A 461,373-nucleotide genomic window follows, 5' to 3' on the forward strand; every position below is an offset into this window, starting at 1 on the left:
AGTGGTTTGATTGGCTAATGTATTACTACCACTTAAACTATAAACTAAACTATAATTTCCATCTACCATTCCTGATAAATTTACCACTGCATCTAGGCCAATGCAAACTGCTGTGTTAGCAATATTAGTAGCAACCAATACCGGATTGGGTAAAATAATGAATTGAACATTAGTTGTAGCCGTACCACAAGAATTAGTAACAGAATAACTGTAAGTATAAGTTCCTGCGACAAAATTACTAATGTCAACAGGTGAAGGTGCAGACCAAATTCCACCAGAATCCTGACCTGTTAACAGCGTATTTAAATCAATAGATCCAATTGATGTACAAACAGACGGAGCAGCAATAGCGGTTCCTGAATTTGGCAAAGGATTGACTACTACGGTAACTGTTGATGTAGCATCAGCACACGGCGATGTTCCCGGAACTGTATACGTAAAATTGTAAGTCCCTATACCAACTATTGATGGATTGAAAATGTTATTTATAAGTGCTCCTGTTGCATCATCATCATTCCAACTACCGGATCCTTGTGACCCATCTAAACCAGTAAACAAATCTAATGAAGTAATATCAGCACAAGTAGTTACTGTTTGTCCCGTTCCACCTGAGTTTGGAGCTAGAATTATTGTTACAGTTACCGTTGCTGTTGATGGTGTAATACAAGTACCTCCTACTGTATACGTATATGTGGTAGCTGTATCTAATGCTGGATTAAATACTCCTGTTCCACTAGTTAAAGCTGGTGACCAAGTTCCTCCTGTTTGTGGCGTTCCACCAAGCGATAGAAATAAATCCTCTGGAGTTCCATTAGAACAAAATATTTTCGTTCCATCTGTCCCTGCATCCGGAATTGGATTCACTGTCACTGAAACCGTTGCAAAATCATTATCACATGGTTGATTTCCAGATAATGTATAAACATAGTCACCTGCTGGATCAACTGCTGGATTGAATACTCCTGTACCACTAGCTAAAGGTGGTGACCAACTCCCTCCTGGTTGCGCATTTGTTCCCAATAATAAAAACAAATCTTGAGGTGGATTATTGACACATAATACAAGTGAATTATCAGTACCAGCCTCTGGACCTTGCGTTACATTCACTGTAACTGTTGCTTGATCATCGATACATGGCGCAATTCCTGTGATTGTGTAGGTATAAACTGTGGCTAAATCTACAGCCGGATTAAATATTCCTGTACCACTGACCAAAGCTGGCGACCATGTCCCCCCTAATTGTGGTACTCCTAATAGTGAATTAAATAAATCAACTGGATTTTGATTAGAGCAAATATTTAGTATGCCATCATTTCCTGCATTAGGCACTGGATTGATAACAACTGTAGTCTGTCCCGGTTGACTCGGACAGGTAGTACTGGTATTGGTTATGATAACACTGTAAACTCCCGCTGTTGTAGTGGTAAACGTAGCTACATTGCCGGGGTTGGTCGCTCCTGAAGGAACCGTCCAAACAAAACTGTAAGTCCCAGCTGGTGTGGGTGTAGCGGTTACCGTAGCCGGTGTGCCCTGACAAACAGGTGCGCTGGTCACACTAACCGTTGGCGTTGGATTGATAACAACTGTGGTCTGTCCCGGTTGACTCGGACAGGTAGTACTGGTATTGGTTATGATAACACTGTAAACTCCCGCTGTTGTAGTGGTAAACGTAGCTACATTGCCGGGGTTGGTCGCTCCTGAAGGAACTGTCCAAACAAAACTGTAAGTCCCAGCTGGTGTGGGTGTAGCGGTTACCGTAGCACGTGTGCCCTGACAAACAGGTGCGCTGGTCACACTAACCGTTGGCGTTGGATTGATAACAACTGTGGTCTGTCCCGGTTGACTCGGACAGGTAGTACTATTATTGGTTATGATAACACTGTAAACTCCCGCTGTTGTAGTGGTAAACGTAGCTACATTGCCGGGGTTGGTTGCCCCTGAAGGAACTGTCCAAACATAACTATATGTCCCAGCTGGTGTTGGCGTAGCCGTTACCGTAGCCGGTGTGCCCTGACAAACTGGTGCGCTGGTCACACTAACCGTTGGCGTTGGATTGATAACAACAGTGGTCTGTCCCGGTTGACTTGGACAGGTAGTATTGGTATTGGTGATGATAACACTGTAAACTCCTGCTGTTGTAGTGGTAAACGTAGCTACATTGCCGGGGTTGGTCGCTCCTGAAGGAACTGTCCAAACAAAACTGTAAGTCCCAGCTGGTGTGGGTGTAGCGGTTACCGTAGCCGGTGTACCCTGACAAACCGGTGCGCTGGTCACACTAACCGTTGGCGTTGGATTGATAACAACAGTGGTCTGTCCCGGTTGACTTGGACAGGTAGTATTGGTATTGGTGATTATAACACTGTAAACTCCCGCTGTTGTAGTGGTAAACGTAGCTACATTGCCGGGGTTGGTTGCCCCTGAAGGAACTGTCCAAACATAACTATATGTCCCAGCTGGTGTTGGCGTAGCCGTTACCGTAGCCGGTGTGCCCTGACAAACTGGTGCGCTGGTCACACTAACCGTTGGCGTTGGATTGATAACAACAGTGGTCTGTCCCGGTTGACTTGGACAGGTAGTACTGATATTGGTTATGATAACACTGTAAACTCCTGCTGTTGTAGTGGTAAACGTAGCTACATTGCCGGGGTTGGTCGCTCCTGAAGGAACTGTCCAAACAAAACTGTAAGTCCCAGCTGGTGTGGGTGTAGCGGTTACCGTAGCCGGTGTACCCTGACAAACCGGTGCGCTGGTCACACTAACCGTTGGCGTTGGATTGATAACAACAGTGGTCTGTCCCGGTTGACTTGGACAGGTAGTATTGGTATTGGTGATGATAACACTGTAAACTCCTGCTGTTGTAGTGGTAAACGTAGCTACATTGCCGGGGTTGGTCGCTCCTGAAGGAACTGTCCAAACAAAACTGTAAGTCCCAGCTGGTGTGGGTGTAGCGGTTACCGTAGCCGGTGTACCCTGACAAACCGGTGCGCTGGTCACACTAACCGTTGGCGTTGGATTGATAACAACAGTGGTCTGTCCCGGTTGACTCGGACAGGTAGTACTGGTATTGGTTATGATAACACTGTAAACTCCCGCTGTTGTAGTGGTAAACGTAGCTACATTGCCGGGGTTGGTCGCTCCTGAAGGAACTGTCCAAACAAAACTGTAAGTCCCAGCTGGTGTGGGTGTAGCGGTTACCGTAGCCGGTGTGCCCTGACAAACCGGTGCGCTGGTCACACTAACCGTTGGCGTTGGATTGATAACAACAGTGGTCTGTCCCGGTTGACTCGGACAGGTAGTACTGGTATTGGTTATGATAACACTGTAAACTCCCGCTGTTGTAGTGGTAAACGTAGCTACATTGCCGGGGTTGGTCGCTCCTGAAGGAACTGTCCAAACAAAACTGTAAGTCCCAGCTGGTGTGGGTGTAGCGGTTACCGTAGCCGGTGTGCCCTGACAAACCGGTGCGCTGGTCACACTAACCGTTGGCGTTGGATTGATAACAACTGTAGTCTGTCCCAGTTGACTCGGACAGGTAGTACTGGTATTGGTTATGATAACACTGTAAACTCCCGCGGTTGTAGTGGTAAACGTAGCTACATTGCCGGGGTTGGTCGCTCCTGAAGGAACCGTCCAAACAAAACTGTAAGTCCCAGCTGGTGTGGGTGTAGCGGTTACCGTAGCCGGTGTGCCCTGACAAACAGGTGCGCTGGTCACACTAACCGTTGGCGTTGGATTGATAACAACTGTGGTCTGTCCCGGTTGACTCGGACAGGTAGTACTGGTATTGGTTATGATAACACTGTAAACTCCCGCTGTTGTAGTGGTAAACGTAGCTACATTGCCGGGGTTGGTCGCTCCTGAAGGAACTGTCCAAACAAAACTGTAAGTCCCAGCTGGTGTGGGTGTAGCGGTTACCGTAGCACGTGTGCCCTGACAAACAGGTGCGCTGGTCACACTAACCGTTGGCGTTGGATTGATAACAACTGTGGTCTGTCCCGGTTGACTCGGACAGGTAGTACTATTATTGGTTATGATAACACTGTAAACTCCCGCTGTTGTAGTGGTAAACGTAGCTACATTGCCGGGGTTGGTTGCCCCTGAAGGAACTGTCCAAACATAACTATATGTCCCAGCTGGTGTTGGCGTAGCCGTTACCGTAGCCGGTGTGCCCTGACAAACTGGTGCGCTGGTCACACTAACCGTTGGCGTTGGATTGATAACAACAGTGGTCTGTCCCGGTTGACTTGGACAGGTAGTATTGGTATTGGTGATGATAACACTGTAAACTCCTGCTGTTGTAGTGGTAAACGTAGCTACATTGCCGGGGTTGGTCGCTCCTGAAGGAACTGTCCAAACAAAACTGTAAGTCCCAGCTGGTGTGGGTGTAGCGGTTACCGTAGCCGGTGTACCCTGACAAACCGGTGCGCTGGTCACACTAACCGTTGGCGTTGGATTGATAACAACAGTGGTCTGTCCCGGTTGACTTGGACAGGTAGTACTGATATTGGTTATGATAACACTGTAAACTCCTGCTGTTGTAGTGGTAAACGTAGCTACATTGCCGGGGTTGGTCGCTCCTGAAGGAACTGTCCAAACAAAACTGTAAGTCCCAGCTGGTGTGGGTGTAGCGGTTACCGTAGCCGGTGTACCCTGACAAACCGGTGCGCTGGTCACACTAACCGTTGGCGTTGGATTGATAACAACAGTGGTCTGTCCCGGTTGACTTGGACAGGTAGTATTGGTATTGGTGATTATAACACTGTAAACTCCTGCTGTTGTAGTGGTAAACGTAGCTACATTGCCGGGGTTGGTCGCTCCTGAAGGAACTGTCCAAACAAAACTGTAAGTCCCAGCTGGTGTGGGTGTAGCGGTTACCGTAGCCGGTGTACCCTGACAAACCGGTGCGCTGGTCACACTAACCGTTGGCGTTGGATTGATAACAACAGTGGTCTGTCCCGGTTGACTCGGACAGGTAGTACTGGTATTGGTTATGATAACACTGTAAACTCCCGCTGTTGTAGTGGTAAACGTAGCTACATTGCCGGGGTTGGTCGCTCCTGAAGGAACCGTCCAAACAAAACTGTAAGTCCCAGCTGGTGTGGGTGTAGCGGTTACCGTAGCCGGTGTGCCCTGACAAACAGGTGCGCTGGTCACACTAACCGTTGGCGTTGGATTGATAACAACTGTGGTCTGTCCCGGTTGACTCGGACAGGTAGTACTGGTATTGGTTATGATAACACTGTAAACTCCCGCTGTTGTAGTGGTAAACGTAGCTACATTGCCGGGGTTGGTCGCTCCTGAAGGAACTGTCCAAACAAAACTGTAAGTCCCAGCTGGTGTGGGTGTAGCGGTTACCGTAGCACGTGTGCCCTGACAAACAGGTGCGCTGGTCACACTAACCGTTGGCGTTGGATTGATAACAACTGTGGTCTGTCCCGGTTGACTCGGACAGGTAGTACTATTATTGGTTATGATAACACTGTAAACTCCCGCTGTTGTAGTGGTAAACGTAGCTACATTGCCGGGGTTGGTTGCCCCTGAAGGAACTGTCCAAACATAACTATATGTCCCAGCTGGTGTTGGCGTAGCCGTTACCGTAGCCGGTGTGCCCTGACAAACTGGTGCACTCGTAACACTAACTGTTGGCGTTGGATTGATGGTAATTATTACATTTGATATGTCAGTTGCGCACAATGCTGAGGAAACCGTGTAGGTAAAAACATACGGACTTCCTGACAAAGTCATTGTTGAAGGATTGATTGTCCCTAATGAACCGTTGCTCGTTGTGATTGGTCCTGTCCAAACGCCAGTAGCATCAGGTGTTCCTCCTAATAAATCAAATAAATTAAAAGGCACTGTAGTCGGAACATCGCTGATACAAATTCCTCTACTACCATCATTACCCGCATCATTAGGCTGATAAATATTTACTAATACCTCAAGCCTATCGCTACTTTCGCAAGGCGGATCTACAGTTGTAGCATAATAAAATTGTCCATTTATTAAAGGCGTCGATAAATCTAATGGAACTCCAAAAGTAGATGTTAAATACCAATTGTTATTTCCTGAAGCCACTAAATCAGCAACAGTTGGCGGACTTCCAGTATCACAAAATTCTTGAATTGCTGGACCAATTGGAACTGGAACTAAACCAACATTTACAAATAATTGAAGCCTAGACGTTTCACATCCTGTATCGGGATTTGTCTGACTTATATAATATATAGTATTATCCGAAAGGATTGTAGAACTTGAAATAGCAGTACCTCCAACTGGCGTTGTATACCATTGCAATCCATTACCAGATATAACAAATTGTGGGTTTGAAGGTGTAGCCAGATTTAAACTAGTGACACATACTCCTTGAAAATTTGCACCTGTTGGTGCAGAATACACAGTAACAACAACACTTTGTCTAACCCCGCAAGATCCAGTACTATCATCAGCAAAATAATCTTCGCCATTAATCAAACTTGACGAACTTAATAAAGGTGCTCCTCCAGTTGCATTGGCGTACCAACTGACACCAGCTCCATTATCAGTCGCAAGAAGACTTGCTACAGTAGGTGATTGTATATCACAAAAGGATTGATTTGGATTACCAACAGTAGGACATTGAGAATATATAGATTCATTGTATCCTACTAGTGATACTAATAAAAAACAATAAATTAAATAATTTTTAACAAGAGTAGTTATCCTCATAAGCAATATAGTTTTTAAACTATTTTCTACTTATTGGCAATACCTAAGATAGCAAGTTTGGTAAAAATTACACGCTATTTGATAATGCACTTCAAAGCAGAAAACACCACCACTATATTACTCATTATAAAAGTTACAGTTTTTGACTTATTAAAATCTTATAAACAAAATAATGAACATTATTAACATTTAACTTTTATCAAACGCCACTTATAAACATTTGACTAAAAACTATTTAACAAATAGTAAAGAATTCTTTATGTAGTTTTATGAACTAAAAATAAAACTTAAAAATAAAAAAATGTTAATAAGTTTGGTCTAAATACTCTATTAGGCAACTATCAAATGTTAAAATTTGTACCACTTAAAATTTTAGATTATGAAATGCTTTCGACGATGATTCAAATTCTGAGATAATTTCTTTAAATATGTCTTTGACCTCTTTAATTTCGTGAATTAGTCCTGCTATTTGTCCTATTTCTAATTCGCCTTCAACTAAATCCCCTTCAAACATTCCTCGTTTAGCTCTTGCTCTTCCCAAAAGTATTTTAAGATCTTCAGTCGTTGGGCATTTCGAATATAGTTCCTGAACATCATTATAAAATTTATTTTTTATCAATCTTACCGGAGCCAATTCTTTCAAAGTCAACTGGGTATCTCCCTCTTTTACATCAACTACAATTTGTTTAAAATTCGAATGAGCGGAACTTTCAAAAGATGCTGCGAAGCGTGAACCCATCTGAACGCCGTCAGCACCTAAAATCATAGCTGCTAACATTCCTTTACCAGTTGCAATTCCACCTGCAGCTATCAATGGTATAGAAATATTTTCTTTAACCATAGGAATTAAGGTAAAGGTGGTAGTTTCCTCTCTCCCATTGTGTCCACCTGCTTCAAAACCTTCAGCAACAATGGCATCAACTCCAGCTTCCTGAGCTTTCATTGCGAATTTAGAACTGCTCACAACGTGTACGACAACAATACCTTTATCTTTCAAATAACTTGTCCATGTTTTGGGATTACCTGCTGACGTGAAGACTATTTTCACTTCTTCTTCAATAATGATTTGAATAATTTCTTCAATATTTGGATACAACATTGGTACATTTACTCCAAATGGCTTGTCAGTAGCTTTTTTACATTTCTGAATGTGCTCTCGTAAAACATCGGGATACATCGAGCCTGCTCCGATTAACCCTAAACCTCCCGAATTACTTACGGCACTAGCTAATTTGTAGCCACTATTCCAAATCATTCCTCCTTGAATAATGGGATATTTTATATTGAAAAGTTGTGTGATTTTGTTCATTTATGGTGAGTTAATTTACTACGTCAGTTCGCAATAATGTCTGTATTAATTTTTTATAATTTTTCCAGATTGAATAAAAGAATTACTAACTATTTTGTAGAGATACATACCAGAATTTAGACCCTCTACCGAAATGGATGATTCGGATTTTGTGATTGATTTTTCAGAGATAATTTGACCTAAAGCATTAGAAAAGATAACTTTTGCCGATTCATACTCATTAGGAAAAACAACAACCAGATTTTCTTGCACTGGATTAGGATAAATCAAAAATTTAGTAAAATCGTTTTCTTTCACTGTAAGTAGTGCAGCGTTTAAGGCAGCTTGAAAATCAGGGATTCCGTAGCCAAACTGTGAGGTTGGATTAGCAAATCTATCAGCCGATTGTTTTACAAAATCGATTACCTGCTGATTGGTTAAAGAGGGTACTGCTTGCCAAAAACTAGTAATTGCTCCAGCCATAATAGGACCTGCAAATGAAGTTCCACTGCCTGTCACAACAGTTCCAGCAGTGTTAGAAATCACCGAGGCCTGACCTTGCGCCATAATATCAGGCTTTACGCGTCCGTCTGGTGTTGGTCCAATAGAACTAAAAGTGGCATACGTTTCATCTGCTTTTACAGCACCAATACCTAAAGTAGTTATAGCATCCGAAGGAACTCCAATAAACGGATCTGGAGAAGCTCCAGAATTCCCTGCACTAGCAACACAAATCATTCCGCGACTAAAAGCTATGTCAGATCCTTTTGAAATAAAAGATGTACTACCATTTAAATCATCGTAAGTATAACTATAATTTGGATTGTCGTAGCCAAAGTAGCCCAAAGATGTTGTGATAACATCAACTCCAAGGGCATCCGCAACCTCAGCTGCTTCCACCCAATAACTCTCTTCTACCGGATTTTCACTACTTGCATCTTCAGTGATGAATAAATAGTAATTCGCATCAGGAGCGGTTCCTACTAATTGATTTTCGACATAACCACCCATCGTAGAAAGAACTAGCGTTCCATGTGAGTTTCTAGAGTAGATATCTTCATTTTTGTCCACAAAATTATATCCACCTAAAATCTGATTATTATCTCTTAGTCTTTGAAACGGTGCTATTGTATTAACATTAGGAAATCCTGCATCCATAACAGCAATGATTTTTCCGTTTCCAGTATAATTTTGCTGATGTAATAAATCGGCATTCAACATTTGTATCTGATTTCCGGAATTTCCATAAGAGAAGGTAACATTAGTATCCAAAACTTTATTAATCTTATTTAAAGTGACTGTTTTTGCACTCGAATTTGTTTTACCAGTAACATTTAAACTCCGGTCAGCATAATGAATACGGTCAACAAATGTTAATGACGTTAAATTCTGAATATCTTCAAGAGAACCTCGCACATGGACAGCGTTGAACCATTTTGATTTTGCTTTTACTTCAATTCCAGAAGAACTGATTATCTGGTCAACGTAAGGCTGATGAATCGGAACATCTTTTATATCAAGAGCTATATTTTGATTAGCCCTTCTGTCTAGTGAGCGCTGCGTGAGCATTTGTAATGGATTATCAAAATAGAATTGCGCATTAGGTTTATCTACAAAATATACCCAAGCATCTTCTTGAGAAAATACTTGACAGCTCATTATAAAAATCACGAAAGCAAAAATATTTTTCATAACATTTATTTATTTGAAAAGCTAATTTATGAAATAACTCCTGAACCTACTAATTCATCACCAATATTCCAGGCCACAAATTGACCTTCAGTGATAGCTGATTGTGGTTCCTCAAAAGAAACATACAAGCCACTTTCAAACTGGTATAAAGTAGCCTTTTGGAGTTCCTGACGGTAACGGATTCGGGCCATTACCTGCATTGTTTCTCCATTTTTCAACTTCAAATCCTGTCTTATCCAATGAACTTCCGAAGGTTGAACTCGAAGTGCGCTTCTAAACAAACCAGGATGATTTGCCCCTTGACCCGTATAAATAGCATTCGCTTTTACATCAGTAGCAATAATAAATAAGGCTTCTTTAGTTCCGCCAACATTCAAGCCTTTGCGTTGTCCTATGGTGAAATAATGAGCCCCTTGATGTTTCCCTACCACTTTCCCATTTTCAGAAGTATAAGAAATGCCTTTAGCTTCATAAGCTAACTGCTCTTCAATACTACTAAAGTTTGGCTGTTCTTGATTATAAAGAAAATTTTCAGCATCGATTTCGTAAATTATTCCCTCTTTAGGTTGTAATTGTTGCTGTAAAAATTCTGGTAGTCTTACTTTACCTATAAAACATAATCCTTGTGAATCTTTTTTTTCTGCAGTAACCAAATCTAATTTAGTGGCTATCTCACGAACTTCAGGTTTTGTTAATTCGCCTATTGGGAATAGGGATTTCGCTAATTGATCCTGCGATAATTGACACAAGAAATACGATTGGTCTTTATTACCATCTTTACCCGCTAATAATTGATAAACAGGTTTTCCATCAACAATAACACTTCCTTTTCTACAATAATGGCCAGTAGCTACGTAATCGGCACCAAGAGATAGGGCAATTTTCATAAATACATCAAACTTTATTTCGCGATTGCACAATACATCCGGATTGGGAGTTCTACCGTTTTCATATTCTTTAAACATGTAGTCTACAATTTTTTCTTTGTATTGTTCGCTTAAATCAACTGTTTGAAAAGGAATCCCTAACTTTTCAGCAACAAGTAGTGCATCGTTACTGTCTTCAAGCCACGGACATTCATTCGATATGGTAACCGAATCATCGTGCCAATTTTTCATAAAAAGACCAATGACCTCATAGCCTTGCTCTTTTAATAAATAAGCCGCAACACTTGAATCAACTCCGCCAGAAAGTCCGACAACAACTCGTTTCATAAAACAAAAAATTTTGTTGCAAAGTTACCCCAAAAACCTTAAAGTTCTATCCCTTGACATCAGATAAAATGATTGGTTGGTAGAGAGAAGCTATTAAAAGAAAAGCCAGAAATTACTCTGGCTGTTTTGGCATTTTAGGTCTTTTGAAGTTTTTATTTTGATAGTTCATGTTGACTTCTTTTATCTTTCCTTTTTCAAGGATTTTCCAGATACCAACTTTCTTTCCTGCTTTGTATACCCCTTGACTAGTTATCGTATTTGTTGCACTTCGATTGATTGACATTCCATCATACAAATCATTTTTATAATTGGATTCTTCAAGAAGCACACCATTTTCAGCATAACTTTTATAGGGTCCGTTTTTAAGACCATTTAAATAGCTTGTTTCCTCTGCAATTTCACCGCTTTTGTAATACACCTTTCTAACTCCATTAAGCTTACCATTACTGTATGATTCTAACGTCATAACAGTGGGCAAATCCTCGTGATAATATTTCCAATCTCCCTCAAACTGTTTGTTAACTACTTTACCCTCACTCACTTTATTCTTTTTTTGATTATAAAATATTGTGTAGCAAGAATCGTCATTTGAATTAAACTCTCTAGTTGCGATTATGGTTCCAACTTTCGTATCATCAAAAAATTTGAACATTCCTATTTCTTTTCCATGCTCAAAAGTTCCTTCATATCTGGGACGCTTTGAATCATCATAAAAACCTTTCCAAAGTCCGTGTTTCTTTCCGTTCTCATCTGTTTTATTGATCTCCTGAGCAAAAATATTGATTGAAATTAATAAGCAAACTATAATGTATTTCATGTTTTCCTCTTGATTTTTGGTACGAATATTACTTTTGCAAAGTTAAGCATATCTACTAAACGAGAAATTATTACATTTAGTATAAAAATAATTTTATGATTTCATTAGCACTAAAGGATAAATTTTATATTTTTGATAAAACTTTAAAAAAAATAAAAATGAAAAATTTATTGAGAAGCATTACATTAGTAGTAGTCTCCTTTTTAGCTTTTTCTTGTTCAGAGCCTGAGCAAGATGAACAAAATTTAAAACCAACTTCTATTACTAAACTACTTGGTGCGGCTAAACAAGACTTTAGTTATTTTAGTGAAGCACTAGAAATTACTGGAATGGACACAATGTTAGATGAACCGGGAGAATATACTGTTTTTGCTCCAACAGATGATGCACTTTATGTTGTTCTTGCTGGCTTAACTGTTGAAGAGTTTGACATTGCTAATCCTGGAGTTTTGGAAAATGTTTTGAAAAATCACATTGTAAACGCAAAAGCATTATCAACTGATTTAACTGACGGACAAGTAGTTACTACATCTTTAGGGCAAACAATTACTGTTAACATTGAAGGCAATACTTATTTCCCAGAAATTGATCCAGATTTAGGAACTTATGAGCAAAAAAGTATCTTCATCAATAGCTCAAGAGTTTTTGCTAGAGATGCTGCTGCATCAAATGGAGTTATCCACGTAATTGATGCCGTATTAATTCCTTCAACTGGAGGTTAATCTCTTACCAATTGAATTACAATATTAAAAAGCTTCTCAATTGAGAAGCTTTTTTTATGTAAAAAAAATAAATTCAAATTAAACAGTTGTTATACTTTCTTATGAATTTTTGTTTAATTAATTTATTGCAAGTCAAAAAGCGATACATTATTAATTCTCATTATTTTTTATAATTGCCTGATTAGAAGCTTAAACAAAACCGTTAATTATTTCATAAATATCATTTTGTCTAATGTTTTTATTTTTTTGTTAAACAAAAATAAAGTAAGTTTGTTGAAACATTAAAACAAAAACACTATGAAAAACTTAATCAAAAAATTTTTAATTGCATGCCTAGCAGTAACTGTGCTTTCATGCTCTGATGACGACAATTCAACTCCAGTTGACAATACTGTTACTGGTATTGCATTAAGAACAACAGATTTATCTTTGTTAGTAAAAGCCTTAACAAAAGCTGGATTAGCGGATGATTTACAAACAACTGGACCATTTACTGTATTTGCTCCAACAAACCAAGCCTTTATCGATGCTGGCTATACTGCTGCTGCAATTGATGATTTAACTGACGCTGAAATTCCTGCGCTTAGAGAATTATTACTTAATCATGTGGTGAGTGGAGCAGTACAATCTTCAGGCCTAACCGACAACTCTTATATCAAAACTCTAGGAAAAGGAGCAGCTTCTGCAACAAATACATTAAGTATGTTTGTAGATACAACAGGTGGAGTAACTCTAAACGGTAGTTCAGCTGTAATTACCACAACAAATGGTGGAACCTTTAATATCATTGCTTCAAATGGAGTAATCCATCTTGTTGATGAAGTTATCACCTTACCTACAATTGTAGATCACGCTCTAGCAAATGATAATTTTACGGATTTAGTAGGTCTTTTATCAGCGCAAGGATTAGTCCCAACCCTAGACGGAACTGTTAGTTCACCGTTTACTGTTTTTGCTCCTATAAACAGCGCATTTACACCAGCTGTTGAAGGTGTTTATGGTTCATTATCATCTGATAACAAAACTAATTTATTAAAGTACCATGTAGTTGGAGGCGTTAATGTGCTTTCAAATGCAATTCCAACAGGTCAAATAGGGACTCTATTTACTGGCAATTCATTTTCAATTACTGGAGTTTCAATTGACGATGCTTCAGCAACTAACAAAACAATTATTGTGAAAGATGTACAGTGCTCTAACGGAATTATACATGCCGTTGATGGTGTACTAATACCAGCTTTCAACTAATAAAAAAATTGCTATGAAAAGCCAAAAAGCGCAACTCTAACGAGTTGCGCTTTTTTTATGACCCTAATTCTGCAGCTCTATTATTGGCCGCTTTTACAGCCTCGATAATAGTATTTTCTAAAATACCTTTTTCAAAAACCTTCAAGGCACTTTCTGTAGTACCTCCTTTTGAAGCTACTTTGGCTATCCATTCTTCATTAGATAGTGAGTAACTATTTTGAATGGCCACAGAACCCATAAAGGTTTGATTCACCAACAATTCAGCTTCCGATTCGTTGAATCCTAAATCAACTGCTGCTTGTATCATCGATTTCATGAAGTAAAAAACATAAGCCGGACCACTTCCTGATATGGCTGTTGCGGCATTGATGAGTTTTTCATCTTCTACATAAACCGATTTTCCTGTGGTATTAATAAGATTTTGAATAATGAATAATTCTTTTCTATCCACACTTGCTGACGCAGTAAAAACTGTCATACCCATACCAATTTGCGTTGGAATATTGGGCATAGAACGTACGACTTTTGAGCACGAAAGACGCGATTCTAATTTAGCTATGGCAATGCCAGCCATGACTGAAAAAATTATCTGGCTGTCTTTTAGAAAAGGTTGTATTGATTGTGCTAAAACTTCAAAATCCTGAGGTTTTACAGCTAAAATTACGATGTCAAAATCACTTATAGTGTCAGTAGCTGAAAACAAAAAATTACTCTTTGGTATGCTACTTTCTGGAGCATTATAATTTTGATTTCTAACCAAGACATATATATCTTGTGGTTTTATGAACCTGGAACTGATAAAACTATTCGCATACGTTTTACCCATATTTCCGTAACCAATTATTAAAACTTTCATATCATTAAAAATAAAAAACTCTGTTTAAAGATAGGTTTTTAAACAGAGTTTTGAAATGTAGGTGTCAAATATTATTTCTTTTTCTTTTGTTGAAGCTTCTTTTGCTCCTCAGCCTGCTCCATCATTTCACGCATTTTCTTTTGGAATTTGCTTTCTGTTTTGGGCTTGGTTTTATTCTCTTGTATTTGAGCATGAATTTTATCACTATTGATAAAGTATTTCTTGATAACCAACATAATTCCGATGGTAATCAGGTTGGAAATAAAGTTATACAAACTCAATCCGGATCCATAACTATTGAAGAATAACAACATCATTACAGGTGAAACATAGATCATAATTTTCATGATTTTAGCCATATCTGGCATTCCTTCTTGTTGTGGTTGCGCCATTACTTGGTCGCCAGACGTCATTTTCATATAAAAGAAGATCGCTATAGCAGCCAAAATAGGGAACAAACTAATGTGATTACCATAAATGGACGAAATGATAGGAATGTGTGTTTCCCACGAATATACAGCATCAAAAGAAGACAAGTCATCTGCCCAAAGAAATCCTTTTTGTCTCAATTCAAAAGCCGATGGAAAGAACTGAAACGAGGCATACATAAACGGAATCTGGATTAATGCCGGAATACAACCAGCCATCGGATTTACTCCAGCTTTATTATAAAGCTTCATGGTTTCCTGTTGCTTCTTCATAGGATCTTTTTGGAATTTTTCTCCAATTTCCATAATCTCCGGACGTAAAACTTTCATTTTAGCTTGTGACAAAAATGATTTGAACGTTATAGGTGACATGGCAATTTTTATCAATATAGTAAAGACAATAATTGCAATTCCTAATCCCATGAACGAGCTTAAGAATCCAAATAGTGGAATAAAAATAAACTTATTAATCCATCCGAAAATACCCCAACCTAAAGGAACTATTTTCTCAATATTACGATCGTATTTTTTTAGTGTTTTATAATCTGTTGGTCCATAATACCAATTCATTTTATAATCAAGTTCCCCATTAGTGAATGCTAGCGGTAAAGTTGCTTTGTACTGTTTTGTAAAAAGGGTATCTTTCTTTTCGTCATTTACCAAATTATTGGAATATAATTTAGCGGTGGCAAATGGTGTTTTAGTTAATAAAATACTGGTAAAGAAATGCTGTTTGTAGGCAATATAAGTTGTTTTTTCAGGATTTTCTTCCTTATCAGTTCCTTGTCCTACATAATCAATTTTTCCATCTTCATGTTCAAAATAAATTTCGGCATAACGGTTTTCATAGGAAATACTTTTTTCGTTGCGATAGGTTTTCAAGTCCCACTGCAAATCAATTGGTTTAGCGGTATTTAAAACGGTATTTAATCCTTGTGAACGAAGATCAAAATCAACCAAATACTGATTTGGTGCTAATACATATTTGAACTCTAAAAACTCATTAGCTCCGGCTTTCAACTTCATCGAAAGTACTTGGTTAACTCCTACTTTAGTTAAAGTAGGTTCAAAAAACAAATCTTTGGTATTTAAAACTCTATTGTCTTTAGTTTGCAACTGAAGGTTAAAACTGGAATTGTTATCTTTAATCAGTTCGACTAATTGGCCTGATTTTTTCTCGAATCTTTCATAATTCTTCAAGATGGCTTCTACAATATACCCTCCTTTATTAGCAATTTTCAGCCTTATAAATTCATTTTCAAGAGTAGTTACTTCCTCTTTTGCAGAAGGCAAAGTAGCCGAATAAGCAAAGCTTCCTAAAGTTCCTTTTAGCTTTTGAAGCTTCATGGTATCATTTACAGTAGAATCTTTAATAACTGCTGCGACTTGTTTAACAGCAACTTGTTTCTGTTGTTGTTGCTTTTCAATCTTCTCTTTTTTGGCTTTCTCCTGTTGTTCTTTTAATTCCGTGTTTCTGTTGTTGTACATCATCCACATGATGATGATAAATATCAAACCAAAACCAATAATAGTATTAAAATCAAATTTCTTTTTTTCTTCCATGATAATGCTGAACCTGTCAGTATCTTTTAATTGTTTTTATGTTTTACCATTGCGGCCACAAAGCTAACAAAAATTGGGTGTGGATTTGCAACAGTACTTTTATATTCCGGATGGTATTGCACTCCGATAAAAAAGGGATGGTTTTTCAGCTCAATAATTTCAACCAAACCTGTTTCCGGATTTGTTCCTGAGCAAACCAAACCTGCTTTTTCTAATTGTTTTCTGTAGTCATTATTAAATTCATATCGATGGCGATGACGCTCTTCAATCTGAGTTTTTCCATAGATATGGTGTGCCAGTGAATCTGTTACAATATCGCATTTCCAAGCACCTAAACGCATCGTCCCACCTTTGTCTGTGATGGTTTTTTGATCTTCCATGATAGAAATAACCGGATTCTCGGTTTCTTCATTCATTTCAGTCGAATTCGCATCCTTTAGACCTAAAACATTTCTAGAATATTCGATAACCGCCATTTGCATTCCGAGACAAATTCCAAAAAAAGGAATGTTATTTTCGCGGGCATAACGAACGGTATCAATTTTTCCTTCAATACCACGACCCCCAAATCCTGGGGCAACTAATATGCCATCCAAATCCTGAAGCTGTTCTGCTGCCGTTTTGGCATCCAAATACTCTGAATGAATAGAAATCACATTAACTTTGGTTTGATTGGCTGCACCAGCATGAATGAAAGATTCTAATATAGATTTATACGAATCCTGCAACTCTACATATTTTCCGACCAACCCGACATTTACAGTTTGCTTCGGATGTTTTAATCGATGTAAAAATGTATTCCAATTTTTTAAGTCAGGCGCCGCTTTTTTAGGTAAGTTTAATTTCTTTAATGCAACAATATCTAATCCTTCTTCGAGCATGAGATTCGGAACTTCATATATAGTGGAAGCATCGATGGACTGAATTACAGCTTCCCGTTTTACATTGCAAAATAAGGCTAACTTTTGACGCAATTCATCTGATATTTCGTGCTCTGTCCTACAAACCAAAATGTCTGCTTTGATACCGCTTTCCATCAGGGTTTTAACAGAATGTTGTGTTGGCTTTGTTTTTAATTCACCTGCTGCTGCCAAATAAGGCACTAAGGTTAAGTGAATCACAATGCCATTATTTTCGCCTAATTCCCATACCAATTGACGGACCGATTCGATATAAGGTAAGGACTCGATATCTCCGACAGTTCCTCCTATTTCAGTAATCACGATATCGAAATCACCTGATTTACCAAGCAATTGCATTCGTTCCTTAATTTCGTTCGTAATATGTGGAACAACCTGTACCGTTTTACCCAGAAATTCTCCTCTACGTTCTTTTTCAATTACCGAAAGATACACTCTTCCTGTGGTCACGTTATTCGCTTGCGAAGTTGGAACATTTAAAAAACGCTCGTAATGTCCTAAATCCAAATCGGTTTCGGCGCCATCATCTGTTACAAAACATTCTCCGTGCTCATAGGGATTCAAAGTTCCTGGATCCACATTAATATAAGGGTCAAATTTTTGAATGGTCGTTCGATATCCTCTTGCCTGCAGTAACTTGGCTAGAGACGCTGCGATGATTCCTTTTCCCAAAGAAGAAGTCACACCACCGGTAACAAAAATGTATTTTGTCTGATTCATTTTTTTGTAGTTGTTGTGTTGTAGTTTTAATCTGAATTCCTTTCAGATTTGTTGTAAAAAACGAGGCAAAAATACAATATTAAAGTCAATTTGAAGATGAGTTAATTTGAAAATTTGAAAATGATACTTTATGCTTAAAAATCTCTATCTTCAAATTTTCAAATCATAAAATTTTCAAATTACATCGGTTTCGGATATTGTTTTTTGATATTGCGAACCAACTGTTCTAAACCATTCAGTTTAAGTTCGTACACCAATTGCAATTGTTCACCCAGTTGTCCTTTGGGAAAACCTTTATTGCTGTACCAAACCACATAATATTCGGGTAAATCAATAAGATAATACCCTTCGTATTTACCGAAAGGCATTTTGGTATGTGCCAGTTTTATCAGAAGGAGTTGTTGTTGATTCATTTAAAAAGAGCATTATGCTTTATGCTGAAAATAAATTTATACTCTTTTATCGATGTTCTTGCTTTATTTCCAGTTAAAAGTTACTACTTTTTCAATATCCGGATGCAGGCTTAACAAGACCGGGCAATTCATGGCTGTTCTTTCCAGTATTGTTTTGTTTTTATCAGAAGTGATGATCGACATATTGAGAATAACCTCTATCCTAGCGATTTTTCGTGGCTCAGCTTGCATAATTTTGGTTACTTCCACTGTTGAACCTTTTAGTTCTAAATCCATGTCTTTTGATTTTATCGCCATTATGGAAACCATACAACTGCCTAAAGAGGTCGCTACAAGATCGGTTGGTGAGAAAGCTTCTCCTTTACCATGATTATCGGTTGGTGCATCTGTTAGGATTTCTGTACCTGATTGCATGTGCATGCAGGAAGTTCTTAATTCTCCTAAATATCGAACAATTGATGTTGCCATTATAGTGCTTCTTTTATAGTTAAGTCAGTGTCGTAATACAAAATATAAATCCCGTTATTAGCATAACCGTATGTTGGACTAGCCACGTATTCAAATTTATTTTCAATTTGTTCCGAAGACGAAAGCTGAACCGTTTCTTCATACGTTTTGTCTTGAGACAATCGCAACAAGGTATCAAACGTAACATCGAAACCGCGTATCGCGTATTGATTCGGCATAATCTTATTCAGTTTTTTATATTTAGCATCGAATTGATTGGCTTCAACAGTCTCGTTCGGTCTTGAAAGCGATGGATACAAAAGTTTAAGTTTGGTCAATCTTGTTAGTGAAATCTCTTCAAAATCGAGCGTTTCATTGGGCTCCATAATAACTAACTGTACTTGAAAGTCTTTTTGCGCAGCCAGCATTGCGGCCGTGGTTGCTAAAATCATACTGGTACTTTCTGAGGCTAATACCACATAATTCAGTTTGTCCTTTTGTAACAAAACTTTTAAACTATCGGCAACAACTGTTCCCTTGGGGCTCAAACCAACAATTCTGGTTTCTTTTTGCATGTCCTGAATATACTGCTTGACGCTCCCTTTTTTGTTATCAATGACGGCAATAATATTCCCGTTTTTAGATTTCATAAAATCAAAAATAGAACTTCGCAATAGTTCGGCAGAAGGCATCGATTGGTATAAATTCGAATACTTCTTCCCTATTTCTTTTGACAGTGGTGATATCACCGGAACTTTGTTTGGTTCCACCAATTCTGCCATTTTCTCAACATTAGCTTGATAGAATGGTCCCACAATGGCATCCATACTTTGAAGACTATTTTGTTGCGCTAATGTTGCTATATTGGAGGTGTTTTTCGTTTCTTGAGAATCTAAAATTTTGATATCGACATTCATTCCTAAAACCTTGGCTGAGTCAATGGCCATTAAGGCTCCCGAATAGAAATCCAAAGTCAGGTTTAAGAATTTGTCTTTCTTTAATCGTGCTTGCGTGGAATTAATAGTATCGCTTTCTATTTTGCTGATATTAAATGGAAAAAGTAATGCGAGTTGTTTTCTCGCATTAGTGTTGATTGTTTTCAATAAATTTCCTTGCTCCTTTTTGACAGGTTCTTTGCGCTGTCCTTTGGGCACTCTCAGTATCATACCGAGTTTGATGCCTTTTTTTAATTCGGGATTCAGTGAAATGAGTTCCTTTTCTGTAATACTATAATCGTTGGCAATTGAAGCTGGTGTTTCATTTGGCTTCACAACGTATTCTTCTAAATATTTCTTAGTACTTGAGGAAGAATTAGTAGCCTCTACTGATGGTTTTACTGCTTCAACCGATGGTTTAGCCTCTGCTACTGCAGGAGTGTTTCCTGAAACCACCAGTTTTAATCCAATTGGGAAATCATTGGCAATCTGGGGATTTAATCGCTCCAATTCGGCAATGGTCATTCCGTATTTCTTAGAGATTCCGTATTTCGTTTCTTTTGGTTCAATGATATGATAACCTGTTCCTGCTACTGAAGTTTCAGGCTTTGCTGCTTCTTTCGGAGATTCCTTTACCACAGGTTTTTGAACTTCGACCGGTTTAGTGGCTACGATTGGTTCACTTCCTGAAGCTGGTATTTTGATATTTTGACCGATTTTTAATCCTTCTTTCAACAAATCGCCATTAGCCGCTTTGATAGCATCTACCGTAACATTGTATTGTTTAGACAAACTGTACAACGTTTCTTTTGGTTGCACCAAATGAGTCGTTGGATTGGTTTGAGTTACTGATGTCGTAGCAACCGTATTGGATGGTGTTGTTACATTTGATACCACTTCACCCGAAGAAGGAACTAGCAAGACACTATCTAATTGAATTCCGTTTTGAGAATCAGGGTTTAACTTATAGATATCATACGGAGTAACCTTGTACTTCTGTGCGATCATGTTAACAGTCTCGCCACTAACTACAGTATGTTTAATGTATTTTTCTTGCTTTGCTGCAACAGTAAAAACAAAAGAAAATACTGTTAGAAATATCGAAAAAAGAATACGGTTTTTCATTTACTTATTATTTATTTAACGTCTAAAGTTAACAAAACTTTTTAAATTCACTCTTTAATGTTACTTTTTTCATCAACTATTTACTGTTAACAAAAACTATTCCCATTCTATAGTGGCTGGCGGTTTAGAGCTAATGTCATATACCACTCGGTTTACTCCTTTGACTTTATTGATGATTTCGTTGGAGATTTTCATCAGAAACTCATAAGGTAAATGCACCCAATCAGCGGTCATTCCGTCTGTAGATTCTACAGCTCGAAGCGCTACCACCTTTTCGTAAGTACGTTCATCACCCATTACCCCAACACTGTTTACCGGTAATAAAATAGCTCCGGCTTGCCATACTTTGTCATACAAACCATGTTCTTTAAGGCCGTTGATAAAAACAGCATCAACTTCTTGAAGAATTCTCACTTTTTCAGGCGTAATGGCTCCCAAAATTCTGATGGATAATCCTGGCCCCGGGAATGGGTGTCTTCCTAAAAGTTCTGGGTCGATGCCCAATGTTTTTCCCACTCTTCGTACTTCATCTTTGAAAAGCATTCGTAAGGGCTCTACTATTTGAAGTTTCATATAATCGGGTAAACCGCCGACATTGTGATGGGATTTGATTGTTGCTGATGGCCCTTTTACTGATACCGATTCGATAACATCCGGATAAATGGTGCCTTGAGCTAACCATTTTACGTCTTCGATTCTGTGTGCTTCATCATCGAAAACCTCTATAAAAACGCGTCCGATTGCTTTTCGTTTCGCTTCCGGTTCTTCTATTCCATCTAAAGCGGAGAGAAAACGTTCCGAAGCATCTACTCCTTTTACATTTAAGCCCATGTCTTTGTATTGATGCAAAACATTTTCGAATTCGTTTTTACGAAGCAGTCCGTTGTTTACAAAAATGCAATACAGGTTTTTACCGATGGCTTTATGTAATAGCACCGCAGCCACCGTTGAATCCACGCCACCTGAAAGTCCGAGCACTACTTTATCGTTTTTTACTTTTTCCTGCAACTCTTTTACACAATCTTCCACGAAAGCATTGGGCGTAAAGTTTTGAGGTACTTGAGCAATTCTAACTAAGAAGTTTTCTAGGATTTGTTTTCCATCTACAGAATGGTATACTTCGGGGTGAAATTGAATCGCATACGTCGACTCCCCTTCTATTCGGTAAGCTGCGTTTTCGACATCCTTGGTACTGGCAAGGCGCACACCGTTTGTTGGTAATTGTTTAATAGTATCGCTGTGGCTCATCCAAACTTGAGAATTCAGAGCTACTTCTTCAAGAAACAGTTCATCCTCTTTTATGAAGGATAGATTCGCTCTACCATATTCACGAATGTTACTCGGAGCTACTTCGCCACCATTAAAGTGGGCCAAATATTGGGCTCCGTAACAGACTGCTAACAAAGGAAGTTTGCCACGAATTTGGGATAAATCAGGATGGGGAGCGTCGTCGGCTCTTACAGAATAAGGGCTTCCCGAAAGGATAACCGCTTTGTAGGACGATAAATCATCTGGAAAATGATTAAAAGGGAAGATTTCACAAAAGATATTCAGTTCCCTTACACGGCGCGCAATGAGTTGTGTGTATTGCGAGCCAAAATCTAAAATTAGTACGTTGTGTTGCATGTGCAAAAGTAGTATTCTGGATGGAAATTTAAAATGATTGGTGGATTTTATTTTGGATGCTATAGCTGGAGGTCGGAAGTTTCGATTGCGCGAGAGACAATTGCCTAAGCTAGATGTTACTACAAGCCCTTTGTGATACGCTGTGTATTATCGTTAGTGTCTGCCCTATTTGCTATCTCTTACCGAAATTTTATCTATAGTATATACGACATATACACGACATATCTACGGCATAACTACGGTATATCTATTACTTTTTTATATCTTTATCTGACTTAAACGATACGCTATGGCAAAGCAAAGTGGCATTATAAAATTAAAAAGCAGCCTTGATGGTCTTAGTTTTTATATTTTAAATGGGGAATACGTTGTTCGGAAACCCGGCGGTTTTACTCGGGATGCTATCAAAAACAGCCCTAAAATGGATCGGGTTCGGGATAACAATACGGAGTTTGGGACTACTTCTTCGGTAAAGAAACTCTTTAAGGACAGCCTGCGTCCGTTTTTTGGCAATCAAAAAGATGGCACCTTGCATAGCCGTATGATGTCGCTTTATATGCAGATTAAGGATTGCGACCGTACCTCGGTTCGTGGCGCGCGGCGAGTTGCTATTGGCTTAGAGACGACTGAAGGCAAGGAGTTGCTTAAACGATTTGCCTTTACACCTCACTCCTTAGATTTACGAAATGGTGTTTATGATGCGTCGGACTTTACTTTTACTGTAAACAGTCCGGGCTTGAGTGCACTGCCCTACCTGAATGGCGCTACTCATTTGGAACTTATTTTGGGCATCGTCGTTCTTGATTTTGATAACCTGAAAGCCCATTTGTTTTCGAGTGCCTCTATTAGTATTGCCAAAGAAACGCCCATACCTGATTTTAGCCTTACTCCTACCGAGCACCCGACCGGAAGTGGGATGCGGATAGCTGTATTGACTCATAGGTATTTACAGGAAGTTAACGGTGCACTTTACCCTTTGAAGGATACGATGGTTTATGGGTTACAGGTTTTAGATATTAGTCATTAGATCTCGGTATTGGTTTAAAACTTTAGAGCGATAGTAACAGTAATACTATAGCATTATATATTAAAAGTAGTTTTCTTAATGGATAGATTCAAGAACCATATTAAAGTATTGACTTCGTCAAATCTCCGATTTAGCGGGTTAGCGGCGGGATGGATTTAAGAGCCACGCGAAAGGATTCGCGCCTTTACTTTGCATTAGATAAAAAGTAGTATCTTTTTCAAAGGAAAGCAGAGGTGAACTTTGATTCGCGCTAAGCTTGAGACTTAACTACCGCATTAGTCCTCTGCCTTCTCCTTGAACCCGTTGAATTGCTTCAAATAGAATGATAGACGTAGAGGTCTAATAAAGGCTCTAAAGAAGTTCAACATTTTTTAATCTTCTAAATTCAAAGCTATGAAAAATTATTTATTTCATTTAGGTGTTGACATTTCAAAATCAAAGTTAGATGTAAATCTTTTAAATTCTCAAACCTTACAATCAGAGCATTTTGTGATTGATAATAATCCAAAATCAATCAAGGATTTTATAAAGAAACTCATTAAGCAAAAAATTGAAATAAATAACACTTTATTTTGTTGTGAAAACACAGGTATTTACACCAATCATTTAAGCTATACTTTGTTAGGTTTACAGTTGGATTTGTGGATTGTTCCGGCAATTGAAATCAAACGATCAAAAGGAATATCAAGAGGAAAAAACGATAAAACAGATGCTAAGGATATTTCATTTTACAGCCTTAGAAATGTTGACAAATTAAAACTATACACATTAGCTGAAATTGACATTCAAAAATTAAAGATGCTTTATGCAGAGCGAGAAAAAGCTCTTAAATCATTATTGTTGATGGAAACAACTAAAGAAAATAGTGAATTTATGAGCAAAGAAATTTACAACGAAGTCTGTATAATAAATAATTCTTTGGTAAATAATATTAAGAAGGCTATCAGTAAAATAGAGAAAAGAATTAAAGAAATTATTAAATCTAATCAGCAATTAGATAAACAATCCAAACTGATTAAGTCTATTCCAGGTGTTGGAGAGCAAACAAGTCTTTATTTTATTATAGCAACAAAAGGATTTACTGCATTTAAAAATTGGAGACAATTTGCATGTTATTCAGGAGTTGCTCCTTTTGAATATAGCTCTGGTTCTAGTATCAAAGGTAGGACAAAAGTAAATCATATGGCAGATAAAAAAATGAAGTCGCTATTGCAGATGTGTGCTATGACATCATTAAAATATGATCCTCAGTTAAAAGAATATTACATTAAGAAAAAAGCTGAAGGTAAAAACTCAATGCTTGTTTTAAACAATATTAGATGCAAACTTATTAGCAGAGTTTTTGCTGTTATTAACAGAGAAACGCCCTATATTAATACTTATAAATTTGCATCCTAAAAATTAACATTTATAATTTGTTTTTTATCATAGAATGCGGTAGCGGGGGATATGTTTGAAAACATTTTAAGATTAACTCTTGGTTATAAATTTTAAATATTTAACTATGAAAAATTTGTTCATTTTAACTCTACTTTTTTTAAATTTTAAATCGTTTTCCCAATATAATAATGGAAAAATTCAATTCAATGATGGTAGTGAACTAATTGGGTTGATAAAAATAACAAAAGGTAATGATGTTAAATTTAAAAATGATGATGATTCTAAAGTAAAAGAATATGATAAAGATTTAATAAAGTCTTTTGAGTTTACAGAAAATAGTATTTTAAAAAAATATATTTATAGTAAAACTTCACATCTCATTGATGAGAAGAGTAGATCTGATAAATGGAACAAACTTTTAAAAATAGTAATTGACGGTAAAGTGAAATTATATGAATATTATATTTCTGTTCATAATAGTGGGCATACTTCTTATTATTTGAAAAAAGAAAGCGATGACTTACCCATATTTTATTATGGAGAGGGTTATTTCTACAAACAAAAATTCATTCCTTTTGTTGAAAATTATTTTTCCGATTGCAATAGTTTAGTTGAAAAAGTAAAATCAAAAGAAATTAAGCAGAATGCGTTTAAAAAAGTTGTTGAATATTACAACAGTCTTTGTTTATAACGTTTGCCAATAGCTTGTATCCAAAAGGCGGTTTAAGGCAAATTCAAAGTTTGTTTTGTATCTGAATTTTAATTCATAACCCGAAACTACTACATTGAAATTTTGATTATCTTTCTAACTATACTTTAATAAAGTCGTTACTGACTCCAAGCGGGGAAATGTGTGCCATTACCGAAAAATATGGGCAATCGTAAATCAAAAATCATCATGAAAATTAAACTATACTTAAATATTTTACTTTTACTTATCTGCATTTCATTGAATGCACAAAAAGAATTGTGGGGTGTAAACAATGATCAAATTGTACCTCTTTCAGGTGCTGATTATTTTGGTAATATTACCAAATATGACATCAATGGACAAAATCCGGAGAAAATACATGAATTTAATATCACTGACGGAAGAAATCCGACCAGCAAATTGTTTCAGGCCTCCAACGGAAAAATTTATGGTACTACTACTATAGGTGGAACTTTTTATCCTTTTGCCGATTATGGTGCTGGCGTTTTGTTTGAATTTGACCCCATCTTTAATCAATATTCCGTTGTCCATTATTTTGATTATCCTAATGGATCTTATCTTGCAACAGGCCTTGGTGTAGGAGTTATAGAACCAATTATTGGCAAACTTTATGGGATGAACGGTCAAAAACCATATAGTTACAATATAAACACAGGAGAATTTTTAACTGGAAATACTATTGCTGACTACACCGTTTATGGTGAATTGACGAAAGCTTCAAACGGTTTTTTATATGGTACAACCATTGATACTGGTTGTCCACAAAGTGCTCCTTTGAGTCAACAAGGTACCATTTTCAAAATAAATGTAGCTACCCTGAATTTACAAACTGTTTTTGGCTTTGGCTGTACTGGAACAAATGGTATTTCTCCTGTAGGAGGTTTTATTGAAGCAACTCCGGGTAAATTATATGGCGTTGCTATTGGTGGCGGCGGTTTCTATAATGCAGGTGTTCTATTTGAGTTCAACACCGAAACAAATGTTTTTACAAAAAAAATAACCTTTGACGACGAAACTCTTGGTTCATTTCCTTATCCTTTAGTTGATGGTGGTAACGGTAAGTTGTATGGCATTTGCAAAAACGGTGGTACAAATACCTTTACAAGTCCATTTAATGGTATAACCTATACAACTCACAATGGTACTTTATTTGAGTATACACCCGCAACCAATAGTATTAACAAATTATATGATTTTGGCCCTGTTAATACTAATGGTACAATTACCGACTCAGGGGTTAATCCAATTTCTTTACTCAAAACAAGCAACGGGTATTATATGGGAACTGGCGAACAAAATCCTTTCAAATTTGATTCCACAAACAATACAGTTGTAAGTACTCTTAACGGTACTATTCCTTTTAACACCAATAGACTCTTAAACTTTATAGAGGTATGCCGCAAACCTTCGTATCCTTTTTTTGATACCGATACTTTCGATGGCTGCATAGGCGGTAATTTCAATTATGATTTGCAAAATACTAATGCCACAACATACCAATGGCTGAAAGACAATGTTAATGTTGCTGGACAAACCACAGGAGTTTTAAACCTTACCAATCTTACTGCCAATGATGCAGGAAATTATACCTGCCTAATGACCAATGAATGTGGCACAACAACATCGATGGTTTTACAACTAACGGTAAATTGTTTAGGGACAAACACTATCGCTGAACTTCATAAATCCATCAAATTATACCCAAATCCTGCCACTAACTGGCTGAATATTGAACTACCAAAAAATATTGCTATTTCCATTACCAATTGCTCTATAATCAATTTACTCGGGCAAACTATTTACCAATCTACCGCAGCAAATGAATTCGATGTGAGTAAGTTGCAAAAGGGAATTTACATTGTTTCGTTGGTAACTAATTATGGCGAATGGAATGGGATGTTTATAAGAGAATAAGAATATCGAAATAATAATGAGACATTTTATGAACCAAACAAAGTTCAAATCGTAACGGCTGCTAAGAGCCGTTACGAGCAACCAACCTGTCGGCTGGCAGGTAGCTGCTTTACCCTTCTCGATACGATTCCGTCTCGCTGAAAACAACGTGACGGGATCACTTGAAGTGACGGCGGTGGTGCTATGGTGATGGGAAGTAATTATAAAAAAACACCTGACCCGTTTTTGCAACCAGTCAGGTGTGGTACTCAACTATTCTTAGCTCCAGTAGGAACCTTTGGTGTGGTAAACCATTTAGCATGTTGAGTTGCTATTTTATATAAGTTAAAAAGAAGTTGTTTTTGATTTTTTTTTAAATAGTTTGAGGAACCACACGAAAAGATTGACTTCGTCGAATCTTCGATTTCGTGAGGCAGCGGAAGTTTTGTTTTTTAATAGTCATTCTTTAAATTAGTATTAATGGGAAAAAAAATATTGATATTGTTCTTAACTTTAAGTTTATCTATCTATTCTCAGAAACTTAAATGTTGTAAAACAATAGAAGAAGTCAAAAGAAAATTAGAAGGTAATTGGATAGTAAAGAATGGCGATTCAAATTTAGTTTATCAATATTCTTTTACTGGAGAAATTGGCAGAATTCACAAGGAGGAAAAAAAAGATGTACTACGCGGTATCGTGTCTATGAAAATCCATGAACCAAACTTCAAATTAAGAAGAAGTCTATTTGGTTATAAAATAAAATATACTACTCCAGCCGGCGGTTGCGTATTTATAAAATATTTAGATACTGAAAAAATGATTCTCAAAAAAGATGGAGAGTTAATAGAATATCAAAGATTTATAAAATAAAAACTACCCTTAACAGCCGTTTCACTCAGTAGCTGGTTTAGGCTTCTCGATACGCTTCTGTCTCATTGCAAATAACGAGACGGAATCACTTGAAGTGACGGAGGATAAACAAAAAGAGTAATGGTATTCTTAACATTATTAGTTTTTTGTAACTTTGATTTTAAATACAAAAGCTATGGAAACGATTCGCCTTCAATTTGAACCCAAGATAAAAGCAAAGATTTTAGAATTGCTGAAAAGCTTTTCTAGTGATGAATTACAAATTATTCAAGAAGACCCGTCATTTGCCCAAAACAAAGAAAAACTGACCGAAGAATTACGCAAAATTGAAAACGGCACAGCGACCTACGCTACTTTTGAAGAATTAAATTTAGTCCTGGAAAAACGTATTTCAAGTTATGAAGATTAATTTTTCTAGCGGATTTGTTACTACTTTACTAGACCAAGTTGATTATATCGCCAGAGACAAACCAAGTGCTGCTCGAAAATTTAAGAATGATTTACTACAAAGCTTAGACAAAGACTTAAAAGAACCTTTCAACTATAGAAAATCTATCTATTTTGAAGACGAACTTATTCGAGACTATATTTTTAAAGGGTACACCATTGTTTTCAAAATCGATATGAAAAACCAAATGATTATTGTCTTTGGGTTTATAAAACATCAAGCTTCCTTAAAATAAGAACACCTGACCGGTTTTTGAAACCTGTCAGGTGTGCTACTAAACTATTCTTGTTAGAATTACTTCTGCTTGAAAGCTCTTAATCCAGGAAAGTAAGCTGTTGCGCCTAACTCCTCTTCTATTCTTAATAACTGATTGTACTTGGCCATACGGTCCGAACGTGAGGCGGAACCGGTTTTGATTTGACCACAGTTTAGTGCTACTGCTAAATCGGCAATAGTGTTATCCTCTGTTTCTCCGGAACGGTGTGACATTACAGAAGTATATCCTGCATTGTGTGCCATGTTTACCGCTGCAATGGTTTCTGTTAAGGTTCCGATTTGGTTTACTTTTACTAGAATTGAATTGGCAATTCCTTTTTCGATTCCGGTAGCAAGACGCTCGACATTGGTTACAAATAAATCGTCACCTACTAATTGGGTTTTGTCACCGATTAATTCGGTTAAATATGCCCAACCTTCCCAGTCGTCTTCGTACATTCCGTCTTCGATGGAAATAATTGGATAATTGGCCGCTAATGACGCTAAATATTCCGCTTGTTCTCTTGATGTTCTTATTTTTCCTGTTGCGCCTTCGAATTTGGTATAATCGTATTTACCGTCTACATAAAACTCAGAAGCGGCACAATCAAGGGCAATCATTACTTCATCACCAAATTTATATCCTGCGTTTTCTACTGCAGTTTTGATGGTATCTAAAGCATCTTCGGTTCCACCCGCTAAGTTGGGAGCAAAACCACCTTCATCGCCAACAGCTGTTGAAAGATGTCTATCGTGTAATACTTTTTTAAGGTTGTGGAAAATCTCCGTTCCCATTTGCATAGCGTGTGTAAACGAAGTGGCTTTTACCGGCATAATCATAAACTCTTGAAACGCAATCGGAGCATCAGAGTGTGAACCACCATTGATGATGTTCATCATGGGAACTGGTAGTGTGTTGGCAGAAACTCCGCCAATATATCGGTATAAAGGCAATCCTAATTCGTTCGCTGCTGCTTTGGCAACAGCTAATGAAACTCCTAAAATAGCATTAGCACCAAGTTCTGATTTGTTTGGTGTAGCATCTAATTCAATCATTAAGTTATCGATATGGTTTTGTTCAAAAACCGATACTCCCATTAATTCCGGAGCAATTATGGTATTGACATTATTAACCGCTTTAGAAACTCCTTTACCCATGTAGGCTTTTCCGCCATCGCGTAACTCTACTGCTTCGTGCTCTCCAGTTGAAGCGCCAGATGGAACTGCAGCTCTTCCTAAAACACCGTTTTCTGTAACTACATCTACTTCAATGGTTGGATTTCCTCTTGAATCAAGGATTTGTCTTGCGTGAACTTTAATGATTATGCTCATTTTACTATAGTTTAAGATTTAAAATAGGATTACAAATTTAGGGAATTTGAAAAATTTATCATCAAATAATTGCAGAACTTATAAACGCAATCGTTTTAGTTTAGACTTCAATTGACCTTTATGATAATTATGTAAGCTTTCAAAATTATCGTATAACATCGTGCGCTCTTCTTGGAAGTAATTTTACAGCAACAAATAAAAACTATTGCATCATGAAAAACTCTACCTCTAAAAACAGCACCAAAAACAACTTAGTATTCAAAGTTGGTTTACTTTTCTTTATAGGCTTTCTACCAGCAAATTTACATTCTCAAAACTACAGAACCATAAATGCTTATTTGGAAGACTTTGGAAAAAACGAGATGTTTATCAAAAAAGCGATGATGGATTATACGGTAACTATTGTGGAATCACAATTAGATTCAAGATCTGAAGCGACTGCCGCAAGAATAATCGATAAAATTAACAATATCAACACTGTTTTAAAGAGAACCGATAAAGGCTTTGAAGGAAACACAAAGCTGAGAGACAGTTTTATAAAAATGAATGAATTGACCATCCTTTCCCTTGGCAATGGAAGTTTAATCCTGAATGATTACGATTATCAAAGTAGCTTATCGTTGCCTGAAATTGGTGAAAATTTAGCTAAAAAAGAAGCAGGAATGATGGCCTATTATAAAGGACTTCAAAATTACGATCAGGAAAAGAAAGCCTTTTTCTCCAACTTTAAGCTTCATTTCAAAAAACCAATTGGAAAAAACATACTAGAGTACAATGCTTTTCAAAACATCATGTTCTACAAACTTAATGTGATGGATGAGAAATTGACCAAAGTAATCACTTCGATGGATAAAAAGGGTTTTGATGATTGCATGAATATGATTGCGCTTATGCATCAGGAGATTTTGGCAAAAACAGCTACCTACAAAAACTATTTTAAAGACAATTCCTTAAATCAGGCCAATATTGAATATGCGAATCTCATCAACCATCAGAGCAAACAATTTAGTGCTTTATACAACGACTATATTATTGCTTACGAAACATTACAACAATTAAAAAAATCATCCAATACAGAAGCGGCTGACACTACAGAAAGCATTGCTGTTTACAATGAATCGGTAAGAGATTATAACATCAAAAAGAATTTGTTTTACGCGGTACTTAATGACGTTCAAAAAACAAAAGACGTTATGTATGACAAATGGTTGGTCGTTAATGCTACGTTCCTAAAAAACAATGGAAGTTTCGACTATCTACACGACACGTATGCTGTAAATGACTAAAAAACATTAGTAGTTCTTATAACAAGGCGGAAAGTTATACTGTAAGTATACTTTTCGCTTTTTTTATGTTGCTTACAAAATCATTAAAGAGATACGACGAATCGTGTGGTCCCGGACTAGCTTCAGGATGATATTGCACGGAGAACACATTCTTTGATTTCATGCGCATTCCAGCTACCGTGTTATCGTTGATGTGATAGTGCGTTACTTCTAAATCCGAGTGGTTTTCCAGTTCTTCTCTGTTTACAGCAAAACCGTGGTTTTGAGAGGTAATTTCTCCTTTTCCTGTCAAGACATTCATCACGGGATGGTTAATTCCTCGGTGACCGTTAAACATCTTATAGGTAGAAATTCCGTTAGCCAATCCGATCATTTGATGCCCAAGGCAGATTCCGAATAAGGGTTGATCCGCTGCTATTATTTTCTTGGCGATTTCGATTCCTTCTGTTAATGGTTCCGGATCGCCTGGTCCGTTTGACAAGAAGTAACCATCAGGGTTAAAAGCCTGCATGTCCTCGAAGGTGGCATTGTATGGGAATACTTTGATATAACAATCTCTTTGCGCCAAATTTCTCAAGATATTTCTCTTGATACCCAAATCTAAAGCAGCGATTTTATACGTGGCATTTTCATTCCCAAAAAAATATGGTTCTTTGGTAGAGACTTTCGAAGCCAATTCCAATCCTTTCATGTCGGGAACTTTACTTAAAAGCTCTTGTAACTCGGTCAATGCGGTACCGTCTGTACAGATTACGGCATTTTGTGCGCCATGATCCCGAATATAGCTTACAAGTGCTCTGGTGTCTACATCTGAAATACAGATAAGATTTTGCTTTTCAAAATAGTCGTACAGATTACTTTCAGAATCGGGACGCGAATGGTTGAAGCTGAAATTTTTGCAGACTAATCCAGAAATCATGATTTGGTTGGCTTCAACTTCGTTGGCGTTTACGCCGTAGTTTCCAATGTGTGGGTTGGTGGCCACCATGATTTGACCGAAATAAGAAGGATCGGTGAAGATTTCCTGATAACCGGTCATTCCTGTATTGAAACAAACCTCTCCAAAGGATTTTCCTTGAATTCCGATAGATTTACCGTGAAAGATGGTACCGTCGGCTAGTAATAAAATGGCTTTTGATCTTGTAGTGTGTTGCATAGTGTAGTTGTGTTGTGCAAATTTATTTATTTAGTTCTAAAATTTCTAATAGACTTATCAAAGTTTATAAACATTCGACTGTGGTACTCTAGCCCCGATAGAAGCTAGCTACCTTGTAGCGCGAATAGCGGGAAACAGCTTCAAAAAAACCAAAAAAAAAGGATAAACAAAATTGCTTATCCTTTTTAGTATTTATGAAGTGGCATTCATTATGCTTCTTCGTCTTTTTTATCTTCTTCAGTCGCTGGTGCTTCTGGAGTCTCTTCTGCTGGAGTTTCTTCCACTTCTGCAACTGCAGGAGCTTCTTCAACCACTTCAGCAACCGGAGTTTCTACTACTTCTGCAGCAGGAGTCTCCACAACTTCTTCTACAACTGGAGCAGCTTCTTCTACGATTGGAGCTACTTCTTTAACTTCTTCAACTTTTGGAGCAGCAGGAGCGGCAACAGGAGCAGTCGTTTTCTTAGCACGACGAGTTCTTCCTTTTTTCTCTTCTTTTTTACCACCGTTGTATAGTTCGTTGAAGTCTACTAATTCGATCATGGCCATATCAGCGTTATCTCCAAGACGGTTACCCATCTTAATGATACGTGTATATCCACCTGGACGATCGCCCACTTTGGCAGCTACTTCTCTGAAAAGTTCTGTAACTCCGTATTTGTTTCTCAAGTAAGCGAAAACAATACGACGATTGTGCGTTGTATCCTCTTTTGATTTTGTTATAAGCGGTTCAACGAATTGTTGCAACGCTTTTGCTTTAGCAACAGTAGTGTTGATACGTTTGTGCTCAATTAAAGAACAAGCCATATTAGCTAACATAGATTTTCTATGTCCTGTTTGTCTGCTTAAGTGATTTACTTTTTTTCCGTGTCTCATGACGTGTTTTTTTAACCTTCATCTTGCATCGATCCACCTTGGAGAGCAAAATATGAAGTAATTTATTCTTTATCTAATTTGTATTTACCTAAGTCCATTCCGAATGTTAAATTCTTGTTGGCAACCAATTCGTCTAACTCAGTTAGCGATTTTTTACCGAAGTTACGGAACTTCATTAAGTCATTTTTGTTGAAAGATACAAGATCTCCAAGAGTATCAACTTCTGCAGCTTTCAAACAATTTAAGGCTCTTACGGATAAATCCATATCTACCAATTTTGTTTTTAGCAATTGTCTCATGTGAAGAGATTCTTCATCGTAAGACTCAGTTTGAGCAATTTCATCAGCTTCAAGCGTGATTCTCTCATCGGAGAATAACATAAAGTGGTGAATTAAAACTTTGGCAGCTTCTGTTAAGGCATCTTTAGGATTGATAGAACCATCAGTTTTGATTTCAAAAACTAATTTTTCGTAATCTGTTTTTTGCTCTACACGGAAGTTTTCAATAGCATATTTTACATTTTTTACCGGAGTAAAGATGGAGTCTGTAAAGATAGTACCGATGGCTGCGTTTTGTTTTTTGTTCTCTTCTGCAGGAACATAACCACGACCTTTCTCGATAGTTAATTCCATATTAAGATTTACTTTGCTATCTAAGTTACAGATTACTAAATCCGGATTCAAGACCTGGAAACCAGAGATGAATTTTTGGAAATCGCCAGCTGTAATTTGATCTTTTCCTGAGATAGAGATAGAAACTGTTTCATTATCTACATCTTCGATCTGACGTTTGAAACGTACTTGTTTTAGATTTAGGATAATTTCAGTAACATCTTCTACTATTCCTGAAATAGTGGAGAATTCATGCTCTACACCATCAATTCTGATAGAGGTAATAGCATAACCTTCTAAAGCAGAAAGTAAAACTCTTCTAAGTGCATTACCAACAGTCAATCCGTATCCTGGTTCTAAAGGTCTGAATTCAAACTTACCTTCAAAATCGGTTGAATCGATCATGATAACTTTATCGGGCTTCTGAAAATTAAATATTGCCATAATTTAGACTAATGTCAATTATTATTTGTTGTACAACTCTACGATTAATTGTTCCTTAATGTTTTCTGGAATTTGAAGTCTTTGAGGAACAGAAACAAAAGTTCCTTCTTTAGTGTCATTATTCCAAGTAATCCACTCATATACATGAGATGAATTTGCTAATGAACGCTCGATAGCTTCAACTGATTTAGATTTTTCACGAACAGCAACTTTATCACCTGGTTTTAAGTGATACGATGGGATGTTCACCAATTCTCCGTTCACAGTGATGTGACGGTGAGAAACGATTTGTCTTGCTGCTCTTCTAGATGGAGCAATTCCCATTCTGAAAACTACGTTATCTAATCTTGCTTCGCATAATTGTAAAAGGATTTCACCTGTTACACCTTTAGAAGCTGCTGCTTTTTCGAATAAATTTCTGAATTGTTTTTCTAAGATACCGTAAGAGTATTTAGCTTTTTGCTTTTCCATCAATTGGACAGCGTACTCAGATTTTTTACCTCTTTTTTTAGCCATCCCGTGTTGTCCAGGAGGATAATTTCTTTTTTCGAAGGCTTTGTCTTCTCCGAATATTGCTTCGCCAAATTTACGAGCAATTCTTGTACTTGGACCAGTATATCTTGCCATTTTAAATTGTTTTAAGATAGAGATTATGAATTCAGGTCGAATCCTCCGATAATCTTTATTCTATCTTGATTATACTTATTATTTGTGTAATTAGATGCTGAAATACATTCAGTATAAATTATACTCTACGTCTTTTAGGAGGACGACATCCATTGTGTGGCATTGGAGTAACGTCAATGATTTCTGTTACTTCAATTCCTGAGTTATGAATAGAACGGATAGCAGACTCACGTCCGTTTCCTGGTCCTTTTACATAAACTTTTACTTTTTTAAGTCCTGCTTCTAATGCTACTTTACCACAATCTTCTGCTGCCATTTGAGCTGCGTATGGAGTGTTCTTTTTAGAACCTCTAAAGCCCATTTTACCAGCTGATGACCAAGATATAACTTCACCTTTTTTATTCGTTAACGAAATAATGATGTTGTTAAAGGTTGCATTAATATGCGCTTCGCCCGTTGATTCAACGATAACTTTACGTTTTTTTGTAGTCGCTTTAGCCATATTACTTATTATTTAGTTGCTTTTTTCTTGTTAGCAACAGTTTTTCTTTTACCTTTTCTTGTTCTAGAGTTGTTCTTAGTTCTTTGTCCTCTTAATGGAAGACCTGATCTATGACGGATACCTCTATAACATCCAATATCCATTAAACGTTTAATGTGTAATGAAACTTCTGAACGAAGCTCACCTTCAATTTTGTAATAGGAAACCGCCTCACGGATTGCTCCAATTTGGTCATCATTCCAATCTTGAACTTTTGTATCTTGGCTAACTTGAGCTTTCTCTAAAACCTCAATAGCTCTACTTCTACCAACACCGAAGATGTAGGTTAAAGCGATAACTCCTCTTTTGTTTTTTGGGATGTCTACCCCTGCTATTCTTGCCATAACTATCCTTGTCTTTGTTTAAATCTAGGATTCTTTTTGTTGATTACGTATAATCTGCCTTTTCTGCGTACAATCTTGCACTCGGCACTTCTTTTTTTAACTGATGCTCTTACTTTCATTGTAAATTTGCTTTAGGCATTAGGCTTTAGGCTTTAGGCATTAAGTTGTTACTGCTTATTGCTTGCTGCTTATTGCTTACTGCTTTTTTAATATCTATAAGTAATTCTTGCTTTTGACAAATCGTAAGGACTCATTTCTAGTTTCACTTTGTCACCAGGTAACAATTTGATGTAATGCATACGCATTTTTCCAGAAATATGAGCAATTACAATATGTCCGTTTTCTAATTCTACACGGAACATGGCATTAGATAATGCTTCAATTATTGACCCGTCTTGTTCTATTGCTGATTGTTTTGCCATAAAAATTAAGCTACTGCTTTTCTATTTTTACCACTTTTCATCAATCCATCATAGTGCTTATTCAATAAATAAGAATTTATCTGTTGAATAGTATCGATAGCCACACCAACCATAATGATTAATGAAGTACCACCATAAAACATTGCCCAAGATTGTTGAACACCAAAACCTACAATAATAGCTGGGAACACAGCAATCAACGCAAGAAATAATGAACCGGGGAATGTTATCAAGGACATGATTCTATCTAAAAAATCTGCAGTTTCAATTCCGGGTTTAACACCAGGTATAAATCCACCACTTCTTTTTAGATCATCAGCCATTTTATTTGTCGGAACTGTAATTGCCGTGTAAAAGAATGTAAAAATTACAATCAATGAAGCAAATACAACATTATACCAAAGACCAAACATATCACTGAACGTACTTGCTATAGATTGCGAGGTTTCAGATTTTGAAAGCCCTGCAACTGCTGCTGGTATAAACATGATAGCTTGTGCAAAAATGATCGGCATTACTCCAGCAGAATTCAATTTCAATGGAATCCACTGTCTGTTTCCTCCCATCATGTCTTGTTCGAAATCTCCAGTTGTTGTACGACGGGCGTATTGTACCGGAATTTTTCTAACTGCCATTACTAGAAGCACACAAGCAATGATAATCAATAACCAAACAATAATTTCGATCACTAATAACATTGGTCCACCAGTTGTTTGACCTGACATTTTTGAAGCAAACTCTTGGTATAGCGCTTGAGGCAATCTGGCTAAAATACCCACCATAATCAATAGTGAAATACCGTTACCAATTCCTTTGTCTGTAATTTTTTCTCCCAACCACATTGCAAAAACAGTACCTGTTGTAAGGATTAAAACAGAAGAAAATAAGAATGAAAATGAATCAAAACCTAGAAGGAATGCGCTATTTGGTAAAGTTCTGTACAGATTATAAATATAACCTGGCCCTTGAACTAAAGTAATAGCGATGGTTAACCATCTTGTAATTTGATTTAATTTCTTTCTTCCGCTTTCTCCGTCTTTTTGCAATTTCTGTAGATAAGGAATAGCAATACCCATTAACTGAACAACGATTGAAGCCGAGATGTAAGGCATGATACCTAATGCAAATACTGACGCTTTAGAAAAAGCTCCACCAGTAAACATATCAAGTATCGAACCGATACCCTTATCTGTTTGACCAGCTAAACTAGTTAATTGTGTAGCATCAATACCTGGAAGGGTAACGTGAGCACCAAATCGGTATACTAATAATAGACCAAGAGTTACCAAGATTCTATTTTTTAGCTCTTCTATTTTCCAAACATTCAAAAATGATTCAAAAAATTTCTTCATCGTTCTTAGAATTATAATGTTACAGCTTCTCCGCCAGCAGCTTCGATAGCGGCTTTAGCAGTAGCAGTAAATTTATGGGCTGTTACTTTTAATTTTGTTTTCAATTCTCCTCTACCAAGAATTTTAACCATTTCATTTTTAGTAGCCAAACGGTTTTCTACAAAAACTGTAAAATCTACAGTATCCGTAACAGTTCCGTTGTCTACCAATAATTGAAGTGCGTCAAGATTTACTCCTTGATATTCTTTACGATTGATGTTTGTAAAACCAAACTTAGGCACACGTCTTTGAAGAGGCATCTGACCACCTTCAAAACCAATCTTTTTAGAATAACCAGAACGAGACTTAGCTCCTTTGTGACCTCTTGCAGAAGTACCACCTTTACCAGAACCTTCTCCTCTACCCAATCTTTTATTTTGATTGTGTGTTGAACCTTCAGCAGGTTGTAAGTTACTTAAATTCATAACTATAATTGTTATTTAACTTCCTCAACGGAAACTAAGTGTTTAACTTTATTTATCATTCCAAGGATAGCTGGATTTGAATCATGCTCCACAACCTGTCCCATTTTACGAAGACCCAAAGCCTCTAATCCTCTTTTTTGAGTAAGCGGACAATTGATTTTGCTTCTAACTTGTTTTACTAATAATTTAGCCATAATTTCCTTGAATTAACCTTTAAAAACTTTCTCTAAAGAAATACCTCTTTGTTTTGCAACAGTGACAGCACTTCTCATTTGTAATAAAGCATCAAAAGTTGCTTTTACCACGTTGTGAGGATTTGATGAACCTTGTGATTTTGACAATACGTCGTGAATACCAACTGATTCAAGAACCGAACGAACGGCTCCACCAGCAATTACTCCGGTACCGTGAGACGCAGGCATCAAAAATACTGCAGCTCCACCAAATTTCCCTTTTTGTTCGTGTGGCACTGATTGCCCGCTCAAAGGAATTCTAACAAGATTTTTCTTTGCATCTTCTACTGCTTTCGCAATTGCTTCAGAAACGTCTTTAGATTTTCCTAATCCGTGACCCACAACACCATTTTCATCACCAACTACAACAATGGCAGAAAAACCGAAAGCTCTTCCTCCTTTTGTTACTTTGGTAACACGATTTACACTTACCAAACGATCTTTTAATTCAAGACCACTAGGTTTTACCAACTCTACGTTTTTGTATCCGTTATACATAATTTCTTAGAATTTAAGTCCGGCCTCTCTTGCGCCTTCCGCTAATGATTTAATACGACCGTGGTATAAATAACCTCCTCTATCGAAAGTTACTTCTGTGATTCCAGCTTTTAAAGCTTTTTCAGCAACTAGTTTTCCAACCGCTGATGCCACTTCAATGCTTGTACCTTTAATATCTACTCCTTTATCTTTTGATGAAGCAGCCAATAAAGTAACTCCATTCACATCATCAATAAGTTGTGTATAGATTTCTTTATTACTTCTGAATACAGAAAGTCTTGGTCTAGCAGCAGTACCGCTAACAATCTTCCTGATTCTATACTGGATTCTCTGTCTTCTTTCAGTTTTTGTTAATGACATAATACTACTTTTTACGCTGATTTACCTGCTTTTCTTCTCAATACTTCACCAACAAACTTAACTCCTTTTCCTTTGTAAGGTTCAGGTTTACGGAAACCTCTGATTTTGGCAGCGATTTGTCCGATTAATTGTTTGTCGAAAGATGTTAACTTCACGATTGGGTTTTTTCCTTTTTCAGATATAGTTTCTAGAACAACTTCTGGAGCTAATTCTAAAACGATATTATGAGAATAACCTAAGGCTAAGTCTAATTTTTGTCCTTGGTTTGAGGCTCTGTAACCTACTCCAACCAATTCTAACTCTTTTGTAAAACCTTCAGATACACCAATAACCATATTGTTGATTAATGATCTATATAATCCGTGTTTTGCTCTATGATCTTTACTATCAGATGGTCTTTCAACTGTGATTTGACCTTCTTCAACTTTTACTGTTACGTCTGCGTAATCTTGTGTAAGCTGACCTAATTTTCCTTTAACTGTAATTACTGTATCACTAACTTCAACAGTAACACCAGCAGGAATCGAAATTGGATTTTTACCTATTCTTGACATTGTTTGACTGTTTTAATTAGTATACGTAACAAATTACTTCTCCACCAACATTTAATTGCTTCGCTTGTTTTCCGGTCATCAAACCTTTTGAAGTGGAAACAATAGCAATTCCTAAACCGTTAAGGATTCTAGGTAATTTTGAAGCACCTGCGTACTTACGTAAACCTGGTTTACTAATTCTTTGGATATCTTTGATTACAGAGTCTTTAGTATCTTTATCATACTTAAGAGCGATTTTGATGGTTCCTTGAACAGAACTGTCATCAAACTTGTAACTCAAAATATACCCTTGATCGAATAAAATTTTTGTGATTTCTTTTTTTAGATTAGATGCTGGGATCTCAACCACTTTGTGGTTAGCTCTCACTGCATTTCTAATTCTAGTCAGAAAATCTGCAATAGGATCTGTATACATATTTATTAAATTGCGGCAACGGTTTTCAATAAAACTATTTCATTGAACCTGAAGCCATTAAACTCTATTTTTAAAGCAGATAATTGCACGTTACCGGCAAAAAGCTGGCAAATGTACAATTATCTGCTGAAATACCAACTATTACCAGCTGGCTTTTTTTACTCCTGGTATCAATCCTTGATTAGCCATCTCACGGAATGTTACACGTGAAAGACCGAACTGACGCATATAACCTCTTGGTCTACCTGTTAATTTGCAACGATTGTGCATACGAACCGGAGAAGCATTTTTTGGTAATTTTTGTAATCCTTCGTAATCTCCAGCTTCTAATAAAGCTTTTCTTTTCTCAGCATATTTTGCTACCGTTTTAGCTCTTTTAACCTCACGGGCTTTCATTGATTCTTTAGCCATGTCTTAATTCTTTTTAAAAGGTAAACCTAATTCTGCTAATAATGATTTTGCTTCTTTATCTGTGTTTGCAGAAGTTACGAAAGTAATATCTAAACCTGATATTTTGTTTACTTTATCAATATCAATTTCTGGGAAAATGATTTGTTCAGTAACACCAAGGTTATAATTACCTCTTCCATCAAAACCAGTAGCTTTGATACCATTAAAATCTCTAACACGTGGTAAAGATGATGTAATAAGTCTATCTAAAAACTCATACATTCTTTCTCCTCTAAGAGTAACTTTTGCTCCAATTGGCATGCCTTTTCTCAATTTGAAAGACGCAACGTCTTTCTTAGAGATTGTAGCAACTGCTTTTTGTCCAGTAACTTTTGTTAACTCATCAACTGCATAGTCAACCAATTTTTTATCAGATACTGCAGCTCCAACGCCACGGCTCAAAACGATTTTTTCCAATTTTGGAACTTCCATTACGTTTTTGTAACCGAACTCTTCTTTAAGGGCAGCAATTACTCTGTCCTTATATTCTTGCTTAAGTCTAGGTGTATATGCCATAACTATGCTTTATTAGCTTTTTTTGAATCTTTTTTCGCTCCGCCTTTAGCTGTATCACCACCACTCACCAAAGAAAGGTTTGAGATGTGGATAGGAGCTTCCATCTTAACGATTCCTCCTTGAGGGTTTTTTGCACTTGGTTTTGTATGTTTCGAAACCATGTTTACACCTTCAACGATCGCTTTGTTTTTTTCTCTGTAAACACGGGTAATTTTACCTGTCGTACCTTTATGGTCTCCAGCGATAACTTTTACCGTATCTCCAGTTTTTACTTTTAGCTTTATCATCTTATCTAATAATTAAAGCACCTCTGGTGCTAATGATACAATTTTCATGAATTGTTTTTCACGAAGTTCTCTTGCAACTGGACCAAAAACACGAGTTCCTCTCATTTCACCTGCAGCATTCAAAAGAACACATGCATTGTCATCGAAACGGATATAAGAACCATCAGCTCTTCTCACTTCTTTTTTGGTACGTACAACAACTGCAGTTGACACAGCACCTTTCTTAACGTTACCGTTTGGCGTTGCATCTTTAATAGAAACTACAATTTTATCTCCAACAGAGGCATAACGACGTTTCGTTCCTCCTAATACACGGATAGTCAAAACTTCTTTTGCTCCTGTGTTATCTGCGACTTTTAGTCTTGATTCTTGTTGTACCATAATTATTTAGCTCTTTCAATGATTTCAACTAGTCTCCAACATTTAGTTTTTGATAAAGGTCTTGTTTCCATGATCTTTACTGTATCACCAATGTTACAGTCATTTGTTTCGTCGTGTGCATGAAACTTTTTAGTTTTCAATACGAACTTACCATATAATGGGTGTTTTACTCTAGTTACTTGTGCCACAACAATAGACTTGTCCATTTTGTTTGACGTAACAACACCAATTCTTTCTTTTCTTAAATTTCTTTTATCTTCCATTTTGCAGAATACAATTATTGTAACTCTCTTTTAGTTAGCTCAGTTGCTACTCTAGCAACTGCTCTTCTAGCACTTCTAATTTGAAGTGGATTGGCAATTGGAGAAATAGCGTGAGCATTTCTTAGATCTGAATACGCTTTTCTTAATTGACTAAGTTTTTCTTGTAACTCAGCTGCGGATAGATTTATAATTTCTGATTGTTTCATAATTAATTTTAGATTATGCTTCGAAATCTCTAGCAACGACAAACTTAGTTTTTACTGGAAGTTTTTGAGCAGCAAGACGTAACGCCTCTTTTGCAACAGAAAGTGGAACTCCACCAACTTCAAACATTATTCTTCCTGGTTTTACAACTGCAGCCCAATATTCGACTGCACCTTTACCTTTACCCATACGTACCTCAAGAGGTTTCTTTGTAATTGGTTTGTCCGGGAAAATGTTAATCCATAACTGACCTTCTCTTTTCATGTAACGAGTTGCAGCGATACGCGCAGCTTCGATTTGACGAGATGTCATAAACATTCCTGTTTCGTGCACAGATTTAATTCCAAACATTCCACTTGAAAGTTCGTGCCCTCTTTGAGCATTTCCTTTCATTCTACCCTTTTGTACCTTACGGTATTTTGTTCTTTTAGGCTGTAACATTTTTCTTTACTTTTTAAAAAATTACTTTCTTTTACGGTCTCCCGCAGGTTTTCTGTCCTTGTTAAAAGGCTTTCTGTCACCTCTTGGAGAATCGCCACCTTTTCCACCACCTTGACCAGCTTGTTTTTTATCCATGCCTACAAGTGGAGAAAGATCTCTTTTTCCATAAACCTCACCTTTCATGATCCATACTTTGATACCCATTCTACCATAAGTAGTATGTGCTTCAGCCAAAGCATAATCAATATCGGCTCTGAAAGTTGATAGAGGAATTCTTCCTTCTTTGAATTGTTCAGAACGTGCCATTTCAGCTCCGTTTAAACGACCAGAGATTAATACTTTGATACCTTCAGCATTCATACGCATTGCAGCCGCAATTGCCATCTTAATAGCTCTTCTGTAAGAAATTCTACTTTCGATTTGACGCGCGATAGAAGTACCTACTAGGTAAGCATCCAATTCAGGTCTTTTAATTTCAAAGATGTTGATTTGAACCTCTTTGTCAGTAACTTTCTTAAGTTCTTCTTTCAACTTGTCTACCTCTTGACCACCTTTCCCGATAATGATACCTGGTCTTGCAGTAGTGATAGTAACGGTTACAAGTTTTAAAGTTCTCTCGATAATTACTTTTGATACACTAGCTTTTGATAAACGAGCATGAATATACTTTCTGATTTTATAATCTTCAGCGATTTTGTCACCGTAATCATTTCCACCATACCAGTTTGAATCCCATCCTCTGATGATCCCAAGTCTGTTTCCTATTGGATTTGTCTTTTGTCCCATCTTAATTAATTTGCTTGTGTGTTATCATTAGCTCCTAACACGATTGTCACGTGGTTTGAACGTTTTCTAATTCTGTGTGCTCTTCCCTGTGGAGCCGGACGAAGTCTTTTCAACATCATTCCACCATCTACAGTGATTGTTTTTACGAATAAGCCTGCTTCAGCTACATTACCTTCGCTATTTTTCTGCTCCCAGTTGTTGATGGCAGATAACAATAGTTTCTCTAATTTTCTTGAAGCTTCTTTTGAGCTAAATCTTAATATATTTAAAGCTCTTTCCACTTTCTGACCTCTTACCAAGTCTGCTACTAAGCGCATTTTTCTAGGTGAAGTAGGGCAGTTATTCAATTTCGCGAAAGCAATAGACTTATTAGCCTCTTTTCTCGCATCTGCTGTTTCTCTTTTACGAACTCCCATTGCTTCTTATTTTTTACCTTTATTTTTTGCTCCAGCGTGACCTCTAAAAGATCTTGTTGGTGAAAACTCTCCTAATTTGTGTCCTACCATGTTCTCAGTTACATAAACCGGAACGAATTGGCGACCATTGTGAACTGCGATAGTTTGCCCAACGAAATCTGGAGTAATCATAGATGCTCTAGACCAAGTCTTAACAACACCTTTATTTCCACCAGCAATATTTTCCTGAACTTTCTTATCTAATTTATAGTGTACAAAAGGTCCTTTTTTTAATGAACGTGCCATGTCTTATTATTTCTTTCTGCGTTCTACAATATACTTGTTACTCGGGTTAACTTTAGAACGAGTTCTATAACCTTTAGCAGGAAGTCCTTTTCTAGAACGTGGATGACCTCCAGACGAACGTCCTTCACCACCACCCATTGGGTGATCGACAGGGTTCATTGCTACTGGTCTTGTTCTTGGTCTTCTTCCTAACCATCTTGTTCTACCTGCTTTACCAGATACAATCAATTGATGATCTGAGTTAGAAACTGCTCCGATTGTAGCTGAACAAGTCAACAAGATTAATCTTGTTTCACCTGACGGCATTTTAATGGTAGCATATTTTCCGTCTCTTGCCATTAACTGAGCAAATGTTCCAGCTGAACGAGCAATAGTAGCTCCTTGACCTGGACGCAATTCGATACAAGAAATTACAGTTCCTAATGGAATTTTGCTCAATGGCAAAGTGTTTCCAATTTCAGGAGCTGCATCTTCTCCAGACACAACAGTTTGCCCTACTTGCAGACCATTTTGAGCAACGATATACGTTTTCTCACCATCTACATACCACAATAATGCGATAAAAGCAGTTCTGTTTGGATCATATTCAATTGACTTCACTGTAGCTGGGATACCAACTTTAGTTCTTTTAAAATCAATGATACGATACCTTTGTTTGTGACCACCGCCTGTATAACGCATGGTCATTTTTCCTTGACTATTTCTACCTCCTGAGTTTTTTATCGGTGCGATCAATGATCTCTCCGGCTTATCAGTCGTGATGGCGTCAAAACCATTCACAACTCTAAAACGCTGACCAGGGGTAATAGGTTTTAATTTTCTAACTGACATTTTCTATTAGATATTATTATAAAAATCTATTGTTTCTCCTTCTTTTACTTGAACGATAGCTTTTTTGTAGCTATTCGTTTTTCCGCTAATCAAACCACTTTTTGTATATTTAGTAGTTCTATCAGCTCTATAGTTCATCGTGTTAACGGTAACAACTGAAATTCCGTAAGCAGCTTCTACAGCTTTCTTAATTTGAACTTTGTTTGCTTTTTTGTCAACAACAAAACCAAAACGATTGAAAACTTCACCTTCTTTAGTGATTTTTTCAGTGATGATAGGCTTAATTATGATACTCATGGTCTAATTATTTGCTTAAATTTTCTACAATTCCTTCTAAAGAGCTCTCTAAAAGAACTAGATTATTAGCATTTAAAATCTCGTAAGTGCTTAACTCTGAATTAGTTACAACGCTAGACGCTTTTAAATTACGTGACGACAAATATACATTTTTATTTGAATCACCCAACACAAACAAAGATTTTTTGTTTTCTAACCCTAAAGCTTTCAAAACATTAATGAAATTTTTGGTGTTTGGTGTTTCAAAATTGAAGTCTTCAACAACTACTAAATTTGATTCTTTTGCTTTAATAGAGAACGCTGATTTACGAGCTAATCTCTTAACAGTTTTGTTCAATTTGAAAGAGTAACTTCTTGGACGTGGTCCGAAAACTGTACCTCCACCTTTGAACAATGGACTTTTCTTAGATCCTGCACGGGCAGTACCTGTACCTTTTTGTTTCTTAATCTTACGCGTAGAACCTGCAACTTCAGCTCTTTCTTTAGCTTTGTGTGTTCCTTGTCTTTGATTTGCTAAGTATTGCTTAACATCAAGATATACTGCGTGATTATTTGGCTCAATGCCGAATACTGAATCAGAAAGTTGAACTTTTCTTCCAGTATCTTTTCCGGTAATATCTATAACTTTTACTTCCATTACTTCTGAATGATTACATAAGAGTTTTTACATCCAGGAATTGCTCCTTTAATAACAAGCAGGTTCTTTTCAGCCACTACTTTCAAAACTCTAAGATTTTGTACTTTCACATTATCTCCTCCCATTCTTCCTGCCATACGCATTCCTTTGAATACACGTGATGGATAAGAAGATGCTCCTACAGAACCTGGCGCTCTTAATCGGTTGTGTTGTCCGTGAGTAGCTTGTCCAACACCACCAAAACCGTGACGCTTTACAACCCCTTGGAAACCTTTCCCTTTTGAAACACCTTGTACATCAACAAATTCTCCTTCGCTGAATACTTCCACGGTGATGTTATCACCTAATTTGTAATTTTCTTCAAACCCTTGGAATTCAACGACTTTTTTCTTAGCAGAAGTACCGGCTTTTTTAAAGTGACCTAAGTCCGCTTTAGTGGCATGTTTTTCTGATTTGTCATCGAAACCAAGTTGAAGAGCTGAATACCCGTCAACCTCATTGGTTCTGACTTGGGTAACGACACATGGACCAGCTTCGATTACTGTACAAGGAATGTTTTTCCCGTTCTCGTCGAAGATGCTTGTCATGCCGATTTTCTTTCCAATTAACCCAGACATATTAAACTATTTATAATTATTACTTGTTTACTTTTTTTATAAAGAAATAAGTATCAGAAATAAAACTACTTCTGATACTCATTCCAGAAATTGATTTCGTTATACTTTGATTTCTACTTCAACTCCACTTGGCAATTCAAGTTTCATTAAGGCATCGATAGTTTTCGAAGAAGAACTATAGATATCTAGCAATCTTTTGTATGAACTTACCTGAAACTGCTCTCTCGCTTTTTTGTTAACGTGCGGAGAACGTAGTACAGTAAATATTTTTTTGTGTGTAGGTAACGGAATAGGACCTGTTACAACAGCACCTGTGCTTTTCACAGTTTTTACGATTTTTTCTGCTGATTTATCAACCAACATGTGATCGTAAGACTTCAATTTTATTCTAATTTTTTGACTCATCTTGATAAGAATTAAGCGTTACCTTTTGCTTTTTTGATTACTTCTTCTGAAATATTAGAAGGAGTTTGTTCGTAGTGAGAGAACTCCATTGTAGAGGTTGCTCTACCTGAAGATAATGTTCTTAATGTAGTTACATATCCAAACATTTCAGATAAAGGAACATTAGCTTTGATAGTCTTAGCTCCGTTTCTGTCTCCCATGTCATTCACCTGACCTCTGCGTCGATTGATATCGCCTACGATATCTCCCATGTTTTCTTCAGGAGTGATAACTTCCATCTTCATGATTGGTTCCAAGATAACAGCTCCAGCAGCTTTAGCAACTTCTCTGTAACCCATTCTTGCCGCTAATTCAAACGAAAGAGCATCAGAATCCACTGGGTGGAAAGATCCGTCCAATAAAGTTACTTTCAAACTATCCACTTGGTATCCAGCTAATGGACCTTGCTTCATAGCTTCTCTGAATCCTTTTTCTACAGATGGGATGTATTCTTTAGGAACGTTACCACCTTTAACCTCATTAACAAACTGTAATCCTACTGGAACTTTACCGTCAACTTCATCAGCAGGCTCCAGCCTAAATACGATATCACCGAATTTACCACGACCTCCTGATTGTTTCTTGTAAGTTTCTCTGTGCTGAGCAGATTTTGTGAAAGCTTCTTTGTATTCAACTTGAGGCTCACCTTGGTTAACTTCAACTTTGAATTCACGCTTCATACGATCTACAAGGATGTCTAAGTGTAACTCACCCATTCCTGAGATAATAGTTTGACCTGAAGCTTCGTCTGTTCTTACAGTAAATGTTGGATCTTCTTCAGCCAATTTAGCCAAAGCCATACCCATTTTATCAACGTCGGCTTTGGTTTTTGGCTCGATAGCGATACCAATTACCGGTGCCGGGAATTTCATTGACTCAAGAATGATTGGGTGTTTTTCATCACACATCGTATCTCCAGTCTTGATATCTTTAAATCCAACTGCTGCTCCAATATCACCCGCCTCGATGTACTCGATTGGGTTTTGTTTGTTAGCATGCATCTGGTAGATACGAGAAATTCTTTCTTTGTTTCCTGAACGTGTGTTCAAGATGTATGAACCTGCATCCAAACGACCTGAATAAGCACGGAAGAAAGCCAGACGACCAACATAAGGGTCAGTAGCGATCTTAAATGCCAAAGCTGCGAACGGCTCTTTTACATCAGGACGACGTAAGATTTTGGTTTGATCTTCTTCCAATAAATCTTGGTCATCAGGGTGAATACCTTGAATACCTTCTTTATCTAAAGGAGATGGTAAATATTTACATACAGCATCCAACATAAATTGAACACCTTTGTTTTTAAATGAAGAACCAGCAATCATCGGAATAATAGCCATATCCATCGTTGCAGCCCTAAGTGCGTTATTGATTTCTTCCTCAGTGATAGAATCTGGATTTTCCATGTATTTATCAAGAAGGTTCTCATCATAATCAGCAACTGCTTCAATAAGAATATCTCTATATTCTTTAACTTCCGCAACCATATCCGCAGGAATATCAACAATATCAAAAGTTGCCCCTTGAGTTGCATCATGCCAAACGATAGCTTGGTTTTTTACTAAATCCACAACTCCTCTAAAGTCATTTTCCTCACCTATTGGCAACGTAATAGCAACAGCGTTTGATTTCAACATGTCTCTAACCTGCTGACAAACCATTAAGAAGTTAGAACCTTGACGGTCCATTTTGTTAACGAAGCCCATACGTGGAACTCTGTATTGATCAGCAAGTCTCCAGTTCGTTTCTGATTGTGGCTCAACACCATCAACAGCAGAAAATAAGAAAACTAACCCATCCAATACACGTAACGAACGGTTTACCTCTACAGTAAAGTCAACGTGCCCTGGGGTATCAATAATGTTAAAGTGATAATCCTGAGAAGTTGGTAATGGTTTACCTTGCTCAGTTGGAAAACTCCATTCACAAGTAGTTGCTGCAGAAGTAATGGTAATACCTCTTTCTTGCTCTTGTGCCATCCAGTCCATTGTTGCAGCACCATCGTGCACTTCACCAATTTTGTGTGATTTTCCAGTATAGAATAATATACGCTCTGTTGTTGTTGTTTTACCAGCATCAATGTGAGCAGCAATTCCGATATTTCTTGTAAATTTTAGATCTCTAGCCATTTCTTAAATATTAAAATCTAAAGTGAGAGAATGCTTTATTTGCTTCTGCCATTTTGTGAGTATCCATTCTCTTTTTAACAGCAGCACCTTCTTCTTTAGCCGCAGCTAAGATTTCAGAAGCTAGTTTACCTGACATCGATTTCTCGTTTCTTCTACGAGCATAAAGTATCATCCACTTCATGGCCATAGATATTTTTCTGTCTGGTCTGATTTGCATTGGAATTTGGAATGTAGCTCCACCTACTCTACGACTACGTACTTCTACGTGAGGCATAACGTTTGTTAAAGCATCTTTCCATACTTCTAATGATGATTTTTCATCATTATTCTTTTTTGCTTCTACGATTTCCATGGCATCATAGAATACTTTGAAAGCTGTTGATTTCTTACCATCCCACATCAAGTTGTTCACGAAACGTGTTACTAACTGATCGTTAAATTTAGGATCTGGTAAAAGTGGTCTTTTCTTTGCCGCTCTTTTTCTCATTTCTTCGTTTTTTTGTTACCGATTTTTTATCTTTCAATAGAATCAGATAACTAGTTTAGATTTACTTTTTTGCTTCTTTTGGACGTTTTGCACCGTATTTAGATCTACGTTGCGTTCTTCCTGCTACACCAGATGTATCTAGCGCACCACGAACAATGTGGTATCTAACTCCTGGTAAATCTTTTACTCTTCCGCCTCGCACTAATACTATCGAGTGCTCTTGTAGATTGTGTCCTTCTCCTGGGATGTAAGCATTCACTTCATTTCCATTAGTCAAACGTACACGCGCTACTTTACGCATCGCTGAGTTTGGTTTTTTTGGAGTAGTAGTGTAAACACGCGTACAAACACCTCTTCTTTGAGGACAAGAATCTAAAGCAACCGATTTACTCTTCTTAGTGATCTGAGTTCTTCCTGTTCTTACTAATTGTTGAATTGTTGGCATAATTAAATACTAATTTTTCTTTTATTTATTAAATTCCCGCTTTTTTAGGGGTTGCAAATGTAGTAATATTTTTCAATGAAACAAATCGTAATTAATTAATTTTCAAACAAATTAGATTAACAACAATAAAAACAGATTTTTTGCGTTATTTTGAAGCAAATAAATGTGTCTCTTGAAAAAGATTTTCTTCCTTTTTTTATTTCTTATCAACATCTGGAATCTTTCAGCACAGGAATTTCAACTTAAAATTGTGGGGCAGAATGATTGGGAAACGAAAATTATTGACAGCATCGGCTATGCTTTAAAACATAAAAATGCTAAATCTATAATCGACGAGAATTATTCCTTCTATGAAAAACTGACCAAAAAAGGATTTGTAGAAAGTCAGTTACACGAAAACCTTAAATCAAACGATTCTACTTTTGTTTATAAATATAGTCTTGGTAAAAAAATAAAATTTATACATATATATATAGCGAAGGAATTTCAGAATGATATTACAAGTGTTTACAACATTAAAAAAGACACGCTGACACTTCCTTACGAAGAAAACGAATCTTTTCTAAACGCCATTTTAAAAAAATTAGAAGCCTATGGTTTTTCAATGGCAAAAGTAAAACTTGTAAACATTCAACAATACAAAGACTTCCTTAAAGCAGATTTATCAGTTACAAAAGAAATCAAAAGACAAGTAAATAATATTGTCATCAATGGTTATGATAAGTTTCCTATTGGTCACAAAAAAAATATAGTTCGACTTTACCGCAATAAAGTTTTCAATCAAAAAAATCTAGACCGTCTTTATACTGATTTTGAGAAATTCAGATTTGTGAAGCAGACGAAGTATCCTGAAATTCTTTTCACCAAAGACTCCACCAAAATATATGTGTATTTAGAAAAGGCAAAACCTAATACGTTTGATGGTTACGTTGGCTTTACCAACGATGAAAACAAAAAAATGATTTTGAGCGGGTATCTTGATTTAATATTGAACAACATCCTGAATTCAGGCGAAAAATTGGCTTTGTATTGGAAAAGTGATGGTCAGGATCAAAAAACCTTCAACCTTAGTGCGGAAATACCGTATGTGTTCAAAAGTCCGATTGGACTTAAAGCAGAATTAAACATATTCAAACAAGACAGCACCTTTCAAAACACAAAGACGGCTTTAGACTTGGGCTATTACTTTAATTATAACACTAGACTATATCTTGGCTATCAATCAACTGAATCTAGCGATATTCAAAATATAAACTCTTCTAGTTTGACTGATTTTGATAATTCCTTTATAACAACCTCGTTGGAGTTTTTAAATTTCAAGACCGATGATTTTCTTTTTCCAGAAAAGACACAAATCGATTTAAAACTTGGCGTCGGAAAAAGAGATGCCAAACTAATTTCAGACAATCAGCTTTTTGGCAGCCTCTTCCTAAAACACAATGTATATTTAAACGAAAAAAACATTGTTAATTTTAAATCCCACAACTTTTATCTTCAAAGTGACCACTATATTGTGAACGAGCTACAGCGCTTTGGCGGCATAAACTCAATTAGAGGTTTTAACGAAAATAGTTTGCAAGGGAATCTTTTTGGCTCCATTCTGACGGAATATCGTTACGTTCTATCTTCTGGCTTATACGCACATACTATAATAGATTATGCCTATCTTCAAGACAAAACTTCAGACAACAACCAGAATCTTCTTGGAATGGGGTTTGGATTTGGACTACTAACCAAAAATGGGTTGTTCAATATTGTGTATGCCAATGGAAGCACTAATAATCAACCTATCAAATTATCTAATTCTATTGTTCACATTAGCTTTAAAGCTGTGTTTTAAGTTATTGTAACTTTAACATTAAATTTTATGTTCACTCGTTAGGTTTTTTAAGAATTTTTTAAGACTTTTGATTTACTAATTATAACCAAATTAAATAATGAAAACAAAGTTAAATGGATTCTTGACGCTTTTTATAGCGTTATTGGTGCAAATTTCTTTTGCACAAGACAGAGTGGTTACCGGAGTTGTTTCTGACAACAGTGGACTTCCTCTTCCTGGAGTAAATGTTCTTGTAAAAGGAACCAATCTGGGCACGCAAACCGATTTTGATGGAAAGTTCTCTATCAAGGCAACTGCAAGTCAAACACTTGTCTTTAATTTCGTTGGGATGAAAACGCAAGAAGTAGCGGCATCATCTACAACAATGAAAGTGAAGATGAAAGACGACGCGGTGGAATTAGAAGGTGTTGTGGTAACAGCACTTGGAGTCAAAAGACAAAAAAGAGCATTGGGTTCAGCAACTGCTTCTGTAAGTGGAAAAGATCTTACCGAGGTAAACAATACCAATATCTTTGAGTCACTTTCGGGTAAAGTAGCTGGGGTTGACATTACTGCTCCTGCTCAGGTCGGTGCATCTTCAAAAGTGGTAATTAGAGGTTACAATACTTTTGGCAATGCATCTCCATTATATGTTGTTGACGGAACACCAATTACCAATGGCACAAGCAGTGGCACAGGTAACACTAGAAGTTTTGATGCAGGTAATGGAATTAGTGACATCGATCCAAACAACATTGAGAACATGACCATTTTAAAAGGAGCTGCTGCTTCTGCACTATATGGGTCAAGAGCTTCTAATGGTGTAATTCTTATTACAACTAAGTCAGGCAAAAACAAATCTAAAATTACTGTAGAAACTTCACATTCAGCTGATTTTTCTAATGTAGCCAGAGTTCCTAAATTCCAAAATGAATTTGGTCAAGGATGGAATGCACATTCATGGTCAAATTGGGCTGGACAACCAGGAAACACTGCGAGTAATGAAAATGGTTCATGGGGACCAGCTTTTAATGGTGAAGTAAGACCATGGGGCGCTATTATTAATAATGCACAGCAAATTAAACCTTATGTAGCTCTAGAAGATAATATGAAAGACTTTTACGAGCAAGGAAGTACATTTACCAACACAGCTAGAGTTAGTGGTGGAGGCGAAAATTCAAATTTCTCTATTAGTTTTTCTGATGTAAATTCAGACGGTATCATTCCAACAAATGCTGATTCTTTTAAAAGAAGAACTTTTGGTGTAAATGGTGGCATGACAGGTGATAAATTAAGTTTTAAAGCTAGTGTAAATTTTGTAAAAAAAGACCAAAACGCTGTTAATACAGGTCAAGGTACTGATGCTGGAGAAGGAAACACTTTCTCACAGGAGATTTTACAGGTACCGAGAGACATTAGTGTAATTGATTTAGCTGATTATACAAATAATCCGTATAATAATAATAGTAATTATTTTACACCTTATGCAACCAATCCATATTGGTCAATTAACGAAAACTCAACCTTTATTGAAGGAAATCGCTTCTACGGAAACACCAATCTTACTTACAATTTCAACAAAAAGTTATCATTAAGCTACCAAATTGGTGGAGATTACAAATTAGAAAAAGTAAAGTCTTACGGAGCAAAAGTAACTTTCGACCCAGGTAGTCCGCAAGCTGACGGAGGAGCTAATGCAGTAGTTGGTGGTGTTACTGAATCATCTAATGAATTTATTGAATTTGACACCAATTTAATTTTGTATTACAACACTAAAGTTAAAGAAGATTTCAACATCAATGCATTTGGTGGATTTGGAACAAACGAAAGAAAAACATCTGTATTATTATCTTCTATTACCAATCTAGATATTCCCTATTTCTATGAGCTTTCTAACTCTTCCGTTAAACCGCAAGTAGCTCAAAATGATCTTTTGAGAAGAGGTTACTCTATTTTTGGTTCTTTTGAAGCCTCATATAAGGACAGACTTTATTTGACACTAACAGGAAGAAATGACTGGACTTCTACTTTGCCTAAAGGAGCTAACTCTTACTTCTACCCTTCTGCGAGTTTAAGTGCAATTGCCGTAGACAGTAATGATTACTTCCTTAAATTTAGAGCTGGTTATGCAAAATTAGCTAATGATACTGGTCCTTATCAAACTAGTTCCGCCTTGACTCAAGGTAATGCTTTTTTAGGATTTGGTAATATTTTCTTACCAATTGGTGGTGTAAACGGTTACGAATATTTAGGAAACCTAGGAAACCAAGATTTAGTACCTGAATTTGTAACTGAGATTGAACTAGGTTTTGAAACAAGTTTATTTAAGAAAAGAGTTAATTTAGATGCTGCTATTTACAGTAAAAAGACTGATGGTTTATTAGTAAACCTTCCTATCCCTACATCTACTGGTTATGCAACTCAAACCAAAAATGCCGTTGATTTAACTAACAAAGGTATTGAGCTTGTTTTAACTTTAATTCCAATCAGAACCGATAATTTTCAGTGGGATTTCACAACAACATTTACTAAAAACAATTCAGAAGTTACCGATGTAATTGGAGATACAGAGAAGGTTTTGCTAGCACAAAATTATGGTGTTAGTTTCAACGCTGTTGTGGGCCAACCATTAGGTGTTTTCTCAACTTTTACTCCAACAAGAAACGACGCTGGTCAATACATTGTTGATGGTGACGGTTATTATGTTGAATCTCCAGACGAACAAATCGTAGGGTCTTCAGAAAGAGATTTCGTTATGGGTTTCAAAAACAAATTTACCTATAAAAACTTAGTTCTATCATTTGGTTTCGACTGGAAGCAAGGCGGTGAAATGTATTCCTACACTAAACGTCTTTCATATTTTACAGGAAACGGTATTGAAACTGTATACAATGATAGAAATCCATTTATTATCCCTAACTCAGTTGTAGATAATGGCGATGGTACCTATTCAGAAAATACTACTCCAATAACATTTGAAGGTGTTACAGATTTCTATAATACTCAAAGTAATCCTGGAAGAGAAGCTGATCACGTAATCGACAAAACTTTTGTAAGATTGAGAGATATCTCTCTAACATACAGCCTACCATCAAAACTATTGAAAAACACTGGTATCACAGGTGCATCATTTACAATTTATGGTAAAAACTTAGCTTTATGGACACCAGACGATAACTCTTATGTTGATCCAGAGTTGTCTACTTTTGGAACAGGTTTGTTAAGCGAGCAAGGGGAATTTGGAACTAATCCTTCACAAAGTTCGTATGGTGCTACTCTTAAATTAACCTTTTAAAAAATTACAAAATGAAAAAGTTTATATATAGTATAATTATGATATCAACTGTGTTTGTTAGTTGTAACACAGAGTTGGATATAAATGAAGATCCAGATTTACTAGATCCAAACAATGCTCCTCTTTCTGCACAATTACCAGCAGGAATATCAGGTTTAGCAGGTTCAGAAGGTGCTGGAATGGCAATATTTGGTGGTTTTTGGTCACAATATTGGACGCAAAGTAATGCAGCTAATCAATTTAAAGACATAGATAATTACTCAGCAGGTACTGCCGATTATAACTTTATTTGGGATGGTATGTATGATGCATTGGGAGATATCCGCAATGTAAAAAGAAGAGCATTAGCTGAAGAAAATTGGAAATATTACTTAATTGCTACAACACTCGAGGTTCAAGCTTCACAAATCTTAACCGATATGTATGGTGACATTCCGTACGAAGAAGCAAGTAACAGTGCCATAATAGCACCGCGTTTTAATACCGGTCAAGAAGTATATGATTTAATGATTCAGGATTTAGATGATGCACTTTCTAAAGATTTATCTACATCTGTAGGGCCAATTCCAGCAAATGATGATTTGGTTTTCAGAGGTGATATGGATGCTTGGACAAAATTTGCTAACACGCTTAAGTTAAAAATCTTTATGAGACAAACTTATAGTTCAAGAGCAGCGGTGGCGACAGCAGGTATTACAGCTTTAATGAGTAGTGGAGTAGATTTTCTTGATCAAGACGCTGGTATGATTGAAGATTCAGCTGGAAACCCAATTTTTACTGATGCCATCAATCAAAGTAATCCACTTTATGAGTATATCATTAGAAGATTAAACGTAGCAACCAACCTAAGAATGAGTAGAACACTATCATCGTATCTAATTGATAATGTTGACCCAAGAAGAGGCGCTTACTATGGAACAGGAAATGCTCTAAATCAAGGTGACTTTCTTAATACTGTAGGTGCAGGAACAATTGCGCTTGTAAAACTTAACGCAACTACACCTGTACTGTTTATGTCACTTGAAGAAAGCTTATTGCTTCAAGCAGAAGCTTTGGAAAGAGTAAGCGGTGGAGCTGGTGCAAAAGCACTTTACGATGCTGCCGTAACAGCTAATTTTACAAGAAACGCTGTAACAGGTGCTTCTGGTTTCTTAGCTGGTGCATATGCATACCCTGTTTCAGGAACTCTTGAGCAAAAAGTTGAAGCTATCATTACACAAAAATGGATTGCTCTTTTCCCAGGAAATGGATTTGAAGCATTTTTTGAGAAAAATAGAACAGATTATCCTAGAACTTCGACAGTACCTCAGTCAAATGGTGCTTATGTTTCAGGACAAATAACACTTTCTGTTGAAGCAACTACCGGAAGTCTATTCCCAAAAAGAATTCAGTATCCGTTGAGTGAAAGAAATGCCAATCCAAATGCCCCGGCATTAGTACCAATAACAACCCCAGTTTGGTGGGATTAAAAAAAAATATTATGAAAAAAATAATTTTATCAGTAATCCTTGCAAGTTCACTCTTTGTATCTTGCGAAGAAGATACAACAGGAGGCGTGTCGAAAATAACGAACTATCCACTTATCGAAGTGCTAGGTGATGATCCTGTATTTGTTGCACAAGGTTCAACTTACACTGATCCAGGCGCTATAGCAACAGAAGGTGGTGTTGAAATTCCATACGTGGCAACTGCTACTGGAGTATTCAGAGGAGAAAGCAGCATTAATACTGCTATAACAGATGAATATCAAGTAACTTATACTGCAACCAATGTTGATGGCTTTAATGCATCTGCTTCCAGAAAAGTAATAGTTTACAAAACCGGTAACCTAGTAGATAGCATTGAAGGGGTTTACACATGTACCATAAGTAGAAATGGTGTTACTCCAAGTGCCGCTTATCGAGACATTAGATACCTCTATATCTGGAAAAATGGTGACGGTACCTATGAAATATCTGACGCTTTTGGCGGATGGTATCAATACGGTAGAGCTTTAGGATTAGGTTATATTACACCAGGTGGAACCATTAATGCGGTTGATATTCCAAGTAATAATTTTACTTTTCCTGGAAATCCATTGACAAATAGCGGATTTGGAGGAACTGCTAATATCATAGGTTTAACTGTTGATCCTGTTCTAAAAAAATTAGTACTAACTTGTACTTGGACAGCTCCTACAGCTTATACATTTGTGGCAACTTTAACACAAGTTCAACTTTAATATTATTAAAATGAATAAATTTAAAAACAAAATAATTATTGCATCATTAGCAATATTTTCTTTAGTAACATTTAACTCTTGTGATGAAGGCGGAGAACCAAATCCAGGAGGAACAACTACAGAAAAATTTGCCGGAGATTGGCATATAATAGGATTTGAACCGGATGGTGTTACGCCAGCTTTTGGTGGTGGATATCATTTATATTCAACTTACAACGCGTCATCAAATGATGAGAATTTCTGGATTGATGATCACGATGAGTTTTTTGAAATCAAAACAAAAGTACAAGCATTAGATATGACAAACTTAACTTTTGCTGGTCAAGTTGATGCAGATGAACTCTACACTGGAGGAACAGTTACTGTTACCAATGGTAAAATCTGGAAAGCTGCTGCACAATCTTTCGGAGGTCACACAGTTGACAGTATCTACTTTGAAGCTGAATTTGATTGGGATCCAGGAACTGTTTACAAGTTTGGGGGTCACAAAAGAACAGGTTTCTTAGAAGACGAATTACCATAAATGTAATTTTATTAATATCAAAAACCACCAGTTTTCACTGGTGGTTTTTTTATATCTTTGCGCCATGGAAAAAGAACATCAAATCTTCGGAATAAGAGCAATTATAGAAGGAATTCAATCGGGTGCAGCAATAGACAAAGTATTTATTCAATCCGATACGCAAGGCGACTTAATGAAAGAATTGCTGAAAGTGATGAAACAAAAAAGCATCAATTTCTCTTATGTTCCTGTTGAAAAACTAAACCGTCTTACCGCCAATAATCACCAAGGTGCTGTGGCAACCATCTCACCTATTGCGTTTCAGGATTTAGAAACCTTGATAGAACAAGTTTTGGAAAGCGGAAAGATGCCCTTATTCTTAATCCTAGATCAAATAAGTGATGCCCGAAATTTTGGAGCCATTATCCGTACGGCAGAATGCACAGGTGTAAACGGGATTATCGTCCAAAAAGCAGGTTCAGCTCCGGTAAATGGGGATACTGTCAAAACTTCTGCAGGTGCTGTATTCAATATTCCTATCTGTAAAGTGGAACACATCAAAGACGCCATTTTTCATCTTCAAGGAAGTGGCATCAAAACTGTTGCGGCAACCGAAAAAACAGACCAAAACATTTATGATATTGCTCTGAACGAACCCGTTGCCATCATTATGGGAAGTGAAGATCGTGGTATCAATCCTTCAGTGCTAAAAATTGTAGATGAAAAAGCCAAACTTCCAATGTTTGGAACTATTGGTTCGTTAAACGTCTCTGTAGCTTGCGGTGCTTTTCTTTACGAGGCAGTGCGACAAAGACAATAACGTCATTTTTTTAGGAGCGAAAGGCTTGGAAACTATCAGAAATCCTTATTCCCGATATCCATTTCATTACTATCGGGGCTAAAGGATAAGCTATTTGGCATACTAGTTATCGTCTTTAGATTTTCTATACATCTAAAAACTCGATATCTCTTTAAAAAAAGTTAGTATATAAATAGTGTGACCAAACATAGTGTGACCATTTTTTTTGGTCACACTATGTTTGGTCACAAGTGAAGTCGAAAATGGATAAGAATCCGCGACAACCTAATTATCTTCTGTTGCTTCTTTAAAATGATAGATGTAGTTTGGCCCTAAAGTTGGAATCTCTGCAATTTCTTCCTCAGGTTCAGGAGTATTAACAAAATTGCCGTTTTCGTCAAAGTGCTTCATAAACATATCGTCCTCCGGATTAAAATCAGGCTTTTCCCATTCGTATCGAATAGACTCTTTATAATCAGGCGTTTTAAAACGTATCGCAAAAAAAAATCCTGTAACTAATCCAGCCAAATGCCCTTCCCACGAAATTTGTTTATCCACTTCAGGAAATACGTACCAAATCATACCGCCATACAGCATCACTACCGTTAACGATAAAGCCATCAATCGGTAATACTTGGTCATCATTCCTTTAAAGAAAATAAAAGACACCAACACATAAATTAAACCACTGGCGCCAATATGAAACGATTCTCTTCCAATTACCCAGGTGATTAATCCGGATAGCAAAATACCATAAAACAGAACCTTCAGCGAAACATCTCTGTAAAAATAAATCAGCGCTGTTGTAAGTATAAAAAGAGGAAGTGAATTGTTGGCAATATGATTTAAATCTCCATGAAGAAACGGACTAAAAGCCAAACCCTGCAATCCGGAGAACGCTCGTGGAAAAATTCCATGAGAAGTTAAATCGATATTGAAACTTCTTTCAAACAAAAAAACCGCCCATATCACAATAAGCAAAAAAGAAGGCACAAGCCAAACCGATGGTGTAAACTTAAAATGATGGTAATCGTTATTCATAATCACAAAAAAAAATCATTTTGCTATAGTCAAAAATACAGCCAAACTAAAAGCAATGCTAATTTGTCAGACAAAATTTGAAAATTTGAAAATTATTAAACAATATGGTTAAATTTGTGATAGTATTGGGCTTATTTTTCAAATCTTCAAATTCCCAATTTATCAAATCAAAAATGGAAGCACCACTTGCCGAACGCATCAGACCTCAACGTTTAGAAGATTATATCAGTCAGTTGCATCTGGTTGGCGAGAACGGTTCTCTGACGCAACAAATAGCAAGAGGAATCATTCCGTCAATGATATTTTGGGGTTCTCCCGGAACTGGAAAAACAACGTTAGCTCAGATTATTGCCAAGCAAAGCAATCGCCCTTTTTATGAATTGAGCGCTATCAATAGTGGCGTAAAAGACATTCGCGATGTTATTGAAAAAGCCAAACAAAGTGGCGGATTGTTTACGGCAAAAAATCCCATTTTATTTATCGATGAGATACATCGCTTTAGCAAATCCCAACAAGATTCCTTACTGGCTGCTGTAGAAAAAGGATGGGTAACCTTAATAGGAGCTACTACAGAAAACCCAAGTTTTGAAGTCATCCCGGCTCTTTTGTCACGTTGTCAGGTGTATATTCTAAATCCATTTTCAAAAGAAGATTTATTGGCTTTATTGCAACGCGCGATGAAAGAAGACACGTATTTGGCTTCCAAAAAAATAAAACTCAAGGAAACAGAGGCATTACTGCGACTTTCCGGTGGTGATGGACGCAAACTATTAAATATTTTTGAACTCGTCGTAAACGCCAGCCCTGAAGGTCAAATTACGATTACTAATGACAAAGTTTTTGAATTGGTACAGCAAAACACTGTACTTTATGATAAAACAGGTGAGCAGCATTATGACATTGTTTCGGCATTTATAAAATCAATCCGCGGAAGTGATCCAAACGGTGCTGTTTATTGGCTAGCGCGTATGATTGAAGGTGGTGAAGATGTAAAATTTATTGCTCGACGAATGTTGATATTATCTAGTGAAGATATTGGCAATGCGAATCCAACGGCTTTCATCATGGCCAACAATACGTTTCAGGCTGTTGCAACTATCGGTAATCCGGAAAGCAGAATAATATTGAGTCAGTGCGCGGTGTATTTAGCAACTTCTGCTAAAAGCAATGCCAGTTACATGGCTATTGGCGAAGCACAACAAATGGTGAAACAAACAGGCGATTTATCGGTGCCGATTCATTTGCGCAATGCGCCTACCAAATTAATGAAGGAATTGGGTTATGGCGAAGAATATCTGTATTCTCATAACTATTCCAACAACTTTGCTGAACAAGAATATTTGCCAGACGAAATCAAAAACACTTCTTTTTACAAACCCGGAAACAATGCTCGTGAAAACGAACTCCGCACTTTTTTAAAGAATCGTTGGAAAGATAAATACGGGTATTAAAACTTAAGTTGCAACGTTTCTGAAAACAACTTCCCGTTTTCGTAATATTCAAAAAACCATTGCCCATTTTTAGTGAGTAAGACACCGTTGATTGCTCCTTTTTGAACAATGAACACGTCTTTTTGCGACGTGTTGAACAAACGCATAATTACTTTTGGCTCCGCATCTATAATTTGAAAACCAGTAGCTGTTGGTTGTGCAAAGTAAAAAGTCTCTTGATTATTTACGGAAGCAGCAATTGCACTATTCACCGTCTCAACTTGAGTTGACGTAGTTGCAGGTTCATTAGCAGTTCCATTTTTTCCGTTGTATTTGTAATTTAATTTATCAAACGATTTTGAAGTTTCTCTCAATGCTTGGTTATAGGCAACACCATATTCCTTTTCGCGACTTTTTCCAAAATCGGTTTCAAAAATCACTTTCTCTTTGCAGTCTTTAAGCACCAATTTAAGCTTTGTAATCATAAAATCATTATCCTGTAACAAGTCGGCATACAATCGGTTGCAATTATTTCCAATGTCGTTTGGAATATCTTCTGTACTCATAAAGACTTTAAATCCATGTTTTTCCAAAAGCATTTTGGTGGTCGAATTCAACCTATACTTATCATTTTCTTTAAAACCTGTGAACTTAGTTGGCACAATAACATACTGAAAGTCATTCACTGATTGTGAAATTCCGGAAACTGAAACGAGTAAAACAAGTAACACTATAAACTTCTTCATATTATAATATCTTTTTTAATTCTAATAAATGATTAATAACCTTGATTTCTTTTACAGAATGAACAGCTTTATCATCAAACAAAATAGCCTCCATTCCAAAATCAAGAGCACCTCGAACATCTGCATCGATGCAATCTCCTATCATTATGGCATTTTCTTTTTTGACCTTAGCCAAAGATAAGGCAAATTCAAATATGTTAGGATGCGGCTTTTTGACTCCGGCCATTTCCGAATTGGTAATGGTTTTAAAATAGTGTCCTAAGTCCGACTTGGCTATTTTCTTGCTTTGTACTTCAGCGAAACCATTAGTAATGATGTGCAAATTGTATTTTGGTTGCAAATATTCTAAAATTTCTATAGCACCATCAAATAGTCGATTGTTATCCGGCAAATACTCAATGTAATCATGGGATATTGTATCGATTTCAGCATCAGAAATAACATAATCCATCGCATCAAAGGATTGTTTCAAACGTTGATAACGCAATTCCTCGTGTGTCATTTGATCAACCTGATACAATTTCCAACAGGCCTGATTTATAGGAGCGTAAATTTCAATAAACTGATGGACATCAATAGTGGGATGCGCTTTACGAAAGATTTTATCAAAAGCCAAAACGGAATTAGCATCAAAATCCCAAAGCGTGTGATCTAAGTCGAAAAAAATATCGGTAATGTGTTTCATATTTTAAAAAATTCCTTCATCCTGAAAGCTCAAATAGCCCGTTTCGGTTATAATAACATGGTCGAGCACTTTGATGTCTAACTGTTCTCCTGCCAATTTAAGCTTTTTGGTAATTTCTTTGTCAGCATCACTGGCTAAGAGTTTTCCCGAAGGATGGTTGTGTGACAAAATTACGGAAGTAGCATTATGTTCCAATGCGGTTTTGAAAATTAATCTCACATCAACTACGGTTCCGGTAATACCACCCTTAGAAAGTTGTGATTTATAAATCACTTTATTGGAATTATTAAGATAGAGAACCCAAAATTCTTCGTGAGGTAGTTCTCCGATGATAGGCTGCATAATTTCGAAAACGGCTTTGCTTGAGTTAATTTTAAACAGTTCAATAGTTTCTTCTGCTCTGCGTCTACGCCCTAATTCTAAAGCTGCAACAATGGTAATGGCTTTGGCTTCACCAATTCCTTTGAACTCCATTAATTGCTTTAACGACAATTTTCCTAAAGCATTGAGATTATTTTCTACGCTTGCCAAAATCCGTTTGCTTAAACTTACCGCACTTTCGTTTCGGCTTCCGGAGCCAATGAGAATAGCCACCAACTCGGCATCGCTTAAAGTTGTTTTCCCTTTTAGCATTAGCTTTTCGCGCGGCTTATCGTCTTCAGCCCAGTTTTTTATGGAGAAATTTTGTTCCAAATGAAATACGTTATCTAAGATTTTTACGTTATAAATTTAAAAACTAAAAAAATGAAAAACGTACACTTTTTGCTTACTTTATTGGTGCTTTTTACTTTTAGTTTTACTACAAAAAATGCATCCGTTTCAACAAAGCCTGATTCTTTTGCAAACAAACTTTCAAACGCTGCTATTGCTATTATAGATTCTGAAGTAAAATATACTCCGGATTATATTTCGATAAAATATCCCATGGGAGATGTTCCAGCTAAAACGGGAGTTTGTACCGATGTCGTCATAAGAGCGTACCGAAAGTTGGGCATCGATCTGCAAAAAGAAGTTCATGAAGATTTAAAAGCCAATTTCTCTCAATATCCCAATCTTAAAAAATGGGGACTGAAAAAACCGGACACCAACATTGATCATAGAAGGGTTCCTAACTTGGAAGTTTTCTTCACCCGAAAAGGAGAAAAATTATCCGTTACAGATAAAGCTACCGATTATAAACCGGGAGAAATAGTCACATGGATGATTAATGGAAAATTACCACATATTGGCATTATTACCCATAAAAAATCACCAGACGGAAAGCGTCTGATGATTGTTCATAATGTGGGCAATGGACAGGTTATAGAAGATTGCCTATTGGAATGGGATATTGTTGGGCATTTCAAATATGGAAAATGATTTGAAAATGAGATATCTCTTCAAATTAATTAATTAGTGTTTTTACTTCATCAAAATTCAATCCGCCATAATTACCGGAACTCATCAATAGCAAAGCCGAATTGTTGAGATCGTATCCAAAAAGAAACTCTTTAAACGCAGCCGGATTGGTATAAATGACCAAATCATCACGCTTGAAAGATTGTGCAATTTGATCAAAAGTTATTTCCTCTAGCTGCTTAATTTTGACCGCATCAGGCGAATAGAATACTACCGCCACATCTGCTGCATCCAAAGCTCCTTCATATTCTTTAAGGAATTCAGGATTCAAACTACTGTAGGTATGCAATTCCAAACAAGCCACTAGTTTTCGGTCTGGATATTGTGCTTTTACGGCTTTCGTTGTGGCAGCAACTTTACTCGGAGAATGGGCAAAATCTTTATAAGCTACTTTCCCTTTTCCTTCGGCTATTTTCTCCAGACGTTTGGAAGCGCCTTTAAAACTAGCAATAGCTTCATAAAAATCGGCTTCATCTACACCCATATTTTGGCAAATCCATTTGGCCCCAGCCAAATTATTCAGATTGTGTGCTCCAAAAACCTCAATAGGCATTGGTCCTTCGGGTGTGTCTAACAATGTAGTTCCATCCTGAACAGTGTAACTCGGAGTTTGATAAGGCAATCTTCTGATGGTATTGGTACTTTCCTCTGCAACTTTTTTAACGGTTTCATCTTCTTCGTTGTAAACTAAAATGCCGCCTTTGGTGATTTGATCGACAAAGATTTCAAACTGCTCCACATAGTTATCAAAAGTGGGAAATACATTAATATGGTCCCAGGCAATTCCTGATAAAAGCGCTATATTCGGTTGATACAAATGAAATTTAGGTCTTCTATCAATAGGTGACGACAGGTATTCATCGCCTTCTAATACGATAAAATCATTGTCATGCGTCAGATGAACCATCGTATCAAAACCTTCCAGTTGCGCACCAACCATATAGTCCACTTCAATATTGTGATAGTGCATGACGTGTAATATCATCGAAGTAATAGTCGTTTTTCCGTGTGAACCGCCAATAACAACACGAGTTTTGTTTTTGGACTGTTCGTATAAAAATTCTGGATAAGAATAAATTTTCAGGCCTAACTCCTGAGCTTTTACTAGTTCCGGATTATCAGCTTTGGCGTGCATTCCGAGTATGACAGCTTGAATATCTGAAGTGATTTTTTCGGGAAACCAACCCATTTCAGTAGGTAATAAACCTTTTTTTTCTAATCTTGATTTGGATGGTTCAAATATAGCATCATCACTTCCTGTAACCTGATATCCTTTATTGTGTAATGCTAATGCTAGATTGTGCATAGCAGCTCCACCAATGGCAATAAAATGAGTTCTCATTATGATTTGTTTCGTTCTTGATAATTTTCTAATACGATTTTGGCTTTCTGTGGCTGATTCATTTTGTTTTTGTATAAATCTGCTAATTTCTGATAACTTGTCTTAGAGCCACCACTTACTGCAATCGCTTTGTTATACTGTTTTTCAGCCTCTTTAAATCTGTCGAAATATTCGGCAATATGTCCTTTAGCAAGATAGCCGTCAACTGGAGATATTTTTAATAATTCCGAAGCATATTTATCGGCTTTGCGTTCACTACCACCCACAATTCCGGGTAACTGAAGATACAATTCTATTAACGCCCAACGAGCTTCAATATGGTTTGGATTGAGTTGAATGGCTTTTTCAAAAGACCCTTTGATATCGTCAATCATTCCGAGAGCCTTGAATTTGTTGCTTTCTTTAGCTTTCATTCCGAGACATCCTCCATATTTATAATAATAAGTAGCGTTTGATGGATTCAGGCTTTTCAATTTACCATAATAACTCATGGCTTTATCCCAAGATTTATAGTTACCTTCTATATCGCCTAAATACTCTAAAGTTTTAAGGTGATTAGGGTTTTCTGAGAGAATGCTTTCAAAAATAGGCTTTGCCTGAGCATACTTATCTTGATGAAACAACTTCTCTGCCTTCTCAAAATTGGTTTGTGAGAAAATCATTGTCGGTACTAAAAAAACAAAAAACACTATTATTTTCATTGATGAGTCTCTACTAAAACAAATGTAGTTTTTTATTACTATTCCCTTAAAAGTTTAACTTAAAAAAAATCCGTTCCAAAATAATTCAGAACGGATTTTATAAATAGTATAAGAAACTTTATTTTACCAAAGTCATTTCGTCTACAATGTGCTTAGCACCTGAGAAATTCTCGATTACCCAAAGTACGTAGCGAATATCAACGTTGATTGTTCTTTGTAGTTTAGCGTCAAAAATAACGTCTCCCGCCATAGCTTCAATATTACCATCGAAGGCCAAACCTATTAACTCTCCTTTTCCGTTAAGAACCGGTGATCCTGAGTTTCCTCCGGTGATATCGTTATCCGTTAAGAAATTCACATGAAGAGAACCATCTTTGTCCGCAAATCTTCCGTAGTTTTTGCTTTTGTTCATTTCCAAAACCTTCACTGGTAAATCAAACTCCTGATCTCCTTTTTTGTATTTTTTTACTTGTCCATCCAAAGTGGTGTAGTTGTTAATTTTGGCATCGTTACGTTTGTCTGCTGGTAAAGAACGAACTTTTCCATACGTCAAACGCAAGGTAGAATTGGCATCCGGATATTGGATTGTTCCAATTTTTGACTCTCTTAAACCTTCTACTAAAAGACGGAAAGAAGCTCCAAAATCGTTTTGTGCTTTGGCAATGTCGTCAGACTTTGAATTAAAGTGAGTTGTCAAATCATTTGAAAGTACATACAAAGGATCATTATCTAAAATACCCTGACTTGGAATCGCTAAGAATGCTTTTACTCTTTCGATAGAAGTGAAAAGACTTAAATCAAAAGCTGCGTTTACATATTTCGTAAAATCGTTGTTGTTTTCCTCACCAATCTTTTTTGCTACTGGAGCTACAGCATATCCTATAGATTTTGTAGTATATAATTTTAACTGCGCTGCTAAGATATCTTTCTCTGCAGGCAAATGCGTTTCTTTAAGCATTTCAGCAGTCATTTCTTCAATAGCCGGAGCCAACTGAGCACGTTTTGCCGGATCAGCTTTAACGTAGTTTTCTAATTGACGGCCCAAAGTTCTTCCGATAGCTCCAAACGCACTCGTTCTGAATAATTGTTGCAAATAGTTGTCATGTCTAGCCTTTTCGTTAGTCAGTGCATAATACTTATTTATTGTGGGAACCACATTGCCATACTTGGCTTTATTTTCAGATTTGTTGGCCCATGAATTGAATTTAGCTTCTTGTGCTGCTTTTGTTTTTGATGTTCCAAATTTTGTTAACGCATCAATCATTCCCTGACGGTTTTTCCAATAATTGGCTGTCGAAGCATATTTAGAAGCATATACTAGATTTAAAGCATCGCTTTGATCCATATACTTTTTCATGTTGTCCATTCCGGTTTTAGCACCTTCAACCCAAGCAGGATAAGCAAATTTTACGTTTTGCTCAATCCCTCCTGCTGGCATCCAACGATTGGTTCGTCCTGGATAACCCAAAATCATTGCAAAGTCATTTTCTTTTACGCCACCCAAATTAACCGGTAAGTGGTGTTTTGGTTGTAATGGAACATTGTTTTCGGAGTAAGCAGCCGGATTTCCATCTTTATCGGCATATACTCTGAACATTGAAAAATCTCCTGTATGACGTGGCCATTCCCAGTTATCCGTATCGCCACCAAATTTTCCGATGCTTTCCGGTGGTGTTCCTACTAAACGAACATCTTTATAATCTTGATATACGAAATAGTAGTATTCATTTCCTTGAAAGAAAGGACGAACAGATACAGTATATTTTCCTCCTTCGTTGTTTTCTTTCTCAATCAAAGCAATCTCAGCATTGATGGCTTTTTCTCTATCAGCCTCAGACATGGATGGATTTACTTTTGATAAAATTCTTTTGGATACATCATCCATACGAACAAAGAAACGAACGAACAAGCTTGATGGTTTTATCTCAGCTTTTCTGTTTTCTGCCCAAAAGCCATCTTTCAACAGATTTTTTTCAGCAGTAGAAAGTTCCGCTATGGCATCGTATCCACAGTGATGATTGGTCAAAACCAAACCGTCTTTAGAAACAATTTCGGCTGTACAACCTCCATTAAACTGGACAATAGCATCTTTTAAGCTGTGGTTGTTGATGCTGTAGATTTCTTCGGCTGTCAATTGCAAGCCCATTTTTTGCATGTCGCGGTGGTTTAACCTTTCAATAAACATAAGGAACCACATTCCTTCGTTGGCTTTCATGCTTATTGGCATTAAGAGGATTCCAACGATAAGAGATAAAATAATCTTTTTCATTTTTGATTTAATAAGTTATTAGATTGAATGCTAGTAGTCTGCTATTCCTGTTATTTGTTACAATAACTACGAGGAAAAAGCAGCGCGAAGATACTTTTTTTAAAGAAATTATTTTAAAATAATTTGATAAAACTACAACGATGTAGTGCTTTTGCTTTTGTTTACGTCCGAGAAAGTTTTCTATATTAGCACTCTAATCACGCGACATGAAAAAAATTATTACTCTTTTACTTTTCGTTCTAGCCTTACAAACATTGGCACAAGAAAAAGCGTCAGTTGAATTGAATTACCCAATTCCGACCGGTGAGAATTTTATTGGTAATTACAAAGGTTTAATTGATGTTGGCTTCAAATACAGGTTTTCTGACAAAACAGACTTTGTTTTTGGTGCTTCCTTAAACATCAATTACTTGACCTATTCATTAAATGAACCTGATATCCGATTTGATACCAAAAATTATAATTTCCAACCAAGACTATTTGGAGAATTGAAATTAAAAGGTCTTCCAAGATTTCACCCTGCTCTTGGTTTGGGATATACTTTTATGAAATTCACATCAAAAGGAAATGGATTTACCGGTGAAGGCCCTGAAAGCATCAACGAATCACAGAGTTTGAGTGGTATTAATTACAACATCTCTTTTTCTTTTGATTTCACCAAAAAAATGTTTGCTCAGCTTCAATATGATGGCATAAAAATTGGGAATACACCTCTAGGTGTTCCGGACAATAAGTATAACACTACCGCCAATCTAATAAAATTTGGTTTGGGTTACAGATTCTAATCTGAATGTGTTTGTTTTGTATAAAAAAATCCCGCCTTTCAGCGGGATTTTTTATCTAGATACCATGACTATTTTCGGGTTCTTCGGTGTCTACATTAAGCATTTCCCAAAGTTTGTCTTTTAGCTCGGTTAACCCTTGATTGGCTACCGAGGAGATAAACAAGTACGGTGTTCCTTTAAATTCTTTATCGAGTTGATTTTTTAATTCGGCTTTCAATTCGTCATCCAACATATCGCATTTTGAAACGACAATCAATCGGTCTTTGTCTAACATTTCAGGATTATAACGGCGCAATTCGTCTAATAGAATTTCGTATTCCTTTTTGATATCATCGGCATCAGCCGGAACCAAAAATAGCAATGTTGAGTTGCGTTCGATGTGTCGCAGAAAATAATGTCCTAATCCTTTACCTTCGGCTGCTCCTTCAATAATTCCGGGAATATCTGCCATAACAAATGACTTAAATTCACGATAAGCTACAATGCCCAAATTAGGTTTTAAAGTGGTAAACGGATAATCGGCAATTTTGGGTTTCGCAGAGGTTAGTACAGAAAGTAGCGTCGATTTCCCTGCATTGGGAAAACCTACCAAACCAACGTCTGCCAATACTTTTAGTTCCAATATTACGTCCATTTCTTCGGTCGGCATTCCGGGTTGGGCATACCGCGGTGTTTGATTCGTAGAACTTCTGAAATGCCAGTTTCCTAGACCGCCTTTTCCTCCTTTTAGCAAAATTCGTTCTTCTCCGTGCTCCGTGATTTCAAACAAAATTTCTTCCGTTTCCTTATCGCGAACTACCGTTCCTAAGGGCACTTCAATAACTTTATCTTCGCCGTCATGTCCTGTACTTCTAGAACTTCCTCCGTCACCACCATGACCAGCTTTGACATGACGTGCAAATTTAAGGTGAAACAAAGTCCACAGACTTTTATTCCCTTTTAAAATCACATGTCCTCCACGACCGCCATCACCACCATCGGGACCGCCTTTTTCAATAAACTTCTCTCTGTGTAGATGCGATGAACCCTTTCCTCCTTTTCCGGAAGAAACATATATTTTTACGTAATCTACAAAATTGCCCTCTGTCATAATTTCAGTATTACTGCGTCAGTTCGCTGCGCTCGTGTCAGTCTCAGTATTCAGTCTCAGTTCACTATTTACAACTACTGTAAACTGCTACTGTGACTGTCAACTTATTTATTCCTTTAATGCTTTTACCAGTACTTTATCTATTTTCACACCATCCATATCGATGATTTCTAATGTCAATTTGTTCCAAACGAGTTTTTCTCCTTGAATCGGAATTTTACCCATTTCGGTCATGATGAGTCCGCTCACGGTGGTCACTTCATAATCATTGGTCAAATCGTCCATATCAAAATACGTAAGGAAATCGTGGAGCGAATATAGTCCGTCTACCAACCACGATCCGTCTTCGCGAGCGATGAGTTGATACTCATCTTCATCAAAATCAGCTGCATCACCCACTAAGGCTTCTAAAATATCATTTAGCGTAATAATGCCTTGAAAAACACCGTATTCATCGGTTACAAAAGCATAATGCACTTTTGATTTTTTAAAATTTTCTAACGCTTTATAAGCTGAAGTATGCTCAATAAGATAAACCGGCGTTTTGGTAATCGATTTTAAATTGAATTTGCCTTTTTCAAAACTAGCAAACAAATCTTTAAGTAATACCACACCTTCAACATCATCCATATTGTCTCTGCACACCGGATAAACCGAATGCAATTCGGCTAAAACTTTCTCCTTCAATTCCTCAACAGTATCTTCATAAGAAAGGTACACGATGGATTGTCGGTGCGTCATTAGCGAGTTGATTTTACGATCACCAATATGGAAAACCCGTTCCACAATATCTTGCTCTATTTCCTGAACTTCTCCGCCTTCGGTGCCTTCTTTGATGATAGCCTTAATTTCTTCTTCGGTCACTTTGCCGTCGGCTGTCGGTTTAATATTTAAAACTTTCAGGATGCCTTCGGTAGAAATGGTCAACAACCAAATAAAAGGCGCTGTTACAATAGAAACCACTTTCATCGGAACGGCTACCCCTTTTGCAATCGCTTCAGGATAATTGAGTCCAATTCTTTTGGGCAATAATTCGCCTAAAACCAGAGAAAAGAACGTCAAAATTACCACCACAATTCCCACTGAAATAGTTTCTGCATAGGGCTTCAACGAAGCAAAACTCTCTACAAAAAGTCTCACATCCGTCGTGATTTTGTCACCCGAATAAATACCGGTCAAAATTCCGATAAGGGTGATTCCGATTTGAACTGTTGAGAGAAATTTATTAGGAGAATTGGCGAGTTCCAAGGCTACTTTGGCATTCGCATTTCCTTTTTTAGCCGCCGTTTCCAAACGATTTTTACGTGCCGAAATCAATGCAATTTCCGACATCGAAAAAACGCCATTCAACAGGATTAAAAAAAGTATAATCAGTATTTCCACTTTCGAGTTATGAGTTATGAGTTATGAGTTATGAGTTGCTGCATAAGCTCTAACTAAATTGTGTTTTAAAGTTTGTCAAAAACGTTAGTTAAACGTTCCGTTACTTCTGCTATCGAACCAATGCCGTCCACTGCGTGAAACTTCCCTTGTGCTTTGTAATAATCCATCAAAGGTGCTGTTTTTTCGTTGTATTCCTGATAACGGTTTCTGATTTTTTCTTCGTCCTGATCGTCTGGTCTGCCTGAGGTTTTTCCCCTTTCTAACAAACGTGCCACCAAGATATTATCATCTGCTTCCAAAGCAACTGTTGCGGTTATTTTTTGATTCTTCGATTTTAAAAATGCGTCTAACGCTTCCGCTTGGGCAATTGTTCTTGGGAAACCGTCGAATAAAAAGCCATCCGAATCCGGATTTTGATCTACTTCGCTTTGTAACATCTGAATAGTCACTTCATCCGGAACCAAATCACCTTTATCCATATAGGTTTTGGCTAATTGACCCAATTCAGTTTCGTTTTTGATATTGTATCTGAAAATGTCTCCGGTTGAAAGATGTGTCAGATTGTATTTCTCTTTTAAAAATTCAGCTTGTGTGCCTTTTCCTGCACCTGGTTTTCCGAAAAGAACGATGTTAATCATTTTATATAACCTTAAATATTTTAGTAACTTTTTATAATATTCTTTGATACTCTTAAGCATTTTTTATTGCGCTAATTGATAAATATCTGGTAAGTTTCTGCCCAATCCATCATAGTCTAATCCGTAGCCAACAATAAATTTATTCGGGATTCGGATTCCGATATAATCTATTTTAATGTCTTTTTTATACGCTTCAGGCTTGAAGAATAAGGTTGCAATTTTTAGATGCTTTACTTTTTTCTCTTTGAAAATCGCTTTCAACTCTTCAACAGTATTTCCGGTGTCTACGATATCTTCAACAATAACGACCGTTCTTCCTTCTAAATCTTGGTTCAACCCAATTAATTGCTTAATATCGTTAGTGGATTCTGTTCCTTCATACGAAGCCATTTTTACAAAACTAACTTCACACATACCGCGATATTGTTTCATCAAATCGGACAATACCATAAAAGCTCCGTTTAAAACGCCAATGAAAACCGGAACTTCATCAAAAAAATCGTCATCCATTTGCTTGGCCATATTCTTAATCGCAAAATCAATTTCTTCAGAAGAGATAAAAGGCTCGAAAGTTTTGTCGTGAAGATGTATCATGTGTTTCGTTTTAAAATAAGGTGCAAATTTACACAAGTATTGAGTATCAAGAGCCAAGTATTTTAACTTTTTTGTAAAATTGGTATATTTACCAAATGAATACCGACTATTATAAAGTTATTGCCAATAGCACTGCGCACCGAAAAAGCAGAGACGACAACAAAGATTTCATTTTCCAAAACCCTGAATTTTTAAAGGATTTATTAGAAATCAGCATCAACGTCACCGATAAAAACCATCACAAAGCCTGTTGGATTTTGGAATTGGTTTTGGAAGAACGCATCGAACTTATAAAGCCTTTTTTGGATTCCTTTTGCAATGTCTTAGCCAAGTACCGCTCCGATTCAGCCATTCGCTCCCTTTCAAAAATTTGTCTATTTCTCTCCAAAAGCAAAGCAATTGTTTTAACAGAAATTCAGGAAGAAAAAATCATAGAAGCTTGCTTGGACTGGCTGATACAAACAGACAAAGCCGCTAATGCAGCCTACAGTATGAGAGCGCTGTATCAATTCGGAAAAAAATATCCTTGGATAAATGACGAACTACAACTTATTCTTTCGCGGGAATTCGAAAACCAAACGCCAGGATATCGCGGTGCTGTTAAAGACCTTTTAAAACGTTTGCGATAATTTTTTAAATGTTACTTATCTTTGCGCAAACACAACTACAATGAATTATTTCTCCTCCGATTTTAAACTGGGAATCCTCGGTGGCGGACAGCTTGGCAAAATGCTTTTAGCCGAAACCCGAAAATTCGATATTCAAACCTATATCCTCGACCCCAGCAAAGAAGCTCCATCACAATTTGGCGCCAAACAATTCTTTATGGGCAATCTGATGGATTTTGATACGGTTTATGAATTTGGTAAAAGAGTACAACTCCTGACAATTGAAATTGAAAACGTCAATTTGGATGCTTTAGATACATTAGAAGCAGAAGGATTGCCTGTTTACCCATCGCCAAAAACGCTACGACTGATTCAAAACAAAGGAAAGCAAAAGGATTTTTATGAAGATAATAGTATTCCAACTGCACCACATCAGCGATTTGTAGACCTCAACAATTTGAAAAAATCATTGGAAAATGAGACACTCGAATTTCCGTTTGTATGGAAATGCGCCCAATTTGGTTATGATGGCAATGGCGTAAAAATAGTGCGTTCTGCTGTAGATTTAGTTGCCCTTCCTGATGTCGAATGCATCGCCGAAGAAATGGTTCCTTTTAAAAACGAATTGGCAGTAATTATAGCTCGTTCTGTTTCGGGAGAAGTCAAAACCTATCCAGTTGTTGAAATGGAATTCCATCCCGAAGCCAATCAGGTAGAATATGTGATTTGTCCGGCTCGAATTGACGAAAAAGTAGCTCAAAAAGCAACCGAAATCGCCCTTAACGTTTCCAAAGCTTTCAATCATATCGGATTATTGGCGGTAGAAATGTTCCAAACAAAAGACGATGACATTCTGGTCAACGAAGTAGCGCCAAGACCTCACAATTCAGGACATTACAGCATCGAAGCCAGTTATACTTCTCAATTTGAAAATCATATCCGCGCCATTCTGAATTTACCTTTGGGAAATACGGATAGTAAAGTTGCCGGAATTATGGTAAATTTGGTCGGCGAAGAAGGTTATGCGGGACAAGTGGTCTATGAAAATATCGAAAAAATCATGGCTATTGATGGTGTAACCCCACACATTTATGGTAAACGCGAAACCCGTCCGTTCCGAAAAATGGGGCATGTTACCATCGTCAATGAAAACATGACTGAAGCCAGAAAAATTGCTGAAGAAGTAAAGAATACGATTAGAGTAATATCAATTTGAAAATGTGCCGATTTGAAAATTTGAAAATGATGATTTCAAATAACCAAATACACCTATAACCAAATACACAATAATGAGCAAAGTAGCCATAATCATGGGTTCAAAATCAGATTTACCCGTCATGCAGGAAGCCATTGACATCCTAAAAAGTTTTGACATCGAAACCGAAGTCGACATCGTTTCCGCACACCGAACTCCGGAAAAATTATTTGAGTTTAGTACAAAAGCACACACTCGAGGTATTTCGGTAATCATTGCCGGTGCCGGTGGCGCTGCGCATTTACCTGGAATGGTAGCGTCCATGTCGCCTTTGCCAGTCATTGGCGTTCCGGTAAAATCAAGCAATTCTATTGACGGTTGGGACTCCGTTTTGTCTATTCTACAAATGCCTGGTGGTGTTCCCGTGGCCACTGTGGCGTTAAACGGAGCCAAAAATGCCGGAATTCTGGCAGCGCAAATCATAGGAAGCCATGATAAATCCGTACAAGGTAAAATCATTACGTTTAAAGAAAGCCTGAAAGACGCGGTGCATAAAGCATCGGAGGAAATGAAAAAATAAATGTTATAATTGTCCCCTTGAGGGGACTTTAGGGGTGTACAAGTTTTGAGAAATAAAATTATTCCATACAGTCCGCATTTGAAAGAATATGCAAGGCTACTTCGCAATAATTCAACCTTATCAGAAGTTTTGCTTTGGCAAAATATAAAAAATAAAGGATTCGAAGTTCAATTCCACAGGCAAGTACCTTTATCAAATTTCATAGTAGATTTTTATTGCCATGAATTAATGTTAGCAATCGAAATTGACGGAGATAGCCATCAATTTAAATATGAATATGATGCCACAAGACAAGGAGAATTAGAAAAGTTAGGGGTTACTTTTTTAAGATTTTCTGATATCGATGTAAAAAAAAATATGTTTAGTGTATTACTTTCTATTGAACAGACTATTTCATTATTCAAGAACAAATGACACCCCTAAAGTCCCCTCAAGGGGACAATTTAAGAACAAAAAAACAAACTAAAAGATACTGAACTAAATTCAGCATACACATGAAAATCGTAATAGAAAAATTCCATACCAAACACAATACGGCACCTTTTAGCCAAATTAAATTAGAAGATTATCAGCCCGCTTTTGAGGAAAACATTGCCAAAGCTCGCGCCGAGGTTGACGCCATTACCAACAATCCGGAAGCACCAACTTTTGAAAATACCATTGAAGCTTTAGATTTTTCGGGTGAAGCTTTAGACCGGTTGTCCTCGATTTTCTTCAACTTGAATTCGGCGGAAACCAGTGACGAAATGCAAAAAATTGCACAAAATGTTTCACCACTATTGACGGCTTTCAGCAACGATATCGCGCTGAATGAAGACTTATTCAAACGCGTAAAAGCCGTTTACGAAGAAAAAGACATGTTGACATTAAGTCCGGAACAAGCGACTTTATTAGACAAAAAGTTCAAAAGTTTTTCCCGAAACGGTGCCTTACTTTCAGAAGATAAAAAAACGCGACTACGCGAAATTGATATCGAGTTAGCCAAGCTAAAACTAACGTATGGTGAAAATGTTTTGGCCGAAACCAATAACTATCAACTACACATTACCAACCAAGAAGATCTAAAAGGTTTGCCCGAAGGAACTGTCGAAGCAGCGGCGAGTTTGGCCAAATCCAAAAATCTGGAAGGTTGGATATTCACTTTAGATTACCCGAGTTATATTCCGTTTGTGACCTATGCCGATAATCGCGAACTGCGAAAAGAATTGGCTATTGCCAACGGTAAAAAAGCCTTTCAAAACAACGAATACGACAATCAGGAAATTACACTGAAGATTGCCAAACTTCGATTTGAAAGAGCCAATTTATTAGGCTACGAAACCCATTCGCATTTTGTTCTCGAAGAACGCATGGCGCAAACTCCCGAAAAAGTAACAACGTTTTTGAATGATTTGTTAGCCAAAGCCAAACCAGCATCTGAAAAAGAATTTAAACAACTAACTGCGTTCGCCAAAGAACTGGACGGCATTGATCAATTGGAAAAATGGGACGGCGCGTACTATTCGGAAAAACTGAAACAAAAGCTTTTCGATTTTGATGACGAACAATTAAAGCCGTATTTCAAACTGGAAAATGTGCTGAACGGAGCCTTTACCGTAGCCGAAAAACTATTCGGAATCACATTCAAGGAAGTCTTTGACATTGACAAATACCATGATGATGTGCAAACCTATGAAGTGTCATTCCCGAGTAGTCGGGAATCCAAATCCGAATTAGTTGCTGTTTTCTACGCCGACTTTTTCCCAAGAAAAGGAAAACGCAACGGTGCCTGGATGACTTCGTTCAAACCGCAATACATTAAAGAGGGTGTTAACGAAAGACCACACGTTTCTATTGTGTGCAACTTTACACCTCCAACGGAAAGTAAACCTTCGCTCCTAACTTTTAATGAAGTAACGACGTTATTTCATGAATTTGGACACGCACTACACGGCATGTTAGCCAACACTACGTATCCGAGTTTATCGGGAACATCAGTGTATTGGGACTTTGTAGAATTGCCAAGTCAGGTTATGGAAAACTGGTGCTACGAACCAGAAGCCTTAGCGATTTTTGCCAAACACTATGAAACCGGAGCAATAATTCCACAGGAATATGTCAATAAAATTAAAGAAAGTGCGAGCTTTTTAGAAGGGATGGCAACGCTACGCCAATTGAGTTTCGGAATTTTGGATATGGCATTTCACAGCAATAATCCGAATGCGATTACGGATGTGAAAGCGTTTGAAAAAGCTGCATTCGAAGGCACTAATTTATATCCTGATGTGGAAGAAAACTGTATGAGCGTTTCGTTTTCGCATATTTTCCAAGGCGGTTATTCTTCGGGATATTACAGCTACAAATGGGCGGAGGTTCTCGATGCTGATGCGTTTGCCTATTTTCAAGAAAAAGGAATTTTTAATAAAGAAGTCGCGACCCAATTCAAAGACAATGTACTATCTAAAGGCGGTACCGAATTACCGATGGAATTATACAAACGTTTCCGCGGACAGGAACCGAAACCGGAAGCTCTGTTGAAACGAGCGGGATTGATTTAGACTTCTTAGATTGTTAGATATTTAGATAGTTAGATTATTAGAAAAATTTGCATCTTGAAAACATTCATACAAAAGCATTTTAAAAAATTCCTTTTGCTGGCCATTATTGGCTTGATTGTTGTTTTTGCTATAAACTATTATGTGCGTTCCGAAACCAATCCGTTGATTTATCACCATGCGAATGGCGTTCCGGAAGAAAATGTGGGAATCATTTTTGGAGCCGGAATCCGCCATGACCGACCTAGTAAATATTTAAAGGACCGACTGGATGCCGGAATTGCATTGTACAAACTAAGAAAGATTAACAAAATGCTGCTTTCGGGTGATAACGGTAGCGATGAGCACGATGAGTTAACAGTTATGAAACTGTATTGTTATGAGCATGGCGTTGATACCACCAAAATTTTTTTAGACTATGCCGGATTTGACACCTATTCAACCTTGTACAGAGCCAAACATATTTTTAAAATCGACCAGGCGATTTTGGTTTCGCAGGGATACCATTTGAACCGAGCGATTTATATCGGAAATAAACTAGGCGTGCAATCGGTTGGGCTGGCTGCTGATGCAGGCAAATACCGAAATTACAAGTATGTTCGTTTTAGAGAATGCTTTACCATTTGCAAATCGGTTTTTGATGTTGCCCGAAATCGAGAACCTCATTTTTTAGGACACGAAGTCAATATTAATGGGGTTTCGAATTATACTAAAGATGATAAGAGGTAGTTGATTTTAGATATTAGATTTTAGATATTAGACATACTGATTACTAATTACCAACAGTTTTAGAACCAGAGTTATGCTTCGGTTTTTTTTATGAAAAATACCTGACTGCCGGTGGCAGTCCTCCTCTTAATCTCAAATGTTAGGGATTGGAGCGGCATCCTTTTGTATAACAAAAGATAGAGCGGAAAGCCCGACCTCGTTTCAAAAACGAGGGAACGCCCAACTAATTTAAAATAAGTTTCATTTTTTTTTGAAAGTTTAAAAACATTTGCTTACCTTTGACTCATGGAATTCAGAGAAGCAAAAAATAAGTTCGTTCAAACCTGGGGTGCCTTAGGTAGTCAGTGGGGCATTAACAAGACTATGGCGCAGATTCATGCCTTGTTGATGGTGTCACACGAAGCGGTTTCGATGGAGGATATTATGGAGGAATTGCAGATTTCGAGAGGCAATGCTTCGATGAATTTGAGAGCGCTGATGGATTGGGGCATTGTGTATAAAGAATACAAAGCCGGGGAACGCAGGGAGTTTTTTACAGCCGAAAAAGATTTAGATGAATTGGCCGTAAAAATTTCGAGAGAAAGAAGCAAACGCGAAATCAAACCAGCCTTGAAAGTGTTAAAAGAAGTCTCGTCGATTGAGGCAACAGCTACCGCAGAAGAGCGCCATTTTGTAGAGCAAACTAGCAAGTTGTATGATTTTGTGTTGAAAGCCGATAATGTTTTGGATAAAATCACGGAATATAAAGACAATTGGTTGGCGCAAATTTTAATCAAGTTCATGAAATAGCCATAGAAAACAGAACTATTATACCGATTGTAACAAGGCTATTCAATGAGACCATTAAAAAAACAATAATAAAAAGCGAATTAAACAACCTATTTTTTTAATTAAAACTTTCATTTTTTTCTGAAAGTTTAAAACAAATGAAAATTATGAGACAGTTTATACATTACATAAATTTAGCCTTTGTAGGCATTGGTGCAATTAGTGCGATTATTTACGGAGAAGAAGCATTAGTGATTTATTTCTATTTGGCAGCATTTCAATTTTTGACCGGATTTATAATCTTGGCGGCAAATAGTTTAAGCTATAAAAATGCCTTACCAGAAATTCTAATTTACTGGGCATTAGTTTTACTGTATTTTATAGTCGTTATCAATGTTGATATAAATAAAACACTAATGCTACTTATCATTCCAATACTCATTGCAATGTATCACTGCTTTATGACATTTAAACTCAAAAAATTATGAACATAACCATCCCAAACTGGCTTATCATCCTGAGTGGTGCAGGCCAAATATTTACAGCATTAATTTATCCTTACATCCGTCATCATGTTTTTGATTGGTATAACGATGTCAAACAACTCAAACCTTTGAATCAGGAGATTTGCAAAACGTATGGCCGATACATTCAGGGACTGAACTTTTCTTTTGGATTGATTGCGATTCTCTGCACTAAGGAACTCCAAGAACAATCTGCTTTAGCCGTTGCTTTAACCGGATTAATTGCTGCGTATTGGGTTGGAAAAGTAGCTACTCAAATTGCTTACTATCCGATGTATCAGATTCCGCAACGCAGACTTTTTAAAATAGGAAGCTACGGAATGAACACTTTATTTGTGCTGTTTGCCGTGGTGAATACGTTGCTTTTCATTCATAATATCATTGGGCATTATAAACTTATATAATCATGAACCTCAACATCCTTGGTTATGCCATTTACTTAGTCATCACCGGAATTATCATTGTTCGAGTTGGGAGAATCTGCTATAATAACGGCAATATCTTTGTCTCTAGTTTGATTCCGGATCATGAAGATTTGTGCCACAAGGCTAATCAGATTTTACTTGTGGGCTATTATTTGCTGAATCTTGGGTATTGTGCGATGACTTTGATTTCATGGGAGAAGATAATGTCTGTTGATGAATTAATCGAAGTCATTGCATTGAAATCGGCTATCATTATCGGCACCATTGCCATCATGCATTACCTTAATATTTTCGTTCTTACTAAATACATTCAAAAATTAATTTAAATACATTGATCATGGAAACTACAAAAATTTTACTCGGTTACGCCATTTATTTACCTGTCGCTTTATTTCTTACTTACTACGTTTCTAGAACACTTTTTAAAAACAGCAAAGTATATATGATGGACATTTTTAAAGGTCGAGAAGAAATTGCCAATGCCACTAATACCTTATTTGAAACCGGGTTTTACCTACTCAATTTGGGCTTTGCACTGCTGATTTTAGAATTGAATCTGTATCGTGACAGTTATCAGAATTTGATAGAACAATTGAGTTACAAAATTGGTGCTTTTACGATTTATCTCGGTGTCATGCTCTTCTTAAACCTTTACTTTTTCTTTAGAGGCAAACGCAAAGCGAAAGAAAGCCAAGCCACAGTTGTAACCGCATAATTACATTCCATGACCACCATCCATCTCATCACCAAAATAAAAGCGCCCATTCAGACTGTATTTAATCTAAGCCGCGATATTGATGTGCATCAGCAATCTACATTCCAATCGAATGAAAAAGCTATTGCAGGCAGAACTTCGGGACTAATTGAATTAAACGAGACGGTTACTTGGAAAGGCAAACATTTTGGATGCTATTTAAAGCACCAGAGCAAAATCACTGAAATGGAAATGCCCAACTATTTTGTGGATGAGATGGTGAAAGGTCATTTTAAATCGTTCCGACACGAACATACCTTTGTGAGTCAAAATGGTACAACGGTTATGATTGATTTTTTACAATATGAAACACTGTTTGGCATTTTCGGAAAGCTTTTTGACCAACTTTTACTCCAAAAACATTTGACTGATTTCCTTTTAAAAAGAAATGAAATCCTCAAAGATTTAGCCGAAAACCATAAGTAAAACAAACCAAAAAATCGGAATGCTTTCTACCCAAAAAGAACTATAATATTGGCTTCTTTTCTCATTTGAAAACAGTAAAAACAATAGTGTTGAACCCGCAATACAGACTTTCATCAACAGTGATTTAGCACAAAGATGCGCAACAAAAATTTCCAATAGCAGAAAAACTAAAAGCAAACCGCTGCCTATCATTTTGGTACGCTTCACTCCTATTTGCTGCGGAACCGTTTTTAGGTTGGGATCATCAACTTTTAGGTCGATGATTTCAAAGATCAGTATCAAAACAAAAATCAGAATAAACCTTTGAAAAGTAACTAGATAAACATCGGTTGTGATTGAGATTCCTGAATGGATTATCGGCAAAAACAACGTCACACCAACCCAACATAAAGCCACAATATAAATCTTAACTCCGGCCCAATTTCGAGCATTTTTTTGGTTCGGAAAAAAAGGCAAGGTGTACAATAGGGTCAGTATCAGAAAGACAAAGGCTATCATTTTTGTCGTTTTACTTAATTGAAAAAAGTAATAGCCCGCTGCTATAAACGACAGTAAACTCAAAATAGTTATCGCTTTCAATTCGGTTCGCATCTGCAGTTTTTGCGTTCGAGCCAAAGCATCGTATTTGACAAAATTATAAGCTACTATTGTTCCGAAAAAAGCGAATAATGCAGGTATTTGAATTAGGGTAATTTCGAACAAATATCCCGTCATACAGACCAATGCATAAACCGATAACGCCACATGAATGCTGCCGTTGATGTAAAAGTCAAGAAACCGCTTTAAAATCTGCATGGAACAAAATTAGTCAAAGTGTTAATAAGAAGCGATTTTAGTTGAAAAATTCTCAAAACATTGGGGTTTGTTTAGCATAAAATTAGAACATTAATAATTACTTTTGTTGGCTTTAAAACAATCCCGTTCTTCAACGAGACAAGCACAACTAAACACACTTAAGAACTTATCATTTAATGAGAACAGACGCATTTGCATTACGCCACATAGGTCCACGTGAGCACGACCTTCACCACATGTTCAAAACTATAGCAGTTGACAACTTGGAGCAGTTAATTTACGAAACTATTCCCGATGATATCCGTTTAAAAAACGATTTGAATTTGGACGCACCCATGACCGAATATGAGTATTTAAACCACATTCAGGAGTTAGGGAAGCAAAACAAAGTCTTCAAATCGTATATTGGTTTAGGGTATCATCCAACAATTGTTCCTGCGGTAATTCAACGAAATATTTTTGAAAATCCGGGTTGGTACACCGCGTACACGCCGTATCAGGCAGAAATTGCACAAGGGAGATTAGAAGCCATTCTGAATTTTCAAACTACGGTGATTGAGTTGACTGGAATGGAAATTGCGAATGCATCGCTGCTTGATGAAAGTACCGCTGCTGCCGAAGCTATGGCGCTCTTGTTTGACGTGCGTTCTCGTGATCAAAAGAAAAATAATGCCAATAAATTCTTTGTTTCTGAAGAAGTATTACCACAAACAATATCCGTTTTACAAACCCGTTCTACGCCAATTGGTGTAGAATTGGTTATCGGAAATCACGAAAATTTTGATTTTTCATCAGACTTTTTCGGAGCCATTTTACAATATCCTGGAAAGTACGGTCAAGTAAATGATTATGCCGGATTTATCGCTAAAGCAAAAGCTAACGAAATAAAAGTAGCCGTCGCTGCTGATATTTTGGCCTTGGTTAAACTAACACCTCCAGGAGAAATGGGTGCCGATGTCGTAGTGGGTACCACACAACGTTTCGGAATTCCGATGGGTTATGGCGGACCACATGCTGCTTTTTTTGCCACAAAAGAAGAATACAAACGTTCGATGCCAGGAAGAATCATTGGCGTTACTATTGACACTAATGGTAATCGTGCTTTGCGTATGGCGTTACAAACGCGTGAGCAACACATCAAACGTGAAAAAGCTACTTCCAACATCTGCACCGCTCAAGTTTTATTAGCCGTTATGGCTGGAATGTATGCTGTATACCATGGTCCTAAAGGATTGCGTTATATTGCTAGTAAAGTACATGCTGCCGCGGTAACACTAGCGGATGCTTTAAACAAATTAGGTGTATACCAAACCAACACTGATTTTTTTGATACCATTTTAGTAAAAGCAGATGCTCCGATAGTTAAAGCTATCGCAGAGAAAAACGAAGTGAATTTTTATTATGTTGATACGAATACCATTTCGATTTCAGTAAACGAAACGACTTCGATTTCAGATATTAACCAAATCCTAGCCATTTTTGCAGAAGCTATAGGAAAGGATACGGTCACAATTTCTAATCTATCTACTTCCAATAATTTTTCAGATAGCTTGGAAAGAAAATCAGCTTTCTTAGAGCATGATGTATTTAACAACCATCACTCTGAATCGCAGTTGATGCGTTATATCAAAAAATTAGAGCGCAAGGATTTATCGTTAAATCATTCGATGATTTCGTTAGGATCCTGCACCATGAAATTAAATGCTGCAGCCGAAATGCTACCTTTATCGATGGCCAACTGGAACAGCATTCACCCTTTTGCTCCGATTGAACAAGCAGCAGGTTATCAAATTATGCTTAAAAAATTAGAGCATCAATTGAACGTCATTACGGGTTTTGCAGGTACTACGCTGCAACCTAACTCAGGCGCACAAGGAGAATATGCCGGTTTAATGACCATTCGTGCGTACCATTTATCTCGAGGGGATCATCACAGAAATGTGTGTTTAATTCCATCTTCGGCTCACGGAACCAATCCGGCGTCGGCAGCGATGGCAGGGATGACTATCATCGTAACCAAAACCATGGAAAACGGTAATATTGACGTGGAAGATTTAAGAGCTAAAGCTATTGAACATAAAGATAATCTTTCTGCCCTGATGGTAACGTATCCATCCACTCACGGTGTTTTTGAAAGCGCTATCTGTGAAATTACTAAAATTATTCACGACAATGGTGGTTTGGTTTATATGGACGGTGCCAACATGAATGCGCAGGTTGGACTAACCAATCCTGCAACTATTGGTGCCGATGTGTGTCACCTTAACTTACACAAAACATTTGCTATTCCGCATGGTGGTGGTGGGCCTGGAGTTGGGCCAATTTGTGTTAACGAAAAATTAGTGTCTTTCTTACCGACCAATCCCATAATAAACGTAGGTGGCGACCAAGCCATTACTGCTATATCTGCAGCGCCTTATGGTTCGGCTTTGGTATGTTTGATTTCCTACGGATATATTACCATGCTGGGTGCCGAAGGTTTGAAAAATGCTACTTCGTTTGCTATTTTGAATGCCAATTATATGAAAGCACGTTTGGAAGAGCATTATCCAATTTTATATACAGGAGAATGTGGACGTTCGGCTCACGAAATGATATTAGATTGTCGTTCGTTCAAGCAAAACGGCATCGAAGTTACCGATATTGCCAAACGTTTGATGGATTACGGTTTCCACGCACCTACAGTGTCATTCCCAGTGGCAGGAACCTTAATGATTGAGCCAACGGAATCAGAAGATTTAGCCGAATTGGATCGTTTTTGCGATGCAATGATTGCGATTAGAAAAGAAATTGAAGCGGCTACTTCAGAGGAACCGAACAACGTTTTGAAGAATGCACCCCATACGTTAACAATGTTAACTTCCAATGATTGGAACATGCCTTATACTAGAGAGCAGGCGGCCTTCCCACTGGATTATATTCATGACAATAAATTTTGGCCAAGTGTTCGTCGTGTCGACGATGCTTATGGCGACAGAAACCTAGTTTGCTCTTGCGCACCTATTGAAGCGTATATGTAAAATAGGAATTAGGTAAAAGATAAAAGGTTTCAAGTTAAATGATTTGGAACCTTTTTATTTTGAAAACTGATATTAATCAGCAAATTAAAAAGCTGTACCTATTATTTTTGTTATAAATAATAAAATGCATTCTTTTTTCTATGAATGACAAGAGTACGGTTACAATAACACAAATTATATGAAAATAAAAAACATCGTTTTCGACTTTGGAGGCGTATTAGTAGACTGGAATCCAAGGCATTTGTATAAAAATCATTTTCAGGATACTGATACCATGGAGTCCTTTCTTAAAAATATTTGTACAGAGGCATGGAATATTGAGCAAGATAGAGGACGTTCACTTTCAGAAGCCACTACAGAATTGCAACAAAAGTTCCCGGAACACAGCGACATGATTGCGCTTTTTTATGGCGAGTGGGAAACAATGCTGAAAGGTGAAATTACCGGAACAGTTGCGCTACTCCTTCAACTGAAACAAAAGTATACCCTTTATGGCTTAACGAACTGGTCTGCAGAAACCATTGACATTGCTTATAGAAGGTTTTCCTTTTTTAAGGAGTTTGAAGGTATTGTAGTTTCCGGAACAGAAAAACTGATCAAACCCGACAAGAGAATTTATCAATTGTTACTGAACCGATATTTGATAAAAGCGGAAGAAAGTATTTTTATAGATGACAATATCCACAATGTAAAAGCGGCACAGGAACTTGGCTTTTATGCCATTCATTTTGAGAATCCCGCACAACTTGAAGCAGCCCTTTTGACCATAATAACATTGTAAAGTAACAAACAAGCACAATGACGGACATTCAAAATCAAAACGATCTTTATCTTTTAGTTGATGCATTCTATAAAAAACTTTTGACTGATGATTCTATCAGCTATATTTTTACAGATGTTGTCAAAATAAAACTTGAAGAGCATTTACCTATTTTGGTTATGTTTTGGTCTCAAGCTATTTTAGGAACAGGTGGTTATACCCATAACCTGACTCAAATCCATTTGGATGTAAATGAGAAAGAACATTTATCACCAGAGCTTTTTAAAATTTGGCTGCATCACTTCAATCAGGCAGTTGATGAAAACTTCCTAGGACAAAAAGCAGAGCAGATAAAAACACAAGCGTTAAGCATTGCTACCATTATGCAGATTAAAATCGCACAAGAAAAAGACAAATAATTATTAGTTCGGCAACAATAAGGTGTATTTATTACATTATTCACAATAGTTTTTTGTTTTTTGCAAATTACTCAACCAATAATTATTTTTATTAATAATTTCGCAATGAAATATTTAAAATAATGAATATAAAAATAACCGGTTCTGGGAGTTATATTCCCACTGAAATAGTATCCAATAAAGACTTTTCTGAACATATTTTTTTGAATGATGACGGAACTCCATTTCCACACCCGAACGATGTTGTTGCAGAAAAATTTTTAGAAATCACCGGAATTCAAGAACGTCGTTATGTTACTGATGATTTACTAACCTCAGATATTGCCACTATCGCTGCAAAAAAGGCGATTGAAAATGCTAATATTGACCCAGAAACGCTAGATTATATCATCTTTGCCCACAACTTCGGAAACGTAAGAAAAGGAGCTATCCAAACCGATTTAGTTCCAAGTTTGGCCACTAGAGTTAAATTCGATTTGCGTATTAAAAATCCAAAATGCGTATGTTACGACATGCTTTTTGGTTGTCCAGGCTGGATTGAAGGCGTTATACAGGCACAAGCTTTTATAAAGGCTGGAATGGCCAAAAAATGTTTGGTTATTGGAGCAGAAACACTTTCACGCGTTGTTGACATTCACGATCGCGACAGTATGATTTATTCTGATGGGGCTGGTGCTACTATAGTTGAACTAACGGAGGAAGAGGGTGGCATTTTAGCCCACGAAACCGCAACCTTTACCTTTGACGAAGCCTATTATTTGTTTTTCGGAAACTCCTTTAATAAAACCCACGACCCAGATGTTCGTTATCTTAAAATGCAGGGAAGAAAAATTTATGAGTTTGCGTTGAGTAATGTTCCAAAAGCCATGAAAGAATGTCTGGATAAAAGTGGTATTGCAATCAATCAGGTAAAAAAGATCCTTATTCATCAAGCCAATGAAAAAATGGATGAAGCCATAATCCATCGTTTTTATAAACTATACGGACAGACTCCACCTGAAGGAATTATGCCGATGAGCATTCATAAACTGGGAAATTCAAGTGTCGCCACTGTGCCCACTCTATACGATTCTTTGGTAAAAGGTAAAATAGAAAATCAAAGCTTACACAAAGGCGATGTGATTCTTTTTGCGTCAGTTGGTGCGGGAATGAATGTCAATGCTATCGTATATCAAATGTAATAAAGTTGTAACTTCGCCATCTTAATTTTGCACTTTTACTAATGTACGAGAAGACCTATCCCAGCAAACGATTCAACATTACGCTTGCGTTTCTGAAAAAACATATCAAAACGTCTGAAACCATTTTTGATTTGGGAGTACCTAATCCGTTTTCAAAAATTATGGTCGAAAATGGATATACAGTCATCAATACTAAAGGAGAAGATGTCGACAATGACCAAACTTCCCTTCAAAAGGAAACCTATGACGTGTTTACGGGCTTTGAGATTTTTGAGCATTTACTGAATCCGTATACGGTTTTGGAAAATGTACAATGTGATAAATTACTAATATCAATTCCGTTGCGCTTGTGGTTTTCTGAAGCATACCGAAGCAAAACAGATCCATGGGACAGACACTATCATGAATTTGAAGACTGGCAACTGGATTGGCTTTTGGAAAAAACCGGTTGGAAGATCGTGGATCGTGTAAAGTTTACGCATCCCGTTAAAAAGCTTGGTTTCCGTCCGTTACTTCGTTATTTTACACCTCGTTATTATATAGTGTACGCCGAAAGAATAAAATGATTTTTCCAATAAAAAATAGTTGAAACCATCTTTACAGATGGTTTTTTTATGCAAAATACTGAGGCGAAAACTCTAAGTATTTACTTTTCAGACAGATAGAAAAGCACAAGTATTACAATCGTAAATAGCAACTTACAAAATGTTAAAAAAATAGTAAATATTCATTTTTTTAAGAATTCAAAATTTGTTGAAAAAAGCTTGTTTTATTCGCTATTTTATTTTACTGTAATTGTAAGTTTATATATATCTATTTCCTACTTTTTGACATTTTTTATGCATTTCATCGATTTTATTTGTTGTTTTATCGATGAAGTATGTATGTTTGAAATGTAATTAAACAAAACCCTTAAATCTGTTATTATGAAAAAATTATTTACTATTTCAATGTTGACTGTTTTCACATTTTCTTTCGGTCAAAAGTTATTTATTGTTAAATCTGATGAAAAATTCGGAATCATTAATGAATCAGGTGTAGAAGTTGTTCCACCTAAATACAATGCGATTGATGACTTTGACAAAATGCATCCAAATTGGGCGAAAGTAGAACTTGAAAATTTATTTGGATTTGTCGACAAAAGCGGTAAAATTGTTGTGGAAACAAAATACCAAACTATTGAAAGCTTTGACGAATACAACGCTGGTTGGGCCATGATTATTAAAGATGGAAAATATGGTTTCATGAATGAGGCCGGAAAAGAAGTCGTACCACCAATTTATGACAAAATTGGAAGATTTGGAGAGTATTCAAAAGAATGGATGCTTGTTGAAAGTCAAGGGCTTAAAGGATTCTTAGACAAAGATGGAAGTATTGTTGTTCCTGTAAAATATGTCGAAGTATCGAAATTTGATGATGTTAGAAAAAACTGGGCTTTAGTTAAAGGCAGAAAAGAAAAACTTGGATTTATCGATAAAACAGGTAAAGAAGTTATTCCAGTAATTTATGATACAATAGAGGCTTTTACCAACAAAAAGAAAAATACAGAGTTGGCGGCCACTGAGTAATTTGGTTGTTTTTAGAATTAATTTGAAAAAAGGATTTCGTTACTGAAATCCTTTTTTTATTTTTACCTAAATCAAGTACTTAAAATGAATTATTACATTGTCATTCCTTCACACAATGAAGAAAAATATATTTCACAAACATTACAATCACTAACAGAGCAAACGGTCTTACCCAAAAAAGCAGTTATTGTAAATGATAATTCTACAGACAAGACTGCTGACATTATTATGGCTTTCGCCGAAAAAAATTCTTGGATATCTATTGTAAATAAATCTTCTGAAGCCATTCATTTACCCGGAAGCAAAGTAATACAAGCTTTTCAGAAAGGATTAGAAACCTTGGATGAAGATTACGATTTTATGGTAAAAGCCGATGCCGATTTGATTTTTCCAAACAACTATTTTGAAACCATCAGTAAACACTTCCAATCGGATAACAAAATTGGTATGGCTGGAGGATTTGCTTACATTGAAAAAGAGGGCGAATGGATTTTGGAAAACCTAACGGATAAAGATCACATCCGTGGTGCTTTCAAGGCCTATCGAAAAGAATGCTTTACACAAATTGGCGGACTAAAACCAGCAATGGGTTGGGATACTGTTGACGAACTTTTGTGCAAATTCTACGATTGGAAAGTAGTTACTGATGAAACACTGAAAGTTAAACACCTGAAACCAACCGGAGCCAACTATAATGCAACCGCTCGTTACAAACAAGGAGAAGCCTTTTATAGTTTAGGTTATGGATTTTGGATAACGGCTATTGCCTCCTTAAAATTAGCGTTCCGAAAAGGAAAACCTTTGTTATTTCTTGATTATATAAAAGGATTTTGGCAAGCGAAATCAGCAAAAAAACCACTTTTGGTTACGGCAGTACAAGCGCAATTCATTCGGAACTATCGGTGGAAAAAGATGAGAGAGAAATTATTCTAAAAAAAACCTCACCGAATGGTGAGGCTTTACAAATTTATTTCTTTAAAAATTTAGTGTTGATTGTTCCTTTATCTGTCTTGATTTTTATAATGTAATTTCCGGTTTTTAAAGGAGAAACGTCTATGTTTTGTATTCCATAGGCATTGGGAATAGCTAAAACGAGCTGTCCTAAAGTATTATAAATACTGATAGCTTTCATTTCAACGTCCGCTTTTTTCTCAATATTCAAAATAGTAGTTGCCGGATTAGGATATATTACAAAATAGCTTTCAAAAGAAACATCAGTAGTTCCTAAAGGATTTTGAACCGCTGTAACGGTTGTATTGGTAAAAATAGGATAGTTATAGTCAAAATAGATTGCGGCAGAATTGCTGAAAGTATCGCCTAATACCAAAGTGGATTTCGTTTTTATTTTGAAAGCAACATAGCCGTCATTGGTATTATCCTCAAACGGGAGGTTTATATTTTCAAAAAAGAATTCAACCTTGTTGCCGTTCAGAATCTTTGTTATGAATAAGTGGCTGCCATTTGTTGGTTCCAAAGTGGCAATATCAAATTTAGCGGTATCAATTACATCTTTCACGGTAATATTCTCGGCAAGATAACTTCCTGTATTTTCAAAACGAATTAAATAGTGCACGTAATCACCCACTTTTGTAGTTGCTATTGATGCGCCTTCCAGACATGTTTTATCGTTCGGATCATACGAATTTACAACTTGCTGATTCAGGATAAACGTATTATCCGAAGGCATTTCGTCTGTCAAAGCAGATGTGATTTCGGATGTGTACGACAACAAATTATCAGCAGTTAAAGGTGGCGTATCGGTTGGTGAATTTAAGTTCAGTGTTACTACAATTTCCCTAGTTTCCAATGGATTTAAATTGGAAAAATTCCAGTAGAGGTTATTTGCAGCCTGAGTTGAAGCAGTAGGTGTTGCCGAAACCAAATCCATTAAACTGTCATCGTAAGCCAAATTTAATGTGCCCGATTGTATCTGGTTTCCTTTGTTCTTATAAATGATTTTGTATTTGGCATCAAACCCTGGTCGGGCAACGTTTACCGGAATAACCGACACTTCCAAATCGGGATGATTACCAACCGGGATAATACAGAAATTCTGTAATTGCGGAGTTGTCTGAGACGGAAAAGTTACCGGAATGCTAGACGGCGACGCTGTAAAATAAGTTGGGTTTTCGAAAACCGGTGTAACAGTGTAATTTCCGGCTACCATGGCAATGTTGTAATTCCCTGTAGTATTGGCGATAAAATCGTAATTATTTAAGCCGCTGCTGTCTGTAACATGGTATTTCAAATCCGGGAATAAGGCGTCGCTGGCGTCGCACCCATTGGTATTGGCATCCAGCCTGTTCTGTCCCTGAATGAAGAAATAATTTTCACCCATAAGACGGATTAAGCCTCTTGCTGGTTTGCCCTGATAGCTGAATAATCTCCCATATACCAAAATTTTGCCATTACTGGTAATTTTAAATTGTGGTGTAGACTGGTAATATTCTTCATAATCATAATTTTGTTGCGTAAAAGAAGTATCAATCGAACCATCATTGTTAAGCCTCAAAACTTTATTTATATAAGTATTTGAATCATAAATAAAAACCAATAACTTCTGATCGGGTGTCAAAGTAACGTTTGCCACTTTATAGGTGCTGCTTTGCCCTGCGAAATTAAATGTTGGATCGATGGTACCATTGCTTAAAAGCCTGATTAAACTTTTTTCAACTCCAGCTATGGTAAAACTACCCTGAATCAGAACCTTACCGTCTGTTTGTAATTCTATAGTACTTATAGTCGGGTTGAAAGCAATGGTGGAATCGAAAGTAAATGAGCTGTCCAACGTATTTGTTCCGGCATTGTAACGTTTAACTCCGGTTATCCCAACCAGTAATTTACCATCAGGTTGATATTTTATAGCCCTTACACTGTATGAAATTGTGCTGTTGCTGTAATTAAAACCGGATCCGCTATCAGAAATGGTAGCGACTCCAACGCAATTATTTCCTTGATAAGTGCCAAAAGTCCCTGTAACCAAAATACCTCCAGTAGGTTTGACTACTATAGAATTGATAGTTCCTGGATAGGCGTAACCAAAATCAAAACCAGTACCGGCACTGAAAGTCGTATCCAAAGTTCCATCAGTATTTATCCTTATGATGCTTCTGGCAATTACACCGTTATATTGAGTAAATGTTCCTCCTAGGTAAATCTTTCCATCAGGTCGTTGTGCTATTGCCGTTATGTTGGACAGATTAGCATTGTCAAATCCGCCTAAACCTCCGAAAGTTAATGTGTTATCAATAGTTCCATCCTGATTTAACCGGGTAAAGCTGACGCACCTTGTCCCGTTATACGAATGGAAATCGCCACCCACAAGAATCTTTCCGTCAGGTGTTTCCAAAACAGCATTTACCGGGCTGTTAAAAAAACCTACTTCAAAATTATTGTAACTCGTATCCCTTGTTCCATCGGGATTAATCTTAGCTATATAATTGGAATTTTTTTTGTTTTGTGATAAGTCTCCTGAAGCCAGGATTTTCCCATCAGCAAACAATGAAATTGATCTCACTGCATCAATATTCAAAAACATCGACACGTCTGCAAATGAAAGATCGGCAGTTCCATCTTGATTTAACCTGGCAATCTTTTGCCTGGCAGCTCCATTAAAGGTGGTAAAATTTCCGGCAATCAGAATCTTATTGTCTGGCTGTACAACAATGTCCCATATCCTGTTAAAACCGTAATTAGGACTTGAATAAGTAGGGCCGGAACCTGGTGTAAAAGAAGTATCCACAGTTCCATCTGCATTAAGCCGTACCATATCTTTCCTCGAAACAGAACTACATCCTGTGAAATAGCCACTAATCAGTATTTTCCCGTCAGTCTGCAGGCAAAGTTTACGGAGGTCGACAATATCGCCAACATAAGTGCTAAAAGTAACTGTTGTAAAGCTGGTATCCAAAGAACCATTAGCATTCATTCTTGACAGTTTATTTAAATCTGAATAAAAATCGTTATTCGTGTTATGGTTTACAATTAATTTGCCGTCTGGCTGAAGCAGGACATTATCAAATCTGTAATTAATAGGAATAACAAAACTGGTGTCAATTGTGCCATCACTATTCAATCTGGCCAAATTGTTATAATAACTTGAGGAATTTGGTTGAGTGTCTCCAATTATGATAATTTTTCCATTGGGCTGCAGAACTATTTTCAATACGCCATAACTTCCCAGTTGGCCAAGAGGCGCATTAAAACTTGTATCAAGGCTTCCGTCAGTATTAAGTCGGACCAATCGGTAACGGATTTGTCCGTTATAGGATTTAAAATTTCCCCCAACAAGGATTTTCCCATCTGTCTGTTCAGCAAAAGTTTGCAATATGGCAGTACTGCCTTGATTGTCTAAAAATCTTCCGACTGTGAAGCCTGGATCTTTTAGGTTCCCATTCAATTTTACGATTTCCTTTTGCCTTTTTAACACCATAATCTTCCCATCAGACAAAACTTGGCTTTGTGTAACATCCGTATCAACAAAATGGTTGTTTAGTGGCGTATTGAATGCATTAAAGCTAGGATCTCGGTCTGAAGAATTAAAATTCTGCCCAAATCCTGCGACAAAAACAAAAAGCAATAAAAGCAAGTAAATCTTCTTCATAAAATATTGAATTTGAGCAAATATAAAAAAACAATCCAACCCATAACTCATAACTCACAACTTCTCGTTACTTTTGACATTATTTTAAAAATCATGATGCTCATTCGTTATTTATCGCAAATCGGAAGGTACTTTTTGATGTTGGCTGAAATTTTCAGAAAGCCAACAAAATGGTCGGTAATGCGAACCTTAATTTTCAAAGAAATTGACGATTTAATTATTGATTCTCTTGGAATTGTAGCCTTCATTTCGTTTTTTGTCGGTGGTGTTGTAGCCATACAAACTGCCTTAAACCTGACCAATCCCTTGATTCCGAAATACCTTATTGGATTTGCCACAAGACAATCTATAATTCTGGAATTCGCACCCACATTCATATCAATTATCATGGCGGGAAAAATGGGTTCGTTTATTACCTCAAGTATAGGAACCATGAGGGTTACGGAGCAAATTGATGCATTAGAAGTAATGGGAGTAAACTCGTTGAATTATTTGGTTTTTCCAAAATTAATTGCACTACTACTCTACCCTTTTGTCATTGGAATTGCCATGTTTCTCGGAATTACAGGTGGATTTATCGCCAGTGTTTACGGTGGTTTTGGGAACAGTACCGATTTTATAAGCGGTCTTCAAATGGAATTTATACCGTTTCACATTACTTATGCTTTCATCAAGACTTTTGTCTTTGCTCTACTTTTAGCAACAATTCCATCGTTTCATGGGTTTTATATGAAAGGCGGCGCCTTAGAAGTGGGTAAGGCAAGTACGGTTTCGTTTGTGTGGACCTCCGTGACTATCATTTTAGTAAATTATATATTAACCCAATTGCTTTTGACCTAATGATAGAAGTAAAAAATGTAGAAAAATCGTTTGGCGAAACCAAAGTTTTAAAAGGAATCACCACCACTTTTGAAACCGGGAAAACCAATCTTATTATTGGACAAAGTGGTTCTGGGAAAACAGTATTGCTGAAAAGTTTACTTGGAATTCATACGCCTGATACCGGAACAATTGCTTTTGATGGTAGAATATACACAGAACTCACGGATGCCGAAAAGAGAGAATTGCGTACCGAAATTGGAATGGTGTTCCAAGGAAGTGCTTTATTTGACAGTATGACCGTTGAAGAAAATGTAGGGTTTCCATTGAAAATGTTCACGACCAAATCGGCTGCAGAGATAAAAGAACGCGCCAATTTTGTAATCAACAGGGTAAATCTTCAAAATGCTAATCTTAAAAAACCCTCGGAACTTTCGGGCGGAATGCAAAAACGGGTGGCTATTGCTCGTGCCATTGTAAATAATCCTAAATATCTTTTTTGTGACGAACCCAATTCGGGATTAGACCCAAAAACCGCCATTATCATTGACAATTTGATTCATGAAATCACACAAGAATACAACATTACAACAGTAATCAATACCCATGATATGAACTCGGTTATGGAAATTGGCGAAAAAATTGTGTTTTTAAAAGAAGGCATTCTGGCATGGGAAGGCAGCAAAAAAGAGATTTTCAAAACGGACAATGAAGCCGTAGTCGATTTTGTTTATTCGTCCAATCTTTTCAAAAAAATCAGAAAAGCACAGAATAAGGAAGAATAAAAAAGGAGCAAAATTTGCTCCTTTTTCTTTTTATAATTCGTTGGCTAATGCCGTAATTCGTTTAATATCTTGCTCTTTGCTTTTAGGGTAAATGAGTAAAATACCTTCTTTATCAACAATGATATAATCATTTAAACCATCGATCACTATTAGCTTATCAGCGTCTGAACGGACGATATTGTTTGAGGCATTTTCCATAACAACTTTTGCATTGATAATACCATTGTTATTGGCATCTTTTTCTAACTTTTCATGCAGTTGTCCCCAAGTCCCCAAATCGTTCCAATCAAAAGTAGCAGGAAGTACATAAACATTGTCTGCTTTTTCCATCACAGCATAATCAATAGAAACATTCTCCGCATTTTGATAATTTTGATGAATGAATTCCTTTTCGTCACCAGTATTGTAACTGTCGATACCTTGCTGAAATAAAGCATTCATTTGTGGCTGAAACTTTTCAAAAGCTTCTGTAATGGAGGCTACACTCCAAATGAAAATTCCACCATTCCATAGGAAATTACCAGCTTCTAAAAATGCTTTAGCGGTTTCATAATTTGGTTTTTCCCGAAACTGATTGACTTTCTTAATCGGATTGCTATCGGCTTTGTTAAATTCGATATACCCAAAACCTGTATTCGGAAATGTGGGTTGAATACCCAAAGTCATAAGTGCGTTTTCCTTTTGACAGAAGTCAAAACACTGTTGCAAATTCCTAGAAAATTCGTCTTCGTCTTCAATCCAATGGTCGCTTGGTGCTACAACCATAACGGCATCAGGATTCTGTTTTTGAATTTTTAAAGAAGCATATAAAATGCAAGGCGCTGTATTTCGCATCGCCGGCTCTAACAACACTTGCTCTTGTTTTACCAACGGCAGTTGTTCTAAAACCAAATCATTATAGCGTTCGTTAGTCAATATCAGAATATTTTCAATGGGAATCAATTTTGACAATCGACTGAAAGTTTTTTGTATCAAGGTATCACCCGAACCCAACATGTCGTGGAATTGCTTCGGAAAATCGGCGGTACTTACTGGCCAAAATCGGGAGCCAACGCCACCAGCCATTAATATTGCGTAATAATTTTTATTCATTTGAGTACTGAATTTAGTTCAGAGCTATTTTTTTACCACAAATACACGAATGTATTTTATAAGGATTACAAATATATTTATAATAAATAGGAATCAATTGCTTTAACGTAATTTCTCTATTAACAAAATGATAAAAAATCAACCTGGTAAAATTTCGACCTCAGCATTGGCATTGAATAAATACAATCTTCCGGTTTTAACTTCCAAACATTCATAGCGCTTTACACGTAAGCCTTTCTTTTGAAATACCCTTCCATTTTTGATTCGGAATAAGCTACCGCTTGGGACTTCGTGAATGAAATTGACATCGGGCTTTCTTTCATCAAATTGTTTCAGAGCAAAAGCTAACCGGGCGTCGGTATCACTGCTCGCTGTTGGATTTCTAAAATGATTGGCGACTAACGGCAAAACCGAGTGCGGAAAAATCTCAGGACGAATAAACGACACCATAAGGCGTTGAAAGGTGATTTTCCATTCATTACCGTGCGGTTTTATCAAACGTCCAAATTTTTCATAGGCTACCAAATGCGCAATTTCGTGTACCAACGTGATTAAGAATCGGTATTTATTAAGATTGGCATTGACAGTGATTTCGTGTTTACCTCCAACAGCGCGTCGGTAATCGCCATGACGTGTTTGGCGTTCGTTTACGATTTTGAGATGCACATTATTTTCCTTGATTAATTCGAAGCAAGGAATGACAGCATGTTCGGGCAAATATTTGGATAAGACTTCGCTCATTTTTGGTTGTCGGTTGTCAGTTGTCGGTTGACAGTATCAACTAACATCATTTATGGTGTACTTGATGAAACCTGAATTATTTTACCGTTGTGATATTTATTTCCGGTTAAGGCAAAATTAAAGATATAATCCGCCATTTCCTTTGCTGATATTGGAGCCAAATAACCTGGAAAAGCTTCTTGCAGCATTTCGGTGTTAACAGCTCCTAAGGCTAAGGTATTGAATGCAATGCCTTGCTCTTTGTATTCTTCTGCCAAAAGTTCAAACAACGTAATTACGGCGCCTTTACTAGAACTGTAGGCTGAAAGTCCGGCAAATTTAACACTTCCTTGAATGCCTCCAATAGAACTAATAGCGACTACATGACTTCCTTTTTGTAAATAGGGAAGGCAAATTCGGGTGAGATTGGCAACACCAAAAACATTGACTTTATATACGTTTTCAAAATCTTCCTGAGTGGTTTGCGAAAAAGGTTTGTTAACCAAACTTCCGGCGTTGTGAATGATGATGTCTACCTTCTTCCAGGTTTGCAATAGAAAATCTTCAACAATAGCTAAATCCGATTCTTTGGATACATCGACTGAAAGACAACTAATATTTGGATTGCCTAATAATTCCGGCGAAGCTTTACGTGATACCGCTAAAACCTGATGGCCTGCATTAGCAAACTGTAAAGCCAATTCATAGCCAATTCCGCGTGAAGTTCCTGTGATGATGATGTTTTTACTCACAATTTTAAAATTGTTTTTGGTGTTCGTGAATCTTCGATTTCATTTTCAAATTTAAGTCTTGTAAATATACTAAAAGTTGAAATGCTTCGTTGGAAATTTATCGGTAATACTTTCTGTAAAACTTTACCGCTTGAAGCACTCCAAACACTATAAAAACAAGTGGAATAATCGATTGGAACAAGAAAATTTTAAAAAATTCGATTTCAAGTGAAATAAAATGCAATGATAGAATTAAAGCCAGCATCCCACAAAAAGTTCCTAAGACGGTTCCAAAAACATAAAAGTATTTCCTTGAATGAACAATATCAATATAATTTCCATTGAGTAAATACAAATTCCAACCGGTCCAAAACGGAAGTTGAATGAAATTCACCGCGCTCAAAAATAATCCTGCTAAAAAATAATTGGTTCCGATGTTGGCAAAAACCGTTTTGTTGGAACTTTCATCTGTAGCACTAGCATAAAAAACATACGCTAAAAGAAAAAGAAAAAGCACCGAAAACCCTTCGATGTATTGCGTCAGCTTTTTATTTGCAGCAAGTTTGTGGGCAAAAATGAGCGTAAAATAAATCACAAAGGCCTCCACCAAAATGATACCCAACAAATAATAAACCGCAGGCCAAATTCCCTTCTGCGAATAAATGTCAAACCCAACAACATTAAGATATCCCAACGGAATAGATCCGATGAAGCTTATCAAAAAACCGACACCTATGTTTTTAAGGTTTTGCATTAAAAATTCACGATTTTGTTGCTCTGTTCCAAATGCAAACGGTATTGCTTCATTCCATCTTTGTGCGACAAATACGGAAATCCTCGTTTGTGGTTGGCAACACTTATTTGGAACATATAACGGATGTGTCGCGCCAATTCTTTCCATGCAAAAAATAACGAATGCTTTGGATCATAAATGTGCGTTGGTTCGCTCGCAGCACCATTTAATTCGACTATCGAGAAGTTTTTGCCTTGTTCTAATTCGGCCCAAGTGTTGTACATGACATCCATTCTGCCAAAATAAAATTCCGGAATCTGGAGACACATATCGTCTATTACTTGGGTTAATTTGGGAGAAATTAAATGACTGTAATCTAAGAATTTCGCTCCACGAGCATGATTACCATACGGAACCAAATTTTTCTTTTCACCTTGCTTTAAAACAGTTTTTAATTCCTTACCATATTCTCTTTCCAAAGCTTTTAATTGAAACTCGTATCTTGGATTGGCTTTTACTAAACCTTCAATTGTGGATGTTCCATCGCCTATCACAATCAGAAATTCTTTGGCAACAATTCCGGTAATCCTGCCGTGTTTTTCATTCGGAAAACGAACATAGAAAATACCGACTTCGTTTTCAAATGGAATCAAATTCTGCAACAAATAATCAAAATTGGCTTTGCTGTGATAGGATTTAAGTTCCTCAATATTTTCTATTTTTTTTACTGCAGAGCCTCTTAAACCAATGTCTGGTTTTGCTATTAAAGGAAAAGTTATGTTCGTGTTTTCGAGTAAACTGACAATCTCTGAGAACGGCATTTTTTCTTTTACAAATCGGGTTTCCGGATAAAACTGTTTCGGAATCAAATCATAAATCTCCATCTTACTGTCCATTACAAAACCTCCGTTGGTCATTGTTGGATTGCAGGCATTAAAGAAGAAAATCGTACGTGCTTTCAGTGCATAATAAGCCCATAAAAAATAAATCGGAATATAGACCAATTCGAAAGGCCAATACTCCCAATGGAACAATTTGTGAAGGAAGAGTTTCAATTTATTATTTGGGATTTAGGATTTTATCAAATCGACATAAAAGTATTGGAAAAATCCCGTTCCGCAATCAAATCATTGTAATGAATGGCAACTTTATTTTTTTCGATTACAGCTTGTGTAATGCTAAGTGTTTTAAGCGTATTATTTCGGTTAATCACTAAACCGTGTTGCGTATTTTCTGTTTCAGTATAGCGGTGGAAATTAAACAATTCTTGTTCATTCACTTCCTGCTTGACATCCAAAAAAGTGTAAAACCATTGTGCTCTTTCGGCTCGGATTGTTGCCGAATACAAAGTCGATGACGACCAAATATGATTTTTTTCAATATCAAGTTCGAGTTTGCTTTTACAGATTTCATTCCAACGCAATTGATAGAGTTTCCCATTTTCAAAAAGGACAAGTGTAAAAGGCTCAATGTTGTTTAAATCGATAGCATCCCATTCGGCAAGAACCGAATGGCTACTGATTAAATCGAGTACAATGAGTCCACGACTTTTCCGGTAAATTTCTTGTACTTGATGCTTTTCTTCGGCTCCGTTTAATAAAACTAAAACTGTTGCCTCTTCATTGATGGCAAACCAAGTACCACCGGCTTTATTGTCTTTGGGAAAAATAATGTTCTTGTTGTTGATACAATAACTTTGAGGTTCAACGGCATTGGGTCTGAGTATTTTTTCATCCCGATTAGATGTAATGATTATTTTGCCATTGGCATTAACAAAACTTACTGTGCACATTGCTTTCGATATTCTATAGTGGAACGCGCTACGCCAAAATCCTCATCAATTTGTAAATGTTCTAGTTGTAAAACGGCTACTTTAATCAAAGCCTGATGATGAATACAGTGTTCCAAATTATAAAGCAATTCTCTAAAATAATTACTTTCAATATGCAATTCTTCTCCGTCAACAATTTGTTCCAATATAACTTTTTTATTTTCTTTCTCTAATTGATTTTTGATATCATATAGGCATTGCAGGGCAAATGCTGTTTCGGACTGAATCTGGAAATTGCGGTTTCTTTTGTCATAATTAACGATGCCGCTTTCGTATTGATTTTCCAAACACTGAAACATTTCAATGATGTGACGGGTATGCTCACCAATTGTGGCGTTGCTTAATCCTTTGCAAGGAGTGGTAAAATCATCATCTGAAAGCTGGTTTAACAATAAAACCAATTCATTTAATGTTTTATGTAAAGAAGGTATGAGCATATAGGAAACTATTTCTTATCAATTACGAATTAAAGTACGTTTTAGATTTTAAACCGAAGTAAATCGGGTATTTTATTTTTATTATGAAAAATTAAAAACGCACAACAAAGTAACGTAATTATTGCCAAAGTAAATAACTCTCCGCCATCATTTTTTACTTCAATTCCTAACACAAATAAATGCGAAAAAATGGCTCCTAACATCGTTCCTAAACCCAATAAAGCGCCAACTAGCGTGGTTCTGGGAATTAAAATCAAAATAGAAGCAATAAGCTCTACAACTCCAGAGCCAATTCTGCCATAAGGTTCAATACCTAATTTGGTAAAAATAAAGACGCTTTCTTCAGCTCCTGAAAATTTGAAAAATAAGGTTTGAACAAGGATTACAACGGCTACAAGCTTGACAATCCACAATAATATTGGACTTTTCATTTTTAGTTTTATGTATTAGTTGATGATTTTTTTCCAATTGGCGTCGGCCTTATTCTTTAAGTTGACCTCATCTTTGTTCCAACTTTTAAGCGTGTTATTAAAAAACGCATTGTAGTATAAATTCAATTTTCCATCCACAATTTTAAAAGTTTCCGGGTTAATTTCAACTTTCTCTCCATTGGCACCCATAGCATAAGCGCACCAACCTCCATATTGTGGTTCGTAAGCCACTGGATTTTTTACAAAAGCGTCTTTGTTTGCTGTTGTCGAAAAATAATAGGTAACTCCTTCAAAACTAGCAGCAATAGTGGACTTGCCTTTAACTGCCTTTTTTTGCGTAAAATAAGCCAATGGATCGTATCCCTGAATGGCAACTTTACTTTCCAAATTGAATTCTTTTACTCGCTTTGTTGCCGTTTGAGCAAAAGTGGTTACTGATACTAAAGTAACGAATAGGATAATTGATAATTTTTTCATGATTGTGTTGTTGTTTTATTTTAAAATGAATATTGATAGTATAATCCTAAGACAAAACTGCGGGTTAAACCATCCGGACGAACCTCTCGAACTACAAAAGGAGTAGCCAATGAAAGCTCTAAACTGCTTTGTTTTGTGAGATTGTATGAGGTTATAAGATTACCGTTTACGGTTAGTCCTTCTGAGCCTATGATGCTTTCTCTTTGTCCAAAAATATTCGCATAACTGTCATTTCCTAAATGATAAATAAAGAGCACATTCGGTTTGAAAGTAAATTTTTGATTGGGTGTCTTTATCGAATACGTGGCTCTGAGCAAAGCATCCGGTTTTCTTTCGAATAAATTGGTTGACGGAAAAACATCAGTGCCTGCATATTCTCGGAAATAGGAATTCTTATTGAGATTCACAATGGGTAGCTGAATCGCTGCATTAAAATCCCATTTATGATAACGAAAATTGGTTCCCAAAAATAAATCTATGGTTCCCAAACTCGACTGATAATCCAAAGGCAACGAATAGCCATTAATTTTAAGATTGGAAGCTGTAAAAGGAAACTTGAATCCAGTTAAAACACTCCATTGTTTTTTATCCTTTTCTTTGAAAGTGTAATTTCCGATTAAGAACGAATCTCCAAACTGACTTCTGGTACCAAAACTCCCATTAGCAGCAGAAAAAGTGACCTTCGCTGTAAAAGAAAAGCGTTCTGAAAATCGCTTGGTATACGAAACATAAGGTGAAAAATAGGCCACGTCGGCATCGCCCAAACTGTAAATGGAAGCCAACTCAAGCGTATTTTTAAACTGTTTTGCATCAGCGTCAAATCCGTGATTAATGGAACAAATTCCGGCATCGCTACAACCCTGAGAAAACGAATTATTTACCGATAACAATAGGCCAAAAAATAAAAGTATCTTTTTCATCTTTTTAATTTTGAGTTAATTCGGCTATGGCAAACAAGTGATTGTATTGCTGGCAATGGATGAGGACATGAGAATAATCGTCAATAGTTACATTAGCTGGAATAGCATACACCGTTTGAGAAGTCAGATTTCCCAAATTGACAAATTCAGTTGGCGTAGCTGCTTTAGACAAATAGACTTTTAAGTCAGGTCCGTCGGAAATAGTGAAATTTTCGAGTTGGACTTTATGCTGTCCGTTTTCGAGATAAATCTTTGCTTCACCATCAACGGTTATGCCGGATGTTGGCGTGAAGGTGCCGAAGTATTTTAATTCTGACATTGGAGTAACCACTACTACTTCTCTATCCTGAGTTAAAACACCTTCCTCCTGACACGATGCCAAAAGGATTGCGAAAGGGATTAAAAATATCTTTTTCATAGCTGTTGTTTTTAATAATACAAAGCTATGGTAGTGATTAAAAGGGATTTGTCGGGTAGTTTACATTTGAAGGAAAATAGTTCATTGCTACTCTTTTATTCTTCCATAATAAAGTAGGTCAACAACCTGTCCGTTGGTGGTTTTATAGTCTTTTCGGATTTTCCCTTCTATCTGAAAACCGTTTTTTTCGGCTAGTTTTTGCGCAGCACTATTACTTTCGTGGGTTCTTAGAAATAGTTTTACAAATCCAAATTGATTAAAGCAATGGTTTACAACTAATGAAAATGCTTTGGAAGTTATTCCTTTTCCGGCATAGTTTGCATCGGTGTAAAATCCTAATTCAGCTTTAGGAATGTTCCAATCAATATTTTTAATATCGATGAAACCAATAAGTTCTTTGGTCTGAAGATTTTCAATTACAAAAGGATAATACAACCTTTCATCACATTTCTGAAGTAATTCCTTTAAAAATTGTTCTGTTTCAGAAATCGTTTTGGTTCTCGAAACCGTTCCAGTAAAAAAATCTTCCAGACGCTTTCGGTTGTTTTCAACCATTAAAAAATAGTTGTCCAAATCGGACATTGCTATTAATCGTATACTGAAAACATCAAAAGTCATGGCTTTACTTTAGGTTAATTTCGAAATATCTTCGATGATAATTTCTTTTCTTCCATAATGCATCAAGCCGTTTTCTTCGAGTTCATTTAACAGTAGTGTTGCCGTCTGACGAGAAGTACAGATGATTTGTGCAATATCATTTTGAGTAAGATAATTTTCGATAATAATCCGATTTCCCTGTTGTTTGCCGTCTCGTGCTGCCCAATCTTTTAAAAATGTCAGCAAACGGGTTTTAGCATCTTTAGAAATTAAGTTGGCATAATTGTTTTTAAGCCGTTTCATCTTTAGACCGACAAACTTGGTATAAGATAAAGCCAAAGAGGGATTTTGCAATAGTAACGCTTCAAAATCAGAGAGTAGAAAACTGCAAATAGAAACCTCATCGGTCAGGGCTTTGGCATATTCATTGGAATTGCGGTCGTTATCGAGTTCTAATTCGCCAAACAAATCACCTTTCTGGATAATATCTTTGATGGTTTCATTTCCATTTTCATCGACAGAAACAATCTTAATATTTCCTTTTTTGAGCAGAAAAACTCGAGGTATATCCGAAGAGGAGAAATAAATAATATCCCCTTTGCTGGCTTTTTTAAAGCCTGTGATGATACACAATTGCTTGATTTGTGACATACTTAGTGTCCAAAACAATTTGTGATCTCGGAGATACCAATATTTTAATTCTTCATACATAAAGTAAAAGTACTAATAATTTCAAACCAAAAAACCCTTTCATTGCTGAAAGGGTTTAATGAGTATTAATTTTAAATTTTAAAAGTAGTATTTCAAAGATATAAAAAAATATTATACCAAACCACGCGAAATTACAATTCTTTGAATTTCTGAAGTTCCTTCGTAAATCTGAGTGATTTTGGAATCTCGCATCATGCGTTCTACATGATATTCGGCTACGTATCCGTTGCCACCATGAATCTGAACGGCTTCGTTAGCAACTTCTAAAGCAATTTCTGACGCGTATAATTTTGCCATCGCACCTGAATGTGCTATGTCTTTTCCTTCATCCTTTTCGCAAGCGGCTTTCATTATTAAAAGTTTGGCTGCTGTAATTTTGACAAACATATCGGCCAATTTGAACGCAATCGCTTGATGTTTGAAAATCTCTTTGCCGAAAGCTTTTCTTTCTTGCGAATATTTCAATGCCAATTCGTAGGCTCCGGTTGCAATTCCCAATGCTTGCGAGGCGATACCTATTCTTCCTCCGTTCAAAACGTTCATCGCAAAGTTGAAACCAAAACCATCAGCGCCAATTCTATTTTCTTTAGGTACTTTAACATCGGAGAACATTAGAGAATGTGTGTCGCTTCCACGGATTCCCATTTTCTTTTCTTTAGGACCAATTTCAAATCCGGCCCAACCTTTTTCCACAATGAAGGCATTGATTCCTTTGTGTCCTTTTTCCACATCGGTTTGCGCCATAACTAAATACGTTGATGCTGTTCCACCATTGGTAATCCAGTTTTTGGTTCCGTTTAAAAGGTAGTAGTCGCCCATATCTTTGGCAGTAGTTTTTTGCGAACTCGCATCACTTCCTGCCTCTGGCTCCGACAAACAAAAAGCTCCGATAACTTCACCTTTGGCCAACGGCACTAAATATTTCATTTTTTGTTCTTCCGAACAATATTTTTCCATCCCAGCACAAACCAGCGAATTGTTAACTGACATGATTACGGCAGCTGAAGCATCCACTTTGGCAATTTCAGTCATTGCTAAAACATAGGAAACACTGTCCAATCCGGCGCCACCATATTTGGGGTCGACCATCATGCCCATAAATCCTAACTCTGCCATCATTTTCACTTGTTCTGTTGGGAATTTGGAATGTTCGTCTCTTTCAATTACGCCAGGTAATAATTCGGCTTGAGCAAAGTCTCTGGCAGCTTGCTGAATCATTAACTGTTCTTCGGTTAAATTAAAATCCATATTATGAAGATTATGTTTGTGTATTCTTTAATTTTGGTGTCCAAAAGTATGATAATAAACTCAAAATTTCAAACGTTTTCGTAAATTTAGCCAATGTTTAAAGAAACCTACAATGTTATCGGAGTCATGTCAGGCACTTCGCTGGACGGCATTGATTTGGCACATATCCATTTTTCAGTTAGTGAAGATAAATGGAGCTTTACAATACTGGAAACCGAGACGGTTTCGTATGATGATCTCTGGTTGAACAAACTTAAAGTTGCCGTAGATTTTTCGGAGCATGAATTGGCAATTCTTAATAAGAATTACACGGTTCTGTTGGCTAGTATCATTAAAACTTTTATTGAAAAGTACGATTTGAAAAACCTTGATGCGGTATGCTCTCACGGACATACCATTCTGCATCAGCCACAAAACGGATTTACACTACAAATTGGAAATCTTCCGGAAATTGCCCAAATTTTGAATCAGACTGTGGTTTGTGATTTTCGGGTTCAGGATGTGGAACTTGGTGGACAAGGCGCGCCTTTGGTTCCGATTGGCGACCGGATTTTGTTTGCCGAATATGATTATTGCTTAAATTTAGGTGGATTTTCGAATGTATCCTTTGAACAAAATGGAAGTCGGATTGCCTTTGATATTTCACCTGTAAATACCGTTTTGAATTTTTATGCGAACCAACTCGGATTGAATTATGATGACAAAGGAAAAATTTCAAAATCGGGACAACTTAATGTTGCTTTATTAAAAGAGCTCAATCAGTTGGAATATTATCGAAAATCATTTCCAAAATCACTCGGGTTCGAATTTGTCAAAACCATTGTCTTACCCTTAATGGAAAGATATCAAATTCCGACAGAAGTCAAAATGCACACTTTTACCGAACATATTGCAGTACAAACATCCTTGGCTTTACCTCACAAAAACGGGAAACTATTAGTAACTGGCGGAGGCGCGTACAATCAATTTTTGATAGAAAGAATTCAGTTTCACCTGCCAGAACTTACCATCGTTATTCCCAATGCCAAAATGCTGGAATATAAAGAAGCGCTGATATTTGCTCTTCTTGGCGTATTAAAACTTCGAAATGAAATCAATGTATTATCGAGTGTTACCGGAGCAAAACACGACCATTGTAGTGGCGTGATTTATTAAGATTACAAAATGATTCTTGATAAATAATAAAAATGAAGAAGGCTCTTTGAAATGTATTTTTTTTAAAGATTTACCAAATTCTAATTCTCTATCCCAATGCTTCGGGACTCATTCCTAATTCTTATATTTGCACCACAAACAAACGAGCGTATACAAACTGACGCAGTAAACTTAAGAACACAATGAAGGAATTATTAAAAAAATTCGAAGATAAAACACCTGAAATAGTATTTAACTGGAAAGATTCAGAAACGGAAGCAGAAGGATGGACCGTAATCAACTCACTTCGTGGAGGCGCTGCCGGTGGTGGAACCCGAATGAGAAAAGGATTGGATATGAACGAAGTGCTTTCGTTAGCCAAAACCATGGAAGTAAAATTTTCAGTATCCGGTCCTGCAATTGGTGGTGCAAAATCCGGAATAAATTTTGACCCCAATGACCCTCGCAAAAAAGGTGTTTTACAACGTTGGTACAAAGCTGTTTCTCCTTTATTGAAAAGTTACTACGGAACAGGTGGTGATTTAAATGTAGACGAAATACACGAAGTTATTCCAATGACGGAAGAATGTGGCGTTTGGCATCCGCAAGAAGGTGTTTTTAATGGCCATTTCAAACCTACCGAAGCTGATAAAATCAACCGAATCGGTCAATTACGTCAAGGCGTTATCAAAGTTATCGAGAATCCAAAATTTTCTCCGGATGTATTACGCAAATACACTATTGCAGATATGATCACCGGTTATGGTGTTGCAGAAGCGGTGCGTCATTTTTACCATATTTATGGTGGAGACGTGCAAGGTAAAAAAGCTATCGTACAAGGTTTCGGTAACGTGGGCTCTGCTGCCGCCTTTTATTTGGCAGAAATGGGTGCGAAAGTTGTTGGAATCATTGATCGTGATGGCGGCGTTATCAAAGAAGACGGATTTACTTTTGAAGAAATAAAAATGTTGTTTTTGAATAAAGATGGAAACAAATTGGTTGCCCAAAATATGATTCCGTTTGCCGAAATCAACGAAAAAATATGGACTATTGGAGCTGATATTTTTGCTCCGTGTGCTGCATCCCGATTAGTAACCAAAGACCAAATTGACAACTTAATCGCCAATGGACTGGAAGTAATCTCTTGTGGTGCCAATGTCCCTTTTGCTGATAAAGAAATCTTCTTCGGAAGTATCATGGAAGAAACCGACAGCAAAGTGAGTTTGATACCCGACTTTATTTCGAACTGCGGTATGGCTAGGGTATTTGCTTATTTTATGGAAAAGAAAGTACAAATGACCGATGAAGCTATCTTTTATGACATCTCAGAAACTATTAAGAAAGCGTTAGAAAAGGCACACAATTTGCATGCAGATAAAAAGAACATCAGTGCGACGGCTTTTGAAATTGCACTGAAACAATTGGTATAACCTAAAATTGCTCTTGATTTTACACAATAATTCGTATTTTTAAGCGTTATAAGTAACAGACTAAAAGAACTGCCATGAGTTTTCAAATTTCTGACGACGATAAAAAATCATTAGCCATTACTACGGTAGTGTATGCTTTATTGATTCTTTTACTTTTTTTATTGCGCTTTTGGCCTCCCGCTGATATGAAAATCATGGGCGGCGGTGGCGGTGGTGGTATCGAAATGAACTTTGGCGACAGCGATTATGGCATGGGTGACAACTATAAAAGCGAGGTCTTAAATGTTAAAGATGAGGCTAAAGTGACACCCACAGTTACCGCTCCGGATGACGATGTAATTTCAGATGACAATTCAGAAGACAACAATGCGGTAATCCCCAAAAAGGAAATAAAAAAAACACCTACAACTGTAGTTCCTAAAGAAGTTAAACCAGTAGTTCAAAAGCCTAAAGTTTCTAAAAATGCCAACGATGCGTTGTCCAGTATTTTGGGAAATAAAGGCGGTGATGGTAACGATGACAGAGCTGGAAATAAAGGAAATGCCAACGGAAATCTTAACTCCAGCGGTTATTATGGTAATGGTAGCGGAAATGGAACTGGTGGCGGAAACGGTTCGGGTAACGGAACTGGAAATGGTACTGGAACCGGACCAGGAAATGGTGGTGGAAGCGGTGGTGGTTCAGGATACTCTTTGGGCAACCGAAAAGCGTTAAGTAAACCACAACCAGATTATACATGTCAGGAACAAGGAAGAGTCGCTGTACAGGTTACTGTAGATAGAAACGGGAATACTATTAGCGTTACTGCGGGAGTTCAAGGAACTACAAATACCGCTAAATGTTTATTAGACCAGGCCAGAATTGCAGCTCAAAACACCAAATGGCAAGCTGATGGTAATGCCCCAGAAAAACAAGTTGGAAAAATTATTTACACGTTCAGTCTGAACTAATATGAAGTTTTTCACTTCCCTTCTACTGTTGGTTTTCAGTACAACCCTTTTTTCCCAACCACAACTCAAAATAAATTTATACAACGAGAAAACATCAGAAGGCTACAATATTCTTGTGGATAATAACGAGTTTTGTCCGGTTTCTATAAAAATTGACCTCGAGTTAACCAATATGACTTCTTCCAATGGCAATCATAAAATTTTTGTGATTCCGGCCAAAACGAAAGCATTTGTCATCACTACTCTTAAAATCATAAAACCAAATGGAGGTGGTGGTTTTAAAACGAATTCACAAGCTAATTTAGGCGACAGTACAGTTATTAATCCGATTGATTATCCCTACTCACTTCCCTTTCAAAAAGGACTCTCTTTTTCTGTCTATCAAGGATATAATGGCAGTTTTTCACATCAAAATGAAAATGCCTTAGATTTTACCATGCCAATCGGAACCGAAATTCTGGCTGCCCGTGATGGTGTTGTAGTAAAAGTGGTGGAGCATAATGTTAAAGGTTGTGCCGACAGAAGCTGTGCTCAGTATAACAATCTGGTCTTGATTTATCATAATGACGGAACTTTTTCACAATATGTCCATCTAAAATACAATGGAATTACTGTGCAGGAAGGAGATGTTGTAAAAGAGAATGACTTGATCGGTTATAGTGGACAAACGGGTTTTGCCAATGGACCTCATTTGCATTTTATGGTATTCATTCAGCGTATTGAAAAACAGGAAACTTTGAGAACCAAGTTCAAAATCAACGACGGGAAAGAGGTTCAATATCTAATGGAAAAAGGAAACTACTTTAAAAAGTATTAAATACAAAAATCCCAATCTTTCGATTGGGATTTTTGTTGTATCCAATAAGAACTTACCAATTCTCGGCCTTCTTCTTTTTATCCATAAAAGTCATCAAGTCTTTGCTCAAACCATTAAAGAGTGATTCGTAAGCTGCAGGCACATCATCTTTGTATTTTTTTAGACTTCCATCTTTATCATAATACTCTGAAAAATCATTCAAATTACGAACGGTTGTTGTAGTAGAATTGTTGGGTTTCTCACTCAAACCAATTGCTTCAAACTTGTATTTTCCGTCTTTGAAACTGATTTCAATGGTAAAGGTTCCGTAGGTACAAACGTTTGTTCCGCCTGCCTTACTACACAGAAAATTCTCTTTTCCGCCTTCGATGGTCATCTTTTCGTTCTCTGTTGAGGACACAACTTTATATCCTTTTTTGCTGTTTTCTTTAACCCATGCTAAAGCACGGTTATAAGTGTCTTTTGCTGAGCCTTCATAAGTAACTACTATAAAATCGGTCAGCCCCTCTTTTGAAAATTTGAATTCGGTTTCTTGGGCAAATGTTGATGCTGTCATGAATAACATCAACAAAAATGTCTTTAATTTCATATGCTAAATTTTAATGTAACGCTATCCCGGACTTGTTGCAATGACAAACTTAAGCTTGTTCTTCACTCCTATCTGCAACACATCCACTAAGTCTTGTACCTGCATCGTAGCCGGAATTCTTATAATAACGGTTTGTTCTTTTGCAGGATCCATTTTAGATAACAATTGGGCTTCCAACTGTTCAAAACCAACTTCTTCTTTATCAATAAAGAAACGTTTGTCTTCGGTCACTGAAAGGGTAATCAACTGCTTGTTGGTCTTCTCGTTTGTTTTCGATTTTGGCAAGGTCATTCGGATAACGTTTGGGTTGGCCAAGGTTGATATAATCAAGAAAAACAACAATAAGAAGAACATAATGTCGCTCAAAGAGGATGTGGCGACTTCTGCGTGAAATCGTTTATTTCGCTTTATTGCCATGATTTGGTCTTTGAATGATATTTACAAATTCTAATACTTGTTTTTGAATAGCCAACGAGAAATTATCAATTTTTCCGTTGAATAAGTGATAAGCGCTATAGGCAATAATACCTACTATCAGACCGGCTCCACTACTAATCATTTTTTCATACAATCCTCCGGAAATATTACCGATACTGATATCTTCTGTTACCGAAATACTGTAGAAAATTTTAATAACTCCGGAAATAGTTCCGATAAAACCTAAAGTTGGTGCAATACCAGCAATAAGTCCCAATTGTCCCAGTTTCTTTTCCATATACCCAATCTCGATATTGGCCGCACGTTCCATATTCGATTCGATCTCGTTGATGTGTCTTCCTATAGTTAATACTCCTTCTTTAATGATAGTGCCTTGTGCCGCACCACTTCTTTCAGCCGAATTAACTGCTAATTCGATGTTGGCGTTATTCAAATGATTACGGATATCTTTCATCAAATGATTATCGATTTTGGCTGCTTTATGAATATACAAATAGCGCTCAAAAATAAGATACAACGTATAGAACAACAAAATGGCAATCGGAACCAGGAATAATCCACCTTTAAAAATAAATTCTAACACAGAAACTTCATTGGTTAGCGCAGCATTGGCTTTATCAACTGTTGGAAGCGCTTGCGCTAAAGTATCGGCTTGTAACTGCAAAATAGTACTAATCATATTTATCTAATTTTTCTCTATTAATTCTGAAAATAATTTCAATTTTGTATTGCTTCAATACGCTTCACAATATAAACGAAAAAAAATGTATTAAAGTATAGTTAAAGCCTAAATTTTTACCAAAATTATGAACTACGAAGAAACCCTAGATTGGATGTTTAACAAATTGCCGATGTATCAAACACAAGGAGCAACGGCCTATCGCAAGGACATTACCAATACTGTTTTGTTAGCCAAACATTTAGGAAATCCAGAGCGTGATTTGAAGTGCATTCATGTGGCCGGAACCAATGGTAAAGGATCTACTTCACATCTTTTGGCATCCGTTTTACAAGAAGCAGGATATCAAGTAGGCTTGTATACTTCTCCGCATTTAAAAGACTATCGGGAACGTATTGCCATCAATGGTGAGCCAATTTCGAAAGAGTATATTTGTACTTTTATCAACAAAAACAAAGATTTTTTTGAAGACAATCAGTTGAGCTTTTTTGAAATGAGTGTTGGACTAGCTTTCGAATATTTTACACAAAAGAAAACAGACATCAACATCATCGAAGTGGGCATGGGCGGCCGATTGGATTCTACCAACATAGTTACCCCATTGGTTTCAGTCATTACAAATATTGGTCTGGACCACACACAATTTTTAGGAAACACCTTGGAAGCTATCGCTAGAGAAAAAGCCGGAATTATTAAAAAGAATATCCCTGTAGTCATAGGTGAATATAATCGGGAAACGCAACCCGTATTTTTAGCGAAAGCCATCGAGATGAATGCCGAAATTTACTTTGCCTCCGATTTGATTCAGGAAACGTATCCTTCAGAATTACGTGGAGCCTATCAAATTCAGAACAAAAAAACCGTTTTGCAAACTTTGAGCATTTTACAAGAACAAAATCAATTTTCGATTACTGAAGACGCGATTAAAAATGGTTTTTTGAAGGTTATACAAAACACAAAGTTATTGGGCAGATGGCACTCTTTGGGAGAACATCCAAAAATCATCTGTGACACTGCTCATAATGCTCATGGGTTGAAGGTAGTATTAGATCAGGTTCAACAGCAAAAATTCGATAAGCTACATTTTGTTTTGGGTGTTGTAAATGATAAAAATTTAGAGGAGATTCTGCCTTTATTCCCAAAAAAAGCAAAATATTACTTCTGTCAACCTAATATTTCACGAGGACTTGATGTTAAAATATTACAAGAGAAAGCATCGGAATATAATCTCATAGGCAAAACATATCCTTCAGTTTCAAATGCTTATCATGCCGCAAAGGAAAAAGCAACTACCAAAGACTTTATTTATATTGGTGGGAGCACTTTCGTAGTTGCAGAAATTTTATAATTTTTTTTGATTTTAGTTTGCAGAATCAAAAAACTAGTCTATATTTGCACTCGCAATCAAGCGCAACACGGGTGATTAGCTCAGTTGGTTCAGAGCATCTCGTTTACACCGAGAGGGTCGGGGGTTCGAATCCCTCATTACCCACAATAAAAACCGATTAGGAAACTAATCGGTTTTTTTATTTAGAAGATGTGTCAAAAGCTTGATTTTAGGAGCGACTTCTAAATAAAAAAACATAAGGATGCGAAGCATTTTTGCGATTTTTCTTGTGCTTAGGTTCCCCAAAAAGCATCAACCAAGTTAATCCCGAGTCGTATTTAACTGCTAAAGCTCTCTTACCGGACTGCCACTGGCAGTCCTCCTCTTAATCTCAAATCTAGTAAACAAAAAAAACAATCACTAATATACCAATCGGTATATTTTTTATTTATATTTGTGTATCCATTCCGATGAATTATGTCTAAAGCCGAGCGTACACGACAATTTATAATAGAAAAAACAGCTCCCATTTTTAATGAAAAAGGGTATGCAGGCACATCTATAAATGACTTGACTGAAGCTACGGGTTTGACTAAAGGAAGTATATATGGGAATTTTGAAAACAAAGATGAAGTTGCCTTAGCGGCTTTTGATTATAATTTTGAACGAGTAATCACCTACATCAAAAGTAAAATGGATGAGCATACTTCCTCTATTGACAAGCTGTTGGTGTATCCGGAAACCTACCGAAATTTTTTAAAGCTCCCTATTTTACAGACCGGTTGCCCTATAAACAATACTGCGGCCGAATCGGATGATACGCATCCTCAGTTGCGAGAAAAAGTTTCCAAAGCGTTGCAATTTTGGAGAGAACGTCTTGAAAACAGAGTATTAATCGGAATAGAGAATGATGAAATCAGACCCGATGTGAATGTGAATGAATTTGTTTCGGTTTTAATTTCATTGATTCAAGGTAGTGTTATTCAGGTAAAAGTTACCGGAAAAACTGCTCCATTAAATGCCACTATGGATTATCTCGAAAAATTGATCAAAGACCTAAAGAAGTAATTTTTTTAAATAAAAATATACCGATTGGTATATTATAATTTTAACCTCTAAATAAAAAAACATGAAGAAACTAACTCTAATCAGTTGCATACTACTAGCAATAAGCAGTAATGCACAAATCATCAAAACCACAACCGGATTCCATCATATTGAGAGCGTAACCACCGATGGCAACTATTTATATGCAGCTGATATCGGCAAAGAGCTCAATCCAACAGCCAAAGATGGTGACGGTTACATCGCAAAATTAGATCGAAAAGGCAAAGTGCTTGAAAACTCATTTGTAAAAGAACCTTTAAATGCTCCAAAAGGACTGACAGTTAACAATAATATACTTTTTGCAAATGATGTGGATCGTCTTGTTGCCATCGACTTGAAAACAGGTGCAAAGCTATACGAAATTGATTTTAGCAAAGACTCGTCCTTTCTTAACGATATTGCTGTTTGGAACAACAATACACTATTTGTATCAGCGACAGACAGCAACAAATTATTTAAAGTTGACTTAATTACAAAATCCTACACAGAAATACCGGTTGATAAAATGCTTCAGGGTATTAATGGCCTTTTCTGCCAGAAAAACTCTAATCGATTATATGTTAACGGATTTGGAAGTGACAACAAACCCAATGGCATTATTGGCTACGTTAATCTCAAAGACAATAGCTTTACAAAAGTAACATCATTAGAAGGTTATTTTGATGGCATTTACATCAACAAAGACGTCTTATATGTAAGCAATTGGATTGCGTTTGAAAAGAAAGGTGTACTTATGGCTATCAACCTTTTTAATAATAAATGTCTCAAACTTAAAACTATTGAACCAATTGCTGGCCCAGCAGATTTTATCATTGTGAAAGATGAACTAATACTTCCAGCCATGCTTACTGGTGAAATCCACTTTATAAAACTTGATAATGATTTATTTGTAAAACCCTAAAGAAAAAGAGCATGAATACAAAAAATCCAAATTCCGTTTATAAAATACGTTTTAGTGATTGCGATTTACTAGGGCATCTAAACAATGCTCGCTATATTGATTACTTTATGAATGCCCGTGAAGACCATTTGAATGACTTTTATAATTTAAAACTGACCGACTTCTATCAAAAAGGAATTGCTTGGGTCGTAAGTGGTCATGAAATTGCTTATTTGCGTGCCGCCGTATATGATGAAATAGTCTCTATTGCATCGACTCTACTATTGGCAGAAGCTGATGGATTGCATGTAGAACTAATTATGACTGATGAAAATCAAAATCATATAAAAGCTATTATGCGCACCAAATTCACTCCCATAAATCCGAAAACAGGTAGAAAAGAACTGCATCCAACCGAGTTTATGGAGTGGGCTAAAACCATAGAAAATACCAGTGTCGGAAAAGTGAAAAACTTACAAGATAGAATTAAAGAACTACGAACGATACAAAAGGCAAAAGAGACGGTTTAACTCTTTTGATTAGGTGAAAGTACTGTCTGCTTTTACTAAAAAACCTTCTTAAAATTAAGAAGGTTTTTGTTTTTTATAGATATTCTAATGTTCGTTCCAATGCCATTCCTCTCGAACCTTTTATTAAAATGGTTTGATTATTCCATTTGGCTGTCGAAAGATAATTTGCCAAATCCTCAAAGGTTTGATAAAAATGAAACTTGTCCTTATGCCAACTGCTTGCAAAGAACTCTTTGCCTACAAAATAACATTCAAATGTGCTATTAGCATTTAAAAAACTTATAATTGCACTATGTTCAGCCAAGCTTTCTTCACCAAGCTCATACATATCGCCGATGATTATGCATTTATTGCTTTTATCTAATTGTATAAAGTTTTCAAGGGCAACCATCATACTACTTGGATTTGCATTATAAGCATCGAGAATGATTTCGTTGGTCCCTTTAGTTAGTAATTGCGAACGATTATTTTCCGGAATATAACTTTCTATAGCTTCTTTAATTGCAGCAAATGGTACTTCAAAATGATTTCCTATCGTGATAGCAGCATTGATGTTATTAGCATTATATAATCCAATTAAATGCGAATGTATTTCTACTTCAGATGTTGACACTTTTACAAAAGGATTTGCTGTAATCTCCTTTATAAAAACATTGGCTTCTTGATTGATGCTACTAAAAGTGATTCGTTTAAAATCGGAAGTTTTGGAATTCTGAATGGCATCATCCAAGTTTACAAAAACAGATTTATTATTTGTTCTAAGATACGTATACATTTCACTTTTCCCCTTTATCACGCCTTCTACTCCACCAAAACCTTCCAGATGTGCTTTGCCAAAGTTGGTGATGTATCCGTAATCTGGTTTGGCGATTTCGCACAAGAATTCGATTTCCTTTTGATGATTAGCACCCATTTCTACAATCCCGATTTGGGTTTCTTTGGTAAATGATAATAAGGTCAATGGCACACCAATATGATTGTTAAGATTCCCGATAGTAGCTTTAGTAATGTATTTTTTGGATAAAACTACGTTAATCAGTTCTTTTGTAGTGGTTTTTCCGTTACTACCTGTTAAGGCAATTATTGGAAGCTTGAGGTAGTTCCTATGAAATTTAGCTAACTCTTGAAGTGTTTTCAAACTGCTATCCACAAGAATGGTTCTTTCATCTATAAAATAGTCCGCGTTGTCAATTATTACATAGCTTGCTCCTTTTTCAAGGGCTTCCTTTGCGAAAGTATTGGCATCAAAACGTTCTCCTTTGATTGCTACAAAAACCGAATTTTGTTCGATTTTTCTGGTATCAATGGATACTTTGTTACTCTCTATGAATAAATCATGAATTTTTTGGATAGTCATTTGGAAAATAATTACAATAAAAAAGCCCTTAAAATTAGGGCTTTTTTGGTATTTATCATAAAACTAAAAGATTAGTTTCTTGCTCTTTTCTTTTTATCCGCTTTTGGACCCACTCTAGACATGGCACATCTGAAACCGATGAAGTCTGTGGCGATATCTTGCGGGAAGTATCTTCTTTGTGCTGGATCCAGCCAATAAGCTCTATCTCTCCATGAACCGCCTTTGTATACTCTTACATCATCATTTACTAATGTTGTTCTTTTGTTTGACTTATCATACTTCTTAATCATGTTTCCAAGACTATCAGTTGAAACATTATGTCTCGGAGAATCGTACATTCTTTGGTCGTCTCTTAATTTTCCTTTTTCGTCGCCTTCTTCAGAAGCTCCAAATTTGAAATATCTAGTAGATTGTTTGTCACCATCTCTGAAGTTTCTGTTGTCTGATTTATCAAAGTTTTGTCTCAAATACGTTTCTTTATCATCTACAGGAACTTGAGCAATCTGACCTGGGAAGTTTCTTGAAACGATTTTACCGTTAGATAAAGTATCAAATTTTTGAGTTTCAGGCGTTACTAATTCTACTTTGCCATCTTCTCCAATTTTATCTTTCATATAAACGTTACCTCTGTAGTAATTGAAGTCATTTGCTTCATCATCAACAATAGGTCTGTAAACATCGGCAACCCATTCTGCAACATTTCCGGCCATATCATACAATCCAAAATCGTTTGCAGGATATGATTTTACTTTATTAGTGATATCAGCACCGTCATCTGACCATCCAGCAATTCCACCGTAATCACCTTTACCTTGTTTAAAGTTAGCCAATTGATCTCCTCTAACTTGTCGTTTACCTGAACGAGTATAGCTTCCAGACCATGGATATTTCTTTTGTCCTTTATATTGATTGTATTCTCTTTGTCCGACATCAGCTGCAGCTGCATATTCCCATTCTGCCTCTGTAGGTAGTCTGTATTCTGGTAAAATCAAACCTGAAGTTCTCTGCGCATAAACATTTTTAGCACTGTTACCCGCTGTATTATTAGAACCAGCTGCAGTTCCGCTAGCTTTTGTAGTCCCTCTCCCTTTTCCTTTTTTCAATACTAATTTTTCATCACCACCTTTGGCTGTTGAAGGTGATGCAAGATAAGCTTCTGTACTAAACACCTTATCGGCAGTCATGTCAGTAACTTTTGCATCCTTTTTTAAATAACGTTGGTCTTCAAGGATTTTTTCGTTTACACGATCTGTTCTCCATTTGGCAAATTCAGTTGCTTGAATCCAGTTAACACCAACTACAGGATATTCAGCATAAGCAGGATGTCTTAAATAGTTATTGGTCATGGTTTCATTATAACCTAATCTGTTTCTCCACACTAAAGTATCGGGAGAAGCACCTTCATAAATGTTTTTATAATTTTCTTGGTCTGGTGGGAAAACTGTTTTCAACCAATTTAAGTACTCCATGTACATCATATTGGTTACTTCTGTTTCGTCCATATAGAAAGACATAACATGTTGCTGATTTGGCGTATTATTCCAATCGTGCATTACGTCATCCTGAACTTTACCCATGGTAAATGTTCCACCTTCAACCATAACCAATCCTGGCCCTGTTGCTTGTTTTTTAAACTTGGAAGCATATTGGAAACCTCCTTTTTTATCATTGATTTTCCATCCGGTAGCTTTGGAACCACCTTTATTGGAGCCTTTTTTACTACAACTAGTAAATCCGACCATTATTACTAGTAGGGATAGTAATAATTTTGCAGCAATAACTTTGTTTACTTTCATATTCATAGTAGGTATAATTTTCGAGGCGCAATATAAGTATTTACCATTAAATTGCAACAAGTTTTTTAAATTAATACTAAATTCGCCCTCTGTGGACGTAATTGTATAACGCAAAAATACTAGTTTTATTATATTTTCCCCAAAAAATTATTTTTTTTTGCTTTATAATACTATTTTGTACAAAAATACGTTTACTCTATTACTATGAAAAAGATAATTACTATTTGCATCCTTATATTGAATGCGTTCCTTGCTATGTCTCAAGAGCAAGGAAATGTTACTTTGCAATGGACCGACAAAAAAGCATTTTCTTATGGCACTCATTCTTATACAATTCCACAATTCAATATCAAGAACTTTGAATTTGATTCCTATTCGAAAACATTAAATTGCGTTATCAACACTAGACTTAATACTTGGTTTGATGAAAACTCGCTTCAAATATCAAATCTTGTTTTTGAACCGATTTCCGAAAGTCAATTAGGTGAAATCTCAACAAAAAATATTCCTACTGCAATCAAATATACTTTTAAAAGTAGTCTAGCTCGGGATCAGTTTTATGGTAAAATTACAGTATCTCCTATTGTTAAAGAAGGGAATTCTTTTAAAAAACTACTGTCCTTCAGTTATGCTATCGTTCAGACTACCAATAAAACCCAAGGAGAGCCAAACGTAATCCAATCGATAGAAAACTCTGTTCTGAGCACTGGGAACTGGTATCGATTTTATGTTCAAAAATCAGGCGTTTACAAGATTTCAAAAAGTTTTTTGAATAGCCTTGGGTTAAACACTAATGTTGACCCAAGAAAAATAAAGATTTATGGCAATGGAGGGCGAATGCTTCCCCTACTAAACTCAGAGGACTACCCTATTGATTTGACTGAAAATGCCATTCAATTTGTGGGTGAAAGTGATGGCGTTTTTGATGGACAGGATTATATTTTGTTTTACGCTGAGGGAATGGACAAGTGGAATAATGACTATAAAAGCAATCTCAACATTTATAGTAACAGATCCTATTATTATATAACATCTCAAGGTGGAGATGGGAAACGAATATCTGATATGGCTCAACCAACAACGCCAGCAACTACAACAATAACTTCTTTTGATGATTATCAGTTTCATGAAAAAGAAGAAGTAAATATTGAAAGATTAGGAAGAGTATGGTTTGGCGAAAGCTTGAGTGTTGATAATGTTCAAGATTTTGATTTTAAATTCCCAAACATTATCAGTTCGGCACCTATAACAGTTGAAACCCATGTAGCTACAGCAACATCTTCCGCCAATACTTTTGAGATAGAAGTAAACGGACAAGCATTAGGCACTATCAGTATAAATCCTTCTCCAAATACTGATGTTTTGGTTTTTGAAAGGACATTAGCAGCGCCTACAACGGTAAGTTCTGAGGATGTGAATATCAAAATCACTTACGACAACGGAGGTATTCCAAGTTCAAAAGCCTATTTGGATTACATCAGAATAAAAGCCAAAAGAGAACTCAAAGGATTTGGAAAACAATTTGCCTTTCAGTTTGACCAAGCTGCTTCATTAAACAACGTTGGTGAATACCAACTTTCAAACGCCGCTACAATCTCTCAAGTTTGGGATGTTACAGACATTTATAATGTTTCAAAAGCAGAAAATACAGGTCAAAGTTTGTTGAGTTTTAAAACCCTTTTAGGAGATGTAAGAAAATATGTAGCCGTTGATATTTCTGATTATTACGCTCCATTAAAGGAATCTAAATCTAAAGTCGATAACCAGAATTTGAAAGGAACTATTTTCACTAATGCCTCAGGGCAATTTCAGGATATTGATTATTTAATCATTACACCAAAAATCCTCAATGCACAGGCCGAAAAACTAGCTGCTTTTCACAGAAACTATTCCAATCTAAATGTAAAAGTGGTTAACTTAGAAACTATTTATCCTGAATTTTCATCGGGGAAACAAGACATTGGAGCGATAAGAAACTTTGTGAAATATGTTTATTCTAATGCCTCATCTAACGCTAAAAGAGTTAAATATTTGAATCTTTTTGGAGATGCTTCCTATGATTTTAAAGATAGAGTTGCCAATAATACCAACATTGTCCCCATTTACCAAGCTCTAAACAGCTACACAGAAGGTGAAGCTTCCTTTGCCTCAGATGATTTTTTTGGAATGATGGACCCTAATGAAGGCAGATTAGATTTTGGAAGTTCACCCACAAACGGCTCCATGAGCATCTCCTTTGACTTTGGCGGAATTGACATTGCTATTGGAAGAATGATTGTGAACTCTCCCCAACAAGCCGATGAGATGGTAACCAAGGTAATTGAATATCATGACATTAAATCATATGGAAGTTGGAGGAATAATTATGTATGTATCGGAGATGATCCTAACCCCGAAAAGCCAAGTGATAACCAACTACAATATTATCAAAATAGACTAGCTGATAAAATTGCCGTCGAGAAACCATTTATGAATATCAATAAAATTCTTTTAGACTCATTTGTACAAGAAACTTCAGCCGGAGGAAAACGATATCCCAAAGCACGACAAGAAATTTTTGCCGCCTTTGAAAAAGGAGCTTTGGTTTTTAATTATTTGGGACATGGTGGTGAAGATGGACTAGCTGAAGAGCGTATCTGGGAAAAATCTGATGGCGAAAATTTGAGTAACCGTTATAAATACCCGCTATTTATAACCATTACCTGCGATTTCTCAAGGTTTGACAATCCGTTTCGTCCTACTGCTGGCGAATATGCGTATTGGAACCCAAAAGGCGGTGCCATTTCAATGATAACAACCGTAAGATCTATCGGTCAAATTACTGCCCAGTACTTTAATGACGATCTTGCAGAAAATTTGTTTTCTTATGGAAGTTCTACATACACCTCAATTGCCGAAGCACTTCGGATTTCTAAAAACTCGGGACCTAACACCGCTACAAACGTTGTAGTATATTTGGGTGACCCAGCCTTGATGCTGGCCATTGCAAAACCTAATATCGTACTAACTAAAGTGAACGATATGCCAATTAGCGGACCTGTTGATGATTTTCAATCCTTAGATTTCGTTAAGTTAACCGGAGAAGTTCGTGATGAAAATAACAACTTATTATCCAATTATAATGGCGAATTATCGGTAAACATATTTGACAAAAACCTCCTTATCAATACCCTAAGAAATGACAGCTCTGATGCCGTTGTTAATGATCAATTAGATTTGGCTTTAACTATGCCCTTTACAAAACTTGGAGAAACTATCTTTAGAGGAAATGCCTCGGTAACTAACGGAAATTTTGAGTTTGGCTTTTATGTTCCTAGAGATATTAGAATTCCTTTAGGAAACGGAAGAGTCAGTTTTTATGCTAAAAGAAATCAGATTTTAATAGAAAAAGCTGGCGTTAACACCGATATAAAAGTAGGCGGAATTAATACCAATGCAGTTGCAGACAATACTGGCCCGACAGTAAGGCTTTATATGAATGACGAAACATTTGTAAACGGTGGCATCACAAATGAATCTCCGTTTCTTCTGGCTATTCTTGAAGATGAACACGGTATTAATACAGCGAGCGGTATCGGGCACGACATTGTTGGTATCCTTGATGGTGATGAAACCAAGCCTTTCATTATGAATGATTATTACGAAGCTGAAGTAGATGATTTTACCAAAGGTAGAGTGTATTTTCCTTACCGAAATCTAGCCGTTGGTTTACACACTATAACCTTCAAAGCCTGGGACGTATACAATAATCCGATTACCGCTGAAATACAATTTGTTGTGGTAGGGGACGAAACCATTAAACTAGACCACGTGCTCAATTATCCAAACCCTTTTGTGAGCTATACCGAGTTTTGGTTTTCACACAACAGACCCTTTGAACCCTTAGACGTTCAAGTTCAGGTTATGACTATTACAGGCAAAATTGTTTGGTCCAAAAATCAAACCGTAACCACAGACGGATTTCTCTCAAGAGAGATAACTTGGGATGGGAAAGATGACTTTGGAGACCGAATAGGAAAAGGTGTTTATATCTATAAATTGACCGTAAAGTCCACTTTATCGAATAAATCTGCAGAAAAAATAGAAAAACTTGTTATACTTTAGGAAAATACTATATTTGTTAACTTTTATTAAAATGACGATGAAAAAAATAGCCCTTTTATTTATTCTATTAACCTCACTTCTTACCAATGCCCAACAAGACAGCCGTGTAATTACTACCGGAGTTCCTTTCCTTTTGGTAGCAGCTGATGCTCGTGCAGCGGGAATGGCAGATCAGGGAGTAGCCACTTCACCTGATGCCTTTTCACAACAATGGAATCCTGCCAAATATGCTTTTTCTATCGACAAACAAGGCTTTACAACAAGTTACACTCCTTATTTAACCGATTTAGTTAACGATATTTCATTAGCTCAGGTTACCTATTACAACCGAATAGGAGAAAGAAGTGCCTTTGCAGGTAGTATTCGTTACTTTGGCTTAGGTGAAATCGAATTAAGACAAAATGCTGACGATGTACCTCAAATAGTGAAACCAAATGAATTCGCATTGGATGGTTCCTACTCGTTACATTTAAGTGAGCGCTTCGCTATGTCAGTTGCCGGAAGATACATCCGCTCACAATTAAGAATCCCAACTGGCGATTCTGGCGATGCAAAACCAGCAAGTTCATTTGCCGTTGATATTTCTGGATATTATCAAGGTGAGGAAGCGGCATTCTCAGATTTTAATGGTCGCTTACGTCTCGGATTTAATTTCCAAAATATGGGGCCAAAAATCAATTATGACGCTGGTCAATCAGACGACAGCAGTGCCAACTTCTTACCGGCCAACATGCGAATTGGTGGTGGATATGACTTTATTCTTGACGATTTCAACAGAGTGTCTTTAAATATTGAACTTACCAAACTTTTGGTTCCAACACCTCAAAGCGCCGACCTAGATGGAGACGGCTTGGTAACTACACAAGAAGAAATTGATTTAAGAGACCAAAACATTGCTGATTACAATAAAATCAACTGGGTTTCGGGGATTTTCTCCTCTTTTGGCGATGCTCCAGGTGGATTTAGCGAAGAACTTAAAGAGTTTACGTATTCAATTGGTACCGAATATTTATACCAAGACTCTTTTGCTTTCCGTTTAGGATATTTCCACGAAAGCCCAATAAAAGGGGCTAGAAAGTTTTTCTCTTTGGGAGCTGGATTCAAATATAACATCGTAAAAGTAGATGTGTCGTATTTGTTCTCTGCGTCAAAAGTGAAAAACCCATTGGAAAACACACTTCGTTTCTCATTATCGTTTAACTTTGGTGACAAATACGAAGATTATTAACAGTTAGTAAACCATAAAAATAACATCCAAATTTCAACCATGAGATTTGGATTTTTTTTCCTCAATAAGTAATGAAATAACCTTTTGAAAATCGAATGAAACAAGTAGAGATAAAAACCACGTTCACCGCCTTTGAAACTGTTGAAGAACTTCCACTGGATGTTAAATCATTAATGGAGAAAGCTGTTGAAGTAAGAAAAAATGCCTACGCTCCCTATTCCAAATTCAGGGTTGGTGCAGCACTGCTTTTAGACAACGGAAAAATAGTTTTAGGCTCTAATCAAGAAAACGCCGCCTATCCATCAGGTCTATGTGCAGAACGTGTGGCTATTTTTCAATCGGGTGCTATTTACCCCGAAGCCAAAATCATCAAAATGGCTATTTCTGCGGCTTCAGATAATAATCAAACAAAATCACCAATTCCTCCATGCGGTGGCTGCAGACAATCCATATCTGAATATGAATTCAAACAAAATACACCAATCGAAATCTATTTCATGGGTGAAACTGGTGAAGTTTACAAATCAGATTCAATTAAAAATTTATTACCGCTTAGCTTCGATAAAAACTTCCTATAGCAAGGCAAAAATTACTCTTTTAAATTTTACTTCTTAGTCGGAATGTTTTACTTTTGCCTTTCGCAAATTTGTGAGTGAGTGAACTGTTTTGCGTTGAAATATAATGTACAACTTAATAACGCTTTAGTAAAAAGTAAACCATGAAAGAAGTAACAAGAGAAGTATATTTAAAATGGTATGAAGACATGCTATTTTGGAGAAAGTTTGAAGACAAACTTGCAGCACTTTATATTCAACAAAAAGTAAGAGGATTTCTTCACTTATATAACGGTCAAGAAGCTGTTCTTGCAGGTGCATTGCACGTCATGAACTTAGGAGGAAAAGACAAAATGATTACGGCTTATCGTAATCACGTACAACCTATCGGTATGGGCGTTGACCCAAAGAAAGTGATGGCGGAGTTGCTTGGAAAAGTAACGGGAACCTCCAAAGGAATGGGTGGTTCTATGCATATCTTCTCAAAAGAACACGGATTTTACGGAGGTCATGGTATTGTTGGAGCTCAAATTCCAGTGGGTGCCGGTATGGCTTTCGCCGATAAATATTTTGAAACCGGTGGTGTAACGCTAACCTATTTTGGTGATGGCGCAGCACGTCAAGGTTCTTTGCACGAAGCCTTCAATATGGCGATGTTGTGGAAACTTCCGGTAGTTTTTATTTGCGAAAACAATGGATATGCAATGGGAACTTCTGTAGAAAGAACGGCCAATCATACAGATATTTGGAAACTAGGTCTAGGATATGAAATGCCCTGCGGACCGGTAGACGGAATGAATCCGGTAAAAGTTGCCGAAGCTATGCATGAAGCTATGGAGAGAGCCCGTCGCGGAGATGGCCCAACTTTCTTAGAAATGAAAACCTACCGATATAGAGGTCACTCTATGTCCGATGCCCAATTATACCGTTCCAAAGAAGAAGTAGAAGAGTATAAAAAAATCGACCCAATCACGCAAGTTTTGGATATCATCAAGGAAAAAAACTATGCTACAGAAGCAGAAATTGAAACTATTGATGAACGCGTAAAGGATTTAGTAGAAGAATGTGCCACATTTGCCGAAGAATCTGATTTCCCGGAAGCACAACAATTGTATGATGTGGTTTACGAACAAGAAAATTATCCTTTCATCCCTCACAGACTATAATTATGGCAACTAAAATCACAATGCCTCGCTTGAGCGATACGATGACCGAAGGAACTGTTGCAACCTGGCTTAAAAAAGTGGGTGATACGGTAAAAGAAGGTGACATCCTTGCCGAAATTGAAACAGATAAAGCTACTATGGAATTTGAGTCATTCAATGCCGGTACTTTATTATACATAGGAATTCCGGAAGGAGAAACTGCACCAGTGGATTCCCTTTTGGCCATCATTGGAAAAGAAGGAGAAGATATCTCCGCAATGATTGCAGGTGGTGCAGCTCCGGCTGCTTCAGAACCTCCAAAAACTGAGACAGCTCCAACCGAATCAAAAACGGAAGCTCCAATAGAAGCAAAATCAGAATCAACACCAGCGGCGACATCTTTACCAAAAGGAGTTGTAGTAGTTACCATGCCTCGTCTTAGCGATACTATGACAGAAGGAACCGTAGCAACATGGTTGAAAAAAGTGGGTGACGAAGTTAAAGAAGGTGATATTTTGGCCGAAATCGAAACGGATAAAGCTACTATGGAATTCGAATCTTTCAATGCCGGTACTTTATTGTCTATCGGAATTCAGGAAGGACAATCCGCTCCCGTGGATAGCGTTTTAGCAATTATTGGTCCAGCAGGAACAGACGTTTCAGGTATAGCCGAAAATTATAAAAAAGGTGGTGCTTCCACTCCAGCACCGAAAGCAACAGAAGAAGCGGTTACTTCGGAAGCTACAAACAATACATCAAATTCCCAACTTACAGCTTCCAGCTCTACGGATAGAATTTTTGCCTCTCCATTAGCCAAACAAATTGCTAAAGACAAAGGCATCAATCTTTCCCAAATAAAAGGTTCTGGTGAAAACGGTCGTATCACCAAAAGTGATGTTGAAAATTTCACTCCTTCGGCTCAGGTTTCAAACCAAACCCAACAACCGGCAACCGACAACCAGCAACCGACAACTTCTGTTAGACCATTTGTTCCAGCCGGAGAAACATCTACAGAGGTAGTTAAGAATTCGCAAATGCGTAAAACCATTGCCATTCGCCTTTCTGAATCGATTTTCACAGCCCCTCATTTCTACTTAACGATAGAAGTGGCTATGGATGAAGCTATGAAATCTCGTGCAGCCATCAATACTATTCCTGACACCAAAGTATCGTTCAATGATATGGTCATTAAGGCATGTGCAATGGCATTGAAGAGACATCCAAAAGTGAACACACAATGGCAGGCTGATGCTATTATCATCAATCATCATGTAAATATTGGTGTGGCTGTTGCCGTTGAAGATGGATTAGTGGTTCCTGTATTGAAATTTACAGATCAAATGACCTTAACCCAAATTGGTGGTAGCGTAAAAGATTTAGCCGGAAAAGCAAAAGCTAAGAAACTACAACCATCTGAAATGGAAGGAAGTACCTTCACCGTTTCTAACTTAGGCATGTTTGGCATTCAGTCATTCACATCGATCATCAATCAGCCAAATTCAGCTATTTTATCAGTAGGCGCTATCGAAGAAAAACCAGTAGTAAGAAATGGTCAGATAGTAGTTGGAAACACCATGATGCTTACTTTAGCATGCGATCACCGTACGGTTGATGGGGCTACAGGAGCTCAATTCCTGCAAACGTTGAGACAGTATTTAGAAAATCCTGTTACCATGTTAGCATAACTCTTGCTATTTAAAAATCAATCATAAAAAAATCCCATTCTGTTTAGAATGGGATTTTTATTTATTACTCTTTGATAATACGGATAGTATTTTGACCAACATCGCCCTCGACTTTCAGAATGTAGTTTGCTGAACTTAATCTCGATAAATCAATAACTGCTTCAGTACTATTATAATTTTGTTCCAATACTTTTTGCCCCAGCATCGTATACACGATAACCGATTTTAAAACTTGTGTTGATTGCAATGTAAGGTTATCTTTCACAGGATTTGGTGCATATTGAATTGGAAAAATTTCAGGATTATCTACTCCTAATGTAAGATACACAGTTACAGGCAAACGCTCTGCGCTTTCTATTCCCCCAATAGTTTGTGAAGCATAATAAGTTGTACCATCAATTAGTACAGTATTTAATGGTAATGGAGTTGAAGTTTGATTCCGATTAGTAGCCGTTGAATACCATTGAACATTGGTTCCGCTAACCATAATATTGGCTAATGTTGAACCTCCTGGTAATGTTTGAGAAATTAAACCAGATGGCGGAGGTATACTATCTGATTGAAATACAACAAAATCTAAAGATATAGCAGAACAGCCTAGGCTACTATTATCTGTAACACGTACACTATAAGACCTGCTTTCATTATTAGGCGTTGCTGTATTTACCGAATAAGCTGAACTAGTTCCAACCACAATACCATTAAGATACCATTCATAAGTATAATTGCCGGCTACCGATGAATCGAGCAAAAGTGACTGAACTACAGCACCATTGACGGGGTTGACATATACTGTACTAAGTCCATTATTTGTAGTAATAACTGGATTTGGCTTGCGCTCCACCCTAATATTTATGGTGGTGATGGCATAACATAATGGTGTGATTGAGTTACTACTGTTCTCTACCTTAACCCAAACCGTATCTGTACCAGGCCCAGCCTGATAATTGGCTATATCAGCCGCTGTTAAAGGTAATGCTCCCGTATTGATGGTAGGATCAACTATATAATAGCTTATCAAAAATATCGACGGATTCTGTCCTCCTAATACGGTTGTTGTAAACTGATTAAGGTCAACACCGACAACGCCATCATAGGGATTAGCATCATCATCACAGGTTGCGTAAAATAGTGGAGCAGAAGCTAATGCTTGCTGTTCTACTACTAAATCTAATAATCCTGTAGCATTAACACATCCTGTAAAATTGTTTACTACTCTGATGTAAATGCTCTGTATATAGGATGTCACATTTGTAAAACTCGCTGGCAATGGCATTTCTCCTGTATTAGTAAACGGATTGGCTCCAGCTGCACTCAGATAATAACTTATTGTATAATTTGTCGGTAATTGACTTGGTCCCAATATCATTTGAGTCAATAGTGGATTAGTTAAATCAAATGTGGCTATGCCGTCGCTATTATCATCACACATCCTGTAAGGTGGTAACGGCTGAACCACTATTGGCAACGGATTAACTGTCAAAGGCTGCTCAACCAAGACATAACAATTATTCCCATAAAAATCTATTCTAGTATTCTCTACCCTTATCCAAACATTGTCTCCAACAACAGCAGCTGTCGGAGTCAAAATTTCATTAGTATTTGATACTGCATCAGACGTAGTACGAAAATAGTGGAACACTAAACTTGGATCTCCGTTCGTCATATAAGCTTGATTAACCGTTAAATCGAACGTTTCGAGCATATCTCCTGTATTGTTTACATCGCATTGCGGAACCAATGCAGGCGGATTTACAATTGGTGTTGGAACTGGCAAAACCCTAATATCTAAGGTAGTTACGCTTTTACAACCAAATGGGCTAGTTACTTGTACACCAAGAGTCTGAATTGCCGAAATAGCATTTGCATAGGCGTTTGGGTTTGGAATAGCCATAGCGGAATTCCCCACTTGTGCTAGTGCCAGACTTGGATAATAAGTTACAACATAACTCGGTTGACCTTGGGTGATTTCAGCATCTTTAACTGTGAGGTCAAAAGTGGTATATTGATTATTAGGACTAACATCATCATCGCAAACAGTAAGTGGTGTTGGCGTTGTTAAAGACAAAGGGGTATTCACTATCAACTGAAAGCTCCCAACAGCATAGCATCCTGTTGTATTTGCTTCCACTCTACACCAGACAGTTTCTCCATTGGTCCCAAAATAATTGGTTGATGATATTATCGCACTTATTCCCGATGAAGCTGAAACCAAACTGTTATAAAATGTTACTGTGTAATTCGAAGACGGCAAGGGCTGTTGCGCCAGGATATCAGGTATCGCTATTGTTAAATTAAAAAGAGTACTGGCACTTTGTGGATTGGAATCACTATCACAAACCATGATGGAATCCAATAATATTGGTGTAAGCGGTGACGGATTCGCCACGATGTTTATGGGTATAATAGAAACACAGCCGGTATCCGGATCTTCTCCCCTAACATAAAGTGTCTGTGTAAATGGGGTTATGTTGATGTAAAATGAAGGAGCCGCTATCGACATACCTCCAATTTCTGCCTCCGCCAACGTCTCATGGAAAGTAATACTGATATTGGCATCTCCCTGTGTTAAATCAGGTAGCAAAGTAGTCAAATTAAAAACTGCAAATCCATCACTGTTAGTATCGCAAATAGTGTAAGGTGCTGGCGGTGGTACTAAGTTAGGCAATGGATTCACTCTAATATCCATCGTCGACAGGGTATAACATCCTGTTGCCATATTTGTTATCCTGATACCCAGAGTCTGGACATACTGAATCGTATTCTGAAATAAAAGATTGGTAATTTCGGCAACTCCATTTTGTGCATCAACCAGACTTGGATAAAAAGTAACATCCATACCCGTCTGCCCCATAAGAACAGTGCTGATTCTTGATCCTAAATCAAAAGTTTCATAACCAATACCATTTTGCTCCAAGTCACAAAGTGCATATTCAGGATAATTAGGCTGTATAGCCAATGGTATCGCTTCAACATGCAACTGAAAACTCACCACATCATAACAACCCGTCGCATTATTGGTGAGCCTTGCATAAATAACTTCTCCATTAGTCCCGGTGTAGACATTTATTGGAGCTATTGCTCCTACGCCCGCATTGGCACTGACCAATGAATGATAAAAAGTTACAGTATAGTTTGACGGATTAAATCCCCCTAAAATTTCAGGGATTAAAGTAGTAAGATTAAAAATTTCGAAGCCATCACTATTGTAGTCACACAAGACTAAATCAACAGGAGTAGTGGCTACCGGCGTCGGATTTACATTCAGGTTCAAATTCCCCACAGCATATTCACTGGTAATCACATTCTCAATCCTGTAATAAACAATTTGGTTCCATGGCCTACTGTTAAAGTAAGGACTAGGCAATGAGGCAACACCGTTTTCCGCATCATTAAGCGTCGAGTGATACGTTACCTCATAATCCGAAGCAGTCCCCGATTGTACCGAAAGTATAAAGGCAGTTGTCGTGGCAAAATCAAATTCCCCAAATCCATCATTATTCGGATCACAATATTGTAATGGCGAAATAGTTGGAGCAATTGGCGCCACTACAACTTTGGCAAAAGAAACCTGAAAGGCTAAAAAGGCGAATACAAATAATAACTTTGTTTTCATAACATAAGAGTTTTCCCAAAACTACAAAAACATTTTAGATAATTCTGTGATAACAAATATTTTGACGTAATTTACATTTGAAACAAAATGCACCTCCAAAAATGAAGAACATCCTTGCCATCGCTGTCATCTCCCTATTGATAAGCTGCCAAAAAGAAACCACCCCAAAACACGAATTCGTAAAAGACGCACACTCTTTTTCAAAACCAAACGAAGCCGTTGCCAAGCACTTGGATTTGGATATTAAAGTCGATTTTGGTACCCAAACCATTTCCGGTAAAGCTACTTGGACCATTGAAAATACCTCAAAAGGAACGGAAATCATCTTCGATGAAAATACTTTGAATATTACCAAAGTGACTTTAGGCGATGACGAAAAAGAAACCCCATTCAAACTCGGTACAGCAGTTGAATTTCACGGAAAACCGCTGCACATTACTATCGAACCTAATACGACCAAAGTAAACATCTATTATAGTACGACCAAAAACAGTGTGGCTTTACAATGGCTAAAACCGGAACAGACTGCCGATAAAAAGCACCCGTTTGTGTTTTCTCAAGGTCAGAGTATTTGGTCGCGTACTTGGATTCCGTGTCAAGATTCGCCTGGCGTACGTTTCACTTATGACGCTAAAGTAACTGTTCCGAAAGAGTTGATGGCATTAATGAGTGCTGTGAATCCACAACAAAAAAATACTACCGGTGTCTACACCTTCAAACAAGACAAAGCGATTCCGTCTTATTTAATGGCCATTGCTGTTGGAGATGTCACTTTCAAACCCATTGATGATCGAACCGGCGTTTATGCGGAACATTCCGTAATTGACAAAGCCAAATGGGAATTTGCCGAACTGGGCAAAATGGTAGTAGCTGCCGAAAAATTATTTGGTCCTTATCGTTGGGGAAGATATGATGTCATCGTTTTACCACCAAGTTTTCCTTTTGGAGGCATGGAAAATCCAAATCTGACCTTCTTAACACCAACTGTTTTAGCTGGCGATCGTTCTTTAACGAGCTTGCTAGCACACGAACTTGGTCATAGCTGGAGTGGCAATTTGGTAACCAACGCAACTTGGGATGACATTTGGCTTAACGAAGGTTTTACTACCTATGTAGAACATCGTATAGGCGAAGCGGTGTACGGCTTAGACGAAGCCCAAATGCAGGATGTCTTGAGTCGAAAAGTATTGGAAAATTGCTTGGTAGATTTTGGAAAAGACAGCCCGGATACCCGACTAAAAGTAGACACTTCAGGAAAAAATCCTGATGACGGACTCAGCGACATTCCCTACGAAAAAGGCTATGCTTTTCTCCAAACTATCGAAGCGGCTGTAGGTCGAGATAGGTTTGACAAATTCATTACCAACTATTTCAAGGCTCATGCCTTCCAATCGATCACCACCGAAGATTTTGTAGACTATTTCAACAAAAACCTAATCAAAGGCAACAAAGAGTTAGCCGCCAAAATAAGACTGGAGGAATGGATTCACAAACCTGGCATTCCCTCAAACGTGACCGTGCCTATATCCGAAGATTTCATTGCCATCGACAACATCCAGAAAACATGGAGAACAACCGGCATTCAAGGATTGAGCCAAAAAATAAAATCTACCAACGAAAAAATCCATTTCATTGACTACCTACCCAAAGATTTGACCGTCGAAGAAATGACCGCTATCGATAAAGAATTCAACTTTACGAATGGTGGCAATTTTGTCATTCGCCGTCAATGGTTTATTCCGGCAATTCAACATCAGTATACCTTCGCCTACCCCGCCATTGAACTATTCCTGACCTCTTATAGCAGAACCTACTCCCTCATGCCGTTATACAAGGAAATGGTAAAAACCAACGAAGGGAAAGTTTGGGCAAAGACCATTTATGCCAAAGCAAAACCGGGATATCATGCCACAACGGTGGAAGCTTTAGACGGAGTGTTACAATAAATGATTATCTATTTTTAGGGCGTGACCCCTTCTCGTCAAAAATGACGAGAAGGGGTCGGGCTATCCGCGCTACATTGTAGCTGCTGCTATCCCTCACGCAGTCCTTGCGACAAAGAAAGAATCCCTTTCTCATAATCCATTAGCGAATAGATGTTATTCTTATATTAGCGTAATTAATATACGTTTGTAACACTTATCGGTAAGTTGGCAGTAATTTTAGACTATGAAACTTAAAAAACTACTTTTATTTTTGACAATTCCATTAGCAATTTATCTTTACCTTATAAGAGAGGATATTATGGCTGTATATCGTTTCAGAAATTTTATTGTATGGGAAAAAACGAACGAATTAAAAGTCACTGATTTTGAACTAAGGCCAAATGTAAATTCTAATGATGATGTATGTATTTGGCATGGAATCTACTTAAAATCTAACTCTTTCGGTGAATCAAAAGCTTACGCAATTGTTGACAAAAGTCAATCTTGGATAAAAGACACTAATAACGAAGACATTAAAGCAGAGATGGAATTTCAAAAAATTCTGTTTGATGTATCAGAAGTATATTCAAGAAAGATAAATAAAAAAATTAAAGTTCTAAAGTACGCTAACGATGATAAGGGAATACCTTTCGAGAAATTAAAAAAAGAAGTCAAACCTATTATAATAAATTATGAAAAATTAAAACATGAGATTCATAATTCAAAATCAAAAAATCAAGTTATAGAGAAATGGAGACTTATTGTAAATGAAAAGCTAACAGAAAAATAAAAACAACTGCCAACAGCCGTTTGGCGCAATGGCTGGTTTTGTTTTTCTTAGCCGGAAATTACTAAGTTGAAATTTTGCTTATCTTTAAAACAAATTATTGAAAAAGTCGCCACTTCGCAAAACGGCGATACGTTGGCAAATATTTTAATCAAAATGGCTAATCAAAGTATCACTACTTTAATGATTTTAGTTTAAAAAAATCATATTTAGTGAAATAGAATATATTAATTATCAATATTATGAATAGAAAAGCATTTTTAGTTTTTGTATGGTTTGTTATAAATCCAATTTACGGACAAATATACTTTAATCAAAAAGTTAACATTTACGACCGTGATTCGTTAAGCAATAATGTTATTTTTGACGATTTTGATCATGATAATGATATTGACGTAATAAAATATGTCACAGGTAACCAAAACAATGTATTACTTCAAAAAAATGAAAACGGAGATTTAAATGTAAAATTGCCGAAATTTATATCGAACGACGTAAGTCCGATTATCTCTTTAGACATTAATAATGATAGTTATCCAGATTTAATTACTTATTATTCCTTTAATACAATTGGTGTCTTACATAATTTACAAAATGACACATTTGGTAATCAGCAAACGTTGATAAATTTTTCCGGTTCATATACTATTTCACCCATTAAATTCGATTATAACAACGATGGATTTATTGACTTAATCGTAAAGGATGTTCAAAATAACGCCCATGTGCTGTTAAACAATCAGAATGGTGGTTTTTTGCCTCAACAGTTTTTATATGCATTGGGTAGTTTTGCCTCCATTTACAAAATTGATGATTTTGATAATGATGGGGATTTTGACTTATATATAGTAGATAGTAGTTACCTGAAAATTTACCTGAACAATAACGGAAACTTCGTTAATCCAACTGCACTGAATATAGTGGCTGCGCCTTTTGAAGAATTTGGCGTACTCGATATAAACGGAAATGGATACAAAGATATCTTATATTGGAAAAATGGTGCCATTTGGGTTAAATATTTTGGCTTAAATACAGCTACTAATCAAATTGTGGTTTTAAGTGACCTGCCTGTTGTGCAAAACATCCCATTTTACACTGATTCCAACAATAGTCGCTCTGTATATATAAAAGGTATTAGTCCAGGCAGATACGATGTGTATATTGCTTTGGAATCAACGCAAAATCAATCCAATATTCATAAATTCACTATTAATAATGGGCTTTTTAGCAATGCAGAAATCGTATTGCCTAATTTTAACATCAATATATTTACCCTGAATAATTTTATATTTTCAGACCTTAACAATAGTGGAAGGGTTGATTTTTTATTTTCTTCAAATTTTAATTCCCAAAACATGCTCCTTGTAAATTATGATATTGATAATTTATCAGATAAGACAATCTGTTACCAACAAACTATTAACACAGATAATTTTACTGCAATTGATATGGATGGCGATGGTTTGGAGGATGTTTGTATTGGGCAACAAAACGGATTAGGTTATTACAAAAAGATGGTTAATAATGAACATGGTGCTATAAAAAATTTAATCAGTGTAATGTCGAACCCAAATGCATCTACGTACACTTTGAATTATATCATGGATTTTGATAATGATGGCTTGGGTGATGTAATTGATTACAAAACCTCAGAAATGTTCGCTAAAGTTTTTAAGAATTTGGGTAATGATCATTTTACATATATACAAAATGTTTCAATCCCTGCGTTAACCTCAGGAATCTTTTTTGCAGATATCGATAACGACGGATTTAATGATATACTTTTTATAAAAAATCCGTTTAGTACCGGTAATGAACTCTGGTGGTCAAAAAACAACAATGGTATTGACTTTGGAAACGTTCAACCCCTATCTTTCAATAATCCCAATTCGGTTACTACTGTTTCACTCGCTTTTGGTGATATTAATAATAACGGTAGTGCTGATATACTGATGCTAGGTGAAACTTATTATAACAACTCAAACCATTATGAAGTAATTTTAATTGAAAATCAGAATGGCATTTTCTCAGCGACAAGTTTAGCAAGTTTAACAGATAGCTATGGTGATGGAAGTATTAAAATAAAAGATCTGGATCAAGATGGCGATTTAGATTTTTTTATATACAGCACAAGCGCAAGGCCTTTTTTATTCTATAGAAATGATGGCCAAAATAATTTTTACAAAATTATTATCGATAACATTAATATTCATGACATAGAGTTTGACGATAATGATGGAGATGGGAAATATGAAATCTATGCAACGAATTATAATTCAAATTCCTACTCAAGTGATATTTTTTATTATAGAACATCCAATTTTACAAATTTTGTAAAATTGGATATCGACTCTTTTGAAACCTATCATCAATCAAGAGCAGATCTATTATTATTCGATTACAATGGGGATAATAAAAAAGATTTATTTGTCAATAAACCAAATTTTGTTAGTGGTATGGTATCCGTTTACATCAATTCTTCAAATACGCTTAATGTAAATGAAACTAATAATAGTTTGAATCTAAAAATGTATCCTAATCCATTTACTAATGCTATTAATTGGAATGGAGAAAATAATATAGATTACAAATTACAATTATTTACATTAGATGGTAAATTGATAAATGAAGAGAAAACTTCAAATAATATGATAGATTTATCATTTTTAGTAAGCGGAATGTATTTATTTGTTGTTGAAGACCTGAATTTGCATTCTAAAAGTACATACAAAATAATTAAAAAATAATAATATATCTATTCCCCCGCTGCCGCACGAATCCTTTCGTGTGGTTAAGTACTTACTAATACCCACCCCGCTACCTCACAAAACCAAAGATTCGACGAAGTCAATCCTTTCTTGTAGTTAACCATCATTTTACTTTACATCTCCCACAAGTTAGAACCCTAAACAAACTGACTGTACTCAAAACAGCATCAGTCAAAAAAATTAACATCATTGTGTGAAAACTATTTTATTTTAGATTTTCACACACAAAGTGTGGCAAAATATTTGATTATAAAAAATCCACACCACTATGTTAAACGCTTCATCATGAAAAAAGACACCACTCACTCCTCACTATTAGGCTTTACACAAGGCCAAATGGCGCTGCTATTAAACGTGCACCCTACCCAGTGGTCCATGTATGAGTCTAAGAAACGCAATCTGCCCCTTAAAGCGAAACAGTTATTAGCGGAAATGCTGGCGTTTTTAAAATTTGAGGGCAAGGGACCTAAAGTACAGCACCTTCTTACCGTACAGGAAGAATTGAAGAAAAAATACTTAGAGAAACAGTTAAGGAAGAATGAAGACGAGCAGTATATAATTGGTAAAAAGATAGCCCTTGCAGAGAGAAAATACAACAGCAACATAACCGTTATCGGTCTCGTGGACTATCTTACAACGCATCCCACTACTAAAGAAGCACTCGATATAGAACTGTTAGAAATTATAGTTTGGAAAGCCGAGTATGCCTTAGAAAAATCCGGTTTGGCTCATCTAACAGAGCTGCGCTTAAAAGAAGAACTACTGCAACAGGAAAAATTATTACTCCATTCGCAACTCCAAAAAATTACATAAAGCTCCATGACCTCAAGTAGTTGTAATTTATCAAACCTATAAAAAAAACCCATCCAAATAAATGAATAGGGTTTTGCTTCGCCAGTTCACTTCGTTCGGGTCAAAAAAAAGCCTGCCTGCCATGCCTTCGGCAGGTAAACCGTTAAGCAGGTATGCGAACTTTAGTTCGCCAATAACCACAAACAAAAAACCCCATCCAAATAAATGAATGAGGTTTTGCTTCGCCAGTTCACCTCGTTCGGGTCAAAAAAAAGCCTGCCTGCCGACAGGTAGGGCGGCGACTCCCGATAGCTATCGGGACTCCCACATAACTGCAGTACCATCTGCGCAGTCGGGCTTAACTTCTCTGTTCGGAATGGTCAGCCGTGAGCCCCGACATTTGATATTAAGAATTTGAGATTAAGAGGAGCACTGCCAGTGGCAGTGAGGTACGCGAACTTTAGTTCGCCAATAATACATAACAAAAAACCCTATCCAAATAAATGAATAGGGTTTCTAAAAAAAAGGCGGCGACACGAACGCAGTGACTGCGCCGCACCGCTTAAAAACAAGAAAGCCTGTTTCTTTCGAAACAGGCTTTCCATAAAAAAGGCGGCGACTCCCGATAGCTATCGGGACTCCCACATAACTGCAATTTGATATTAAGAATTTGATATTAAGAGGAGCACTACCAGTGGCAGTCAGGTACGCGAACTTTAGTTCGCCAATAATACATAACAAAAAACCCTATCCAAATAAATGAATAGGGTTTCTAAAAAAAGGCGGCGACTCCCGATAGCTATCGGGACTCCCACATAACTGCAATTTGATATTAAGAGGAGGAAGCCCAGTGGGCTTCAGGTACGCGAACTTTAGTTCGCCAATAATACATAACAAAAAACCCTATCCAAATAAATGAATAGGCTTTCCATAAAAAAAGGCGGCGACTCCCGATAGCTATCGGGACTCCCACATAACTGCAATTTGATATTAAGAATTTGATATTAAGAGGAGGAAGCCCAGTGGGCTTCAGGTACGCGAACTTTAGTTCGCCAATAATACATAACAAAAAACCCTATCCAAATAAATGAATAGGGTTTCAAAAAAAAGGCGGCGACATACTCTCCCACATAACTGCAGTACCATCTGCGCAGTCGGGCTTAACTTCTCTGTTCGGAATGGGAAGAGGTGAGCCCCGACGCAATAACCACCTTAAGTTGTAAGTCTAAAGTCGAATGTCATAAAGTCTAAAGTTACCTTTCGGACTTTGGACTTTCGCCTTTAAGACTGCAGCTTCGCTGCAAATATCTTAACATACTGAGATAAAGAAATAATAATTTACAAGTAGTAACAAAGAGTGCTCCGTCCCTTGCGGGACGGAAGCGGGTGTACATAAGCTTACGGGTTATTAGTACTACTCGACTATGACATTACTGCCTTTACATCTATAGCCTATCAACGTGGTCATCTTCCACGACCCTTAAAAGAAATCTCATCTTGTGGTGGGTTTCGCGCTTATATGCTTTCAGCGCTTATCCCTTCCCAACGTAGCTACTCTGCGGTGCTCCTGGCGGAACAACAGATACACCAGAGGTTAGTCCAATTCGGTCCTCTCGTACTAGAATCAGATCCACTCAAATTTCTTGCGCCCACAGTAGATAGAGACCGAACTGTCTCACGACGTTCTGAACCCAGCTCGCGTGCCACTTTAATGGGCGAACAGCCCAACCCTTGGGACCTTCTCCAGCCCCAGGATGTGACGAGCCGACATCGAGGTGCCAAACCCCCCCGTCGATATGAGCTCTTGGGGGAGATCAGCCTGTTATCCCCGGCGTACCTTTTATCCTTTGAGCGATGGCCCTTCCATGCGGAACCACCGGATCACTATGCTCTACTTTCGTACCTGATCGACCTGTATGTCTCTCAGTCAAGCTCCCTTATGCCATTGCACTCTACGCACGGTTACCAAGCGTGCTGAGGGAACCTTTAGAAGCCTCCGTTACTCTTTTGGAGGCGACCACCCCAGTCAAACTACCCACCAAGCAATGTCCCCCACATTCGCGGGGTTAGACCTCAGATAAGCAAAGGGTGGTATTTCAACAATGACTCCACAACGCCTAGCGACGCCACTTCATAGTCTCCCACCTATCCTACACATCACTTATCCAAGACCAATACTAAGCTATAGTAAAGGTGCACAGGGTCTTTTCGTCCCACTGCGGGTAATCGGCATCTTCACCGATACTACAATTTCACCGAGCTCATGGCTGAGACAGTGTCCAGATCGTTACACCATTCGTGCAGGTCGGAACTTACCCGACAAGGAATTTCGCTACCTTAGGACCGTTATAGTTACGGCCGCCGTTTACTGGGGCTTCAATTCAATGCTTCTCCGAAGATAACATCTCCTCTTAACCTTCCAGCACCGGGCAGGTGTCAGGCCCTATACTTCATCTTACGATTTTGCAGAGCCCTGTGTTTTTGATAAACAGTCGCCTGGACCTTTTCACTGCGGCCAGCATTGCTGCTGGCGACCTTTCTCCCGAAGTTACAGGTCTATTTTGCCTAATTCCTTAGCCATGAATCTCTCGAGCACCTTAGGATTCTCTCCTCGACTACCTGTGTCGGTTTACGGTACGGGTACTGTTAATCTAAGTTTAGAGGTTTTTCTTGGAAGCCCTTAGGCGCACTATCACTTTGTCCGAAGACTCCGTGTACTATCGTATTTCCCCAAAAACCGTGGATTTGCCTGCGGTTCTTATAGGTAGGTACTTTAACGAACTATTCCGTCAGTTCGCGGCGCTTTCATCACTCCGTCACCCCATCACAATTAACAGTAGTACGGGAATATTAACCCGTTGGCCATCGACTGTTCCTTTCGGATTCGCCTTAGGACCCGACTAACCCTCAGCTGATTAGCATAGCTGAGGAAACCTTAGTCTTTCGGTGTGCGGGTTTCTCGCCCGCATTATCGTTACTTATGCCTACATTTTCTTTTCTAACCAGTCCAGCATACCTTACGATACACCTTCAACCCTGTTAGAATGCTCCCCTACCACTTATACTTACGTATAAATCCATAGCTTCGGTACTATACTTATGCCCGATTATTATCCATGCTCGTCCGCTCGACTAGTGAGCTGTTACGCACTCTTTAAATGAATGGCTGCTTCCAAGCCAACATCCTAGCTGTCTGGGCAGACAAACCTCGTTTTTTCAACTTAGTATAGATTTTGGGACCTTAGCTGATGGTCTGGGTTCTTTCCCTCTCGGACATGGACCTTAGCACCCATGCCCTCACTGCTGGTAAACATTATATAGCATTCGGAGTTTGTCAGGAATTGGTAGGCGGTGAAGCCCCCGCATCCAATCAGTAGCTCTACCTCTATATAACTTATAACCAGCGCTGCACCTAAATGCATTTCGGGGAGTACGAGCTATTTCCGAGTTTGATTGGCCTTTCACCCCTACCCACAGGTCATCCGAAGACTTTTCAACGTCAACCGGTTCGGACCTCCACTATGTGTTACCACAGCTTCATCCTGCCCATGGGTAGATCACACGGTTTCGCGTCTAACACTACTGACTAAAGCGCCCTATTCAGACTCGCTTTCGCTACGGATCCGGTACTTAATACCTTAACCTTGCCAGCAACGTTAACTCGTAGGCTCATTATGCAAAAGGCACGCCGTCACCCCACTTAAGGGCTCCGACCGCTTGTAAGCGTATGGTTTCAGGATCTATTTCACTCCGTTATTCACGGTTCTTTTCACCTTTCCCTCACGGTACTGGTTCACTATCGGTCTCTCAGGAGTATTTAGCCTTAGCGGATGGTCCCGCCAAATTCAGACAGGGTTTCACGTGCCCCGCCCTACTCAGGATACCACTATCCTTATCTTCTCTTACTTATACGGGGCTATCACCCTCTATGGCTTACCTTTCCAGGTAATTCTAATTCAATCCGCAAGAAATGTCGTGGTCCTACAACCCCAATATTGCCGTAACAACATTGGTTTGGGCTAATCCGCGTTCGCTCGCCACTACTTACGGAATCACTTTTGTTTTCTTCTCCTCCGCCTACTTAGATGTTTCAGTTCAGCGGGTTTGCTCTCCTATCGGAGTGACATGTCTTCAACATGCCGGGTTGCCCCATTCAGGTATCTACGGATCAATTCGTGTGTGCCAATCCCCGTAGCTTTTCGCAGCTTATCACGCCTTTCATCGCCTCTGAGAGCCTAGGCATCCCCCATACGCCCTTATTTTGCTTATTGTACTTTTGTCTAGTTGTTTACAACTAAACGTGTTCTTTCTACTTTGTTATTATTTTCTTATCTCAATATGTCAATGAACTTTATTTAGTCGAATGTCAAAAGTCAAATGTCGTAAAGCAACTTACTTTAGACTTTAAGACTTTAGACTTTATGACTAAAATCGTGGAGAATATCGGAGTCGAACCGATGACCTCCTGCGTGCAAGGCAGGCGCTCTAGCCAGCTGAGCTAATCCCCCATTTCTTAATTTTAAATTATGAATGTTGAATTTTGAATTATGCGTAATTCGTACTCATCTTCTAAAATTTCCTTAAATAAACAAACAAAGTAGTCCCGCCCAGACTCGAACTGGGGACCCCTACATTATCAGTGTAGTACTCTAACCAGCTGAGCTACGAGACTCTGTTTTTTTGCTTATTATAATATTTGAACTAACAGCGAGAGTAATTGAATTTTCTAATTTAAGGTCTAGTCCTCTTTATCGTCTCTAGAAAGGAGGTGTTCCAGCCGCACCTTCCGGTACGGCTACCTTGTTACGACTTAGCCCCAGTTACCAGTTTTACCCTAGGCAGCTCCTTACGGTCACCGACTTCAGGTACCCCCAGCTTCCATGGCTTGACGGGCGGTGTGTACAAGGCCCGGGAACGTATTCACCGGATCATGGCTGATATCCGATTACTAGCGATTCCAGCTTCACGGAGTCGAGTTGCAGACTCCGATCCGAACTGAGAACGGTTTTGTAGATTCGCTCCTGGTCACCCAGTGGCTGCTCTCTGTACCGTCCATTGTAGCACGTGTGTAGCCCAAGGCGTAAGGGCCGTGATGATTTGACGTCATCCCCACCTTCCTCACAGTTTACACTGGCAGTCTTGTTAGAGTTCCCGACTTGACTCGCTGGCAACTAACAACAGGGGTTGCGCTCGTTATAGGACTTAACCTGACACCTCACGGCACGAGCTGACGACAACCATGCAGCACCTTGTAAATTGTCTTGCGAAAGTTCTGTTTCCAAAACGGTCAATCTACATTTAAGCCTTGGTAAGGTTCCTCGCGTATCATCGAATTAAACCACATGCTCCACCGCTTGTGCGGGCCCCCGTCAATTCCTTTGAGTTTCATTCTTGCGAACGTACTCCCCAGGTGGGATACTTATCACTTTCGCTTAGCCACTCAGATTGCTCCGAACAGCTAGTATCCATCGTTTACGGCGTGGACTACCAGGGTATCTAATCCTGTTCGCTCCCCACGCTTTCGTCCATCAGCGTCAATCCACTAGTAGTAACCTGCCTTCGCAATTGGTATTCCATGTAATATCTAAGCATTTCACCGCTACACTACATATTCTAGTTACTTCCTAGTAATTCAAGTCTGACAGTATCAATGGCCGTTCCATCGTTGAGCGATGGGCTTTCACCACTGACTTATCAAACCGCCTACGGACCCTTTAAACCCAATGATTCCGGATAACGCTTGGATCCTCCGTATTACCGCGGCTGCTGGCACGGAGTTAGCCGATCCTTATTCTTACGGTACCGTCAAGCTCCCTCACGAGGGAGTGTTTCTTCCCGTACAAAAGCAGTTTACACACCATAGATGCGTCTTCCTGCACGCGGCATGGCTGGATCAGGCTTGCGCCCATTGTCCAATATTCCTCACTGCTGCCTCCCGTAGGAGTCTGGTCCGTGTCTCAGTACCAGTGTGGGGGATCTCCCTCTCAGGACCCCTACCTATCGTAGCCATGGTAAGCCGTTACCTTACCATCTAGCTAATAGGACGCATGCCCATCTTTTACCGTTGGAACTTTAATAATTAAACCATGCGATTCAATTATACCATGGGGCATTAATCCAAATTTCTCTGGGCTATTCCCCTGTAAAAGGTAGGTTGCATACGCGTTACGCACCCGTGCGCCGGTCTCTAGTATTGCTACTATACCCCTCGACTTGCATGTGTTAAGCCTGCCGCTAGCGTTCATCCTGAGCCAGGATCAAACTCTTCATCGTATATTGTTATGCTGATATCGCTATCTGCATCGTATTGTAGACAAAGGCTAGTCTTTTTCAAATCTTCCGATTCTCTTACTCTCTTTTTGTTGTTTCGAAATCTCTTTCGAAACGGCTGTCAATTCAATATGTCTATGAACGTGTTCTTCTTTTTTTTATACCGCTTGTCTCTCAAAGCGGGTGCAAAAGTAAGCATCTTTTTTAAACCTACAAGAAATTTATAAAATATTTTTGATTTATTTTTAAATCCCCTTTTCTCAGCTTAATCAATGAACTTATTCCCTCTTGCGGGGTGCAAATATAAAAACTAAATCCCTCCCAATCCAAATAAAATTTTACCTTTTTTTGTCTTTTTTTTAAGACCTTGATAACTTGTCCTTTACAAAACCAACATCACAAAGCAACTACACACTTCGAACGTTTTACATGCTTATTCTATAGAAAGTCGTAGCAGTTAGGGCGTTTTTACTTTTGATTGTATATGGATTCCTGCATCCGCGGGAAAGACAAACAACTAATCAAATCAGCTTAATAAAACAAAAAGTGGTGGATAGCCCCGATGGAAACGGCATCCTTTTTCTTTTTAAAAAAGAAAAAGATATAGTGGACAGCGGGATCAGGCGTGTTAAAACAACAAAAGTGCTGCTTCTAATCGAACCTAATGGATTTAGACGGCGATATTTTAGTGATAATGTAAGAAGGGATGAGTAGCACTAGTAGACAAACTACCACAGTTCCAATGTTGAGCAATAGGATATAGAGTAGATTGATATCTACAGGTGCGACATTGACATAGTAACTTTCGGGGTTGAGTTTGATGATTCCGAAGTATTTTTGAACAAGTAATAATCCGATTCCGATAGCGTTGCCCCATAATAATCCGCGACCGATTAAATACGTTGCGTTATAGAGAAATAGTTTTCGAACCGACCAATTGTTGGCGCCGAGTGCTTTTAGGATTCCAATCATTTGAGTTCTTTCGAGAATCAGTACTAAGAGCGCGACTACCATATTAATAGTGGAAACGGCAATCATGACGATGAGAATGACAATAATATTGAAGTCGAAAAGTTTTAACCATTCGAAGATATAATAGAATTTTTCTTCGATTGTTTGCGAGTCTAGCGTGGAGGATGTTTCCTGGTAGATTTGCTGTCCTTTGGCTTCAATTTGGGTGAAGTCGTTTAAAAAAACTTCGAAGGAACCAATTTCATCGGGTTTCCATTTATTGATGCGTTGTACGTGACGGATATCTCCAATAACATAATTGGCGTCGAACTCTTGGAAGCCCGAATTGTAGATACCGACAATTTTGAAATTACGAAGATTATACCCTTCGGTTGCTTCTTTCATAAAATAGGTTACACATTTGTCACCGAGTTTTAATCCCAACCTATTGCATAAGAATTGGGAAATTAAGATTTCTTCATTGAGCGTGGATTTGAAATTTGGCAATCGCCCTTCGACCAAATATTCTTTGAGATTGTCGGTTTGATAGTCTTTACCGGCGCCTTTGAAGATAATTCCTTCGAAAGCGGTTTCCGTTCTTATCATGCCGCCTTTACTGGCAACAGCCTGAATATGTTGTATTCCGTCGACTGCTTTGAATTTTGGGTAAAAATTTTGATGTATGGAAATCGGATCCGTACTGACATCCGAGTTATTGTCGTTATAGGCCGAAATGATAATGTGGCCGTTAAAAGCCGCTACTTTTTGGCGTATTTTTTGTTGCAATCCAATTCCGGTAGCTATTGACACGATCATCATTACCATTCCCAACGCAATGGCGGTGATGGCAATTTTTATTATTGGCGCAGAAATACTACTTTTATGGTCTTTAGCAGTGATGAGTCTTTTGGCTATGAAATATTCTAGTTTCACTATACGTATAGGATTTGCCACAAAGATACACAAAGTTATTGGCGCTGAATTATAGCAATTTTTAGAAATTTACAAACATGAAATATTTTATCAACGGCGGCTTATTGCTTTTAGCTTACTTTTTTATCTCTTCCTCTTGCGGGACTTCTGAAAAAATGCAAAGACACTATGAAAGAGGAAGTAGTCGCATCACAGCGACATTACAAGGTATTAAAACAGGTGCTGATAATTCCGCAACATACCTTCCTTTAATAAAGAATAAGAAAGTCGGTATTGTGACCAATCAAACCGGAATCCTTTCGGACAAAAAGCATGTAGTTGATTTTCTATTGGAACAGAACGTTGATCTAAAAAAAATCTATGCACCGGAACATGGTTTTCGGGGCACGGCCGATGCAGGCGAACTCATTAAAGACGGCAAAGATACCAAAACCGGTTTACCCATTATTTCACTTTATGGCGATAACAAAAAACCGAAGACGGAGCAGTTAGCCGGAATTGACGTCATGGTTTTTGATTTACAGGATGTTGGTGCGCGTTTCTACACGTACATCTCAACCTTGCATTATATTATGGAAGCTTGTGCAGAAAGTAACATTCCATTAATTGTTTTGGACAGACCCAATCCGAATGGTGGCATTGTAGACGGACCAATATTAGAAAAAGAATATACGAGCTTTATTGGAATGCATCCGATTCCGACGCTACACGGCATGACTATTGGCGAATATGGCCAAATGATTAATGGTGAAAAATGGCTGAAAAACGGAATACAATGCAACTTGAAAGTGATTCCGTGCCTGCATTACAAAAGAGCAATGCCGTACAGTTTGCCTGTAAAACCTTCGCCCAACTTACCCAACGATCAAGCTATTAATTTGTACGCGAGTTTGTGTTTGTTTGAAGGTACCAATGTGAGTTCGGGACGTGGCACGGAGCAACAATTTCAGATTTACGGCTCGCCTTTTCTTCCTAAAAGCAGTCCGTACAGTTTTACGCCTATGCCGAATTTTGGTTCGAAAGACCCTATGAATAGAGGTTTGTTGTGCTACGGAGAAGATCTAAGTGCTGCTCCGAAAGTACAGCAACTGGAATTGAAGTGGCTCATTAAAGCATACACTTCAACTTCAGACCAATCCAAATTCTTTACTCCATTTTTTACCAAATTGGCCGGAACCAAGAAACTACAGCAACAAATAGAAGCCGGAAGCTCTGAAACCGAGATCCGAAAATCATGGGAAAAAGGATTGCTTGATTTTAAGACGATGCGAAAAAAGTATCTTATTTATTGAGAAGTCCTTTTATAGAGACCCACAACGAAAAGAACAGAAGATAGGTAACGGTAAAAACTATGAACAAGAAAACAGACAATATGAAAACCTCAAGTATTTGGAATACTGTCGAGTTCTCAGGAATGTCAGAATCGAGCCAATATCCAATACATGAAAGTAGTAAGGCTATACCATAAATGTATCCTAAAAAAAGAAACTTTTTCTTCATTCCTTTTTATCTACTACCGCAAAAAGTTTTCCTTTATTATAGTTTAATTTCTATAGCTGGATTAATTTTCACCAAATCATCTACAAAAGCCTGCTTTTCTTTTGGAGAAATATAGACTTCATCGAACTTGTTAAATTTAATCGCAATTCTATCTAAAGAGAGTGCCGGAGAACTTAAAACACTATTGGTTTTTTCAATTTTCTTAATTTTAGAAATCTCAATTCTTTCATTGACAATAAACATACATTTGACAATCAATTCATCCTTTGTAATGATATATCGGGTCGACTTTGATATAAAAAAAATAAAGAGAAGGCAAGACACAATTACCAGATAACCCATCCAATCGCCTTCAATAATACTTGAAATACCGAGAAAAATTGGGTAAAGCAGCAACAATCCCAGCCACCAATCTATTTTTGATTTGTATGTTTTCATGAGAAGAATTATTTTAATTCCTATACATTTATTTACTGATATTGATCATAGGTGTCGTATTTCCTAGAGTAGTCGTAGGAAGTTTACCATCCCATTTGCTTGCTTTAATATATTCAACATAAAGAGCCGTAAGTTCTCTTTGCTTAAGTTTTAGAGCGGCTGCTTCAGAGCTAGCTGCAATAACTACGGTTGCGCTATCGCCTTTGGCAAGAGCAATTTTACGTTGCGCATCGGCAGTGGCCGCTTTTGCTTGTGATTCTGATGTGATAGCATCCTGAACTGCTTTGGCTTTGGCTTTAATCGACTCTACAATACTTGGTGGTGGCTGAATATTGGTTCGAAGCTGTGATATCGTAAACCATTTTCCAACTCTTTTATTGGCTTCTACAACAATAGCTGCTTCGAATCCGCTTCTGTTGTTAAAAATATCATCTATAACCCATTTATTGGCAACATCACTCACGGCTCCTAATATTGCGATTTCTAGCCAGCCTTGTTCTACGGCTTCAAGACCGCCATTTCGATAAGACGTTCTTAAATTAGTAAACATATCGGCGCTTGTAGCTCTTTTAACAGAGTGGTTGAAACTTGGAGAAATATCACACGGAAATCCTCCTTTGGCAATAACTGCCTGTTTTTCGTATCGAATGGTTCTTTGATCTAATGGGATTTGGTGAATCTCTTCTGTCCATGTGCTATATATTTTCCATCCTGAGACCTCTTTAATTGTTGAAGCTCCTCTGGAATCACCCACTAAATCTACCAACAAACCTTGATAGCCTGCTTCTATTTTTTTCATTTCATACGGCTGTAGTAGAATAAACAACAATGCAATCACTGCTACCACAAATGGTTTGTACAGCACTCTTACCAAACGTCCATCGGCATCACGTTCAATGAATTTAAACTTCTTTTGTGCCCACATGACGCCAAAAACAAGAACAAACAGTATAGAAAGTATTATTGTAATCATAATAAAACAGGTTAGGTTGCAAACAAATATAGGAAAATTACATTTATTACAAAGGCAGTTTTTTCTTCATTTCTTCTACAATATTGTATGCTGCGGGACAGATAGCTACATTTTTTAAGGTCAAATCTGAAATCTGTTGGAATTTCTTTCTGTCGGTATGTGGAAACTCACGACAAGCTTTGGGTCGAACATCATAAATCATACAATAGTTTTCGGCATCCAAAAACGTACACGGAACACTTTGCAGTACATAATCTTGGTCTTCATCAATGCGAAGGTATTGGTCGATAAACTGTTGTGGTTTTAGCCTAAGATGTTTCGCAATCCGTTCAATATCGGCTAAAGTAAAAAGCGGTCCGGTGGTTTTACAGCAGTTGGCACATTGCAAACAATCCGTCCTTTTGAACTCGGCATCGTGTAAATCCTGCATTACATAATCCAGATTTTTGGGTGTTTTCTTTTTGAGCTTATCAAAATACTTTTTGTTTTCGATATGCTTATCTTTGGCTAACTTTTCAAGTTCGTGTAAAGAAGGCTTTAGCATTGTGTGTATTTCAGGCTACAAAGTTAAACAACTTCTATTTTAATTAATCTAAAACCGAGGACAGATTGCTTCATGCCTCGCCATGACATTATGAAAGATTTATTCGGCAAAGCCATACTCGATTTCCAAACGAACAATGCTCCGGCAGATTTGATTACCGAAACCAACATATCCGAAGCCGATGAGATGCGTGTGGGATATCTGTTTCGGAATTATAACGAAATGCCCAAACTGGAAAAAAAAGCGTTGCAGCTTGCCAAAGGAAAAGTACTCGATGTGGGCTGCGGTGCTGGAAGCCATGCGCTATATCTTCAAGAAAAGGGTTTTGATGTTATGGCCATCGACATTTCTGAAAACGCCATTAACGCTTGTGACCTTCGCGGATTAAAAAATGCCAAAGTACAGCATCTTTTGGATTTCGAAGGCGAAAAATTTGATACCGTTTTAGTGTTGATGAATGGCACCGGAATTTTCGGAACCTTAGCTGAAACATCTACCTATCTGCAAAAATTAAAATCACTTTTGAATCCCAACGGTCACATTTTACTCGATAGTTCCGACATCATTTACATGTTTGATCAAGATAAAGACGGCAGTTATCAGATTCCGGCCAACGGCTATTATGGCGAACTAACTTTTACCATTTCCTATAAAAATCAAACTGAAGAACCGTTTCCATGGCTTTATTTGGATTACAACACCTTGCAAAATGCCGCTCACGCTAATGGATTGAAGTGCGAACTGGTTCTTGAAGGCAAGCATTTTGATTATTTAGCCCGCCTTTTTTAGGAGCTCGTTTCCCGCTGTCCACTTTATCTTTTACACGGGTCAGGTTTCTAAACCTGACCCGTGTAAAAGGATGCCATTCCCTCCTGCCTGCCTGCCGGCAGGTCGGGGCTAAAAATCTATCGTGAAATCAAATCTGTTGTATTGATGATGTCTTCCAAAGCATGATATAAAGTATTCAAATCGGCTTGCGTGTTGTACCCATTGATGGAATATCTGATATAGAAATTTCCGTTTAGTGGCATTATGGGAACTTGTATTTTGTATTTTGAATACAATAACTCCTTAAGTGCTGCTGGTTTTTCAGTTGTTACGGGAACGCTTGCCATTTGGCCCAAGAATTCGGTTGTAATTGGACAAATTGGCTTCGTATTTAGTAAATCGCAAAAGCGTTGGTAATTCTCCAAAACCACTTGTTTACAAGTACCTGAAACTTCTTTCCAATTATTTTTTTCTAGAAATTCGACCACTTTTGGTGTACATAAAAATGCCGAAACATCGCGTGTTCCTTGCAATTCGTGATAATCCAAAAACTGGCTTTCTCCTGGTGCTACACTTTCGTAACCCCAACTTACCACTAATGGTTCCAAATCGTTTTGCAATTCGGGTTTCACATATAAAAACGAACTTCCTTTTGGAGCCAGCATCCATTTGTGAAGCGTTCCTGTGTAGTAATCCGGATTTAATTCGGTGATATCCAACTCTAAATGACCTGGAACATGAGCGCCATCAATAATCGTAATCAATCCTAATGTTCTAGCCTTCTCGCAAATCTCTTTAACCGGAAAAATTAGTGCTGTTGCACTTGACATTTGATTTAAGAAGACTACTTTGGTATTGGAATTATAGCCTTTCCAGAATTCTTCTATTATTTGCTCTTTGGAAACTATCGGCAACGAAATCTCTTGTCTAATGTATTTGGCTCCTGATTTTTTACAGTAAAAATTCCAAGTTCGGTCCATGGCACCATATTCATGATTGGTAGACAAAATTTCATCGCCTTCGTTAAGCTTAATGTTGCGCATAATGACATTGATTGCAAAAGTAGGATTCGCTGTAAAAAACAAATCTTTTGCCTGACAACCGACAAATCCTGCTAAATTTTCCCGTGCCGTTTTCAAATACTTGGGTTGCTTTTGCTGAATAAAATAGACGGGGTCCGATTCTAGTTCTAACTGGAACCGTTGGAACTCCTCAAAAATAGGTTTTGGACAAGCTCCAAAAGAGCCGTGATTTAAAAAAGTGATATTTGGGTCTAACAAGAATTGTGATTTCATGGCTTTGTTTGAATTGTATTGCTAACGGTGTAAAAATAAAAAACCCAAAACAAAAAGCTTTGGGTTTTCTAAAATATTTACAATGATGCTTACTGCATGTATTTCATCATCATGGCTTGGATTTCTCCTTGTAAACTAGCCATAGCTTCTTGTGATTTGGTGGCAATTACTTCAGCTTTGTCAGCCATTTTTTTTCCAACAGGACTTTCATAAAAAGCCAGCATAGCTTTTACATCGTCTTTGGTGTATTCCTGAAGATAAACATCAACTGTTTTTTCGTTGGCTTTTTTAAGAATGGCATCAAATTCTACACTAAAAGCAGCCTGTTTATCTTGTGGAATCATCTGTAGCACTTGTTTTTTTGCTGCTATCATCTGACCTGACGCTCCACTTTTCTCGATTACTTTTAAGACATCTTCACGAGTTGCTTTTTCCTGAGCCATGCCTGTTACAGAAACAAAGGCAAATACTGCTGTAATGATTAATTTTTTCATTTTTATTTTGTTTGTGGTGAATACTACTGAATTATTTTTTTGCTTTAAAAACCATCGGATATTTTATTTCAATACTAATTGGTTTTCCCTTTCTACGGGCAGGTTCCCATTTAGGGCATTTTTTCAAAACTCTGATAAATTCTGTCGCCGATGCTATGTCTAACACTTGAGTGATTCTTATCTTGGTTACGTTTCCTTCCTCGTCAATAGTAAAAGCACCTTCTAATGTACCGGGTTTGGTAACTTTAGAATAGTCAAATTCCTGACGAATAAACTCTTGAAACTTTTCGATACCACCACCATTAAATTTGGCATCAATTAGGTCCCCATCTAAATAGAAATCATCTTCACCTTCTATTTGAGAGAAAGCCATTATTGGAATCAACAAGAATAGTAGTACTATTTTAAATGTTTTCATAATGAGCTTATGGAATATTCAAATATTTATGTGTTTGTAACGATACCCTCCATTTAGGATTGTTCATTACGTAATCCACAATAAGCGGTGTCATTTCTTCTTTTTTACTCCATTCGGGCTGAAGAAAAAGTATAGCATTACTGTTTACTTTGGATGCTTGTTCTTCTGCAAAAATGAAATCGTGTTTATTGTAGATGATTACTTTTAATTCATTAGCAATTGCATAAGCACCATCAACGGGAAGTTTATTTTTCTTAGGAGAAAGACAAAACCAGTCCCACATTCCAGTAACAGGATAAGCTCCTGAGGTTTCGATATGTACTTTTAAATTGCTGTCTTTTAATTTTTGCGTAAGCACCGTCATGTCCCATGTCAAAGGTTCTCCACCAGTTACTACTACTGTATCTGCGTACTTTTTAGCATTGGCAACGATAATTTCGGTAGCTGTTGGCGGATGCAGTTCGGCGTTCCAGCTTTCTTTAACATCGCACCAGTGACAACCTACATCACAACCTCCAATTCGGATAAAATAGGCCGCTGTTCCGGTATGAAAACCTTCTCCTTGAATAGTGTAAAATTCCTCCATTAGTGGAAGCATTTCCCCTTTTTCGACAGCCAATTGTGTTTCTTTTGATAACATTCTATTAATTCTAGTGGGCAAAGATACTTAATTTAGCCATTGCTATGAAGGGATTTCACATGGTTATGAAACCTTTTGAATAAAAAAAACCGCTCTAAAACTAGAGCGGTCTTTTATAGTATGGTCTCCTATTATTTTTTTAATAATTTCAAAGAACTTACAGCATATTCATTTGCAGGATCTAGTGCTAAAGTCTTATTGAAATATTCAACTGCTTTCGCAGTATCGGTATTAGCATAAACCGCCGCGATGTTATTGTAAGCTTCTATAAATTTAGCTTTATTTTTAGTCACTTCTTCTGGCCCTTTTTCGGTTACCACTCTGATATATTCTTCGTAATTCTTTGCTATCATTTCGTCATTGTCCAATAACTTATTCGTTCTAGCTCTGAATACATATGCATCTTGAGTTGCAGGCGAAGCAGTAATTACATTTCCGAAAGCGACGTCTGCTTTTTGCAGTGCTATTTTATCTCGTTTTTCAGCATCTTTTGAAGCATTATCATAATAGATGGCGTTTCCTAAATAGAAATTGTCAATTAAATAGTTTTTGGAGTTCGTATTAGTAACTGCTAATTCAAAAACAGCAGCAGCAGCAGCAAATGCTTTTTGGTCGTATAATTTTTTACCAATTTCATTCAATTCGTTCGCTGCTAGAGGCTCCATTTCTACTGCTTTTTTCAAATCTGCCATACCAGCAGCTAATTGCGTTGGCTCTACAGACTTACCGTCAACACTAGTTCCTTTTTTGATTCTGGCCTGACCTAAATACAAATAATCACGTGGAATAATTTTGTTATTTGGGGTTGTAGTATACGTCTGTAATGAACTTAAAGCAATATCTACGTTTCCATTTTCATAAGCAGAATAACCTAAATAACGCATGATTCTTGGATTAACTCCGTCAAGCTCTTTCATTTTATTGGCTTCTACTTCAAGAGCTTTGTAATCTTTTGCCAAGATTAAGAAATCGGCGTGACGCATACGTGAATTCACAGAATAGTCTGTTAAGCTCATGTATTTTTCATAAAAACTTAGCGCTTTTTTGATGTTTTCTTCATATGTTTTAGGAACATTGTTGGCCCATAAATAGTGTGTCTCTGCAAGTTCACGATATACAGGACCATAATTAGCATTGATAGCGATTACTTCGTTATATGCTTTTACAGCTTCCGTGTATGCTTTTGCTCCTTTTAACAAAACACCCAATTGCATTTTAGCTCTAATTAGAGAATTATCAAACTGAAATGCATTTCTGTAAGCGATGTACGAGTCATTTTGATTTTTATCACCATAATAAGCATCTCCTAAAGCCATTTGAACTTGTGCATCATTTGGATTTGCTGCCGCTGCTTTAGTTAAAATAGCAATGGCACTTTTATAATCCGGTTTGTCTGCACCCATGTAGGCACGAGCAATATATACATATTCTTCTGTATCCTTCTTTTTCAATTCTTTAATAACGGCATCGAACTTAGCTTGTGCAGCAGCTTTATTATTAGCATCTAAATCTAATTGACCTAAACCAATATTGTTTAATCGCGCGCCATCACTTGCCGTTAATCCTTTCTGAAAATAGATGGTAGCAGAATCCGCGATATTTTGTTTTAGATAGATAGTACCTAAAAGAAAAGACGCTTTACCATTCGATGGTTTTGCCTGTATAACTGACTTCAATAGCGATTTGGCTTTTTCAAATTGTTCAGCATCAATAGCTTTCTTCGCTGGCTCTAAATCTTGTGCATTGGCAATCGTAGTTGCTACTAATGCTAGGCTGAAAATTTTAAACTTATTCATTTTTAATTATTTTATCTTTAGTAATTGTGTTTCGTATCACGACTTTTCTGCCTGGCACCTGTTCCGGAACCAAACCTGACTTCAAAATGATGCGTTGTCCTCTTTCACTGGTAAGGAAAGACTTCAAACCCATTCCGAGTCCAGCATATCCCTGACAATTGATGATATACAAATGACGTGCCAAAGGATATTTACCTGACGCTAGGTTATCTTGGCTAGGAAAAACATATTCTGTCTTGTTCACATCTTTAACCCCAAGAATATTGAGCTTGTCGACTTCTTCTTGAAGATCTAAAGGCGGCTGAAAAATCCAATTCATTCCTATTACACCAATCATTCCCTTGTTTTCCGCGACATACTTTATGACTTCTTCATTGGTTTTAAGGGAGAATATGTTTTCCTGATTTAGGATTTCAACACCAGCGATTCTAGAAATGTATCTTACGGTACTAGAGTTGGCATTATCAAAAACGATTCCTTTAATATTTGGAATATTTTTGCCTTTCATAAAATCAATGATGTCCTGGAGGGCAATTAAAGAATCATTCGTTGTTTTATTTTTTATGAAAGCTACAGCATCTGTTGCAAAAGGATTTATTCTTGGCGTAATCTTTTTGGATTCAAAAACCTTTAATTCTTTATCCGAAAGTTCCCGTGTTAAAATGGCAATTTTTGCAGTATCCTTTACTAACGCGTTTATAATTTCATTTTCAGATTTTGAAACCAGATGCAATTTGGCGTTGTATTCTGCTTCAAAAACGGCTACTTCATCTTCAACAATTGGCAATATTGATTCGTCAACATATACGGTAGCTTTCCCTTCCGTGATAGTATCCTTAATTTCACTTTTCCTTTGACATGAAAAAATGAAAAGGATAGCTAGTAAAGCAAAGCCGATAATTGTTTTAGTTAACTTATTCATTACTCTATTTATTCTTTATTAAAGAAGCGCAAAAATCGTAAAAAAGAATATACTATTAGTAAAATTCCAAAAACAATTCTGTATTTATATTCTAATGCTAAGGGTAAAGACTTCCAAAATATGATAATAAGGCCAAATGTTAAATAAAACAAAAAAAACAAGATGCCTATAACGAGAAGAAACCGCTCTTTGAGCGATTTCTTCTGAAAGTTTTCAATGAATTTTGAAATCATTTATTCTGCTGATTGGATAGAAATTGGTAACGAATACAATACCCTTACTTTTTTTCCATTTTGTTCACCAGGATTCCATTTTGGACAGGATTTCAAAACTCTAATAGCTTCTTTACCTGTTCCGTATCCGATATCTCTTAATACTTTGATATCTGTAAGTGATCCGTCTTTTTCTACAACGAAGGTTACAAATATTTTCCCTTTCAAACCATCTTCCTCAGGAACTTGGAAATTTTTACCAATAAATTTGTAAAACTTCTCTAATCCACCTGGGAAATCAGGCTTTACTTCGATACCCGCTGTGTTGTAGATTTGATTATCATCCTCTACCACACTTGGACCCGTTCCTACAGGCTCAACGCTTAATTCGGCATCAGGATCACCTTTAATCGTTTCGGCACCAATTTTTTTGTCTTTGATTTCCTCTACTTTTGGCGGTTCTTCTGTAACCTCTTCAGCCTTAGCTACAACAGGTTTTACAAACTTCACCTGATCCACTTTTGGTGGCGGTGGTGGTGGTGGTGGTAAATTTTCTGGCGGTTTTTCTTTTGGAGGTAATTTAACCGTAGTGATTTTTTGATCTAACACCATTTCATCATCTCCATCTGGAATTAAATTCGCCAATACCGGCAAACTTACCAAGAATGTAAAAATAACACCTCCAATGATAAGAGACCTTAGGGTTGTTTTACCGTTAGTTCTTCTTAGTTCGTAGGCACCATACAATTTATTTCGTCCTTCAAAAACGACCTCTAGCCACTGATTTTTTAATAAATCTAATTTCATGTCTTTTCTTTTTTAATTAGATTAAGGATTAGGTGTTGTTTCTGTTGTTGGAGTAGTAGCATCAGATGATCCAGCACCAATCAATTTGGTTTCTTCAGGTGTAAACTCATTTACTATTGCGTAAGTAGGCACACCAACAATTGCCATTTCATCCAATATATCCACCAAATTACGGTAATTTGACTTCTTGCTTGGTTTGATAATTACAATCATTCCCTTATCTTTAGTACCAGTATATTGAAGCACCGCTTCTTTTCTGCTCAAAAGCTCTTTTCGAATACCGTCTTTACCGTATGCAAAATCTTTTGGTGCACCACCAGAAACAGGAGTTTCCAACAGTCCAACATAACGAACTAATTTATTATTATCTCCTAATAAAATAGTCATCGTACGATTTTCATCTACTTTAACATCTTTATTTTTATCCTTATCCGGATCTTTATCTGGCAAACCCAAATTCATGGATTGTGGTTTAGACAACGTTGTGGTAAGCATAAAGAAAGTAATCAAAAGGAAAGCTAAATCCACCATCGCGGTTAAGTCGACTTTAGAATTTTGTTTTTTACTTCTTACCTTTTTACTGCCTTTTTTACCACCGCCGTCGCCGGTATTTAATTCAGCCATTTAGTATATTTTTAAAATTAATTTTCTCTACCTCTTAAACCCGTAACCAAACTAAAGCTATTGATTTTTTGATCCTGCAAAATATCCATTACCTTTCTGATTATTGGATACTCTTCTTTAGCATCACCTTTTATAGCTAATTCTAATTCTTTATCGTGTAGCTCAATATTAGCTAGTCGGGCATTCTGAACCCAGTCTGCCAATTGATTGTCTAAAGAATCTTTAGGAATCCCAGGCTGTTGAACATTCTTTCTGTCAGATGGCTTCATGCCAAGTATCTGTTTAAGACTCTGAACCGGCACTCCAAAACTTTCCATTATTGCAAACTTTTGTTGCTCTTCTTCGGAAAACGTTACGCCATATTTTTGACCCATTAATTCCAGAGTTCTAACACGGACATCTTTTCCTTTGACATCAAAAAAGACTTTTCCTTGACCCACAGTTAAAGTAGCTAAATCTTTTTCAGGCAACTTTGTCTGTACAGTAGATGCAGGCGTATCCACAGGCATTACTTCGGGTACTTTAGCAGTAGCAGTCAAAATAAAGAACGTAAGCAAAAGGAATGCAACATCACACATCGCCGTCATGTCGGTAGATGTTGACTTTTTTTTCATTTTTATTGCCATTGTTATAGTGTATTATTGATAGTAACTATCAAAATTATTGTTTTAAGCTACCTCTAAAGTGTCTGTATGTATTCACAATAGTAGTACCCGCTTCATCGATGGCGTAAGTAAGACTGTCGATTTTTGAAGTAAAGAAGTTGTAGGCAATAATTGCTAAAGCAGAAGTTGCGATACCTGTTGCCGTGTTAATCAAGGCCTCAGAGATACCGTTAGCAAGTTCAGCAGAATCTGCTCCACCACCACCTGCTAATCCAGCAAATGCTTTAATCATACCCGTTACCGTTCCTAATAATCCAGCAAGAGTTCCTAGAGAAACCAATGTAGACAAAATAGTCATGTGTTGCTCTAACATTGGCATTTCTAATGAAGTTGCTTCTTCAATTTCTTTGTGGATAGTTTCAGCAGCTTCTTCACTGTTGAATCCTTCTTTTTTAACATCTTGGTATTTAACAAGCGCTGAACGAATCGCGTTAGCTACAGAACCTTGTTGTTTATCGCAAGCTGCAATTGCATCGTCAATATTTCCGGCTTTGATGCTGTTTTGAACATTTTTCATAAAGGCATCTAAATTTCCTTTTCCGGTAGCTTTAGTGATTACAAAATATCTTTCAAAAGAGAACACAACTACCATTAACAATAATCCCATCAAGACAGGAACAATAAATCCTCCTTTGTAAACCATTGCCATATAGTTATCTTTTAGTGGAGCACCTGTGTTTACGCCACCTTCAAAATTTGATCCTGCACCCATAATAAATTTCCACACAAGAAACCCTACGAAAATACATGCTACAATTACAATTCCAGAGAACATTGCTCCTAAGTTTGAACTGCCTTCTTTTTTAACGTTTGCCATTTTTTTAAATTTTAATAGTTTTAAATAATTTATAAGTTATAGTTGTTAATAAACTTGATTAGGAGCAAATTTAATTTTTTACTCGTAATAAAAAAACTTTTTTTACTTTTAATACTCCCTCGCATTAAATCTCATTCTACGTTCTAATGTAGCAACCCAAAACAATCGACGGAATTAAAATAAAATATCTTCAGTTTTGATATTTTAATACATTAATTATAAGTGTATAACGCAAAAAAAGATGAAAATGTATTTACAACTAAACTTTTTTTAGAAAGCGAAATTTAAGAATTTTATTCCCCTAACAATAAACAATTAACATTTAGTAAAGGTTGTCATAATAAAAATATAATATTTCTAAATGCCGTTTTAACCTACATCTAACCTCAAAATAGCGCTTTTTAAGATGTTAATTTGAGTATTATTTCGCTTGATAAATTGACTGTTACATTTATTATCCTTTGTATGGAATGATAAAATTAAAGTTGCTACAAAATAAATTCTTTGAAAAAATTGTCACTTAGTTCTAGCAAAATGAAATAAAAAAATTAAAACCCTTCATAGACATGCAAATACGAAAAACAGCTCAGAATAAGGAAAAAGCCAAGTTTGCGCGCTCAATTTTTGTAAGTCTCCACAGTAAAATAAGCGGAAACTTTCTGTTACTTCCAATTAATACCCAATCACATCTTTGAAAAAAAAATAGTACTTTGCGGGTATCTAATTTTTTTTAAATAGTATGTCTACAACATCAGAATTCAGTAACTATATCAACGAAGGCTACACTTCCAAAGGCGAAAGCATCATCCTTGGTGGTGCTATATTAAACGGAGAAGCGGTTCCAAACACCTTGGTAAAAGTCCCACTAAAAACACTCAACCGTCACGGACTAATTGCCGGGGCAACTGGAACCGGAAAAACAAAAACGATTCAAGTATTATCCGAACAATTATCGTCCTTTGGCATTCCCGTTTTGATGATGGATATTAAAGGAGATTTCTCCGGAATCGCTCAAGAAGGCGAGGAAAAAGCATTCATTACCGAACGTCATGCTAAAATCAACATTCCTTATACGACAGCCGCATTTCCTGTCGAATTGATGTCGCTTTCTCAACAAAATGGTGTACGTCTTAGAGCAACCGTTTCCGAATTTGGCCCGGTATTATTTTCTCGAATTTTAGATTTAAACGACACTCAGACCGGCGTAGTCTCAGTAATCTTCAAATATTGCGACGACCTGAAAATGCCTCTTTTGGATTTAAAAGACATCAAAAAAGTATTGAATTACATCACGGAGGAAGGCAAAGAAGAGATTGAAGAACATTACGGAAAGATTTCTACGTCAACTACCGGAATCATTTTACGCAAGATTATCGAATTAGAACAACAAGGCGGCGATATTTTCTTCGGAGAAAAGTCCTTTGAAATTGATGATTTGATGCGTATCGATGAAAACGGAAAAGGTTACGTAAACATCATCCGCTTGACGGATATTCAGGATAAACCTAAATTATTCTCCACTTTTATGCTGAGTTTATTGGCAGAAATCTATCAGCAAATGCCTGAAAAAGGTGATGCCGATCAACCAGAATTAGTCATTTTTATTGATGAAGCGCACCTTATTTTCAACGAAGCAAGTAAAACGTTATTAGACCAAATAGAAACCATCATTAAGCTTATTCGTTCCAAAGGTATCGGTGTTTATTTTGTAACCCAAAACCCTATGGATGTTCCTGCAAGCGTTTTGGCACAGTTAGGATTAAAAATACAACACGCTTTGAGAGCTTTTACTGCCAATGATCGTCAAGCTATCAGACAAACTGCGGATAATTATCCGACTTCCAAATATTATAAAACCGAAGATGAACTGACTAGTCTTGGTATTGGAGAAGCCTTCGTAACCGCTCTAAACGAAAAGGGAGTTCCAACGCCATTAGCCGCAACCATGATGCGTGCCCCAATGAGCCGAATGGATGTTTTAACCGATGGAGAAATTGCCGAAATCAACAGTAAATCAAAATTGGTTAAAAAATATTCAGAAGAAATCGACCGCGAAAGCGCTTATGAACTATTGACTAAAAAGATTGCAGAAGCCAATCAACAAGCAGAAGCACAGGCTGAAGAAGAAACCAAAGCTGAAGAGCAAAAAAGCAGTGAGCCTAGTACGGCATCTGTTATAGGAAAATCGGTGGTGAAAGTGGTAACGAGTGCTACTTTTATCCGCGGAGTTTTTGGTGTTTTGAGTAAGCTATTCCGAAAATAAATTAAAACTTTTGATGGAATCATCCGGTGGATTTTTGCTTTTTGATTTTGGCGGTTTATTTTATTTTTAAAAAGTAAAAACTTACATGTTTTTTTATAAATTTGATTACTTTCTGAAAACCAATTTGATACCAATCCTCATGAAAAAAATCTACTTGTTATCGACCCTCATTTTCATATCTATTGCAGCTTCTGCACAGATTGTAAACATTCCGGATGCGAATTTTAAAACGGCATTGGTAAACATGTCTTATGTTAACACCAACGGTGATGGAGAAATACAAGTTAGCGAAGCTTTAGACGTTACCCATCTGCACCTTACTTCTTTTGGAATCAATAATGACCCACCAAATATAAGTAACCTGACAAGTAATTTAACCGGATTGGAAGCCTTTACCAATCTTACTTCCTTGATTATAGAGGGCTTATCGATTACTAATTTCAACTTTCCGACATTAACAAATCTAATGTTTTTGGAGTTTCGTAGCAATACTCAGCTTGCAAATTTAAATCTGATACCTTTAACCAATGTTATATATCTTACATGTGGTCAGTCAGTCCTCACCTCATTGGATTTAAGCACTCTGACGAATCTTGAACGTTTAGTTTTGGATTTCAATTCTCTTTCTGATTTAGACTTTTCAAACAACCAAAATTTACAAATGCTTTCTTGTGGCAATAACCAATTATCCGAACTCAACCTTTCCAATCTAACGCAACTGTATTATTTATATTGTAATGACAATAATTTGACCACGCTTGATTTAACTAATAACACTTTACTTGATCGACTGTATTGCAGCAACAATCAATTAACCGATTTGATTATACCAGATGCTCCCTATTTGTACCGAATTGAGTGTCACAATAATCAATTTACCACTTTGGATTTTAGTCATACTGGAATTTTAAAATATCCGCATGGAGGCTCTGACAATATTTATTTATTTGATCTTCCGAACCTGGTTTTCTTAAATTTAAAAACGGGTTATCCATTCAATGCCGATAGTGGTTCAATCATTGCCTACGATCCAATACAATATGTATGCGCCGATGATTTCAATATCAGTTTTTTGGCTTCCCAATTTAATACTGCACTCGCGAGCGGCACCAATGTAGGCAGCTATTGTGATTTCGTGCCCGGTGGAAATTACAATACTATTAGTGGCTTATTTAATTTTGATGCTGATGAAAATGGTTGCAATTTTACAGAAGTCAGAACAACTACTAATCCTGATTTTCCGTTTGAAAATGTTTTTATTTCGATGACAGGAAGTTCCCAAAATGGTACGTTTTCGTCTGCGGACGGACACTATTCTCTTTTTGCTCCACAAGGAAATTTCACTATCACACCAAGGCCAATTCCATATTTTACCATTTCACCAGCAAGTGCTACAGTAAATTTTTCTGACAACAATAATAATACAAATATTCAAAACTTTTGTATTTCAGCCAATGGTGTCCATAATGACGTTGATATTGTGATTTTTCCTCTTGGAAATGCAAGACCGGGGTTTGATTCGAGTTACTCTTTAGTATATAAAAACAAAGGTAATCGGACCATGAACGGCACTATCAATCTGAGTTTCGACGATGCTATTTTAGATTTTCTATCAGCAAATCCGGCATTAAATAGTCAGTCCACAAACACTTTGACCTGGGGCTATTCTAATTTACGCCCGTTTGAAACAAGAACAATCAATCTGACTATGAATCTAAACGGGCCGATGGAAATTCCAGCGGTAAATATTGATGATGTTTTGCACTTCGCAGCAACTATTAATCCAATTCCAGCAGATGAAACACCGGAAGATAACGTGTTTACTATAAACCAAATTGTTCGAGGTGCTTACGACCCTAATGACAAAACCTGTTTAGAAGGCAATACCATTACTCCGGAAAAAGTTGGAGACTATCTGCACTATTTGATTCGTTTTCAAAACTCAGGCACTTATTACGCGGAGAATGTTGTTGTGAAAGATATAATAGACATTTCAAAATTTGATATCAATTCGCTAGAATTAATAGCAAGTTCTCATCCAAATACCACTAGAATCAACGGAAATAAAGTGGAATTCATTTTTGAAAATATCAATCTTCCGGCAGAAATTGATAACGAACCAGCAAGCCATGGTTTTGTGGCATTTAAGATCAAAACGAAAAGTAATCTGGTTTTGGGCAATTCGGTTCAAAATACTGCCGATATTTATTTTGATTTCAATTATCCAATTGTAACCAATACCACATCCACTATAGTTGCGCTTTTAAATGTAAATGATTTTGAAATAAATACTGTTTCAATGGCTCCAATACCTGTTATAGATGCACTTCAGATCAATGCTCTAGAAAGTATCATTTCGGTTCAGTTATTTGACGTTCAGGGCAGGCTTTTACAAGCAAAAACTTGTGATACTATGACAACAACTATAGATTTTACAGGAAAATCAAAAGGTGTTTATCTAGTAAAAGTATATACTTCAAAAGGAATGAAAGTGCAGAAAATAATTAAAAACTAAACATTGAAAAAATACCTCATCCAAAAGGCGCCATTTGTGGTTCCGACAACCGATGGAAAGCTAATCGAAGAACATCACGGCATTCTAACAACCGGAAACCACGACATCTCTATTGCCCATATGATTGCACCACCAAAATGGAGCGAACCGTTTCAGACTCCGGAGTTTGAGGAATACACCTATATTATTTCGGGGAAAAAGCAATTTATTATTGACGGAGAAACCGTGATTCTGGAAGCGGGTCAATCGATTAAAATTGAAAAAAATACGCGAGTTCAATATTCGAATCCGTTTGAGGAACCTTGTGAATATATTGCGATTTGCAAACCTGCTTTTGATTTTAACAAAGTGCACCGAGAAGCAGAATAACCCTAGCCCCGATTGCAGCTGGCTACCATGTAGCGCGGAAAGCGGGAAACAGCTCCTAAACTATTTCAATAAATCGATGATTTTGTTTTCAACCTCTTCACTATTCCATTTTTCTTCGATATCGGGAATTTGCATGACTTCTTCCATAATTTTATTTTGGAAATCGCCCAGAGCTAAAGCTTCGGAATAAGGATGCAAACTAAAGGTTACTCGGCTGTAAAGCGGCAACCATTTATCAGGATGTTTGTCTGAGAACCATTTTTCTATTTTCTTTTGCAGCAAGAATTTTTCATCGGCCGTTTTAGTGCTCATTTCAATAAAGTTGCGTAGCGATAACTCGGCTATAGCATCAGCATTGGGTTTGCGTGATATTTGGTATTCTTTAAAAATAGTTTTCCAATCATCTCCATATTTTTCCATCATTTGATTTAAAATGGTAATGTCTTCAAAACCGGCGTTCATTCCGTGTCCGTAAAACGGCACAATAGCATGAGCTGAATCGCCAATAAGCGCCACTTTATCTTCGAATGTCCACGGAAAACACTTCATGATGGCCAAATAACTCGTTGGATTTTTAAAGAAATCTTTCACCAAATCGGGAATTACCGCAGCGGTATCCGGGAAATATTCTGCAAAAAAGCCTACCAAAGTAGCTTCATCTTTTAACTGTTCAAAGGAATTCTCGCCTTCAAACGGCATGAATAAAGTGCAGGTAAACGTTCCGTCTAAATTGGCCAAAGCCATCAGCATAAAATTGCCACGAGGCCAAATATGCAAAGAGTTTTTGTCGATTTTATGAGTTCCGTCAGGATTGGCCGGAATGTGTAATTCTTTGTATCCTATTTTCATGAACTCTTGCGAGTAATCAAACATGCTTTGACGTTGCATTCGGTGTCGGATTCTTGAAAAAGCGCCATCGGCACCAAAAACCTTATCATAGTGTAACTCAGTCCATGCTCCTTGTTCGGTTTCGCCTATATGAAGTGTCGCAGTAGCCAAAGTAACATCCCAAATTTTATGGTCAAAAAAGAATGCTACACCTTCGTCTTCAGCCAAATCAATCATTCTTCGGTTTAAAACGCCTCTTGATAGAGAGAAAATGGCTTCGCCGTCTTTACCGTAATACTGATAATTGAGTTTACCATCTTTCAAATGTATGGCTCGCTTGTCTACCGGAATTCCGATTTTGCGGATTTCATCATCAAGACCCACATCTTCCATGGCTTTCCAGCCTCGGTTAGACATGACTAAATTGATGGAACGACCGGAGAATTCTACCGTTCTGATATCGGGACTACGATCATAAACATGAACGGTATGACCTTGTTTTTTGAGATAAATTGCCAATAATGTTCCGACTAAGCCCGAACCAACAACGGCAATTTTTTGAGGAGTCTGCATTTATTTTTACTAAACGGTTTTGCAAATTTAATTATTAGCCTCGGAATACGAGCATGATTTTCATCATTCTTTTACTTTAAAGACCAACTTGGTTGAAGTGGCTTCGATTTCCTTTTTGTTAAGCTTCATTTTTCGAAACTTTCCGTTGACAAACATTTCGGATTGGTCTTCATAATGTTTACTCATAGGATTTCCTGATTGTCCCGTCGGCAAAATACTCCAGCTATTTTCAACGTCTGAAAAATCGATAATCCGTCTTGTTGATGGTCCGCCTTTTACCGAAATTTCGGCATCATCGGTATAAATAAACAATTGATTGTCGATTACTTCGTTAGTTCCTGCAATAGGAAAAGTACCCACATTGAAAAACTTGCGAAACATTTTTACTTTCCCGATTGGATGCTGGAACTCCACTTTGTGTACTTTTTTCCATTGCCAATCATTGACATTGGAACCCAATTGCTTTTCTAAAGAGCTCACAGCGGTCTTAAAAGATTGCGTTACAATTTCGGATTGTGATTCCTTTTTGTTTTTAGTACGAATATCATCCCGCCATGGCGACGCTGCGTTTCGGGTTTGGGATTCTATCATTTGCTTCACGATATGCGTATTGAGCAATAGCTTAAAGTTTTCTTCACCTAATTCATCTTCAAAAGTGGCTTTCAAATAAAAGTACAACCATTTGTTGTAAATTGTTGGTGCGATGTCTTCCAAGCCATGCGTTGCTTTCCAGTTTTGTAAAACTGCTATTGCTTTCTTTTCATTTTCCGAAAGTTTGCTCATATTGACCGCTTTTGTCATATGGGCTACAATTGTTGGTGCCGTTGCAGAAGTATTATCGACTATCATTTTGGAAACCTCTTCTTTGGTCCAATTATTTTTGGGGGATAATAGTCCATCAATGCGTTGCGCTCTGTCTTTGGGCAGATAATACCCCGGATACAAATAGCCATCAATAGCTTTGGGTTGATTGTTGGCGCTGTAAACATAATTCCACAACGGATTAACAGCTGCCGGATTTTTGGCAAAAGGAAGCCATTCTTTTTGGTCATCGATGCCGTTAGCACCATTCAAAATAAAATTAGTATTAACCGATTTGTCGACTTTGTATAATTTACCCGAAGTTATCCACGCGATATTTCCCTTCGAGTCTCCATACATTATATTCAAACCTGGTGCATGAATGAGCTCGATATTTTTATGAAAAGACTCCAAATTCGTCGCATGAGATAATTCATAAACGGCGTCTAAAATTTGATTTTTTTGTTGGGTATATATCCATGACATGGCCACAGGCTTCTTCGACTTTAATCCGTCTAACAAACCATTGATTATTGGTCCGTGTTGCGAGGTTTTTACATTGAGTTTAACATCGCTACTGTCTTTAACCTTAATGGTTTTCTGATGATACGTGTAGTTCTTATAACCATTGGCTACTTTATATTGTTTGTCGTTATTGAGATTAGCCTCTTCGTAAAAAAAATCAACATCATCATTTTCAAACATGGTCAATCCATAGGCATAGTCATGATTATGTCCGAGAAGCGGAAAAGGCGTTCCGGCAATGTAATAACCGTACATTTCATAATCGGGACAAACAATATGCGCTTCATACCAAGTTCCTGGTTGAGAGTACATAATGTGCGGGTCATTGGCCAAAATTACTTTTCCGTTTTTGGTTTTGGCTTCACCAATCACCCAACTGTTACTTCCTATAAAAGCCGGAACCGGAGATTGTTCTAGTAAACTGGCGACAGCTTTAGAAATTTCGCTGTATTCTTTATACTTTCCTTGAAAAGACTCTAATTGTTGAGTTCCCAATTCGCCATTAATTCCGAAATCGTTGAGATACTTCATTCCAAAACGATCGCGAATATCGGTTAGCAATGGATCAGTTTTTTGTGCCATAGCAAAACTGAACGACATGAATCCAAAGATATTGTAGACATCTTTCAGCGTAAATTTTTCTTGCTGAATCCCTAATAATCGAATCTCAACTGGTGTGGTTCCTTTTTCAATATACTGATTGATTCCTTCCAGATAGGCATTTGCTAAAATATAGGTTTGCGAATTTTTATCGAGATGAGCCACTGCTTTTTGAGAGTTTTCATCGATGCCAATTCCTGCGAAGAACATATCCGTTTTTAAAGCTGGTGTTCCGAAGATTTCAGCTAGCCTTCCGGGAGCGATGCGTCGCATGAGTTCCATTTGCCAAAGTCGATCCTGCGCATGCACATAACCCAATGTGGTGAGAGCATCTTTTTGAGATTCTGCGTAAATATGAGGGACACCATATTCATCAAAGTAGACCGTTGTCGATTTAGAGATAACGGCCAAACGTACTTCCCCTTCGTATTTTGGTTTTGTTGTTTGAAGATAGCCGAATAATGCTATTGCGATTACAAGTCCTACAATCAATAAAGTTATTAGGGATTTCTTAAGCAGTTTCATGGTGACGATGTTTGGTAAACAAATATAATCAAATAGTCTATTTTGTGAATAATGTTTATTTTAGCATCACTAACGTCTGAAACTGATAAAAAAATGAAAAGCACTCACGAAATCGCAAGTCGTTTTAGGGAAATAATTTTAAACGGAACTTGGGTAGCCAATACTAATTACAAAGACCAACTAATTGATTTGGATTGGGAAATCGCTACCAGAAAAGTGGGTTCTTTAAATACGATTGCCATACTTGCCCAACACATTCATTATTATATTAACGGAATCAATACTGTTTTCAAAGGCGGTACTTTGGACATTAAAGACAAGTTTAGTTTTGATTTCCCAACCCTGCACTCACAACAGGACTGGGAAGGTTTTTTATCCCGATTTTGGAATGACTCCGAGGAGTTTGCTTTTTTAATTGAACAAATGCCTGACGAGCAATTAGATTCGGTTTTTGTAGAGGCAAAATACGGAACTTACCGTAGAAATATCGATGCTATGATTGAGCACAGTTACTATCATTTGGGGCAAATAGTTCTTTTGAAAAAGATGTTATCGTAGTCTTTACTTTTTATAATCAAACTCCAAAATATCTCCGGGTTGACAATCCAAGGCTTTGCAAATGGATTCGAGCGTACTGAAACGAATGGCTTTGGCCTTTCCTGTCTTTAAAATAGAAAGATTGGACAAGGTCAAATCTACTCTTTCTGAAAGTTCATTTAACGACATCTTCCTTTTGGCCATCATTACATCTAGGTTTACAATTATTGCCATGATTATACAGTTAGTTCGTTTTCAGATTGAATTTCGATACCTCTTTTGAAAATATGTCCGATAACAAACAATATTACCGTCATAAAAAACCAAACATCAGCACCTCCAACGTTCATTTGCTCTAAAGTAGGCATTGTAACTCCTTTTGCAACTAACCAAATAGAATAATTGGCCGTCCATGAAGAAAAGATTCCAATCGCCAAAGCAGCAAAGGATAATTTGAAAATAAAATCACCTACATCCTTATTAAAAGGTTGCTCCATATTGAGTTTTTGTTCGTGCAGGATTTTTACAATCCAGTAAAACATTAAAGATTTCATTACGGCTACGATAATCATCAAACATGCAATTACCATAAAATAGCCCTTATCAAAATCATAGAGACTGGTTAGTTTTGCTCCATTCCAAAAATAAGTTTCTCCAAAAGGGTTCTGCGTAAGCATAAAAATGGTGTTAAAGATAAAACCACCTGCATCAACACAAACTCCAATAAAAATAATCCATGAAAGCACTAATAAAACTTTCATAATGTGTTTAGAACTGATTTCCATAATAATTAATTTAAAAGGTTATGATGCAAACATAATAAATATTTATTGATAAACAATAAATTTTTATTAAAAAATACATAAACCCAATTTGAAATCTTTGAGGCTAAATAATTTTCTATCTTAGCTATAGTAAATAATGGATGCCATGGCTAAAAACAAGACTACAACAACAGATGCTAGTGTATTTGATTTTTTACAAAATGTTACCAATGAAGTTAAACGGAATGATAGTTTTCAACTGGTTAACATTTTTAAATCGATAACAGGTTGTGAACCAAAAATGTATGGACCAACCATTATTGGATTTGGCAACTATCATTATAAGTATGAAAGTGGTTATGAAGGCAATGCTCCTATAGCTGCTTTTTCGCCTCGTAAAGAGGCAATCGTCTTTTATTTTTCAACAGAATTTGAGCATAGAGAACAGCTATTGGAGAAATTAGGAAAACATAAATCGGGTAAATCTTGTGTTTACATAAAAAAACTAGACGATATCAACCTCTCTATCTTGGAAGAGTTGACCAAAGCTTCTATAGCGGATATCACATCGAAATATCCAAATAGATAATATAAGAAAACCCAGCCTAAGCTGGGTTTTCCGTTCACAAATATGATAGAAAAATTATTTTTTCTTGTCGTCAATAATGGCTCCTGTACCCGCTCCTAGTCCGGCTCCGGCTAAACCGCCAATAATAGCTCCTTCTCCTTTTTTCTTGCTAATAGCAGCACCAGTTATGGCCCCAACTCCAGCTCCGATTACGGCTCCTTTAGCGGCGCCACTCCATTTCTTTCTTTGCGGTGCGGCAGCTACTGGTGCTTGTTGGTTAACCACTATAACTTCTTTTTCTTGAATAGCTTTTTCGTTTTCCATTTTCATCGAGTCGATGATGCGTTGTTTTTCGGCAACAGCATTCATAGAATCTATAGTAGCTGTTCGAATATCTGATTCTACTACTCCTTGCTTATCGGTATTTTTACACGAGCTAAAACTTAAAACTCCTACTGTTGCTAAAATCATTACTAAACTTCTCATGAGATAAAATTTTAAGGTTATGAGACAAAGTAACAGTAAAAATTCCCAAGGCGATTTATAAGATTTAGGTAAAATATTATAGAATTACAGTTCTATTTTCGCTGGAAGTTAATTTTTTCTCCCACTTTAAGTCCGTTGTTTTTTGCCAAGACACCACACATGTGAAACAACATACGGGCACCAACATTGCCATCCCAGTCGGTTTCTCCGGGCGCTACTTCAACCAAATCAAAGCCTATGATCTCTTTCCCACTAGCCGCCAATTTATTGAATAAATAAGTAGCCTGCTCGAATGAAAACCCACCCGGAACTGGAGTTCCTGTATTAGGGCAATACCAAGGATACATTCCGTCAATATCAAAACTTAAACAAACTTTCTGTGGTAAACTTGCAATAATAGCATCACATTGTTGCGCCCAAGTTGTTCCTTCGAAGGTTTCTTTTTTTAGATCGGAATCGGTATGAACTAAAACTCTTCCTTGGGATTGTTGCACAACGGCAACTTCCTGTTCGCAGAAATCTCGAATCCCGACTTGGACTATTTTTGAAATCTGAGGAATCTGCAATGCATTGTACATAATAGAAGCATGGGAAAAGGTAAATCCTTCGTAGGCAATACGTAAATCCATGTGGGCATCAAGATGCAGTATTCCGAAATCATTGTGAATAGAAGCTAAAGATTCATAATATCCTAAAGGAGTTGAGTGATCACCTCCAACAAGCACCACTTTTTTACCTTGATTCATCCAAAACAAGACTTTCTCTTTAACCTCAGTGTGTAGAGCACGACACACTGTATTAATGGTTTCCAAATCTGCCAATAATCTCGGATGATTATTTAAATCTTCTCCATTTTCAAGTGCTTGGATTATGGGTTGTGCCAATGCTTTATAAGTAATGGAATTTGTTTTCCAATGTTCAGGTGCCTCATCATAATATATTCCGAGTTTCCATAACTCCGGGAAATCCTGATGATTTAAATCAACTTGAAAAGAAGCATCCAAAATAGCTTCCGGTCCATCTGATGCTCCAGCACCGTAACTTACTGTTACTTCCCAAGGAACGGGAATGATAATAATTTCTGATTGATCTGCCGAGAATGGTAATCCGAAAATAGTGGCATCGGCTAAACCTGGTTGACTTGGGTCAAAAGTGTCTATAATTTGTTGTTTGGTCATACTTTTAAAATTGAGAAGTGCAAAGTTACGAAGTATTTTGAAGGCATTGGAATAAAAAAAGCCATCTCAATTGAGATGGCTTTCAGATTATCGTTGGTTACTTATTATTGCTTAACGAATTTATAAGTTACTTTAGCTGTATTAAATTGGATATTATAAATACCCGCAGCTAATGAAGAAATATCAATACTTTGGTCATTAGAAGTTACCGCTTTCTTCAAAACTGTTTGACCTAACATATTGTACACAGTTACACTTTCATTAGCATCAAAATCTCCTTTGATATTTAAAGAACTCATCGCTGGATTAGGGTAGATAATGAATTTATTTTTTACAACTTCTTCAATTCCAAGGAACGGACTAACTGTTAACTGGAAAGTTCTTTGAACGTTTGAAGCACCACTCGTTGCTGTCATTGTGATGGTATGAACTCCCGGAGCTACAATCGTTCCTGTTACAGGCGATTGTGTTAAACTAGCATTACAATTATCAGTAATCGGATTGGCTAAAGTAGCATAACTTGGTAAGGTATACGTATTAGATGGGTCAGCTGTTACTGATTGATTGGCAATAGTATTCATTTGTAAGGCTAACGCTGGCAATGTATACCCTGCTTCTACAAATTTTTCGGTCATAACAGCAATATCAGCACAAGGATAATTCATGTTTCTTGCTGCAGTTCTCACAGCTATGGCAGCATTTTGTTGATTCGTTGAACTTACCGTCAAATCCAATCCATTAAGGAATGCTTTATCTGTTTTTTCTCTACCAATAACATCCCAAATTTTCATTAAAGCGGTTGCCCAAATTTGGCCATCAGTATGAATTTGATTCACCAAACCACCACTATAAGAAGCTCCATAATCTGTAGTTCTTCCATCCCAAAAAGGATTATGCCCATCCCAACTGAATACCCAATTGTACTGAGGCGCACTTGATGACCATTGATTTAAACTTCTACTGTAGGATACTGCCCAATAATCACCACAACCTTCACTAAGTCCGTTGACTTGTGAAAGACCACCACCTGTAATCCAATCATGAAGACCGTGTCCTAATTCGTGTAACACCACATCGGCATCTTCAGCATCATCAACTCCACCTTCACCAAACTGCAATTGTCCATTCGAATAAAAGGAGTTATCTTGAGAATTAGCACCATGTGGATCAAAAAACACCACTCCAGCATTAGCAGCTTGGTAGGGAATACAAGGAATTCCTAGGGTTTGGTTGATGTAACGCATACTTTTGTCAATATGATAAAAAGTATTAACTGCTTCAAATCCGTCTTGATTTCTATTGAAATTAAAATCTGCAGTTGCCTGTGTAAATAAACCTTTAGCAGGAGCACCTAATTCTTTTATCTCTGCATAAGTACTTTTTAACTTGTACACTCCAGCTGTTAAATCAATTTCTGGTAAAACAACTGAAACCCTTGCATTATTCATTTGTGTTGTAGCAGCATCGCTACCATCAGAGTAACCGGTTGCGCCATAAAGCACTCCAGCCTGAGATAGAGGATCTGGGTTAAAAACCAATCCCGTACCCGAAACAAAGGCTAAAGGTGCCATTGGTAATTGCGGTTTGCTTTTACTCTCTTCGTTATGTTTGTGTTTGCCATAATAATAGGCAATGTCTTTTGTACTTAATACCGTTCCCGATTGGGCATCTACAATAGTTTCCCAACTTCCTGATTTTGCGTAAGCATCTGTTACTATTCTGTACACTAATCTAGTAGCGTCTAATTTGTTGTAAACAAATAATTTACATTCTTGAAAAGTAATATCACCCGTAATTTGTAATGCCTGATTTGAAATAGTTACAGCATTATCTTTGCTAATCGCTGGTGCTGTATTTACATTGGCAATACCCGCATCATAAGTAGAATCTGTATGTGAAACCTCACCATCTGTCGAGAAGTGTACTAAAATTTCAGCATCAAAAACCGGAACGCCATTTTTTAACTGTTGAAAACGAAGCGTTTCGCCAGCCTGTGTTTTTCTTACAAAACGAAGTGCAAAAGAATCATTTGGATTGATATTGAGTTTCGTTTCATTCGCTTTTATCCATAATCTGGCTTCGGCTTCTCTTTCAGAAACTTGAGCATTTGCTATGCTTATTAAGGCTATACAAGCTAAAAACGCCCATTGTAGTTTTAATTTCATTGTAGTGGTAATTGGTTAATAATGAATTACAAATCAACGAATTGTTTTGCAGAAATCAAATTATTTCAGCGATAAAATTCCTTCTTTTAACATTTGTCCAAAGTTGTACATGTCTGTATATGAACAATAAAACGGAACGGGTGCCAATCGGATAACATTGGGTTCGCGCCAATCGGTGATCACTCCGTTTTTCATCAGGTATTCAAATAAGCTTCTTCCTTGTCCGTGCAGAAAAACTGATAGCTGACACGCTCGTTCTGCTTGATTAGATGGTGTTATGATTTCAAATTCGGTACCGTCAATATCTTTATCGATTTCGTGGAGAATGAATTCTAAATAACTGGTGATTTGATTTCGTTTAGCAATTAGTTTTTCCATTCCTACTTCGGCAAACATTTCCGCTGAGGCTAAATAGGGTGCTAAAGACAATACTGGTAAATTACTTACCTGCCATCCATCGGCACCAATTATAGGATCAAAAGTAGGTTCCATTTTAAAACGACGTTCTTTGTTTTGCGCCCACCAACCGCCAAACCGCGCTATGTCTTTATTGGCATGATGCTTTTCGTGGATAAAGCAACCCGACGCATTTCCGGGACCTGAATTCATATATTTATAGGAACACCAAGCGGCAAAATCTATATTCCAGTCGTGTAAGTTTAATGCAATATTTCCGGCCGCGTGAGCTAAATCGAAACCAACGAGCGCTCCTACTTGATGTCCGGCTTCGGTGATGGTTTTCATGTCAAAAACCTGTCCGGTGTAATAATTCACACCACCGATTAATACCAAGGCTAATTCATCGCCTACTTCTTTGATTTTGGCCACAATATCTTCCAAACGAATGTTGTGTTCGCCGTCTCTTCTTTTAATTTCTACTATGGCGTCTTCCGGTTTATAGCCTCTGAAAGCAACTTGTGTTTGGAACATGTACTGATCTGATGGAAAAGCCTTTTCTTCGCAGATGATTTTGTAGCGTTTTGGATTAGGCTGATAAAACGAAACCATCAGCAGATGCAAATTTACAGTCAAGGTATTCATTACCGTTATTTCCGAAGGCTTTGCTCCCACTATTTTGCTTAACGGAGCGGCGAATCTTTCGTGATAATCCCACCAAGGTTTTTCGGCATAAAAATGACCTTCAACTGCAAGGTTTGCCCAGTCGTTCATGATATCATCTACATATTTTTTGGTTCTTTTGGGTTGTAATCCCAAGGAGTTTCCAGTGAAGTAAATTACATCTTTGCCATTGTGCTGTGGAAAAATGAATTCATCTCTGTAATGTCTTAATTCGTCTTGAGCATCAAGTTGTTGTGCAAATTCGAGTGTATTTTGAAACGTCATGTTTGATTTGTTTGTGGCGTAAAAGTAGAAAAAGAAGAAAGAAGAAAGAAGAAAGAGCCAAGAAAAAGAGTAATTCTTTAAACTGAAGAATGAGTTTAGCCCTGATAGAAGCAACAAACATGAACACTAGCCCCGATAGTAGCTGGCTACCATGTAGCGCGTATAGCGGGAGTAGATATCCTTTGATAAGCAAAGGCTGTGCTCATAAAAAAATCCCAACATTGCTGTCGGGATTTCATTTAAATATTTAGCACTTCGACTGCGCTCAGTGTGACAATCAATCGTTAGATAATCAACATCGCGTCGCCGTAAGAATAGAAACGGTATTTTTCTTTGATAGCTTCTTCGTAGGCTTTTTTCATTAAATCGTGACCGCAGAAAGCTGAAATCATCATTAATAACGTTGATTTTGGGGTATGGAAATTGGTTACCATACAATCGGCGATGCTGAAATCGTACGGTGGGAAAATGAATTTATTCGTCCAGCCATTATAGGTGTTTAGTGTTCTTGCTGAAGATACGGAGCTTTCGATGGCGCGCATAGAAGTGGTTCCGATGCAGCATACTTTTTTCTTTTTGATTTTGGCATTATTCACAATATCGCAGGCTTCCTGAGTGATGATTAACTCTTCGGAATCCATTTTGTGTTTTGACAAATCTTCTACCTCAACCGGATTGAAGGTTCCCAAACCAACATGTAGGGTTACTTCGGCAAAATCAATACCTTTGATTTCCAATCGTTTCAAAAGGTGTTTTGAGAAGTGAAGTCCAGCAGTTGGTGCTGCTACAGCGCCTTCTTCTTTGGCATAAATTGTTTGGTAACGTTCCGCATCCTCTTCGGTTACTTCACGGTTGATGTATTTTGGGATTGGTGTTTCACCTAGTTCGGTTAGTTTTCTTCTGAATTCTTCGTACGAACCATCGTAAAGAAAACGCAACGTTCTTCCTCTTGAGGTTGTATTATCGATTACCTCAGCTACTAAAGAATCGTCATCTCCAAAATATAATTTGTTTCCGATACGGATTTTACGAGCAGGATCTACCAAAACATCCCAAAGGCGTTGCTCGGCATTTAGTTCTCTCAACAAGAAAACTTCGATTCTTGCACCTGTTTTTTCTTTGTTTCCGTACATACGAGCCGGAAAAACTTTTGTATTGTTCAAAATCATCACATCACCATCATCAAAATAATCAATAATATCTTTGAATGTTTTGTGTTCTATGGTTTTGGTTTTTCTGTTGACTACCATTAACCTGGATTCGTCTCTGTTTTCTGCTGGGAATTCCGCTAATAATTCGGCTGGAAGATTGAACTGGAAATGAGATAATTTCATATAAGTGAATTAGGATTTTAGATTTGGTATTTAGGATTTTACTGCTATATCCAAATCGTGTGCAAATATACTATCGTGAGATAGGCGTTGTCAAGTGTTTTGCTGTTTATTTTTATTTTTTCTATTTTTGCAACATAATTCGGGATGTAGCGCAGCCTGGTAGCGTACTAGCATGGGGTGCTAGGGGTCGCTGGTTCGAATCCAGTCATCCCGACTTTTTATACTTCTTCTATAACAAAGCCAATATTTTTTAAATCTTCCCAAAAGGTTGGATAGGATTTTGAAACCACTTCGGCTTCTTCGATAATGAGGTCTGTTTTTAGTGCCAATGGTGCGAATGCCATGGCCATACGATGGTCTTGGTAGGTTTTGATTGCCACGTTCCTCGTCATGATAAAATTAGAACCTGATGGATCTAAAGTTAGACTGTCATTGGTTACGGATATCATCGCACCAAGTTTGGACAATTCGGTTTTCAAAGCTTCTAGCCTGTCGGTTTCCTTTATTTTTAAGGTATGTAAACCGGTTAAGTGACAACCTAGTCCTAATCCGAAACAGGTCACAGCTATGGTTTGGGCGATGTCGGGAGATGATTGAAGATTTAGGATTTCCGATTTTTGATTTTTGATTTCTTTCTTTGAGAGCATGATGGAATCACTTTTAAAAATAGTTTCTACTCCGAAGTTTTTATAGATTTCAGTTAAAACGGAATCGCCTTGAAGGCTCTCTTTTTTGTAGCTCGACAACGTGATTGTGGTTCCGACTGCTGACAGTGCTACAATGGAATAGAAATAGGAAGCCGAGGACCAGTCAGATTCAATTTTGAATTTTGAATTAGGAATTATGAATTTAGGAAATACTTTGATTTTATTATTTTCAAATGAAGTTTCTACGCCTATTTCGTTGAGTAAGCCCAAGGTCATTTTGATGTAAGGCACCGATGTAATTTCGCCTTCTATTATTAATTCTAATCCGTTTTCGAGTTTGGGTGCAATCAATAAAAGCGCAGAGATGTATTGACTGCTGACGTTGGCGGCCAAGGTAACCTCGCTTTTGGTTAATTTTTTCCCCTTGATTTTTATAGGTGGAAAACCTTCCTTTTCCTCATAACTGATCTCGGCGCCAAGTTGTTGTAAAGCATCCACCAAGATTTTAATGGGTCGTTCTTTCATCCTTGATGAGCCTGTTACAATTACCTCTCTTTTTTCCTGAATGGCAAAATACGCTGTCAGAAAGCGCATGGCGGTTCCGGCGTGGTGAATGTCAATTAAATGGACGCTGGAAGTTGGAAGCTGGAAGTCATTATTCGGAAGTTGAAACTTTTGTAATGCTTTAGTCATTACTTCGGAGTCATCGGAATTAGAGGAGTTATCCAGAATCAGGTTCGGATATAAAGCCTGAAGCAGCAATAATCGGTTGGTTTCCGATTTGCTTCCTGTTAGGTTCAATTGTGAATTGTAAATTTTGAATTGTGAATTAAGTAGTAAGTTCATAATTTTCCAATTCTTTGTTTTGTGGATATAATAATTGATGCCAGAATTTTATTGATTTCAACTACATCAGACTTTAAAGAGTTAAATTGAATTTCCTCTAAATATCCAGACTGAAAAAGTAATTCTAACCAATAGTCTGATTCATTAGCCTCTTTTTGAGCAATAGCTAATTTATGAATAAAATCTAGTTTGCTCTCTGCCTGCTCTGCTTCTCTAACCAAAGCCCCAATTGCAGTTCCACTTTGGAGTAATTGTTTGCTGAGAACAAATTCCTTTTTATTAGTTCGGAGAAACTTGTATAATTGAACAATTTTTAAAGCAAAGCCAAATGATTTAGTCTTAATAACATTTTCACTCATATCCCTTTTCATTTACAATTCACAATTCATAATTCACAATTATTTAAGCTTTTCGTTATTGTGATGACGGTCGTGGTCGCGGTTGGTTTTCAAATCCATTTTTTTATCAAAGGCAGCCTGTAAATCGATACCGGTTTGGTTGGCTAGACATAAGACTACAAAAACCACATCGGCCAATTCTTCGCCAAGGTCTTTATTTTTATCACTTTCTTTCTCGGATTGTTCTCCGTAACGACGAGCAATTATTCGGGCTACTTCGCCCACTTCTTCGGTGAGTTGTGCCATATTGGTCAGCTCATTAAAATAGCGTACACCGTGGTTTTTAATCCAATTATCTACTTCGAGTTGGGAATGTTTTAGGTTCATTTGTTCTTTTTTTTATTTGCAAAGTAACTTCTAATTCTTGGATTGATGAATACTTCAAACAATCCCATAAAAATTCCAAAAAACACGCCTGCATACAACGCTTTCAGAACATCTTTATTAGCTTCAGTATAATACATAAAGATTCCGAATACAAGAGCGTAGAGTAAAAATCCTGTTAGAAAAGTAATGATTTTTTGTTTCATCCTTATGCTTTTTTTAATACTATTTTTTCGGTTTGTTTATTGACAATTTCTTTAAAGAAGTTTTTCAAAGCTTCGTAATATTCAGCACCAATAACTGCTTGATTGATATCTTGAGTATAAAGCAACTGAATTTGGTTACCGTTACTCGAGATATTATATTTAAAATTACCCAAATTTTCGGGTAAAGCTATCGCTTTTGCTTGTGGTAGTGTTTCCATAACATATCCATCAGGAATAGTCAAACTAATATTGAATCTTTCTTGATTTGGGAACACAAAATCTATAGGATACTGTCTTGCTTCTTGTTTAAGTGGATTTTCCATCAGTGTCAGAAACATAAATGGTGCTATATACATTTTATCTCCTAAAACCTCTATCGAATTCGTTGCCGAAAATTTATAATTTTCTGTTATTGGTAAATCAAGATTGAGGTTGTTTTGAACGTCATATTCCTCTATTTCTATACCTTGATTTTTCTTTTCCAGGCTTTCCAAATAGCTCTCTTTAGACAATCCGTTGTATTTGTCCCTAAATACAAAAGCGTTATAGTCAAAATACTGTTTCCGTATTTTTCCTGAAATTACTCCTTGCTGGTTGATATTTGCCATGATATTGATAATCTCTTTCGAGTTATTTTTAGGCATTAAATCAATTTCTAGAGAAGTCCCATCTTTTCTAATTAACCTACCTTCCCAATTTAAAGCCCGTATCGGCAACATATTTACATCTGAGAGTTTATCCGTTGCGTCCATTAAAACATTCTTATCGCCTATTTTGGCAGCAACAATTACGTAGTTGAAAAGAGTGCGATTGGGGAACAAAGCGAAGCCATTTTCTCTGGTACTGACCAAAACCGGATTCGCATCTATTCCGGCCATTCGCAGCATACAGACCATCATCAAATTAATCTCGGCCACATTTCCTGTCTTTTCTGCATAGGCTATTTCCATTTTACGCCTAGGATAATAACCATATTTTCCGTTCCAATTCATGGTGTTTTTCACAAAACTGAAAATCTTTTTTACTTTTTCTTCCTCCGATGAAATACCGTTTATTAGTACTTTTATTTGGTTTGAAAAGTAATCAAACTTACTTATCGCTTCGTTAAAATCTTTGTTTTCGTATATAGATTTGGCTACCGATTCCCAAGTTGTAGCAATCTGCTTGGGTTGTTCTTCAGGCATTCTTATTACTTGCAATTCGTGATCAATTTCACCCAAATAATTATCAATATTATTCACATAGCTTTCATCCTTGATGGCAGGAATATTCTTTGCCGAGTACTTTGTCTTTATCTGATTGTAACCAAAGGAATTGGTTTGCCCGTGTTTATTGTTAAAATTTTGAGAAGCTCTTTCAAGTTTATCTTCCACGGTAATTTCGACAAATCCTTTCTTTATTCCTTTGTAGATATAGAATTCCGGGATTTCTGTAATAAACTCCATGTTATTCACTGGAATATCATATTGGAATTGAAACTCGGGTAACGTTTCAATATTTTCCGTTTTCAAAATATAGTTTAATTCTATTATCGATCCTTCTTTTACATTGGGGAATGCTAAGGATTTTACTTTCCAATATTCATTAATCTGATCTACAAATTTCCCATCATTAGTAACTTTCGTTTTTACTATTTTTTTGTTGTCGTAGTTATAAGTATATGCACTTTCAATTTGTATGGACTCGTCACTTAGTTTTTCATATCCGACATAATAGGGCATTTTAAAATTGGCCCATTTTAGTCCTTCTTTTTTGTAAATTTTTAGCTTAATCTGAAACTCCGTATAAGATACAAATCCATTATCGATAGCGTATTTAAATTTAGTTTTTGCTTTTTTAAATAAAAAAGCCGCTGCAGCATTGGTATCATTGGGACAGCGCTTTTCAAGCAATTCTTCTTTCGTAACTTTATCTAATTCTGACTTTTGTCCAAAAGCATTATAAGAGATTAAAATTAAAAAAATGATTGTCTGTTGGAGCTTTGTCTTCATTTATACTTTCTTAAGGACAATTTTTTCAGTTTGTTTGTTAATCATTTCTTTGTAAAATGCTTTTAACTCTTCGTATACTTCAGCTCCAATAATAGCTTGATTGATATCTAATGTATAAAGCAGCTGTATTTGGTTGCCATTGTTAGTTATATTATACTTAAAATTGGCCAATTCATCAGGCATTGAAACCACTTTCGGCGCCGGCAAAACCTCGACCACATATCCCTCTGGAATAGAAAGACTTATATTAAATTTATCCTGATAAGGATAACTAAAATCAATTGGATATTCACGATTTTCTTGTTTAAAAGGATTTTCTGTTTTGGCAAAAAACAAAAACGGTGACAGATACATTTTATCGCCAATAATTTCTACAGCATTTGTAGTTGTAAAGCGATAATTTTCAACTATTGGTTTTGATATGTCATTGCTGTTTTGCACTTCATATTCGCCTATTTCCAATCCTTGATGTTCCTTTTCTAGTTTTTCAATGTAACTGTCTTTGGCAATATTGTTATAAATCTGCCTGAAAATTAAAGCATTATAATCAAAATATTGATCTCTGATTTTTCCGCTTACTTCACCGTTTGCGTTGATACTGGCCATAATACTTACAATGTCTTTGGAGTTTGATTTTGGCATTAAATCAATTTCTGTCGAGCTCCCGTTTTTTCTAACGATTCGGCCAAACCAATTTAAATCTCTAGTCGGCAATATATTAGGCAATGAATATTTATGGGTTGCATCCATTAATAAGATCTGATTGTTTAATTCCAAACCCGAAATAACGTAGTTAAAAGCTGATTTACTTGGAAATAGTGCAATGCCATGTGAACGTGTACTTATTATTACTGGGTTGGCTTCAAATCCGGCGTAGCGCAACATAGCTGTTAGCATCAAATTGATTTCGGCAACATTTCCTTTTTTATCCTGATAAGCTTTTTTAACACCATCATCACAATACATTCCGTAATATTCATTCCAGTTCATTCTGGATTTAACATAATTAAAAATGGCACTTATTTTTTCATCTTGAGTTGTGGTGTTAGCGAGTAACGCATCAACATCTTTTTCGAAATAGCCAGTTTTATTCAATTCAGATCCAAAATTTTCGCTGTCATATACCCCTTTTACGACATCTTCCCAACTCATTACAAAGTTTTCATAAGGACGATTTGGAAATCTTTTACCCGATAACTCATGCAAAATTGTAGCTTTATAATTATTGATATTATTGATATAGTTTTCCTCTTTTAGAGCTGGAATATTTTGAAGTGTATATATGGTTTTTACTTCTTGATAAGAAATTGTTTCACTATCAAAAGTTGTTTTAGTAAGAAGTCCTTCTGAACGATCTTTTGTAGTGAAAGATTCCGATTTTGTATTGGTTTCGGTTTTGACTACTGGGGTTAAATACCCTTTTAATTGTTTGTTGAAAATGTAGTATTCTGGAATAACTGTGGTAAACTCTGAATAAACAACTGGAACATTAGTTTGGAATTGCCAATCAGGAATGTCAATGTAAGGAGATCTAACTTCAAATTTAAACTCTATTATTGAGCCTTCTTTAACATTAGGAAGGGTGATTTTTTTCTTCGACCAATACTTATTAACTTTTTCTATAAATTCTCCGCTGCTACTAAGTTTGGTTTTCTCAATTTTATTATTTTCTAAATTGTAGGTAAATGCCTTTGAAACGTCAATCTTTTCATTTCCACTGGCATAGAACATAAAACTTTGATTAGCCATGTCATAACCTTCTTTCTTATAGATTTTAATCTTAGCATACTTTTCTGTAACCAATTCAAATCCTCTATCGGTTGTAAGTGAGAAATAAGATTTACCAATACTAAATAATACAGCCGCAGCAGCTGAAGTATCTATTGGGCATGTTTTTTCCTTAAGTTCTTCTACCGTTACTTTACCAAGTTCGTATTTCTGAGCAAACCCGATTGTACTTATCAATAAAAATGTAGTGATGACTATTTTTTTCATGGTATTAGGCTTTTGTAATTACTATTTTTGAATTGTCTGTTTTGGCTATCGCTTCTCTAAACTTTCTGTAATTTTCATATTTGGATTTGTCATAAAACCCCTTTTTGATTACCAGTTTTCTTTTACAAAGTATTGTAGTTGGGCTTGTTAAATTGAATTCGATTTTGTAATAGCCAAACTCGGTATCTTGCTCCAGACCGTTGGGTTTTGCTTCTATTGTAAATCCGGCTGGAATGATGATTTCTGTTTCAGACTCATTGGTATAGCCCCGATCCATTTCAAATGGAAATTCACGGGTACGGTATTTTTTCGGAACAAATGAATTTTGATCAAAAGCATTCAGAGCAAAAAGTAATTTTTCTCCTGATTTTTGAGCATATCCTTCTGCATCAAATTCTAAATCTTCTGTAAATTCTATAGTTTTTGGATTATTATTTAAGCTAATTTTTTTTACTTTTAGATTGTTGATGTTACTGAATTCCTCTTTGTATCTATCGATTTGATCTTCCTTACTCATTCGCTCTTTGACAAACTCATTTTCATAAAGCAATCCATTCGAAACTATCTTTAATTTACCCGTCAAATCGCCGTTTTCACTAATCTGATAGGTTCCTTTCGCTATTTGTAAATTATCTTTTTCTGTGAAAATTTTTGTTTTAATGATTTCGCCACCTTCAGGTTTTACTAGCAGCACATTTCGATCATCGGTACCATCGCCCTGAAAGCCAAAAGGATGAATTTGACTGGTACATTCTAACCAAACCAAAGTATCATCAACTGGCAGTGACAAAATAATATGATTTCCCTGTACAGAAGCAAAATCACTTTGCAAATCTCTTGTTTCATCATCATCAGAATACACTACAGTATAATACGATGGAACACCAACACATTTTAACAAACAACGGGTGTAATTTGTCAATGCTTTACAATCACCATAACCCAACTTGTCTACATCCTTTGCCAACATAGGTTTCCAACCACCAATCCCAACCTGAACACTTACATATCGTGTTTTTTCCTGTACATACTTATAAACGATTTTAGCGATTTCAATGGGGTTTTTTTCATTCCCTATCAATCCCTTAACTTTAGAAATGGTCTGTTCCGGAATTTCTTCAGTGTCTGACAATAAAGAGTCATACATCCATTTACCAAATTCGGACCAATCTGATGCTTCGCCTTCTACATTTTCTAAAGAAAAGCGCTCAAGTGCAAAATATACTATTGGAAAAATATCCACAAAACTTGGACTCAACTCTTCTCGTTTGACTGCCACTAAATTTTGAGCGGAGTAGTTTATTGATGAAGTGGTCTCTTCTTTTTCAAATTTATATTTGCCCGAAAAATTAGCTTCTTTCTTTTTTAAGTTTAGTTCAGGTTTGAATTGAATGGCGTATACTGTTTTCTCTGTGCTCACCAAATAATTATCTATTGGCAACCATGGGGAAATAAAAGCTGTGTTTGAAGTTTGAATTTCTGTTTCCATTACTATGGTAAAAGGATAGGATGTAGGCGTATAATCTAAATATAAGGCTCTGTTGTCACTAAAAATCGAAAACCCATCTGCTACACTAACATCTCTAAAATCCTTTCTTTTGTACCTTTTTATTTCCTTACCAAAAGCATCATACGCTGTAGCTTCTATTTGGGAAATTCTTCTGTTTCTATCATGATTTTCAGATAAATCTAAATTACGCAACCCCAATTCGTTCAAAACAGTGACAACCTTAAACGATTTAATCGTCATTGATTTTTGAGAGCTAATATCAATAGTTACCTTATTCAAACGAACAACCGCATTAGCATTTTGCTTTAAGCTATCCGGAATAGATAAAATGGAATAATCCAGTTTTTGTCCGAAACTCAGTTGAGAAATCAAAAGAAAGAGAATGGATAAAATACTTGGTTTCATTTGTGCGAAATTTTCCCAAATATAGAAAAATTAGCTTCTCATTAACAACCTTACTCTTTATTTTTTGAGTCCATAATTAGGGTTACCGGACCATCATTCAGCAGGCCTACTTTCATATCAGCGCCAAATTTCCCTGTTTGGACTTTTTTGCCTAATATAGTTTCCATTTTCTCGACAAAGGATTCATATAACGGAATAGCACTATTAGGTTTGGCAGCTTTGATATATGAGGGTCGGTTTCCTTTTTTGGTGGCAGCATGAAGCGTAAATTGGCTAACGATTACTATATCACCATCAACCTCTTTGAGTGATAAATTCATAACGTGGTTTTCGTCATCAAAAATCCGCAGATTCGCTATTTTGGCGGTCATCCAATCCAAATCATCAACGCTATCTGCCTCTTCAAAACCAACCAAGACAAGTAATCCACTTTGAATGTGAGCTACTCTAATTCCTTCGATAGTTACGGATGCTTCGGAAACGCGTTGAATGACTGTTTTCATGTTTCAAGTCTTAAAGTTAAAAAGTCGAAAGTCGAAAGCTAATTATCTTGTGACTTTACAACTTTTGACTATTTTCTAGTTTCATCGCTAGCAATACGGTCATCATTGTACACATCTTGGCGGTAATGTTCGTCATCGCCTTCGAGTATTTTGAGATAACTGTTGTAGCGCGACCAAGCAATTTTATTATCTTCCAAAGCTTTTTTGACAGCACAATGCGGCTCTTCTTTGTGAAGACAATTATTGAATTTACACTGATCCTGAAGCTTAAAAAACTCAGGAAAATAACCACTGATTTCTTCGGGTTGCATGTCTACAATCCCAAATCCTTTGATTCCCGGCGTGTCTATAATTTTGGCATCAAAAGACAAATCATACATTTCAGCAAAAGTAGTGGTATGCTGACCTTGCTTACTTTGCTCCGAAATAGTTTTGGTTTTTAGATTTAAAGTTGGTTCCATAGCATTGACCAAGGTTGATTTTCCAACACCGGAATGTCCTGAAAACATACTGACTTTTCCGGTCATCATTTGTTTTAATTCATCTAACCCTTTTTGCTCTAAAGCGGAGACTTTTATGCATTTATATCCTATGTCCGAATAAATATACTGCAAGTACAATTGCTCGTCACGCATGCCTTCATCATAAGTATCCATTTTATTAAAAACCAATACTGCCTCGATGCCATAAGCTTCAGCTGTTACTAAAAAACGGTCGATAAAACTGGTTGTTGTGGGTGGATTATTAATGGTAATCAAAAGAAATACAACATCAATATTGGAGGCTATAATATGCGTTTGTTTAGAAAGATTCACCGATTTTCTAACGATGTAATTCTTTCTATCATGGATGTTATTGATAACACCACTAACAGCATCCGAATTTTCGTCTAATTCAAAATCTACCACATCGCCAACCGCAATTGGATTGGTACTTTTGATGCCCTTCATTCGGAATTTTCCTTTGATACGACATTCAAAGATTTGTTGGTCATCGGTTTTAACGGTATACCAGCTTCCGGTAGATTTGTAAACGAGTCCAGTCAAATTAATATTAGTTATAAATTGTGAGTCACAAAGGTAAAAAAATGCAACTGTTTTTATACTTAAAGTTAGGGAATAAAAAAAGTTGCCATTTCTGGCAACTTTTATATCTTGAATCTAAAACGGATTAGTATTTGTAAGCAACACCAGTTTTGATAGCTTGAGAACCACCAATAGCGTTAGAGTTGGCACCAACTGTAGTTTTGTCAGATACTTGTAAAACAAAAGGACAACCTAATTTAGCCGCATCCATTTTTAATTTTTTAGCTGCTTTTTTGTCTCCAGTGTTTCCAGTTTGGAAGTTGATCAAACCTGTTTTTCCACGTACTTCACCAACTTTTTTCAAACCAGCGATGTATGATTTGTCTTCAAGAATAACTACTTTTTCCCAGTCATCTTCACCGTTGATAACGATTTTTTCTGTTACTTCTTCAACTCTTTTTGTTTTTCCGTAAACAATTTTTTCTACTGCATATTTACCAATAGTGTTTTCTGCATCTTCACCATCATATTTGAAAACCACTGTATACTCGTCAAGTCTGATAACTTTTCCTTCTACAGTTTCTCCACTATGTTTCGTGATAATGTCAACCTGAGCATTGGCAATTCCAAGTCCGAAAACCAATGTAAGTGCTAAAATAATTTTTTTCATTTTTGAGATAATTTTAATTAAAATTTCATATTTGTTGTGCAATGATACAAAAAATATATAATAACAAAATACGTAATTTATCGTATTTTTTAAGAATTAATCAAGAATTAATAATCTTTTCCTGATGCGCTATACTTTCCTGATGGATTGCCTTGAAAATTCTTAAGATGAATTCTTCGCTGAGCCCTTTATCTTCGCCTTCTAATATCATTTTGCCTAAAATTTCATTCCAGCGTTTATTTTGCAAAACCGCTACATTTTTAGCCTTCTTCAAAGCTCCGATTTGCTCCGCAACTTTCATTCGATTACCCAATATTTCCAATAATTTACTGTCCGCAATGTCAATGTTGGCTCTTAGTTTGATCATTTCAGTATTATAATCGTCCTCTTCTACCGTTACTTTCTTAACTTTCAGGTCTTCAAAAATTTGTTTTAAAACTGTTGGCGTAACTTGTTGAGCGGCATCGCTCCACGCATTATCAGGATCAATATGAGTTTCGATAATTAGTCCGTCATAATTCAAATCTAGCGCTTGTTGGGATACTTCCTGAATCATATCTCTGCGTCCTGTAATATGTGATGGATCACAAATTAAAATCAATTCTGGGAAACGACTTTGTAATTCAATCGGTAATTGCCATTCAGGGATGTTTCTGTATTTTGTTTTTTCATACGTCGAAAAGCCTCTATGGATGACGCCCAGTTTTTTTATTCCGGCATTGTACAAACGTTCTACACCACCAATCCACAACGCCAAATCGGGATTGACCGGATTTTTCACCAAAACAATTTTATCCGTTCCGACCAAAGCATCGGCAATTTCCTGCACTGCAAAAGGGTTCACGGTTGTTCGCGCACCAATCCACAACACATCAATATCGTGTTCTAGGGCTAATTTTACGTGAGCGGCATTAGCAACTTCAACTGCCATCAATAATCCGGTTTCGGCTTTAGCCTTTTGCAACCATTTTAATCCAATGGCACCAACGCCTTCAAATCCACCGGGACGCGTTCTCGGTTTCCAAATTCCAGCTCGAAAAATGGACACATCGGAGTTTTGGAGTTCGTGAGCAATCTTCAAAACTTGATCTTCGGTTTCAGCACTACAAGGTCCGGCAATTACCAGAGGATGATTTAAATGCAAATCCTCTAACCATTTTCTGTTTTCTATTGTAATATTCATAGCGTTTTATCTGTTGTAAAATTAATTTCTTTTGTTTAAAATCGGCTAATAGCTTCTAGTATTTTCTTTTCGGTTACACAAAGTGAAAATCGAATGTATCCTTCTCCATTACTCCCAAAAATAGTTCCCGGCGTTACAAACAAATGTTTTTCCAGAAGCAAATCATCAATAAATGCTTCCGCAGATGGAATCGCTGCAGGTAATTTTGCCCATACAAATAAACCAACACTGCTTTTGTCGAACGTACAACCTAGTTTTTGGGCTAACTGAAAAATCAGATTTCTTCGTTTAGTATAGATGTCATTCTGTTGCTCAAACCATTCATTTTCAAGTTTTAAAGCGGCTATCGCTCCTTTTTGAATGCCGTAAAACATTCCACTATCCATATTGCTTTTTACCTTCAAAACTGCTTCGATTAACGTCGAATTTCCTAGAACCATTCCGACGCGCCACCCTGCCATATTGTAGGTTTTAGATAGCGAATTCAATTCCAAAGCACAATCTTTGGCGCCTTCTACCTGCAAAATCGAAATTGGATTATCATTCAGCACAAAACTGTAAGGATTATCATTGACAATCAAAATGTGGTGCTTTTTTCCAAAGGCTATCAGCTTTTCAAACAATGCCAAACTACCGTTTTTTCCAGTTGGCATGTGCGGATATGACACCCACATTAGTTTGACCTTTGTCAAATCGGATTGTTCCAATGCTTCAAAATCGGGTTCCCAATTTGTTGCGGCAGATAAATCATAATAAAGAGCTTTTGCCTGAACCAATTCGGTTACCGAAGCATAGGTTGGATAACCCGGATTCGGAATCAGCACTTCATCGCCTTCGTTTAAAAAAGCCAATGCAATATGCATGATGCCTTCTTTAGAACCCATAAGTGGCAAGACCTCAGCATTGAAATCTATCGGAACTCCAAATTGCTTTTGATAAAAATCGGCCATCCCTTTTCTAAGTTCAGGCAAGCCTTGATAACTTTGATATTCGTGTGCTTTGTCATCAAACAGGGATTGTTGCATGGCTTCCATTACTGTTGGATGGGGAACTAAATCAGGGCTTCCTATTCCCATATTGATAATGGGTTTTCCTTCTGAAATCAGTTGACGGACTTCACGCAGTTTCTTTGAAAAATAGTATTCTTCAACCCTATCTAATCTTTTGGCGGTTTGTATCATAATCGTCCGTTTTTATATTCTCCTAACACTTTGAAGTGCGTGGTCATTAGTGCTAAAATGTTCTTAGCTTTTTCGTAATGCTTGTATTTTTCAAAAATCACGTCGACAAAAAAGGAATATTGAAACGGTGTTTCTATTATCGGCATCGATTGGATTTTGGTCAGGTTGAGTTTGCAATTGTTCATTACGTTTAAAACGGTTGCCAAGCTACCCGCAGTGTCATCCAATTCAAATTTTATAGAAGCTTTGTTTATGTCTTCTTTCGGCCATTCCTTGTTTTGTGTTTTTACAATCACGAATCGGGTTTTATTGCTTTGAATCGTATGGATTCCGGCAGCTAAAATCTCTAAATCATAAAGTTTCGCTGCAATCGGAGCTGCTACTGCTCCAATTCCGGTAAGCTTTTGTTCTTGGATTCTACGAGCTGTTTCCGCTGTATCACCACTTTCAACCAATTTAATATGCGGATATTGACTAAAAAAAACCGCACATTGTAATAACGCAATCGGATGTGAATGAACTTCGGTAATATCTTCTATTTTTTGGCCTTTCAAAACCATTAGATTCATATGAATATCAAGATAATGTTCGCCAATGATGTGGAGATTATTACGGTCAATCAAAGCGTAATTCGGAATGATGGAACCTGCGATGGAATTCTCCAACGCCATCACGCCTTTGTGAGCTTTGTTTTCGATAAGGCTTTTAACCAAATCATCAAACGACATACACTCATCCATAGCAAATTCCTGCTGAAAATATTCCTGTGCGACCTGATGATGAAAAGACCCTTTGATTCCCTGTATTGCAATTTTTGTTTCCATAAGGCAAAAAAAAATCCCGATTTTCATCGGGATTTATATATAGTTCGTTTTAAAATTTACTTTTTGACGTAACACAATACCATTCCCTTTTTCTGTCCGAAGAAGAAATAAAAGAAATAGTTATACCAAGTGTTATATGTTCTCATTTTTTGTATCTGTTTGGCTAATGTAAAAAATTTAAGCATAGGTTTTACAAGGGATACCAAAAAAAGTTACGCTAACGTTTTCGTGAAAAATCATAAAGCAGTGATTTTTTCGTTATCCTTTTATTAATTATTACATTTGCTCAAAATCGTTTGGTATGTCAATACAAGTTCAAAATATTTCCAAAAGTTATGGTGCTCAAAAAGCGCTGGACAACGTTTCTTTTTCGGTAAAAAAAGGAGAAATCGTGGGTTTCCTTGGTCCAAATGGCGCAGGAAAATCGACACTGATGAAAATTTTGACGACGTTTATTAATGCCGATGAAGGAAGTGCTTCTGTTAACGGAAGTGATGTTGCTAAAAACCAAAAAGCCGTGCAACTTTCGGTTGGTTATTTACCCGAACACAATCCGTTGTATCTGGATTTGTTTGTACGGGAATATTTGGCCTTTAATGCGGATGTATATAAAGTAGCCAAATCCCGAATAGAAGAAGTAATTCAATTGACCGGTTTATCTCCGGAGAGCCACAAAAAAATTGGACAATTATCCAAAGGATATCGTCAGCGTGTGGGTTTGGCCACAGCTTTGCTTCATAATCCTGATGTGTTGATTTTGGACGAACCTACCACAGGTTTAGATCCGAATCAATTGGTAGAAATTAGGAATGTTATCAAAAATGTAGGTAAAGACAAAACGGTATTTCTATCGACACACATCATGCAGGAAGTGGAAGCGATTTGTGACCGCGTGATCATCATTGACCACGGAAAAATTGTAACTGATAAAAAACTGGACAAACTGGTTGCTGAAGAAACCGAGCAAATCATCGAAGTAGAATTTGATAAAACTATTGCCGAAAGTATTTTGGCAAATTTACTCAACATTAAAACCTATAAAAACAACGGCGAAAATCTATGGACATTGACCTTCAACACCAATGAAGATATGCGTCCAAAGGTATTTGATTTCGCACATGACAACGGATTAAAAACACTCCAAATCAGTCTGAAAAATAAAAATCTGGAGCAAATCTTTAGAGAGAAAACAAACAAAAAGTAGTATTCAGCATTGAAACTCTTACCTTATTCATAGATAAGTCTGCCCTGATAATGACGAACAACCGTATCTGGGTTTGCCGGATAATTTTTTACAATTAAATTTCCCGTGCTATATAAATCTCCGCTTAAATTTTCAATCGGATAGACAATCATATCATTGAAACCACGATGAAAAACAGTAATGTTTTGTACCATTAAATTTTGTGCTTCTAATCGTCCATCGCCAAAATAGAAGTTAAAAGTCGCTGTAGTAGTCTGACCTGAAAGATAAAATCGGGAAACATTGTTGTTGGCGATATACAAACTACTATTGTTAACATTAAGTATAAAATCTCCGGTTGCAGCACCACTTTCGCCATCACCATCTTTGTCCATAGCAATAACACTAAGGTTTGGAAAAGTCAGTACGCCATTGGAACTGATATTTCTATCGGTTTTTGAATAGACTTCTTCTAAGGTTGGTGTAGTCACATGAATTTTTATCCGACCATAAGAACGCACCCAATTACAGCTGGTTTCATCCTTAAAAATGAGTTGATCACCGTTTTGAATGACCTTAACATTATCGATGAAATTTTCTCCGGCTTCAATCACTACTTTTGTTGGCCCTTCCGTTATAATCACTTCAATGCCGCGGTAGACTTTTATCTTTTTGAAATCGGTTACCGCAACTTCTTTTGTGATAATAGCTCCGGTGCTTTCTATACAATCGCTTGGTTTTTCACAGGCGTTGAGCATCCAAAACAAAACGATAAGTAGCGAAAATCTCTTCATAACGGTCAATTTAAATTCTGTATCCTATGCCAAATTCCAATGCCTCAGCCAAAAACATGTGCGTTTTTATGGTAAATCCGCCAAAAATATTCTTGGTAAAATGATATTTAACGCCAACTCTATCATAAATCGGAATATCTTTTTTAAAGGGTTGATAAACATAATACCCTACTTGTGCTTCCAACGAAATTCTGTTGATGATCAATTCATGCCCTATGAAAATTCCAACTCTCTTATAGTCGGTATCAGTATCTATAGGATTTTCGTTTTCAGGATAAGCAATAGCAAAATACTTGATGTATTCTTCTATAGATTTAGTCAGGAACAATTCGGCTCCGAATTGCAAAGCCGTTTTTCGATTCAAACGCTTGTCTGCATAAAAGCCAACGTGGTAAAAAGGATATTGTCCGCTGTTCACGATGGGACTTTCATTGATTCCGGTTCGGAACACAAAGTTATAGTGAATGGGTTCTTTGTATGATTTTTTTACAGATGTGGTATCTGGTTGTCTTTTAAAATCCTCCGAAAAATTATAATTCACGCCCAAATTCAGCACATAGGTATTAATGCCGCTATTGGGTGATTTTACCCTTCCATTAGAATAATGGGTAAATAAAATTCCGGCATGAAACCCAACATTCTTAAAAAGGTGCTGATTGTCGTAGGCAAGACCAATATTCGTATTGGCCATGATTCTGCTTCCAAAAGCCTTGTTTTTACTGTTCTCTACTTTGTCATAAGGACTCGTAGTAACGGCAATTCCTTGTGCCAGTTGCAACTGTAAACGTCTTTTCCAAAAGTAAAAATTATACAAAGCTCCGGCAGAATAGTTTTCGCCCAAGGGCTGACTTTTAAAATCCTGATATAAAAAATAGCCGCCATAATCAGGGTAATTATACGCTCGATGCCATTCGCTCGATCCATCGGTTCTTTTGACAACGGTAAGCAAAAAAGCTTGTGGATGACCATTCACCAAATGATACATATCCTCGGTATGCGGGAGAACATTCCCTCTCAAATAAGAAGCTTCCACCGAAAACGGATTGTCCTTTTGGGCAAAAACCGTTAGACTGAACCCTAAAAAAAGAAAGTATATTTTTCGCATCCTAAAATTTAAAACGCACAAATATAGCAGAATATCTTTAGGAGCGAATGGTTCGGGCCTTTTTCTAAACCATTTTCCTGCTGTCCGCTCTACTTCGGTGCCGCTCCCATCAGGGCTGGTCGGGATTTGTCTTTTGTGAAATGGGTTTAAAAAATCGCAGCAGCAATCGCCTTGATGTTCTCTGCTTTCCCCATCGAGTAATAATGCAATACAGGAATTCCTGCCGCAACCAGTTCCTTGCTCTGTTGTTGACACCATTCGATTCCTATTTGTTTGACTTCATCGTTGTCTTTCGCTTTCACTACAGCCATAATCAAATCGTCCGGTAATTCAATACTGAAACGGTGCGGAATCAAATTCAGTTGCTTTTTGGTCGCAATAGGCTTCAAACCGGGAATAATCGGAATCGTGATTCCGGAAGCACGGCATTTGTCTACAAAATCAAAGAATTTCTTGTTATCAAAAAACATCTGTGTGATGATATAATCGGCGCCATTTTTGATCTTCTGTTTCAGGAAATGAATATCACTATCCAAACTTGGCGCTTCCATGTGCTTCTCCGGATAACCCGCCACTCCAATGCAGAAATTAGTCTGCGCCGAATTCTTCAAATCTTCATCCAGATAAATTCCGTTATTAAGATTGCTGATTTGCAGCACTAAATCGGTCGCATATTCGTTGCCTTCCTTTTCAGGCTTGAAGTAAGTTTCGTTTTTCAAAGCATCGCCACGAAGCGCTACTACATTATCAATGCCGAGGAAATCCAAATCAATCAACAGATTTTCGGTATCTTCTTTAGTAAAACCACCACACAAAATATGCGGAATAGCATCAACATTGTATTTATTCTGAATTCCGGCACAAATTCCCACCGTCCCGGGACGTTTTTTTACAATTTTCTTTTGTAGTAAACCGCTTGGCAACTCCTTGAATTCATATTCTTCTCGATGGTACGTCACATCTATAAAAGGCGGATTGAATTCCATTAACGGATCGATACTATCAAAAATAGATTGGATATTCTGTCCTTTCAAAGGCGGTAAAATTTCAAACGAAAACAAGGGTTTTCCGTTCGCGTTTTCTATATGTTGAGTTACTTTCATAATTATGAGTCTTTAAGTTTGAAAGTCGAAAGTCGAAAATCAAAAAAAGAAATTTTCTTTATGACTTTAAGACCTTTGACTTTATGACTATTTTAATCTGCTATGTTTGGGTTGAGCCATTTCGTTGCTTGTTCTGTCGAAATGCCTCTTCTTTTGGCGTAATCTATTACTTGATCTTCTTTAATTTTCCCTAGACCGAAATACTTACTATCCGGATGTGCAAAATAATATCCTGATACAGAGGATGCCGGCCACATCGCCATACTTTCGGTTAATCGCACTCCGATTTCCTGCTCTACATCTAACAATTTCCAAATCGTTGGTTTTTCCAAATGGTCGGGACAAGCCGGATAACCCGGTGCCGGACGGATTCCTTTGTACTCTTCATCAATCAAATCTTGATTGCTTAAACTTTCATCCGAAGCATAGCCCCAAATTTCTTTACGAACTTTTAAATGTAAATATTCGGCAAAGGCTTCGGCTAATCTGTCGCCCAATGCTTTTACTAAAATCGAATTATAATCGTCTAATTGCTTTTCAAATTCTGCTGCTTTTTCATCAACTCCAAATCCGGTCGTGACACAAAAACATCCGATGTAGTCTTGTTTTCCAGTGTCTTTTGGAGCTACAAAATCAGCTAAAGCAATGTTAGGTGCTCCCGCGGTTTTTTGAGATTGTTGGCGTAAGGTTAAAAAGCTTGTCGGTTGTCGCCCTTCGACTGCGCTCAGGGTGACATCGGTTGTCAGTTCAATATCATCATCATTGACCGTATTCGCAGGAAAGATTCCAAGGATTCCTTTGGCAGTCAACCATTTTTCGGAAACGATTTGGTGTAGCATTTTTTGAGCATCAGCAAATAGAGCAGTGGCTTGTTCTCCTACCACTTCATCAGTTAGAATCGCCGGATATTTTCCGTACAACTCCCATGAACTGAAAAAGGGTGTCCAATCAATAAAATCAACTAATTCAGAAAGTCCCACTTCGACAGTTTTTGTCCCGATGAAATTGGGTTTTATTGGCGTAAAACTATTCCAATCTAACTGTAATTTATTTTTTCGAGCGTCTTCAATCGACAAGTAATTTTTGTCTCTACTTCTATTCAGATACCCATCACGCAATTGGTCGTATTCAGCACGAACTGTTTTGGCGTATTCCACTTTAGTTTCAGTCTGTAGTAAATTACTCGCCACCGTTACGGCGCGTGAAGCATCGTTTACGTGAACTACCGTTTCTTTATATTCCGGAGCAATTTTCACAGCAGTATGTGCTCGCGATGTTGTAGCACCGCCAATCATTATCGGAATTTTGATATTGAGCTTGTCCATTTCTTTGGCCAAATACACCATTTCGTCAAGCGAAGGTGTAATTAATCCACTCAAACCAATAATATCTACATTATGTTCAACAGCAGCTGCTATAATTTTTTCGGGTGGTACCATTACGCCCAGATCGATAATTTCAAAATTATTGCACCCTAAAACTACGGCTACAATATTTTTACCAATATCATGCACATCGCCTTTAACCGTTGCCATCAACACTTTTCCAGCTGAAGATGATTTTCCGTCTTTTTGGGCTTCGATGTAGGGCAATAAATAAGCAACCGCTTTTTTCATCACACGCGCTGACTTCACCACCTGAGGCAAAAACATTTTTCCGCTTCCAAACAAATCGCCTACAACATTCATTCCGGCCATCAAATTAATTTCGATAACATCAATGGCTTTTTCAGAAGTGGCTCTGGCTTCTTCTACATCAATTTCGATAAATTCGTCAATTCCTTTTACTAGTGAATGCGTCAATCGTTCCTGAACCGAACCGTTACGCCATTCTTGAATCGCTTTTTCATTGACTTTGAAATCGCCTTTGAAGCTTTCGGCTAAATCCAACAATCTTTCGGTCGCATCTTCTCTTCTGTTAAGTAGAACATCTTCCACATGTTCCAATAAAACAGGATCAATTTCATCATAAATCTCGAGCATTTCTGGATTTACAATTCCCATGGTCATGCCGTTCTGGATGGCGTGATATAAAAATGCTGAGTGCATGGCTTCACGTACTTTATCATTCCCACGAAACGAAAACGAGACGTTGCTTACTCCGCCTGAAACTCCAGCATATGGGAGATTTTCGCGTATCCATTTTGTAGCTCTGAAGAAATCGAGAGCATTTAATTTATGTTCCTCCATTCCGGTGGCTACAGGAAAAATATTGGGGTCGAAGATGATGTCTTCTGCCGGGAAATGCACTTCATTTACCAGAATATCATAGCTTCTTTTGCAGATTTCGATACGGCGTTCGTAGTTATCAGCTTGACCGTCTTCATCAAAAGCCATCACGATTACGGCAGCACCATAACGTTTTATCAGTTTGGCGTGATGTATGAAAGCTTCTTTTCCTTCTTTAAGAGAAATCGAATTTACGACACCTTTACCCTGAATGACTTTTAGTCCAGCTTCAATGATTTCCCATTTGGAACTATCCACCATGACTGGAACTCGAGCAATATCGGGTTCAGCTGCAATGAGATTTAGGAATTTGGTCATAGCATAGACTCCATCCAACATTCCTTCATCCATATTAATATCGATGATTTGGGCTCCGCCTTCTACTTGATTTCGGGCAATGTCGAGTGCTTCTTCGTATTTTTCTTCTTTGATTAAACGCAAAAATTTACGCGAACCAGTAACGTTCGTTCGTTCACCTACGTTGATGAAATTGGATTCTGGAGTAACTATCAAGGGTTCTAATCCGGATAGTTTTAGGTATTTGGTTGCGTGCGCCATTATATCGTTTCTAAAATTTGTCTTGGTTTAAATTCTTTAGCAACATCAGCAATGGCTTTGATGTGTTCTGGTGTTGTGCCACAGCAACCACCAATGATGTTGATTAAATTATCTTGTAAATACTCTTTGATTAAGGCTTGCATTTCTTCAGGAGTTTGGTCGTACTGTCCGAAAGCATTGGGTAAACCGGCATTCGGATGTGCTGAAATATTGAGTTGCGTGTTGTGCGCCAAACGTTTTAAATAAGGTTTTAATTGGTCAGCACCTAAAGCACAATTGAAACCAATACTTAGTAAATCGATGTGGGCTATCGAAATCAGAAAAGCTTCCACGGTTTGCCCGGACAAGGTTCTTCCGGAAGCATCGGTAATCGTTCCTGAAACCATAACCGGAATATCGAGATGGCGTTCTTCCTTTACTTCTTCGATGGCGAATAATGCCGCTTTGGCGTTTAGTGTATCAAAAATGGTTTCTACTAAAAGTACATCACAGCCTCCATCAATTAAGGCTTCTACTTGTTGTTTGTAGGCGATGCGTAAATCGTCAAAAGTTACCGCACGAAAACCCGGATCGTTGACATCTGGTGACATGGAAGCGGTGCGGTTTGTTGGTCCAATAGAACCCGCAACAAAACGCGGTCTGTCGGTGAATTCGTCTGCTACTTTGCGGGCAATCTTTGCCGATTCGTAGTTGAGTTCGTAGACCAAATCCTCTAAATGATAATCGGCCATTCCGATGGTGGTTCCTGAGAAGGTATTGGTTTCTACAATATCAGCTCCAGCTTGAAAATACAGACGGTGAACCTGTTTTACGGCTTCGGGTTGTGTTAGGGAAAGTAAATCGTTGTTGCCTTTTAAGGGATGTGGAAAATCTTTAAATCGCTCTCCGCGAAAATCTTCTTCGGAAAAGTTATTGCGTTGCAACATGGTTCCCATGGCTCCGTCGAGCACGAGGATTCTTTCTTTGATGGCGTCTTGAATCTTTGACATTTATTTTTCTTTACAAAAATGGATAACTAATTAGCCCCGATTGGCCGTGTTACCATGTAACACAGAAAGCGGGAACAAGGACTGCAACTATGCGCAAGCCATTCGCTCAAGATACTGAATCAAGTTCAGCATTAATTATAGTATGTTATCGTGAAAGTTGAGAAGAATTCTCTGGGTTATCTGCTCTCGTTTTAAAAACGAGATAGAATGTAGCACCTTCTTTTGGCAAAGGGTTGCTAAGCTTTCAACGGGTCTATTCCCTCCAGCTTTCGTGATAACGAACAATAAGTTTATGAACGGTGCAAAGTAACAGCATAGAAATGTTATTTGCAAGGGATTTTAAAAAATAAAAACCTACAACGTTGTAGTGTCAGTGGCGAGCTAAAGCTATTGTACCTGACTGCCACTGGCAGTCCTCCTCTTAATATCAAAGGTTTTCGGGGTTGGGTTTGTTTAAGATACAAAATGTTATAACCAAACGGCTTCTTTGATTTTTATTTTTTCGGCTACTTTTAAAATATCGGTCAAAACACCGCGCGCAGTCACTTGTTTTCCGGCACCGGCTCCTTGGATTACAATTGGGATATCGCCATAGGATTTAGTGTAGATTTCGATTAGGTTATCAGCACCTTGGAGTTGACCCAAAGCGGAACTTTTTGGGACCGAGATGAGTTTGACTTCTAGTTGTTTTGATTTTACATCGAATTCGCCCACATAGCGCAGCACCTGATTTTCGGCTTGCGTGATTTTGGCAATTTGAAAGGGTTTGTCGAACAACTGTTTGTTGATGGAATATTCGGCTTTGGAATGGGGTTCATTCAGATTGGGGAGCAAAAGGGATTCTATTTTGATGTCGGAAAACTCGAATTCCTGTTCGATTTCGCGTGCCAGAATCAGTAACTTTCGGGCCACATCATTTCCGGATAAATCTTCTCTGGAATCGGGTTCGGTTAATCCGATTTTTTCTGCTTGCGCCAAAATTTTGGAAAAAGGCAGTTCTTCAGTAGAAAATCGGTTAAAAATATAACTTAGTGAGCCTGAGAAAACGCCTCTTATTTTGGTGATTTCTTCGCCTGAAAAATGCAGGTCATTGATGGTTTGTACGACTGGCAATCCGGCACCAACATTGGTTTCATATAAAAATGTCTTGTCGTATTTTTTGAGGGTTCTTCTTAATTCTTTATAAAAATCGGTGTGCTGTGTATTGGCCTTTTTATTAGCAGCCACAATGTCAAATCCGTTTTGAATGAGGGATATGTAGTTTTTGATGATGTCCGAACTGGCCGTGGCATCCACCGCAATAAGGTTTTCCAGTTGTTGTTCTTGAACATATTCGATAATATCTTCTATTCGGAACGGAATGGCCGATTGAGCGAAATTGGCTTCCCACTGGTTTTTTAGGCCGTCTTTTTCGAAGAACGCTAACGTGGAATTGGTGATGATAGGAAATCGGAGGTCAATGTTTCTCTTTTCGAGGAAGAATTTTTGACTTTCGATGACCAGATTGATTAAAGTACTACCGACATTACCAATACCCAAAAGGACTACATTGATTCTAAGCGCTGACATAATTTTGTTGTTTTTGTTTGTTAAAAATAGGTTTCAGGATTTGTGATAACTGTTCAAATTCGATTAAAAAAGCATCGTGACCATGAATAGATTTGATTTCGTGATAAAAGACATTCTCCTTGATTGACAACAATTGTTGATGGGTTTCCCGATTTTCATCCGGAATAAAAAAATAATCTGTATCAATGGCAACCACATGAATAGTAGCCTGAATATTTTTAGCTACAGACAAAAAATCTTTTCTGTCTCGAGAAATATCATTCGTTTTTAATAAATGATTCATCAGTTTATACGCCGATAAACGAAAGCGGTTTTTGAGTTTAACACCGTGATTGGCCAACCAATTCTCGATTTGAAAGACAGAAGAATCCTTGAATTTACTTCGTTGAAACCTTTGATTTATGGATTGTGGCGTTCGATACAACAACATGGCGTGCAAACGCGCATCGGCAATGGGGTCATCTGAATTATTGAGAATCTGATCCTGAATTAAAACATTCGCAATTACCCAGTCAGTCGCTTTCCAATCGGTGGCAATGGGAATTAGATTTTGAATTGAATTGGGTTTCAAAGCAGCCATTTCCCAAGCTATGGCACCGCCCAAGCTTCCACCAATTACAGCAAAAACTTCGTCTATTTTGAGAAACGAAAGACCTTCCCAAAAGATTCGAGATACATCGCGTATTGTAAAATCGGTGTAATTTGAAATCAGGTTTCCAAAGATATCATCGTAACCGTTGCCCGGAATATTAAAGGCAATGACCGTGAAATAATTGGTATCGATTGTTTTATCATCCCCAATCAAGTCATTCCACCAACCAGATTCGCCTGTGACATTGGAGTTTCCTGTAAGTGCATGATTGACGACTACCACCGGAGCCGACCCAATGGGTTGACCAAAAGTTTGAAAGAACAACGGAATATAGGGTCTACGCTTTCCGTTTTCTAAATCAAAGATGAACACATCTATTTTTTCTAAATTCTTTTTCATAACATTTTTTTTTTAAAAGACTGCCTTCAACCTAACCTTTGAAGACAGTCTTAGCAAACAAACTACCCGAAGCGCTGTCGAACTATTTGGAGCGCAGCGGAACAAAACCTAAGCAATGGGCTTTATCTTCAATTTCTTTATTTATATCAATTGAGTCGTTTTGATGGTTACGAAGGCCGCTTCTAAATCGGCTTTCAAATCGTCTATATTTTCCAGACCAACAGACAAACGAATTAAATCTTTGGTTACGCCAGTAGCTTCCTGTTCGGTATCTGACAATTGCTGATGTGTTGTACTAGCAGGATGTATGATGAGTGATTTTGTATCCCCAATATTGGCTAGCAACGAAAACAGTTGGGTCGAATCGGCTACTTTTTTAGCTGCTTCAAATCCGCCTTTGAGTCCGAAGGTTACGATGCCGCTTTTGCCTTCCGGAAGATATTCATCGGCTAAGGCTTTGTATTTAGAAGTTTCCAATCCGGGATAATTTACCCAAGCCACTTGTTCCTGAGTTTGCAACCATTGGGCTAATGCCAGCGCATTCTCGCTGTGTTTTTTGATTCGGATTGCTAAGGTTTCCAATCCTTGAATCGTTTGAAAAGCATTGAACGGACTGAGAGCAGCGCCAAAATCGCGTAAGCCTTCGATTCGTACTTTGGCTATGAAAGAGGCTGCACCAAGAGCTTCGTAGTATTTCAATCCATGATATCCTGCTGAGGGTTCGGTAAATTCAGGGAATTTTCCGTTGCTCCAATCAAAGTTTCCGGCATCGATGATGACGCCCCCAAGCGAAGTTCCGTTTCCAGTGATGTATTTTGTTAACGAATGAATAACGATATCAGCTCCGTATTGAATTGGGTTCAGCAAAAAGGGTGTGGCTACGGTATTGTCAACGATAAATGGCACTTTGAAGGCTTTGGCTTCTTTGGAAATGGCTTTCAAATCGAGGACATCCAATTTTGGATTGCCTAAGCTTTCTACAAAGAAGGCTCTGGTATTTTCCTGTGCGGCTTTGGTAAAATTTTCAGGGTTGGCTGGGTCTACATAAGTGGTTGTGATGCCTAATCTTGGTAAAGTAACTTTTAGCAGATTGTACGTTCCACCATACAAACTATTAGAAGCCACAATATGATCTCCCGCTTTTAGCAAAACCAAAAGTGTTGTTGCGATTGCAGCAGTACCTGATGCGGTGACTACTGCTCCTATGCCGCCTTCAAGTTTTGCCAAACGTTGTTCGAGGATGTCGTTGGTGGGGTTGTTTAAACGCGTGTAAATGAATCCGGCTTCGGCTAAACCGAAAAGATTGGCAGCGTGGTCCGAATTGTTGAATACGTATGAAGTAGTTTGATAAATTGGGACGGCTCTAGTTCCAGCGTTTTTGGTAACATCGTGTCCAGCGTGCAAAGCGTTTGTTGCAAATTTTTGTGTGCTCATGATTTAGATATTTAGATTATTAGATATTTTAGATTGTTAGATTTCCGGAATAAAAAAAGTCCCTTTGGTGGGTTACCAAAGGGACTTTTGAGATGTAGCTATTAACTACGACTAGGTCTTCCGCTTTTGGCAACAGGGTATGCGCATACGACAACACATCATCATGTGCATCATACGGTTGTTCATCATCATATTTTTTACTGTTACTTTCATTACTTTACTTTGTTTTATTCTGATTTTGTTTTAAATAAAAAAACCTCCGCGGTTAGCAGAGGTTTCATTGTATATTTTAAAAATTTAAAATTATGCAATAGTGTTCTCTGCGGAGATTTCCGACATCATACGACACATAGAGCACATTGTAAATTTCATTTTGCGTTATTTTTGTTAAAGCAAACTTCTGAACTATTTTTCAATTGACCAAACGTAATTTGAAAATTTAACATTTGAAATTGATTTATATATATTTAAATACTACGTATTTAGAATTTTGAAATCATCATAAAAAAATAAAAAAAGTAAAATAGTTTTTTGTATTCAAAATAGTCTTTATACATTTGCAGTCGAAAAAATAAGAGGAAAAATTTGAACTGATTGCAACCTCGTTAAAAAATGCTAAAGCAGAAACTCTCCTTTAGCTTTCAAGGCAATCTCCCTTATTTTTCGAAACAATTAATATAAAACTAAAACATAGTTATGGCTTATTTATTTACGTCGGAGTCAGTGAGTGAAGGACATCCAGACAAAGTTGCAGATCAGATTTCTGATGCGTTAATTGATAACTTTTTGGCCTTTGATGCGGAATCAAAAGTAGCCTGCGAAACACTTGTAACAACAGGACAGGTAATTTTGGCTGGTGAAGTGAAATCGAGCACCTATCTTGATGTGCAGTCTATTGCAAGAGAAGTAATCCGTAAGATTGGATATACCAAAAGTGAGTATATGTTTGAAGCGGATTCTTGTGGTGTTTTATCGGCTATTCACGAACAATCTGCGGATATTAACCAAGGTGTTGACAGAGCAAGTAAAGAAGAGCAAGGTGCAGGAGACCAAGGAATGATGTTTGGTTATGCTACGAATGAGACAGAAAACTACATGCCTTTGGCTTTAGATTTATCTCATGCTTTGTTAATTGAATTAGCGAATCTTAGAAGAGAAAATAACGAAATTAAATACTTACGCCCTGATGCCAAATCACAAGTTACTTTAGAGTATTCTGACGATAATAAACCACAACGAATTGACGCTATTGTAATCTCTACACAGCATGATGATTTTGCTGCAGAAGCTGAAATGTTGGCTAAAATTAAAAGCGATTTGGTTGGGATTTTGATTCCGAGAATTAAAGCAAAATACCCGCAATACGCTCATTTATTTAATGACCAAATTACCTACCATATCAACCCAACTGGAAAATTCGTAATCGGTGGACCACACGGCGATACCGGTTTGACCGGAAGAAAAATTATCGTGGATACGTATGGTGGCAAAGGCGCTCATGGTGGTGGTGCTTTCTCTGGAAAAGACCCATCAAAAGTGGATCGTTCTGCCGCTTATGCAACCCGTCATATTGCTAAAAACTTAGTGGCTGCCGGATTGTGTGATGAAGTTTTGGTTCAAGTTTCTTATGCGATTGGAGTGGCAAAACCAACCTCAATCAATGTGGTAACTTACGGAACTTCTAAAGTGAATTTGACCGACGGAGAGATTAGTAAAGTAGTGGAAAACGTATTTGATATGCGTCCGTATTTTATTGAGCAACGTTTGAAATTGAGAAATCCGATTTATAGCGAAACAGCTGCTTATGGTCATATGGGAAGAAAACCTGAAACGGTTACTAAGACTTTCCAATTGCCAAATGGCGCTCCAAAAACGGTTGAAGTAGAATTATTCACTTGGGAGAAATTGGATTATGTAGATCAAGTAAAAGCAGCTTTTGGGTTGTAATCACTAAAATTCATATAATAGAAAAATCCTGCTTGAATAAGCAGGATTTTTTTTAGCCCTGATGGAAGTGGCATCCTTTTTAACTCGTTCTTAGAACGAGATAAAAAGATATAGCGGACAGCAGGACACGAGCTCCTAAAGAGTGAACCGGCGAAGCAAATTGCTACAAATTATACTTCAAACTAAAAATAATATACCGTGGCTGCACCCGATACTGAGAGGTTCGCACCACGTTTTGATTAAAGCTATCGTCGTTAAGCGAAGTCGTATTCAACAAATTGGTTCCTGAGATTTTATACTCCCAATGACTGTCTTTTGTTTTTTGGTAAATCAGGCTGGCTGACAGAAAATCATATTCGTTTTCTACGCTACGGTCATTGTTGTAGTAGTGATAAAATTCATATTCTGAAACAAAAGAGAAGCTTTTCAAGAAATAATAATCCAATCGTGCGAACGGTTTATCGGTGTAAAATCGGTTGTTTTGATAATCGTTGATGTCGTAATCGTAGCCCAATTCGAGGTTAGGCATGTTTTTAAAATTGGTTGATAGCTTGATGGTGTAGCTTTGGGTAAAACTTTCATTCGTAATAGCAACATCATCATTTGTAGCCGGATTGAACTGAAGGTTGTTGAATTTTGACCAGTTGAAACTCACGTTGGCAGAAGCTTTGTAGTTCTTAAGAAAGGATCTTCCATAGCTTCCCATAGCTGAAAAAGATTCGTCTGCAAAATCTGAATTGATAGGCGATGACGTTTGATTGACTCCATCAAAACGAAAGCGCGATTTCACTGCATCGACCGTTTTGGTATAGGTGGCGTTGGCAAAAATATTCTCAAAATTGAACATGTTGTATTTAAAATAACGCAGCGAATGTACCTGTGACGTCGAATTTTCAAGTGTTCTGTTACCTCTTGTGATGCTGTTATAACTGTTTAAAACATACCCTTCGGCGAGCTTGTTGATGTCGGTAAAATTATTGCTCAACGAAAAATTATACGTCAGACTTTCCGATTTTTTAATTTGATACTGTACAAATAAATCGGGCAAAATACGCTCAAAGTCTAGCTTGAATTTAGTTCCCAATTGGCCGTTAGTCATGGTATACGAATGTAGACTTACTCCAGGTGTAACGGTGAATTTTCCGGACAGTATTTTATAGTGAAATCCGAGAAAAGTGTCATTAAAAGAATAATTGACATTGTTAGTTGTACTGCTGTCGTTGAGCGGATTGACCGTTCCGTTATCCAAAATCTGATAGATTCCCGAGTCAAAACTTTGGAAAGAATAGGTGTTGCCCAATGTGATATTCAAATTACTTTTGGGCGTCAACATGTAGTAATAATCCAATTTGGCATCGAGTTTATTCGTTTTTACAAAGCGTTGCTGATTGATGTTGTTTCGGTTTTGTCCCGTGATATAATCGGCCAAATTAAACGGTTGCGATTGAAGATTGGCATTGTAAAATGGGTCTTCGTTTTGATACAAATGTTGTGCATCAAAGGCGAATACGTTTTTGTCATTCAGCGTGTAATACATTCCCAGATTTTGATTTACCGATAACGGTTCCTGATTTTTGCTGGTTCCGATGTTCTCACTTTGCGTTCCCGAATTGTCTACGGTTTGTCGGAACAAATCGGTTACTTCATTTTGTTTGGAAAGCTTTGTCAGGATATCATAATCCATTTGAAAATTAGCATTGGGTTTGTACGACGAACTTAATTTAAACAATCCCAAGTCGTTTTTTTGTTCTGAAGTATCGGTCCGGTTTTCCGTGATGGCTACTGCTGAGGAATTGGGTTCTAAGAAGTTGGTTTTGGTACTGGTTTCCAATTCGGTCTTTGAAGAAGAAAGAATCGCAAAACCACTCAGTGTCCAGGCTTTGGTAGGATTGTACGAAAAATTAGTAGCACCAAAATTGGTTTCGATTTCTTTAGCTCGGTCGTTTCTCAGCAATGAAATTCCCAAATCATTAGAAGAAACATTGAACGTAGAACCACCTTTGGCCATCATGTTTCGGAATCCGCCGGTAAACTTGAAATAATCCTGAAACGTCAGCGGTAATTCGCCTATGTTATTGAAATTGGTAATGAGATTGATGCTGTATTTTGGACTGTAATAAAACAATTTTGGATTGATGTTGTAGCGATTTTCATCATGACCCACGCCAATTCCGGCCGTGACATCGCCAAACCAAAAGTTTTTCTTTCCGTCCTTGAGTTTGATGTTCATCGCCACATTATCCTCATTGTTCTCCACGCCTTTTAGAATGGAATTCTCATTGTAATTGCGTAAAATCTGGACTTTATCAATGGCGTCAGCTGGAATGTTTTTCACACCCAATTTGGTATCTCCATCAAAAAAATCTTTACCTTCTACCATCAGTTTGGAGACTTTTTTACCTTCAACTTCTACTTCACCATCGGCATTGACTTCTACTCCAGGCAATTTTTTCAGCACATCTTCCAGTTTGCGTTCGGTTCCAGTTTTGAACGAATCCGCATTGTAGACAATCGTATCGCCTTTAATAGAAACCGGCATTTCACGAACAATTTCGACTTCATCCAACTGTGTTCCCTCTTCCAAAGTAATGACTTTATTGATGTTTTCGGTAGTGGTGACAACAGTTAAATCAACCGCTTGAAATCCGATATAGCTCACTTTGATCGAATAGGTCGCATTGGCTTTTAAATTTAACTGAAACCTTCCTTTGTCGTTGGTGATACTGTAGCCATCAACCGCTTTTGTAGCCTGATTGACCGCCATAACATTGGCCATTTCCAGCGGCACTGCTTTGGAGTCGGTAATGATTCCGTCAAATTTTACGCTTTGCGAAAAGGAGAAAGTGGTGGTAAAAAATACCAGTAGAAAATAGAGATTCCTCATCAAATGGTGGTTTGAAAATTAAAAGTATAAAACAATTGAATGAAACGATTTTATTTAAGAAATATTTAATGATTATCGGTGTACTTCAATGCGAATTCCGCCCTTCTCATCACTTTGATTGCTCATCTGCTCCAATTGCTCCTGCACAAGACGTTCGTATTCTGATTTCGTTACCTTTTTGCCTTTATTGGGAACTTTAATCGTTAGCTTTTCTTTGGGATTCAGAATTACTTTAGAACATAGAATTACGGTTTTATCAAAATTCGCTTCTAAAATTAATCCGGGTAAACCCCAATATTCTCCTGGACCATGACTAAAAGGAATTTCCGGCGTATACCAAACCGTTATCAATTGTTCTTTCGGTTCGCTTAGCATCATAAATTGAGTTTTTCCATCCTCTTTTTTGTTTTTTAGTTTCTCGTATGCTTCCTTTTCACTCTCGGAAACAGGAATCAAGTAAGTTGCTTTGTAGCAGGTATAATCGCCAATCTTTTTGGTTTCACTTTCTAATTTCCATTGATAAGTGGAAAGCGAATCGGTAATCAAAAACTCTTTGCCAAAAAAATCTTCTTCGGTAATCGAAACTTTATTTTTGATGTTTTTATAGGCTTTACCATCTCCACCTCCCATTTTAACTACGACTCCGCCTCCTACAGAAGGTGAAGGCGCTTCCAATTTCTGTTCTTCTTCATAAATAGATTCGGTTTTATTGAAGGTAAGTATGTACTCTTTTTCGAATTCCTTTTTCATGTTTTCCATAATTTTTTTCTTCATTTCTTCATTGAGCCCTGGACTTTCAATGTTAAAAGAAGCTTCAATATTGGTTTTCGACTTATAAAAAGCCTGTCCCTGAAAATTCTGAGCCTTTAGCATACTTGTAGTTGCGAGTAGTATTGCTACGATAATCTTGGTAATAATCTTAATCATGATAGTGTTCTTTAGAATTGATGATACAAACTAAAACATTAATAATCGCACTTTGGGTTAACTTAAGTTAACGTTTGTTAACGTCGCTTTTTGGACTTATTTTGTTAGTACTTTTGAAGTATGAAAAGAAAAAATTATCCTTATTTATTACTGTTTATCACATTGACTATTGTGGCCACTCTTGGACTACAAGTGTATTGGAACATTAAAAATTATGAAGAGAATAAGGCTCGTCTAATAATGGAAGTCCAATCTGCTTTAGATAATAGTATTGAATATTACTATGTTGAATATATGAAAGATAATATTGTTGCCTTTGTAAATAATGACAACAGCATGGATTCGGATCAATTTTTTAAATCTGTTGAAAAAGATGCCGCTTTAAAAGAAAGTCCTTTCGGGAAAGCAAAAAACAAAAAGAAACGTTCGGGTTTGAAATCGGACTCGGTGAAAACGGCTACTATTGTCAATATCAAAATCAATTCTGATGGGAATGCCAGTAAGGAAGCGCTGGATTCCATTCAGAAACAGTTGGAAAATGACTTGGTGGTAGATAATGGTACCGATAAAGATCCTAAAGTTACACTGAACACCATCAAACCTTCATCTATCAAAGCTATTAGTGTTTTCAAAGGACAAAAAGATGCTGATAGCGTCATGGCGCTTAAAAATCTTGCTAATAAAATTGTCCTATCGATGATGCAGGATACTATCGAATTTAAAGCGTTGAGTACTGCTTTTGAAAAAGAACTTAAACGAAAAAACATTGCTATCGATTACAAACTGCAACATCTCAAATGTGATACGCTTTATAATTCGTATCAACGTACCAAAAACATTCCTTTGACGTTAAGTAGTGTTTCAAAATCGGCTTATCTTCCTAAAAAAGAAGCGATCAAAATTCTATTTTCTAATCCCATTTTATTAGTGCTCCAAAGAAGTCAGACTGAAATACTGCTGTCTTTCTTACTATCTGTATCGATCATCAGTTGTTTGCTATATTTATTACGAACCATCAATAAGCAGAAAAAAATTGATGAAATCAAAAACGATTTAATCAGCAACATTACACACGAATTCAAAACACCGATAACCACAATTGGTTCGGCTCTTGAAGGGATAAAAAACTTTAATGCCGAAAATGACGTTGAAAAAACGAATCGATACTTGGCCATTTCCGGAAATCAATTAAAAAAACTGGAAATCATGGTGGAGCGTTTGTTAGAAACCGCCTCGCTGGAAACCGACCAGTTAACCCTAAAAAAGGAGCAAACCGATTTGCTTTCGGTGCTCGCGAACTGCATCGAAAAACATCAGCTTAACTTTCCGGACAAAAACATCACCTTAGAAACCAAAAGCACGGAATTGTTTATGCCTATTGACGTCTTTCATATCGAAAATGCACTCTCTAACATCATTGACAATGCCTTGAAATACGGTGGCTCAGAGATTAAAGTCGGATTAACTTCGCACAAGAACAACATCCATATTTTGATAGAAGATAACGGCATTGGAATGGATAAAAGTCATAAAGAGAAGATTTTTGAAAAATTTTACCGTATTCCGAAAGGCAACATCCACAATGTAAAAGGATTCGGAATCGGATTGTATTATTCGAAAAAAATCATAGAAAAACACGGTGGTAGTATCGAATTAATTTCGAATGCTGCGCCTACTTTATTTAAAATAACCCTTCCTAATGACTACTAAAATAAAAGTTCTTTTAGCCGAAGACGAACCGGCCTTGGCACAAATCATTAAGGAAAGTCTGGAAACTCGAAACTTTCAAGTAGCGCATTGCAAAAACGGTCAGGAAGCGTTTGATACTTTTTTGAACGAATGTCCGGATATTTTGGTTTTGGATGTTATGATGCCGCTTAAAGATGGCTTTTCTGTAGCTCAAGACGTTCGTAAAGTAAACAAAAGCATTCCGATTATTTTTCTCACGGCCAAGTCGCAAACGCAGGATGTTTTAGATGGTTTTGCAGTTGGCGGCAATGATTATCTGAAAAAACCATTTAGTATGGAAGAATTGATTGTACGGATTCATGCGCTTTTGGGTAGGATTGTTCCAAAAACCAATGAAGAACGGATTACTATTGGACGTTATGTATTTAATTCCGTAAAGCAAACACTTGTTTTTGAAGATAAAGTGGAACATTTAACGCATCGGGAAGCGGCGTTATTACAGTTGCTGATGGAGAATAAAAACGAAATTATTGACAGGACGGTTCTTTTGAAGAAAATTTGGGGTGACACTGATTTTTTCTCGGGCAGAAGCATGGATGTGTTTATTACCAAACTCCGAAAAAAATTAAGCCTCGACACTACTGTTCAAATCATAAACATTAGAAGTCAAGGCTATAAACTTATTTGTTAGTGAAGCTTTATCGATTCATTCGGATTTGCATGCCGCCGCGTCCCGGATTCATCTCGCTCATTTCTTCCATTTTTTTGATTACGGTTTCATCGTACTCTTTCTGTGTAACCACTTTCCCGTTAGACGGCGCTTTGATTTCGACCTTCTCTTTGGCATTCATCACCACTTTTGAACAAAGAATGGTGGTTTTTCCGTCGTTTACTTCCAAAATTAAACCCGGTAATCCCCAATAGGAATCAGGTCCTTGACTAACCGGAATTTCTGGAGTATACCATGCTGTAATGTTGATTTCTTTGGGCATTTCAAAACCTTCCATAAAATTGGTCGTTTTTTCTTTCTCTTCTTTTTTGACCTCATCGGGTTTTGTTTCGTCCTTTTTTCTGAAATTTCTAAAATCAGATTGACTTACTGGTTTAACGGCTGTGGCTTTGTAACAAGTGTAACCGCCAATGACTTTGGTTTCGGACTCCATTTTCCAGTCTAATTTTGGCAACGAATCTTTTACGAGAAATTCTTTACCCATAAATTCTTTGGCAGAAGTATAGGTTTTCTCTTTTACGTTTTTATAATACGTTCCACCTCCGCCGGTAAATGAATTAAACATCATGCGCATGCCGCCACCGCCGCCTTGTGTAGCAGGAGCATCTAGTTTTTCTTCTTCTTTATAGATGGATGCCGATTTATCAAAGTTGAGGACAAAGGTTTTCTCGAGCATTTTTTTTACCCGTTCCTCAATCATTTTCTGCATCTCGGGAGAAATATCTTTGTTGCCTTTAAAACCGTTTTTCATATCCGCGGTGCTTGTTTTTGATTCATATACCGCTACGCCTTGGAAATCTTTTTGAGCACTAACACTAGCAAAAGTGAGGAACAACAATAAAAAGTACGTTATTTTTTTCATGTTTAATAATTTTGTAAAGAACAAATATGACAAATGTTAGTCGTTTCTGTTACCAATGTTTTGTTAAAATATTTTTGGTGACTGATGGAAATTAATTTGGTTTAGCTTACTTTAGCGGTATGATGAAAAGAGTCGTTTATATCTTGTTTTTACTAAGTTTCGCACTGACATTTGGTCAGAACCAGAAACTAAAAACTACCGTTTTAAGCACCGCGGAGTTGGAAAACAAAACCTATATTGGTTTTGATGGACTGGGCAATAACTATTACATTAAAGACAATGTCTTCATAAAAGAAAAAGACGCTCAAAAGTGGGAATATAAAAATGTAGCTTTAGGCAAAATTACTTCTGTGGATTATGTCAATCCGCTGCAAATTGTTGTTTTTTATGAAGATTTCAATACCATAATCACACTCGACAATCAGCTTAACGAAATTCAGAAGTTGAACCTTTTTGACATTGATAGTAGCATCTTTGCTTCTAAAATTGGCTTGGCATCACAAAATCAGTTTTGGATTTACAATTCGTTGACCCAACAAATATTATTGTTTGATTATTTAAAAAACACTTCAAAAAATATTGGAAATCCCATTCAGGAAGGGATTCAGTTCACGCAATCAGATTTTAATAATTTTTATTGGATTGACGAAATCAACAATTGGTATGCTATTGACATCTTCGGGAAAGTCAGCTTACTGGCTAATATTCCTCCTTTTGAAAAAATTCAGATTATCGATAGTGAACGAATTTTGTTCTCGCGTGACAACGTTCTGTTCTGCCTGAATAACGTTACGAAAACCATTTACGAAATAGACATTGTTGAGAAATCGTTTCAAAATTATTATTACAAAGACCAAATTTTGGCTATTTTTACCAACCAACAAATTAAGAATTATAAAATAAAATTACCATAATGCACATAGCAGTAGCCGGAAACATTGGAGCAGGAAAGACCACGTTAACTCGATTTTTAGCCAAACAATTCAAATGGGAACCTCATTTTGAAGACGTAGTTGACAATCCGTATTTGGATGATTTTTACCACCAAATGGAACGTTGGAGTTTTAACCTTCAGATTTATTTTTTGAATTCCCGTTTTCGTCAAGTATTGCAAATTAGAGAAAGTGGAAAAAACATCATTCAGGACCGAACGATTTATGAAGATGCCCATATTTTTGCACCCAACTTACACGCTATGGGTTTGATGACCAATAGAGATTTCGAAAATTATTCCGACCTTTTTCAGTTGATGGAAGGCTTGGTTGGCGCACCAGATTTATTGATTTATCTTAGAAGCTCTATTCCCAATTTAGTTTCTCAAATACATAAAAGAGGACGAGATTATGAAAACACGATCTCTATTGATTATTTAAGTCGGTTAAATGAACGCTATGAAGCTTGGATTCACACTTATGACAAAGGAAAATTGCTAATCATTGACGTTGACAATATTGATTTTGTGAACAACCCGGAAGACTTAGGCGACATCATCAATAGAATAAATGCTGAAATAAATGGTTTATTTTAAAAGTCCAAAGAGAACATAAAAACGCCCTGCAAATGCAGGGCGTTTTTATTTGTTTATCGTTAATAACCTTAAATACAACGATTAATTTACGAAGCTTATGAATTTAATCTCTATTTTTATCGAATTGTTTTTATTAATAGAGTGAAGAATAAGACCCCATTTTGGTCAATTATAGCACCCCAAAATACAATCATATGAGAAAAAATTACCCTACAGAAAGAACTTTTACAATTGCTTTTTTATTATTTCTGGTTGTCAATTTTGCAACTTTTTCACAGTCTAAAATCGGAAAAGGCTTAGCTCACAAAGACGATTCGAGAAAAGTTACCGTACAAAATGTGTCCAGAAATGAAGTTCCGCCACTTACTACTTTAGCAACGACAACTGTAACGGCTTGCGATAGTTATACTTGGGCAGAAAACGGTCAGACATATACCATAAGCGGAATTTATACTTCTGGCGGTGGCATCACACAACTTTTTAATGATCAATCGGCTTGGGACACTTCTGCTGCTACTTATGGCGCTACTGTGGCTACGAATAACATGGCCGGGATTCCAGCCGCTACTACTATAAATCTAACTATTGGAACAACCAATGTGACGTTAAGTGCTCCAGGTGGCATGTATTCTAACGGAAACTTTGTGGGTACTAATAATACTAATGAGGCCATAACGATTTCTTTTAATCCACCTATTTACGGAATCGCAGGAAATTATTTTGTTACTGATATAACGGACAATGTCATTAGCGGAAACGTAACCGCCACTTATTCTGATGGTGCAATAGACACCCGAACGGTAGCTACTGACACTGAAACTTTTGGTTATTTTTCTGTTGCTCCTTTAACTAATGTTGTTGTATCATCAACTTCTGTTGGGCCTTTTATTTCATTAAACAATTTGAGTATCGCTACCAATCCAACCGGAAGTGAAACCTTAGATTTAACTATCATTCCGGCAGTTACACCAACCTTCCCAGCTGTTACTCCAATATGTTCGGGTAGTCCCTTATCTCCATTGCCAACGACCTCTAACAATGGAATCCAAGGTTCATGGTTACCTGCTTTAGATAACACCGCAACCACAACTTATACCTTCACTCCAGATGTGGGCGAGTGTGCTAACCCTGTTACTGTGACAATTACGGTTTTTCCAAACGGAGCTAATACGACCGATTTGACCATCTGTAACAGTTATACATGGCCTATTACCGGTACAACTTACACTACAAGTGGCACTTACACAGCCACTATTCCATTGACTGATACTGTGGAAATAGATGACTTTTCGGCTTGGGCTGAACACGCTTTTTCATTTAATTCGACCGTAGACTTTACAGATTTGAGTAATGCGGTTGCCACCAATCCGACCACCTTTACTTTGGGAAGTACAACCGTTTCTATGTCGGCACCAGGCGGCATGTATTCGAGCGGTGATTTCTTGGGAACAGCAAATCCAAACAATCCAATAACGATAAGCTTTAATCCACCTGTTTACGGAGTGTCCGCCAATTATTTCACTTCGGATATTAATGATGCTGTTATATCAGGAAATGTAACAGTTACCTATTCTAATGGTCATGTACAAAGTAGAACGGTTACTGCGGACACAGATACTTTTGGGTATTTTGATAACAATTTTATTAGTAGTGTTGTGATTAGTTCATCAACGACAGTTCCCAACAGATATATTTCTATTAAAAATCTGGCAATTGCGACAAATCCAACAAGTTGTAGTACAGAAACGTTGAATTTAACCATAAATACTACACCTCCTCCCGGAGATACTTTTGCTACCGCTATTGATGTTACTACAACAAGTTATAATACCTCAGGTAATAATCTTGCAACCAATTGTTTTACAGATACCACAGGCGAATTATCTCCCGATGTTTGGTATAAAGTTACATTAGATGAATGTGCGGACACTATAAGTTTGAACACCTGTACCGGAACTGATTTTGATACCATCATCAGAGTTTTTGCAGAAGACGGTGTTACCGAATTAACCAATAGTGATGATGATTGCGGTGCTACATTACAATCGTCAATAACTGATTTTGATGTTTCTACTTTCGATGTAGTATATGTTTTAGTAGAAGGTTATTATGGATTAGGAAACGAGGAAGGAACTTATGGTTTGGAAATTACACAGGCATTATTCCCTAAAACAACACCAACTTTCAATCCGGTAGCAGACATCTGTAACGGAGATACTTTAACCGCTTTACCAACCACTTCTTTAAATGGATATACTGGAACGTGGTCGCCTGCTTTGGATAATACGGTAACAACTACATATACTTTCACGCCTGATGCCGGGCAATGCGCTACAACAGCCTCATTGACGATAACGGTGATTCAACCCACAACGCCAACCTTTACTCCTGTAGCAGATATTTGTAACGGAGATTCTTTAACGGCTTTGCCAACAACTTCCATAAACGGTTATACCGGAACGTGGTCGCCTGCTTTGGATAATACCATTACAACAGTTTATACCTTTACACCAGATGCCGGACAATGTGCTACAACTGCTTCATTAACCATAACGGTAATCCAGCCAACAACGCCAACCTTTACGGGTGTAGCAGATATTTGTAACGGGGATTCTTTAACAGCTTTGCCAACAACTTCCAACAACGGATACACAGGAACGTGGTCTCCAGCTTTGGATAATACGGTAACAACCTTATATACTTTTACTCCGGATGCTGGACAATGTGCTACTACAGCCTCATTGACGATAACGGTGATTCAACCAACAACGCCAACCTTTACTGCTGTGGCTGATATTTGTAACGGAGATACTTTAACAGCTTTGCCAACAACTTCCAACAACGGATACACAGGAACGTGGTCTCCAGCTCTGGACAATACGATTACAACCCTATATACTTTTACTCCGGATGCCGGACAATGTGCTACAACTGCTTCATTAACCATAACGGTAATCCAGCCAACAACGCCAACCTTTACTGCTGTGGCGGATATTTGTAACGGAGATACCTTAACGGCTTTGCCAACAACTTCCAACAATGGATACACAGGAACGTGGTCTCCAGCTTTGGATAATACGGTAACAACCCTATATACTTTTACTCCGGATGCTGGACAATGTGCTACTACAGCCTCATTGACGATAACGGTGATTCAACCAACAACGCCAACCTTTACTGCTGTGGCGGATATTTGTAACGGAGATACTTTAACAGCTTTGCCAACAACTTCCAACAACGGATACACAGGAACGTGGTCTCCAGCTCTGGACAATACGATTACAACCCTATATACTTTTACTCCGGATGCTGGACAATGTGCTACAACTGCATCATTAACCATAACAGTGATTCAACCAACATTACCAACCTTTACCGGTGTACCAAATATTTGTAACGGAGATTCTTTAACGGCTTTGCCAAACACTTCCTTAAACGGTTATACCGGAAGTTGGTCACCTGCTTTGGATAATACCATTACAACAACTTACACTTTTACACCTGATGCCGGACAATGTGCTACAACTGCTTCATTGACGATAACAGTAATTCAGCCAACAACGCCAACCTTTACTGCTGTGGCGGATATTTGTAACGGAGATTCTTTACTGGCTTTGCCAACAACTTCCAACAATGGATATACAGGAACTTGGTCGCCTGCTTTGGATAATACGGTAACAACTACATATACTTTCACGCCTGATGCCGGACAATGCGCTACTACTGCATCATTGACCATTACTGTGATTCAACCAACAACGCCAACCTTTACAGCTCTAGCAGATATTTGTAACGGAGATACTTTAACGGCTTTACCAACAACTTCCAACAATGGATATACAGGAACTTGGTCGCCAGCTTTGGATAATACGGTAACAACTACATATACTTTTACGCCGGATGCCGGACAATGTGCTACTACTTCATCATTGACGATAACGGTAATTCAACCCACAACGCCAACATTTACTGCTGTGGCTGATATTTGTAACGGAGATTCTTTAACGGCTTTGCCGACAACTTCTTTAAACGGATATACCGGAACGTGGTCGCCTGCTTTGGATAATACGGTAACAACCACTTATACGTTCACACCAGACGCCGGACAATGTGCTACAACTGCATCATTAACAATAACGGTGATTCAGCCAATAACGCCAATATTTACCGCTGTAGCGGATATTTGTAACGGAGATTCTTTAACGGCTTTACCAACAACTTCGAACAATGGATATACCGGAAGTTGGTCTCCTGCTTTGGATAATACAGTAACAACCCTATATACTTTTACGCCTGATGCCGGACAATGTGCTACAACTGCCTCATTGACGATAACGGTGATTCAGCCAACCACACCAACATTTAATGCTATAACAATTTGTAACGGTGACTCATTATCATTACCGTTAACTTCACTAAATGGTTATAATGGAAGCTGGTCTCCATCTGTTGACAATACCAATACAGCAGTCTATACTTTTACTCCTGATCCCGGACAATGTGCGAGTACTACTACTTTGACTGTTACAGTTGTACAGCCATCAACACCAACATTTAATGCTATTACAATTTGTAATGGTGACTTATTACTATTACCATCAACTTCACTAAATGGTTATAATGGAAGCTGGTCTCCAGCTATAGACAATACAACGACAACAACCTATACCTTTACACCGGACGCGGGTCAATGTGCAACAATCACAACTTTGACTGTTACAGTTGTTCAGCCAACAACGCCAACCTTTACTGCTGTAACGGATATTTGTAACGGGGATTCTTTAAACGCTTTACCAACAACTTCCAACAACGGATACACAGGAACTTGGTCGCCAGCTTTGGATAATACCATTACAACAACCTACACTTTCACGCCCGATGCCGGTCTATGTGCTACAACAGCTTCCTTGACCATAACGGTAATTCAGCCAACAACACCAACCTTTACTGCTGTAGCTGATATTTGTAACGGAGATACTTTAACGGCTTTACCAACAACTTCGAACAACGGTTATACCGGAACTTGGTCGCCAGCTTTGGATAATACGACAACAACGACCTACACTTTCACGCCAGATGCCGGACAATGTGCCACAATAGCCTCATCGACTATAACGGTGATTCAACCAACAACACCAACATTTAATGCAGTTGCACCGATATGTAACGGTGAAACATTATCAGTATTGCCGACAACTTCCAACAACGGATACACCGGAACTTGGTCGCCAGCTTTGGATAATACGGTAACAACCCAATATACTTTTACGCCTGATGCCGGACAATGTGCTGCAGATACTACTTTGACTATTATCGTTAACCAACCCACAACTGTGCCAACTTTTACAGCTATAGCACCAATCTGTAATGGTGATGCTTTAGTTTTACCAACAACATCAAACAATGGAATTGTCGGAGTTTGGTCACCTGTAATTGATAATACAGCAACAACTACATATACATTTACTCCTAATCCAGGACAATGTGGTGTGGATACTACTTTAACGGTTATAGTAAATCAACCAGTTCTTCCAACTTTTACAGCAATTGCGCCAATTTGTAACGGTGATGCTTTAGTATTACCATCTACATCAAATAATGGTATATCGGGTACTTGGACGCCTGCCCTTGATAATACTGCAACAACAACGTATACATTTACTCCTAATCCGGGACAATGTGGAATATCTACAACTTTAACAGTTACAGTAAACCAACCTTTAACACCAACATTCAATGCAGTAGCTCCTATATGTAACGGAGATACTTTGTCGGAGTTACCAACCACTTCCAACAATGGATTTACAGGATCATGGTCGCCTGCTTTAGACAATACGGCAACAACGACCTATACCTTTACTCCGGATGCCGGACAATGTGCAACAACAGCCACTTTGATTATCACTATAAATCAACCCATAACACCTACTTTCAATGCAGTAGCTACAATATGTAACGGAGGCACTTTATCGGCTTTGCCAACCACTTCCAACAACGGATTTACCGGCGCATGGTCACCTGCTTTAGACAATACGGCAACGACGACCTATACCTTTACTCCGGATGCCGGACAATGTGCTACAACTGCAACTTTGATTATCACCGTAAATCAACCGGTAACACCAACATTTACTGCTGTAGCTCCTATATGTAACGGAGATACTTTGTCGGGGTTGCCAACCACTTCTAATAACGGATTTACCGGATCATGGTCACCTGCTTTAGACAATACGGCAACAACGACCTATACCTTTACGCCCGATGCCGGACAATGTGCTACAACAGCAACTTTGATTATCACCGTAAATCTACCGGTAACACCAACATTTACTGCTATAGCTCCTATATGTAACGGAGATACTTTGTCGGGGTTGCCAACCACTTCCAACAACGGATATACTGGATCATGGTCGCCTGCTTTAGACAATACAACAACTACGACTTACACCTTTACACCTGATGTCGGACAATGTGCTACAACAGCAACTTTGACCATCACAGTAAATTCTGCAAGTACACCAACCGGAAATGCTATTCAGACTTTTGAAGTTACCGATTTAAATGAGGCTACTATAGCAGATTTAGTGGTAAGTCCAACCAATGTTATCTGGTATGGTTCGCTTTCCGACGCACAATCCGGAACTGGGGCTTTAGCGTTATCAACGGTGTTAGTAAGTGGAGCGACCTACTACGCTGTAAATGTTGAAGGCGCATGTTCAAGTACTCCATTTGCCGTGACGGTAACCGTTACTTTAGGAAGTAAAGAATGGGACGAATTACATTTTATGTATTATCCAAATCCAACTTCGTCTGTAGTCACTATTTCCTATTCTAAAGAAATCACCCAAGTTACTTTGATCAATATGTTGGGGCAGCTTATATCAACAGAAGATACGAATGCTACTCAAGTTCAGGTGGATTTATCCCGATTAGCAGACGCAACGTACTTTATTAAAGTACAAGCAGACAATCAACAAAAGATCATTAAGGTTATCAAACAACAATAATCATAGGTTGTTTTATTTAAAAAGGTTGCCACTATTGGCAACCTTTTTTTATGGCAAAGTATCAAATATCGATTTTGCAGTTATCTTTTTTACAGGCTTCGTTAGATTAATTATAATTTTTTCGTTGGGTAAAACATCAAAAAAATTGTCATTAAAAAAAGTATATTCGTCCGAAGACAAGAAAACATTTTTGGCCAATACATCCGAAGTGATTTCATAGGTTAGCTCGTCTATTTTTGTTAGTTGAATGTTGGGTTTGGTAAATGGCAAATCTTTGGGTTTGACGAAATAGTGTAACGCTTTTGTTGATTTCGTTTTTGATTGAAAGGAAATTAAGAGAAATGCTTTTTTGAAATCAAAAGATTCCAAATAAGTCTTCGGAATTTCAAACTGAACTAAGGAAGAATTAGCTGGAACTGCCGCAACAACATTACTTTCCCAAAGAAGATTGCCTTTGAAATCCATCAATTTAAAATCTAAATCACCGCCAAAATTTTCTAAACTGTCATTAGTTAAATAAATACTATATGTTGTATTGGTCTCCTTAACGGAAATCAAAAGGTTTTCAAAACTCCGTTTCACCTGATAGTGCACTGCTTTCCATCTGCCAAAATAATCTATTGAACTCCATGAAGTCACCGGCCAACAATCGTTGAGTTGCCAATATAAAGTGCCCATGCAATAAGGTTTGGCTTGCCTGTGTGCCTCAATAGCTGTTTTCATGCCTTCTGCCTGCAGCAGTTGAGATACATAAATATAGTCCTCAAAATTCGTAGGCACTTTATAATCTCGGGCCATATACTCATTGATGGTCTGATATCCTGTGGTATGTTTTTGATGGTTTTTTAAGGCATCTGAATTTAGATTCAACTCTTCTTCTTTGGCAAAGGACATGAACGTTTTCAAATTGGGCATACCCTGAAAACCATATTCACTCATAAATCGACCGACCTTTTTTCTATAGATTTCAAAGGGCTCCATGCCCCACCATACGCCCCAATAATGGGAATCACCTTGCAGCAGGCTTTCCTTTTTACCCCAACCAATGGAAGGTGAAGAGGGCCAATAGCGGTTTTCATTGGAAGCAAGCAAACGGTTTAAGGTTTCCGGAATCACTTCGTGAAACAACTTTTGATAATCCTTCCATATTTTGTCTTGATTTTCAGATGAATAGTTGTATTGTTTTTGCCAGCCCCAATTGTGCCAACCTTCATCATTTTCGTTATTCCCACACCAAAGTGCGATACAGGGATGATGCTGTAAACGCGTAACGTTATCGATAACTTCCTGTTTTACATTCTCTATAAAATCAGCATCACCAGGATACATGGCGCAAGCAAACATAAAATCCTGCCAGACCAAAATCCCATTTTTATCACAAGCATCATAAAAAGCATCATCGGCATAAACGCCGCCACCCCAAACCCGGAGCATGTTCATGTTGGAGTCAACGGCATTCTTGACTATATTTTTATAAACAGAATCAGTAGCTGTTGGTAGAAAACTATCGGGCGGAATATAATTAGCTCCTTTCATAAAAACCGGAATTCCGTTGAGTTTGAAGTAAAAACTTTTGCCGATAGCGTCTTTATCCTGAACCAATTCAATTGTTCGGAGTCCAATATCTAAATGTCGTTCGTCTAACTTTTGATTGGATTTCGAAAGTGTGATTTCAAAAGAATACAAAAAGGCCTCCCCTAAGCCATTAGTCCACCATCGTCTGGGATTTTGGATAGCATAGGAAACTGCCACCACATTTTCCCCTTGCTGCAACTGAATTTCCTGAGTGGTATTGTTGATGTTTAAACGGAATTTACCATTGACTGTGCTTTCAATACTAGTTATAAACTCTATTGTTGCTAAAGAATCGGTTAGGCTTTTTTGATGGTAACGTACCTTGGATATTTTTGCCGAATTCCAAAAATGCAGCGCTACTTTTTTGTAGATTCCAGCTGTTACAAAACGCGGTCCCCAATCCCAACCATAGTGGTATTGCGCTTTTCGAGTGAATACTTTTTCGTCACCGGGTAAGGCATACGGGAGCTGTTTGGCTTCTTCTTGACCTTTCTTAACGGCTGAAGAAAAAATTATTTTGAGATGATTGGTTCCTAATTTAAGCCCTTTTTTTACATAGATTTTCCACGTTCGGAACATATTGTTGGCTGAAAGAATTTTGTTACCATTAAGATACACTTCTGCATACGTATCTAATCCGTCAAACTGAAGATAACTCTTTTGGCTTTTTAGTTCTTCTTTCGAAACGATAAAAGACGTTTGGTATTCCCAATCTTCATTTTCTATCCATTGCAACTGCTTTTCGTTAGCGCCATAAAAAGGGTTTGGAATACTTTTGTTGTTATATAAATCGGTGTGAACAGTTCCCGGAACGGTGGCCGGAAGCCAATTAAAATCGCTTGTTTTTTTGAATGTCCATTGTTCAGCATTCAAACTTCGTTCAGAATGTTGCGACCATACCAGTAATGGCAACAAGGTTAGCAGTAACAATGTAAACGGTCGATTCATTATTTTAATTTATTTTTCAAATTGAAAATTTCTTCCGGATTGGCTGTCTGTTTTCCATCGGTAATCGCAGAAGAATGATAAAAAATGGCTTTCGTGTTTTCTTGGATGACTTCAATGTTATTAGATCTTAAACCGCCTCCGGGCATAATTGTAATTCGGTTGCCAGCTTTGAATACCAATTCAGCTAAGCGATTCATTCCATCGGTTACATCTTGGGCCTGACCCGAAGTTAATACAGTTGTAAAACCACAGTCAATAATTTGTTCCAGTGCCCAAAAAGCATCTTCAACTTCGTCGAAAGCCCGATGAAAGGTACAAGGTAATGGCTTCGCCAAATCGACTAAGCGTTTATTTTGTTCCACATTGAGGGTATTGTTTTCCTTTAAAATTCCGAATACAAAACCATCCACTTTCAGTTCTTTTAATTGTAGTATATCCGATTGCATTTGGTTAAACTCTTCATCCGAATAGACAAAATTGACTCCCCTTGGGCGAATCATCACGTATACATCAATCTTTAAAAGTTCTTTTGCTTTTGTAACCAACGCTATCGAAGGCGTTGTACCTCCAACTTCAAAGCCATCACAAAGTTCTACTCTATCGGCGCCGTTTTCCTGAGCCATTAGGGCTGAGGGTAGATTAAAACAAGCTATTTCCAAGCTAGGATTTTGAACTATATTAGGCATAGTTGTGACTGTAAGTTATTTTAAGAAGTAGTCAGCGTCTACCAATGTATTTCCGTTGGTATCGTTTACCGCAAAGTTGAATCCGCTTTGGACGCAATAGGCACCGTATTCCCCTTTTTTGTTTAGGGCTATAAATCCAACTTGAATATCCTTGAGATTTTTATTTCGGTTTTGGGTTAGTTTTACAATTCTGCTAACTGCTTCTTCGCAAGCTTTTTGTGGTGATTTTCCCTGACGCATCAGTTCTACAACCAAATGACAGCCAGCAATTCTGATGACTTCTTCTCCATGACCCGTGGCTGTAGCAGCTCCAATTTCATTATCAACATACAATCCAGCTCCAATAATTGGGGAATCGCCGACGCGTCCGTGCATTTTGTAAGCCATACCGCTTGTGGTACATGCTCCTGATAAATTTCCGAAACTGTCTAAAGCTATCATGCCTATGGTATCGTGATTTTCAATATTGGCAATAGGTTTGTACTGACTTGTTTTAAGCCATTCCTTCCATTCTTTTTCAGAGGCTTCTACGAGTAAATTTTCTTTTTTAAATCCTTGCGACAAAGCAAACTGCAATGCGCCATCGCCTACCAACATTACGTGTGGCGTTTTTTCCATTACGGCTCTTGCCACTGCGATAGGATGCTTGATGTGCTCCAGACAAGCTACTGAACCAATATTCGAGAATTCATCCATGATGCAAGCATCCAAGGTTACGCGCCCATCTCTATCCGGTCTTCCTCCATAACCTACGCTTCTTTCCGCAGGATCGCCTTCCGGGATTTTTACTCCGGCTTCCACCGCATCTAAAGCACGTCCGTTGTTTTTTAATATTTCCCAGGCAGCACCGTTGGCTTTCACACCAAAATTCCATGTTGAAATCACGATAGGTTTCGTTCCGTTCTGTTCTGCTTTTTGTTTTCCAAATGTACTAGTGGATTCTTCCTCTTTGCTAGTAAAAGAGTTTAGTGCTACGGCCACAGTTGCCAGAGCTGATGTTTTGATAAAATTTCTGCGGTTTGACATACTTTATTTATTCTATACTTATTTCATCTACAAACAACCAAGCATCGGCACCAGCTCCGGGATTTCCTTCGGGAATTTTTCCCTTATTGCCAGCCACTATTTTGATGTATTGCCCCTTTTGAGATTTAAAATTCACGACTACATTGCCTTTAACTTCTTTTATTTGTGATAAAGAAATTTTTTGAAGACTTTGAAAATTTTGGCCATCATTAGAAATCAGTAGTTCGATTCCGTTAGGATAATAAATCCAACTGCCTTGGTTTTCGAGTACACTAACCGTTATTTTGCTTATGGTTTCAGATGTTCCTAAATCAATGGTAGCCTTCAAATCTTTACCGGAAAATCCTAGCCATTCGCGACCGAACCTACTTCGGTTTCCGTACATCCCATCGACTAAAGTAAAAGGGCCACCATTGCTGTAGTTTTCGTGTGGCGGATTGACCAGTGTGATTTTCTTTCCAGTAGCTTTATTGACATAAAAAGCTTGCTCCATCACAGCACTTTGTTGCTTATCCTTGTCAAAATAAGCGGCTTTGACAGTTTGATTTTTTGTGATTGGGATTGGGGTGTCATACGAATCAGAACGTAAAGTTGGCGCTGTTCCATCTGTAGTATACCTGATTTTTTTTGAGTCATTGGCCGAATGTAGTTCAAATAAAACACCATCGCTTTTGGGTGAAGGATTAACTTTGGTTGTGACTTCAAAAATGGCTTTGCTATACTGAATTCCTTTTTGATCCAAAACGGCAAATTGTTGTATCATTCTGTTTTGGAAATCGGTATATTTCTCCGGATTGGATGTTCCCCAAAGCACCTCAGAAAGCGCTAACATTCTGGGGAAAATCATGTATTCCACATTTTGCGGCTTTTCGATGTATTCTGTCCACACATTGGCCTGCGCCCCTAAAATATATTGAGCTTCATCTTTAGACAACTCTTTCGGAATTGGGTTAAAGGAATACACTTTCTCCACCGGAAGATAGCCACCAATCGCTAAAGGTTCATTTTTAGGATGTCCTTGATAATAATCGAAATAACAATGAGAACCCGGAGTCATGACAACATAGTGTTTTTGCTTTGCTGCGGTAATTCCACCTTCGATACCACGCCAACTCATCACTGCCGCGTTTGGAGCCAAACCGCCTTCCAAGATTTCATCCCAACCTATAATTTTTCGACCCTTACTGTTGACAAATTTTTCAATTCTTTGGATGAAATAGCTTTGCAGTTCATGTTCATCTTTCAACCCTTTTTCTTTGATAAGCGACTGAAATTGCGGACAGGCTTTCCAGCGTGTTTTTGGACATTCGTCGCCACCAATATGAATGTATTGTGATGGGAAAAGTTGGATTACTTCTGCTAAGATATTTTGAAGAAATGTAAAGGTTTTCTCTTTCGGACAAAAGACATCGTCTAAAACACCCCATTGTTTGCCCACTTCAAAAGGACCACCAGTGCAAGAATATTCGGGATATGCTGCCAAAGCCGCTACTGCATGTCCAGGCATTTCTATTTCGGGCACTACGGTGATATGCCTTTGGCTTGCATAAGCTACAACTTCCTTGATTTCTTCCTGCGTATAAAACCCGCCATAACGTTTGTCATCATAGGTTTGGTCGTTGTAATGACCAATCATGGATCCGTTTCTCCATGCTCCTATAGTTGTCAGCTTTGGATATTGCTTGATTTCAATACGCCAGCCTTGATCATCCGTCAAATGCCAATGAAAGGTATTGAACTTATACATGGCCAAGTAGTCGATATATTTTTTGACAAAATCTACTGGAAAGAAATGTCGGGCACAATCGAGGTGCATACCACGCCAAGCGAATTTGGGATCATCTGAAATGAGTAAACACGGTACCTTTATTGTCTTACTTTTTTCTGAAGGCAATAGCTGTAATAATGTCTGTATTCCGTAAAAAAAGCCTTCTGGATGTTCCGCATATATAGCGATATTTTTATCGGAAACCATTAGTCCATAGCCTTCTCTTTTTCGACTTGTTGTCGTATAGCTCAGAGCAATTTTATTGGGTTTATTACTGACAGCAACAATTTTCAGGTCTAAACCTGTTTGCTGTTTTATGGCTTGTTGCAAATATTGTGTTTCCGGCATATTGACATCAGCCTGAATAACTGTTTTATCATTTACTATAAAATGCCCATTTCGAATTTCAACTATTCCAGGTTGCGGAATTAAAGGCAACGATGTTTGCGAAAAGGCCATCGAAACAAAAAATAAGAACAGAAGAACCAATTTGTTAGTCATGAAAGTACAATTTATCTATGGCTAATTTAAGTAAAAAGACATTAAAAATTGATTCCATACGGTAAACAAAAAAATCATGCATTATAATCTTGAAAATTATAATGCATAATCAAAACAATTGTAGTGCATAATCAAAACCATTGTAATGCATAATCATTTTGTCAACAACGCATAATTTTGAAAATCCTGCGTTACAATTTATTTGTTTACCGTATTGTAAAGAAGAAAATCAAAGAATGGCAAACAAAAAGCCCCACAAATGTGGGGCTTTTTACTATATCAAATAAGAAAGCGATTATTTCAACGCTTCTACTTTTGCTTTTACTTCTTCTTCTGTACCTTCAAAAGATTCTGATGTTGCTGTACCACCCACTGTAGTAGTTACTGTAGCTTTGGCTTTACCGTTTGTATTGGTAATAACCACTTTTACGTTTTTCTCTACATTCGTTGTTGCACCTGAACCTTTTTGAGCACAACAGTCAGCTTTTTTATCAGCGATGAATTTTCCATCAGCATCATAATGAGCCATACATGCTTCTTTTTGCTCCGGAGAACATCCTAAAGAATCACACATTTTAGCGCACTCTTCTTTAGTCATTGTAGCACATTTGCTCATATCGCATTTACCTTTCATGTTACCATCGCAAGAAAGTTTTTCAACGGTACATTTCATATCTTTTGAACCACCTTCGTGACCAGCACCTAAGATTGGCGCGATTACTAATCCAATTAAACACGTCAATTTGATTAAGATGTTCATCGATGGACCAGAAGTATCTTTAAATGGATCTCCAACAGTATCTCCAGTTACAGCCGCTTTGTGCGCATCTGAACCTTTATAGGTCATTTCTCCATTAATCATTACTCCAGCTTCGAACGATTTCTTAGCGTTATCCCAAGCACCACCAGCATTGTTTTGGAACACAGCCCAAAGCACACCAGATACCGTTACTCCAGCCATATAACCTCCTAACATTTCAGCGATTAACTGATTGTTATCTCCGTAAACTAATTTTCCTAACAATACAATGGCAATTGGGAAACCAATAGTCAATACTCCAGGCAACATCATTTCACGTAAAGCCGCTTTAGTAGAAATCTCCACACATTTACCGTATTCTGGTTTTCCGGTTCCTTCCATGATTCCTGGAATTTCCTTAAACTGACGACGTACTTCATATACCATATCCATAGCCGCTTTTCCAACAGAGTTCATCGCTAAAGCAGAGAACACTACAGGAATCATACCCCCAACGAATAACATTGCTAAAACTGGCGCTTTGAAAATGTTGATACCATCAATTCCGGTAAACGTTACGTAAGCTGCAAATAAAGCTAAAGATGTTAATGCCGCAGAAGCGATAGCAAAACCTTTTCCTGTGGCAGCAGTAGTATTTCCAACGGAATCCAAGATGTCAGTTCTTGTTCTAACTTCTTTTGGCAATTCGCTCATTTCAGCGATTCCACCAGCGTTATCAGAGATTGGTCCGAAAGCATCAATAGCTAATTGCATAGCTGTAGTAGCCATCATAGCAGAAGCTGCTAAAGCCACACCGTAGAAACCAGCAAAAGCATACGAAGCCCAGATAGCACCTGCGAATAATAATACGGTTGGGAACGTAGAAATCATTCCGGTCGCTAAACCAGCGATTACGTTTGTTCCTGCTCCTGTTGAAGATTTTTGTACGATGGCCAAAACTGGTTTTGTACCTAAACCTGTATAGTATTCCGTTACCGATGAAATAACACCACCCACTACCAATCCAACGATAGTTGCATAGAATACTCTCATGGATGAGATTTGTTGTGCTCCTTCACCATAGAATTCCATAGTCATTACTTCAGGCAACATATATTTTACTAGGAAGAAACAAGAAATTGCCGTTAAAATAATAGAAACCCAGTTTCCGACATTTAATGCTTTTTGTACTTGAGCTTCTTTAGCATCATCACTTGAAATTTTTACCAACATCGTTCCGATGATCGAAAATAAGATTCCGAAACCAGCGATTGCCATTGGTAATAAGATTGGACCGATTCCACCAAAAGCGTCTTCGATTTTTCCACCCATATCCTGAATAACATAGTTACCCAATACCATAGCAGCCAAAACAGTTGCTACGTAAGAACCAAATAAATCCGCTCCCATTCCAGCAACGTCACCAACGTTGTCACCAACGTTATCTGCAATAGTTGCAGGGTTTCTTGGATCATCTTCTGGGATACCCGCTTCTACTTTACCTACTAAGTCAGCACCTACGTCAGCAGCTTTAGTATAAATACCACCACCTACACGGGCAAACAAAGCAATAGATTCTGCTCCAAGAGAGAAACCGGCTAATGTTTCTAAAACGACAGTCATGTCTTCTGTAGAAGTCCATACACCGCCCATAAATTGTTGGAATAATATAATGAAGAACCCTGTCAAACCAAGCACTGCCAATCCGGCAACACCTAATCCCATTACTGTTCCACCACCAAAAGAAACTTTTAGTGCTTGTGGTAAGCTTGTACGGGCAGCTTGTGTAGTTCTTACGTTCGTTTTGGTAGCGATTTTCATCCCCATATTTCCAGCTAAAGCTGAAAAGAAGGCTCCAAAAATAAAGGCAATAACAATTAATAAATGTGTTTTTACTCCAGGTAAAAATGTAATTCCAGCTAAAACAACACTCGCGATCACTACGAAAATTGCCAATAATCTGTATTCTGCTTTTAGGAAAGCCAAAGCACCTTCATAGATGTAATCTGAAATTTCTTTCATCTTCCCATCACCAGCGTCTTGTTTTAAAACCCAGGCTCTTTTGAATGCCATAAAAGCCAATCCAATTAATGCCATAACTATCGGCACATAAATCATGTATGATTCCATAAATATAATTTTTGTTATAAATTTTATCGGTCGCAAAAGTAACAAAACTTTAACAAATAAAAACAATTAATTTAGGAATGTTTCTCGGTTCGTTAAACCATTGGTTTTCTGTTTCTTTTTTCGAGATAATGGTGCCAAAGCATAAAGGTTGCCATAGTTCGGTGAGGCTTCCATTTTTCAGAAAGTGTTTCCATCTCTTCTTTGGTATGGATGCCGAACAATTCTTTTATGGTATTGACTACGGCAATATCTCCAAGTGGAATGATATCGGGCGATTGTAGTGAAAACATCAAATAGACATCGATGGTCCAATGCCCAATTCCTTTGATTTTGATTAATTGGTTCCGAACCTCATCGGCAGATTGAGTGGCCAAACTTTCCAAATCCAAGTCTTCTGAAACTGCTTTTGACAAGGCTTTTAGATAACTGATTTTTTGTCGGCTGACACCACAACTTTTTAGGTCTTCGTCAGCACAATTTGCAATAGTCTTTGAAGTAACTTGTCCTAATTTGTTTTCTATCTTTATGAAACAGGCTTTGGCAGAATCAATAGAAACCTGTTGCTCGAGAATGAGTTTGCATAGTGTTACAAATCCTTGTGGTCGGGATGGAATAAAAGGATTCCCATACTGCAGATGAAGCTTTTCAAACACTTCGTCTTGTGCTCTCAGAAATGCGATTGCCTGCTCCATGCTATTTTATTAGATAAGAAACCCAATCGGCTTCCGCTTAAAAGTAAAATCCGAATGAGCCTTTGATAGTGAAATTATTAGTACCCGGAACGTCTCTGTAGTTTCCTCTCCAGGCAAAATCCAATCGGAATACTTTGAAGATATTCCCGACTCCAGCACTGTATTCCCAGTAGGGTTTTTCCGGTGCTTGATAGAGTAATCCTGATGCATTGATGAAATTGTTTTCATCCGAAACTGTTCCGTAAACTCCTTTAACTCCTATAATTTCTCGCAAGTTTAATTTTCTTAATCCCGGAACACGTGCAAATAGTTTCCCTTGAAAGTTGTGTTCCCATATGAAAGTAGCATACTGATCGGCTACAAACTCGTAGAAATTAAGATTGTTAAACGTATTGTCAATTATAAAAAGTGTTTGGTTTCCGGGAACTACACTCATTAATCCTAACGGAATCTGACCAAATGTTTTTCCGAGTTCTACGGTGAAATTGGATCGACCAATAGCGCCAATAATTACGGGTTGTTTGTAGTATAATTGTACTTTTTGGTAACTGAAATCACTATTGATAAATCCTTTGAAACCCTGACTATAGTTCACAAAAATACGACTGTAAGGATTGTCTACTTCCCTTCTTTCTACACCATAACCTATGGTTTTTTTCTTTGGTGTTAATTCTACCTGCACATTCAACTCCGACTGTGTGACATTGCTTTTAGTGGTGGTTTGCGTAGCATCGGTGAAATAATCGAGTTTGAAAGTGTCCGATGCTGATTCCAGCGTTCGGTAAGAAAAACCGAGTTGGAAGATCACATTTTTCACTGGCTCAATTTCTGCAGCTAAAGTAGATAAATTGATGTTGGTTAGCTTTCCGTTCGCACCTGTAGAAAACAATCCGGATGACGCATAACTTCTGCCCAAAACATCATTCGTTGTAGTGAGACTGGCGCCAATCTGTTCGACATCGCGACGGTTTCCACCCGAAATGATAATTCTGTTTTTCTTGTCAATCATCCATTTTCCGGAAGCTCCGTATTTGAATTTGTTATCTTCAAAGCCATAAGCTGTGTAGCCTTGAATACGCCAAAGATCGTTAGGGCCAAAATACGTTCTGGCTCCAGCTCTAAGACGTACGCCTTCAACTTCATTATAGCCTACTGTAGAAAATATCGGTCCATAATCCAGATGGTATTTCGGGATTTCGATATAACCACTTCCTAAAATGGATACTAAACTGTATAATTGTTTGAATTTCTTAACCGTTTTAAGCGTGTCAATCATTTTATAGATTTTCTGCTCGTCTTTATTCAGATTTTCAAATCGGTTTTCGTTCCAATATTCATCGGATTTAGCGTAAACTTCGTTATCAATGTAATTGACTTCTTGCTTGTAGAATTTGTCCGGCTTCTTTTCATCGAACTTGAAATTACGGTACAAAGTAGTTCGTTTTCCGTAGACACCTTTCGACTCTTCTTTCTTTCTCAAAGCAAAGTCAGACATCATGTAATCTCTTGTAGGCAGAAAAACAGAATCGTTCAAAACTTCGTATTCCTGTTCCAGATAAATATCTTTTACCCAGTTGATGTTGGCGCTTTTGGTGATGGCCATGTTGATTTTCTTGATAGCAAAAGTGGTATCATTAACCCAAAAATCTCCTTTAAAAGTCAATTCATTTTTACGTCTTGGATAAAAAACAATATTATAGCATAACTTATTATCAATAACAGCCGTATCCGCTAAAACATAGTTGTAGACATCGATTCCAGTACGCGATAACGGACTGGTAAAACTTTTGTCAAACAACTGCAGGTAGTTGTCGTAAATATCATAGTCGTTGTACAAATCCTTAATAAACATATTCACACCATCGCCACTTCCTAAACCGGAGTTTTTGTTGGCTTTGAGTACTTCTTTGGTTCGTTTGTTTTCATTATCTCCGTAAAAATCCGATAACGATTCGTTGATGAATATTGGGAGGTATGTTTTTCCGGTAACTTTAGAAGTATCGATGTTTTTGAAAACGAATTCCATGCCTTTGAAGATTTTACTTTTCATAAAAGCACTGTCGATAGTATTCATGTCAAACTCTACTTTCTCGTATTTCTCGTATTGGTATTGTTTGAACATTTTAAGTCCGTTCTTTCTTCTGCGTTCCCATATTTTTCGGAGAATGTCTAGTGCGGGATTGTTCTTTTTAGACGTTTTTCCGGCAAAGATTTTAACTTCCTTCAAAGTATTTCCTTCGGTTAGAATTACTTTGAAATCATAATTAACCAATTGTGGCAGCTTTACGGTTTTATCAGGAAAACCAACAAACGACACTACGAGTTCGGTATAATTATCAGGAGATTCAATGTAAAACCTTCCGTCTTCATTCGAAACTACTCCAGTATTAGAGCCCTTAAAGACCACATTAGCATACGGAATAGGTTGTTTGGAATTATCCAACACCACACCACTAACTTTAGTTTGTCCAAAGCTTTTAGTGACTAAAGCAACAAATACAACAAATAGTGTAAAAATATTTTTCATTGGCAAAAAAAAACTCCATCAAATTTTTCTGATGAAGTTTCAAATATAGTTATTTAGATTACTAGATTCTTAGACTTCTTAGAATTTAAGAAATTATTATAACTCCTTATCAACTAATGTCTAACTCTCTATTTGTAAGTGACTTTTTTTACAGCTTTGATTACATCTTCAGCATTGGGTAACCATTCTTTTAAAAGGGTTGGTGAGTAAGGCGCCGGTGTATCTGCTGTTGTGATTCTTTGAATTGGTGCATCTAAATAATCGAATGCTCTTTCCTGAACCATATACGTAATTTCAGAAGCTACACTGGCAAACGGCCATGCTTCTTCTAATACTACCAAACGGTTTGTTTTTTTAACTGAATTGATAATGGCATCATAATCCATCGGACGTACCGTTCTTAAGTCGATGATTTCACAAGAAATCCCTTCTTTAGCTAATTCGTCTGCGGCTATGAAAGCTTCTTTGATGATTTTACCAAAAGATACTATGGTTACATCCGTTCCTTCTCTTTTTATGTCGGCAACACCTAAAGGTAGCGTGTATTCTTCTTCTGGAATTTCTCCTTTATCTCCATACATCTGCTCCGATTCCATGAAAATTACAGGATCGTTATCTCTGATAGCTGATTTTAATAACCCTTTCGCATCGTAAGGAGTTGATGGCACTACTACTTTTAATCCCGGAGTGTTGGCAAACCAGTTTTCAAAAGCCTGAGAGTGCGTTGCTCCTAATTGACCCGCTGAAGCAGTTGGTCCGCGAAACACCATCGGCATTGGAAATTGTCCGGCCGACATCTGACGCATCTTGGCTGCATTGTTTATGATTTGATCAATTCCTACTAACGAGAAGTTGAAGGTCATGTATTCTACAATCGGACGACAACCATTCATGGCTGAACCTACTGCGATTCCGGCAAAACCAAGTTCGGCAATCGGAGTATCAATGACTCTTTTGGGGCCAAATTCATCCAACATTCCTTTGGAAGCTTTATATGCTCCGTTGTATTCTGCTACTTCTTCACCCATCAAATACACCGATTCATCACGGCGCATTTCTTCACTCATGGCTTCGGCTATTGCTTCTCTAAATTGTATCGTTCTCATATAAAAGTTACTTAGTGTCCATTTTGGGTAGCAAAAGTAAAAAAAAGAAAATAGAGAAAAGAATAAAGAGAAAAGAATATGGAAAATAGAGAATAGAATATAGCGTTTTGATTAGAAACTAAGCGTTTTTTATACCGAAGAAAGCCATCCTACCTCAAAAATATTCCTAAATGAGATGGATATTTTATTTGTTAGAGTTGGTGGTGTTTTGCAACTTCTTTATCGTAAATGACAGCTTTGTCGCTGTATTCTTTTGCTGTTTTGGCGCTTTCCGTTGCTTGCAGTTCTTCTCCTCCAGCATGATACTTTGCCGCTTCTAAATGGGCTTTGGCTGCTTGTTGATGGGCTTCGGCTGCATTTTTATGGCTTTCGATAATAGCTAAAATAGTTTGATTGTGTGTTTCCATGAGTATATCTTGTATATGGTTATTAATTATGCTCATTATCTTCTTCTAAATTGTTGTGGTTGTCACTGCCGATGCTGTATCCGTTGTTTTCTTCGTCTTCGCTTCCAATTTCTTCCTGTGCATCATCTAATTCAGAACCCGGAATATCTAGGTCTGCTCCCGATTTATCTTGATTGAACGTTTTCTCATTGTATTGACCATAGTCGATGTTAGTCTTTACCTTTGAAATGTCTTCCGGATCAATTTCAGTTTCCTTCTTTTCCTGATTATAAATGTCTTCGCTTGGCGGATAGTTTACGTTATCAGGATAAACAGCGTTTGGATTTTTAGTGTCGGTGTCTTTTTGCATTTTTTTGTCCATGATTTCCAGTATTTTTAGGTTAAAGTGCTACTTTTTCTTTTCTTTTTGAAGGTGTAATTCTTCTAGGTCGGCCTCTAATTTTTCTTTTTTCATTCCGACTCTTATGAATCCAAACAGGCTCATATAAACATTAGCCACCCAAACTAAGGCAAAAAATGAAATTAAGTAACCAAGCCAATCTTCGTATAACATTTGAAATTTTGAAACGATTAAAAAGAACAAAGTCACATAATGACTAAAGCAATATTCACAGGTGAATAAATAAAAAAACTTACGTGTCCATAGCGTTTTGCTGTATTTGGATTTTTTGCTACAATATTCCCGAGGTTCTCTAAAAACTTCTTCGTGAGTTACTGTCCAAGCAACGCATGCTATCGGAATTGCCAAAACGAACAAGTAGCCAATCTGCTTTGATAATTCCATTATCGTGTTCTTTTATTGTTGTTTGTGTTATAGATTCATCTTAACTCTTTGTAATCACGACTTCCTGTTCTCTCTCGTCACTCTGCCATCCTCTTGGTATATTCTCAATAGCAGTATTCCTCGAATTGGTGGCTGAACTAATAGTGTTTTATTCCTTAACCGGAATAATAAACATGGGAATTTTGCTATTAGATAACACACTTTCGGTCACACTTCCCATTACGGTTTTTACTAACCAATTCTTACTGTGTGCGCCCAATACTATAATGCTTGTGTGATTTCTTGTAGCGACATCCAAAATCACCGTCGAGAAATCGCCTTTTTCTGCTATAATCTCAATATCAGGATCTTTTAAATGGCTTTTAATTTTTTCTAAAAAATTTAAGGAGGATTCCATCAACGTATTTTTATCGTCAATATTGAAAAAATCATAGCCATAAAACCCCATAAAAGGACCAGCATCAATACCGCTATAATACGTTTCGTCAGCAACTACGTGCAACAAGGTTACTTTAGCCTTCATACTTTTAGCCAAGTTATACCCTTGCTCCGCAATTTTTCGGGCAGAGATTCCATAATCTAATGCAATCAAGACTTTTTTCATTTTTGATTTGTTTTTAATTGATATCTAAACTATTATACCATAAAATTACAGCATATAAAGGTAGTTTATGCTGATATTTATCAATTATACCTATCTATTTTTATGTTATATAATTGTCACATTTTACATGCTTTTTGAAAAAAGCTACGAAATCGATATAATACTGAAAAATATTATGCGCGCATAGTACATTATTCAAAATATTATGCTAATTTTGTGCTTCAAATTTTTCAACAAATACTCAATACTTATGAAAATATTAGTTTGCATCAGTCATGTTCCTGATACTACTTCAAAAATTAATTTTGTCAATGGCGATACTGAGTTTGATACCAATGGTGTTCAATATGTGATCAATCCCAATGACGAATTTGGACTAACAAGAGCTATTTGGTTCCAAGAACAACAAGGTGCCAATGTTACGGTAATCAATGTTGGTGGTGCTGATGCCGAAGCGACTTTGAGAAAAGCTTTAGCCATTGGTGCTAATGAAGCTATCCGTGTGAATGCCAATCCAACTGATGGCTTTTTTGTTGCGAAACAATTGGCTGAAGTAGCAAAATCAGGTGCTTATGACTTGGTTATTTGTGGTAAAGAATCATTAGATTACAATGGTGGTATGGTTCCGGGAATGTTAGCCTCTTTATTAGATTACAACTTTGTAAATTCTTGTATCGAACTAACAGTAGACGGATCTTCTGCCAAAGCTGCAAGAGAAATTGATGGTGGAAAAGAAACGATATCGGCTTCTTTACCACTTGTAATTGGAGGTCAAAAAGGTTTAGTTGAAGAAAAAGATTTGCGTATTCCAAACATGAGAGGTATCATGACCGCAAGAACAAAAGTGTTAACTGTTTTGGAACCTGTTGCTTCAAACAACAACACTAAAGCGGTAAAATTTGAAAAACCAGCTCCAAAATCAGCGGTGAAATTATTTGCAGCAGACGATTTAGACGGACTTATCAATGCTTTGCATAACGAAGCGAAAGTGATTTAATAACAGTCGAATGTCAAAAGTCGAATGTCCATAAGGTTGAATTATCATTCTTTATGACTTTAGACTTTCAGACTTTAGACACAAAAATATAATTATGTCAATATTAATATATGCTGAATCAGCAGAAGGAAAATTTAAAAAAGTAGCGTTCGAATTAGCCTCTTACGCTAAAAATGTAGCCGATTCTTTAGGAACAACGGTTACTGCGGTTACTGTAAACATCGATACGGTATCTGATTTGTCAAAATATGGCGTTTCGAAAGTATTGAAAGTATCAAACGACAAACTGAAAGACTTTAATGCAAAAGCATACGCCGATGTTGTCAAACAAGCGGCTCAAAAAGAAAGTGCGACTTTAATTTTACTTTCTTCCACAACCGATAGTTTGTATTTGGCTCCAATAGCAAGCATAGGGCTAGAAGCTGGATTTGCTTCTAATGTGGTTGGTCTGCCACTAAGTACGTCACCTTTTCAGGTAAAACGTACTGCTTTCTCCAACAAAGCCTTCAACATTACCGAAATCAATACCAATGTTAAAGTATTGAGCCTAGCCAAAAACTCGTATGGACTTGTTGAAAATGCCGCATCGCTTTCTGAAGAAGCCTTTGCTCCTACTTTAAACGAAACCGATTTTAATGTAAAAGTAGCTTCTGTAGAAAAATCGAGCGGTAAAGTTACGATTGCGGATGCTGATGTCGTGGTTTCCGGTGGTCGTGGATTGAAAGGTCCTGAAAACTGGAATCTATTGGAAGATTTAGCAACATCGCTCGGAGCAGCAACGGCTTGCTCAAAACCGGTTTCTGATTTGGGATGGAGACCTCACAGTGAACACGTAGGACAAACCGGAAAGCCTGTAGCCTCTAATTTATATATAGCGGTAGGTATTTCTGGTGCTATTCAACATATTGCTGGAATCAACTCTTCTAAAATTAAAGTAGTGATCAATACAGATGCTGAAGCGCCTTTCTTTAAAGTAGCCGATTACGGTATTGTAGGCGATGCATTGGAAATTCTTCCAAGACTAACGCAAAAGATAAACGAATTTAAAGCGCAAAACCACTAACGGATTCCATTTTAAATTTTAAATTATAAATTTTAAATTCCAAGTACTGATACATTGTTATTGGTATTTGGAATTCTTTTTTTGGGATTTAAAAGTTTTTAGAAGCGAAAAGTTTTTGTTACTTTGCATCCCAAACGTTAGGAAAAAGTAATATAACAAAAATATAAGTACCGCTCTAGTATTGGCAGTACTTGACACTAAAAAAAGAATGAGTTTAGTAAAACTAACCATAAAAGGAATTTCTTATAGCCAAACGCAGAATGGCGCCTACGCCTTGATCTTAAATGAAGTGGATGGCGAACGAAAACTGCCTATCGTTATTGGCGCTTTTGAAGCCCAATCTATCGCGATTGCTTTAGAAAAAGAAATTAAACCACCACGCCCTTTAACACACGATTTGTTCAAGAGTTTTGCCGACCGATTTGACATCGTTGTAAAACAAGTCATTATTCACAAATTAGTAGACGGGGTTTTCTATTCGAGTATCATCTGCGAAAGAGACAAAATAGAAGAAATTATTGATGCCCGAACCTCTGATGCTATTGCTTTGGCATTGCGTTTTTCGGCACCAATTTTTACGTATAAAAACATCTTAGACAAAGCAGGAATCTATCTGAATAATCCTGGAGAAATAGAAAGTTCTAATCCAGACGACGATGGTGTTCTTTCAACTCCAGAAACTTTCGGATTGGACAGCGACACTAATTCGCCAACCGACATCTACAAAAGCATGAGTTTATCGGAACTGCATGAAGCTTTGGAAAAAGCCGTTCAGGATGAGGATTATGAGAAAGCAGCAAAGATAAGAGACGAGATTTCGAAGAGAGAAAGTTAATTCGGTTATAGGCTTATTCGGTTATTTGTATTTCGAATAACCAAATACACAAATAACCAAATCCAAACAAATATGAAGCAATACCACGATTTAGTGCGACACGTTTTGGAAAACGGTTGCCAAAAAGGAGACAGAACAGGAACGGGAACCAAGAGTGTTTTTGGATACCAAATGCGCTTTGATTTGAATGAAGGTTTTCCGATGGTTACTACCAAAAAGCTGCATTTAAAGTCGATAATCTATGAATTGCTTTGGTTTTTGAAAGGCGACACCAATATCAGTTACCTTAACGAAAACGGTGTTAAAATTTGGGACGAGTGGGCCGATGAAAATGGTGATTTAGGTCCGGTTTACGGCCATCAATGGCGCAATTGGAACAGCGAGGAAATTGATCAAATTACAGAATTGATAGACACCTTAAAAAACAATCCTAACAGTAGACGTATGTTGGTTTCTGCATGGAATCCTTCAGTACTTCCGGATACTTCTAAATCTTTTGCTGAAAATGTAGCGAACGGGAAAGCGGCCTTGCCTCCATGCCATGCCTTTTTTCAGTTTTATGTTGCCGACGGAAAATTATCGTGTCAGTTATACCAACGCAGTGCCGATATTTTTCTGGGCGTTCCTTTTAATATTGCTTCGTATGCCCTATTTACTATGATGATTGCTCAAGTTTGTGAGTTGCAGGTTGGTGAATTCATACATACTTTTGGCGACGCACACATCTATAACAATCACTTTGAACAAGTGGAATTACAGTTGTCTCGCGAGCCTAGAGCCTTACCCAAAATGATTTTAAACCCTGAAATAAAAAACATCTTCGATTTTACTTTTGAAGATTTTACTCTGGTTGACTACGATCCGCATCCTCATATTAAAGGTATAGTAGCTATATAAGAATTATGAAGCAACTTTTATTTTTCCTGCTACTGTTTCACAATATCATTTTGGCTCAAACTGATAATGCAAAGGTATACCTAGATAAAGATTTTAAGGAAACCACAATAACTGAAAGTCCCTATTATCGCATCATAGAAAACACTTCTTCTGAAAAAGAAGCATATAAATTTACTGTTTTCTATAAATCAGGAAAAGTCTACAAAGAAGGTTTTACTAATTCAAAATCGGGCGTTATCGAAAACGGATTGATAACATGCTATTACGAAAACGGTAATAAGATGATGGAATACAATGTTGATAAAGGATTAGTAATTGGAAATAAAATAGGCTGGCATGAAAATGGCGTTAAGAAATATATCAAACAATACGAAAAAATTGATAAGGAATTCGAACCGCTGATTAAAATCATTCAATATTGGAATGATGCTAATGAGCAAAAAGTAATTGATGGCAATGGCTATTTTGAAGATGAAGACGAAGAGAATTGCTTTGAAAAAGGGATGGTTCAAAACAGCTTAAAAACTGGTAAATGGGAAGGTTTTAACAGGAAAATGAAACTCAATTTTATTGAAGATTACAATAGTGGAGTATTGATTCAAGGTGTTAGCACTGATAGTCTTTCCAATCAATACAAGTATAACAAAGTTAAAGAAGTTGCGAAACCACGTAAGGGCATAGAGCATTTCTACGAATATATTGGTAAAAAATTCAAGATCCCTAAAGGAATTGAGAGCGGAAGAATGTTATTAACTTTCATCATTGAAAAAGATGGAAGCATCAGTAATCTTACCGTTTTAAGAAGTGCCGGAGAAACTTTAGACAAAGAGGCAAAGCGACTAATCAGCAACTATCCCGATTGGCAACCCGGGAAATATAGGGGAATGATTGCCAGACTACTATATTCCATTCCCATTACAATTCAAGCACCAACAGATTAAAACCCTAGCTCCCAATCTCAGAAAAAAGTACAGTAAAAGTGTACCATTATATCAACTAAAAGATTTTATTTAGCACTATTTCCTGCCATTATGGAATGGAGAGCTAAAATCATAACGCATAGAGGCGAACGGCGTGTTGCCGTCTTTTTTAAAAAAGATGACATCCTCCTTGCCCAAATAAAAAGGACGACCGGTGCAAGATGGAGCCAGTCGCTAACAGTATGGCATTTGCCTGACACAGACGAAAATCGAAAATCATTCGGACTGCCATTGCTATCTGAACTGCGACCCAGTGAAGAAGGTTTTAAAAGTTTAGAAAAGTTTAAGCTTTGGATGCGTTCCAAAAGATATAGCGAAAGCACTATTACCACATATGCTGATGCAGCTAAATCCTTTTTGGTCTTTTTTAATGAAAAGCCTTTAAACGAAATTACCAATGAAGATATTGTGCTATACAATAATGGCTATATTCTTAGAAACCATTTATCGGCTTCCTATCAAAATCAGGTTGTGAGTGCTGTGAAGTTATTCTTCAAAACCATCCATGATCGAAAAATTGAGATTGAGAGCATACACAGACCACGTCGCGAAAAAGTATTGCCAAATGTATTGAGCAAAGAAGAAGTAAAGCAAATATTAGAAGCACACAGCAATATAAAACACAAGGTGATGTTGAGTCTTATTTACAGTTGCGGTTTGCGTCGTGCTGAACTTTTGCAGCTAAAACCCAGTAATATTGATTCGAAAAGAAATATTATTACAATACTGCAAGCCAAAGGAAAAAAAGACCGTATTACCCCTTTGAGCCCGAAGGTTTTGGAAATTCTTAGAGATTACTACAAAACCTACAAACCAACAGTTTGGCTGTTTGAAGGCCATGTTAAGGGCGAACGCTATTCCGAACAGAGCTTGCAAAGTGTCCTAAAGCATGCCTTAGTAAAAGCAGGAATAACCAAACCAGTTACTTTACATTGGTTACGACACAGTTATGCAACGCATTTATTAGAAAGCGGGACCGATTTGCGTTACATTCAAGAATTATTGGGACATAGCCGAAGCAGAACCACTGAAATATACACTCACGTGAGCACTAAAAGCTTACAACAAATAAAAAGTCCTTATGATGATTTGTAATATTATTTATATATTAGCCTTAATTACAAAGTATGAACCAAAGCATACCTATACATCCCAAAAAAGACAGATAGGTATGATTTTGTCATACCTATAGACTAGTTAGCAGTAATTCCCAAAACGCTCACAATGAAAAGACTTGCCCAAATTATTTCGACTGTAGTTTTAATTTCATTTTTAAGTTCTTGCACCAAAAAAGAGAATATTCCAGCAAAAGAAATTGCTACAAAGAATGTTGAAAAGATTCGCGCTGATTATCATAAGAATTTTTTAAAAAAGTTGCGAGTGAAAACCAATCGCATAGAAGTTTGCTCTTATAAATTGAGTGGAAATACTATGGAAGATACTACAAGTGTTTTGAAAAGAAGAAATTTAATAACTCCAAAGAAATTAAAAGCTTTTAATACTTTATTTGACTCGTTAAAAGTTGGCGGTTACTGTTGTTGTCCAAAAACTCATTATACGATGAAATTATTCGACAAAAATAAGATGCTTAAAAGATATAATGTTGACACTGTTGAAGTGAAAGGGAATGCGCTTATATACGACACAAGTTATCAGACTTCCTATATTGTAAATTTAAAAGATTGGCATAATTTAATAAAATAAGGAACTACTGCTAACAGCCGTTTCACACAATGGCTGGTTTTATTTTTCTTAGACCGAAAGTACTAAAAAGATAATTCTATATCTTTACAACTAATCAGTGAAAAGTCGCCACTGCGTGAAGCGGCGGCACGTTATAGCTCATAGCTTCTCCAAGTTTGCGCAGAAAATAATCAATCGAAAAGTCGCCGAAATTTTCAAGTAGAAAACGGAAAATGGAAACTGAAAAATGTTGCTTGAAAAGTTTGCCGCAGAAAGTTTGTTGGAGAAAATTTGAAACTCAAAAATTGCGGTAAAAAAGTTTGCGTCGAAGTGTTTCTGTTGAAGTGTTTCCGTCGAATTTTTTCTCAGAAAATAAGCAGAAAATAGAATGTAGAATCCGAAGTGGAAACTGGCAAAGTTTGCGTGCTCAAGTGGACGTGAAGCTACAAGCTATAACAGCCGTTTCACACAATGGCTGGTTTTTCTTTCTTAGACCGAAAGTACTAAAAGGATAATTCTATATCTTTACAACTAATCAGTGTAAAGTCGCCACTGTGTGAAGCGGCAGCACGTTATCGCACATAGCTTTTCCAAGTTTGCGCAGAAAATAATCAGTCGAAAAATCACCGAAATTTTTACGCGGAAAATAGAAAATTAAAAACTGAAAAGTTTGTCGCAGAAAATTTGTCGCAGAAAGTTCTCCGGAGAAAAAATTGAAGCTGAAAAGTTGCGTTGAAGTGTTTGCGTTGAAATCTTTCTCAGAAAATAAGCAGAAAACCAAAAGTTGCGCCGAAAACGGAAACTGGAAATGAAACTGGTTACGTTGCGTGCTCAAGTTGACGTAAAGCTACGTGCGATAACAGCGGTTTGTTACAATGGCTCGTTTTGTTTTTCTTAGACGGAAATTACTAAGTTGAAATTTTGCTTATCTTTACACTAATCAGTGAAAAAGCCGCCACTGTAGCAATCCGCGGCACGTTGGCAGTAATATTTAAACCCTCGTTAAATGAGAAACTTTCTGAAATTATCAACTTTAAGTTTTCTTCTCATGCTTCTTTTTAGCTGTGATCCACCGCATAATATAGATTTCATAAACCGAACAGACTCCGAAGCTAAAATTAGAATTAAAATAAATTCCAAAACAAAAAATGTTGTTTTTAGAGGAACTCATCCTGAAGATTCAATTGTTTTTAACCTAAAACCAAAAGATACGGCAAATATTTATTTCGGAATTGGAACTTGGTCTGACAGTGAAATTAATGAAGTTGCTAATTCAATTGAAAATATAGAAGTTGAATCTAAAGACATAAAGACGATGTATAAAAGTAAAAAATCCATAATAGAGTTTTTAAAGGACAATCGGAAAGGTTTTTGGTGGCATAATGATATTGAGATAGAAATTAAATAAAAATACTACTGCCAACAGCCGTTTGGCGCAATGGCTAGTTTAGTTTTTCTTAGCCGGAAATTACTAAGTTGAAATTTTGCTTATCTTTAGAACAAATTATTAAAAAAGTCGCCACTGACGCCAAGCGGCGACACGTTATCGCACATAGCTTTTCCAAGTTTGCGCAGAAAATAATCAGTCGAAAAATCACCGAAATTTTTACGCGGAAAATAGAAAATTAAAAACTGAAAAGTTTGTCGCAGAAAATTTGTCGCAGAAAGTTCTCCGGAGAAAAAATTGAAGCTGAAAAGTTGCGTTGAAGTGTTTGCGTTGAAATCTTTCTCAGAAAATAAGCAGAAAACCAAAAGTTGCGCCGAAAACGGAAACTGGAAATGAAACTGGTTACGTTGCGTGCTCAAGTTGACGTAAAGCTACGTGCGATAACAGCGGTTTGTTACAATGGCTCGTTTTGTTTTTCTTAGACGGAAATTACTAAGTTGAAATTTTGCTTATCTTTACACTAATCAGTGAAAAAGCCGCCACTGTAGCAATCCGCGGCACGTTAACCCACATTTTTCGTCGTTGCGATTTCAAAAGAAATTTTCCCTAAAATTCACGTTTCATTTTCAAAACACGTTTCGAAATTTTCATTCTAAGAAGCTAAAGTTTGAAAGAGAACTATTCGAATGTTTTGCGTCTAAAGTTTGCCTGAAATAGAAGCTGGAAAGTGTTATCCGAAATGTGAAACTAGAAAAAGTTTATGGAAAAGGTTTCCGCCAAAAGAAACTCAAAATAGAAGTTTGAAAATGTTTGCGTTGAAGTCTTACTCAGAAAATAAGCAGAAAATGAAAAGCAGAATCCGAAGTGGAAACTGGCAAAGTTTGTGTGCTCAAGTTGATATAAAAAACGTGGGTTAACTGCCGTTTCACACAATGGCTGGTTTTTCTTTCTTAGACCGAAAGTACTAAAAGGATAATTCTATATCTTTACAACTAATCAGTGAAAAGTCGCCACTGTGTGAAGCGGCAGCACGTTAACCCACATTTTTCGTCGTTACGATTTCAAAAGAAATTTTCCCTAAAATTCACGTTTCATTTTCAAAACACGTTTCGAAATTTTCATTCTAAGAAGCTAAAGTTTGAACGAGAACTATTCGAATGTTTTGCGTCTAAAGTTTGCCTGAAATAGAAGTTGAAAAGTGTTATCCGAAAAGTGAAACTGGAAAAAGTTTATGGAAAAGGTTTCCGCCAAAAGAAACTCAAAATAGAAGTTTGAAAGTGTTTGCTTCGAAGTTTTACTCAGAAAATAAGCAGAAAATGAAAAGCAGAATCCGAAGCGGAAACCGGCAAAGTTTGTGTGCTCAAGTTGATATGAAAAACGTGGGTTAACAGCCGTTTCACACAATGGCTGGTTTTTCTTTCTTAGGCCGAAAGTACTAAAAGGATAATTCTATATCTTTACAACTAATCAGTGTAAAGCCGCCACTGTGTGAAGCGGCGGCACGTTATGCCTCATGCTAAAATAGCACCGTGCTTAACGACAAAGTATAGTTTGTTTGGTTCTGCTCCCCATTCAGGATTACCAGTTCTTATTTCAATTCCTTTGTGTTCAAGTTTTAATATACGTTCAGTATCATTTGATTTTGGATAACCTAAACTCATAACGTTCAAGTCATACTTTTTAAATCTTGCCCCGAAAAAAGAAAGACATTGATAAACATCTTCATGCTTTCTTTTCGGGTTGGCTAAATCTTCAATAAGTTCTTGCCAAATATCCCACTCGGTTTCTTCGTCAAGTTCAAGCAAACGCCTGCACCAGTAGTCGTTTACTTCTCGATAGTCTTCAAGTTTAATTTTTGCCTTTGTCATTTCGAACCATTTAGTTTTTAGCGAAAGACGTAAGCACGAAGGCATAACAGCACCTACCAAAAAGGCGGGGCTTTGTGCTTCTTTAGAAGCATTTGTGGTTAAATTATCATTCATCTTTCTAAGTTTATTTTGTAATTAAAATCCCGCCCTTCTGGTAGCTGCAAAACGTTGTACACCATTACCCAAGTTTACTCAGAAAATACTATGATAAAAACAATATTATTATTTTCAGTTTTAATTCTTCTCATTTTAATCTTATGGGTTTACTTAAAATATTTTTCCCCTTTGCGGCCAAAAGAAGATGGCTTTGAATTTGTTTATGTAGAAGCTGATGGAAATGTAAGAGAACTTAATTCAGAAGAAAGAAAATATTTATCTGAAGAGTTTTACGGAAGTGATGGCGGAAGACCATATATAAAATCAAGTTATGGAAAACTTACTCCTGAAGGGAAAATTTCTGGATTTATAAATAGAAGAAGAGTTCCGAAAAAAATAGTAATTAAAAAGTAACGGTGTACAACAGCGGTTTCAAACAATGGCTAGTTTTTCTTTCTTAGTCGGAAACTACTAAATTGAAATTTTGCTTATCTTTCCATCTATAATTTAACAAAGTCGCCACTGTTTGAAGCCGCGGCACGTTATCGCACATAGCTTTTCCCAGTTTGCGCAGAAAATAATCTGTCGAAAAATCACCGAAAATTCAACGCAGAAAATAGAAAATTAAAACTGAAAAGTTTGTCGCAGAAAGTTTGTCGCAGAAAGTTTGCCGGAGAAAATTTGAAGCTGAAAAATTGCGTCGAAGTGTTTGCGTCGAAGTGTTTGCCTTGAAATTGTTCTGAGAAAATAAACAGAAAACCAAAAGTTGCGCCGAAAATGGAAACTGGAAATGAAACTGGTTACGTTGCGTGCTCAAGTTGACGTAAAGCTACGTGCGATAACAGCGGTTTGTTACAATGGCTTGTTTTGTTTTTCTTAGACGGAAATTACTAAGTTGATATTTTGTTTATCTTTACAACTAATCAGTGAAATGTCGCCACTGTAGCAATCCGCGGCACGTTATAAGCAAGCGAGAGAAACTGCTTTTAATAGCATGTCTAATTTTAAAACAAAAATTGAAAATTGAAATTATACACTAAAATTTTGTTGTTAGTTCTCATATTTATTGCTGGTTATCTAGTGAGAGAAAATTATCAGAGCATAAAATACGCAAATACAAAACTCAACATTGAGGTTACGGAACTTGAGCAAGTATGGGGAAAGCCTGATTCTGAAATGGCTAATGGTGATAACAGTAAAGTTTTAAAATATAAATATTGGAATGGCTATTATATTTTCATAACTGACTCAGAAGGGAAAAAGATTGTGGCAAAGTTTGACGATGACTAAGTTTGTATCTCGCCTGCTTATAACAGCGGTTTCAAACAATGGCTAGTTTTTCTTTCTTAGTCGGAAACTACTCAATTGAAATTTTGATTATCTTTCCAACTATAATTTAACAAAGTCGCCACTGTTTGAAGCCGCGGCACGTTATGAGTAATTGTTAATCAACTCCCTATAAAAAAGAACGAATGAAAAATTTGCTAATTGAAATTTCTCAGAAAGCAACAAAATACGAAGATTTCAATTTTACTCCAGAACAAATCGAAAAGGAATGGCTTGGTAATATTCCGGCAACCGAAAAGGAAATAGCAGAAATCGAAAGTAAACTCGGCTTGAAATTACCGGAAGATTATAAAGAGTTTTTACGAATAACGAATGGTTTTTCAGCACCAAACGATATTGAACCAAGTTTTGAAAAGATTGCGGAAATTGATTATCTGAAAAACTTTGCGCAAGAAATAATTGATGCATACTATATTTTGCCTGAATTAAAAACTGCAATAATTGTTGGTGGAAAGTTAGAAGAACAGCAATTTTTGTTGTTGCCACCACAATCAGAAATAGAGAAATGGAGATATTGGAAGTTTGCAAATTGGTATCCTGGAGAACATGAGTTTGAAAACTTAACAGAATATTTTAAAGATGTTCTTGAATTTATAGTCAAGGAACATGAAAAGTAACAACTACTCATAACAGCCGTTTGGCGCAATGGCTAGTTTTGTTTTTCTTAGCCGGAAATTACTAACTTGAAATTTTGCTTATCTTTAGAACAAATTATTAAAAAGTCGCCACTTCGCCAAGCGGCGATACGTTAGCAGTAATTCCCAAAACGCTCACAATGAAAAGACTTGCCCAAATTATTTCGACTGTAGTTTTAATTTCATTTTTAAGTTCTTGCACCAAAAAAGAGAATATTCCAGCAAAAGAAATTGCTACAAAGAATGTTGAAAAGATTCGCGCTGATTATCATAAGAATTTTTTAAAAAAGTTGCGAGTGAAAACCAATCGCATAGAAGTTTGCTCTTATAAATTGAGTGGAAATACTATGGAAGATACTACAAGTGTTTTGAAAAGAAGAAATTTAATAACTCCAAAGAAATTAAAAGCTTTTAATACTTTATTTGACTCGTTAAAAGTTGGCGGTTACTGTTGTTGTCCAAAAACTCATTATACGATGAAATTATTCGACAAAAATAAGATGCTTAAAAGATATAATGTTGACACTGTTGAAGTGAAAGGGAATGCGCTTATATACGACACAAGTTATCAGACTTCCTATATTGTAAATTTAAAAGATTGGCATAATTTAATAAAATAAGGAACTACTGCTAACAGCCGTTTCACACAATGGCTGGTTTTATTTTTCTTAGACCGAAAGTACTAAAAAGATAATTCTATATCTTTACAACTAATCAGTGAAAAGTCGCCACTGCGTGAAGCGGCGGCACGTTATAGCTCATAGCTTCTCCAAGTTTGCGCAGAAAATAATCAATCGAAAAGTCGCCGAAATTTTCAAGCAGAAAATGGAAACTGAAAATGGAAACTGAAAAGTGTTGCTTGAAAAGTTTGCCGCAGAAAGTTTGTTGGAGAAAATTTGAAACTCAAAAATTGCGGTAAAAAAGTTTGCGTCGAAGTGTTTCTGTTGAAGTGTTTCCGTCGAATTTTTTCTCAGAAAATAAGCAGAAAATAGAATGTAGAATCCGAAGTGGAAACCGGCAAAGTTTGCGTGCTCAAGTGGACGTGAAGCTACAAGCTATAACAGCCGTTTCACACAATGGCTGGTTTTTCTTTCTTAGACCGAAATTACTAAAAGGATATTTCTATATCTTTACAACTAATCAGTGTAAAGTCGCCACTGTGTGAAGCGGCAGCACGTTATGCGACAGCTAGCTCGCTACGCTTCGCGCTTGTTTGGCGTGCTCGGCTTGTGTTTTCGGAGACTATAAAGGACTTTTTTTAGCCACCGCATAACAGCGGTTTCACGCAATTGCTGCTTTTCGTGTAAAATGAACTTCTTTTTTCCATAACTTCGTTCTGTCTCGCGGAGAGTACTCAGTTCCAAAAGCCGCAACTGACGTGAAGCCGCCGGACGTTATAAGAAAGGCTTAGACGAAACTATTTATCAAGATGAAAGTAATAAAAACTACGATTTGTATACTCTTAATGATCTTAGTTAAAAGTTGCATTGATTTAAGAAATTGTCCTGATAATTTATCAGGAAAGTACATTTGTGAAAATAATCAGAAAGCTGAAAATTATTTACTCCTTAATGACGATGGAACTTTTTTACATTATTATAAAGAAAATGATAAAACATTCGAAGATAAAGGCACATGGAAAAAAAGTGATAATGGAAATTGTGAAATTGAATTTAGTAATTGGAAAAATTTTAATGAAGCTGGCAAAAATTTTGAAGAATTTGGAAACGGAAAGTTATGGATTAGTGGCAGTAATTTAGACATTGGACCAGATGGAGAATCCTCAACAAGCTTTAGAAAAGACAAAGATTGATATAAGCCCTTCTTATAACAGCCGTTTGTTATCATGGCTTGTTTATCTTTCTTAGTCGGAAAGTACTCAAAGGAAAATTCTATATCTTTACAACTAACTATAAACAAGTCGCCACGCTATCAAGCGGCGGCACGTTATGGGTTATTAGCTCAACACTATGCATAATTTCGACGATTTAATATATAGAAGCACCTCATTTACGTTAAACTCATTGGAAGAAGTTAATTCAAAAATTATTGAACAACTTCAAACAAGTGGTTCAACAATCCTTGTGAAAAACTTACAAATGGTGCAATTACAAAAAGCAATATTTGCGATAGGAATGTTCTCATTGTTTGACTCAATGTTACAGGATCAGTTGGTATGCCGAAATGGATTTGAAACCGCAAAGAAAGTCCTTAAAGAAAAAGGAAATGTTGAACTTTACAATCGTTTCGATGAATATATTTGTGCTATAAATGTTCTAAAGCATGGAAAAGGTAAAAGTTATGATGCGTTAGTTTTGAAATTCAAATCATTACCTTTTAGAATAAAATTGCCCGACGAACGATTTTTCGACGAAGGAGATGTTTCAGAAATATCAACCTTAATTGAGGTAAATGATAAGTTTGTATTGGAATGCGCCGAAATAATTGAGCAAGTTTCTGAAGAATTAAGAAGCAAACCAAGTTTGTACGCTAACAACCCATAACAGCCGTTTGTTAGCATGGCTCATTTATCTTTCTTAGCCGGAAAGTACTAAAAGGAAAATTCTATATCTTTACAACTAACTATAAACGAGCCGCCACGCTATCAAGCGGCGGCACGTTAGTAGCCATTTTAAAACCCGACTTGAAATTGAAGTTTTCCATATTTATCATAATAGCATTTTGTTTACTTTCTTGTAAAAAGAAAGTAGATGAAAGATTTACTAAAACTTGGTACGACACAGAATATAGAATTCCTGGAAAATCAACTTTAAAAATTAAATCCGACTTCACATTTAGATATAATGCAAGAGGTTGTGATTGGCATACAATTTCAAAAGGTAAATGGAAAGTTATAGGTGATACAATTGAATTAAACAGTATAAGTATCGATACTTGTTACAATGTGTTTCCTTTCGCAGAATGTCTAAAATTTGGAGAAAATAACAATCGGAAAATTCAAACTACAATTCCAAATTGTAATGCTGAAAGTGGAAAGGTTTATACAATTTTTAATAAAGAGAAATTTTATCTCAAAAATGATTCTTTAGTTTACAGACAAAGAGCAAATTCAAACTGTACAGAATCGTTGAAAATAGTTTTTGCGAAAACAGAGAAGATAAAGAAAAACGGCTACTAACAGCCGTTTCTGGCAATTGCGAATTTTGTTGTGGCTTCACGCCTACTTTTCGCAATAATTTCTATCTTAGCAGAAAGTACGCTGTTCCGAACTTCGCAACTGCCAGAAGCGGCGATACGTTAGCTGACATTTCCTGCGAGACGAACACATAACAATATTGTAAACATATGGAATTTGATAGAGGTTTAGCAACACTTTTAGCAGCGGTTATAGCTGCTGTTGTTTCGATAATTACTTTGCTCACAACGCTTCCAAAAGAAATGCGCGCAGCAAATAGGAAAACTCTTGAACCTCATATTGATGACATTTCAGATTCGGTACATCAAATGATTGCAATTAGTAATATATTATTAAAAACTAAAAGTCCTGAAAGTAGGGAAAACTGGAGGCAAAAAGCTGAAATTCACAAAGTCAAACTCAAAGAAATTCGTCCTAAAGTTAGATATGCATTGTGGAAAGTTGACAAGTATATCCAAAGTCTGACTAGATTGAGTGATTATACGCTTTATACATTAGATGATTCGGCAACTGTTCAAAAACTTCTTTATTGGGGAAATCTTTTCGGCAACAAAGTTGATCAATGTATAAGGTATTCATATGTCACAGGAAAATCTCCTTGGTTTTATAATCTTTGGCTATTGAAGTTTTATAACTACATGTTTAAAAAAGTTAGAAATGATTATAAAGCTAAAAGAAACGTCAGCTAACAGCCGTTTGGCGCAATAGCTGGTTTTGTCTTTCTTGGAAAATTCTCTGTATTTTCTAATTCGGTTTTTCTAAGATATTTTTCTTAAATTGCCGCTAATTCGCCAAGCGGCGGAACGTTATGGGCAATAATTCGACACGTATGAATTTCAAAGAACTATCTAATCAATATTACGTTCTCGGTAATGGAGAAATTGCCTTCACCGTAATTGACTACGCGATTTCGGGAATTATCGACGAGAATGGAAGAAATGTTGTTCATGAGTTTATAAATTTGCCAGAGGATTTCGAATTTGCTCGAAAATATGTTGGCGGATATCAATCAGACCATACAAACCAATTTGGGAAAAGAAATATTTCCAAAGTTTATGGTTTTGGCCCTTATTTAATTGATACGCTCGAATTAGAAGATTATAGAAAATTATCAGTTGAGGAATTTGAAAAGCAATGCGATGAAATGTTATCTGAATACAATTCAAACTCAGAAATTGAGTTTATGGAATTTATCGGTAGTGTGAAAAGTGCGTTTAAAAGCGTAAAAATAAATTCACACGAGTTTTATCAATTACTTCCCGAAGAATGGAAATATAATGACATTAGTCCTTTTGAATTATCTGATTATTTGTGTGGATTCTCAATTAACAGAGTTGACAGAATTTTTACTGTGATACAGATAGATGATGACTAAAATTACTGCCCATAACAGCGGTTTCGCGCAATGGCTGGTTTATTTTTCTTTAGCCGGAAATTACTCAGCCGGAAATTTACATATCTTTACAACAAAGCGGTAAATTGTCGCCACTGCGCGAAGCCGCGTAACGTTATGGGTTATTAGCTCAACACTATGCATAATTTCGACGATTTAATATATAGAAGCACCTCATTTACGTTAAACTCATTGGAAGAAGTTAATTCAAAAATTATTGAACAACTTCAAACAAGTGGTTCAACAATCCTTGTGAAAAACTTACAAATGGTGCAATTACAAAAAGCAATATTTGCGATAGGAATGTTCTCATTGTTTGACTCAATGTTACAGGATCAGTTGGTATGCCGAAATGGATTTGAAACCGCAAAGAAAGTCCTTAAAGAAAAAGGAAATGTTGAACTTTACAATCGTTTCGATGAATATATTTGTGCTATAAATGTTCTAAAGCATGGAAAAGGTAAAAGTTATGATGCGTTAGTTTTGAAATTCAAATCATTACCTTTTAGAATAAAATTGCCCGACGAACGATTTTTCGACGAAGGAGATGTTTCAGAAATATCAACCTTAATTGAGGTAAATGATAAGTTTGTATTGGAATGCGCCGAAATAATTGAGTAAGTTTCTGAAGAATTAAGAAGCAAACCAAGTTTGTACGCTAACAACCCATAACAGCCGTTTGTTAGCATGGCTCATTTATCTTTCTTAGCCGGAAAGTACTAAAAGGAAAATTCTATATCTTTACAACTAACTATAAACGAGCCGCCACGCTATCAAGCGGCGGCACGTTAACCCACATTTTTCGTCGTTGCGATTTCAAAAGAAATTTTCCCTAAAATTCACGTTTCATTTTCAAAACACGTTTCGAAATTTTCATTCTAAAAAGCTAAAGTTTAAACGAGAACTTTTCGAATGTTTTACGTCTAAAGTTTGCCTGAAATAGAAGCTGGAAAGTGTAATCCGAAAAGTAAAAATGGAAAAAGTTGATGGAAAAGGTTTCCGCCAAAAGAAACTCAAAATAGAAGTTTGAAAGTGTTTGCTTTGAAATCTTACTCAGAAAATAAGCAGAAAATGAAAAGCAGAATCCGAAGTGGAAACCGGCAAAGTTTGTGTGCTCAAGTTGATATGAAAAACGTGGGTTAACAGCCGTTTCACACAATGGCTGGTTTTTCTTTCTTAGACCGAAAGTACTAAAAGGATATTTCTATATCTTTACAACTAATCAGTGTAAAGTCGCCACTGTGTGAAGCGGCGGCACGTTATGCAACATAATCACAAACCAAATCTTAAAATAGAAAATATGAAAAACCTAATTGGAATATTTGCTTTTGTAATTCTTACATCTTTTGTGGTTATTGAAAAACCGAAAAGACTTCAAAATGGCCATTATAGAGTTGAGTTGGACAAAGAATATAAAGAACGTGGATTAAATGATTATGAATTCACGTTGGAAGACAAAAAATTCATTTATAAATTGGACAAAAAAGTTGAAAATCTTGAAATTATATGGGTTGATGAAAACTCATTTATTGTGAAAGGTCTAACCGAACCAGCGATTCCGAATGAAACAGAAAAAGAGATTATTAAAAACACCAAGATTTATTTTAGAATAATGAATCAAGAGAAGAACGAATACTTTTTTAAATTGGGAGAAGAGTTTGATAAATATCCAGTCTATGCGGGAAAGTTTGTGAAAACAGAATAAATTACGTTGCATAACAGCCGTTTGTTAGCATGGCGCGTTTTATCTTTCTTAGCCGGAAAGTACTCAAAGGAAAATTCTATATCTTTACAACTAACTATAAACGAGTCGCCACGCTATCAAGCGGCGGCACGTTAGCGGTCAGTTTATTCCAAGTTTGCGTTGAAAAAAATTACCTAAAGAGAAAAACAAATTCTGAAGAAATGTTTGAGAAACTAAAAGAAATAAACAGAAACCGAAATACAGAATTAACCGCAAAAATTTTAATAGTTTTGACAATATTTCACTTGTTAAGTGTCTTTTGCATTTACTATAAAACAAAAATGAATTTAACAAATCCTCTAATTCCAAAGTATTTAGTGTATGGAATATTTGAACCATATATTCCAAAAGGATTCATTTTGACAATTGGATTGCTAATAGCAACGATATTGAAATTTGTCAAACAGAACTTAATTGTGATTGTGGTTTGCGCAATAGTAATTGTTGCATATCATTTGACAAGTTTTAAAGCAGATTTTTAATAAATAAACCGAACCGCTAACAGCCGTTTGTTATCATGGCTTGTTTATCTTTCTTAGTCGGAAAGTACTCAAAGGAAAATTCTATATCTTTACAACTAACTATAAACAAGTCGCCACGCTATCAAGCGGCGGCACGTTACCGCTCAGTTTTCGTTTCGTTAAATTGTCGTTCTCGCTTCTTTTCATATTTAGTTTTAAGTGGAGAATTTAGCCGAGAGAATTTCATGTTTTAAGTTTGTGTTGTTTAAAATACTTGTAGTCGAATTTACTATGGAGGTTTGGTCTTTTGTGTCAGGAAACTTTGGGACTTGTGTTGTTCAACAATAACTTGTTTGTTGGCTGATCACGTTTCTCGGCTAAGTTCATTTTTGTGTCGGGAAAGTAAGAGCAAAACCGAAGCGGTAACAGCCGTTTCAAACAATGGCTAGTTTTTCTTTCTTAGACCGAAACTACTAAATCGAAATTTTGCTTATCTTTCCAACTATAATTTAACAAAGTCGCCACTGTTTGAAGCGGCAGCACGTTATGCGTCAGCTTTCGACGAATCGAAAATCTAAGAACAAACCATAAATGAACACGAATAAATTTTCAATAGAAGTTACCGAAATGAATTGGCTTTTTAAAGAAGATATTCATGCAGATTTATGTGCACATGGAAAAGTAAAAGTTGAAATTGGCAACGAATTGATTGCTGGAATAAAGGATGACGAAAATTGGACAATTAGTGCCTCAGCTTTATTCTTATTGAGAACTTTAGAAAGAAATCATACAAAAGAAAATCAAGTTGGAGAACACCTAATTCCTTGTTGCGGATTCTTCCTTGTTTTTGACAAAGACATGGACGAAGTTTATGTTGGCGGTTGCCCAAGCGGTATCGATTGGGAAGTTATTCATGAAAATGGGAATGTAAAGCTTAGAACAGAAAGTGGAAAAGAAACTTTGGTTGACTTTAATTTTTACAAATCTGAAGTATTAAAATTTGTTGACCGAGTTGAGAATTTTTATATAGAAAGCGGTGAGAAAAAAATGCCAGAAGATGAATTTGACAGAAGAGGATATTTAGAGTTTTGGCATGAATGGAAAATGCGAAGAAGCAAATGGAAATAAAAAAGCCGAACGCATAACAGCGGTTTGTTATGATAGCTGGTTTGATCTTTCTTGGAAAATACTATGAACGTTAAAATTTCTTATTACATTTATAGTAAATTGCCGCTACCATATCAAGCCGCGGCACGTTGGCGGCAAGCTTTCGAAAAATCTGCATAAAATCAACAATCGTTCAAAGTTAATTTGTAATTTTGAAAAAAGAAATACAGAAAAATGGATTTGCAAACTCGAAAATTAAACTTCATAAAAGATTTTCTCAAGCTAGAAAGCGAGAAAGCAATTTCTCATTTGGAAAAACTATTACAGAAAGAAACACAAAATAGTTCTGAATTGAAGCCAATGACAATGAAAGAGTTTCAGAAAAGAATTGATCAGTCAACTGAAGATTCTAAAAATGGGAAACTGACCGAGAACAGTAAACTAATTTCTGAAATAGAAAAATGGAGTTAGAAATTTATTGGACTGATTTTTCTAAAAAAGAGCTGAAAAATATCTTCAATTACTACAAAGAAGAAGCAAGTGTTAATGTTGCTAGAAATCTTGTTCTTGGAATTACAAAAGAAGCTGCAAAACTCGAAAAGCATCCAACAATTGGACAAGAAGAAGAATTACTAGACAAAGATTCTAGAGATTTTCGTTATCTCGTTTTTAAAAGTTATAAAATCATTTATTGGGTAAACTTGGAGAAAAATAGAATTGAAGTTTTTGATGTATTTGATACCCGTCAGAATCCAATAAAAATTAAGCGTGGAAAATAAGCCAGCCGCCAACAGCGGTTTCAAACAATGGCTGGTTTTTCTTTCTTAGTCGGAAACTACTAAATTGAAATTTTGCTTATCTTTCCAACTATAATTTAACAAAGTCACCACTGTTTGAAGCCGCGGCACGTTAGCTGCAAGCTTCCGAGAACGCATATCTAAAATGAGAAACACTGTAAACAAACATAACGATGGAATAAACTTTTACGCTACATTTAATGTAAAAGCAAACACGTTTGGGAAAGTTGTTTTATCAATTATGATTCTGATTTTAATGACCGTTTTCATTTTTGTAGTTTCTACTATTACAAAAGATGATATTAGAGAAATGTTATTTCCAATGATTGTAATCTTTGTTTTAATTTTAGCTTTTCCCGTTCGATATTTGCTTTGGAATTTTTTCGGAAAAGAAACTCTGATTGTGAATGCCAAAACAATAAGTTTCTGTTATGATTATGGAATTTTAAAAACGAATTTAAAAACAATTCATTTCGATAGACTTGGAACTGGATTTCAGATAATAAGAGAAGAGAATGATATAGAAATTGGAAAATTGATATTCTACAATTATCGCGTTAAAGATAATCTACCAGAAGTTATTCATCAAACATCTGTATTGCTTGATAATATTGACATTAATGAAATAGACCTGGAAATTTCTAACTTGTTCGTAAATGAATTTAATGACAGAAATGGTTTCATCCCATACTCAGAAAATTAAAAAGCCAGCAGCTAACAGCCGTTTCTCGCAATTGCGAATTTTGTTGTAAGTTCACGTTTGCGTTTCGCAAGAATTTTTATCTTTAACAGAAAATAATTCGTTCCGAAGTTCGCAACTGACGAGAAGCGGCGGAACGTTATGCGTCAGTTTTCCCCTCGACGAGAAGCCTAGTATTCGAAAAGACGAAACCTGAAAGAAAACTCTAAATCAAAAAGAGAATATCCTTTAAGGAAGAAAGAATAATGGTTTCAATCGCATTGAAATTGACTACCATCACTCTGAAATTGACTACCATTACTCTGAAATTGATTACCGTCGCTCTGAAATTGATTACCGTCGCTCTGAAATTGATTCCCATCACTCTGAAATTGATTACCGTCGCTCTGAAATTGATTCCCATCACTCTGAAATTGATTCCCATCACTCTGAAATTGATTCCCATCACTCTGAAATTGATTTCCGTCGCTCTGAAATTGAATACCATCACTCTGAAATTGAATACCATCACTCTGAAATTGATTACCGTCGCTCTGAAATGGACTCCCATCGCTCTGAAATTGATTACCGTCGCTCTGAAATTTACTAACATCCGAAGGAAAGTGGCTAAAGTCAAAAGAATATTGAATTCTATTAACCGAATATTAGTGGCTGAAGAAAGAAAAGTGACAGTATTGATAAGAAAACCGAACGCATAACAGCGGTTTTGCGAAATGGCTGGTTTATTTTTCTAAGCCGGAATTTACTAAAAGGAAAATTCGATATATTTACAACTAACAATTAAACGAGTCGCCACTTCGCAAAGCCGCGGCACGTTATGCGTCAGTTTTCCCCTCGACGAGAAGCCTAGTATTCGAAAAGACGAAACCTGAAAGAAAACTCTAAATCAAAAAGAGAATATCCTTTAAGGAAGAAAGAATAATGGTTTCAATCGCATTGAAATTGACTACCATCACTCTGAAATTGACTACCATTACTCTGAAATTGATTACCGTCGCTCTGAAATTGATTACCGTCGCTCTGAAATTGATTCCCATCACTCTGAAATTGATTACCGTCGCTCTGAAATTGATTCCCATCACTCTGAAATTGATTCCCATCACTCTGAAATTGATTCCCATCACTCTGAAATTGATTTCCGTCGCTCTGAAATTGAATACCATCACTCTGAAATTGAATACCATCACTCTGAAATTGATTACCGTCGCTCTGAAATGGACTCCCATCGCTCTGAAATTGATTACCGTCGCTCTGAAATTTACTAACATCCAAAGGAAAGTGGCTAAAGTCAAAAGAATATTGAATTCTATTAACCGAATATTAGTGGCTGAAGAAAGAAAAGTGACAGTATTGATAAGAAAACCGAACGCATAACAGCGGTTTTGCGAAATGGCTGGTTTATTTTTCTAAGCCGGAATTTACTAAAAGGAAAATTCGATATATTTACAACTAACAATTAAACGAGTCGCCACTTCGCAAAGCCGCGGCACGTTAGCAACAATAATCTCAGATAAGTGCAGAAAACAAAATCATATAACGGAATTGACTTATTAGAAAAAATTCTGGAATTTATTGAAATGGTTCCCGATTATAAGCAAACCACATTAAATTCTATTAACGAAAACAAGCCGAGATTAATTCGATTGAAACGAATTGAATCTTTAGTTTCAGCATTCTTTCCAGAAAATCAAAGCGAAAGTTTAAAATCAAAGTTGAAAGAGATGTTTTCTTCTAAGAAAATTGATTTAGATTTTATTCTGAGCGGTGACTTTATAGAAAAGCGTGATGTTCAAGAATATTTGGAATTAATTAATCAAGTAAAATACGAAATCCAAAATTTTGGTTCTGACGAAATTGATATTGCCGATTTAAAAAATGTTTTCATTGCATTTGTTGAATATAAAAAGTGCATTAGAAAAATTTTAGGGTTTAACTCAGGTTGGCTATCAGTCTCAAGAAAAACTTCTATGTTTACAATTCGAGTAACAGATTCGATATCTTCAAACTTAGCTGGAAAATATGATAAAATTGATGAAGCTCTCGAAATTTTGATTAATCCAAAAAGAAAATCTTTTACTGAGATTGAACTAATTTCAAAATTTAACTTCCCAAAAGAAAATCTTGAAGAAATAGATTCAGACAATTGGTGATACGATTACTGTTGCTAACATGAACTGTGTAAAAAAACAAATTTTTTAAGCTGTTTTTTGCAAATAACCATCCTGGTAACTTACCCTGTTTTTTACCACTCCAAACACAATTTTCAGCAGTTTATTGCAAACAGCAATTAAGGCTACTTTTTTGTTCTTTCCTTTTTCAACTAATCGGTCATATAATGCTCTACAAGAGGCATTGGTTTTCTTGGCATTTAAGGCACACATGAACAATATATTGCGTAGTGTTTTACCTCCTTGTTTGCATATTCTTACTCTGCCCCTTATACTGCTTCCGCTACTGCGTTCTGTTGGACTCAGACCGGCATAAGAGATTAATTGTCGGTAGGATTGCATGTCTTTAAATCCTTGTGTATAAATAATGAGTTCTGAGGCTGCTCGGGAACCTATTCCTTTAACACTGGTAACCAGTTGTAGTGTTTCTCCCTCCCATTGCTGTAACTTATCCTGAAGCTGCAATTCTAAATCAGCCTTCTCCGTTTTTAATTTCCTTACTATTTTTTCAAAACTCAATTCTATTGATTTGGTGCCAAACGGAGTCTTTTTTAAACTATGTAACTGATTGGTAAACTTGGTGATTTCTTTAGTTAAATCGTGAATTGCATTATTTAGAGAACGACATTCAAAATAGGCTTTTTCAGGCATGTGATAAGGTAATGGATTCCGTTCTAACCCGTATTCATAAATGCGTTTAGCATCCTTCTTATCTGACTTATTACGTTCCAAATGCATTTGAATATACCGTTTGATTTGAAGTGCATTCACTACACTAAATACTAATCCTAACTCTTCTAAAAAGAAGATGAAATTTAGGTGATAAACACCGGTAGCCTCCATTACAAAATGACAATCTTCACCTGTCTGTTTTACTAATTTTTTAAACCCTGTCTTAGAATTTGAAACTTGCAAATGCGTCTTTTGACCTTGAATATCTTCAAAATAAGCATCTAAAACTTCGGCTGATATATCAACCCCACAATAATTGATTTTCTTGTCCATTTTTTATTTATTTTTGAAAGACATGGAAGAACAAATCTTGCATTTAGCCAACGATCCTAGCACGAACTTAATGTTCAAATAAACTGTACGGTTTAAAGCAAGAAAAGAGCAGGAATAATCATGTTAGTGAAGCTCGAAGGCTTAAGCCGTTTGACGTTCTTTTTCTGCTCTTTTTGTTCTTTCTGTTATCTTTGATTTAGTATTAAAGATAATATTTTACAAACATAGGAGCCGTTTGGCGCAATGGCTAGTTTCGTTTTTCTTAGCCGGAAATTACTAAGTTGAAATTTTGCTTATCTTTAGAACAAATTATTAAAAAAGTCGCCACTTCGCCAAGCGGCGATACGTTATAGGTCATAGCTTCTCCAAGTTTTCCGAGAAAATTAGTCTTCGAAAAGACGCTGAAAATTTGAGTTCGCTTCTACTCTATTTTTCCTGGAAAATTGAAACCGAAACCCGAAAAGTTTTGCGGCAAAAGTTAATGGCAAAGTTTGCGGAAGTTGTTGTGGAAGTTGTTGCGTTGAGCAAAGTTTGCGCAGAAATCTTATTCAGAAAATATGCTGAAAATTGAAACTGGAAACCAAGTTTGTCCGAAAAGGAAACCGGCAAAGTTTGCGTGCTCAAGTTAACGTGAAGCTACGACCTATAACAGCGGTTTCACGCAATGGCTCGTTTTTCTTCCTTGGAAAATAATCTGCTAATTCAAATTTTGCTTATCTTTCGAATAATTATTGAAGTTCCGCTACTGCGTGAAGCCGCGGAACGTTAGCGTTCAGTTTTAGTTTCGTTAAATTGTCGTTTTCAGTTCCTTTCATATTTAGTTTTAAGTGGAGAATTTAGCCGAGAGAATTTCATGTCTTAAGTTTGTGTTGCTTAAAATACTTGCAGTCGAATTTACTATGATGGTTTGGTCTTTTGTGTCTGGAAACTTTAGGACTTGTGTTGTTCAACAATAACTTGTTTGCTGTCTGATCACGTTTCTCGGCTAAGTTCATTTTTGTGTCGGGAAAGTAAGAGCAAAACCGAAACGCTAACAGCCGTTTCACACAATGGCTGGTTTTTCTTTCTTAGACCGAAAGTACTAAAAGGATAATTCTATATCTTTACAACTAAACCTAATGTCGTCGCCACTGTGTGAAGCGGCAGCACGTTACAAGCAATTGCGAAACCAATTATATGGAGAAATTTATTTATTTTTTTACGGGAATTACTGCATTTACAACAGTTGCAATTTGGTTAGGAAAATTAATCATTACTAAAACATTTGATTTAGGGCTCGAAAAATACAAGTCAAGTTTACAGAAAGACATTGAAATTCATAAATCAGAGTTAGCAAAACAGTCTCTTGAACATGAAGTAAAGTTCTCTAAGCTTCATAATGATAGAGCAGAAAAGATAATTGTACTTTACAAAAAGGTTGTAGAACTAGAAAAAGCTTTAATTCATTCGACAAATATTGCCCAAGGCGCAGAATTTAAAAGGGACACTCAAAGAGAAAAAGAATGTATAAATACAATTGAAACATTAATTGCTCAACTGGAATTTGATAAAATCTTTTTTACAAAAGAAACGGTTTCCAAAGTTGAAGATATAATCAGGGAAGCATGGCAAATTGTAGTTCAGATGACTCTAGTTCGTTCAAAAGCAAATAGGGAAACTTATTTCTCGAGAGAAACCGAAAATTACGTTAATTATGGAGAACTATGGAACAAGACTTTTGAAAGAACACAAGTTGAGTTTAAAAAACTAAAAGAAACTTTGGCAGATGATTTTAGAGAATTGATAGGAATTTAAGCAACTGCTTGTAACAGCCGTTTGGCGCAATGGCTGGTTTTGTTTTTCTTAGCCGGAAATTACTAAGTTGAAATTTTGCTTATCTTTCCAACTATAATTTAACAAAGTCGCCACTGTTTGAAGCGGCAGCACGTTACCAGCAATATCCAGACGATGCAGTATAAAATTGAAGAAATCATTGAATTTGTAAAAGAAGAAACTGCTTCAAAGAAAGTATTTGAAAATTCAGATATTGATCGTGATTTGGGTTGGACTGGAGATGATTTTTCCGAGTTGATGGAAAAATATGCCGAAAAGTATAAAGTTGATATGAGTTCTTATCTTTGGTATTTTCATCACTATGAGGAAGGAAATGGTTTTGGTAGTAGTTTGTTTAGAGCGCCAAATGAACTCGTAGAACATATTGCTGTTACTCCAAAATTATTACATGATTTTGCGGAAAAAGGAAAGTGGGATTTAGATTATCCTGAACATAAATTACCCAAAAGTCGCTATGACATAATCGCAAATCAAGTTTTATTTTTAATTGTATTATGTATTCTGATATATTTTTGGCTAAAATAATAAGATACTGCTGGTAACAGCCGTTTGGCGCAATGGCTGGTTTTGCTTTTCTTAGCCGGAAATTACTAAGTTGAAATTTTGCTTATCTTTAGAACAAATTATTAAAAAGTAGCCACTGTCGCCAAGCGGCGGCACGTTAGCAAACATATTTTGAGACGAGTAACAGAAACCATATTATTAATCGCAACTTTTGTTTTCTTTGGATGTGACAAAAAAATCACAGAAGAAGAATTCGAACAAAGCATTTTTGATGAATTGTTTATCTCAATTGTTGATTCAACATATAAAGACCAAAGACTTTATACTTGTTTCCCAGAACAAGGCAAACCAATTTATGACAAAAATGGAAGGTGGATTGGCTTGGATTCTGTCGGTCAACATCAGAGAGATTTGGAATGTGAAGTTAAAAGATCTGCTTTGGAAAAAGATACACTAAACCTAATAATCGCATTAGAAAATCAAGGATTGATTAATGAGAAAACTGACTTAAGTAAATATAAAAACTCAAAATTTATCTTTAGACATTTAAGTGAACATCCAAGAGGAAAAGACTTAGAATACACAGAATGGAAAACTGAAAATAAATTTGCCGGAGTTATGTCTTTTACTAAAATAAAATTTGACGCGAAAAAAGAAAACGGAAGTTTAGATGTCAGTTATCGATGTGGTGGAAAGTGTGGCTTGGGTTATTCGGTTTACATTAAGAAAATAAAAGAAAAATGGGTTATTGTTAAAATCGAGGAAACCTGGATTTCATAAAATACGTTTGCTAACAGCCGTTTCTCGCAATTGCGAATTTTGTGGTAAGTTCACGTTTACGTTTCGCAAGAATTTTTATCTTTATCAGAAAATATAAAGTTCCGAACTTCGCAACTGACGAGAAGCGGCGGAACGTTATAAGAAAGGCTTAGACGAAACTATTTATCAAGATGAAAGTAATAAAAACTACGATTTGTATACTCTTAATGATCTTAGTTAAAAGTTGCATTGATTTAAGAAATTGTCCTGATAATTTATCAGGAAAGTACATTTGTGAAAATAATCAGAAAGCTGAAAATTATTTACTCCTTAATGACGATGGAACTTTTTTACATTATTATAAAGAAAATGATAAAACATTCGAAGATAAAGGCACATGGAAAAAAAGTGATAATGGAAATTGTGAAATTGAATTTAGTAATTGGAAAAATTTTAATGAAGCTGGCAAAAATTTTGAAGAATTTGGAAACGGAAAGTTATGGATTAGTGGCAGTAATTTAGACATTGGACCAGATGGAGAATCCTCAACAAGCTTTAGAAAAGACAAAGATTGATATAAGCCCTTCTTATAACAGCCGTTTGGCGCAATGGCTAGGTTGCTTAGTTACCTTGACGTTTTTTCTTCACGAAAAAACTTTATCTTTATCAGAAATTAATCAGTCCGCTGGCATCGCCACTGACACCAAGCGGCGAAACGTTGTATGCCATTTTAAGAGACAGACTACAAAATAAGATGAGTGAAATACTTAGACAACAAATAGAAAAAATCACGCCATTGACGGACAAGGAATTTGATTACATTCTCTCCCACTTTACTACAAAAAAATTAAAGAAACATCAATTCCTAATACAAGAAAGTGATTTCGTTCAAAATGACTATTTCGTAATCAAAGGTCTTTTGAAAGCATACTATGTAAATGAGGAGGGCAAAGAGCATATCATGCAGTTTGCAATGGAGGATTGGTGGATAACGGATTATCAAGCCTATTTTAATGAAACAAAGGCATCGTTGAATATCGACTGCATTGAAGCAACTGAAGTACTATGTTTATCTTTGTACAATCGGGAGAAACTTTGTGCAGATATGCACAAGATAGAGCATTTTTTCAGAAAGAAATCAAATTCAGGTTATGTAGCCCTGCAACGGAGAATCCTTTCTTTACTCAATAGCAATGCAAAAGAACGATATGAGCAACTCCTCCAACAATATCCAACGCTTTTTCAAAGAGTTCCCAAAACACTAATAGCTTCTTATTTAGGCGTTTCAAGAGAAACTCTTAGTCGACTTTCCTCTTAGTGTGATGTACGTCACACCAAACTTGTGATTTACCTCCTGTGCCAAGATTGACAATGTTCCGAATTTTGCATCATCAAATTAAATGAATGAAGCAATGAACAAAGTATTTAAAAACATCTTGGCAGGAATTATGGTAATTGCAGGTTGCACCATTTTTCTTGGATTAAATCAAGCAACTGCACAAACTTTAAATTCAAAAAAAATGAGTAAGAAAATCTTATTTGTGGTAACAAGCCACAACAAATTGGGAGAAACAGGCGAAGCAACTGGTTATTATTTGGGTGAAGTAACGCATCCTTGGGCTGTATTGGTTGATGCAGGTTATGAAATTGATTTTGTAAGCCCTAAAGGAGGTAATCCACCCTATTATGGAGCGAACAATGAAGACCCGATTAATCAAAGATTTTTAGCCGATAAGGAATATCAAGCTAAAATTCAAAACACAATGAAACCATCAGAAGTTAATCCATCTGACTACACAGCTATTTTATATGCTGGTGGACATGGTACAATGTGGGACTTTGCAGATAATACTGAGCTGGCATTAATCGCACAAAAGATTTATGAAAATAATGGTATTGTAAGTGCTGTTTGTCACGGACCAGCTGGCTTGGTAAATATCAAATTAAGTAATGGAAAGTACATAGTTGACGGCAAAAAAATCAATGCCTTTACAAATGAAGAGGAAATTGCGGTAAAACTTGAAAACGTTGTCCCATTTAGTTTGGAAACAAAACTAATTGAACGTGGTGCAAAATTTGAAAAATCTGGATTATGGCAGCCACATGTAACAGTTGACCAAAGAGTAGTTACAGGGCAAAATCCACAATCAGCTCACGGTGTTGGTGAGGCTGTTCTAAAAGAACTTCAAAAACTATAAGTATTTTCAAAATACATTTGAGGCAACTGACTAAGTTGCCTCATTTTTTATTAAAGTAAGTTATGCTAAAAAGAATTCATCACATCGCCATCATTTGTTCTGACTATCAAAAGTCGAAATATTTTTACACAGAAATTTTAGGTATGCAAATCATCAAAGAAGTTTATAGAAAGGAAAGACAGTCTTACAAACTTGATTTAGCGTTAAACGAAGTTTATGTTATTGAATTGTTTTCTTTTCCCAATCCACCAGTAAGAGTTTCAAGACCTGAAGCTTGTGGAATGAGACATTTAGCTTTTGAAGTATCAAGTTTAGAAACAGTAATAAAAAGACTTGAAACTTACAATATAAAGACTGAACCAATACGAATAGACGAGTTTACCCAAAAAAGCTTTACTTTTTTTGAAGACCCAGATAAATTGCCAATTGAATTATATGAAATATAAAAAACGGCATACAACAGCAGTTTGGCAAAATGGCGGGTTCAGTGCTAAATTGAACATTTGGTTTTCAAATGAACATTAGTGCTAAAATGAAAGTAAGTGCTTCAAAGTCCGCCACTTCGCCAAGCTGCAAAACGTTGTGTGCTATTTTAAAAAAGAACGTGCAAAGATTAAACCTTTCAATAAAAATAACATCTAACCAAGTATACTATCAAAATAAATAAAATATGATTAGAACATTTTTATTATTTGTCGTGATTTTTACTCTTGGTTGTAACAAGGATGACGACAATCCAAATCCTTCAAATCCTAATGTTATTCCTTACCAAGAAGGTTTGACAACAAATTATATAACAATTAACAACATTACCAGAAAATATTTAGTTTATAGACCAACAGGAATGACAGCTGTAAATGCTGTTGTAACAGTTTTGCACGGTGGCGGTGGACTTGGTATTGGAGTTTCAGAAATAGGCGCTCATCCATTATCCGTTTTTCGGACAATTGCAGACAATGAAAAGTTTTTAGTAGTCTATCCAGAAGGTTCACTCGACATTCAAGGAAATCCTGGATGGAATGATTGTAGAAGTGATGATATATCAGGAAGTCAAGGTGACGACATTACCTTTTTGAAACAGTTAAATTCAAAATTAATCTCAGAGTTAAATATTAATTCAAACAAAATGTTTTTAACAGGAACAAGTAATGGTGCTTTAATGACCTATTCTTATGCTTTTCAATTTCCTGAAACTATTAAAGCGATAGCCGTTTCAAGTGGGAATTTACCTGAGTTTCCTGAAAGCGGACTTTGTACAAATGGCTCTAATCTACCATTGCCAATCTTGATAACTCACGGAACAAGCGACCCTGCAATGCCAGCAAATGGCGGTTGTGTAGCAGATATTGGTGGCAATTGTAATCGTGGAAAAGTAATATCTCAAACAGCAACTTTAAATTATTGGTTACAAAGAAACGGTTTACAAAATATTAATCCAACCATATCTACTTTTAATGTGAACACAACAGATGCAGGAAACGTAGAAAAAAGAATTTATAGTGGTGCAAAACCTTTGGTATATTTTGTTCTTAACAACGCAGGACACGCTGTACCAAGCAAGACAGTTTATACCAATTCTTCACCAGCAAGTGGAGTTCAAAATAGAGATATAGAATATGCAGAGGAAGTTTGGAATTTTTTCAAAGGTCTTCAATAAAAACAGCACACAACAGCGGTTTCGCGCTATGGCTGGTTTTATTTTTCTAAGCCGGAAATTACTCAAAAGGAAATTTACATATCTTTACAACAAAGCGGTAAATTGTCGCCACAGCGCGAAGCCGCGGAACGTTAGCCGTCAGTTTCGAGCGACAGAAAACCTAAAGAAAAAATGCAAAAATCAAACTATATTTTACTTTTTATATTGAGTTTTTATCTCATAATTAGTTGTGGAAAATCCAAAAAAGAAATTGAAACAAAAACAGAAGAGCAAAACTATATATTTTTTCTTCATAATAAATTTCTCGAAGAAAATGATTTCGAAATCGAACACTCAGAATATGGAAAAGCGGAATATTCCGAAATTATTAAATCGTTTGAGAAAGATGACTTTATAGTTTTGAGTGAAAAGAGAAAGAAAAATACTGACGCAAAAAGTTATGCAAAAAAAATAGTTTCTCAAATTGACAGTTTATTGAAAACTGGAGTTAAACCAAATCATATTTCTATAATTGGAACTTCAAAAGGTGGATATATTGCCCAATATGTTTCAACTATTATAGCAAATCCATACTTAAACTTTGTATTTATTGGTTGCTTTCGAGAAAGCGATATTGAAAATTATCCTGAAATAAATTACTGTGGAAATATTTTGACAATTTATGAAAAATCTGATTTTTATGGAGTTTCGGCAATAAAACGCAAAATGAGTTCAAAACTGAAGATAACTAAATTTGAAGAAATAGAACTAAATACAAATCTGAAACACGGATTTCTATTTAAACCGCTAAAAGAATGGATTGAACCGAGTAAAATGTGGGCGAAAAGAAACTATAAATTTGAAATAAATAAAAAACCGAACGGCTAACATGAACTGTGTAAAAAAACAAATTTTTTAAGCTGTTTTTTGCAAATAACCATCCTGGTAACTTACCCTGTTTTTTACCACTCCAAACACAATTTTCAGCAGTTTATTGCAAACAGCAATTAAGGCTACTTTTTTGTTCTTTCCTTTTTCAACTAATCGGTCATATAATGCTCTACAAGAGGCATTGGTTTTCTTGGCATTTAAGGCACACATGAACAATATATTGCGTAGTGTTTTACCTCCTTGTTTGCATATTCTTACTCTGCCCCTTATACTGCTTCCGCTACTGCGTTCTGTTGGACTCAGACCGGCATAAGAGATTAATTGTCGGTAGGATTGCATGTCTTTAAATCCTTGTGTATAAATAATGAGTTCTGAGGCTGCTCGGGAACCTATTCCTTTAACACTGGTAACCAGTTGTAGTGTTTCTCCCTCCCATTGCTGTAACTTATCCTGAAGCTGCAATTCTAAATCAGCCTTCTCCGTTTTTAATTTCCTTACTATTTTTTCAAAACTCAATTCTATTGATTTGGTGCCAAACGGAGTCTTTTTTAAACTATGTAACTGATTGGTAAACTTGGTGATTTCTTTAGTTAAATCGTGAATTGCATTATTTAGAGAACGACATTCAAAATAGGCTTTTTCAGGCATGTGATAAGGTAATGGATTCCGTTCTAACCCGTATTCATAAATGCGTTTAGCATCCTTCTTATCTGACTTATTACGTTCCAAATGCATTTGAATATACCGTTTGATTTGAAGTGCATTCACTACACTAAATACTAATCCTAACTCTTCTAAAAAGAAGATGAAATTTAGGTGATAAACACCGGTAGCCTCCATTACAAAATGACAATCTTCACCTGTCTGTTTTACTAATTTTTTAAACCCTGTCTTAGAATTTGAAACTTGCAAATGCGTCTTTTGACCTTGAATATCTTCAAAATAAGCATCTAAAACTTCGGCTGATATATCAACCCCACAATAATTGATTTTCTTGTCCATTTTTTATTTATTTTTGAAAGACATGGAAGAACAAATCTTGCATTTAGCCAACGATCCTAGCACCAACTTAATGTTCAAATAAACTGTACGGTTTAAAGCAAGAAAAGAGCAGGAATAATCATGTTAGTGAAGCTCGAAGGCTTAAGCCGTTTGACGTTCTTTTTCTGCTCTTTTTGTTCTTTCTGTTATCTTTGATTTAGTATTAAAGATAATATTTTACAAACATAGGAGCCGTTTGGCGCAATGGCTAGTTTTGTTTTTCTTAGCCCGAAATTACTAAGTTGAAATTTTGCTTATCTTTAGAACAAATTATTAAAAATTCCGCTACTGACGCCAAGCGGCGGCACGTTAGCGGTAATTATAAAAAGGTACCTAGTATAAAAATCAAATACAAATGATGATGAAAAAAAGTATTATTATTCTAACACTTTTAATTTTCGCAATCTCTTGTGCTACTTTAAAAATTAGCAAACCATCTTTTGACGATGTGTATAACCAAATAGAAAATGAAGAAAATGAATATTTTTGGGAGCAGTTTCACACTGGAAATATTGAAAACGTTGATAGCATAATAAATAAATTAGAACAACAATATAAAAAAGACACTACTAATGTGATTGCAAATGCTCATTTAGGATTTGCACACATTTGGGCCTTATCCGAATGGCAACGAATTCCTAATGTAACTGCAAAGGTTACTGACCATGCCGCTTTGTCTTATAAATATTTTTCTAAAGCATATCAATTAAACTCAAACGACAAAAGAATTTTAGGTTTTCTTGCTGACGCGCAAATGGCTTACGGAAGTATTTCAAAGTCAAAAAAACTTTCACGTAAAGGGTATTTTAAAGGACTTAAATCAATCAAAGAGTGGCCAGAATTTAACAAATTTACAATTGGAGTAACTTTTTCATCATACAATCCTAATGCAAAATTTTTCCAAAAAGCATTAGACTGGCAATGGACAACACTTGAAGATTGCTATACTTCAAAAATTGATAAAAATAATCCAAGCATAAAAGAATTTATTAGTAAAGAAATTCCTGAGCATAATTTAGGACGAGATAGGGCTTGTTATAATAGTTGGATAGCACCTCATAATATAGAAGGATACTTTTTGCATATGGGAGATATGATTACAAAAACGGGAGATTATACAGCTGCGATAAAAATTTATGAATTAGCGAAATCCTCACCAAATTATAACACTTGGACTTTTAAAGAAGTGCTTGAGAACAGAATAACCAACGCAGAAAGAAATACTAAAACTTTTTTGGACAAGAAACAAAAAGGAATGGATAATGTTATCATCAATAATTCAGGTAATCTTTGTATGAGTTGTCATAAAATGAGTAAACAGGACAAAGAAATGTTCAAAAATTATAATTGGCCTGCTTATTTCAAAACAAATGATATTTATTCAATTAAAGGTTTGAAAAAATAACTACCGCTAACCTCGGTTTTCGCCTATTGCTGGGCTTGGGCTTGCGTTTTTGTCTTCGTGGAAAATACTCTGATGTCTTCACTCCTATCATTCAAAGAAATTTTGTAGATTTGTTTTGGTCAGTGACTGCAGCAGCAGTGCGAAAGCCGCATTACGTTACCGTCAATGCGACCGCAGACTCAAGAATCTAACGCAATTTTTAAGACAAAAAACAAACAAAGGGTAAGCTGAAAACCGAGCAGAGTAGGCATACAAAAAAATAAAATCAAAATGGAACAACAGCAAAATCATCCAACTCCTGAAAATATAATGAAAATTGGCACGGGTTTTTGGGCTTCTAAAATTCTTTTATCAGCAGTAAAGTTTCAAGTTTTTACAACGCTTGCTGAAAAGAAAACAATGTCAGCAATTGAACTTAAATCACATTTGGGTTTCAAATCTACCGATCGTAATGTGTATGATTTTTTAGATGCGCTTACAACATTTGGTTTCCTTAACCGTGAAGGTTTGCTTGAAACTGCCCAGTATTCAAACAGCATGGATACAGATTTTTTTCTTGACAAAAATAAACCCTCCTATATTGGAGGAATGCTAGAAATGCTAAACCATCGGCTTTACGGCTTTTGGGGGAATCTTGAAGAAGGCTTAATGACAGGCCTTCCCCAGAATGAGATAAAAGATGGAGAAGATCTATTTGACGCTTTGTATTCGGATGCAGACAGACTGAAAGAATTTATACACGCCATGAGTGGATTTCAGATGGGCAACTTTATGGCCTTAGCGCAATCATTTGATTTTTCAAAACACAAAACCCTGGTTGATATTGGAGGATCTGCAGGAATGCTTTCTATAATGGTAGCCAAACATCAGGGACATATGAATTGTACCAGCTGGGATTTACCTCCGGTTGCACCAATTGCAAACGAAGTAATTCAACAATTTCAAATGCATGACCGTGTAAAAACAGATAGTGGAAATTTCTTCAAAGACGAATTTCCAAACGCAGACATCATTACGATGGGAAACATTTTACACGACTGGGATGAGGAAACAAAGTTGATGCTGATTAAAAAAGCATATAATTCATTGCCTGAGGGCGGAGTTCTAATTGCTATTGAAAATGTAATTGATGCCGATAGAAATAAAAATGCGGTTGGCTTGATGATGAGTTTGAATATGCTCATTGAAACGGGATCTGGCTTTGATTATACGTTTTCTGACTTTAATAAATGGACGAATGCAGTTGGATTTAAATCAACCGCTTTACTCCCATTGGCTGGACCTACAAGTGCAGCTATAGCATACAAATAAAACTACCGCTAACAAAGGGTTTTAGAAATTGGCGGCTCTATGCTTAATTGAAGCTTTCGCCTTCGCATCAAGCGCAGTGCTAGTCGACAGTTCTCGTTTCCGAAATCTCCAAATTCTTAAAGCCGCGAAACATTACCTCTCAGGTTCCCCCATTTATACTCAGAAAAGAATCAGCAGAAAAGTCGCTGGAAATTTAACTCCACTTCTACTCTATTTTGCAAGGAAATTGAAAAGCTAACTCTAAAGGTTAACGGAAAATGTTGTTTTGAAAAGTTGTGTGGAAAATATTTTTTTTGAAAATCACACACAAAAAGTGTGTGGAAAATATTTTTTTAAAAAATTACACACAAAATTATCTAGAAATAGAAAGCAGAATCCGAGTTGGAAACTGGCAAAGTTTACGTGCTTAAGTTCGTAGGAAAACCGAAGTATCAACATCGGTTTCAAACAATGGCTTATTTTGTTTTTCTTGGTCGTAAAGTGCTAATTTGAAAATTTGTTTATCTTTAAATCGTAATAGTAAAAATTCAAAACTTGAATTACATAAAAATTAATAGTCTAGTTACCCTTAGAACTTGAATCCGCCGATGGATACTAAGTTACAAAATAACCGATTTAAAGAACTGGATGCTTTAAGAGGTATTGCCGCATTAATGGTAGTGCTTTTCCATTTTACGATGCGCAAACCTGAAGCTGAACTAGGATTTAAACTAGGCACTACAGGAGTTGATTTGTTTTTTGTGATAAGTGGCTTTGTGATTTACATGAGCGTTAATAAAGCTAAAACCAGTTTGGATTTTATTATTAATAGAATTAGCCGTCTCTATCCTACTTATTGGGCATGTGTTACTGTTACTTTTATAGCAATTGCTATCAACTCGTATTTCAAAAATGGCGGATTAGACCAAATTGATTTGAAGTCCTATTTGGGAAATATGACCATGTTTCAATTTTATTTAGGAATAAAAGACCTTGACAATCCTTATTGGACCATGATTATCGAAATGATATTCTACATCGCAATAGTGTTCCTTCTTCATTTCAAAATACTTAAATATCTGAATGCTATAGGAATTGTCTCCTGCATTTTAGTTGTTGTAATGACATTATTTTGGGGTGATGTTCACGCAATAAAAGTAATTATTCGCTTTATTCCACTCACACAATTTATTCCTTTATTTTTCGCAGGCACCATCTTTTACAAAATTTATACGCACCACAATAAACTTCTTCAGAATTATGTCATTGTTATATTTTGTTTGGTAAGTCAGATTTTATTGTTTCAATATTCAGGCAGGTCACGAACGTATATAAATCAAACTGAATATGCCATAATGTTACTGATTTATTTTACGCTATTCTCCCTTTTTGTAAATAATAAATTAAGCTTTATAGTAACTAAATGGACTCTTTTTTTTGGTAAAATCTCGTTTGCTTTATATTTAATTCATCAGTACATATCCATCCGTTTTATCATTCCTTTTCTGACGGATAAACTACATGTTAATTTTTGGATTGCTGCATTTTTAGTAGCGCTACCCATTGTGATTATATTAGCTTCTTTGATAACGTATTATATTGAAATACCTATGAGCAAAAGAATGAAAGAAAAACTACGCACAGTAGCTGGTTTAAGAAACTTAGATGGTAATAAAAAAAATTAAGATCTACTTGAAAAAACGAAAGGAATCGGTAATTGATTTTTAATTAGTATCATAAAACGCTATTTTAGTAAAAAATAAAAAACTCATGAAACAACTTATAGTAAAAAAAGAAGGTCAAGCATTTAAAATTTATGCTGATGAAAAATTACATTCGGAAATCATATTTGATGACAATAATATAGATGCTTCACTATTAACAGAAAGTAAAACCCTGAGAGCTGAAAAAGATTCGAATAAAGATGTAGTGCTAAAAGAAGGTGACCAAACTTTATTTACGTTTACGTTTGATTACGTTTGGGGTGGTGCAGAAATAACTTCAAACGGAGCCGACACCGGATTTGACATCAAAGGAAGATGGTTTAGACCGGGAACATACCTTACCGATGAATATGATAAAGATCTTGTCATAGCCGTAAAAAAGGATGATGGGTTACAAGTAACTGTACTTGATGAAGACATTAGTGACACGATGATTGTAGCCACTATATATTATCACATCTATGCTTCCGGAGGGAAAATGTTGGCAGTTTTAGCAGGAAATATTCATTAAAAAATAAAAATTATCCCCGTAGTGATTTACTCCAGTGAAAGGCATTGGACAAAGTAAATTCGGAAAAGTTAGCACAATGGATTAAAATCCGAATTAAAAAAAGTCAGGTAGAAGTCTATTGGAAAAACAGTCTTGAGTAGCATAATTTGTCGTGTGCCTTTTACTATTGATAAAATATAACACTAAAAAAACCGTCCCGAAAATCGGGACGGTTTTTTGATTTAACCAATAAACCTAACCATTATTTACAGGGCTAAAACACTATTTTCTGCTCCAGCGAAGTCGTTGTAAGCATAACTGTCTGCTTCCGGATCATTAACATAAATTCCGTCTACTAAATATTTGAACTCAAAAGAATTGTCTTTTGGTAAATCAAATGTAGCTTTGAACGTTCCTGTTTTTAATTTTGACAAAGTGCCTTCTGCCGGATTCCAATTATTGAAATCCCCAACTACTGCCGCTGTATTTGCCTCTTTGGCATCGATTGAAAAGGTAACTTTAACAACCGGTTTTGTTTTTATAACTTGTTTTTTGATAGCCATAACTAATTCATTTATAGATTACTGAGGCAAAGTAACGCAATTGTTCAATACATTTTACACACGAAATCACTTTTGAGAATATGCTAAAAACTAAGCCAATTAAGAAGAAGATGTATAAATTATAGTAGCATAAATTTTACATCTGTGATTAAGAAATCGTTTTCGAGTCGAGATATCTTAAATTCCGATTTCGCCATTTTAAAAATAAACTTTACCTTTAAGGCACAAATTTCGTCTTATGGAGAACAATCAACATGAATTATACGAATATGCTAAGGACAGAATCCGACAAAAGAAACGGTTGTTTGTCCATTTCATCATTTTAGCTATTGGGAGTGTGTTTTTATTTACAGCCAATCACTTACTCAACTTTCACGACGAAACCAATTGGTGGATTTGGGTTGTAGCTGTTTGGAGTTGCCTTTTTATTTTTCATACTATTAAGGTACTTGTAACCGATAGCTTTATGAATAAGAATTGGGAACGCGCGCAAATTGACAAACTGATGTTACAGCAATCCAAAAAAATAGAAAAACTAAAAAACGATTACGAAAATTCTAAAGCTTCGGCCGAATGATTACACTAATTGCCGCTGTTGCCGAAAATAATGCGCTGGGAAAAGACAATCAACTGCTTTGGCATTTGCCTGATGATTTCAAAAGATTCAAAACCATCACCTCTGGCCACTATATCATTATGGGAAGAAAAACCTTTGAAAGCTTTCCAAAACCATTGCCCAACCGAACCCATGTCATTATTTCCCGTCAACAAAACTATCAGCCCGAAGGTTGCATCGTTGTAGATTCCCTCCAAAAAGCCCTTGCCGTTTGTCCAAAAGAAGAAGAAACTTTCATTATTGGTGGCGGAGAAATCTACCGTCAGTCTATTGAAATTGCCGATAAACTCGATATTACCAAAGTGCATCACACCTTTGAAGCCGATACTTATTTTCCAGAAATTGATGAGAACCAATGGCAATTAATGGCATCAGAGTTTCATCTCAAAGACGATAAACATCTTTTTGATTTTAGCTTTCAGACTTATTTGCGAAAATCCCACTAATCAAAATATTGCCTTATATTTGTCGAAAATTTAGCAATGGCAAAGACGGTCACTCCCTATAAAGATTCCAAACTCGGAAAAAAAGAACAAGTTACCCAAATGTTTGATACCATTTCGGGGAACTACGATGGCTTGAACAGAGTCATTTCGTTGGGAATCGATGTAAAATGGAGAGACAAAGTAGTCGCATTGGTTGCCGAAAAAAATCCAGAAACCATACTAGACATTGCTACCGGAACGGGTGATTTGGTCCTACTGATGGCCAAAACAAACGCCAAAAGAATCATCGGCCTTGACATTTCCGCCGGAATGCTAGAAGTGGGAAAGCAAAAAATAGAAAAGGCGCATTTAAAAGACCGAATTGAAATGGTTTTGGGCGACAGCGAAAGCATGCCATATCCGGACAATTATTTTGATGCTATCACCGTTTCTTTCGGAATTCGAAATTTTGAGACTTTGGAAAAAGGCTTGGCAGAAATTTACCGTGTGCTAAAACCTGGCGGTATTTTTGTTATTTTAGAAACTTCAATGCCTACAAAATTCCCTTTCAAACAAGGCTATACTTTTTACACCAAACTTATACTTCCTATAATTGGAAGAATCTTTTCTAAAGATAATAGTGCTTATGGGTATTTATCGGAATCGGCAGCAAATTTCCCGTTTGGCGAAAATTTGAACAATATTTTGAGAAAAATTTCGTTTATAGAATGCAAAGCCATGCCACAAACATTTGGCGTTGCTACAATTTACACCGCAACAAAAAAATGAGATTGACTTTTTTCAAATACCATATACAAAAAGTAGTGGTTCTACTCCTACTATTCTCAGTTCAAACCCAAGCGCAATTGGGCAAAAGCTTGTTTACCAAAGATCCAATTCTCAATTTGGAAAATTTTGATAAGCAACGTGTGTATTGGGGTTATTATTTAGGATTTAGTAGCTTTGATTTTAAAACCGATTTTAAAGTCAATAACGCACCACCAATAGAAGTCAAAGGACATACCGGATTCAATGTTGGACTTGTGGGCGTATTGCGACTTCACGAATATGTAGAACTGCGGTTTGAACCCGGATTGTATTATGCCAGCAGAACCATTAACTATTCTCAGTTTACGAGAGAAATAGATGCTGTACGTGAAGTAAAAGCAACTTACATTGATTTTCCGTTATTGCTTAAATTCTCCTCTTTGAGAACCGGAAATGTTCGACCTTATCTTGTAGGCGGCGTTTCGACCACTTTAAATTTATCCAGTAATTCCAAATCTGAAGATGACAACCTGCAGCAAAAATTCAGGGTAAAACCATGGACACAGAACTATACCGTTGGTTTTGGAATTGATTTATATTTTGAATACTTCAAATTCTCACCGTCTATTCGTGGTGTTTTTGGATTGAGTGACGAGTTGATTCGTGATGTTGACCCTAACAGTCCATGGACCGGAAACATAGAATCGTTGAAAACACGTGCGGTGTTGATCAACTTTACCTTCCATTAAGATTGTGAAGCATACTCTTATCCTTTTCTTCTAAACTCGCTCAGGAAAATAGCCGTTGCTGTCGCAACATTTAAACTTTCTGTTTGTTGCATATCCCCAAAACGCGGAATGGCTAATCGGTTTTGAATACCCTTTTCGATATCAGAAGAAATACCGTTAGCTTCATTCCCTAAAACAAGAATGCCTTCTTTAGGTAAATTTTCATTGTAAACATTGTTGCCATCCATAAAAGTTCCAAAAACAGGGAGCGATGATGCCGCTATATATTTTTTTAAATCCGTATAATGAATCGTAACTCTTGAGATAGAGCCCATTGTTGCCTGCACTACTTTTGGGTTATAGACATCGACCGTTTCAGAAGAACAAACCAAATGCTTTACACCAAACCAATCACAAAGACGGATAATGGTTCCTAAATTGCCTGGATCCCGGATGTCATCCAAAGCAACGATCAAACCTTTGGTCTCAAGCTGTAATGGTTTCGGAATTTTAAAAACAGCCAAACAGGAACTGGGAGAACTGAGTGCAGAAATCCGTTTCATATCCGATTCTTTTACTATTGTTTTTTGGAAAACCGGCACAGTATCAAAAATAGCTTCGGTCATGAACAAATGTTCGAGCACAAAATTTGATGCTAACAATTCCTGTATTACTTTTACGCCCTCGGCAATGAACAACTGATGCTCATTTCGGTATTTTTTTTGCTGAAGACTGGTAATAAGTTTTATTTGGTTTTTACTAACCATAAAATAATGTACTTTTGAATTAAATATTTTGCATCCCTTGAAAAATAGTATCACAAAAATATCATTATTTATTCTAATTGGAGTAATTCTCGCAGGATGTAATACCACAAAAAGAGTTCCTAACGGAAAAAGTCTTCTGACCAAAAACAACATTTATGTTGACGGCAAAAAAAATAATCTAGAAGACGTTTTCAATCAGCTATATCAAAAACAAAACACGGATATTTTGGGCTATCGCCTTCGGTTAAATATTTACAATCTGGCTAAAGAGAAAACAGATTCGATTTATAAAGCTAAATTTGCCAACAATCCCAAAAAATACCAGCGAAAAGTCAAATGGCTTTCCAAAAAACAAGTAAAACGCTTAGGCCAATCGTTTTGGTACTCGGGCATTCACAATTTTCTCAGAAAAACGGGGGAAGCTCCAGTTATTCTCGACACGATAAGCACTAAGAAATCGCTCAGACGTTTGAAATCGTATTATTTCTACCGCGGTTATTTTGATACCAAAGTGACGTATAAAATTGATAGCATTGGCCCAAAAAAGGTAAAACTTAAATACGATATTGTTACTGGAACACCTTATAAAATTGACACTATCAATACGTATATTTCGAGTAAACCCTTAGACTCTATTTATCAGCTGAAAAAAGAAAATTCTTTTATAAAATCGGGCAAGCGGTTCCAAAAAAGCGATATGGATTCCGAAGTTAGCCGAATTACAGAGGATTTCCGAAACAATGGTGCCTTCCGTTTTCAGCAGAATTATGTGAATTTTGATATTGACACACTCAACCCAAATCATCGCGCCAACGTGGATGTGATTATTGAAAACGAATCGATACGGCTTGAGGACAGTCTTTATAACGTACCCTTTGAGCTGTATAAAATTAATAAAGTCAACATTTATACCGACCATAATCCGGCCAATGCCAATGCACCTATTAAAGACAGCACTGTTTATAAAGATTTTACCTTATATAGTGTCAACAAACTGAAATACCGCCCGAAAGCCCTAACTGATGGAATTTTCGTAACCAAAGGCAATTATTTTTCAGATAACAAAACCATGCTTACCTCTAAATATCTCGGCAATCTTAAGGTATTCAATTATCCTTTGATTCAGTATCTTCAGGACAAAGACGACAAAAACGGATTGATAGCGAACATCTTTTTATCGCCCCGAAAGAAATATACCTTTGGTTTTTCTACCGATTTCACGCATTCTAACATACAAGATTTTGGAATATCGGGCAATACCTTTTTGGGAATCCGAAATGTCTTTAACGGTGCGGAAACCTTTGAAATTGGCTTCAGAGGAAATATTGGTGCCTCCCGAGATTTAGCTATTCAGAGTAATAATTTTTTCAATATTTCAGAAATCGGTGCCGATGCCAAACTGAACTTTCCAAGAATATTTCTGCCGTTCAAGACCGATAAAATTATTCCGAAATACATGATTCCGTATACGACAATCAGTGTGGGTTATTCCAAACAAACCAACATCGGACTGGACAAACAGAACTTTACGAGCTCTATTGTATACAATTGGACGCCAAGAAAAAACACCAACTTCCGTTTTGACATGTTCAACGTTCAGTTTGTACGCAACATCAATCCAGGAAATTATTTTAATGTATACCGCTCTTCTTATCGGGTTTTGAATGATTTCGCCATTGATTATAATGCCAGTCCAACCTATTTTGATGGTGATGATTATAATAATGGTCTATCCCTTGGAGGTGTTGATTTGTTTTTAAACGATGTTAAAAATGATGTCATTAATCCATCGGCTGCTGATGAGAAGTCTATCAATAGCATTGTGGAACAACGACAAAGGCTTACAGAAGACAACCTGATTTTCGCTACGAGTCTAACTTTTACTAAAACATCTCAAAAAGATTTAGCCGATAATACGTTTTATGCCGTAAAGGCTAAAGTAGAATCAGCTGGAAACTTGCTTTCGCTTTTATCCGAAGCCTCCCAACTCTCTCAGAACGGCTCTAAAAAAGCGTTTGGTGTAGAGTTTTCGCAATACATTAAAACAGAATTGGAATATATCAAACATTGGGATCTTACGCGTAAAAAAGTGCTCGCAGCTAAAGCGTTTATAGGTGTTGCGATACCGTATGGCAATTCGAAAAGTATTCCGTTCTCTCGAAGTTATTTTGCCGGTGGAACCAATGACATCCGTGCTTGGCAATCGTATGGTTTGGGTCCGGGAAAAACGGGTTCTGTAAATGATTTTAATGAAGCCAATATGAAATTATTGTTCAGTACCGAGTTTCGCTTCAATATTTTCCAGCAATTGAATGGAGCCTTCTTTGTAGATACTGGGAACATCTGGAACATTGCAGATATTGTTTCCGATGCCGATGCTAAATTTACAGGGCTGAAATCGTTAGAAAACATTGCTGTTGGTTCCGGTTTCGGGTTTCGATATGACTTTAATTTCTTTGTCATTCGATTGGATTTGGGATTCAAAACCTACAATCCGGCCAATCCTGAAAATGAAAAATGGCTAAAGGAAATGCGCTTTGACAAATCGGTTATAAATATTGGAATTAATTATCCTTTCTAAAATTAGAAATTATTATTTTTGTACACTTAACTAAAAAAACTCACTACTTATGTCTCACAATATTAAACCTGGAGTTGCCACTGGCGACGAAGTACAAGCCATTTTTGCTTATGCTAAAGAAAAAGGATTTGCACTTCCTGCTGTAAATGTAATTGGATCAAGCACTATCAATGGTGTTTTGGAAACAGCAGCAAAATTAAAAGCTCCGGTTATTATTCAATTTTCAAACGGTGGTGCTGCTTATAATGCAGGTAAAGGACTTTCAAATACTAATGAAAAAGCAGCCATTGCTGGCGGAGTGGCAGGAGCAAAACACATCCATACTTTAGCCGAAGCCTATGGCGCAACGGTTATTCTTCATACGGATCACTGTGCTAAAAAATTACTGCCTTGGATAGACGGTTTACTAGATGCTTCTGAAAAACATTTTGCAGCAACAGGCAAACCTTTATATTCTTCCCACATGATTGATTTATCAGAAGAACCTATTGAAGAAAATATCGAAATCTGTAAAGAATATTTGGCTCGTATGAGCAAAATGGGAATGACTTTAGAAATCGAACTTGGAATTACAGGTGGTGAAGAAGATGGTGTAGACAATTCTGATGTAGATAGCTCTAAATTATATACCCAACCCGAAGAAGTAGCGTATGCCTATGAAGAGTTGATGAAAGTTTCGCCAAGATTTACTATCGCAGCAGCTTTTGGAAACGTGCATGGCGTGTACAAGCCTGGAAATGTAAAACTGACGCCAAAAATTCTGAAAAATTCTCAGGATTATGTTCAGAATAAATTCAATACCGGAACTAATCCAGTTGACTTTGTATTCCATGGCGGTTCGGGTTCTACAATTGAAGAAATCAGAGAAGCTATTGGTTACGGCGTCATCAAAATGAACATCGACACCGACTTACAATTTGCTTACACCGAAGGAATTCGCGATTATATGGTTAATAATATTGACTATTTAAAAACCCAAATCGGAAATCCTGATGGCGCAGATTCACCTAATAAAAAGCACTACGATCCAAGAAAATGGATTCGCGAAGGAGAATTGACTTTCAACAAAAGATTAGAACAGGCTTTCGCCGATTTGAATAACTTAAACACTTTGTAAATGGTGAATGAAGAATTGCGAATGGTAAACTAAACTGCATTCACAATTCATAATTCACAATTCATAATTCACAATTTAATATTATGGCTTGGTTTAAAAGAACAACAAAAGGGATTACTACCGCAACCGAAGATAAAAAAGACGTTCCAAAAGGGCTTTGGTATAAATCGCCTACCGGAAAAATTATCGATCAAGACGAGTTGGCTCGAAACCTTTGGGTTAGCCCTGAAGATGATTTTCACGTAAGAATTGGAAGTAAAGAATATTTCGAAATCTTATTTGACAATAATGAATTCAAGGAATTAGACGCTAAGATGACTTCTAAAGATCCTTTGCATTTTGTGGATACTAAAAAATACTCCGACCGTTTGAAGGATGCTATTGATAAAACCGGATTGAAAGATGCGGTGCGCACCGGAGTGGGAAAATCAAAAGGAAAAGACTTAGTGGTTTGTTGTATGGATTTTGCCTTTATTGGTGGTTCGATGGGTGCTGTTGTGGGAGAAAAAATCGCGCGTGGTATTGACCATTCTATCAAAAATAACATTCCTTTCGTGATGATATCCAAATCAGGTGGTGCTCGTATGATGGAAGCCGCGTATTCGCTGATGCAGTTGGCTAAAACCTCCGCTAAATTGGCGCAATTGGCCGAAGCTAAGATTCCGTATATTTCTTTATGTACCGATCCAACTACGGGTGGAACTACTGCTTCTTATGCGATGTTGGGCGATGTAAATATTTCTGAACCCGGAGCTTTAATTGGTTTTGCCGGTCCAAGAGTAGTGAGAGATACGACAGGAAAAGATTTGCCAGAAGGTTTTCAAACGGCTGAATTTGTCTTAGACCATGGTTTCCTTGATTTTATTGCGCCAAGAAAAGAATTGAAAGACAAAATTAATTTATACCTCGATTTGATTTTGAATCAACCGATTCGATAGGTTTATTATAAATATATTTTAAAGGCGTCTGTTTGTAACAGGCGCCTTTCTTCTTTCCCGCGAAGGATTGAATCTACAATGCTTTTAAAATGGATTCCATGTGCGCGGGAAAGACAAGCAATTTCTGAAGTAAAAGCAGCTTCCAGTCTAGCCCCGATTGCAGCAATTACCGTGTAATGCGAAAAGCGGGATCATGGATTCCAGACACACACAGACCATTCGCTCCCAACCACAAAAAAAAGCAAAATATGTCGTCACTAATTTTGCCAAATCGTTTTCTATAAAGTACCTTTGCAGCAGTTTAAAAAACACAAACTTAGTACCCTTGAGTGCAACAGCCGGTTCCCTTTCTTTAAAAAGTATTGCCTTTGATTTCAAAGAAATCACCAAAGCAGGTTTGGCGGTTAGCGTGGTGTTTTCTTCTATTGCCGGATATTTGCTTGGCGTTCTTGATTTTCAGGATTTAAAAATCACCACTTTATTGATGTTGGCCGTTGGAGGTTATTGTATGGTAGGAGCTTCTAATGCTTTCAATCAGGTTATTGAAAAAGATTTGGACGCGCTGATGGACCGCACGAAAAACCGTCCGGTAGCTTCTGGTAGAATGTCGCCTAACCATGCGCTTTTTATCGCAAGTTTGCTGACGATTATTGGTTTGATACTGCTGTATCTTATCAATCCGAAGTCGGCTATGTTTGGTGCGATTTCCATTTTTTTATATACAAGTGTTTATACGCCTTTAAAACAATATACGCCCCTTTCGGTTTTTGTGGGTGCTTTTCCGGGAGCGATTCCGTTTATGTTGGGTTGGGTTGCTGCAACGAACGATTTCGGGATTGAAGCCGGAACGCTTTTTTTAATACAATTCTTTTGGCAATTTCCTCATTTTTGGGCTATAGGTTGGTTCTTATATGAAGACTATCAAAAAGCAGGATTCTTTATGTTGCCCACCGGAAAGAAAGACACCTCAACAGCATTGCAGACCATTTTATATTCGATTTGGTTGCTGGTTGCTTCGATGTTGCCTTGTTTAGGCTATACAGGAAGATTATACCTTACGCCGATTGCTGCGGTTCTTGTTTTTTTACTGGGATTATGGATGATTTTTTATGCGGTGAAATTATATCAACTGCGGACTGTAAAAGCTGCCCGAACATTGATGTTAGTTAGTGTTTCTTATATATCTTTGCTGCAATTAGTATATATTATCGATAAATTTTTAAGATAGAATGGATATGACAATGACTGCCCAAGAACACAAGGAAAGAACTGCAAGATCCTACAAGCTACTCTTGCTGTTTGCGATGGGAAGCATGACGATGATGTTTGCCGGAATCGTCAGTGCTTTTGTAGTAAGTAAATCAAGAGAAGATTGGATGAAGGACTTCGAGTTTCCTACTGCATTTTATTTTAGTACCCTTACCATTATTTTATGTAGCGTTACCTTTCATCTAGCTAAAAAAGCCATCCAAAAGGACAACAGACAAGCTACCACAAGTCTATTATTACTGACCCTAGGATTAGGAATCGCTTTTGTTATCTTTCAACTTAAAGGGTTTGGCGAATTGATGGATAAAGGGTATTTTTTTACCGGACCTGAGAGTAATATTACTACAACATTTTTATATGTAATCGCAACGCTTCACTTGGCACACCTTGCTGGAGGATTTATTTCGCTTTTAATCATAATTTATAATCATTTTAAACAAAAATACAATTCAACTCAATTGCTTGGAATTGAACTAGGTGCAATCTATTGGCATTTTCTCGATTTCTTATGGATCTGTTTGTTTTTGTTTTTATATTTCTTTAAATAAGAAAAAAAATCTAAATTTGGGAACTTTTTAACTTTTAACTTTTATGGGAGCTACAGTTACTACTGGAAAAAATAATGAAAACGTTTGGGGCGGCGGAAACGAACCGATGGGCGCTAGTTATGGCAAATTAATGATGTGGTTTTTTATCGTATCAGATGCTTTGACCTTTACTGGTTTTCTTGCAGCATATGGTTTTTCAAGATTTAAATTTATTGACAACTGGCCTATTGCCGACGAAGTGTTTACACACTTTCCATTCATGCATGGTGTAGAAGCACCGATGTATTATGTGGCTTTGATGACTTTTATTTTGATTTTCTCTTCTGTAACCATGGTTTTAGCTGTTGATGCAGGACACCAAATGAAACAAAAGAAAGTAGCCTTTTATATGCTATTAACGATTGTAGGTGGTTTAATATTCGTAGGTTCACAGGCTTGGGAGTGGAAAAACTTCATCAAAGGAGAGCATGGCGCTATCGAAACAAAAGGTGGAAGCATTATTCAATTTGTAGATGCAAAGGGTGAAAGAGTAAAGTTAGCTGATTTTGCAGTAGAACTTCCTGAAGATAGAGAGCAATTGACTCCAAGTAAAGGAAGATGGTTCATGAGTGAGCCAACCTTACCAACCTATTCTGTTGCTGAAATTCAAGCCGGATTTAAAGCACATCCTGAATTATTAGTTAGAACTGAAAAAATCTACAGAGATACTAAAGAAGATCAGGCCAACAAAGCCTTGCAACCTGGTTTAAATAAAAACAAACATAGAGAAATTTTAACAAGAGCAGCTTCAGAGACAATGGTTTCTAACGCCGCAATTGTTGTTGAGGGAGCCAATCTAGAACGCAATGAGTACGGAAGTAAATTGTTTGCTGACTTCTTCTTCTTTATCACCGGATTCCACGGTTTCCACGTATTCTCCGGAGTTGTTATTAACTTTATCATCTTCTTAAACGTTGTTTTAGGAACGTATGAAAAAAGAAGAAATTATGAAATGGTTGAAAAAGTGGGACTTTATTGGCACTTTGTCGATTTAGTTTGGGTATTCGTATTTACATTCTTCTACTTAGTTTAATTTTTTAGATAATTTATATCATGGCACACGATCAAGCACACGGACACGTCTCCAATACCAAGAGAATCTGGATGGTTTTCGCCCTTTTGTCTGTAGTAACTACAGTTGAAGTTTATTTAGGAATCATTAGACCTGACTTTTTATATATGAATAACTTTTTAAGCATGAACTTGCTTAACTGGGTTTTCATCATACTAACTCTATACAAAGCTTACTACATTGTTTGGGCTTTCATGCACATGGAAGGTGAAAAAAGCAGTTTGCGCTGGGCAGTAGTTGCCACGGTGATTTTCCTTGCATTATATCTGTTATTCATCCTTTTGGTTGAAGCTGATTATGTCTTCGAGGTTTTTAAAAACTCCACTATCAAATGGAATTTTTAATATTATATTAATTCAAAAAAAGTCCCGTCTAGTCTATTGAACAAGGCGGGATTTTTTTATTTTTGTACATCCGTTTTTCACAATCCTAATGAAAAAAAATAGCGTCCTCTTTATCTTATTTGTGCTACCAATTGTTGCTTACCTTTTCTTTGCATCTGGAGTCAACAGTTTTATTTCTTTACCCGTAATTACCAAAAACATTCCCGAAGTATCCGATTGGAAATCATTGGATAATAAACCTGTTACTTTAAACGGAAAAATTACCATTCTTGGATTTATTGGAAATGATGTAAACAAACACAAAGGCAACTTCTTTAATCTTTATGAAATCATTTATGCTAAGTATAAAGATTTTAAAGATTTTCAAATAGTGATCATCCTGCCTGAAGGTTCACAAGACGAAGTTCGGAAATTATTAAAAGTCGACATCAACACCTTAGGACCTTCAAGCGGATGGAAATTTGTATTTGCGTCTCCTGAAGAGATTAATGCTTTTTATGACAAACTGCAATTGGTTGGGAAATTAGACAACACTTTGACAACTCCTAATGTTTTTATCATTGATAAAAAAAGAAATTTACGCGGAAGGAAAGGTCAGGATAAAAAAGGAACTCCCGAATATAAAGAAGGATACAATACTGTCTTTGCCTCCGAATTGTATAATAAGATGATGGACGACATGAAAATCATTATTTATGAATATCGCGCTGCTTTGAAGAGAAACAATAATGCTACTAGAAAAATATAAGTTATCATGAAGAAATTCTCCTATATAGGACTCTCTTTCGTTATCCTAATTTTCGGAATTATTTTTATTCCGAGAATAGTAGAAAGAATCAAAAACAAAACAGTTGTGCAAGGAGATCGTTTGGATGCTATTTCCAACCATAAAAACGCAGCAATAACAGGCTTGAAAGTGATTGGTCCGGCGCCAACATTTGAACTTAAAGATCAAAACGGAAAAACAATCAATAACGAAACTTATAAAGGCAAGGTTTATCTAGTAGAATTTTTCTTCTCAACTTGCCCTTCTATTTGTCCGATCATGAATAAAAATATGGTGGAGATTCAAAACGATTTCTTCGGAAACCCAAACTTTGGCATAGCTTCGATTACTATAAATCCGGAATATGACACGGAGAAAGTTTTGAAAGAACATGCGCAACAAATTGGCGTAAAATCATCCAACTGGCATTTATTGACTGGAGACAAAGCGTATATTTTCAATATTGCCAACAAAGGATTTAATCTTTATGCCGGTGAAAATAAAAATGCAAGCGGCGGTTTTGAACATTCCGGACTTTTTGCGTTGATTGATAAAAAAGGGAACATCAGATGTAGAAACGACAAATTTGGCAATCCTATTTTGTATTACGATGGATTGGACAAAAATGGAGTTAAAGCAGTTAAAGAAGATATTAAAAAACTATTAAATGAATAAGTTAGAAAACCAAACCTTAGAGCAACGTTTTAAAATTCCAATAATTCTAGTTTCCATAGTAATCCCTGTGGTAGTTGCCGTTTTATTTTCGGTTAAACTAAAGGATTTCGGTATTGAAGTCGAACCACTATCGTTCCTACCTCCTATTTATGCCTCTATAAATGGTCTTACCGCATTGTTCTTAATCATGGGTGTAATCGCTATCAAAAATGGAAACAGAAAAGTACACGAAAGATTCATGACCACTGCCATTGCTTGTTCTGTAATATTTTTGGTAATGTATGTTGCCTATCACATGACAGCAGATTCTACCGTTTATGGCGACATAGATGGAAATAGAATACTAGACAGTACTGAAGAGATAAATGCAGGTTCTATGCGCTCTGTTTATTTGTTTATTTTACTTAGTCACATCGCGCTATCCATAATCATTATTCCACTCGTTTTAATTACGTATGTAAGAGCCTTGGCTAATCGATTTGACAAACATAAAAAAATAGCTAAAATCACCTTTCCGCTTTGGCTGTATGTAGCTGTAACTGGTGTTGTAGTTTATTTGATGATTTCTCCTTATTATGCTAACTAAAGGAAAAAGAGATACTAAAAAAGAGAAAAGGAATAACTTGCTATTGCTTTCTATTGCCTATTGCCTATTGCCTATTGCCTCTTTAGCACAATGCGCCATGTGTCGTGCATCTTTAGAAAGTGAAGGCAACAAAGCTAAGGTCGAAGCCGTTAATGATGGTATCGTTTTATTGATGGCCGTTCCCTACATTATCGTAGGATTGATTGGATTTGCTATATACCGAATGTATTTCAAGAAGAAAGTTTCAAATACAGAATAGATTTAATCCATTCCGTCAATCTTTACATTCATTTTTCCAGTTGTGGTAATAAAGGCTATGATGGCTTTGTTGGTCACCTCTACTTTTTCAAATTCAAAATCGCTTGTAGTTCCGTTGACAAATACACCTTTCATAGGCGAATAGTTGTTGAGATAAGGTAAAAGACTTTTCTTTCCTTCATCCAGATTTTCTTTGATAGAATATCTGCAATTCTCTTGTATTTTTTTCAGAATAACACCTTGTAACAACCAATTAGCAGTTCGGGTCAACAATCCTTTGGTATTCAATACATAGTCCATTTGTTCGAAATAGATTTCTTTGGTTAAGGCATTATAGTTTGGAATTCCTGACAAATAAATTGTCCCGTTGATGCTACCAGTCATATCCAAAGCCACAATGATTTTACTGTCTTTTTGCCAAAGAGTCACATTTTGAACTACTATTTTCCGACTTCCCGATGCAAATTCTTTACCATGAAAATTACTCGAAATAATTTTGGAAGCGCTTTCATAGGTAGAGATAGCTGCAATATTTGCCGTCAACTTTTCAGGCACTTTAGTCACTGCTTTAAACTGTATCTCTTTTTTATCAAAAGTGTTTTTGGGTTTTGAGCCTACCATCGTTTGCATGTTGCATTTGAGCCCTAAATCCATTTTGATTTCTTTCTTCCCCAAAACAGCATCGGTTACATAAACCTCAATCGGAATCAATTTAAACCATGCCTGATATTGTTCGCTGGTAATAAATGGCGTGCTCATTTTCTCTAAAACATCTAATACATAAGGCTTGAAATCGCAAGAACCTTCAATCGCTTCGTCTATTTTTTTGGCGATTTTTGATTTGAAAATGGATAAGGTCGGATTGATGATGTAGGTAATCGGCACTTTTTTTCCAGCAACGAGTATTGATGGACTTTCCGACCATTCAAAATCTTCTATTTTAGAAGTCGTGGAGAGTTTCCAATTCGATAGTTTAACATCGCTAACCAAGGTAATTGTGCCGTTTAGATTAATTTCTCTGGTGTCATTCAATCCCATGAAATCAGTTCCATACTTGAATCGGGACCAAATCTTCAACGGTAAAACGGTTTCTATTTTACCATTCTTTTCTATGAGTCGAATGGGAGCTGTTTTCGTAATTTTCATTTCCGTTCGGTCATCTTCCAGATTGGAATCGTTATAAATTTCTCCATTCAAGGTTTTATTCATTTGACTTTCTATTTCTTTTAAAGAAATTTCCAAAGGCATATTTACAAAAGAAGTTTTGGTATTGTAAACCATCGGAGTATCATCAGAAGGCAATGGCTTTAGAGCTTCAATTTTCTGGGTTGTCGAACAACTATTAAAAAACAAGGAAATAAAAAGTATAGCAATAGTTAACCTGAACGTCTTCATGGGAATAATTTTTTGACAAAAATAAAAGTAAAAAATGTAATTAAGCTGTAACATTATCAAAAAAGACAAGTCTAAGTTTGTATCGCTTTAGATAAGGAACTAAAAGACAAAAATCATATATTTGTTTACTATAAAAATTGAAGCTTGCAAACCAGTTTTATTATGAAATACAGCAGACAAAAAATAGCGCTCCTTTTTATTTTGGCTTTAGGTTTTTCTGCCCAAGCACAAGTTAAAAACTGGACCTTATTGGAATGTGTGGATTATGCTATAAAAAACAACATCTCCATCAAACAATCAGAACTTGATTTAAAAGTTTCAGATGTTGAAAAACTCGAAGCACTCGGAAATTTTCTGCCTAATGTTTCCGGTTCTGGGAATTACGGAATCAACACCGGAGCCAATATCAACCCAACAACCAACCAGTTTGAGAACGAATCCTTTCGTTCCGCTTCTGCAAATATCAATACCAGCATCAATTTATTCAACGGATTGTTAAACTGGAAAAATTTGCAGCGTACCAAGCTGAACAAATTGGCCAATACGTACAGATTGTCGAAAATGAAAGACGATATAGCGCTTTCTGTGGCCAATTCCTATCTTCAGATTTTATTCAATAAAGAGCAATTGAAGGTTTTAGTCAATCAAAATAAAATCACTAAGGAAAATCTGAAACGAACTGCTGAACTAATCCAAGCAGGAACACTTCCGGCGGGAGATATTCATGATTTAAAAGCTACTGATGCTTCTCAGGAACAACAAATTATTGTAGCCGAAAACACTTTGATGATTTCAAAATTAGGCTTAGCACAGACTCTTTTGTTAGAAGACTATGCGAATTTTGATATTGCTTCTAAAGAAATGGAAGTTCCAGCTTCTACAATTTTATTGCAAACACCAGATGCCATTGCCCTAAAAGCTAAAGAAGTGGTCAACGACATAAAAATTGCCAACTCCAATCTGGAGGTTGCCAAAAAAGATGTTGCCTTATCAAGAGCTGGTTATTTACCAACACTATCCGGATTTGCCAGTTACAACACGCGTTGGTCGCAGACGTTTCCATTGGGATTTGTAGATCAGCTTTCGCTTTTTGACGGAACTAATGTTGGAATCCAATTGAATGTGCCTATTTTAAACGGATTTGCTACAAGAGGTAGAGTACAACGAAGTAAAATCAGTCAACAAAAATCAAAGTTGCTTTTGGATCAGGCTGAATTGGATCTTGAAAGAACAGTATATCAGGCTTATAACGACTTAAAAGCAGCAAAAGCCACTTATGAAGCTGCTTTAAAAACGATGGAAGCACGTAAATTTGCTCAAGAGTTCTCCAAAGAACGCTATGCTGTTGGATTGTTAAATTCTTTCGATTATAGCCAAACTTTATTGGCTTATGAAAATGCGCAATCTGAAGTCTTAAGAACGAAATACGATTACATTTTTAAAATTAAATTACTGGAGTTTTATTTTGGAATCCCTATCATTCAAAAACCATAAATCATGTCAAAAAAGAAAATTTATATACTAGTTGGAGTTGTTGTCGGTTTAATTTTATTGCTTGTAACCTTAAAATCAAAAGGAGTTATTGGAAGCAATGATAATAGTACTGAAGTGGAAACGGCTAAAGTTGATGAAATCACCATAATTGAAACCGTATCAGCAACAGGAAAAATCCAACCTGAAATTGAAGTCAAGATATCTTCAGAAGTATCAGGAGAAATTATTGCCTTGCCTATCAAAGAAGGTCAGGTAGTAAAAAAAGGTGATTTGTTGGTAAAAATAAATCCCGATTTATACACGTCTGGTTATAACAGAACTATCTCTAATTTATCTGGTTCCAAAGCCGGATTGAGTCAGGCCGACGCCACTTTCAAGGAAGCCAAAGCCAGTTATGACCGAAGCAAAACTTTATTTGACAAAGGGATCATTTCAAAATCAGATTGGGATAAAGCCATCGCTGCTTTTGAAGGAGCAAAAGCCAGTAAAGAATCGGCGTATTATAATGTACAAAGTGCCAATGCTACTGTAAAAGAAGCTAAAGATAATTTAGGAAGAACAACAATTTATGCGCCAGCCGACGGAACAATTTCATCACTTGGCGTTGAATTAGGAGAACGTGTGTTAGGAACACAGCAAATGACAGGGACAGAAATACTAAGAGTAGCGAACCTCAACAACATGGAAGTTGAAGTAGATGTTAATGAAAATGATATTGTAAAAATCAGTATCGGCGACAGTACAAAAATACAGGTTGACGCCTATCTTAAAAAGGAATTCAAAGGAATTGTAACGAGTATTTCGAATTCGGCCAGCACTACCACAACTGCAGATCAGGTAACGAATTTTAAAGTTAAAGTGAGAATCCTAAAAGAATCCTATCAAGATCTGTTAGAAGGAAAACCGGTAACGTATTCTCCTTTCCGTCCCGGAATGACCGCTACAGTAGATATTATTACCAAAAGAAAGGAAAACGTAATTGGAGTTCCTATCAGCTCTATTGTTGTGAAAGCCGATACGGCGGCAACCAAAAAATTTGAGATGAAAGAGGAACCCGAAGATAAAAAAGTAGCCGCTAAAAGCGACAAAAAATTCGAATGCGTTTTTGTGAAAGACGGTAATAAAGCCAAAATCAGAATTGTCAAAACCGGTATTCAGGACGACACCAATATTGAGGTTGTTTCCGGTTTGAAAAAAGGCGATGTTGTCATTGTTGGCCCCTACACAACTGTTACCAAAGACTTGAATTCGGGGGATAAAGTATCGGTCAAAAAAGATACTGCTAAAGAAAAGGAGAAAAAATAAATCACACATCTTGACCTACATTCTAAACATTGAAACGGCAACCAAAAACTGCTCAGTTTCTTTAGCACAAGATGGTGTAACTATTTTGTATAAAGAGATTGCGGAGCAAGGGTATTCTCATGCCGAAAAACTTCACGTATTTATCGAAGAAATCTTAAAAGAAACCAAAGTTGCTGTAGCCGATTTAAAGGCTATTGCGGTAAGCAAAGGCCCAGGTTCGTATACTGGATTGCGTATTGGTGTTTCTACCGCGAAAGGCTTATGCTACGCATTGGGAGTTCCGTTAATAGCTGTGGATACCTTAGAGGTTTTAGCTCAAAAAGTTTCGATTGAGAAAGGAATGATTGTTCCGATGATTGACGCAAGAAGAATGGAAGTTTACAGTGCTGTTTTTGATTATAAACATCAAAAAATAATGGAAGTACAGGCCGAAATTCTTTCAGAAGACAGTTATGCAACCATGACGGAAGACCTTTATTTTATTGGAGACTGTCAGGAAAAATGCCAAACAGTTTTGGTTAAAGATAACTTTCATTTTCTGTCTGAAATTATTTTTCCATCAGCAAAAGAAATGAGTGCTCTGAGTTATCAGAAGTTTATCCAAAATGATTTTGAAGATGTGGCTTATTTTGAGCCTTTTTATCTGAAAGATTTCTTGACTGGGAAATAATTAGCCTACTTCTAACCCTCTTTAGCAAAAGGCTGAATCGCAATTCCCACTTCATCAAAAGCTTCTTTGCATTGTTGTAAAATATCGGAACTCATCTCGCCGAAATCAATATTTTTCGACCAAGGACGAATTGCCAATTGAATAGCGGAATCCGTCAACAAATTTACTACAACGGTTGGCGCTGGATTTTTCAACACTTTAGGATGTTGTTCCAAAACCTGCATCACGATTTCCTTGGCAGTTTTAATATTAGTATCGTAAGAAATATTAAAAAGCAGATTGGCTCTTCGGTTCTTTCCTATAGAAAAATTCGTGATCACACCATTCGATAAAATACCATTCGGAATAAAAATGGTTTGGTTATTTCCTGTGATTAATTTGGTTACAAATATCTGAATTTCACTCACGGTTCCGGCCACATTTTGAGCTTCTATCGAATCCCCGACACGAAACGGTTTGAACAGGATTATCAACATTCCACCTGCAAAATTAGAAAGTGACCCTTGCAACGATAAGCCAATAGCCAAACCAGCAGCACCGAGAATGGCCACAAATGATGACGTTTCGATCCCGAGTTTAGAAATAAAAGTCACAAAAAGTAAAATGCGCAATGCCCATAATAAACTATCCGCCAAAAAACGCGATAGGGTTGGATCGAGTTCTCTTTTAACCATTATTCTTCGGGCCAAACGATTAATCAGTCGGATAACATAAAGTCCGATAAACAGAATGATTAGAGCCGTAATTAACTTCGGCGAATACTCGAGTGCCATTTTAGTGATTTGGTCAACGTATTCGGCAAAAGAATGTATATAATGCAATTCCTTTTTTTCCATATAGTGATAAAAAAATCCCGACGAATCGGGATGCAAAAATACTAATTTTAAAAATTAATCGGCGTTTTCGTCTGCCGGTTTAACAACATCTTCTGCTTTGGTTCTAATTTCGTCTGCTTCTTCGGAGGCATCGTTCGTAAAGGCATTTACTTTTTCCTTAACCGTTTCTACCGTATCATGCGCAAAAGTTTCAGCTTTATCCGCAAATTCACCCACTTTTTCTTTTACAGTTTCGGCCACATTCTCCAGCGTTTCTTTGGCAGCCGGAATATGTTCACTGACTTTTTCTTTCGCCGAATCTATAAAATCTTCGACTTTATCTACTAATGGCGCTGCAGCTTCTTTGGCCTTATCAATAGCGTTGTCTGCAAAATCTTCTGCTTTATCTGCTAAACCACTTGCTGAATCTTTGGCTCCGCCAAATAAGTTCTTAAAAAATCCTCCTAATCCCATATCTTTAGTTTTTAGTTCGTTACTAGTAACAATATTACAATTTTTATGCGATTAAATTCCTAATTTATTGCTGATTTCTTCAAAATTGGAAGTGGGTTTTTGACAGGTTCTATTCTGGCATAAATAGAAAAGTGTTTCGGTTTCTGAAAAACGATTTACTAAAAACGGAAGCTTCGATTCAGTGCTACTTCCGGCAATAATGATGTTGGGCAAATAGTTTCGGTTGATTATATTCAGATAATTCGATGCCGTGGTTCCGCAAATGGCTAATTCTTTGTTTTGTTCAGAAAAGTGTAACAATACGTTGAGCCAATTTGAAAAAGCCGATGGATAATCGATTGTGGGAATGACATGCTGTACCATCTGTTGGCAGACTTTCTCGTAATAACTGTTTTCGAAATAAATGCTCAATTTGAATAAAGCATCAGCCATAACCGAATTGGAAGCCGGAATAACATTGTCTTCTACTTCGTAATGAGCGGTTACCAAAGCTTTATCTTGGCGTGAGGTGAACGAGAAAAACTGCGCCTTTTCATCATAAAAATTATCAAAAGCATAATCCGTTAACTGTTTCGCATTGTGCAGCCACTTTTCGTCAAAAGTTACTTCGTATAAGGAAATAAAAGCTTGAATGACGTGTGCATAATCTTCCAGAAAACCGTTTATTGTTGCTTTACCCTCTTTATAACTGTGCATTAAATTACCTTCTGAACCCCAAACGTTTTTGATAATAAAATTGGCATTTTGCAAAGCAATATCTAAATATTCTGGAGTGCCTAAAGCTTTATAAGCATCAACATAACCTTTGAGCATTATGGCATTCCACGAGGTAAGGCATTTATTATCCAAGCGGGGCTTGCTTCGTTTCTCTCTTGTGGTATATAATAATTGTTCCCAATTTTTTTTCTTTTGTTCTAATGTTTCTAATGGAATATTTTGCTGCGCTGCTATTTCTGATAAAGCGTCTTTTTGAATCAAAACGTAGTTTTGATGTTCCCAAAATCCAAATTCGTTGCAATTGAATACGATGGAAAACAAGTCGAAATCCTCCTGAAGCACTTCTTGCAATTCTGATTTAGTCCAAACGTAGAAGGCACCTTCTTCGAGATGATTTTCAGTATTTAGGCTATCTGCATCCAAAGCCGAATAAAAGCTTCCTTCTTTCGTGAGCCATTCTTTTTCGACAAAATGCAAGGTCTTTTCAATAACGTCTTTGCACAATTTATTTTTGGTCAATTTATAAGCATTGGCGTACAATGAAACCAGTTGCCCATTATCGTACAGCATTTTTTCAAAATGAGGCACATGCCATTTCATATCGACTGAATACCTTGAAAACCCGCCATCAACGGTGTCAAATAAACCACCATAGGCCATTTTAGTCAAGGTTAGATTTACAAAATCGAGGATTGTTTGGTTTTGCGTTTGATGACCAAATCGCAATAAGAATTCGTAATTGGTTGGCATCATGAATTTGGGTGCACAAGCCATTCCGCCAAACTCCCAGTCGAAGCTCCGTTCCCATTTGGAAACTAGGTTGGATAGCAATTCCAAATCAAAACTACTTTCAGCATCATTTTTAGGAATGATACTTATAGATTGCAGTCCTTCGTGGAGCTTTTGCGCATAATCCAAAATCGTCTCCGGTTGTTGTTTATAGAGTTCCTGAAGCCGTTCCAGTGCATTAATCCAATCATTCTTCCGGAAGTAAGTGCCGCCCCAAATTGGTCTTCCGTCTGGTAAGGTTACTACATTCATGGGCCAACCGCCTTGTCCTGTCATGACTTGTACTGCTTTCATGTAAACAGCATCGATATCGGGACGTTCTTCCCGGTCAATTTTGATGCTGATAAAGTGAGCATTCATTACGGCTGCGACATCGTCGTTTTCAAAACTTTCGTGTTCCATGACATGGCACCAATGGCAAGCCGAATAACCAATACTGACAATGATTAGTTTGTTTTCTTTTTGGGCCGAGTCCAACGAATGAGAGTTCCAGCCTTTCCAGTGTACCGGATTGTTAGCATGTTGTAATAAATAAGGGCTGGTTTCCTGATGTAGTTCGTTCATAATAAATTTTTTTAGCCCCGATGGGAGCGAGCTACCGTGTAGCGCGTACAGCGGGAAATAGCTTCTAAAATTAAATAAAAAAAGCGTCTCAAAAGAAACGCTTGGAGTGTTATCCGTTTAGTGCTTCGACAATGATGTCTTTGTCGTTGAGCATGTCTTTAAGCATGTTTTCAATGCCGCTTTTCAGGGTAAATGTAGATGAGGGACAGCCATTACACGCGCCTTGAAGCACTACTTTCACTCGTTTTTCTGAGGAATCATAGGAATCAAAAAGAATATTTCCGCCATCGGCAGCAACGGCTGGTTTTACGTATTCCTCCAAGATATTGATGATTTGCTGTGACGTTGTATCGAGATTATCGAAGTTTTTGATTTGCTGTTTTTCTTGTTTTTCAGAAGTTTCGATTTGGCTTTCATCGATAACCGTGCCACCGTTTTCAATAAATTGTTTGATGAAAGTACGCAGTTCCAAAGTAATTTCGTCCCACGAGATACTGTCGTACTTGGTTACTGCTATATAATTTTCGGCCATAAAAATTTCTTTGATATAATGAAATTTGAACAGCTCTTGTGCCAAAGGCGATGGTTTTGCTTCGTCAATATTCTTGAATTCGGCCGAAGTTTTGGTTAATGCTTTGTTTACTACAAATTTTAGTGATGCTGGATTTGGTGTAGTTTCGCCATAAACTGTTACTGGTTGTTTTTTTATGGGATTATCGTTGGCCAATACAATAACGCCACCATTAGTGACAAATGCTTCTATTTGTTCGGCAACCGCATCCTGAACATCACTCCATTCTACAATGCTAAATCGCTCAATGGCTATGAAATTTCCGGAGATATATACTGTTTTTACAAATGGAAGATAAAACAGTTGTTGCGCTAAGGGTGAATTTTTAGCTTCATCGATGTTTTTGAACTCAAAGTTCTGATTTTGAGTAATAAAATCGGGGAATTCAAATTTTAATATGGTTGGATTTTGAGTTTCTTTTATGTTGATTTTCATTGTGAAAGTATATTTTTATGCAAATTTAACAAAGTTATTTTCTGTGATTGGCTATATTTGGACAATTAAACAATTAATTAACATATTGAGCGGTTTTAAGAGTCTGTATTTGTTTGATTTTTAAGATAGTCTGAGGCGAATTAGGTTAGGTATTACTGGCAAAAGAATATTCTTGGATTAAGCACCAACTTAACGTCAAAATTTATATATTTGACCGCTATGAAAAACTAATGTAAAAATCAGTTCAAATGGACAAGGATAGTGGGAACAAAACCCCTGTTATCAACAAAGTAGGACAACTGATTTATGGTTGATTATTTAGAATCTAGCGAGGATTACCATAACAATTTAGAGCCCATTTCTCACTAAAAAGATAATTATAATGAATTTTAGAAAGATTTATTTATTAGCACTACTGATAGTAGCACAATTTGCCCATTCACAAGAAGGTTTACCTGTTTATTCTGATTATTTATCGGACAACTATTATCTGCTTCATCCCTCAATGGCAGGTGCTGCGAACTGTGCCAAACTTAGATTGACTGGAAGACAACAATGGTTAGGTCAGAAAGATGCACCAGCTTTACAAACACTCAGTTTTAATGGTGCTTTGGGTGAACGCTCAGGAGGTGGAATTATTGTTTTCAATGACAGAAACGGATATCACTCTCAAACGGGTATGAAATTAACCTATGCACACCACATTATGTTTTCTAGAGATAATGTCGATTTGAATCAATTATCTTTTGGTATGAGTGCCGGATTTCTTCAAAGTAATTTAGATGAAACTACATTTTACGACAACAATCCAGGATTTGACCCAGTAATATTTGGCTCGATTCAACGCGCTAGTTATTTCAATGTTGATATTGGAGCATCGTATAATTTCTTAGATTTTTATGTTCATGCTACGGTTAAAAATGCTTTGGCCAGTGACCGAAAATTGTATACGGATAGCGAGCCTGTAAATTTGAGACGCTTCATTTTGAATGCTGGTTATACATTTGGTGATTCGGAAGCAATACTTTGGGAACCTTCTTTTATGTTTCAGTTAGTGACATTAACTCAGGAGAAAACCGTTGATTTAAACGTTAAGGCTTATAAAAATTTAGATTGGGGGAAATTGTGGGGAGGTTTATCCTATAGAAGAAGTTTAGACGGAGCGCAATTTGTACAAGGAAATGGTGTTGCCGATCAAAAATTACAATATGTAACTCCAATTATTGGAGTGAACTTTAAAAACTATGTGTTCTCGTATACATACTCCCATTTAGTTGGCGATGCTAAATTTGATGCCGGTGGATTCCACCAAATCACTTTGGGATTAAATCTATTCTGTAAACCAGAGAAATACCACTGTAATTGTCCAGCAATTAACTAATATAACTGTCCCGATTCGTCGGGACACTTTTTTTACCTATGATTATAAAAGCGGTTAACGGTAAAAGCCCACTAATTCCAGAAGATTGTTATGTGGCAGAAAACGCAACTATTGTTGGAGATGTTACTTTGGGAGCATCCTGTAGCGTTTGGTTTAATGCTGTGATTAGAGGTGATGTTCATTATATTAAAATTGGCAACAAGGTCAATATCCAAGATGGCGCTATAATTCATTGTACGTATCAAAAACATCCTACTGAGATTGGTAACAACGTTTCTATCGGACACAACGCTATTGTTCACGGATGTAAAATTCATGATAATGTTTTAATAGGAATGGGAGCCATTGTAATGGACAATTGTGTTGTTGAAAGCAATTCTATTGTTGCCGCCGGAGCTGTAGTAACGCAAAACACGGTAATCGAATCAGGAACGATATACGCAGGGGTTCCTGCGAAGAAAGTTAAAAACATTGATCAATCGGATTTTGCCGGAGAAATTGAGCGCATATCGAATAATTATGTGATGTATTCCAGTTGGTTTAAAGACGAATAAAGAAAGCCTACTGATGGATTCTAGCCCCGATGGGAGTAATTACCCTGCCTGCCGGTAGGCGGGCTTGTAGTGCGGACAGCGGGAAAATGGTTTAACTAATCTCGGATGTTTGGCTCTTAAAAATCTTTACGAATCACAGTATACTTATGATCCAAAATGTCGTTTAAAACCTTTGGGTCCGAGTTGGTATAAAAAATCACTTTTCCTTTATCTTTTCCTGAATTTATAGCATTGTTTTCCGCCAGAATAGTTTTGGTTTGACGTGCTACTGCTTCTCCCGAATCGATGATTTTTATTTCTTTTGGAAGTATTTTTTTTATCTGTGGAATTAAATAGGGATAATGGCTGCAGCCCAAAACGAGATAGTCAATGTTGGCATCGATCATCGGTTCGAGGTATTGACGAAGTAACACATCCATTTCTTTAGAATTCATTTCGCCTTTTTCGATTAGCGGTACTAATCCGTGTCCGATTTGCTCGATGATTTTAGTGTCGTGGAATTTTTCAACCGTCTGATGAAACAATTCGCTGTTGAGCGTTCCTTGAGTGGCAAGGATACCAATAATATGCTTTTCTGAGTGAATTGCCGCTGGTTTGATAGCTGGTTCAATTCCGATAAAAGGAACATCGTATTTGGCTCTTAATTCTTTAATGGCATTGGTGGTTGCTGTGTTGCAGGCCACGACAATGATTTTAGCATTTTGATTGAGAAGATACTCGGTGTTTTTAATGCTAAGTGCAATAATCTCCTCCTTTGATTTCTGACCGTAAGGAGCATTCTTACTATCGGCAAGATAGATTGTATGTTCGTTAGGAAGCAAATCATGGATTTCTTTCCATATAGAAGTGCCACCAATTCCTGAATCGAAAAGCCCTATCGGATTATTGTTGTTCATAAAAACAAAAGTAAAAAAAAACTGCTCAAAGTATTGAGCAGTTTTTAATATTGTTATGAAATCTGATTTAGGTTCAGATTAAAATCCTAAATCTTTTTTAACGTCAGCTGTTAAATCTGGACCATCAGCTAAAAGTAAATCAGCGATATTTAAAACATATTGGTATCCTTTTGCTTTGCCCACTTTCGTGATAGAAGCTTTGATTTTATCCATTAATGGTTTTACTAAATCTGCTTCTTTCTTTTGTAACTCTTTTTGAGCATTTTCTCTGTAATCAGTGATACGTTTTGTCAAGTCTTGCACTTCAGTCTGACGTGTTGCATTTACAGCATCACCTACGGTTGCAGCTTCTTGATCGTATTTTTTGATTTTGTTTTGGTATTCTTCAGCCATTGTTTTGTATTCCGCTTCGTACGTTCCGCCCAATTTTTCTAATTGTTTTTGAGCATCGATCATCGCTGGCATTTTAGAAATTATTTCATTTACATCTACATGTGCCGTTTTAGCTTGTGCATTGATTGTATAGCTTGTTCCCAAACATAACACTGTAGCCAATAGTAATGATTTCAATCGTTTCATTTTAAAAAGTATTAATTAATTATTGTTTTATTATTCCGTTTTATTTTTCTTGTCCTCTTTTGCTTTTTTAGCTGCTTCTCTTGCTTCTAAAGCTTTTTGTTTTCTGTCTTCTAAGGCTTTTTTTCTGTCTTCTAAAAGTTGGGCTCTCGCTGCTGCTTTTGCTGCTTTAGCATCTACCGCAGTAGAATCCGTTGTTGTTTTACTTTCTCCTGATGGAGGTGTAACTTCGCCTTCTGGGGTATCCTTAGCAGGAACCGTGCCAGTTTTTTTTCCGTTCTTAGCATCAAGTAACTCTTGACGTTTGGCCTCTTTCTCTGCTTTCTTTGCTTCTGCAGCCGCTTTTCTTTCAGCAACTAGTGCTTCTCTTGCTTTCTTTTTATCGTCTAAAGCCTTTTTACGCGCTTCTAAGTTAGGATTATCGCTAACAGCATCTTCTAATGCTTCTTTGGCTTCCTGAGCTTTAACTTCTTTTTTACTTCTTTGCTCTCTATTTTCTGCTCTTGTTATTTGTCGGATAACTTGGTCGCTTATATCGTATCTTTTAGCGGCAAAAAGCATCGTTAAATCAGATGATTTATCAAAAACGAAATCAAATTTTTTGGCTTCAGCGATGTCTTGAACAATGGTGAAAACTTGGTCTTGGATTGGTTTTACTAAAACAGATTTTTGAGTAATCAAATCGCCATCAGGACCAAATCGTTTTTGTTGAAAAGCTAAGAGTTCGTCTTCTTGAAATTTTATTTCCTCGTCACGCTCATCGATTAACTCTTTAGTTAATAAAGCTCTCTCGGTTTTTAAAGCATCTTTGAGCTTGGCTATTTCAACTTTCTTAGCTTCAATATCTTGCTTCCACTTTTGGGCTTTTTGCTCTAATTGACTTTTGGCTTCCGTGTAATCTGGTACATTTTGAAGTATATACTCCATATCGATGTAACCGATTTTCACACCTCTTGATTGTGCATTTGACTGAAATACAGTGGCTAAAGCTATAATTGTTATTGCAAAATATTTTTTCATTCGATGGGTAATTTATAAATATTATACCAAATATAATTAAAATTGTTGACCAATTATAAAATGTGTTTCCCAACCATTCGGATTTGTAAAACCAGGAACGGCATCAAATCCGTGAGCGAAGTCAATTCCTAATAAACCAAAGGCAGGCATAAAGACTCTCAGACCAAAACCAGCGGAACGTTGTAAGACAAATGGATTGTATTCTTTAAACGTATCGTAAGAAGATCCAGCCTCGACAAAACTTAAAATATAAATTGAAGCTGCGGCTTTCAAGGTTAATGGATATCTTAATTCTAAAGAGAATTTATTGTACACCGTTGCACCATCTTGATTTGACAATGATTGGTTTGGATATCCTCTTAATTGCACTACTTCTCTACCGTCAAGCGAAAAGTTAGCTAAACCGTCACCTCCAACAAAGAATCGTTCAAAAGGCACTAAACCTCGTGCACTATTGTAAGCTCCTAAATAACCGAATTCCCCCAAAGCTCTTAAAACTAGTGCTTTTGATTGTGTTCCTGCTATTCTTGTATACCAATCTGCTTTGAATTTTAGCTTGTAGTATTCTAACCAATTGAATTTTTGCTGATCCACTTTGGCTCTGTCTGCCGTGGCAATATCGAAGTTTTGACCTACAGTTTGATAAACTCCTGAACCTGGAGCCGTCTCTTGTAAATAATCGCCCACTTGCGCAATTTCTCCAGAGGAAGTTGGCACTGTAGTATATCCTGCGTTCTCTTTGTAACGTAACTTGAACTCTTTTTGATTCTCTAAATTAGCATAATCGATGCCGTTAAATAAGGAATACGGTAAAGTAAACTTTGCAGACACACTAAATTCAGAGCCTGACGTTGGGAAAATAGGGTTAACTCCTTTATTATTTCGACTTAAACCAAGTGTATAGGCTAAGTTTCTAGAAGCACCATCTCCAAATGTAAACAAGCCTGTATTGTAATTATTTAAATCATAATACTGAAAACTTGCTGAACTTGAAAACACAAAAAAATCATCTGGAATGGTTAGTCTTTTGGCGATTCCTATGGACAACGAAGTAATATTAAAACTTTTGCTTCTATCAACGTTTGACGAGTTTCCTGAGTATAAAAACTGTTTACTGTGTGATAATGAGCTTGAGAATTGAATTGGCTTTTTACCACCTAACCAAGGTTCTGAGAAGGACAAACTATAGGTTTGAAAAAACGAACTGGCTTGCAAACGCAAAGACAATTTTTGTCCGTCTCCCATTGGAAGTGGTTTATAAGCTTCTTTCTTGAATATATTTCTAACTGAAAAATTATTGAAGGACAAACCAAGCGTTCCAATAAATCCGCCACCACCATAACCTCCTTGAAGTTCAATTTGACTAGATCCCTTTTCTACAACATTGTATTCGATATCAACAGTTCCAGCTGCTGGATCAACATTTTTAAATTTTGGATCAATCGCTTCCGGGTCAAAGAATCCTAATTGTCCAATCTCACGAATAGTTCTAACTAAATCTTCTTTGCTGTATTTTTGTCCGGGTTGAGTTCGTAGCTCTCTGTAAATAACCCTGTCATTTGTTTTATCGTTACCCACTACGGTAATATTGTTAAAATAAGCAATCGGTCCTTCTACAATTCTTATTTCAAAATCAATAGTATCATTGGCTGTTTTTACTTCTACAGCGTTGACATTCGAAAATAAGTAACCATTATTTTGGTATAAATTGGTAATGTCTTCTCCATCTGGTTTTGACTTATCCGCTATTCTTTTTTCAAGCAAAACACCATTGTAAGTATCCCCTTTTTTGATCCCGACAATTCTGCTCAACAACTGATCTGAATATACCGAATTCCCCAAAAATTTAATATCTCCGAAACGGTATTTTTTACCTTCTTCAACTTTAATATTGATCGCTAATTTTGACTTTTTCTGATTTAAAAATACAGAATCACTAATAATTCGTGCATCTCTATACCCTTTCTCTTTATACTTTTCTACGATAGAAGTTAAATCTTCCTGATATTTATCTTTTATAAACTTAGAGGCTTTGAAAATACGAATGCGGTTGATTTGTTTAGTGTTTTTCATCGCACCGCGCAACTTGGCATCGGTGAATTTATCATTGCCTTCAAAGTTGATTTTAGAAATTTTCAATTTATCGCCTTTGTCAATGTTAACAAGCATTTTCACTTGATTACCATCAGTAGTGTCTGGAATGGTTTTTATAAAAACTTTGGTATTGAAATAACCGTCTTTTTTATACTTGTTTTCGATATAATTTTTGGTGGTGGTAATAAGGTTTTCATTGACAATTTTACCCTTAGTCAGCTCATTGTCTTTGATAAGTCCTTCTGTTTTTCCTTTTTTAACGCCTTGAAATTTCACTTCACTAAGTTTAGGAAGCTCAACAATATCCAAATCCAACCAAATGCTGTCTCCTTCTACTTTATTAACATAAAAATCGATATCACTAAAAAGTCCTAATTTTCCAAGTTTTTTGATGGCATTACTGGTTTCTTCACCTGGAACCGTAATTTGCTGTCCTTTTTCTAATCCCGCAAAAGTTACAACTGTTTGCTGATTATAACTGATTTTACCGTTGACTAATACATTAGCTAGAACGTATTTCTTACCTTGATCGAAAGGCATTTTGTCTTGGGCTTGTAATTGAAAAATACTTCCAAATAAGATGATACACAGTACTACTTTTACGATAGCTTTCTGTTCTGAATTTTTATTTAATTTGTTCACTTGTCTTTCCGAATCTGCGTTCTCTTTTTTGATAACTAATAATGGCTGCATATAAATCTTCTTCTTTAAAATCGGGCCATAAAACATCGGTGAAATAAAATTCTGCATAGGCAATTTGCCATAACAAAAAATTACTAATCCGGTGTTCCCCACTGGTTCTGATTACTAAATCTACATCGGGTAAATTTCGCGTGTAAAGATGCTCATTTATAATTGATTCATCAATAGCGTCTATAGAAATTATATTATTTTTAACTTTATCACTTATTATTTTAACAGCATTTAACAATTCCTCTCTGGAACCGTAGCTTAGCGCTAGTGTGAGCGTCATTCTGCTGTTATTTTTTGTCTTATCAATCACTGCTAAAAGCTCCTTTTTAGCCTTTGCCGGAAGCATGTCGATATTGCCAATACAGTTTAAGCGAATATTATTTTTCTCCAGGGTTTTCAGTTCCTTCTTAAGGGAATTTACCAACAAACTCATCAAAGTATCCACTTCTAATTTGGGTCTGTTCCAGTTTTCTGTTGAAAAAGCATATAATGTAAGATTCTCAACTCCCAATTTGGCACAAGTTTCCACAGTTAGTCTCACCGACTTCGTACCTTTCTCGTGTCCAAAAGCCCTTAGGAATCCTTGTTGCTTTGCCCAACGTCCATTGCCGTCCATAATGATAGCAAGGTGTTTAGGTAAGTTGTCTTTATTTATGTTTTCCAGTAAACTCATTTTATTCTGCACAGTAGCAAGGTTTCTCTCCAAAAGTGTACGTTAACGTAAGCCCTGTGAATACATACCAATCTTTACTATTTAAATTACCAAATTTTAAGGGTGCTAAATTTTCATTTTTAGGCAAACTTCCATCTAAATTATCCGTGAAAGTATACCGTGTTCCTACTTCAAATCCAAGAACAAAATTTTCAAGAATATTGCCTTTTATTCCCACAATCATCGGAATCGCAATGGCGCCTTCACGGTAATCTTCTTTCGTTTCTCCGTTCAAAACATATAGTTCCTCATAAGCAAAATAAGAAAGTCCCGAATATACATAAGGCGTTATCTTTCTCTTTAAAACTTCGTGCAGATTAAAATCAAAAAAATTGAATTCTAAACCAGCTGAAAATTCTTTTATGTTGTTTTCAAAACTATAGCCTCGTTCTCGTCTTGCAGGCACTTCCGAATCTAAATCATTTCCTGTAATAGTCGACTGTGTATAGGAAAATCTGTAGGAATGTCTTGGACTTTTATTCCATTTATATAAAATTCCTATAGCCAATTTATCAGGGGAAATATAATCCGTTTTACCTACATCTCCTATATAATTGCTTCCTCCCAAAAACACACCTATTTCATGTATTTGTGCGGTTAGAATATTTTGAAATATCAAACAAAAAAATAAGACTAAAATCTTTTTCATTAAAATTGAAAATAGCGTGCAAATATAACAATTCTCAGTACTTATCTAACATGATTTTAGGATTTCTGTCAAATAAAACAAAGTGCTGAGAATTATTGGTATTAGAACCGTTTGTATTCTAAAACGTATTTTTTAGAATTGTAGTATAAAACGTCGTTGAATTTTTTGCTAATTCCGTTTATCTTCTCCCCAAAGTAGCTTGTTGCGAAGTGTTTTCAGGAAGGTCTCCTCTGGAATCTCAACCATTTTGATTTTGAAGGGTGTTTTCTTAATTAGCAACTCCGAATTATTGCTGATGGAACTGATTCTCGAATCTAAAGAAACCAAATACTGTTCTTCTCGTCCTGATACTTTTAGTTTAATTTCGGTGTCATCTGGAATCACAAGTGGTCTTGCAGTCAGATTGTGTGGAGCTATGGGCGTAATTACTAATGCTTTGACATCAGGCGTTAAAATTGGTCCGCCGCAACTTAAAGAATATCCTGTGGAACCTGTTGGCGTTGCAATAATCAATCCGTCCGCCCAATACGAATTCAGATACTCTCCATTCAGAGAAGTCTCAATCGTAATCATCGAAGTGGTGTCCTTTCGGCTTACGGTTACTTCATTCATGGCAAAATTGATTTCTACATCCGTATTGGCCAAACTACTTTCCATGGTTAAAAGTACGCGTTCCGAAATGGTGTATTTTCGCTCCAATACTATTTGAAGAAATAAGGCTATGTTTTCCTTTTGCACATTGGCTAAAAATCCGAGTCGCCCTGCATTTACTCCCAAAATCGGAATTCCCGAATCTCGCACAAAGGTTGCAGCCCTCAAAATAGTACCATCGCCACCAATGCTGATTAAAATATCGAAACTACTATCTAAATCTTTATGAGATGCAAACGTATTGTATTGTCTGCCAACAATTTTTTCTTCATACAATATCTTCAGAAAATTAGCTTCAATGACCAATTCGACATTATTACTATTGAAAAAAACAAAAATGTCTTTAATAATTGGTCGCGTATCGTTTTGATAATATTGTCCGAAGATGGCAACTTTCATAACTAGATATTAAGATATTTATCCAAGTATTCCGAGCGTTCTTTCAATGTATTCAGGTAATCATCTTCATGGTGTTCCGATATTATCTCGTAATTATACCTGCGGAACGACTGAATAATCTCATTAACACTTCCTAAGGTAGTCTTTACGGTTATCTGCACCTTTTCGGCATCTGCCTGAGAAACAAAAACACCTAATAATTTTCCGTTATTACTTTCGACTATTTGCGTGATCTGACTCATAGAATAATCCGCTACGGGTTTTTCAACCACAATGATGCCTCCACTCTCTTTAAGGAACGGCGTCTCGTTTAAAAATTTAATAACATCGGTGATTTCGTAATAACCAACATACGCATTATTTTCATCTAAAATAGGGACAATATTCGCATTATTTCTGGCGAAGACTTCCAAAACATCCAACCAAATCATAGCGTTTCTCACAAAAAAACCTTCTAAAGCATATCGGAAATCAGAAATCGGTTTTTGAGCTTCAAAAGTTTCCACATCAACCGCCGAAATACAACCGATATAAACACCATTATCCATCACAGGAAAATGGGAATAAGTAACATCAATAAAAAATTCCTGTGCTTCTGTTATTAAATCCTTATTTGAAAACGGTTTAAAATCATTATTAATATATTCTGAAAGCTGCCTCATAGTTTCTTTTCTGTTAGCGACTGCAAAATAATCAAATTTTGGGACATGAAGACTTAGTTTAACTTTGTATTTTTGTGAGAAAATTGATTTGCCACAAATGCACAATTATTTTTTTGACTATTGTGAGGTTAAGAATTTGATTTTTCAGAGGTTATAATCGAACTGCAATTATTCCAATATTTTATTTTTAAAAAGGCATTCGTGTATTCGTGGCTAAAAAAACAACTATGACAAAATTAAGCGTAAACATCAATAAAATAGCCACTTTGCGAAATGCACGCGGTGGTAATGTTCCCGATTTATTGCAAGTGGCCAAAGACATTCAGCAATTTGGCGCCCATGGAATAACCATTCACCCAAGACCAGACGAAAGACACATTCGCTATCAGGATGCACGTGATTTGAGACCCATTGTGTACACCGAATTCAATATTGAAGGGAATCCACAGCACAATTTTATCGATTTGGTTCTGGAATGTAAGCCGGAGCAAGTGACTTTGGTTCCCGATGCCATTGGTGCTATTACTTCTTCTGCTGGTTGGGACACCCTAAAAAATGAAGCCTATTTAACTGAAGTTATCGCTGAATTCAAACGTAACGGAATCCGAACTTCCATTTTTGTTGACCCAATTATGGAAATGATTGAAGGCGCTAAAAAAACAGGAACAGACCGAATCGAATTATATACCGAAGCCTTTGCCCATCAATACAGTTTAGGAAACCATAAGGCTATTGAACCTTACACACAATCGGCTCATTTAGCAAACGAATTGAACCTCGGAATCAACGCCGGGCACGATTTGAGTTTGGATAATATTAAGTTCTTTAAGGACAATATTCCAGGATTACTCGAAGTTTCCATTGGTCATGCACTGATTTCAGAAGCTTTGTATCTTAGCTTGGACAACGTAGTAAATATGTATCTCCAAAAACTAAAATGATATATGATTGTTGATTTATGAATGATGATTTATGATTTTTAAATCTGTTCTGAAATCAAAAATTTGAAATCAAAAATCTGAAATCAAAAATAACTATGCTATTACACTCCAGAATAGAAGGCGAAGGAAAGCCACTTTTAATCATTCACGGTTTTCTGGGAATGTCAGACAATTGGAAATCGTTTGGCGCTCTTTATGCTTCCGAAGGTTTTCAGGTTCACATGGTCGATTTGAGAAATCACGGAAAAAGTTTTCATTCTGACGACTTCAATTATACGGTCATGGCAAATGATGTTTTGGAATACTGCCAACACTACAATTTATCCAATATTTCCATAATCGGACATTCCATGGGCGGAAAAGTAGCCATGCTTTTTGCTACAAACTATCCCGAAATGGTTGAAAAATTAATCGTTGCCGATATTGGTCCAAAATATTACGCGCCACATCATCAGGATATCTTGGCCGGATTAAACGCCGTAGATTTCACCACAAAACCTGACAGAAGTCAAGTAGAAGAAACGCTATATCCTTTCATTCCTGATTTTGGCACAAGACAGTTTTTAATGAAAAACTTATATTGGTCGGAACCTGGACAGTTAGCTTTTCGTTTCAATCTACCAGTCTTTAATACCAAAATTGAAACTATTGGCGAAGTCTTACCCGAAGAAAATCATTTTGACAAACCCACGTTATTTATTCGCGGCGGGAATTCGAAATACATTCTAGACACCGATTTACCCGAAATAAAAAAGCATTTTCCTAACTTTGAATTAGCCACAATTCCGAATGTTGGGCATTGGCTTCACGCTGAAAACCCGAAGTCATTTTTCGAGGAAACGGCAAGGTTTTTGAGAAAATAAAATTGTTAAAATTAAAAACATATGAAATTACTATTTAGAATCCTTATCACTGCTCTTTTAGTATTAGGCTTAGCCAAAATCATGAAAGGCGTCATGGTAGACGAATTTACCACAGCCCTTACCGTTGCCATCGTTTTGGGACTACTCAACTTTTTTGTAAAGCCCATTTTGGTCTTGTTTACATTACCGGTAACCATTTTTACACTTGGCTTATTCTTATTGGTCATTAATGCCATCATGATATTACTGTGCGACCATTTTGTGGATGGTTTCCGAATCAGTTCGTTTTGGACTGCTATGCTCTTCAGTATTGTTTTATCGCTTTCACAATCTTTAGTGTATCAAATCACAGGCGACACAAAATAAGAGCGTTAAAATCAACAAAATAAAATTGGTTGGGTTGCAGAAATGTTATAATTTTGCAACCCAATTTTAGTATATATAAAAATGAATATTACAAGAAATAACGTAGATGCATTAAATGCTGTGATTACTGTAGAAGTAGCTAAAAATGATTATGCAGAAAAAGTGGATAAAGTATTAGCGGATTACCGCAAAAATGCTAGTATTCCTGGCTTCAGAAAAGGTGCTGTTCCTATGAGCTTAATCCAAAAACAATACGGAAAAGCAGTGTTGTTAGACGAAGTAAACAAATTGCTACAAGATAATTTAAACAACTATTTGGTTCAAGAAAAATTAGATATTCTTGGAAATCCGTTACCAAAAGTAACCGAAGATTTCAATTGGGATGTTGAAGATTATAAGTTCGAATTCGAATTAGGATTAGCTCCGGAATTCAGTGTTGATTTGGCCGCCAAAAATGATTTGGTTCAGTATAAAATCATTGCTGATGACAAAATGCTAAACGACCAAGTCGCACGCATCCAAAAACAATACGGAAAACTAATCGCCAAAGATACCGTTGAAGAAGGAAATGACGTTTCCGGAATCTTCGCCAACGAAGAAAAAGCCATCAACAACAGAACGACGCTGTCCTTAGACACTTTCGCCGACAAAAAAACTGCCAAAGCATTCCTAGGTAAAAAAGTAGGCGATGTCGTTACTTTAAAAACTAAAGGTTTATTTGATGACGATCACAAACTTATGGACGTTTTGGCAATAGGTCACGATGACGTTCACGGTTTAGACATCGAAGTAACCTTTACTATTGATGAAGTTGTTGGTCACGAACTGGCTACTTTAGACCAAGAATTGTTTGATAAATTATTCGGCCCAAAAGTAATTACTTCGGTAGCCGAATTGAAAGCCAAAATCAAAGAAGACGCTGAACAACAATTCACACAACAAGCGGATCAAAAATTCTTAAATGATGTAACCGAGTTCTTAATCGCCAACACGAAGTTCAATTTACCGGCTGCTTTCCTTAAAAAATGGATTCAAAACGCTGGTGAAAACCCAATGACTGCCGAAGAAGCTGAAGTAGAATACAACAAATCCGAAAACGGTTTACGTTATCAGCTAATCGAAGGAAAAGTAATGGCCGAAAATAAACTTCAACTTACTTTCGAAGAATTAAAAGACTACACCTCTGAAGTCATCAAAAGACAAATGGCACAATTTGGCCAAATGAATCCAACCGACGAAGATGTTCAAGGAATTGTTGCCCGCGTAATGTCAAATCAAGAAGAGGTAAAACGTTTATCGGAGCAGGTCATGAGCGAAAAAATGCTGAACCTTTTCAAGGATAAAGTAAAAGCCAAAACCAAAGAAGTAAGCTACGATGAATTCATCAAAGCAATGTATGGCGAATTAAAACACTAATAAGATATTTTAATTATATTTGAGCGTCAAAGTAATTTGGCGCTTTTTTGTTTAGAAGCTAATCCGGCTGTCCGCGCTACATGGTAGCTCGCTCCCATCCGGGCTAGGAATTCGGTTTACCGACACAATGTCACTTTTAAAACAAGGCACGAACTTTGACTAAAACAAACAGTAACTCATAATTCATAACTTATAAAAATGGACTACGGAAAAGACCCAAGAGCTACGCTCGAACTGGCGAAGCAATTTAAAAAATTTGCTACTAAAAAACATGGTGTAAATAGTTTGTACTACGATAAAATCGTAGGTAGCATGACGCCTTATATTATAGAAGAAAGACAATTAAACGTGTCACAATTAGACGTTTTCTCTCGTTTGATGATGGACAGAATCATCTTTATGGGAACCGGAGTTGACGACTATATGGCCAACATTATCCAAGCACAATTACTGTTTTTGGAAAGCGTTGATGCTTCCAAAGACATCCAAATCTACATCAACTCTCCAGGCGGAAGTGTGTATGCCGGTCTCGGAATTTACGACACCATGCAGTACATCAAACCTGACGTAGCTACGATCTGTACCGGAATGGCAGCGTCAATGGGTGCTGTTTTACTATGTGCCGGTGCGGCCGGAAAACGTTCGGCGTTACCTCATTCAAGAGTGATGATTCACCAACCATCAGGAGGTGCATCAGGTGTGGCAACGGACATGGAAATCAACCTGAAAGAAATGCTGAAACTGAAAGACGAATTGTACCAAATCATTTCGCATCATTCGGGACAAACATTCGACAAAGTGCATAAAGATTCAGAACGCGATTATTGGATGATTGCTGATGAAGCTAAAGAATACGGAATGATTGATGAAGTTTTAAGAAGATAAATTTGTCGAAAGTCTAAAGTCGAAGGTCAAAAGGCTTTCCGACTTTAGACTTTGGACTTTAGACTAAACGAATGGCAAAACAAGTTTTAGAATGTTCCTTTTGTGGACGAAAAAAACCAGAAACTAACCTATTGATTGCTGGAGTAAATGCGCATGTTTGCGACAGATGCATCGAGCAAGCACACGGAATAGTTATGGAAGAATTGAAGTCGGGCGGAGCATCCCTTTTGAAATCAAACGCCGATTTGATTCTGAAAAAACCAAAAGAAATAAGAGCTTTTTTGGATCAATATGTTATCGGACAAGATCAAACCAAAAAAGTGATGTCTGTTGCTGTATATAATCACTACAAAAGATTGATGCAGTTGCAACACGAGGAAGATGTTGAAATTGAAAAATCAAACATCATCATGGTTGGTCAGACCGGAACTGGGAAAACCTTAGTGGCCAAAACCATAGCCAAAATGTTGGAAGTGCCTTTGGCAATCGTAGACGCAACCGTTTTAACAGAAGCCGGTTATGTTGGTGAAGATGTCGAAAGCATTCTAACCCGATTGTTACAAGCTGCAGATTACGATTTGGCGAAAGCCGAACGCGGCATTGTATTCATTGACGAGATTGACAAGATTGCCCGTAAAAGTGACAATCCATCAATAACCCGTGATGTTTCGGGTGAAGGTGTTCAACAAGCGCTATTGAAATTATTAGAAGGAACGGTAGTCAATGTTCCCCCAAAAGGAGGCAGAAAACATCCGGACCAAAAATTTATAGAAGTCAATACCAAAGACATCTTGTTTATAGCTGGAGGTGCATTTGATGGTGTGGAGAGAATCATTTCTAAAAGGCTCAACCGTCAGGCGATTGGCTATTCTACTTCTAAAAATGCGGAAGGCATCGACAAAAATAATTTGCTGCAATATATTATTCCGAAAGACATCAAAGATTTTGGATTGATACCAGAAATTATCGGACGACTTCCTGTATTAACACACATGGATCCTTTGGATAAGGAAACGCTTCGTGCCATCTTAACCGAACCAAAGAATGCTCTAATAAAGCAATATGAAAAGCTCTTCGGAATGGATGATGTGAAATTCACTATTTCGAATGATGCCTTAGATTATATTGTAGACAAAGCGTTAGAATATAAATTAGGTGCCCGAGGATTACGCTCGCTGTGCGAAGCCATTTTGACCGATGCTATGTATGATTTACCAAGTTCGGACGACAAAGAATTACACGTAGATTTAGAATACACCCAGGACGCGTTAAGCAAGAATCTATTAAAAAGACTTGAAATAGCTTCATAAAAAATCCCCGCAATTGCGGGGATTTTTGTTTTATAAACTAGTTCTTTATAACCTCAGAATCCAGTAGTAATTTAGCTATGTTTTGGGTGATTTTTGTGGGCGAAATACAATCACAATTTGTAAATCCTATCACATAAATATCTTTAGTTGGTATATAAACGCCCATTGTTTTGAAACCAAAAATACTACCTCCATGTTCTCTTGTCTGGATTCCGTTAATCTCCCTGATATGCCACCCATATCCGTAAGCAACTTCTTCTCCATTGTTTAATTTATGCTTACTAAATACTGATATGGCACTTTCTGGACTTAACAACAGATTCTGACGCAATGCATTTTGCCACTTTAGCATATCTGTAATTGTTGACATTAAAGCTCCAGAGGAATAGGGTATACTATAATTAATTACCGTTTTATTGACATATCCACTCTCCTTCTTTTGATAGCCATAAGCTCTTCTTTTGATTATTTGTCGATCCGTTGCATAAATAGACTGAAGCATCCCAATTTTTTGAAAAATATTTTTCTCAATAAAATCTTGATAGGAATCTTTAGATATCAATTCAATCAAATATCCTAAAAGCACATATCCTGAGTTGTTGTAATCAAACTTTTCGCCTGGTGCAAAATCTACAGGTTCATTTTTAAAAAAGTCTACCATCATTTTTGGGCTCATCTCTTTTTGCGCAATTTCACGAAGTGATTTCATAGTCGTAAAATCTTTAATCCCTGAGGTATGCGTTAGTAAATGATGGATTCTTATATTATTTCCATTAGGGTAATCTGGAATAAATTTCGAAATAAAATCATTAGTATCTAACTTGCCCTGCTCTTTTAGCATCATTATGGCGACAGCAGTGAACTGTTTGGTCATCGAGCCCAATTGAAAAACATAATCATCCTCAAGATTAACATCTAATTCGAGATTGGCTTTACCAAATGCTTTTTGATATATTGGCTCGCCATTTTTAGCAATTAAAAAAACTGCCCCTGGTCCATTCTGATCTTGTATTTCATTTGTAATCAAGTCCTCTATTTTTGAATCAAGACTTTGGCCATGAATCAAATTTGTTAAACTGCTAATTACTAAAACCAACAATATAAGTGTACGTTTCATTTTTAATTTAATTAGTAAAATTTCAATTAATTAACGTCGACTTATTTCACAAATCCGCCACCGCTTTTAACTTTCTCGGTTTCGATATCTGTGTTTTCTTTTTCTATTTTTAAGTTTCCGAAATTATAGGTTAATGAAATTCGGAAGGTTCTTGAATCATTTTTCTCGTAGAATTTAGTCTGCAAATTTGTAGATGAAATTAAAGCGTTGACTTCGTTCTGATTGAAAAGATCAAACGCATGAAGTCCGATTTTAAGATTTTTATTCATGAAATCCTTACTTATCGAAATATCAAATTGCTGGATAGGCTTGGTGATTTTGTAAATTTCCCAAACGCCGTTCGCCGGTAAAATGAAATAATTCAGGTAACTCTTTACATCCCAAGGCAACATGATTTGAGCTTGTGCAGCATAATTCCATACCGGTTGCGATTTAAACGAGAAATTATAGCCTTCGGTCATGTTTTTAATATAGGCAACATTGAAAAAAATGTAGTTCATCTTATCAATATTGTTCATGCGCTTCTGAAACTCTTCTTTTCCTTTGAAGAAATAATCCAACGGAATTGGGAAATTGGCGTAAGCGGTAAACGTCTTGAATTTATCAAACTGCTGGAACGTTTGAGTACTCACTGTTTCTCCGGGTTCTGCGTTCAAAATAAATAAATTTTGATCTTTAGCTACCGTATAATTCGTACCTAATTGTACAAACTGAAATGCAGTAACCTTAAACTCAAAATTATCAAAGAATGACGGATTTAATAATAAATTCCCAGTAGACGTATTGTATTGGTCAAAATTACCACCGTTAGGATCAAGCACATAATAACTAGGTTGCGAAATTTTTCTCGAATAAGAAGCGCTAACATTGATATCTCCTGTGATTTCATACAAAGCACTGAAATTGGGGAATAGATTTTTATTCTTGAAATCGATATCTGTTCTGGTGTTATCTACAACTCCGGTTCTGTCTACATTAAAATCTTCGTAGCGTAGACCGGCGGTCAGGTTTAGTTTTTTGATTTTTTGACGCAGTTCCGCATAAAACGCCAAGTTGGTTTCTTTATAATCAAAATCGATGATATCCGTGATGGCCGAATTCAGATTGTATTTCCCCGTGTTTTCTACTTTAATCGTGTTGAATTTACCACCGGTATTGAAGGAAAGATTGATTTTTTGAAACGGAATGGCAAAGTCGTATTTCAAATAATAATTCAACAGTCCAAAATCGTTTTTGAAATTGTTAAAACTGGAAATAGTATTTTCAAGAGCATTTGTTTTAGAATCCGGGTTTTGATGAAACGTATTGGTAAATGCTGTAACGTCTAAAGTTCTACCAATTGTATCCAATTTGGTTTTAAACTGCAAACTGATTTCGTGATTACTTCCTTTTGTCTTATTCGTTCCTTTATTAACGTAGTCTGAAATTTCAGAGCCTGTTGTAATCCCATCAAATACATTTCTGTCGTTAGAAAAAGTTGTATTGTAATTGAAGAGTAGGTTTGATTTTGAAGTAAGTTTATAATTGGTTCCAAATCGAGCATAGAAATTTCTATTAGTCGTTACAGTCAATCTATCTTGATCGATAAATTTATCCGGATCAAAAGAAGTAAAAGTTTGTCCGTTTTTAGAACGCTGTTCTCTTTCGATATAATTGTAACCAATCATCGTCTGCCAACTCAGGTTTTTCTCTTTTCCGTTCAGCAAAATTTGCGGACTTGGCTTTTGGTATTTATTAAAATTATAGTTGATGTTAAAGCTAGCGTTAATACCTTTCATTCTTTTGGAACTGGTAACCAAATTGATGATGGAACCACTCGCATTAGCATCAAAAGCAGCGCCTGGATTGTAGATTAATTCGACTTTTTCGATAGCATTTGCCGGAAGTGAGGAAAGATAATTTTCTAAATCGTTCCCGCTTAAAGTACTAGGAGCACCATCAATATAAATAGTAACACCTTTTCCGTTTAACGACAAACCACCTGTTGGAGAAGCAATTACTCCGGGTAATTTTTTTACAGCATCATAAGCATTACCTGTGCCCAACATGGGATTGTCTTTAACGGCAACCGTAGTTTTGTCGGATTCGATTTTGATGAATTTTTTTTGCTGCGTTAGGGTAAGTTCTTTCAGCTCGTTGACTTTAGGAGTTTTGGTTGTATCCTGTACAGTCTGATTCGGTTGGTCTTTAGGCGTTTCTTGCGCAAAAGTGCTTCCTGCTGCCAAAAGAAGAGCAGCCATAAATAGTGATTTCATTAGATTGATTTTATTCCGAAACACTTCAAAAGGCTTTGCTTTGCTTCGGGTTGATTGATGATTTTAATAAGACTTTAACACAAATGTTTTGTTACAGTAAAACTAAATTTTATTTTGCTTTTTATAATTCACAACCACTACACCACTTATTATAAGTATGGTAGCTGTAATAATGCGGCTTGTAATTACTTCATCTAGAATCAACCAACCTAAAAATAATGCTACTACTAAATTGATATAAGACAAGACTACAACTTTTGTAGAAGGCAATTGTGTTAACAAGTAGCTAAAGGCAACATAACCTACAACCGAACCAAATAATGCTAGATAAATCAGGGCAAAAATACTTTGTGCGCTCCATCTGGAAACCGAAACATCTGGCGTAAGATAAAATTGAATTGACGTTAAAATAACTCCGGCAATCAACATTTGAACGCAAATATTCATCAACATTGTCAACGAATTTTCGCTTCCTCGTTTCATGAGTAAGGTACCAACAGACCATGCAAGAATAGCAAGCAGTAAGGCGTAAATTCCGTGTCGGTATTCCGGAATCAACAAATCGGTTAAACTAGTTTGGTAGATTAAGAATATGCCTAACATTCCTAAAAAGATTCCCAGAATTGTTTTGACGGATAGTTTTTCGTAACCCATCGTCAAATTCAGAATTAGCACACAAAATGGTGTAAGTGTAGAAATCAATGATGCCAATCCGCTTGTGATATACTTTTCGGCATACGTAGTCAATCCGTTTGCTAAAACAATCATTAATATCGCCAAGATGAAGGAACGCAACAACTGTCTTAGGCTTACTTTTTCAAGCTTCTTTTGAAATAGTAAATAACAAAAAATGATACTTCCCGAAATTAAATTTCGTATTCCTGCCAAAATAAACGGCGGTATGGTTTCGACACCAATGCGAATGCCCAAAAACGTGGTTCCCCAAAAGAACGCTACGCAAAATAGCGCGAGGTAAAGTTTCGTTTTCAAACAATGGCTTTGTTTACGAACATTTTTTCTTTAGGAATTTCTACCAGACAACGTCTTCCAGGACCGCATTGCATGCGACGTGGTCCACAAGAAACCAAAAAACCCATAAGTAAAAGTAAGGCAACTATTTTTCTCATGTAATTGTTATTTTGAGATGGTTTCATTCATATGCTTCAATTGCTCTAGGTATTCTCTTCCGTTGGAAAGCCTTGGGATCTTGTGTTGACCTCCCAATTTGTCATTATCCTTAAGCCAGTCGTAAAATAAATTTTCCCTAGCCACATTTACCGATAATTGATTTAATGTCATGTTATTGTAGCGTTTGGCTTCGTAATCAGAGTTTAGGGTTTGTAGATTTTCATCTAATGCTTTTTGGAACAACTGAATATCATCGGGATAATTCATAAACTCAATCATCCATTCGTGTGCCCCTTTTTCCTTACCTTTCATAAAAATCGGCGCTACAGTATAATCTTTGACTTCGCAATGCAAATCCTTACAGGTTTTAGCCAAAGCCATATCTGTGTTTTCCACCACTAACTCTTCACCAAAAACATTGATATAATGTTTGGTTCTTCCGGAAACCCGAATTCGATAAGGAGAAAGTGACGTAAATCGTACTGTATCTCCGATGAGATAGCGCCAAAGTCCGGCATTGGTGGTAATCACAACGGCATAATTCTTAAACAACTCTACATCAGCCAAGCGAATTACTTTTTGGTTTTCGGTTCCAAAAGTATCCATCGGAATGAACTCATAGAAGATGCCGTAATCGAGCATCAGCAATAAATCATTAGAATAATTCAAATCCTGAATAGCAAAAAAGCCTTCAGAAGCATTGTAGATTTCGTAATATTTAAAATTGGAATGCGGTAAAATCTTTTTGTATTGTTCGCGATAAGGCTCAAAACTTACGCCACCATGAAAATAGACTTCGAGGTTAGGCCATATTTCCATTAGAGTGTCTTTCCCGGTTTCCGACATGATTCGGTTGAGCAACACCAACATCCACGAAGGAACTCCGGCGAAACTGGTAACATTTTCATTCTTGGTTTCGTTGATAATGGCGGTTAGCTTGGCTTCCCATTCGCTCATCAATGAAATTTTATTGCTGGGTGTACTACTGAATTCGGCCCAAATGGGCATATTTTCGATTAGAATTGCAGATAAATCTCCAAAATAGGTATTGTTGTTTTCGTAAATCTGAGAGCTACCTCCAAGACGAAGACTTTTCCCCAAAAACATTTCGGAATTCTCATTATTGTTCAGATACATGCACAACAAATCTTTGCTGCCTTTGTAATGACAGTCTTCCAGGGCTTCGTTGCTAACGGGTATAAACTTACTTTTGGCATTGGTTGTTCCGCTCGATTTGGCGAACCATTTTATGGGCGTATTCCAAAAAACATTTTGTGCCCCTTTGCGCGTAAGCTCTATCATCGGCTCCAAATCTTCATAACTCGAAACGGGAACTCTTTCTGCAAACGTTTTATACGATTTGATGCTTGAAAAGTCATATTTCTGCCCAATAACCGTTTCTTCTGATGACCGAATAAGGTTCATCATCAGTTCTTCCTGAACTTCATGCGGATATTTTAGAAACAATTCAATTTGATGAATCCGTTGTTTCAAAACCCACGAAGCGATAGAATTTATTAAAGGGATTGGCATTTTTAGAATTGGGAATTATGAATTACGAATTAGGAATGATAACTTTACGCTAAAATAGGAATTAAATCCTAAATCCTCATTCCTAAATCCTAAATAAAAAGATGACTTACGAAGGTGTATTAACAAAGATGCAAACCGAATTCTCTAATCCGATTCAGTATTATCTGGTTTTTGAGAATAGTTTTTTGAGTTTAAATCAATTGTTGGGCAAGCCGATGGAAATCAGTTTTCTGGGGTATCAATGTTTAAATTGTGGTAAAAAGAAAAAGATTTTCCGTCAGGGATTTTGTTATGATTGCTTTATGAGTTCGGCTGCTGCGGGTGATTGGATTATGAAACCCGAATTAAGTACGGCACATTTAGACATTGAAGACCGGGATTTAGAGTACGAAAAGCGCGTGCAATTGCAACCTCATATTGTGTATTTGGCCTTATCTAGTGAGGTAAAAGTTGGGGTAACCCGAGGCACTCAAGTACCCACGCGATGGATTGACCAAGGAGCAGTACAAGCGATACCGATTGTGGAAGTTCCGAATCGCTATTTGGCCGGAATTACGGAAGTGGCGCTGAAAAACCATTATGCTGATAAAACCAATTGGCAAAAAATGCTTAAAAATGAGGTTCCTCAAGTAGATTTGCTCCAAGAAAAAGCATCTTTAAAATACTTGATTCCGAAAGAGGTTCAAGAATTTTATCATGTTGACAAAACCGATTTGTTCGAAATTCACTACCCTGTTTTGCAGTATCCGTCGAAAGTGACTAGTTTGAGTTTAGATAAAACTCCAAATTTTCAAGGGAAACTCAATGGTATCAAAGGACAATATTTACTATTTGAAGATGGCACCGTTTTTAATGTTCGGACTTTTGAGGGGTATGTTGTCAAGATAACTGTTTAACTTATCGCAGGAATTTAATATTACGCGCTAAGCCTTCCATTTTAGTTCGCTTTACGGCCGAGTTTTGAAAGACTTTTTTGAAGGTGTCTTCGGTAATTTCCTCCCAGTCTTTTTTGGTAAAAGACAGTATTTCGGGATTGGGATTAAAGAGCGGTTCACTATGCGGTTTTGAGAAACGATTCCACGGACAAACGTCCTGACAGACATCACAACCAAACATCCAATCGTCCATTTTTCCTTTCATTTCCATCGGAATGTTTTCCTTGAGTTCGATGGTGAAATAGGAAATGCATTTGCTTCCATCAACGACATACGGGGCGACAATAGCTTCCGTCGGACAAGCATCAATACACGCTGTGCAGGTACCGCAATGATCGGTTGTAGCGTGGTCATAATCCAAAGTTAAATCGACTATCAATTCGGCAATAAAGTAAAACGAGCCTACTTGCTGCGTTAATAAATTACTGTTTTTGCCAATCCAGCCCAAGCCGCTTTTGGCAGCCCAAGCTTTATCCAAAACCGGTGCCGAATCAACAAAAGCTCTTCCTGAAACTTCTCCAATATCGGTTTGGATGGTGTGTAACAGTTCTTTTAGTTTGTCCTTAATGACAAAATGATAATCCTGACCGTAAGCATATTTAGAAATCTTATAACTCTCTTGATTTTGTTCTTCTGACGGATAATAATTCAGCAATAAAGAAATGACGCTTTTAGCATCATCGACGAGCAAAGTTGGATTTAGGCGTTTGTCAAAATGATTCTCCATGTATTTCATTTCGCCATGCTGATTATTATTCAGCCAAGTCTCCAATCGTGGTGCTTCTTCTTCTAAAAATCCAGCTTTTGATATGCCGCATGACAAAAAACCGAGGCGTTTGGCTTCGTTTTTAATGAGATGGGTGTATTTTTCTTTGTTGGAATTCATATTGCATTAGGGATTGGAGCTAAATACCATGTATTGCGGAAAGCCCGACCCGAAGGGACAAGAGGCTAAGGCCGACTGCCCGAAGGGAAATGCCCTAAAAAAGTCCTCCCTGAATATTGGTTTTGATTTTGCCAAGATGTTTATAGGCTTTTTCGGTCACCTCTCTGCCACGAGGGGTTCTCATTATAAAACCCTCCTGAATTAAAAAGGGCTCATAAACTTCCTCTATAGTTTCGCCACTTTCGGAAACTGCCGTTGCTAAGGTTGACAGTCCAACAGGGCCACCTTTAAATTTATCAATTATGGTTAGTAAGATTTTATTGTCCATTTCGTCTAAGCCATGAGCATCCACATGCAAAGCCTTTAAAGAGAAGCGAGCAATTTCAATGTCTATCTTACCATTTCCTTTGATTTGAGCAAAATCGCGAACTCGACGTAATAAGGCATTGGCGATACGAGGCGTACCTCTACTTCTTCCGGCTATTTCAATCGCGGCTTCCATAGTTATGGGCATTTTTAAGATGCTGGAACTACGTTGCACAATAGTCGTTAAAAGTTCGGTGTTATAATATTGTAGTCTGCTTTGAATACCGAAACGTGCGCGCATTGGCGCTGTTAATAATCCGGAACGAGTCGTCGCTCCAACAAGTGTAAACGGATTCAAATTGATTTGCACCGTTCTTGCATTAGGTCCGGATTCAATCATAATATCAATTTTGAAATCCTCCATGGCCGAGTATAGATACTCTTCGACAATTGGACTTAAACGATGGATTTCGTCTATAAAAAGAACATCTCTTTCTTCCAGATTCGTTAGTAGACCCGCTAAATCGCCTGGTTTATCCAATACTGGACCCGAAGTAATTTTGATACCAACACCTAATTCATTGGCTAAGATATTGGCTAAAGTTGTTTTCCCTAATCCCGGAGGACCGTGGAAAAGAGTATGATCTAGCGCTTCATCTCTTTGATTGGCAGCTTCTACGAACACTTTAAGATTATCCAAGACTTGATCCTGTCCCGTAAAATCATCGAAGGATAAGGGACGTAATCTTTTTTCAAGATCAAGTTCTTCAGAATTAAAATTAGCATTGGTTGGATTGAGATTCTCGTTCATATTACAAATATAACAAAGTTGTAAGCAAATAAAAATGCCTTTCTTATAAGAAAGGCATTAGTTATATTCTAATTGAAGATTAATGGTGTAATTGTTCTTCACCTGGCTTCATCGGAACATTTTGAGGCACAAAGTCATCGTCATGTCCTGGTTTGCTGTAATCATAAGGCCATCTATACACATGAGGAATTTCTCCTGGCCAGTTACCGTGCATATGTTCTACTGGTGCAGTCCATTCTAAAGTATTGGATTTCCATGGATTTTGAACAGAACGTTTTCCGTAGAAAATACTACTAAAGAAGTTATATAAGAATACTAATTGAAATGCTCCCCCAACTAATGCAAACACCGTTATAATAACATTTACATTTTGTAAATCGTCGAACAATGGGAAGTTTGTGTTGGTGTAATATCGTCTTGGTAACCCAGCCATACCAATAAAGTGCATTGGGAAGAAAACTCCATAAGCACTTACTGCCGTAACCCAGAAATGAATATATCCTAAGTTTTTGTTCATCATTCTTCCAAACATTTTTGGGAACCAATGATAAATACCTGCAAACATTCCGTAAAGGGCAGAAATACCCATTACTAAGTGGAAGTGCGCTACTACGAAGTACGTATCGTGAACGTTAATATCTAATGTACTATCTCCTAAAATAATTCCGGTTAATCCACCAGTAATAAATGTAGAAACTAATCCGATAGAAAATAACATCGCTGGATTTAACTGCAAATTACCTTTCCATAACGTAGTGATATAGTTAAATGCTTTTACTGCGGATGGAATTGCAATCAATAAGGTTGTAAAGGTAAATACGGAACCAAGGAATGGATTCATTCCCGAGATAAACATGTGGTGACCCCAAACAATAGTTGACAAGAAGGCAATAGCAATAATTGACATAACCATGGCTCTGTAACCAAAGATTGGTTTACGAGAATTGGTAGCAATCACCTCAGAAGTTATACCTAAGGCTGGTAATAATATAATGTATACTTCAGGATGCCCTAAGAACCAAAATAAATGTTCAAACAGTACCGGAGAACCACCTTGGTAATGCAATACTTCTCCAGCGATATAGATATCAGATAGGAAGAAAGAAGTTCCAAAGCTTCTATCCATGATTAACATTAAAGCTGCAGATAATAACACTGGGAATGAAATAACCCCAATGATTGCCGTGATAAAGAAAGCCCAAATCGTTAACGGCAACCTTGTCATAGACATACCCGTAGTTCGTAAATTAATAACCGTAACGATATAATTCAAAGAACCTAACAACGAAGCCGCAATAAATATAGCCATGGATACTAACCAAAGCGTCATCCCAGTACCTGAACCAGAAATTGCTTGTGGTAATGCACTCAAGGGAGGATAAATAGTCCATCCTGCACTAGCAGGCCCTGATTCTACGAATAAAGAACTTACCATAACTACGCTTGATAAGAAAAATAACCAGTAGGAAATCATGTTCAATAATCCTGAGGCCATATCACGAGCGCCAATTTGTAAAGGAATTAAAAGATTACTAAACGTACCGCTCAATGCAGCCGTTAACACAAAGAATACCATTATGGTACCATGAATGGTTATTAAGGAAAGATAAGCCTCATTTGTCATAACCCCTCCTGGAGCCATTTTTTCACCTAGAAAAAAACTAAAGACTTTAAATGATTCTTCTGGCCAAGCCAATTGCATTCTGAAAAGCAAAGACATACCTACCCCTATAACACCCATGATTATACCCGTAAGTAGATATTGTTTGGCAATCATTTTGTGGTCAATACTAAAAATATATTTAGTTATGAACGTGTCTTTATGGTGGTGTTCGTGTTCGTCGTGACCGTGATCGTGGTTGTGAACTTCTGCTGACATATTAGGTTAACTTTTAAATTTTATAAATATTACATTCCTGCTTGAGCAACTACAGTAGTGTCTTTACTTTTTATGGAAGATGAATCTTTTGCTTGGGATGGATTCTCTGATGCCTTAGCTTCTGCAGCAGCATTCTTAACAGCTTGAACAATAGTTTTAGCTGAATTTTCTTTTAACCATGCTTGATATTCTTCAGGTGTATCTACAACAATTTTCATTTGCATGTTGTAGTGGGAAGAACCGCAGATTTTATTACACAATAATAAGAAATCAAAAGTGTAAGGATCAAGAGCAGCCTCACCTTTAGCAACTAGTGCAGCACTTTTCTTTGCTCTGATGTTATTGATATTAGCAACTTTTTCAACCATTGCCGGTTTATCCCTCATCTCAGCAGTAGTTACTGATGGAATAAATGAGAATTGCGTAACCATTCCAGGAACACAGTTCATTTGCGCTCTAAAATGAGGCATATAAGCGGAGTGCAATACATCTTGTGAACGCATTTTAAAGATAATCCTCTTCCCTTTTGGAATATGAAGTTCCGCTGAATTAAAATCGTCTTGTGCATTTGGATCTGATAAATCAACACCTAAATTATTTACCCCTTCAATATACCTAACATTCGCCTTTCCTAGTACATGATCGGCCCCAGAATAACGGGCTTCCCATTTAAATTGTTGTGCATATAATTCGATAACAATGGCATCTTTTTCATCTTTTTCATCAACAAACATAATGTTTGTCCATGCGTATAATCCATAAAGAATTAAAACTGCCAATACGATAGCCGGAATAATACTCCATATAAATTCTAACTTATTACTATCTGCAAAATACAATGCTTTTTGCCCCTGTTTACCTCTATATTTGAAAGCAAAGTAGTGCAATAAAGCTTGAGTGATTGTTTGCACAGCTAAAATAAGAACCATGCTAATCATCATAAGATTATCGACTTCCGGCCCGTGTTCTGACGCAGAGTCTCCAATCAAAGGAAAATGGCCATAGTTTACAAGACAAAAAATAGTAGTCAAATAAATGAATACCAAAAAGCCAAACATCAAGTAACCGTTAACTTTATTATCATTATCATTCGCGACTTGAGCTGAATTAACTTGAACGCCCACTTGAGTCAGGTCAAATATCTTAGTTAACTGCCACACGGCCACTGCCAATAAAACTACAACTATAAGTACCAAAAGAGTTGTCATTTGTAATTTACTTTAAATATTAATAATGAAAATGTTTACTTTCTTCAATGAAAGGATTTCGTTTAGGGAGCAACGGTGCTTTTGTTAAGGCACTGAAAACCACGAAAATGAACAATCCTAAGAAAAATAATAATGATGAAATTTCTGGTATTCCAATAAACCATCTGTCGCCTACTGTTCCTGGCATTATCATATTGAAGAAATCAACATAATGTCCGATTAAGATAATTACACCAGCCATTACAATAATCCAATAGATTCGTTTGAAATCGGTATTGATTAAAAGCAAAATTGGGAAAATAAAATTCAGTACAAAGGCACCCCAGAACGTAATCCCGTAAACATTAATTCTGGTTACGAAGTATGTTACTTCTTCCGGAATGTTAGCATACCAAATCAGCATATATTGAGAGAACCATAAGTACGTCCAGAATACACTGATACCAAACATGAATTTTGATAAATCGTGAATATGGCTTGAATTTACATTTTCTAAATATCCTTTAGATTTTAAATATAAGGTTACCATTTGAATAACAGTAATACCGCTTACAAAGAAGCTGGCAAATACATACCATCCGAAAAGTGTACTGAACCAGTGTGCATCAACAGACATAATCCAATCCCATGACATGATTGACTCAGAAACAATAAAGAACACTAAGAATGCCGCAGACATTTTGAAATTCTTTTTGTAATAACTGTTATCATTAGACTCATCTTGTGCTAAACAGTTTTTTCTTGAATAATGTCTGTATAAATTCCAAACAGTCAAAAACAATATCGCTCTTATAATCCAAAATGGAAAGTTTAGATATCCTGATTTTCCAGCAATTATGGCATCATAATTTTCGTGCCCTTTCTCAGTTATTCCTTCAGTCATCCACGAGAATAAATGATTCATATGAAAACCTGAAGCCAATAATAGAATAAAGAAAATGATAGAGCCAGGTAACAAGTAAGAAGTTACACCTTGCATTACTCTAAATAATACAGGAGACCATCCTGCCTGAGCTACTTGTTGAATGGCATAGAAAGCCAAAGCTCCCATTGTAATCAACATGAAGAAAATACAAGCAACATACAAAGCTGCCCATGGTTTGTTTTGTAATTGATGTAAAACATGTTCAATATGTTCCGCGTGATCATCAGCGTGTGCTTCTGAATGAGCAGTAGTATGTGCCGCTCCTTTTTCTGCGTGAGTATCATCCTTAGTAGTTTCATGTGCTATTGCAACTGATGTACTATCTTTAGCAATTGTATCGTGAGTTACAGCAGCCTCTTCATGATTTGCTACAACTGAATCAACAGCTTTTTTACCTGCCTCTTCATGTGCTGGAGTTTCTTCATGGTTCGCTTCATCATGTTTAGCTTCTGCTTCGTGATGTCCTGCTGCAGCTTCATGTCCACCTCCATGATGTGCTTCTTCTTCGGCTTTCAAAATTGCCTCAACATCCTGAGCAGTTTTTGGTGCAGTTAAAAAACCATAACCTATCCCAAGGATACCAACGATCATAAGGACAAAAGAAAAGGTTCTTAATTTACTTGAAAATGTATACATATCTATAACAATCTGTTTGTTCTACAATTATAATTTACTTTTGAGTTCAAGAACATAAGCAGCAACCATCCAACGCTCTTCTTGACTCAATTGATTTGAATAAGAACCCATTGAATTTAAACCATATGTTTGAACGTGGAAAATGCTTCCTATTGAAACTTGTCTGTCGGCATAACTTGGTACCCCTAAGAATTTCTCTTGTGTTACCAATTTTCCTTTACCATCTCCGGCAGTACCATGGCAAATCCCACAATAAATAACATACAGTTCCTCAGCTTTTTTCATGTCAATTGCTTTACCATCTAATGGAGAAGTGACAACTGTTTTTGAAAAATTATAACCTTCCGTTGTATTTGGAATATCATACGCAACGAAACCTCTTTTTGCAGTACCCGCAGGAGGAAGTTGACCTTCCTTGCCTTTTAATCCGGTTGGAGAATTGAAAGCATCAGATTCCGAATAAGTTTCATAACCTACCGATTCGTACATGTTTGGCATGTATTGGTAATTAGGCTTCAAATCATTTTTACAAGATGATAAGGAAACAATGATACCTAATACAAATGCTGTTTTAAATAAACTTTTCATATCTAAATTAATGCTTATCAATTACTTTAACTTCAACTGCTCCAGTTCCTTCAAAGAACTTAACCAATTCTTCTTCATTATTGTTAACCGAAACTTCCATTAAGAAATGGTCATCTGTAGTTCTTAAATCTGGATTTTCAGCTTTTTTGAATGGCCATAATCTACTTCTCATGTAGAAAGTGATTACCATTAAGTGAGCTGCATGAAAAACGGTCATCTCAAACATTACCGGAACGAAAGCTGGCATATTTTGAAGATAACTAAAACTAGGTTTTCCACCTATATCCTGAGGCCATCCACCATCAGGATTGATCATGATATTCCACATCATCCAAGTTGCAAAACACAATCCGTAACATCCATAGATGAACGCACATATTGCTAATCGGGTTGGTGGAAGTCCCATAGCCTTATCTAGCCCGTGAACAGGGAAAGGTGTAAAAACTTCTTCAATATGATGATGCGCAGCTCTAGTCTTATGAACTGCATCCATTAAGATATCATCATCATTATATATTGCGTGTATGACTTTAGTACTACTCATTGTAATTCTTAGTGTTTATCTGAATGATTATGACCTTGTGCTTCTCTTGCTCTTTTAAAATTTTCTCCCGATGATTTCAAGATTGTTTTTACCTCAGCTTGAGCAATTACAGGGAACGTTCTAGCATATAAAAGGAATAATACAAAGAAGAAACCAATAGTACCAATAAAGATTCCAATATCAACAAATGTAGGCTGGAACATTGTCCATGAAGACGGAAGGTAATCTCTGTGCAATGAAGTCACGATGATTACAAAACGCTCAAACCACATTCCTATATTTACCACAATAGAGATGATAAAAGAGAACATAATACTTGTTCTTAATTTTTTGAACCACATGAATTGTGGAGAGAATACATTACAAGTCATCATCGACCAGTATGCCCACCAGTAAGGACCAGTAGCTCTATTTAAGAACGCATATTGCTCAAATTCTACTCCTGAATACCAAGCTACGAATAACTCAGTGATATAAGCAACACCAACGATAGAACCTGTAATCATGATTACAATGTTCATTAATTCAATATGTTGGATGGTGATATAAGCTTCAAGATTAGACACTTTTCTCATGATAATTAAAAGTGTATTTACCATTGCAAATCCTGAGAATACCGCTCCAGCAACGAAGTAAGGAGGGAAGATTGTTGTATGCCATCCCGGAATTACAGAAGTGGCAAAGTCAAAGGATACGATAGTGTGTACCGAAAGTACAAGTGGTGTAGCTAAACCTGCAAGTACCAAAGATACTTCTTCAAAACGTTGCCAGTCTTTAGCTCTACCGCTCCATCCGAAGGATAGGATTGAATAAATTCTTTTTGTAAATGGCGTTACTGCTCTATCTCTAAGCATTGCAAAGTCAGGCAATAAACCTGTCCACCAGAAAACCAATGAAACTGAAAGATAGGTTGAAATCGCGAATACGTCCCAAAGAAGAGGTGAGTTGAAGTTAACCCAAAGTGAACCAAACTGATTTGGAATTGGCACCACCCAATAAGCTAACCATGGACGACCCATGTGAATAATTGGGAACAAACCTGCTTGGATTACAGAGAAAATGGTCATAGCTTCTGCAGAACGGTTAATGGCCATTCTCCATCTTTGACGGAATAATAAAAGTACAGCAGAGATAAGTGTTCCTGCGTGTCCAATACCTACCCACCAAACAAAGTTGGTAATATCCCAAGCCCAACCGACAGTTTTATTTAAACCCCAGGTTCCAATTCCGGTGGATATTGTATACACAATACATCCAATTCCCCAAAGGAAAGCTATTAATGCGATAGAAAATACAGTCCACCACTGTTTATTGGCTCTTCCTTCAACCGGAGCGGCTACATCTACAGTTACATCGTGATAACTTTTATCACCGATAACTAAAGGTTTTCTAATGGGTGCTTCGTAATGAGACGACATAATCCTTTATTTCTTAATTAATTATTTACTACGTATTTCTTACTTTAACGTGGTAGAACACATTTGGTTTTGTTCCAACACTTTCTAATAAGTGGTACATTCTCTTATCTTCAGCAAGTTTTGCAACTTGGCTTTCTTTATTATTCACATCTCCAAATACCATTGCTCCGCTTGAACATGCTGCAGAACAAGCCGTTTGGAATTCATCAGTTTTAACTTCTCTGCCATCGCGCTTAGCTGTTAAAATAGTCAACTGTGTCATTTGAATACACATTGAACATTTCTCCATAACTCCACGAGATCTCACATTAACATCCGGATTAACTACCATACGTCCTAAATCATCGTTCATATGGAAATCAAATTCATCATTTCCGTTGTATAAGAACCAGTTAAAACGACGTACTTTATATGGACAGTTATTGGCACAATAACGGGTACCAACACATCTGTTATATGCCATTTGATTTTGACCTTGACGTCCGTGGGAAGTCGCCGCTACTGGACAAACAGTCTCGCATGGAGCGTGATTACAATGTTGACACATTACCGGTTGGAAAGCCACTTGTGGGTTATCCGCCGCACTTTCCATTTGACCAAATCCACCTAATGAACCTTTATCACCAAATAAACCATCAAATCCTTCTTTTTTCTCTTTATCGTGTGTAAAAGTATCTTCAGACGAATAATATCTATCGATACGCAACCAGTGCATATCGCGACTTCTTCTTATTTCAGATTTTCCAACAACTGGAACATTATTCTCTGCATGACAAGCAATTACACAAGCACCACATCCTGTACAAGCATTCAAATCGATTGAAAGATTAAAATGATGTCCCACAGAACGATCAAATGATTCCCATAAATCCACTTTTGTTGCCTCAATTTCTTTATGATCTAAAGAAACCATAGCCACTGAATTCCATACTTCTGGTTCGTTGTATTTTGCGTTGAATATTTCAAGGGTAGTTTCCTTGATAATATCTCCTCTACCCATCAATGTTTTTTGTGCCTGAACACAAGCAAATTCATGTTCACCACTTTCAGCAACAATTGAAGCTGACTGTACATTATTGAATCCAGCATAAAATGCATACGCATTTAAACCTACTTGCATTTCTTCTTTTAAGCTAGCTTTTTTACCATAACCCAAAGCCATACCTAAAGTACCTTTAGCTTGACCTGGCTGAACAATAACTGGAACATGTTCCAATTTTATTCCATTTACAGTAAGTGTAACATAACTACCGTTAAGTCCACCATTAGCCACAATTTTATTTTCTAAGCCCAATTTACTTGCATCTGCTTGTGAAACCGTAACATAGTTGTCCCAAGAAACTCTTGTGATTGGATCTGGGAATTCTTGCAACCAAGGATTGTTAGCTTGCTGACCATCACCCAAACCAGTTTTAGTATAAAGAACTAATTCAAATCCTTTTGCTGGTGTAGAAGACGCTAATGCACTTGCTGCTGCAGCAAAATTAGCACTTCCTCCAGTTACACCTGAAGAAATTCCTAAGGCAATACCGTCATGTAATGTTTGATTCCATGAAGCACCATTAGTAAATCCAGCAGCATTAGCTTTTATATAATCAAAGTAATCAGCGCTATTACCATTCCATGACAACAATCCTTCTTGAAATTGCTTAGAGCTAAATAAAGGGCGTATTGTTGGCTGTGTTAAAGAATAGGTTCCTTTAGTCAACATTAAATCATTCCATGACTCCAAATAGTGAGGCGCAGGAATAGCAATATTTGTAATTGAAGCCGTTTCATCTTCTCTCAAAGAGAAGGCAGCTGATAATTTTACTTTTTTAAGTCCGTTTACAAAAGCTTTAGCATCCGCTAACGTGTATACTGGATTTACACCACTCATGATTAATGTGTGAACGCTTCCTGCATTCATATCCGCAATCAATTGAGCTACTTTTTCGTTAGATCCTTTTCTGATTTGGCGTGTTCCTGAAGTAGAGAATGCTTCACTTGTTAAAGCAGCATTAATAGCCAAAACTAATAATTGAGCATTTTTATCTTGTATTCCAGACACCAAAACTCCTTTACTTCCAGCAGCTTTTAATTGTTGTGCTGCTTTCATAACTACATCTTCACTTTCTACTTTTCCGGTAGCAACTGCAGCACCTGTAATTACATTATATATTTTAACCAATGCTTGTTTTTGATTAGCAACGGTCATAGGCACTCGCTTATCAGCAGCAGCACCAGATAATGTCATATTGGCCTCAAACTGAAAATGTTTAGACATTTTTCCTGCTTGTGGAACTCTTCCTTTGGCATAACCTGAATCGTAGCTTCCTCCTTGCCAATCTCCTAAGAAATCCGCACCTACAGAAACAATAACATTTGCTTTTGCAAAATCGTAATCCACTAAAGCTCTTTCACCATATGCTGCCTCAAAAGCATCTAAAGCCGCTGACTCAGAAACTGCATCGTAAATAACATGTTTTGCTGATGGATTTTTCGCAATGAATTCAGCGATTAATTTTTCGGTCGATGGACTTGCAAGTGTGTTAGTAAGTAAGACAACCTGTCCGCCTTTTCCTTTAGCATCAGCTAAACTGGCTTTTATTTTTAAATCTGCTTCTTGCCAAGTTGCGTCATTTTGAGCAATCTTCGTTCTTTTCAAACGCATATTGTCATATAATGACAAAACAGAGGCATGAACTCTTGCATTTGCTGCAAATTTAGCACCAGCAATAGTATTATTTTCTATTTTAATCGGACGCCCTTCTCTTGTTTTAACCAATAAATTAGCAAAATCAAAACCATCAAACATAGAAGTGGCATAGTAATCAGCTACTCCGGGAATGATTTGTTCTGGCTGTAAAACATAAGGGATTGATTTATGTACCGGACCTTCACAGGCAGCTAAAGTAGCTGCTGCAGTACTAAATCCAACGTATTTCAAGAAATCACGACGAGTAGTTGATGAAGATGATAATGATTCTTTGTCGGATAGAAATTCTGTTGTTGGAATTTCTTCTACAAATTCATTATTTCTAAGCGTCTCAACAATAGAGCTATTTTCGTTTAGCTCCTCAACACTTTTCCAGTATTTTTTGTTCGATGACATCGTATATAATATTAGCTTCTTAATAAATTTTTAGTAGTGACATTTACCGCATTCCAAACCTCCCATTTGTGCAGCAGTCAATTTGTCTACACCATATCTTTTAGAAAGTTCTGCGTGAATTTTGTCATAGTAGGCATTGCCTTCCATTTTAACATCAGTCTCACGGTGACATTTAATACACCATCCCATAGTTAACGGAGCGAACTGCTTTTGGATTTCGTATGTCTGAACCGGACCGTGACATTTTTGACACTCAATTCCAGCTACAGTTACGTGCTGAGAGTGGTTAAAGTAAGCAAAGTCAGGTAAGTTGTGAATTCTAACCCATTTCACTGGACTTGTTTTACCCGTATATTTTTGAGTAGCTTTATCCCAACCTACTGCGTTATATAATTTTTGAATCTCTCCGTCATAAAACGATTTTGAATATTCAGCAGTAGCAGTTGTGTCGGCTACTTCAGCAATGTTCTTGTGACAATTCATACATACGTTCAACGAAGGAATACCAGCGTTTTTACTAACTCGAGCCGCTGAGTGACAATACTTACAATCAATACCGTTGCTTCCTGCGTGTATTCTGTGAGAATAATGAATCGGTTGAACCGGAGCATAATCTTGATCAACACCAACTTGCATCATCCATCCGTAGACAAAATAACCACTTGCCAATAATAAGAATATTGAAGTTACTAAAACCAAAAATTGATTTTGCGCAAAGGCTTTCCAAATTGGAGTTCTACCTTCTTTTGGAGCTACTTCTATTCCATTTGCTTTAGCAACTTTCGTTAAAACGTTTCTAACGAAAAACAACATTACAACCAACATCAACATTACAAGAGACAAAGCTCCCAATATAACGTTGTTTGAAATTCCACCTGCCTCATTTTTACCGTCAGGAAGAACTTCAGCCGTTTTAACCGGCTCAGCCTTTGGCTCTGATGTATAAGCTATGATATTGTCAATATCTGTAGTTGACAGTTGAGGAAACGCAGTCATTACTGACTTATTGTATTCTTCATAAATCGCAATCGCTTTAGCATCGCCTGATTTAATAAGAGCAGAACTGTTGTTCACCCATTTATAAATCCATGCCATGTCATACTTAGCCGCAACACCTCTCAGTGCCGGACCAGTTGCTTTAGCGTCAAGTTTATGACACGCGGCACAATTGGCATTAAACAATGCTTTTCCTGCAACAGGATCGCCTCCTGCGGCTGCGGCTGGCGCAGCGGCTGTAGTTGCAGCATCTATAGCTGCAGGCGGTGTTGCTTGTGAAAATGAAGAGAAGGAGAATGTTAGCATTAATGCTAAACTAAAGAGAATCTTCCTTGAAATCGAATTATGGTTACCCACTTTTTTCATATAATATAGTGATTATCTACTACTATTGGCATGATTTTTACAGATACTGTATCCAGTAAAAATCGACACTTTATTAAAAACCTGCACAAAAATACAACTTATGAGCTATTCTCAAAACCTTAAATATATCTTAAATATCAATCTAGACTAATTTATACTTATTCTAAATAGCCATTTCTTTTCGGTTTAATTTTATAAATTTTACATTTGTATAAAAATCAAATAATTATGTTTTATTTCTCCCGAATTAAATTTATTTCATGCATCTGTTTTCTCTCTTTTTTATCACAAAAAAGCGCTGCGCAAGTTGGCAAAGTTTCCGTAAGTCAAGATCCTAAGTTTGAACAGCTTTTGAACGAAAAAAGGAAAATAAACAGTTCTATTACAATTAATGATCGCTATAAGATACAGATTTTCAATGGTGATACAGAAAATTCCAAAAAAACATTAATGGATTTTAAAAGGGAAAACAAGAACCTTGATGCTACTATCGTTTTTAGTACACCATTGTACAAAGTTTGGGTGGGAAATTTCAAAACGCGCATAGAAGCCGAAAAAAACCTTAACGATTTAAGAAAAAAGTATCCAAACGCCTTTTTGATTAAACCCAATAAATAAAAAAAGTCCCGATTACTCGGGACTTTTTTGTTATGCTTATTTCATCTTTTTCTTCACTTCCACTTCTTGGAAAGCTTCGATGATATCTAATTGTTCAATATCGTTGTAATTCTTGATTTGCATACCGCAATCATATCCTTTAGAGACTTCTTTCACATCATCTTTAAAACGTTTCAAGGTCGCCAATTCACCTGTAAAGATAACAACACCTTCACGAATAATTCGAATATTAGAATTTCTAAAAATCTTACCGTCGGTAACCATACAACCGGCTATAGATCCAACTTTAGACACTTTGAAAATCTCTCTGATTTCTGCAGTTCCCGTAACTTCTTCTTTCAATTCCGGAGAAAGCATTCCTTCCATTGCATCTTTCAAATCATTGATAGCGTCATAAATAATAGAATAGTTTCTTATATCGATTTCTTCTTTCTGTGCCAATTGACGTGCATTTCCAGCAGGACGAACGTTAAATCCGATAATAATGGCATCAGAGGCAGAGGCTAACATTACATCGGTTTCAGTAATAGCACCAACTCCTTTATGAATAATATTGATTTGAATTTCTTCGGTAGATAATTTAGCAAATTCACTTGAAAGTGCTTCCACCGAACCATCCACATCTCCTTTAAGAATAATATTTAATTCTTTAAACTGACCTAAAGCGATACGACGTCCGATTTCGGCAAGTGTAATATGGCGTTGTGTTCTTACAGATTGCTCACGCAATAACTGAATACGTTTGGTGGCTATTTGTTTTGCTTCTCTTTCATCTTCAAATACGTTAAACTTGTCTCCAGCTGTTGACGCTCCATCCAAACCTAAGATAGATATTGGAGTTGAAGGTCCAGCAGTAGTTACAATATGCCCTCTTTCATCATGCATCGCTTTTACTTTACCATGATTTTTCCCTGCTAATACATAGTCGCCAATTTTTAAAGTTCCAGACTGTACCAATATTGTGGACACATAGCCTCTTCCTTTATCTAATTGAGCTTCTACAACTGTACCCACAGCAGGTTTGTTAGGGTTAGCCTTTAAGTCTAATATTTCGGCTTCAAGCAATACTTTTTCAAGTAATTCTTTTACACCAGTTCCTTTTTTAGCAGAGATATCATGAGACTGGTATTTTCCACCCCAATCTTCCACTAATAAATTCATTCCGGCTAATTTTTCTTTGATTTTCTCCGGATTAGCTCCTTGTTTATCAATTTTATTAATCGCAAATATCATTGGCACATTAGCAGCCTGAGCATGGCTAATAGCTTCTTTTGTTTGTGGCATAATATCGTCATCCGCAGCAACTACAATAATGGCAATATCGGTAACCTGAGCTCCACGGGCACGCATCGCTGTAAAGGCTTCGTGACCTGGTGTATCTAGGAACGTTATTTTTTGTCCACCTTCAAGAGTAACGGCATACGCTCCAATGTGCTGTGTAATTCCTCCCGACTCACCCGCGATTACATTTTCCTTACGGATATAATCTAGTAACGATGTTTTTCCGTGGTCCACGTGACCCATTACGGTTACAATTGGCGCACGAGTTACTAAATCTTCTTCTCTATCTTCAACAACCTCGATGGCATCTTCGATATCACTTGTTATAAATTCTACTTCATAACCAAACTCATCGGCAACAATTGATAATGTTTCTGCATCCAAACGTTGGTTCATGGTTACCATGATTCCTAAAGTCATGCAAGTTCCAATCACTTTGGTAATGGGCACATCCATCATGGTTGCAATTTCACCAACAGTCACAAACTCTGTTACTTTGATGGTTTTGCTTCCTTCTTCAAGAGCCTGCATTTCATCCTCAGTTCTCTGACGGTGGGTATCACGCTTATCTCTTCTGTATTTTGCAGCTTTAGATTTGTTACCTTTACCTTGTAAACGCTCTAAAGTTTCTTTAATTTGGTTTTTAACTTCTTCTTCGGTTGGCTCAACTTTTTGAACAATTGCTGGACGATTTCCTTTTTGGAAACCTCCGCCTCCCGGTTTAATTCCACCTGGTTTGTTTGGTCCGAAAGCATTACCGCCACCGCCACCGCCAACTACTGTTTTACCAGGTTCTGGTTTGCCAGGAATTCTTTTTCTTTTATTCTTGTTAGCATTATTATTGGCTGCTGCATTTTGACCAATAGCTGGCGTTGCAGGCTTGCTAGCATCTTTCTTGAATTCCTCTTTTTTCTTTTTAGGCTTGTTAAATTGGGTTAAATCAATTTTTTGTCCCGTTAAAATTGGTCCAGTAAGATTTTGATATTGTGTTGTATGTGTTTCATCAACAGGTGCTTCTTCCGCAGGTTGTTCTACTACTGCTTTCTTTTCAACCGGTGGCGCCACAACTTCTTCTTTCTTTTGTTTCGCTTGTTCGGTTACGCTCGAGTCAATCACTGGTTTTACTTCAGGAGACTCCTTAGCTGTAATAATAGTAGTCGCTTTGGGTTCCAAATCAATTTTGCCAACTTGTTTTGGAGCAGTTACTGTTGCCTTAGCTTTGATTAATTCTTGTTGTTGAATGCGCTCTTCTTCTTGTTTACGCTTATCTTCAATTTCTTTTTCACGTTCAACACGAAGCGCTTCTTTTTCTTTTCTTATTTCTTCACTTATTCCTTTTGAAGCTTCTTTATTGCCTTTATCACCAGCAAACTGTCCGCAAAGAATAGTGTATACATCATCGGAAATTTTTGTGTTTGGACTTGCTTCAATGGCAATGCCCTTATCCTTAAGATAATCCACAGCTCTTTCCAAAGAAATATTCAATTCCCTTAAAACTTTATTAATTCTAATATTTCCTTCAGACATAAAATCTAATTAATGTTATCTATTTTGCGTTGAAGAGTTAGTCTTGAAACTCTTCTTTTAATATTCTGATTACTTCTAAAATGGTTTCTTCCTCTAAATCAGTTCTTCTTACTAAATCGGCAACATCTTGATTAAGAATACTTCTTGCCGTATCCAATCCGATTTTTGCAAATTCATCGATTACCCATCCATCGATTTCATCTGAGAATTCTGTTAACTCAACATCATCCTCTTCTGCGGCGATTCCTTCACGGATTACGTCTAATTCGTAACCTGTTAAAAGTCCGGCCAATTTAATATTATGTCCTCCACGACCAATGGCTTTGGATACTTCTTCTAACTTTAAGAAAACTTCGGCTCTTTTTTTCTCTTCGTCAATTTTAACAGATGATACTTTTGCTGGACTTAAAGCTCTTGTAATATACAATTGCAAATTGGCTGTATAGTTGATTACGTCAATATTTTCGTTTCCTAATTCACGAACAATTCCGTGGATTCTTGAACCTTTCATACCTACACAAGCACCAACCGGATCAATTCTGTCGTCATATGAATCAACAGCTACTTTTGCTTTTTCGCCAGGGATTCTCACTACGTTTTTAATCATGATCAGACCATCAAAAACCTCAGGAATTTCTTGTTCAAATAACTTCTCCAAAAACTTATCTGCCGTTCTTGACATGATAATTTGTGGTTTGTTTCCTTTTAATTCCACACTTTCGATGATTCCGCGAACGTTATCTCCTTTACGGAAAAAGTCGGATGGAATTTGCTTTTCTTTTGGCAATACAATTTCATTTCCTTCGTCGTCAATCAAAATTACAACTCTTGGGCGAACGTGATGTACTTCGGCGGTATAAATTTCACCTATCAAATCTTTAAATTGTTTGTAAAGATTCGTGTTATCGTGTTCGTGGATTTTCGAAATTAAGTTTTGACGTAAGGCTAAGATAGCTCTTCTTCCTAAATCAATTAATTTTACTTCTTCCGAAACTTCTTCTCCAATTTCAAAATCGGCTTCTATTTTTCTTGCTTCTGTTAATGTGATTTCTTCATTTTCTAAATCTAAATCATCATCCGCTACAACAATTCTTCTTCTCCAAATCTCCATATCACCTTTATCAGGATTGATAATGATGTCAAAGTTATCATCTGAACCGTATTTCTTTTTCAATGCGTTTCTAAATACATCTTCCAAAATCGCCATAAGCGTTACTCGATCAATAAGTTTATCGTCTTTAAACTCTGAAAATGATTCGATTAATGCAATATTTTCCATGCCTAATTTTAATTAAATATTATTGTAACAATTGCTTCTTTTATCTCTGAATAAGGAATCTCGCGTTTGTGTTCCACCGTTTCTTTTCCTTTTCCTATCTTTTTTGGTTCTCTCGCAGTCCAAGAAAGCGTTATACTTTCATCGTTTGCGTCTTCTAATTTTGCTTCTAAAGTTTCTGTAGCCGTTTTGACTTTAAGGGTTCTTCCAATATTTTTTCGATATTGTCTAACCATCTTTAAAGGTGTGGAAACTCCTGCTGATGCTACTTCTAACGAATAATCCTGTTCCTCTCGGTCCACGTTGTTTTCAATCACCCTACTCACATCGATACAGTCCTGCAAATTTACACCATTATCCCCATCCAGCGTTATTATGACCTTAAATGCTTCTGTTATTGTTAAATCTACCAAAAACAAGGACGGTTTTTGTTGTAATCCTTCTTCTAATAAACTTGAAATCTTCTCTCTAAATGTCATATTTTTATAAAAAGAGGGAAGCAGTGCTTCCCTCATTATTTAGTTATAATTAGTAAATAACGGTGCAAATATAGTTATTTTTTTTCTAAACCAAAAAGCATTGTTGATTCAAAAAAAAATAATACCTTTATTGTATTAAAATATACAACCCGAAATTCACTTTTTATATTATGAAAAAAATCCTAGTACCTACTGACTTCTCAGATCACGCCCATTACGCGCTCCAAGTTGCATCTCAAATTGCTAAAAAAAATGGTGGTGAAATTATATTATTACACATGTTAGAATTACCTCACCAAGCTGGAGATGCACTTGGAAGTGGTCATGATTTACCAGAAATAATGCTTTTTAAAAATTCAGCTATAAATAGATTAGAAGATTTAATGGATGACGAATGTTTAGACGGATTAAAAGTCTCTGAAATCATTCAGTTTGAATTGGCTTTCGACGGCATTATGAAAGTAAGCGAAAAAAATGACATCGATTTAATCGTAATGGGCTCTCATGGCGCAAGTGGATTTAAAGAGATGTTTATTGGTTCTAATGCTGAAAAAGTAGTTAGAAATTCCGAAATTCCAGTCTTGATTATTAAAAAAGATGCCGGCGAATTCAATGTTAACAAATTCGTTTTTGCCTCTGACTTTACCGATGAAATTAAAAAACCTTTTGCAAAAGTAGTTCAGTTTGCTAATAAGTTTGGTGCAGAATTAGAATTAGCCATGATTAATACGCCCAGCAGTTTTAAACCAACGCACATCGCTGAAGAAATTATGAAAAACTTTGTAGCCGGTTTTAGTATCGACAAATACACTATCAATATTTACAACGATGTCAATGTAGAAAACGGAATATTAAACTTCGCTAATCACATCGACGCCGATTTAATTGGAGTAAGTACTCATGGAAGAAAAGGAATTGCTCATTTTTTTAACGGAAGCATCAGTGAAGATTTAGTTAATCACTCTTTACGACCTGTAGTTACTTTTAAAATCTAAATTCAGTAAGTTATAAAAACAAAAAATCCTCTCATTCTGAGAGGATTTTTTTGTTGGTCTACTAGGACTCGAACCTAGAAAGACTGCACCAAAAACAGTTGTGTTACCATTACACCATAGACCAGTTTTGCTTAACGCGAGTGCAAATTTAATACAAATTTTATTTTACACAAATAATAATAGTAAAAAAAATGAAAATAGCCTTTAAGAATTCGAGGTTTAACTCCCAACAAACTTAAAACTAATCCTTTATCCTATTTAAGAAAAATTTGTTAATGCACATTTAATTGCGTTAAAAAAAACAGTTTCTTTGTATCATTAAACAAAAACCTTCATTTCATAGCTTTATGATGAATTTTAACTTCAATAAATGGAATACCGTCTTAGGATGGACAACATTTGCAATTGCCTTAATTACTTACTCTTTAACCGTTGAACCTACCATGAGCTTTTGGGATTGTGGCGAGTATATCTCCACTGCCGCAAAACTGGAAGTAGGGCATCCGCCCGGAGCGCCATTATATCAAATCCTAGGGGCTTTCTTTGCCATGTTTGCTACAAGTAAAGAAACTATTGCATTGATGGTAAATATGATGTCGGTGTTTTCAAGTGCCTTTACTATTTTATTTATGTTTTGGTCCTCGACTTTAGTATTGCGAAAAATAATTTCTCAATATGCCGAAATTGACAACAATAAAGCAATAGTAATCTTAGGAAGTTCTTTTGTTGGATCTTTGGCATTTACATTTTCAGATAGCTTTTGGTCTAGTGCCGTAGAAGCAGAAGTGTATGCCATGGCGTCATTATTTATTGCATTATTGTTTTGGCTTGGCTTGCGATGGGAACAAGATATGCATACACCCAAAGGCAATCGTTGGCTATTGCTGATTTCGTTGCTAATCGGACTTTCATTTGGAGTTCACTTTATGGCCTTATTGACCATTCCTTCTATTGGATTTTTATACTATTTTAAAAATTTCAAAAAAATAACGATTAAGAATTTTATCATTGCTAATGTCATCATCGTTGCTGTGCTACTTTTCATTTTCAAATTGCTATTACCTTACACTTTGGCTTTCTTTGGAAAAATGGAAATCTTTATGGTCAATAGTGTTGGACTGCCATTCAACTCGGGAACCATATTCGCTCTTTTACTGATAGTCGCTTTTTTCTATTTCGGGTTAAAATATACCCGCGAAAAAGGTCATCCGTTTTACAATACCGGATTGTTATGTGTTCTTTTTGTATTGATAGGATTCTCTGTATGGATGATGTTGCCTATTCGTGCCAATGCCAATGTAGTTATCAACGAAAACAAGCCTTCAGATGCTGCCGAAGTTTTAGCGTATTATAACAGAGAGCAATATGGCGTAAATCCATTGTTTTACGGACCGCAATACACCGATACTTTTGCCGGACTTGACAAAGATGAGCCTTATTTAGACAAAGCACCTAACTACGAAAGAGATTACAAAACAGGGAAATATGTTATTGTAAATAATTACAAAAATGCTGAACAAAACAGCGATAACGCTCAAAAAGCAATTCTTCCGAGACTATGGAGTACCGACCACATTGATAATTACATTCAGTTTACCGATGTGCCAAAAGTATCGCTTAATCAGGATTATGCCTATGAGGAAGATTTGGCTCAGTATGGCGTAGACATCGATAGTTTAAGCGAAGAACAAGTAGCCATGGCTGTTGGTCAATTAAAAGAAGAAATGGGTAAAACTATTGCCGAATTCAAATCGGCCTACGCCCAGAAAAAAATTGACAATGAAGATTATGTTTCTTTCCTAAAAAAATATAGCGACTATATCACCGTTGAAAAACCATCAACTTGGGACAATTTAAGCTTTATGGTGGAATATCAGTTTGGCTATATGTACGGAAGGTATTTATTGTGGAATTTCGTCGGAAGACAGAATGATATTCAAGGAAAATACGATAATCTTGACGGTAATTGGTTAAGTGGCATCAAGTTTATTGACGAAATCCATCTTGGCAAAGGAACTCAGGAGAATCTTCCGGATGATGTTAAAAATAACAAAGGACGAAATCTTTATTACTTTCTACCCTTCTTTATTGGTCTTATCGGACTCATGTATCACGCTCAAAAAGATTTAAAAAGTTTTTATGTGCTTTTGGCCCTATTCCTGTTCAACAGCATTGCCTTAAAAATATTCCTCAACGAAAGACCCTTTGAACCTCGTGAAAGAGATTATGCTTTGGTGGGTTCTTTTTATGTATTTGCCATTTGGTTAGGTTTTGGCGTTTACGCTATCTACGAAATCCTCTCCGAAAAAATAAAATCCAAATTCATCGGCCCAGTTGTGATTGGGGTTTGCCTTTTAGCAGCTCCTGTTTTGATGGCGTGTCAAAATTGGGACGATCATACCCGTTCCAAAAAATATACTGCCATTGCTATGGCAAAAAATTATCTCGAATCCTGTGACCCTAATGCGATATTATATACTATTGGAGACAATGATACCTTCCCGCTATGGTATGCCCAAGAAATTGAAGGCATCAGAACCGATATTAAAATCGTAAATACGCAGCTCTTTATGACGGATTGGTATGTTGACCAAATGAAATTTAAAACCTATAAATCAGACGGCTTACCGATTTCTTTCAGGCATGATGAATATGTAGGTGATAAATTAGATTATGTGGCTCATATTCCAAAAACAGACGCGCGTTGGAATATTAAAGACTTCATCGATTTTATAAAAAACCCGCAATCTACAGTAGAATTGTCTAACGGACAAACGATACATTTCTATCCAACCAATAAAATTAGAATTCCTATTGATAAAAATAATATTATCAAAAACAAAGTGGTCAGTCCTAAATATTATGATTCTATTGTGCCTTATATCGATTTGGATATTAAAGGAAGCGCTATCTATAAAAACCGTTTGATGGCGTTAGATGTTTTAGCTAATAACGATTGGAAACGACCCATTTATTTTACCGGTGGAAGCTTTGGCGATGATGATTACCTTTGGATGAAAGACTATCTTCAATTGGACGGATTGGTATACAAACTAGTTCCATTAAAAACACCTGTTGACGAAGAAAACCCTTATGACATGGGAGACATTGATAGTGATAAGATGTATGATTTGGTAACTAAGTGGCAGTGGGGCAATGGCGAATTAACGACCATTTACCACGACCCGGAAACTCGAAAAAATAGCATTTCCTACAGAACCAACATGGCTCGATTGATGGAAAAATTAATTAATGAAGGTAAAAAAGACAAAGCCAAAAAAATAATCGAATTAGCCCTGACAAAAATGCCGATGGATTATTATGGGTACTACACCATGGTAGAGCCGTTTGTCGGAGGCTATTATGAAGTGGGCGAAAAAGCAAAAGCTCGTGAAATTTTAGAACGTTTAATTATCAAATACAAACAAAATCTAACCTATTATTCAGGCATACAACCTTCTATTCAAAACGGAATCGGATCGGATATCATTACCGACATTGAACGATACAGAAGCTTATTGTTAGTGATGAAAGAGCGCGGCGACATCGAGTTCTATAACAAACACAAACCGGCATTTAACAGTCTGGTAAATCGATTTGCTCGTTTCGGAAGAGATTTAGAATAATTCGAATTCAAAATATAAAATGTGCTAATTTGAAATCTCTTATTAGCACATTTTTTTTATATTTAACAAATGAGTTTCTGGGTAAAAACAAATTGGCTTATCAAATGGATTTTTCCGAAGTACGTTTGGGATATTCCGAACAAGGACAACAGGGTCTTCCTAACTTTTGACGACGGCCCAACACCGGAAATCACGGAATGGACGTTGGAACAACTGAGGCAACACAACGCCAAAGCCACCTTTTTCTGCATCGGAAACAACATTGAAAAGCATCCTGCTATTTTCCAAAAAGTGATTGCAGAGGGACATGCTATCGGTAACCATACCTACGACCATCTTAAAGGTTGGGAAACGGCTACCAAAGCGTATATTGATAATGTTTTGCTTTGTCAATCCCAAATCCCCAATCCAAATTCCCAAATCCTAAATCTCTTCCGTCCTCCTTACGGAAAAATAAAACCATCCCAATCCAGAAAATTACGTGCCTTAGGCTATAAAATTATCATGTGGGATATTATTTCATTTGATTTCGATCAAGAAATCTCTAAAGAGACCTGCTTAGAAAATGTACTGAAAAATGTACGTCCCGGAAGCATCATCGTTTTCCATGACAGCGTAAAAGCAGCACAAAATCTGAAATACGCACTGCCAAAGACCTTGGATTTTTTACAGAAAAAAGGACTGGTTTGCGATAAAATTGACTTTTTATAAAAAATTATGTGTTACTATTTTTTCTCTGCTAATACGGTGAAGAAAAAAATAGTGCATTAGTTTTAAAAAAATAGTGCATTAGTTTTAAAAAAATAGTAATGCAAGATGAAGATGATTATAGATTACTTTTGTTCTCATTGTAATGCATGATTATTTGGTGATTATAAATCGGTTTTAATTTTCTAAAAACAATAATCATATTCAAACAAAGGAAATATTTCGAATAATGGTTTAAAACAAAAAACCCGCTCATTGCTGAGCGGGTTTTGTATAGTAATAAGAGTTATTCTTATGCCTCGAATGGAAGGATAGAAACAAATGATTTGTTTTCTCCTTTTTTCTGGAATTTAACAATTCCGTCAACTTTTGCATGTAAGGTATGATCTTTACCCATGTAAACGTTTTCTCCCGGATTGTGTTTAGAACCTCTTTGTCTAACGATGATATTTCCAGCAATGGCAGCTTGACCACCATAAATCTTAACACCTAAACGTTTTGATTCTGATTCTCTACCATTCTTAGAACTACCGACACCTTTCTTATGAGCCATGATGTTTTGGTTTTATAAGTTAATAAATTAATTAAACTGCTTTACCGCCGTTTAATTCATCTTGTAATTTCTTTAATTCGTCCATTTTACCATCAGCAGCCAATTGAGCTTGTTGAGCCCAAGTAGTTGGATCTAAATGAGAAACTTTAGCTTCAGATGCTTCTAAAATTTCTTTTACTTTATCTGCACTTGTTTTAGCCAATTTAGCAAAAGTATCAATTCCTGCAGCAACTAATACTTCAGCAGCTTTAGGTCCGATTCCTTCAATAAGTGCTAAATCATCACTTTTCTTTGCAGCTTTTGGGGCTTTAGCTTCTTTTACTTCAGCAACTTTTTCAGTTTTTGCTTCGGCTTTTGGAGCAGCTTTTTTAGCGCCAGTTGCAGAGATACCTTCAATCACGATTTGTGTAAGATATTGTCTGTGACCATTTCTCTTTTTGTAACCTTTTCTTCTTTTCTTTTTGAAAACGATTACTTTGTCTCCTTTTAAGTGTTGTAACACTTTGGCTTCTACTGAAGCACCTTCTATAGCTGGGGCGCCTAAAGTAATGTTACCGTTGTCGTCTAATAGAAGAACTTTGTCAAAAGAAACTTTTGAACCTTCTTCATTAGCCAAACGGTGAACATAAACCTTTAAGTCTTTGCTTACTTTGAATTGTTGCCCTGCTATCTCTACGATTGCGTACATAACAATAATGTTTAGTTAATTTTTTAAGTGCGCAAATATACGACTATTTCTCATTCACACAACACTATGAATAAAAAACTTTAAAGCCATTTTTGAAAGTAGCGTACAACACGGCAGAAAACAACATATTATTATTAAATATTCATAAAATAAATTACATTTGGTGTAACAAAATATAAGGTTAGTTCACTAACTAAAAAATCAACGAAAAAATTTATATTTTTTATGAAAAATTCATTAATCGCTTTAAGTTCAATGCTTATGCTTGGAGGAACAGCTCTGGCCCAAAAGGTCACTTTTGAGGAGTACGATTTGCCAAATGGTTTACATGTTATTTTACACAATGACAGCTCGGCACCAGTTGTAATCACCTCAGTTATGTATCATGTAGGTTCTAAAGATGAGAATCCAGAGAGAACAGGTTTTGCTCACTTTTTTGAACATTTATTGTTTGAAGGTACAGAAAACATCAAACGTGGAGAATGGTTTAAAATCGTAACTTCTAACGGAGGGACTAACAATGCCAACACTTCGGATGACAGAACGTACTATTTTGAGGTTTTCCCTTCTAACAATGCACAGTTGGGATTATGGATGGAATCAGAAAGATTAATGCATCCGGTAATCAACCAAATTGGAGTAGATACTCAAAACGAAGTAGTAAAAGAAGAAAAAAGACTTCGTGTAGACAATCAGCCTTACGGTCAATTAATTGCTGAAGTTAAGAAAAACATGTTCAAAGTACACCCTTACCGTTGGGCAACTATCGGTTCGATGGATCATTTAGATGCAGCAACTTTGCAGGAGTTTCAAGATTTCAACAAGAAATTTTATTCTCCAAACAATGCTGTTTTGGTAGTAGCTGGACAAATTGATGTGGAGCAGACTAAAAAATGGATTCAAGACTACTTCGGACCAATTCCAAGAGGTGTTGAATTGAAAAAAGAAACGTTCGTTGAAGCGCCAATTACAGAAACAATCCGTGCCACATACGAAGACCCAAACATCCAAAAACCAATGGTGGTTGCTGCTTACAGAATTCCATCTATGAAAACTCGCGATGCTAGAGTATTGGATATGATTTCTACGTACTTAAGCAACGGGAAAAGTTCAAAATTGTACAAAAAAATTGTGGACGACAAGAAAATGGCTTTGCAAATCGGAGCTTTCAATTATGCTCAGGAAGATTACGGACAATACATCCTTTACGGAATGCCACAAGGTGAATTCACCTCAGCGGATTTGATTAAAGAAGTGGATGAAGAAATCGTTAAATTACAAACTGACTTGATTTCAGAGAAAGATTTCCAAAAATTACAAAACATCAATGAAAGTAATTATGTAGATAACAATGCCAGCATTGAAGGTGTTGCCGAAAACTTAGCGACTTACTATTTATTATATGGCGATGTTAATTTAATCAATACAGACATCGATATCTTACGTTCTATCACTCGTGAAGAAATGAGAGCTGCTGCAAAAAAATACCTAAATCCAAACCAACGTTTGATTTTGGATTATGTACCGGCAAAAGATAAAGCTGAAAACAAACAATAAACCGTAAGAAAATGAAAAAATCAATTATAGTATTATCAAGCTTGTTTTTAACTTTAACTATGCAAGCACAGGACAGAACACAACCAAAACCAGGACCAGCTCCAAAAATCAACATCAAAAAGCCGGAAACTTTTTCGTTACCAAACGGATTAAAAGTATTGGTTGTTGAAAACCACAAGCTTCCTAGAGTTTCTTATAGTTTAACTATTGACAACACTCCATATGCTGAGGGCAACAAAAAAGGGGTTGACGAATTAACAAGTAGTTTAATCGGAAACGGTTCTACTAAAACAGCTAAAGATCCTTTCAACGAAGAAATCGATTTCTTGGGAGCCAATGTTAACTTCTACTCTTCAGGTGCTTTTGCAAGCGGATTGTCAAAACATGCTAAAAGAATCATGGAATTAATGGCTGAAGGTGCTTTGATGCCTAACTTCACGCAAGACGAGTTTGAAAAAGAAAAAGAAAAACTTATCGAAGGTCTAAAAACTCAGGAGAAAAGCGTAACCGCAGTTTCTGGTAGAGTTGAAAAAGTTTTGGCATACGGTAAAAGTCATCCTTACGGAGAATATTTATCGGAAGAAACCATCAACAATGTGTCTCTTGCAGATATTAAAGATAACTACAGAACGTATTTCGTTCCGGAACACGCGTATTTAGTTGTTGTTGGTGATGTAAAAACCAAAGACGTTAAGAAAAACGTGGAAAAACTATTTGGTTCATGGGTAAAAGCTACTGCACCAAGATTATCGTATTCTAATCCAAGCAACGTTCAGTATACTCAAATCAATTTTGTAGATATGCCAAATGCGGTACAATCTGAAATTACCATTTTGAATACTGCCGATGTTAAAATGACTGACGCTGACTATTTCCCATTGATTTTAGCGAATCAAGTTTATGGTGGTGATTTCAATAGTTACCTGAACATGAATTTAAGAGAAGCACACGGTTGGACTTATGGCGCGCGTTCGAGCATTGGATATGATAAAAACATGCACACCGAATTTAAAGCAAATACTCAGGTTAGAAATGCCGTAACAGACAGCGCCGTTGTTGAAGCTTTAAAAGAATTAAAAAGAATCAGAACGGAGAAAGTAACAGACGAAATCTTAAACAATGTAAAAGCAGGTTATGTTGGAAAATTCGTAATGCAAGTTGAAAAACCAGCAACAGTGGCTCGTTATGCCTTAAACATTGAAACGGAAGGTTTACCAGCGGATTTCTACGAAAATTATATCAAAAACATCAATGCTGTTACTCCTGATGATGTCATGAGAGTGGCTAATAAGTATTTCTTGGCGGATAACGCTCGAATTTTAGTAGTTGGTAAAGGTTCTGAAGTTATCGCTGGATTAGAATCATTAAAGATTCCGATGTTCTATTTTGACAAATTTGGAAATCCTACTGAGAAACCAGCAATGAAAAAACCAGTTCCTGCTGGAGTTACTGTTAAAACGGTAGTAGATGCTTATGTTGCCGCTATTGGTGGTGATAAAGCAATCAAAACGGTTAAATCTATTGCTTCTATTGGTTCTACTACTATTCCACAAGCGCCAATGCCTTTAGCTTACACTTCAAAAATTGATTCTAAAGGAAGAATGATGGTGGAGCTTTCTATGGAAGGCATGGGATCTATCATGAAACAGGTTCTTAACGGAAACACGGCTTACATGATGCAACAAGGTCAGAAAAAAGTCTTAGAAGGTGACGAATTGACCAAAATGAAAGAAGGTGCTATCCTTTTCAGCGAAACAGCATTACCAGCTAAAAAAGGAGTCACTGTAGCTGCTATTGAGCCAATAAATGGTTCCGATGCTTATGCTGTTGTTGATGGCGATACTACTTACTATTTTGATGTAAAATCAGGTTTGAAAACTGCTGAAGCTACAACAGAAGAGCAAGATGGTAAAAAACAAACAAGAGTAACCAACTTCAATGATTACAGAGCTGTAAAAGGTGTAAAAGTTCCGTTCAACACGATTATGAATGTTGGATTTGAATTGGATATCAAAATGAGTGATGTAAAAATCAACGAAGATGTAACGGATGCCGATTTCCAATAATTAATCGAATTTCTATACTACTAAAAGCCCCGATAAATCGGGGCTTTTTTATTTCTTGTTGGCCAGATAAACACCAATCAAAATTATAAATGCTCCTAAAAACTGAAGTGGTGTAAGCATTTCATTATCTAACAAACCCCACAAGCAAGCCACAATCGGAATCAAGTAGGTTACCGATGAAGCAAAAATGGGTGAGGATACTTGAATCAACTTATAAAAAATCACATTGGCTACACCAGTGCCTACAATCCCCAAAATCATCACATAAAACATCGCCGTATGTGTAGTTGACAGACTCATTTTACTGGTAAAATCGGTGCACCCTAAAATCACAAGCGCCGGAACCAACATCACCAAAAAATTTCCTGTTGTAATACTTAATGGCTTAACATCTGAAAGGTATTTTTTAATGAGATTGACATTCGTAGCATAACAAACCGTTGCAATCAATACAAAAACAGCATAGGAATAATCTTCAGAAGCCGTCTGAGCTTTACCATTAAAGATTAAAACTGATGTACCTAATAAACCGATTAAAATTCCGAAAATTTGGCTTCTTCTAAAGTTTAATCCAAAAGCAATCGCTCCAATAATCAACGTATTCAAGGGGGTTAATGAATTCAAGATGGAACAGATGGAACTACTGACTTTGGTTTCGGCAATAGCAAAAAGATACGCCGGAATAAACGTTCCGAATAAGGAGGTTAGCGCAATATATTTCCATTGATGTTGTGCAATCGTCGTGATACTTTTAAATCCCACTATCAATAAAAATACTGCACAAAATATTATTCGGAGAGAGCCTAATTGAAAAGGATCCAGTCCGTCCAATCCCTTTTTTATCAGTATAAAGGAACTTCCCCAAATCAACGCAAGCGCAATAAGGATTATCCATTTTAAGGGTAGAGTTCGCATAGGCATTTTTTAACGCATCAAATTTTGTAATTATTTTAAGAATAAACACTTTTATTTTTTATTAATTTTGTCCATGATTAAAAACAATCACTACTAAATTCTTACCATTATGAATTTCTCCAAATTACTCTTAACTGTCGGAATTGCTTCAACCCTACTCATTAGTTGCAAGGATACGGCTAGCCAACCTAAAGCAGAAAACAATGAAGCAAAAACCGAAAAAGAAGTTGTTGCCGCTGCTAAACCTGAAACAGCAAACTTTAAGATAGACGGAATGACCTGCGCCATGGGTTGTGCAAAAACAATAGAAACCAAATTATCAAAAATGGAGGGCGTTCAAAAAGCCACAGTTGATTTTGAAAAGAAGGAAGCCACAGTTGATTTTGATGCTGCAGTATTGACCAAAGAACAAATAGCTAAAACTGTTGAAAACACAGGAGACGGAGAAACTTACAAAGCCTCAGAAATAAAAGCAAAAGGATAAATTTGTTTTGCTTACGTTATAAAAAAAGGAACTCAATGAGTTCCTTTTTTTTATTTAGCTTCGCTCCGTTCGCCCTAACGGCCTCGGGTCCACTTAATAGTTTCCATCAGCCTTTGCATATCATCTTTGACATAACTCGCCGCCGGCATAATCGAATCGTATTTGGGTTTGGCATAAAAATAAACCGAACCTGTTACAAAATGCTGAATACTATCTGTAGCATAAAACTGCCCATTGGTTGCTGCATTTCCGTTTACACGATAAAACATTCCGTATACTTTTTTATCCGAGTTGACGTAAGGTTGTTCCAAAATGTCATCTGCTTTGATAACATGCTCATAGGTTAGTTTCTGTGCATCGCGGAGCAAAACATTTATGTTGCTATTGACGGTTTTATAAGTCAGGTAAATTGTGGCTTTCATCTTTGGATAATGAATAGAAAAACCGCAGTTTTTATCTTCTTTGATGACTGCCTCTTCATTCATATCAAACTCAAACGGACAGTGTCCGCTGTAATGTACATATTGTGCCACAGGATAATCTAATCGCAACTGGCTAGATGGTTTGGGCAATACTTCATCTTTACAGCTTATGGCAAAAACCAAAAGGGAGAAAACGGCCAACAGACCCATTATTTTTTTAGACATTTTAAAATTATTCTAAGGTTACTTTTATTTGCTTTATTCTTTTTTTATCGACTCCTTCAATCGCAAATCGCACATTAGAAAAGGGAATTTTTTGACCTTTTTTGGGGAAATTGCCAAGAATCTCCAATATAAATCCCGCTAAGGTTTCTGCTTCTCCTTTACTGCTCTCAAAAGCTTCTGCGTCAACATCTACTATGCGATAAAAATCCTTAAGATTGATTTTACCCTCAAACAAGAAATTCTTATCATCAATTTGAGAAAAATTAAGATTTTCGTCATCAAACTCATCCGAAATATCACCAACAATTTCCTCAATTACATCTTCTAACGAAACCAAACCAGACGTTCCTCCATACTCATCAACTACGATAGCTAAGTGACTTTTCTTGCTTTGAAACTCCTTTAGCAAATCATCCAGCTTTTTGTTCTCGGGCACAAAAAAAGGTTCGCGCATCAGTTTATTCCAATCAAAATCCTTTTTATTGATATACGGAATTAAATCTTTGACAAAAAGTACGCCTTCAATGTGATCAATACTGTCTCTGTAAACCGGAATTCTGGAATAGCCTTTGTCTACAATTTTGGCGTAAATTTCTGAAAAGGATTCTTCTATTTCAAGTGCAAAAATATCAATTCTAGGACTCATAACCTGTTTGGTATCGGTATTTCCGAAAGACACAATGCCTTCCAAAATTTTCTGCTCTTCCGATGTGGTATCTTCTGTTGATGTCAATTCCAAAGCTTGTGATAGCTGATCTACTGAAATATTGGTTTTTTGTCTTCCCAATTTTTCATGCAAAAAAACACTGACCGATCGCATCGGCAAACTAAGAGGAGAAAGTAATTTATCTAAAATATTAATTGGAGTTGCCACAAACTTTGAAAATTTTACATTATTTCTGCTGGCGTAAATTTTGGGTAAAACTTCTCCAAATAAAAGAATGAGAAAGGTAACCAATACTACCTCGACAATAAATTTTAAAAGGGGTGACGCAATACTTTCAAAAAGAGAATTGGCGCTATAGGAAAAGATAATAACCACACCAATATGACTAAAGTTATTCGCAACTAATATCGTTGCCAATAATTTCTTTGGACGTTGTAATAATTTTGCAATTAGATTTGCTTTAGACGTATTTTCTTCGGCAAGAGCGTTCAAATCTTTCTGTGAAAGTGAAAACAACGCTACCTCAGCAGCGGAAACCATAGCGGAACAAATCAACAGAAAAACAATTCCGATACTCCCTAAAAGTAGGTTGGTGTCAATACTGGAAAGAAAAGTAAAACTGGGCTCAGGGTCCAATAGCATGAAAATTAGTTAAACAATATCAAAACGGTAAATCGTTTTCGGGCGCAACCGAATTTGGTGCTTCAAAATTAGTGTTTTTTGTTTCTAAATTTTGAGTTGATTTAAAACCTTCTATTTCTTTTTTGGTTGTCAAAAAGGTAAACTCGGTAACCTGAATTTCGGTGGTGTATTTGGTCGAACCGTCTTCAGCTTGCCATTGACGAGACTTTATTCGGCCTTCTACAAAAATTTTATCGCCTTTGGACAAGTATTTTTCGCAGATTTCGGCCGCTTTATTTCGCACTACAAGATTGTGCCATTCTGTAGAGGTTATTTTTTCGTTAGTTTGCTTATTGATGTATACTTCATTAGTGGCCAAAGGAAATCTGCCGATGCAATTTCCACCTTCAAAATAGTGCATCTTCACATCGTCACCAAGATGACCGATTAACATGACCTTATTTAAAGTACCATTCATTACAACCTTTTTAATGCAATTATTTTATAAACCTGTCGCATTTGCTCGAGTCTTTCAAATTTACTAAAAAAATTGAAACTTATAGCCAAACTTTTTCGATAAAATTGAAAATCACAATCGGAAATGGAAATTTAGCAGCTGATTCACAGTCTATTCCGTTGACCAAAATTCCTTTAACCTTGACCTGCCAAAATTGAATATGCAAATGTTGGTGTGACAGCTTATGCCGTATCGTTTCAGAAGGATACAATGTTATTCCTTCAATGGCATTGTCTACAAAAGTCTGATTTTTGATTAAGTCAATAATCGTTTCATCAGTTTCGGGAGAAGCAGTTTCTAACAAAGGAAATTCATACAGATTATGCCAAATTCCTTTTTGGGTTCTTTTACTGATTATTGTTTGCTGTTGGTCATCTGAAAAAATCAAATAATGAAAATAACGATTAGTCACTTTCAGTTTCTTTTCTTTTACTGGAAGCACGGCTACTTTTTTCTTTTGTAGCGCCAGACAACTATCCTTAAAAACACAAACGGTGCAATCTGGATTTTTGGGAACACACTGCAAAGCACCAAACTCCATTATGGCCTGATTAAAGATATTGGCTTTCCCTATGGGCATTAGAGCCGAAGCTAACTCTATAAATTCTTTTTTAGCTCCGGTGGATGCGATATCGGTTTCCACATCAAAATAACGGGATAAAACTCTATATACATTTCCGTCAACAACCGGAACATTTTCATTGTAGGCAAAGGAAGCAATGGCCGCCGCCGTATAGTCTCCTACTCCTTTTAAATGCAATAACTCAGCATAACTCTTTGGAAATTCCCCATTCAATTCAAAAGCGACTTGTTGGGCCGTTTTATGCAAGTTTCTGGCTCTGGAATAATACCCCAAACCCTGCCACAATTTCAACACTTGTTCTTCATCGGCTTTAGCCAAATCAAAAACAGTGGGGAAAGCTTCAATAAATCGCAAAAAGTAGGGCAATCCCTGAGCAACTCGGGTTTGTTGCAGCATAATTTCGGAGAGCCAAATGGGGTAAGGATGGGTAGTATTTCGCCATGGCAAATCACGTTTATTTTGTAAATACCACTGAATAAGCGTTTTAGAGAAATTCATAGTTAAATTATGGTTAGCAAAAATAAATCTTTATGTTATTAAATTTTAATAGATTATGCTTGAAATATTGTTTTTTTAATTCATATATTTGCAACCTCAAAAAAATTACATAATAATATTAAATACGAAAGAAAATGACGAAAGCAGATATCGTAGCAAAGATTTCAGAGAAAAAAGGACTTGAAAAAGGAGATGTTCAAGCAGTAGTGGAAGCGTTCATGGAAGAAGTAAAAATGTCTTTGGAAACTGGAGATAATGTTTACTTGAGAGGTTTTGGTAGCTTTATCATCAAAACAAGAGCCGAAAAAACTGGTAGAAACATTTCTAAAAATACGACTATAAAGATTCCTGCACACAATATCCCTGCATTCAAACCTGCAAAAGTATTTGTAGAAGCAATAAAAACTAATACTGAAGTAGCAGTATAAACTTATTTATTAATCACAAAATCACCAACGTATGCCAAGTGGTAAAAAAAGAAAGAGACATAAGGTAGCGACGCACAAACGTAAAAAACGTGCGAGAGCTAACCGACACAAAAAGAAAAAGTAGTTTTAAACTACTTTTCTTTTTTTAGAAAACGTTCATTGAAATGGAAGGATAGACAAATTAGACTTCTTAGACAAATTAGAAGATTAGATAGATATCTAACAATCTAACAATCTAACAATCTAACGATCTAAACTTCACCGGGTAAAACAATACCTGTTTAAAATGTTTAATCCATCCTTACAATTCAGTTAGGAGTTATAAGTTATGAGTTATGAGTTGTAAAACTTTTGACTTTCGACTTTTGACTTTCGACTAATAGTCGGGATAAAAATTTACAAAGTGAATAAAGAACTAATCATTAGATCTAGTGAAGACGCTGTAGATTTTGCCTTATTAAAAGATGGAAAACTAATTGAATTACACAAACAAGAAGAAACCAGCAACTTTCAGGTGGGCGATATTTTTATTGCTAAAATCAGAAAGCCTGTGGCCGGACTCAATGCTGCTTTTGTAAATGTAGGCTACGAAAAAGACGCCTTTTTACATTATCACGATTTGGGACCCAATTTTGCTTCTTATTTGAAATTCATAAAACTTGTAAGCGCAGGTAAACTAAAAGATTTCTCCCTAAAAAACTTCCAGTTTGAGAAGGAAATTGACAAAGACGGAGCCGTTGCAGATATTCTCAACGCCAACCAGTCAATATTAGTACAAGTAGTAAAAGAACCTATCTCTACAAAAGGTCCGAGAATAAGCTGTGAGCTATCATTCGCCGGACGATTTTTAGTTTTAGTGCCTTTTTCAGATCGCGTTTCTGTTTCGCAAAAAATAGAATCCAAAGAAGAAAAAGACCGTCTTAAAAAACTCGTACAATCCGTAAAACAAAAGGGGTTTGGTGTTATTGTGAGAACAGTAGCAGAAGGCAAAAGCATAGCCGAATTAGAAAAAGATTTGCAGAACTTAATGAATAGATGGACTGCAATGAGTAAAAAATTACCAACGGCACATCATCCGTCCAAGGTGTTAGGAGAGCTCAACAAAGCCTCTTCTATACTCCGAGACGTATTCAACGACACTTTTACCAGTGTTCAAATTGATGATGAAGAGTTGTATCAAGAAACAAAGGACTATTTAGCCGAAATAGCTCCCGAGAAACAAAAAATTGTTAAGTTTTATCAATCCAAAGACACGCCATTGTTTGAAAAATACCATATTGAACGACAAATAAAGACTTCTTTTGGCCGAACCGTTTCGATGAGCAAAGGTGCCTATTTAATTATAGAACATACCGAAGCCCTTCACGTTATCGACGTGAACAGCGGCAACCGTTCCAACAAAGCCAACAACCAAGAAGACACTGCTTTGGAAGTGAATATGATCGCCGCCGCAGAAATTGCCAGACAATTACGTTTGAGAGATATGGGTGGAATCATCGTAGTCGATTTTATCGACATGAAAGATGCAGACAATCGCCAAGTGTTGTTCAACTTCCTACGGGATGAAATGAGCGATGATAAAGCCAAACACAAAATCTTACCGCCAAGTAAATTCGGATTAGTCCAAATCACACGTCAGCGCGTAAGACCAGAAGTAAATATTGAAACAAGGGAAGAAAATCCGAACAATCTAAGCGGTGATGTAGATGCACCTATCCAGATTATCGACAAGATAAATTTCTCCCTCGAAAAAATTGTAAAAGACCATAAAAAAGTGAAACTAAACGTTCATCCATTTGTGGCAGCATACCTTAAAAAAGGTTTTCCATCATTACGTTCAAAATGGTTTTTTGAACATAAAAAGTGGGTGAAAATCATACCACGTGACGCTTACACGTATTTAGAGTACCGATTCTTCGATAACGAAGGAAAGGAAATCAAAGAATAAAGAAAAGACCGCCTTTCGTAAGATTGGCGGTTTTTTTATTAGAAGCATTTCCGGCTTTCCATTATATCTTTTTTAGGATGTGCTTCCGCTAAAGCTCCAGCCAATCCTAAAAAAGGATGTCATTGCAATCCGGGCTAGGGCTTTTGTTTAAACAACAAGCGTTTATTACATTTGAAATCAACTTTACCTTACAGTTTTTTATATATTTGATATTCAAATCATTCTTATGAAAAAAATTTGTTCCCTTTTAGTTTTATTACTTGCGGTTTTAACAAGTAACGCACAGATTATAAATATCCCGGATGCGAATTTCAAAGCGGCACTTTTGGCTTCAGCGGCTGGCAGCCCAATTGCTTCTACAGGACCTGAGGGTAATTATCAGTATTTTAAGATTGATGCCAATAATGATGGTGAAATCCAGATCTCTGAAGCGTTAATGGTAACCCGTTTGAATGTAACCGGAAATAATATCACTTCACTTGCAGGAATCGAAAATTTCTCCAATCTATATTATTTTTCGTGTTATAATAATCATGTATCAAATCTTGACCTCAGCGTTTTACCCAATCTAAAATATGGGAACTGTGGTTATAACCAGCTTACCAGTTTAAACATTAGTGGTTTGAACAATCTCGAAAGTTTAGATTGTTCCATCAACCAGCTTATAGCATTGGATGCTTCTAATTTTCCAGTTCTTAAGTATCTAAACTGTGTAGGCAACCAGCTTACCACTTTGAATTTAACCAATACTCCCCTTTTAGACAATTTGAATTGCGGATCAAACCATCTTTCCAATTATGATTTCAACGCTTTGACAAGCCTGACTAACTTGGGGTGTACTAACAATCAGATTTCAGATCTAAACGTCAGCAATTTGGTAAATCTACAGGTTTTAAGCTGTGGTGTAAACCAATTGACGAGCCTAGATGTTAGCCATTGTATTCATCTCAGCTCTTTATATTGTGGGAGTAACCACATCTCTTCACTCGATACCAATGCTTTAACGGAACTTTCCTTTATAGATTGTACAAACAATCAGATGACTTCTCTTTTTATAAAAAACGGACGCAACCAGAATTTAAATATGTCAGGCAATCCCAATATATATATTTGCGCCGATGAAGGTGATTTCGTAGATTGTAACTGCGTTATCAATTCATATTGTTCTTTTACTCCAGGCGGCACTTTTTATACCATTCAGGGAGCTACTCGCTTTGACGGAAATGCTAACGGCTGCGACAACAGCGATTCTTCTGGAAGTAATCAAAGATTCACGATCAGCAGTGCTAATGCCGTAGGTTCGCTTATAGGTAATACTAGTGGTAACTATTCGATTCCCGTTCAGGCCGGGACGCATACCATTACGCCAGTTTTTGAAAACCCTGGTTATTTTACAGTTTCTCCGGCTACAGTAACAGTTACTTTCCCCTCAAATGCCAGCCCTAGAACCCAAAACTTCTGCCTGACAGCCAATGGAACACATAATGACCTTGAGGTTTCTATATTCCCTTTGGATAATGCTCGTCCCGGATTTGACGCTGAATATAAAATCATCTATAAAAATAAGGGAACTTCAACGCAAAGCGGAACAGTATCATTTGATTATTATGACCCTATTGAAGATTTTGTTTCTGCTACTCCAAACTTTACGAGTCAGGCAACCAATACCTTAAACTGGAGTTTTAGCAATTTAAATCCGTTTGAAAGCAGGGAAATCCTTGTAACGTTCAATCTTAATTCACCTCTTGAAACTCCGGCCCTAAATGCAGGTAACTTGATTACTTATGCTGCTACGATTTCGGGCACAACAGATGAAACACCTTCTGATAATATTTCTAACTTAACCCAAACCATAGTCAACTCTTTTGACCCGAATGACAAGACTTGTGTAGAAGGAGCGCTGCTACCTGATTATGAAGTTGGAAAGTACTTGCATTACATCATTCGTTTTGAAAACACCGGTACGGCCAATGCTGAGAATGTTGTGGTAAAAGACATCATCGACACCACAAAACTTGACATCAATACTTTAATCCCTTTGAGCGGAAGCCATACTTTTGAAACTAAAATTTCATCAACGAACAAGGTGGAATTTATCTTCCAAAACATCAATCTTCCTTTTGACGATGCAAACAATGACGGTTATGTCGCCTTCAAAATCAAATCACATCCAACCCTAGTTCCAGGAAACGTAATCAACAATTCGGCAAGTATTTATTTTGACTACAACGCCCCTATAGTAACGGCTACGAATTCGGTTACGGTCTTCAATCCGCTATTAAGTAACGAATTTGAATTCAACTCTATATACAGCCTTTCACCTGTTCCTGCTAAAAACTACCTGACCATAACGGTCAAACAAGATGTAGCAATAAGCTCTGTGAGTATCTATAATACACTAGGGCAAGTTGTACAAGTAAGTACCAATCCCTCTGAAACGGTTGATGTTTCTGGCTTAACATCAGGAAGCTACTTTATCAAAATCATTAGCGATAAAGGAACCGCAAGTGCCAAGTTTGTGAAAGAATAATGCTAAAATTAAAAAGACTACTAAAACCGCTTTTCTAAAGATAGGCGGTTTTTTTATTTGTAGCTTTTCCGGCTTTCCATTATATCTTTTGTCTCGTTTTGAGAACGAGTCAAAAGGATGCCATTGCAATCCGGGCTAGAATTAACCTTTATTATCGCAACCTTCCTCATGATATCATTCCCATGTTCATCTTCTTCGGTAATGTAATGAATTCCGGTTTTGGGTTAAATAGGTATTCCGTCAAAGGTTTGAATCATCCCGTCCAATTACCGCGTATAGTACAACTTTAAAATAAAATTGTATAACTTATTTCATCCTATTGTAAAGTAGTTTTGTAATGTTGTCGATACGAAGACGAGGGATGTCAGTTCGTCGAGGAGGCTGTAACAGGGCATGTATTTTCAATCCCTTCGTACATGTAATAACCTAACGTCGGCACTATTCATAGTTACCGATCAGCTACACGGCGGTTCGATAACCATAAAGTTCTCCTGTGATTAACGGGAGAACTTTTTTAATCCTTAATAATCTCAATCTTCCTCTTAATGTCGTTTCCATACTCATCTTCTACGGTAATGTAATGCACTCCGGTTTCGGGTTCTATAGGCATTTCGTGGAAGGTTTGGGTCGTGCCTTTGTAGACATTATCTACATACCAATATAACTTGGCTTCTTTATTGGAATGTGCCACTTTTAGAATCACGGGCTGCACCTTACTATTAAAATCTTTAGCCAGATAGATTTTGCTATTCTTTTTAGGATAAATAAAATCCATAGAAGGCTGCTGGTTTTGCTGGCAGTCGTCTCTATAAGGCGGTAAGGGTTTGTAATCTATGTGCAGACTTTTGTAATACCACTCCATCACGGGCGGCAGTACAAACCATTTTTTAGTTTTGATGTTGTCTACATTTTCACAACTGCTGTTGACACGGTATTGCTCCGTAGCGTCCAAATGCACCAATTTATGATAGGCACACACAGAAGTTTTTAGCCCTTTTCGGTTGACCAATTGTTTGGTTTTGGGGCAATCATCTTGAGCCAAATGACCGCTGGAAGTACATACCTCAGCATAAACTAAATCGTTTAAAGGCGTTTGAAACCATCGTTTCTTTGGTAACAAATTAAATACATCAAATAAAATCGGTGCTGCACTTCCTACTCCGGTTAACTCGGGTCTTCCTTCTCCGCTAGCATTACCGACCCAAACGCCCACCACATATCTTGAATTTGTTCCAATGGCCCAAGCATCACGGTTCCCGAAACTGGTTCCGGTTTTCCAAGCTAATTCCAATGAAGAGTCGTAAAACTTCCAGGCTTCATCCCCTTCGGGACGGTTGACTTCTTTCATGGCGTTATAGGTTAAGTAAATAGAACCTGCTCCTAAGATGGTCTTTTGAAAACTGTCTTCGCCATAATCTTGTTCAAATCCGTTTACGTAATTCAGTTCAGCAAATTCTTTGGTTCGGTATTTTCCATCCGAAGCATTGAAATAATTGACCGTTGATGATAAGTTGGTATAGGTTCGGCACAAATCCCACAGATTGCTTTCAGCTCCACCCAAAATCAACGATAAGCCATAATGATCGGGATGCTTATTGATGTTTTTGAGTTTGAATTTCTGCATCAATTCATAAAAATTATGAACACCATGTTCCTGCAGCATCAGTACAGCCGGAATGTTCAGCGAACGTGACAACGCCCGTTGTGCAGGAACTGCTCCGTCAAAAGTGAGATTAAAATTCTGCGGTGTGTAGCCAGAAATCTGCGTCGGAATATCAGCCACCAATGTATTGGGCAGGAGTTCGCCTTCATCGAGCATCGAAGCGAATAAAAGCGGTTTTAAAATACTTCCGGTGCTTCGTGGTGCTGAGATAATATCAACATCTTTGTCGTGGTCTTTATCCGTTGGTGCATTGCCAACATAACTGATAATGTTTCGGTTTTGAATATCGATGACAATCACGGCCAAATTATGGACTTCATTTTGTTTGTACTGATGGTAATACTGCGCCGCTATCTGATTCACCCGATTCTGCAGTGAGATATCAATGGTCGTTTTGATGCGTTTGCCTTCATCGGTTTTGGCGGCACGCTGTAGCAGATGAGGCGCGATTTGCGGCACCAAATACGGTTTTTGAGGCAAGGGCTCGTTAATGGATAATTGATACGTTAACTTATCGATTATCTTTTCGTGATACAATTTCAATAATAATCCGTTGCGCTTTTTCAGTAATTTGATTTGATTCTTTCCCGGATAAATCAGGCTTGGCGCATTGGGCAATACCGCCAACGTAGCACTTTCTGCCCAAGACAATTGATGCGACTGCACTCCAAAATAACGCCACGAAGCCATTTCTAAACCAACGACGTTACCGCCATATGGAGCGTGAGCGGCATACAACTCCAGAATCTTTTCTTTGGAATGACGAAACTCCAAGCGCGTGGCCAAAATCATTTCAATCCCCTTTTCGAAATAGGTTCTTTTTTTGTTTTTGCGCGATAATCGGATGACTTGTTGGGTTAAGGTACTGCCGCCACGAACGACTCTTCCTGCTCTGTTGTTTTCTTGAACTGCCTTGACCATCGCCACCGGATTGAACCCGAAATGCTGATAGAAATGTTCGTCTTCAAAATAAACGATACATTTTTTAAACTTATCAGGAACGCTGTCTTTGGCCGGAAACCGCCATTGACCATCGCGGGCAATTTTGGCTGCTAATAATTCGCCGTCACTGCTTTCGATAACCGTTGAATATGGTTCGTCGAAAAGTGTTCGTGGTAGCGAGAAATAATACACAAGTAAAAGAAGAAAGACGAGAGCCGATTTCTTTGGGTTGCGTTTGATATAGTTTACAAAGCGTTGCCATAACGCTAGGAGTTTTGTTTTCACGATTGCAAAAAATCAAATGGTTTACTAATTAGCCCCGACAGTAGTGGAAATCTTTTTCGTGTTCTCGATACATCCGCTGTTGCGGACACTCGAACTGACGAAAAAATTGGAGCGAATGGCGGGAATACAGTTTACTGATAGATCCCGAGCCATTCGCTCCTGATTCTTTACTTCACTACCTCAACCCATTGTCCCTTGGTTCTTGCCAAGAAATCATTGTCATACATCGCTTCGCATTGCAAGCCGGGTAAATAATATTTGCCCAAATAAGAAGCGTTCAACAGGATTTTGAATTTGCGGGTTTCACTGGCTTTTAGGTTGAAATAATAGTTCGCTCTGTCGTCCCGAATATCGATATAATCGGCAACATTGCTGGTCGCATCACCAAAATCGGTGTAACGCGTGTTGACAATTTCGAAACCTGAAGGCAGAATTTGCGTCAAAGCGATATTGTCTACCCACTCATTTTTGCGGTTGGTTAGGGTAACTTCGGCATAAAATTCGGTTCCCTGAGCAATTTTGGTTACTGAAATAGCTTTGCCTTTTCTGTCTTTAAAAATCACACTCGCAGATAAATTATTCGACATCGGTTTTTCAGAACCCACCGGAAGAATACCGCTATTCAGCACTCGGACAAACAGCGTATTGTTCTTATTATTTTTGATGGTAATCGCATTGTTGCCGCCTTTCACTGTCAAATCTCTTTGCGCAACGGTTTTGTTGGTATTGATAACAACCGGTTTGCCGGCATTAGTATACTGAACCGAAACTCCGGAGCTTCCGTTTGATTTTGCAAATTTTGACATCGCATACAAGCCATAAGCGGTGGTTTGTGTGCTCATCCATTTGTTGCTTGACATGTTTTTCGCCAATTTGGTTGCCATGGCAAAGGCTTTTTGTTTTTGACCTAATAAAATCAACGTTTCTAACGCCATGGCTCTGTTTCTGTCAGGAGAACCGTAGTAATAGTAGTAATAGCTTTCGTCATAATTTTGCTCATCGATAGACGATTTGCTCAATAATGCCAATCCGGCTGCGTTTTGTTTTACCAAGGCATACGTAGCGGCCAAACGTAGTTTACTTTCGTTAGAAATGCCTACTGTTTCCCGTAATCTGTTCATCGAGGCTAAATCGGCTGAACCTGCCAGCGCTAAGGTATACAGTCGATAAGCCTGCGCCATGTCGTTGAAATACTGTTTTTCGAAACGCCATTGTTTTGCCATTTTTTGTTGGTAGGAAATCCATTTCGACTTGAAACTGATGGGTAATACATACCCTTTTTTCTCGGCTTCAATCAGGAAGTGACCCGCATACGAACTTCCCCAATCATCGGCTTCGGTCATTCCCTGCCAGTAGGCAAAACCACCATTAGCGACCTGGAAATTGCCCAATTTCTGAATGGCAGCGGTTACATTTTTCTGGATGTTTTGCTTGCGCACCGCATCCAAATCCATGATATCCGTTAGGTATAATTGTGGAAAAACAGACGAAGTAGTTTGCTCCACACAACCGTGAGGATACTGAATCAGATAATCCAAACGGCGACCGAAATCAACTGTCGGCACTGAGGAAACTTCGATTTTAGCTTTATTGCTTCCGCCTACACCAAAGGTTTTCCAGCTTATGGTTTTGATACTATTCGGCTCAATCATCACATCTGAATACGCATTAGTAACCGGATTCGGATTGGTCACATCAATCTCAACCGAATAGGTAGATTTTTCTTTTCCGCTTGTCGCAATGATGTCAATTTTACCCACGCCGAGGCTGTTGCCCACTTCTAAATTGAAATACGCCATTTTCTCATCCGGCTCGGTGAATTTTACGATTTGACTCGAACTTCCAACTACTCTAACCTTGCTGTTGGGTTTGATTTGTAAGGTTACATTTTTGATGTGCTTTTCGGTGGCAAACAAGGTTACCGGAATCGTTACTTTTTCAGATGGTGAAATTTTTCTCGGTAACGAAGCCAAAATCATTAACGGACTTTTAACCTGAGTCGCTTTTTCTGCCATACCGTAAGCACTGGTTGTAGCATCAGCAGCAACCACCATCGTTCGGACAGAACCGATGTATTTCGGTAAGGTGATCTTAGTGATTTTGCTTTCGCCTTTGCCCAATTCAAATGGACCGTAATACAGCACTACCGGTTTGAAACGATTGGCTTTTTTGGCTTTTCCACCACCGGAATCCGCGTCACCACCAATACTGAAGACCTGATTTACTTTTCCGCCATAAGCGCCAATAACATCATCGTAAATATCCCAAGTACGCACACCCAAAGCTTCGCGAGTGTAGAAACTATCCCAGGCATTTGGCGTTTTGAAACGGGTTAAATCTAATAAGCCTTCATCAACAACTGCAATGGTATAGGTCATTTTTTTGCCTTGTTTCTCTGATACTTTTACGTTGACTGTTTGCTCTGGGCGAAGCACATCGGGCATGCTGAGTTGTGGTTCTAAGACCGTGCTTTTATCTACTACACCAATCGGCACAACACCATACATTCGGATGGGTGAATCGTTTTTGGTGGAGGCGTGTGGTTGTAAAAGGGAGATGTTGATGTACACATTCGGAGCCATATCACCGGTGATAGGCAACTCGACTGTTGTTTCTCCTTTTTTGGTTTTGGCCCAAAGGGTTTTGAGCACTTTCGTTCCGTTTTCGACAGAGATTAACGCTCTTCCACCTTCGCTTGACGGGAAGAATATTTTGGCTTTATCGCCAACGGCATAGTCGCTTTTATCGGTGGAGAACTTCAGCATCGTGGCCGACTCACCATCGGTATTTCTGGACTTGGCCGACCAATACGGCATATCGATATAGACTTTGGTTCCGGTTGCATGACCGTCGGTGGGATCGGAAACACGGATTAAATAATTCCCCCATTCTTCATCTTTTACAGTAAACGAAACATTTGCTTTTCCGGATGTATCTGTGACCACTACAAAGTTTTTATAAGCTATGGTAGCATTGGCAGTATTGTAACTCGACAAATCATCATTGGAAGCATCCCACCACCAGCGTGATTCTAATTTATAAACACGAACATCCAATCTTTTTCCTGATTTTGGTCTTCCGTTTTCACCGACAGTAACGATATCAAAACGATTGTTTCTTCCGGTTTCAATCATACCGTATTTGTTGGGTTCAGGCGATTTTACACCCACATAAGTTACATAAGGAGAATACGAAGTCGAAGACACATCGGTACTAACATCACCTCCGTTTTCATATACTTTTGTGATAAAGGCAGCGCGCAACATTCCCGGAGCTTGTCCCTGAATATTGGGTTTGATTGGTATGGATGCTCTACCATTTCCGTCTACTTTTCCGGAGAAGATATTGACTTCCTCTGTAGAAAAACTTCGGGTTGGGTCGTCAAAAACATACTTGTCATAGCCTTTGAAAGTGGTACTCTGTTGCGAGAATTTAGCCTGAACTTCCGTTTTCAAGTCCTTACCAACAGCACCGTGAAGCCATAAAACCTGGATGTTGTTGACATTGTTTTTGCTCGCAGAAAGTATGGGTTCGTTAAAGCTATTTTTAATTTTTAAGCGGTTTGGCTTAATGGTTTCAATCTTGATGCTTTTGTAAAAACGGGCGCCGCCAATGCTTACCACTGCTTCCCAATTTCCGGTTGGTGCGCTGTCGTCTGTTTGTACTACAAATTTGTAATGATTGAGTTCGTTCAGCTTTTGTAATGATTGATAGACGGTTTTTCCCCTAGGATCATTTAGTTTTAATTTTACTGGATGTGATGCAGGCAATTTATTCGCATTATCATTCAAAATGAATGATAAAAACAACGTATCGCCCGGACGCCAAACGCCGCGTTCTCCATATAAATATCCTTTTAGTCCTTTTTGTAACGTGTCACCCGAAACATCAAAATTACTTACCGATAAGGAAAGTTCGTCGTCCAACTTCACATAGGTACTTTGGCCACCTTTGGTCACTATGGCGAAATAGGCAAATTTTTCTAATTGAAACGATGCCATTCCGTCTCCATCCGTATTGGAAGTAGCAATTTTTTGCTGTTGGTAATTGTATAAATCAACGCAAGCACCGGAAATAGGGTCGGTAGAAACAATATTACTAACGGCTATCACTACTGATTTATCGGAACCTCTTTTGGCGATGACTCCCAAATCAGTAGCGAGGATATTCGTTCCTAACTTGGTATTGTAGAAATAATAATCGGTGCAAGGATCTTCGGTTTCTCTCCATTCATAATCCCTTTCATAATAGTAATCATAATCACTTCCGCTGTAATTGACATCATTTTCGTCAACCTCTTCCTCTTCTTCCTCGCTTTCAGAAGTTGTTGAAGCTGTGGTGCATTTGTACAGCGAGTACTTCTTTTTATAGGAGAATTCAACCCGATAAATAGCTCCCGGTTCTGGTTTGATGATTTTGGAAATGTCCAAGGCATACGTATTCCATCGGGAATAATCTAGAAGATTATTCTGTTTCAGCGGAATGGTGGATTTGGCTACAGCCTGACTTACTTGTCGCAGATTGCGGGTTCCGTTAAGTTCGTTGTCCTGCAGAAACTGCATGATGTTGTTTTTGTAAATTTTATAGATTTTGACATCCACAGCATTCAGGTTGGCAGCTTCAAAATTGATTTTTAAATTATTGGAACTTGGCAAAATGGTACCACTTTTCAAAAACTTAACACCCGGTTTTATTTGGTCAAACGATAGTTTTTCTGAATAGTTATGCTTCATTTTGAAGCCATCAATACTTTCAATTCCTTGAAAAACCTCAACCAATTTGCTTCCGGAGAAAGATTGTTCAATGGCTGTGGCAACTGTAGTTACCTCCGCTACATCAACTGCAATGGCTGCCGTGTCTACAACTACCGCGGTGGTGTCAACTGCTGCTTCAACAGCAACCGATGTATTGGAAGTTCCTTTATCTACAGAGGAAGCGGGTTCTTTATCATAAAACACTTTGAGTACATTCCCCATAGTGGAAAACTTCAGATTATTGGTGTTTTCAATAGACACAAGCCCTTTAAAATCCTGATCTTTTTTCAATGGGTCTGAAAAGTTAATTAGCACCGATTGATTATTGGCATCTCCAACCTGAATCGTCAATACTTTGAATTGATTTTGACCCGGAATTGGAAAATCTACGCTGCCTTTTTGATCAATATCAACATCATCACCATCCCAAGCAATAGTAATCTTACTGTCATTTTCAAATCGCTGAATACTATCAATCATGAACTTGAATTCGGTTTTGGTGCTGGTTGCTTTATCGAATTTTATTTTTAAATCGTTACTGTTTTGGGTAGCTTCAATGATTTTTTGAGCTTCCTCAAAACTGAGATTGTCGGCTGTTTTTAAGGTTCCGTTTAAATAATACCACTCTTTGTTGTAGGATTGTAAATCCTGAGTGTTTACAATAAAATCCTGCTTGATGGTTTTTACCGAAAAATTAAAATCCGCTAATTCCTTTGGAACCTTATTGGTGATTTGCGAAAGATGTAACGTGATTTGATACAAGGTATTTTGATCCAGTTTTTCTTTTGGGACAAAGGCAATAGTATTGTTAGAAAGCGCTATAACTTTTCCGCTAACGCTCGGAGAAATATCAAATAAATCATCGTCTAATTCCTGATTGGGTTTCCAGTCGCTTTTGTTGAAAGCAAGTTGCACTCTGATGTCAGAATGGACCGAGACGAAACCCGATGAAAATCCTGTAATGTATTCTTTAAAAAGAGAGGGGTCAGAATCAAAATCGAAAGCCGATTTTTTTGTACAGGATTGCCATAAAAAAATGGCAACAAACAAGGCAAACATCTTGCTGGTTTTCATGGTTGTAAATGAATTATTTGTTAGAACTTATTCCTTGGAAATTTTTTTCCAATTAGCTATAGAACGCTAAAATTAGTATAATATTATTTACGTTTGAAACTATTTTTTTGGAATATTTTTCCTGTAAAATTATTTGCGCTTAGAAGCAAAAAAGCGCACCATCAAATCGGAAGCTTCCTGAGCTAAAACACCTTTAACCACTTGGGTTTTTGGATGAATCATAGTGCCTAAAGTTTCAAAACCACGTTGCTCATCAGTAGCGCCAAAAACAATTTTGGAAATCTGACTCCAATACAACGCTCCCGCACACATTTGACACGGCTCAAGTGTAACGTATAAAGTACACCCTTTTAAATATTTTCCGCCAATGAAATTCGCCGCCGAAGTAATGGCCTGCATTTCGGCATGAGCGGTTACATCATTGAGCATCTCAGTAAGATTGTGGGTTCTGGCAATGATTTTGTTATCGATTACAATTACAGCACCAACCGGAATTTCACCTTTATCAAAAGCTGCTTCCGCTTCTTGCAAAGCTTTTTTCATGAAGTATTCATCGGTGAAAGGGTTTTCCATAAAACAAAAATACAATTTCAATTCGTACATTTGCCTTATGTCAAAAAAATTGCTTGAACACATCAATAATCCGAAGGATTTACGAAAATTAGAACTTTCGCAATTGCCTGAATTGGCCAAAGAACTGCGTGATTTTATCATCGATATTGTATCCGTAAAAGAAGGCCATCTTGGCGCATCATTAGGTGTGGTGGAATTGACGATTGCTTTACATTATGTATTTGACACTCCGAATGATTTGCTCGTTTGGGATGTGGGTCATCAGGCATACGGACATAAAATCTTAACTGAACGCAGAAAAAAATTCGACACCAACAGACAACTTGGCGGTATTTCTGGTTTTCCAAAACGCAGTGAAAGTGTCTATGATACTTTTGGTGTTGGTCATTCCTCTACTTCTATTTCGGCTGCTTTAGGAATGGCGATTGCGTCTCAATTGAAAGGTGAAAATAAACATCACATTGCTGTGATTGGCGATGCTTCTATCGCAAGCGGAATGGCATTTGAAGGGTTGAATCATGCCGGAGTAACCGATGCCGATTTATTGGTAATTTTAAATGATAATGCTATCGGAATTGATCCAAGTGTTGGCGCATTGAAAAACTATCTCACTGCTGTTAAAGAGGGTAAAAATCCGAAACAGAATAACATGATTAAGTCGCTGAACTTTGATTATTCGGGACCTATTGACGGTCATGATATTGAAGTATTAATTCGAGAACTGGAACGGCTGAAAAAAGTAAAAGGCCCTAAATTTTTACATATTATCACTACCAAAGGCAAAGGTTTACAGCAAGCCGAAGAAGATCAGGTGAAATATCATGCTCCCGGGAAATTTGATGCTGCAACCGGAGAAATACATCAGAAATCCGAAGAAAATCTTCCTCCAAAATTTCAGGATGTATTTGGACTTACTTTAGTTGAATTGGCCAAAAACAATGAAAAGATTATTGGAATCACTCCGGCCATGCCTAGTGGGAGTTCTATGAAATTCATGATGGACGCTTTTCCGAAAAGAGCTTTTGATGTCGGTATTGCCGAGCAACATGCGGTGACTCTTTCGGCTGGAATGGCAACACAAGGCATGGTAGTTTTCTGCAATATTTATTCTACTTTTTTACAACGTGCTTATGACCAAGTGATACATGACGTGGCTTTACAAAACTTACCTGTTATTTTTTGTCTTGACAGAGCTGGATTGGTTGGTGAAGATGGCGCCACACACCACGGAGTATTTGACATTGCCTATCTGCGCTGCCTTCCGAATATGATTATTTATGCCCCAAAAGATGAAATGGAATTGCAAAATATGCTGTATACCGCTTCTTTGGGATTGAAACACCCAATTGCGATTCGCTATCCGCGTGGTCGAGGGAAAAATGCCGATTGGAAATCCCCAACTGACTTTCAAAAGATCGAAATCGGGAAATCCAAAAAGCTTAAAAAGGGAAAAAAAGTAGCCATACTTTCTACAGGAACTATTGCCGATAATGTAACGGCAGCTTTAGCTGATATGGAAGACGAAGGTCATTTTGCACATTATCATTTTGGTTTTGTGAAACCTTTGGATGAAAAAAAATTGCATAAAATCTGTGATAAGTTTTCGACTATAATCACTGTAGAAGATGGTGTAACTACAGGAGGTTTTGGAAGTGCCGTTCTTGAATTTGCTGCCAAAAATGATTACGTAAACGAAATCTTCCTTTGTGGTGTTCCCGATTATTTCATTGAACACGGAACACTAGATGAATTGCAACAATTTTGCAACATCGATGTTGAGGGCTTGCGTTTGCTCTTTGCCGGTTTGCTCGAGGAAGAAGAAGAGGACGAAGACGAAGATTAAATAAGAGCAAGTTTATATACTACCTTTCTTATTATCTTACAACACACTATAAAACTTAAAGTTCAACTGAGTGGTGCTTATTATAAATATAAAACCTGACAGGATTTCCTGTCAGGTTTTATTATAGTACAAACAATGTTTGTACTATACCACTTTGATACATCCAAGATTAGTTTTTTATGATCTTTTCTGCAAAGTTTACTTTATTACCAGAGATCTTTATTACATAAACTCCCTTTTGAAGACCGCTTAAATCGAACGATTTTTCAACGTTTATTTCTTCATTTTTAAATTCATATATCAATCGACCATTGATATCCAATATATTAACATCTACTTTGCCAGAATAGTCATTAATACGGATATTAATTAAATCTTTGGTAGGATTAGGATTGATGGTAACCAAATAGGGAATATCGCTTGACTCTGAATTTTTCGAATTAGATGTGAATATAGCATCTACAAAAGTCTTAGTTTCACTGCATATCGTATTATTGTTGCTGTCTAATATTTCAACAAATACAGTACCGCTTGTGTCATTGCAATAGTTCACATAACTATTGTAACCCATCGCAATTATTGGTCCGGTACCATCATTAAAATTCCATGTGTGTCTTACATTTATATTGGCACAAATCTGATTAGGAGGCGGAATCAGTTTAAATAGACAAGTATCATCAAGCATTGGCTGCCATGTCATTGATAACTTCATGCAGTCACAAGAACAGAATGACGCTATTGTTTTACTTCTGGTTGCAATACAACCATCAGCATTGGTAACCGTCATCAAAATAGTTCCGGGAAGATTCTGCCAGTTTATTGTAACATCCGATTGGTTATTTGCTCCGGAAATAACACCTGTTCCACCTGTTATGCTCCACACCACAGTTTGTCCTGGTTGTAAAACTACAGAATTGTTGGTCGTATTATTATTGGCAAGGCTTGTGCATGCTGAAGTGCTTCCGGTAATTCCTGGAGCAGTAAATGAAGAAATCGTTACTGTTGTTGTCCCTAGAATTGTGGTATTGGTAGCATTCCGTAATGTTATTGTGTAGGTGCCATTTGTTGTAAATGTTATTACAGGATTGGTTGCGGTTGATGTTGTTGAAGCACCAGTTCCGTTATTTGTAAAAGTCCAGTTGAACGATGTTCCACAGATATTAGGGAAGAACTTATAGCTATTGCAGCCTGTTACATATGAACTGATCACATTGGCATTGCTTACTGGAAAATAAGACGTTGCGTCTTTTGCATCTATTAAATTAGGTAATCCTAGCCCCAGATTATTTCTTGCTGGGCCGTGCGTTGAAAAATTACAGGCATTTGTGTTAGTAGATGTTATTAAATTATTAGGATTGTGGATAACACCCAGTTCATTTAAGCCTACACCCAATGCAGCATAAAGTTTTCCATCGGGACCTTGTTGTATAGACCAAGGGCTAGTACTGAAACTTCCAACTAATTTTACACTGTTGTTTACATTTGCCGAATTGATATTGTATTGGTATAGCTTTTTATTGTTAGCATCTGTAACATATAAAAGCTTCGAGTCCGGACTAAAAGATGCTCCATAAAGTCCTTGACCAGAGTTATAGATAGGGACAGCAGTTGAAACTGTTCCGCTTGCTTTATTAAAATCATACAGGTGAGAATTAATGTTGTAAGGCGAATAGCAAAATATTTTATTGCCATTTGGTGCCACTTCAATGAAGTGTTCCGGTAAGTTATCTGCAAGCTGCAGTTCACTGTTGAAGGAAAGTCCAGAACTTGTCAAGGATAAGACAACCATAAATACATTTGATCCTTTTCTTAAAGTCGTTATTATCCAATAATCATTGCTATTGCATTTTTTAATAGCAGATATCCCAAATCCCCCTTTTACACATCCATCCGCAGCTGCAGTACTGTAGCCGTAAGTAGCTGGTAAAAGTACAGGCTGTCTGGTAACGCCCATGGTTGCCGTAGGACCAGAAGTATTTACAATACTGTATCGTAAACCTTCATCAACAGCAGCTGTAAATGGTGGTGGTAAATATAGGTTGGTGAAAATATAATACTCAGTAATTACGTTTCCTGACAAAGGTGGTTTTGGGACAATTACAGCTCCATTGGGATAAGGTGTATTATAATTAGGAAGTACTAATTGAGTTGAATTGATGGCATTGTGTAATTTATTCCAAACACTTAAGGTATTATTATAGAAAAGTATATTCCCATTATTGTCGTTTTGAATCTGACCGTTATATTGCGAGTAATGATTTGTGGGAAATGTGGGGTCGAATACAGGAACTCCTGTCCCAAACTTTAATCCACAGCTTGGACTAACATACCAATTGGAATCTGTATTATTTATAGGAGTACAATTGGTAACAAATATTTGCGCCGTTGAAATAGAACTTGAGTTTCCTGCAGCATTTACCGCTGTCAAAGTTACAGTATACGGGGAGTTTGCCGCACTAAAAGGATGGCTTGGGTTCGGTAGGTTAGATGTTGTTCCATCACCAAAATTCCATGAGTAAGTATTTGTACCTCCCATTGAAGTAAAATTGACTGGAACTCCTGCACAGGGGGAATAAGTACTTGGAGTAAAACTTGCAGAAACTACATTTAAATAATTGCAGGTTCCTGTATACACTATATTGTCTGCTGAAAATAATGTCGCTCTATACATATTGAGCGTATTATGCATTCTATTCTTTTGTCCTGTAGTAAATGAGTTCAGACAATTGTTATCACCATAATCCATAAAATTGTTGATTTTATCAGGAAGATTAGGCGTTTCGGAACAAGAATTTATGCCAGTTGAACAAGAATAATTAGGGCTTTGTACTGGAGGTGTATCACAGACCATGTCTCCTTCTGTGGCACAAGAAGTTGTGTTCATACCTGCACAGCCTCCTTGAAAAGTATGATAAAGACCTAAATAATGACCCACTTCGTGGACAAGGATTTTACCTAAATTATAGGTTGGCTGTAAAAAACTGCAGTTACAGGTAGGATCACTAGCATTACCAAAAACATTATACTTCATAACCACACCATCAAAAGTCAAAGATAAATTGGGGAATATGGAATATCCCAACGTCCCTGACCCTATTCCGTTTATGTCCTTAACAACCCAAATCCTTAAGTATTTATCTCTTGTAATTGCCGGGTCTGCAAGGTTTACAAGTTGCTGCTGGTTGGTATTGTAGTTGTGATTAGATAACGCTGCATTGTTGATATGAAGAATTCCCGGAGTAGTTTGGGTCCCTACACCTGGTATCATCGTAGTAGCTGCACCTGCCCTAGTTGCCAAACAAAAATTAATCGCTGTAGTACTAAAACTTGCATTCAATGCTGCAATCTGGCTTTGCACCTGAGCATCGGTTATATTAGTAGCAGGTGTAGCCGGATCATATACCACATATACAACCACAGGTATAGTCATTTGATAAGGTGGTGTCTTATTTAAGGTAGCTAATTCACGAATTTCCTTATTCATTAAATCCAATCTGCCCTTTACATCTGGGCTCGTTTGGATTATAGAATTTAAATAGTGGTCGGATAAGCAAGTTGGCGCAACTTTTTGAGAGTAACCAGCTAGTCCGTAGAGCATAAGACATAAATAAAGTAGTTTTTTCATATTGTGTGTGTTTTTAAATTATTTATTAAAAATAAGAAAAAAATTACGATATACATGGTTTTTATATCAACATATTGTAACCAAAAGATTTATTTTTGATTCGATTTTTAATTCGATTTCACAATTTTGTTATACGACACCGCTTTACCATCTGTCATTATCGATATAAAATGACAGCTATGAAGCAATCTTTCGTACAAGCTTTCCTTTTCCAGATGATGTTTTTCGCGTAAAAACTTCAATAGCACTTTGTTATAATTTGCAGCATTTACCCTACTATTTGTATTATAGACCGTGCTGAATTTATCCAACAAATTATTGATGAGTTGAAAACTCGAAAGTTCTTTTTCGATGACTTCACGACTTTGCTTTATCTTTTTTCAGACTCACTTGATGATGTCATCCATTTTGGCTTTGTAAAACCTTTGGATGAAAAAAAATTACATAAAATCTGTGATAAATTTTCAACTATCATAACCGTAGAAGATGGTTTAACCAAAGGGAGTTTTGGAAGTTCGATTTTTGAATTTGCTGCCAAAAATGATTACGTAAACGAAATCTTCCTTTGTGGTGTTCCCCATTATTTCATCTAACACGGAACCCTAGATGAATTGCAACAATTTTGCAACATCGATGTTGAGGGTTTGCGTTTGCTCTTTGCCGGTTTGCTCGAGGAAGAAGACGAGGACGATTAGAACCTTCTTATTTTATAATTATTTTTTTGGTAACGCTAAAAGTTTCAGCATCAATTTTTATAAAATAAGCTCCAGCTTGCAAAGACCCTAAGTTAACCTGAGTCTCATTGGCAAAATTTACGTTTCTTTTTTCCGTGATTTTTCTTCCGTTGATATCATACACTTGATAATTTATGATCCCAGTAAACGCATGGATTTTGATGGAAAAGATACCTGTGGAAGGATTTGGACTAACAGCAATTAAATCCTGATTTTGAACATAATCTATTCCGAGAGAGCAATTAGGTCCCGGAGCCGGAACGTCAAAACTTTCGGTTTGATCTATCGCAGAAAAAGTATCACCGGAATTGGCACTTAACCCTAAACCTCTTCGGGCAAATACCTCCCAAATCATGCAATAATCTTCACCTCCTGTTATCGCTTGGTCTGCAGCAAGTATAGCATCTCTACCATCAACAAAAGAAGGAGAACAAGGTTGCAATTTTAAGGCATCTATAACTATTTGGAGTACTTTATTATTACCACCATTTCCCGAATAAATATTAGGATTGAATCCATACTTTCCAACATAGGCCCAAGTCAAATCCCAAAGCATCGATGCCCAAACAGAACCCACGCCATGGGGAACCACAAAAGTATTGGTCATTCGAAAGGTAACCGGATTGATAGTCATATCGGTAGAATATGGAAAGTTTCTAATCCCTACATCATCTGTCGGTTGATTGCTGACATAGGTTCCGATGCCTCGTTTATCGGCTCCAGAATCTCCCGGTTTCATTTGCATCATCAATCCAAACCAATCGGACCAACCTTCTCCCATTTGTTCTCTATTGTCCAAACAATCCACATTAAGACTTCCTCCAACCAATCGATTGGTTATTCCGTGCCCGTATTCATGGGTGATCACTAAATTATCAAAATCAGAATCATTGAAAAGAAAACCCGAATCGGGTCTGCTCAAACTCACATTTACCGGACCGTTTTCAATAGCCTGAAGTAGGATATTACCAACCTCTTGTGTCACACCAATCACCGGAATTGTTGCATCAAAACCAAAGCCGCTAACGTAGAATTTATTAGGAATAGTATTGATTATGATTACAGCAACTGCACCACTTTCTTGAATGTTCACTAATTTATCATCATTGGTACAGCCACCTCTCCTTACTACCGCAATTTTTCCTAACAATTCCGATGCATTTAGTGCTACATCACAAGCATCTGCGCTATCATCAAAACCATCATCATAGAGTACTAATTCGGATACAATCGCATCAGGAGAAACCGGTAATTCTACATTAAAAAATCTGAAATTACTTCTTATTCCCGGATACGTGCCACTAACGGCTGAAGGCGCATTAATAGTGATTAAGTTTTCTTCAGGTTTTCTGTTCCAAAGATACATTTGCATCGTTGGGTTCTCTCCATCCAAAGGCGTGTACATATTGGCATTATTGATACCGCCACCGTCTTGAGCTTCTGCAAACAATTGATCCTGATCAAAACCTTCATTACCGTAATTATTATTTTGGAAATTGCCGTTTTCCTCATCAAATCCGTACTGATAAAACACATCATGAACAATGTTGTTCATGTAAAATAAATTAGTAATTGCAGCATTCAAATAAGCTGAAGGCTCGGCTGTATTTCCGGGAAAAGGGAAATCAAAACTTAAACTTGGATCTGTTTGTACACTTTCACCAAAATCCTGATCGAATGTATCTTCGTAAGCAAAAACATTGTTTCCTTGAGTTGCTGTGAATTCTGCTCCGAAAATACCATCGGTATCATGCCATCCAAAAGGAGATGCAAGAGCATTACTTGGATTCACAATAAGCTGTCTATTGCCATGATTGGGACTCTCAATGTTATAGGGAAACACTCTATACGAAGAGGGAACAGCTGAAAACAGCGATTCCATTTCTGGTTTAAAAAAATGTCTTTTGAAGAAGAAATTGCTTTTATGATGATGCGAATCGCTATTGAAATTACAAGATAAAATCTTGTCTACTTTCTTGAGTACACGGCCATTTACTGCATCGATAAACACGAGCCAAATTTCTTTTTTAGGTGTCTGAATTAGAAAAGACCATGACAGTCTTAAGGCATTAGTATCATCAAGAACGTAGGCTAAAGTTGCTTTTATTGGTCTTAAAAGTCCGTTAGACAGTTGGAACTTTGTGTTGTCTTTGGATTCGATGATGTCATGAGATATGACAGCGTTATAACCAAGTTCTTGTTTTGCTACTTGTATCGATTGTGTTACGTTAAGAACGGGAACACTCGTGTTAATTTTGTTTTGAAGATTAGGAACAAACTTGCTTTTTACCTCTAAAACTGCTCCGTTTTTTATCCAAACATTCGTTACAGTGTGGAAAATTTCTTTCCCTTGATACCGTTGTTTGATATAGAAGTTATTAATTTTTGTCGACTTTGAACTAGCTTTACTTTCGACAATCCAATCGGAAACATCGTTTAGGGTTAATCCCAATCGATTGTGATTTTCTTGTAAATAGTTTTTTATTTGTTGCTCTTCATTTTGGGAGAACACCATAAAGGGTAACAACACCAAAAGATGGGTAAGTATTTTTTTTATCATCGGTAGCAATTTTAATCAAATCTAGTGCTTTTTACTGTAAATTAAATTCAACAACTGTTAAACTATTGAACAGTATTAATTTACGAGACTAAGCCGTCACAATTTGGTTTAACTGAAGTGCTTTACCATCGGTCAGCATCGAAATGAAATGACAGATGTGAAGTAATCTTTCGTACAAGCTTTCCTTTTCCAAATGATGTTTTTCGGGTAAGATTTTCAATAGTAATTTATCGTAATTCGTAGCTTTCCCTTCGTGATTATTGTTGTAGGCTGTAATGAATTTATCCAATAGATTATTGATAATTTGGTAACCCGAAAGTTCCTTTTCGATGACTTCGCGGCTTTGGTAAATGTTTTTTACACTCAGCTTGATGATGTCGTCCATTTGGGCTTTGTACTTGCTTTTATCCGTTAAGGCAAAATGGAATTTCCCTTGTAAAATAGCTTCTTCATTTTCAATAAAAACCCGAACTGCATCATTGATCAAGTTTCCGATAGCTAAAGCACGCAAATAGCTGATTCGGTCTTCCTTGGTGGTTAAAGTCTGATATTTTGCAGTGTCAATCGTGTCTTTTACCAATTTGATTAAATACTCCAAAGCAAAATCTTCTGAAACCAACCCTAAATTGATGCCGTCTTCAAAATCGATAATCGTGTAACATATATCATCGGCAGCTTCGACTAAAAATGCTAACGGATGGCGCTCATAACCGATATCGTCTCCGGTTTTGTTAGCTATCATTCCCAATTCGGAGGCCACTTCTTTAAAGAATTCTTTATCAGATTGGAAGAAACCGTATTTTTTATCCGCGATGTTTTTAGTTGGTTTTTTGGGTAGACTTTCCTTCGGATATTTAGTAAAAGCACCCAAGGTTGCGTAAGACAATCGCAGACTTCCTTCAATTCCGGGACGCGAACTAGTGAGTACAGAAAATCCGTTGGCATTCCCTTCAAAATCGATTAAATCCTGCCATTGTTTTTCGGTTAATTGATCTTTGTATTGCTGACCTTTTCCGATGGAAAAATATTCGCCAATGGCTTTTTCCCCTGAATGTCCGAATGGTGGATTCCCGATATCGTGTGCCAAGGCGGCGGCGGCCACTATAGCTCCAAAATCGTTCATGTGATAGCCGTGAATCTCACGTAAATACGGATATTTTTCGATGATTTTTTTACCAACTAATCTTCCTATAGAACGTCCCACGACGGAAACTTCCAAACTGTGCGTAAGTCGTGTATGCACAAAATCGGTTTTAGACAATGGAATTACCTGAGTTTTATCCTGTAAACTTCTAAAAGCCGAGGAAAAAATAATACGGTCGTAATCGACTTCAAATCCGAGACGCGTATCGTGTTCTTCTATTCGCAGTCTTTTGCTGGTGTCGCCTTTGCGTTTTAGTGATAAAAGTTGTTCCCAGGTCATTTTGATTTAGGATTTTGGAATTAGAGATTTAGGATATAAAAATCAAATGCTTTTTTATTTTATAAGATGCTTTCTAGCTGTCACTTCAATTTCAATTTTCATCCTTGCATCTGCCAAACCTGCTGAAATCATAGTGGCAGCGGGTCTGATTTCTCCTAAATAGTTGTTTAGGATGGGCCAGCATTTCTGAAAATCATCAACATTTGGAAGAATATAAAGTACTCTCACAATATCATTTAATTCGGCTTCCGCTTTTTTTAGGGCAGCTTCGATATTTTTAAAACATTGTTCTGTTTGTTCTAAGATATCATCAGAAATGGTCATGGTATCATAATCAAAACCGGTTGTTCCTGAGACAAAAACCCATTCTCCATCTACTACAGCACGAGAATACCCTATTTGTTTTTCAAAATCAGAACCCGAAGATAGTAAGTAACGACTCATATGTTCCTTTTTGCTACACGAATATACAGTTATTTTAAATCTTTCTTCATACAAACACTATTCTCGACTCCAATATATTGTCCGAAATTTTCAGTAATGACATATCCCATTTTTTGATACAAACCAATGGCATCGTATTGCAAATGGCCAGTTTCAAGAATTGCGGCAGTGTAGTTTTCCTCTTTCGCCCAGTTTTCCAATTCGGATAAAATGGCTTTGGCTATTCCTTTTCCTCGATAATCTGGTAAAGTGAACATTCGTTTCATTTCGGCTACTCCAGGCTCAAATTCTTTATAAGCACCTATACCAACGGGAATTGCATTATCATAACAAACCAAAGCATTTTTCAGCAAACTGCTTTTATTAAACTGCGCATAAAAAGCATGGTCATCACCATCAAGGACGGCCAAATAACGGTCGAGTTGTGCCACTAGACTATTAAAATCCGCATTATCCGAAGTAGTTCTAACGAGTGTAAGCATTTCTCCTTTTAAGTTTTAAATCTGATTAAATTTGCGTTTTTGTTCGTCCAGCAATCTTTTATTGACAACATAGGTTTTGGAAAGACTATCGTGCCAACCTCTTGGAGGTGTTCCGATAAACGATAAGACTTCAAAAGGAATCAGTCGGGATAACGAGCGTATCATGATATTTTCGTAATGGGGTTTTTCTCCGTTTTCATCGACAACCACCGTTTGTGTGATAAATTTACCCATCGTTCGGGCGAAGAAAATTTCGAAAACATTAAAATAAAAAAGCTGGACCACCACTGCCAATGTGTATTGCGCAATATCGTTCTTTACAAAATTCAGCATAAATTCTTTGTTTCCATTGGCAACACTTATGGCCGACATGAATACCAAAACAATAAACATGATAATGACCTGCATTGTTAAATCAACTAACCAATTAGCGAGTCTTTGTCTGTGATTGGCTATGATTTCATCAGTTACCTTGAAGGGTTTCTTTTTTAAACCTTCCATACTTAGTCTTTTTGGTTGGCCAAAAAGAAATTGCGGGATTTCTTTGGATAGATATTATAGCTTTTATCACTTGGATTGGCAATCACACTTTTGATATTGATTTCATCACCAATTTTAAAACTGGCTTCGGTGTATTTATAATCCAAAAGGTATTCGCCGCAGAAATAATTCCCGTCTTTGTCCTTTTCGATGATGCCTGTATAGACTCCTTTTTTTTCTTTTGACATGGTACTTTTATTTGATTTCAAATGTAATTAAAATCAAAACAGCCATCAAGTGATAGCTGTTTTATTATTGCATTAAAAAATGATTGTTTAGTTTTTTATGAGTTTGTAGGAGGAATTAAAATCAGACCCTATTATTTTTAAGATATACATTCCCGATTGGCAACCGGATAAATCTAGTGTTTTATCATCACTATTAAAATCGACATCTGTTTGACTTAAAATAATCCTTCCCCTGATATCAAACACGTGCATCGAAACTTTTCCTATGCTGTTGGTACTACTTATTGTAAATATTCCCGTTGATGGATTAGGCGATATCATTAAGCCTTGATTTTCAATATCATTCGTTCCCAAAGTAGCACAAAAAGACGATATGGTTTTGGTAGATACATTGGTACAACCTGATGCGCTCACCTTAGTAAGTGTAATTGTACCTGGTAAGCTACTCCAGCTTATGTTCACACTCGGTTGGTTGTTTATTGCTCCCGAAATGGAGCCTGCCCCGCCGGTAATGGTCCAAGTTGCCGTTTCCCCATTATTTAAAAAAGTAGAATTGTTCGTTATGCTTTCATTAGTTCTCGTTAGGCAGGCCGTTGTACTTCCATCAATACTACCTGCTGGTGAATTTGTGATTATTATTGGTGATGAAGTTCCTAAAAGAGTATTTAAATTATCCCTAACCGTGACTACGTAAGTTCCGTTTTGCGGAAAGTTATATGTGGGGTTTGTAACGGTTGTTGTTATTGATGTGCCGGTTGTTGTATTGGTAAAAGTCCAGACGAATGAGTTTCCACAAACATTTGGAAAAAATTTATAGGTATTGCAAGCGGTTATGTATTTAGAGATTACATTCGGAGTATTTGGACTAAAATAGGCTGTTTCCTGCTTGGCTTCAATAGTATTAGGTAATCCTGGACCCACATTGGATCCAAACCCATTCCATTTTGGACCATTTAACGTAAGGTTGCAGGCATTAGGATTTGCAGTGGTTGCCAGATTATTTGGGTTGTGAATAACCGACAATTTTTGGTAAAGACCGTTAAAACTAACCATTGAGGCATAAATTTTATTATCAGGTCCCAACCTTAAAGAATTTGGTCCCACCGTCAATGAGCCTACTTCTATTCTTGAACCCAGAATATTTACAGAATTAATATTAAATTGATATAGGCGTTTTGCATGCATGTCCGTCATATAAAATAGATTTGAATCCGGACTAAAAGAGCAGCCCTGGCTTTGACCGTAAGTTGATGAAGTGACTGGAATTGATAACGGAATATAATTGCTACTGATTATTCCCTGCGCTTTATTAAAATCATAAATGTAACAGTTTATGCCACCATAGCCATGAGTCAAAGCCAACTTGTTGCCATTAGGGGCAAATGTAAGTTGTCCTTCAAAAGAGAATGATCCAGTAGTATTGACTACCAATTGTTCGCTGTTATAGATGAGACCTGTATTTGTTAATGAAAAAACCACTAAATAAAATTGACTTCCTCTTTTTAACATAGTTAAAATCCAATAATCATTGCTATTACACTTTTTCACGGCGGTTAAACAATTTAACCCAAGTGCGGCTCCGTCTGTAGTGTAATCAAAACCATAATTAGAAGGCACTATGACTGGCTGTTTGTAAGCACCCATTGTTGCGTTAGTTCCAGAGATGTTAACGATACTGTATCTAAATCCAACATCTGCTGCATTACTATTATAGGTTTGTTGAGTAAATATGTAATATTGGGTAATTAAATTTCCGGTAAGTGGCGGTTTTGGCACAATCAATACTTGATTGCTTTGACCAGTACCCGTAAACTCCATTAAGTCAGTACTGTTGATTTGAACATGTTGGCGGTTCATAATCTTATATTTATCGGTATAAAAAAGTAAATTTCCGGAACTATCGCATTGGCTATTATCAGATAACGTTGTGATTGCTGTCGATGAAAATGTAGGGTCAAAAATAGGTCTTCCGGTGCTAAAACTTAATCCATAACTGCCATCAACAAACCAATATGAATTCACATTGTTTATGGGTTGACAGTTGGTAACAAAAATTTGCTCTGAAGATGTCCGAGTCTCTCCTGCTGCGTTTGTAACTGTAAGTGTTACGGTATAAGGCGAATTCGCTGCCGAGGTATAAATATGCGAAGCAAATTGGGTGGTTGCCGTATTAGGATTGGCTCCCGTGGCAAAGGCATCTCCGAAATTCCAAGAATATGTTGTTGCCGTTGGAGCCGTAAAAATGGTAGCCAATGTCGAACTCGCACAAGGAGAAAAATCACTTGGTGTTATCGTGGCAGACAGTAAATTGTTCGAACCACAGGTTCCAGTATAAATAGTGTTTTCTGTGGCATATAATTGACTTCTTGAAGATTGTAAAACGTTCAGCATTCTTTCAATCTGTCCGTTACTAAAATGGTCTTGACAGTTATTATTTCCATAATCCATATAATTAGATAAATCGTCGGGAATCGCAGGAGTTTCCGGACAAGAGTTTGTTCCTGTAACACAATTGAAATTAGGCGATGCTACTCTAGGTGTATCACAGACTCTATCGCCATCCATTGAACAATCATTAAAATAGGTGGAACAGCCTCCTTCGAAAGTATGATACAAAAACAAATAATGACCCACTTCATGAGCTAAAACTTTACCCAGATTATAATTGGCTAAAAGATTCGGATTGCCATTGCCAAAAACATTATATCTCATAACAATTCCGTCAAAAACTGGGGACGTATTTGGGAACATCGAATAACCAGCCGTCCCTGAATTGGGTCCATCTATGCTTTTTACCACCCAAATCCTTATATATCGTTCTTTGGTAATTTGTGGGTTTGCCGTAGCCACTAAAGGCAATTGCGCAGTAGAATAATGGTTGGATAGCGTAGCATTATTGATGTGTATGATTCCCGGAGTAGTCTGTACATCTGTAGTATTCACTGTAGGAATGGAACCCGTACCATTTACTTTTGTCGCCAGGCAAAACTTAATTCCCGTACTATAGAAATAATTGTTTAATGCTGCCATTTGATCATTGACTTGAGCATCGGAAATATTTGTTAGCGTCGTTCCATCGTGGATGATATAAACTACAACCGGAATGGTAATGGAACCCGGTAACGGTATGGATTGGAGCGTATTCTGTCCGTTTTTGTTTTGAGATGACTCTTTTATCATTTGATTAAAAGATTCCAACCGTTGTCGGACTTCAGGAAAGTCAGTCGTCAAATCCTGCATCAGTTTATCTGTGGCGCAGGGCAATTGATTCGGGTTTGATTGGGCAAAAATGAACAAAGGAATTACTAAAGCGACGGATAGAATAAAGTTCCTCATATATTTTTTTCTTTTAAAGATACAGCTTTTTAATAATGGTTGCTTCGTAAAAAAACAGCCATCAAATGATGGCTGTTTTTTTTATTCTTTGTTCTTTATTCTTTTCTCTTATTTAACTCCCACACATTTCGCAATCATCCGGCCCGGCATTACGAGCGCGTTCTACCATGGCTGCAAAATCTTCGGCGGTCATTTCCCCATTTTCTGTAGGTGCAACCACCTCAACCGCTACCGGTTCTGCAACTTGTGCTGTTGGTTCTGCTTTTTTCTCGTTGTTCAAAGTAAACTTGATGGCGTCTACCGCTGATTTGGTTCTCAGATAATACATTCCCGTTTTCAAACCACTTTGCCAAGCATAGAAGTGCATAGACGTTAATTTGGCGTAGTTGGCATCTTGCATGAACAAGTTCAACGATTGTGACTGATCAATAAAATACCCTCTGTGACGCGACATATCGATGATGTCTTTCATGGACATTTCCCAAACGGTTTTGTACAATTCCTTCAAGTCTTGTGGAATATCCAAATCCTGCACCGATCCGTTGTTACGCATGATTTGTTGTTTCAGTTCTTCATTCCAAAGGCCGCGTTTAACTAAATCTTCGAGTAAATGTTTGTTTACTACGATAAATTCTCCCGACAATACACGACGGGTATAAATATTTGAAGTATAGGGTTCAAAAGCTTCATTGTTTCCTAAAATTTGCGACGTAGATGCTGTTGGCATTGGTGCCATCAATAACGAGTTACGTACTCCGTGTTTCACCACCTCTTTTCGCAATGCTTTCCAATCCCAACGACCCGAAAGTTCTTCGTCTTTGATATTCCAAAGGTTGTGTTGGAATTCTCCGTTTGCAATTGGTGAGCCTTTGAAAGAAGAATAAGGTCCTTCTTCCTTAGCCAATTCCATCGATGCTGTAACGGCAGCGAAGTACATAGTTTCAAAGATTTCCTGATTCAGTTTTTTCGCTTCATCGCTGGTGAACGGCATTCGCAATAAGATAAAGGCATCGGCCAAACCTTGTACACCCAATCCAACCGGACGGTGACGCATGTTGGAGTTTTCAGCTTCCGGAACCGGATAGTAATTTCTGTCGATTACTTTATTCAAGTTACGCGTTACGCGTTTGGTAACATTGTACAACAATTGATGATTGAACTCGCCGTTCTCCACAAACATGGGTAATGAGATAGAAGCTAAATTACACACAGCAATTTCATCCGGAGCAGTGTACTCCATGATTTCGGTACAAAGGTTGGACGAACGGATAACACCCAAATTCTTTTGGTTGGACTTTCTGTTCGCTGCGTCTTTGTAGAGCATATAAGGCGTACCGGTTTCGATTTGCGACTCGAGGATTTTCTCCCAAAGTTCACGGGCTTTGATGGTTTTTCTACCTTTATTTTGTGCTTCGTAAGAAGTGTATAACGTTTCGAATTCTTCTCCGTAAACATCGCACAATCCCGGACATTCGTTTGGACACATTAAGGTCCAAGTAGAATCTTCTTGTACACGTTTCATGAATAAATCGGAGGTCCACATAGCAAAGAATAAATCACGGGCACGCATTTCTTCTTTTCCGGTATTCTTTTTCAAGTCTAGGAATTCGAAAATATCCGCATGCCAAGTTTCTAAATAAATCGCGAAGCTTCCTTTACGTTTTCCACCGCCTTGATCTACATAACGGGCTGTATCATTGAACACTCGTAACATTGGAACGATTCCGTTTGACGTTCCATTGGTACCACGAATGTAAGAACCAGTGGCTCTAACGTTGTGGATTGACAATCCGATTCCTCCTGCAGATTGCGAGATTTTAGCGGTTTGTTTTAATGTATCGTAAATCCCGTCAATACTGTCGTCTTTCATGGTCAACAAGAAACACGAAGACATTTGTGGTTTTGGTGTTCCTGCGTTGAACAAAGTTGGTGTGGCATGCGTAAAGAACTTTTTCGACATTAGGTCGTAGGTTTCTATTACGGCCTCCATATCATTTAAATGGATTCCGACGGCTACACGCATTAACATGTGTTGTGGACGCTCTACAATTTTACCATTGATTTTTAACAAATACGAACGCTCTAGGGTTTTGAAACCGAAGTAATCGTAATTAAAATCACGGTTGTAAATGATGTGTGAATTTAAAAATTCGGCGTTGGCCTGAATCGCTTCAAATACTTCATCAGACAATAAAGGCGCTTTTTGGTTGGTTCTTGGATTCACATAGAAGTACATTTCCTTCATGGTTTCCGAGAACGATTTATTGGTGTTTTTATGCAAGTTGGAGATCGCAATACGTGCTGCTAACTGTGCATAATCTGGGTGTGTGATGGTCATGGAAGCCGCAGTTTCTGCCGCTAAATTGTCAAGTTCTGAAGTAGTTACTCCGTCATACAATCCTTCGATTACTCTCATGGTTACTTTTACAGCATCTACCAGATCGTTTAATCCGTAACACAATTTTTTAATTCTGTCCGTGATTTTGTCGAACATTACCGGCTCTTTGTGGCCGTCTCTTTTAACTACATACATACGCTTGTCAGTTTTTGAAAACAGGAAATCCCTTTCGCTATTTTCTGGTTATTTGTATTAATTTGAAAATTAGGTAATTTGAAAATTTGAAAAATGACTCTTCCATAAAATTCAAATTTTTATTTTTTTTTGAAATTCGGAGATTTATAATTTTCAATGCTTTGTACACATTTTCAAATTTTCAAATCTTCAAATTTTCAAATTAGAAATCAGCGTCGAAACTAATTTTTCCTGATTCCACATCGCTGTTCATCACACCGGCCTTTTGATATTCGGCCACACGTTTTTCAAAGAAATTCGTTTTTCCTTGCAACGAAATCATGTCCATGAAATCAAATGGATTGCTGGAATTATAGACTTTCTTACATCCTAATTCTACCAATAATCTGTCGGCAACGAACTCTAAGTATTGCGTCATCAAAGTAGCATTCATTCCGATTAAACTTACCGGAAGTGACTCGGTGATGAACTCACGTTCAATATCTAGAGCATCCGTTATAATCTCGGTAATTCTGGTTTTAGAAACTTTGTTTACCAAATGATGGTTGTGCAGATGTACCGCAAAATCACAGTGAACACCTTCGTCACGGGAAATTAATTCGTTAGAAAACGTCAATCCTGGCATTAATCCACGTTTTTTCAACCAGTAAATCGAGCAAAATGCTCCAGAGAAAAAGATGCCTTCAACAGCAGCAAAAGCAATTAATCTTTCGGCGAACGAATCAGAACCAATCCATTTCAAAGCCCAATCGGCTTTCTTTTTGATGGCTGGAAATACTTCCAAAGCATTGAAAAGTTGTGCTTTTTCAGCTTCATCTTTTACATAGGTATCAATCAAAAGCGAATAGGTTTCGCTGTGAATGTTTTCCATCATGATTTGAAATCCGTAGAAAAACTTGGCTTCCGGATATTGCACTTCGTTAACAAAATTCTCGGCTAAATTTTCATTCACAATCCCGTCTGAAGCAGCAAAAAAAGCCAAAATATGTTTGACGAAATATTTCTCATCAGCATTCAGTTTGTTATTCCAATCGGATAAATCTTGGTGCAAATCAATTTCTTCGGCAGTCCAAAAACTGGCTTCCATTTTTTTATACCAATCCCAAATATCATGATGTTTTATCGGAAAAATCACGAAACGGTTTTTATTCTCTTGTAAAATTGGTTCTACGCTAGCCATTTGAGTTTGTGTTTTTTTATTATTTTGAGGTGATTTTTGTTGCATTCTGTATGTTACAAAGATTGGCAAACGAAACGGAAAATGAAAGCCAAACTTATTCACAATAGCCTTTAGTTTTTAACAAAACAGAATAATTAGGTCAGATTTTTAAAAATCGTAATTTATTGTTTTTCAATACTTTAAAAAATCAAATTTTATCAAAAAGCCCTAGAACAAAGGCAAATAGGAAATTCCTTGCACGAAAATTTTAACATTTTCAATCTTCTGAAAAAAGGATCTTGAAAGCAAAAAAAAGCGCTGTTTTCAGGATTGAAAACAGCGCTTTTGAATTGTCTGGAAATTATAGAAATTTATTCTTCTCCGTCTCTGTCGATATAGGTTTTATTTCCGTTTTTGTTGATATAATATTTACCTCCTCTTGGCCCAGTAAACACTTTTTTACCTTTATAATTTCCGGTAACTTTGTCTTTCACATTCTTTTCTGCTGCTTTTGATGTAGCAGTTTCTTTCATGTCTTCTTTTTCTTCAGCAGCTGTTTTTTTGACTTTTGCTTTAGCTTTAGTCACTTTAGTTTTGGCCTCTTTAGTGCTTTTGTCTGCATCTTTAAAACGCTTGTCAACCGTTCCATCTTTTTTAAGTTTAGGTGCATCTTTTGCTGCATCTTTGAAACGCTTATCAGGTGTTCCGTCTTTTTTTGTTTTAGATGCTTTTTCAGCTGTTTTCTTGGCTTTGGTTTCAGTAGCTTTTGCTTTCTTTTCTGTCTCTTTCGCTTTTTTCTTCACATCAGCTGCGGCTTTTTCTGTTTTTGCTTTTGCTTTGGATTTTTTTTCTGTCGCTGTTTGGGCATAAAATGTATTTGAGAATACAAATACGAGGCATAATAAAATTAGTTTCTTCATGATTTTAAAAGTTTTGTTTAGTGAATTAAAATTAATATTTTTTTTAACACAAAAAGTATTCCAATCAAAAATATGCTCTCAATTGTACGTTACCTGTATGAATGGTTTGGCTGGTCTCTGTTTTACGTCCTTGGTAGTTCACGTTGATGTCTAAAAACTGCGTAAGATTCTTTTGTAAAAGCAATCGCCAAGTCAGGTTCTTTCCGGGTTGTAGTCCTTCAAGCATGGCAAAAGCAACCGGAGATAAAGCATCACCAACAAAATTATTATCATAGAGCGAAAATTCACCGTTCGCAGTAAATTTCTTATCACTGGCATACGAAAACGAAGTTCCGAAACGGCTTTGGGTTAGTTGTTCCGAATCGCCTAGCAAGTTTTTCTTGTCCTGAAATTCATAAAAAACATCGAGACTTGCATTCTTATTGAACAAATAAGAAATCTTCGGATTCAACTGGACACTATTTATAATGTAATTTTTGCTGCTGTAGTTTTCTGAAAACAATTCGGTTTCGCCCAGTTCTGTCCCCAAAGAAAACAGCCATGTTTTTTTTAGCAAATGAATGTATTGCACTTGATATAATGCATTATTACTTTCTTGCGAACCTACTGAGAGTAAGCTTTTCAATCGATTTGCAATAAAAGTGAACGTAACTGAATGTTTTTGCTTTCCACGATTGTAGAATAAACTGTTTCTGATGCTGGTATTGAATCCGAGCGTACTTTCATCAAAATCAGAGAACGGATTCAAATCAAAATTAGCACCATTCCGCTTGATTTTACGGTCGATTAAAAAGGACGTCTGGTTGTAAAAGTGGGACAATATCTTTTTAAAACCTGTAGCATTTTGCCAAATATTGGGGTTGATTGTGACTGATTGTGAGAATTTATTCTGATGGGTTTTCTGAAATATCTGATTGGGCAAGAATACCCTAACATACTTTGCCTGATCCGGAAATGGCGCTACTTCAAATTCCTGCAATTCCTGAATGCCGTTGTTGTTATAATCAATCCATGTGTAGACTCCCTGTCCTGGCTCAACCTCAAGATAGGTAAATTCCTGTTGCGCAATGGTTCCCGAAGTAGTTTCATAAGCCGTAGTAACTTGTAACAATTGTTTGAAATATTGATCGTTATACAATAGTCTCGAGTTTAACGAAGGCTCACTACCTCGAGATTCATCAACATATTTTAGGTTTCGGTAATTGACAAATAAGGTCAAATCGCTTTTTTTGGTTTGGATTAGTTTTGACTTTACATAGTAGGATTGTGAGGTATTCACTCGTTTCAGAAAACTGTTTTGTAAACTGTCGTTCAATCGATGCAAATAGCCTAATTCTACAAAAACTTTCGTACTGTCTCCTCGACCTACAAATGCACCGTATTCTGTAAAACGTTGGCTGAGTGCTGATAATTGTTGCGTTGCTACAAGCTTTTCTTTGTTATCCTCCAATCGTAGACTTGTTCCGCTCCAATTCTTTTTAAAATTATACCGAACATTGGATTGGTTTCGGACAAAGGTGGAGTTGGCATATGTCCCGTCACTTTTTAGATAACTGCTGTTTTGAAAAATATTCCAGTTTTTGAGTTTGAAGAGTCCATTTACCATGTGACGGCTTCCGGAGAAGCTTTTGGAGAAATCCAGCTTTTCAAACTGATAGGTTAGTTTTCCTTTGTCAGGCAAGGTAAAATTCAAACCGTTAATCAACAAGCTCTGATTGCCTTCAAAGGTGGTTAAATTCCAATCACGATTGAATTCGATGTTAAACAAACGTTCGATGGTTCTGAAATTTTCCTGTATGTATTGATAGTTTCCAAAGGCCTCAATCTGCCATTTTTTGCTCCACAACCTTTGTTTAAAATTCAGTTTCGCGGCTACTCCTTTATTATTGGCGTCATCCATCGAAGAGAACAAATTCAAATCGTTGTTACTGACACCAACTTCAAAATCGACGACCGTTTTCTCACTTGGATTGTATTTCCCTAAAACCGTTGCAATCTGAATTTTGGTTGGCGCAATTAATCGGATTATCGGTTCGTAATTCCTGTTTTCAATGGTGCTTCCAACGCCAACATACTGATATATTTTGCCAATAGCATTGGAATTGGTTAAGATATAACTTCCTTGGTTTTGACCTACAAAGGTAAATTTCACATTGTACAGTTCGTCATCGGGATTATTGGAATATTCAAAAGCTTCGCCACCTGTAACCGTAATCTTTTTATACAAAATCTTGTTTTCTGAATATGTATCAATATAAGCGGAAGGCGCATTCATTAGATTTACATTGTCACCGGCATTACTCAAAATCGCGGCTTGTTCTCCGGAGAGATTTTGCTGTAAAGGCTGATTCTTGACATCATTTTCAGAATACAGATAACCTCCCAAGCTCCATTTTTTACTTTCATGATTGGCTCCGGCATAGGTCACAAACCTAGTGTAATTTCGGTCAGAGTATTGATATTCTATCACAATACGCATTTCGGAAGTGATTGGAAATAAAGAGGTAAACGTAATTTCTCCGGCATTATAATCGATGAGATAATCGTTGTTTTCACCTCGTTTGCGCAGTATTCCGTTGACATAAACTCGTTCAGAACCCGAAATAACCAACACAAACAATTCGCCATTATTGCCCCGCAATTTATATGGCCCTTGATTTCCCTCTTCACCGGTAAACGAACTTTTAGCATATTGACCCCGAACCAAAGCCGCCGAAGCAAAAATATCGGTTTTGTTTTCTTCACCGCCAAAGGTAAAATGTGTCGAAAGTCCTTGCACTTTTTTGTTGAAATTCAGAAACCGTGATTGACGGTTTTCCAAAAATAAATCGCCGGCCCGAATATTCCAGTTATCAGTAAATAACTCGATAAAAATTTGATCAAACTCATCCAGTTTCTGCGAATAGCCATTGTCCTGTAACGGAATATTCGAATCCTGAATCGAAGCTCTGAGCGAAACTCTGTCTGATATTTTTCCGGTAATCTGCAAATCGAGATTAGACGTCACAGAAGCATTTTGATTGTTCCCGATGGTGACACCACGCGTAATGCTTCCGGAAGTATTCAAACCTTCAAACGGCACAAACTTTTTGACCGAGCGGTTTATTTTATAAAGATTTCCGTCATTGGCAACAACCCTATCCTGATCGTAAATGCTGTAGGTTTTGGTAAGCTGTTCGGGATACTTAAAGTAGCGAACGGTAAGGCTATCATTGGAAGTAAAACCATTCTTAAAATAAAGCTTTCCAGTTTTGAAATCCATGCTGTAAAAACTAGTATCGATTTCTTTGCCTTCAGAAGTTTGGAGTTTGAAGAAACTGGGACTGATACTAACTTTCTCCAGCGCGATGGCATCTGCAGCAACTGCTACTTTTTTAAGTTGATACAGCGATTTGATTTCCTGAGCTGAAAGCCCTGAAAATAAGAAAAGCAACATCCATAAAAAGAGTTTTTTTAGCATACATGTAATAACGTAAAAACCATTGAAAATGTATGTTTTATAGAGATTTATATTCCTTTACTCCATTTTTTCGGAGAAAGTGAAGTATGAAAAACAGCAATTACAATGATACTGTTTTCTTTAATTACATAGTGGATTCCGAATGGGAAACGAGGAATAAACCGAACTTGTACACTTTTATACCGTTTTTGAAAGTTGTCTGGATTTCTAGAAATTTCTGCCAAACCTGCTTCCAAACAAAGTTCAAAATCATAAGAGAGTCCTTTTCTATGCTCTTCATACCAAAGAATTATATCTTAAATATCAAATAATGCTTCTTTAGTAAAACTAATAGTAAGCATTACTTTTTTCTAACGTTATCAATGTGATTTTTTACTTCTTCTAAAGAATAAATTGCTGTCTTCCCTTCTTCCAAAAGTTGTAGTCTATTATCCAGTTCTTGCTGAATTTCAGGAGATAATTCGATGTCTTTTTTGGAAACACTATCCCAAAGTTGCTCTGCTAAAATAATCTTTTCAGCATTGGTATATTTAGATAAATCTTTGATTTCCATGTCTTTTTTAGATAAAAGTATAAAATAAAATCGAATTATTCTTTCGTTACAATCTGCATCGTATCTCTGGAGACTTGCTTCACTAAAACGGTTTTGTCTTTCTCGACTATTTTGGCCGCTTTGTCATCAAAATGCCTGATGGTATACAGCGATACATTTTCGTTATAAGAAATTTTAAATTTTTTAGATAAGATGTTTTTCACCTCGTTAAAATTGCCAAATTTATCTTCCAGACAAACCGAAAAACTGATGGCTGAATTTTGAATCAAACTCGTTTTGATTTTGTATTGATGTAACAGTGCAAAAATTTCGCTGATGTTCTCTTCCATAATAAAGGAAAAATCTATTGACGAAAGCGACAGTAGCAATTGGTCTTTTTTAACAATAAAACAAGGCGTTTTTGGCTCTAAATCTTGTCCTTTGGAAACACTTGTTCCCGGTAATAACGGATTTATAAATGATTTTACAAACAACGGAATTTCCTTTTTTTGTAACGGTTGCAACGTCTTTGGGTGAATTACTGAAGCACCATAAAACGCTAACTCGATGGCTTCTCGATACGAAATTTGATTTAGCAAAACCGCATTGTCAAAGTATCTTGGATCGGCATTTAGTACTCCTGGAACGTCTTTCCAAATCGTTACACTTTCGGCATTGAGGCAATACGCAAAAATCGCCGCAGTGTAATCAGAACCTTCGCGGCCTAGTGTTGTGGTAAAATTATTTTCATCAGAACCTAAGAATCCTTGTGTAATATTGAGTGCTTTTTTCTTTATGCCTTTGGAGATGAATTGTTGGGTTTTTTCCCAGTCAACATCGGCATCGCGGTAATTGTTATTGGTTTTAATAAAATTACGGACATCAATCCAATTGTTTTTTAATCCGGCATGATTAAAATAATGACTGACGATGGTTGTCGAAACGATTTCGCCATAACTAACAACCTGATCGTATACAAAGTTGTAGTTAGGCGATTTGTTGCTTCTGAGGAAATACTCCAAATCGGCAAAATGACTGTTCACAGCATAAAAAACATCGTGCTCTTCGTCATCAAATAAATCCAATAAAATTTGGTTATGGTATTTGCGAACCTCTTGTAAAGACGAATGCAACTCATTCGATTTTTCGAAATAATTCTTAATTACGATTTCTAATGCATTGGTAGTTTTTCCCATAGCGGAAATCACCAAGAGCGTGTCTTCGTGACCTACTTTTTCCAATACGCTGAACACATTTTTTATTCCATCGGCATCTTTTACAGAAGCGCCACCAAATTTAAATATTCTCATAATTTATAGTCGAAAGTCAAAAGTTAAAAGCTTAAAGGTCTTTACTTCAGACGATTATTTATTTTTAAAAATTCATTTATTCCGTTTTCGTCCATTTGAGCAACACGCCAATCTTCCAAAACTTTTGCTCCGGATTTGATATAAAAATCTATCGCAGGTCGGTTCCAATCCAATACTGCCCATTCGATACGACGTACTTTATCTAATTTTCCTTGTTCTATGACTCTTGAATACAATTCAAACCCTAAACCTGTTCCTCTCATATCTTCCTTTACAATCAAATCTTCGAGATGAATGGTTTTTCCTTTCCAGGTAGAATAGCGATAATAATACAACGCTATCCCGACAATCTGATGATTAACCTCGGCTACGAAAGTATAAAATAAGGGGTCATCACCAAAACCATCCCTCTCCAAATCGGCTACAGTTACTTCAACAGCATGGGGTTCTTTTTCAAAAGTGGCCAATTCCTGAATCAGGTCAAGAACCGCTTTCATGTCATTTTTTTCGCCTTTTCGGATGTTCATTTTGGTAGAAATTTCAACAAAAATACAATTAATAATTTCTTGACGAAATAGATTTTTTCTTAGCCAAATTTATCGATATTTGCACAAACAACTACAACGATTTCGTAATGGAAGAACGCAACAGAACCTTAGGGGAATTTATCATTGAAAACCAAAAGGCACATCAGTATTCATCGGGAGAATTATCCAAAATTATCAACTCCATCAGGCTTGCAGCCAAAGTCGTAAACTACAAAGTAAACAAAGCTGGTTTGGTGGATATTGTTGGTGCTGCCGGTGAGCAAAATGTTCAGGGCGAAGACCAGCAAAAGCTCGATGTCTATGCCAATGAAGTCTTTATCCAAACCTTAATCAATCGTGAGATTGTATGCGGCATTGCCTCGGAAGAAAACGACGATTTTATTACGGTTCAAGGACTAGATGAAGGTCATAATAACAAATATGTGGTTTTGATGGATCCTTTGGATGGTTCGTCTAACATTGATGTGAATGTATCCGTTGGAACCATTTTTTCGGTGTACAAAAGAATCACACCTATTGGAACTCCGGTGACATTAGAAGATTTTTTACAACCCGGAACGGCTCAAGTAGCTGCTGGATATGTGATTTATGGAACGTCAACTATGTTGGTTTATACCACAGGGCATGGTGTGAATGGCTTTACGCTAAATCCGGCTATCGGAACCTTTTATTTATCGCACCCTAATATGCAGTTTGCGAAAGATGGTAACATTTATTCTATCAACGAAGGGAATTATGTCCATTTTCCGCAAGGCGTGAAAGATTATATCAAATACTGTCAGTTGGAAGAAGGTGACCGACCTTATACTTCGCGTTACATCGGAAGTTTAGTTTCCGACATTCACCGAAATATGATTAAAGGCGGTATTTATATTTATCCGACAAGCTCCAAAGCTCCCAAAGGAAAGCTCCGTTTACTATACGAATGCAATCCGATGGCATTTATCGTAGAACAGGCTGGCGGAAAAGCATCTGACGGTTTTGGACGTATTATGGAAGTGCAGCCAACAGAACTTCATCAACGGGTTCCATTTTTCTGCGGAAGCTTTAATATGGTGGAAAAAGCGGAGTCTTTTATGGCAAAGTACGTATAGAGGCAAAAGCCAGAAGCCACAAGGCAATAGTAAAATAAAAAAGGTAAAAGTTGACTACTTTTACCTTTTTTATGAATATTCTCAAAGCATATAACTTTTGCCTCTTGCCTACTGCCTTTTACTTGTTCATATGTGTCATTTCGTATACAAACGTATCTAAATCTACTCCCATTACTAGCAATGACATTGCTTTATCAACGATAAAAGGAACGTTACCAGGTGTAAATCCTAATGCTAGAGCAAATTTCGTCAGAATTTCTTTTTGTTTTGGCCCTAATACATGGTCCACATAAACCATTCTTGACAAATCGTACAAACGCTCTAAACGTTGACTATGCAAGTAAGGAGGATTGATGGGATATTTCAAAGGATTCTCTAGAATTTCTTCATATTCTGCTGCCGAAATTTCTAAACGAACGGCTAGTTTATCCAAAAATTCTTTTTCTTCTTTGCTCATATCGCCGTCGGCAATGGCTACACGCACTATGGCAGAAAAGTGACTTTTATTTCTACTCTTAAATTCGCTATCAAATAAATCTGAAAATGACATATTGTTTCTGGTTTTATGTTGCAAATATAATTCAAATTAAACTTTATTGAAAACGGAAACCCCAAAATGTTTTTAATCGATTTTTGAAGGTATTTTTTAGCGTAAAACAAAATAAATTGTAAGTTTACGTACCTAAACTAACTAATGCTATGTCAGATTTCTGGATAAACTTCACCATTGGATTGCAACATTTGTGGAACATTCATGCGTATATTGATATTTTATTTCTGTTAGCACTTACCGTTCCCTATGAATTCAAAGCCTGGAAAAGAATTCTCATTTTGGTTTCTTTATTTACTGCAGGACACACTTTAGCACTAATGCTTTCGGTTTTTAATGTAATCACTGTCAAAGCCAATATTGTAGCGTTCATCATTCCAATACTATTGTTGATGGTTGCTTTATTTAATATTATTGCTACCGGAAAATCGGGCAAAAAAGACACCATAACTTTTATTGCTATTCTAGCCTCACTATTCGGAATCATTCACGGATTGGGATTTTCCAATTACTTCAATCACATCGTTTCGGGCAAACCTACCGATAAACTCCTGCCACTGTTTGAATCAGCACTCGGTTTTGGTGTAGCCCAAATTGCAGTAGCCATTTTGGCTTTATTGCTGGCGTATGTGGTGCAAACACTCCTAAAATTCACCAAACGCGACTGGATACTCATTGTTTCTTCTGTAGTAGTTGGTGTCGTAATTCCGATGATTATCCAAAATGAAATTTGGAACAAATAATGGTACAGGAGCGAAAGGTTTGGGTATATTTGCTATCCCTATTCCCGCTCTCCGCTATACAAGGTACCGCTACGATCGGGGCTAGATGAAAAACCCTTTTACTTTTTGGTAATGATAGAAAAGAAACAACTCAAATACGATATCGCTTATTTAAGAATTGCCGCCGAATGGAGCAAGCTTTCCTACTGCAAGCGGAAACAAGTTGGCGCGATTGTTGTACGTGATCGCATGATCATTTCTGATGGTTATAACGGAACACCATCGGGTTTTGAAAACTGCTGCGAGGACGAAGAAGGATTGACGAAGTGGTATGTACTTCATGCCGAAGCCAATGCCATTTCTAAAGTAGCGCGTTCTACACAAACCTGTGAAAATGCTACCTTATATATTACACTGTCGCCTTGCAAGGAATGCAGCAAACTGATTCACCAATCCGGAATAAAAAGAGTGGTGTATCAAAACGGATATCGCGACACTACCGGATTAGACTTTTTAGAAAAAGCGGGAGTTATAGTAGATCAGATTCAGGATTTAGAATAAAAACAGCTCCAACTCTATATATGAAATCAAAGGAAAAATACTTGCCAATACTTTTATTTGCTTGCGTAGCGATGGGAATTGTCATTGGCGGTATGATCAATTTTCCTAAAAGAACTTTGTCAAAAGACAGTGCCCGAAAAGCAAAAATAGAACGTTTGATTGATTTCATTGATGATGAATATGTAGACGATGTCGATTCAGATTCGATTGTGGACATGACGGTAAACAGTATTTTGGCCAATCTTGACCCGCATTCTATTTATCTTCCTCCAAGCGAACAATCTTCTGAAGCCGAAATCATGAAGGGAGATTTTGTGGGTGTCGGCATTAATTTCTATATGTATAATGATACTGTTGCTGTAGTCAAACCATTGGAAAACGGTCCGGCAGCAAAAGCAGGCATTCAAGCGGGAGACCGAATTTTATACGCGGGAAAAACGAAACTTTTTGGCCGAAAATTACCAACCGATAGTTTGTTCAACAAATTAAAAGGTGAAGAAGGTTCTAAAGTAGAACTTACTGTTTTCAGAAAAAGCAGCAACAAAAAACTAAAACTTACGGTAACTCGCGATATCGTTCCCATAAAGAGTGTGGATACTTATCTGATGCTAAACAAAACTTCGGGTTACATCAAAATCAACCGTTTTGCCGAGAACACTTATGACGAATTTAGAACCGGATTAGAAAAACTCAAAAACCAAGGAATGACCACCTTAATTATTGATTTACGTGATAATGGTGGCGGTTATTTGGAAAGAGCCGTTTCTATTGCAGATGAATTTTTGAAAGACAAAGAACTCGTTGTTTTTACTAAAAATCGAAAAGGAACGGTAGAAAAAACTTATGCTACAGAAGAAGGCATCTTTGAAAAAGGAAGACTCTATATTTTAATTGACGAAAATTCGGCTTCAGCTAGTGAAATTCTTGCTGGTGCTATTCAGGATAATGATCGAGGAACTATAGTAGGCCGACGTTCCTTTGGCAAAGGATTGGTGCAACGTGAAATGGGTTTTGATGATGGTTCTGCGGTTAGATTAACTATTTCAAGATATTTCACTCCAAGTGGACGTTCGATTCAAAAACCCTACACAAAAGGAGATTCAGAAGAATACACTCATGATTTTGACGATCGCTTTGAAAGTGGCGAACTCTTCCAAAAAAACAAGATGAAAATTGCGGATTCGTTAAAATTCAAAACCAAACGAGGCAGAATTGTTTATGGTGGCGGTGGCATTGTTCCCGATATTTTTGTGCCGTTAGAAGTTAAAAAGGGAGAGGAAAGTCTGGCTTACATTCTGAATTCGGGTGTTGTGGGGCATTTTGTTTTTGAGCAGTTTGACCAAAACCCAAAGACTTACAAAGGATTGAAATACCAAGATTTTTTAAACAAAATAGAAAAAGACAACAACCTTGTTCCCCAATTTGAAAGTTATCTGAAAGAGGCTGGACTGGAGATGAAACTAGAAGGAAATAAGACTTTGGTTAAAAAATACATCACGGCGGAATTTGCCCGACAGTTATTTGGTGAAAGCCAATATTACAGTATCATTTTAAAAGATGATGCTATGCTGAAAGCCATTTTGAAATAATTATTTATTTCTATTAAGAATCGGCAGCAGTAGATAAGAAAGCAATCCCAAAAAGATTGCCAAAACAGTTTGAGAAGTCCAAACCAACCATCCAAAAGCTGTTCCGACATCTTTAGTAATTCCGTATAGCGAAAAAATCAAGGCAATGGAAAAAGGATAGGCACCCAAGCCACCATTGGAAAACCCGACTGCAAGACTACCAAAAATAAAACCCATTATTACAATATCAAAACTTATTTCTGACGTTTCGGGCAAGGCAAAAATGGCGACATAAAACATCATTAAATAAGAAAACCAAATGAAAAAAGAGTGGAAAAGGTATTTCCATTTGTCTTTCATTTTATAAACTGTTGTAATTCCTTCTATTAGTCCGGATAATTTTTTCTTTAATTTTAAGATAATTTCCCATTCAGCATAAATCCAAATCAGAATAAACACACCCAAAAGTAGTACCCCAATAATCGCTGTGTAAATCAATGATTCAAGCGACACGTTTTCATCCAATAAAAACTGATATATTTTATCAAACTGGGACACAAAACCGATAACTACAAATAATAAAAAGATCAATAAATCAACTATCCTTTCGGCTACAATGGTTCCAAATCCTTTATCAAAAGGGACGTTTTCGTATTTTTTAAGTAAAGCAGCTCTTGTGATTTCTCCCGACCTTGGAACGGTAAGATTAACCAAATAAGACACGCAAACTGTCGCTAAATTATTGGAGAATTTTGTCTGATAACCTAAATGATTCAACGCAAACTTCCAGCGATAAGCTCTGGACCAATAACCTACTAAAGCAATGACAAGCGATAATAAAATGTAATAGTAATTGGCCTTTTGAAAGCTGATTTTTATTTTCTCCAGTTCTTCCGAAGTCAATGTGGTAAATTGATAGTATATGATTCCGATTCCGATTAAGAGCGGAACAAGAATGGTCAACCATTTACCAATGTGCTTTTTCAAGAGATTTTAGGTCAGGGAGTTATTTGTTTCGTTGGGAAAAACCAACCAAGGCTTAAAGGTTTTGGCTTTCTCAAAATCCATTAAAGCATAAGACATGATGATAATAATGTCCCCTTTATGCACTCTTCGTGCTGCTGGACCATTCAGCGTAATATCTCCGGAATTTTTGATTCCTTTGATGGCATAGGTTTCAAAACGCTCGCCATTATTGATATTAACAATGGAAACTTTTTCACCTTCAATCAGGTTGGCGGCTTCCATGAGGGTTTCGTCAATCGTAATACTGCCAACATAATTTAAATCGGCACCGGTAACTTTTACCCTGTGAATTTTAGATTTTACTATTTCGATTTGCATGGCGCAAAAGTAAATTAATTTAATGAAATTGTGTCTATCAATCGGATTTTGTTAACAAAAACGGCAATGAAAGCACGGTATTTTTTGGTTTTGCTTTTCCGTAAGCAGGGCAACAACGTGGTCTCGTCGGCAATTTGAAAATATTCTAATTCGAAGTCAGTACTTTTATCGAAAACCTTATTTACAAAATCGGTTATTTCTTTGGCTGATTTTGTAGCAAACATTTTTCTAGCTTCGGTAATCGTCTGGTAAATAATGGCAGCTTTTTTTCTTTCTTCATCCGTTAATCTCTCATTCCGGGAACTCATGGCCAGCCCGTTGGGTTCTCTGTAAATCGGACATCCTACTACAATGACAGGTATTTTATTTTTTTCAACTAACTTTTTGACGATTTGTAATTGTTGAAAATCCTTCTCGCCAAAATAAGCATTGTTGGGTTTAACAATTTCAAAAAGGCGCTTAACGATTGTCCCGACGCCATCAAAATGACCTGGACGAAATTTCCCTTCCATCTGATGTTCCAAACCGTCAAAGTTGAAAGGCGAAGCAACAGTTTTCCCTTCATATATATCATCAATACTGGGCGCAAAAACGATAATCGAATCTGAAAGTGTTTTTATTTTTGCAATATCACTTTCTAATGTTTTGGGATATTTTGCCAAGTCTTCGGCGTTATTAAATTGCGTAGGATTAACAAAAATGCTAATAACATTGATAGCATTGTGCTTCATAGATTCCTCTAGCAGAGAGAGGTGACCTGCATGAAGCGCGCCCATTGTAGGTACAAAACCAATGGAAGTTGTTTCGTTAGAAACTGAATTTAAATGACTAACTAATTCTTTTTGTGTGTTAAAAAGGAGCATTGGCTTTCAATAAATGAGTTGCAAACTTACCATTTTCATAAATAACTGCATAAATTTTTGTACTTTTGCCTGTTTTTTATTGCCAATAAATAAAGTAGAATAGATTATGGAAGATAAGAGGATATTGTATGTATCATCTGAAGTAGTGCCGTATTTGGCTGAAAATGAGGTTTCTTTAATGTCTTATGATGTTCCTAAAATGATTAATGATCAAGGAGGACAGATTAGAATTTTTATGCCTAGATATGGAAATATCAACGAAAGAAGACATCAATTACACGAGGTTATCCGATTATCGGGAATGAATTTAGTAGTTAATGATTTAGATATGCCTTTGATTATCAAAGTAGCGTCTATACCAAAAGAAAGAATTCAGGTTTATTTTATAGACAATGATGAATATTTCAAAAGAAAAGCCACTTTCAGTGATGAAGATGGGGTTTTATATGCTGACAATGACGAAAGAGCCATATTCTTTGCCAAAGGGGTTGTAGAAACCGTAAAGAAATTGAATTGGGTTCCGGACATTATTCATGTTCATGGTTGGATGGCAAGTTTGTTGCCCGTTTACATGAAGCATTATTACAAGGATGAAGCATTGTTTTCAGAAACCAAAATTGTAACTTCGGTTTATGGGCAATCTTTTGACGGAACTTTAGACAGTGAAATGATTAATAAAGTTAAATTTGACAACATCCCTCATGAAGCGGTTCAAGAGTTAGAATTGCCTAATTACGAAAACCTTATTAAGGCAGCAATTACGCACTCAGATGCCGTTGTAATTGCTTCTGAAAACGTATCGGGAAGTTTAACAAAATTTATAGAATCTTCAGGAAAACCTTTTTTACCTTTCGCCACGAAAGATAAATTTACCGAAGCATATACTACTTTTTACAAAGGTATGCTTTCCTAAAAAAACAGTTTAAGTTTTATGTATAAGAAATCATTTTTGCAACCCATTTTATTGGGATTAATTACCCTTCTTTTCGCATCTTGCGACAAAGATTTTAATGAATTAGGAACAGACATCGTTGGTGATGACCACTTTGGTTCTGAGAAAAACACAGATGTAACTATAAAAGCTTACAATCAAAAGTTAGGCGCAGTTGCCTCTAACAATTTAGCGATAAACCCACTTGGCTTCTATCAGAATCCAGCTTTTGGAACTACCGAGGCTAACTTTGTAACACAAGTAGAAATGGCTTCTGTAAACCCAACATTTAACAATACTGATCCAGAAGACTACGACATAAACCCCACGGCTATTGACAGTGTCATCATGGAGGTACCTTACTTTTGCCATTTAGATCAAGAGACGGATATTGTTGACAACGTTAGGACGTATATTTTGGACTCCATTTACGGTAATCCCACCTCCAAGTTCAAACTAAGTGTTTATCAGTCAAATTACTATTTAAGAGATTTAGACCCAAGTCAGGCTTTGACCGCGCAACAACCATTTTACAGTGATGAGAATACCGTTTTTGACAACAATAAGATTCCGGTTTTATTAAATGATGCGCCGCTTACAAATGTAACTGATGGCATACAAAATGCAGATGGTCATGAAAATGAAAATTTCTATTTTGATAAAAGAGAACATGAAACTTTCGTCTTAAATGAAGACGATGAGAAAGTATACACCAGAAGTCTACCATCAATGCGATTGCATCTGAATAAAACTGTTTTTACAAATGCTATTTTAAATGCTCCTGAAGGAAAATTAGCAAACAACGCTGTATTTAAAAACTATTTTAGAGGATTGTATTTTAAAGTCACCAACGGAAGTCCAGGTCACATGGCGATGCTGAATTTCAAAGCCGGGAAGATTACATTATATTATAATGAAGACAAAAAGAGTACTGTAAATAACACTGTAAGTTTCGAAAGAGTTAATAAAACATACGTTTTGAATCTAACCGGAAACTGCGTAAGTTTATTAGAAAATACCAATCCAAATTTAGACTATTTAAATGCTTCAAATAGCACTGCTGAAGCATCAAAACTTTATGTTAAAGGGGGTGAAGGTTCAATAGCCATGATTGATTTATTTGGAGATCCAACTGCCAGTGATTATGATACTTATAGGTATGTTGTCAAAAAAAATGCAGCTGGAGATCCTGTTGATGAACAAGGGATCAAAATTAGAACCGACGCTAACGGAGATCCAGTTGCGGGATCTTATTTCACTTATGAGAAACAACTCTTACCAAATGGAGTGGCAGACCAATTAGATGATTTACGATATCCACTATATACTACGTATCAAAATGTAGATTATTATTCCATAAAAAACAGATGGATGATCAACGAAGCCAATCTGACATTTAACATAGTCACAGAAGATATGGATGATGCCGCTACAATTGAACCAAGCAGAATATTCCTTTATGATTTGACCAACAGAAAAGCGTTATTTGATTATAGTATTGATTTTACAAGTAATGTACTATTTCCAAAATTCAACAAAGGTGTTTTTGGCGGATTATTGTTTGATGCCAATGGAAAACTAGTAAAACAGAGAGACGATGCCACTGGTAACTACGTGAAAAAAGGAGCAAAATATAAAGTTCGAATCACGAATCATATCAGAAACTTAATTAAAAATGATTCCACTAATGTTCGCCTAGGATTGTCGGTGACAGAAAACATTGCCAATATAGGTTTCTCCAAATTGAGAACTCCGAACAGCAATTTTAAAAATGCCCCAGCGATGTCGGTCATGAGTCCAACGGGAACCATTTTATACGGAACAAACCCCGCTGTTCCGGAAAACCAAAGATTAAAACTTGAAATTTATTATACAAAACCTGATTAATACGTAAAATTATGTGTGGAATTGTTGGCTATATTGGATTTAGAGAAGCCTATCCAATAGTAATTAAAGGGTTAAAAAGATTAGAATACAGAGGTTATGATAGTGCCGGAATCATGCTATGTGATGGTAACGAGCTAAAAATATCAAAAACAAAAGGGAAAGTTTCTGATCTTGAAGAGAAATCAAAAGCAATTGCTTCCTCAAAAGCAACAATAGGAATGGGACACACCCGTTGGGCTACACACGGAGTTCCTAACGACATCAATTCCCATCCACATGTTTCAAATTCAGGAAACATCGTAATTATTCACAATGGTATCATCGAAAATTATGAGCCGTTAAAAAAAGAATTGCTAAAAAGAGGCTATACCTTTACCTCAGATACAGATACTGAAGTCTTAGTCAATCTGATTGAAGACGTTAAAAAGAAAGAAAACATCAAACTCGGAAAAGCAGTTCAAATTGCGCTTAATCAAGTGGTAGGAGCCTATGCTATTTGTGTTTTTGACAGAGAAAAACCAGATGAAATTATAGTAGCACGATTAGGAAGCCCAATTGCAATTGGCGTAGGTGAAGATGAGTTTTTTGTAGCTTCCGATGCTTCTCCGTTTATCGAGTACACATCAAACGCCATTTATTTAGAAGATGAAGAAATGGCCATTGTACGTTTGCACAAACCATTAAAGATTCGAAAAATAAAAGATGATTCTCTAGTCGACCCTTACATTCAAGAACTTCAAATGAATTTGGAGCAAATTGAGAAAGGCGGTTATGATCATTTTATGCTTAAAGAAATTTACGAGCAACCAAATGTAATCAAAGATACTTACAGAGGCCGACTTTTAGCCAACCAAGGGATTATTCAAATGGCTGGTATAGAAGATAATATTGAAAAATTTCTTCATGCTGAGAGAATTATCATAGTAGCCTGTGGCACTTCATGGCATGCCGGATTAGTAGCAGAATATGTCATTGAAGAATTTGCCCGAATTAATGTTGAAGTAGAATATGCCTCTGAATTCCGATACCGAAATCCAATTATTAATAAAAATGATGTTGTAATTGCTATCTCGCAATCGGGAGAAACTGCCGATACTTTAGCCGCTATTAAATTGGCCAAAGAACAAGGCGCTTTTGTGTTCGGAGTTTGTAACGTTGTAGGTTCGTCTATTTCCAGAGAAACTAATGCCGGAGCTTATACTCATGCTGGTCCGGAAATCGGAGTAGCCTCTACTAAAGCTTTTACAACACAAATTACCGTTTTAACCATGATCGCTTTGCGTTTGGCTAAAGCTAAAGGAACTTTAACCAACTCCGACTTCCATCGTTATTTACAGGAACTAGAAGTGATTCCCGAAAAAGTAGCCGAAGCTTTAGCATCAACAAATGAGAAAGCAAAAGAAATAGCGGAAAAATTTAAAGATGCCACGAACTGCTTGTATCTTGGAAGAGGATATAATTTCCCTGTAGCACTTGAAGGTGCTCTAAAGCTTAAAGAGATATCATATATTCATGCTGAAGGATATCCTGCTGCCGAAATGAAACATGGTCCAATTGCACTTATCGATGAACAGATGCCCGTAATTGTTATTGCTCCTAAACAAGGACATTATGATAAAGTAGTGAGTAATATTCAAGAAATCAAATCAAGAAGCGGTAAAATTATAGCCGTTGTTACTAAAGGTGATACTCAAGTTAGAGGATTAGCGGATCACATTATCGAAATTCCTGAGACATCAGATGCCTTATCGCCGTTAATTACTACAATTCCGTTACAATTATTATCATATCATATTGCAGTACTTAGAGGTTGTAATGTAGATCAACCCCGAAACTTAGCAAAATCAGTTACGGTGGAGTAATTTTTTAACAAAAAGAATATAGAAAAGCGAGACAATGTCTCGCTTTTTTTTGCTTAAATTTTTATGATTAATTTAGTAAAAGTTTTGTTTTGTATGTACGCATAATATTTTTAATATCAATATTGCCAATTCATTAGTAAAAACTTAAAAAATGAACCGTTGCAACAATCCTTTTTATGATGATTAAAAAATAAATTATTGATAAAAATAGCCTTGTTTTTTTGATAATGTAAAAGAAATATTTGTACTTTGGCATCATAAACCAACAAAATTTAAACCAAATGAAGATTTATTTATTTATCGTTTCATTGTTTTTTTGTGGCATAAGTTATGCCCAAACTTCAGTATCGGGTTCGGTAAAAGACAGTAAGAACGAACCAATTCCTGGTGCGAATGTGAAAGTAGCCGGTGAAAGTACTGGAACTGTAACAGATAGCGACGGAAATTTTACGCTGTCTACAACAAAAACACCTCCGTTTGACCTTGAAGTCTCAAGTGTAGGTTACGGAACAAAAAAAGTTAGCGTTTCATCAAACAATCAAAAAGTAACTGCCATCTTAGCTGATGAAGAAACTAAATTAGATGAAATTATTGTGTCTGCTTCCAGAACTCCTGAGAGAATTCTTGAATCACCTGTAACGGTAGAAAGAATGGGACTACAACAAATCAAAAACACTACTTCACCTTCTTACTATGATGGTTTAGAAAACTTGAAAGAAGTGCATTTTAATACGAGTAGTTTAAACTTTAAATCGATCAATACCAGAGGTTTTGCTACGGTGGCTAATAATCGATTCATGCAATTGGTAGACGGAATGGATAACTCTTCTCCAGCACTTAACTTTGTTTTAGGAAACTTAGTTGGACTTTCTGAATTAGATGTAGCTAGTGTAGAATTATTACCTGGAGCTTCTTCTGCTTTATATGGTGCCAATGCTTTTAATGGTATTTTGTTTATGAATAGTAAAAGTCCTTTTACCTCACAAGGCTTAAGCTTATATGTAAAATACGGACAAACTACTCAAGAAGTAGCCGGAACTAATGATTATTGGGATTTCGGAATTAGAGCGGCTCATGCTTTTTCAAAACATTTTGCTGCCAAAGCCAACTTTACCTATATGAGAGCAACCGAATGGATTGCAGATGACAGAAGAAGTATGACTGGTGGAACTATTGGCCATGCCAATAATGCTAACTATGATGGATTGAATACTTACGGAGACGAAGTAACTACTTTCCTTACCAATGTCGGACAAGTTTCTAGAACAGGTTATGCAGAAAAAGATTTAAGTGATAACAAACTAGAAAATGTTAAAGCTGATTTCTCTTTACATTTTAAACCATTTGACAATGACTTCGAAATTATTGGATCACACAAAATTGGTGTAGGAAATACAATTTATCAAGGTGCCAACCGTTATCGTTTGGAAAACTTCATCATGCAACAAACTAAATTAGAACTTAAAGGAAAAAATTTCTTCGTTAGAGCATATATGACTACTGAAGATGCCGGAGATTCGTATGATATGCGTTTCGCTGCATGGAACATTAATAGAGCTGCAAAATCGGATACCGGATGGTTTACAGATTATGCCACTATGTTTTTACAATCCCAAATATTTTTAGGAACAAACGCTACACAAGCGGCGCAATTAGCTAGAAATTGGGCGACGAATAACATTAATCCGTTTGCAGGACAAGCAGGAAATCCATTAGCAAACTTAGTTCCAAACGGTCAAGCGCAATTACAACCAGGAACACCTGAATTTGCTGCAGCATTGAAAACTGTTGCAGGTGACGCTGATTTTACTACCGGGTCTAAATTCAAAGACAATTCTACAATCTACCATTCTGATGCCAACTATAATTTCAAAGACCTTATTAAGTTTGCTGAATTTCAAGCAGGAGGTTCTTATAGAAGATATTCTCTTAACTCAGACGGAACCATCTTCACGGATTATGATGGCCCAATAGAATATGATGAGTTTGGAGCTTACGGTCAAGTTCAAAAGAAATTCATGAAAGAAGAGCGTTTGAAATTCACAGGTTCTGTTCGTTATGATAAATCTGAACTATTTGACGGACAGTTTTCACCAAGAGTATCTTTTGTTTACTCTGCAGGCGCAAGCAAAAACCACAACTTCAGAGCTTCTTTCCAAACAGGTTTCAGAAACCCAACCACTCAGGATTTGTATATCGGTTTAAATCTAGGACCATTTGCTTTAATTGGTTCAGCTGCTGACAACTTAACACGTTATGTGGAAACGCTTCCTGTGAGCCAGAATGGACAAAATACTTTAGGACAGCCTTCGACTGTATCCCTATCCGGAGTTGAAGCTTACAATAACTCCTATACTGTAGCATCGGTTACTGCATTCGCGGCCTCTGGCAATCCAGCTGACTTACGAGTTGCCAATGTAAGCTTAGTGAAACCAGAGCAAGTAAAAGCGTTCGAGTTAGGATATAAATCAGTTTTAGAAAATGGTTTAGCTGTAGACATCAACGGTTATTACAATTTGTACAATGATTTCTTAAGTACTTCAAGAGTAATCACACCTTATTATGGTGTTGCTGGAACAGATTCATCTAATACAAACGTTCAGTTGTCCTATGCTGCACTTGCAAACGGTGACCGTCGAGTGTATCAAATATATTCAAATTCAGCTACAGACATTACCTCATTAGGTTTTGGTATCGGATTGTCTAAAAAAGTTTATAAAAATTTCGAATTAGGGGTAAATTATAATCACGCGCAGTTTGAATTTGATCAAGCAAAAGACCCATCATTTATTGCTGGTTTTAACACGCCAAAACACCGAGTTAAAGCAAGCTTAGGAAATGACAAATTATTCAAAAACTTTGGTTTCAATGTCAATGCAAGATGGAGTGACGAATATTTATGGCAGTCTTCTTTTGCTGATGGTGTGATTCCTTCTATTACTGTTTTTGATGCTCAAATATCCTACAAAATACCAGCTATTAAATCTGTAATCAAATTAAGCGCTGCTAACATTGGCGGTGGTGATTATCTTCAGGTTGTTGGTGCAGGAAGAATTGGTCAACAGTATTTAGCTTCATTAACTATTAACCCTTAAATTAACTACAAATCATGATAAAAAATTTCAAATGGATATTCATCGCCTCAATCGTGATGGCATCCTGTACACAAGATGAAATCGATTATTCTAATATTGAGGAGGAAGTAGTTCCTTCTGCCGGAAGTGCTGATTTTTCAAAATATGTTTCGTTAGGAAACTCCTTAACTGCCGGATTCTCAGATGGTGCTTTATTCATTGCAGGACAGAATAATGCCTATCCAAAACTATTAGCTGATCAGTTTGCTACTGTTGGTGGTGGAGCATTTAACACTCCTTTGATGAATGATAATTTTGGAGGTCTTTTGTTTGGAGGTACTCCAATTCAAGGTCCCCGCTTAATCTTTAATGGCGCATCACCAATAGCTTTGCCTGGTGCTGTTCCGACAACAGATATTACAAACGTATTGGCCGGACCATTCAACAATATGGGTGTTCCAGGAGCTAAAAGTTTCCATTTAGTAGCGCAAGGATATGGTAATGCTGCTGGAGTATTAACAGGACAATCTAATCCTTACTTTGTGCGTTTTGCATCAAACCCGACTACCTCTATTATCGCTGATGCTGTAGCACAAAATCCAACGTTCTTTTCCCTTTGGATAGGAAATAACGATGTACTTTCTTATGCTACCTCTGGTGGAATCGGAACAAATCAGCTTGGAAACCTTGATCCTACTACTTATGGTTCGAATGATATAACGGATCCAAATGTATTTGCAACAGTATACACCAATCTTACCAATGCACTAACCGCAAATGGCGCAAAAGGTGTTGTGGCTAATTTACCGTATGTAAACGCAGTGCCGTTTTTTACTACAGTCCCAACGGATCCTATTCCGGCTACTTCTATTCCGGCTGCAAGTTCAGCACAGTTGAACCAACTTTTTGGAGCTGTAAACCAAATTACAACGGCTATTGGACAACCAAATCGTTTTGTGAGCTTAGTTTCTGATGATGCTAACCCAGCAACAATAGAACCAAACAATCCACTTTTAATTGTTGACGAAAGTTTACCAAACCTTTCTGCTCAAATATCCGCAGTTTTAACTCCTGTTCTCGGAGCAACAACAGCAGGCTTTGTTGGAACACTTTATGGACAAGCAAGACACGCTAGAAAGATAAGTGGCGATAGAGATTATGTATTACTAACTTCAAGTTCTGTTATTGGAACAACTCAAGCTGGTGTTCCTGCACCGTTTAATGTAAGTGGAATTTCTTATCCATTGCAAGACAATAGAGTGCTAACCGCAAGCGAAACTGCGGAAGTTAAAACGGCTACAGATGCTTACAACGCCTCTATAAGATCTATTGCTGATGCTAAAGGCCTTGCTTTTGTGGATGTAAATTCAATTTTGACACAATTGTCTTCAACTGCTGGAATACGATTTGGAACATTTCATATGACTTCCCAATTTGTTCGAGGCGGTGCCTTTGGTTTAGATGGAGTTCATCTTAGCGCAAGAGCGAATGCTTATATAGCAAATCAATTCATGATAGCAATTGCGGCAAAATATGGTTCTGTATTCAAAATGTACAAACCAGAAGATTTCCCATTAAGTTATCCAGCGTCACTTTAGAAAAAATAAAAAGAAGATAAAAAGCCACCCAAATCAGGTGGCTTTTTTCATTTTGAGGATTCGATAAAAAAAACTTGTTTTTTATAAAAATAATTATTGATTTTTCGATTTATAAAAATTATCTTTGCACACGGAAAAAAGAGGTGTTTTTTCCAAACCTAAATAGCTATTTAATAAATACATAAACAATGTCAAACGCAATAGGAAAAGTTTCGCAAATCATTGGTCCAGTAGTAGACGTAGTATTTGATACTAAAGACGTTGAATTACCAAAAATTTATGACTCATTAGAAATCGTTAACAAAAATGGTTCAATATTAGTATTGGAAGTGCAATCACATATTGGTGAAAACACTGTACGTACTATCTCTATGGACTCAACTGATGGATTAAGCAGAGGAACAGCTGTAAAAGCTACAGGTGCTCCAATTCAAATGCCAATCGGTTCTGATATCTACGGAAGATTATTTAATGTAGTTGGAGACGCTATCGATGGTTTAGGAAATTTACCAAAAGAAGGTGCTAACGGAATGCCAATTCACAAGCAAGCACCAAAATTCGAAGATTTATCAACTTCTACTGAGGTCCTTTTTACCGGAATCAAAGTTATCGATTTGATTGAGCCTTATGCAAAAGGTGGTAAAATTGGATTGTTCGGTGGTGCAGGTGTTGGTAAAACAGTATTGATTCAAGAATTGATTAACAACATCGCCAAAGGTCATGGTGGACTTTCTGTATTCGCAGGAGTAGGTGAAAGAACTCGTGAAGGAAACGATTTGCTTCGTGAGATGTTGGAATCAGGAATTATAAAATATGGAGACGATTTCATGCACTCTATGGAAAATGGAGGATGGGATTTATCTAAAGTAGACAAACCGGGAATGAGAGAGTCAAAAGCTACTTTCGTATTCGGACAAATGAATGAGCCACCAGGAGCAAGAGCTCGTGTAGCCTTATCTGGATTATCTATCGCAGAATATTTCCGTGATGGTGCTGGTTCAGACCAAGGTAAAGACGTACTTTTCTTTGTTGACAACATCTTCCGTTTTACACAAGCAGGTTCTGAGGTTTCGGCTCTTTTAGGTCGTATGCCATCAGCGGTAGGTTACCAACCAACATTGGCAACAGAAATGGGTGCGATGCAAGAAAGAATTACATCTACAAACAAAGGTTCCATTACATCGGTACAGGCGGTTTACGTTCCTGCGGATGACTTAACAGATCCAGCTCCTGCTACAACCTTTGCTCACTTAGATGCAACAACGGTATTGTCTCGTAAAATTGCTGAGCTTGGAATTTATCCTGCAGTGGATCCACTAGATTCTACTTCAAGAATTCTAACCGCTCAAATCTTAGGTGACGATCACTACAACTGCGCACAAAGAGTAAAAGAGATTCTTCAAAAATACAAACAACTTCAAGATATCATCGCAATCCTTGGTTTGGAAGAGTTATCAGAAGAAGATAAATTAGCAGTATCAAGAGCCCGTAGAGTACAACGTTTCTTGTCTCAACCTTTCCACGTTGCGGAGCAATTTACAGGTATTCCTGGAGTATTGGTAGACATTAAAGAAACGATCAAAGGATTCAACATGATCATTGATGGCGAATTAGATCACTTGCCAGAAGCTGCCTTCAACCTTAAAGGAACTATTGAAGAAGCTATCGAAGCGGGACAAAAAATATTGGCTGAAGCATAATTAAGCTGGGAGTCAGAAAGCTAGAAGCTAGAAGTAAAATTCTCTTCCATCTTCCATCTTCCATCTTCTAACTTTAAAAATATGATTTTAGAAATAGTATCACCGGAAGCTACATTATTCAAAGGAGAAGTTACTTCGGTTTCTTTACCTGGCGTGAATGGCGCCTTCCAAATCTTGAACAATCACGCGCCTATAGTTTCGATCTTAAAACATGGCGTTGTCAAAATTGAAGCCTCTAGTTTTAATTTTAACAAAGAAGTCGTAGACAAATTTACTAAGGTAAACGATCAAAACTACCTTTTGGAAATCAATTCAGGAACTATCGAAATGAAAGACAATAAGGTAATTGTTTTAGCCGACTAAGGCACTTTCAAAATAAACTAAAAGCTCAACATTCCTGTTGGGCTTTTTTTATGAGCTGTTCCGGCTATCCACTAAATCTTTTTATCTAGTTCTAAAAACAAGATAAAAAGGATGCCGTTCCTATCCGGGCTAGTTACGTTTTGCGTTAAAATCATATCCCTTAAAACAAAAAGTCCAGTCACATTTAAAACGCAACTGGACTTTTCAAAATACTAGTTAGTCTTATTTATCAATCACTATCTTCTTCGTCACAGAACGATTACCATTTTTAACTTTCAGCAAATACACTGCCGATTGAATCGAATTTAAATCAATAGTTTCGTTGAAGAGAGACTGATTAGCAAACGTATTCGAGTAGATTACTCTCCCTCTCAAATCAAAAACGTTAACCTCAACCGGACTGATAGCATCTGCCTCAAAATTGATGGTAAATCTTCCGTTATTTGGATTTGGATATAACGCAAAGTTCATCAAAGTAGTTTCGTTTACCGCTAACGCTGGCGAAACCGTACAAATATTCAAACTCCAGCTGTTTAAAGAACCTCCATCCTGATTGAAAGTATCTCTAATGCGCAACGTCCAAGCTCCCGTAGAGCTTTGTCCAACTAACGTACTCAATGCCTGGTCAGGAATCACTATTCCGGAAATTCCCGGGTCAGTGCCACATACCACCGTATCTCCATTATCATCAAAAGTAGCCGAAATGTTTTGGATATCATCATTGGTACAAGGATTCGTAAACAAATTAACTTGGGTTCCAGCCGGACTGATTAAAATAGCTCTCAAATCATTGATCCATGAATGCGTAATATCCATTGTTACTGTTATACCATTGATAGTACCTCCTGCCGGAATATTTAAAGTAGAATTAATCGTAGGTGTTCCACTTGCTGAAATAGTTAAAGGCACATTATTTGAATTGAAATCAGTACAATTCAATTGTCCGGTAGTAAATTTAAAAGGCGCACTATAACTTCCTGAACAAGAAACATTTTTAGGCAACACTCTCCAAAAATAATTATTCGCTTGATTCAATCCGGTAAATGTATAACTGGTAGCTGTTGTTGTAGCAGTATTTACAATAGTGGTAAAAGAAGCGTCATTGGCCAATTGAATATCATAAGAAGTGGCATTGGTGTTCGCTGCCCATGTCACAGTTGCCGTAGTTGCAATCCCAACTGCTAAATCTGCAGGAGAAGTTAACGTCATGGTTGGGAATGTTGAATTAAACAACTCCAAATAATAATTAATCACTTTAGAAGTTGCGCCAGATGAAGCCGTCACTGCTAAAGTATAAAACCCTGGAGTTGCTCCAGTAGTATTAGAAACAGTCATCGTAACTGTTCCATCGCCACTAATAGTTGAAGGTGCAAACGTTACAGAAGTGCCGGAAGGATTTCCAGTCACACTAAATGAAGTTGTAGCAGCAAATCCAGCAAGAGCTGTATAATTGATAACATAAGACGTAGAAGCTCCTGTACAAATAGGTTTGTTTTGTTCTCCTGCGACACCGTTAAATGCTGGCAAAAAAGTGGCTGTTGGAGCAGTAATCGAAAAGTTGGTATTCGATACATCATAGAAAATATTATCGTATCCTTTTACCATAATTCTGTTTTGTGATCCTACATTATTAGGAACTGCAATGATTTCTGAACCATCGTTTGGAACTCTACTTGCTAATAGTATGGGAAAAGACGTTCCTGCATTGGTCGACAAATAAATATCTACAAAAGGAGTATCAACACCATTTGCCGTTGTCCCAGCCACATTCCAAGTAACCGTTTGTGTTGAACCTGCAACCCATGAAACGACAGTATTTGGTGTCGTTATTACAAAAGGACCTGCTGTTCCGTTAACGGTAACTTTCATCAAATCGGAGGCCGTTTGTCCTCCACCTGCTCTATTGTCTCTAACGGTAAGTGAAAAGTTCAAATCTCTGGCAACCGATGGACAAACCTCCCAAGTATTGGCTGTCAGTCCGCTTAACACTGTGGTTAAACTTGGCATAAATCGTGTTGGCGATGTAACGCTAGGAAGCGTTCTAAACATGGGCCCAGCAGCTCTAGTTGCTACTGGTGCTGCAGATGAATTTGGATTTTGAGGGTCGTTTTGCTCCCAATTATAAGTAACAGCATCTCCATCAGGATCGATAGCAGTTCCTGTTAGCATAAAGGCCGTCGACTTAGGAATAACATAATCTCTACCTGCATTTACAATAGGAGCAGCATTTGCAAAGTCAGTAATCTGCGGACAAGAAGAACTAGTTCCTGTTTTAACATTGGCTGAAATATCTCTAATATTTACATACCCAAAATAGTCATCACTATTATTTTGGACATTGGTGTCGCAAATTCCAGCATAACCCATAATACTGGAACCAGAGCCTGTCTCGACTTCCGTCAGACCACTTCCTGACCGACAATCGGAACTACTTTGAACGTGAAAACCTCCAAACTGGTGTCCCATTTCATGGGCCACATAATCAATATCAAAAGGATCTCCAGTTGGGTTATCCGACCCTGTCATTCCAGTTCCTTTGTGGAAACCCGAATCAGGGTCGCTGTTGGTACTACAAATACATCCTATACAGCCCGCATTTCCACCTCCATCCGTATTAAAGTTGTGCCCAATATCGTAACTATCGAAACCAACGGTTCCATCAATAACAAAACCTGTTTGAGTATTGTATTCCCCATCCCATGGATCAGCAGCAGTATCTCCAAAATAAATCAACTGATCATTATTAGCAATAAAAATCAAGGTAATAGCTAAATCTTTTTCATAAACTCCGTTAACCCTAGTAATTGTTAGTGCCATTTGTGCTTGAATATTAGCTCTTTTCTGTGCATCACTTCCTGAACCCGCAAAAATATTGCCATACTCAGCATTACACGATTGTGCTAATCTATAGGTTCTTAGTTTACTGTCATCGGTACTCAAAGTAGCATTTGCACCTTTGTTTGAAACATCATTCAACGAAGGCAAGTTAATTCCCTGATCTGTCAGACAGTTAAAGTCATTTCCTTCTTTAACCAAACTGTTTTTGCTATATACAATGTAATTGTTTCTGTCTTCTGTAAAAGGATCGATAAAAACAGTGCTTCTTTCTCCTGATAATGTCATGCTGTGCAATCCCAATTGCGTTACCGAAAATCGGGCAACTGCTGTTGGATCTTCAATTCCTTGAGCTGCGTAGGCTTTTATCATTGGATATTTTACTGCTAAAGCGGGTTCCATTGAAGGTGTTTCCACTACTCTAAAATGTTCCAGCTGACCTTGTGCATTAGGCAATTCGATGATTACATTCGATTTTCCTCTGCTGTCTCTCATTGGAGCGTTTTGCAATGTTGTTTTTAATGAATTTAAATCGAGTTGATATAATTCAAAGGTTTTGGGAAACGAACTTCTTTTGATTTTAGCTTCTGTTAAAATTTCGGTTTCTTTTATTGGTTTCCAGATACTTCCGGACTGAGCAAAAGCTGTAACGCTCACCAATAGGGTAATCAATACGTAGATTTTTTTCATTAGTTTATTATTTTTTTGGCATCCAAATTTAGAAATATAATTCCTCTAATAGCGTTAAATTATCTTTTTATTTAAAATCCCCATTTTATAAAAGTTGCTTATTTTTGAATGATGGAAAACGAGCCAAAATCAGTACAACAAAAACTTCAACTGCGACAAGAACAAAACGCCTTGAGAAGGCTAGCAATATCTGATAACGCGATAGATTTTACGTCCAATGATTATATAGGTTTTGCTAAAAACGAAACGATTTTTCATCAAACCCATCAATTTCTTTTAGACAACAACATCAAGGAAAATGGCGCTACCGGTTCGCGTTTGCTTTCGGGAAACCACGCCTTATATCCTGAAACCGAAGAATATATTGCTAAATTTCATCAAGCGGATGCTGCTTTAATTTTCAATTCGGGTTATGATGCGAACGTTGGCTTTTTTAGTTCGGTTCCGCAACGAAATGATCTCATTTTATTTGACGAATTGTGCCATGCTTCGATTCGAGACGGCATCCAAATGAGCCATGCGAAAGCGTATAAGTTTGGACATAATGACTTTGAGGAATTGGAAAAACTAATTCAAAAATACGCCTCAGAAAGCAACGAAATTTACATCGCAACCGAAAGTGTTTTCTCCATGGACGGTGATTGTCCTAATCTGGAGCAGCTGACTACTTTAGCAGAAAAATATCTTGCTTATCTGGTCATTGACGAAGCACATGCTTTGGGCGTTTTTGGGAGTAATGGCGAAGGACTGATTCAAAGTTTAGGGTTACAAAACAAGGTTTTTGCCCGTATCATGACGTTCGGAAAAGGATTGGGCTGTCATGGTGCTGCTATTCTGGGAAGTGAAAATCTGAAAAGCTATCTCGTCAACTTTGCCCGCAGTTTTATATATACCACAGGACTTTCGCCTCACAGTATTGCTACTATTTTGCAGTCCTATAAAAGTTTGTTCCATGAAAAGGAAGCACTTCAAAAGTTACAGTCCAATATTATTTTTTTTAATCAGGAGAAGATGCGTTTGGGATTAAAACCTTTATTCGTTTATAGCAAGTCGGCGATACAATGCGCTATTCTTCCGGGGAATGAAAACGTCAAAAGCATAGCGACACAACTCCAACAAAACGGCTTTGATGTGCGACCTATTTTATCTCCCACCGTTCCCGAAGGTCAGGAACGTTTGCGTTTTTGTCTGCACTCTTATAATTCAGAAGCCGAAATCTCCAAGGTGTTGGAATTGTTAGCTACCTTTGTGTTCTAATTATGGAAGAAGAAAAATTTACATTAATAAGACGCTTTCAATATTCTAGCGAAGCAGTTATTTATCAAGGAAAATTGGAAAGTCAAGGCGTAGAAGTTTTTTTGAGAGACCTCAACACTATCGATTCGAATCCATTATACAGCAATGCTGTTGGCGGCATCAAATTATTTGTAAAAACAGAAGATGTTATCAGAGCTAATGAGATTTTGGGTGATGTTAGTTTATTTTCTGTTGATGATGATAATCTGCCTTTAAAATGTCCGAACTGTGGTGCAGAACAGGTTGAAATGGAAACTTCAATAAACGGAATCACATCCTTTTTCAGGGTGGTTTTTTTTGGTGTGTTTGCTCTTTTATTTTCAAAGTATAAATACAAATGTCAAAACTGCCATGCCGAATTTGATTAATCGAATTTTAGTAGCCAGAAATCCACGAATGTTTTTGATAAATTTATCCCTATTTTCTTTATCGATTTTATAAAGTTAGATAGTACTTTTGCGCTATCCTTAGTGCATTACATTTATTCGTGCATTGTTGGCAAAAACAAAGATTATGAAACTATTCATCACAGGAATTGGTACCGATGTTGGTAAAACCATTGCCTCAGCCATCGTAACCGAAGCTTTAGAAGCAGATTATTGGAAACCCATTCAGGCCGGAGATTTGGATGCTAGTGACACACACAAGATTAAATCCTATATCACAAATCCCAAATCCCAATTTCACTCGAATGCTTATGCCTTGAATACACCCGCGAGTCCACATCTGGCAGCTGCTTTGGACGGAATTACTATCGATTTGAAGCAAATCCAAGAACCAAAAACCGACAATCATCTTGTTATTGAAGGTGCGGGCGGTATTTTAGTCCCGCTTAATGATACCGATTGTATAATCGATTTAATTCAGAAAGACTATAACGTTATTGTGGTATCGCGTCATTATTTGGGAAGTATCAACCATACATTGCTGACTATAGAAGCCCTGAAAAATAAGAATATCAACATTGCGGGCATTATTTTTTCGGGAGATGAAAATAAAGCAACCGAAACGATTATTCTAAAGAAAACCGGAGTCAAATGTATTGGCCGAATTGACAACGAACCGTATTTTGATGCCAATGTAATCCGATATTATGCGGATATATTTCGAGACAATCTTTTAAATTTATAAGAAACAAGAGCAAAGAAGCAAGAAGAAAGATTTTTTCTTAACGTATCTTTGCAATCATAACTTCGAAGAAGCTTTAGTCTTTTCTCTGGCTTCTTTCTTCTATTTTCTTAATACATGAATCTTTCCGAAAGAGACAGACTATACAATTGGCATCCCTACACCCAACACAAAACTGCGGCTGATTTTCCGGCGATTGTGAAAGGAAGCGGTGCATTGCTTTGGGACGAAAACGACAAGGAATATATTGATGCTATTGCTTCTTGGTGGGTTAATCCGTATGGCCATTCCAATAAAATCATTGCTGATGCTATTTATGACCAACTAACCACTTTAGAACACGTTTTGTTTGGTGGTTTTACACACGACAAAGCGGTCTTATTGGCCGAAAAGTTAATGGAAATTTTGCCCGACAATCAGAAAAAACTATTTTATTCCGACAATGGCTCAACTGCGGTGGAAGTGGCTTTGAAAAGCGCTTTGCAATATTTTTATAATAAAGGCATCCCAAAAACCAAAATCATAGCTTTTAAAGATGCTTTTCATGGAGATACTTTTGGCGCTATGGCTTCGAGTGGCATTACCTTTTTTACCGAAGCCTTCAAAGGTTCGTTGTTAGAAGTCATCCGGATTCCAGTTCCGACTATTGGAAATGAAGAACAAAGTATAAATGCGCTTAAAGATTTGGTGGCCACCAATGACTTTGCGGCTTTTATTTTTGAGCCTTTGGTTCAAGGTGCGGCCGGAATGGTAATCTATTCGCCCGATGCTTTGGATGAAATGATTGCTGTTTGTCAACAAAATAACGTGTTCACAATTGCCGATGAAGTAATGACGGGCTTTGGTAAAACAGGGAAAACATTTGCTACAGACTATTTGGCTAACAAACCCGACATGATGTGTTTGTCAAAAGCACTGACTGGAGGAACGATTCCGATGGCGATTACCACTTTCTCACAAGATATCTTTGACGGTTTTTTTGATGATGATACCAACAAAGCATTGTTTCACGGACACACTTTTACGGCCAATCCTACTGGATGTGCTGCAGCTTTAGCGAGTATCAGTCTATTGCAAAGTGAGGAGATGCAAAAAAATATTGTTCGAATCAACCAATCGCATTTAGTGTTTGAAAAGAGGATTCAGTTACATCCTAAAGTGAAAACGACAAGGGTTCTCGGCGTCATTTTTGCGCTAGAAATCAAAACTGAAAATCAGGAAAGTTACTACGGAACGATGCGCAATACACTCTATAATTTCTTTATTGAAAACGGAATCATTCTGCGACCTGTAGGGAACATTGTTTATATTTTACCGCCTTATGTCATTACCGATGAACAATTGGAAAAAGTATATGATGCTGTCGGAAAAGCGCTGGAAATAGTGTAGTTTTGCACCCATAATACCTTAATAGAATTACCTTGAAAACTCCGATTGCCATTACGTCTATAGCTTCATTTTCGCCGTTAGGAAAAACTGCTGCGGACGTTTGGGAGGAATATTCGAGTCCAAGAACGCTCATTGTAGAAAAAAAAGTCGGTGACGGCACTACTTTGATTGCACCCATAACGGAGTTGTTACAACAAGAGGTAAGCGCATTGCGAAACTCGGACACTAAATACAAATCCTTAGATAATTCGGTGCTTTATGCTATATTGGCTTCAAGAGAAGCGGTAAAAAATGCCGGTTGGAACGATTCGGAATTTGGTATCAATATTGGATCATCCCGTGGTGCCACAGCGCTATTTGAAAAACATCATCAGGAATTTCTAGGAACTGGGAAAACACCTACACTTGCCTCGCCTACAACTACTTTAGGCAATATTTCAACATGGGTTGCCCATGATTTAAAATCAATTGGCCCCGAATTATCGCACTCCATCACTTGTTCAACAGCCTTGCACGCTTTGTTAAATGGTATGGCTTGGTTGCAGGCTGGCATGGCTGATAAATTCTTAGTTGGTGGAAGCGAAGCACCGTTGACTCCATTTACCATTGCGCAAATGCGTGCTTTGAAAATTTATGCTAAAGAGAATTCAGAATATCCTTGTCGCGCTTTGGATTTGACAAAAACCAAAAACACTATGGTTTTAGGTGAAGGTGCTGCAATGGCGTGTTTGGAATTAGGAGAAAAAACAAATGCGCTGGCTTATGTTACCGGATTTGGGTATGCAACAGATGATTTACAACACAGTATTTCTATTACAGATGAAGCCGAATGTTTCCAGAAATCGATGAAAATGGCTTTGGGAACCAGTAATCCTGATGAAGTTGATGTTGTGGTTATGCACGCTCCGGGAACCATAAAAGGCGATCAATCCGAATTTAAAGCGATACAAAAAGTATTCGGAAAACTTCCGATGCTTACTACAAATAAATGGAAAGTCGGGCATACTTTTGGAGCTTCAGGCATGCTTAATCTTGAAATGGCGATTATGATGCTACAAAAGCAGCAGTTTATTGGAGTTCCCTTTGTAACGGAACAAAATCCGCGAAAAGAAATTAGAAAAATACTGATTAACGCTGTGGGTTTTGGTGGCAATGCTGTGAGTATTTTAGTGTCTAAGTAAGCTTTTCCAATTGCTTTAGTTTTTCATACACCAAAGTACTTTCCCAACCTCTTCGCAATAAATAATCGCAGAACTTTTTGTTTTTCTTTTGTCCTTTTCTTTCTGTGAGACTGCTCCAATGTCTTTCAGCTAAGCTATCAAAAATTGTTTCGTATTCTTCCTCAGTAATTTCGGTTAGTGCAGATTTGATGTTAGGTGCTGAGATTTGACGTTGCTTGAGTTCATTTACAATTCTGATTTTTCCCCATGCTTTTATGCGGTGTTTTCCTCGGGCAAAACTTCGGGCAAAGCGCTCTTCGTTGAGAAAATTATGTTGCAACAAATGCACTACTATGGCATCTACTTCATCGGATTTCATTCCTAAATCATAGCATTTCTGCACCACGTCCTGATGACAACGCTCCTGATAAGAACAATAGTATTCCAATTTAAGCTTCGCTTCGGTTACTGATAATTTTTCGCTCATTTTTGTATGAAAAGTAAAACAACAAAGTTAGAAAATTGAACCTATCAGCATAATTTTTTTTAAGATTAAACCGATGAATACTATTAAAAATGTAAATAAAAACATAATGTGCTTTTTTTATTAACAATTTAGCGCATAAAAGACACATTTTATTAATAATTTCTTAAGGCGAAACCGTTGTAATTTAGTAATTTAGATGTAGTTTTGCTGTCCCGTTTTCTACCAACTAAGTCTTGACCTTTTTTTGTGTCACAGAAGGAGTGTCTATTACTATGAAAACGAATGGAATAACTTAATTCATTTTTTATAATGAAAGTAAAATTACTTTTAATTGCTCTTTTGGTAAGTTGCTTCTCTTGGGGGCAAATAGCTTCTGATGGTCTGAATAACACGACTACTTTATTTACATTAACTGGTGGTGCCTATTTCACCGGAAATTCTGTAGCTGGGGATCGACCTGCTACTTCGCCATTTTTTTCAGAAGGAACTCATTCAAGAGGAATAAACAACGGTACAGCAACCTTAGTTACTAGCAATATAAATACCAGTTTATATACGGTCATTTCAACAACATTTAGGCTTGCATCCTTTTCAATAGGATCTACAGCAAATGGTGCTGATGGAACTGATATCGTAACTGTAGAGATAAGTCCCGATGGAGGAGTAAATTATTATCCCACTGTAAGGGTTTTGGGGAATACCAATGCGTATTGGGCTTATTCAGCTACAGGTATAGCTACAACAGCTTATGACGGTAATGTTACCCCTGTTGATTTTGCTCCTGCTACTGGTGGAAGCCGAACTACAGATGGCTATTCTACAGTAACGGTTACAGGACTTCCCGCCGTTACTAATTTGAGAGTGAGAATCACGATGTTAAATAATTCTGCTAATGAACAATGGGTAATGGATAATTTTATAGTGTCGGGTACACTTTCTACTCCCTGCACCACTCCTGGAACGCAAGCTTCTGCCCTAACATCTAGCAATGTAACGACAACTGGTGCCAATTTATCATGGACCGATGGCGCGAGTACCTCAGGAACTTTGGTATCGCTTCGTTTAGCTGGTGCACCTACAGCACCTACATCTGGAACAGATTATACACCAACCTTAAACTTTGCTACTGCAACTGGAGCCAATTTAATTAGTGCTGGTAATGTGGTTGTGGCCAAAAATGCTACTGGATCTGTTACAGGAATTACAGGATTAACCGCAGGCACACAATATACCGCAACGCCTTACGCTTACAATGGTGCTGGTACCAATGTATGTTTTAACACTACAAATCCTGAAAGTTTTAATTTCTGGACGTTAGCCAACGAGCCTGCGAGTCATGGTTCATTTACCACTTGTGGTGCTTCTACTCCAACTTCTATAGTTGTGAATTTTGCCTCTGCAGGTTCCATTGCTGCCTCTGGTTATTTGATATTGTATCGCCAAGGAGGCACGCCGACAGGTTTGCCAGTTGACGGAACTATATATGGTGCTGCGACTGCCATTGGAGACGCCACAGTAGGTACGTATGTTAGTTCAACTCTTGCCACTTCAGCAACGATAAGTGGTTTAAATGGTGGAACAACTTATACTTTTACATTGATTCCTTACAACGCTGTTGCAGGTCCAGTTGCCTCGACTGTCAATTATAGAACAGTAGCTACGATTCCAACTTTAACATGCAGTACCACTCCGGCTCCAGAAATAAATGTAAGAGGGATTGTAGGTTCTAATCCAACCATAAGTGATGGAGATGTAACCCCTAGTGGACTGGACAATACTTTGTATGGGACATTTGTTGTGGCAACTCCAAGTCCTACCAAAACCTTTAGAATAGAGAATACAGGAAATGCTAATTTAGCTATTAGTGCTTTAAGTATGGTTGGAGGAGATTCAGGAGATTTTACCTTTCCGGCCATCACTTTTCCACTCAATATTGCGGCTGGTGCTTTTTATGATCTTGTCGTAACATTTACTCCAGGTGCAGCAGGAACAAGAACGACAACTTTGACCATTACAAGTAACGATTCTAATGAAGGAACGTATAATTTTTCGATTCAAGGAACAGGTACAGCAACAGCTCTTGTTGAAATAAATGTAAGAGGGAACGGGCAAAGTATTCCTGACAACAGTATTTATCCGCAAGGCACCAACTGGACCAATTTCCCGGTTACCTTGCAAGGTGGTTCATCAACTAGAATCTTTACTATTGAAAATTTAGGTACAACTTCACTTTCATTGACGGGTGCATCGCCTTACATCCAAATTACAGGAGCTAATGCTTCGCTGTTCACTGTTACAATAATTCCTTCAAATGCCATAGCCGGAGGAGGCTCTACTACATTCCAAATCACATTTAGTCCTACATCAGGTGGAACAAAAAATGCGACTATCTTAATTTACAGCAATGATAGTGATGAGAACCCTTATAACTTTAATATCAGAGGTACTTGTCAAGGTTCAAACAATATTTATGTCACCGGAAACGGTAATGATGTTCCAAAAGGTTCCTTAACAACATCAACAACCAATCTGACGAACTTCGGTTTGATCCCCGTAACAACAGGGCTAAAACAAAATACTTTTGTCATTACTAATTTATCAGCATCTACAACCTATTTATCAACCGTAACTTTATCTGGCGCAGATGCTACAATGTTTTCTGTTGTTTCACAACCTAACAATGGTGCATTTGGCTCAGGAAATACTACTTCATTTACCATAAATTTTACCCCAACCTCTGCCGGTGTTAAAAATGCTACAGTAACATTTAGTGTCTTTACAAATTCCGGAAGAACTACTCCCGATCCTTTGGACCCTGTATTTACTTTTGCCATCTCAGGTGAAGGTATTGTGTATACTCCTTGTAGTAATAATGCTGTACAAACTATAGTAATTCAAGATTTCGAAGCTGTACCTGCAACTCCAACCTGGGGATATAGCCCGATTGTAACAGACGGTACCGTAACCACAAACACAGGAGGCACCTACAACAATGGTTCTGGAGCAGTGAATGCGTTTGTTGGTGCTAGATCTTTCCAGTTCAGAGGGATTGGAACTACAACTACCCGAAGTGCCGTTTTAACCTTAAATGCCGTTGATGTAAGTCAATATAACAATATCAATTTTTCCATGAGAGTAGGGGCATTTAGAGCTAGCGGAACAACTCAAGGTCTTGATGTTAATGATCTTGTTCAGGTAGAAACTAGCGTTGATGGCGGAGTTAACTGGTCAGTAGAATCAGTTTTGAGAGGTTTCACTAATTCAAGGTGGAATTTTGCTACGACCGGAACATTTAACGCTTATTATACCGGAAATAATAGTGGGGTCTCCTTAGACACACGAAATGGTAATGCAGAATTGACGGGAGCAGCAGGAATTTCTACTTATTACGTTAGAAATTTACCACAGTCCACCAATTTATTAATAAGAGTTACTCTTAATGTTGATAGAGATGATGAACTTTGGGCTCTTGATGATATAAAAATTGAGGGTCAAACAGCACAAGCTACTACATGGAATGGTTCTGCTTGGTCGGCTGGATTCCCAACACCAAGTACCAAAGCAATTTTTGCTGGTGATTATACCACCACTGCTGCATTCGAACATGGAAGTATAGAAGCCTGCGAATGTCAGGTAAATACAGGAAGAAACGTTACTGTAGATACTGGATACTATTTTGAAATACAGAGTAATATTATCAATGCCGGTAATTTGACTATTGCCAACAACGCAAGTTTGGTTCAAGTAAATGATACAGCTACAAATTCAGGCAGTATAACGTACCAACGAACGCCAACCGGAATTAGAGGCTATGACTATATTTATTGGTCTTCTCCTGTTATTGGTCAGTCAATAGACAACTTATATTCTAGTCCAACACCTGGTTACCGATACCGCTGGGATACTTTAGCGGCGAATATTAATAGTCCGATTAGTTCGGGTAATTGGTTGCCAACTTCAGGTACAATGGCTCCTGGAAATGGTTATATCATGAGAGGCTCTAACGCGTACGGACTACCAGCATCGAGCATTCCAGCTGTTTTTACAGGCGTTGCCAATAATGGAATTGTACCTGTGACTATCTACCGCGGAAGCAACACCACACCAAGCACTCTAGGTCCAGGAAACAGTGTCAATGTTTCTAACTTTGATGACAATTGGAATTTAGTTGGGAATCCTTATCCTTCAGCAATTAGTGCTTTAGACTTTTTGTCGTACAACACAGATTTACAAGGTTACGTTTATTTGTGGACTCATGGCGCAGCTCCAGTTTCTTCACAAAATCCATTTTATAATTGGTATTTATATAATTACAGCGCTGTCGACTATTCCATTCATAATGGCACAGCAAATGTGAGCGGCCCTTCTTTCAACGGCTACATTGCAGGCGGACAAGGATTTTTTGTTTTGATGAATGATGGCGCAGCAGCAAGCAGCACGATTAATTTTAAAAACAGCATGCGTAATAAATCGTATGCAAACAATCAGTTTTTCCGAACTTCAGAAACTGGCGAGGAAGAGAAAAGTAGAATTTGGTTAGATTTATTAGACAGTAATAATGTACCGGTAAGAACTGCTATCGGTTATGTTCCGAATGCAACTAATGGTTTGGACCGATTGTATGATGCCTATAAAAATATTGCAAACGAGACTAACATTTATTCGTTAGAAGCAAACGAAACTTTAATAATTCAAGGTAGATCATTACCTTTTATCACCAGCGACACAGTACCAATTGGTATTCGTATCATGCAAGCTGGTTCTTATAAAATTGCTATTGGTGCGCTAGATGGATTATTTTCTGAAGCAACTCAGAATATCTTACTGGAAGATAAACAATTGGGGATTGTACACGACCTAAGACAAAATCCTTATTCTTTTACAACTCAAGTCGGTATTATTAACGATCGATTTGTATTGCGCTATGACCGAAATGCTTTAAGTAATCCTGATTTTGAGGATATAGAAAGCAGTGTAGTTGTATCCACTAGAAATAAGGAAATGACAATTACCTCTTCGATTGAGAACATTCAGCAAGTGACTGTTTTTGATGTATTAGGCAGAGAATTATTTGACGCTAAGAAAATAGAGAACAAGCTCTTTACAACCGCCAACGTTTCTATAAGTCAACAAGCATTAATTATAAAAATTACGCTAGAAAACGGAACGATAGTTACAAGAAAAATAGTGCTATAAAAATATCTTTTAGACCAAAAACGGCCGCATTACTACTAATGCGGCCGTTTTGTATTTAAATACAACAAAGTGCTATTTATTTTCCTTTCCCTGAGGCCTCTAAATTTCTTTCGATGGAGTGTCCTGGACGAGTCCATTTTGGTTTTTCTCCCAATGCCTGATATTGTGAATCTGCAGCTTCGACTGTTTTAGGCTGCATGATTTTTATAAAGGGTTTTTGAGCGACTAATCCTAATGTTTCAAACATTTTCATGTCTTCATTCACATCCGGATTAGGTGTTGTCAGTAATTTATCTCCGGCAAAAATCGAATTCGCTCCGGCAAAAAAGCACATTGCTTGTCCTTCTCGTGACATTTCGGTTCTACCCGCTGATAAACGTACTTGGGTTTCCGGCATTACTATACGGGTAGTAGCTACCATACGTATCATTTCCCAAATTTCTACTGGTTTTTCGTTCTCCATTGGAGTTCCTTCAACAGCTACTAAAGCATTGATTGGAACGGATTCTGGTTGTGGATTTAAAGTTGATAGTGCTACCAGCATTCCTGCTCTGTCCTCTATACTTTCTCCCATTCCGATGATACCACCACTGCAAACAGTCACATTGGTTTTACGCACGTTATCGATAGTTTCCAAACGGTCTTCAAAACCTCTGGTTGAAATTACTTCTTTATAGTACTCTTCCGAAGTATCTAAATTGTGGTTATAGGCATATAATCCTGCTTCCGCTAAACGTTGGGCCTGATTTTCGGTAAGCATTCCCAAAGTACAGCAAACCTCCATATCCAACTTATTGATGGTTCTGACCATTTCCAAAACTTGGTCAAACTCGGCTCCATCTTTTACATTACGCCAAGCAGCACCCATACATACTCTGGAAGACCCATTGGATTTTGCTCGTAAAGCCTGAGCTTTTACCTGACTTACTGTCATCAAATCGTTTCCTTCAATATCGGTGTGGTAACGTGCCGCTTGAGGACAGTAGCCGCAATCTTCAGGACAACCACCCGTTTTGATAGATAATAAAGTAGATACCTGAACGACATTTGGATCGTGATGTTCTCTATGGATTGTAGCGGCTTCGTACAGCAAATCCATTAATGGTTTATTGTATATGTTGATGATTTCGTCTTTGGTCCAATTGTGTTTTGTAATACTCATAGTGCAATTATATATTGCATCAAAAGTAATTAAATTGTCTGTAAGTTACAATTTTGTGCACATTAATAAACAGACAAACTATCCTTGTGGCGCCATTTTTCTTCTCCAATACTGAACGGCTACAAAAACGACCATTAGTGCGGAAGCAATTCCTTCAAACAAGATTCCGATACAATATTGATTTGCAGTAGGTTTTCCTCCAAATAATAAATCTTCCGAAAAGTTATCTACATAAGCATCGCCACCTCTTAATTGAATATAAATCACAAGACCAATAATACTTAGAACGACTCCCATTATTGCAGTAGCTCCGGCCGACATCAGGTTGTGTACATAACCTGTCTTTCCCTCTGCTACATTGGAGCTTAAAGTTCGTGTAACGCCGTAATAAACAAAGAGTACATTAAACATTCTTAACCAAAGAATATCTGAAAGGTCTAAAAAATCTATCACTAAAAAGTACAGCGCGATTCCGGCAAAAATGATAATTGCATTGATAAGTTCTTTTGGCAGTTTCATAAGCATCGTATTTAAGTTAAACATGATACTATAAATTTAAAGTAAATAGCGCAGCCTTGTTAGTTATTTAACAAAACAGATGAAAATACTTCAAGAAAAAGAATATTATTTTGCAGTTGTTAAAGTTGCTTGATATAATCCAAAGCCATAAACTTGTCAAGGCCTAACTGCGTTTTTAACGCTTCGAGAGAATCGAATTTTTGTTCGGAACGCATTCTTTTTAAAAATGTAACCGTAATCATTTGATTATAGATATCCTGATTAAAATCGAATAGATTAATTTCGATGGTTTGATTCGTTCCATCAACGGTTGGTCTTGTTCCGATATTCATCATTCCAAAAACTACTTTATCATTAATAATACACTTTGCTATATAAACGCCGTTAATTGGAATCAGCTTATAGCTTTCGTCTATTTTGATGTTTGCCGTTGGATAACCGATTGTTCTTCCAACTTGTTTGCCTTGGGTTACCATGCCGGTTAAAGAATAATGGTATCCCAAATAATCCGCAGCTAATTCGACATTGCCTTCTAAAAGTGCTGTTCTTATTTTAGTAGAACTTATGGAGACTTCGTTAATCTCTTCTACCGAAATTTGTTCGACCTCAAAACCATAGGTTGTTCCAAAAACGATTAAATCATCAATATTAGCCGTTCGGTTTCTCCCGAAGCGATGATCATAACCAATAATGATTTTCTTCACTTTAAAAACGTCAACCAAAACTTCTTTAACAAATTCTTCTGCCGTTAGTCTTGAAAATTCTTTGTCAAAAGGATGTACAACAAGATTATCAACTCCCAAACCGTCTAACAAGGCTATTTTTTCCTGAAGCGTGTTCAGTTGTTTCATCTCGGTATCTTCCTGAATGACCATTCGTGGATGCGGGAAAAAGGTCAATACTAGGCTTTCACAGTTTCCTGCCTCGGCACTTTTGGTAATTTGTTCCAATATTTTTTGATGTCCAAGATGTACACCATCAAAAGTACCAATAGTAACCACCGTATGCTGATGCGAAGAAAATGACTTTATAGAGTGGAATATTTTCAAAAAGAGTGCTCAATAGGTTAAAGCACAAAAATATGTTTTACAATTTAAAAACAATAATTTTTTGAAGTTTTAATGACAATATGCATCAATAGCTGATTTCATTTATAACCTGTGGTACTTCATTTATGGTAAAATGCAATTCGAAATAGGTTTCTTTTTTGGATACTTTCAGATGAAGTTGACCTTCCTTAACGTAGTACAAACCTGTTTTTCCTCTGCAAAAGCAATACCTGCCAAAAAGCATTTTGGTATTCTGCAATTCGACATCCTTGTAGTTTTGTTCTGAAACAGAATTTGGAAATTCAAAAATAATTTCTTCCTTATATCCTCCATCATAAGCTACTTTATCCATATCTTTTTCATAGAGAAATTGGATGACATTTGTTTTTTCGTTATCAACCATCTTATAAACCAAGGAACCATAACTTTCCGAAAGCTCCAGTTTTTTGTTTTTAAACAAATACATCTTTTTGGCAGTATTGTTGATGGAATCCATTTTCAAAAGCGCTTTGTCTTGGCCCTCATTTTGTTTTGTTTTGCAAGAAGCTAAATTTAACAAGAGAAAAGAGAACATTAGAATGGTTAAAACTCGCATAATTATTTATTTGAAAAAGTTATATCAAATATAAGGAAAAGACCATGCCAAAGTTTAATAGCTATTGGCTAGATAATTTCAGTATTACCATCAAAAGAATGCCTTTTATATAATATACACTTAATATTTGTTAAAATTGAAGTTCTATCTATAATAATTCTAAATATAAATTTGCAGATTATTCAAACATAACTATCTTTACCTACTTTTATTTAATCAACAATACCATGAAAAAAAATTTACTTTTAGTTGTTTTTATCTTTTCGGCTAGTTTCTCTTTTGCTCAAAATTCCGCTTGGACGTTTTGGGGAGATTCTAGAGCAGTAACTTCAGAAACGATAAGAAAAACAGCTTATTCTGAAAATCAAAAATTAGTGCAATTCAATGCCAATCAGTTTAAGCAAACACTTGCCAATGTAGCTCAAAAAGCTTCAGGTCAGGCTGGTGTAGAAATCCAATTACCCAACATTAAAGGACAATTGGAAAAATTCCAAGTTTGGGAATCCTCTAACTTTGAACCAGGATTACAAGCTCAATTCCCAGAAATAAGAGCTTATGTTGGAAAAGGAATTACTGATCCTTCTGCTACTTTAAATTTTAGTTTTGCGCCAAAAGGAATTAAAACAATGATTTTCAGAGCGAATACTGGAACAGAATTTATTGAGCCATACACAAAAGACGCTTCGGTTTATATTGTGTTTGATTCGGCTACACGCTACAGAGGTCAACTACCTTTTGTTTGTAGCACAGAAGATTTTGCAACAAATCAAACTATCTCGGATAAATTAGTTAATACCACTCTTGCGAGTAACCAAGTATATAAAACGATGCGTTTAGCATTGTCTTGTACTGGAGAGTATGCGCAATATCATGGAGGAACTGTAGCTGATGCCTTAGCTGCTATGAATGCTACTATGTCAAGATGTAACGGTGTTTTCGAAAAAGATTTAGCTATAAAATTGTTAATCGTTGCTAACAACGCCAATGTGGTGTTTACAAATGCAGCAACCGATCCTTATGCTACCGTTACCGGTGGTAATGCGCCAGCCGCTTGGAACTCTCAATTACAAGCTACTTTAAACAATGCCACTTTTATGGGTGCTGCAAATTATGATATCGGTCACTTATTCGGAGCTTCTGGTGGTGGTGGTAGTGCAGGATGTATCGGATGCGTTTGTGTAGATGCTACTAAAGGTAGCGGAATTACATCACCTGCTGATGAAGTTCCAGAAGGAGACTTTTTTGACATTGACTATGTGGCTCACGAAATGGGTCATCAAATGGGAGCAAATCATACATTTTCACATGGTGGTATCAGTGGAACTGAAAATAGTTCTGTAAATGTGGAACCAGGTTCTGGATCTACTATCATGGCTTATGCCGGAATTGGTGGCGGTGGAACCGATATGCAATCGAATTCAGATGATTACTTTGCTTTTAAAAGTATTTCACAGATTCAATCAAATATGAATCCCAAAACTTGTCCTGTTAGCACTAGCTTGACAGTTACCAACCCTAGACCAACAGTTGCTGTTCAAGGTCCTTCATTTTCTATACCAACAAGTACAGCATTCAAACTTACAGGTTCCGGAACCGGAACTGCAGGTGAAGTTTTAACGTACTGCTGGGAGCAAAATGATGATGCTACAACAATTAGTCCTACAGCAAGTATTCCTTCGCCAACAAAAACTGATGGTCCAAATTTCAGATCTAGAGTACCTAGTTTATCTCCAGTGCGTTATATGCCTCCGTTTTCTGATGTGTTAATGGGAAATTTAACACCAACATGGGAAACAACATCATCTGTAGCTAGAACTTTAGGTTTTGCTTTTACCGTGAGAGATAACGTTCTTGGTGGTGGTCAAACTAATAGTGCCGCAACAGTAGTAACTGTTGTAAATACTGGTTCAGCTTTTGCAATCACTAGTCCAGCAACGGATAATGTTACTTGGGATCCAGGATCAACCGCTGCAGTTAATTGGGATGTTGCAGGAACAACTGCTAACGGAATTAATACTGCCAACGTAAATATCCTTTTCTCAACCGATGGTGGAGCAACCTTCCCTATTGTATTGGCTGCTAATACTCCAAATGATGGTACAGAAAGCTTTACGCTTCCAACTACACCTTCACCAAATTGTAGAATTTTGATTGAAGCTGTAGGAAATATCTTTTATTGTGTATCTAAAAACATCGGTTTAGGGTATACTTTCGCCACTACTTGTAATAGTTACACCAATAATTCAGCACTTGCTATTCCTGATGGATTAGGAGCCAATGTTGCTGGTCCAACAGTAGCTAAAAGTCTAAATGTTCCTATCACTGGAACTATATCTGATGTAAATGTTACTCTAGCTGGTACACATAGTTATTTCTGGGATTTAATTGTTGCTTTGTCGCACCCTGATGGAACGCAAGTAGCTCTTTTAAACAGAAACTGTAATATAGTCTCTACGGGCTTCAATGTTTTATTCAATGACGCTTCTCCTGCTATTGTTTGTGCTGCAAATTTAACTGGAACGTTTAGACCTAGCCAAGTTTTATCGGCTTTAAATGGTAAACCTATGAACGGTTCATGGACTCTTTTGGCAAACGATAATTACAATGGCGATACAGGTTCTATTGGAAACTGGACAATTGAAATTTGTGCGGTAACGGCTCAATTAGCAACTGACGAAAATCAATTGACTGACTTCAGAATTTATCCAAATCCAAACAAAGGGAACTTCAACATTCAATTTGAAAACAATACTTCAAACGAAATTAAAGTAAATGTATTTGACATGAGAGGTAGAGTAATTTTTGAAAACAATTACTCCAATCAAACTACCTTTAACGAAAACATTCAGTTGAGCAATGCTCAAAGTGGAGTATACTTAGTTTCTGTTACTGATGGAAGCAAAAAATTAGTAAAACGAATAGTTATTGAATAATTATTTATCACAAATACTAAAAAAGGGAAATCAAATGATTTCCCTTTTTTTATAACCTTATTTTCCGTTAAAACTATTCATGGTCTCGTTCAGCCCAGCTAAAGCAAAAGATTCTACAATCTCTTTCGCTACCTTATAGCGTTCTGGGAGTTTTTCTCTTTCCGTTTCATTCCACTCTCCTAAAACGTAATCGACCTGCTGTCCTTTTTTGAATTCGTCACTAATTCCAAAACGAAATCTTGGATATTCGGTTGTGTTTAAAATGAGCTGAATATTCTTCAAGCCATTGTGACCACCATCACTCCCTTTTGCTTTTATACGAATAGTTCCGAACGATAAGTTCAAATCATCAGTGATAATCAGCACATTTTCTTTGGCAATATTCTCTTTATCCATCCAATACTTTACGGCTTTACCGCTAAGATTCATATACGTATTTGGCTTTAACAAAATGAGCTTTCTGCCTTTGATACTGTATTCGGCAACAGCTCCCAATTTTGCCGTTTCAAAGGATACGTTAGCATGCTCCGCCACAAAATCCACTATTTTGAAACCTATATTATGGCGTGTATTGACATATTCTACGCCGATATTTCCGAGTCCGACAATTAAGAATTTTTTACTCACTTCTTTACTATTGTTGTTTGATGTTTGTCCCTCCGTTATTATTCCTTCTGAGGCTTCAGAGGTGCTATTTGTTTTAAAGAGTTTTTTTAACCAATTCATAGGCAAAAGTAAACTAATTTGATTGCATAAAAAAAGCACCAGTCGAAACTGATGCTTTTTGGTATGGGAAAAATAAAGGAATTATTTTTTCTTTTTTGCTCCTTTTTCTGCTTTTGCAGCTTCTTGAGCCGCTTTCATAGCAGCACGAGAAATCTTCACTTGAGCTACCACTGTATTATCTGGGTGCATCAATTTAAAGTTTGGAGTAGGCAATTTAGTAACATATAGTTTGTTACCCATTTGCAATTCAGAGATGTTTGCTTCCACAAAATCAGGAAGGTTTTTAGGCAACGCTTTTACTTTTAATCTTCTTAAGTTCAAGCGTAAATCTCCTCCTAAAAGTACCCCTGGAGACGTACCTGTAACTTTAACAGGAACTTCCATAATGATTTCTTTGCTGTCGCTTAACTGAAAGAAGTCAATGTGTAAAATCTTATCAGACACTGGGTGAAACTGAATGTCTTGAAGAATTACATTAGCGCTTTTACCGTTTAAATCCACTACAACTGTATGTGCGTTTGGAGTGTAAACCAAGCCTTTGAATGCTTTTTCTTCTGCTGCAAAATGTACTGGTTGACTTCCTCCGTAAATAACGCAAGGAACCATTCCAGCATCACGTAAGGCTTTAGTAGCTTTTTTGCCTACGCTTTCTCTTTCTGATCCTTTAATCGTAATCGATTTCATTGTAAAAATATATAGTTAATAATAAAAAAATTCTAATTCATTTGGGCGTTCCCCCACCTTCGGCGCGGTCAGGCTTTCCGCAGTACATGGTACTTGCTGCAATCCTTAACGCAATTTCTGCAAAACTTCAAATCTTGTTTCTTGCAGCGAAGTGGTCTTACCACTTTCTCCTTTAATTACATCAGGAACTTCCCGCTGATGGAATTGTTGTGTTGCACCATGTGCATTACTTCTGCAAAAAGAGGTGCACAACTCACCACTCTTATTTTGTTTGATTCTTTCTTTAACGGAATAGAATCGGTAACTATCAATTCTAATAATTTAGAATTCTCTAATTTCTCATAGGCTTCTCCCGACAGAATCGCATGGGTACAAATAGCTCTTACGCTTAACGCCCCTCTTTCTATCATCAAATCAGCCGCTTTAGCCAAAGTTCCTCCAGTGTCCACCATGTCATCCACCAATATTACATTTCTTCCGGTGACATCTCCAATCAATTCCATCGTATCAATGACGTTGGCTGCTTTTCGTTGCTTGTAACAAATAACCACATCCGATTCTAAGAACTTAGAATACGCATAGGCTCTTTTAGAACCTCCCATATCCGGAGATGCAATCGTCAAATTGTCTAACTGCAAACTCTTCACATAAGGCAAAAAGATCGTTGAAGCAAACAAATGATCTACCGGCATTTCGAAAAACCCCTGAATCTGATCGGCATGTAAATCCATCGTCATGATTCTCGTTGCTCCGGCAGTTTCTAATAGTTTTGCTATCAGTTTTGCTCCAATCGGAACTCTAGGTTTGTCTTTTCTATCTTGTCTTGCGTAACCAAAATAAGGAATTACGGGAGTAATGTGTCTGGCTGATGCCCTTTTAGCGGCATCAATCATTAACAAAAGTTCCATTAAATTGTCGGCGCTCGGAAATGTAGAGCAGACAATAAAAACGCGCAATCCTCTAATTGATTCTTCAAAAGAAGGTTGAAATTCACCATCACTAAATCTTGAGAACGTAATCTTACCTAACGGAACACCATAGTTTGTAGCTATTTGTTCGGCCAAATAGACGCTTTGCGAACACGCAAATATTTTTGCTTCTGGTTCTTGATGCGACATTGTAATTAGTTGTTTTATCCTCTGCGCTTCAATCGATACCGCTTTGTCAATGGACTAAAACGTACCGTTTGTAAACGCCTCGGGTGTAGTTAGTTAGTTGTTGCTCGTTTTACCGAGGTGCAAATTTAGGAATAAAATCGAACTCTGAAAGGATATTTTCGAGTATTTTTTTAGAAAATGATATTTTATTTTTTACATTTGCACCGTGTTTAAAAATAAGCAACGCTTTTGTTGTTCATTTTTCGCGATAAACCAACTGTTGTTGGTTTTGTCTGTCAAGCCCGGATGGCGGAATTGGTAGACGCGCTGGTCTCAAACACCTGTGGGAAACCGTGCCGGTTCGACTCCGGCTCCGGGTACAAAAGCTCTTCTGAAAGGAAGAGCTTTTTATTTTACAATCTATTCCAAAATGCACCAATAATTACAAAGTAGATTCGCGTTCAATAACACTGGTATCTAGCTCAACGGTCCTCGGTTTGAAGGACAGCAAATCTTTTTTAGCATTAATTTCCTCCAATAACAATTTGAAAGACGCTACTCCCATGTCAAAACTAGGCTGATCTACGGTACTGAGTTTTGGGGTAATTACCTGCGACATGAACCAATTACTGAATCCAATTACTTTAACCTGTTTAGGAACTTCAATATTCGCATCATTAAAGTATGCTAAAACACCTACTGCAACCAAATCGGTAATGACAAAAATACCATCAACATCAGGATGCTCCTCAATTATCTGTTTGGCAAACGCTTTTCCTTCTTCAAAGGTTACGTTCTTGCAGGTATAAACTAGTTTTGAGTCAAAAGGAATATTGTGTTTTTCTAATGCCTTTTTGTATCCCAAAAACCGGTCGATGGCATTTTGAGGGTTAACCGGACCTCTTATGTGAGCGATTTTGCTGCAGCCTTTTTGTATCAGATGCTGTACCGCATTGAAAGCCGCCTTTTGATCATCAATAATCACCTTGGAACAAGGAATAAGTTTTGAAATTTTATCAAACATCACAAACGGAACCTCTTTTCTGATGATATCCTTTATATGGTCATCATCATTAGAATCATTGGACAACGACATAATAATACCATCCACTCTTTTATTCAGTAGCAGTTCTACTTGCTTTTTCTCCATGGGCAAGGATTCATTCGACTGTAATATAATCACCAAGTATCCATTCTTTTCAGCCTCCGCAATAATGCCGTCAATAACACTCGAAAAAAAATGATGCACTACTTCAGGTATAATTAATCCTATGGTTCTGGATTCCTTTGTTCTGAGATTTACCGCAAAACTATTGGGAGTGTAGCCTAACGATGTCGCTAAATCCAAAACAGCCTTTTTGGTTTTCGGACTTACATCTGGATAGTTTTTCAACGCCTTAGAAACTGTTGTAATGGAGATTCCTAAAGTCTCGGCAATTTGTTTTAAAGTGATCTCTCTCATATAACAAATATGATAAAAATTTCTCAATAGTAAATCGAAAACGTTTTCGTTACTTTCGAAAACGTTTTCGGTGCTGATTTCATAATATTTTGTGAACTAAAAATCTAATTTCGAAAAATAAACCAACAAAATTTATTAATCAAACAAATCACAAAAATGAAAAAAACTACTCAATTTTTGAAAAAGATACTGTTCGTACTAGCGTTATTGCTATTCAATCTCTCTTTTTCTCAATCTGGAAGTCTTTCAGGGAAAGTTATCGATGCCAAAGGGGAATCTGTTATTGGGGCTAACGTTGTTGTAGACAAAACGTCTAAATCCACTACAACAGACGCTGACGGAAACTATACGATTTCAGGCCTGACTGACGGTCCAGCATCAGTTACAGTCTCTTTTATTGGACTAGTAACACAAAACAAAGCAACTTCTATTAGCGGAAAAACAACCTTAGACTTCCAAATGCAGGAGGATTCCAAAACCTTAGAGGAAGTTGTGGTAACGGGAGTTGTCAATCCAAGAACAAAATTAAAATCGAGTGTTTCTGTAACTACTTTAGATGTAAAACAAGTAGAGCAATCAGCACCAAGATCGACCGCAGAAATATTCAGAACCATTCCAGGTATCCGTTCCGAATCTTCGGGTGGTGAAGGAAATGCCAACATTGCTGTTCGTGGTGTGCCTATTTCTTCCGGAGGATCAAAATATTTACAACTACAGGAAGATGGTTTGCCGGTACTTTTATATGGAGATATCGCTTTCGCAACCGCTGATATTTTTACTCGATTTGACCGAAACATCGCTAAAATTGAAGCTATTCGTGGAGGTTCTGCTTCTACGCTTTCCTCTAATTCTCCGGGTGGAATTATCAACTTTATCAGCAAAACCGGTAAAACTGAAGTCGGAAGTATGGCCACAAGTTTTGGTTTGGATTACAATGATTTCAGAACCGATTTAGAATATGGAGCCCGAATAGGCGACGGATTATACTTTCATGCCGGTGGTTTTTACCGAACGGGTGAAGGTGTTAGAAGCCCAGGTTTTGTGGCTAATAATGGTGGTCAGGTTAAATTCAACATCACAAAAGAATTTGAAAAAGGGTCTGTTACTATTTTTACCAAATTCCTTAATGACAGAGCGGCTGCTTTTATGCCAATGCCAATGCAAGTTTCTGGAACTAACAGCAGCCCAAATTGGGAAAGTATCAAAGGCTACGATGCTACGTCTGGAGCCATGCAATCTATTTATTTGGATCACAATGTTGGTTTAGGTCCAAATGGGGAATTACGAAGAGCCAAGGTTTCAGATGGTATGCATCCTGTATCAAAATCTATCGGAATCAGTGCTAACTTCGAATTAGCTGACGGTTGGAAAGTTACTGAAAATGGTCGTTTTTCTTCGAACAGTGGTTTATTTATCGCTCCATTCCCGGCAGAAGTAGCTTCGGCTGCTACCATTGCCAATTCTTTTGGAGCCGGTTCCACATTAACGTTTGCCAATGACGGAACAGCTTTTAATAACCCGAATGGTTTGGTGGCCCGAATTCACATGTTCGACACACAACTAAACAATATGGATAACTTTATGAATGATTTGAGAATCACCAAAAAGTTTGATAAAGTTGGAATTACTGCAGGATATTTCAAATCGATACAAAATATTTCAATGTCGTGGTTGTGGAACTCCTACCTTCAAGAAGTTTCGGATGACAATCCACGTTTAATCAATGTTACGGATGCTACCGGAAATCCATTATCAGAAAACGGTTTGTATGCTTATGGTACTCCGGCTTGGGGGAACTTAGCCCGAAACTATGATACTCAATATAACGTCTCAGCTCCGTATGCTAACATTAGTTTCGACGCTACTGATAAACTTTCCTTAGAAGGAGGCATTCGCTATGATAAAGGACAAGTAAACGGTTCTTTTGCAGGTGGGACTTCAACTACGTTTGACATCAACAATGACAATGTTATTTCGGCCCCAGAACAAAATGTATTTGCCGTAAATACTGCAGATGCCACGGCTGTAGATTATGAGTACGACTATGTGTCTTATACTTTGGGTGCTAATTATTTAATTGATGCACAACAATCTGTTTTTGCTCGATATAGTAAAGGAGCTTCAGCAAAAGCGGATAGAATTTTGTTCTCCGGATTAAACTATTTGGATGGAGATAAAATGAACAGCCTCGATTTCTTAAACCAAGCTGAAATCGGTTACAAAAGAAAATTCTCTAAAGGATATGTGTATGCTACTTTTTTCAGTTCAAAAACGAATGAGCAAGGCGGATACGAAGCAACATCTAACAGTATCATTGACAACGATTACAAATCGATGGGATTGGAGTTAGAAGCTTCTTATAATGCTACCGAGAGCTTAAACTTACGCGGTGGATTTACGTATACTAAAGCTGAAATTGCTTCAGGTGCTAACGAAGGAAACGACCCAAGAAGACAACCAAAAATGATGTATAACTTCATTCCAACGTATAAGTTTTCTAAAAATAAAAATGCTGTTGGTTTGAGCTTTATTGGTCAAACAAAAGCGTACACTCAGGACAGCAACGAGTTGGTTATGGACGGTTTTGTAATCGTAAATGGCTTTGTAGAATTTGAAGTAACCAAAGGATTATCCTTGAACCTTGCCGGAAACAACCTTTTGAACACTTTGGCTATTACCGAAGCAGAAGAAGGAAGCATTACTGAAAATACGGTTAATTATATTAGAGCAAGACCTTTACCAGGAAGATCTATCTCTATGTCATTGTCGTACAGGTTTTAATAAAAATTTTCATGTTTAATTTGGAATGATTCCTGTACCAACAAAAATTGGTATGGGAATTATTTTTAAAATTAAAAACCCTTACTTTAGAGTAACTAATCCAAGTTTCCGATGCAAACAAAAATAAAACTGAGTTTTGGGCAAATCATCAATATGAATGTGGGCTTTTTCGGAATTCAATATAGCTTCGGGTTACAACAAAGCGCCGTAAATCCTATTTATGATTTTTTAGGAGCACAACCCGATCAAATTCCGCTACTGAACCTCGCAGGTCCGTTGACTGGATTATTGATACAGCCGATTATTGGCGCCTTGAGTGATAAAACTTGGTCGCCAAAGTTAGGCGGACGAAGAAAACCATTTTTCCTAATTGGAGCTTTAATCTGCAGTGCAGCATTATTCCTTTTTCCTTTCAGCAGTTCTTTATGGATGGCTGCCGGCTTACTTTGGATTCTGGATGCCGGAAATAATACTGCAATGGAACCTTACAGAGCTTTTATCGCTGATAAACTAGATGAATCCCAACAGCCAACCGGATTTCAAGCGCAGAGTTTTTTTACCGGATTTGGTCAGACATTGGCCAATATTTCGCTCTTTATTTTTCCCTTGATTTTTATCGGAACAACGGGCAAACTGCCTACTTGGGTATTTGCTTCGTTCTTTTTGGGTGCTATTTGTTCTATAGCTTCTGTGTGGTGGAGTTCTCATACTACCAAAGAAATTCCTCCGACTCCAGAAGAGTTACAAAGAATTCAATCTGAGAAAGTCAATATCTTGACTCCTTTTATTGATATCGCAAAAGCCATAGTCGAAATGCCTAAAGTCATGTGGCAACTGGCGTTAGTGTACTTGTTTCAATGGTATGCCTTGTTTTGTTATTGGCAGAACTCCTCCAAAAGCATTGCCTTATCGGTTTGGGATACCACGCCCGAAAAAGACATCAAGTTGTACGAAGAAGCCGTGAGCTGGACTGGTTTAGTAAATGGATGGTATAATGTAGTTACCTTTCTTTGCGCGTTCGGATTAGTCTATTTTGCCAAAAAATACTCGCCCAAAAAAGTGCATTTCAGTTGCTTATTATTGGCTGCTATTGGCTTTTTACTTTTTCCGCATATTCAAAACAAATACCTGCTTTTCCCTGCTATTACCGGATTCGGAATTGGATGGGCCAGCATGATGGGGATTCCGTATCTCATGGTTGTTTCCCATATCCCTAAAGAGCGCTATGGCGTTTATATGGGCATCATCAACATGATGATTGTGATTCCGATGTTTATCCAAACCATCACATTTGGGTATATCATGAAGCACTTTTTACACAACGATGCAAGATTAGCTATCACCTTTGCAGGCATTCTTCTGATCATAAGCGCTATTTTCACTCTTCTCATTTCAACTAAAAAACAATCATCAAGTGAATCAATTAGCCTATAACAAAGCTTTGGATTTATTACATCAGGTCGCCACTCCGAACGGATTTTTAGCCAGTGCCGAAAACACGACTAATTACAAAAGAGTTTGGGCGCGTGACGGTGTTATTTGTGGACTGGCAGCCTTGGCTTCGGGCGATGAACAACTGATTGCTACTTTTCGGAATACCCTTGAAACTTTGGCAAAACACCAGCATCCTATTGGAACCATTCCATCGAATGTTTTGATTTCCGATGAAAAAACAGAGGTAAGCTATGGGGGTTTAGCTGGTAGAGTCGATGCCGTAACGTGGTTTGTTGTCGGTGTGTGCCAATATGCTTTTTACAAAGCAGATCCATCATTTGTAAAGCAATATCAAAATCAAATTGAAAAATGTCTCGCGCTTCTGGAAGCATGGGAATTCAACAACAAACATTTGCTGTATACGCCTTTGTCCGGGAATTGGGCCGATGAATACATTACCGATGGCTATGTTTTGTACGATCAATTGCTCCGAGTTTGGGCCTTAAAAAGCTATAATTATTTTGAGAAAAGCGATACTATTTCGACTAAAATTAAAAACATAATCCAACAGATTGAAGTTAATTTCATGCCCAACAGTATCGGAGAAAAATACCATGAAAGAGCTTATAATGAAGTCCGTTTCCAGGATTTTATGCCTTGCTCGTTTTCACCTTCTGGCTACAAAATCAATTATGATGCTTTCGCAAATTCCTTAGCACTACTGCTCAACATCGGAACAGAAGAGTATCAAAATAGAATGCTACGCTACAGTTATGAATTGTCCGAACAAACAACATTGGGATTATTGCCTGCCTTTTGGCCAACTATATTTGAAACCGACGAACATTGGAACCTGCTGAAGAACAATTGCAAATACGAATTCCGAAACCATCCTTATGAGTTTCATAATGGAGGTAGTTGGCCTATGGTTAATGGCTTTTTTGGTTTGGCATTATATTCAAAAAATGAGCGTGAAAAAGCTAAAGAAATATTGGCTAAAATTAACGCGGTTAATGCTCAATTTGAATTTTCTTTTTATGAAAACTTCAATACTAAAACTGCTGAGCCTAATGGCGTTGCTTTTTGTGCTTGGAGTGCTGCAGCAACTATTTTAGTACATCAATCCCTTACTACTAATTTTAAATTTTTAATATAATTGAAGTCAATAGATATTATATGTATAGGAGAAGTATTGATTGATTTTATCGGTCATGAAATCAACACCTCTATCAATAGAACCAAAGATTATCATCGCTTTTTAGGCGGTTCACCCACCAATGTTGCCGTAAATGCTTCGCGTTTGGGATTGAATGCCGTTCTAGTTGCTTCCTGTGGTCAGGACGGATTGGGTGATTACGTCATCCGAAAACTAAAAGCTAACAATGTCAATACGGCTTATATTGGCAAATCGGAAACAGTACCAACTTCGGTTATTTTTGTATCAAAATCTACCGAAACACCCGATTTTATTCCGTACCGCCAAGCCGACTGTGAGATTTTTGAAAGTCAGTTGCCCGATGATGTGCTTCGCAGTGCCAAAATATTTCATACGACTTGTTTTGCTTTGAGTAAAAATCCAGCCCGACAAACTATTTTAAATCTAGCCAAAAAAGCAGCAGCACTTGGACTACAGTTAAGTATTGACATCAACTTTTCCGAGAGAATCTGGCCGAATCGCGAAGAAGCCATGCAGGTATTGAAAGAATATTTAGCCAACGATCCGCTGGTAAAACTGAGTGAAGACGATTGTTATCGTTTATTTGCCTGCGTAAAATCGGAAGAATATATTTTTGATTATTTTCACGGTTTAGGTGCCAAAACCATTTGCTTGACTAAAGGCAAAAACGGCGTAGTCGTTTCTGATGTGGAGAAAGGATTGTTTTTTCAAAAAGCCCAATCTATTTCAGAAATAAAAGATACCACAGGTGCTGGAGACGCTTTTTGGACCGGGTTTTTATATGCACAACTCCATCAAAAATCATTAGAAGAAAGCATGTCGATTTCTCAAAAACTGGCGGCAATAAAACTGCAACATGTGGGTCGCCTTCCGGACAATATCAATATTGAAAAACTGATACAGGAATAAGGCTTTTAGAAAAATTATTTAAAACCCAAGGATTATTTTGGCAATAGAGAAGTAAATCAATATCCCACAGATATCGTTACTTGTAGTGATAAATGGTCCGGTTGCCAAGGCCGGATCGATATTGAAGCGGTGTAATAATAGCGGTACAAAGGTTCCGATAAGCGAAGCAATGATAATTACCGAAATCAACGCGATAGTAACAATTTCTCCGATAATCAATTCTACATTCAACAGAAAATGACTTCCGACGAACAATATTACGGCTAATATGACACCGTTTAGCAAACTTAGCGACACTTCTTTTACCAAACGATTCCAAAGAGAACCACTGATGGATTGGTTGGCCAAACCTTGTACAATTATTGCCGACGATTGTACGCCCACATTTCCTGCCATCGCGGCAATAAGCGGTGTAAAGAAGAATAGATTTCCGTGATTGGTCATCGCGCCTTCAAACAAACCCAAAACCCTAACACTGATGAATCCGCCGCAAAGGGCTAAAACCAGCCATGGCAAACGGGCACGCGTCAGTTCTAAGATGCTGTCATCCGCCTCGACGTCTTGGGAGATACCTGCCGCCAGCTGGTAATCTTTATCAGCTTCATCCTTAATTACATCTACGATATCATCAATGGTAATACGTCCTACCAAGCGTCCCATTTCATCTACTACGGGAATGGCCTCCAAGTCGTATTTTTGCATGATGCGGGCCACATCGGTATTGGGCATATCTACTCTAACATAATCTACCTTTTTGATATAGACTTCACTGATCGGTGTTTTGGTAGAAGTCGTCAGCAAATCTTTGAGGGATAATCTTCCTTTTAATCGGTTTTCATCATCGACCACATAAATCGAATGTACTCGGGTGACGTGTTCCGCCTGAATCCGCATTTCTTTAACGCAAGTGAGTACATTCCAATTTTCATTGACTTTCACCATCTCTTTCCCCATCAAACCTCCGGCGGAATCTTCGTCGTAGCGCAACAGATCAACAATGTCTTTGGCGTGTTCTACGTCTTCTAATTCGGAGATTACTTCTTCTTTCTTACTTTGAGAAAGTTCGGCAATGATGTCGGCAGCATCATCGGTATCTAATTCATCCAACTCCTCTGCAATCTCTTTGGCAGAAAGGCCTTGAAGGATTTTTTCACGAAGGTCATCCTCGAGTTCCGGAAGAATCTCTGCGGTGATTTCGCTGTCCAGTATTTTGAAAATATAGGTGGCTTCGGCAATTTCTAATTCTTCGAAAATCTCAGCAATATCAGCATGGTGCATGTCATTCAGCAACACCTCCAACTCCCTATCATTTTTGGAGTGAATGAGTTGCTCAATTTGTGCTAAAAGTTCTTTGCTGATTTTAAACTGCATTGGCCTCTATTTTTTGGGTCAGTTCAATAAATTGGTCTACCGTGAGTTGCTCTGGTCTGAGGTCAAAGATAGTATCTTCTTTTAAATTATCCGAAAGGTTGAACGATTTTAAACTATTACGCAAGGTCTTGCGACGTTGCTGAAAACCTGTTTTAACCACCGAAAAGAACAGCTTTTCACTACAAGGCAACGTGAAGTTTTCTCTTCTGCGCAAACGCAAAACACCCGAATTGACTTTGGGTGGCGGATTGAAGACATTTGGTGGTACTGTAAATAAATACTCCGCTTCATAAAAAGCTTGAACCAAAACCGATAGGATGCCGTAAGTTTTACTCCCTTTCTTTTCGCAGATGCGTTCGGCTACTTCTTTTTGGAACATCCCTGAAAATTCGGGAACCTGATGCCGTAATTCCAAACATTTAAAGACAATCTGCGACGAAATATTATACGGGAAATTGCCAATGATGGCAAACGATTTGCCTTCAAAAACCTCGTTAATGTTATACTTCAGGAAATCTTTAGAAATGATTTTGCCCTCCAACTTAGGATAATGGATATTGAGATACTCCACCGATTCAGTGTCAATCTCAATCACATAGGTGGTCGTAGGTTTTTCCAAAATATATTTGGTCAACACGCCCATTCCCGGACCAATTTCCAAAGTAATGTCGTAGCCTTCATAACTTAAAGTGTTGGCTATATTTTGCGCAATAGACTCATCAGTTAAGAAATGTTGTCCGAGGTGTTTTTTGGCTTTTACGTCCATTTAGATTATTAGATTATTAGACTTCTTAGATCGTTAGATTTCTTTCTAAGAAGTCTAAAATGTCTAAGTTAGTCTGAATTAATGTTCGCTTATCAACTCCAATTCTGTCCTAAAAGCCAACATTTTGTCACCGAACAATCGAAGTCCTTCTTCTCTGAGTCTAGGTGCGTCTTCATCATAATAGCTTTGCAGCGTGGCTTTAGAGTCTGTAGTGTATTGAATAGAATAAGTGGTGCCGCCCATATCTTCCTCAACCAACACTTTGACCATACGCGCAGCCGAGAATTTTCCGGTGGCCAATACCTCTTTGATGTGTTTTTCCTGCATCCATTGCATCCATTGGTCGTGAACGCTTTCGTGTATGTTGATGGTGACGTTGTAAAGTATCATTTTTTGAATTTGAAAATTTGAAAATTTGGAGATTTGAAAATTCAAAGATTAGTATCACCTCTGAGTTTTCGGAATTTAGTTCGGGAGTCGACGTAGTAAATACTGTCTTCGTGTTTGAAGATCATTTCTTCGTAGAGCGGTTTGGCTTTGTCGACGTCTTTCAATTGCTCGTTGTAAATTTCAGCTGAATAATATAATGCTTCATCAATATAAATACTTTCTTTATGATTGGCGATTATCGCATCATAACTGGCTAAAGCATTGCTGAAATCGCCTGTTTTTTCGTAGATTTTTCCGATACGCAACAAGGTTACGGCTTCGATGTCTTCGCCTTTGTGTTCTTTTAGTAGCTGCTGAAACTGTGATAACGCTTCTTTCTTTTTATTTTGATACATCAGGAAATCGGCACGCGCAAATTTCTTTAACGCCACCTGAAGCGAATCTTCTACGGTGTTATCACTTATCAGTAAAAACAAATCTAAAGCATCGTTGGCAATCAACTGAGACGACGCTGATTTCAATACTTTCAACTGATGGGATGCCCATTCAAAATCGGTTTTGAAATAACTGGTCTTGGCGGTTTTCAAACTGGCTTCCTGTCCAATTACATCGCCAGACATGTCTTCATCCACTTGCGAATAATAGAGTAAAGCTTGATTAAATTTTTCTTCGTATAACAAAATATCGGCCAATTCCATTTTGGCTTCTGCCAACTGATAGCGGTTAATCGGCATTTCCATAGCTTCCTTCAGAATAGTTTTGGCTTTTTCTGGATTATTGAGATGAAAGGCATTAAAATCAGCTTGCAATTTTAGTAAGGAGAGCGTGTACGGACTCTTGCCAAATTCCTTTAATAAATCATCCAATTCGGCTGTAATGGCTACAAAATCCTTTTCGGTGGCATGATCCATTTTCATCTCGATGAGATAAGAATGCGCTTGGATAAGCAATTCCAAATCTTTGGTGTTTTCTAAAACGAATGTCAAGATTTCCTTGGCCGAATCCTGATCGTTGTCTTCGATGGCCATTTGTCCCAAGCTTACGATATTGGCAAAGGATTCGGGATTTCTTTTATAGATGGCTTTTTGCTGGATAAAGGCTTTTCCATATTCTTTTTGCTGGATAAACAGCCAACTCAAAAAGTCGTTCCAAAAAATGTCTTGAGTCTTTTGTGCTCGAAGCAATAGCGCTTTTTTAAGCGTATCGTTAAAAGTAGCGTCTTCCTGCTCGGTCATGAATCGGGAAATCTGATTCTGAATCAACGGCAGATTTTGCTGGTTTTGAAAGGCTTCGTCCAGAAACGTATCGATCATCAAACCCGTATTTCCTTGTTGTCCGTAGAGCATCGCCATTTGAAAATTAAAACTCAGGTTCTGGTCTTTTTCCACTGCCGTTTTATACGCCAAAAGCGCCAAATCGACCAAAGCTTTTCGTTCAAAAACATAGGCAACACCATAAACTTCCGTCGCGTTTTTTTTGATTTTATCAATGGCTTGATTGTAGTATTTAGTAGCTTTCTCCTGATTTTTCTGCAGCTGGTAATTAAAGCCCAATTCCACCAAAAGATTCCCTTGCTTGTATTTGTCCAAACGGTCTTCAATGGCTTTTTGCGATTTCTCGTACTGTTGCAGCTGCTGGTAACATTCGATTACTTTTTGAAAATAATTGTAGTTTCCGGGCTGTGCTTTTAGCAGTCCTTCATAACTTACCAATGCTTTTTCAAATTCTCCCCGATCAAAATAATTATTCGCCAATTGCTCGCTTTGGGCCTGACCCAGAAAGCAAAGGAATAAAAAAAGTATAGCGAGCCGTTTTTTCATGAGCTGTGATAAAAAAATCAATGCACTAAAGTAACACTTTTTGTGCCCGATTAGTGCAAGGATATGTTAAAAAAACCTACGGTCAATCCGAGAGGTTTCTCTTTTAGTTGATGATGTCAAATCCGGTGTATTTACGCAATACCTCAGGGATAACAATACCTTCCGGAGTTTGATAATTTTCTAAGATTCCGGCCATAACTCTTGGCAATGCCAAAGAACTTCCGTTTAAGGTGTGTGCCAATTGGGTTTTGCCTTCTTTTCCTTTAAAACGCAACTTCAGACGGTTGGCCTGAAAGGTTTCGAAGTTAGAGACCGAAGAGATTTCCAGCCATTTATCTTGAGCGGTGGAGAATACTTCAAAATCATAAGTCAATGCCGATGCAAATCCCATATCGCCACCACAAAGGCGCAATACGCGGAACGGTAGTTTTAGTTCACGCATGATGTCTTTTACGTGCTCCACCATACCGTCTAAGGCTTCATACGATTTGTCCGGATGTTCGATACGCACGATTTCAACTTTGTCAAATTGATGCAAACGGTTCAACCCTCGAACGTGTGCGCCATATGAACCCGCTTCTCGACGGAAGCAAGGCGTGTAACCCGTACAAAGAATTGGTAGTTCATTTTCTTGTAAAATGACATCTCTAAAAATATTCGTTACCGGCACTTCTGCGGTGGGAATCAAATACAAATCATCGGTTTTGTCGTGGTACATCTGTCCGTCTTTATCCGGCAATTGTCCTGTACCATAAGCCGAAGCTTCGTTGACCAAATGTGGCACCTGATACTCTTGATATCCGGCATCGGTATTTTTATCTAAAAAATAAGAAATTAAAGCACGTTGTAATTTCGCTCCTTTTCCTTTGTAAACCGGGAAACCTGCTCCCGTTATTTTAACGCCTAATTCAAAATCGATAATATCGTATTTTTTTACCAGTTCCCAGTGAGGCTGTGCACCTTCGTGTAATACCGGAATGGTACCTTCTTCAAAAACGTTTAGGTTTTCTTCGGGTGTTTTCCCCACCGGAACAATATCGGCCGGAAGGTTTGGTAACAAATACATTTTCTGTAAAAGATCATGCGCAAGAGCCTCTGATTTTTCAGACAGTTCTTTGCTGGATTCTTTTAACTGCACGGTTTTCATCTTCAAAATTTCAGCTTTTGCCTTTTCACCGTTTTTCATCAGATCACCAATGTCTTTGGACAATTTATTCGATTCGGCTAAGGTGTTGTCTAGCTCTACCTGCGTACTTCTTCTCTTTTCGTCCAATTGAATGACCTCTTCCACGAGTGTGCTCACATCCATGTTTCTTTTGGCCAAAGCCGCAATCACTTTCTCTTTATTTTCTCTGATGTAACTTATCTGTAACATGACATTTTCTTTATAAGGAGGCAAATTTAATGAAATCTTTGACAAAACCTTTGGGATACTCAAAAACTTCCTTTTGACCCTTGGTAGGCAGATGCCTACAACCAAATTAAAATCAGTAGCATAGCCCCATAAATTATCTATTTTTTGGCAGTTGTTTACTGCAATTATTGTTATATTCGCAAAAAAATTTCAAAATTGCTATGAAAAAGACCTACTTACTAGCGCTTTGCTTTTCAATATCGTTTGTTTTTGCACAAAACAACAGTTGCAAAATCAATGCTATTGCGGAGGCCGAAATGAAATCGGCTTCTCAACTGATGAATATTGAAGTCAATCCGAACACCTCTAATTACGATATTACTTATCATAAACTAGAATTTACCGTAAATCCGAATAATACCACCAAATTCATTTCCGGGAAAGTAACGACAACTTTTACCGCTTTGGAAAACATGAATACGGTTACGTTTGACTTAGCCAACCAGTTAACGGTTAGCTCCGTTAAAAAAGGAACGACTAATTTGGTTTTTGCAGAAAGCGGCAATAATGAACTGGTGATTACCTTGCCATCCACACAAACAGCTGGTACTTCGGCTACGGTGGAGATCACCTATTCGGGAACACCACCCAACAATGGTATGGGTTCTTTTGAGCGAACTACCCATAATGGAACGCCTATTATCTGGACGCTTTCGGAACCTTTTGGCGCTAGAGATTGGTGGCCTTGCAAACAGGACTTGAATGATAAAATTAACAGCATCGATGTTTACATTACGGCACCATCTACATTTGTAAGTGTTTCTAACGGTATCGAAACGACGCCTCCTGTGATTACGGGTAGCAACAAAACAACGCATTTTCACCATGGCTATCCGATTCCGGCCTATCTGATTGCCATTGCCGTAACCAATTACAATGTATACACCCAAACGGGAGGAACTGCACCTAATACCTACCCTATCGTTAACTATATTTATCCTGAGAATTACGATGAGGCTTTACCGCAATTGGATATTACTCCGGCGATTTTAGAACTCTATGAAGACCTTTTTGAACTTTATCCGTTCCACAACGAAAAATACGGTCATGCGCAATTCAGTTGGGGTGGCGGCATGGAACACACGACGGTTTCCTTTATGGCCAATTTTGACCGAGGACTAATTGCCCATGAGCTAGGACATCAATGGTTTGGAGATAAAGTAACTTGTGGTACTTGGAAAGACATTTGGTTGAATGAAGGTTTTGCAACCTATTTAGCCGCTTTGGTTATCGAAAACTTTGATGGTTTGGATGCCTTTGTTTTTGAGAAAGCCGATATGATTAACTTTATCACGTCAAGTCCGAATGGAAATCTGTATTTAACCGATGCCCAAGCGACTAATATCAACCGTATTTTCAGTAGCCGTTTGAGTTATAACAAAGGGGCTATGGTTTTGGAAATGTTGCGCTTTAAAATGGGCGACACCAATTTCTTCCAAGCGTTGCGCAATTATTTGGCCGATCCTAATTTGGCTTTCAAATATGCCGTAACGTCTAACTTAAAAAGCCATTTAGAAGCAGTTTACGGAAGCAGTTTAACCGAATTTTTTAACGACTGGATCTACAATCAGGGCTATCCAACCTATTCGATTACGGCTCAAAACTGGGGCGCCGGACAGGCTAAATTCACAATAAATCAAACGCAATCTGATGCTTCTGTTTCCTTTTTTGAAATGCCGGTTCCGGTTAGGGTTTATGGCGCTGGTGGACAGCAAGCCGATTTGGTTCTGGAAAACACTTCTAACGGTCAGGAAATTATTACTGCGGTTCCGTTCCCAATAACCAACGTCGAATTTGATCCCGAAAAACATCTGATTTCTGCGAATTCAAGCATTACCTTAGGGAATCAGAATTTCGAATTAGAAAATGCCATTGCCTTGTATCCGAATCCAAGTTCGGATGTACTACACATTCAAATGCCAAGCAGTACGACATTAGAAAAAGTAAGTGTCTACAACCATTTGGGTCAAAAAGTCATGGAAAATAATAGTACCGAATTCTCGGTATCTAGTTTATCCGCTGGAGTACACTATATTGCTATTCAAACTGCTGCAGGTACTTTTCATAAAAAATTCATAAAAAAATAAGCTAAATCAAAATATATGTGCGAGAGTAAGGTGGAAACCTTACTTTTGTGCGTTTTAATATCAATTACACATTAATGATACAAGTTGCACAGATTCTATTTATACTTTCCGTTCTTGTAATTCTGCATGAATTGGGGCATTACGTGACGGCAAAAATTTTCAAAGTCCGCGTTGAAAAATTCTATTTATTTATTGATGCCGGATTCTCGATTATCAAGAAAAAAATTGGGGAAACCGAATGGGGAATCGGATGGCTGCCTTTGGGTGGTTATGTGAAGCTTTCCGGAATGATAGACGAGAGCATGGATAAAGATCAAATGAAGAACGAACCTCAACCATGGGAATTTCGTTCTAAGCCGGCCTGGCAGCGTTTGATTATCATGCTGGGAGGTATTATCGTAAACATCTTATTAGCTTGGTTTATATACACGACGATGTTCGCTACGGTAGGACAGAAATATGTTTCTACAAAAGCCATTCAGAAAAACGGATTGGCCTTTGGAACCGTAGGTAAAAGTGTTGGATTCCAAAACGGTGATAAAATCATTGCAGTTGACGGCAAGTTTCAGGATAAGTTCAATTGGATGATTATCGATGTGTTGTTAAGCGACAAGATTGAAATTGAAAGAAACGGCAAAAAAGAAATACTAACTTTAACCGACGAACAAAAAGGCGAAATCCTATCCACAGAAGGCAAAGAGTTTGTACAACCTCGATTAAATCAAGGTGTTGTCGATTCCATTTTCCCGAACTCAGCTGCGCAGAAAGCCGGACTTGCGATCAACGATAAAATAATAGCCGTTAACGGCAAACCTTGCCCTCATTTTGACCTTTTTAAAGATGCGTTAAAGGCGAGTGCCAATGACAGCATTACCATTACGGTAGAGCGTAACAATGTTGCGACCAATTTAAAGGCTTTGGTTACTAAAGAAGGTACGTTGGGCTTCAAAACCAAGTTCTCGGACCGTGAAGATTATATCATCATCAAAGACCACTCGGTTTTCACGGCTATTCCGGCCGCTGTAAGAGAATCTTGGCAGTTGTTTGTATACAACATCAAGCAATTCAAACTTATTCTAAAACCAAAAACGGGAGCTTACAAACAAGTGAAGAGTCCGGTAGGTATTGCCCGCCAGCTACCAGATACTTGGAATTGGGAGTTTGTTTGGAACTTCACCGCGTTGTTTTCTATAGGTTTGGCGTTTATGAACTTGTTACCAATACCTGGTTTAGACGGAGGTCATGCCCTTTTCACGATAGCCGAAATGATTACCGGACGTAAATTAAACGACAAAGCCGCCGAATATGTTCAGACCGCCGGAATGATTATCCTGCTGACCTTGATGGCATTAACCTTTGGTAAAGACATCTACCAATTGATAGCCGATAAATTATTTTAATTTTTATCGTTTTTTATTTGTAAAAATTAAAATTCGTTTTATATTTGCAACCGCTTAAAAGATATACATCTTCCTCCTTAGCTCAGTTGGTTAGAGCATCTGACTGTTAATCAGAGGGTCCTTGGTTCGAGCCCAAGAGGGGGAGCAAAAGCCGGAAGTCACACCACAAAAGACTTTCGGCTTTTTTTTAAGTTCTTAATTCAGCATTGTAGTTACATTATCGTCAATAATAACGTCAATAATTGAGCTACATGAAAACCACAAAAACCACACGGAAGAAAGCCACTCGTGTTTTCTTACCAAACGGATGCTCTTACTCGCTTTCCGTTTATCCTCCTGATTGGAAGAGCTGCACCATAGCATCTTTAGAATTCGACTGGAGAATTCAATATTATTTTTATGACCCTAACTTTCCCAAACCAAAAACGCCAAAGGTCGTTAAGGGAATGAATGAATGTAAAGACCTCACATCGCGCCGGGAAGTAACTCAAGCTCTAATTGACGACGAAATAAAGGCCTTTGAGGACGGTTACAATCCCTATTTGAAAAAATATGTTTATCCGGAACCCGAAGAACCGGTTAACGAGTTACATCGAAACCTCAAATTCATAGATGCGTTCCGTGGTGCCTCAGCCAAACTCAAAGGTCTATCAAAAGAATATCTAGGCGAAATCGATTATGCCATCAATCGAATTGAAAAGGCAGCCAAAAAGCTCAATAAAATGGATGTCAAGATTTATGATTTAAAACGTAGCGAATTGAAAGCGCTTTTGGAATACATGGATTTGCCGGATGATTACTTCAACAAATTCAAAGCCTATTTTGCTGCACTGTATAAAGAATTGATTGAGTGGGAATGTTGCGAAACTAATATCACAAGGGATATTCAAAAGCGGGTTGTAGTGCGGAAGCAACGCGAAGTTTACACCAGGGAACAAATTGACCTCATACTCGAGGCTCTACGGCCAGACTATTACGAATTCTACCGATACTCAAAGATTTTCTTTTTCTCTGGTTCTCGTAGCCGGGAGCTGTTTACTGTTCAAGCCAAGAATGTGCGTTTAGATATGCAGGAATACGATATTTTGATTAAAAAGGGAAAACAGTACGTTTGGGAGACAAAAGTCATTTTCAAGAGCGCTATTCCTTTCTGGACCGAAATAATGAGCTTAGTTAAATCTCAGGAAGATTACATTTTCTCTGTTGGGCTGATTCCTGGTCCTGTTCAAATAAATTCAAAGCAAATAACAATCCGTTGGCGCACCCATGTAAAACATAAATTATCCTGGCTCGATGGTAATGTCCGAAAAATTTCAGAGTTATTGGAATTCGGTATAAGGAATTTTCAAAAAATTACAGCTGATTTCTATTCTTTGAAATACACCTTCTTGGACTTACTGGACGAGCTCGACAGTGATAATCTTGGTTATGCCCAAATCATGGCAGCGCATCGAAAAGATAGCACAACGCAAATCTATGCGCATGGCCGTAGCAAAAGGAAGAATGAGCGCATGAAGAAAATTAAGGTTTAAAAATTTATTGATACAATTTTATTTGAAAATTATCTACAATAAAAATTGAAAATTATATAATGAAAGATACATATAAAATCAAAAATTATATAATTTGAATGATTATCGCGCAAAGAAAACCCCGATGCAAAATCAAATGCTCGGGGAATTCATTCAATAAACTAACCAAATTTATTTAGGGTTTAAACGGCCATATCCGTTTGTATCTTCGCCATGCCAACCAACCCGCAATGATAAGGGTTAGTATGATTATAATCCAAAGGAAGTTAATTGAAAACCGGAAAGTATCACGTTTATTATCTTCCTCTGCTTTACTTGATTCTTTGGCCATTTCTTTGGCCATTTCATCAGATATGCCTTTTTGCTCTGTTTCCTTTGTCAAGTCTTTTTTCTCTTGGGAAACGGCTTCTTTTTGAGTTTCTTTTTTATTATTGGTTTCGGTTGTTTTGGTGTGCTTTGCATTATTAAGCTCTTTTTTCTGGCCTTTATCATCAATATAAGAAGCTGGCTTATCGGGATTGATAGGCTCAATAGTTTCTACTGTTTTGGTACCTTCTTCCGTTTTTTCAACAACAGTGTTTTTCTTCACATTTTCAGTTGAAGACTCTTCTTTTTTAGTTGAAGTAGTGTCGATTGATTTTTGATTTTCATTCAGAGTTTCTTTGGCAGCTTCATTCTTTTTAACACTAGATGTCGAAGTGCTTCGGGTACCAGCGCATGAAGTCAATGAAACTAAAACGAAAATTGCCACTATAAAGCCTAAAATCAAATTTAGCTTACCTTCACGATTAAATTTTTTTGTTTCCATTATCTTTTAAACTTTAAATATTGATGTTTTCCGTAGATGTAAATGCTATCTTTCGATATCCTGATTGAGTTCTTATTCTTGCAGATGTAAATTGTATCTTTTAAAAATGGTTTTCTGTCTACTATTTCGAACTCTAGCGTTACAATAATCTTGTTTTGGACTTTCTTCATTGATTGGCCAAAAACTAAAAATGGAAATAGTAGGAATAAGATTTTCATTTTATCAATTTATTGAACTGCTCTAGATATCCAACCTGATAAAAACTTTGTTTGTGATCGGTTTTTCTGAACTATTCTATTATAGAATTTTACTCTTTCAAGCCTAAAACGTTCGACAAAAAGACTGTCATTCTTTTTCTTGATAACATTTAATAAACTATCATACTTTTTCTCTACTAATAATTCAACAACAATAGTATCTCGTAAACGAATTGTATCATGAATTATGATAGTTTTTGGCGCAATGTGAACTTGTGCATTATTTGCACTAGTTGGCTCAATAGATGCTGTATGCTTTGAATTGCAAGAAGTTAACAACACCAGAAATAATACTAAATATTTCATGCTACTTGATTTAAAAGTTTCAGAAAATCATTATCCATTTTTGAAGTAATTTTCTTTTCAGGAATTCCCTTGGCTCTTTTAGCCATTTTAATTGAAGCTCCAACTCCTGCATTAACGGCCATATCATAAATTGAATTAGCCATATCCTGATTGTTGATCTCATTTCCTCTGATTGGGGTCCAATAAAATCTTTTGTAAATGTCTTTCACAGTTAACAAAGACAGATTTTTCATTTCCTGAACCGTTGGAAGTTTTCCCATATATTGCATCAACACAGGAGCACTGATTCCGTATTTAGTACCGATAAGTTTTCCTAAATCTTTTTTACCACCGGTCCAGTTTCCATTATCATCTTCGTCATCGGTATATCCACCTTCAAATATTCCGGTTCGCTTGTATGCTTCTTCAAAATTTGCCATTATTCCGGATTGTTAGAATTATTTTCGTGTTGATTTTGGTTAAAGTTTTCGGCTTCGTTTTTAGTTGTCTTGAATAAATCTCCCAAATCCCCATCTTCTTCAAAGTTGTACACTTTCTTCATGATCCATTTAGGCGGGTAATCTTCGTTAGAAAGCACAAAAATTGACTTTAAAGCTTTGGATGCCGGATAAAATAAAGTCATTACCTGGACCAATATTTGGAAAGCTTCAGAAACAAAAGAATCACCAGCAAATCTACCAACGATGCTAAGCAAAATGTAAACGACAATAACAACCATCAACATCAAACTGGTTTTCTTTAAAAAAGTCATCCAATTAAAAGTATTGGTTTTATAGTGCTTCATCAACCCAACAAAAGCATTCAAAAAAACTATAACCAAGAATCCTGAAACAAACTCTTTATTATTGGAAAACCAAAAATGAATAAGATTTAAGATGTAGGCAACAGGACCGAATGTGGCTACCAGTTTTCCAACAGTTAAAAATTTTTCCATTAAATAAGGGTTCTTATTATACTTTTGGTCTGCGATGAAAACCATAGAATAGTATATATTATTGATGAATGCCGTCATTGTGAATGCTTTTATGGAGTTACTTTTCTAATTCTTTGGTTGTTGGTATCAGCTATGTAGCGTTTTCCAGTGCTGTCAATTGCGATGCCTCTTGGACCATAAAGCGAAGCTCCAAAAGCAGTAGCGTTCACAAGTCCGTCCCTAAACTTAGGTATACCATTCCCAACAGAAACCGTAACAACACCGCTAGGACTTACTTTCTTTTCCTGATGCGTTACATTATCAGTAACATAAAGATTTCCTGAGCTATCAATACAAACGCCGTAGGCTAAACCAAAACCAGAAGCATATACTGAAACGGTGCCGGATGGCGTGACTTTTTTAATTTGGGTACCATCGCAAACAAACAGATTGCCCGAAGTATCAAGTGCAATTCCTTTTGGATTTGTGAGGCCGGTTACGAAAGTTGTAATGGTTCCCGAAGATGATACTTTACGGATGCGCTTGTTTCCGGTATCTGAAACATAAATAGTTCCTGTAGCGCTATCAATAGCTAAGCCTTCGGCATCTTTAAAATCGGATTGGTTGAATGTGATGGTAGTACAGTTTCCTGATGTTGTAACTTTTCGTAGTCTATTGTTATCCATTACAAAAACGTTATCCGAAGCATCTGTGGCAATAGCTGTAAGGTCTGCAAATAGAGTAGTAGTAGCAGTACCATCGGCAAAGCCATTTTTAAAACTTGCATTGGCAAAAGTAGCATCTCCACAAAATTGAGAAGTGAAGCCACTAGGTGCAATCATTCGAATAACATTGACATAATCATCAAAAGCATAAATGAAACCATTTGAAGCAGCTGCTACACCTGTAACATAAATGTAAGTTGACTGATTTCCGGCTCCGTTGTTGTAGCTGTTATTAGAAATGTAAATACTCGGACTTGTAGTTCCGGAAAGTGTCGATACTTTTGTTTGCCCCAAAAGCAAAAAGGGAATCAATAATGCGAAAATTAGATTCTTCATTTTATATAAATTTATTGGTTACTATTTTTTGTAATGTTTGAAAAATACGATTGAGGAAATAATACTTATAGGTATCGCGAAGTACCAACTAGCGTATAGCATTGTTATATATCCGCCTATAGCGGCACCAAAGCCACCCATAAAAATATCTCTTGAATCTGAAACATCTTTACGAGTCATTTTATCCTGAGCATATTCCCATCCGGCAGAAACTACACAAACTAAAACACCTCCCAAAAATGGATAGAAATAGTTAGTAGGATGTTCCAAACTTAAAGGGAAGCTTTGACGATTGCAAAATAGTAGTAAGCTAAAATCATAACCTACTGCCAAACCGATAAGTACGTGATACCAATTACGGATATCCTTGATGTACGTTTTAAAAGATGTTTTGTTTCTCATGTTTTCTAAGGATTAGTTGGTTATTTCGTATGATTCTAAAAATATGCTTTCTGAAGCACTTGTATTTTGAATCGAAACATATAAGTAATTATCTACTGTAGGGTCGAACGTTCTTGACGCACTTGTACCGCTTGTAGCTGCCGCAGCATCATTTATATATGAAATACCATCGTTTACCCCTTTAAGATTTCCGCCATCCTGCCAAAACTTACGCATAACTCCTACACCTTGAATTGAAGAAGAAGTGGTGTAAGTTGCCATACGTCCCGTAGTTCCGCTAGGCATTGTTGCTGAAGTTGATATTTTAATTCTAAGTGTTGAAGTTGAAACCGCAGTAGTTTTATTTATATTCAAACGCCCTACCGTAATCCAATCATTTGTTGTTAGCGTGTTTGCTGGAATAAATAACTGTAGTACTTGTGTTTCCGCAGTTGTTCCCGTTACTGGACTTCCTGCCGTTCCACTACGTGCTAATACCTTTATTCTACCATTTAAAGCCGTATTCACAGCCGTAGCACTTGGAGCTATTGTAGTCGATGCTGAAAGACTGTTTTGTACTTTTGCGTCGGCATAACTTTGAGTTGCATAACCAGATAATGCAGTAGTTATTTGAGACGCTACAGCACTGGCATTAGTGTAAAAAGTATCAAAATAAGTTTTTAGAAAAGCTTTCAAATTGGTAAAAGACAACTTCTTTTGCTTGTTACTATCGGCTGTATCTGTGATGTTTAATAAATCAGCATCAATAGGAGTTGTTTTGCCTGTCAATTCATTTATAAAAACTCCAAAAGAAGATTCTGTGTATTCACTAGAAAATTTAAAATTTACCCAAGCCGACCCGTTGTAATATCTGTAAATTGATGACCCAGCAGTATATCCAACTCCGTCAATTGTAGTAGTTCCGCTAACAACATTAACCGAAAATCCTTTGTTTGTTATTGGTGTTGGGTCTGTAACCGTTATGGTTCCGTTTGTAGAGTACTTAGCATTATTTACCGCTGTAAAAGATGCTGTTTTCACTGTTGAAGTTACTAAATCACCACTTTCATTTATTAAATTCCAAATTTTTGAGTCTAAAATAGATACATCACTATTGGGATTTAGATATCCTTTTACATTTTCAACATTATCAGCATCGTTAAAAACAATAGCTGGAGTACTAGTATTTCCTATTGATTGAAATCCCCCTGCAATAATAACTTTGTCCGTTTCTGCGCCAACATCTGTTACTTGTTGTAAATTAGGTGTTGCGCCGCCGCCACCGCCACCACCAGCATTCGTAAACCATCCGTTAATGGCCGACCAATAATAAACGCTGCTTGATGAAAGATCACTAACAACTGCATAGCTTCCTGATAATGCCGAAGGATGTGATGTATTGAGTTCTTCAAAACTGTCAAACTCACCTATGTATAGCAATCCATCAACTGTAGTAAATGCAGAATCGGTCACATTAATTTGAGTTACCAAAACAGAATTTAAAGGGATATTCGGACGAACTGCAACCCCTAAAGTTTCTATTCCCGTAATTACTGAAAGAGTCGAAGTATTATTCATTACAACTATATCAATTCTTGACTTACCCGTATCAGCAAAAGGGATTGTAAAAGTTGAGTCTGTAACTGTAAAGTATGTAAGGTTGTTGATTAAAGCTTGAACACCAGCGGGAATCGTTACATCATTATCAATGATGGTTATTTCGTCAACATAAATTAATCGGTCAATGTAGGTTTGAACAACGGCGGCTAAAATGGTTTGAATGTTTAGCTTTTTGGTAATGCCGCCAGAACTTATTGGAATGTATGCACTAGCTAAAAATGTCATTTGTTCGTCAAATTCTTCTATAGTCTTAGCATTATTTTGAATTTGATTGTACTTCTCATTTATTTGTGATAGTAGCGTGTAAATTTGTTGGAGTGTCATTTTTTATATTGTTTGTTCGAAAACAAATTTACTATTTTTATTAAGACTAAATAAGAATAAGGAAAAAATATTATAATCTGTAATCCAAATCGTTAGGATTTAGTAAATTTGCCTATATGCTTGAGCTTGTGATTCTTTTCTTTGTTTGCGTTGGTGGTTGTTCTTTGGTTGCTAAAATCATAGGGGATTCGCTTTTTGGCAAATCACCAAGAAAAGACAGTTATATTGATAGGTCAGTTCACCATCATTATTACGATAATAGGAGCGTTAATGTGGATAAAGAAACTTTTAAAAATTTGAAGTGATGAAAACAATTCCATACATATTCAAGGATGTTGAAAATTTAATGTTTATAGGCGATAAGTATTACCCAATAAGAAAAGCATTAATAGGATGTGAACAATGTCCTGATTGTACTTTTTACGAATCTCCATCAGGAAAGAAGTTTAAAACTACATATTGCGAAACACATTTGAAACAGAGTATTGAAAAAGTTAAGCATTTAAAAGAAATGCCTAGAAATACAGGTTCGAATTATGGTAATTATTCAACTTATAAAGCCAAAAGAATTGAAGAATTTAAAAAGTTAGTTGAAGAAGGTAAAATATTTATAAATACAAAACCATTACCCTCTACAAATAGCTTTAGAGAATATTTAGAACAAATAAAACCCGCCAATTAAGCGGGTTTTTCTTTGCTGTTTCTTTGCAACTATATTGTTATTGCAAAGAAGATTAGTATTTAATAAAGCTATCATTCCCTTGAATGATTCCCGGAATATTAGCATTAGATGCGTTACCAGCTCCGAAAGTACTTCCATCTGAATTGTATACGTTACCAGCTTTTAACATCGTAGCTTTTAAAACATAAAGATTGGATTCTTCTAATGGTCCATCCGATTCAAATTCGCCATTTTTAATATACTTTACACCATCGATAAAAACGTTTTTGTGTGAGAGTGCCATTTTTAACTTTCTCCACATTTCCTTTGTTGTAGGCTCGAAAATAAACTTTTCACCCTCATACAAATCAGCACTCAATAAAATGGCATTGGTATCGGTTTTATGGATTGAGCTTTCTTCTTCATCCCCATTTTCAATTCGAGTGTAAAGCATACGGATTCTGTGACGGATTCCCGTTGCGTAATTCACATCGTTATTTTCGTTATTCCAATAATTGATGTCGAGCGTGAATTCGTGGCGCACTTTCACTTCTATGCTTTCTGAAAGATGCTCTATAGTTGTGAAATTAGGGTCTGAACTCGTTAATTTTACTCTTATTCTTTCATCCATATATGGTAAATAATCTATCGTAAACTCATAGATTTCGAAATCATAGATATTGTAAATACAACCCGCTATAACACTTATTTCACCACCCGAATAGGTTTCGGTAATTACTAAGATATCAGCGTTTTTGCTTTCATCAAAAAGAGTCTGTTCTATTAAAAACCATGATCCTGCAATGTTGATATAATTTCCGACTACTCCCCACTCTGGCAAAAGTCCGTTGAGCGCATGAGTGCCGTTTACAACATCAGTAGTGTAATCGTAAGTATCTCCGGCCATGAAGTAAATTCCAACTTTACCATTGCCTAAATTATACTTTCTTGCATCGCGTTTGTCTTTTACTCCTATATAATCGCTTTTTTTGATTACAGGAATTGTATCTTCAGATAAATCAGGGTTGATGACTTTTACTTCATTTACAGCATAGTTTGATTGAAACTGATATGTTTCTATGTCGGCAGTCTGTTTGAACTGTATTTCATGGTAAGGAACCTCAACATCCACATCACAGCTCAAAGTGTTTTCATCAGTTTTGTAATTGGCAGCACTTCCCCAAACTATAGTTTGTGCAAGTCGAAGTCCGTTTGATTTGCTATAATAAAAATGAGGAACATAAATATTAGCATCATTGACTACAAAATCTATATCGAAAGAACATCCCAATTGATCTCGTACATACATTGTGTAAGTATCGGCTACAAGTCCAGAAAAGATATTTGAACTTTGCCAAGTAGTGCCGTCAAGTGAATATTCCAAATCCAATCCGAAGGTAAACCGATTTGATACAGTTATAGTTGCTCCATTTGGAGAATTGTTAACTCCTATTGCAAAGTTTGCCGAATTAAGCGGTGATGGTGCTTGAAAAGTATCTGTAAATTGTGAGCCTTCCGAGTTTTCAACTGTTAAATTACCAAAAGCACTTCTTAAAACAGTGAACTCGAAAGGATTTTCGGTGTTTGGATTCAAAACAAAAGGCGAAAGTATTTTAGTGGCCAATACCGAAGTTTCAACCGTAACTTTCACATTTTGGCAAGGGTCAGCATCTGCTTCGGAATAAGTAACGCTGTCGATAGTTATTGGTGTTGGTGCTGCTTCGTTTTCAATTGTGACTTCCATCACCTCTGGCAATGTATTATTGTCAACGAAAACCGCCCCGGGATATGTTGCCTCAATAGTAACACTTCCGAGCCCTTGATTTACAGCTCCGTTTGTTGCGGTTACCGTAAATAAACCTGTGGAGTTGTGATCTAAATTAAAGGCGGTTTTGTAATTCTGAGAAAGGTACCCAGAATAAATAATCTCTGGTTCTACTTCTCCGATATCATAGCCGTTTGGAATTGTGGTCTGATACAATCCAAGTCTTAAGTTTTTGAATGTTTCTCTAAGGTCAAGTCCAAGAGTATCTTCTCCGATATGAATTTCATCGTTGACTTCTGGTATCTGTAAAAATGTTATTGTGAATTTTGAATTTGCCA

The 461,373-nt window shown here is 37.0% G+C and carries 401 protein-coding genes, 7 tRNA genes, 3 rRNA genes, 1 pseudogene and 1 riboswitch (2 of these 413 running past the window's edge); of the genes and pseudogenes, 178 read left to right on the top strand and 234 right to left on the bottom strand.

Annotated features, from left to right (window positions below; genetic code table 11):
- The 5 genes from ACULEU_RS11445 to ACULEU_RS11465 form a co-directional block, all read right to left on the bottom strand.
- Positions 1–6,705: the 5' portion of a T9SS type B sorting domain-containing protein gene (locus tag ACULEU_RS11445; protein WP_445452722.1), read on the bottom strand. It extends 3,870 nt beyond the left edge of the window; 6,705 of the gene's 10,575 nt are visible here — the first part of the coding sequence; the start codon lies at positions 6,703–6,705; its stop codon lies beyond the left edge, outside the window.
- A 364-nt stretch (positions 6,706–7,069) separates the two neighbouring features.
- Entirely contained in the window at positions 7,070–8,014 is a 945-nt protein-coding gene (locus tag ACULEU_RS11450) for an NAD(P)H-dependent flavin oxidoreductase (protein ID WP_445452723.1), read from the bottom strand.
- Positions 8,015–8,059: 45 nt separating this feature from the next.
- Positions 8,060–9,685 carry a S8 family serine peptidase gene (locus ACULEU_RS11455; protein ID WP_445452724.1) on the bottom strand — a complete coding sequence of 542 codons (1,626 nt, stop codon included), beginning with the start codon at positions 9,683–9,685 and terminating at the stop codon, positions 8,060–8,062.
- Between the two features lie 26 nt (positions 9,686–9,711).
- Complete coding sequence (gene mnmA, locus ACULEU_RS11460; RefSeq protein ID WP_445452725.1) at positions 9,712–10,899, bottom strand: tRNA 2-thiouridine(34) synthase MnmA; 1,188 nt, start codon at positions 10,897–10,899, stop codon at positions 9,712–9,714.
- Between the two features lie 112 nt (positions 10,900–11,011).
- A complete protein-coding gene (locus tag ACULEU_RS11465) occupies positions 11,012–11,716 on the bottom strand; it encodes a toxin-antitoxin system YwqK family antitoxin (protein ID WP_445452726.1) in 705 nt (234 codons plus the stop codon).
- Positions 11,717–11,811: 95 nt separating this feature from the next.
- On the opposite strand from ACULEU_RS11465, the gene ACULEU_RS11470 reads away from it, so the two are divergent.
- Positions 11,812–12,438, top strand: coding sequence for a fasciclin domain-containing protein (locus tag ACULEU_RS11470; protein WP_445452727.1), 627 nt, complete (start codon positions 11,812–11,814; stop codon positions 12,436–12,438).
- Positions 12,439–12,735: 297 nt separating this feature from the next.
- Positions 12,736–13,686, top strand: a complete 951-nt coding sequence (locus ACULEU_RS11475; protein WP_445452728.1) for a fasciclin domain-containing protein — start codon at positions 12,736–12,738, stop codon at positions 13,684–13,686.
- A 55-nt stretch (positions 13,687–13,741) separates the two neighbouring features.
- Here the strand turns inward: ACULEU_RS11475 and proC are convergent, their stop codons facing one another.
- From proC to guaA, 7 genes are all read right to left on the bottom strand, one after another.
- Positions 13,742–14,542, bottom strand: a complete 801-nt coding sequence (gene proC, locus ACULEU_RS11480; protein ID WP_445452729.1) for a pyrroline-5-carboxylate reductase — start codon at positions 14,540–14,542, stop codon at positions 13,742–13,744.
- A gap of 71 nt (positions 14,543–14,613) precedes the next feature.
- Positions 14,614–16,533, bottom strand: a complete 1,920-nt coding sequence (gene yidC, locus ACULEU_RS11485; RefSeq protein WP_445452730.1) for a membrane protein insertase YidC — start codon at positions 16,531–16,533, stop codon at positions 14,614–14,616.
- A 26-nt stretch (positions 16,534–16,559) separates the two neighbouring features.
- Entirely contained in the window at positions 16,560–18,173 is a 1,614-nt protein-coding gene (locus ACULEU_RS11490) for a CTP synthase (RefSeq protein ID WP_445452731.1), read from the bottom strand.
- 179 nt (positions 18,174–18,352) lie between these two features.
- Positions 18,353–18,586: a DUF3820 family protein gene (locus ACULEU_RS11495; protein WP_445452732.1), complete on the bottom strand. Its 234-nt coding sequence runs from the start codon at positions 18,584–18,586 to the stop codon at positions 18,353–18,355.
- A 63-nt stretch (positions 18,587–18,649) separates the two neighbouring features.
- A complete protein-coding gene (locus ACULEU_RS11500) occupies positions 18,650–19,054 on the bottom strand; it encodes an OsmC family protein (RefSeq protein WP_445452733.1) in 405 nt (134 codons plus the stop codon).
- A complete protein-coding gene (locus tag ACULEU_RS11505; RefSeq protein WP_445452734.1) occupies positions 19,054–21,093 on the bottom strand; it encodes a LysM peptidoglycan-binding domain-containing protein in 2,040 nt (679 codons plus the stop codon). The genes ACULEU_RS11500 and ACULEU_RS11505 overlap by 1 nt, the downstream gene beginning before the upstream one ends.
- Before the next feature lie 96 nt (positions 21,094–21,189).
- Positions 21,190–22,719 (bottom strand): glutamine-hydrolyzing GMP synthase, encoded by a 1,530-nt coding sequence (guaA, locus tag ACULEU_RS11510; RefSeq protein ID WP_445452735.1) that lies wholly within the window; start codon positions 22,717–22,719, stop codon positions 21,190–21,192.
- A gap of 289 nt (positions 22,720–23,008) precedes the next feature.
- On the opposite strand from guaA, the gene ACULEU_RS11515 reads away from it, so the two are divergent.
- From ACULEU_RS11515 to ACULEU_RS11545, 7 genes are all read left to right on the top strand, one after another.
- Positions 23,009–23,746, top strand: a complete 738-nt coding sequence (locus tag ACULEU_RS11515; protein ID WP_445452736.1) for a hypothetical protein — start codon at positions 23,009–23,011, stop codon at positions 23,744–23,746.
- A gap of 393 nt (positions 23,747–24,139) precedes the next feature.
- Entirely contained in the window at positions 24,140–25,144 is a 1,005-nt protein-coding gene (locus ACULEU_RS11520; RefSeq protein ID WP_445452737.1) for an IS110 family transposase, read from the top strand.
- A 106-nt stretch (positions 25,145–25,250) separates the two neighbouring features.
- A complete protein-coding gene (locus tag ACULEU_RS11525; protein ID WP_445452738.1) occupies positions 25,251–25,817 on the top strand; it encodes a hypothetical protein in 567 nt (188 codons plus the stop codon).
- A 207-nt stretch (positions 25,818–26,024) separates the two neighbouring features.
- Positions 26,025–27,752 (top strand): choice-of-anchor tandem repeat GloVer-containing protein, encoded by a 1,728-nt coding sequence (locus tag ACULEU_RS11530; protein ID WP_445452739.1) that lies wholly within the window; start codon positions 26,025–26,027, stop codon positions 27,750–27,752.
- Between the two features lie 459 nt (positions 27,753–28,211).
- A complete protein-coding gene (locus ACULEU_RS11535; protein WP_445452740.1) occupies positions 28,212–28,601 on the top strand; it encodes a hypothetical protein in 390 nt (129 codons plus the stop codon).
- A gap of 175 nt (positions 28,602–28,776) precedes the next feature.
- Entirely contained in the window at positions 28,777–29,010 is a 234-nt protein-coding gene (locus tag ACULEU_RS11540) for a hypothetical protein (RefSeq protein ID WP_445452741.1), read from the top strand.
- Entirely contained in the window at positions 29,000–29,284 is a 285-nt protein-coding gene (locus ACULEU_RS11545; protein ID WP_445452742.1) for a type II toxin-antitoxin system RelE/ParE family toxin, read from the top strand. Before ACULEU_RS11540 ends, ACULEU_RS11545 begins: the two co-directional genes overlap by 11 nt.
- 59 nt (positions 29,285–29,343) lie before the next feature.
- Here the strand turns inward: ACULEU_RS11545 and eno are convergent, their stop codons facing one another.
- Positions 29,344–30,636 (bottom strand): phosphopyruvate hydratase, encoded by a 1,293-nt coding sequence (gene eno / locus ACULEU_RS11550; protein WP_445452743.1) that lies wholly within the window; start codon positions 30,634–30,636, stop codon positions 29,344–29,346.
- A 212-nt stretch (positions 30,637–30,848) separates the two neighbouring features.
- On the opposite strand from eno, the gene ACULEU_RS11555 reads away from it, so the two are divergent.
- Positions 30,849–31,922, top strand: a complete 1,074-nt coding sequence (locus ACULEU_RS11555) for a hypothetical protein (RefSeq protein ID WP_445452744.1) — start codon at positions 30,849–30,851, stop codon at positions 31,920–31,922.
- 34 nt (positions 31,923–31,956) lie between these two features.
- On the opposite strand, the gene carA is transcribed toward ACULEU_RS11555, so the two are convergent.
- The 33 genes and pseudogenes from carA to rpsL all read right to left on the bottom strand — a co-directional run bounded on the left by carA (position 31,957) and on the right by rpsL (position 50,734).
- Complete coding sequence (gene carA, locus ACULEU_RS11560; RefSeq protein ID WP_445452745.1) at positions 31,957–33,078, bottom strand: glutamine-hydrolyzing carbamoyl-phosphate synthase small subunit; 1,122 nt, start codon at positions 33,076–33,078, stop codon at positions 31,957–31,959.
- A gap of 416 nt (positions 33,079–33,494) precedes the next feature.
- A pseudogene (gene rplQ / locus ACULEU_RS11565) lies at positions 33,495–33,953 on the bottom strand (50S ribosomal protein L17); the annotation flags it as partial.
- Positions 33,954–34,015: 62 nt separating this feature from the next.
- Positions 34,016–35,008 (bottom strand): DNA-directed RNA polymerase subunit alpha, encoded by a 993-nt coding sequence (locus ACULEU_RS11570; protein WP_445452746.1) that lies wholly within the window; start codon positions 35,006–35,008, stop codon positions 34,016–34,018.
- A 21-nt stretch (positions 35,009–35,029) separates the two neighbouring features.
- Positions 35,030–35,635: a 30S ribosomal protein S4 gene (gene rpsD / locus ACULEU_RS11575; protein WP_333601344.1), complete on the bottom strand. Its 606-nt coding sequence runs from the start codon at positions 35,633–35,635 to the stop codon at positions 35,030–35,032.
- A 118-nt stretch (positions 35,636–35,753) separates the two neighbouring features.
- Complete coding sequence (rpsK, locus tag ACULEU_RS11580) at positions 35,754–36,137, bottom strand: 30S ribosomal protein S11 (RefSeq protein ID WP_131476278.1); 384 nt, start codon at positions 36,135–36,137, stop codon at positions 35,754–35,756.
- An 8-nt stretch (positions 36,138–36,145) separates the two neighbouring features.
- A complete protein-coding gene (rpsM, locus tag ACULEU_RS11585) occupies positions 36,146–36,520 on the bottom strand; it encodes a 30S ribosomal protein S13 (protein WP_445452747.1) in 375 nt (124 codons plus the stop codon).
- A 2-nt stretch (positions 36,521–36,522) separates the two neighbouring features.
- Entirely contained in the window at positions 36,523–36,639 is a 117-nt protein-coding gene (gene ykgO / locus ACULEU_RS11590; RefSeq protein WP_073370549.1) for a type B 50S ribosomal protein L36, read from the bottom strand.
- Positions 36,640–36,726: 87 nt separating this feature from the next.
- Positions 36,727–36,942 carry a translation initiation factor IF-1 gene (gene infA / locus ACULEU_RS11595; protein WP_007136545.1) on the bottom strand — a complete coding sequence of 72 codons (216 nt, stop codon included), beginning with the start codon at positions 36,940–36,942 and terminating at the stop codon, positions 36,727–36,729.
- 5 nt (positions 36,943–36,947) lie between these two features.
- A complete protein-coding gene (gene secY, locus ACULEU_RS11600) occupies positions 36,948–38,294 on the bottom strand; it encodes a preprotein translocase subunit SecY (RefSeq protein WP_445452748.1) in 1,347 nt (448 codons plus the stop codon).
- A gap of 11 nt (positions 38,295–38,305) precedes the next feature.
- The gene (gene rplO, locus ACULEU_RS11605; protein ID WP_445452749.1) at positions 38,306–38,758 is read right to left on the bottom strand and encodes a 50S ribosomal protein L15; all 453 of its coding nucleotides are present in this window, start codon (positions 38,756–38,758) and stop codon (positions 38,306–38,308) included.
- An 11-nt stretch (positions 38,759–38,769) separates the two neighbouring features.
- A complete protein-coding gene (gene rpmD, locus ACULEU_RS11610; RefSeq protein ID WP_121312865.1) occupies positions 38,770–38,952 on the bottom strand; it encodes a 50S ribosomal protein L30 in 183 nt (60 codons plus the stop codon).
- Between the two features lie 12 nt (positions 38,953–38,964).
- Entirely contained in the window at positions 38,965–39,489 is a 525-nt protein-coding gene (gene rpsE / locus ACULEU_RS11615; protein ID WP_133533887.1) for a 30S ribosomal protein S5, read from the bottom strand.
- A 6-nt stretch (positions 39,490–39,495) separates the two neighbouring features.
- A complete protein-coding gene (gene rplR, locus ACULEU_RS11620; RefSeq protein ID WP_445452750.1) occupies positions 39,496–39,849 on the bottom strand; it encodes a 50S ribosomal protein L18 in 354 nt (117 codons plus the stop codon).
- Positions 39,850–39,860: 11 nt separating this feature from the next.
- Entirely contained in the window at positions 39,861–40,403 is a 543-nt protein-coding gene (gene rplF, locus ACULEU_RS11625; RefSeq protein WP_445452751.1) for a 50S ribosomal protein L6, read from the bottom strand.
- Positions 40,404–40,419: 16 nt separating this feature from the next.
- Positions 40,420–40,818 (bottom strand): 30S ribosomal protein S8, encoded by a 399-nt coding sequence (gene rpsH, locus ACULEU_RS11630; protein ID WP_445452752.1) that lies wholly within the window; start codon positions 40,816–40,818, stop codon positions 40,420–40,422.
- Between the two features lie 141 nt (positions 40,819–40,959).
- Positions 40,960–41,229 (bottom strand): 30S ribosomal protein S14, encoded by a 270-nt coding sequence (gene rpsN, locus ACULEU_RS11635; RefSeq protein ID WP_333658666.1) that lies wholly within the window; start codon positions 41,227–41,229, stop codon positions 40,960–40,962.
- A gap of 3 nt (positions 41,230–41,232) precedes the next feature.
- Positions 41,233–41,784, bottom strand: a complete 552-nt coding sequence (gene rplE / locus ACULEU_RS11640) for a 50S ribosomal protein L5 (RefSeq protein WP_445452753.1) — start codon at positions 41,782–41,784, stop codon at positions 41,233–41,235.
- A 2-nt stretch (positions 41,785–41,786) separates the two neighbouring features.
- Positions 41,787–42,071: a 50S ribosomal protein L24 gene (rplX, locus tag ACULEU_RS11645; protein WP_445452754.1), complete on the bottom strand. Its 285-nt coding sequence runs from the start codon at positions 42,069–42,071 to the stop codon at positions 41,787–41,789.
- Positions 42,072–42,083: 12 nt separating this feature from the next.
- On the bottom strand, positions 42,084–42,452 hold the full coding sequence (gene rplN, locus ACULEU_RS11650; protein WP_007803649.1) for a 50S ribosomal protein L14: 369 nt from the start codon (positions 42,450–42,452) through the stop codon (positions 42,084–42,086).
- Between the two features lie 2 nt (positions 42,453–42,454).
- Entirely contained in the window at positions 42,455–42,715 is a 261-nt protein-coding gene (gene rpsQ / locus ACULEU_RS11655) for a 30S ribosomal protein S17 (protein ID WP_121312857.1), read from the bottom strand.
- 14 nt (positions 42,716–42,729) lie between these two features.
- On the bottom strand, positions 42,730–42,921 hold the full coding sequence (gene rpmC / locus ACULEU_RS11660; RefSeq protein WP_300590020.1) for a 50S ribosomal protein L29: 192 nt from the start codon (positions 42,919–42,921) through the stop codon (positions 42,730–42,732).
- Between the two features lie 13 nt (positions 42,922–42,934).
- Complete coding sequence (gene rplP / locus ACULEU_RS11665; protein ID WP_236465035.1) at positions 42,935–43,360, bottom strand: 50S ribosomal protein L16; 426 nt, start codon at positions 43,358–43,360, stop codon at positions 42,935–42,937.
- Positions 43,361–43,381: 21 nt separating this feature from the next.
- On the bottom strand, positions 43,382–44,146 hold the full coding sequence (gene rpsC, locus ACULEU_RS11670) for a 30S ribosomal protein S3 (protein ID WP_236465036.1): 765 nt from the start codon (positions 44,144–44,146) through the stop codon (positions 43,382–43,384).
- A 5-nt stretch (positions 44,147–44,151) separates the two neighbouring features.
- On the bottom strand, positions 44,152–44,562 hold the full coding sequence (rplV, locus tag ACULEU_RS11675) for a 50S ribosomal protein L22 (RefSeq protein ID WP_445452755.1): 411 nt from the start codon (positions 44,560–44,562) through the stop codon (positions 44,152–44,154).
- 6 nt (positions 44,563–44,568) lie between these two features.
- Positions 44,569–44,847, bottom strand: a complete 279-nt coding sequence (gene rpsS, locus ACULEU_RS11680; RefSeq protein WP_007136562.1) for a 30S ribosomal protein S19 — start codon at positions 44,845–44,847, stop codon at positions 44,569–44,571.
- Positions 44,848–44,853: 6 nt separating this feature from the next.
- Positions 44,854–45,678, bottom strand: a complete 825-nt coding sequence (gene rplB / locus ACULEU_RS11685; RefSeq protein ID WP_445452756.1) for a 50S ribosomal protein L2 — start codon at positions 45,676–45,678, stop codon at positions 44,854–44,856.
- A gap of 6 nt (positions 45,679–45,684) precedes the next feature.
- The gene (gene rplW, locus ACULEU_RS11690; protein ID WP_264520621.1) at positions 45,685–45,975 is read right to left on the bottom strand and encodes a 50S ribosomal protein L23; all 291 of its coding nucleotides are present in this window, start codon (positions 45,973–45,975) and stop codon (positions 45,685–45,687) included.
- A 7-nt stretch (positions 45,976–45,982) separates the two neighbouring features.
- A complete protein-coding gene (gene rplD / locus ACULEU_RS11695; protein WP_445452757.1) occupies positions 45,983–46,612 on the bottom strand; it encodes a 50S ribosomal protein L4 in 630 nt (209 codons plus the stop codon).
- A complete protein-coding gene (rplC, locus tag ACULEU_RS11700; RefSeq protein ID WP_445452758.1) occupies positions 46,612–47,229 on the bottom strand; it encodes a 50S ribosomal protein L3 in 618 nt (205 codons plus the stop codon). The genes rplD and rplC overlap by 1 nt, the downstream gene beginning before the upstream one ends.
- A gap of 99 nt (positions 47,230–47,328) precedes the next feature.
- Positions 47,329–47,634 carry a 30S ribosomal protein S10 gene (rpsJ, locus tag ACULEU_RS11705; protein ID WP_136151632.1) on the bottom strand — a complete coding sequence of 102 codons (306 nt, stop codon included), beginning with the start codon at positions 47,632–47,634 and terminating at the stop codon, positions 47,329–47,331.
- 11 nt (positions 47,635–47,645) lie between these two features.
- Positions 47,646–49,802, bottom strand: a complete 2,157-nt coding sequence (gene fusA / locus ACULEU_RS11710) for an elongation factor G (RefSeq protein WP_445452759.1) — start codon at positions 49,800–49,802, stop codon at positions 47,646–47,648.
- 10 nt (positions 49,803–49,812) lie between these two features.
- On the bottom strand, positions 49,813–50,289 hold the full coding sequence (rpsG, locus tag ACULEU_RS11715) for a 30S ribosomal protein S7 (protein WP_445452760.1): 477 nt from the start codon (positions 50,287–50,289) through the stop codon (positions 49,813–49,815).
- Between the two features lie 61 nt (positions 50,290–50,350).
- Positions 50,351–50,734, bottom strand: a complete 384-nt coding sequence (rpsL, locus tag ACULEU_RS11720) for a 30S ribosomal protein S12 (protein ID WP_007136570.1) — start codon at positions 50,732–50,734, stop codon at positions 50,351–50,353.
- 163 nt (positions 50,735–50,897) lie between these two features.
- On the opposite strand from rpsL, the gene ACULEU_RS11725 reads away from it, so the two are divergent.
- The 6 genes from ACULEU_RS11725 to rlmB all read left to right on the top strand — a co-directional run bounded on the left by ACULEU_RS11725 (position 50,898) and on the right by rlmB (position 59,391).
- A complete protein-coding gene (locus ACULEU_RS11725) occupies positions 50,898–52,574 on the top strand; it encodes a hypothetical protein (protein WP_445452761.1) in 1,677 nt (558 codons plus the stop codon).
- Positions 52,575–52,671: 97 nt separating this feature from the next.
- A complete protein-coding gene (locus tag ACULEU_RS11730) occupies positions 52,672–55,848 on the top strand; it encodes a SusC/RagA family TonB-linked outer membrane protein (protein ID WP_445452762.1) in 3,177 nt (1,058 codons plus the stop codon).
- Between the two features lie 11 nt (positions 55,849–55,859).
- A complete protein-coding gene (locus ACULEU_RS11735) occupies positions 55,860–57,317 on the top strand; it encodes a SusD/RagB family nutrient-binding outer membrane lipoprotein (RefSeq protein WP_445452763.1) in 1,458 nt (485 codons plus the stop codon).
- An 11-nt stretch (positions 57,318–57,328) separates the two neighbouring features.
- Positions 57,329–58,069, top strand: coding sequence for an immunoglobulin-like domain-containing protein (locus tag ACULEU_RS11740; RefSeq protein ID WP_445452764.1), 741 nt, complete (start codon positions 57,329–57,331; stop codon positions 58,067–58,069).
- A 10-nt stretch (positions 58,070–58,079) separates the two neighbouring features.
- Complete coding sequence (locus ACULEU_RS11745) at positions 58,080–58,592, top strand: lipid-binding protein (RefSeq protein WP_445452765.1); 513 nt, start codon at positions 58,080–58,082, stop codon at positions 58,590–58,592.
- 64 nt (positions 58,593–58,656) lie between these two features.
- Positions 58,657–59,391, top strand: coding sequence for a 23S rRNA (guanosine(2251)-2'-O)-methyltransferase RlmB (gene rlmB / locus ACULEU_RS11750; protein ID WP_445452766.1), 735 nt, complete (start codon positions 58,657–58,659; stop codon positions 59,389–59,391).
- A gap of 264 nt (positions 59,392–59,655) precedes the next feature.
- On the opposite strand, the gene ACULEU_RS11755 is transcribed toward rlmB, so the two are convergent.
- Positions 59,656–60,411, bottom strand: a complete 756-nt coding sequence (locus tag ACULEU_RS11755; RefSeq protein ID WP_445452767.1) for a rhomboid family intramembrane serine protease — start codon at positions 60,409–60,411, stop codon at positions 59,656–59,658.
- Between the two features lie 173 nt (positions 60,412–60,584).
- On the opposite strand from ACULEU_RS11755, the gene ACULEU_RS11760 reads away from it, so the two are divergent.
- The gene (locus ACULEU_RS11760; protein ID WP_445452768.1) at positions 60,585–61,862 is read left to right on the top strand and encodes a replication-associated recombination protein A; all 1,278 of its coding nucleotides are present in this window, start codon (positions 60,585–60,587) and stop codon (positions 61,860–61,862) included.
- On the opposite strand, the gene ACULEU_RS11765 is transcribed toward ACULEU_RS11760, so the two are convergent.
- The 3 genes from ACULEU_RS11765 to radC are packed head-to-tail and all read right to left on the bottom strand — an operon-like array spanning position 61,859 to position 63,905.
- Positions 61,859–62,587 carry a hypothetical protein gene (locus ACULEU_RS11765; RefSeq protein ID WP_445452769.1) on the bottom strand — a complete coding sequence of 243 codons (729 nt, stop codon included), beginning with the start codon at positions 62,585–62,587 and terminating at the stop codon, positions 61,859–61,861. The genes ACULEU_RS11760 and ACULEU_RS11765 overlap by 4 nt on opposite strands.
- Before the next feature lies 1 nt (position 62,588).
- On the bottom strand, positions 62,589–63,272 hold the full coding sequence (locus tag ACULEU_RS11770; RefSeq protein ID WP_445452770.1) for a YjjG family noncanonical pyrimidine nucleotidase: 684 nt from the start codon (positions 63,270–63,272) through the stop codon (positions 62,589–62,591).
- Between the two features lie 3 nt (positions 63,273–63,275).
- Positions 63,276–63,905, bottom strand: coding sequence for a RadC family protein (gene radC / locus ACULEU_RS11775; protein WP_445452771.1), 630 nt, complete (start codon positions 63,903–63,905; stop codon positions 63,276–63,278).
- Positions 63,906–64,016: 111 nt separating this feature from the next.
- Here radC and ACULEU_RS11780 point away from each other — a divergent pair, with 111 nt between their 5' ends.
- Positions 64,017–64,631, top strand: a complete 615-nt coding sequence (locus ACULEU_RS11780; RefSeq protein ID WP_445452772.1) for a DUF1287 domain-containing protein — start codon at positions 64,017–64,019, stop codon at positions 64,629–64,631.
- A 25-nt stretch (positions 64,632–64,656) separates the two neighbouring features.
- Here ACULEU_RS11780 and ACULEU_RS11785 read toward each other — a convergent pair whose 3' ends face one another.
- The 3 genes from ACULEU_RS11785 to ACULEU_RS11795 form a co-directional block, all read right to left on the bottom strand.
- Entirely contained in the window at positions 64,657–66,012 is a 1,356-nt protein-coding gene (locus ACULEU_RS11785) for a UDP-N-acetylmuramate--L-alanine ligase (RefSeq protein ID WP_445452773.1), read from the bottom strand.
- Positions 66,012–66,674, bottom strand: a complete 663-nt coding sequence (locus tag ACULEU_RS11790) for a tetratricopeptide repeat protein (protein ID WP_445452774.1) — start codon at positions 66,672–66,674, stop codon at positions 66,012–66,014. Before ACULEU_RS11790 ends, ACULEU_RS11785 begins: the two co-directional genes overlap by 1 nt.
- 157 nt (positions 66,675–66,831) lie before the next feature.
- Positions 66,832–68,982, bottom strand: a complete 2,151-nt coding sequence (locus ACULEU_RS11795; protein WP_445452775.1) for a S46 family peptidase — start codon at positions 68,980–68,982, stop codon at positions 66,832–66,834.
- 206 nt (positions 68,983–69,188) lie between these two features.
- On the opposite strand from ACULEU_RS11795, the gene ACULEU_RS11800 reads away from it, so the two are divergent.
- Positions 69,189–69,767, top strand: a complete 579-nt coding sequence (locus tag ACULEU_RS11800) for an outer membrane protein (protein ID WP_445452776.1) — start codon at positions 69,189–69,191, stop codon at positions 69,765–69,767.
- Positions 69,768–69,822: 55 nt separating this feature from the next.
- On the opposite strand, the gene obgE is transcribed toward ACULEU_RS11800, so the two are convergent.
- From obgE to hpt, 4 genes are all read right to left on the bottom strand, one after another.
- A complete protein-coding gene (obgE, locus tag ACULEU_RS11805; RefSeq protein ID WP_445452777.1) occupies positions 69,823–70,857 on the bottom strand; it encodes a GTPase ObgE in 1,035 nt (344 codons plus the stop codon).
- A gap of 108 nt (positions 70,858–70,965) precedes the next feature.
- The gene (locus ACULEU_RS11810) at positions 70,966–72,189 is read right to left on the bottom strand and encodes a hemolysin family protein (protein WP_445454851.1); all 1,224 of its coding nucleotides are present in this window, start codon (positions 72,187–72,189) and stop codon (positions 70,966–70,968) included.
- A 116-nt stretch (positions 72,190–72,305) separates the two neighbouring features.
- On the bottom strand, positions 72,306–72,878 hold the full coding sequence (locus tag ACULEU_RS11815) for an adenylate kinase (RefSeq protein ID WP_445452778.1): 573 nt from the start codon (positions 72,876–72,878) through the stop codon (positions 72,306–72,308).
- Positions 72,879–72,941: 63 nt separating this feature from the next.
- The gene (gene hpt / locus ACULEU_RS11820; RefSeq protein ID WP_445452779.1) at positions 72,942–73,472 is read right to left on the bottom strand and encodes a hypoxanthine phosphoribosyltransferase; all 531 of its coding nucleotides are present in this window, start codon (positions 73,470–73,472) and stop codon (positions 72,942–72,944) included.
- A 95-nt stretch (positions 73,473–73,567) separates the two neighbouring features.
- On the opposite strand from hpt, the gene ACULEU_RS11825 reads away from it, so the two are divergent.
- From ACULEU_RS11825 to ACULEU_RS11880, 12 genes are all read left to right on the top strand, one after another.
- Positions 73,568–74,101, top strand: coding sequence for a hypothetical protein (locus tag ACULEU_RS11825; RefSeq protein ID WP_445452780.1), 534 nt, complete (start codon positions 73,568–73,570; stop codon positions 74,099–74,101).
- A gap of 40 nt (positions 74,102–74,141) precedes the next feature.
- Positions 74,142–75,296, top strand: coding sequence for a 5-(carboxyamino)imidazole ribonucleotide synthase (locus ACULEU_RS11830; RefSeq protein ID WP_445452781.1), 1,155 nt, complete (start codon positions 74,142–74,144; stop codon positions 75,294–75,296).
- 73 nt (positions 75,297–75,369) lie between these two features.
- Entirely contained in the window at positions 75,370–75,855 is a 486-nt protein-coding gene (gene purE / locus ACULEU_RS11835; protein WP_445452782.1) for a 5-(carboxyamino)imidazole ribonucleotide mutase, read from the top strand.
- A gap of 78 nt (positions 75,856–75,933) precedes the next feature.
- The gene (locus ACULEU_RS11840) at positions 75,934–76,269 is read left to right on the top strand and encodes an endonuclease domain-containing protein (protein ID WP_445452783.1); all 336 of its coding nucleotides are present in this window, start codon (positions 75,934–75,936) and stop codon (positions 76,267–76,269) included.
- Between the two features lie 80 nt (positions 76,270–76,349).
- Entirely contained in the window at positions 76,350–78,392 is a 2,043-nt protein-coding gene (locus ACULEU_RS11845) for a M3 family metallopeptidase (protein WP_445452784.1), read from the top strand.
- A gap of 54 nt (positions 78,393–78,446) precedes the next feature.
- Positions 78,447–79,118, top strand: a complete 672-nt coding sequence (locus ACULEU_RS11850) for a SanA/YdcF family protein (protein ID WP_445452785.1) — start codon at positions 78,447–78,449, stop codon at positions 79,116–79,118.
- 285 nt (positions 79,119–79,403) lie between these two features.
- Complete coding sequence (locus ACULEU_RS11855) at positions 79,404–79,907, top strand: GbsR/MarR family transcriptional regulator (RefSeq protein WP_445452786.1); 504 nt, start codon at positions 79,404–79,406, stop codon at positions 79,905–79,907.
- Between the two features lie 146 nt (positions 79,908–80,053).
- Entirely contained in the window at positions 80,054–80,374 is a 321-nt protein-coding gene (locus ACULEU_RS11860) for a hypothetical protein (protein WP_445452787.1), read from the top strand.
- Entirely contained in the window at positions 80,371–80,814 is a 444-nt protein-coding gene (locus ACULEU_RS11865) for a hypothetical protein (protein ID WP_445452788.1), read from the top strand. Before ACULEU_RS11860 ends, ACULEU_RS11865 begins: the two co-directional genes overlap by 4 nt.
- A 2-nt stretch (positions 80,815–80,816) precedes the next feature.
- The gene (locus tag ACULEU_RS11870; protein WP_445452789.1) at positions 80,817–81,161 is read left to right on the top strand and encodes a hypothetical protein; all 345 of its coding nucleotides are present in this window, start codon (positions 80,817–80,819) and stop codon (positions 81,159–81,161) included.
- 11 nt (positions 81,162–81,172) lie between these two features.
- Entirely contained in the window at positions 81,173–81,550 is a 378-nt protein-coding gene (locus tag ACULEU_RS11875; RefSeq protein ID WP_445452790.1) for a hypothetical protein, read from the top strand.
- Positions 81,551–81,559: 9 nt separating this feature from the next.
- Positions 81,560–82,015, top strand: a complete 456-nt coding sequence (locus tag ACULEU_RS11880) for an SRPBCC family protein (RefSeq protein WP_445452791.1) — start codon at positions 81,560–81,562, stop codon at positions 82,013–82,015.
- Here ACULEU_RS11880 and ACULEU_RS11885 read toward each other — a convergent pair.
- On the bottom strand, positions 81,995–82,810 hold the full coding sequence (locus ACULEU_RS11885; protein ID WP_445452792.1) for a hypothetical protein: 816 nt from the start codon (positions 82,808–82,810) through the stop codon (positions 81,995–81,997). The genes ACULEU_RS11880 and ACULEU_RS11885 overlap by 21 nt on opposite strands.
- A 176-nt stretch (positions 82,811–82,986) precedes the next feature.
- On the opposite strand from ACULEU_RS11885, the gene gcvP reads away from it, so the two are divergent.
- The 7 genes from gcvP to ACULEU_RS11920 all read left to right on the top strand — a co-directional run bounded on the left by gcvP (position 82,987) and on the right by ACULEU_RS11920 (position 90,691).
- A complete protein-coding gene (gcvP, locus tag ACULEU_RS11890) occupies positions 82,987–85,830 on the top strand; it encodes an aminomethyl-transferring glycine dehydrogenase (protein ID WP_445452793.1) in 2,844 nt (947 codons plus the stop codon).
- A 178-nt stretch (positions 85,831–86,008) separates the two neighbouring features.
- On the top strand, positions 86,009–86,611 hold the full coding sequence (locus tag ACULEU_RS11895; RefSeq protein WP_445452794.1) for an HAD family hydrolase: 603 nt from the start codon (positions 86,009–86,011) through the stop codon (positions 86,609–86,611).
- Positions 86,612–86,628: 17 nt separating this feature from the next.
- Positions 86,629–87,009, top strand: a complete 381-nt coding sequence (locus tag ACULEU_RS11900; protein WP_445452795.1) for a group III truncated hemoglobin — start codon at positions 86,629–86,631, stop codon at positions 87,007–87,009.
- A 122-nt stretch (positions 87,010–87,131) separates the two neighbouring features.
- Entirely contained in the window at positions 87,132–88,190 is a 1,059-nt protein-coding gene (locus ACULEU_RS11905; RefSeq protein ID WP_445452796.1) for a 3-oxoacyl-ACP synthase III family protein, read from the top strand.
- A 41-nt stretch (positions 88,191–88,231) separates the two neighbouring features.
- Entirely contained in the window at positions 88,232–88,756 is a 525-nt protein-coding gene (locus ACULEU_RS11910) for a methyltransferase (protein WP_445452797.1), read from the top strand.
- Between the two features lie 360 nt (positions 88,757–89,116).
- The gene (locus ACULEU_RS11915) at positions 89,117–89,758 is read left to right on the top strand and encodes a WG repeat-containing protein (RefSeq protein ID WP_445452798.1); all 642 of its coding nucleotides are present in this window, start codon (positions 89,117–89,119) and stop codon (positions 89,756–89,758) included.
- An 84-nt stretch (positions 89,759–89,842) separates the two neighbouring features.
- Complete coding sequence (locus ACULEU_RS11920) at positions 89,843–90,691, top strand: glycosyltransferase (RefSeq protein WP_445452799.1); 849 nt, start codon at positions 89,843–89,845, stop codon at positions 90,689–90,691.
- Between the two features lie 34 nt (positions 90,692–90,725).
- On the opposite strand, the gene ACULEU_RS11925 is transcribed toward ACULEU_RS11920, so the two are convergent.
- Positions 90,726–94,361: a DUF7619 domain-containing protein gene (locus tag ACULEU_RS11925; RefSeq protein WP_445452800.1), complete on the bottom strand. Its 3,636-nt coding sequence runs from the start codon at positions 94,359–94,361 to the stop codon at positions 90,726–90,728.
- Between the two features lie 93 nt (positions 94,362–94,454).
- Between ACULEU_RS11925 and ACULEU_RS11930 the strand changes: the two genes are divergently transcribed.
- Together ACULEU_RS11930 and ACULEU_RS11935 are read left to right on the top strand one after the other, a co-directional pair.
- On the top strand, positions 94,455–95,201 hold the full coding sequence (locus ACULEU_RS11930) for an MlaE family ABC transporter permease (protein ID WP_445454852.1): 747 nt from the start codon (positions 94,455–94,457) through the stop codon (positions 95,199–95,201).
- Positions 95,201–95,965, top strand: a complete 765-nt coding sequence (locus ACULEU_RS11935; protein WP_445452801.1) for an ABC transporter ATP-binding protein — start codon at positions 95,201–95,203, stop codon at positions 95,963–95,965. The genes ACULEU_RS11930 and ACULEU_RS11935 overlap by 1 nt, the downstream gene beginning before the upstream one ends.
- Positions 95,966–95,995: 30 nt before the next feature.
- Here ACULEU_RS11935 and ACULEU_RS11940 read toward each other — a convergent pair whose 3' ends face one another.
- The 14 genes from ACULEU_RS11940 to ACULEU_RS12005 all read right to left on the bottom strand — a co-directional run bounded on the left by ACULEU_RS11940 (position 95,996) and on the right by ACULEU_RS12005 (position 106,311).
- Positions 95,996–97,057, bottom strand: coding sequence for a mannose-1-phosphate guanylyltransferase (locus ACULEU_RS11940; RefSeq protein WP_445452802.1), 1,062 nt, complete (start codon positions 97,055–97,057; stop codon positions 95,996–95,998).
- A 138-nt stretch (positions 97,058–97,195) separates the two neighbouring features.
- Positions 97,196–97,798 carry a SprT-like domain-containing protein gene (locus ACULEU_RS11945; RefSeq protein WP_445452803.1) on the bottom strand — a complete coding sequence of 201 codons (603 nt, stop codon included), beginning with the start codon at positions 97,796–97,798 and terminating at the stop codon, positions 97,196–97,198.
- Positions 97,799–97,848: 50 nt separating this feature from the next.
- The gene (locus tag ACULEU_RS11950) at positions 97,849–98,532 is read right to left on the bottom strand and encodes an SDR family NAD(P)-dependent oxidoreductase (protein WP_445454853.1); all 684 of its coding nucleotides are present in this window, start codon (positions 98,530–98,532) and stop codon (positions 97,849–97,851) included.
- A gap of 94 nt (positions 98,533–98,626) precedes the next feature.
- Positions 98,627–99,262: a hypothetical protein gene (locus tag ACULEU_RS11955; RefSeq protein ID WP_445452804.1), complete on the bottom strand. Its 636-nt coding sequence runs from the start codon at positions 99,260–99,262 to the stop codon at positions 98,627–98,629.
- Complete coding sequence (locus tag ACULEU_RS11960) at positions 99,262–100,296, bottom strand: D-alanine--D-alanine ligase (RefSeq protein WP_445452805.1); 1,035 nt, start codon at positions 100,294–100,296, stop codon at positions 99,262–99,264. The genes ACULEU_RS11955 and ACULEU_RS11960 overlap by 1 nt, the downstream gene beginning before the upstream one ends.
- Before the next feature lie 26 nt (positions 100,297–100,322).
- The gene (locus tag ACULEU_RS11965) at positions 100,323–101,033 is read right to left on the bottom strand and encodes an NRDE family protein (RefSeq protein WP_445452806.1); all 711 of its coding nucleotides are present in this window, start codon (positions 101,031–101,033) and stop codon (positions 100,323–100,325) included.
- Complete coding sequence (locus ACULEU_RS11970; protein ID WP_445452807.1) at positions 101,021–101,509, bottom strand: DinB family protein; 489 nt, start codon at positions 101,507–101,509, stop codon at positions 101,021–101,023. Before ACULEU_RS11970 ends, ACULEU_RS11965 begins: the two co-directional genes overlap by 13 nt.
- 41 nt (positions 101,510–101,550) lie before the next feature.
- Positions 101,551–101,940 (bottom strand): DoxX family protein, encoded by a 390-nt coding sequence (locus ACULEU_RS11975; RefSeq protein ID WP_445452808.1) that lies wholly within the window; start codon positions 101,938–101,940, stop codon positions 101,551–101,553.
- Between the two features lie 15 nt (positions 101,941–101,955).
- Positions 101,956–102,417, bottom strand: coding sequence for a YHS domain-containing (seleno)protein (locus tag ACULEU_RS11980; protein WP_445452809.1), 462 nt, complete (start codon positions 102,415–102,417; stop codon positions 101,956–101,958).
- 20 nt (positions 102,418–102,437) lie between these two features.
- Positions 102,438–103,337, bottom strand: a complete 900-nt coding sequence (locus ACULEU_RS11985) for a hypothetical protein (protein ID WP_445452810.1) — start codon at positions 103,335–103,337, stop codon at positions 102,438–102,440.
- Positions 103,338–103,341: 4 nt separating this feature from the next.
- Complete coding sequence (locus ACULEU_RS11990; protein ID WP_445452811.1) at positions 103,342–103,755, bottom strand: DM13 domain-containing protein; 414 nt, start codon at positions 103,753–103,755, stop codon at positions 103,342–103,344.
- An 87-nt stretch (positions 103,756–103,842) separates the two neighbouring features.
- On the bottom strand, positions 103,843–104,373 hold the full coding sequence (locus ACULEU_RS11995) for a GNAT family N-acetyltransferase (RefSeq protein WP_445452812.1): 531 nt from the start codon (positions 104,371–104,373) through the stop codon (positions 103,843–103,845).
- Positions 104,374–104,382: 9 nt separating this feature from the next.
- Positions 104,383–105,003 (bottom strand): Crp/Fnr family transcriptional regulator, encoded by a 621-nt coding sequence (locus tag ACULEU_RS12000; protein WP_445452813.1) that lies wholly within the window; start codon positions 105,001–105,003, stop codon positions 104,383–104,385.
- Positions 105,004–105,174: 171 nt separating this feature from the next.
- Complete coding sequence (locus ACULEU_RS12005) at positions 105,175–106,311, bottom strand: acyl-CoA dehydrogenase family protein (protein ID WP_445452814.1); 1,137 nt, start codon at positions 106,309–106,311, stop codon at positions 105,175–105,177.
- A gap of 93 nt (positions 106,312–106,404) precedes the next feature.
- On the opposite strand from ACULEU_RS12005, the gene ACULEU_RS12010 reads away from it, so the two are divergent.
- The 4 genes from ACULEU_RS12010 to ACULEU_RS12025 all read left to right on the top strand — a co-directional run bounded on the left by ACULEU_RS12010 (position 106,405) and on the right by ACULEU_RS12025 (position 110,642).
- Positions 106,405–107,466: an anhydro-N-acetylmuramic acid kinase gene (locus ACULEU_RS12010; RefSeq protein ID WP_445452815.1), complete on the top strand. Its 1,062-nt coding sequence runs from the start codon at positions 106,405–106,407 to the stop codon at positions 107,464–107,466.
- Positions 107,467–107,648: 182 nt separating this feature from the next.
- On the top strand, positions 107,649–108,875 hold the full coding sequence (locus ACULEU_RS12015) for a Glu/Leu/Phe/Val dehydrogenase dimerization domain-containing protein (protein WP_445452816.1): 1,227 nt from the start codon (positions 107,649–107,651) through the stop codon (positions 108,873–108,875).
- Between the two features lie 74 nt (positions 108,876–108,949).
- Positions 108,950–109,825 carry an energy transducer TonB gene (locus tag ACULEU_RS12020; protein WP_445452817.1) on the top strand — a complete coding sequence of 292 codons (876 nt, stop codon included), beginning with the start codon at positions 108,950–108,952 and terminating at the stop codon, positions 109,823–109,825.
- Position 109,826: 1 nt separating this feature from the next.
- The gene (locus tag ACULEU_RS12025) at positions 109,827–110,642 is read left to right on the top strand and encodes a M23 family metallopeptidase (protein ID WP_445452818.1); all 816 of its coding nucleotides are present in this window, start codon (positions 109,827–109,829) and stop codon (positions 110,640–110,642) included.
- Positions 110,643–110,694: 52 nt separating this feature from the next.
- On the opposite strand, the gene ACULEU_RS12030 is transcribed toward ACULEU_RS12025, so the two are convergent.
- Genes ACULEU_RS12030 through ACULEU_RS12040 form a run of 3 tightly spaced genes read right to left on the bottom strand, consistent with a single transcriptional unit; the run spans position 110,695 to position 112,348 of the window.
- A complete protein-coding gene (locus tag ACULEU_RS12030) occupies positions 110,695–111,231 on the bottom strand; it encodes a hypothetical protein (RefSeq protein ID WP_445452819.1) in 537 nt (178 codons plus the stop codon).
- A gap of 21 nt (positions 111,232–111,252) precedes the next feature.
- Complete coding sequence (locus ACULEU_RS12035) at positions 111,253–111,648, bottom strand: ExbD/TolR family protein (protein WP_445452820.1); 396 nt, start codon at positions 111,646–111,648, stop codon at positions 111,253–111,255.
- A complete protein-coding gene (locus ACULEU_RS12040) occupies positions 111,629–112,348 on the bottom strand; it encodes a MotA/TolQ/ExbB proton channel family protein (RefSeq protein ID WP_445452821.1) in 720 nt (239 codons plus the stop codon). Before ACULEU_RS12040 ends, ACULEU_RS12035 begins: the two co-directional genes overlap by 20 nt.
- 127 nt (positions 112,349–112,475) lie before the next feature.
- Between ACULEU_RS12040 and ACULEU_RS12045 the strand changes: the two genes are divergently transcribed.
- The 5 genes from ACULEU_RS12045 to ACULEU_RS12065 all read left to right on the top strand — a co-directional run bounded on the left by ACULEU_RS12045 (position 112,476) and on the right by ACULEU_RS12065 (position 116,192).
- Complete coding sequence (locus ACULEU_RS12045; protein ID WP_445452822.1) at positions 112,476–113,696, top strand: bifunctional folylpolyglutamate synthase/dihydrofolate synthase; 1,221 nt, start codon at positions 112,476–112,478, stop codon at positions 113,694–113,696.
- A gap of 69 nt (positions 113,697–113,765) precedes the next feature.
- A tRNA-Val gene (locus tag ACULEU_RS12050) sits at positions 113,766–113,840 on the top strand.
- 312 nt (positions 113,841–114,152) lie between these two features.
- The gene (locus tag ACULEU_RS12055; RefSeq protein ID WP_445452823.1) at positions 114,153–114,743 is read left to right on the top strand and encodes a TetR/AcrR family transcriptional regulator; all 591 of its coding nucleotides are present in this window, start codon (positions 114,153–114,155) and stop codon (positions 114,741–114,743) included.
- Positions 114,744–114,804: 61 nt separating this feature from the next.
- Positions 114,805–115,683 (top strand): hypothetical protein, encoded by an 879-nt coding sequence (locus tag ACULEU_RS12060; protein WP_445452824.1) that lies wholly within the window; start codon positions 114,805–114,807, stop codon positions 115,681–115,683.
- Between the two features lie 11 nt (positions 115,684–115,694).
- Positions 115,695–116,192: an acyl-CoA thioesterase gene (locus ACULEU_RS12065; RefSeq protein WP_445452825.1), complete on the top strand. Its 498-nt coding sequence runs from the start codon at positions 115,695–115,697 to the stop codon at positions 116,190–116,192.
- A gap of 73 nt (positions 116,193–116,265) precedes the next feature.
- Here the strand turns inward: ACULEU_RS12065 and ACULEU_RS12070 are convergent, their stop codons facing one another.
- Both ACULEU_RS12070 and gldJ read right to left on the bottom strand, forming a co-directional pair.
- The gene (locus ACULEU_RS12070) at positions 116,266–117,549 is read right to left on the bottom strand and encodes a UDP-N-acetylmuramoyl-tripeptide--D-alanyl-D-alanine ligase (RefSeq protein ID WP_445452826.1); all 1,284 of its coding nucleotides are present in this window, start codon (positions 117,547–117,549) and stop codon (positions 116,266–116,268) included.
- A gap of 71 nt (positions 117,550–117,620) precedes the next feature.
- Entirely contained in the window at positions 117,621–119,345 is a 1,725-nt protein-coding gene (gene gldJ, locus ACULEU_RS12075; protein ID WP_445454854.1) for a gliding motility lipoprotein GldJ, read from the bottom strand.
- Positions 119,346–119,549: 204 nt separating this feature from the next.
- Here gldJ and porU point away from each other — a divergent pair, with 204 nt between their 5' ends.
- From porU to ACULEU_RS12100, 5 genes are all read left to right on the top strand, one after another.
- Positions 119,550–123,449, top strand: coding sequence for a type IX secretion system sortase PorU (porU, locus tag ACULEU_RS12080; RefSeq protein WP_445452827.1), 3,900 nt, complete (start codon positions 119,550–119,552; stop codon positions 123,447–123,449).
- A gap of 37 nt (positions 123,450–123,486) precedes the next feature.
- On the top strand, positions 123,487–124,677 hold the full coding sequence (porV, locus tag ACULEU_RS12085; RefSeq protein WP_445452828.1) for a type IX secretion system outer membrane channel protein PorV: 1,191 nt from the start codon (positions 123,487–123,489) through the stop codon (positions 124,675–124,677).
- A 95-nt stretch (positions 124,678–124,772) separates the two neighbouring features.
- Positions 124,773–125,255 carry a cytidine deaminase gene (cdd, locus tag ACULEU_RS12090; RefSeq protein ID WP_445452829.1) on the top strand — a complete coding sequence of 161 codons (483 nt, stop codon included), beginning with the start codon at positions 124,773–124,775 and terminating at the stop codon, positions 125,253–125,255.
- Between the two features lie 140 nt (positions 125,256–125,395).
- A complete protein-coding gene (pdhA, locus tag ACULEU_RS12095) occupies positions 125,396–126,397 on the top strand; it encodes a pyruvate dehydrogenase (acetyl-transferring) E1 component subunit alpha (RefSeq protein WP_445452830.1) in 1,002 nt (333 codons plus the stop codon).
- Positions 126,398–126,399: 2 nt separating this feature from the next.
- A complete protein-coding gene (locus ACULEU_RS12100) occupies positions 126,400–128,061 on the top strand; it encodes a pyruvate dehydrogenase complex dihydrolipoamide acetyltransferase (RefSeq protein WP_445452831.1) in 1,662 nt (553 codons plus the stop codon).
- A gap of 64 nt (positions 128,062–128,125) precedes the next feature.
- On the opposite strand, the gene ACULEU_RS12105 is transcribed toward ACULEU_RS12100, so the two are convergent.
- Positions 128,126–131,677: a T9SS type A sorting domain-containing protein gene (locus tag ACULEU_RS12105; RefSeq protein ID WP_445452832.1), complete on the bottom strand. Its 3,552-nt coding sequence runs from the start codon at positions 131,675–131,677 to the stop codon at positions 128,126–128,128.
- 101 nt (positions 131,678–131,778) lie between these two features.
- Here ACULEU_RS12105 and ACULEU_RS12110 point away from each other — a divergent pair, with 101 nt between their 5' ends.
- From ACULEU_RS12110 to ACULEU_RS12125, 4 genes are all read left to right on the top strand, one after another.
- Complete coding sequence (locus tag ACULEU_RS12110) at positions 131,779–133,623, top strand: leukotriene A4 hydrolase C-terminal domain-containing protein (protein WP_445452833.1); 1,845 nt, start codon at positions 131,779–131,781, stop codon at positions 133,621–133,623.
- A gap of 223 nt (positions 133,624–133,846) precedes the next feature.
- A complete protein-coding gene (locus ACULEU_RS12115; protein ID WP_445452834.1) occupies positions 133,847–134,392 on the top strand; it encodes a hypothetical protein in 546 nt (181 codons plus the stop codon).
- A 239-nt stretch (positions 134,393–134,631) separates the two neighbouring features.
- Positions 134,632–137,136: a T9SS type A sorting domain-containing protein gene (locus ACULEU_RS12120; protein ID WP_445452835.1), complete on the top strand. Its 2,505-nt coding sequence runs from the start codon at positions 134,632–134,634 to the stop codon at positions 137,134–137,136.
- A gap of 306 nt (positions 137,137–137,442) precedes the next feature.
- Positions 137,443–137,970: a helix-turn-helix domain-containing protein gene (locus ACULEU_RS12125; protein ID WP_445452836.1), complete on the top strand. Its 528-nt coding sequence runs from the start codon at positions 137,443–137,445 to the stop codon at positions 137,968–137,970.
- A gap of 1,084 nt (positions 137,971–139,054) precedes the next feature.
- Here the strand turns inward: ACULEU_RS12125 and rrf are convergent.
- The 6 genes from rrf to ACULEU_RS12155 form a co-directional block, all read right to left on the bottom strand.
- A 5S ribosomal RNA gene (rrf, locus tag ACULEU_RS12130) occupies positions 139,055–139,164 on the bottom strand.
- A gap of 173 nt (positions 139,165–139,337) precedes the next feature.
- Positions 139,338–142,220 (bottom strand): 23S ribosomal RNA (locus tag ACULEU_RS12135).
- A 163-nt stretch (positions 142,221–142,383) separates the two neighbouring features.
- A tRNA-Ala gene (locus tag ACULEU_RS12140) sits at positions 142,384–142,457 on the bottom strand.
- A 90-nt stretch (positions 142,458–142,547) separates the two neighbouring features.
- A tRNA-Ile gene (locus ACULEU_RS12145) sits at positions 142,548–142,621 on the bottom strand.
- Positions 142,622–142,710: 89 nt separating this feature from the next.
- Positions 142,711–144,222, bottom strand: a 16S ribosomal RNA gene (locus ACULEU_RS12150).
- Together the 16S, 23S and 5S rRNA genes with 2 tRNA genes alongside form the textbook arrangement of a ribosomal RNA operon.
- A gap of 648 nt (positions 144,223–144,870) precedes the next feature.
- Positions 144,871–146,103, bottom strand: coding sequence for an ABC transporter permease (locus ACULEU_RS12155; protein ID WP_445452837.1), 1,233 nt, complete (start codon positions 146,101–146,103; stop codon positions 144,871–144,873).
- 155 nt (positions 146,104–146,258) lie between these two features.
- Between ACULEU_RS12155 and ACULEU_RS12160 the strand changes: the two genes are divergently transcribed.
- Positions 146,259–147,395: an exo-beta-N-acetylmuramidase NamZ family protein gene (locus ACULEU_RS12160; protein WP_445454855.1), complete on the top strand. Its 1,137-nt coding sequence runs from the start codon at positions 146,259–146,261 to the stop codon at positions 147,393–147,395.
- 244 nt (positions 147,396–147,639) lie between these two features.
- Here ACULEU_RS12160 and ACULEU_RS12165 read toward each other — a convergent pair whose 3' ends face one another.
- Genes ACULEU_RS12165 through ACULEU_RS12175 form a run of 3 tightly spaced genes read right to left on the bottom strand, consistent with a single transcriptional unit; the run spans position 147,640 to position 149,558 of the window.
- The gene (locus ACULEU_RS12165) at positions 147,640–148,041 is read right to left on the bottom strand and encodes a PH domain-containing protein (protein ID WP_445452838.1); all 402 of its coding nucleotides are present in this window, start codon (positions 148,039–148,041) and stop codon (positions 147,640–147,642) included.
- A gap of 28 nt (positions 148,042–148,069) precedes the next feature.
- Positions 148,070–149,014, bottom strand: a complete 945-nt coding sequence (locus tag ACULEU_RS12170) for an SPFH domain-containing protein (protein ID WP_445452839.1) — start codon at positions 149,012–149,014, stop codon at positions 148,070–148,072.
- A 46-nt stretch (positions 149,015–149,060) separates the two neighbouring features.
- A complete protein-coding gene (locus ACULEU_RS12175; protein WP_445452840.1) occupies positions 149,061–149,558 on the bottom strand; it encodes a YkgJ family cysteine cluster protein in 498 nt (165 codons plus the stop codon).
- A gap of 90 nt (positions 149,559–149,648) precedes the next feature.
- Between ACULEU_RS12175 and ACULEU_RS12180 the strand changes: the two genes are divergently transcribed.
- Entirely contained in the window at positions 149,649–150,347 is a 699-nt protein-coding gene (locus ACULEU_RS12180; protein ID WP_445452841.1) for a class I SAM-dependent methyltransferase, read from the top strand.
- A 116-nt stretch (positions 150,348–150,463) separates the two neighbouring features.
- On the opposite strand, the gene ACULEU_RS12185 is transcribed toward ACULEU_RS12180, so the two are convergent.
- The 10 genes from ACULEU_RS12185 to ACULEU_RS12230 all read right to left on the bottom strand — a co-directional run bounded on the left by ACULEU_RS12185 (position 150,464) and on the right by ACULEU_RS12230 (position 159,016).
- Positions 150,464–151,621, bottom strand: coding sequence for an aminotransferase class V-fold PLP-dependent enzyme (locus ACULEU_RS12185; RefSeq protein WP_445452842.1), 1,158 nt, complete (start codon positions 151,619–151,621; stop codon positions 150,464–150,466).
- 89 nt (positions 151,622–151,710) lie between these two features.
- Entirely contained in the window at positions 151,711–152,115 is a 405-nt protein-coding gene (locus ACULEU_RS12190) for a DUF2059 domain-containing protein (protein WP_445452843.1), read from the bottom strand.
- A 31-nt stretch (positions 152,116–152,146) separates the two neighbouring features.
- Positions 152,147–152,533: an energy transducer TonB gene (locus ACULEU_RS12195; RefSeq protein WP_445452844.1), complete on the bottom strand. Its 387-nt coding sequence runs from the start codon at positions 152,531–152,533 to the stop codon at positions 152,147–152,149.
- A 7-nt stretch (positions 152,534–152,540) separates the two neighbouring features.
- Positions 152,541–153,173, bottom strand: a complete 633-nt coding sequence (locus ACULEU_RS12200; RefSeq protein WP_445452845.1) for a 7-carboxy-7-deazaguanine synthase QueE — start codon at positions 153,171–153,173, stop codon at positions 152,541–152,543.
- 131 nt (positions 153,174–153,304) lie between these two features.
- The gene (locus ACULEU_RS12205; protein WP_445452846.1) at positions 153,305–154,969 is read right to left on the bottom strand and encodes a tetratricopeptide repeat protein; all 1,665 of its coding nucleotides are present in this window, start codon (positions 154,967–154,969) and stop codon (positions 153,305–153,307) included.
- Positions 154,962–155,891, bottom strand: a complete 930-nt coding sequence (locus ACULEU_RS12210) for a PstS family phosphate ABC transporter substrate-binding protein (RefSeq protein ID WP_445452847.1) — start codon at positions 155,889–155,891, stop codon at positions 154,962–154,964. The genes ACULEU_RS12205 and ACULEU_RS12210 overlap by 8 nt, the downstream gene beginning before the upstream one ends.
- A 233-nt stretch (positions 155,892–156,124) precedes the next feature.
- Entirely contained in the window at positions 156,125–156,910 is a 786-nt protein-coding gene (locus ACULEU_RS12215) for an energy transducer TonB (RefSeq protein WP_445452848.1), read from the bottom strand.
- Positions 156,911–156,931: 21 nt separating this feature from the next.
- Entirely contained in the window at positions 156,932–157,534 is a 603-nt protein-coding gene (locus ACULEU_RS12220) for an ExbD/TolR family protein (RefSeq protein WP_445452849.1), read from the bottom strand.
- A 17-nt stretch (positions 157,535–157,551) separates the two neighbouring features.
- The gene (locus ACULEU_RS12225; protein WP_445452850.1) at positions 157,552–158,148 is read right to left on the bottom strand and encodes an ExbD/TolR family protein; all 597 of its coding nucleotides are present in this window, start codon (positions 158,146–158,148) and stop codon (positions 157,552–157,554) included.
- Between the two features lie 46 nt (positions 158,149–158,194).
- On the bottom strand, positions 158,195–159,016 hold the full coding sequence (locus tag ACULEU_RS12230; RefSeq protein WP_445452851.1) for a MotA/TolQ/ExbB proton channel family protein: 822 nt from the start codon (positions 159,014–159,016) through the stop codon (positions 158,195–158,197).
- 739 nt (positions 159,017–159,755) lie between these two features.
- Here ACULEU_RS12230 and ACULEU_RS12235 point away from each other — a divergent pair.
- The 3 genes from ACULEU_RS12235 to ACULEU_RS12245 all read left to right on the top strand — a co-directional run bounded on the left by ACULEU_RS12235 (position 159,756) and on the right by ACULEU_RS12245 (position 164,163).
- Positions 159,756–161,279, top strand: a complete 1,524-nt coding sequence (locus tag ACULEU_RS12235; RefSeq protein ID WP_445452852.1) for a helicase HerA-like domain-containing protein — start codon at positions 159,756–159,758, stop codon at positions 161,277–161,279.
- Positions 161,280–161,418: 139 nt separating this feature from the next.
- On the top strand, positions 161,419–163,794 hold the full coding sequence (locus ACULEU_RS12240; protein ID WP_445452853.1) for a DUF7619 domain-containing protein: 2,376 nt from the start codon (positions 161,419–161,421) through the stop codon (positions 163,792–163,794).
- Positions 163,795–163,797: 3 nt separating this feature from the next.
- Positions 163,798–164,163, top strand: coding sequence for a cupin domain-containing protein (locus ACULEU_RS12245; protein ID WP_445452854.1), 366 nt, complete (start codon positions 163,798–163,800; stop codon positions 164,161–164,163).
- Between the two features lie 60 nt (positions 164,164–164,223).
- Here the strand turns inward: ACULEU_RS12245 and ACULEU_RS12250 are convergent, their stop codons facing one another.
- Positions 164,224–165,564 carry an FAD-dependent oxidoreductase gene (locus tag ACULEU_RS12250; protein WP_445452855.1) on the bottom strand — a complete coding sequence of 447 codons (1,341 nt, stop codon included), beginning with the start codon at positions 165,562–165,564 and terminating at the stop codon, positions 164,224–164,226.
- Positions 165,565–165,627: 63 nt separating this feature from the next.
- Positions 165,628–168,015 (bottom strand): penicillin acylase family protein, encoded by a 2,388-nt coding sequence (locus tag ACULEU_RS12255; protein ID WP_445452856.1) that lies wholly within the window; start codon positions 168,013–168,015, stop codon positions 165,628–165,630.
- 93 nt (positions 168,016–168,108) lie between these two features.
- Here ACULEU_RS12255 and ACULEU_RS12260 point away from each other — a divergent pair, with 93 nt between their 5' ends.
- The gene (locus tag ACULEU_RS12260) at positions 168,109–168,573 is read left to right on the top strand and encodes a DUF1572 domain-containing protein (protein WP_445452857.1); all 465 of its coding nucleotides are present in this window, start codon (positions 168,109–168,111) and stop codon (positions 168,571–168,573) included.
- A gap of 3 nt (positions 168,574–168,576) precedes the next feature.
- Here the strand turns inward: ACULEU_RS12260 and ACULEU_RS12265 are convergent, their stop codons facing one another.
- Together ACULEU_RS12265 and ACULEU_RS12270 are read right to left on the bottom strand one after the other, a co-directional pair.
- A complete protein-coding gene (locus ACULEU_RS12265; RefSeq protein WP_445452858.1) occupies positions 168,577–168,786 on the bottom strand; it encodes a helix-turn-helix domain-containing protein in 210 nt (69 codons plus the stop codon).
- A gap of 2 nt (positions 168,787–168,788) precedes the next feature.
- On the bottom strand, positions 168,789–169,337 hold the full coding sequence (locus ACULEU_RS12270) for a DUF2975 domain-containing protein (protein WP_445452859.1): 549 nt from the start codon (positions 169,335–169,337) through the stop codon (positions 168,789–168,791).
- Between the two features lie 145 nt (positions 169,338–169,482).
- Here ACULEU_RS12270 and ACULEU_RS12275 point away from each other — a divergent pair, with 145 nt between their 5' ends.
- The gene (locus ACULEU_RS12275; RefSeq protein WP_445452860.1) at positions 169,483–169,905 is read left to right on the top strand and encodes a DUF1801 domain-containing protein; all 423 of its coding nucleotides are present in this window, start codon (positions 169,483–169,485) and stop codon (positions 169,903–169,905) included.
- A 54-nt stretch (positions 169,906–169,959) separates the two neighbouring features.
- On the opposite strand, the gene ACULEU_RS12280 is transcribed toward ACULEU_RS12275, so the two are convergent.
- The 5 genes from ACULEU_RS12280 to queA form a co-directional block, all read right to left on the bottom strand.
- The gene (locus ACULEU_RS12280; RefSeq protein WP_445452861.1) at positions 169,960–170,370 is read right to left on the bottom strand and encodes a glycine zipper family protein; all 411 of its coding nucleotides are present in this window, start codon (positions 170,368–170,370) and stop codon (positions 169,960–169,962) included.
- Positions 170,371–170,462: 92 nt separating this feature from the next.
- A complete protein-coding gene (locus ACULEU_RS12285) occupies positions 170,463–171,548 on the bottom strand; it encodes an agmatinase family protein (protein WP_445452862.1) in 1,086 nt (361 codons plus the stop codon).
- 104 nt (positions 171,549–171,652) lie between these two features.
- The gene (locus ACULEU_RS12290) at positions 171,653–173,713 is read right to left on the bottom strand and encodes a T9SS type A sorting domain-containing protein (RefSeq protein WP_445452863.1); all 2,061 of its coding nucleotides are present in this window, start codon (positions 173,711–173,713) and stop codon (positions 171,653–171,655) included.
- Between the two features lie 60 nt (positions 173,714–173,773).
- Complete coding sequence (gene kynU, locus ACULEU_RS12295; protein WP_445452864.1) at positions 173,774–175,057, bottom strand: kynureninase; 1,284 nt, start codon at positions 175,055–175,057, stop codon at positions 173,774–173,776.
- A 284-nt stretch (positions 175,058–175,341) separates the two neighbouring features.
- Positions 175,342–176,391, bottom strand: coding sequence for a tRNA preQ1(34) S-adenosylmethionine ribosyltransferase-isomerase QueA (queA, locus tag ACULEU_RS12300; protein WP_445452865.1), 1,050 nt, complete (start codon positions 176,389–176,391; stop codon positions 175,342–175,344).
- A 140-nt stretch (positions 176,392–176,531) separates the two neighbouring features.
- Between queA and ACULEU_RS12305 the strand changes: the two genes are divergently transcribed.
- Positions 176,532–176,605 (top strand) — tRNA-Pro (locus ACULEU_RS12305).
- Positions 176,606–176,609: 4 nt separating this feature from the next.
- Here the strand turns inward: ACULEU_RS12305 and aroA are convergent.
- From aroA to ACULEU_RS12370, 13 genes are all read right to left on the bottom strand, one after another.
- Entirely contained in the window at positions 176,610–177,884 is a 1,275-nt protein-coding gene (gene aroA, locus ACULEU_RS12310) for a 3-phosphoshikimate 1-carboxyvinyltransferase (RefSeq protein WP_445452866.1), read from the bottom strand.
- Positions 177,881–178,243 carry a four helix bundle protein gene (locus ACULEU_RS12315; protein WP_445452867.1) on the bottom strand — a complete coding sequence of 121 codons (363 nt, stop codon included), beginning with the start codon at positions 178,241–178,243 and terminating at the stop codon, positions 177,881–177,883. The genes aroA and ACULEU_RS12315 overlap by 4 nt, the downstream gene beginning before the upstream one ends.
- 39 nt (positions 178,244–178,282) lie before the next feature.
- Positions 178,283–178,609: a nucleotide pyrophosphohydrolase gene (locus ACULEU_RS12320; protein WP_129435168.1), complete on the bottom strand. Its 327-nt coding sequence runs from the start codon at positions 178,607–178,609 to the stop codon at positions 178,283–178,285.
- On the bottom strand, positions 178,606–178,812 hold the full coding sequence (locus ACULEU_RS12325) for a hypothetical protein (protein WP_445452868.1): 207 nt from the start codon (positions 178,810–178,812) through the stop codon (positions 178,606–178,608). Before ACULEU_RS12325 ends, ACULEU_RS12320 begins: the two co-directional genes overlap by 4 nt.
- Positions 178,813–178,814: 2 nt before the next feature.
- On the bottom strand, positions 178,815–180,803 hold the full coding sequence (locus ACULEU_RS12330; RefSeq protein ID WP_445452869.1) for a transglutaminase domain-containing protein: 1,989 nt from the start codon (positions 180,801–180,803) through the stop codon (positions 178,815–178,817).
- Positions 180,804–182,798, bottom strand: a complete 1,995-nt coding sequence (locus tag ACULEU_RS12335; protein ID WP_445452870.1) for a DUF3857 domain-containing protein — start codon at positions 182,796–182,798, stop codon at positions 180,804–180,806.
- A 4-nt stretch (positions 182,799–182,802) separates the two neighbouring features.
- The gene (locus ACULEU_RS12340; protein WP_445452871.1) at positions 182,803–184,713 is read right to left on the bottom strand and encodes a DUF3857 domain-containing protein; all 1,911 of its coding nucleotides are present in this window, start codon (positions 184,711–184,713) and stop codon (positions 182,803–182,805) included.
- 50 nt (positions 184,714–184,763) lie between these two features.
- Positions 184,764–185,216, bottom strand: coding sequence for a D-aminoacyl-tRNA deacylase (gene dtd, locus ACULEU_RS12345; RefSeq protein WP_445452872.1), 453 nt, complete (start codon positions 185,214–185,216; stop codon positions 184,764–184,766).
- Between the two features lie 68 nt (positions 185,217–185,284).
- Positions 185,285–186,262, bottom strand: a complete 978-nt coding sequence (gene rsgA, locus ACULEU_RS12350; RefSeq protein WP_445452873.1) for a ribosome small subunit-dependent GTPase A — start codon at positions 186,260–186,262, stop codon at positions 185,285–185,287.
- 124 nt (positions 186,263–186,386) lie between these two features.
- Entirely contained in the window at positions 186,387–186,911 is a 525-nt protein-coding gene (locus ACULEU_RS12355; protein ID WP_445452874.1) for a hypothetical protein, read from the bottom strand.
- A 100-nt stretch (positions 186,912–187,011) separates the two neighbouring features.
- Positions 187,012–188,094, bottom strand: coding sequence for a chorismate mutase (locus ACULEU_RS12360; RefSeq protein WP_445452875.1), 1,083 nt, complete (start codon positions 188,092–188,094; stop codon positions 187,012–187,014).
- Positions 188,095–188,129: 35 nt separating this feature from the next.
- The gene (locus ACULEU_RS12365; RefSeq protein WP_445452876.1) at positions 188,130–189,275 is read right to left on the bottom strand and encodes a pyridoxal phosphate-dependent aminotransferase; all 1,146 of its coding nucleotides are present in this window, start codon (positions 189,273–189,275) and stop codon (positions 188,130–188,132) included.
- Positions 189,272–190,099: a prephenate dehydratase gene (locus tag ACULEU_RS12370; protein ID WP_445452877.1), complete on the bottom strand. Its 828-nt coding sequence runs from the start codon at positions 190,097–190,099 to the stop codon at positions 189,272–189,274. The genes ACULEU_RS12365 and ACULEU_RS12370 overlap by 4 nt, the downstream gene beginning before the upstream one ends.
- 301 nt (positions 190,100–190,400) lie before the next feature.
- Here ACULEU_RS12370 and gldA point away from each other — a divergent pair, with 301 nt between their 5' ends.
- A complete protein-coding gene (gene gldA, locus ACULEU_RS12375; RefSeq protein WP_445452878.1) occupies positions 190,401–191,303 on the top strand; it encodes a gliding motility-associated ABC transporter ATP-binding subunit GldA in 903 nt (300 codons plus the stop codon).
- Between the two features lie 23 nt (positions 191,304–191,326).
- Here gldA and ACULEU_RS12380 read toward each other — a convergent pair whose 3' ends face one another.
- The 8 genes from ACULEU_RS12380 to ACULEU_RS12415 all read right to left on the bottom strand — a co-directional run bounded on the left by ACULEU_RS12380 (position 191,327) and on the right by ACULEU_RS12415 (position 202,053).
- Positions 191,327–192,076 carry a head GIN domain-containing protein gene (locus ACULEU_RS12380; protein ID WP_445452879.1) on the bottom strand — a complete coding sequence of 250 codons (750 nt, stop codon included), beginning with the start codon at positions 192,074–192,076 and terminating at the stop codon, positions 191,327–191,329.
- Positions 192,077–192,086: 10 nt separating this feature from the next.
- Entirely contained in the window at positions 192,087–193,439 is a 1,353-nt protein-coding gene (locus ACULEU_RS12385) for an acyloxyacyl hydrolase (protein WP_445452880.1), read from the bottom strand.
- Positions 193,328–194,284 carry a methylenetetrahydrofolate reductase [NAD(P)H] gene (metF, locus tag ACULEU_RS12390; protein WP_445452881.1) on the bottom strand — a complete coding sequence of 319 codons (957 nt, stop codon included), beginning with the start codon at positions 194,282–194,284 and terminating at the stop codon, positions 193,328–193,330. Before metF ends, ACULEU_RS12385 begins: the two co-directional genes overlap by 112 nt.
- A gap of 92 nt (positions 194,285–194,376) precedes the next feature.
- Entirely contained in the window at positions 194,377–197,070 is a 2,694-nt protein-coding gene (gene metH / locus ACULEU_RS12395; protein ID WP_445452882.1) for a methionine synthase, read from the bottom strand.
- Positions 197,070–198,059, bottom strand: a complete 990-nt coding sequence (locus tag ACULEU_RS12400; protein WP_445452883.1) for a homocysteine S-methyltransferase family protein — start codon at positions 198,057–198,059, stop codon at positions 197,070–197,072. The genes metH and ACULEU_RS12400 overlap by 1 nt, the downstream gene beginning before the upstream one ends.
- Positions 198,060–198,232: 173 nt before the next feature.
- A riboswitch (SAM riboswitch) is annotated at positions 198,233–198,340 on the bottom strand.
- A 187-nt stretch (positions 198,341–198,527) separates the two neighbouring features.
- Complete coding sequence (locus ACULEU_RS12405) at positions 198,528–199,628, bottom strand: aspartate kinase (RefSeq protein WP_445452884.1); 1,101 nt, start codon at positions 199,626–199,628, stop codon at positions 198,528–198,530.
- Entirely contained in the window at positions 199,615–200,619 is a 1,005-nt protein-coding gene (locus tag ACULEU_RS12410; RefSeq protein WP_445452885.1) for an alpha/beta fold hydrolase, read from the bottom strand. The genes ACULEU_RS12405 and ACULEU_RS12410 overlap by 14 nt, the downstream gene beginning before the upstream one ends.
- A gap of 141 nt (positions 200,620–200,760) precedes the next feature.
- A complete protein-coding gene (locus ACULEU_RS12415; protein ID WP_445452886.1) occupies positions 200,761–202,053 on the bottom strand; it encodes an O-acetylhomoserine aminocarboxypropyltransferase/cysteine synthase family protein in 1,293 nt (430 codons plus the stop codon).
- A 696-nt stretch (positions 202,054–202,749) separates the two neighbouring features.
- Here ACULEU_RS12415 and metK point away from each other — a divergent pair.
- The gene (gene metK / locus ACULEU_RS12420) at positions 202,750–204,000 is read left to right on the top strand and encodes a methionine adenosyltransferase (protein WP_445452887.1); all 1,251 of its coding nucleotides are present in this window, start codon (positions 202,750–202,752) and stop codon (positions 203,998–204,000) included.
- A gap of 163 nt (positions 204,001–204,163) precedes the next feature.
- On the opposite strand, the gene ACULEU_RS12425 is transcribed toward metK, so the two are convergent.
- A complete protein-coding gene (locus ACULEU_RS12425) occupies positions 204,164–206,884 on the bottom strand; it encodes a carboxypeptidase regulatory-like domain-containing protein (protein ID WP_445452888.1) in 2,721 nt (906 codons plus the stop codon).
- A 72-nt stretch (positions 206,885–206,956) separates the two neighbouring features.
- A complete protein-coding gene (locus ACULEU_RS12430) occupies positions 206,957–207,811 on the bottom strand; it encodes a GLPGLI family protein (RefSeq protein ID WP_445452889.1) in 855 nt (284 codons plus the stop codon).
- A 120-nt stretch (positions 207,812–207,931) separates the two neighbouring features.
- Here ACULEU_RS12430 and ACULEU_RS12435 point away from each other — a divergent pair, with 120 nt between their 5' ends.
- A complete protein-coding gene (locus ACULEU_RS12435) occupies positions 207,932–209,521 on the top strand; it encodes a sensor histidine kinase (protein WP_445452890.1) in 1,590 nt (529 codons plus the stop codon).
- On the top strand, positions 209,511–210,191 hold the full coding sequence (locus tag ACULEU_RS12440; RefSeq protein WP_445452891.1) for a response regulator transcription factor: 681 nt from the start codon (positions 209,511–209,513) through the stop codon (positions 210,189–210,191). The genes ACULEU_RS12435 and ACULEU_RS12440 overlap by 11 nt, the downstream gene beginning before the upstream one ends.
- A 7-nt stretch (positions 210,192–210,198) precedes the next feature.
- On the opposite strand, the gene ACULEU_RS12445 is transcribed toward ACULEU_RS12440, so the two are convergent.
- On the bottom strand, positions 210,199–211,092 hold the full coding sequence (locus ACULEU_RS12445) for a GLPGLI family protein (RefSeq protein WP_445452892.1): 894 nt from the start codon (positions 211,090–211,092) through the stop codon (positions 210,199–210,201).
- A 119-nt stretch (positions 211,093–211,211) separates the two neighbouring features.
- On the opposite strand from ACULEU_RS12445, the gene ACULEU_RS12450 reads away from it, so the two are divergent.
- The 3 genes from ACULEU_RS12450 to ACULEU_RS12460 all read left to right on the top strand — a co-directional run bounded on the left by ACULEU_RS12450 (position 211,212) and on the right by ACULEU_RS12460 (position 219,627).
- Positions 211,212–212,006: a hypothetical protein gene (locus ACULEU_RS12450; RefSeq protein WP_445452893.1), complete on the top strand. Its 795-nt coding sequence runs from the start codon at positions 211,212–211,214 to the stop codon at positions 212,004–212,006.
- Positions 212,006–212,620, top strand: coding sequence for a deoxynucleoside kinase (locus tag ACULEU_RS12455; protein WP_290286199.1), 615 nt, complete (start codon positions 212,006–212,008; stop codon positions 212,618–212,620). Before ACULEU_RS12450 ends, ACULEU_RS12455 begins: the two co-directional genes overlap by 1 nt.
- A 194-nt stretch (positions 212,621–212,814) precedes the next feature.
- The gene (locus tag ACULEU_RS12460) at positions 212,815–219,627 is read left to right on the top strand and encodes a T9SS type A sorting domain-containing protein (RefSeq protein ID WP_445452894.1); all 6,813 of its coding nucleotides are present in this window, start codon (positions 212,815–212,817) and stop codon (positions 219,625–219,627) included.
- A 48-nt stretch (positions 219,628–219,675) separates the two neighbouring features.
- Here the strand turns inward: ACULEU_RS12460 and ACULEU_RS12465 are convergent, their stop codons facing one another.
- The 12 genes from ACULEU_RS12465 to ACULEU_RS12520 form a co-directional block, all read right to left on the bottom strand.
- Positions 219,676–222,150 carry a beta-mannosidase gene (locus ACULEU_RS12465; protein WP_445452895.1) on the bottom strand — a complete coding sequence of 825 codons (2,475 nt, stop codon included), beginning with the start codon at positions 222,148–222,150 and terminating at the stop codon, positions 219,676–219,678.
- The gene (locus ACULEU_RS12470; protein ID WP_445452896.1) at positions 222,150–222,836 is read right to left on the bottom strand and encodes a copper homeostasis protein CutC; all 687 of its coding nucleotides are present in this window, start codon (positions 222,834–222,836) and stop codon (positions 222,150–222,152) included. The genes ACULEU_RS12465 and ACULEU_RS12470 overlap by 1 nt, the downstream gene beginning before the upstream one ends.
- Before the next feature lie 15 nt (positions 222,837–222,851).
- Positions 222,852–223,862, bottom strand: coding sequence for an isoaspartyl peptidase/L-asparaginase family protein (locus tag ACULEU_RS12475; RefSeq protein WP_445452897.1), 1,011 nt, complete (start codon positions 223,860–223,862; stop codon positions 222,852–222,854).
- 7 nt (positions 223,863–223,869) lie between these two features.
- Positions 223,870–226,131, bottom strand: a complete 2,262-nt coding sequence (locus ACULEU_RS12480) for a glycoside hydrolase family 20 protein (protein ID WP_445452898.1) — start codon at positions 226,129–226,131, stop codon at positions 223,870–223,872.
- 295 nt (positions 226,132–226,426) lie between these two features.
- Positions 226,427–229,000 carry a sodium-translocating pyrophosphatase gene (locus ACULEU_RS12485; RefSeq protein WP_445452899.1) on the bottom strand — a complete coding sequence of 858 codons (2,574 nt, stop codon included), beginning with the start codon at positions 228,998–229,000 and terminating at the stop codon, positions 226,427–226,429.
- A gap of 92 nt (positions 229,001–229,092) precedes the next feature.
- Positions 229,093–229,692: a DNA-3-methyladenine glycosylase family protein gene (locus tag ACULEU_RS12490; protein ID WP_445452900.1), complete on the bottom strand. Its 600-nt coding sequence runs from the start codon at positions 229,690–229,692 to the stop codon at positions 229,093–229,095.
- 37 nt (positions 229,693–229,729) lie between these two features.
- Entirely contained in the window at positions 229,730–232,219 is a 2,490-nt protein-coding gene (locus ACULEU_RS12495) for a DUF5686 family protein (RefSeq protein ID WP_445452901.1), read from the bottom strand.
- Positions 232,220–232,347: 128 nt separating this feature from the next.
- Entirely contained in the window at positions 232,348–233,325 is a 978-nt protein-coding gene (locus tag ACULEU_RS12500) for a pyruvate dehydrogenase complex E1 component subunit beta (RefSeq protein WP_445452902.1), read from the bottom strand.
- A 191-nt stretch (positions 233,326–233,516) separates the two neighbouring features.
- Positions 233,517–233,732, bottom strand: a complete 216-nt coding sequence (locus ACULEU_RS12505) for a hypothetical protein (protein ID WP_445452903.1) — start codon at positions 233,730–233,732, stop codon at positions 233,517–233,519.
- 22 nt (positions 233,733–233,754) lie between these two features.
- A complete protein-coding gene (locus tag ACULEU_RS12510; protein ID WP_445452904.1) occupies positions 233,755–234,093 on the bottom strand; it encodes a hypothetical protein in 339 nt (112 codons plus the stop codon).
- 27 nt (positions 234,094–234,120) lie between these two features.
- Positions 234,121–234,516: a hypothetical protein gene (locus ACULEU_RS12515; RefSeq protein WP_445452905.1), complete on the bottom strand. Its 396-nt coding sequence runs from the start codon at positions 234,514–234,516 to the stop codon at positions 234,121–234,123.
- Between the two features lie 148 nt (positions 234,517–234,664).
- Positions 234,665–235,120 carry a universal stress protein gene (locus ACULEU_RS12520; protein WP_445452906.1) on the bottom strand — a complete coding sequence of 152 codons (456 nt, stop codon included), beginning with the start codon at positions 235,118–235,120 and terminating at the stop codon, positions 234,665–234,667.
- 250 nt (positions 235,121–235,370) lie between these two features.
- Between ACULEU_RS12520 and ACULEU_RS12525 the strand changes: the two genes are divergently transcribed.
- From ACULEU_RS12525 to ACULEU_RS12560, 8 genes are all read left to right on the top strand, one after another.
- Positions 235,371–236,117 carry an electron transfer flavoprotein subunit beta/FixA family protein gene (locus ACULEU_RS12525; RefSeq protein ID WP_445452907.1) on the top strand — a complete coding sequence of 249 codons (747 nt, stop codon included), beginning with the start codon at positions 235,371–235,373 and terminating at the stop codon, positions 236,115–236,117.
- 94 nt (positions 236,118–236,211) lie between these two features.
- A complete protein-coding gene (locus ACULEU_RS12530; RefSeq protein ID WP_445452908.1) occupies positions 236,212–237,180 on the top strand; it encodes an electron transfer flavoprotein subunit alpha/FixB family protein in 969 nt (322 codons plus the stop codon).
- Between the two features lie 208 nt (positions 237,181–237,388).
- Positions 237,389–238,015, top strand: coding sequence for a bifunctional nuclease domain-containing protein (locus ACULEU_RS12535; RefSeq protein WP_445452909.1), 627 nt, complete (start codon positions 237,389–237,391; stop codon positions 238,013–238,015).
- A gap of 72 nt (positions 238,016–238,087) precedes the next feature.
- Complete coding sequence (locus ACULEU_RS12540) at positions 238,088–238,912, top strand: thymidylate synthase (RefSeq protein ID WP_445452910.1); 825 nt, start codon at positions 238,088–238,090, stop codon at positions 238,910–238,912.
- Positions 238,913–238,917: 5 nt separating this feature from the next.
- Positions 238,918–239,853: an energy transducer TonB gene (locus ACULEU_RS12545; protein WP_445452911.1), complete on the top strand. Its 936-nt coding sequence runs from the start codon at positions 238,918–238,920 to the stop codon at positions 239,851–239,853.
- 90 nt (positions 239,854–239,943) lie between these two features.
- Positions 239,944–240,987: a tyrosine-type recombinase/integrase gene (locus tag ACULEU_RS12550; protein WP_445452912.1), complete on the top strand. Its 1,044-nt coding sequence runs from the start codon at positions 239,944–239,946 to the stop codon at positions 240,985–240,987.
- Between the two features lie 129 nt (positions 240,988–241,116).
- A complete protein-coding gene (locus tag ACULEU_RS12555; protein ID WP_445452913.1) occupies positions 241,117–241,596 on the top strand; it encodes a hypothetical protein in 480 nt (159 codons plus the stop codon).
- Positions 241,597–242,581: 985 nt separating this feature from the next.
- Positions 242,582–242,983, top strand: a complete 402-nt coding sequence (locus ACULEU_RS12560; RefSeq protein ID WP_445452914.1) for a hypothetical protein — start codon at positions 242,582–242,584, stop codon at positions 242,981–242,983.
- 1,490 nt (positions 242,984–244,473) lie between these two features.
- On the opposite strand, the gene ACULEU_RS12565 is transcribed toward ACULEU_RS12560, so the two are convergent.
- Complete coding sequence (locus ACULEU_RS12565; protein ID WP_445452915.1) at positions 244,474–244,944, bottom strand: hypothetical protein; 471 nt, start codon at positions 244,942–244,944, stop codon at positions 244,474–244,476.
- Positions 244,945–245,034: 90 nt separating this feature from the next.
- Between ACULEU_RS12565 and ACULEU_RS12570 the strand changes: the two genes are divergently transcribed.
- The 16 genes from ACULEU_RS12570 (at position 245,035) to ACULEU_RS12645 (ending at position 256,270) form a co-directional block, all read left to right on the top strand.
- Positions 245,035–245,340: a hypothetical protein gene (locus ACULEU_RS12570; protein ID WP_445452916.1), complete on the top strand. Its 306-nt coding sequence runs from the start codon at positions 245,035–245,037 to the stop codon at positions 245,338–245,340.
- Between the two features lie 609 nt (positions 245,341–245,949).
- Complete coding sequence (locus ACULEU_RS12575; RefSeq protein ID WP_445452917.1) at positions 245,950–246,216, top strand: hypothetical protein; 267 nt, start codon at positions 245,950–245,952, stop codon at positions 246,214–246,216.
- Between the two features lie 182 nt (positions 246,217–246,398).
- A complete protein-coding gene (locus ACULEU_RS12580) occupies positions 246,399–246,890 on the top strand; it encodes an SMI1/KNR4 family protein (protein WP_445452918.1) in 492 nt (163 codons plus the stop codon).
- 158 nt (positions 246,891–247,048) lie between these two features.
- A complete protein-coding gene (locus ACULEU_RS12585; protein WP_445452913.1) occupies positions 247,049–247,528 on the top strand; it encodes a hypothetical protein in 480 nt (159 codons plus the stop codon).
- A gap of 809 nt (positions 247,529–248,337) precedes the next feature.
- Positions 248,338–248,721, top strand: coding sequence for a hypothetical protein (locus tag ACULEU_RS12590; RefSeq protein ID WP_445452919.1), 384 nt, complete (start codon positions 248,338–248,340; stop codon positions 248,719–248,721).
- 157 nt (positions 248,722–248,878) lie between these two features.
- Complete coding sequence (locus tag ACULEU_RS12595) at positions 248,879–249,412, top strand: hypothetical protein (RefSeq protein WP_445452920.1); 534 nt, start codon at positions 248,879–248,881, stop codon at positions 249,410–249,412.
- Positions 249,413–249,558: 146 nt separating this feature from the next.
- A complete protein-coding gene (locus tag ACULEU_RS12600; RefSeq protein WP_445452921.1) occupies positions 249,559–250,047 on the top strand; it encodes a hypothetical protein in 489 nt (162 codons plus the stop codon).
- Positions 250,048–250,214: 167 nt separating this feature from the next.
- On the top strand, positions 250,215–250,754 hold the full coding sequence (locus ACULEU_RS12605; protein ID WP_445452922.1) for a hypothetical protein: 540 nt from the start codon (positions 250,215–250,217) through the stop codon (positions 250,752–250,754).
- Positions 250,755–250,894: 140 nt separating this feature from the next.
- Positions 250,895–251,440: a hypothetical protein gene (locus tag ACULEU_RS12610; RefSeq protein ID WP_445452923.1), complete on the top strand. Its 546-nt coding sequence runs from the start codon at positions 250,895–250,897 to the stop codon at positions 251,438–251,440.
- Between the two features lie 156 nt (positions 251,441–251,596).
- Positions 251,597–252,079, top strand: coding sequence for a hypothetical protein (locus ACULEU_RS12615; RefSeq protein ID WP_445452924.1), 483 nt, complete (start codon positions 251,597–251,599; stop codon positions 252,077–252,079).
- Between the two features lie 679 nt (positions 252,080–252,758).
- Entirely contained in the window at positions 252,759–253,163 is a 405-nt protein-coding gene (locus ACULEU_RS12620; RefSeq protein ID WP_445452925.1) for a hypothetical protein, read from the top strand.
- A gap of 29 nt (positions 253,164–253,192) precedes the next feature.
- Positions 253,193–253,684, top strand: a complete 492-nt coding sequence (locus ACULEU_RS12625; RefSeq protein ID WP_445452926.1) for a hypothetical protein — start codon at positions 253,193–253,195, stop codon at positions 253,682–253,684.
- 570 nt (positions 253,685–254,254) lie between these two features.
- Positions 254,255–254,791: a hypothetical protein gene (locus tag ACULEU_RS12630; RefSeq protein ID WP_445452927.1), complete on the top strand. Its 537-nt coding sequence runs from the start codon at positions 254,255–254,257 to the stop codon at positions 254,789–254,791.
- 213 nt (positions 254,792–255,004) lie between these two features.
- Entirely contained in the window at positions 255,005–255,241 is a 237-nt protein-coding gene (locus ACULEU_RS12635) for a hypothetical protein (protein ID WP_445452928.1), read from the top strand.
- Positions 255,232–255,549, top strand: coding sequence for a type II toxin-antitoxin system RelE/ParE family toxin (locus tag ACULEU_RS12640; RefSeq protein ID WP_445452929.1), 318 nt, complete (start codon positions 255,232–255,234; stop codon positions 255,547–255,549). The genes ACULEU_RS12635 and ACULEU_RS12640 overlap by 10 nt, the downstream gene beginning before the upstream one ends.
- A 163-nt stretch (positions 255,550–255,712) precedes the next feature.
- Entirely contained in the window at positions 255,713–256,270 is a 558-nt protein-coding gene (locus ACULEU_RS12645) for a hypothetical protein (protein ID WP_445452930.1), read from the top strand.
- Positions 256,271–256,472: 202 nt separating this feature from the next.
- On the opposite strand, the gene ACULEU_RS12650 is transcribed toward ACULEU_RS12645, so the two are convergent.
- Both ACULEU_RS12650 and ACULEU_RS12655 read right to left on the bottom strand, forming a co-directional pair.
- Complete coding sequence (locus ACULEU_RS12650) at positions 256,473–256,859, bottom strand: hypothetical protein (protein WP_445452931.1); 387 nt, start codon at positions 256,857–256,859, stop codon at positions 256,473–256,475.
- A 289-nt stretch (positions 256,860–257,148) separates the two neighbouring features.
- Positions 257,149–257,535: a hypothetical protein gene (locus tag ACULEU_RS12655; RefSeq protein WP_445452931.1), complete on the bottom strand. Its 387-nt coding sequence runs from the start codon at positions 257,533–257,535 to the stop codon at positions 257,149–257,151.
- 246 nt (positions 257,536–257,781) lie between these two features.
- On the opposite strand from ACULEU_RS12655, the gene ACULEU_RS12660 reads away from it, so the two are divergent.
- A complete protein-coding gene (locus tag ACULEU_RS12660) occupies positions 257,782–258,417 on the top strand; it encodes a hypothetical protein (protein WP_445452932.1) in 636 nt (211 codons plus the stop codon).
- A gap of 45 nt (positions 258,418–258,462) precedes the next feature.
- On the opposite strand, the gene ACULEU_RS12665 is transcribed toward ACULEU_RS12660, so the two are convergent.
- Entirely contained in the window at positions 258,463–259,440 is a 978-nt protein-coding gene (locus ACULEU_RS12665; protein ID WP_445452933.1) for an IS110 family transposase, read from the bottom strand.
- A gap of 1,176 nt (positions 259,441–260,616) precedes the next feature.
- On the opposite strand from ACULEU_RS12665, the gene ACULEU_RS12670 reads away from it, so the two are divergent.
- The 9 genes from ACULEU_RS12670 (at position 260,617) to ACULEU_RS12710 (ending at position 267,258) form a co-directional block, all read left to right on the top strand.
- Positions 260,617–261,234: a hypothetical protein gene (locus ACULEU_RS12670; protein WP_445452934.1), complete on the top strand. Its 618-nt coding sequence runs from the start codon at positions 260,617–260,619 to the stop codon at positions 261,232–261,234.
- 153 nt (positions 261,235–261,387) lie between these two features.
- Positions 261,388–261,798: a DUF1493 family protein gene (locus tag ACULEU_RS12675; protein ID WP_445452935.1), complete on the top strand. Its 411-nt coding sequence runs from the start codon at positions 261,388–261,390 to the stop codon at positions 261,796–261,798.
- Between the two features lie 150 nt (positions 261,799–261,948).
- Complete coding sequence (locus ACULEU_RS12680; protein WP_306261640.1) at positions 261,949–262,557, top strand: hypothetical protein; 609 nt, start codon at positions 261,949–261,951, stop codon at positions 262,555–262,557.
- Between the two features lie 170 nt (positions 262,558–262,727).
- Complete coding sequence (locus tag ACULEU_RS12685) at positions 262,728–263,111, top strand: hypothetical protein (RefSeq protein WP_445452919.1); 384 nt, start codon at positions 262,728–262,730, stop codon at positions 263,109–263,111.
- 179 nt (positions 263,112–263,290) lie between these two features.
- Positions 263,291–263,854, top strand: coding sequence for a Crp/Fnr family transcriptional regulator (locus ACULEU_RS12690; RefSeq protein ID WP_149243467.1), 564 nt, complete (start codon positions 263,291–263,293; stop codon positions 263,852–263,854).
- 94 nt (positions 263,855–263,948) lie between these two features.
- A complete protein-coding gene (locus ACULEU_RS12695; protein ID WP_445452936.1) occupies positions 263,949–264,734 on the top strand; it encodes a type 1 glutamine amidotransferase domain-containing protein in 786 nt (261 codons plus the stop codon).
- 62 nt (positions 264,735–264,796) lie between these two features.
- Entirely contained in the window at positions 264,797–265,180 is a 384-nt protein-coding gene (gene gloA2, locus ACULEU_RS12700; protein ID WP_445452937.1) for an SMU1112c/YaeR family gloxylase I-like metalloprotein, read from the top strand.
- Positions 265,181–265,404: 224 nt separating this feature from the next.
- A complete protein-coding gene (locus ACULEU_RS12705) occupies positions 265,405–266,391 on the top strand; it encodes an alpha/beta hydrolase family esterase (protein WP_445452938.1) in 987 nt (328 codons plus the stop codon).
- 171 nt (positions 266,392–266,562) lie between these two features.
- The gene (locus tag ACULEU_RS12710; protein ID WP_445452939.1) at positions 266,563–267,258 is read left to right on the top strand and encodes an alpha/beta hydrolase; all 696 of its coding nucleotides are present in this window, start codon (positions 266,563–266,565) and stop codon (positions 267,256–267,258) included.
- 27 nt (positions 267,259–267,285) lie between these two features.
- On the opposite strand, the gene ACULEU_RS12715 is transcribed toward ACULEU_RS12710, so the two are convergent.
- On the bottom strand, positions 267,286–268,263 hold the full coding sequence (locus ACULEU_RS12715; RefSeq protein WP_445452933.1) for an IS110 family transposase: 978 nt from the start codon (positions 268,261–268,263) through the stop codon (positions 267,286–267,288).
- Positions 268,264–268,657: 394 nt separating this feature from the next.
- On the opposite strand from ACULEU_RS12715, the gene ACULEU_RS12720 reads away from it, so the two are divergent.
- The 4 genes from ACULEU_RS12720 (at position 268,658) to ACULEU_RS12735 (ending at position 273,232) form a co-directional block, all read left to right on the top strand.
- The gene (locus ACULEU_RS12720; protein WP_445452940.1) at positions 268,658–269,707 is read left to right on the top strand and encodes a hypothetical protein; all 1,050 of its coding nucleotides are present in this window, start codon (positions 268,658–268,660) and stop codon (positions 269,705–269,707) included.
- 270 nt (positions 269,708–269,977) lie between these two features.
- Complete coding sequence (locus tag ACULEU_RS12725; RefSeq protein WP_445452941.1) at positions 269,978–271,018, top strand: methyltransferase; 1,041 nt, start codon at positions 269,978–269,980, stop codon at positions 271,016–271,018.
- Positions 271,019–271,605: 587 nt separating this feature from the next.
- Positions 271,606–272,682, top strand: a complete 1,077-nt coding sequence (locus ACULEU_RS12730; protein WP_445452942.1) for an acyltransferase family protein — start codon at positions 271,606–271,608, stop codon at positions 272,680–272,682.
- An 85-nt stretch (positions 272,683–272,767) separates the two neighbouring features.
- Positions 272,768–273,232 carry a hypothetical protein gene (locus ACULEU_RS12735; RefSeq protein ID WP_445452943.1) on the top strand — a complete coding sequence of 155 codons (465 nt, stop codon included), beginning with the start codon at positions 272,768–272,770 and terminating at the stop codon, positions 273,230–273,232.
- Positions 273,233–273,477: 245 nt separating this feature from the next.
- On the opposite strand, the gene ACULEU_RS12740 is transcribed toward ACULEU_RS12735, so the two are convergent.
- On the bottom strand, positions 273,478–273,774 hold the full coding sequence (locus ACULEU_RS12740; RefSeq protein WP_445452944.1) for an isoamylase early set domain-containing protein: 297 nt from the start codon (positions 273,772–273,774) through the stop codon (positions 273,478–273,480).
- A gap of 238 nt (positions 273,775–274,012) precedes the next feature.
- Between ACULEU_RS12740 and ACULEU_RS12745 the strand changes: the two genes are divergently transcribed.
- From ACULEU_RS12745 to porT, 4 genes are read left to right on the top strand one after another with little or no spacing between them, the layout of a single operon-like run.
- Complete coding sequence (locus ACULEU_RS12745) at positions 274,013–274,351, top strand: 2TM domain-containing protein (protein ID WP_445452945.1); 339 nt, start codon at positions 274,013–274,015, stop codon at positions 274,349–274,351.
- Positions 274,348–274,836 carry a dihydrofolate reductase gene (locus ACULEU_RS12750; RefSeq protein ID WP_445452946.1) on the top strand — a complete coding sequence of 163 codons (489 nt, stop codon included), beginning with the start codon at positions 274,348–274,350 and terminating at the stop codon, positions 274,834–274,836. The genes ACULEU_RS12745 and ACULEU_RS12750 overlap by 4 nt, the downstream gene beginning before the upstream one ends.
- A 36-nt stretch (positions 274,837–274,872) precedes the next feature.
- Complete coding sequence (ubiE, locus tag ACULEU_RS12755; RefSeq protein WP_445452947.1) at positions 274,873–275,604, top strand: bifunctional demethylmenaquinone methyltransferase/2-methoxy-6-polyprenyl-1,4-benzoquinol methylase UbiE; 732 nt, start codon at positions 274,873–274,875, stop codon at positions 275,602–275,604.
- Between the two features lie 23 nt (positions 275,605–275,627).
- Entirely contained in the window at positions 275,628–276,332 is a 705-nt protein-coding gene (porT, locus tag ACULEU_RS12760; protein ID WP_445454856.1) for a type IX secretion/gliding motility protein PorT/SprT, read from the top strand.
- Positions 276,333–276,349: 17 nt separating this feature from the next.
- Here the strand turns inward: porT and ACULEU_RS12765 are convergent, their stop codons facing one another.
- Positions 276,350–277,078, bottom strand: coding sequence for a TrmH family RNA methyltransferase (locus ACULEU_RS12765; RefSeq protein ID WP_445452948.1), 729 nt, complete (start codon positions 277,076–277,078; stop codon positions 276,350–276,352).
- A gap of 37 nt (positions 277,079–277,115) precedes the next feature.
- Between ACULEU_RS12765 and tamL the strand changes: the two genes are divergently transcribed.
- The 11 genes from tamL (at position 277,116) to ACULEU_RS12820 (ending at position 287,272) form a co-directional block, all read left to right on the top strand.
- Positions 277,116–279,659: a translocation and assembly module lipoprotein TamL gene (gene tamL / locus ACULEU_RS12770; RefSeq protein ID WP_445452949.1), complete on the top strand. Its 2,544-nt coding sequence runs from the start codon at positions 277,116–277,118 to the stop codon at positions 279,657–279,659.
- 49 nt (positions 279,660–279,708) lie between these two features.
- Positions 279,709–280,776, top strand: coding sequence for a class II fructose-bisphosphate aldolase (fbaA, locus tag ACULEU_RS12775; protein WP_445452950.1), 1,068 nt, complete (start codon positions 279,709–279,711; stop codon positions 280,774–280,776).
- Positions 280,777–280,859: 83 nt separating this feature from the next.
- A complete protein-coding gene (accD, locus tag ACULEU_RS12780; RefSeq protein ID WP_445452951.1) occupies positions 280,860–281,714 on the top strand; it encodes an acetyl-CoA carboxylase, carboxyltransferase subunit beta in 855 nt (284 codons plus the stop codon).
- 325 nt (positions 281,715–282,039) lie between these two features.
- Complete coding sequence (gene cyoE, locus ACULEU_RS12785) at positions 282,040–282,942, top strand: heme o synthase (RefSeq protein WP_445454857.1); 903 nt, start codon at positions 282,040–282,042, stop codon at positions 282,940–282,942.
- A gap of 1 nt (position 282,943) precedes the next feature.
- Positions 282,944–283,531, top strand: coding sequence for a cytochrome c oxidase subunit 3 (locus tag ACULEU_RS12790; protein ID WP_445452952.1), 588 nt, complete (start codon positions 282,944–282,946; stop codon positions 283,529–283,531).
- Between the two features lie 43 nt (positions 283,532–283,574).
- Complete coding sequence (locus tag ACULEU_RS12795) at positions 283,575–284,603, top strand: cytochrome c oxidase subunit 3 (RefSeq protein WP_445452953.1); 1,029 nt, start codon at positions 283,575–283,577, stop codon at positions 284,601–284,603.
- A gap of 20 nt (positions 284,604–284,623) precedes the next feature.
- The gene (locus tag ACULEU_RS12800) at positions 284,624–284,986 is read left to right on the top strand and encodes a cytochrome C oxidase subunit IV family protein (protein WP_445452954.1); all 363 of its coding nucleotides are present in this window, start codon (positions 284,624–284,626) and stop codon (positions 284,984–284,986) included.
- An 88-nt stretch (positions 284,987–285,074) separates the two neighbouring features.
- Positions 285,075–285,734: a hypothetical protein gene (locus ACULEU_RS12805; protein WP_445452955.1), complete on the top strand. Its 660-nt coding sequence runs from the start codon at positions 285,075–285,077 to the stop codon at positions 285,732–285,734.
- 3 nt (positions 285,735–285,737) lie between these two features.
- Complete coding sequence (locus tag ACULEU_RS12810; protein ID WP_445454858.1) at positions 285,738–286,427, top strand: SCO family protein; 690 nt, start codon at positions 285,738–285,740, stop codon at positions 286,425–286,427.
- Positions 286,420–287,013 (top strand): DUF420 domain-containing protein, encoded by a 594-nt coding sequence (locus tag ACULEU_RS12815; RefSeq protein ID WP_445452956.1) that lies wholly within the window; start codon positions 286,420–286,422, stop codon positions 287,011–287,013. Before ACULEU_RS12810 ends, ACULEU_RS12815 begins: the two co-directional genes overlap by 8 nt.
- Positions 287,003–287,272, top strand: a complete 270-nt coding sequence (locus ACULEU_RS12820) for a hypothetical protein (protein WP_445452957.1) — start codon at positions 287,003–287,005, stop codon at positions 287,270–287,272. The genes ACULEU_RS12815 and ACULEU_RS12820 overlap by 11 nt, the downstream gene beginning before the upstream one ends.
- A gap of 2 nt (positions 287,273–287,274) precedes the next feature.
- Here the strand turns inward: ACULEU_RS12820 and ACULEU_RS12825 are convergent, their stop codons facing one another.
- Positions 287,275–288,666, bottom strand: a complete 1,392-nt coding sequence (locus tag ACULEU_RS12825) for a DUF4403 family protein (RefSeq protein ID WP_445452958.1) — start codon at positions 288,664–288,666, stop codon at positions 287,275–287,277.
- A 162-nt stretch (positions 288,667–288,828) separates the two neighbouring features.
- Here ACULEU_RS12825 and ACULEU_RS12830 point away from each other — a divergent pair, with 162 nt between their 5' ends.
- Genes ACULEU_RS12830 through tsaB form a run of 3 tightly spaced genes read left to right on the top strand, consistent with a single transcriptional unit; the run spans position 288,829 to position 292,135 of the window.
- The gene (locus tag ACULEU_RS12830; RefSeq protein WP_445452959.1) at positions 288,829–290,160 is read left to right on the top strand and encodes a TolC family protein; all 1,332 of its coding nucleotides are present in this window, start codon (positions 288,829–288,831) and stop codon (positions 290,158–290,160) included.
- A 3-nt stretch (positions 290,161–290,163) separates the two neighbouring features.
- Positions 290,164–291,465: an efflux RND transporter periplasmic adaptor subunit gene (locus tag ACULEU_RS12835; RefSeq protein WP_445452960.1), complete on the top strand. Its 1,302-nt coding sequence runs from the start codon at positions 290,164–290,166 to the stop codon at positions 291,463–291,465.
- A 10-nt stretch (positions 291,466–291,475) separates the two neighbouring features.
- The gene (gene tsaB, locus ACULEU_RS12840) at positions 291,476–292,135 is read left to right on the top strand and encodes a tRNA (adenosine(37)-N6)-threonylcarbamoyltransferase complex dimerization subunit type 1 TsaB (RefSeq protein WP_445452961.1); all 660 of its coding nucleotides are present in this window, start codon (positions 291,476–291,478) and stop codon (positions 292,133–292,135) included.
- 11 nt (positions 292,136–292,146) lie between these two features.
- On the opposite strand, the gene ACULEU_RS12845 is transcribed toward tsaB, so the two are convergent.
- The 4 genes from ACULEU_RS12845 to ACULEU_RS12860 all read right to left on the bottom strand — a co-directional run bounded on the left by ACULEU_RS12845 (position 292,147) and on the right by ACULEU_RS12860 (position 296,500).
- Positions 292,147–292,971 carry a mechanosensitive ion channel family protein gene (locus ACULEU_RS12845; protein WP_445452962.1) on the bottom strand — a complete coding sequence of 275 codons (825 nt, stop codon included), beginning with the start codon at positions 292,969–292,971 and terminating at the stop codon, positions 292,147–292,149.
- Positions 292,972–293,025: 54 nt separating this feature from the next.
- Positions 293,026–293,424: a YtxH domain-containing protein gene (locus ACULEU_RS12850; RefSeq protein WP_445452963.1), complete on the bottom strand. Its 399-nt coding sequence runs from the start codon at positions 293,422–293,424 to the stop codon at positions 293,026–293,028.
- 51 nt (positions 293,425–293,475) lie between these two features.
- Positions 293,476–295,494, bottom strand: coding sequence for a thioredoxin domain-containing protein (locus ACULEU_RS12855; RefSeq protein ID WP_445452964.1), 2,019 nt, complete (start codon positions 295,492–295,494; stop codon positions 293,476–293,478).
- 109 nt (positions 295,495–295,603) lie between these two features.
- A complete protein-coding gene (locus ACULEU_RS12860) occupies positions 295,604–296,500 on the bottom strand; it encodes a NifU family protein (RefSeq protein WP_445452965.1) in 897 nt (298 codons plus the stop codon).
- A gap of 382 nt (positions 296,501–296,882) precedes the next feature.
- Between ACULEU_RS12860 and ACULEU_RS12865 the strand changes: the two genes are divergently transcribed.
- Both ACULEU_RS12865 and ACULEU_RS12870 read left to right on the top strand, forming a co-directional pair.
- Positions 296,883–297,881, top strand: a complete 999-nt coding sequence (locus ACULEU_RS12865; RefSeq protein WP_445452966.1) for a PorP/SprF family type IX secretion system membrane protein — start codon at positions 296,883–296,885, stop codon at positions 297,879–297,881.
- 38 nt (positions 297,882–297,919) lie between these two features.
- Positions 297,920–298,435, top strand: a complete 516-nt coding sequence (locus ACULEU_RS12870) for a gamma carbonic anhydrase family protein (protein ID WP_445452967.1) — start codon at positions 297,920–297,922, stop codon at positions 298,433–298,435.
- 116 nt (positions 298,436–298,551) lie between these two features.
- Here the strand turns inward: ACULEU_RS12870 and murI are convergent, their stop codons facing one another.
- The 8 genes from murI to ACULEU_RS12910 all read right to left on the bottom strand — a co-directional run bounded on the left by murI (position 298,552) and on the right by ACULEU_RS12910 (position 306,787).
- Positions 298,552–299,331, bottom strand: coding sequence for a glutamate racemase (murI, locus tag ACULEU_RS12875; RefSeq protein WP_445452968.1), 780 nt, complete (start codon positions 299,329–299,331; stop codon positions 298,552–298,554).
- Positions 299,332–299,409: 78 nt separating this feature from the next.
- On the bottom strand, positions 299,410–299,910 hold the full coding sequence (locus ACULEU_RS12880) for an OmpH family outer membrane protein (protein ID WP_445452969.1): 501 nt from the start codon (positions 299,908–299,910) through the stop codon (positions 299,410–299,412).
- A 30-nt stretch (positions 299,911–299,940) separates the two neighbouring features.
- Positions 299,941–300,927 (bottom strand): OmpH family outer membrane protein, encoded by a 987-nt coding sequence (locus ACULEU_RS12885; RefSeq protein ID WP_445452970.1) that lies wholly within the window; start codon positions 300,925–300,927, stop codon positions 299,941–299,943.
- Between the two features lie 36 nt (positions 300,928–300,963).
- On the bottom strand, positions 300,964–303,714 hold the full coding sequence (gene bamA, locus ACULEU_RS12890; RefSeq protein ID WP_445452971.1) for an outer membrane protein assembly factor BamA: 2,751 nt from the start codon (positions 303,712–303,714) through the stop codon (positions 300,964–300,966).
- On the bottom strand, positions 303,647–304,387 hold the full coding sequence (locus ACULEU_RS12895; RefSeq protein ID WP_445452972.1) for an isoprenyl transferase: 741 nt from the start codon (positions 304,385–304,387) through the stop codon (positions 303,647–303,649). Before ACULEU_RS12895 ends, bamA begins: the two co-directional genes overlap by 68 nt.
- 1 nt (position 304,388) lies before the next feature.
- Positions 304,389–305,075, bottom strand: a complete 687-nt coding sequence (gene porG, locus ACULEU_RS12900; protein ID WP_445452973.1) for a type IX secretion system protein PorG — start codon at positions 305,073–305,075, stop codon at positions 304,389–304,391.
- A 168-nt stretch (positions 305,076–305,243) separates the two neighbouring features.
- Positions 305,244–306,125, bottom strand: a complete 882-nt coding sequence (locus tag ACULEU_RS12905) for an NAD kinase (protein WP_445452974.1) — start codon at positions 306,123–306,125, stop codon at positions 305,244–305,246.
- A 2-nt stretch (positions 306,126–306,127) separates the two neighbouring features.
- Positions 306,128–306,787: an acetoin utilization protein acuB gene (locus tag ACULEU_RS12910; protein ID WP_445452975.1), complete on the bottom strand. Its 660-nt coding sequence runs from the start codon at positions 306,785–306,787 to the stop codon at positions 306,128–306,130.
- 227 nt (positions 306,788–307,014) lie between these two features.
- Here ACULEU_RS12910 and ACULEU_RS12915 point away from each other — a divergent pair, with 227 nt between their 5' ends.
- The 6 genes from ACULEU_RS12915 (at position 307,015) to clpX (ending at position 312,568) form a co-directional block, all read left to right on the top strand.
- Positions 307,015–307,728, top strand: a complete 714-nt coding sequence (locus ACULEU_RS12915; RefSeq protein ID WP_445452976.1) for a pyridoxine 5'-phosphate synthase — start codon at positions 307,015–307,017, stop codon at positions 307,726–307,728.
- 95 nt (positions 307,729–307,823) lie between these two features.
- Positions 307,824–308,591, top strand: coding sequence for an alpha/beta fold hydrolase (locus ACULEU_RS12920; RefSeq protein WP_445452977.1), 768 nt, complete (start codon positions 307,824–307,826; stop codon positions 308,589–308,591).
- A 21-nt stretch (positions 308,592–308,612) separates the two neighbouring features.
- Positions 308,613–308,957, top strand: a complete 345-nt coding sequence (locus tag ACULEU_RS12925) for a phage holin family protein (protein WP_445452978.1) — start codon at positions 308,613–308,615, stop codon at positions 308,955–308,957.
- A gap of 81 nt (positions 308,958–309,038) precedes the next feature.
- Entirely contained in the window at positions 309,039–310,373 is a 1,335-nt protein-coding gene (gene tig, locus ACULEU_RS12930) for a trigger factor (protein ID WP_445452979.1), read from the top strand.
- A gap of 198 nt (positions 310,374–310,571) precedes the next feature.
- Complete coding sequence (gene clpP, locus ACULEU_RS12935; protein ID WP_445452980.1) at positions 310,572–311,258, top strand: ATP-dependent Clp endopeptidase proteolytic subunit ClpP; 687 nt, start codon at positions 310,572–310,574, stop codon at positions 311,256–311,258.
- Between the two features lie 71 nt (positions 311,259–311,329).
- Positions 311,330–312,568 (top strand): ATP-dependent Clp protease ATP-binding subunit ClpX, encoded by a 1,239-nt coding sequence (gene clpX, locus ACULEU_RS12940; RefSeq protein WP_445452981.1) that lies wholly within the window; start codon positions 311,330–311,332, stop codon positions 312,566–312,568.
- Between the two features lie 37 nt (positions 312,569–312,605).
- On the opposite strand, the gene ACULEU_RS12945 is transcribed toward clpX, so the two are convergent.
- The 5 genes from ACULEU_RS12945 to ACULEU_RS12965 all read right to left on the bottom strand — a co-directional run bounded on the left by ACULEU_RS12945 (position 312,606) and on the right by ACULEU_RS12965 (position 318,601).
- On the bottom strand, positions 312,606–313,685 hold the full coding sequence (locus tag ACULEU_RS12945; RefSeq protein WP_445452982.1) for a serine hydrolase domain-containing protein: 1,080 nt from the start codon (positions 313,683–313,685) through the stop codon (positions 312,606–312,608).
- Between the two features lie 41 nt (positions 313,686–313,726).
- On the bottom strand, positions 313,727–315,940 hold the full coding sequence (locus tag ACULEU_RS12950; RefSeq protein ID WP_445452983.1) for a TonB-dependent receptor domain-containing protein: 2,214 nt from the start codon (positions 315,938–315,940) through the stop codon (positions 313,727–313,729).
- Positions 315,941–316,042: 102 nt separating this feature from the next.
- Positions 316,043–316,930: a DMT family transporter gene (locus tag ACULEU_RS12955; protein ID WP_445452984.1), complete on the bottom strand. Its 888-nt coding sequence runs from the start codon at positions 316,928–316,930 to the stop codon at positions 316,043–316,045.
- Complete coding sequence (locus tag ACULEU_RS12960; RefSeq protein WP_445452985.1) at positions 316,927–317,067, bottom strand: hypothetical protein; 141 nt, start codon at positions 317,065–317,067, stop codon at positions 316,927–316,929. Before ACULEU_RS12960 ends, ACULEU_RS12955 begins: the two co-directional genes overlap by 4 nt.
- Positions 317,068–317,074: 7 nt before the next feature.
- A complete protein-coding gene (locus ACULEU_RS12965; RefSeq protein ID WP_445452986.1) occupies positions 317,075–318,601 on the bottom strand; it encodes a GH3 auxin-responsive promoter family protein in 1,527 nt (508 codons plus the stop codon).
- Positions 318,602–318,702: 101 nt separating this feature from the next.
- Here ACULEU_RS12965 and ACULEU_RS12970 point away from each other — a divergent pair, with 101 nt between their 5' ends.
- Positions 318,703–319,497, top strand: a complete 795-nt coding sequence (locus tag ACULEU_RS12970; protein WP_445452987.1) for a DUF2797 domain-containing protein — start codon at positions 318,703–318,705, stop codon at positions 319,495–319,497.
- 1 nt (position 319,498) lies between these two features.
- On the opposite strand, the gene queG is transcribed toward ACULEU_RS12970, so the two are convergent.
- The 10 genes from queG to ACULEU_RS13020 form a co-directional block, all read right to left on the bottom strand.
- Complete coding sequence (gene queG / locus ACULEU_RS12975; protein ID WP_445452988.1) at positions 319,499–320,422, bottom strand: tRNA epoxyqueuosine(34) reductase QueG; 924 nt, start codon at positions 320,420–320,422, stop codon at positions 319,499–319,501.
- Between the two features lie 94 nt (positions 320,423–320,516).
- Positions 320,517–321,539, bottom strand: coding sequence for a Holliday junction branch migration DNA helicase RuvB (gene ruvB / locus ACULEU_RS12980; protein ID WP_445452989.1), 1,023 nt, complete (start codon positions 321,537–321,539; stop codon positions 320,517–320,519).
- A 79-nt stretch (positions 321,540–321,618) separates the two neighbouring features.
- Positions 321,619–323,418: a cytochrome c oxidase subunit I gene (locus tag ACULEU_RS12985; RefSeq protein ID WP_445452990.1), complete on the bottom strand. Its 1,800-nt coding sequence runs from the start codon at positions 323,416–323,418 to the stop codon at positions 321,619–321,621.
- Positions 323,419–323,447: 29 nt separating this feature from the next.
- Complete coding sequence (locus tag ACULEU_RS12990) at positions 323,448–324,626, bottom strand: cytochrome c oxidase subunit II (protein WP_445452991.1); 1,179 nt, start codon at positions 324,624–324,626, stop codon at positions 323,448–323,450.
- Between the two features lie 19 nt (positions 324,627–324,645).
- Positions 324,646–326,187, bottom strand: coding sequence for a quinol:cytochrome C oxidoreductase (locus ACULEU_RS12995; protein ID WP_445452992.1), 1,542 nt, complete (start codon positions 326,185–326,187; stop codon positions 324,646–324,648).
- A 27-nt stretch (positions 326,188–326,214) separates the two neighbouring features.
- The gene (locus ACULEU_RS13000) at positions 326,215–326,775 is read right to left on the bottom strand and encodes a c-type cytochrome (RefSeq protein WP_445452993.1); all 561 of its coding nucleotides are present in this window, start codon (positions 326,773–326,775) and stop codon (positions 326,215–326,217) included.
- 7 nt (positions 326,776–326,782) lie between these two features.
- On the bottom strand, positions 326,783–327,319 hold the full coding sequence (locus tag ACULEU_RS13005; RefSeq protein WP_445452994.1) for a DUF3341 domain-containing protein: 537 nt from the start codon (positions 327,317–327,319) through the stop codon (positions 326,783–326,785).
- An 8-nt stretch (positions 327,320–327,327) separates the two neighbouring features.
- The gene (gene nrfD / locus ACULEU_RS13010) at positions 327,328–328,737 is read right to left on the bottom strand and encodes an NrfD/PsrC family molybdoenzyme membrane anchor subunit (RefSeq protein WP_445452995.1); all 1,410 of its coding nucleotides are present in this window, start codon (positions 328,735–328,737) and stop codon (positions 327,328–327,330) included.
- Between the two features lie 28 nt (positions 328,738–328,765).
- The gene (locus tag ACULEU_RS13015; protein ID WP_445452996.1) at positions 328,766–331,831 is read right to left on the bottom strand and encodes a TAT-variant-translocated molybdopterin oxidoreductase; all 3,066 of its coding nucleotides are present in this window, start codon (positions 331,829–331,831) and stop codon (positions 328,766–328,768) included.
- 30 nt (positions 331,832–331,861) lie between these two features.
- Positions 331,862–333,193, bottom strand: coding sequence for a c-type cytochrome (locus ACULEU_RS13020; RefSeq protein ID WP_445452997.1), 1,332 nt, complete (start codon positions 333,191–333,193; stop codon positions 331,862–331,864).
- Positions 333,194–333,643: 450 nt separating this feature from the next.
- Between ACULEU_RS13020 and ACULEU_RS13025 the strand changes: the two genes are divergently transcribed.
- Positions 333,644–333,811: an SPOR domain-containing protein gene (locus tag ACULEU_RS13025; RefSeq protein ID WP_445452998.1), complete on the top strand. Its 168-nt coding sequence runs from the start codon at positions 333,644–333,646 to the stop codon at positions 333,809–333,811.
- A 36-nt stretch (positions 333,812–333,847) separates the two neighbouring features.
- Here the strand turns inward: ACULEU_RS13025 and infB are convergent, their stop codons facing one another.
- The 3 genes from infB to rimP are packed head-to-tail and all read right to left on the bottom strand — an operon-like array spanning position 333,848 to position 338,374.
- Positions 333,848–336,619: a translation initiation factor IF-2 gene (gene infB, locus ACULEU_RS13030; protein ID WP_445452999.1), complete on the bottom strand. Its 2,772-nt coding sequence runs from the start codon at positions 336,617–336,619 to the stop codon at positions 333,848–333,850.
- Positions 336,620–336,656: 37 nt separating this feature from the next.
- Entirely contained in the window at positions 336,657–337,898 is a 1,242-nt protein-coding gene (nusA, locus tag ACULEU_RS13035) for a transcription termination factor NusA (RefSeq protein WP_445453000.1), read from the bottom strand.
- Between the two features lie 8 nt (positions 337,899–337,906).
- Positions 337,907–338,374 carry a ribosome assembly cofactor RimP gene (gene rimP, locus ACULEU_RS13040; protein ID WP_445454859.1) on the bottom strand — a complete coding sequence of 156 codons (468 nt, stop codon included), beginning with the start codon at positions 338,372–338,374 and terminating at the stop codon, positions 337,907–337,909.
- Between the two features lie 170 nt (positions 338,375–338,544).
- Here rimP and ACULEU_RS13045 point away from each other — a divergent pair, with 170 nt between their 5' ends.
- Positions 338,545–339,369, top strand: a complete 825-nt coding sequence (locus tag ACULEU_RS13045) for a universal stress protein (protein WP_445453001.1) — start codon at positions 338,545–338,547, stop codon at positions 339,367–339,369.
- A 53-nt stretch (positions 339,370–339,422) separates the two neighbouring features.
- Here ACULEU_RS13045 and ACULEU_RS13050 read toward each other — a convergent pair.
- Positions 339,423–339,493: transfer RNA gene (locus ACULEU_RS13050), tRNA-Gln, on the bottom strand.
- A 223-nt stretch (positions 339,494–339,716) separates the two neighbouring features.
- Between ACULEU_RS13050 and ACULEU_RS13055 the strand changes: the two genes are divergently transcribed.
- Positions 339,717–342,995 carry a glycosyltransferase family 117 protein gene (locus tag ACULEU_RS13055; RefSeq protein WP_445453002.1) on the top strand — a complete coding sequence of 1,093 codons (3,279 nt, stop codon included), beginning with the start codon at positions 339,717–339,719 and terminating at the stop codon, positions 342,993–342,995.
- Between the two features lie 69 nt (positions 342,996–343,064).
- Positions 343,065–343,706 (top strand): polysaccharide deacetylase family protein, encoded by a 642-nt coding sequence (locus ACULEU_RS13060; protein WP_445453003.1) that lies wholly within the window; start codon positions 343,065–343,067, stop codon positions 343,704–343,706.
- Between the two features lie 289 nt (positions 343,707–343,995).
- On the opposite strand, the gene rpmA is transcribed toward ACULEU_RS13060, so the two are convergent.
- Both rpmA and rplU read right to left on the bottom strand, forming a co-directional pair.
- Positions 343,996–344,256, bottom strand: a complete 261-nt coding sequence (rpmA, locus tag ACULEU_RS13065; RefSeq protein ID WP_133532615.1) for a 50S ribosomal protein L27 — start codon at positions 344,254–344,256, stop codon at positions 343,996–343,998.
- A 31-nt stretch (positions 344,257–344,287) separates the two neighbouring features.
- Entirely contained in the window at positions 344,288–344,944 is a 657-nt protein-coding gene (gene rplU / locus ACULEU_RS13070) for a 50S ribosomal protein L21 (protein ID WP_445453004.1), read from the bottom strand.
- Positions 344,945–345,169: 225 nt separating this feature from the next.
- Between rplU and ACULEU_RS13075 the strand changes: the two genes are divergently transcribed.
- Together ACULEU_RS13075 and ACULEU_RS13080 are read left to right on the top strand one after the other, a co-directional pair.
- Positions 345,170–346,501, top strand: coding sequence for a M16 family metallopeptidase (locus ACULEU_RS13075; RefSeq protein WP_445453005.1), 1,332 nt, complete (start codon positions 345,170–345,172; stop codon positions 346,499–346,501).
- Positions 346,502–346,512: 11 nt separating this feature from the next.
- Positions 346,513–348,567 (top strand): M16 family metallopeptidase, encoded by a 2,055-nt coding sequence (locus tag ACULEU_RS13080; protein WP_445453006.1) that lies wholly within the window; start codon positions 346,513–346,515, stop codon positions 348,565–348,567.
- A 48-nt stretch (positions 348,568–348,615) separates the two neighbouring features.
- On the opposite strand, the gene ACULEU_RS13085 is transcribed toward ACULEU_RS13080, so the two are convergent.
- Positions 348,616–349,482 (bottom strand): DMT family transporter, encoded by an 867-nt coding sequence (locus ACULEU_RS13085; RefSeq protein ID WP_445453007.1) that lies wholly within the window; start codon positions 349,480–349,482, stop codon positions 348,616–348,618.
- A 109-nt stretch (positions 349,483–349,591) separates the two neighbouring features.
- Here ACULEU_RS13085 and ACULEU_RS13090 point away from each other — a divergent pair, with 109 nt between their 5' ends.
- Entirely contained in the window at positions 349,592–349,966 is a 375-nt protein-coding gene (locus ACULEU_RS13090) for a heavy-metal-associated domain-containing protein (protein WP_445453008.1), read from the top strand.
- A gap of 74 nt (positions 349,967–350,040) precedes the next feature.
- On the opposite strand, the gene gldD is transcribed toward ACULEU_RS13090, so the two are convergent.
- The 4 genes from gldD to mutY form a co-directional block, all read right to left on the bottom strand.
- The gene (gldD, locus tag ACULEU_RS13095) at positions 350,041–350,613 is read right to left on the bottom strand and encodes a gliding motility lipoprotein GldD (RefSeq protein ID WP_445453009.1); all 573 of its coding nucleotides are present in this window, start codon (positions 350,611–350,613) and stop codon (positions 350,041–350,043) included.
- 7 nt (positions 350,614–350,620) lie between these two features.
- Positions 350,621–351,916, bottom strand: a complete 1,296-nt coding sequence (locus tag ACULEU_RS13100) for a gliding motility-associated protein GldE (RefSeq protein WP_445454860.1) — start codon at positions 351,914–351,916, stop codon at positions 350,621–350,623.
- Positions 351,917–351,941: 25 nt separating this feature from the next.
- Entirely contained in the window at positions 351,942–352,379 is a 438-nt protein-coding gene (locus tag ACULEU_RS13105; RefSeq protein ID WP_445453010.1) for a single-stranded DNA-binding protein, read from the bottom strand.
- Between the two features lie 79 nt (positions 352,380–352,458).
- A complete protein-coding gene (gene mutY, locus ACULEU_RS13110; protein WP_445453011.1) occupies positions 352,459–353,499 on the bottom strand; it encodes an A/G-specific adenine glycosylase in 1,041 nt (346 codons plus the stop codon).
- A gap of 134 nt (positions 353,500–353,633) precedes the next feature.
- On the opposite strand from mutY, the gene ACULEU_RS13115 reads away from it, so the two are divergent.
- From ACULEU_RS13115 to ACULEU_RS13125, 3 genes are all read left to right on the top strand, one after another.
- Complete coding sequence (locus tag ACULEU_RS13115) at positions 353,634–353,927, top strand: HU family DNA-binding protein (protein ID WP_236463372.1); 294 nt, start codon at positions 353,634–353,636, stop codon at positions 353,925–353,927.
- Positions 353,928–354,330: 403 nt separating this feature from the next.
- Positions 354,331–355,875 (top strand): Rne/Rng family ribonuclease, encoded by a 1,545-nt coding sequence (locus ACULEU_RS13120; RefSeq protein WP_445453012.1) that lies wholly within the window; start codon positions 354,331–354,333, stop codon positions 355,873–355,875.
- Between the two features lie 226 nt (positions 355,876–356,101).
- Complete coding sequence (locus tag ACULEU_RS13125; RefSeq protein WP_445453013.1) at positions 356,102–358,405, top strand: DUF7619 domain-containing protein; 2,304 nt, start codon at positions 356,102–356,104, stop codon at positions 358,403–358,405.
- A gap of 514 nt (positions 358,406–358,919) precedes the next feature.
- Here the strand turns inward: ACULEU_RS13125 and pbpC are convergent.
- From pbpC to ACULEU_RS13140, 3 genes are all read right to left on the bottom strand, one after another.
- Positions 358,920–361,295 (bottom strand): penicillin-binding protein 1C, encoded by a 2,376-nt coding sequence (pbpC, locus tag ACULEU_RS13130; protein ID WP_445453014.1) that lies wholly within the window; start codon positions 361,293–361,295, stop codon positions 358,920–358,922.
- A 167-nt stretch (positions 361,296–361,462) separates the two neighbouring features.
- Positions 361,463–367,123 (bottom strand): alpha-2-macroglobulin family protein, encoded by a 5,661-nt coding sequence (locus ACULEU_RS13135; RefSeq protein WP_445453015.1) that lies wholly within the window; start codon positions 367,121–367,123, stop codon positions 361,463–361,465.
- A 129-nt stretch (positions 367,124–367,252) separates the two neighbouring features.
- Complete coding sequence (locus tag ACULEU_RS13140; protein WP_445453016.1) at positions 367,253–367,696, bottom strand: nucleoside deaminase; 444 nt, start codon at positions 367,694–367,696, stop codon at positions 367,253–367,255.
- Between the two features lie 37 nt (positions 367,697–367,733).
- Here ACULEU_RS13140 and ACULEU_RS13145 point away from each other — a divergent pair, with 37 nt between their 5' ends.
- Positions 367,734–369,539 (top strand): 1-deoxy-D-xylulose-5-phosphate synthase, encoded by a 1,806-nt coding sequence (locus tag ACULEU_RS13145; RefSeq protein ID WP_445453017.1) that lies wholly within the window; start codon positions 367,734–367,736, stop codon positions 369,537–369,539.
- 169 nt (positions 369,540–369,708) lie between these two features.
- On the opposite strand, the gene ACULEU_RS13150 is transcribed toward ACULEU_RS13145, so the two are convergent.
- Positions 369,709–373,164, bottom strand: a complete 3,456-nt coding sequence (locus ACULEU_RS13150) for a PKD domain-containing protein (protein ID WP_445453018.1) — start codon at positions 373,162–373,164, stop codon at positions 369,709–369,711.
- Between the two features lie 326 nt (positions 373,165–373,490).
- Between ACULEU_RS13150 and ACULEU_RS13155 the strand changes: the two genes are divergently transcribed.
- A complete protein-coding gene (locus ACULEU_RS13155; protein ID WP_445453019.1) occupies positions 373,491–373,757 on the top strand; it encodes a transketolase C-terminal domain-containing protein in 267 nt (88 codons plus the stop codon).
- A gap of 109 nt (positions 373,758–373,866) precedes the next feature.
- Here the strand turns inward: ACULEU_RS13155 and ACULEU_RS13160 are convergent, their stop codons facing one another.
- The 14 genes from ACULEU_RS13160 to ACULEU_RS13225 all read right to left on the bottom strand — a co-directional run bounded on the left by ACULEU_RS13160 (position 373,867) and on the right by ACULEU_RS13225 (position 393,312).
- On the bottom strand, positions 373,867–376,458 hold the full coding sequence (locus tag ACULEU_RS13160; RefSeq protein WP_445453020.1) for a T9SS-dependent M36 family metallopeptidase: 2,592 nt from the start codon (positions 376,456–376,458) through the stop codon (positions 373,867–373,869).
- An 88-nt stretch (positions 376,459–376,546) separates the two neighbouring features.
- Positions 376,547–377,881, bottom strand: a complete 1,335-nt coding sequence (locus tag ACULEU_RS13165; RefSeq protein WP_445453021.1) for a deoxyguanosinetriphosphate triphosphohydrolase — start codon at positions 377,879–377,881, stop codon at positions 376,547–376,549.
- Positions 377,882–377,935: 54 nt separating this feature from the next.
- On the bottom strand, positions 377,936–378,325 hold the full coding sequence (locus ACULEU_RS13170; RefSeq protein ID WP_445453022.1) for a RidA family protein: 390 nt from the start codon (positions 378,323–378,325) through the stop codon (positions 377,936–377,938).
- A gap of 29 nt (positions 378,326–378,354) precedes the next feature.
- Complete coding sequence (locus ACULEU_RS13175) at positions 378,355–378,807, bottom strand: GNAT family N-acetyltransferase (RefSeq protein ID WP_445453023.1); 453 nt, start codon at positions 378,805–378,807, stop codon at positions 378,355–378,357.
- A gap of 15 nt (positions 378,808–378,822) precedes the next feature.
- Positions 378,823–379,308, bottom strand: coding sequence for an RDD family protein (locus tag ACULEU_RS13180; protein ID WP_445453024.1), 486 nt, complete (start codon positions 379,306–379,308; stop codon positions 378,823–378,825).
- A 2-nt stretch (positions 379,309–379,310) separates the two neighbouring features.
- On the bottom strand, positions 379,311–379,535 hold the full coding sequence (locus tag ACULEU_RS13185) for a hypothetical protein (RefSeq protein WP_445453025.1): 225 nt from the start codon (positions 379,533–379,535) through the stop codon (positions 379,311–379,313).
- A gap of 87 nt (positions 379,536–379,622) precedes the next feature.
- On the bottom strand, positions 379,623–382,871 hold the full coding sequence (locus ACULEU_RS13190; protein WP_445453026.1) for a M43 family zinc metalloprotease: 3,249 nt from the start codon (positions 382,869–382,871) through the stop codon (positions 379,623–379,625).
- 112 nt (positions 382,872–382,983) lie between these two features.
- Positions 382,984–385,404 carry a ribonucleoside-diphosphate reductase subunit alpha gene (locus tag ACULEU_RS13195; RefSeq protein WP_445453027.1) on the bottom strand — a complete coding sequence of 807 codons (2,421 nt, stop codon included), beginning with the start codon at positions 385,402–385,404 and terminating at the stop codon, positions 382,984–382,986.
- A gap of 202 nt (positions 385,405–385,606) precedes the next feature.
- The gene (locus tag ACULEU_RS13200; RefSeq protein ID WP_445453028.1) at positions 385,607–386,584 is read right to left on the bottom strand and encodes a ribonucleotide-diphosphate reductase subunit beta; all 978 of its coding nucleotides are present in this window, start codon (positions 386,582–386,584) and stop codon (positions 385,607–385,609) included.
- 350 nt (positions 386,585–386,934) lie between these two features.
- Complete coding sequence (locus ACULEU_RS13205; protein ID WP_445453029.1) at positions 386,935–387,483, bottom strand: hypothetical protein; 549 nt, start codon at positions 387,481–387,483, stop codon at positions 386,935–386,937.
- Between the two features lie 64 nt (positions 387,484–387,547).
- Entirely contained in the window at positions 387,548–390,943 is a 3,396-nt protein-coding gene (locus tag ACULEU_RS13210) for a hypothetical protein (protein ID WP_445453030.1), read from the bottom strand.
- 340 nt (positions 390,944–391,283) lie between these two features.
- Positions 391,284–391,496 carry an addiction module protein gene (locus ACULEU_RS13215; RefSeq protein WP_445453031.1) on the bottom strand — a complete coding sequence of 71 codons (213 nt, stop codon included), beginning with the start codon at positions 391,494–391,496 and terminating at the stop codon, positions 391,284–391,286.
- Between the two features lie 35 nt (positions 391,497–391,531).
- Entirely contained in the window at positions 391,532–392,785 is a 1,254-nt protein-coding gene (locus ACULEU_RS13220) for an aspartate kinase (RefSeq protein WP_445453032.1), read from the bottom strand.
- A gap of 41 nt (positions 392,786–392,826) precedes the next feature.
- Positions 392,827–393,312 carry a GNAT family N-acetyltransferase gene (locus tag ACULEU_RS13225; RefSeq protein WP_445453033.1) on the bottom strand — a complete coding sequence of 162 codons (486 nt, stop codon included), beginning with the start codon at positions 393,310–393,312 and terminating at the stop codon, positions 392,827–392,829.
- 107 nt (positions 393,313–393,419) lie between these two features.
- On the opposite strand from ACULEU_RS13225, the gene fbp reads away from it, so the two are divergent.
- Positions 393,420–394,427: a class 1 fructose-bisphosphatase gene (gene fbp, locus ACULEU_RS13230; RefSeq protein WP_445453034.1), complete on the top strand. Its 1,008-nt coding sequence runs from the start codon at positions 393,420–393,422 to the stop codon at positions 394,425–394,427.
- 118 nt (positions 394,428–394,545) lie between these two features.
- Here the strand turns inward: fbp and ACULEU_RS13235 are convergent, their stop codons facing one another.
- Positions 394,546–394,977 carry a tellurite resistance TerB family protein gene (locus tag ACULEU_RS13235; protein ID WP_445453035.1) on the bottom strand — a complete coding sequence of 144 codons (432 nt, stop codon included), beginning with the start codon at positions 394,975–394,977 and terminating at the stop codon, positions 394,546–394,548.
- Positions 394,978–395,126: 149 nt separating this feature from the next.
- On the opposite strand from ACULEU_RS13235, the gene ACULEU_RS13240 reads away from it, so the two are divergent.
- From ACULEU_RS13240 to ACULEU_RS13250, 3 genes are all read left to right on the top strand, one after another.
- Positions 395,127–395,720: a HupE/UreJ family protein gene (locus tag ACULEU_RS13240; RefSeq protein ID WP_445453036.1), complete on the top strand. Its 594-nt coding sequence runs from the start codon at positions 395,127–395,129 to the stop codon at positions 395,718–395,720.
- Positions 395,721–395,831: 111 nt separating this feature from the next.
- A complete protein-coding gene (locus ACULEU_RS13245; RefSeq protein WP_445453037.1) occupies positions 395,832–396,260 on the top strand; it encodes a deoxycytidylate deaminase in 429 nt (142 codons plus the stop codon).
- A 20-nt stretch (positions 396,261–396,280) separates the two neighbouring features.
- Positions 396,281–397,849 (top strand): S41 family peptidase, encoded by a 1,569-nt coding sequence (locus tag ACULEU_RS13250; protein WP_445453038.1) that lies wholly within the window; start codon positions 396,281–396,283, stop codon positions 397,847–397,849.
- On the opposite strand, the gene ACULEU_RS13255 is transcribed toward ACULEU_RS13250, so the two are convergent.
- From ACULEU_RS13255 to panC, 3 genes are read right to left on the bottom strand one after another with little or no spacing between them, the layout of a single operon-like run.
- A complete protein-coding gene (locus tag ACULEU_RS13255) occupies positions 397,850–398,815 on the bottom strand; it encodes a lysylphosphatidylglycerol synthase transmembrane domain-containing protein (RefSeq protein ID WP_445453039.1) in 966 nt (321 codons plus the stop codon).
- Positions 398,816–398,821: 6 nt separating this feature from the next.
- Positions 398,822–399,172 carry an aspartate 1-decarboxylase gene (gene panD, locus ACULEU_RS13260; RefSeq protein ID WP_445453040.1) on the bottom strand — a complete coding sequence of 117 codons (351 nt, stop codon included), beginning with the start codon at positions 399,170–399,172 and terminating at the stop codon, positions 398,822–398,824.
- 14 nt (positions 399,173–399,186) lie between these two features.
- Positions 399,187–400,035: a pantoate--beta-alanine ligase gene (panC, locus tag ACULEU_RS13265; protein ID WP_445453041.1), complete on the bottom strand. Its 849-nt coding sequence runs from the start codon at positions 400,033–400,035 to the stop codon at positions 399,187–399,189.
- 106 nt (positions 400,036–400,141) lie between these two features.
- On the opposite strand from panC, the gene ACULEU_RS13270 reads away from it, so the two are divergent.
- The 7 genes from ACULEU_RS13270 (at position 400,142) to ACULEU_RS13300 (ending at position 411,450) form a co-directional block, all read left to right on the top strand.
- Positions 400,142–400,948, top strand: coding sequence for a glycogen/starch synthase (locus ACULEU_RS13270; RefSeq protein WP_445453042.1), 807 nt, complete (start codon positions 400,142–400,144; stop codon positions 400,946–400,948).
- 18 nt (positions 400,949–400,966) lie between these two features.
- Positions 400,967–402,853 (top strand): DUF4270 domain-containing protein, encoded by a 1,887-nt coding sequence (locus ACULEU_RS13275; protein WP_445453043.1) that lies wholly within the window; start codon positions 400,967–400,969, stop codon positions 402,851–402,853.
- An 11-nt stretch (positions 402,854–402,864) separates the two neighbouring features.
- A complete protein-coding gene (gene glmS / locus ACULEU_RS13280; protein ID WP_445453044.1) occupies positions 402,865–404,715 on the top strand; it encodes a glutamine--fructose-6-phosphate transaminase (isomerizing) in 1,851 nt (616 codons plus the stop codon).
- 281 nt (positions 404,716–404,996) lie between these two features.
- Positions 404,997–407,810, top strand: a complete 2,814-nt coding sequence (locus tag ACULEU_RS13285; RefSeq protein ID WP_445453045.1) for a TonB-dependent receptor — start codon at positions 404,997–404,999, stop codon at positions 407,808–407,810.
- Between the two features lie 14 nt (positions 407,811–407,824).
- Positions 407,825–409,387, top strand: a complete 1,563-nt coding sequence (locus ACULEU_RS13290; protein ID WP_445453046.1) for a G-D-S-L family lipolytic protein — start codon at positions 407,825–407,827, stop codon at positions 409,385–409,387.
- A 188-nt stretch (positions 409,388–409,575) separates the two neighbouring features.
- Positions 409,576–411,087 (top strand): F0F1 ATP synthase subunit beta, encoded by a 1,512-nt coding sequence (gene atpD / locus ACULEU_RS13295; RefSeq protein ID WP_445453047.1) that lies wholly within the window; start codon positions 409,576–409,578, stop codon positions 411,085–411,087.
- An 81-nt stretch (positions 411,088–411,168) separates the two neighbouring features.
- Positions 411,169–411,450, top strand: coding sequence for a FoF1 ATP synthase subunit delta/epsilon (locus tag ACULEU_RS13300; RefSeq protein ID WP_445453048.1), 282 nt, complete (start codon positions 411,169–411,171; stop codon positions 411,448–411,450).
- Positions 411,451–411,672: 222 nt separating this feature from the next.
- Here the strand turns inward: ACULEU_RS13300 and ACULEU_RS13305 are convergent, their stop codons facing one another.
- On the bottom strand, positions 411,673–414,975 hold the full coding sequence (locus ACULEU_RS13305; RefSeq protein ID WP_445453049.1) for a reprolysin-like metallopeptidase: 3,303 nt from the start codon (positions 414,973–414,975) through the stop codon (positions 411,673–411,675).
- 111 nt (positions 414,976–415,086) lie between these two features.
- Between ACULEU_RS13305 and ACULEU_RS13310 the strand changes: the two genes are divergently transcribed.
- The 5 genes from ACULEU_RS13310 (at position 415,087) to ACULEU_RS13330 (ending at position 419,969) form a co-directional block, all read left to right on the top strand.
- Positions 415,087–416,232: an aminotransferase class I/II-fold pyridoxal phosphate-dependent enzyme gene (locus ACULEU_RS13310; protein ID WP_445454861.1), complete on the top strand. Its 1,146-nt coding sequence runs from the start codon at positions 415,087–415,089 to the stop codon at positions 416,230–416,232.
- 2 nt (positions 416,233–416,234) lie between these two features.
- Positions 416,235–416,639: a DUF2007 domain-containing protein gene (locus tag ACULEU_RS13315; RefSeq protein ID WP_445453050.1), complete on the top strand. Its 405-nt coding sequence runs from the start codon at positions 416,235–416,237 to the stop codon at positions 416,637–416,639.
- Positions 416,640–416,784: 145 nt separating this feature from the next.
- Positions 416,785–417,402: a dethiobiotin synthase gene (bioD, locus tag ACULEU_RS13320; protein WP_445453051.1), complete on the top strand. Its 618-nt coding sequence runs from the start codon at positions 416,785–416,787 to the stop codon at positions 417,400–417,402.
- Positions 417,403–417,516: 114 nt separating this feature from the next.
- Positions 417,517–418,788, top strand: a complete 1,272-nt coding sequence (bioA, locus tag ACULEU_RS13325; protein WP_445453052.1) for an adenosylmethionine--8-amino-7-oxononanoate transaminase — start codon at positions 417,517–417,519, stop codon at positions 418,786–418,788.
- Positions 418,789–418,820: 32 nt separating this feature from the next.
- Complete coding sequence (locus ACULEU_RS13330; RefSeq protein ID WP_445453053.1) at positions 418,821–419,969, top strand: beta-ketoacyl synthase N-terminal-like domain-containing protein; 1,149 nt, start codon at positions 418,821–418,823, stop codon at positions 419,967–419,969.
- Here the strand turns inward: ACULEU_RS13330 and ACULEU_RS13335 are convergent.
- Complete coding sequence (locus ACULEU_RS13335) at positions 419,962–420,435, bottom strand: regulatory protein RecX (RefSeq protein WP_445453054.1); 474 nt, start codon at positions 420,433–420,435, stop codon at positions 419,962–419,964. The genes ACULEU_RS13330 and ACULEU_RS13335 overlap by 8 nt on opposite strands.
- A gap of 309 nt (positions 420,436–420,744) precedes the next feature.
- Here ACULEU_RS13335 and ACULEU_RS13340 point away from each other — a divergent pair, with 309 nt between their 5' ends.
- A complete protein-coding gene (locus tag ACULEU_RS13340) occupies positions 420,745–425,631 on the top strand; it encodes a choice-of-anchor D domain-containing protein (RefSeq protein ID WP_445453055.1) in 4,887 nt (1,628 codons plus the stop codon).
- Positions 425,632–425,707: 76 nt separating this feature from the next.
- Here the strand turns inward: ACULEU_RS13340 and bioB are convergent, their stop codons facing one another.
- From bioB to ACULEU_RS13360, 4 genes are all read right to left on the bottom strand, one after another.
- The gene (gene bioB, locus ACULEU_RS13345; protein ID WP_445453056.1) at positions 425,708–426,793 is read right to left on the bottom strand and encodes a biotin synthase BioB; all 1,086 of its coding nucleotides are present in this window, start codon (positions 426,791–426,793) and stop codon (positions 425,708–425,710) included.
- A gap of 78 nt (positions 426,794–426,871) precedes the next feature.
- A complete protein-coding gene (locus tag ACULEU_RS13350) occupies positions 426,872–427,312 on the bottom strand; it encodes a hypothetical protein (protein ID WP_445453057.1) in 441 nt (146 codons plus the stop codon).
- Between the two features lie 119 nt (positions 427,313–427,431).
- On the bottom strand, positions 427,432–428,361 hold the full coding sequence (locus ACULEU_RS13355; protein ID WP_445453058.1) for a bifunctional riboflavin kinase/FAD synthetase: 930 nt from the start codon (positions 428,359–428,361) through the stop codon (positions 427,432–427,434).
- Between the two features lie 85 nt (positions 428,362–428,446).
- Positions 428,447–428,857, bottom strand: coding sequence for a hypothetical protein (locus ACULEU_RS13360; RefSeq protein WP_445453059.1), 411 nt, complete (start codon positions 428,855–428,857; stop codon positions 428,447–428,449).
- Between the two features lie 326 nt (positions 428,858–429,183).
- Here ACULEU_RS13360 and ACULEU_RS13365 point away from each other — a divergent pair, with 326 nt between their 5' ends.
- Positions 429,184–431,889, top strand: a complete 2,706-nt coding sequence (locus ACULEU_RS13365; protein WP_445453060.1) for a zinc-dependent metalloprotease — start codon at positions 429,184–429,186, stop codon at positions 431,887–431,889.
- 57 nt (positions 431,890–431,946) lie between these two features.
- Here the strand turns inward: ACULEU_RS13365 and pth are convergent, their stop codons facing one another.
- From pth to ACULEU_RS13380, 3 genes are all read right to left on the bottom strand, one after another.
- Positions 431,947–432,615 carry an aminoacyl-tRNA hydrolase gene (gene pth / locus ACULEU_RS13370; protein WP_445453061.1) on the bottom strand — a complete coding sequence of 223 codons (669 nt, stop codon included), beginning with the start codon at positions 432,613–432,615 and terminating at the stop codon, positions 431,947–431,949.
- An 81-nt stretch (positions 432,616–432,696) separates the two neighbouring features.
- Positions 432,697–433,299 (bottom strand): 50S ribosomal protein L25/general stress protein Ctc, encoded by a 603-nt coding sequence (locus ACULEU_RS13375; protein WP_445453062.1) that lies wholly within the window; start codon positions 433,297–433,299, stop codon positions 432,697–432,699.
- Between the two features lie 176 nt (positions 433,300–433,475).
- Positions 433,476–434,417: a ribose-phosphate pyrophosphokinase gene (locus tag ACULEU_RS13380; RefSeq protein WP_445453063.1), complete on the bottom strand. Its 942-nt coding sequence runs from the start codon at positions 434,415–434,417 to the stop codon at positions 433,476–433,478.
- 279 nt (positions 434,418–434,696) lie between these two features.
- On the opposite strand from ACULEU_RS13380, the gene ACULEU_RS13385 reads away from it, so the two are divergent.
- Positions 434,697–434,776: transfer RNA gene (locus ACULEU_RS13385), tRNA-Leu, on the top strand.
- Between the two features lie 62 nt (positions 434,777–434,838).
- On the opposite strand, the gene ACULEU_RS13390 is transcribed toward ACULEU_RS13385, so the two are convergent.
- Entirely contained in the window at positions 434,839–435,858 is a 1,020-nt protein-coding gene (locus ACULEU_RS13390) for a LacI family DNA-binding transcriptional regulator (protein ID WP_445453064.1), read from the bottom strand.
- 156 nt (positions 435,859–436,014) lie between these two features.
- On the opposite strand from ACULEU_RS13390, the gene ACULEU_RS13395 reads away from it, so the two are divergent.
- From ACULEU_RS13395 to ACULEU_RS13410, 4 genes are all read left to right on the top strand, one after another.
- Complete coding sequence (locus ACULEU_RS13395) at positions 436,015–438,639, top strand: TonB-dependent receptor domain-containing protein (protein WP_445453065.1); 2,625 nt, start codon at positions 436,015–436,017, stop codon at positions 438,637–438,639.
- 111 nt (positions 438,640–438,750) lie between these two features.
- Positions 438,751–440,073: an MFS transporter gene (locus tag ACULEU_RS13400; RefSeq protein WP_445453066.1), complete on the top strand. Its 1,323-nt coding sequence runs from the start codon at positions 438,751–438,753 to the stop codon at positions 440,071–440,073.
- Complete coding sequence (locus tag ACULEU_RS13405) at positions 440,054–441,229, top strand: glycoside hydrolase 100 family protein (RefSeq protein ID WP_445453067.1); 1,176 nt, start codon at positions 440,054–440,056, stop codon at positions 441,227–441,229. Before ACULEU_RS13400 ends, ACULEU_RS13405 begins: the two co-directional genes overlap by 20 nt.
- Entirely contained in the window at positions 441,230–442,159 is a 930-nt protein-coding gene (locus tag ACULEU_RS13410; RefSeq protein WP_445453068.1) for a carbohydrate kinase family protein, read from the top strand. It abuts the gene before it with no gap.
- 18 nt (positions 442,160–442,177) lie between these two features.
- On the opposite strand, the gene mgtE is transcribed toward ACULEU_RS13410, so the two are convergent.
- The 5 genes from mgtE to serS form a co-directional block, all read right to left on the bottom strand.
- A complete protein-coding gene (gene mgtE, locus ACULEU_RS13415) occupies positions 442,178–443,530 on the bottom strand; it encodes a magnesium transporter (RefSeq protein ID WP_445453069.1) in 1,353 nt (450 codons plus the stop codon).
- Positions 443,520–444,296 (bottom strand): 16S rRNA (adenine(1518)-N(6)/adenine(1519)-N(6))-dimethyltransferase RsmA, encoded by a 777-nt coding sequence (rsmA, locus tag ACULEU_RS13420; RefSeq protein WP_445453070.1) that lies wholly within the window; start codon positions 444,294–444,296, stop codon positions 443,520–443,522. The genes mgtE and rsmA overlap by 11 nt, the downstream gene beginning before the upstream one ends.
- 78 nt (positions 444,297–444,374) lie before the next feature.
- A complete protein-coding gene (locus ACULEU_RS13425; protein WP_445453071.1) occupies positions 444,375–444,686 on the bottom strand; it encodes a DUF4286 family protein in 312 nt (103 codons plus the stop codon).
- A 41-nt stretch (positions 444,687–444,727) separates the two neighbouring features.
- Complete coding sequence (locus tag ACULEU_RS13430; protein WP_445453072.1) at positions 444,728–446,506, bottom strand: tetratricopeptide repeat protein; 1,779 nt, start codon at positions 446,504–446,506, stop codon at positions 444,728–444,730.
- A gap of 103 nt (positions 446,507–446,609) precedes the next feature.
- Complete coding sequence (gene serS, locus ACULEU_RS13435) at positions 446,610–447,881, bottom strand: serine--tRNA ligase (protein ID WP_445453073.1); 1,272 nt, start codon at positions 447,879–447,881, stop codon at positions 446,610–446,612.
- Positions 447,882–448,081: 200 nt separating this feature from the next.
- Here serS and ACULEU_RS13440 point away from each other — a divergent pair, with 200 nt between their 5' ends.
- The 4 genes from ACULEU_RS13440 (at position 448,082) to ACULEU_RS13455 (ending at position 452,939) form a co-directional block, all read left to right on the top strand.
- Complete coding sequence (locus tag ACULEU_RS13440) at positions 448,082–450,007, top strand: M1 family aminopeptidase (RefSeq protein ID WP_445453074.1); 1,926 nt, start codon at positions 448,082–448,084, stop codon at positions 450,005–450,007.
- A 74-nt stretch (positions 450,008–450,081) separates the two neighbouring features.
- Positions 450,082–451,407 carry an RIP metalloprotease RseP gene (gene rseP, locus ACULEU_RS13445; protein ID WP_445453075.1) on the top strand — a complete coding sequence of 442 codons (1,326 nt, stop codon included), beginning with the start codon at positions 450,082–450,084 and terminating at the stop codon, positions 451,405–451,407.
- A 71-nt stretch (positions 451,408–451,478) separates the two neighbouring features.
- Positions 451,479–451,552, top strand: a tRNA-Asn gene (locus tag ACULEU_RS13450).
- 106 nt (positions 451,553–451,658) lie between these two features.
- Positions 451,659–452,939, top strand: coding sequence for a tyrosine-type recombinase/integrase (locus tag ACULEU_RS13455; protein WP_445453076.1), 1,281 nt, complete (start codon positions 451,659–451,661; stop codon positions 452,937–452,939).
- Between the two features lie 175 nt (positions 452,940–453,114).
- Here ACULEU_RS13455 and ACULEU_RS13460 read toward each other — a convergent pair whose 3' ends face one another.
- The 7 genes from ACULEU_RS13460 to ACULEU_RS13490 form a co-directional block, all read right to left on the bottom strand.
- Positions 453,115–453,747, bottom strand: coding sequence for a hypothetical protein (locus ACULEU_RS13460; protein ID WP_445453077.1), 633 nt, complete (start codon positions 453,745–453,747; stop codon positions 453,115–453,117).
- Between the two features lie 227 nt (positions 453,748–453,974).
- Positions 453,975–454,310, bottom strand: coding sequence for a putative peptidoglycan-binding domain-containing protein (locus ACULEU_RS13465; RefSeq protein WP_445453078.1), 336 nt, complete (start codon positions 454,308–454,310; stop codon positions 453,975–453,977).
- The gene (locus tag ACULEU_RS13470; RefSeq protein WP_445453079.1) at positions 454,307–454,729 is read right to left on the bottom strand and encodes a glycosyl hydrolase 108 family protein; all 423 of its coding nucleotides are present in this window, start codon (positions 454,727–454,729) and stop codon (positions 454,307–454,309) included. Before ACULEU_RS13470 ends, ACULEU_RS13465 begins: the two co-directional genes overlap by 4 nt.
- Entirely contained in the window at positions 454,729–455,322 is a 594-nt protein-coding gene (locus tag ACULEU_RS13475) for a hypothetical protein (protein WP_445453080.1), read from the bottom strand. Before ACULEU_RS13475 ends, ACULEU_RS13470 begins: the two co-directional genes overlap by 1 nt.
- A gap of 11 nt (positions 455,323–455,333) precedes the next feature.
- Positions 455,334–456,284, bottom strand: coding sequence for an NHL domain-containing protein (locus tag ACULEU_RS13480; protein ID WP_445453081.1), 951 nt, complete (start codon positions 456,282–456,284; stop codon positions 455,334–455,336).
- A 21-nt stretch (positions 456,285–456,305) separates the two neighbouring features.
- Positions 456,306–456,686 carry a hypothetical protein gene (locus ACULEU_RS13485; protein WP_445453082.1) on the bottom strand — a complete coding sequence of 127 codons (381 nt, stop codon included), beginning with the start codon at positions 456,684–456,686 and terminating at the stop codon, positions 456,306–456,308.
- Positions 456,687–456,698: 12 nt separating this feature from the next.
- Positions 456,699–458,609 (bottom strand): hypothetical protein, encoded by a 1,911-nt coding sequence (locus tag ACULEU_RS13490; RefSeq protein WP_445453083.1) that lies wholly within the window; start codon positions 458,607–458,609, stop codon positions 456,699–456,701.
- A 304-nt stretch (positions 458,610–458,913) separates the two neighbouring features.
- On the opposite strand from ACULEU_RS13490, the gene ACULEU_RS13495 reads away from it, so the two are divergent.
- Positions 458,914–459,291 carry a hypothetical protein gene (locus ACULEU_RS13495; protein WP_445453084.1) on the top strand — a complete coding sequence of 126 codons (378 nt, stop codon included), beginning with the start codon at positions 458,914–458,916 and terminating at the stop codon, positions 459,289–459,291.
- A 52-nt stretch (positions 459,292–459,343) separates the two neighbouring features.
- Here the strand turns inward: ACULEU_RS13495 and ACULEU_RS13500 are convergent, their stop codons facing one another.
- A protein-coding gene (locus ACULEU_RS13500) for a hypothetical protein (RefSeq protein WP_445453085.1) crosses the window boundary here: on the bottom strand, positions 459,344–461,373 show its 3' portion. The gene runs 1 nt beyond the window's last position; 2,030 of the gene's 2,031 nt are visible here — the last part of the coding sequence; only part of the start codon is in view: it crosses the right edge, with 2 bases visible at positions 461,372–461,373; its stop codon occupies positions 459,344–459,346.

Source organism: Flavobacterium sp. 25HG05S-40, assembly GCF_052654735.1.

Bases quoted from the DNA above. Each gene is read 5' to 3' on its own strand.
- ACULEU_RS12830 (WP_445452959.1), top strand. From the start codon at position 288,829: ATGAAATACAGCAGACAAAAAATAGCGCTCCTTTTTATTTTGGCTTTA.
- ACULEU_RS11520 (WP_445452737.1), top strand. From the start codon at position 24,140: ATGAAAAATTATTTATTTCATTTAGGTGTTGACATTTCAAAATCAAAG.
- ACULEU_RS12225 (WP_445452850.1), bottom strand. From the start codon at position 158,148: ATGAAAAAAAAGTCAACATCTACCGACATGACGGCGATGTGTGATGTT.
- rpsN (WP_333658666.1), bottom strand. From the start codon at position 41,229: ATGGCTAAAGAATCAATGAAAGCCCGTGAGGTTAAAAGAGCTAAAACG.
- rplX (WP_445452754.1), bottom strand. From the start codon at position 42,071: ATGATAAAGCTAAAAGTAAAAACTGGAGATACGGTAAAAGTTATCGCT.
- ACULEU_RS12705 (WP_445452938.1), top strand. From the start codon at position 265,405: ATGATTAGAACATTTTTATTATTTGTCGTGATTTTTACTCTTGGTTGT.
- ACULEU_RS12765 (WP_445452948.1), bottom strand. From the start codon at position 277,078: ATGGTTAGTAAAAACCAAATAAAACTTATTACCAGTCTTCAGCAAAAA.
- ACULEU_RS11740 (WP_445452764.1), top strand. From the start codon at position 57,329: ATGAAAAAAATAATTTTATCAGTAATCCTTGCAAGTTCACTCTTTGTA.
- ACULEU_RS12735 (WP_445452943.1), top strand. From the start codon at position 272,768: ATGAAACAACTTATAGTAAAAAAAGAAGGTCAAGCATTTAAAATTTAT.
- rlmB (WP_445452766.1), top strand. From the start codon at position 58,657: ATGGAAAAAGAACATCAAATCTTCGGAATAAGAGCAATTATAGAAGGA.
- ACULEU_RS12010 (WP_445452815.1), top strand. From the start codon at position 106,405: ATGTTTAAAGAAACCTACAATGTTATCGGAGTCATGTCAGGCACTTCG.
- ACULEU_RS11825 (WP_445452780.1), top strand. From the start codon at position 73,568: ATGAATACCGACTATTATAAAGTTATTGCCAATAGCACTGCGCACCGA.
- rpsD (WP_333601344.1), bottom strand. From the start codon at position 35,635: ATGGCAAGATATACTGGTCCAAGTACAAGAATTGCTCGTAAATTTGGC.
- rplD (WP_445452757.1), bottom strand. From the start codon at position 46,612: ATGGAAGTAAAAGTTATAGATATTACCGGAAAAGATACTGGAAGAAAA.
- rplW (WP_264520621.1), bottom strand. From the start codon at position 45,975: ATGAGTATCATAATTAAGCCTATCATCACTGAAAAAATCACTAAAGAA.
- ACULEU_RS12570 (WP_445452916.1), top strand. From the start codon at position 245,035: ATGATAAAAACAATATTATTATTTTCAGTTTTAATTCTTCTCATTTTA.
- ACULEU_RS11500 (WP_445452733.1), bottom strand. From the start codon at position 19,054: ATGGCAACATCAATTGTTCGATATTTAGGAGAATTAAGAACTTCCTGC.
- rplO (WP_445452749.1), bottom strand. From the start codon at position 38,758: ATGAATTTAAGTAACTTACAACCTGCTGAAGGTTCAACACACAATCAA.
- ACULEU_RS13215 (WP_445453031.1), bottom strand. From the start codon at position 391,496: ATGGAAATCAAAGATTTATCTAAATATACCAATGCTGAAAAGATTATT.
- murI (WP_445452968.1), bottom strand. From the start codon at position 299,331: ATGAACAACAATAATCCGATAGGGCTTTTCGATTCAGGAATTGGTGGC.
- queA (WP_445452865.1), bottom strand. From the start codon at position 176,391: ATGAAATTATCTCATTTCCAGTTCAATCTTCCAGCCGAATTATTAGCG.
- ACULEU_RS12450 (WP_445452893.1), top strand. From the start codon at position 211,212: ATGATGAAAAGAGTCGTTTATATCTTGTTTTTACTAAGTTTCGCACTG.
- ACULEU_RS12200 (WP_445452845.1), bottom strand. From the start codon at position 153,173: ATGTTATCAAAAGAAACACAATTGGCTGTCGAAAAAGGGGAAATGCTT.
- ACULEU_RS13160 (WP_445453020.1), bottom strand. From the start codon at position 376,458: ATGATAAAAAAAATACTTACCCATCTTTTGGTGTTGTTACCCTTTATG.
- ACULEU_RS12105 (WP_445452832.1), bottom strand. From the start codon at position 131,677: ATGAAAACAAAGTTATTATTTGTATTCGCCTTTTTAGCCTTTCAGGTT.
- ACULEU_RS13350 (WP_445453057.1), bottom strand. From the start codon at position 427,312: ATGAAACTGCCAAAAGAACTTATCAATGCAATTATCATTTTTGCCGGA.
- ACULEU_RS13150 (WP_445453018.1), bottom strand. From the start codon at position 373,164: ATGAAAAAACTACTTTATTTATGTCTTATGCTCTACGGACTAGCTGGT.
- ACULEU_RS11985 (WP_445452810.1), bottom strand. From the start codon at position 103,337: ATGAAAAAGATACTTTTATTTTTTGGCCTATTGTTATCGGTAAATAAT.
- ACULEU_RS12740 (WP_445452944.1), bottom strand. From the start codon at position 273,774: ATGGCTATCAAAAAACAAGTTATAAAAACAAAACCGGTTGTTAAAGTT.
- ACULEU_RS12820 (WP_445452957.1), top strand. From the start codon at position 287,003: ATGCTAACTAAAGGAAAAAGAGATACTAAAAAAGAGAAAAGGAATAAC.
- ACULEU_RS11800 (WP_445452776.1), top strand. From the start codon at position 69,189: ATGAAAAAAATTATTACTCTTTTACTTTTCGTTCTAGCCTTACAAACA.
- mgtE (WP_445453069.1), bottom strand. From the start codon at position 443,530: ATGCAGTTTAAAATCAGCAAAGAACTTTTAGCACAAATTGAGCAACTC.
- ACULEU_RS12605 (WP_445452922.1), top strand. From the start codon at position 250,215: ATGGAATTTGATAGAGGTTTAGCAACACTTTTAGCAGCGGTTATAGCT.
- mnmA (WP_445452725.1), bottom strand. From the start codon at position 10,899: ATGAAACGAGTTGTTGTCGGACTTTCTGGCGGAGTTGATTCAAGTGTT.
- ruvB (WP_445452989.1), bottom strand. From the start codon at position 321,539: ATGAACGAGAATCTCAATCCAACCAATGCTAATTTTAATTCTGAAGAA.
- ACULEU_RS12265 (WP_445452858.1), bottom strand. From the start codon at position 168,786: ATGGCAATAATTGTAAACCTAGATGTAATGATGGCCAAAAGGAAGATG.
- ACULEU_RS11770 (WP_445452770.1), bottom strand. From the start codon at position 63,272: ATGAAACACATTACCGATATTTTTTTCGACTTAGATCACACGCTTTGG.
- ACULEU_RS12715 (WP_445452933.1), bottom strand. From the start codon at position 268,263: ATGGACAAGAAAATCAATTATTGTGGGGTTGATATATCAGCCGAAGTT.
- ACULEU_RS12500 (WP_445452902.1), bottom strand. From the start codon at position 233,325: ATGAGAACGATACAATTTAGAGAAGCAATAGCCGAAGCCATGAGTGAA.
- ACULEU_RS12665 (WP_445452933.1), bottom strand. From the start codon at position 259,440: ATGGACAAGAAAATCAATTATTGTGGGGTTGATATATCAGCCGAAGTT.
- rplN (WP_007803649.1), bottom strand. From the start codon at position 42,452: ATGGTACAACAAGAATCAAGACTAAAAGTCGCAGATAACACAGGAGCA.
- bamA (WP_445452971.1), bottom strand. From the start codon at position 303,714: ATGCAGCCATTATTAGTTATCAAAAAAGAGAACGCAGATTCGGAAAGA.
- ACULEU_RS12855 (WP_445452964.1), bottom strand. From the start codon at position 295,494: ATGAACGAACTACATCAGGAAACCAGCCCTTATTTATTACAACATGCT.
- ACULEU_RS13480 (WP_445453081.1), bottom strand. From the start codon at position 456,284: ATGAAGAATCTAATTTTCGCATTATTGATTCCCTTTTTGCTTTTGGGG.
- ACULEU_RS11930 (WP_445454852.1), top strand. From the start codon at position 94,455: ATGATGCTCATTCGTTATTTATCGCAAATCGGAAGGTACTTTTTGATG.
- rpsM (WP_445452747.1), bottom strand. From the start codon at position 36,520: ATGGCAAGAATAGCAGGGGTAGACATCCCAAAAAACAAAAGAGGAGTT.
- rplP (WP_236465035.1), bottom strand. From the start codon at position 43,360: ATGTTACAGCCTAAAAGAACAAAATACCGTAAGGTACAAAAGGGTAGA.
- ACULEU_RS13220 (WP_445453032.1), bottom strand. From the start codon at position 392,785: ATGAGAATATTTAAATTTGGTGGCGCTTCTGTAAAAGATGCCGATGGA.
- accD (WP_445452951.1), top strand. From the start codon at position 280,860: ATGGCTTGGTTTAAAAGAACAACAAAAGGGATTACTACCGCAACCGAA.
- ACULEU_RS13455 (WP_445453076.1), top strand. From the start codon at position 451,659: ATGAAAACCACAAAAACCACACGGAAGAAAGCCACTCGTGTTTTCTTA.
- ACULEU_RS12690 (WP_149243467.1), top strand. From the start codon at position 263,291: ATGAGTGAAATACTTAGACAACAAATAGAAAAAATCACGCCATTGACG.
- ACULEU_RS13360 (WP_445453059.1), bottom strand. From the start codon at position 428,857: ATGGATTCCATCAACAATACTGCCAAAAAGATGTATTTGTTTAAAAAC.
- ACULEU_RS13460 (WP_445453077.1), bottom strand. From the start codon at position 453,747: ATGGAAACAAAAAAATTTAATCGTGAAGGTAAGCTAAATTTGATTTTA.
- ACULEU_RS11735 (WP_445452763.1), top strand. From the start codon at position 55,860: ATGAAAAAGTTTATATATAGTATAATTATGATATCAACTGTGTTTGTT.
- ACULEU_RS11725 (WP_445452761.1), top strand. From the start codon at position 50,898: ATGTGTCTCTTGAAAAAGATTTTCTTCCTTTTTTTATTTCTTATCAAC.
- ACULEU_RS11990 (WP_445452811.1), bottom strand. From the start codon at position 103,755: ATGAAAAAGATATTTTTAATCCCTTTCGCAATCCTTTTGGCATCGTGT.
- gcvP (WP_445452793.1), top strand. From the start codon at position 82,987: ATGAGAACAGACGCATTTGCATTACGCCACATAGGTCCACGTGAGCAC.
- ACULEU_RS12720 (WP_445452940.1), top strand. From the start codon at position 268,658: ATGATGATGAAAAAAAGTATTATTATTCTAACACTTTTAATTTTCGCA.
- carA (WP_445452745.1), bottom strand. From the start codon at position 33,078: ATGCAACACACTACAAGATCAAAAGCCATTTTATTACTAGCCGACGGT.
- ACULEU_RS12545 (WP_445452911.1), top strand. From the start codon at position 238,918: ATGAAGCAACTTTTATTTTTCCTGCTACTGTTTCACAATATCATTTTG.
- ACULEU_RS11730 (WP_445452762.1), top strand. From the start codon at position 52,672: ATGAAAACAAAGTTAAATGGATTCTTGACGCTTTTTATAGCGTTATTG.
- ACULEU_RS11455 (WP_445452724.1), bottom strand. From the start codon at position 9,685: ATGAAAAATATTTTTGCTTTCGTGATTTTTATAATGAGCTGTCAAGTA.
- ACULEU_RS12270 (WP_445452859.1), bottom strand. From the start codon at position 169,337: ATGGAAATCAGTTCTAAACACATTATGAAAGTTTTATTAGTGCTTTCA.
- gloA2 (WP_445452937.1), top strand. From the start codon at position 264,797: ATGCTAAAAAGAATTCATCACATCGCCATCATTTGTTCTGACTATCAA.
- ACULEU_RS11765 (WP_445452769.1), bottom strand. From the start codon at position 62,587: ATGAAGAAGTTTATAGTGTTACTTGTTTTACTCGTTTCAGTTTCCGGA.
- guaA (WP_445452735.1), bottom strand. From the start codon at position 22,719: ATGCAACACAACGTACTAATTTTAGATTTTGGCTCGCAATACACACAA.
- glmS (WP_445453044.1), top strand. From the start codon at position 402,865: ATGTGTGGAATTGTTGGCTATATTGGATTTAGAGAAGCCTATCCAATA.
- ubiE (WP_445452947.1), top strand. From the start codon at position 274,873: ATGGCAAAGACGGTCACTCCCTATAAAGATTCCAAACTCGGAAAAAAA.
- ACULEU_RS12025 (WP_445452818.1), top strand. From the start codon at position 109,827: ATGAAGTTTTTCACTTCCCTTCTACTGTTGGTTTTCAGTACAACCCTT.
- ACULEU_RS12220 (WP_445452849.1), bottom strand. From the start codon at position 157,534: ATGGCTGAATTAAATACCGGCGACGGCGGTGGTAAAAAAGGCAGTAAA.
- ACULEU_RS12425 (WP_445452888.1), bottom strand. From the start codon at position 206,884: ATGAGGAATCTCTATTTTCTACTGGTATTTTTTACCACCACTTTCTCC.
- rimP (WP_445454859.1), bottom strand. From the start codon at position 338,374: ATGACATTTAGAGAGAAGATTTCAAGTTTATTAGAAGAAGGATTACAA.
- ACULEU_RS12825 (WP_445452958.1), bottom strand. From the start codon at position 288,666: ATGAAGACGTTCAGGTTAACTATTGCTATACTTTTTATTTCCTTGTTT.
- eno (WP_445452743.1), bottom strand. From the start codon at position 30,636: ATGAGCATAATCATTAAAGTTCACGCAAGACAAATCCTTGATTCAAGA.
- ACULEU_RS13085 (WP_445453007.1), bottom strand. From the start codon at position 349,482: ATGCGAACTCTACCCTTAAAATGGATAATCCTTATTGCGCTTGCGTTG.
- ACULEU_RS13365 (WP_445453060.1), top strand. From the start codon at position 429,184: ATGAAAAAAAATTTACTTTTAGTTGTTTTTATCTTTTCGGCTAGTTTC.
- ACULEU_RS12905 (WP_445452974.1), bottom strand. From the start codon at position 306,125: ATGAAAGTTGCCATCTTCGGACAATATTATCAAAACGATACGCGACCA.
- ACULEU_RS12795 (WP_445452953.1), top strand. From the start codon at position 283,575: ATGGGAGCTACAGTTACTACTGGAAAAAATAATGAAAACGTTTGGGGC.
- rplR (WP_445452750.1), bottom strand. From the start codon at position 39,849: ATGTCATTAACAAAAACTGAAAGAAGACAGAGAATCCAGTATAGAATC.
- ACULEU_RS13200 (WP_445453028.1), bottom strand. From the start codon at position 386,584: ATGGCTAGCGTAGAACCAATTTTACAAGAGAATAAAAACCGTTTCGTG.
- ACULEU_RS12020 (WP_445452817.1), top strand. From the start codon at position 108,950: ATGAGTTTTCAAATTTCTGACGACGATAAAAAATCATTAGCCATTACT.
- ACULEU_RS13270 (WP_445453042.1), top strand. From the start codon at position 400,142: ATGGAAGATAAGAGGATATTGTATGTATCATCTGAAGTAGTGCCGTAT.
- metH (WP_445452882.1), bottom strand. From the start codon at position 197,070: ATGGCGCACGCAACCAAATACCTAAAACTATCCGGATTAGAACCCTTG.
- ACULEU_RS12870 (WP_445452967.1), top strand. From the start codon at position 297,920: ATGATTATAAAAGCGGTTAACGGTAAAAGCCCACTAATTCCAGAAGAT.
- ACULEU_RS11760 (WP_445452768.1), top strand. From the start codon at position 60,585: ATGGAAGCACCACTTGCCGAACGCATCAGACCTCAACGTTTAGAAGAT.
- ACULEU_RS12455 (WP_290286199.1), top strand. From the start codon at position 212,006: ATGCACATAGCAGTAGCCGGAAACATTGGAGCAGGAAAGACCACGTTA.
- porV (WP_445452828.1), top strand. From the start codon at position 123,487: ATGAAAAAAATAGCCCTTTTATTTATTCTATTAACCTCACTTCTTACC.
- ACULEU_RS11915 (WP_445452798.1), top strand. From the start codon at position 89,117: ATGAAAAAATTATTTACTATTTCAATGTTGACTGTTTTCACATTTTCT.
- rpsL (WP_007136570.1), bottom strand. From the start codon at position 50,734: ATGCCAACAATTCAACAATTAGTAAGAACAGGAAGAACTCAGATCACT.
- ACULEU_RS12635 (WP_445452928.1), top strand. From the start codon at position 255,005: ATGGATTTGCAAACTCGAAAATTAAACTTCATAAAAGATTTTCTCAAG.
- ACULEU_RS12250 (WP_445452855.1), bottom strand. From the start codon at position 165,564: ATGCAGACTCCTCAAAAAATTGCCGTTGTTGGTTCGGGCTTAGTCGGA.
- ACULEU_RS12675 (WP_445452935.1), top strand. From the start codon at position 261,388: ATGCAGTATAAAATTGAAGAAATCATTGAATTTGTAAAAGAAGAAACT.
- ACULEU_RS12860 (WP_445452965.1), bottom strand. From the start codon at position 296,500: ATGAAAATCAACATAAAAGAAACTCAAAATCCAACCATATTAAAATTT.
- ACULEU_RS11755 (WP_445452767.1), bottom strand. From the start codon at position 60,411: ATGAATAACGATTACCATCATTTTAAGTTTACACCATCGGTTTGGCTT.
- ACULEU_RS12360 (WP_445452875.1), bottom strand. From the start codon at position 188,094: ATGAATATTACAATAGAAAACAGAAAATGGTTAGAGGATTTGCATTTA.
- ACULEU_RS12385 (WP_445452880.1), bottom strand. From the start codon at position 193,439: ATGGTGTCAACAACAGAGCAAGGAACTGGTTGCGGCAGGAATTCCTGT.
- bioB (WP_445453056.1), bottom strand. From the start codon at position 426,793: ATGAGTATTACAAAACACAATTGGACCAAAGACGAAATCATCAACATA.
- rpsC (WP_236465036.1), bottom strand. From the start codon at position 44,146: ATGGGACAAAAGACAAATCCAATAGGAAACAGACTTGGGATCATCAGA.
- ACULEU_RS12430 (WP_445452889.1), bottom strand. From the start codon at position 207,811: ATGATTAAGATTATTACCAAGATTATCGTAGCAATACTACTCGCAACT.
- rplU (WP_445453004.1), bottom strand. From the start codon at position 344,944: ATGTACGCAATCGTAGAGATAGCAGGGCAACAATTCAAAGTAAGCAAA.
- ACULEU_RS12650 (WP_445452931.1), bottom strand. From the start codon at position 256,859: ATGTTAGTAAATTTCAGAGCGACGGTAATCAATTTCAGAGCGATGGGA.
- ACULEU_RS12280 (WP_445452861.1), bottom strand. From the start codon at position 170,370: ATGAGAAGTTTAGTAATGATTTTAGCAACAGTAGGAGTTTTAAGTTTT.
- rpmD (WP_121312865.1), bottom strand. From the start codon at position 38,952: ATGGCTAAATTATTAGTAAAACAAGTTAGAAGCAAAATCAATTGTCCG.
- ACULEU_RS12285 (WP_445452862.1), bottom strand. From the start codon at position 171,548: ATGACCAAACAACAAATTATAGACACTTTTGACCCAAGTCAACCAGGT.
- ACULEU_RS13045 (WP_445453001.1), top strand. From the start codon at position 338,545: ATGAAAAAAATCCTAGTACCTACTGACTTCTCAGATCACGCCCATTAC.
- secY (WP_445452748.1), bottom strand. From the start codon at position 38,294: ATGAAGAAATTTTTTGAATCATTTTTGAATGTTTGGAAAATAGAAGAG.
- ACULEU_RS13335 (WP_445453054.1), bottom strand. From the start codon at position 420,435: ATGAGCGAAAAATTATCAGTAACCGAAGCGAAGCTTAAATTGGAATAC.
- metK (WP_445452887.1), top strand. From the start codon at position 202,750: ATGGCTTATTTATTTACGTCGGAGTCAGTGAGTGAAGGACATCCAGAC.
- ACULEU_RS12620 (WP_445452925.1), top strand. From the start codon at position 252,759: ATGAAAAACCTAATTGGAATATTTGCTTTTGTAATTCTTACATCTTTT.
- ACULEU_RS11745 (WP_445452765.1), top strand. From the start codon at position 58,080: ATGAATAAATTTAAAAACAAAATAATTATTGCATCATTAGCAATATTT.
- obgE (WP_445452777.1), bottom strand. From the start codon at position 70,857: ATGACAGAGGGCAATTTTGTAGATTACGTAAAAATATATGTTTCTTCC.
- ACULEU_RS11955 (WP_445452804.1), bottom strand. From the start codon at position 99,262: ATGCAAAACCTTAAAAACATAGGTGTCGGTTTTTTGATAAGCTTCATC.
- ACULEU_RS12000 (WP_445452813.1), bottom strand. From the start codon at position 105,003: ATGTCACAAATCAAGCAATTGTGTATCATCACAGGCTTTAAAAAAGCC.
- radC (WP_445452771.1), bottom strand. From the start codon at position 63,905: ATGCTAAAAGGGAAAACAACTTTAAGCGATGCCGAGTTGGTGGCTATT.
- ACULEU_RS11495 (WP_445452732.1), bottom strand. From the start codon at position 18,586: ATGAATCAACAACAACTCCTTCTGATAAAACTGGCACATACCAAAATG.
- ACULEU_RS11830 (WP_445452781.1), top strand. From the start codon at position 74,142: ATGAATTATTTCTCCTCCGATTTTAAACTGGGAATCCTCGGTGGCGGA.
- ACULEU_RS11525 (WP_445452738.1), top strand. From the start codon at position 25,251: ATGAAAAATTTGTTCATTTTAACTCTACTTTTTTTAAATTTTAAATCG.
- ACULEU_RS11980 (WP_445452809.1), bottom strand. From the start codon at position 102,417: ATGAAAAAATTATCAATTATCCTATTCGTTACTTTAGTATCAGTAACC.
- ACULEU_RS12750 (WP_445452946.1), top strand. From the start codon at position 274,348: ATGATTACACTAATTGCCGCTGTTGCCGAAAATAATGCGCTGGGAAAA.
- gldD (WP_445453009.1), bottom strand. From the start codon at position 350,613: ATGTCTAAAAAAATAATGGGTCTGTTGGCCGTTTTCTCCCTTTTGGTT.
- ACULEU_RS11785 (WP_445452773.1), bottom strand. From the start codon at position 66,012: ATGAGAACTCATTTTATTGCCATTGGTGGAGCTGCTATGCACAATCTA.
- ACULEU_RS12725 (WP_445452941.1), top strand. From the start codon at position 269,978: ATGGAACAACAGCAAAATCATCCAACTCCTGAAAATATAATGAAAATT.
- ACULEU_RS12315 (WP_445452867.1), bottom strand. From the start codon at position 178,243: ATGAGTGAAAATGTTATTAAGACTAAATCATTTGGCTTTGCTTTAAAA.
- ACULEU_RS12070 (WP_445452826.1), bottom strand. From the start codon at position 117,549: ATGACTATCCAAAAAATTCATGATTTATTCATAGAGAGTAACAAAGTA.
- ACULEU_RS12215 (WP_445452848.1), bottom strand. From the start codon at position 156,910: ATGAAATTAGATTTATTAAAAAATCAGTGGCTAGAGGTCGTTTTTGAA.
- infB (WP_445452999.1), bottom strand. From the start codon at position 336,619: ATGTCTGAAGGAAATATTAGAATTAATAAAGTTTTAAGGGAATTGAAT.
- ACULEU_RS12565 (WP_445452915.1), bottom strand. From the start codon at position 244,944: ATGAATGATAATTTAACCACAAATGCTTCTAAAGAAGCACAAAGCCCC.
- ACULEU_RS12065 (WP_445452825.1), top strand. From the start codon at position 115,695: ATGAATACAAAAAATCCAAATTCCGTTTATAAAATACGTTTTAGTGAT.
- ACULEU_RS13210 (WP_445453030.1), bottom strand. From the start codon at position 390,943: ATGCTAAAAAAACTCTTTTTATGGATGTTGCTTTTCTTATTTTCAGGG.
- bioA (WP_445453052.1), top strand. From the start codon at position 417,517: ATGAATCTTTCCGAAAGAGACAGACTATACAATTGGCATCCCTACACC.
- ACULEU_RS12990 (WP_445452991.1), bottom strand. From the start codon at position 324,626: ATGACAACTCTTTTGGTACTTATAGTTGTAGTTTTATTGGCAGTGGCC.
- ACULEU_RS11555 (WP_445452744.1), top strand. From the start codon at position 30,849: ATGAAAAACTCTACCTCTAAAAACAGCACCAAAAACAACTTAGTATTC.
- fbp (WP_445453034.1), top strand. From the start codon at position 393,420: ATGGAAGAACGCAACAGAACCTTAGGGGAATTTATCATTGAAAACCAA.
- porG (WP_445452973.1), bottom strand. From the start codon at position 305,075: ATGAAAAAGATTTTAGTCTTATTTTTTTGTTTGATATTTCAAAATATT.
- ACULEU_RS13060 (WP_445453003.1), top strand. From the start codon at position 343,065: ATGAGTTTCTGGGTAAAAACAAATTGGCTTATCAAATGGATTTTTCCG.
- ACULEU_RS11470 (WP_445452727.1), top strand. From the start codon at position 11,812: ATGATTTCATTAGCACTAAAGGATAAATTTTATATTTTTGATAAAACT.
- ACULEU_RS13020 (WP_445452997.1), bottom strand. From the start codon at position 333,193: ATGAAAAAAGTGGGTAACCATAATTCGATTTCAAGGAAGATTCTCTTT.
- ACULEU_RS13490 (WP_445453083.1), bottom strand. From the start codon at position 458,609: ATGACACTCCAACAAATTTACACGCTACTATCACAAATAAATGAGAAG.
- ACULEU_RS12790 (WP_445452952.1), top strand. From the start codon at position 282,944: ATGGATATGACAATGACTGCCCAAGAACACAAGGAAAGAACTGCAAGA.
- ACULEU_RS12405 (WP_445452884.1), bottom strand. From the start codon at position 199,628: ATGTCAGCGCTTAGAATCAATGTAGTCCTTTTGGGTATTGGTAATGTC.
- ACULEU_RS11920 (WP_445452799.1), top strand. From the start codon at position 89,843: ATGAATTATTACATTGTCATTCCTTCACACAATGAAGAAAAATATATT.
- porU (WP_445452827.1), top strand. From the start codon at position 119,550: ATGAAAAAGATAATTACTATTTGCATCCTTATATTGAATGCGTTCCTT.
- rpsH (WP_445452752.1), bottom strand. From the start codon at position 40,818: ATGTATACAGATCCTATTGCAGATTTTCTGACTAGAATTAGAAATGCA.
- ACULEU_RS12530 (WP_445452908.1), top strand. From the start codon at position 236,212: ATGTCAATATTAATATATGCTGAATCAGCAGAAGGAAAATTTAAAAAA.
- rplV (WP_445452755.1), bottom strand. From the start codon at position 44,562: ATGGGAGTTCGTAAAAGAGAAACAGCAGATGCGAGAAAAGAGGCTAAT.
- queG (WP_445452988.1), bottom strand. From the start codon at position 320,422: ATGAATTCCAACAAAGAAAAATACACCCATCTCATTAAAAACGAAGCC.
- ACULEU_RS11940 (WP_445452802.1), bottom strand. From the start codon at position 97,057: ATGAATAAAAATTATTACGCAATATTAATGGCTGGTGGCGTTGGCTCC.
- ACULEU_RS12335 (WP_445452870.1), bottom strand. From the start codon at position 182,798: ATGAAAAAAATAGTCATCACTACATTTTTATTGATAAGTACAATCGGG.
- ACULEU_RS12190 (WP_445452843.1), bottom strand. From the start codon at position 152,115: ATGAAAAAATTAATCATTACAGCAGTATTTGCCTTTGTTTCTGTAACA.
- ACULEU_RS13290 (WP_445453046.1), top strand. From the start codon at position 407,825: ATGATAAAAAATTTCAAATGGATATTCATCGCCTCAATCGTGATGGCA.
- ACULEU_RS12355 (WP_445452874.1), bottom strand. From the start codon at position 186,911: ATGAAAAAAATTATTTTAGCACTTACATTGGTTTTCGGACTTGGAATT.
- ACULEU_RS11860 (WP_445452787.1), top strand. From the start codon at position 80,054: ATGAGACAGTTTATACATTACATAAATTTAGCCTTTGTAGGCATTGGT.
- ACULEU_RS13180 (WP_445453024.1), bottom strand. From the start codon at position 379,308: ATGGAAGGTTTAAAAAAGAAACCCTTCAAGGTAACTGATGAAATCATA.
- ACULEU_RS12460 (WP_445452894.1), top strand. From the start codon at position 212,815: ATGAGAAAAAATTACCCTACAGAAAGAACTTTTACAATTGCTTTTTTA.
- ACULEU_RS11870 (WP_445452789.1), top strand. From the start codon at position 80,817: ATGAACCTCAACATCCTTGGTTATGCCATTTACTTAGTCATCACCGGA.
- ACULEU_RS12510 (WP_445452904.1), bottom strand. From the start codon at position 234,093: ATGGACAAAAAAATGCAAAAAGACACCGACACTAAAAATCCAAACGCT.
- cdd (WP_445452829.1), top strand. From the start codon at position 124,773: ATGAAACAAGTAGAGATAAAAACCACGTTCACCGCCTTTGAAACTGTT.
- gldA (WP_445452878.1), top strand. From the start codon at position 190,401: ATGTCAATACAAGTTCAAAATATTTCCAAAAGTTATGGTGCTCAAAAA.
- rpsJ (WP_136151632.1), bottom strand. From the start codon at position 47,634: ATGAGTCAAAAAATTAGAATAAAATTGAAGTCTTACGATCACATGTTG.
- ACULEU_RS11815 (WP_445452778.1), bottom strand. From the start codon at position 72,878: ATGATTAACATCGTTCTTTTCGGAAAACCAGGTGCAGGAAAAGGCACA.
- ACULEU_RS12505 (WP_445452903.1), bottom strand. From the start codon at position 233,732: ATGGAAACACACAATCAAACTATTTTAGCTATTATCGAAAGCCATAAA.
- ykgO (WP_073370549.1), bottom strand. From the start codon at position 36,639: ATGAAAGTAAGAGCATCAGTTAAAAAAAGAAGTGCCGAGTGCAAGATT.
- ACULEU_RS12580 (WP_445452918.1), top strand. From the start codon at position 246,399: ATGAAAAATTTGCTAATTGAAATTTCTCAGAAAGCAACAAAATACGAA.
- ACULEU_RS12210 (WP_445452847.1), bottom strand. From the start codon at position 155,891: ATGAATAAGTTAACTAAAACAATTATCGGCTTTGCTTTACTAGCTATC.
- ACULEU_RS13315 (WP_445453050.1), top strand. From the start codon at position 416,235: ATGGAAGAAGAAAAATTTACATTAATAAGACGCTTTCAATATTCTAGC.
- ACULEU_RS11545 (WP_445452742.1), top strand. From the start codon at position 29,000: ATGAAGATTAATTTTTCTAGCGGATTTGTTACTACTTTACTAGACCAA.
- ACULEU_RS13465 (WP_445453078.1), bottom strand. From the start codon at position 454,310: ATGAAATATTTAGTATTATTTCTGGTGTTGTTAACTTCTTGCAATTCA.
- ACULEU_RS12640 (WP_445452929.1), top strand. From the start codon at position 255,232: ATGGAGTTAGAAATTTATTGGACTGATTTTTCTAAAAAAGAGCTGAAA.
- ACULEU_RS13115 (WP_236463372.1), top strand. From the start codon at position 353,634: ATGACGAAAGCAGATATCGTAGCAAAGATTTCAGAGAAAAAAGGACTT.
- ACULEU_RS11975 (WP_445452808.1), bottom strand. From the start codon at position 101,940: ATGAAAAGTCCAATATTATTGTGGATTGTCAAGCTTGTAGCCGTTGTA.
- ACULEU_RS11465 (WP_445452726.1), bottom strand. From the start codon at position 11,716: ATGAAATACATTATAGTTTGCTTATTAATTTCAATCAATATTTTTGCT.
- ACULEU_RS12380 (WP_445452879.1), bottom strand. From the start codon at position 192,076: ATGAAGAGATTTTCGCTACTTATCGTTTTGTTTTGGATGCTCAACGCC.
- ACULEU_RS12115 (WP_445452834.1), top strand. From the start codon at position 133,847: ATGAAACTTAAAAAACTACTTTTATTTTTGACAATTCCATTAGCAATT.
- fbaA (WP_445452950.1), top strand. From the start codon at position 279,709: ATGTCTCACAATATTAAACCTGGAGTTGCCACTGGCGACGAAGTACAA.
- ACULEU_RS11970 (WP_445452807.1), bottom strand. From the start codon at position 101,509: ATGCTCATACCTTCTTTACATAAAACATTAAATGAATTGGTTTTATTG.
- ACULEU_RS12805 (WP_445452955.1), top strand. From the start codon at position 285,075: ATGAAAAAAAATAGCGTCCTCTTTATCTTATTTGTGCTACCAATTGTT.
- ACULEU_RS13305 (WP_445453049.1), bottom strand. From the start codon at position 414,975: ATGAAAAAAATCTACGTATTGATTACCCTATTGGTGAGCGTTACAGCT.
- ACULEU_RS12850 (WP_445452963.1), bottom strand. From the start codon at position 293,424: ATGGGATTAGGAGGATTTTTTAAGAACTTATTTGGCGGAGCCAAAGAT.
- ACULEU_RS12950 (WP_445452983.1), bottom strand. From the start codon at position 315,940: ATGAAATCACTATTTATGGCTGCTCTTCTTTTGGCAGCAGGAAGCACT.
- infA (WP_007136545.1), bottom strand. From the start codon at position 36,942: ATGGCAAAACAATCAGCAATAGAACAAGACGGGTCAATAATTGAAGCA.
- tig (WP_445452979.1), top strand. From the start codon at position 309,039: ATGAATATTACAAGAAATAACGTAGATGCATTAAATGCTGTGATTACT.
- ACULEU_RS12370 (WP_445452877.1), bottom strand. From the start codon at position 190,099: ATGGAAACAAAAATTGCAATACAGGGAATCAAAGGGTCTTTTCATCAT.
- ACULEU_RS13300 (WP_445453048.1), top strand. From the start codon at position 411,169: ATGATTTTAGAAATAGTATCACCGGAAGCTACATTATTCAAAGGAGAA.
- ACULEU_RS11530 (WP_445452739.1), top strand. From the start codon at position 26,025: ATGAAAATTAAACTATACTTAAATATTTTACTTTTACTTATCTGCATT.
- ACULEU_RS12125 (WP_445452836.1), top strand. From the start codon at position 137,443: ATGAAAAAAGACACCACTCACTCCTCACTATTAGGCTTTACACAAGGC.
- ACULEU_RS12170 (WP_445452839.1), bottom strand. From the start codon at position 149,014: ATGATTACAATAATACTTTCTATACTGTTTGTTCTTGTTTTTGGCGTC.
- ACULEU_RS12535 (WP_445452909.1), top strand. From the start codon at position 237,389: ATGAGTTTAGTAAAACTAACCATAAAAGGAATTTCTTATAGCCAAACG.
- aroA (WP_445452866.1), bottom strand. From the start codon at position 177,884: ATGAACTTACTACTTAATTCACAATTCAAAATTTACAATTCACAATTG.
- ACULEU_RS12695 (WP_445452936.1), top strand. From the start codon at position 263,949: ATGAACAAAGTATTTAAAAACATCTTGGCAGGAATTATGGTAATTGCA.
- ACULEU_RS11935 (WP_445452801.1), top strand. From the start codon at position 95,201: ATGATAGAAGTAAAAAATGTAGAAAAATCGTTTGGCGAAACCAAAGTT.
- ACULEU_RS12845 (WP_445452962.1), bottom strand. From the start codon at position 292,971: ATGGAAAAAAAGGAATTGCATTATATACATTCTTTTGCCGAATACGTT.
- ACULEU_RS12685 (WP_445452919.1), top strand. From the start codon at position 262,728: ATGAAAGTAATAAAAACTACGATTTGTATACTCTTAATGATCTTAGTT.
- proC (WP_445452729.1), bottom strand. From the start codon at position 14,542: ATGAAAGTTTTAATAATTGGTTACGGAAATATGGGTAAAACGTATGCG.
- ACULEU_RS12800 (WP_445452954.1), top strand. From the start codon at position 284,624: ATGGCACACGATCAAGCACACGGACACGTCTCCAATACCAAGAGAATC.
- ACULEU_RS11880 (WP_445452791.1), top strand. From the start codon at position 81,560: ATGACCACCATCCATCTCATCACCAAAATAAAAGCGCCCATTCAGACT.
- ACULEU_RS12880 (WP_445452969.1), bottom strand. From the start codon at position 299,910: ATGAAACGATTGAAATCATTACTATTGGCTACAGTGTTATGTTTGGGA.
- ACULEU_RS12615 (WP_445452924.1), top strand. From the start codon at position 251,597: ATGCATAATTTCGACGATTTAATATATAGAAGCACCTCATTTACGTTA.
- yidC (WP_445452730.1), bottom strand. From the start codon at position 16,533: ATGGAAGAAAAAAAGAAATTTGATTTTAATACTATTATTGGTTTTGGT.
- rpsK (WP_131476278.1), bottom strand. From the start codon at position 36,137: ATGGCTAAAGCGACTACAAAAAAACGTAAAGTTATCGTTGAATCAACG.
- ACULEU_RS12470 (WP_445452896.1), bottom strand. From the start codon at position 222,836: ATGCCTAATATAGTTCAAAATCCTAGCTTGGAAATAGCTTGTTTTAAT.
- rpmA (WP_133532615.1), bottom strand. From the start codon at position 344,256: ATGGCTCATAAGAAAGGTGTCGGTAGTTCTAAGAATGGTAGAGAATCA.
- ACULEU_RS11570 (WP_445452746.1), bottom strand. From the start codon at position 35,008: ATGGCAATATTTAATTTTCAGAAGCCCGATAAAGTTATCATGATCGAT.
- ACULEU_RS12915 (WP_445452976.1), top strand. From the start codon at position 307,015: ATGACAAAATTAAGCGTAAACATCAATAAAATAGCCACTTTGCGAAAT.
- ACULEU_RS13495 (WP_445453084.1), top strand. From the start codon at position 458,914: ATGAAAACAATTCCATACATATTCAAGGATGTTGAAAATTTAATGTTT.
- ACULEU_RS12320 (WP_129435168.1), bottom strand. From the start codon at position 178,609: ATGAACCTAAAACATTCCCAACTCGAAGTAGATAATTGGATTAAAAAC.
- ACULEU_RS12055 (WP_445452823.1), top strand. From the start codon at position 114,153: ATGTCTAAAGCCGAGCGTACACGACAATTTATAATAGAAAAAACAGCT.
- ACULEU_RS13000 (WP_445452993.1), bottom strand. From the start codon at position 326,775: ATGAAAAGTTTATTTAAAACAGCATTTGTATTAGGTATCATTGTTTCC.
- ACULEU_RS12895 (WP_445452972.1), bottom strand. From the start codon at position 304,387: ATGAGTTTACTGGAAAACATAAATAAAGACAACTTACCTAAACACCTT.
- ACULEU_RS13375 (WP_445453062.1), bottom strand. From the start codon at position 433,299: ATGAAATCGATTACGATTAAAGGATCAGAAAGAGAAAGCGTAGGCAAA.
- gldJ (WP_445454854.1), bottom strand. From the start codon at position 119,345: ATGAAAGTAAACAAAGTTATTGCTGCAAAATTATTACTATCCCTACTA.
- ACULEU_RS12730 (WP_445452942.1), top strand. From the start codon at position 271,606: ATGGATACTAAGTTACAAAATAACCGATTTAAAGAACTGGATGCTTTA.
- rpsS (WP_007136562.1), bottom strand. From the start codon at position 44,847: ATGGCACGTTCATTAAAAAAAGGACCTTTTGTACACTATAAATTAGAT.
- ACULEU_RS11515 (WP_445452736.1), top strand. From the start codon at position 23,009: ATGGCAAAGCAAAGTGGCATTATAAAATTAAAAAGCAGCCTTGATGGT.
- ACULEU_RS12400 (WP_445452883.1), bottom strand. From the start codon at position 198,059: ATGTCAAAGATTCAAGACGCCATCAAAGAAAGAATCCTCGTGCTCGAC.
- ACULEU_RS11450 (WP_445452723.1), bottom strand. From the start codon at position 8,014: ATGAACAAAATCACACAACTTTTCAATATAAAATATCCCATTATTCAA.
- bioD (WP_445453051.1), top strand. From the start codon at position 416,785: ATGAAACTATTCATCACAGGAATTGGTACCGATGTTGGTAAAACCATT.
- ACULEU_RS12835 (WP_445452960.1), top strand. From the start codon at position 290,164: ATGTCAAAAAAGAAAATTTATATACTAGTTGGAGTTGTTGTCGGTTTA.
- nrfD (WP_445452995.1), bottom strand. From the start codon at position 328,737: ATGTCGTCTCATTACGAAGCACCCATTAGAAAACCTTTAGTTATCGGT.
- ACULEU_RS13055 (WP_445453002.1), top strand. From the start codon at position 339,717: ATGATGAATTTTAACTTCAATAAATGGAATACCGTCTTAGGATGGACA.
- serS (WP_445453073.1), bottom strand. From the start codon at position 447,881: ATGTTACAGATAAGTTACATCAGAGAAAATAAAGAGAAAGTGATTGCG.
- mutY (WP_445453011.1), bottom strand. From the start codon at position 353,499: ATGAATTTCTCTAAAACGCTTATTCAGTGGTATTTACAAAATAAACGT.
- metF (WP_445452881.1), bottom strand. From the start codon at position 194,284: ATGAAAGTAACTCAACATATAGAAAACGCGAACGGAAAACCCTTGTTT.
- ACULEU_RS12035 (WP_445452820.1), bottom strand. From the start codon at position 111,648: ATGGCAATAAAGCGAAATAAACGATTTCACGCAGAAGTCGCCACATCC.
- ACULEU_RS13195 (WP_445453027.1), bottom strand. From the start codon at position 385,404: ATGTATGTAGTTAAAAGAGACGGCCACAAAGAGCCGGTAATGTTCGAC.
- ACULEU_RS11865 (WP_445452788.1), top strand. From the start codon at position 80,371: ATGAACATAACCATCCCAAACTGGCTTATCATCCTGAGTGGTGCAGGC.
- ACULEU_RS12495 (WP_445452901.1), bottom strand. From the start codon at position 232,219: ATGAAAAATATTTTTACACTATTTGTTGTATTTGTTGCTTTAGTCACT.
- ACULEU_RS13250 (WP_445453038.1), top strand. From the start codon at position 396,281: ATGAAATCAAAGGAAAAATACTTGCCAATACTTTTATTTGCTTGCGTA.
- ACULEU_RS12865 (WP_445452966.1), top strand. From the start codon at position 296,883: ATGAATTTTAGAAAGATTTATTTATTAGCACTACTGATAGTAGCACAA.
- ACULEU_RS11965 (WP_445452806.1), bottom strand. From the start codon at position 101,033: ATGTGCACAGTAAGTTTTGTTAATGCCAATGGCAAAATAATCATTACA.
- ACULEU_RS11905 (WP_445452796.1), top strand. From the start codon at position 87,132: ATGAATATAAAAATAACCGGTTCTGGGAGTTATATTCCCACTGAAATA.
- ACULEU_RS13175 (WP_445453023.1), bottom strand. From the start codon at position 378,807: ATGCTTACACTCGTTAGAACTACTTCGGATAATGCGGATTTTAATAGT.
- ACULEU_RS12910 (WP_445452975.1), bottom strand. From the start codon at position 306,787: ATGAGGCAGCTTTCAGAATATATTAATAATGATTTTAAACCGTTTTCA.
- ACULEU_RS12960 (WP_445452985.1), bottom strand. From the start codon at position 317,067: ATGAGAAAAATAGTTGCCTTACTTTTACTTATGGGTTTTTTGGTTTCT.
- ACULEU_RS12100 (WP_445452831.1), top strand. From the start codon at position 126,400: ATGGCAACTAAAATCACAATGCCTCGCTTGAGCGATACGATGACCGAA.
- ACULEU_RS13400 (WP_445453066.1), top strand. From the start codon at position 438,751: ATGCAAACAAAAATAAAACTGAGTTTTGGGCAAATCATCAATATGAAT.
- ACULEU_RS12670 (WP_445452934.1), top strand. From the start codon at position 260,617: ATGGAGAAATTTATTTATTTTTTTACGGGAATTACTGCATTTACAACA.
- ACULEU_RS13170 (WP_445453022.1), bottom strand. From the start codon at position 378,325: ATGAGTCGTTACTTACTATCTTCGGGTTCTGATTTTGAAAAACAAATA.
- rplC (WP_445452758.1), bottom strand. From the start codon at position 47,229: ATGTCTGGGTTAATTGGAAAGAAAATCGGCATGACAAGCATCTTCGAC.
- ACULEU_RS13485 (WP_445453082.1), bottom strand. From the start codon at position 456,686: ATGAGAAACAAAACATCTTTTAAAACGTACATCAAGGATATCCGTAAT.
- ACULEU_RS12180 (WP_445452841.1), top strand. From the start codon at position 149,649: ATGAAAGATTTATTCGGCAAAGCCATACTCGATTTCCAAACGAACAAT.
- ACULEU_RS12160 (WP_445454855.1), top strand. From the start codon at position 146,259: ATGCAAAGACACTATGAAAGAGGAAGTAGTCGCATCACAGCGACATTA.
- ACULEU_RS11540 (WP_445452741.1), top strand. From the start codon at position 28,777: ATGGAAACGATTCGCCTTCAATTTGAACCCAAGATAAAAGCAAAGATT.
- ACULEU_RS12555 (WP_445452913.1), top strand. From the start codon at position 241,117: ATGAAAAGACTTGCCCAAATTATTTCGACTGTAGTTTTAATTTCATTT.
- ACULEU_RS13395 (WP_445453065.1), top strand. From the start codon at position 436,015: ATGAAAAAAACTACTCAATTTTTGAAAAAGATACTGTTCGTACTAGCG.
- ACULEU_RS13475 (WP_445453080.1), bottom strand. From the start codon at position 455,322: ATGACGGCATTCATCAATAATATATACTATTCTATGGTTTTCATCGCA.
- ACULEU_RS11925 (WP_445452800.1), bottom strand. From the start codon at position 94,361: ATGAAGAAGATTTACTTGCTTTTATTGCTTTTTGTTTTTGTCGCAGGA.
- atpD (WP_445453047.1), top strand. From the start codon at position 409,576: ATGTCAAACGCAATAGGAAAAGTTTCGCAAATCATTGGTCCAGTAGTA.
- ACULEU_RS11780 (WP_445452772.1), top strand. From the start codon at position 64,017: ATGAAAAACGTACACTTTTTGCTTACTTTATTGGTGCTTTTTACTTTT.
- ACULEU_RS13165 (WP_445453021.1), bottom strand. From the start codon at position 377,881: ATGACCTGGGAACAACTTTTATCACTAAAACGCAAAGGCGACACCAGC.
- ACULEU_RS13080 (WP_445453006.1), top strand. From the start codon at position 346,513: ATGAAAAAATCAATTATAGTATTATCAAGCTTGTTTTTAACTTTAACT.
- ACULEU_RS13240 (WP_445453036.1), top strand. From the start codon at position 395,127: ATGTCAGATTTCTGGATAAACTTCACCATTGGATTGCAACATTTGTGG.
- ACULEU_RS11995 (WP_445452812.1), bottom strand. From the start codon at position 104,373: ATGACTTTTGATGTTTTCAGTATACGATTAATAGCAATGTCCGATTTG.
- ACULEU_RS11795 (WP_445452775.1), bottom strand. From the start codon at position 68,982: ATGAAAAAGATTATTTTATCTCTTATCGTTGGAATCCTCTTAATGCCA.
- ACULEU_RS12165 (WP_445452838.1), bottom strand. From the start codon at position 148,041: ATGAAAACATACAAATCAAAAATAGATTGGTGGCTGGGATTGTTGCTG.
- ACULEU_RS12815 (WP_445452956.1), top strand. From the start codon at position 286,420: ATGAATAAGTTAGAAAACCAAACCTTAGAGCAACGTTTTAAAATTCCA.
- ACULEU_RS12995 (WP_445452992.1), bottom strand. From the start codon at position 326,187: ATGTATACATTTTCAAGTAAATTAAGAACCTTTTCTTTTGTCCTTATG.
- ACULEU_RS13125 (WP_445453013.1), top strand. From the start codon at position 356,102: ATGAAAAAAATTTGTTCCCTTTTAGTTTTATTACTTGCGGTTTTAACA.
- ACULEU_RS13245 (WP_445453037.1), top strand. From the start codon at position 395,832: ATGATAGAAAAGAAACAACTCAAATACGATATCGCTTATTTAAGAATT.
- ACULEU_RS11875 (WP_445452790.1), top strand. From the start codon at position 81,173: ATGGAAACTACAAAAATTTTACTCGGTTACGCCATTTATTTACCTGTC.
- pdhA (WP_445452830.1), top strand. From the start codon at position 125,396: ATGAAAGAAGTAACAAGAGAAGTATATTTAAAATGGTATGAAGACATG.
- ACULEU_RS13430 (WP_445453072.1), bottom strand. From the start codon at position 446,506: ATGAAAAAACGGCTCGCTATACTTTTTTTATTCCTTTGCTTTCTGGGT.
- ACULEU_RS12485 (WP_445452899.1), bottom strand. From the start codon at position 229,000: ATGGAATCATACATGATTTATGTGCCGATAGTTATGGCATTAATTGGA.
- dtd (WP_445452872.1), bottom strand. From the start codon at position 185,216: ATGAAAACAGTCATTCAACGCGTTTCCGAAGCATCCGTAACTATCGAA.
- ACULEU_RS12445 (WP_445452892.1), bottom strand. From the start codon at position 211,092: ATGAAAAAAATAACGTACTTTTTATTGTTGTTCCTCACTTTTGCTAGT.
- ACULEU_RS12475 (WP_445452897.1), bottom strand. From the start codon at position 223,862: ATGTCAAACCGCAGAAATTTTATCAAAACATCAGCTCTGGCAACTGTG.
- ACULEU_RS12240 (WP_445452853.1), top strand. From the start codon at position 161,419: ATGAAAAAAATCTACTTGTTATCGACCCTCATTTTCATATCTATTGCA.
- ACULEU_RS12030 (WP_445452819.1), bottom strand. From the start codon at position 111,231: ATGAAATTAAAGACATTTTTGTTGATGTTATTCATGACAGCATCAACA.
- ACULEU_RS12060 (WP_445452824.1), top strand. From the start codon at position 114,805: ATGAAGAAACTAACTCTAATCAGTTGCATACTACTAGCAATAAGCAGT.
- ACULEU_RS12970 (WP_445452987.1), top strand. From the start codon at position 318,703: ATGACTTACGAAGGTGTATTAACAAAGATGCAAACCGAATTCTCTAAT.
- ACULEU_RS12515 (WP_445452905.1), bottom strand. From the start codon at position 234,516: ATGGAATTATCAAAGCAGATTGGCTACTTGTTCGTTTTGGCAATTCCG.
- ACULEU_RS12260 (WP_445452857.1), top strand. From the start codon at position 168,109: ATGAAAAGCACTCACGAAATCGCAAGTCGTTTTAGGGAAATAATTTTA.
- ACULEU_RS13380 (WP_445453063.1), bottom strand. From the start codon at position 434,417: ATGTCGCATCAAGAACCAGAAGCAAAAATATTTGCGTGTTCGCAAAGC.
- ACULEU_RS13005 (WP_445452994.1), bottom strand. From the start codon at position 327,319: ATGAGTAGTACTAAAGTCATACACGCAATATATAATGATGATGATATC.
- ACULEU_RS13075 (WP_445453005.1), top strand. From the start codon at position 345,170: ATGAAAAATTCATTAATCGCTTTAAGTTCAATGCTTATGCTTGGAGGA.
- rpmC (WP_300590020.1), bottom strand. From the start codon at position 42,921: ATGAAACAATCAGAAATTATAAATCTATCCGCAGCTGAGTTACAAGAA.
- ACULEU_RS13470 (WP_445453079.1), bottom strand. From the start codon at position 454,729: ATGGCAAATTTTGAAGAAGCATACAAGCGAACCGGAATATTTGAAGGT.
- ACULEU_RS13390 (WP_445453064.1), bottom strand. From the start codon at position 435,858: ATGAGAGAGATCACTTTAAAACAAATTGCCGAGACTTTAGGAATCTCC.
- ACULEU_RS13015 (WP_445452996.1), bottom strand. From the start codon at position 331,831: ATGTCATCGAACAAAAAATACTGGAAAAGTGTTGAGGAGCTAAACGAA.
- ACULEU_RS13105 (WP_445453010.1), bottom strand. From the start codon at position 352,379: ATGAATGGTACTTTAAATAAGGTCATGTTAATCGGTCATCTTGGTGAC.
- ACULEU_RS12340 (WP_445452871.1), bottom strand. From the start codon at position 184,713: ATGAAACCAAGTATTTTATCCATTCTCTTTCTTTTGATTTCTCAACTG.
- ACULEU_RS12435 (WP_445452890.1), top strand. From the start codon at position 207,932: ATGAAAAGAAAAAATTATCCTTATTTATTACTGTTTATCACATTGACT.
- ACULEU_RS12490 (WP_445452900.1), bottom strand. From the start codon at position 229,692: ATGGAGCAGGCAATCGCATTTCTGAGAGCACAAGACGAAGTGTTTGAA.
- ACULEU_RS13185 (WP_445453025.1), bottom strand. From the start codon at position 379,535: ATGTCAAAAGAAAAAAAAGGAGTCTATACAGGCATCATCGAAAAGGAC.
- ACULEU_RS13440 (WP_445453074.1), top strand. From the start codon at position 448,082: ATGAAAAAGACCTACTTACTAGCGCTTTGCTTTTCAATATCGTTTGTT.
- ACULEU_RS12520 (WP_445452906.1), bottom strand. From the start codon at position 235,120: ATGAAAAAAGTCTTGATTGCATTAGATTATGGAATCTCTGCCCGAAAA.
- ACULEU_RS12195 (WP_445452844.1), bottom strand. From the start codon at position 152,533: ATGAAAACATTTAAAATAGTACTACTATTCTTGTTGATTCCAATAATG.
- ACULEU_RS12110 (WP_445452833.1), top strand. From the start codon at position 131,779: ATGAAGAACATCCTTGCCATCGCTGTCATCTCCCTATTGATAAGCTGC.
- ACULEU_RS12480 (WP_445452898.1), bottom strand. From the start codon at position 226,131: ATGACTAACAAATTGGTTCTTCTGTTCTTATTTTTTGTTTCGATGGCC.
- nusA (WP_445453000.1), bottom strand. From the start codon at position 337,898: ATGGAAAATATTGCATTAATCGAATCATTTTCAGAGTTTAAAGACGAT.
- ACULEU_RS11845 (WP_445452784.1), top strand. From the start codon at position 76,350: ATGAAAATCGTAATAGAAAAATTCCATACCAAACACAATACGGCACCT.
- ACULEU_RS13090 (WP_445453008.1), top strand. From the start codon at position 349,592: ATGAATTTCTCCAAATTACTCTTAACTGTCGGAATTGCTTCAACCCTA.
- ACULEU_RS12015 (WP_445452816.1), top strand. From the start codon at position 107,649: ATGAAGGAATTATTAAAAAAATTCGAAGATAAAACACCTGAAATAGTA.
- panD (WP_445453040.1), bottom strand. From the start codon at position 399,172: ATGCAAATCGAAATAGTAAAATCTAAAATTCACAGGGTAAAAGTTACC.
- rseP (WP_445453075.1), top strand. From the start codon at position 450,082: ATGATACAAGTTGCACAGATTCTATTTATACTTTCCGTTCTTGTAATT.
- ACULEU_RS12710 (WP_445452939.1), top strand. From the start codon at position 266,563: ATGCAAAAATCAAACTATATTTTACTTTTTATATTGAGTTTTTATCTC.
- ACULEU_RS11810 (WP_445454851.1), bottom strand. From the start codon at position 72,189: ATGTCGGAAATTGCATTGATTTCGGCACGTAAAAATCGTTTGGAAACG.
- ACULEU_RS13135 (WP_445453015.1), bottom strand. From the start codon at position 367,123: ATGAAAACCAGCAAGATGTTTGCCTTGTTTGTTGCCATTTTTTTATGG.
- ACULEU_RS13275 (WP_445453043.1), top strand. From the start codon at position 400,967: ATGTATAAGAAATCATTTTTGCAACCCATTTTATTGGGATTAATTACC.
- ACULEU_RS13190 (WP_445453026.1), bottom strand. From the start codon at position 382,871: ATGAGGAACTTTATTCTATCCGTCGCTTTAGTAATTCCTTTGTTCATT.
- ACULEU_RS13425 (WP_445453071.1), bottom strand. From the start codon at position 444,686: ATGATACTTTACAACGTCACCATCAACATACACGAAAGCGTTCACGAC.
- ACULEU_RS12175 (WP_445452840.1), bottom strand. From the start codon at position 149,558: ATGCTAAAGCCTTCTTTACACGAACTTGAAAAGTTAGCCAAAGATAAG.
- ACULEU_RS12230 (WP_445452851.1), bottom strand. From the start codon at position 159,016: ATGGCAAACGTTAAAAAAGAAGGCAGTTCAAACTTAGGAGCAATGTTC.
- ACULEU_RS11855 (WP_445452786.1), top strand. From the start codon at position 79,404: ATGGAATTCAGAGAAGCAAAAAATAAGTTCGTTCAAACCTGGGGTGCC.
- ACULEU_RS12120 (WP_445452835.1), top strand. From the start codon at position 134,632: ATGAATAGAAAAGCATTTTTAGTTTTTGTATGGTTTGTTATAAATCCA.
- ACULEU_RS12255 (WP_445452856.1), bottom strand. From the start codon at position 168,015: ATGAAACTGCTTAAGAAATCCCTAATAACTTTATTGATTGTAGGACTT.
- ACULEU_RS12525 (WP_445452907.1), top strand. From the start codon at position 235,371: ATGAAAATATTAGTTTGCATCAGTCATGTTCCTGATACTACTTCAAAA.
- rpsG (WP_445452760.1), bottom strand. From the start codon at position 50,289: ATGAGAAAAAGAGCGGCAAAGAAAAGACCACTTTTACCAGATCCTAAA.
- ACULEU_RS12585 (WP_445452913.1), top strand. From the start codon at position 247,049: ATGAAAAGACTTGCCCAAATTATTTCGACTGTAGTTTTAATTTCATTT.
- clpX (WP_445452981.1), top strand. From the start codon at position 311,330: ATGGCAAAACAAGTTTTAGAATGTTCCTTTTGTGGACGAAAAAAACCA.
- ACULEU_RS12625 (WP_445452926.1), top strand. From the start codon at position 253,193: ATGGCGCGTTTTATCTTTCTTAGCCGGAAAGTACTCAAAGGAAAATTC.
- ACULEU_RS12630 (WP_445452927.1), top strand. From the start codon at position 254,255: ATGAACACGAATAAATTTTCAATAGAAGTTACCGAAATGAATTGGCTT.
- ACULEU_RS13310 (WP_445454861.1), top strand. From the start codon at position 415,087: ATGGAAAACGAGCCAAAATCAGTACAACAAAAACTTCAACTGCGACAA.
- rpsQ (WP_121312857.1), bottom strand. From the start codon at position 42,715: ATGGAAGATAAAAGAAATTTAAGAAAAGAAAGAATTGGTGTTGTTACG.
- ACULEU_RS13225 (WP_445453033.1), bottom strand. From the start codon at position 393,312: ATGAACATCCGAAAAGGCGAAAAAAATGACATGAAAGCGGTTCTTGAC.
- ACULEU_RS12925 (WP_445452978.1), top strand. From the start codon at position 308,613: ATGAAATTACTATTTAGAATCCTTATCACTGCTCTTTTAGTATTAGGC.
- kynU (WP_445452864.1), bottom strand. From the start codon at position 175,057: ATGACGTTTCAAAATACACTCGAATTTGCACAACAACTTGATGCTCAA.
- ACULEU_RS11895 (WP_445452794.1), top strand. From the start codon at position 86,009: ATGAAAATAAAAAACATCGTTTTCGACTTTGGAGGCGTATTAGTAGAC.
- ACULEU_RS12745 (WP_445452945.1), top strand. From the start codon at position 274,013: ATGGAGAACAATCAACATGAATTATACGAATATGCTAAGGACAGAATC.
- fusA (WP_445452759.1), bottom strand. From the start codon at position 49,802: ATGGCTAGAGATCTAAAATTTACAAGAAATATCGGAATTGCTGCTCAC.
- ACULEU_RS12205 (WP_445452846.1), bottom strand. From the start codon at position 154,969: ATGAATAAGTTTAAAATTTTCAGCCTAGCATTAGTAGCAACTACGATT.
- ACULEU_RS12365 (WP_445452876.1), bottom strand. From the start codon at position 189,275: ATGATACAAACCGCCAAAAGATTAGATAGGGTTGAAGAATACTATTTT.
- ACULEU_RS12985 (WP_445452990.1), bottom strand. From the start codon at position 323,418: ATGTCAGCAGAAGTTCACAACCACGATCACGGTCACGACGAACACGAA.
- ACULEU_RS11535 (WP_445452740.1), top strand. From the start codon at position 28,212: ATGGGAAAAAAAATATTGATATTGTTCTTAACTTTAAGTTTATCTATC.
- rplB (WP_445452756.1), bottom strand. From the start codon at position 45,678: ATGTCAGTTAGAAAATTAAAACCTATTACCCCTGGTCAGCGTTTTAGA.
- ACULEU_RS11790 (WP_445452774.1), bottom strand. From the start codon at position 66,674: ATGATTTTCTCACAAACCAATTTTGAGAAGGCAGAGAAGTTGTTTCAT.
- ACULEU_RS11900 (WP_445452795.1), top strand. From the start codon at position 86,629: ATGACGGACATTCAAAATCAAAACGATCTTTATCTTTTAGTTGATGCA.
- ACULEU_RS12045 (WP_445452822.1), top strand. From the start codon at position 112,476: ATGAACTACGAAGAAACCCTAGATTGGATGTTTAACAAATTGCCGATG.
- panC (WP_445453041.1), bottom strand. From the start codon at position 400,035: ATGCTCCTTTTTAACACACAAAAAGAATTAGTTAGTCATTTAAATTCA.
- ACULEU_RS12595 (WP_445452920.1), top strand. From the start codon at position 248,879: ATGCATAATTTCGACGATTTAATATATAGAAGCACCTCATTTACGTTA.
- ACULEU_RS12275 (WP_445452860.1), top strand. From the start codon at position 169,483: ATGGCTAAAAACAAGACTACAACAACAGATGCTAGTGTATTTGATTTT.
- ACULEU_RS13205 (WP_445453029.1), bottom strand. From the start codon at position 387,483: ATGAAGAAACTAATTTTATTATGCCTCGTATTTGTATTCTCAAATACA.
- ACULEU_RS12920 (WP_445452977.1), top strand. From the start codon at position 307,824: ATGCTATTACACTCCAGAATAGAAGGCGAAGGAAAGCCACTTTTAATC.
- clpP (WP_445452980.1), top strand. From the start codon at position 310,572: ATGGACTACGGAAAAGACCCAAGAGCTACGCTCGAACTGGCGAAGCAA.
- ACULEU_RS12885 (WP_445452970.1), bottom strand. From the start codon at position 300,927: ATGAAAAAATATTTTGCAATAACAATTATAGCTTTAGCCACTGTATTT.
- ACULEU_RS12550 (WP_445452912.1), top strand. From the start codon at position 239,944: ATGGAATGGAGAGCTAAAATCATAACGCATAGAGGCGAACGGCGTGTT.
- ACULEU_RS12655 (WP_445452931.1), bottom strand. From the start codon at position 257,535: ATGTTAGTAAATTTCAGAGCGACGGTAATCAATTTCAGAGCGATGGGA.
- ACULEU_RS12330 (WP_445452869.1), bottom strand. From the start codon at position 180,803: ATGAAGACAAAGCTCCAACAGACAATCATTTTTTTAATTTTAATCTCT.
- ACULEU_RS12540 (WP_445452910.1), top strand. From the start codon at position 238,088: ATGAAGCAATACCACGATTTAGTGCGACACGTTTTGGAAAACGGTTGC.
- ACULEU_RS11505 (WP_445452734.1), bottom strand. From the start codon at position 21,093: ATGAAAAACCGTATTCTTTTTTCGATATTTCTAACAGTATTTTCTTTT.
- ACULEU_RS11885 (WP_445452792.1), bottom strand. From the start codon at position 82,810: ATGCAGATTTTAAAGCGGTTTCTTGACTTTTACATCAACGGCAGCATT.
- pth (WP_445453061.1), bottom strand. From the start codon at position 432,615: ATGAATTGGTTAAAAAAACTCTTTAAAACAAATAGCACCTCTGAAGCC.
- ACULEU_RS12945 (WP_445452982.1), bottom strand. From the start codon at position 313,685: ATGAAACGTACACTTATATTGTTGGTTTTAGTAATTAGCAGTTTAACA.
- ACULEU_RS12560 (WP_445452914.1), top strand. From the start codon at position 242,582: ATGAGAAACTTTCTGAAATTATCAACTTTAAGTTTTCTTCTCATGCTT.
- ACULEU_RS12965 (WP_445452986.1), bottom strand. From the start codon at position 318,601: ATGCCAATCCCTTTAATAAATTCTATCGCTTCGTGGGTTTTGAAACAA.
- ACULEU_RS12185 (WP_445452842.1), bottom strand. From the start codon at position 151,621: ATGAAATCACAATTCTTGTTAGACCCAAATATCACTTTTTTAAATCAC.
- ACULEU_RS11910 (WP_445452797.1), top strand. From the start codon at position 88,232: ATGTACGAGAAGACCTATCCCAGCAAACGATTCAACATTACGCTTGCG.
- ACULEU_RS13025 (WP_445452998.1), top strand. From the start codon at position 333,644: ATGGATTTTAAAAGGGAAAACAAGAACCTTGATGCTACTATCGTTTTT.
- ACULEU_RS11475 (WP_445452728.1), top strand. From the start codon at position 12,736: ATGAAAAACTTAATCAAAAAATTTTTAATTGCATGCCTAGCAGTAACT.
- ACULEU_RS12235 (WP_445452852.1), top strand. From the start codon at position 159,756: ATGTCTACAACATCAGAATTCAGTAACTATATCAACGAAGGCTACACT.
- ACULEU_RS13285 (WP_445453045.1), top strand. From the start codon at position 404,997: ATGAAGATTTATTTATTTATCGTTTCATTGTTTTTTTGTGGCATAAGT.
- purE (WP_445452782.1), top strand. From the start codon at position 75,370: ATGAGCAAAGTAGCCATAATCATGGGTTCAAAATCAGATTTACCCGTC.
- ACULEU_RS12005 (WP_445452814.1), bottom strand. From the start codon at position 106,311: ATGGATTTTAATTTAACCGAAGAACAGTTAATGATTCAGCAAGCTGCC.
- ACULEU_RS11945 (WP_445452803.1), bottom strand. From the start codon at position 97,798: ATGAGCGAAGTCTTATCCAAATATTTGCCCGAACATGCTGTCATTCCT.
- ACULEU_RS12325 (WP_445452868.1), bottom strand. From the start codon at position 178,812: ATGAAACAAAAAATCATTACTTTTCTAACAGGATTTTTACTCTACGCT.
- ACULEU_RS13235 (WP_445453035.1), bottom strand. From the start codon at position 394,977: ATGTCATTTTCAGATTTATTTGATAGCGAATTTAAGAGTAGAAATAAA.
- ACULEU_RS13145 (WP_445453017.1), top strand. From the start codon at position 367,734: ATGTCAAAAAAATTGCTTGAACACATCAATAATCCGAAGGATTTACGA.
- ACULEU_RS13140 (WP_445453016.1), bottom strand. From the start codon at position 367,696: ATGGAAAACCCTTTCACCGATGAATACTTCATGAAAAAAGCTTTGCAA.
- ACULEU_RS12610 (WP_445452923.1), top strand. From the start codon at position 250,895: ATGAATTTCAAAGAACTATCTAATCAATATTACGTTCTCGGTAATGGA.
- rpsE (WP_133533887.1), bottom strand. From the start codon at position 39,489: ATGTATAACGGATACAAAAACGTAGAGTTGGTAAAACCTAGTGGTCTT.
- ACULEU_RS12415 (WP_445452886.1), bottom strand. From the start codon at position 202,053: ATGAGCACACAAAAATTTGCAACAAACGCTTTGCACGCTGGACACGAT.
- ACULEU_RS12290 (WP_445452863.1), bottom strand. From the start codon at position 173,713: ATGAAATTAAAACTACAATGGGCGTTTTTAGCTTGTATAGCCTTAATA.
- rsmA (WP_445453070.1), bottom strand. From the start codon at position 444,296: ATGGACGTAAAAGCCAAAAAACACCTCGGACAACATTTCTTAACTGAT.
- rplE (WP_445452753.1), bottom strand. From the start codon at position 41,784: ATGGCATATACACCTAGACTTAAGCAAGAATATAAGGACAGAGTAATT.
- ACULEU_RS12590 (WP_445452919.1), top strand. From the start codon at position 248,338: ATGAAAGTAATAAAAACTACGATTTGTATACTCTTAATGATCTTAGTT.
- rplF (WP_445452751.1), bottom strand. From the start codon at position 40,403: ATGTCAAGAATAGGTAAAAATCCAATTTCGATTCCTGCTGGTGTTACT.
- ACULEU_RS13340 (WP_445453055.1), top strand. From the start codon at position 420,745: ATGAAAGTAAAATTACTTTTAATTGCTCTTTTGGTAAGTTGCTTCTCT.
- ACULEU_RS12410 (WP_445452885.1), bottom strand. From the start codon at position 200,619: ATGAAAAAGAATTTAGAAAAAATAGATGTGTTCATCTTTGATTTAGAA.
- hpt (WP_445452779.1), bottom strand. From the start codon at position 73,472: ATGATACATCTTCACGACAAAACTTTCGAGCCTTTTATCTCTTCTGAA.
- ACULEU_RS12465 (WP_445452895.1), bottom strand. From the start codon at position 222,150: ATGAATCGACCGTTTACATTGTTACTGCTAACCTTGTTGCCATTACTG.
- ACULEU_RS12040 (WP_445452821.1), bottom strand. From the start codon at position 112,348: ATGATTAGTACTATTTTGCAGTTACAAGCCGATACTTTAGCGCAAGCG.
- ACULEU_RS12440 (WP_445452891.1), top strand. From the start codon at position 209,511: ATGACTACTAAAATAAAAGTTCTTTTAGCCGAAGACGAACCGGCCTTG.
- ACULEU_RS12645 (WP_445452930.1), top strand. From the start codon at position 255,713: ATGAGAAACACTGTAAACAAACATAACGATGGAATAAACTTTTACGCT.
- ACULEU_RS11490 (WP_445452731.1), bottom strand. From the start codon at position 18,173: ATGAATCAGACAAAATACATTTTTGTTACCGGTGGTGTGACTTCTTCT.